The 452,944-nt window shown below is 43.8% G+C and carries 402 protein-coding genes, 2 tRNA genes, 1 other RNA gene, 13 pseudogenes, 3 riboswitches and 3 other annotated features (1 of these 424 only partly in view); of the genes and pseudogenes, 107 read left to right on the forward strand and 311 right to left on the reverse strand.

Going from position 1 to position 452,944, the window contains the following annotated elements; all coding sequences use genetic code 11:
- From ABWW58_RS04030 to ABWW58_RS04245, 44 genes are all read right to left on the reverse strand, one after another.
- On the reverse strand, positions 1–1,666 hold the 5' portion of the coding sequence (locus ABWW58_RS04030) for a glycosyltransferase-like membrane protein (protein WP_353867947.1). It extends 491 nt beyond the left edge of the window; 1,666 of the gene's 2,157 nt are visible here — the first part of the coding sequence; its start codon is at positions 1,664–1,666; its stop codon lies off the left edge, out of view.
- A gap of 624 nt (positions 1,667–2,290) precedes the next feature.
- A complete protein-coding gene (locus tag ABWW58_RS04035; protein WP_353867948.1) occupies positions 2,291–2,569 on the reverse strand; it encodes a hypothetical protein in 279 nt (92 codons plus the stop codon).
- Between the two features lie 863 nt (positions 2,570–3,432).
- Complete coding sequence (locus ABWW58_RS04040) at positions 3,433–3,558, reverse strand: hypothetical protein (protein ID WP_353867949.1); 126 nt, start codon at positions 3,556–3,558, stop codon at positions 3,433–3,435.
- 43 nt (positions 3,559–3,601) lie between these two features.
- Positions 3,602–4,309 carry a VanZ family protein gene (locus ABWW58_RS04045; RefSeq protein ID WP_353867950.1) on the reverse strand — a complete coding sequence of 236 codons (708 nt, stop codon included), beginning with the start codon at positions 4,307–4,309 and terminating at the stop codon, positions 3,602–3,604.
- 642 nt (positions 4,310–4,951) lie between these two features.
- Positions 4,952–5,185: a hypothetical protein gene (locus ABWW58_RS04050; protein ID WP_353867951.1), complete on the reverse strand. Its 234-nt coding sequence runs from the start codon at positions 5,183–5,185 to the stop codon at positions 4,952–4,954.
- 80 nt (positions 5,186–5,265) lie between these two features.
- Positions 5,266–5,832, reverse strand: coding sequence for a helix-turn-helix transcriptional regulator (locus tag ABWW58_RS04055; protein ID WP_353867952.1), 567 nt, complete (start codon positions 5,830–5,832; stop codon positions 5,266–5,268).
- A 492-nt stretch (positions 5,833–6,324) separates the two neighbouring features.
- The gene (pyrE, locus tag ABWW58_RS04060) at positions 6,325–6,969 is read right to left on the reverse strand and encodes an orotate phosphoribosyltransferase (RefSeq protein ID WP_353867953.1); all 645 of its coding nucleotides are present in this window, start codon (positions 6,967–6,969) and stop codon (positions 6,325–6,327) included.
- On the reverse strand, positions 6,951–7,679 hold the full coding sequence (pyrF, locus tag ABWW58_RS04065) for an orotidine-5'-phosphate decarboxylase (RefSeq protein ID WP_353867954.1): 729 nt from the start codon (positions 7,677–7,679) through the stop codon (positions 6,951–6,953). Before pyrF ends, pyrE begins: the two co-directional genes overlap by 19 nt.
- On the reverse strand, positions 7,676–8,584 hold the full coding sequence (locus ABWW58_RS04070) for a dihydroorotate dehydrogenase (RefSeq protein WP_353867955.1): 909 nt from the start codon (positions 8,582–8,584) through the stop codon (positions 7,676–7,678). The genes pyrF and ABWW58_RS04070 overlap by 4 nt, the downstream gene beginning before the upstream one ends.
- On the reverse strand, positions 8,578–9,360 hold the full coding sequence (locus ABWW58_RS04075) for a dihydroorotate dehydrogenase electron transfer subunit (RefSeq protein WP_353867956.1): 783 nt from the start codon (positions 9,358–9,360) through the stop codon (positions 8,578–8,580). Before ABWW58_RS04075 ends, ABWW58_RS04070 begins: the two co-directional genes overlap by 7 nt.
- A complete protein-coding gene (gene carB / locus ABWW58_RS04080; protein ID WP_353867957.1) occupies positions 9,357–12,599 on the reverse strand; it encodes a carbamoyl-phosphate synthase large subunit in 3,243 nt (1,080 codons plus the stop codon). The genes ABWW58_RS04075 and carB overlap by 4 nt, the downstream gene beginning before the upstream one ends.
- Positions 12,592–13,683 (reverse strand): carbamoyl phosphate synthase small subunit, encoded by a 1,092-nt coding sequence (locus ABWW58_RS04085; RefSeq protein ID WP_353867958.1) that lies wholly within the window; start codon positions 13,681–13,683, stop codon positions 12,592–12,594. Before ABWW58_RS04085 ends, carB begins: the two co-directional genes overlap by 8 nt.
- Positions 13,684–13,826: 143 nt before the next feature.
- Positions 13,827–14,750: an aspartate carbamoyltransferase catalytic subunit gene (locus ABWW58_RS04090; protein WP_353867959.1), complete on the reverse strand. Its 924-nt coding sequence runs from the start codon at positions 14,748–14,750 to the stop codon at positions 13,827–13,829.
- A gap of 201 nt (positions 14,751–14,951) precedes the next feature.
- Positions 14,952–15,488 carry a bifunctional pyr operon transcriptional regulator/uracil phosphoribosyltransferase PyrR gene (gene pyrR, locus ABWW58_RS04095; RefSeq protein WP_353868298.1) on the reverse strand — a complete coding sequence of 179 codons (537 nt, stop codon included), beginning with the start codon at positions 15,486–15,488 and terminating at the stop codon, positions 14,952–14,954.
- A 278-nt stretch (positions 15,489–15,766) separates the two neighbouring features.
- Entirely contained in the window at positions 15,767–16,687 is a 921-nt protein-coding gene (locus ABWW58_RS04100; protein WP_353867960.1) for an RluA family pseudouridine synthase, read from the reverse strand.
- Positions 16,687–17,142, reverse strand: coding sequence for a signal peptidase II (lspA, locus tag ABWW58_RS04105; RefSeq protein ID WP_353867961.1), 456 nt, complete (start codon positions 17,140–17,142; stop codon positions 16,687–16,689). The genes ABWW58_RS04100 and lspA overlap by 1 nt, the downstream gene beginning before the upstream one ends.
- A 165-nt stretch (positions 17,143–17,307) precedes the next feature.
- Positions 17,308–17,994 carry a TraR/DksA C4-type zinc finger protein gene (locus ABWW58_RS04110; RefSeq protein ID WP_353867962.1) on the reverse strand — a complete coding sequence of 229 codons (687 nt, stop codon included), beginning with the start codon at positions 17,992–17,994 and terminating at the stop codon, positions 17,308–17,310.
- Positions 17,995–18,113: 119 nt separating this feature from the next.
- Positions 18,114–20,885, reverse strand: coding sequence for an isoleucine--tRNA ligase (ileS, locus tag ABWW58_RS04115; protein WP_353867963.1), 2,772 nt, complete (start codon positions 20,883–20,885; stop codon positions 18,114–18,116).
- Between the two features lie 68 nt (positions 20,886–20,953).
- Positions 20,954–21,182, reverse strand: a binding site (T-box leader).
- A gap of 82 nt (positions 21,183–21,264) precedes the next feature.
- Positions 21,265–21,780 (reverse strand): DivIVA domain-containing protein, encoded by a 516-nt coding sequence (locus ABWW58_RS04120; protein WP_353867964.1) that lies wholly within the window; start codon positions 21,778–21,780, stop codon positions 21,265–21,267.
- 36 nt (positions 21,781–21,816) lie between these two features.
- Positions 21,817–22,590: a YlmH family RNA-binding protein gene (locus ABWW58_RS04125; RefSeq protein WP_353867965.1), complete on the reverse strand. Its 774-nt coding sequence runs from the start codon at positions 22,588–22,590 to the stop codon at positions 21,817–21,819.
- A 9-nt stretch (positions 22,591–22,599) separates the two neighbouring features.
- Positions 22,600–22,866: a YggT family protein gene (locus ABWW58_RS04130; RefSeq protein ID WP_093671779.1), complete on the reverse strand. Its 267-nt coding sequence runs from the start codon at positions 22,864–22,866 to the stop codon at positions 22,600–22,602.
- A 16-nt stretch (positions 22,867–22,882) separates the two neighbouring features.
- A complete protein-coding gene (locus ABWW58_RS04135; RefSeq protein WP_353867966.1) occupies positions 22,883–23,308 on the reverse strand; it encodes a cell division protein SepF in 426 nt (141 codons plus the stop codon).
- Between the two features lie 15 nt (positions 23,309–23,323).
- Positions 23,324–24,004, reverse strand: coding sequence for a YggS family pyridoxal phosphate-dependent enzyme (locus ABWW58_RS04140; protein WP_353867967.1), 681 nt, complete (start codon positions 24,002–24,004; stop codon positions 23,324–23,326).
- Positions 24,001–24,840: a peptidoglycan editing factor PgeF gene (gene pgeF, locus ABWW58_RS04145; RefSeq protein WP_353867968.1), complete on the reverse strand. Its 840-nt coding sequence runs from the start codon at positions 24,838–24,840 to the stop codon at positions 24,001–24,003. The genes ABWW58_RS04140 and pgeF overlap by 4 nt, the downstream gene beginning before the upstream one ends.
- Positions 24,841–24,920: 80 nt before the next feature.
- On the reverse strand, positions 24,921–25,187 hold the full coding sequence (locus ABWW58_RS04150; protein WP_093671773.1) for a YlmC/YmxH family sporulation protein: 267 nt from the start codon (positions 25,185–25,187) through the stop codon (positions 24,921–24,923).
- A gap of 195 nt (positions 25,188–25,382) precedes the next feature.
- Positions 25,383–26,162 (reverse strand): RNA polymerase sporulation sigma factor SigG, encoded by a 780-nt coding sequence (sigG, locus tag ABWW58_RS04155; protein WP_353867969.1) that lies wholly within the window; start codon positions 26,160–26,162, stop codon positions 25,383–25,385.
- A gap of 166 nt (positions 26,163–26,328) precedes the next feature.
- Positions 26,329–27,039, reverse strand: coding sequence for an RNA polymerase sporulation sigma factor SigE (gene sigE / locus ABWW58_RS04160; protein ID WP_353867970.1), 711 nt, complete (start codon positions 27,037–27,039; stop codon positions 26,329–26,331).
- A 28-nt stretch (positions 27,040–27,067) separates the two neighbouring features.
- Positions 27,068–27,991, reverse strand: a complete 924-nt coding sequence (gene spoIIGA / locus ABWW58_RS04165; protein ID WP_353867971.1) for a sigma-E processing peptidase SpoIIGA — start codon at positions 27,989–27,991, stop codon at positions 27,068–27,070.
- Positions 27,992–28,364: 373 nt separating this feature from the next.
- Positions 28,365–29,537 (reverse strand): cell division protein FtsZ, encoded by a 1,173-nt coding sequence (gene ftsZ, locus ABWW58_RS04170; protein ID WP_353867972.1) that lies wholly within the window; start codon positions 29,535–29,537, stop codon positions 28,365–28,367.
- A 37-nt stretch (positions 29,538–29,574) separates the two neighbouring features.
- Positions 29,575–30,861 (reverse strand): cell division protein FtsA, encoded by a 1,287-nt coding sequence (gene ftsA, locus ABWW58_RS04175; protein ID WP_353867973.1) that lies wholly within the window; start codon positions 30,859–30,861, stop codon positions 29,575–29,577.
- 409 nt (positions 30,862–31,270) lie between these two features.
- Positions 31,271–32,035 (reverse strand): cell division protein FtsQ/DivIB, encoded by a 765-nt coding sequence (locus tag ABWW58_RS04180; protein WP_353867974.1) that lies wholly within the window; start codon positions 32,033–32,035, stop codon positions 31,271–31,273.
- A 164-nt stretch (positions 32,036–32,199) separates the two neighbouring features.
- Positions 32,200–33,297 carry a stage V sporulation protein E gene (gene spoVE, locus ABWW58_RS04185; RefSeq protein ID WP_353867975.1) on the reverse strand — a complete coding sequence of 366 codons (1,098 nt, stop codon included), beginning with the start codon at positions 33,295–33,297 and terminating at the stop codon, positions 32,200–32,202.
- A gap of 62 nt (positions 33,298–33,359) precedes the next feature.
- The gene (murD, locus tag ABWW58_RS04190) at positions 33,360–34,724 is read right to left on the reverse strand and encodes a UDP-N-acetylmuramoyl-L-alanine--D-glutamate ligase (protein WP_353867976.1); all 1,365 of its coding nucleotides are present in this window, start codon (positions 34,722–34,724) and stop codon (positions 33,360–33,362) included.
- Entirely contained in the window at positions 34,721–35,698 is a 978-nt protein-coding gene (mraY, locus tag ABWW58_RS04195; RefSeq protein WP_353867977.1) for a phospho-N-acetylmuramoyl-pentapeptide-transferase, read from the reverse strand. Before mraY ends, murD begins: the two co-directional genes overlap by 4 nt.
- A gap of 76 nt (positions 35,699–35,774) precedes the next feature.
- Entirely contained in the window at positions 35,775–37,163 is a 1,389-nt protein-coding gene (locus ABWW58_RS04200; protein ID WP_353867978.1) for a UDP-N-acetylmuramoyl-tripeptide--D-alanyl-D-alanine ligase, read from the reverse strand.
- 37 nt (positions 37,164–37,200) lie between these two features.
- The gene (locus ABWW58_RS04205) at positions 37,201–38,676 is read right to left on the reverse strand and encodes a UDP-N-acetylmuramoyl-L-alanyl-D-glutamate--2,6-diaminopimelate ligase (RefSeq protein ID WP_353867979.1); all 1,476 of its coding nucleotides are present in this window, start codon (positions 38,674–38,676) and stop codon (positions 37,201–37,203) included.
- Positions 38,677–38,861: 185 nt separating this feature from the next.
- Complete coding sequence (locus tag ABWW58_RS04210; protein ID WP_353867980.1) at positions 38,862–40,802, reverse strand: stage V sporulation protein D; 1,941 nt, start codon at positions 40,800–40,802, stop codon at positions 38,862–38,864.
- A gap of 156 nt (positions 40,803–40,958) precedes the next feature.
- Complete coding sequence (locus ABWW58_RS04215; RefSeq protein ID WP_353867981.1) at positions 40,959–43,154, reverse strand: PASTA domain-containing penicillin-binding protein; 2,196 nt, start codon at positions 43,152–43,154, stop codon at positions 40,959–40,961.
- A gap of 14 nt (positions 43,155–43,168) precedes the next feature.
- Positions 43,169–43,522 carry a cell division protein FtsL gene (gene ftsL / locus ABWW58_RS04220; RefSeq protein WP_353867982.1) on the reverse strand — a complete coding sequence of 118 codons (354 nt, stop codon included), beginning with the start codon at positions 43,520–43,522 and terminating at the stop codon, positions 43,169–43,171.
- Positions 43,519–44,475 (reverse strand): 16S rRNA (cytosine(1402)-N(4))-methyltransferase RsmH, encoded by a 957-nt coding sequence (rsmH, locus tag ABWW58_RS04225; RefSeq protein ID WP_353867983.1) that lies wholly within the window; start codon positions 44,473–44,475, stop codon positions 43,519–43,521. The genes ftsL and rsmH overlap by 4 nt, the downstream gene beginning before the upstream one ends.
- 262 nt (positions 44,476–44,737) lie before the next feature.
- The gene (gene mraZ / locus ABWW58_RS04230) at positions 44,738–45,169 is read right to left on the reverse strand and encodes a division/cell wall cluster transcriptional repressor MraZ (protein WP_353867984.1); all 432 of its coding nucleotides are present in this window, start codon (positions 45,167–45,169) and stop codon (positions 44,738–44,740) included.
- 276 nt (positions 45,170–45,445) lie between these two features.
- Complete coding sequence (locus ABWW58_RS04235; RefSeq protein ID WP_353867985.1) at positions 45,446–46,018, reverse strand: hypothetical protein; 573 nt, start codon at positions 46,016–46,018, stop codon at positions 45,446–45,448.
- 1,098 nt (positions 46,019–47,116) lie between these two features.
- Positions 47,117–47,290 carry a 50S ribosomal protein L32 gene (rpmF, locus tag ABWW58_RS04240; protein WP_093671737.1) on the reverse strand — a complete coding sequence of 58 codons (174 nt, stop codon included), beginning with the start codon at positions 47,288–47,290 and terminating at the stop codon, positions 47,117–47,119.
- Positions 47,291–47,314: 24 nt separating this feature from the next.
- Positions 47,315–47,830 carry a YceD family protein gene (locus tag ABWW58_RS04245; protein ID WP_353867986.1) on the reverse strand — a complete coding sequence of 172 codons (516 nt, stop codon included), beginning with the start codon at positions 47,828–47,830 and terminating at the stop codon, positions 47,315–47,317.
- Between the two features lie 183 nt (positions 47,831–48,013).
- Here ABWW58_RS04245 and ABWW58_RS04250 point away from each other — a divergent pair, with 183 nt between their 5' ends.
- On the forward strand, positions 48,014–49,261 hold the full coding sequence (locus ABWW58_RS04250; protein WP_353867987.1) for a nucleotidyltransferase: 1,248 nt from the start codon (positions 48,014–48,016) through the stop codon (positions 49,259–49,261).
- Between the two features lie 55 nt (positions 49,262–49,316).
- Here ABWW58_RS04250 and ABWW58_RS04255 read toward each other — a convergent pair whose 3' ends face one another.
- The gene (locus ABWW58_RS04255) at positions 49,317–50,330 is read right to left on the reverse strand and encodes a SepM family pheromone-processing serine protease (RefSeq protein WP_353867988.1); all 1,014 of its coding nucleotides are present in this window, start codon (positions 50,328–50,330) and stop codon (positions 49,317–49,319) included.
- Positions 50,331–50,517: 187 nt separating this feature from the next.
- Here ABWW58_RS04255 and spoVV point away from each other — a divergent pair, with 187 nt between their 5' ends.
- The gene (spoVV, locus tag ABWW58_RS04260; RefSeq protein ID WP_353867989.1) at positions 50,518–51,726 is read left to right on the forward strand and encodes a dipicolinic acid transporter SpoVV; all 1,209 of its coding nucleotides are present in this window, start codon (positions 50,518–50,520) and stop codon (positions 51,724–51,726) included.
- Here spoVV and coaD read toward each other — a convergent pair.
- The 10 genes from coaD to cyoE all read right to left on the reverse strand — a co-directional run bounded on the left by coaD (position 51,715) and on the right by cyoE (position 58,418).
- Positions 51,715–52,212, reverse strand: coding sequence for a pantetheine-phosphate adenylyltransferase (gene coaD, locus ABWW58_RS04265; protein ID WP_353867990.1), 498 nt, complete (start codon positions 52,210–52,212; stop codon positions 51,715–51,717). The two genes, spoVV and coaD, sit on opposite strands and share 12 nt — an antisense overlap.
- Entirely contained in the window at positions 52,205–52,789 is a 585-nt protein-coding gene (rsmD, locus tag ABWW58_RS04270) for a 16S rRNA (guanine(966)-N(2))-methyltransferase RsmD (protein WP_353867991.1), read from the reverse strand. The genes coaD and rsmD overlap by 8 nt, the downstream gene beginning before the upstream one ends.
- Before the next feature lie 432 nt (positions 52,790–53,221).
- Positions 53,222–53,494, reverse strand: a complete 273-nt coding sequence (locus tag ABWW58_RS04275) for a YlbG family protein (RefSeq protein ID WP_353867992.1) — start codon at positions 53,492–53,494, stop codon at positions 53,222–53,224.
- Positions 53,495–53,645: 151 nt separating this feature from the next.
- Positions 53,646–54,086, reverse strand: a complete 441-nt coding sequence (locus tag ABWW58_RS04280; protein WP_353867993.1) for a YlbF/YmcA family competence regulator — start codon at positions 54,084–54,086, stop codon at positions 53,646–53,648.
- Positions 54,087–54,163: 77 nt separating this feature from the next.
- Positions 54,164–54,421 (reverse strand): YlbE-like family protein, encoded by a 258-nt coding sequence (locus tag ABWW58_RS04285; protein ID WP_093671839.1) that lies wholly within the window; start codon positions 54,419–54,421, stop codon positions 54,164–54,166.
- 5 nt (positions 54,422–54,426) lie between these two features.
- Positions 54,427–54,885 (reverse strand): spore coat protein YlbD, encoded by a 459-nt coding sequence (ylbD, locus tag ABWW58_RS04290; protein WP_353867994.1) that lies wholly within the window; start codon positions 54,883–54,885, stop codon positions 54,427–54,429.
- Between the two features lie 107 nt (positions 54,886–54,992).
- The gene (locus tag ABWW58_RS04295; RefSeq protein ID WP_353867995.1) at positions 54,993–56,051 is read right to left on the reverse strand and encodes a CAP domain-containing protein; all 1,059 of its coding nucleotides are present in this window, start codon (positions 56,049–56,051) and stop codon (positions 54,993–54,995) included.
- 106 nt (positions 56,052–56,157) lie between these two features.
- On the reverse strand, positions 56,158–56,694 hold the full coding sequence (locus ABWW58_RS04300; RefSeq protein ID WP_353867996.1) for a spore germination YkwD domain-containing protein: 537 nt from the start codon (positions 56,692–56,694) through the stop codon (positions 56,158–56,160).
- 100 nt (positions 56,695–56,794) lie between these two features.
- On the reverse strand, positions 56,795–57,328 hold the full coding sequence (locus ABWW58_RS04305; protein WP_353867997.1) for a GNAT family N-acetyltransferase: 534 nt from the start codon (positions 57,326–57,328) through the stop codon (positions 56,795–56,797).
- A gap of 163 nt (positions 57,329–57,491) precedes the next feature.
- Positions 57,492–58,418, reverse strand: a complete 927-nt coding sequence (gene cyoE, locus ABWW58_RS04310; protein ID WP_353867998.1) for a heme o synthase — start codon at positions 58,416–58,418, stop codon at positions 57,492–57,494.
- A 334-nt stretch (positions 58,419–58,752) separates the two neighbouring features.
- Between cyoE and ABWW58_RS04315 the strand changes: the two genes are divergently transcribed.
- A complete protein-coding gene (locus tag ABWW58_RS04315; RefSeq protein ID WP_353867999.1) occupies positions 58,753–59,685 on the forward strand; it encodes a COX15/CtaA family protein in 933 nt (310 codons plus the stop codon).
- Positions 59,686–59,784: 99 nt separating this feature from the next.
- On the opposite strand, the gene pyc is transcribed toward ABWW58_RS04315, so the two are convergent.
- The 3 genes from pyc to ABWW58_RS04330 all read right to left on the reverse strand — a co-directional run bounded on the left by pyc (position 59,785) and on the right by ABWW58_RS04330 (position 64,858).
- Positions 59,785–63,228: a pyruvate carboxylase gene (pyc, locus tag ABWW58_RS04320; RefSeq protein WP_353868000.1), complete on the reverse strand. Its 3,444-nt coding sequence runs from the start codon at positions 63,226–63,228 to the stop codon at positions 59,785–59,787.
- The gene (locus ABWW58_RS04325) at positions 63,209–64,375 is read right to left on the reverse strand and encodes an FtsW/RodA/SpoVE family cell cycle protein (RefSeq protein ID WP_353868001.1); all 1,167 of its coding nucleotides are present in this window, start codon (positions 64,373–64,375) and stop codon (positions 63,209–63,211) included. The genes pyc and ABWW58_RS04325 overlap by 20 nt, the downstream gene beginning before the upstream one ends.
- 201 nt (positions 64,376–64,576) lie before the next feature.
- On the reverse strand, positions 64,577–64,858 hold the full coding sequence (locus ABWW58_RS04330; RefSeq protein WP_093671709.1) for an Fpa/YlaN family protein: 282 nt from the start codon (positions 64,856–64,858) through the stop codon (positions 64,577–64,579).
- Between the two features lie 178 nt (positions 64,859–65,036).
- Between ABWW58_RS04330 and ABWW58_RS04335 the strand changes: the two genes are divergently transcribed.
- Together ABWW58_RS04335 and ABWW58_RS04340 are read left to right on the forward strand one after the other, a co-directional pair.
- Positions 65,037–65,249: a YlaI family protein gene (locus ABWW58_RS04335; RefSeq protein WP_093671707.1), complete on the forward strand. Its 213-nt coding sequence runs from the start codon at positions 65,037–65,039 to the stop codon at positions 65,247–65,249.
- 478 nt (positions 65,250–65,727) lie between these two features.
- Positions 65,728–66,330, forward strand: a complete 603-nt coding sequence (locus tag ABWW58_RS04340; protein WP_353868002.1) for a helix-turn-helix domain-containing protein — start codon at positions 65,728–65,730, stop codon at positions 66,328–66,330.
- A gap of 921 nt (positions 66,331–67,251) precedes the next feature.
- Here ABWW58_RS04340 and typA read toward each other — a convergent pair.
- Positions 67,252–69,105: a translational GTPase TypA gene (typA, locus tag ABWW58_RS04345; protein ID WP_353868003.1), complete on the reverse strand. Its 1,854-nt coding sequence runs from the start codon at positions 69,103–69,105 to the stop codon at positions 67,252–67,254.
- A gap of 194 nt (positions 69,106–69,299) precedes the next feature.
- On the opposite strand from typA, the gene ABWW58_RS04350 reads away from it, so the two are divergent.
- On the forward strand, positions 69,300–69,482 hold the full coding sequence (locus ABWW58_RS04350) for a hypothetical protein (protein WP_353868004.1): 183 nt from the start codon (positions 69,300–69,302) through the stop codon (positions 69,480–69,482).
- A 14-nt stretch (positions 69,483–69,496) separates the two neighbouring features.
- On the opposite strand, the gene ABWW58_RS04355 is transcribed toward ABWW58_RS04350, so the two are convergent.
- On the reverse strand, positions 69,497–70,327 hold the full coding sequence (locus ABWW58_RS04355; RefSeq protein ID WP_353868005.1) for an inositol monophosphatase family protein: 831 nt from the start codon (positions 70,325–70,327) through the stop codon (positions 69,497–69,499).
- A 209-nt stretch (positions 70,328–70,536) separates the two neighbouring features.
- Positions 70,537–70,725: a YkzI domain-containing protein gene (locus ABWW58_RS04360; RefSeq protein ID WP_093671697.1), complete on the reverse strand. Its 189-nt coding sequence runs from the start codon at positions 70,723–70,725 to the stop codon at positions 70,537–70,539.
- Positions 70,726–70,942: 217 nt separating this feature from the next.
- Here ABWW58_RS04360 and ABWW58_RS04365 point away from each other — a divergent pair, with 217 nt between their 5' ends.
- Positions 70,943–71,602, forward strand: coding sequence for a YktB family protein (locus ABWW58_RS04365; RefSeq protein WP_353868006.1), 660 nt, complete (start codon positions 70,943–70,945; stop codon positions 71,600–71,602).
- Positions 71,603–71,662: 60 nt separating this feature from the next.
- Here the strand turns inward: ABWW58_RS04365 and lpdA are convergent, their stop codons facing one another.
- The 4 genes from lpdA to pdhA form a co-directional block, all read right to left on the reverse strand.
- Positions 71,663–73,072 carry a dihydrolipoyl dehydrogenase gene (gene lpdA / locus ABWW58_RS04370; protein WP_353868007.1) on the reverse strand — a complete coding sequence of 470 codons (1,410 nt, stop codon included), beginning with the start codon at positions 73,070–73,072 and terminating at the stop codon, positions 71,663–71,665.
- Between the two features lie 2 nt (positions 73,073–73,074).
- Positions 73,075–74,358, reverse strand: a complete 1,284-nt coding sequence (locus ABWW58_RS04375) for a dihydrolipoamide acetyltransferase family protein (protein ID WP_353868008.1) — start codon at positions 74,356–74,358, stop codon at positions 73,075–73,077.
- Between the two features lie 64 nt (positions 74,359–74,422).
- Positions 74,423–75,400, reverse strand: coding sequence for an alpha-ketoacid dehydrogenase subunit beta (locus tag ABWW58_RS04380; RefSeq protein WP_353868009.1), 978 nt, complete (start codon positions 75,398–75,400; stop codon positions 74,423–74,425).
- The gene (gene pdhA / locus ABWW58_RS04385; protein WP_445783412.1) at positions 75,397–76,497 is read right to left on the reverse strand and encodes a pyruvate dehydrogenase (acetyl-transferring) E1 component subunit alpha; all 1,101 of its coding nucleotides are present in this window, start codon (positions 76,495–76,497) and stop codon (positions 75,397–75,399) included. Before pdhA ends, ABWW58_RS04380 begins: the two co-directional genes overlap by 4 nt.
- Before the next feature lie 380 nt (positions 76,498–76,877).
- Here pdhA and def point away from each other — a divergent pair, with 380 nt between their 5' ends.
- Entirely contained in the window at positions 76,878–77,435 is a 558-nt protein-coding gene (gene def / locus ABWW58_RS04390; RefSeq protein WP_353868010.1) for a peptide deformylase, read from the forward strand.
- Between the two features lie 277 nt (positions 77,436–77,712).
- On the opposite strand, the gene ABWW58_RS04395 is transcribed toward def, so the two are convergent.
- Positions 77,713–78,501, reverse strand: coding sequence for a Cof-type HAD-IIB family hydrolase (locus ABWW58_RS04395; RefSeq protein WP_353868011.1), 789 nt, complete (start codon positions 78,499–78,501; stop codon positions 77,713–77,715).
- Between the two features lie 297 nt (positions 78,502–78,798).
- On the opposite strand from ABWW58_RS04395, the gene ABWW58_RS04400 reads away from it, so the two are divergent.
- Entirely contained in the window at positions 78,799–79,008 is a 210-nt protein-coding gene (locus ABWW58_RS04400) for a DNA-dependent RNA polymerase subunit epsilon (RefSeq protein WP_353868012.1), read from the forward strand.
- A gap of 3 nt (positions 79,009–79,011) precedes the next feature.
- Positions 79,012–80,718: a ribonuclease J1 gene (gene rnjA / locus ABWW58_RS04405; RefSeq protein WP_353868013.1), complete on the forward strand. Its 1,707-nt coding sequence runs from the start codon at positions 79,012–79,014 to the stop codon at positions 80,716–80,718.
- Between the two features lie 98 nt (positions 80,719–80,816).
- Here the strand turns inward: rnjA and ABWW58_RS04410 are convergent, their stop codons facing one another.
- The 8 genes from ABWW58_RS04410 to ccpC form a co-directional block, all read right to left on the reverse strand.
- On the reverse strand, positions 80,817–81,833 hold the full coding sequence (locus ABWW58_RS04410) for a cytochrome d ubiquinol oxidase subunit II (RefSeq protein ID WP_353868014.1): 1,017 nt from the start codon (positions 81,831–81,833) through the stop codon (positions 80,817–80,819).
- A gap of 161 nt (positions 81,834–81,994) precedes the next feature.
- Positions 81,995–83,806: an ABC transporter ATP-binding protein gene (locus ABWW58_RS04415; RefSeq protein WP_353868015.1), complete on the reverse strand. Its 1,812-nt coding sequence runs from the start codon at positions 83,804–83,806 to the stop codon at positions 81,995–81,997.
- The gene (locus ABWW58_RS04420) at positions 83,806–85,575 is read right to left on the reverse strand and encodes an ABC transporter ATP-binding protein (RefSeq protein ID WP_353868016.1); all 1,770 of its coding nucleotides are present in this window, start codon (positions 85,573–85,575) and stop codon (positions 83,806–83,808) included. The genes ABWW58_RS04415 and ABWW58_RS04420 overlap by 1 nt, the downstream gene beginning before the upstream one ends.
- 301 nt (positions 85,576–85,876) lie before the next feature.
- Positions 85,877–87,307, reverse strand: coding sequence for a transposase (locus ABWW58_RS04425; RefSeq protein WP_353867738.1), 1,431 nt, complete (start codon positions 87,305–87,307; stop codon positions 85,877–85,879).
- Positions 87,308–87,549: 242 nt separating this feature from the next.
- Positions 87,550–88,098, reverse strand: a complete 549-nt coding sequence (locus ABWW58_RS04430) for a peroxiredoxin (protein ID WP_353868017.1) — start codon at positions 88,096–88,098, stop codon at positions 87,550–87,552.
- Between the two features lie 360 nt (positions 88,099–88,458).
- Positions 88,459–89,568, reverse strand: coding sequence for an N-acetyldiaminopimelate deacetylase (locus tag ABWW58_RS04435; RefSeq protein WP_353868018.1), 1,110 nt, complete (start codon positions 89,566–89,568; stop codon positions 88,459–88,461).
- Positions 89,569–89,609: 41 nt separating this feature from the next.
- A complete protein-coding gene (dapD, locus tag ABWW58_RS04440; protein WP_353868019.1) occupies positions 89,610–90,320 on the reverse strand; it encodes a 2,3,4,5-tetrahydropyridine-2,6-dicarboxylate N-acetyltransferase in 711 nt (236 codons plus the stop codon).
- 44 nt (positions 90,321–90,364) lie between these two features.
- Entirely contained in the window at positions 90,365–91,234 is an 870-nt protein-coding gene (ccpC, locus tag ABWW58_RS04445; RefSeq protein ID WP_353868020.1) for a transcriptional regulator CcpC, read from the reverse strand.
- A 154-nt stretch (positions 91,235–91,388) separates the two neighbouring features.
- Between ccpC and ABWW58_RS04450 the strand changes: the two genes are divergently transcribed.
- Positions 91,389–91,598, forward strand: coding sequence for a Spo0E family sporulation regulatory protein-aspartic acid phosphatase (locus ABWW58_RS04450; RefSeq protein ID WP_353868021.1), 210 nt, complete (start codon positions 91,389–91,391; stop codon positions 91,596–91,598).
- A gap of 318 nt (positions 91,599–91,916) precedes the next feature.
- On the opposite strand, the gene ABWW58_RS04455 is transcribed toward ABWW58_RS04450, so the two are convergent.
- Both ABWW58_RS04455 and ABWW58_RS04460 read right to left on the reverse strand, forming a co-directional pair.
- The gene (locus ABWW58_RS04455) at positions 91,917–92,924 is read right to left on the reverse strand and encodes an inorganic phosphate transporter (RefSeq protein ID WP_353868022.1); all 1,008 of its coding nucleotides are present in this window, start codon (positions 92,922–92,924) and stop codon (positions 91,917–91,919) included.
- Between the two features lie 117 nt (positions 92,925–93,041).
- Complete coding sequence (locus ABWW58_RS04460) at positions 93,042–93,662, reverse strand: DUF47 domain-containing protein (protein ID WP_353868023.1); 621 nt, start codon at positions 93,660–93,662, stop codon at positions 93,042–93,044.
- Between the two features lie 280 nt (positions 93,663–93,942).
- On the opposite strand from ABWW58_RS04460, the gene ABWW58_RS04465 reads away from it, so the two are divergent.
- Positions 93,943–95,172 (forward strand): MFS transporter, encoded by a 1,230-nt coding sequence (locus ABWW58_RS04465; protein WP_353868024.1) that lies wholly within the window; start codon positions 93,943–93,945, stop codon positions 95,170–95,172.
- Positions 95,173–95,260: 88 nt separating this feature from the next.
- Positions 95,261–95,860 (forward strand): TetR family transcriptional regulator, encoded by a 600-nt coding sequence (locus tag ABWW58_RS04470; RefSeq protein WP_353868025.1) that lies wholly within the window; start codon positions 95,261–95,263, stop codon positions 95,858–95,860.
- A 60-nt stretch (positions 95,861–95,920) separates the two neighbouring features.
- Here the strand turns inward: ABWW58_RS04470 and yfkAB are convergent, their stop codons facing one another.
- The 13 genes and pseudogenes from yfkAB to ABWW58_RS04535 form a co-directional block, all read right to left on the reverse strand.
- A complete protein-coding gene (gene yfkAB, locus ABWW58_RS04475; protein ID WP_353868026.1) occupies positions 95,921–97,051 on the reverse strand; it encodes a radical SAM/CxCxxxxC motif protein YfkAB in 1,131 nt (376 codons plus the stop codon).
- Positions 97,052–97,166: 115 nt separating this feature from the next.
- On the reverse strand, positions 97,167–97,460 hold the full coding sequence (locus ABWW58_RS04480) for a hypothetical protein (protein ID WP_353868027.1): 294 nt from the start codon (positions 97,458–97,460) through the stop codon (positions 97,167–97,169).
- Between the two features lie 236 nt (positions 97,461–97,696).
- Positions 97,697–97,762: pseudogene (locus ABWW58_RS04485) on the reverse strand (YjcZ family sporulation protein); the annotation flags it as partial.
- 151 nt (positions 97,763–97,913) lie between these two features.
- Complete coding sequence (locus ABWW58_RS04490) at positions 97,914–99,866, reverse strand: ABC transporter permease (protein ID WP_353868028.1); 1,953 nt, start codon at positions 99,864–99,866, stop codon at positions 97,914–97,916.
- Positions 99,853–100,617, reverse strand: coding sequence for an ABC transporter ATP-binding protein (locus tag ABWW58_RS04495; RefSeq protein WP_353868029.1), 765 nt, complete (start codon positions 100,615–100,617; stop codon positions 99,853–99,855). The genes ABWW58_RS04490 and ABWW58_RS04495 overlap by 14 nt, the downstream gene beginning before the upstream one ends.
- Positions 100,618–100,723: 106 nt before the next feature.
- Complete coding sequence (locus tag ABWW58_RS04500) at positions 100,724–101,122, reverse strand: ATP-binding protein (protein WP_353868030.1); 399 nt, start codon at positions 101,120–101,122, stop codon at positions 100,724–100,726.
- A gap of 31 nt (positions 101,123–101,153) precedes the next feature.
- Positions 101,154–101,768 (reverse strand): ATP-binding protein, encoded by a 615-nt coding sequence (locus ABWW58_RS04505; protein ID WP_353868031.1) that lies wholly within the window; start codon positions 101,766–101,768, stop codon positions 101,154–101,156.
- Complete coding sequence (locus ABWW58_RS04510; protein ID WP_353868032.1) at positions 101,765–102,439, reverse strand: response regulator transcription factor; 675 nt, start codon at positions 102,437–102,439, stop codon at positions 101,765–101,767. The genes ABWW58_RS04505 and ABWW58_RS04510 overlap by 4 nt, the downstream gene beginning before the upstream one ends.
- Before the next feature lie 17 nt (positions 102,440–102,456).
- Positions 102,457–103,059, reverse strand: coding sequence for a response regulator transcription factor (locus ABWW58_RS04515; protein WP_353868033.1), 603 nt, complete (start codon positions 103,057–103,059; stop codon positions 102,457–102,459).
- Positions 103,056–104,189: a sensor histidine kinase gene (locus tag ABWW58_RS04520; RefSeq protein WP_353868034.1), complete on the reverse strand. Its 1,134-nt coding sequence runs from the start codon at positions 104,187–104,189 to the stop codon at positions 103,056–103,058. Before ABWW58_RS04520 ends, ABWW58_RS04515 begins: the two co-directional genes overlap by 4 nt.
- 67 nt (positions 104,190–104,256) lie before the next feature.
- A complete protein-coding gene (locus ABWW58_RS04525) occupies positions 104,257–104,997 on the reverse strand; it encodes an AAA family ATPase (RefSeq protein WP_353868035.1) in 741 nt (246 codons plus the stop codon).
- A gap of 13 nt (positions 104,998–105,010) precedes the next feature.
- A complete protein-coding gene (locus ABWW58_RS04530; protein WP_353868036.1) occupies positions 105,011–105,766 on the reverse strand; it encodes a hypothetical protein in 756 nt (251 codons plus the stop codon).
- A 255-nt stretch (positions 105,767–106,021) separates the two neighbouring features.
- Positions 106,022–107,281 carry a coiled-coil domain-containing protein gene (locus tag ABWW58_RS04535; protein WP_353868037.1) on the reverse strand — a complete coding sequence of 420 codons (1,260 nt, stop codon included), beginning with the start codon at positions 107,279–107,281 and terminating at the stop codon, positions 106,022–106,024.
- A gap of 326 nt (positions 107,282–107,607) precedes the next feature.
- Here ABWW58_RS04535 and ABWW58_RS04540 point away from each other — a divergent pair, with 326 nt between their 5' ends.
- The 5 genes from ABWW58_RS04540 (at position 107,608) to istB (ending at position 113,838) form a co-directional block, all read left to right on the forward strand.
- Entirely contained in the window at positions 107,608–108,114 is a 507-nt protein-coding gene (locus tag ABWW58_RS04540) for a hypothetical protein (protein WP_353868038.1), read from the forward strand.
- Between the two features lie 406 nt (positions 108,115–108,520).
- Positions 108,521–110,479, forward strand: coding sequence for a lipoteichoic acid synthase (gene ltaS / locus ABWW58_RS04545; protein ID WP_353868300.1), 1,959 nt, complete (start codon positions 108,521–108,523; stop codon positions 110,477–110,479).
- Positions 110,480–110,616: 137 nt separating this feature from the next.
- Positions 110,617–111,342: a metallophosphoesterase family protein gene (locus ABWW58_RS04550; RefSeq protein WP_177184693.1), complete on the forward strand. Its 726-nt coding sequence runs from the start codon at positions 110,617–110,619 to the stop codon at positions 111,340–111,342.
- Positions 111,343–111,547: 205 nt separating this feature from the next.
- Complete coding sequence (gene istA / locus ABWW58_RS04555) at positions 111,548–113,098, forward strand: IS21 family transposase (protein WP_353868039.1); 1,551 nt, start codon at positions 111,548–111,550, stop codon at positions 113,096–113,098.
- The gene (gene istB / locus ABWW58_RS04560; RefSeq protein WP_353868040.1) at positions 113,095–113,838 is read left to right on the forward strand and encodes an IS21-like element helper ATPase IstB; all 744 of its coding nucleotides are present in this window, start codon (positions 113,095–113,097) and stop codon (positions 113,836–113,838) included. The genes istA (ABWW58_RS04555) and istB overlap by 4 nt, the downstream gene beginning before the upstream one ends.
- A 316-nt stretch (positions 113,839–114,154) precedes the next feature.
- Here istB and ABWW58_RS04565 read toward each other — a convergent pair whose 3' ends face one another.
- The 10 genes from ABWW58_RS04565 to ABWW58_RS04610 form a co-directional block, all read right to left on the reverse strand.
- Positions 114,155–114,388 carry a YtxH domain-containing protein gene (locus ABWW58_RS04565; RefSeq protein WP_353868041.1) on the reverse strand — a complete coding sequence of 78 codons (234 nt, stop codon included), beginning with the start codon at positions 114,386–114,388 and terminating at the stop codon, positions 114,155–114,157.
- A 170-nt stretch (positions 114,389–114,558) separates the two neighbouring features.
- Positions 114,559–115,809, reverse strand: coding sequence for a tyrosine--tRNA ligase (tyrS, locus tag ABWW58_RS04570; protein WP_353868042.1), 1,251 nt, complete (start codon positions 115,807–115,809; stop codon positions 114,559–114,561).
- Positions 115,810–115,899: 90 nt separating this feature from the next.
- Positions 115,900–116,117 (reverse strand) — a binding site (T-box leader).
- A gap of 199 nt (positions 116,118–116,316) precedes the next feature.
- Entirely contained in the window at positions 116,317–118,518 is a 2,202-nt protein-coding gene (locus tag ABWW58_RS04575) for an ATP-dependent Clp protease ATP-binding subunit (RefSeq protein ID WP_353868043.1), read from the reverse strand.
- Positions 118,519–118,691: 173 nt separating this feature from the next.
- Positions 118,692–119,129 (reverse strand): universal stress protein, encoded by a 438-nt coding sequence (locus tag ABWW58_RS04580; RefSeq protein ID WP_093671622.1) that lies wholly within the window; start codon positions 119,127–119,129, stop codon positions 118,692–118,694.
- Between the two features lie 658 nt (positions 119,130–119,787).
- On the reverse strand, positions 119,788–122,031 hold the full coding sequence (locus tag ABWW58_RS04585) for a CDP-glycerol glycerophosphotransferase family protein (protein WP_353868044.1): 2,244 nt from the start codon (positions 122,029–122,031) through the stop codon (positions 119,788–119,790).
- A gap of 115 nt (positions 122,032–122,146) precedes the next feature.
- Complete coding sequence (locus ABWW58_RS04590; RefSeq protein ID WP_353868045.1) at positions 122,147–123,235, reverse strand: CDP-glycerol glycerophosphotransferase family protein; 1,089 nt, start codon at positions 123,233–123,235, stop codon at positions 122,147–122,149.
- 67 nt (positions 123,236–123,302) lie between these two features.
- Positions 123,303–123,701 carry a glycerol-3-phosphate cytidylyltransferase gene (gene tagD, locus ABWW58_RS04595; RefSeq protein ID WP_353868046.1) on the reverse strand — a complete coding sequence of 133 codons (399 nt, stop codon included), beginning with the start codon at positions 123,699–123,701 and terminating at the stop codon, positions 123,303–123,305.
- A gap of 240 nt (positions 123,702–123,941) precedes the next feature.
- On the reverse strand, positions 123,942–124,370 hold the full coding sequence (locus ABWW58_RS04600; protein WP_353868047.1) for a GtrA family protein: 429 nt from the start codon (positions 124,368–124,370) through the stop codon (positions 123,942–123,944).
- On the reverse strand, positions 124,339–125,352 hold the full coding sequence (locus tag ABWW58_RS04605) for a glycosyltransferase family 2 protein (protein ID WP_353868048.1): 1,014 nt from the start codon (positions 125,350–125,352) through the stop codon (positions 124,339–124,341). Before ABWW58_RS04605 ends, ABWW58_RS04600 begins: the two co-directional genes overlap by 32 nt.
- 145 nt (positions 125,353–125,497) lie before the next feature.
- A complete protein-coding gene (locus ABWW58_RS04610) occupies positions 125,498–126,130 on the reverse strand; it encodes a hypothetical protein (RefSeq protein WP_353868049.1) in 633 nt (210 codons plus the stop codon).
- Positions 126,131–126,393: 263 nt separating this feature from the next.
- Between ABWW58_RS04610 and ABWW58_RS04615 the strand changes: the two genes are divergently transcribed.
- On the forward strand, positions 126,394–126,579 hold the full coding sequence (locus tag ABWW58_RS04615) for a YjcZ family sporulation protein (RefSeq protein ID WP_353868050.1): 186 nt from the start codon (positions 126,394–126,396) through the stop codon (positions 126,577–126,579).
- 179 nt (positions 126,580–126,758) lie between these two features.
- The gene (locus ABWW58_RS04620; protein WP_353868301.1) at positions 126,759–128,078 is read left to right on the forward strand and encodes a hemolysin family protein; all 1,320 of its coding nucleotides are present in this window, start codon (positions 126,759–126,761) and stop codon (positions 128,076–128,078) included.
- Between the two features lie 693 nt (positions 128,079–128,771).
- Here ABWW58_RS04620 and cydC read toward each other — a convergent pair.
- From cydC to ABWW58_RS04645, 5 genes are all read right to left on the reverse strand, one after another.
- Positions 128,772–130,532: a thiol reductant ABC exporter subunit CydC gene (gene cydC / locus ABWW58_RS04625; protein WP_353868051.1), complete on the reverse strand. Its 1,761-nt coding sequence runs from the start codon at positions 130,530–130,532 to the stop codon at positions 128,772–128,774.
- Entirely contained in the window at positions 130,532–132,256 is a 1,725-nt protein-coding gene (cydD, locus tag ABWW58_RS04630; RefSeq protein WP_353868302.1) for a thiol reductant ABC exporter subunit CydD, read from the reverse strand. The genes cydC and cydD overlap by 1 nt, the downstream gene beginning before the upstream one ends.
- 71 nt (positions 132,257–132,327) lie before the next feature.
- A complete protein-coding gene (cydB, locus tag ABWW58_RS04635) occupies positions 132,328–133,344 on the reverse strand; it encodes a cytochrome d ubiquinol oxidase subunit II (RefSeq protein ID WP_353868303.1) in 1,017 nt (338 codons plus the stop codon).
- Positions 133,328–134,734, reverse strand: coding sequence for a cytochrome ubiquinol oxidase subunit I (locus ABWW58_RS04640; RefSeq protein ID WP_353868052.1), 1,407 nt, complete (start codon positions 134,732–134,734; stop codon positions 133,328–133,330). Before ABWW58_RS04640 ends, cydB begins: the two co-directional genes overlap by 17 nt.
- 369 nt (positions 134,735–135,103) lie before the next feature.
- Positions 135,104–135,436, reverse strand: coding sequence for a MerR family transcriptional regulator (locus ABWW58_RS04645; protein ID WP_093671600.1), 333 nt, complete (start codon positions 135,434–135,436; stop codon positions 135,104–135,106).
- Positions 135,437–135,640: 204 nt separating this feature from the next.
- Here ABWW58_RS04645 and ykzB point away from each other — a divergent pair, with 204 nt between their 5' ends.
- Positions 135,641–135,796, forward strand: a complete 156-nt coding sequence (gene ykzB, locus ABWW58_RS04650; RefSeq protein WP_353868053.1) for a protein YkzB — start codon at positions 135,641–135,643, stop codon at positions 135,794–135,796.
- 47 nt (positions 135,797–135,843) lie between these two features.
- The gene (locus ABWW58_RS04655) at positions 135,844–136,002 is read left to right on the forward strand and encodes a Fur-regulated basic protein FbpA (protein WP_353868054.1); all 159 of its coding nucleotides are present in this window, start codon (positions 135,844–135,846) and stop codon (positions 136,000–136,002) included.
- A 58-nt stretch (positions 136,003–136,060) separates the two neighbouring features.
- On the opposite strand, the gene ABWW58_RS04660 is transcribed toward ABWW58_RS04655, so the two are convergent.
- Together ABWW58_RS04660 and ABWW58_RS04665 are read right to left on the reverse strand one after the other, a co-directional pair.
- Positions 136,061–136,636, reverse strand: coding sequence for an RBBP9/YdeN family alpha/beta hydrolase (locus ABWW58_RS04660; RefSeq protein WP_353868055.1), 576 nt, complete (start codon positions 136,634–136,636; stop codon positions 136,061–136,063).
- A 333-nt stretch (positions 136,637–136,969) separates the two neighbouring features.
- Positions 136,970–137,575: a phosphatidylglycerophosphatase A family protein gene (locus tag ABWW58_RS04665; protein WP_353868056.1), complete on the reverse strand. Its 606-nt coding sequence runs from the start codon at positions 137,573–137,575 to the stop codon at positions 136,970–136,972.
- Positions 137,576–137,995: 420 nt separating this feature from the next.
- Here ABWW58_RS04665 and ABWW58_RS04670 point away from each other — a divergent pair, with 420 nt between their 5' ends.
- Positions 137,996–138,676 (forward strand): DUF421 domain-containing protein, encoded by a 681-nt coding sequence (locus tag ABWW58_RS04670; RefSeq protein WP_353868057.1) that lies wholly within the window; start codon positions 137,996–137,998, stop codon positions 138,674–138,676.
- Between the two features lie 43 nt (positions 138,677–138,719).
- Here the strand turns inward: ABWW58_RS04670 and ABWW58_RS04675 are convergent, their stop codons facing one another.
- Entirely contained in the window at positions 138,720–139,745 is a 1,026-nt protein-coding gene (locus ABWW58_RS04675; protein WP_353868058.1) for a GumC domain-containing protein, read from the reverse strand.
- A 238-nt stretch (positions 139,746–139,983) separates the two neighbouring features.
- The gene (locus ABWW58_RS04680; RefSeq protein ID WP_353868059.1) at positions 139,984–141,120 is read right to left on the reverse strand and encodes a BMQ_0737 family morphogenetic spore coat protein; all 1,137 of its coding nucleotides are present in this window, start codon (positions 141,118–141,120) and stop codon (positions 139,984–139,986) included.
- A 244-nt stretch (positions 141,121–141,364) separates the two neighbouring features.
- On the opposite strand from ABWW58_RS04680, the gene ABWW58_RS04685 reads away from it, so the two are divergent.
- The gene (locus ABWW58_RS04685; RefSeq protein WP_353868060.1) at positions 141,365–141,676 is read left to right on the forward strand and encodes a hypothetical protein; all 312 of its coding nucleotides are present in this window, start codon (positions 141,365–141,367) and stop codon (positions 141,674–141,676) included.
- A gap of 33 nt (positions 141,677–141,709) precedes the next feature.
- Positions 141,710–141,853 carry a hypothetical protein gene (locus tag ABWW58_RS04690; RefSeq protein WP_353868061.1) on the forward strand — a complete coding sequence of 48 codons (144 nt, stop codon included), beginning with the start codon at positions 141,710–141,712 and terminating at the stop codon, positions 141,851–141,853.
- A gap of 64 nt (positions 141,854–141,917) precedes the next feature.
- Here the strand turns inward: ABWW58_RS04690 and fabI are convergent, their stop codons facing one another.
- Complete coding sequence (fabI, locus tag ABWW58_RS04695; protein WP_353868062.1) at positions 141,918–142,694, reverse strand: enoyl-ACP reductase FabI; 777 nt, start codon at positions 142,692–142,694, stop codon at positions 141,918–141,920.
- A gap of 297 nt (positions 142,695–142,991) precedes the next feature.
- Here fabI and ABWW58_RS04700 point away from each other — a divergent pair, with 297 nt between their 5' ends.
- A complete protein-coding gene (locus ABWW58_RS04700; RefSeq protein ID WP_353868063.1) occupies positions 142,992–144,158 on the forward strand; it encodes an FtsW/RodA/SpoVE family cell cycle protein in 1,167 nt (388 codons plus the stop codon).
- A gap of 754 nt (positions 144,159–144,912) precedes the next feature.
- Positions 144,913–145,653 (forward strand): bis(5'-nucleosyl)-tetraphosphatase PrpE, encoded by a 741-nt coding sequence (gene prpE, locus ABWW58_RS04705; RefSeq protein ID WP_353868064.1) that lies wholly within the window; start codon positions 144,913–144,915, stop codon positions 145,651–145,653.
- Here prpE and ABWW58_RS04710 read toward each other — a convergent pair.
- From ABWW58_RS04710 to yjbM, 3 genes are all read right to left on the reverse strand, one after another.
- Positions 145,634–146,539 (reverse strand): RluA family pseudouridine synthase, encoded by a 906-nt coding sequence (locus ABWW58_RS04710; protein WP_353868065.1) that lies wholly within the window; start codon positions 146,537–146,539, stop codon positions 145,634–145,636. The two genes, prpE and ABWW58_RS04710, sit on opposite strands and share 20 nt — an antisense overlap.
- Before the next feature lie 68 nt (positions 146,540–146,607).
- Positions 146,608–147,447, reverse strand: a complete 840-nt coding sequence (locus ABWW58_RS04715) for an NAD kinase (protein WP_353868066.1) — start codon at positions 147,445–147,447, stop codon at positions 146,608–146,610.
- Between the two features lie 37 nt (positions 147,448–147,484).
- Positions 147,485–148,105, reverse strand: a complete 621-nt coding sequence (yjbM, locus tag ABWW58_RS04720) for a GTP diphosphokinase (RefSeq protein WP_093671576.1) — start codon at positions 148,103–148,105, stop codon at positions 147,485–147,487.
- A 160-nt stretch (positions 148,106–148,265) separates the two neighbouring features.
- Here yjbM and ABWW58_RS04725 point away from each other — a divergent pair, with 160 nt between their 5' ends.
- Genes ABWW58_RS04725 through ABWW58_RS04735 form a run of 3 tightly spaced genes read left to right on the forward strand, consistent with a single transcriptional unit; the run spans position 148,266 to position 149,752 of the window.
- Positions 148,266–148,859, forward strand: a complete 594-nt coding sequence (locus tag ABWW58_RS04725) for a CYTH domain-containing protein (RefSeq protein ID WP_353868067.1) — start codon at positions 148,266–148,268, stop codon at positions 148,857–148,859.
- A 7-nt stretch (positions 148,860–148,866) separates the two neighbouring features.
- A complete protein-coding gene (locus ABWW58_RS04730) occupies positions 148,867–149,571 on the forward strand; it encodes a lytic transglycosylase domain-containing protein (protein WP_353868068.1) in 705 nt (234 codons plus the stop codon).
- 16 nt (positions 149,572–149,587) lie between these two features.
- Positions 149,588–149,752 (forward strand): hypothetical protein, encoded by a 165-nt coding sequence (locus tag ABWW58_RS04735; protein WP_353868069.1) that lies wholly within the window; start codon positions 149,588–149,590, stop codon positions 149,750–149,752.
- An 86-nt stretch (positions 149,753–149,838) separates the two neighbouring features.
- Here ABWW58_RS04735 and ABWW58_RS04740 read toward each other — a convergent pair whose 3' ends face one another.
- Positions 149,839–151,533 carry a M3 family oligoendopeptidase gene (locus ABWW58_RS04740; protein ID WP_353868070.1) on the reverse strand — a complete coding sequence of 565 codons (1,695 nt, stop codon included), beginning with the start codon at positions 151,531–151,533 and terminating at the stop codon, positions 149,839–149,841.
- A 226-nt stretch (positions 151,534–151,759) separates the two neighbouring features.
- Positions 151,760–153,016 (reverse strand): MFS transporter, encoded by a 1,257-nt coding sequence (locus ABWW58_RS04745; RefSeq protein ID WP_353868071.1) that lies wholly within the window; start codon positions 153,014–153,016, stop codon positions 151,760–151,762.
- Between the two features lie 304 nt (positions 153,017–153,320).
- Here ABWW58_RS04745 and ABWW58_RS04750 point away from each other — a divergent pair, with 304 nt between their 5' ends.
- Complete coding sequence (locus ABWW58_RS04750) at positions 153,321–154,199, forward strand: LysR family transcriptional regulator (RefSeq protein ID WP_353868072.1); 879 nt, start codon at positions 153,321–153,323, stop codon at positions 154,197–154,199.
- Between the two features lie 41 nt (positions 154,200–154,240).
- Here the strand turns inward: ABWW58_RS04750 and ABWW58_RS04755 are convergent, their stop codons facing one another.
- On the reverse strand, positions 154,241–155,221 hold the full coding sequence (locus ABWW58_RS04755) for a YitT family protein (RefSeq protein ID WP_353868073.1): 981 nt from the start codon (positions 155,219–155,221) through the stop codon (positions 154,241–154,243).
- Between the two features lie 407 nt (positions 155,222–155,628).
- Between ABWW58_RS04755 and ABWW58_RS04760 the strand changes: the two genes are divergently transcribed.
- The 4 genes from ABWW58_RS04760 (at position 155,629) to ABWW58_RS04775 (ending at position 158,619) form a co-directional block, all read left to right on the forward strand.
- Positions 155,629–156,534 (forward strand): DsbA family protein, encoded by a 906-nt coding sequence (locus ABWW58_RS04760; protein ID WP_093671566.1) that lies wholly within the window; start codon positions 155,629–155,631, stop codon positions 156,532–156,534.
- 241 nt (positions 156,535–156,775) lie between these two features.
- Positions 156,776–158,005, forward strand: a complete 1,230-nt coding sequence (locus ABWW58_RS04765) for a DNA polymerase IV (RefSeq protein WP_353868074.1) — start codon at positions 156,776–156,778, stop codon at positions 158,003–158,005.
- Positions 158,002–158,367 carry a YhjD family protein gene (locus tag ABWW58_RS04770; protein ID WP_353868075.1) on the forward strand — a complete coding sequence of 122 codons (366 nt, stop codon included), beginning with the start codon at positions 158,002–158,004 and terminating at the stop codon, positions 158,365–158,367. Before ABWW58_RS04765 ends, ABWW58_RS04770 begins: the two co-directional genes overlap by 4 nt.
- Positions 158,368–158,448: 81 nt before the next feature.
- Positions 158,449–158,619, forward strand: a complete 171-nt coding sequence (locus ABWW58_RS04775; RefSeq protein ID WP_353868076.1) for a hypothetical protein — start codon at positions 158,449–158,451, stop codon at positions 158,617–158,619.
- 60 nt (positions 158,620–158,679) lie between these two features.
- On the opposite strand, the gene pepF is transcribed toward ABWW58_RS04775, so the two are convergent.
- The 3 genes from pepF to mecA all read right to left on the reverse strand — a co-directional run bounded on the left by pepF (position 158,680) and on the right by mecA (position 162,647).
- On the reverse strand, positions 158,680–160,494 hold the full coding sequence (gene pepF / locus ABWW58_RS04780; RefSeq protein WP_353868077.1) for an oligoendopeptidase F: 1,815 nt from the start codon (positions 160,492–160,494) through the stop codon (positions 158,680–158,682).
- An 83-nt stretch (positions 160,495–160,577) separates the two neighbouring features.
- On the reverse strand, positions 160,578–161,807 hold the full coding sequence (locus ABWW58_RS04785) for a competence protein CoiA (RefSeq protein ID WP_353868078.1): 1,230 nt from the start codon (positions 161,805–161,807) through the stop codon (positions 160,578–160,580).
- A gap of 147 nt (positions 161,808–161,954) precedes the next feature.
- Positions 161,955–162,647, reverse strand: a complete 693-nt coding sequence (gene mecA / locus ABWW58_RS04790) for an adaptor protein MecA (RefSeq protein WP_353868079.1) — start codon at positions 162,645–162,647, stop codon at positions 161,955–161,957.
- Between the two features lie 311 nt (positions 162,648–162,958).
- On the opposite strand from mecA, the gene ABWW58_RS04795 reads away from it, so the two are divergent.
- Positions 162,959–163,642 carry a TerC family protein gene (locus tag ABWW58_RS04795; protein ID WP_353868080.1) on the forward strand — a complete coding sequence of 228 codons (684 nt, stop codon included), beginning with the start codon at positions 162,959–162,961 and terminating at the stop codon, positions 163,640–163,642.
- A 239-nt stretch (positions 163,643–163,881) separates the two neighbouring features.
- On the opposite strand, the gene spxA is transcribed toward ABWW58_RS04795, so the two are convergent.
- Positions 163,882–164,277: a transcriptional regulator SpxA gene (spxA, locus tag ABWW58_RS04800; RefSeq protein WP_023509241.1), complete on the reverse strand. Its 396-nt coding sequence runs from the start codon at positions 164,275–164,277 to the stop codon at positions 163,882–163,884.
- A 740-nt stretch (positions 164,278–165,017) separates the two neighbouring features.
- Between spxA and ABWW58_RS04805 the strand changes: the two genes are divergently transcribed.
- Positions 165,018–165,179 (forward strand): hypothetical protein, encoded by a 162-nt coding sequence (locus ABWW58_RS04805; protein ID WP_353868081.1) that lies wholly within the window; start codon positions 165,018–165,020, stop codon positions 165,177–165,179.
- A 34-nt stretch (positions 165,180–165,213) separates the two neighbouring features.
- On the opposite strand, the gene ABWW58_RS04810 is transcribed toward ABWW58_RS04805, so the two are convergent.
- The 6 genes from ABWW58_RS04810 to ABWW58_RS04835 form a co-directional block, all read right to left on the reverse strand.
- Positions 165,214–166,209 (reverse strand): ABC transporter ATP-binding protein, encoded by a 996-nt coding sequence (locus ABWW58_RS04810; RefSeq protein ID WP_177184687.1) that lies wholly within the window; start codon positions 166,207–166,209, stop codon positions 165,214–165,216.
- Positions 166,209–167,228 carry an ABC transporter ATP-binding protein gene (locus tag ABWW58_RS04815; protein WP_353868082.1) on the reverse strand — a complete coding sequence of 340 codons (1,020 nt, stop codon included), beginning with the start codon at positions 167,226–167,228 and terminating at the stop codon, positions 166,209–166,211. The genes ABWW58_RS04810 and ABWW58_RS04815 overlap by 1 nt, the downstream gene beginning before the upstream one ends.
- Positions 167,229–167,244: 16 nt before the next feature.
- Positions 167,245–168,252 carry an oligopeptide ABC transporter permease gene (gene opp3C / locus ABWW58_RS04820; protein WP_353868083.1) on the reverse strand — a complete coding sequence of 336 codons (1,008 nt, stop codon included), beginning with the start codon at positions 168,250–168,252 and terminating at the stop codon, positions 167,245–167,247.
- Complete coding sequence (locus ABWW58_RS04825; RefSeq protein ID WP_093671544.1) at positions 168,249–169,181, reverse strand: ABC transporter permease; 933 nt, start codon at positions 169,179–169,181, stop codon at positions 168,249–168,251. The genes opp3C and ABWW58_RS04825 overlap by 4 nt, the downstream gene beginning before the upstream one ends.
- A gap of 182 nt (positions 169,182–169,363) precedes the next feature.
- The gene (locus tag ABWW58_RS04830) at positions 169,364–170,707 is read right to left on the reverse strand and encodes a peptide ABC transporter substrate-binding protein (RefSeq protein WP_353868084.1); all 1,344 of its coding nucleotides are present in this window, start codon (positions 170,705–170,707) and stop codon (positions 169,364–169,366) included.
- On the reverse strand, positions 170,602–171,039 hold the full coding sequence (locus ABWW58_RS04835) for a hypothetical protein (protein WP_353868085.1): 438 nt from the start codon (positions 171,037–171,039) through the stop codon (positions 170,602–170,604). The genes ABWW58_RS04830 and ABWW58_RS04835 overlap by 106 nt, the downstream gene beginning before the upstream one ends.
- A gap of 288 nt (positions 171,040–171,327) precedes the next feature.
- Here ABWW58_RS04835 and ABWW58_RS04840 point away from each other — a divergent pair, with 288 nt between their 5' ends.
- Both ABWW58_RS04840 and trpS read left to right on the forward strand, forming a co-directional pair.
- A complete protein-coding gene (locus ABWW58_RS04840; protein WP_093671540.1) occupies positions 171,328–171,714 on the forward strand; it encodes a DUF3899 domain-containing protein in 387 nt (128 codons plus the stop codon).
- Between the two features lie 58 nt (positions 171,715–171,772).
- Positions 171,773–172,021: a binding site (T-box leader), on the forward strand.
- Between the two features lie 59 nt (positions 172,022–172,080).
- Complete coding sequence (gene trpS / locus ABWW58_RS04845; protein WP_353868086.1) at positions 172,081–173,073, forward strand: tryptophan--tRNA ligase; 993 nt, start codon at positions 172,081–172,083, stop codon at positions 173,071–173,073.
- A gap of 78 nt (positions 173,074–173,151) precedes the next feature.
- On the opposite strand, the gene ABWW58_RS04850 is transcribed toward trpS, so the two are convergent.
- The 5 genes from ABWW58_RS04850 to ABWW58_RS04870 all read right to left on the reverse strand — a co-directional run bounded on the left by ABWW58_RS04850 (position 173,152) and on the right by ABWW58_RS04870 (position 180,981).
- Positions 173,152–174,033 carry a helix-turn-helix domain-containing protein gene (locus ABWW58_RS04850; RefSeq protein ID WP_353868087.1) on the reverse strand — a complete coding sequence of 294 codons (882 nt, stop codon included), beginning with the start codon at positions 174,031–174,033 and terminating at the stop codon, positions 173,152–173,154.
- A 237-nt stretch (positions 174,034–174,270) separates the two neighbouring features.
- Positions 174,271–175,020 carry a YjbA family protein gene (locus tag ABWW58_RS04855; RefSeq protein ID WP_353868088.1) on the reverse strand — a complete coding sequence of 250 codons (750 nt, stop codon included), beginning with the start codon at positions 175,018–175,020 and terminating at the stop codon, positions 174,271–174,273.
- 577 nt (positions 175,021–175,597) lie between these two features.
- Positions 175,598–177,988 (reverse strand): glycoside hydrolase family 31 protein, encoded by a 2,391-nt coding sequence (locus ABWW58_RS04860; protein WP_353868089.1) that lies wholly within the window; start codon positions 177,986–177,988, stop codon positions 175,598–175,600.
- Between the two features lie 740 nt (positions 177,989–178,728).
- A complete protein-coding gene (gene fabF / locus ABWW58_RS04865; RefSeq protein WP_093673275.1) occupies positions 178,729–179,967 on the reverse strand; it encodes a beta-ketoacyl-ACP synthase II in 1,239 nt (412 codons plus the stop codon).
- A gap of 78 nt (positions 179,968–180,045) precedes the next feature.
- The gene (locus ABWW58_RS04870) at positions 180,046–180,981 is read right to left on the reverse strand and encodes a beta-ketoacyl-ACP synthase III (RefSeq protein ID WP_093673277.1); all 936 of its coding nucleotides are present in this window, start codon (positions 180,979–180,981) and stop codon (positions 180,046–180,048) included.
- Positions 180,982–181,194: 213 nt separating this feature from the next.
- Here ABWW58_RS04870 and ABWW58_RS04875 point away from each other — a divergent pair, with 213 nt between their 5' ends.
- Complete coding sequence (locus tag ABWW58_RS04875) at positions 181,195–181,545, forward strand: YppG family protein (RefSeq protein ID WP_353868090.1); 351 nt, start codon at positions 181,195–181,197, stop codon at positions 181,543–181,545.
- A gap of 104 nt (positions 181,546–181,649) precedes the next feature.
- Here the strand turns inward: ABWW58_RS04875 and ABWW58_RS04880 are convergent, their stop codons facing one another.
- Positions 181,650–182,306, reverse strand: a complete 657-nt coding sequence (locus tag ABWW58_RS04880; RefSeq protein ID WP_353868091.1) for a hypothetical protein — start codon at positions 182,304–182,306, stop codon at positions 181,650–181,652.
- Between the two features lie 149 nt (positions 182,307–182,455).
- A complete protein-coding gene (locus ABWW58_RS04885) occupies positions 182,456–182,782 on the reverse strand; it encodes a metal-sulfur cluster assembly factor (RefSeq protein ID WP_093673283.1) in 327 nt (108 codons plus the stop codon).
- 173 nt (positions 182,783–182,955) lie between these two features.
- On the opposite strand from ABWW58_RS04885, the gene ABWW58_RS04890 reads away from it, so the two are divergent.
- From ABWW58_RS04890 to ABWW58_RS04910, 5 genes are all read left to right on the forward strand, one after another.
- The gene (locus ABWW58_RS04890; protein WP_353868304.1) at positions 182,956–183,225 is read left to right on the forward strand and encodes a NifU N-terminal domain-containing protein; all 270 of its coding nucleotides are present in this window, start codon (positions 182,956–182,958) and stop codon (positions 183,223–183,225) included.
- Between the two features lie 851 nt (positions 183,226–184,076).
- Positions 184,077–184,316, forward strand: a complete 240-nt coding sequence (locus ABWW58_RS04895; protein WP_353868092.1) for an MFS transporter — start codon at positions 184,077–184,079, stop codon at positions 184,314–184,316.
- 437 nt (positions 184,317–184,753) lie between these two features.
- Positions 184,754–185,860: a GerAB/ArcD/ProY family transporter gene (locus tag ABWW58_RS04900; RefSeq protein WP_353868093.1), complete on the forward strand. Its 1,107-nt coding sequence runs from the start codon at positions 184,754–184,756 to the stop codon at positions 185,858–185,860.
- A gap of 19 nt (positions 185,861–185,879) precedes the next feature.
- Positions 185,880–187,415 carry a spore germination protein gene (locus ABWW58_RS04905; RefSeq protein ID WP_353868094.1) on the forward strand — a complete coding sequence of 512 codons (1,536 nt, stop codon included), beginning with the start codon at positions 185,880–185,882 and terminating at the stop codon, positions 187,413–187,415.
- A 16-nt stretch (positions 187,416–187,431) separates the two neighbouring features.
- A complete protein-coding gene (locus ABWW58_RS04910) occupies positions 187,432–188,568 on the forward strand; it encodes a Ger(x)C family spore germination protein (protein WP_353868095.1) in 1,137 nt (378 codons plus the stop codon).
- Positions 188,569–188,717: 149 nt separating this feature from the next.
- Here ABWW58_RS04910 and ABWW58_RS04915 read toward each other — a convergent pair whose 3' ends face one another.
- The 3 genes and pseudogenes from ABWW58_RS04915 to ABWW58_RS04925 form a co-directional block, all read right to left on the reverse strand.
- Entirely contained in the window at positions 188,718–189,131 is a 414-nt protein-coding gene (locus tag ABWW58_RS04915) for a DUF5110 domain-containing protein (protein WP_353868096.1), read from the reverse strand.
- Entirely contained in the window at positions 189,049–189,345 is a 297-nt protein-coding gene (locus ABWW58_RS04920) for a glycoside hydrolase family 31 family protein (protein ID WP_353868305.1), read from the reverse strand. Before ABWW58_RS04920 ends, ABWW58_RS04915 begins: the two co-directional genes overlap by 83 nt.
- A 93-nt stretch (positions 189,346–189,438) precedes the next feature.
- Positions 189,439–191,063, reverse strand: a pseudogene (locus ABWW58_RS04925) (TIM-barrel domain-containing protein); the annotation flags it as partial.
- A gap of 341 nt (positions 191,064–191,404) precedes the next feature.
- Here ABWW58_RS04925 and ABWW58_RS04930 point away from each other — a divergent pair.
- The gene (locus ABWW58_RS04930) at positions 191,405–192,508 is read left to right on the forward strand and encodes an ABC transporter ATP-binding protein (RefSeq protein WP_353868097.1); all 1,104 of its coding nucleotides are present in this window, start codon (positions 191,405–191,407) and stop codon (positions 192,506–192,508) included.
- 101 nt (positions 192,509–192,609) lie between these two features.
- Here the strand turns inward: ABWW58_RS04930 and ABWW58_RS04935 are convergent, their stop codons facing one another.
- The 10 genes from ABWW58_RS04935 to ABWW58_RS04980 all read right to left on the reverse strand — a co-directional run bounded on the left by ABWW58_RS04935 (position 192,610) and on the right by ABWW58_RS04980 (position 205,715).
- On the reverse strand, positions 192,610–193,473 hold the full coding sequence (locus ABWW58_RS04935; protein WP_353868098.1) for a helix-turn-helix domain-containing protein: 864 nt from the start codon (positions 193,471–193,473) through the stop codon (positions 192,610–192,612).
- A 134-nt stretch (positions 193,474–193,607) separates the two neighbouring features.
- Positions 193,608–194,264 (reverse strand): beta-phosphoglucomutase, encoded by a 657-nt coding sequence (pgmB, locus tag ABWW58_RS04940; protein ID WP_353868306.1) that lies wholly within the window; start codon positions 194,262–194,264, stop codon positions 193,608–193,610.
- Positions 194,245–196,563: a maltose phosphorylase MdxK gene (gene mdxK / locus ABWW58_RS04945; protein ID WP_353868099.1), complete on the reverse strand. Its 2,319-nt coding sequence runs from the start codon at positions 196,561–196,563 to the stop codon at positions 194,245–194,247. The genes pgmB and mdxK overlap by 20 nt, the downstream gene beginning before the upstream one ends.
- A complete protein-coding gene (locus ABWW58_RS04950; protein ID WP_353868100.1) occupies positions 196,560–197,441 on the reverse strand; it encodes a DUF1189 domain-containing protein in 882 nt (293 codons plus the stop codon). Before ABWW58_RS04950 ends, mdxK begins: the two co-directional genes overlap by 4 nt.
- A 63-nt stretch (positions 197,442–197,504) precedes the next feature.
- Positions 197,505–198,356: a sugar ABC transporter permease gene (locus tag ABWW58_RS04955; protein WP_353868101.1), complete on the reverse strand. Its 852-nt coding sequence runs from the start codon at positions 198,354–198,356 to the stop codon at positions 197,505–197,507.
- Position 198,357: 1 nt separating this feature from the next.
- Positions 198,358–199,665, reverse strand: a complete 1,308-nt coding sequence (locus tag ABWW58_RS04960) for a carbohydrate ABC transporter permease (protein WP_353868102.1) — start codon at positions 199,663–199,665, stop codon at positions 198,358–198,360.
- A 26-nt stretch (positions 199,666–199,691) separates the two neighbouring features.
- Complete coding sequence (locus ABWW58_RS04965; RefSeq protein WP_353868103.1) at positions 199,692–200,957, reverse strand: extracellular solute-binding protein; 1,266 nt, start codon at positions 200,955–200,957, stop codon at positions 199,692–199,694.
- 101 nt (positions 200,958–201,058) lie between these two features.
- Positions 201,059–202,852: a glycoside hydrolase family 13 protein gene (locus ABWW58_RS04970; protein WP_353868104.1), complete on the reverse strand. Its 1,794-nt coding sequence runs from the start codon at positions 202,850–202,852 to the stop codon at positions 201,059–201,061.
- On the reverse strand, positions 202,852–204,555 hold the full coding sequence (locus ABWW58_RS04975; RefSeq protein ID WP_353868105.1) for a glycoside hydrolase family 13 protein: 1,704 nt from the start codon (positions 204,553–204,555) through the stop codon (positions 202,852–202,854). Before ABWW58_RS04975 ends, ABWW58_RS04970 begins: the two co-directional genes overlap by 1 nt.
- A gap of 209 nt (positions 204,556–204,764) precedes the next feature.
- Positions 204,765–205,715 carry a LacI family DNA-binding transcriptional regulator gene (locus ABWW58_RS04980; RefSeq protein ID WP_353868106.1) on the reverse strand — a complete coding sequence of 317 codons (951 nt, stop codon included), beginning with the start codon at positions 205,713–205,715 and terminating at the stop codon, positions 204,765–204,767.
- Positions 205,716–205,946: 231 nt separating this feature from the next.
- On the opposite strand from ABWW58_RS04980, the gene ABWW58_RS04985 reads away from it, so the two are divergent.
- Entirely contained in the window at positions 205,947–207,314 is a 1,368-nt protein-coding gene (locus tag ABWW58_RS04985; RefSeq protein WP_353868107.1) for an MATE family efflux transporter, read from the forward strand.
- A 297-nt stretch (positions 207,315–207,611) separates the two neighbouring features.
- On the opposite strand, the pseudogene ABWW58_RS04990 reads toward ABWW58_RS04985, so the two are convergent.
- Positions 207,612–207,839 (reverse strand): annotated as a pseudogene (locus tag ABWW58_RS04990) (group II intron reverse transcriptase/maturase); the annotation flags it as partial.
- Positions 207,840–208,211: 372 nt separating this feature from the next.
- Between ABWW58_RS04990 and istA (ABWW58_RS04995) the strand changes: the two are divergent.
- On the forward strand, positions 208,212–209,717 hold the full coding sequence (gene istA / locus ABWW58_RS04995; protein WP_353868108.1) for an IS21 family transposase: 1,506 nt from the start codon (positions 208,212–208,214) through the stop codon (positions 209,715–209,717).
- Between the two features lie 86 nt (positions 209,718–209,803).
- A pseudogene (locus ABWW58_RS05000) lies at positions 209,804–210,205 on the forward strand (ATP-binding protein); the annotation flags it as partial.
- Here ABWW58_RS05000 and ABWW58_RS05005 read toward each other — a convergent pair.
- The 3 genes and pseudogenes from ABWW58_RS05005 to ABWW58_RS05015 all read right to left on the reverse strand — a co-directional run.
- Positions 210,184–210,576, reverse strand: a pseudogene (locus tag ABWW58_RS05005) (group II intron reverse transcriptase/maturase); the annotation flags it as partial. The pseudogenes ABWW58_RS05000 and ABWW58_RS05005 overlap by 22 nt on opposite strands.
- A gap of 720 nt (positions 210,577–211,296) precedes the next feature.
- Positions 211,297–211,980 (reverse strand): HAD family hydrolase, encoded by a 684-nt coding sequence (locus ABWW58_RS05010; RefSeq protein ID WP_353868109.1) that lies wholly within the window; start codon positions 211,978–211,980, stop codon positions 211,297–211,299.
- Between the two features lie 414 nt (positions 211,981–212,394).
- Positions 212,395–212,593 (reverse strand): annotated as a pseudogene (locus ABWW58_RS05015) (ISLre2 family transposase); the annotation flags it as partial.
- A gap of 156 nt (positions 212,594–212,749) precedes the next feature.
- Here ABWW58_RS05015 and ABWW58_RS05020 point away from each other — a divergent pair.
- A pseudogene (locus tag ABWW58_RS05020) lies at positions 212,750–213,544 on the forward strand (IS1634 family transposase); the annotation flags it as partial.
- Positions 213,545–213,612: 68 nt separating this feature from the next.
- Here ABWW58_RS05020 and ABWW58_RS05025 read toward each other — a convergent pair.
- Positions 213,613–214,974 carry an IS4 family transposase gene (locus ABWW58_RS05025; protein WP_353868111.1) on the reverse strand — a complete coding sequence of 454 codons (1,362 nt, stop codon included), beginning with the start codon at positions 214,972–214,974 and terminating at the stop codon, positions 213,613–213,615.
- A 133-nt stretch (positions 214,975–215,107) separates the two neighbouring features.
- Between ABWW58_RS05025 and ABWW58_RS05030 the strand changes: the two are divergent.
- Positions 215,108–215,920, forward strand: a pseudogene (locus tag ABWW58_RS05030) (IS1634 family transposase); the annotation flags it as partial.
- Here ABWW58_RS05030 and ABWW58_RS05035 read toward each other — a convergent pair.
- The 3 genes and pseudogenes from ABWW58_RS05035 to ABWW58_RS17180 form a co-directional block, all read right to left on the reverse strand.
- On the reverse strand, positions 215,915–216,949 hold the full coding sequence (locus tag ABWW58_RS05035; RefSeq protein WP_353868113.1) for a UPF0236 family transposase-like protein: 1,035 nt from the start codon (positions 216,947–216,949) through the stop codon (positions 215,915–215,917). The pseudogene ABWW58_RS05030 and the gene ABWW58_RS05035 sit on opposite strands and share 6 nt — an antisense overlap.
- 154 nt (positions 216,950–217,103) lie before the next feature.
- Positions 217,104–217,951 (reverse strand): annotated as a pseudogene (locus tag ABWW58_RS05040) (glucose PTS transporter subunit IIA).
- 497 nt (positions 217,952–218,448) lie between these two features.
- A complete protein-coding gene (locus tag ABWW58_RS17180; RefSeq protein ID WP_445783413.1) occupies positions 218,449–218,559 on the reverse strand; it encodes a DUF7916 family protein in 111 nt (36 codons plus the stop codon).
- Between the two features lie 403 nt (positions 218,560–218,962).
- Between ABWW58_RS17180 and ABWW58_RS05045 the strand changes: the two genes are divergently transcribed.
- Entirely contained in the window at positions 218,963–220,885 is a 1,923-nt protein-coding gene (locus tag ABWW58_RS05045) for a S53 family peptidase (RefSeq protein ID WP_353868114.1), read from the forward strand.
- A 96-nt stretch (positions 220,886–220,981) separates the two neighbouring features.
- Here the strand turns inward: ABWW58_RS05045 and asnB (ABWW58_RS05050) are convergent, their stop codons facing one another.
- Positions 220,982–222,832, reverse strand: coding sequence for an asparagine synthase (glutamine-hydrolyzing) (gene asnB / locus ABWW58_RS05050; RefSeq protein ID WP_353868115.1), 1,851 nt, complete (start codon positions 222,830–222,832; stop codon positions 220,982–220,984).
- A 221-nt stretch (positions 222,833–223,053) separates the two neighbouring features.
- Here asnB (ABWW58_RS05050) and ABWW58_RS05055 point away from each other — a divergent pair, with 221 nt between their 5' ends.
- Complete coding sequence (locus tag ABWW58_RS05055; RefSeq protein ID WP_353868116.1) at positions 223,054–223,671, forward strand: lysozyme family protein; 618 nt, start codon at positions 223,054–223,056, stop codon at positions 223,669–223,671.
- Between the two features lie 33 nt (positions 223,672–223,704).
- On the opposite strand, the gene abc-f is transcribed toward ABWW58_RS05055, so the two are convergent.
- The 4 genes from abc-f to ABWW58_RS05075 all read right to left on the reverse strand — a co-directional run bounded on the left by abc-f (position 223,705) and on the right by ABWW58_RS05075 (position 228,108).
- Positions 223,705–225,321 carry a ribosomal protection-like ABC-F family protein gene (gene abc-f / locus ABWW58_RS05060; protein ID WP_353868117.1) on the reverse strand — a complete coding sequence of 539 codons (1,617 nt, stop codon included), beginning with the start codon at positions 225,319–225,321 and terminating at the stop codon, positions 223,705–223,707.
- Between the two features lie 124 nt (positions 225,322–225,445).
- Positions 225,446–225,580, reverse strand: coding sequence for an RAxF-45 family protein (locus tag ABWW58_RS05065; protein ID WP_353868118.1), 135 nt, complete (start codon positions 225,578–225,580; stop codon positions 225,446–225,448).
- Between the two features lie 149 nt (positions 225,581–225,729).
- Positions 225,730–226,638, reverse strand: a complete 909-nt coding sequence (locus tag ABWW58_RS05070) for an RpnC/YadD family protein (RefSeq protein ID WP_353868119.1) — start codon at positions 226,636–226,638, stop codon at positions 225,730–225,732.
- Between the two features lie 609 nt (positions 226,639–227,247).
- Complete coding sequence (locus tag ABWW58_RS05075; protein ID WP_353868120.1) at positions 227,248–228,108, reverse strand: YitT family protein; 861 nt, start codon at positions 228,106–228,108, stop codon at positions 227,248–227,250.
- Between the two features lie 174 nt (positions 228,109–228,282).
- On the opposite strand from ABWW58_RS05075, the gene ABWW58_RS05080 reads away from it, so the two are divergent.
- Positions 228,283–228,810, forward strand: a complete 528-nt coding sequence (locus ABWW58_RS05080) for a hypothetical protein (RefSeq protein ID WP_353868121.1) — start codon at positions 228,283–228,285, stop codon at positions 228,808–228,810.
- A gap of 75 nt (positions 228,811–228,885) precedes the next feature.
- On the opposite strand, the gene ABWW58_RS05085 is transcribed toward ABWW58_RS05080, so the two are convergent.
- The 6 genes and pseudogenes from ABWW58_RS05085 to ABWW58_RS05110 form a co-directional block, all read right to left on the reverse strand.
- Entirely contained in the window at positions 228,886–229,350 is a 465-nt protein-coding gene (locus ABWW58_RS05085) for a hypothetical protein (protein WP_353868122.1), read from the reverse strand.
- Between the two features lie 25 nt (positions 229,351–229,375).
- On the reverse strand, positions 229,376–229,975 hold the full coding sequence (locus ABWW58_RS05090) for a TetR/AcrR family transcriptional regulator (protein WP_353868123.1): 600 nt from the start codon (positions 229,973–229,975) through the stop codon (positions 229,376–229,378).
- 149 nt (positions 229,976–230,124) lie between these two features.
- Positions 230,125–233,688: pseudogene (gene nifJ, locus ABWW58_RS05095) on the reverse strand (pyruvate:ferredoxin (flavodoxin) oxidoreductase); the annotation flags it as partial.
- Between the two features lie 228 nt (positions 233,689–233,916).
- Positions 233,917–235,086 (reverse strand): ABC transporter permease, encoded by a 1,170-nt coding sequence (locus tag ABWW58_RS05100; RefSeq protein ID WP_353868125.1) that lies wholly within the window; start codon positions 235,084–235,086, stop codon positions 233,917–233,919.
- A complete protein-coding gene (locus ABWW58_RS05105; protein ID WP_353868126.1) occupies positions 235,073–236,215 on the reverse strand; it encodes an ABC transporter permease in 1,143 nt (380 codons plus the stop codon). Before ABWW58_RS05105 ends, ABWW58_RS05100 begins: the two co-directional genes overlap by 14 nt.
- Positions 236,216–236,230: 15 nt before the next feature.
- A complete protein-coding gene (locus ABWW58_RS05110) occupies positions 236,231–237,169 on the reverse strand; it encodes an ABC transporter ATP-binding protein (protein ID WP_353868127.1) in 939 nt (312 codons plus the stop codon).
- 176 nt (positions 237,170–237,345) lie between these two features.
- Here ABWW58_RS05110 and ABWW58_RS05115 point away from each other — a divergent pair, with 176 nt between their 5' ends.
- Together ABWW58_RS05115 and ABWW58_RS05120 are read left to right on the forward strand one after the other, a co-directional pair.
- Entirely contained in the window at positions 237,346–238,419 is a 1,074-nt protein-coding gene (locus ABWW58_RS05115; RefSeq protein ID WP_353868128.1) for a sensor histidine kinase, read from the forward strand.
- Entirely contained in the window at positions 238,416–239,036 is a 621-nt protein-coding gene (locus tag ABWW58_RS05120; RefSeq protein ID WP_353868129.1) for a response regulator, read from the forward strand. Before ABWW58_RS05115 ends, ABWW58_RS05120 begins: the two co-directional genes overlap by 4 nt.
- A gap of 89 nt (positions 239,037–239,125) precedes the next feature.
- Here the strand turns inward: ABWW58_RS05120 and ABWW58_RS05125 are convergent, their stop codons facing one another.
- From ABWW58_RS05125 to ABWW58_RS05155, 7 genes are all read right to left on the reverse strand, one after another.
- Positions 239,126–242,527, reverse strand: a complete 3,402-nt coding sequence (locus ABWW58_RS05125; protein ID WP_353868130.1) for an AAA family ATPase — start codon at positions 242,525–242,527, stop codon at positions 239,126–239,128.
- The gene (locus ABWW58_RS05130) at positions 242,514–243,719 is read right to left on the reverse strand and encodes an exonuclease SbcCD subunit D (RefSeq protein WP_353868131.1); all 1,206 of its coding nucleotides are present in this window, start codon (positions 243,717–243,719) and stop codon (positions 242,514–242,516) included. Before ABWW58_RS05130 ends, ABWW58_RS05125 begins: the two co-directional genes overlap by 14 nt.
- Positions 243,716–247,462, reverse strand: a complete 3,747-nt coding sequence (gene addA, locus ABWW58_RS05135) for a helicase-exonuclease AddAB subunit AddA (protein ID WP_353868132.1) — start codon at positions 247,460–247,462, stop codon at positions 243,716–243,718. The genes ABWW58_RS05130 and addA overlap by 4 nt, the downstream gene beginning before the upstream one ends.
- Positions 247,452–250,949 (reverse strand): helicase-exonuclease AddAB subunit AddB, encoded by a 3,498-nt coding sequence (gene addB, locus ABWW58_RS05140; RefSeq protein WP_353868133.1) that lies wholly within the window; start codon positions 250,947–250,949, stop codon positions 247,452–247,454. The genes addA and addB overlap by 11 nt, the downstream gene beginning before the upstream one ends.
- A 213-nt stretch (positions 250,950–251,162) precedes the next feature.
- Positions 251,163–251,453 (reverse strand): thiamine-binding protein, encoded by a 291-nt coding sequence (locus tag ABWW58_RS05145; protein ID WP_353868134.1) that lies wholly within the window; start codon positions 251,451–251,453, stop codon positions 251,163–251,165.
- 23 nt (positions 251,454–251,476) lie between these two features.
- Positions 251,477–251,914: a peptidylprolyl isomerase gene (locus tag ABWW58_RS05150; RefSeq protein WP_353868135.1), complete on the reverse strand. Its 438-nt coding sequence runs from the start codon at positions 251,912–251,914 to the stop codon at positions 251,477–251,479.
- 43 nt (positions 251,915–251,957) lie between these two features.
- Entirely contained in the window at positions 251,958–252,605 is a 648-nt protein-coding gene (locus ABWW58_RS05155) for a phosphatase PAP2 family protein (protein ID WP_353868136.1), read from the reverse strand.
- 119 nt (positions 252,606–252,724) lie between these two features.
- Here ABWW58_RS05155 and ABWW58_RS05160 point away from each other — a divergent pair, with 119 nt between their 5' ends.
- The gene (locus tag ABWW58_RS05160; RefSeq protein ID WP_353868137.1) at positions 252,725–253,171 is read left to right on the forward strand and encodes an OsmC family protein; all 447 of its coding nucleotides are present in this window, start codon (positions 252,725–252,727) and stop codon (positions 253,169–253,171) included.
- Here the strand turns inward: ABWW58_RS05160 and ABWW58_RS05165 are convergent.
- Positions 253,168–253,485 (reverse strand): hypothetical protein, encoded by a 318-nt coding sequence (locus ABWW58_RS05165; protein WP_353868138.1) that lies wholly within the window; start codon positions 253,483–253,485, stop codon positions 253,168–253,170. The genes ABWW58_RS05160 and ABWW58_RS05165 overlap by 4 nt on opposite strands.
- Positions 253,486–253,669: 184 nt before the next feature.
- Here ABWW58_RS05165 and fabL point away from each other — a divergent pair, with 184 nt between their 5' ends.
- Positions 253,670–254,425 carry an enoyl-[acyl-carrier-protein] reductase FabL gene (gene fabL, locus ABWW58_RS05170; RefSeq protein WP_353868139.1) on the forward strand — a complete coding sequence of 252 codons (756 nt, stop codon included), beginning with the start codon at positions 253,670–253,672 and terminating at the stop codon, positions 254,423–254,425.
- Between the two features lie 136 nt (positions 254,426–254,561).
- Here fabL and ABWW58_RS05175 read toward each other — a convergent pair whose 3' ends face one another.
- Positions 254,562–255,116: a superoxide dismutase family protein gene (locus ABWW58_RS05175; protein ID WP_353868140.1), complete on the reverse strand. Its 555-nt coding sequence runs from the start codon at positions 255,114–255,116 to the stop codon at positions 254,562–254,564.
- A gap of 152 nt (positions 255,117–255,268) precedes the next feature.
- On the opposite strand from ABWW58_RS05175, the gene mscL reads away from it, so the two are divergent.
- Together mscL and ABWW58_RS05185 are read left to right on the forward strand one after the other, a co-directional pair.
- A complete protein-coding gene (gene mscL, locus ABWW58_RS05180) occupies positions 255,269–255,733 on the forward strand; it encodes a large-conductance mechanosensitive channel protein MscL (RefSeq protein WP_353868141.1) in 465 nt (154 codons plus the stop codon).
- A 251-nt stretch (positions 255,734–255,984) separates the two neighbouring features.
- Positions 255,985–256,161 carry a hypothetical protein gene (locus ABWW58_RS05185; RefSeq protein WP_353868142.1) on the forward strand — a complete coding sequence of 59 codons (177 nt, stop codon included), beginning with the start codon at positions 255,985–255,987 and terminating at the stop codon, positions 256,159–256,161.
- On the opposite strand, the gene ABWW58_RS05190 is transcribed toward ABWW58_RS05185, so the two are convergent.
- Positions 256,158–256,652, reverse strand: coding sequence for an NUDIX hydrolase (locus tag ABWW58_RS05190; protein WP_353868143.1), 495 nt, complete (start codon positions 256,650–256,652; stop codon positions 256,158–256,160). The two genes, ABWW58_RS05185 and ABWW58_RS05190, sit on opposite strands and share 4 nt — an antisense overlap.
- Before the next feature lie 274 nt (positions 256,653–256,926).
- Here ABWW58_RS05190 and ABWW58_RS05195 point away from each other — a divergent pair, with 274 nt between their 5' ends.
- The 3 genes from ABWW58_RS05195 (at position 256,927) to ABWW58_RS05205 (ending at position 259,418) form a co-directional block, all read left to right on the forward strand.
- Positions 256,927–257,202, forward strand: coding sequence for a YdbC family protein (locus tag ABWW58_RS05195; RefSeq protein WP_093673364.1), 276 nt, complete (start codon positions 256,927–256,929; stop codon positions 257,200–257,202).
- A 279-nt stretch (positions 257,203–257,481) separates the two neighbouring features.
- Positions 257,482–258,396 carry a 1,4-dihydroxy-2-naphthoate polyprenyltransferase gene (locus tag ABWW58_RS05200; protein WP_353868144.1) on the forward strand — a complete coding sequence of 305 codons (915 nt, stop codon included), beginning with the start codon at positions 257,482–257,484 and terminating at the stop codon, positions 258,394–258,396.
- 82 nt (positions 258,397–258,478) lie between these two features.
- A riboswitch (FMN riboswitch) is annotated at positions 258,479–258,606 on the forward strand.
- 209 nt (positions 258,607–258,815) lie between these two features.
- Positions 258,816–259,418 carry an ECF transporter S component gene (locus ABWW58_RS05205; RefSeq protein WP_353868145.1) on the forward strand — a complete coding sequence of 201 codons (603 nt, stop codon included), beginning with the start codon at positions 258,816–258,818 and terminating at the stop codon, positions 259,416–259,418.
- An 85-nt stretch (positions 259,419–259,503) separates the two neighbouring features.
- Here the strand turns inward: ABWW58_RS05205 and ABWW58_RS05210 are convergent, their stop codons facing one another.
- Positions 259,504–259,599: a YjcZ family sporulation protein gene (locus ABWW58_RS05210; RefSeq protein WP_093673370.1), complete on the reverse strand. Its 96-nt coding sequence runs from the start codon at positions 259,597–259,599 to the stop codon at positions 259,504–259,506.
- A 98-nt stretch (positions 259,600–259,697) separates the two neighbouring features.
- On the reverse strand, positions 259,698–260,210 hold the full coding sequence (locus ABWW58_RS05215) for an acyl-CoA thioesterase (RefSeq protein ID WP_093673372.1): 513 nt from the start codon (positions 260,208–260,210) through the stop codon (positions 259,698–259,700).
- Between the two features lie 473 nt (positions 260,211–260,683).
- Between ABWW58_RS05215 and ABWW58_RS05220 the strand changes: the two genes are divergently transcribed.
- Positions 260,684–261,622, forward strand: coding sequence for a 3D domain-containing protein (locus tag ABWW58_RS05220; protein ID WP_353868146.1), 939 nt, complete (start codon positions 260,684–260,686; stop codon positions 261,620–261,622).
- A 219-nt stretch (positions 261,623–261,841) separates the two neighbouring features.
- Here the strand turns inward: ABWW58_RS05220 and ABWW58_RS05225 are convergent, their stop codons facing one another.
- From ABWW58_RS05225 to lplA, 3 genes are all read right to left on the reverse strand, one after another.
- Entirely contained in the window at positions 261,842–262,942 is a 1,101-nt protein-coding gene (locus tag ABWW58_RS05225) for a D-alanine--D-alanine ligase (RefSeq protein WP_353868147.1), read from the reverse strand.
- Between the two features lie 146 nt (positions 262,943–263,088).
- A complete protein-coding gene (locus ABWW58_RS05230; protein WP_353868148.1) occupies positions 263,089–264,354 on the reverse strand; it encodes a M48 family metallopeptidase in 1,266 nt (421 codons plus the stop codon).
- Positions 264,355–264,457: 103 nt separating this feature from the next.
- On the reverse strand, positions 264,458–265,447 hold the full coding sequence (gene lplA, locus ABWW58_RS05235) for a lipoate--protein ligase (protein ID WP_353868149.1): 990 nt from the start codon (positions 265,445–265,447) through the stop codon (positions 264,458–264,460).
- Between the two features lie 210 nt (positions 265,448–265,657).
- Here lplA and ABWW58_RS05240 point away from each other — a divergent pair, with 210 nt between their 5' ends.
- A complete protein-coding gene (locus tag ABWW58_RS05240; protein ID WP_353868150.1) occupies positions 265,658–266,308 on the forward strand; it encodes a histidine phosphatase family protein in 651 nt (216 codons plus the stop codon).
- Between the two features lie 63 nt (positions 266,309–266,371).
- Here the strand turns inward: ABWW58_RS05240 and ABWW58_RS05245 are convergent, their stop codons facing one another.
- The 5 genes from ABWW58_RS05245 to ABWW58_RS05265 all read right to left on the reverse strand — a co-directional run bounded on the left by ABWW58_RS05245 (position 266,372) and on the right by ABWW58_RS05265 (position 274,994).
- The gene (locus ABWW58_RS05245) at positions 266,372–269,257 is read right to left on the reverse strand and encodes a YhgE/Pip family protein (protein ID WP_353868151.1); all 2,886 of its coding nucleotides are present in this window, start codon (positions 269,255–269,257) and stop codon (positions 266,372–266,374) included.
- A 110-nt stretch (positions 269,258–269,367) separates the two neighbouring features.
- Entirely contained in the window at positions 269,368–269,940 is a 573-nt protein-coding gene (locus ABWW58_RS05250) for a TetR/AcrR family transcriptional regulator (RefSeq protein WP_353868152.1), read from the reverse strand.
- A gap of 102 nt (positions 269,941–270,042) precedes the next feature.
- A complete protein-coding gene (hemH, locus tag ABWW58_RS05255; RefSeq protein WP_353868153.1) occupies positions 270,043–270,993 on the reverse strand; it encodes a ferrochelatase in 951 nt (316 codons plus the stop codon).
- A 211-nt stretch (positions 270,994–271,204) separates the two neighbouring features.
- Positions 271,205–273,355: a transglycosylase domain-containing protein gene (locus ABWW58_RS05260; protein ID WP_353868154.1), complete on the reverse strand. Its 2,151-nt coding sequence runs from the start codon at positions 273,353–273,355 to the stop codon at positions 271,205–271,207.
- Between the two features lie 217 nt (positions 273,356–273,572).
- Positions 273,573–274,994: an amino acid permease gene (locus ABWW58_RS05265; protein WP_353868155.1), complete on the reverse strand. Its 1,422-nt coding sequence runs from the start codon at positions 274,992–274,994 to the stop codon at positions 273,573–273,575.
- 178 nt (positions 274,995–275,172) lie between these two features.
- On the opposite strand from ABWW58_RS05265, the gene ABWW58_RS05270 reads away from it, so the two are divergent.
- Positions 275,173–275,245, forward strand: a tRNA-Ala gene (locus ABWW58_RS05270).
- Between the two features lie 479 nt (positions 275,246–275,724).
- Here ABWW58_RS05270 and ABWW58_RS05275 read toward each other — a convergent pair.
- A complete protein-coding gene (locus tag ABWW58_RS05275) occupies positions 275,725–276,231 on the reverse strand; it encodes a ClbS/DfsB family four-helix bundle protein (protein ID WP_353868156.1) in 507 nt (168 codons plus the stop codon).
- A 347-nt stretch (positions 276,232–276,578) separates the two neighbouring features.
- Here ABWW58_RS05275 and ABWW58_RS05280 point away from each other — a divergent pair, with 347 nt between their 5' ends.
- Positions 276,579–278,519 carry an ABC transporter ATP-binding protein/permease gene (locus ABWW58_RS05280; RefSeq protein ID WP_353868157.1) on the forward strand — a complete coding sequence of 647 codons (1,941 nt, stop codon included), beginning with the start codon at positions 276,579–276,581 and terminating at the stop codon, positions 278,517–278,519.
- A 102-nt stretch (positions 278,520–278,621) separates the two neighbouring features.
- Positions 278,622–279,167, forward strand: a complete 546-nt coding sequence (locus ABWW58_RS05285; protein WP_353868158.1) for a GNAT family N-acetyltransferase — start codon at positions 278,622–278,624, stop codon at positions 279,165–279,167.
- Between the two features lie 399 nt (positions 279,168–279,566).
- Here ABWW58_RS05285 and ABWW58_RS05290 read toward each other — a convergent pair whose 3' ends face one another.
- Both ABWW58_RS05290 and ABWW58_RS05295 read right to left on the reverse strand, forming a co-directional pair.
- Positions 279,567–279,860: a YggT family protein gene (locus ABWW58_RS05290; protein WP_353868159.1), complete on the reverse strand. Its 294-nt coding sequence runs from the start codon at positions 279,858–279,860 to the stop codon at positions 279,567–279,569.
- Positions 279,861–280,186: 326 nt separating this feature from the next.
- The gene (locus ABWW58_RS05295; RefSeq protein ID WP_353868160.1) at positions 280,187–281,542 is read right to left on the reverse strand and encodes a glucose-6-phosphate isomerase; all 1,356 of its coding nucleotides are present in this window, start codon (positions 281,540–281,542) and stop codon (positions 280,187–280,189) included.
- 216 nt (positions 281,543–281,758) lie between these two features.
- On the opposite strand from ABWW58_RS05295, the gene ABWW58_RS05300 reads away from it, so the two are divergent.
- On the forward strand, positions 281,759–281,989 hold the full coding sequence (locus tag ABWW58_RS05300) for a DUF378 domain-containing protein (protein ID WP_093674810.1): 231 nt from the start codon (positions 281,759–281,761) through the stop codon (positions 281,987–281,989).
- A 73-nt stretch (positions 281,990–282,062) separates the two neighbouring features.
- On the opposite strand, the gene asnB (ABWW58_RS05305) is transcribed toward ABWW58_RS05300, so the two are convergent.
- Both asnB (ABWW58_RS05305) and ABWW58_RS05310 read right to left on the reverse strand, forming a co-directional pair.
- A complete protein-coding gene (gene asnB / locus ABWW58_RS05305) occupies positions 282,063–283,949 on the reverse strand; it encodes an asparagine synthase (glutamine-hydrolyzing) (RefSeq protein WP_353868161.1) in 1,887 nt (628 codons plus the stop codon).
- Between the two features lie 177 nt (positions 283,950–284,126).
- Positions 284,127–284,339 carry a helix-turn-helix domain-containing protein gene (locus tag ABWW58_RS05310; RefSeq protein WP_353868162.1) on the reverse strand — a complete coding sequence of 71 codons (213 nt, stop codon included), beginning with the start codon at positions 284,337–284,339 and terminating at the stop codon, positions 284,127–284,129.
- A 172-nt stretch (positions 284,340–284,511) separates the two neighbouring features.
- Between ABWW58_RS05310 and ABWW58_RS05315 the strand changes: the two genes are divergently transcribed.
- Positions 284,512–284,871 carry a helix-turn-helix domain-containing protein gene (locus ABWW58_RS05315; protein WP_353868163.1) on the forward strand — a complete coding sequence of 120 codons (360 nt, stop codon included), beginning with the start codon at positions 284,512–284,514 and terminating at the stop codon, positions 284,869–284,871.
- Positions 284,872–284,978: 107 nt separating this feature from the next.
- Here the strand turns inward: ABWW58_RS05315 and ABWW58_RS05320 are convergent, their stop codons facing one another.
- The 7 genes from ABWW58_RS05320 to ABWW58_RS05350 all read right to left on the reverse strand — a co-directional run bounded on the left by ABWW58_RS05320 (position 284,979) and on the right by ABWW58_RS05350 (position 290,537).
- Positions 284,979–285,884, reverse strand: coding sequence for a carbon-nitrogen hydrolase family protein (locus ABWW58_RS05320; protein WP_353868164.1), 906 nt, complete (start codon positions 285,882–285,884; stop codon positions 284,979–284,981).
- A 261-nt stretch (positions 285,885–286,145) separates the two neighbouring features.
- Entirely contained in the window at positions 286,146–286,421 is a 276-nt protein-coding gene (locus ABWW58_RS05325; protein ID WP_353868165.1) for a DUF2933 domain-containing protein, read from the reverse strand.
- Positions 286,422–286,442: 21 nt separating this feature from the next.
- Positions 286,443–286,631 (reverse strand): hypothetical protein, encoded by a 189-nt coding sequence (locus tag ABWW58_RS05330; protein WP_353868166.1) that lies wholly within the window; start codon positions 286,629–286,631, stop codon positions 286,443–286,445.
- A gap of 110 nt (positions 286,632–286,741) precedes the next feature.
- Positions 286,742–286,945, reverse strand: coding sequence for a hypothetical protein (locus ABWW58_RS05335; RefSeq protein WP_353868167.1), 204 nt, complete (start codon positions 286,943–286,945; stop codon positions 286,742–286,744).
- A complete protein-coding gene (locus ABWW58_RS05340) occupies positions 286,942–288,354 on the reverse strand; it encodes a sensor histidine kinase (protein WP_353868168.1) in 1,413 nt (470 codons plus the stop codon). Before ABWW58_RS05340 ends, ABWW58_RS05335 begins: the two co-directional genes overlap by 4 nt.
- On the reverse strand, positions 288,351–289,064 hold the full coding sequence (locus ABWW58_RS05345) for a response regulator transcription factor (RefSeq protein WP_353868169.1): 714 nt from the start codon (positions 289,062–289,064) through the stop codon (positions 288,351–288,353). Before ABWW58_RS05345 ends, ABWW58_RS05340 begins: the two co-directional genes overlap by 4 nt.
- Before the next feature lie 42 nt (positions 289,065–289,106).
- On the reverse strand, positions 289,107–290,537 hold the full coding sequence (locus ABWW58_RS05350; protein WP_353867738.1) for a transposase: 1,431 nt from the start codon (positions 290,535–290,537) through the stop codon (positions 289,107–289,109).
- Between the two features lie 606 nt (positions 290,538–291,143).
- Here ABWW58_RS05350 and ABWW58_RS05355 point away from each other — a divergent pair.
- Complete coding sequence (locus tag ABWW58_RS05355; RefSeq protein ID WP_353868170.1) at positions 291,144–291,392, forward strand: SHOCT domain-containing protein; 249 nt, start codon at positions 291,144–291,146, stop codon at positions 291,390–291,392.
- 52 nt (positions 291,393–291,444) lie between these two features.
- On the opposite strand, the gene ABWW58_RS05360 is transcribed toward ABWW58_RS05355, so the two are convergent.
- From ABWW58_RS05360 to ABWW58_RS05385, 6 genes are all read right to left on the reverse strand, one after another.
- Positions 291,445–292,662, reverse strand: coding sequence for an NAD(P)/FAD-dependent oxidoreductase (locus ABWW58_RS05360; RefSeq protein ID WP_353868171.1), 1,218 nt, complete (start codon positions 292,660–292,662; stop codon positions 291,445–291,447).
- A 411-nt stretch (positions 292,663–293,073) separates the two neighbouring features.
- Positions 293,074–293,637 (reverse strand): YfbU family protein, encoded by a 564-nt coding sequence (locus ABWW58_RS05365; RefSeq protein ID WP_353868172.1) that lies wholly within the window; start codon positions 293,635–293,637, stop codon positions 293,074–293,076.
- A gap of 236 nt (positions 293,638–293,873) precedes the next feature.
- Complete coding sequence (locus tag ABWW58_RS05370; protein ID WP_353868173.1) at positions 293,874–294,239, reverse strand: HesB/IscA family protein; 366 nt, start codon at positions 294,237–294,239, stop codon at positions 293,874–293,876.
- Positions 294,240–294,310: 71 nt separating this feature from the next.
- Positions 294,311–295,183, reverse strand: a complete 873-nt coding sequence (gene dapF / locus ABWW58_RS05375) for a diaminopimelate epimerase (protein WP_353868174.1) — start codon at positions 295,181–295,183, stop codon at positions 294,311–294,313.
- Positions 295,184–295,231: 48 nt separating this feature from the next.
- A complete protein-coding gene (locus ABWW58_RS05380; RefSeq protein ID WP_353868175.1) occupies positions 295,232–295,462 on the reverse strand; it encodes a hypothetical protein in 231 nt (76 codons plus the stop codon).
- Between the two features lie 76 nt (positions 295,463–295,538).
- On the reverse strand, positions 295,539–295,856 hold the full coding sequence (locus ABWW58_RS05385) for a DUF1462 family protein (protein WP_353868176.1): 318 nt from the start codon (positions 295,854–295,856) through the stop codon (positions 295,539–295,541).
- Between the two features lie 189 nt (positions 295,857–296,045).
- Here ABWW58_RS05385 and ABWW58_RS05390 point away from each other — a divergent pair, with 189 nt between their 5' ends.
- Positions 296,046–296,267: a NifU family protein gene (locus ABWW58_RS05390; RefSeq protein WP_353868177.1), complete on the forward strand. Its 222-nt coding sequence runs from the start codon at positions 296,046–296,048 to the stop codon at positions 296,265–296,267.
- Positions 296,268–296,320: 53 nt separating this feature from the next.
- On the opposite strand, the gene ABWW58_RS05395 is transcribed toward ABWW58_RS05390, so the two are convergent.
- The 3 genes from ABWW58_RS05395 to ABWW58_RS05405 all read right to left on the reverse strand — a co-directional run bounded on the left by ABWW58_RS05395 (position 296,321) and on the right by ABWW58_RS05405 (position 298,637).
- Entirely contained in the window at positions 296,321–297,283 is a 963-nt protein-coding gene (locus tag ABWW58_RS05395; RefSeq protein WP_353868178.1) for a YutH/CotS family kinase-like spore coat protein, read from the reverse strand.
- Between the two features lie 146 nt (positions 297,284–297,429).
- Entirely contained in the window at positions 297,430–298,194 is a 765-nt protein-coding gene (gene nucF / locus ABWW58_RS05400) for a 5' nucleotidase NucF (RefSeq protein ID WP_353868179.1), read from the reverse strand.
- Positions 298,195–298,346: 152 nt separating this feature from the next.
- Positions 298,347–298,637 carry a YutD family protein gene (locus tag ABWW58_RS05405; protein WP_245734325.1) on the reverse strand — a complete coding sequence of 97 codons (291 nt, stop codon included), beginning with the start codon at positions 298,635–298,637 and terminating at the stop codon, positions 298,347–298,349.
- A gap of 180 nt (positions 298,638–298,817) precedes the next feature.
- Here ABWW58_RS05405 and ABWW58_RS05410 point away from each other — a divergent pair, with 180 nt between their 5' ends.
- Positions 298,818–299,801, forward strand: coding sequence for a M23 family metallopeptidase (locus ABWW58_RS05410; RefSeq protein ID WP_353868180.1), 984 nt, complete (start codon positions 298,818–298,820; stop codon positions 299,799–299,801).
- 11 nt (positions 299,802–299,812) lie between these two features.
- Here the strand turns inward: ABWW58_RS05410 and yunB are convergent, their stop codons facing one another.
- The 16 genes from yunB to ABWW58_RS05490 form a co-directional block, all read right to left on the reverse strand.
- Positions 299,813–300,619, reverse strand: coding sequence for a sporulation protein YunB (gene yunB, locus ABWW58_RS05415; RefSeq protein WP_353868181.1), 807 nt, complete (start codon positions 300,617–300,619; stop codon positions 299,813–299,815).
- A gap of 113 nt (positions 300,620–300,732) precedes the next feature.
- A complete protein-coding gene (locus ABWW58_RS05420; protein WP_353868182.1) occupies positions 300,733–301,035 on the reverse strand; it encodes a YunC family protein in 303 nt (100 codons plus the stop codon).
- Between the two features lie 57 nt (positions 301,036–301,092).
- Positions 301,093–302,466 (reverse strand): bifunctional metallophosphatase/5'-nucleotidase, encoded by a 1,374-nt coding sequence (locus tag ABWW58_RS05425; protein WP_353868183.1) that lies wholly within the window; start codon positions 302,464–302,466, stop codon positions 301,093–301,095.
- Between the two features lie 210 nt (positions 302,467–302,676).
- Positions 302,677–304,080, reverse strand: coding sequence for a Fe-S cluster assembly protein SufB (gene sufB, locus ABWW58_RS05430; protein ID WP_093674633.1), 1,404 nt, complete (start codon positions 304,078–304,080; stop codon positions 302,677–302,679).
- A gap of 140 nt (positions 304,081–304,220) precedes the next feature.
- On the reverse strand, positions 304,221–304,676 hold the full coding sequence (sufU, locus tag ABWW58_RS05435) for a Fe-S cluster assembly sulfur transfer protein SufU (RefSeq protein ID WP_353868184.1): 456 nt from the start codon (positions 304,674–304,676) through the stop codon (positions 304,221–304,223).
- Complete coding sequence (locus ABWW58_RS05440; protein WP_353868185.1) at positions 304,666–305,886, reverse strand: cysteine desulfurase; 1,221 nt, start codon at positions 305,884–305,886, stop codon at positions 304,666–304,668. Before ABWW58_RS05440 ends, sufU begins: the two co-directional genes overlap by 11 nt.
- Positions 305,886–307,193 (reverse strand): Fe-S cluster assembly protein SufD, encoded by a 1,308-nt coding sequence (sufD, locus tag ABWW58_RS05445; RefSeq protein ID WP_353868186.1) that lies wholly within the window; start codon positions 307,191–307,193, stop codon positions 305,886–305,888. The genes ABWW58_RS05440 and sufD overlap by 1 nt, the downstream gene beginning before the upstream one ends.
- 27 nt (positions 307,194–307,220) lie before the next feature.
- Positions 307,221–308,003, reverse strand: a complete 783-nt coding sequence (sufC, locus tag ABWW58_RS05450) for a Fe-S cluster assembly ATPase SufC (protein WP_093674629.1) — start codon at positions 308,001–308,003, stop codon at positions 307,221–307,223.
- A gap of 307 nt (positions 308,004–308,310) precedes the next feature.
- Complete coding sequence (locus ABWW58_RS05455; protein WP_353868187.1) at positions 308,311–309,150, reverse strand: MetQ/NlpA family ABC transporter substrate-binding protein; 840 nt, start codon at positions 309,148–309,150, stop codon at positions 308,311–308,313.
- 73 nt (positions 309,151–309,223) lie between these two features.
- Positions 309,224–309,889 (reverse strand): methionine ABC transporter permease, encoded by a 666-nt coding sequence (locus ABWW58_RS05460; protein ID WP_353868188.1) that lies wholly within the window; start codon positions 309,887–309,889, stop codon positions 309,224–309,226.
- On the reverse strand, positions 309,886–310,878 hold the full coding sequence (locus ABWW58_RS05465) for a methionine ABC transporter ATP-binding protein (protein ID WP_353868189.1): 993 nt from the start codon (positions 310,876–310,878) through the stop codon (positions 309,886–309,888). Before ABWW58_RS05465 ends, ABWW58_RS05460 begins: the two co-directional genes overlap by 4 nt.
- 158 nt (positions 310,879–311,036) lie before the next feature.
- Positions 311,037–311,149, reverse strand: a riboswitch (SAM riboswitch).
- 415 nt (positions 311,150–311,564) lie between these two features.
- Positions 311,565–312,050: an IS200/IS605 family transposase gene (tnpA, locus tag ABWW58_RS05470; protein WP_353867745.1), complete on the reverse strand. Its 486-nt coding sequence runs from the start codon at positions 312,048–312,050 to the stop codon at positions 311,565–311,567.
- A 558-nt stretch (positions 312,051–312,608) separates the two neighbouring features.
- Positions 312,609–313,556 carry an anti-sigma factor domain-containing protein gene (locus tag ABWW58_RS05475; RefSeq protein WP_445783415.1) on the reverse strand — a complete coding sequence of 316 codons (948 nt, stop codon included), beginning with the start codon at positions 313,554–313,556 and terminating at the stop codon, positions 312,609–312,611.
- A gap of 25 nt (positions 313,557–313,581) precedes the next feature.
- Complete coding sequence (sigI, locus tag ABWW58_RS05480; protein WP_353868191.1) at positions 313,582–314,337, reverse strand: RNA polymerase sigma-I factor; 756 nt, start codon at positions 314,335–314,337, stop codon at positions 313,582–313,584.
- Between the two features lie 304 nt (positions 314,338–314,641).
- Complete coding sequence (gene gcvH, locus ABWW58_RS05485; protein WP_353868192.1) at positions 314,642–315,022, reverse strand: glycine cleavage system protein GcvH; 381 nt, start codon at positions 315,020–315,022, stop codon at positions 314,642–314,644.
- 108 nt (positions 315,023–315,130) lie between these two features.
- Positions 315,131–315,496 (reverse strand): Spx/MgsR family RNA polymerase-binding regulatory protein, encoded by a 366-nt coding sequence (locus tag ABWW58_RS05490; protein WP_353868193.1) that lies wholly within the window; start codon positions 315,494–315,496, stop codon positions 315,131–315,133.
- A gap of 155 nt (positions 315,497–315,651) precedes the next feature.
- Between ABWW58_RS05490 and ABWW58_RS05495 the strand changes: the two genes are divergently transcribed.
- The 5 genes from ABWW58_RS05495 (at position 315,652) to ABWW58_RS05515 (ending at position 320,317) form a co-directional block, all read left to right on the forward strand.
- Positions 315,652–315,927, forward strand: a complete 276-nt coding sequence (locus ABWW58_RS05495) for a hypothetical protein (RefSeq protein WP_353868194.1) — start codon at positions 315,652–315,654, stop codon at positions 315,925–315,927.
- Positions 315,928–315,929: 2 nt separating this feature from the next.
- Entirely contained in the window at positions 315,930–316,265 is a 336-nt protein-coding gene (locus tag ABWW58_RS05500; RefSeq protein ID WP_093674649.1) for a spore coat protein, read from the forward strand.
- A 130-nt stretch (positions 316,266–316,395) separates the two neighbouring features.
- Positions 316,396–318,375: a S9 family peptidase gene (locus tag ABWW58_RS05505; protein ID WP_353868195.1), complete on the forward strand. Its 1,980-nt coding sequence runs from the start codon at positions 316,396–316,398 to the stop codon at positions 318,373–318,375.
- A gap of 314 nt (positions 318,376–318,689) precedes the next feature.
- A complete protein-coding gene (locus ABWW58_RS05510) occupies positions 318,690–319,490 on the forward strand; it encodes a CAP domain-containing protein (protein ID WP_353868196.1) in 801 nt (266 codons plus the stop codon).
- Positions 319,491–319,669: 179 nt separating this feature from the next.
- Positions 319,670–320,317: a GDSL-type esterase/lipase family protein gene (locus tag ABWW58_RS05515; RefSeq protein WP_353868197.1), complete on the forward strand. Its 648-nt coding sequence runs from the start codon at positions 319,670–319,672 to the stop codon at positions 320,315–320,317.
- Between the two features lie 69 nt (positions 320,318–320,386).
- Here ABWW58_RS05515 and ABWW58_RS05520 read toward each other — a convergent pair whose 3' ends face one another.
- From ABWW58_RS05520 to gltB, 8 genes are all read right to left on the reverse strand, one after another.
- Entirely contained in the window at positions 320,387–321,010 is a 624-nt protein-coding gene (locus tag ABWW58_RS05520) for a YpjP family protein (protein WP_353868198.1), read from the reverse strand.
- Between the two features lie 141 nt (positions 321,011–321,151).
- Entirely contained in the window at positions 321,152–322,132 is a 981-nt protein-coding gene (nrdF, locus tag ABWW58_RS05525; protein ID WP_353868199.1) for a class 1b ribonucleoside-diphosphate reductase subunit beta, read from the reverse strand.
- Between the two features lie 53 nt (positions 322,133–322,185).
- The gene (gene nrdE / locus ABWW58_RS05530; protein WP_353868200.1) at positions 322,186–324,291 is read right to left on the reverse strand and encodes a class 1b ribonucleoside-diphosphate reductase subunit alpha; all 2,106 of its coding nucleotides are present in this window, start codon (positions 324,289–324,291) and stop codon (positions 322,186–322,188) included.
- Positions 324,254–324,637: a class Ib ribonucleoside-diphosphate reductase assembly flavoprotein NrdI gene (gene nrdI, locus ABWW58_RS05535; protein ID WP_353868201.1), complete on the reverse strand. Its 384-nt coding sequence runs from the start codon at positions 324,635–324,637 to the stop codon at positions 324,254–324,256. Before nrdI ends, nrdE begins: the two co-directional genes overlap by 38 nt.
- A 315-nt stretch (positions 324,638–324,952) precedes the next feature.
- Complete coding sequence (locus tag ABWW58_RS05540) at positions 324,953–327,097, reverse strand: RNA degradosome polyphosphate kinase (protein ID WP_353868202.1); 2,145 nt, start codon at positions 327,095–327,097, stop codon at positions 324,953–324,955.
- A gap of 10 nt (positions 327,098–327,107) precedes the next feature.
- On the reverse strand, positions 327,108–328,625 hold the full coding sequence (locus tag ABWW58_RS05545; RefSeq protein WP_353868203.1) for a Ppx/GppA phosphatase family protein: 1,518 nt from the start codon (positions 328,623–328,625) through the stop codon (positions 327,108–327,110).
- A 630-nt stretch (positions 328,626–329,255) separates the two neighbouring features.
- Positions 329,256–330,719 (reverse strand): glutamate synthase subunit beta, encoded by a 1,464-nt coding sequence (locus ABWW58_RS05550; RefSeq protein ID WP_353868204.1) that lies wholly within the window; start codon positions 330,717–330,719, stop codon positions 329,256–329,258.
- 55 nt (positions 330,720–330,774) lie between these two features.
- A complete protein-coding gene (gene gltB, locus ABWW58_RS05555) occupies positions 330,775–335,322 on the reverse strand; it encodes a glutamate synthase large subunit (protein WP_353868205.1) in 4,548 nt (1,515 codons plus the stop codon).
- Between the two features lie 186 nt (positions 335,323–335,508).
- Between gltB and gltC the strand changes: the two genes are divergently transcribed.
- Entirely contained in the window at positions 335,509–336,414 is a 906-nt protein-coding gene (gene gltC, locus ABWW58_RS05560; protein WP_353868206.1) for a glutamate biosynthesis transcriptional regulator GltC, read from the forward strand.
- Positions 336,415–336,534: 120 nt separating this feature from the next.
- Here the strand turns inward: gltC and lipA are convergent, their stop codons facing one another.
- Together lipA and lipM are read right to left on the reverse strand one after the other, a co-directional pair.
- Complete coding sequence (gene lipA / locus ABWW58_RS05565) at positions 336,535–337,470, reverse strand: lipoyl synthase (RefSeq protein ID WP_353868207.1); 936 nt, start codon at positions 337,468–337,470, stop codon at positions 336,535–336,537.
- A 33-nt stretch (positions 337,471–337,503) separates the two neighbouring features.
- Complete coding sequence (lipM, locus tag ABWW58_RS05570; RefSeq protein ID WP_353868208.1) at positions 337,504–338,325, reverse strand: octanoyltransferase LipM; 822 nt, start codon at positions 338,323–338,325, stop codon at positions 337,504–337,506.
- A 383-nt stretch (positions 338,326–338,708) separates the two neighbouring features.
- Between lipM and ABWW58_RS05575 the strand changes: the two genes are divergently transcribed.
- Positions 338,709–341,795 (forward strand): DEAD/DEAH box helicase, encoded by a 3,087-nt coding sequence (locus ABWW58_RS05575; protein WP_353868209.1) that lies wholly within the window; start codon positions 338,709–338,711, stop codon positions 341,793–341,795.
- A 2-nt stretch (positions 341,796–341,797) separates the two neighbouring features.
- The gene (locus ABWW58_RS05580) at positions 341,798–342,361 is read left to right on the forward strand and encodes a hypothetical protein (RefSeq protein WP_353868210.1); all 564 of its coding nucleotides are present in this window, start codon (positions 341,798–341,800) and stop codon (positions 342,359–342,361) included.
- Between the two features lie 78 nt (positions 342,362–342,439).
- On the opposite strand, the gene ABWW58_RS05585 is transcribed toward ABWW58_RS05580, so the two are convergent.
- Together ABWW58_RS05585 and ABWW58_RS05590 are read right to left on the reverse strand one after the other, a co-directional pair.
- The gene (locus tag ABWW58_RS05585; RefSeq protein ID WP_353868211.1) at positions 342,440–342,874 is read right to left on the reverse strand and encodes a hypothetical protein; all 435 of its coding nucleotides are present in this window, start codon (positions 342,872–342,874) and stop codon (positions 342,440–342,442) included.
- Positions 342,861–343,016 (reverse strand): hypothetical protein, encoded by a 156-nt coding sequence (locus ABWW58_RS05590; RefSeq protein WP_353868212.1) that lies wholly within the window; start codon positions 343,014–343,016, stop codon positions 342,861–342,863. The genes ABWW58_RS05585 and ABWW58_RS05590 overlap by 14 nt, the downstream gene beginning before the upstream one ends.
- A 518-nt stretch (positions 343,017–343,534) precedes the next feature.
- Here ABWW58_RS05590 and ABWW58_RS05595 point away from each other — a divergent pair.
- The 3 genes from ABWW58_RS05595 to thrB are packed head-to-tail and all read left to right on the forward strand — an operon-like array spanning position 343,535 to position 346,790.
- Positions 343,535–344,821, forward strand: a complete 1,287-nt coding sequence (locus tag ABWW58_RS05595; RefSeq protein WP_353868213.1) for a homoserine dehydrogenase — start codon at positions 343,535–343,537, stop codon at positions 344,819–344,821.
- A 5-nt stretch (positions 344,822–344,826) separates the two neighbouring features.
- Complete coding sequence (thrC, locus tag ABWW58_RS05600) at positions 344,827–345,885, forward strand: threonine synthase (protein ID WP_093672519.1); 1,059 nt, start codon at positions 344,827–344,829, stop codon at positions 345,883–345,885.
- The gene (gene thrB, locus ABWW58_RS05605) at positions 345,882–346,790 is read left to right on the forward strand and encodes a homoserine kinase (protein ID WP_353868214.1); all 909 of its coding nucleotides are present in this window, start codon (positions 345,882–345,884) and stop codon (positions 346,788–346,790) included. The genes thrC and thrB overlap by 4 nt, the downstream gene beginning before the upstream one ends.
- 224 nt (positions 346,791–347,014) lie before the next feature.
- On the opposite strand, the gene ABWW58_RS05610 is transcribed toward thrB, so the two are convergent.
- Entirely contained in the window at positions 347,015–347,857 is an 843-nt protein-coding gene (locus ABWW58_RS05610; RefSeq protein ID WP_353868215.1) for a MurR/RpiR family transcriptional regulator, read from the reverse strand.
- A gap of 329 nt (positions 347,858–348,186) precedes the next feature.
- Here ABWW58_RS05610 and hisC point away from each other — a divergent pair, with 329 nt between their 5' ends.
- The 3 genes from hisC to serA all read left to right on the forward strand — a co-directional run bounded on the left by hisC (position 348,187) and on the right by serA (position 352,970).
- The gene (gene hisC, locus ABWW58_RS05615) at positions 348,187–349,275 is read left to right on the forward strand and encodes a histidinol-phosphate transaminase (protein ID WP_353868216.1); all 1,089 of its coding nucleotides are present in this window, start codon (positions 348,187–348,189) and stop codon (positions 349,273–349,275) included.
- A gap of 928 nt (positions 349,276–350,203) precedes the next feature.
- Positions 350,204–351,373 (forward strand): pyridoxal-phosphate-dependent aminotransferase family protein, encoded by a 1,170-nt coding sequence (locus ABWW58_RS05620; RefSeq protein WP_353868217.1) that lies wholly within the window; start codon positions 350,204–350,206, stop codon positions 351,371–351,373.
- Positions 351,366–352,970, forward strand: coding sequence for a phosphoglycerate dehydrogenase (gene serA / locus ABWW58_RS05625; RefSeq protein WP_353868218.1), 1,605 nt, complete (start codon positions 351,366–351,368; stop codon positions 352,968–352,970). The genes ABWW58_RS05620 and serA overlap by 8 nt, the downstream gene beginning before the upstream one ends.
- A gap of 59 nt (positions 352,971–353,029) precedes the next feature.
- On the opposite strand, the gene coaW is transcribed toward serA, so the two are convergent.
- The 5 genes from coaW to ABWW58_RS05650 all read right to left on the reverse strand — a co-directional run bounded on the left by coaW (position 353,030) and on the right by ABWW58_RS05650 (position 357,947).
- Positions 353,030–353,848 carry a type II pantothenate kinase gene (gene coaW, locus ABWW58_RS05630; RefSeq protein WP_353868219.1) on the reverse strand — a complete coding sequence of 273 codons (819 nt, stop codon included), beginning with the start codon at positions 353,846–353,848 and terminating at the stop codon, positions 353,030–353,032.
- 101 nt (positions 353,849–353,949) lie between these two features.
- Positions 353,950–355,098, reverse strand: coding sequence for an HAD family hydrolase (locus ABWW58_RS05635; RefSeq protein WP_353868220.1), 1,149 nt, complete (start codon positions 355,096–355,098; stop codon positions 353,950–353,952).
- Between the two features lie 60 nt (positions 355,099–355,158).
- Entirely contained in the window at positions 355,159–356,100 is a 942-nt protein-coding gene (locus ABWW58_RS05640; RefSeq protein WP_353868221.1) for a hypothetical protein, read from the reverse strand.
- A 219-nt stretch (positions 356,101–356,319) separates the two neighbouring features.
- Positions 356,320–357,114, reverse strand: coding sequence for a TIGR00266 family protein (locus ABWW58_RS05645; RefSeq protein WP_353868222.1), 795 nt, complete (start codon positions 357,112–357,114; stop codon positions 356,320–356,322).
- 62 nt (positions 357,115–357,176) lie between these two features.
- Positions 357,177–357,947 carry a class I SAM-dependent methyltransferase gene (locus ABWW58_RS05650; protein WP_353868223.1) on the reverse strand — a complete coding sequence of 257 codons (771 nt, stop codon included), beginning with the start codon at positions 357,945–357,947 and terminating at the stop codon, positions 357,177–357,179.
- Between the two features lie 232 nt (positions 357,948–358,179).
- Between ABWW58_RS05650 and ABWW58_RS05655 the strand changes: the two genes are divergently transcribed.
- A complete protein-coding gene (locus tag ABWW58_RS05655; RefSeq protein ID WP_353868224.1) occupies positions 358,180–358,764 on the forward strand; it encodes a manganese efflux pump MntP in 585 nt (194 codons plus the stop codon).
- A gap of 690 nt (positions 358,765–359,454) precedes the next feature.
- Here ABWW58_RS05655 and ABWW58_RS05660 read toward each other — a convergent pair.
- The 3 genes from ABWW58_RS05660 to alsS form a co-directional block, all read right to left on the reverse strand.
- Positions 359,455–359,733, reverse strand: a complete 279-nt coding sequence (locus ABWW58_RS05660; protein WP_093672495.1) for a hypothetical protein — start codon at positions 359,731–359,733, stop codon at positions 359,455–359,457.
- Between the two features lie 166 nt (positions 359,734–359,899).
- The gene (gene budA / locus ABWW58_RS05665; RefSeq protein WP_353868225.1) at positions 359,900–360,619 is read right to left on the reverse strand and encodes an acetolactate decarboxylase; all 720 of its coding nucleotides are present in this window, start codon (positions 360,617–360,619) and stop codon (positions 359,900–359,902) included.
- A gap of 28 nt (positions 360,620–360,647) precedes the next feature.
- On the reverse strand, positions 360,648–362,339 hold the full coding sequence (alsS, locus tag ABWW58_RS05670; protein WP_353868226.1) for an acetolactate synthase AlsS: 1,692 nt from the start codon (positions 362,337–362,339) through the stop codon (positions 360,648–360,650).
- A gap of 250 nt (positions 362,340–362,589) precedes the next feature.
- Between alsS and alsR the strand changes: the two genes are divergently transcribed.
- Positions 362,590–363,480, forward strand: a complete 891-nt coding sequence (gene alsR, locus ABWW58_RS05675) for an acetoin biosynthesis transcriptional regulator AlsR (protein WP_353868227.1) — start codon at positions 362,590–362,592, stop codon at positions 363,478–363,480.
- Between the two features lie 3 nt (positions 363,481–363,483).
- Here the strand turns inward: alsR and ABWW58_RS05680 are convergent, their stop codons facing one another.
- Positions 363,484–364,596 carry an AI-2E family transporter gene (locus ABWW58_RS05680; protein ID WP_353868228.1) on the reverse strand — a complete coding sequence of 371 codons (1,113 nt, stop codon included), beginning with the start codon at positions 364,594–364,596 and terminating at the stop codon, positions 363,484–363,486.
- Positions 364,597–364,785: 189 nt separating this feature from the next.
- Here ABWW58_RS05680 and cls point away from each other — a divergent pair, with 189 nt between their 5' ends.
- The gene (cls, locus tag ABWW58_RS05685) at positions 364,786–366,234 is read left to right on the forward strand and encodes a cardiolipin synthase (RefSeq protein WP_353868229.1); all 1,449 of its coding nucleotides are present in this window, start codon (positions 364,786–364,788) and stop codon (positions 366,232–366,234) included.
- A gap of 51 nt (positions 366,235–366,285) precedes the next feature.
- On the opposite strand, the gene ABWW58_RS05690 is transcribed toward cls, so the two are convergent.
- Together ABWW58_RS05690 and ABWW58_RS05695 are read right to left on the reverse strand one after the other, a co-directional pair.
- A complete protein-coding gene (locus ABWW58_RS05690) occupies positions 366,286–366,735 on the reverse strand; it encodes an acyl-CoA thioesterase (protein ID WP_353868230.1) in 450 nt (149 codons plus the stop codon).
- Between the two features lie 99 nt (positions 366,736–366,834).
- Positions 366,835–367,548, reverse strand: coding sequence for an AraC family transcriptional regulator (locus ABWW58_RS05695; RefSeq protein ID WP_353868231.1), 714 nt, complete (start codon positions 367,546–367,548; stop codon positions 366,835–366,837).
- Between the two features lie 326 nt (positions 367,549–367,874).
- On the opposite strand from ABWW58_RS05695, the gene larD reads away from it, so the two are divergent.
- A complete protein-coding gene (gene larD, locus ABWW58_RS05700; protein WP_353868232.1) occupies positions 367,875–368,585 on the forward strand; it encodes a D/L-lactic acid transporter LarD in 711 nt (236 codons plus the stop codon).
- A gap of 101 nt (positions 368,586–368,686) precedes the next feature.
- Here the strand turns inward: larD and ABWW58_RS05705 are convergent, their stop codons facing one another.
- Both ABWW58_RS05705 and ABWW58_RS05710 read right to left on the reverse strand, forming a co-directional pair.
- Positions 368,687–369,346 carry a VTT domain-containing protein gene (locus ABWW58_RS05705; protein ID WP_353868233.1) on the reverse strand — a complete coding sequence of 220 codons (660 nt, stop codon included), beginning with the start codon at positions 369,344–369,346 and terminating at the stop codon, positions 368,687–368,689.
- A gap of 217 nt (positions 369,347–369,563) precedes the next feature.
- On the reverse strand, positions 369,564–369,833 hold the full coding sequence (locus tag ABWW58_RS05710; protein ID WP_353868234.1) for a glutaredoxin family protein: 270 nt from the start codon (positions 369,831–369,833) through the stop codon (positions 369,564–369,566).
- Positions 369,834–369,967: 134 nt separating this feature from the next.
- On the opposite strand from ABWW58_RS05710, the gene ABWW58_RS05715 reads away from it, so the two are divergent.
- The 6 genes from ABWW58_RS05715 to ABWW58_RS05740 all read left to right on the forward strand — a co-directional run bounded on the left by ABWW58_RS05715 (position 369,968) and on the right by ABWW58_RS05740 (position 374,027).
- Complete coding sequence (locus ABWW58_RS05715; protein ID WP_353868235.1) at positions 369,968–370,528, forward strand: GNAT family N-acetyltransferase; 561 nt, start codon at positions 369,968–369,970, stop codon at positions 370,526–370,528.
- Positions 370,529–370,619: 91 nt separating this feature from the next.
- Positions 370,620–371,210 (forward strand): ECF transporter S component, encoded by a 591-nt coding sequence (locus ABWW58_RS05720; protein ID WP_353868236.1) that lies wholly within the window; start codon positions 370,620–370,622, stop codon positions 371,208–371,210.
- An 81-nt stretch (positions 371,211–371,291) separates the two neighbouring features.
- The gene (locus tag ABWW58_RS05725) at positions 371,292–372,137 is read left to right on the forward strand and encodes an energy-coupling factor transporter ATPase (RefSeq protein WP_353868237.1); all 846 of its coding nucleotides are present in this window, start codon (positions 371,292–371,294) and stop codon (positions 372,135–372,137) included.
- 1 nt (position 372,138) lies between these two features.
- Complete coding sequence (locus tag ABWW58_RS05730; RefSeq protein WP_353868238.1) at positions 372,139–372,999, forward strand: energy-coupling factor transporter ATPase; 861 nt, start codon at positions 372,139–372,141, stop codon at positions 372,997–372,999.
- Positions 373,000–373,812, forward strand: coding sequence for an energy-coupling factor transporter transmembrane component T family protein (locus ABWW58_RS05735; protein WP_353868239.1), 813 nt, complete (start codon positions 373,000–373,002; stop codon positions 373,810–373,812).
- A 101-nt stretch (positions 373,813–373,913) separates the two neighbouring features.
- Positions 373,914–374,027 carry a YjcZ family sporulation protein gene (locus tag ABWW58_RS05740; protein WP_353868240.1) on the forward strand — a complete coding sequence of 38 codons (114 nt, stop codon included), beginning with the start codon at positions 373,914–373,916 and terminating at the stop codon, positions 374,025–374,027.
- 217 nt (positions 374,028–374,244) lie between these two features.
- On the opposite strand, the gene ABWW58_RS05745 is transcribed toward ABWW58_RS05740, so the two are convergent.
- From ABWW58_RS05745 to ABWW58_RS05765, 5 genes are all read right to left on the reverse strand, one after another.
- Entirely contained in the window at positions 374,245–374,913 is a 669-nt protein-coding gene (locus ABWW58_RS05745) for a DUF421 domain-containing protein (protein WP_093672462.1), read from the reverse strand.
- A 12-nt stretch (positions 374,914–374,925) separates the two neighbouring features.
- Entirely contained in the window at positions 374,926–375,378 is a 453-nt protein-coding gene (locus ABWW58_RS05750; protein ID WP_353868241.1) for a DUF3290 family protein, read from the reverse strand.
- Positions 375,379–376,082: 704 nt separating this feature from the next.
- Positions 376,083–377,129: an N-acetylmuramoyl-L-alanine amidase gene (locus ABWW58_RS05755; protein ID WP_353868242.1), complete on the reverse strand. Its 1,047-nt coding sequence runs from the start codon at positions 377,127–377,129 to the stop codon at positions 376,083–376,085.
- A 198-nt stretch (positions 377,130–377,327) separates the two neighbouring features.
- Positions 377,328–378,269 (reverse strand): aldo/keto reductase, encoded by a 942-nt coding sequence (locus ABWW58_RS05760; RefSeq protein WP_353868243.1) that lies wholly within the window; start codon positions 378,267–378,269, stop codon positions 377,328–377,330.
- 187 nt (positions 378,270–378,456) lie between these two features.
- On the reverse strand, positions 378,457–379,887 hold the full coding sequence (locus ABWW58_RS05765; protein WP_353867738.1) for a transposase: 1,431 nt from the start codon (positions 379,885–379,887) through the stop codon (positions 378,457–378,459).
- A gap of 222 nt (positions 379,888–380,109) precedes the next feature.
- Positions 380,110–380,217, forward strand: a riboswitch (SAM riboswitch).
- 166 nt (positions 380,218–380,383) lie between these two features.
- Between ABWW58_RS05765 and ABWW58_RS05770 the strand changes: the two genes are divergently transcribed.
- Positions 380,384–381,508: a vitamin B12 independent methionine synthase gene (locus ABWW58_RS05770; RefSeq protein WP_353868244.1), complete on the forward strand. Its 1,125-nt coding sequence runs from the start codon at positions 380,384–380,386 to the stop codon at positions 381,506–381,508.
- Positions 381,509–381,579: 71 nt separating this feature from the next.
- Here the strand turns inward: ABWW58_RS05770 and ABWW58_RS05775 are convergent, their stop codons facing one another.
- The 25 genes from ABWW58_RS05775 to ABWW58_RS05895 all read right to left on the reverse strand — a co-directional run bounded on the left by ABWW58_RS05775 (position 381,580) and on the right by ABWW58_RS05895 (position 411,340).
- Entirely contained in the window at positions 381,580–382,338 is a 759-nt protein-coding gene (locus ABWW58_RS05775; protein WP_353868245.1) for a LytR/AlgR family response regulator transcription factor, read from the reverse strand.
- Complete coding sequence (locus ABWW58_RS05780; protein WP_353868307.1) at positions 382,335–383,996, reverse strand: LytS/YhcK type 5TM receptor domain-containing protein; 1,662 nt, start codon at positions 383,994–383,996, stop codon at positions 382,335–382,337. The genes ABWW58_RS05775 and ABWW58_RS05780 overlap by 4 nt, the downstream gene beginning before the upstream one ends.
- Before the next feature lie 207 nt (positions 383,997–384,203).
- On the reverse strand, positions 384,204–385,427 hold the full coding sequence (locus tag ABWW58_RS05785; RefSeq protein WP_353868308.1) for an L-lactate MFS transporter: 1,224 nt from the start codon (positions 385,425–385,427) through the stop codon (positions 384,204–384,206).
- 990 nt (positions 385,428–386,417) lie between these two features.
- Positions 386,418–387,806 (reverse strand): group II intron reverse transcriptase/maturase, encoded by a 1,389-nt coding sequence (gene ltrA / locus ABWW58_RS05790; protein WP_353867335.1) that lies wholly within the window; start codon positions 387,804–387,806, stop codon positions 386,418–386,420.
- A gap of 490 nt (positions 387,807–388,296) precedes the next feature.
- Positions 388,297–388,654: a transfer-messenger RNA gene (gene ssrA / locus ABWW58_RS05795) on the reverse strand.
- Positions 388,655–388,757: 103 nt separating this feature from the next.
- Entirely contained in the window at positions 388,758–389,225 is a 468-nt protein-coding gene (gene smpB, locus ABWW58_RS05800) for an SsrA-binding protein SmpB (protein WP_353868246.1), read from the reverse strand.
- 92 nt (positions 389,226–389,317) lie between these two features.
- Entirely contained in the window at positions 389,318–389,500 is a 183-nt protein-coding gene (locus tag ABWW58_RS05805; RefSeq protein ID WP_353868247.1) for a hypothetical protein, read from the reverse strand.
- Complete coding sequence (locus tag ABWW58_RS05810) at positions 389,497–390,366, reverse strand: Cof-type HAD-IIB family hydrolase (RefSeq protein ID WP_353868248.1); 870 nt, start codon at positions 390,364–390,366, stop codon at positions 389,497–389,499. The genes ABWW58_RS05805 and ABWW58_RS05810 overlap by 4 nt, the downstream gene beginning before the upstream one ends.
- A 16-nt stretch (positions 390,367–390,382) precedes the next feature.
- Complete coding sequence (treR, locus tag ABWW58_RS05815) at positions 390,383–391,102, reverse strand: trehalose operon repressor (RefSeq protein WP_353868249.1); 720 nt, start codon at positions 391,100–391,102, stop codon at positions 390,383–390,385.
- A 196-nt stretch (positions 391,103–391,298) separates the two neighbouring features.
- Positions 391,299–392,981, reverse strand: a complete 1,683-nt coding sequence (gene treC, locus ABWW58_RS05820; protein WP_353868250.1) for an alpha,alpha-phosphotrehalase — start codon at positions 392,979–392,981, stop codon at positions 391,299–391,301.
- A 49-nt stretch (positions 392,982–393,030) separates the two neighbouring features.
- Positions 393,031–394,455 carry a PTS system trehalose-specific EIIBC component gene (gene treP, locus ABWW58_RS05825; RefSeq protein ID WP_353868251.1) on the reverse strand — a complete coding sequence of 475 codons (1,425 nt, stop codon included), beginning with the start codon at positions 394,453–394,455 and terminating at the stop codon, positions 393,031–393,033.
- Positions 394,456–394,793: 338 nt separating this feature from the next.
- Complete coding sequence (gene rnr, locus ABWW58_RS05830; protein WP_353868252.1) at positions 394,794–397,145, reverse strand: ribonuclease R; 2,352 nt, start codon at positions 397,143–397,145, stop codon at positions 394,794–394,796.
- 19 nt (positions 397,146–397,164) lie between these two features.
- Entirely contained in the window at positions 397,165–397,914 is a 750-nt protein-coding gene (locus ABWW58_RS05835; RefSeq protein ID WP_353868253.1) for an alpha/beta hydrolase, read from the reverse strand.
- Between the two features lie 216 nt (positions 397,915–398,130).
- Positions 398,131–398,364, reverse strand: a complete 234-nt coding sequence (gene secG / locus ABWW58_RS05840; RefSeq protein WP_093672436.1) for a preprotein translocase subunit SecG — start codon at positions 398,362–398,364, stop codon at positions 398,131–398,133.
- Between the two features lie 114 nt (positions 398,365–398,478).
- Positions 398,479–399,225 carry a twin-arginine translocase subunit TatC gene (gene tatC / locus ABWW58_RS05845; protein WP_353868254.1) on the reverse strand — a complete coding sequence of 249 codons (747 nt, stop codon included), beginning with the start codon at positions 399,223–399,225 and terminating at the stop codon, positions 398,479–398,481.
- A gap of 14 nt (positions 399,226–399,239) precedes the next feature.
- A complete protein-coding gene (locus ABWW58_RS05850) occupies positions 399,240–399,458 on the reverse strand; it encodes a twin-arginine translocase TatA/TatE family subunit (protein ID WP_353868255.1) in 219 nt (72 codons plus the stop codon).
- Between the two features lie 36 nt (positions 399,459–399,494).
- Positions 399,495–400,856, reverse strand: coding sequence for an IS4 family transposase (locus ABWW58_RS05855; RefSeq protein WP_353867754.1), 1,362 nt, complete (start codon positions 400,854–400,856; stop codon positions 399,495–399,497).
- 357 nt (positions 400,857–401,213) lie between these two features.
- Positions 401,214–402,632 (reverse strand): branched-chain amino acid transporter BcaP, encoded by a 1,419-nt coding sequence (gene bcaP / locus ABWW58_RS05860; RefSeq protein ID WP_353868256.1) that lies wholly within the window; start codon positions 402,630–402,632, stop codon positions 401,214–401,216.
- 264 nt (positions 402,633–402,896) lie between these two features.
- Positions 402,897–404,180: a phosphopyruvate hydratase gene (gene eno / locus ABWW58_RS05865; RefSeq protein WP_093672428.1), complete on the reverse strand. Its 1,284-nt coding sequence runs from the start codon at positions 404,178–404,180 to the stop codon at positions 402,897–402,899.
- A 117-nt stretch (positions 404,181–404,297) separates the two neighbouring features.
- A complete protein-coding gene (tpiA, locus tag ABWW58_RS05870; protein ID WP_353868257.1) occupies positions 404,298–405,059 on the reverse strand; it encodes a triose-phosphate isomerase in 762 nt (253 codons plus the stop codon).
- Positions 405,060–405,112: 53 nt separating this feature from the next.
- On the reverse strand, positions 405,113–406,300 hold the full coding sequence (locus tag ABWW58_RS05875; protein ID WP_353868258.1) for a phosphoglycerate kinase: 1,188 nt from the start codon (positions 406,298–406,300) through the stop codon (positions 405,113–405,115).
- A 144-nt stretch (positions 406,301–406,444) separates the two neighbouring features.
- Positions 406,445–407,452: a type I glyceraldehyde-3-phosphate dehydrogenase gene (gap, locus tag ABWW58_RS05880; protein WP_093672422.1), complete on the reverse strand. Its 1,008-nt coding sequence runs from the start codon at positions 407,450–407,452 to the stop codon at positions 406,445–406,447.
- A gap of 24 nt (positions 407,453–407,476) precedes the next feature.
- Entirely contained in the window at positions 407,477–408,502 is a 1,026-nt protein-coding gene (locus ABWW58_RS05885; protein WP_093672420.1) for a sugar-binding transcriptional regulator, read from the reverse strand.
- A 383-nt stretch (positions 408,503–408,885) separates the two neighbouring features.
- Positions 408,886–410,190, reverse strand: coding sequence for an RNA polymerase factor sigma-54 (gene rpoN, locus ABWW58_RS05890; RefSeq protein WP_353868259.1), 1,305 nt, complete (start codon positions 410,188–410,190; stop codon positions 408,886–408,888).
- 208 nt (positions 410,191–410,398) lie between these two features.
- On the reverse strand, positions 410,399–411,340 hold the full coding sequence (locus ABWW58_RS05895) for a magnesium transporter CorA family protein (protein ID WP_093672416.1): 942 nt from the start codon (positions 411,338–411,340) through the stop codon (positions 410,399–410,401).
- Positions 411,341–411,420: 80 nt separating this feature from the next.
- On the opposite strand from ABWW58_RS05895, the gene ABWW58_RS05900 reads away from it, so the two are divergent.
- Positions 411,421–411,612 (forward strand): hypothetical protein, encoded by a 192-nt coding sequence (locus ABWW58_RS05900; RefSeq protein ID WP_353868260.1) that lies wholly within the window; start codon positions 411,421–411,423, stop codon positions 411,610–411,612.
- Positions 411,613–411,802: 190 nt separating this feature from the next.
- Here ABWW58_RS05900 and ABWW58_RS05905 read toward each other — a convergent pair whose 3' ends face one another.
- Entirely contained in the window at positions 411,803–412,336 is a 534-nt protein-coding gene (locus ABWW58_RS05905) for a CotD family spore coat protein (RefSeq protein ID WP_353868261.1), read from the reverse strand.
- A gap of 191 nt (positions 412,337–412,527) precedes the next feature.
- Here ABWW58_RS05905 and ABWW58_RS05910 point away from each other — a divergent pair.
- Together ABWW58_RS05910 and clpP are read left to right on the forward strand one after the other, a co-directional pair.
- Positions 412,528–412,600, forward strand: a tRNA-Arg gene (locus tag ABWW58_RS05910).
- A gap of 140 nt (positions 412,601–412,740) precedes the next feature.
- Positions 412,741–413,325, forward strand: coding sequence for an ATP-dependent Clp endopeptidase proteolytic subunit ClpP (clpP, locus tag ABWW58_RS05915; RefSeq protein ID WP_093672412.1), 585 nt, complete (start codon positions 412,741–412,743; stop codon positions 413,323–413,325).
- A 58-nt stretch (positions 413,326–413,383) separates the two neighbouring features.
- Here clpP and ABWW58_RS05920 read toward each other — a convergent pair whose 3' ends face one another.
- From ABWW58_RS05920 to ABWW58_RS05990, 15 genes are all read right to left on the reverse strand, one after another.
- The gene (locus ABWW58_RS05920; RefSeq protein WP_353868262.1) at positions 413,384–413,653 is read right to left on the reverse strand and encodes an HPr family phosphocarrier protein; all 270 of its coding nucleotides are present in this window, start codon (positions 413,651–413,653) and stop codon (positions 413,384–413,386) included.
- Between the two features lie 42 nt (positions 413,654–413,695).
- Positions 413,696–414,628 (reverse strand): DNA-binding protein WhiA, encoded by a 933-nt coding sequence (gene whiA, locus ABWW58_RS05925; protein ID WP_353868263.1) that lies wholly within the window; start codon positions 414,626–414,628, stop codon positions 413,696–413,698.
- Between the two features lie 17 nt (positions 414,629–414,645).
- Complete coding sequence (gene mgfK / locus ABWW58_RS05930) at positions 414,646–415,608, reverse strand: gluconeogenesis morphogenetic factor MgfK (RefSeq protein ID WP_353868264.1); 963 nt, start codon at positions 415,606–415,608, stop codon at positions 414,646–414,648.
- A 4-nt stretch (positions 415,609–415,612) separates the two neighbouring features.
- Complete coding sequence (rapZ, locus tag ABWW58_RS05935; RefSeq protein ID WP_353868265.1) at positions 415,613–416,479, reverse strand: RNase adapter RapZ; 867 nt, start codon at positions 416,477–416,479, stop codon at positions 415,613–415,615.
- A gap of 507 nt (positions 416,480–416,986) precedes the next feature.
- The gene (gene trxB / locus ABWW58_RS05940) at positions 416,987–417,943 is read right to left on the reverse strand and encodes a thioredoxin-disulfide reductase (protein WP_445783414.1); all 957 of its coding nucleotides are present in this window, start codon (positions 417,941–417,943) and stop codon (positions 416,987–416,989) included.
- Positions 417,944–418,071: 128 nt separating this feature from the next.
- Complete coding sequence (locus tag ABWW58_RS05945) at positions 418,072–419,577, reverse strand: tetratricopeptide repeat protein (protein WP_353868266.1); 1,506 nt, start codon at positions 419,575–419,577, stop codon at positions 418,072–418,074.
- Positions 419,578–419,732: 155 nt separating this feature from the next.
- Positions 419,733–420,383, reverse strand: coding sequence for a pyrophosphatase PpaX (gene ppaX, locus ABWW58_RS05950; protein ID WP_353868267.1), 651 nt, complete (start codon positions 420,381–420,383; stop codon positions 419,733–419,735).
- 82 nt (positions 420,384–420,465) lie between these two features.
- Positions 420,466–421,275, reverse strand: a complete 810-nt coding sequence (gene lgt / locus ABWW58_RS05955; RefSeq protein ID WP_353868268.1) for a prolipoprotein diacylglyceryl transferase — start codon at positions 421,273–421,275, stop codon at positions 420,466–420,468.
- A 34-nt stretch (positions 421,276–421,309) separates the two neighbouring features.
- Positions 421,310–422,230: an HPr(Ser) kinase/phosphatase gene (gene hprK, locus ABWW58_RS05960; RefSeq protein ID WP_093672553.1), complete on the reverse strand. Its 921-nt coding sequence runs from the start codon at positions 422,228–422,230 to the stop codon at positions 421,310–421,312.
- Between the two features lie 581 nt (positions 422,231–422,811).
- Positions 422,812–423,189 (reverse strand): phage holin family protein, encoded by a 378-nt coding sequence (locus tag ABWW58_RS05965; RefSeq protein ID WP_093672396.1) that lies wholly within the window; start codon positions 423,187–423,189, stop codon positions 422,812–422,814.
- A gap of 5 nt (positions 423,190–423,194) precedes the next feature.
- Positions 423,195–423,386, reverse strand: coding sequence for a PspC domain-containing protein (locus ABWW58_RS05970; RefSeq protein WP_093672394.1), 192 nt, complete (start codon positions 423,384–423,386; stop codon positions 423,195–423,197).
- 95 nt (positions 423,387–423,481) lie between these two features.
- Positions 423,482–426,376, reverse strand: coding sequence for an excinuclease ABC subunit UvrA (gene uvrA, locus ABWW58_RS05975; RefSeq protein ID WP_353868269.1), 2,895 nt, complete (start codon positions 426,374–426,376; stop codon positions 423,482–423,484).
- Between the two features lie 7 nt (positions 426,377–426,383).
- Complete coding sequence (uvrB, locus tag ABWW58_RS05980) at positions 426,384–428,354, reverse strand: excinuclease ABC subunit UvrB (RefSeq protein WP_353868270.1); 1,971 nt, start codon at positions 428,352–428,354, stop codon at positions 426,384–426,386.
- 251 nt (positions 428,355–428,605) lie between these two features.
- Positions 428,606–428,896 (reverse strand): AbrB/MazE/SpoVT family DNA-binding domain-containing protein, encoded by a 291-nt coding sequence (locus ABWW58_RS05985; RefSeq protein WP_353868271.1) that lies wholly within the window; start codon positions 428,894–428,896, stop codon positions 428,606–428,608.
- A gap of 417 nt (positions 428,897–429,313) precedes the next feature.
- Positions 429,314–430,513 carry a cell division protein gene (locus ABWW58_RS05990; protein WP_353868272.1) on the reverse strand — a complete coding sequence of 400 codons (1,200 nt, stop codon included), beginning with the start codon at positions 430,511–430,513 and terminating at the stop codon, positions 429,314–429,316.
- Between the two features lie 245 nt (positions 430,514–430,758).
- Between ABWW58_RS05990 and ABWW58_RS05995 the strand changes: the two genes are divergently transcribed.
- On the forward strand, positions 430,759–430,989 hold the full coding sequence (locus tag ABWW58_RS05995) for a hypothetical protein (protein WP_353868273.1): 231 nt from the start codon (positions 430,759–430,761) through the stop codon (positions 430,987–430,989).
- Between the two features lie 230 nt (positions 430,990–431,219).
- Here ABWW58_RS05995 and ABWW58_RS06000 read toward each other — a convergent pair whose 3' ends face one another.
- The 7 genes from ABWW58_RS06000 to hpf form a co-directional block, all read right to left on the reverse strand.
- Complete coding sequence (locus tag ABWW58_RS06000; protein WP_353868274.1) at positions 431,220–432,680, reverse strand: S41 family peptidase; 1,461 nt, start codon at positions 432,678–432,680, stop codon at positions 431,220–431,222.
- Between the two features lie 174 nt (positions 432,681–432,854).
- Positions 432,855–433,748 (reverse strand): permease-like cell division protein FtsX, encoded by an 894-nt coding sequence (ftsX, locus tag ABWW58_RS06005; RefSeq protein ID WP_353868275.1) that lies wholly within the window; start codon positions 433,746–433,748, stop codon positions 432,855–432,857.
- Entirely contained in the window at positions 433,738–434,433 is a 696-nt protein-coding gene (ftsE, locus tag ABWW58_RS06010; protein WP_093672378.1) for a cell division ATP-binding protein FtsE, read from the reverse strand. Before ftsE ends, ftsX begins: the two co-directional genes overlap by 11 nt.
- 406 nt (positions 434,434–434,839) lie before the next feature.
- Positions 434,840–435,736: a YitT family protein gene (locus tag ABWW58_RS06015; RefSeq protein WP_353868276.1), complete on the reverse strand. Its 897-nt coding sequence runs from the start codon at positions 435,734–435,736 to the stop codon at positions 434,840–434,842.
- Positions 435,737–436,254: 518 nt separating this feature from the next.
- Positions 436,255–437,353, reverse strand: a protein-coding gene (prfB, locus tag ABWW58_RS06020; RefSeq protein ID WP_353868277.1) for a peptide chain release factor 2 whose coding sequence is annotated in 2 segments (ribosomal slippage) — positions 436,255–437,289 and positions 437,291–437,353 — 1,098 coding nt in all. Because the reading frame shifts where the segments join, the coding sequence is not laid out codon by codon here.
- Between the two features lie 28 nt (positions 437,354–437,381).
- Entirely contained in the window at positions 437,382–439,901 is a 2,520-nt protein-coding gene (gene secA, locus ABWW58_RS06025; RefSeq protein ID WP_353868278.1) for a preprotein translocase subunit SecA, read from the reverse strand.
- Positions 439,902–440,355: 454 nt separating this feature from the next.
- Positions 440,356–440,898, reverse strand: coding sequence for a ribosome hibernation-promoting factor, HPF/YfiA family (hpf, locus tag ABWW58_RS06030; protein ID WP_353868279.1), 543 nt, complete (start codon positions 440,896–440,898; stop codon positions 440,356–440,358).
- A gap of 412 nt (positions 440,899–441,310) precedes the next feature.
- Between hpf and ABWW58_RS06035 the strand changes: the two genes are divergently transcribed.
- Positions 441,311–441,448 carry a hypothetical protein gene (locus tag ABWW58_RS06035; RefSeq protein ID WP_353868280.1) on the forward strand — a complete coding sequence of 46 codons (138 nt, stop codon included), beginning with the start codon at positions 441,311–441,313 and terminating at the stop codon, positions 441,446–441,448.
- A 159-nt stretch (positions 441,449–441,607) separates the two neighbouring features.
- Here ABWW58_RS06035 and fliT read toward each other — a convergent pair whose 3' ends face one another.
- From fliT to ABWW58_RS06070, 7 genes and pseudogenes are all read right to left on the reverse strand, one after another.
- Complete coding sequence (gene fliT / locus ABWW58_RS06040; protein WP_353868281.1) at positions 441,608–441,952, reverse strand: flagellar protein FliT; 345 nt, start codon at positions 441,950–441,952, stop codon at positions 441,608–441,610.
- A 1-nt stretch (position 441,953) separates the two neighbouring features.
- The gene (fliS, locus tag ABWW58_RS06045) at positions 441,954–442,349 is read right to left on the reverse strand and encodes a flagellar export chaperone FliS (RefSeq protein WP_353868282.1); all 396 of its coding nucleotides are present in this window, start codon (positions 442,347–442,349) and stop codon (positions 441,954–441,956) included.
- Positions 442,350–442,377: 28 nt separating this feature from the next.
- The gene (locus tag ABWW58_RS06050) at positions 442,378–443,955 is read right to left on the reverse strand and encodes a flagellar hook-associated protein 2 (protein WP_353868283.1); all 1,578 of its coding nucleotides are present in this window, start codon (positions 443,953–443,955) and stop codon (positions 442,378–442,380) included.
- Positions 443,956–443,971: 16 nt separating this feature from the next.
- On the reverse strand, positions 443,972–444,343 hold the full coding sequence (locus ABWW58_RS06055; RefSeq protein WP_353868284.1) for a flagellar protein FlaG: 372 nt from the start codon (positions 444,341–444,343) through the stop codon (positions 443,972–443,974).
- Between the two features lie 206 nt (positions 444,344–444,549).
- Entirely contained in the window at positions 444,550–445,686 is a 1,137-nt protein-coding gene (locus ABWW58_RS06060) for a flagellin N-terminal helical domain-containing protein (protein WP_353868285.1), read from the reverse strand.
- Between the two features lie 174 nt (positions 445,687–445,860).
- A complete protein-coding gene (locus ABWW58_RS06065; RefSeq protein ID WP_353868286.1) occupies positions 445,861–446,214 on the reverse strand; it encodes a hypothetical protein in 354 nt (117 codons plus the stop codon).
- Between the two features lie 87 nt (positions 446,215–446,301).
- Positions 446,302–447,655, reverse strand: a pseudogene (locus ABWW58_RS06070) (IS4 family transposase).
- A 366-nt stretch (positions 447,656–448,021) separates the two neighbouring features.
- Between ABWW58_RS06070 and ABWW58_RS06075 the strand changes: the two are divergent.
- The 3 genes from ABWW58_RS06075 (at position 448,022) to ABWW58_RS06085 (ending at position 450,191) form a co-directional block, all read left to right on the forward strand.
- Positions 448,022–448,504: a hypothetical protein gene (locus ABWW58_RS06075; protein ID WP_353868287.1), complete on the forward strand. Its 483-nt coding sequence runs from the start codon at positions 448,022–448,024 to the stop codon at positions 448,502–448,504.
- Between the two features lie 37 nt (positions 448,505–448,541).
- A complete protein-coding gene (locus tag ABWW58_RS06080) occupies positions 448,542–449,207 on the forward strand; it encodes a DUF1643 domain-containing protein (RefSeq protein WP_353868288.1) in 666 nt (221 codons plus the stop codon).
- Between the two features lie 168 nt (positions 449,208–449,375).
- Positions 449,376–450,191 (forward strand): hypothetical protein, encoded by an 816-nt coding sequence (locus tag ABWW58_RS06085; RefSeq protein WP_353868289.1) that lies wholly within the window; start codon positions 449,376–449,378, stop codon positions 450,189–450,191.
- 22 nt (positions 450,192–450,213) lie between these two features.
- On the opposite strand, the pseudogene ABWW58_RS06090 reads toward ABWW58_RS06085, so the two are convergent.
- Positions 450,214–450,501 (reverse strand): annotated as a pseudogene (locus ABWW58_RS06090) (IS1634 family transposase); the annotation flags it as partial.
- An 82-nt stretch (positions 450,502–450,583) separates the two neighbouring features.
- Here ABWW58_RS06090 and ABWW58_RS06095 point away from each other — a divergent pair.
- Positions 450,584–450,997, forward strand: a complete 414-nt coding sequence (locus ABWW58_RS06095; protein ID WP_353868291.1) for a GIY-YIG nuclease family protein — start codon at positions 450,584–450,586, stop codon at positions 450,995–450,997.
- A 119-nt stretch (positions 450,998–451,116) separates the two neighbouring features.
- Here ABWW58_RS06095 and tnpA (ABWW58_RS06100) read toward each other — a convergent pair whose 3' ends face one another.
- The 3 genes and pseudogenes from tnpA (ABWW58_RS06100) to ABWW58_RS06110 all read right to left on the reverse strand — a co-directional run.
- On the reverse strand, positions 451,117–451,548 hold the full coding sequence (gene tnpA / locus ABWW58_RS06100) for an IS200/IS605 family transposase (protein ID WP_353868292.1): 432 nt from the start codon (positions 451,546–451,548) through the stop codon (positions 451,117–451,119).
- 238 nt (positions 451,549–451,786) lie between these two features.
- Positions 451,787–451,876 (reverse strand): annotated as a pseudogene (locus ABWW58_RS06105) (hypothetical protein); the annotation flags it as partial.
- A 568-nt stretch (positions 451,877–452,444) separates the two neighbouring features.
- Positions 452,445–452,944: hypothetical protein (locus tag ABWW58_RS06110; RefSeq protein ID WP_353868293.1), on the reverse strand; the 500-nt coding region annotated here is incomplete at its 5' end.

The following is a 452,944-nucleotide window of genomic DNA, read 5'->3' on the forward strand; positions in this document are numbered from 1 at the left end:
CCAGATGATGATAGGCCGTCCTCGGTCGGAATGTTTGGGTGATTGACTGATTTTTGTCAATAACAGCGTTCTCTTCTCCTCCTGAAAACGGCTGATTCGCCGCAACAATTCGATGTGCCACTCGCTTTTCCGTCATCGTGTGAGCACCGGCAACCCCACCGATCAGCAGCACCATAATGAGAACGAACACAATTGGAAAATGTTCAGATTTAAAAATGTGATTCCCGATGATACGCGACACATCTTGCAGTCCAAAAACGCTGCTGATCAGAATAAAAGGCGTGAAGAGTAAACTATAACGAGGCTCAGCCTCCCAAACGAATGTATAAAATAGTACATTGCCGCACAGACAAATCAGAATCAACAAACGCAGATCCACCTTTTTCATTCGGAAATAGCGGATTGCAGACGAAATCATAAAGACAAGATTGGCAATGTAAAAAACTTGAATAATCCACACCACCAGCTGCCGCTGATCCCCGAACAGATAGTGATAACCTCTTGTGGGTTGTGTATTGAACTTCGTATACCAATAATAGCCATGCGCACCCATACCCCATGTTCGGAATGTTTTGACTGCCCAAATGCGCATTAAACCGAATGGACCGTTTTCTTTTATTCGTTCTGCGATCCGCGCGCTGTCTGCTTTTCTTTTCGCCGCCTGATCAGGATGCTCCACCGTCCAATTAAAATCCGCATTCGAGTAGCGCCCCTCAGGAGAAAGTCCCAACATTATCCAATGAATCGTGGGCATAGCAAGTGACGGATCATTCTTATAGCCAAATTGATTTTCAATACCCTTCATGGCGAAATGTCCCGCCGCAAGAATCACCAAGATAATGCCAAGACTCATCACTATTTTTTTCCATTTGAGCGTGAAGCACATGTAAATCGCAAGCGCCGGAAGAAACAAAATCAAATTCATCCGGAGTTGAATGCCTACAGCAAGCACGAGACCGAGAAGCAGTACATAACGTATCTTCTTAGATTTTTCATATATGTACCAAAGATACAGCATCAGCGAGGGAAACAGGATTGCTGCTGTATCCGTGTAGAAATAAAGCGTATAAAAAATTAAGGGAAAACAGGTCAAGGCCGCCAGCATGAATAAAGCACCGGATCTTGCCCCAGATTTTCGCCTCATCAATTTCCATGAAAAAAAAATCCCGATATTTAAAATCGCGGAACAAAAAACACGATCAATCACCATGTAATTGGAATAGTGAACCAGCGATGCCGTTTTATACAACACATATCTAAGCAAAGTAATCGGAATATTATTTGGATAAATCGCGAAATAGCTGTTGCCAGAAGCATGCCCATGTTTGAGCAGGTATAGAGCTTCCACATAGGTGTGGCCGCCGTCAATCAATGGAGGCAGGATGGAATGAAAGCCAACAATCAACATGCCTTCGATCACGACGATCACTAGAAAAAGCATCCATGACACCCAATCCATCATCCGATCGGGCATATTCTGAAAGAAACGATTAACAGCAAGAAAAAATAGAATTATGATCAGTGTAAAAAAAATAAGTGAACTAATCAGAATCGGCGCATTGCTGCCTTTGAAACTAAACGGGTAGCCTAAAGCAGTAACCAACACAAAAGAAAAAAATGCCACAAAAACATAGGTGAATCCTGATAGAAGTATTCTTCGAAACAAACAATCACATCCTAACAAACCATTTAAAGAGGAGTGCTGCTCAATTTTGGTGCATGCAGGCTTTTTTCTTCGATCACGTAGCATGGACATTTTTTGTTGAATTTCCCCAAGTACCCTGATCGAAAGAATGATCAATGTCTTTCCGTCTCGAACACCATACACGATATCAAAACCTTCATTGTACTTAATGAGAAAATTTCCAATTACTTGTTCTGAAGAAGCCAATCCTTTTCGGCATGCATTGCTCAGAGCAGCATTCAGTCAATGGATCGTTTCTTCAAGAACTTTCTCCTCGTCATAACAAAGAACAACAATTGTTAAAACGGTTCTTTCACTTATCTGACCTTCTTAGATTTTATCTGCTGGTTCTTAAGCGCTCCTAGTGAAAAATATGAAGTTTTTATTAAACATAAATTTCTATTGTTCCATAAACAGTAGATAATCTAGTTGATTGTTACATTTTATAATGAGAAGGTGATTAAATTGAGAAGGCGTATTGTTGAATGGGAGATCTGTTGTTCAGGGAGTGACGCAATTAGGCATCGATCCTTGAATTTTTTTGTTTCTGCTGAGTGTTGAAGAAGCGGAAGAAAACATCAAAAGCAAAATAAACAACACACCTTTTTATTTATGTTTGCGCCTATTTAGGAAGTGGATCGCTTCTCCTGCAAGAATGGCCGCCAAAATTGCGCTCCATACATAAATACCGACGGTTCTAGGCAAAAATTTCAGTACCCATAAAGATGCCGAGACCGTCGCCAACGTTAAATAGCCTATTCGATCTTCATTCTCAAAGCGATCCAGATTAAAAACGACAAGCATATAGCCGATAGGCGGCGTGATAAAACAGAAAAATAAAAGTGGTCTCCGTCTCAAATACCACGCGCTTTTCTTCTTTGACACAGCTCTGCCACCTTTTCTATGTAAACTATTGAGCTGCTGAATCCAACGATTCTTCATTTTTGCGAATGTTTCATGCAAGCAGCAACAATGAGTGCCAAAAAACAAAGTAAAAAGCCCGTAATAATCCAGGGCATAACCGCTGTCACGTAAATCAGCCAGTGTTTCATTCCGCATTCACTCCTTTTTCCATTCGCTCAATCTATGTCATCGAATTGATATAAAGCAAGCGGATGATTTTTGGGGTCCTATGCGTTTTTGACGCTGCATGTTCTCGAGAATTGGAGTTTTATCCGTTCTCTGCAAAATAACCGAAACAGGGCATATAAACAACCAACCAAAAAATACACGACACATCGCTTTACGTACTTTACCATTAACCCCGACCATCTACTTTTCCTTTATTGTAAATCATTTCTTCACTGAAAAAACCGCATACTTTATGGAGAAGCCCGCATTTTTTCGTGCGGGGTCACGCACAATCCCGTTCGGGGGCGTTCATCCTATGTATTTGGTAGCGACATAATCCACATACCTTTTTCAATCAAGTAACGATACAGGGAAGATCATTCCTTAATCTTCTTTAATATCAGCTTGTATAATACCGGTGAGAAGACGGCTAAAATCATTAAATACATCCATTGATCCGGGATATGGATGTTATAACGATTGTTGTTATACGTCACCAAAAAATTAAGGGATAATAACAGAAATAAATATCCATATTTCAAAAATTTATTTTCTTTAAATAGCGGCAGGACAGAAAAAGATATTAACAGCAACGTGATGAAAAAGAGATACACCAACATGACTACCTCACTCCTTTGCCTTCATACTGGATATATTGCTTCGCCTGTGCCAAAGTCTCACAACGATTTTTGATTAATTAACTTACCCTTCACTTTTTTCATCTCATCGGAAACAAAAGCGTGATCAATCAATTGATGTAGTGCGCTTCTTATCCGTGGCGAAGCATGATGAGTTTTGTCCATGTATCCCGACTCCAATTCATTTTTTATTCAATCGCGGCATGAATCAATGAGCTTTATTTCTTCGAATTGGCGCCGCCTTCTGTACCAACCGACGGCCAAGTGCGGCTAATCCAAGGTAGAACACATAACCTAAAAGTCCTAAAGCGGCTCCGGAAGTATTAAGAATGACATCATCAATATCCATTGCTCGAACCTGAAAAAAGAGAACATCAGATAAAAATTGCAGGATTTCGATAGACAAAGAATAGAGGAAGATGACGAGAAATGCGCGCCGCATCTTAACACGATTAAAATAGAGCAGAAAAAAGCTGAGTGGAGCCAGAACGATAATATTTCCTACGATTTGATGTATTGCATAAGTTGCTGTTGGAAAAGAGGAGAATTGCGTCACAAGCGTTCGAAAAGGAATCACATTAATCATGAACAGCAGATTTCGCTCGAAATGACGATCAACTAATCCGTACCATAGCTGATGTAAATCAATGCCTAGCAACAGAAAAAAAGCAATCCACGCGTACAGTTGAAAGGCCAAGAAAAACAGCATCTGACTGATCCCGCGAATGATTATTTTCCTTGTAATGAACAAAAAAATCAGCGTGAACATAATGAGATTAATCAAAGTGGCCAGATATTCAATGATTGTATAACGATAAAATCCCTCAGTTAAAATGACAATTAAATAGAACAAGGCAATCGCAACAGAAAATAGACCGATCACTCTAATATTCTTCGTTTCAAAGTAATTTTTCATAAAAAAATCCTTTCCATTAGGCCTCTTGAGTTGAGCCATGAATTGTTTGTACGTTTGTCCTACTCATCAACTTTAGAACAAAGTTAATTATTCTTCCGACCGTTCATACTGATCATCATAAAGAACGCCATGAGCTATGTACATTTGCCAGTTAAATAGTCATACCACGTTCACCCCTTTTTCCATCCACTCAATTGTTATCCTTGGCTTGATATAAGCCAATTCGATGCTTTTGTGACTCTTGCTGTTTTTGTTGTTGCGTCTATTCAATACTTTCCCTCTATTGTAAATCATTTCTTCACTGGAAACTTCACATAGTTTATGCGGGGTGAGCCCTAAAGAAAGCAGCTTGCTTGTGACTAACAGCAGTAGGAGAATCAATCAAGCCGAAATCATCCAGTATACTAAATGGAAACTTAGGTGCCAATTAAAATTTGGCGCAAAGAAACACCCTTGCAGTGAAATTCCAGAAGGGTGATATATTAAAAAGATGCATGCAGATAATTGGTATGATTAACTTAAAGCGATTATAGAAGTGAGGGGTCGGATACATCCGTCAGTATAGGTGGCTCCCTTCTCTACTTTGGAAAGGAGGTTAAGGATTACGAATGTCTTGATTGATCATAATAATGACGCCATAGATCAAACTTCTTCAAATAATGGATTTAATAGATGATCAGGAAAAACTTCTTCAGGAACAAATTCAATTGTCGGCGTATTGTTGTCAACCTCTTGAAAGCTGACATTATCAAGCCACGTTTGTCCTTTTCCATACAACAAGATACCAATATTAATAATAGCTCCGTTTTCAGGTATATCCAATACACAAGAGTAGTTATTCCATTCAGTAGTTCCTGTGATTGACCTACTCTGCATGTTATCCAGCTTTAATGTGCCTCCCAGCGCATTGTCTATCCTAAACCACAACCCACGCCAGCCTTCCACATCTCAAGATTTTACAAAACCGGAAAAAGCATTCGTTTACCAATGAAATTTTTTGCACTTATTTGCTGCATGATAGTGCCATATTCACCATCGGAGAATTCGTCCGTAAGCGAGCGAATCGTTGCTGACTTTGAACCCATGTTGTAAATATTAGTATCCATATTGACTTGATATTTCTCTGGTGCAGTTCCTGTAATAATCCAGTCTTTTATTTCGTTTTGCTTAGTCACAATGATGCCTCCTGTAATTAGATCCTTAACAGCCGACCGGTATCTACCTGGTGGCAATTGATAAATACTTTTGAAAGCTCGCGTAAAAGATTCCTGAGATTCAAAATGATGGATTAGGGCAATATCCAGTATCGATGTATTTGTATTTAGCAAAGTAGAAGCAGCCCTTGCGAGTCTTCGCTTCCTAATGTAATCATAAAGTGAAATTCCGACTTCTCTTTGAAAAGTCCGATGAAAATAGAATTTAGAAAATCCTACTACTTTAGAAATTTCATCTAAAGTCAGTTCTTCGCATAGATTCATTTCAATGTACTCTAATGCTGTTTGAATTTCTTTGCTATGTGTCACCAATCTCACCTCCTCGCAATTATTATGATACAAGTTAATTTTGTTTTTTGATGGTTCTTGCCTTTTTCTAAACAATTGCGTCCCCATCGTCCTTGAGCATTCATCTATGTAAATAAATAAGCGGAGATTTTCCGGTTATTCACATCATGGCGCTTGTTTCACGGGCAAATAAGCGGAATTTTTCCCATTATGCACGGAAAAACTCTCCATTTTCACGTTTTTCGATTCGATAAGCGGAATTTCTCCGTCTATTTAAGCTATTTTTTCGTTCATTTTCTAATTAAGCGGAATTTTTCCGTCTATTTCTCAGATTGGGCGCTTACCTGATCGCCCAACCGTACAGTACGAACGGGAATCAGCACCTTATATGACTGATCATCATACCAGCAAGGCACAACCTAAATTTTCTTTCCTTGTAAAAAAGGTGTCTCAAAGTCAAAACTAGACTTTAGAGACACCTTTTCCTAAATGATTATGTTTCAGCCACTTATTTTATTTTTTTTGCGCGCGCCAGTCATCTGAAGTCGGATCTGCGTACCAAAGTTTAAGCTGTTCAAGCTGGGTACCGCTGATCTTGCCCTGCTCTTCCGCCAGATGAATGAGCGTATCAAAATCGGTGAGCGTATTCAGTAGCACGTTCTCTTTTTTAAAATTAAGTGTTGCTTGCGGTAATTGATATGTAAAAATAGCTGCAACGCCAAGTACATCAGCGCCTGCTGCTTCAACCGCATGAACAGCGGTTAATACACTTCCGCCGGTTGAAATCAGATCATCAATGACAACGACTTTCTGTCCCGGATTAATAATGCCTTCGATTTGTTTCTTACGGCCATGTGATTTAGCTGATGAACGAATATAAGCCATTGGAAGTCCCATTCGTTCCGCGATCAATGCTGCATGGGGGATACCTGCGGTTGCCGTTCCGGCAATGACTTCTGCACCCGGATGATTTTTTTCAATTAACGCGACGAAAGCGTTAATAACATCCTTACGAACATCCGGATAGGCAAGTGTTAATCGATTGTCGCAGTAAACCGGGGATTTAATACCGGATGCCCATGTAAATGGATCGTCCGGGCTCAAGACGACGGCGTTTATTTTCAAAAGATCTTCTGCAATTAGTTTGTTGTTTTCCATGTTTGATTCCTCCAATCGTTAAGTACCCGTTCATAAGCTTGTTCCGGATCAGCAGCAGCTGTGATGCTTCTGCCGACAACGATAAAGTCGCTTCCAAGCTTGCGCGCTTGTGCAGGAGAAGCGACGCGCTTTTGATCACCAGCGTCATCATCAGTCAATCGAATTCCCGGTGTCACCGCGAGGAACTCGGGAGAAGTTTGACTCTTTATCTTTTGTGCTTCCCAAGCCGAGCAGACAACACCATCCATTCCGGAAGAATAGGCAAGCGAAGCATACTGAGTGATGACCTCATCAATCGGTCGTTTAATTAACAACTCATTTTCAAGCATTGTCTGATCGGTGCTCGTCAACTGTGTGACTGCAAGGCAGATCGGACGGCCTGATTGTGCGCCTTCACCGAGTCCTTCAGCAGCTGCGCGCATCATTTCGGCGCCTCCTGCGGCATGGACATTAATCATGTCCGCTCCAAGACGAGCGAGCCCCTTCATCGCCCGATAAACCGTATGAGGGATGTCATGCAGTTTCAAATCCAGAAAAACTGAATAGCCTTCTGACTTGAGTATACGAACGATATCCGCGCCATTTTGAAGATAAAGTTCCATGCCTACCTTTACATAGCAGCCGGGACGATGGATCTTCTTAAGCATTTGCAGCATCTCATCATTCGATGCCACATCCAATGCGACGATCACCTGTTTTTCTTCATTCATTTCTTCCAGCTCCTTCCAACGAGTTCATTGATATCAGAAACTCCCATTGCGTTCAGTTTCTCGGGAAGCTCTGTAATAATTTTCGGGCAGACAAAAGGATCGACGAAATTCGCTGTCCCTACTGCAACGGCGTTCGCTCCCGCTAGGAAGAATTCAATGACATCATCGGCATTCTGAATACCGCCCATGCCGATGATTGGAATCGATACTTTTTGGCTGACTTCGTAGATCATGCGAATGGCAACCGGCTTGATCGCCGGACCGCTTAACCCACCGGTAAGGTTAGACAAAACCGGTTTTTGCGTTCTCAAATCGATGCGCATGCCAAGCAGCGTATTGATCATCGACAGCCCGTCTGCCCCTGCCTCTTCAACTGCCTTCGCCATAGCGACAATATCAGTAACATTCGGGGACAATTTTACATAAACAGGCTTTTCCGAAACAGCCTTCACCTTGGCTGTCAGTTCTGCGGCAACTTCCGGAACCGTTCCGAACGCAATCCCGCCGTGCTTCACATTCGGGCAGGAAATGTTCAGTTCCAGTGCATTCACAGCGGATTGCTGCGACATTTTTTCTGCTGTCAAGACGTAATCATCCATCTCACTGCCTGCAATATTCGCAATGACTGGAACTCTATTTTCCTCAAATCGAGGTAATTCTTTTCTAATGATTTCGTCAACCCCGGGATTCTGCAAGCCGATCGCGTTCAGCATCCCCCCGGGTGTCTCAGCAACACGCGGTGTCGGATTTCCATATCTAGGTGCCAAAGTCGCAGCTTTAATCGTTACCGCGCCAAGTACCTTTAGGTCATATAAATTACTGTATTCCGCGCCAAAAGCGAAGCATCCGGAGGCCGGTATAACCGGATTCTTTAATTTCAGACCGGGCAGATGAACGTCTAGCATAACTCAACCTCCCTCGCTTTGAATACAGGTCCATCGCAGCAAACGCGTCGATAGCCTTTTGCGTCATTGGGATCAGTAGTGTGTGTGACACATGCCATGCATGCGCCGATGCCGCAGCCCATACGCTGTTCCAATGAGACAAAGAGCGGTTTTTCAGTAATCGCATGTTCAAGCGCTCTTAACATCGGGATCGGTCCGCATGCATAAGCGGCATCAAAATCGACTGAATCAAGTACATCGGTGACTCTGCCCTGCTGCCCGCTTGTGCCATCCTCGGTCATCACAATTGTTCGTCCCAATTTTTCAAATTCCGCTTGGTAGAAGACATCCTTCGCGGAGCGGAATCCAAGTACATGTGTAACGTGTACTCCTCGTTCAATCAATGCCTGCGAAAGGCCGTAAAGTGGAGGCACACCCACGCCGCCGCCGATAACTAACGCTTTGCCTTTTAAAGGCGTCGCGTCGACAGGAAAACCGTGGCCGAGCGGTCCAAGCACATCAATTTTTTCACCAATCTTGGTCTCAGACAACAGACTGGTTCCTAAACCGCCGCTTCGATAAATCAGCGTCATCGTTTTTGTCGATGGATCAGCCGAACTGATGCTTATCGGTCGCCGCAAAAGCGGCGCAATGGATTGCGATCCTCCGCCTACCCTTATATGGACAAATTGTCCGGGTTCAGTAATTGTCTGAACCATCTCGCCTTCCAGCTTCAACTTAAAAATTTGATCGGCGATTTCTTCATGCGCGAGTACCCGCATGTCTTCCTGCATCATTGAACGACACCTGCTTTATTGCCGCTCGCTTCCAGGGTCGCCGAACGATCGTCCATCTGTGGCATGCATTCGGTTTGAAAAGCAAGTGATTCAAGAACAGTAAGAAGCGCTTCGGTCGTGTCGAGCGATGTGAGACAAACAACGCCGTTCTCAACCGATTCACGTCGAATTCGGAATCCATCTCGAGCGGGACGCTGGCCTCTTGTCAATGTGTTGACAACAAATTGCGCACCGCCGTGGCGGATCACATCGAGAAGATTCGGTGATTCTCCTCCGATTTTGTTAACGGTTGTGACCGGAATCTTACGTTCTGCAATCATTGCAGCCGTGCCTTCAGTAGCCAATATGTTGTAGCCAATATCATAGAACCGCTTAACGAGTGCCAGAGCCTCTTCCTTATCTTTATCAGCAATCGTGAAGAGCACAGAACCATGCGCCGGAATTGTCATTCCGCTGGCAAGCAGCCCTTTGTAGAGCGCTTTTTCGAGAGTGACATCCTGTCCCATAACTTCTCCGGTCGATTTCATTTCCGGTCCTAATGTGACATCGACACGGCGCAGCTTAGCGAACGAAAAGACCGGAACTTTGACAAACACGCCTCGTTTCGGCTCAGGATGTATGCCTGTATGATACCCAAGCTTTTCTAGATGTTCTCCAAGAATGAGTTTTGTTGCAACTTTTGCCATCGGCACGCCTGTGATTTTGCTCAAAAATGGAACAGTACGACTTGCTCTAGGATTTACTTCAATAACATACACATGATTATTATGAATGATAAATTGAATATTCATCATACCGACAACCTTGAGCCCTCGAGCAATTTTAATCGCCGTGTCGACAACCTCTTGTTTCACTTCGGCGGTTAAGGTCTGCGCCGGATAGACCGCAATCGAGTCTCCTGAATGGACGCCTGCTCGTTCAATATGTTCCATGATGCCTGGGATATACACGTTTTCACCATCTGAAAGCGCATCAAGTTCAATCTCTGTTCCGATCAGGTAACGGTCAACAAGTACCGGATGGTCCGGATTAATCAGAACCGCATGATCCATATAATGCTTGAGTGAGGTTTCATTATAGACAATTTCCATAGCACGCCCGCCAAGCACATAAGAAGGTCGTACAAGCACCGGATAGCCGAGTTTATTTGCGATTTTCACCGCTTCTTTCGTTGAGAACGCTGTGGCTCCAGCTGGATGATCAACGTTAAGTTTAAGCAGCAGCTGTTCGAAGCGGTCACGGTCTTCCGCTTGATCCATGGCATCCAGTGTCGTTCCGAGAATTTTCACACCATTTGCTTCGAGTCCGGAAGCCAGATTAATCGCGGTTTGCCCGCCAAATTGAACGACAACACCCTTCGGCTTTTCCAAATCAATGACATGCATGACGTCCTCAAGCGTCAGAGGTTCGACATACAACTTATCCGAGATGCTGAAATCTGTAGACACAGTTTCCGGATTGTTATTGATCATGATCGCTTCGTAGCCTTGCTGCTTAATCGCCCATACGGCATGAACCGTCGCATAATCGAATTCGACACCTTGACCGATACGAATTGGTCCGGAGCCGAGCACAATAACACTCTCGCGTTCAGACACAACCGACTCGTTTTCTTCCTCATAACTGCTGTAATAATATGGCGTTTCAGAAGTGAATTCTCCGGCACATGTATCCACCATCTTGTATACTGGACGAATGCCGAGTTCTTTGCGCCATTCGGAAACCGCCTTGTCAGTTGTTTTCCAGCATTGTGCAATTTTCCAGTCGGAAAAACCGTGCTTTTTGGCATTAAGTAGTGCTTTTTCGTTTTGAGGTGCTGCTTCAAGCTCTTTTTCAATCGCGACGATATTGGCGATTTTATTCAAGAAGAAACGGTCGATCTGTGTGCAAGCCCAAATTTCTTCAATGTCGGCACCGCGTCTCAATGTTTCGGCAATCAGGAATAACCGTCGATCATCTTTCTTCTTAATAATATTGAACAGATCTTCCATGCTCATTTCATCAGTTTCTTTAAGCTCAAGATGCAAGGTACCATTCTCAAGCGAGCGTACTGCCTTAAGTATCGATTCTTCAAAATTACGACCCATCGCCAAAACTTCGCCGGTGGCTTTCATTTGTGTGCCGAGCGTCCGTTTCGCATCGTCAAATTTATCAAATGGCCAGCGCGGTATTTTCGTTACGACGTAATCTAAAGTCGGTTCGAAGCTTGCGTAAGTGGTCCCGGTGACCGCATTCTTAATTTCATCAAGATGATAGCCGACCGCTATTTTCGCTGCTACCTTGGCAATCGGATAACCGGTCGCTTTTGAAGCGAGTGCCGAAGAACGGCTGACACGCGGATTAACTTCAATAATATAATAGCGGTCGCTGTGCGGATCTTGAGCAAGCTGCACATTGCAGCCGCCTTCGATTTTCAGTGCGCGCACAATCTTTAACGACACGCTTCTGAGATGCTGCAGATCTCGGTCGCTCAAGGTCTGGCAAGGGGCCGTTACAATTGAGTCGCCGGTATGAATGCCGACCGGATCAATATTTTCCATATGGCAGACGGAGATGGCACCATCATTCGCGTCGCGCATCACTTCAAATTCGATTTCTTTGAATCCGGCGATACTCTTTTCAATAAGTACCTGTGTAACCGGGCTCAGCTTCAAGCCATTTTCTGCGATTGTATCCAGCTCTTCATCTGTCGAGGCAATACCGCCGCCTGTTCCTCCTAATGTAAAGGCAGGACGGATAATAACCGGCAAGCCGACTTTGTTTACAAAAGCGCGTGCTTCTTCTAAGCTCGTGACGATTTCACTCGGTGGAACCGGTTCATCAAGCTCAATCATCAAGTTACGAAATTTCTCACGGTCTTCTGCTTTCTCAATCGTATCAAGATTCGTTCCGAGGAACTGAACCTTTAATTCATCCAATATCCCCGATTGATGCAGTTGAACGGCGAGATTCAAGCCGGTTTGCCCGCCTAAGGTGGCGAGTAGTCCATCTGGATGCTCCTTACGAAGAATCTTGCTGACAAATTCTACGGTCAGCGGTTCAATATAGACGCGATCTGCAATGTCGGTGTCGGTCATGATTGTTGCCGGATTTGAATTGACGAGAACGACTTCATAGCCTTCTTCGCGCAATGATTGACAGGCTTGCGTACCGGAATAGTCAAATTCCGCAGCCTGTCCAATAATAATCGGTCCTGAACCGATAACTAATATTTTCTTTATATCTGTACGCTTAGGCAAGCTCTGCACCCTCTTTCTTGTTGGTTTCCATCATGCTGAGAAATTCATCGAATAGATCCTGGCTGTCATCAGGTCCCGGAGAGGCTTCCGGGTGGTATTGAACACTGAACGCAGGATACTTGGTGTGGCGCAAGCCCTCGATTGTTCCATCGTTAATCGCTACATGGGTGACTTCCAAGTCTGTACCGTTAAGTGATTCTTTTTCCACTGTAAAGCCGTGATTTTGTGATGTAATGACAAATTTTCCAGAACGCAGGTTTTTCACCGGATGGTTGACGCCGCGGTGGCCGAAGCGCATTTTAACCGTGTTTGCACCTGCTGCAAGTGCGAACAGCTGATGACCAAGGCAAATACCGAATACCGGGACTTTGCCAAGCAATTCACGAACTGTTTCAACTGCTTCAGGTACTTCTTTAGGGTCCCCAGGGCCGTTACTAAGCAAAACACCATCCGGATGAAGTTTTAAAATATCTTCGGCTGATGTTTGGTAGGGAACGATAACAACATCAAAATTTCGTTTGATGCATTCGCGAAGGATACCTTGTTTCGCGCCAAAGTCGACTAAAACCACGCGCGGTCCTGAGCCTGGGGTGACATAAGCAGATTTCGTCGAGACACGACTGATCTGGTCGGTTGGCAACGGCCATTTTTTTAATTCCTCTGCTACAACTGCAGGATCCGCGTCAACAGGCACAATCTTGCCGCGCAACGTACCATATTCACGAATAATTTTGGTCAGTTTCCGTGTATCGATTCCTTCAATTCCCGGGACATCATAGTCGTCGAGCCATTCACTTAGCGTTTTTTCTTTTTGCCAATGCGAAGGCACTTTGGCGACTTCTTTTACAATCAATCCGGAGATACTTGGACGTGCGGATTCGTTATCTGAACGGTTAATTCCATAATTGCCAATAAGCGGATAGGTCATGGTCACAATTTGTCCGCAGTAAGATGGGTCGGTAATGAGTTCCTGGTAACCGGTCATCCCGGTGTTGAAGACGACCTCACCTTTCATCTCAGAGCTGCTGCCAAATCCTTCTCCAACGAATGCCGCTCCGTTTTCCAATACAAGCTGTCTTTTCAATTGATTGCCACTCCTTCTACACAAATAATAAACTATAAAGATTTAGAGGAATTTAGTGTAAGTGCAACTAAGTCTTTACCTTCGCCGGAGGCTTGGCAAAGCCAAGTTTTCTAATGTCAAATGAGCGATCTCATTTGTTTCTCTTACAATTTTTCTGCGATCCGTTCGTCAGCCGAATGAATCGGTGTTGCCCTGAGCGCCCACTCCAGTGCGGCCATGCGCGCGTAGACACCATTCTTAATTTGCTTGAAATACCTAGAACGACCGCATTCAACGAGCTCGTCATCAAGCTCGACACCGCGGTTGATTGGACCGGGATGCATGATGATGCTTTCCGGTTTCATCCTAAGCGCGCGTTCATGAGTCAATCCGTAACGCTCATGATACGCTTCCTTTGTCATGTTCATCGCCTGTTCATGACGCTCATGCTGAATCCGGAGCATGATCACCGCATCTGCCGCTTCAATTGCTTCGTCAACGGTCACATAAGTTCCGGGAAGCGACGTATTCTGCCATTCTTTCGGCCCGGAAAGCAGTACGCGGCAGCCCAAACGATTTAGAATTTCTGCATCTGATTTTGCCACTCTGCTGTAGCGTAAATCACCGATGATTGCGACGGTTAATCCGCGGAGCATCATAAATTCCTGACGGAGCGTCAGGAGATCAAGCAGCGCTTGAGTCGGATGATCCCCCGCTCCATCACCGGCATTAATTACGGAAACGCCGACACCTTCAAGTGACCGATAGTAACCGACATCCTGATGACGAATGACCACCGCTTTCGCACCGAGCGATTCCATTGTTCGTACCGTGTCATAAAGGGACTCGCCTTTCAGCGCGCTCGATGTCTTACTGCTGAAATTAAGCACTTGATAGCCGAGTCTCTTCTCAGCCGTCTCAAAGCTGAAGCGTGTCCGGGTACTCGGTTCATAGAACAAATTTGCGACCAAGGTATGATTCGGAGCAAACCAGCCTTCTTCGTTCATTTCATGTATTTGTTCCGCGCGATCAAGAATCGTATTAATTTCTGTTACCGATAGATCATTCAAGCTAAGCAGATTGGCCATCGAAAATCCTCCTCTAATCGTTAATGTGCGCCTTAATCGCGCCGCTTTTGCATGTTTTTAATAACTTTTTTCTGCACTTAAAAAACCTCTTCGCCAGAATTCCGACAAAGAGGTTGTGTAAAAAACCGCACTGCACTAAATCACTCTTTATCAGTCTCACTGGACTGCCTTTAAAAGGTGTTATACGTTAGTTTCCAATTATTAACTTGTCGCTCGAATAGTCACTGTGTCCATGCCATCAACCTCGATTAGTTGAACAGCAATTTGTTCTTCTTTAGAAGTTGGAACATTTTTTCCAATGTAATCGGGACGAATTGGCAATTCACGATGCCCGCGATCAATCAGTACCGCTAGTTGAATACGCTGCGGGCGGCCAACATCCATCAATGCATCCATCGCCGCGCGGATTGTACGTCCGGTGTAAAGTACATCATCAACCAAAATCACCGTTTTCGATTCGATCGACATTGGGAGGATACTCCCAATCAATTCCGGTTCCTCTGTTTTTTGTTTTAAGTCGTCTCGGTAAAGAGTGATGTCCAATTCCCCTACTGCAACATCCTTGTTTTCGATTGATTTGATACGATCGGCAAGCCGTTTTGCCAGATAAATGCCTCGTGTCTTAATGCCGACCAATACAACCGAATCCACACCCTCGTTACGCTCAATCACTTCATGTGCAAGTCGTGTCAGCGCTCGTCCGATCGCTTTTTCATCCAATATTTCTTTTTCTTCCAAAAGCTCTTCACCCGCCGTTTGGCTGCGGCCAATTGTTTGATCATTTATTAATGATTTCTTGCTGACGGCATAAAAAAAGTCTTGCCGTTTCGAGCAAGAGACCGCAGTGTTGTCAATAGTCATTGACAATCATCACCCTTCTTAGTCTCTCGGGACTAAATTTAAAAGGAATTCATTTGGTTCATTTTTAAGCTATAGTAAGTATAGCCAAACAGAGTCTGTTTTGTCAATTGCAAACAGACGATTGACACCATTTTTCCGGAAATCTTTTCGCTATATTATTGATAGTGATTTTCACGCAGTCCTTCAAGAAGGCGTTCCATGTCAATCGGCAGAGGAGCGCGAAAAAGCATAAATTTCTTAGTCACAGGATGCACGAATCCAAGTTCAGCCGCATGAAGCGCCTGCCCTTCAATTGGCAGCGTCTTACGCGGACCATATTTCGGATCGCCGGCAAGTGGATGGCCAATGAAAGCCATATGGACGCGAATTTGATGCGTTCGTCCGGTTTCCAAACGGCAAGCCACATAAGTAAACTTTGAGAAACGTTCCAGCACCTTAAAATGGGTAACCGCCTGTTTGCTGTTCTTGTCCGTCACGGCCATTTTCTTTCGATCCTTGTCCGCACGCCCAATCGGTGCATTAATCGTACCTTCATCGTGAGGAAGACTGCCGTGAACAATGGCAAGATATAATCGTTTCGTTGTCTTATCCTTCAGCTGCGCAGCAAGCGAATGATGCGCCTCATCGGTTTTCGCCACCATCAAAAGTCCGGACGTTTCCTTATCAATTCGATGCACAATACCGGGACGCATCACACCATTGATACCCGATAAATCATGACAATGCCCAAGCAACGCATTGACCAGAGTGCCGCTCATATGTCCCGGAGCCGGGTGAACAACCATCCCTCTAGGTTTGTTAACCACAATGACTGACGAATCTTCATAGACAATGTCTAAAGGGATATTTTCAGGAGTAACATCAAGCGGTTCCGCTTCCGGCATATGAACGCATACCTCATCACCTGTTTTCATTCGGTAGCTTGTTTTGACACTTAATCCATTAACCAAGATGTTCCCACTCTTAATTAATTGCTGAAGTCTGCTTCTTGATTCTTTCGAAATCTCATCGCTTACCCAACGATCAATTCGTTTTCCGTCATCCATCATTTCAATCGTTCGAACAATAGTCGGCATTATTGTTCCTTCTTTCCATCAAGAAACAAATAAATAACAAGAAGAACAACACCGATAAAAAGTGATGAATCAGCAATGTTAAACACCGGAAAACTATAATTGATGATGTAGACATGAATGAAATCGACGACTTCTCCACGTATCAGCCGATCCGCAAAATTCCCCAATGTCCCGCCAATAATAAAGCCCAATGATGTGCCAAGGAGCGGCTGCTTTCTCCCTAATTTCTGCATGTAATAAACAACAACCGCTAGGACGACAACGGTAATAATGAAAAAGAAAATAAATTGTCCTTCCAGCATACTCCAGGCGGCTCCACTATTTCGGACTGAGGTAAAATAAAAAATGCCGGGGATAATCGGAATGCTTTGTCCCAATTCCATATTATGTACGACCATCCATTTGGAGCATTGGTCACTAATTAATAGCAGAACTGCCAGTGCATAGTAAATCATTAATAAATTCCTCCAACACACGTTGATTTCCGAGTGACGCATGGAAACAAAGCTATTGTTTCTCGAATCAACCCGATCATGTTTTATCTTTTTAAATTCTAGCATAAATTTTCTAAAAAAAATATGTATGCAGCGGGTTCGTTTATACCCGCTGCACAAAGTGAATTAACGTTCTATGGGATCTAAGTAGTCATCTTCATTCTTTGCCGACCAATGATCATAGTGATGATTTTTCAACACGTGAATCTCGTCATCACCCGAGAATCCACCAATATCTGTGGCAGCAAAGGACTCGTACTCCTCCACAAAGCCAATGCTTTCTTCGTCATCACTATACGGCGCATCCTCATAGATACCTTCCTGATCATTATACTGCGAAACAAGATCGAAAGCGTTTTGCTCATTAAAACCGTTACTTTCAAAATCCGTAGCACCTTGTTCCTCCAAATCGATGATGACTGATTCTTCAACAGGACGCAATTTGTGGTGATGCACTGTCTCTGATTGACACACCACAGTTCGTGCCGTCGGCAAAGCATTTAAGCGCGCGCGGGGTATTTTCTCGCCGGTTTTCTCATCATACCCGTAACTGCCATCTCTCATTTTTTCTAAGGCGTGATTAATTTCTTCGAGTTCATTTTGTTCCAACTTGTGAAAAGCTAAGTCTTTTTCCCGATCATACAACTGTGTCGCTGATTCAGCCGGGTGATTATCATATGACGACAATTCCCCAGATGCGATATCAGATACAGAACCAAGCTCCGCAGCTGTTTCCATATCGCTTTTCAGCTTTTGTTCGAGGTCAAGTTTGCGGCTGAGCAGCCTCTTTTTGATTTTCCGATAACCCCACATCTATATAAAAATCCCCCTTATTGCTCCCGCGCACATTTATTAGTGTGGGATAAAGGGGGATTTTTAGACTGCGTAATATTTACGCAATATGGGAATCATTTTCTTGGTGAATTGTGAACTCAGTCAAGCGCTGCGCCCGCATAATCATGACGCACGGTTTCTGCACAGTGCGCGCACAGTGTCGGGTGTTCCTTGTCTTCACCAACACTTGGCAGAATCGACCAGCAGCGTTCACATTTTTCACCCTTAGCAGGCTTAACCGAAACGGCCAACCGCGCGTACTGATCTGCCGCTTCCGGAACCTCACCGTCTTCTACAACCGTAACTTGAGATACAATCAGCAATTTGTCGAGATCAGTCGCATCCTTTAAGAAAGCTGTTTCCGGTTTAACATAGAGCGTTACGGCCGCTTCAAGTGATTTACCAATCAGCTTCGCATCACGCGCTTTTTCGAGTGACTTTAGTACATCGTCACGAACCGCGATCAGTGATGACCATTTCTGTTCCAGTGCATCGGAATCAGCAATTTTCTCGAGTTTCGGCATATCTGTTAACTGGACATAAGATGCGATCTTATCCGTACCCGGAATATGCTGCCAAATTTCTTCAGTTGTATGCGGGACAATTGGCGACAAAATTTTGGTTAACGCAACTACCGTCTTATACAGAACGGTTTGCGCGGAACGGCGAATCAGCGAATCCTTCGGTTGAACGTAGAGTGCATCTTTCGCGATGTCCATATAGAAAGCACTCAAATCGAGCGAGCAATAATTCTGTAACGCTTTGTAAACGTTCAAGAACTGGAATTCTTCATAATTTTTCAGGCATGTGTCGATGAAGCCGTTGAGCTTCACAAGCATATAACGCTCAAGTTCCGGCATATCTTCTGTAGGAACAATCTTATCGACAGTAAAGTCGTTAAGATTTCCGAGCATAAAGCGTACCGTATTGCGGATCTTGCGATATACTTCGGCGACCTGTCCGAGAATTTCATTAGATACTCTGGCATCGGCTTGATAGTCAACTGAAGCCACCCATAAACGGATAATATCCGCACCATACTGCTGCATGACCTTCATCGGATCAATGACGTTTCCTACGGATTTGCTCATTTTCAAACCTTTTCCATCAAGAGTAAAGCCATGACTCAATACTTGTTTGTAAGGCGCGTGACCCGTTACGGCAACAGATGTGGCTAGTGACGAATTAAACCATCCACGATATTGATCCGATCCTTCAAGATACATATCCGCCGGGCGGCGTAACCCTTCACGCGTGGTCAATACGCCTTGGTGGGATGAACCAGAGTCGAACCAAACATCCATGATATCGGTTTCCTTCTTAAAAGTACCGTTCGGGCTATGCTCCGAAGTAAAGCCCTCAGGCAGCAAGTCTTGGGCATCCCATTGGAACCAGATGTTCGAGCCGTGTTCGCGGAACAGATCCGCTACATGCTGAATCGTTGCATCCGTGATGATCGGTTCACCGTCTTCGCCATAGAATACCGGAATCGGAACACCCCATGCACGTTGACGCGAGATACACCAGTCTTCACGATCCTTGATCATATTCGTCATGCGGACATCGCCCCATGATGGAACCCAACGCACTTCATGAATTGCTTTTAAGATATCGTCCCGATAAGCTTTGATCGACGCAAACCATTGTTTTGTCGCTCTCCAAATCACCGGTTTTTTCGTACGCCAATCATGCGGATACGAGTGAGTAAACGTGCCGACTTTAAGTAATGCACCGACCTCTTTCAATTTCTCGATTACCGGTTCATTAGCCTTTTCATAAAACATACCTTCAAAGCCTGGTGCTTCGTCGGTCATGCAGCCGCGGTCGTCCACTGGACAAAGGATATCGAGGCCGTATTTTTTACCTACATAAAAGTCATCGGCACCAAAGCCCGGGGCAGTATGGACGCATCCTGTACCGGCATCCAAGGTGACATGGTCTCCAAGAATCATCACGGACGCACGATCATAGAATGGATGGCGGCAAACGACATGTTCTAGGTCTTTACCGTTCACATTGCGCAGTACCTGTGGATTTTCCCATTCGAATGTTTTTGTCAAGGATTCAACCAAATCGGCAGCTACAACAAATTTGTGACCCGCCACTTGAACAACACTATAGTCAAATTTCGGATTGACAGCAATCGCAAGGTTCGCCGGCATCGTCCATGGCGTCGTCGTCCAGATGATGACCTCTTCATCCGAATTCAATACCCCTTTTCCGTCTGTCACATGGAAAGAAACGAAAATGGAATACGACTTAACATCTTTATATTCGATTTCCGCTTCAGCAAGTGCAGATTCAGAGGAAGGCGACCAATAAACCGTCTTTTTGTCTTTATAGATATAACCTTTCTTTGCCATTTCACCAAAAACTTCAATTTGTTCAGCCTCGTACTCTTTGTGCAAGGTCAGATACGGATGATCCCAATCCCCACGAACGCCCAGTCTTTTAAATTGTTTCTTCTGATGTTCTACTTGTCCGAGCGCGTATTCTTTACATTTTTCACGAAGATCGGCAACCGACATTTTTTTTCGATCGATCCCTTGCTTTGCGAGCTGCTGTTCAATTGGGAGTCCGTGTGTATCCCAACCCGGTACATAATAAGCTTTATAGCCGGTCATCGACTTAAAGCGAGTAATCATATCTTTTAATACCTTGTTTTCCGCATGTCCAATATGGATGTTTCCATTAGCATACGGTGGGCCATCGTGAAGGATAAATGTCGGTTTCCCCTCGTTGACCTTTAATGACTGTTCATAAATATGCTCCTGATCCCATTGTTCTTGCATACGTGGTTCTTTCGTTGGAAGACCGCCGCGCATTTTAAAATCTGTTTTCGGCATCAGTAGTGTCTTCTTGTAATCCATTGAAAAACGCCTCCATCATCTTTCTGTTTTATTTCTTTTCTGACCTATATAAAAAGGTCCTTCTATCCCAAAGGGACGGAAGGACCGCGGTACCACCCTAATAGCAGAGCAAATCTGCCACTCATGATTTTCTTAACGCGAATCAACGTTGGTTCTTACTTAACTCCTGTCATGCAGGAGTCGTTCGGAACCAAACTCAAGGGTGATTTTCCTTACCGCCGTCCGCACCGGGCTCGCACCGTATCCCGGCTCGCTGCGCGACCTTGCGGCGAGTACTTTCCCTCTCATAGTATTTAAAAATATGATTTCATTTTAAATGTCTGTACGTTAGGCGCAAGCATCTTATGTATGCACAGTATATGCAATAAGAGTCTCCGCGTCAAGCTTGCGTACGAATCATTCCATCGTTATGTTCACTATCTGCGTCTTCATCGCCCACAGACATGCTTTTCCAATCATCACTCTTTAACAATTCCAATTGCGCTTCAATCAGCATCTGGAAGCGTGTCCGGTATACATTGGCTTCTTTTTTCAATTCTTCAATATTCAAGGTTACCTTGCGTGATTTCTCAAGCGCTTCATTGATAATGCGGTCAGCGTTCTTCTTTGCTTCCATTACAATCAGCTTAGCTTCTTTATTCGCGTTCTGCTTCACTTCCTCAGCTGTTTCCTGAGCGACAAGAATACTCTTGTTCAGTGTTGTCTCAATATTAGAGAAGTGATTAAGCTTTTCATCTGAATTCTTGTTCTTTTGTTCAAGATCCTTTTTCTCGCGAATAAGCGCTTCATAGTCCTTGATCACCTGGTCAAGAAAATCATTCACTTCATCTTCATCATACCCACGAAATCCTCGTGAGAACGATTTATTATGAATATCCAAGGGTGTCAATGGCATCCCGGTCACCTCCAAGTCATTTTACAAACAATTCGTTTAGTTAAGTTTACCATATTGTATACGGATTTTGTTCTTTTTTGTCAAGCCGCCGTTCGATATTATTTTACTGCGGCCATATCCGCGAAGAGAAAGACAATCGCCTTCATGTATCTCGTAGTCGCGTTTCTCAACAAGTTCCCAATTTACTTTTACAAGCCCGCGTGAAATAGCCTCTGAAGCCTTCGTTCTTGGCAAATGATAGATTTCTGACAAAACCGTATCTAGCCTCATTGAGGAAATTGTCCCATCACTCTCTTGCCATTCATCGTCACTATGTATTAAAGCTTGCTGGTCAACCGGCTCGCATGAGACACTCATTCTCCCTACGGAACTTAAATTAAGCATAAAATAAGGCTCAAGCTCTTTCACACAAATAAATTGAGCACGTCCCTCGCCGATCAGCAAATCACCGATTTTGCTTCTTGACACGCCAGAACCGACAAGTGATCCGAGCAGTTGGGGATGTGCAATGGATCCGAACTTGGACGGATACCGAACTTCTAGGTAAGCGAGTTGAAACGGATCTTCGTCCGCTTCAACATACGGTGGAAGTAACAGCGCGCGCGCCCGTTCAGCTTGAGCATAGCCGCCGGAAAAGGACAGACGAATTTCCTCGCTATTTCCTATTAGTGATTTTAGGATTATCTGCTGCCTGGGATCGAGAAAATCGGTCAGTTTCGGTATATAATTTACGACAACTTGATCTTTCAAATCAAGAAAGTGATCGACCAGTGCATGCTCTTCAGGTCTGAAATGTTCATAGAGTGACATATGCCAGCCTCAGACAAATCTCAAGAGAATACTTTGAATACCAATTTGGGCAAACCAAAGAACGACAAAAGCAACCATCGGAGATATGTCGATCACGCCGCCAATTGGGGGTATGATTTTTCGAAAAGGGGACAAAAACGGCTCACATACTCGTTCAAAGAGCCTGCCGATTGATGAATCCTGTACGCTTGGTACCCAAGACATCAAAATATAAATTATTAATATCCATTTATAAATATTGATAGCCTCTGATACGATGAATGCAATCAAATACATAATTTCACCTCTGTAATTAATCTTCCGGCCAATTGCTGATCATGCCGGATATGTCCACTTGTTCCGGTGCGAAAAGAAATGTGTTCTTTCCAATTTTACGAATCTGCCCATTCAGTGCGAAGGATGTGCCGCCAATAAAATCAAGAATTCTCTGTCCTTGATCCTTGCTTGTCCCTTGGAGGCTGCAAATAATCGTCTGTTTATTTTTCAAATAACCGACGATTTCCTCGACCTCTTCAAAACGCTTCGGCTCAACCAGAACAACTTTATTTTGCTGATGAACATTTTTAATGGCGACAATTCTGCCGCTTTTCTCCAGTCTGTGCTGATCCTGTACCGGTTTGCCGGTCCCCTCATCATGCGATGCCGGCAGGTGGTCTTCTGAGCTGTTCACGGTCTCCTCAAGATCAAAGAATCGTTTCAATGTGCCTTTAAGACCCATGATTCCGTTCTCCTTTCATTCATTACCTACGAGTGACGTGCCAATTCTCACAAATGTTGCTCCTTCTTCAACAGCGATTTCATAATCGTGCGACATACCCATGGAGAGCTCTGTGCATGGAGCATAGTCGATGTTCCGATCACGAATTCGGTCGCGTAGAAGGCGCAGCCGATGAAACACATGGCGAATTACATCTCGATCCTCTGTATTCGGCGCCATTGTCATCAAACCGACAATGCGAAGATGCTCAAACTCTGCTAATGCATCAATGAAAGAATCAAGTTCCTCTTCAGTAATGCCATGTTTAGATTCCTCGCCAGAGATATTCATTTCGACAAAACAATTTAAAGTTCCTTTTTTCATGCGTTTATTTAGTTCATTTGCCAATTTGAGACGGTCCAAGGCGTGGAAATAATCCACTTTTTCAACAATATCTTTCACTTTTCTCGTCTGCAAGGTTCCAATCAGATGCCATGTAACACGTTCATCATGAATGAACGCCAGTTTCTCAAGCAAACCTTCTTTCCGATTTTCAGCGAGATGCGTAATCCCACTGTCTACAGCCTCCTGAGCGCGTTCAGCAGAAACGTATTTTGTAACGGCAATTATGGTAACGTCTTCTGAGTGCCGTCCTGAGCGTTCACATGCGTCCTCAATGAGGGACTGTACTTGTCTAAGATTATCCGCAACTTTCACGATTCATTGCTCTCCTTTTTCTTCATTCCGATATACCCCATCATCCGCCCTGTTTTTCCATGATCATGTCGAAAAGAAAAAAACAGATCGGGACGCGCGTACGTACTATAGCCGGTTATTTGTATCTGACGTTCAGGCACACCGCTCGCAACAAGAATTGATCGGTTCAAAGTTCGTAAATCAAGCAGATAGCTTCCGGAACCTTTGGAAACTACGGACTGCTCCCAAAGCGAACGGTCAAGCGTGCATACCTGATCAATCACTTTTTGATCAACCTCATAATCCTCGCCGCTTATTGATGGACCAATGACAACATGCAATGCTTCAGGTGTCATGTCAAGGTCACGCGTCATGCGTTCAATCATATGCGCAGCACCTCGGGCAACGGTTCCACGCCATCCGGCATGCATGATTCCAATCGCATTAGGATTTTGCGCCTGATAAAAAATGGGAACGCAATCAGCAAAGCAAAGAGCGAGCACTATGTCCGGGTCAGTTGTAAACAAACCATCCACACCCTTGACAACCGAATCAAGGGACATTGCGCCTAATCCTGCAGATTTGTGCGTTACCCGGGCAATTTCCGCGCCATGCACTTGCTCCGCGCACACCCAGCGTTCAAGTGGAATGCCTATTCTCTGCGCGACAAGATGTCGATTTGCGAGTACATCGTCCGAACGATCACCGACATGAAGACCCAAGTTCATTGATGTGAAAGGTCCTTGACTCGTACCCTCCGTTCGAAGTGTAAATCCTGAATGGATTTCTAGATCGCCGGTATCGATTGTTTTCAAGCGCAACAAAGGTCCGCTTCGAAATGAAAAGGGTTCACTCACCGTTCTCATCCTTTCCTCATCAAAATGACCGGACTTTTCTTTTTATTTTACCATAATCATCGAGAAAACTCCTTAATTAGTTAATCTTCGCTCTTAATCGTCGAATCATGTTCGTTATAAAACCGGACAAGAATGACATCAGCTCCAATTCTCACAATATTGTTCCATGGGACAACAATATCGTCCTCTTTCCCAAACAAGCCCATAATTTTTCCCGCTCCAGGTATAATCAAGTGATCAATTTTGCCCGAAGACAGATTCACATCAAGATCACCGATATGTCCCAATCGCTTTCCATTTTCGACATTCACAACTTCTTTGGTCTGAAAATCAGAAATTCTTGGCATTCATACCCCTCCTCGTACTGTCCCTTAATATATATGGGCGGAAGCAGGCGTTGAGAAGTATAAAATTGATCCTTTCCATTACCCCGGAAATAATCACTATGACATTAAAAAGCTCATCAGCTAGCTGTGTGCGGCGAAAGCGTATCTGCCATCTTATTTTTCTGCGCAAAAAAGAAACACTTGCAAGTGCAAGTGTTAGGGACCGATATCCTGATTCATTTCCTTTATGGCCATTTTCTCCAATCTTGATACTTGAGCCTGTGAAATGCCAATTTCTTGTGCGACTTCCATTTGTGTTTTCCCATAAAAAAAGCGCATCGCGACAATTCGCTTTTCACGGTCATGAAGTTTATTCATCGCTTCTTTAAGTGAAATATTATCAACCCAATCCTTGTCTTTATGCTTATCATCGCTAATTTGATCCATGATGAATATTGGATCCCCGCCATCACTGTAGATCGGTTCAAACAATGAAACCGGATCCTGTATCGCATCCATTGCGAACACAACATCTTCCACCGGTAAGTCAAGCATTTTCGCAAGCTCAGCGGTTGTCGGTTCAGTTGAATGTTTCGCTATGTAACGCTCTTTGGCCTGAAGCGCTTTATAGGCCATATCCCGCAAAGATCGAGAGACACGAATTGGATTATTATCTCTTAAGTAACGACGAATTTCACCAATGATCATGGGAACGGCGTAGGTTGAAAACCGAACATTTTGACCCAAATCAAAATTGTCGATAGATTTCATTAAACCAATACAACCGACTTGAAATAAGTCGTCAACAGATTCCCCGCGGTGATAAAAGCGCTGAATGACACTCAGAACAAGGCGGAGATTCCCATTCACTAGCTTTTCTCTGGCCTCGAGCTTGCCTGATTGAAGTTCCGCGAAAAGCTTTCGCATTTCCACATTCTTCAAGACAGGAAGCTTCGATGTGTCCACTCCGCAGATTTCCACTTTATGCCGTGCCATATAAGATGACCCCCCATTGTCGAAAACTTGCGTTAGCGGCTGATGAAAGAAAACACCGTGATCCAGTTAAACGGGTTCTTTTTCAACCTCTGCTATATGGTCAAGTATCTCCGTAGGCAACCATTTTATGCACAGCAAAACCGGGAAGATTTGCGAACACGCGCCACTAAGCCATTTTGCTAAATTCTTTTTTTAGACGTTTTATTATTCTTTTCTCAAGCCTGGAAATATACGATTGAGAAATGCCCAGCTCATCGGCCACATCTTTTTGCGTTTTTTCCTTACCTCCTGATAACCCAAATCTCAGTGTCATAATCTCTTTTTCACGATCATTGAGCATCAGCATCGCCTTCTTCAAAAGTGTGCGCTCAACCTTCCGCTCCATATTTTTCGTTGTTATGTCATTTTCCGTGCCCAGCACATCGGACAGGAGCAATTCATTGCCGTCCCAATCCACATTCAGAGGTTCATCTAACGAGACTTCAGAGCGTGTTCGACTGTTTCTGCGTAAATACATGAGTATCTCATTTTCAATGCAGCGTGAAGCATATGTGGCAAGCTTTATTTTCTTCTCCGGATTAAACGTGTTCACAGCTTTGATCAGCCCTATAGTTCCTATGCTGATCAGATCTTCAATGTTAATCCGCGTATTATCAAATTTACGAGCAATGTAGACGACCAAACGTAGATTTCGTTCGATAAGAGTCGCCCGCACTTTGGGGTCTCCTAAGGGAAGCAGTTTCATTAATTCGGCCTCTTCTTCTTTTGACAAAGGCGAAGGAAGTCCTTCACTCCCACCGATATAATAAATTTCCTTTGGTTTCACACCAAGCTTAATAAGTACCCAACGCCATAGCTTCAAAAAAGTGGTTTTCATCCGGAATCAACCTCCCTAATTTTTCATGTCATGAAGCCGTTTCAATGATCTTTCCATGCAGCAGCATGTCCGGGTTCAGAATACTGTTGAAGTCGCCGGAAGAACTCAGTGAATGATCGACAAATGCTACAAGTGATTTCGTACATTCGATCTGCTTGCCGTCAAGAAGGATCAGTACTTGATCAGGTCGCGCCGCGAGGGTTAACTGACCGGAACCATCAACAGCGCGATATGGAACCCATGCAATTCGGTTTCTCCAGTCATCCGGAATCCCCTCTAAGTTCAAAGAAGGCGATGATGCATTGTCTTTTTGAAACAACTCTTCCGGCACTCTCCCGGCACAAACGCTTTTTTCAAGAAACATCACAGGCGCTCGTGTCAATGGATCAGCTAATTTATTCCCACTGTCAATCATCGCTTTTGTCTCAATGCAAACATCTAAGAAACGCACCGTGACATCCGCAAGTGTTGTACTGTTCCACTTTCTTACAGCCGTCTGGTCAAGACGCTTCTTCGAAAAGTACCAGAGAGCAGGAAAACCTACGATCACTGTGATCCAACTAATTGGATCACCATAATTCATAGTATTTAAAAAGCGGCTGTTCGCATAAAATGAACCGTCCTGAAAAAAGTAATGAACAGCGAATAATCCGCCGCCAATCGCAAAAGAAGTGAAATAAAAAGCAGCAAGGTTTTGAAGAAAAACAGAAATCCGATGAAATCCGAACGCGACAAAAATAATCATGGCAGAATAAAGCAATTTGCCAAACGGACCATCAACTACGAACGCGGCTGGTGTAAAAAGAATAAGCACGATTGCTGAAGCGATAAACGCCCCGGACCAAAATCGAAGCCGACTCGTCTGTCTTTTAAGCATGAGCGCAGTTAATTTTAAGAGACAAGCGTCAATAAATAGATTGAGCGCCCAAACAGCATCCAGATAGACGACCAACGCTCCCACCTTCTTTGCGTGTTTAGGAATAGTATACGGGCCATCTGAAGGAAAGTCTGTCGCTCTGTGGGTGGGATTTTGCAGTTTTTTTGGCTGCTTTTGTCGCAATTTTGATTTAAAAAATCTTTGAATCTTACTATGATAAACTGACATTCGCAATACGTACTGGTGTAACCATCTTAGCGGGTCGATTGGTCCGGTGACCGAGTGGGGGTAATAGAAATGCCTTAATTTCTGTTCGTTCATACCAAAATGTGCCGTTTTTATCTATGAAAAAAAGCCCGAAAACAGAAAATAAATCATTCCTGCTCTCGAGCTTGTTTTTTTATGGAACGTTCTGGGAGAAAATAACCAAGTCTAACAAATCAAGTCATTAGTCGTTTTTCCTGCGCCGATTACGCAGAAAGGTTGGAATATCAAGCGTATCTTCATCTTCAACAATGCTATGAGATCTGCGGGCAGGCTTTTGAACCGGACTCACCGTTTCCTCACGATGCTGCTCACGCAATTTTGAAGCACCTAAACCTTCGGAGCTTTGTCTTCTGCGTAGAAAAAGATCCTGATCTGCCTGTGGAGCTTCGCCAACTTTTTCACGCTCCTCGAAGCCGGTAGCAATTACCGTGACAACAATTTCATCATCAAGTTCTTCTCTGATGACAGAACCGAAAATCATGTTTACTTCCTCATCTGCAGCTGTCGCAACAATATCCGCCGCCTCGTTTACTTCATAAAGACTCAGATTCGTGCCTCCGGTAATGTTCATCAGTACACCTTTCGCACCGTCAATCGATTTTTCAAGCAGCGGACTTGAGATTGCCTTCTTGGCTGCGTCTGCCGCCCGGTTTTCACCCGACGCGACACCGATCGCCATCAGCGCCGATCCGCCTTCGGTCATGATTGTTTTTACATCCGCGAAATCAAGGTTGATCAAGCCGGGAACAGAAATAAGATCCGAAATCCCCTGAACACCTTGGCGGAGCACGTTGTCAGCTTCTCTAAAAGCATCGAGCATCGGTGTGTTTTTGTCTACAATTTCAAGCAGACGATCATTAGGAATAACAATCAATGTGTCAACTTTTTCTTTAAGATTGGCAATACCGCTTTGCGCCTGCTTCGCCCGTTTTCTTCCTTCAAAAGTGAACGGACGTGTGACTACACCGACAGTTAAAGCGCCAACTTCTTTCGCAACTTCCGCGATAACAGGCGCGGCGCCTGTCCCGGTGCCGCCACCCATACCGGCGGTTACAAAGACCATATCTGCCCCTTTAAGTACTTCTTCAACCTGGTCATGACTTTCCTCAGCGGCCTTTTTTCCAACTTCAGGGTTAGCACCGGCACCTAAGCCGCGTGTCAGTTTCTCGCCAAGTTGAAGCTTAACATCCGCCTTAGAAAGCTTGAGTGCCTGAGCATCAGTATTCGCACAAACAAATTCAACACCTTGAATACCGCTTTCGATCATTCGGTTAACCGCATTATTTCCGCCGCCGCCAACGCCAATGACTTTAATTTTGGCTAGATTTTCCGTGTCCGTATCGTGATCATACATTGTTCATTTCCTCCCATTTAATCATTCCGCAGCCCGATCAGTCAAAGAACAGATTAAACCAATTTTTCACTTTGGTTGTGACGCCTTCATGATCTCTAGGGGCTTGTTTTGATTTTTTCTTTTTCTGCTGTTTCTGTACAGCTTCATAACGGTCATTCTCAGGTGCAATCGCCGCTGCGATTTCCTTACCTTGTATTTTAACGTTGTGATAGGCAAATTGAATCAAACCGATGCACGCTGTATACTTCGGCTCACGCACACCAATATAGTCCGGTGATGCGATACGCACACTAGAGTTCAAGTGATGTGACGCAAGATCGGCCAAACCAGGCATCGCCGTAACTCCACCGGTTAAAACAAATCCCCCCGGCAAGTCATAGACCCCAATACGACGCAGTTCTTCTTGAATAATGTCAAACATTTCTTCCATGCGTGCCTGGATGATCTCAGCCAAATCCTCTTGAGTCATCGCTTGTTTCTTGTCGCTTCCAATTTGTGATACGGTGAACGTATCTTCATCAGACGCCGCCCCTAAATATGCAACGCCATGTTTGATTTTGGTCTGCTCCGCTTCATCCATTGGTATCTTCTGTATGATGGAAATATCCTTCGTCACATGATTGCCGCCAATCGGAAGCTCAAAAGTAGAAACTAAGGAGCCTTGGTCAAATACGGCAACGCTCGTTGACCCGCCGCCAATATCCACCAATGCCACGCCTAAATTCTGTTCGTCTTCTGAGAGCGCAACCGATCCCAACGCAAGCGGTTGGAGACAAACATCCGATATCGTCAATCCTGCGCGTTCGACACATCGCAGAAGATTATGCAGCAAAGTCTTTGAACCGGTAATCAACGTCCCTTCCATTTCAAGACGAACACCGATCATGCCTCTTGGATCATGAATTTCATCAACGCCATCAACAATGAACTGCTCCGGAATCACATCGACAATCTCGCGCTCAGGAGGAATCGACATGACCTGTGCGGCGTCGATCACCCTTGCGATATCTTCATCGCCAATTTCATGCGTTTCACCAGAGACAGCCACGACACCATGGCACCGCCGAAGCTGGATGTGATTCCCGGAAATGCCGACAATCACACTCTTAATATTAATACCGACCATCCGCTCCGCTTGTTCAACAGCGTTGCCAATTGAACGAACTGTCGCATCGATATCGACAATCGAACCTTTTTTAATCCCGTATGAGACCGCTTCTCCAACACCGACAACATTAAGCCTTCCATCGGCCATCTCTCCGATTACGGTCTTTATACTGGACGTGCCGATATCCAGACTGACAAAAACATCCTCACTGTTCATTCTGTGGCACCCCCTTTTTCTTGAATATCTTTGATGATTTCTCTATTCAGGGATGATTGGATCGAGTCAACCGACATTGAATAGTTACGACTTGTTTTAAAAGACATTATATTCAACCCAACACTTTCTTTGTTCCTGTTAGATAGAAACAAACCCTACTGTTTGTATTCTACAAATTGGAGCAATTCCCTTTTAAAATTTCATTCATATAAAAACACATTATATTTCATAGTTATATCGGCAAATTTCTAGGTAAAATAAATAGATAATTAGACCTATCCCTTAAAATAGCTAAAAAAATGCCGCATACAAAAGAATCTTAACTATTTAATAGTCTACACCAACTTGAATCACTAGAAAAGATAAAAATACATGATAAGCAAAATGTGCGAGGAGCGTTTTCATTCGTTTACTTTTGGGTATCTTCTTGTTCGGTATCGCTAGGAATAAAATAGGTGCCGACACTTAGATGGATTGTGCCATGTTTTCCTTCTGGAAGATTGGCAGCAATTTCAGGATACAAGTTAATATTCTTGGCAAATGTTTGTGTGCTGGCAATAACTTTATTCCCATCATTCATATACAATACAAGGTCGTCCTCGCTTCCTGATTTCCCTATGTAGTGAATATCGGAAATGTTATGTGACATTTGTCTTGAAATCTTAGCGAGTCCTTCGGCAACCTTCTTAAGCGGCTCGGTCTTTGAAAAGCCAAAAAGTATCGGCGCATCGATGGGAAGCTTTCCGCTTTGAAGTTTGCCTAGCGTCGTTCCGTTTTGCAGAATAGGATAGAAGTTGCCGTTTTTCTGTATATAAGCTTTACGGGTATATTCTTTAATCGTGATTATGACCTGATTCGGAAATTTCTTTTTCACAGAAACCGTCTGCACGGTCGGCAATTTTTTGATTTGGCTCATTACCGCCTTTTTACGAATATCCCATATATGTGTTTTATTCGAAATGCCGCTCGCTTTTATGACTTTATCGCTGCCCACAATTTGCTGGCCCACTACTGAAATCTTCTGAACTCTGCTTAAGGGCGATTGAAAGTAAACGACAACAAGAATCAAAAGGAAAAATACAGAGGCGTAAAAGGCAAAGCGCCGATTGGCCTTCTGCTTCCGCTCCTTTTTCAATTGGGGCAGACGATCCTCAAGCGCAACAACTTTCTTCATGTCCATACTCCTTCTCCTTCTTCCATCATCTTCTTCGGCAAGCTGTTTCCATCACCGCGATCTCTTATCTCGTACATTCTATTGTATTTTCTTTTTAATAAAACAGCAAACCCTGTTATTATAACAGGGTTTTAGAATCTTCGTATACGATTTACTGTTCTCGTTCAATTCGCATGGTTACTGACGTTAAGTAAGATACCGATTGACACAAGCATTAACGTCAAAGAAGAGCCGCCATAGCTAAGAAAGGGCAAGGTGATGCCGGTGACAGGAATTAATCCGGTGACAACAGCAATGTTGATCATAATCTGGATCGCGACCATTCCTGTAATGCCGACAGCAAGCAGTGTTCCGAAAAGATCCGGTGCCTTGATGGCAATCAGAATTCCTCGCCAAAGCAGCAGACAGAAAAGCACAAGAACAAATGTCGCCCCGATAAAACCAAGTTCCTCTGAGACAATCGAAAAAATAAAATCCGTCTGCGGTTCTGGAAGATATTGATATTTCTGTCTGCTTTGTCCCAATCCGAACCCAAGTAAACCGCCAGGACCTATAGCAAGTAAAGATTGAGTGATTTGAAATCCGCTGTCCTTAGGATCTTGCCAAGGATCAATGAAGCCCGTTAATCGCTTCAACCGATATGGAGCAGAGAGTATCAATCCTATAAAACCAAGCAATCCGATTGAACCAATTGCGACAAAATGTTGGATACGTGCGCCGGCGATAAAAATCATGATCACACAGGTAAGCACAAGGACCATGTCCGTTCCTAAATCAGGCTGAAGAATAATCAGTCCAAATGCAAGTAAAACAGGCATGAAGGATGGAACAAGACCTTTACGAAATGATGGGAGTTTCGTCTGATGCTCTGAAAGATATTTCGCTAGAAACACGATCAGCGCAACCTTAGTGAATTCTGAAGGTTGAATGGAAAAAGCGCCGACACCCAACCAGCTGCTTGCTCCGCCTCGTACAAGCCCCACACCTGGTATTAAAACAATTACGAGCAGAAAATAACAGCCGATCAAACCGATTTTCGCCCATGCTCTCCAAAAATGATAGTCGATACGCATAACAGTGAACATCAAGCCAACACCAACTGCAGCAAAGAGCAGCTGCCGTTTCAGAAAATAAAACGAATCACCAAAGTTCTCTGCCGCCTTAACCGCACTGGCACTGTACACCATCGTTAAACCGATTGCGAGCAGCATGCATGTGATCACAAGCAAAAAGATATCCGGTGATTGACGATACTTGCGCATGAGCAACACTCCGTTCAGACCCAGGACATAGATTGCCGGATCGTTATCACCGGCCTGTCCTCTTATCTAAACTTATTCACTTCTGCGATAAAAATGTCACCGCGCTGCTCGAAAGATTTATATTGATCCCAGCTTGCGCATGCCGGCGAAAGAAGAATGACATCACCTGGTCGAGACAAAGCAAACGCTTCAGGAACAGCTGACTCCACATTTTCAACTTCCTTGATCACTGGAATTTGTGCCTTAACACATGCGTCCAATAATTTCTTTTGGGTCTGCCCGAAAAGAAGAACTGCCTTTACCGGTGCCTTCTTTAATTCAGGGATCAGCGTGTCAAATGTGTTGCCGCGATCAAGACCTCCCGCAAGCAAGACAATCTCTTTTCCCGGGAAAGCATGCAGCGCTTTAGATGTCGCAATAATATTCGTCGCTTTGGAATCATTGTATATGGTGCGTCCTTGCACGACGTCAACGTATTCAAGACGATGGCGTGCACCTTTAAAAGAACGAAGCACCTCTGCCATATGCTGCGCGCTGACACCATAAACACCCGCGGCAGCCACAGCCGCAAGCGCATTTAGTAGATTATGTTCACCCGGCAAGCCCATCTCTTCAATCTTTAGAATTGGCTCATCCTTGAAATAGATTACTCCGTTCGAGACATAGGCCCCATTCGTTTCTTTGCGTGTAAGTGAAAACGGCACTTTCTGCGCTTTTGACTTTTCTGCGACAAATTTCACAACTCGATCGCTGTCGCTATTATAGACTAACGCATCATCTGGCGTTTGATTTACAGTAATCTGCGCTTTCGCCTTTGCGTAGTTTTCTACTGTTCCGTGATAATCCAGATGATGGTCAAAGATATTCAACACAACCGATACATGCGGATGAAACGCTCTTGTCCCCTGGAGTTGAAAACTCGAAAGTTCGGCAACTATTACATTTTTCTCTGTCGCAGTCTGAATAACAGCGGTAAGCGCAGTACCAATATTGCCTGCGACAATCGGTTCTAATGAGGAACCTTTCATCATCTCACCAATCAGCATCGTCGTTGTGGTCTTTCCATTAGATCCGGTTATACCAATGAATGGGGCATCCGACAGGAGTCCGGCTATCTCCACTTCTGTAACAACAGGTACGTTTTGTTCAAGAGCTTTCTTGATTAGCGGATTCGTATACGGGATACCCGGATTTTTGATCATTAGGGCAACATCACTATTTATAAGTTCCAGCGGATGACCGCCGTCAACAATATGCACGCCGATTGCTTTCAGACTGCGCGCATGTTCATTCGTACTCAGATCATTGCGGTCATTGACCGTCACATCAGCACCCAAACTTTTCATGAGTTTCGCAGCCGCAAAACCGCTCTTACCAAGTCCTAAAACAAGAACCTTTTTGTTTGCATACTCAGTCAATGGTTTCAACTGACAACCCCCACTTTCAAATAAATTCCAATAACAGCGAGCATCAGTCCAACGAGCCAGAACACTGTGACTACTTTCCATTCCGACCAGCCTGATAATTCAAAGTGATGATGAATCGGGCTCATTTTAAAGACTCTGCGCCCTGTCGTTTTAAAAGAAATAACTTGAATGATTACTGATAGTGTCTCTATGGCAAAGACACCGCCGATCACGGCAAGCAAAATTTCCGTATTTGTAAGAATGGCCATGCCTGCGAGAGCTCCGCCGATAGCCAGAGAGCCGGTGTCACCCATGAACACACGTGCGGGATGCGCATTAAAAATTAAAAATCCGAGCAGCGCGCCGAGCATGACCATCGCAAAAACAGCAACGCCAAGATTCATTGTAAACCATGCGATCACCGCGTAAGCCGCAAAAGCAATCACAGCTAAACCAGAGAGCAAGCCGTCCATGCCGTCAGTAAGGTTCGTTGCGTTCGGAACACCTACCAGAAGAAAAATAACGAATAATGGATAGAACCAGTGTAAATTAAGCATTAAATTAGTGCCTGGAAATGAGAGATAGGTTGAATAATCATAACGTGTAATAATGAACCAAAAGATAAGCGAAATAATGATTTGAGCAGCCATCTTCTGCTTTGATGTGAGGCCCATGTTTCGTTTCATTGAAATTTTAATAAAATCATCCAGCAGACCAACGAATCCAAATCCAAACGTGACAAACAGAAGCATATAGGTGTCCGGTGTCGTTACATGATATCTTAAACCCATGACGAGAATGCCCGCCAAGAGACCGATCAGAAAAATGACACCGCCCATCGTCGGGGTTCCGCTTTTTTTCTGATGGCTTTTTGGACCTTCTTCGCGAATGTACTGCCCAAAATGCAACTTCCGCAAGAATGGGATAAAAAAAGGTGCAAAAATAAGTGTCACAAGAAAAGAAATGGCTAATCCAAATAATAAAGTCAATGTCATGAATCCTTTCGCTCCTTTAAATACGCAGCTTACATTTATTAATTACTTTAATAATTTACTAGTTACACTGCATCGCTCACTGATTAGTTGATTCTTTTGCGCTCAGCTTGCCTGATAGTTCTTCCAAAGCAAGCAGTCGGGACGCTTTGAAAAGCATTACGGTCTTATCATTCAAAAGCGATTCAAGGTAAGGCTGGGCAGCTGCTTTTGTCGGGTATACGTGCACTTCCAGTGTTTCATCACCGCCGATTTCTTGAAGTCCCTTCGCTATCCATGCACCTTTGTCGCCAATCGTGACCAAATGAGTCAGCGGCGGTTTCACAATCTCAGCGACACTTTTGTGAAGTGCTTCTTCATTTCTGCCCAATTCATACATGTCACCAAGCACAGCCACCCTCTGCTCAAAGCCGGGTAATGTCTTCAGGGTTTCAAGAGATGCCCTCATCGACGAAGGGCTGGCATTGTAACAATCATTAATCAGAACGGAGCCATTCAGTCCTTTGACTTTTTCAAAGCGCAATTTTGTCAGGCTCAAGTGTTCCAGCCCATAGCGAATCTTCTCAATAGCCACACCAAGAATACGTGCTGCTGCTAAGCTGAGTACAGCATTCTTCACATTGTGCCTGCCAAGAACTGGTACATGAAACGATTCTGTCTGCTTGTTTAGTGTAAAACGACTTCCAGTCACAGATTCGTCAACATCTGTAATTCGCCAATTATTTTGATCACCAAAGCCGCAGCGTACAATTTGAAAAGCATTTGTTTGAATATTGTCGAGAAGCGGTTCATCTCCATCAAGAATCAGTGTTCCGCGTTTTTTCAATCCATTGACAATTTCGAGCTTCGCCTTAGCGATTCCTTCTCTGCTGCCAAGATATTCAATATGCGACTCACCAATATTAGTGATTATCGCAAGATCCGGCCTCGCCATTTGGCTTAAATAAGTAAGTTCTCCGAAATGATTCATACCCATTTCCAGCACAAGAACATCGGTATTCTCTGGCATTGATAGAATCGTCAGTGGAACACCGATGTGGTTGTTCAGATTGCCCTGCGTCTTAAACGTCTTGTAAGTCTGGCTCAAAATGCTGTAAATCATATCTTTCGTCGTTGTTTTTCCATTCGATCCCGTGACGGCAATTATTTTAGGATGGACTTGATTCAGGTAGCTTTTTGCCATATTTTGAAGTGCCGTTAGTGTGTCACGGACAAAAAAAACAGGAAATCCATCAGGAATCTTATCGGGAAGCGGTTCTCTCTCCATCCAGATTGCCGCTTCAGCCCCATGCTCAATTGCTTGCTTCAGATAGTGGTGACCATTGAAGTTATCCCCCACCAAAGGCACAAAGAGACTGTCTGCCGCAGCTTTGCGACTGTCCGTCATGATATTCAGACGTTCTAAATGTCCCGCATCCCCGATTGTCTGAATCGCCTGGCCTCTGATTATATCTACTCCAATACCCATCGATTACTCTCCCTTAATGCGAACAGTTACTGTCCGATCATTTATTAATATTATATCGTTCAAGGATAGCTGAACGTGCTTCTTCACGATCATCAAAATGATGCTTTTGCGTGCCGATAATCTGATAATCCTCATGACCTTTTCCCGCAATTAGAACAATGTCCCCGCTTTTGGCATGCTGCATCGCAAAGCGAATCGCCTGACGGCGGTCGGTAATTTTTCGGTAAGCGCGATTCGTTACACCGGTCTCCATTTCCTGAAGAATCGAATCAGGATCTTCAGTACGCGGATTGTCTGATGTTAGAATAGCAAGGTCGCTTTTGTCAACGGCAATTTTAGCCATAATCGGCCGTTTTCCGCGTTCGCGGTCTCCACCGCAGCCCACAATGGTAATCACTCTTTTTTCAGCGAATTCCCGGATCGTACTAAGCGCGTTATCGAGACTGTCCGGTGTGTGCGAATAGTCTACAATCACCGTGAAGTCCTGTCCGGCGTCAACGGGTTCAAACCGTCCCGGAACCCCCTTTATCTGCTCCACCGTCTGAATCATTTCCGCTAGATCAAGTCCTTGTAGTGAGCAGGCGGCGAGTGCAGCAAGCACGTTATACACACTGAACTTGCCGATCAGCTTCATTGAAACAGGGTAACTCTTCTCTCGGGTATTCAAAATAAATTGTGTGCCCGCAGGCATTATTTGAATCGATGACGCATAGAAATCAGCGGGCTTATTGATCCCGTAAGTAATAACATGAGCCGCGGTCATGTGCTTATACACATCGGCAGCGGGATCATCCACATTCAGAACTGCTGCTTTTACTTGACCGGTACCATAGCTGTTGCCAAGCTGAGAAAAAAGTAAACTTTTAGCATACATATAATCTTTCATCGTTCCATGTAAATCCAGATGGTCTTCCGTTAAATTGGTAAAGATACCGACATTAAAGTCACAACCGTGTACTCTGCCGTCATAAAGCGCGTTTGAAGAAGTTTCCATCACTACAGAGGAAGCGCCCTGTGCTTTCATTTTCGCAAGACTTCTGTGAATCAAATGAACCTCAGGTGTTGTATTTTGAACAGGGATAAATCCATTCTTATAACGCATTCCCATCGTCCCAATCAACCCGGTATTGATTCCTGAAGCCTCCTGAATGGACTGGACGAGGTATGTGATGGTTGTCTTTCCATTTGTGCCTGTAACACCAACCATATGAAGATCATGACTTGGGTATCCGTAGAAGTGATCGGCGATCATTGCTAAAGCTCGATGCGTGTCCCCTACATAGATTACCGGGATTGAAACGTCAACACTGTCCTGAGCGATGATTGCGGCTGCACCGCTCTTTTCCGCTTGAACCGCAAAACGATGACCATCCACATGATGACCTTTGATGCATACAAATAGAGATCCAGGCTTCACAAGCCGTGAATCGATAATGAGATCGTTAATCTCTGGATTTCCCATTCCTTCCTGCCGAAAATTGGCAAGTGCCTTCAGGCAATCCGAAAGTTTCATTACTTGACACGTCCCTTGTCAACTTAATATGGAGCACTCACATAATTAACATGTGATCATTTCCAACTATAATTCAGATAACATGGTGCGGGAATTGATCGAATACAACCCGTTTTTTTCCGCACTTTATGTATGAGCGGGGGCCGGTTTATAAATACCGCGCTCCCTTTCGTCCATTGCTTATTTTAATCGTCTGCCTTCTTTTTGTCACCTAAGTATATCATTATTGTTGAACCTTGTTTGACCTTAATTCCAGGCTTGGGCGACTGCATGGTGACCACGTCGCCATCCCCTTCGGTCTTCAGTTTCAGGTCGATGAGCGTATTTCTCAAATCGTTTTTATCCATGCCTTTTAAATTCGGTATCGTGATGAGCGGCTGATCCGGCCAGCGCAATTCTTTCTCCAACCCGCCGCTCTGCTTCTTGACACCCATCGCACTCAAGCTGTCTGATATGATCCGGCCCGCTATCGGCGCGGCTACAGTACCGCCGAATTGAACGGTATCTTTAGGATGATCGACGGCTACATAAACGACAATCTTCGGATTATTCGCCGGAGCGAATCCCATAAATGAGACAATATAATTATTGCTCATATAGCGCCCTGTTTTCGGATCGACTTTCTGCGCTGTTCCTGTTTTTCCGCCGATACGATAGTTTTGAACATAAGCGTTGCGCCCCGTCCCTTGAGCGACAACACTTTCCAATGTGCTGCGAACTTCTTTGGAAGTCGCTTCTGATATGACACGGCGCTTCATCACCGGCTCAATTCGATTGATCGTTTTTCCTGTATCGGTGTCAATCCAAGCCTTTGCTAGATGCGGTTGATAGAGATAACCTCCATTGACTGCGGCTGATACAGCAGTGATCTGCTGAATGGGCGTAACAGAAACACCTTGACCAAATGCCGTTGTTGCTGCTTCAAGCGGTCCGATTTTATCTTTATTAAACAGAATACCTTTCGCTTCACCTTGTAGATCAATGCCCGTCTTGTCACCAAAACCAAATTTATCAATATAGGAGAAAAGTTTGTCTTTTCCGAGACGCTCGCCTAGCGCGACAAAACCAGGGTTGCATGAGTTCTGCACAACTTGTAGGAAGGTCTCCGATCCATGACCGCCTTTTTTCCAGCAATGCAGCTTCGCCCCTCCTACTTCAATCGCGCCTGAATCGAAGAAATGATCTTTTTTTAAATCGACCGCTTTTTCTTGAAGTGCCGCTGCAAGCGTAATGACTTTGAACGTTGATCCAGGTTCATACGTTTTCCAAATAGGCAAGTTGTGATTGTATACTTCCGGGGAGACATTTTTGTAGTTCTCCGGATTAAAATCCGGTTTAGACGACATGCCAAGGATCGCGCCGGTGTTCGGATCCATAGCAATCGCCACTGCACTCTCAGGATGATAGGCGGCGACTGTATTATTCAGTTCACGCTCAATGATCGACTGCACACGTGAATCAATAGTCAATTTAAGGCTGGATCCGCTTGTTGGCGGAACGTACTGATCCTTCAAATTAGACATTCGATTGCCGTTAACATCGGAGAAGAAATCGACATGGCCGTCCTCACCTTGCAAACCTTCGTTATAGTATGATTCGAGACCGGTGAGTCCTTGATTATCGATCCCTGCAAATCCAAGAACATGAGCCAAATAATTTCCCTTTGGATAATCACGTTTGAAATCTTCCGCGACAAAGACACCTGGAAGGCCAAGCGATTTAACTTGCGCTGCTTTCTCATTCGAAATTTTTCGGCCTTCGGGTGTAATGCGCACAATGGACTCTTTTTTCGTAATCTTTTCAAACGCTTTCTCACGGCTCATATTAAGCACGGTTGCGAGTTTATCAGCAGTCTTATTCTTATCTTTGACTTGCCGTGGCACGACAAGAACAGATGGGCTGCTAATATTAGTCGCCAGAATCTTCCCGCGGCTGTCCAAAATTTTGCCCCGCTCCGCTTCATAGGGAATTTCTCTGCTCCATGATTTAAGCGCATAATTCATCAGCCAATTATTTTCAAAAAGCTGCAGATAAGCCATCCTGAAAATGAAAACAGCAAAAACAACAATCCCTGCCGACAGGAAAAACAACAGCCGTCTTTTGACGGTCACTTTCGACACACGCACACGCAAGCCCCCTCCTATCTTTCCTTGTCCTACCCATATGAGTGAGCACGAAAAAATAGAACAAGCCCCTCGTGCATTAGAGCGTATGCGAAAAGATCCAAACCGGAATGTATGGACCTTTTGCGCGCACTAAATGGGGGCTTTTGAACAGTTTTGTTAAGGATTGCTTGAGCCGGACTCAGCCGTCGATTCCGAGGCGTTTGAAGAAGCATTTGTCTTTTGCCCTTGCAAGGTAACGGTCAGTACACCTCCCGATTTTAAATCGGCACCTGCTGCGATGCTTTGTTGGGTAACAAAGCCGTTTCCTTTTGCAACGAGCTTGAGTTCTTCCATCTCTGCCAGTTTCATTACGTCTGCTAGTGACCATCCGGTTAGATTTGGCATTTTTTTCTGCCCACTACCGGACAAAATAACTTTGTTTCCTGTAAACAGCTTTTCCTCCGGATAAGGGAGCTGCTTCTGAATTGTTCCCGATCCTATCGTTATTGGAACAATTCCTTTCTGTTTCAATTCTTGTACGGTCGCATTCATATCTGCTCCTGTATAGTTCTCAAACTGAACAGATGGCAATTGCAATTTCTCAACCGATTCAGTTGCCTTTTTATCTACTTGAAGATATTGCAATGCGCTCGTCATTACCGGTCGTACAATGTCCACTACCGGTTCCGGTCCAAGTTCTGTGGCTTTGAGTTGGGGCTGTTTAACCGCCACATAAACAATCAGCTTCGGATCTTTCTCAGGGGCCATGCCGAGAAATGAATAGACATAGTTGTTTTTTCCAAACATGTATTGACCGTTAAGAGAAATCTGCGCCGTACCGGTTTTCCCAATCACGCTGTATCCTGGGAGATCATAAGCGAGACCTGTAGCACTCGAACCGTTAACGACATCTTTGTCTGTAACCACTTTACGCATGAGCGCGCGCGTTTGTTTTGCAGCTGATGCCGAGATTGGATGACCGGCAACAACTGGATGATGTTTTAAAAGAGTTTTCTTTGTTTTCGGGTTCACAATACGGTCGACAACATAAGGTCGCATCATTTTGCCATCGTTGCCAATTGCCGTTGCCGCCTGAACAATTTGCATTGCGGTAAATGCGGACGCTTGTCCAAATGAGGCCTCAAGCTTGTCAAGTTTCCATTGCCAGTTAACTATTCCCGCACGTTCACCAGGCAAATCAATGCCTGTTTTTTGCATAAACCCAAATTTTCGTAAATAGTCTCCTAATTTATTTACACCAAGATATTTATCCGTGAGAACAGACATTCCAACATTTGAGGACAATTCAAAGCCTTGATCAAATGTTATTGTCCCCCATCCTTGACGCCTCCAATCATGGATCGTTCCGCCATCCGTTTTATAATCACCGGACTGATATGTATCTGATCCTTTGTATACACCCGCATCAATTGCAGAGGCAACTGTGAATGTTTTCATAACCGACCCGGGCTCGTACGGCTCAGAGATTGCCGCGTTACTGAATTGCTTAATATCACGATTATTGGGATTAAAGCCCGGGGACGTAGACATCGCAAGAATCTTTCCTGTTTTCGGATCGGCGACAATTCCAATCATGCTGTCGGGCTTGTATTCTTCACTTACTCTGGACATCGCTTGATCCAATACCGTTTGAATCCGTGTATTAAGGGTCAAATAAACATCATTTCCTGGAGAGGCTTTCTTTACTTTTTGCTTCTCATCCGGAATGGGTACACCGGAAAGGCTGCGGTAATACCGAACAGATCCGTCCTTCTCAGTTAGATACTGATCCAGCGATTGTTCAATGCCGAACACACCTTTTTGCTGATTGTTCTGAGGATTAATTTGAGTAAATCCAAGTGTATAAGCAGCGCTTGACTGATCCGGATAATAGCGCTTCGACTCGGTAAGATAGCCGATTCCCGGTAGTTTCAAACGATCGATTTGCTTCTTCTTTGAATAGCTCAGCATCTTTCCTTTTGTGCCGAACTCAACTTGGTATGCTTTTCGATTGAGGATTTTTAGGACATCTTCTGTCTTCATATCGAGTATAGGTGCCAGAGCCTCAGCGGTTTTTTGCTTGTTTTTCACATGATTGTCACTATCCGGGCTAACGATTGCATAAAGCGTGTAGGCGGGAACATCTTCCGCAAGAATACGTCCATTCTCAGAATAAACGGTTCCTCGTTTTTCATCGATAATTTTGTATTGTGACCATTGTTTTTTTCCAACGCTTAATAATTGATGATTGTCAATTTCCTTACCTTGTGCGATATAAACAAACCGCCCAATAATGACAAAAAAAGCCAGCAAAAAAAGCCCGCCGACCAACCCTGCCCAAAAACTTATTAATCTTCTTTTGCGTTGGAACATGGGAACAAACCACCTTAAGGAAGTACTTTGATATTTTCAATGTCGAGTTTCAAGCCGAGTTCCTTTTCTGCAAACCGAACAATTCGGTCGGGTGAGCTTAATCGATCTGATTCCGTCTTGAGCTGTTGTGTCACTTTCGTTTGATCATCAATTTTAGACTGTAGGGAAGTGACATCTTGTGACGCCATATATAGGTTGGCTTGATTTGCAACGATACAGAGCGACAGCAGAAAGATAACAACGCCTGCAACAACCCAGAGCGTTTTTTCTCCTTTAGTCACTCGTCTGGTAATAACAACTTGCCCTTCACGCGGTGCTTGTTCAAGATGCTCCTGTCTTTGTACCTTATATGCTTGACTCTGATTCATTGCTCCTCATCCTCCTTAATTTCTCTGACTTTCTCTGCAATCCTCAATTTTGCCGATCGCGAACGATTATTGGCTTTAACTTCACCTGAAGACGGTACAATCGGTTTCCTGCTGATTTTATTTAATACAGGTAAAAAGGCTTCCGGAACAACGGGTAATCCTGGAGGCAATTCCGGGGGTTCGCTATATTTCTTGAAAAATTGCTTACAAAGCTTGTCTTCTAGTGACTGAAACGTAATGACAGCAATGCGTCCGCCGACCTTCAACATGCGAAGTGCTTGGGTCAGTGCATCATCAAAGCTTCCCAGCTCGTCATTTACCGCGACACGCAAGGCTTGGAAAACACGTTTTGCCGGATGTCCTCCTTTCCTTCGCGCAGGAGCAGGAATTGCATCCTTGATAATTTCAGCAAGCATTTCTGTAGTATTAATCGGTTGCTGCTCTCGAAACTTCTCGATTTTTCTGGCAATCGATTTTGAAAAACGTTCTTCACCATACATAAAAAAGATTCGCGCCAATTGTTCAAACGACCACTCATTAACAATTGTGGCGGCTGTTAGTGTCTGTTGCTGATCCATTCGCATATCAAGCGGACCATTATGTTGATAGCTGAATCCTCGATCCGCGTGATCGAATTGCGGGGAAGATACACCGAGATCAAAGAGAATTCCGTCAACCTGAGATACCCCGCGTTGACGAAGCGCATCTTCCAAATATCTAAAGTTTGATTTTATGAACGTTATTTTTTCTGAATAAGCCTTCAATCGAACAGACGCAGCATGCAGCGCTTCATCATCCTGATCGAATGCGTAGAGATGGCCCTGATCAAGCTGCGCGGCGATCACCTCACTGTGACCTCCGCCCCCTAGCGTACAATCCACATAGATTCCATCGGGATTGAGATCAAGTCCCTCTATCGCTTCTTTCTTTAACACGGTAACATGTTCAAACATAATAACCTACCCCTGTCTCACATTAGAAAACTTGGTTTTGCCAAGCCTCTGGCGAGGGCAAAATCGCCATCGCGACGGCCATGGACGGCCTAGTGTTCGGTGAGCCGCAGGACGCTTCCGCACGATGCGGTGACTTCGACGCGTGCTCATAGGATGTGAGCGTCGTTAGTCGAAGTTCCTTTAGTTACCGAACCACTTACACGCGTTTCCTTGAATTTTTTTATCTTCCCCACCAGTGGAACAAATTCGATCTGTGTCCTGATTAAAGGTCTAGATCGAGCAGGCTCTCCGAGATGTCATTGAATGATTCTTCTGATTGCGCGAAATAACGCCCCCATGTTTCTTGATCCCAAATCTCAAGGCGTGTGGACACACCAATAACAACACAATCCTTCATCAGTTTCGCATACTCGCGAAGACCATTGCTGATCGACACTCGCCCCTGCTTGTCCAATGCGCACTCACTCGCTCCCGAGAAGAAGAAACGAGTAAACGCGCGCGCATCTTTTTTTGTAAAAGGGAGCGCTTTGAGCTTCTCTTCTATTCTGTGCCATTCATTCATTGGGTAAACAAAAAGGCATTGATCAAGACCGCGTGTAACCACAAATTCGGATCCAAGCTCTTCACGAAATTTAGATGGAATGATGAGACGTCCCTTTATGTCTATGCTGTGATTAAATTCTCCCATAAACATTAGAGCCGCCTCCTCTTTTGTTTTACTTTACCACAATCCCCCACTTTCCACCACTCTATTTTCTAAATTCGCCCTTACATCGCACCATTCCTTCTAAATCAAAAAAAAGATAGTTAACAGAGGCATTTCACTAAGGCTTTTTCATTAGAAAAACTGGGCAAAAAGCGCCCGGTCCTTACTCACCGACACATGACATTGGTTTGTAGTTGCCAAAACGCATGATCTGCTGATTTTTATCTTTTTCCACAACGCAAAAAGGTGCCCTGTTCGGGCACCTCACCGCACTGATTCTTTTATTGATGGGAAATCTTTTCTCGCTTGATCAACCACTTTCAGCACATTAAGCAGCGATTCATAATTGCTTTTAACACGCGAATAATCTTTTTGAAGCTTCTGATAGGCTTCATCTAATAACTTATTTTCAATTCGTAAATTCTCCAGCTGTTCATTTGCTATTTGGGAATCGGCTCCATTGTATTGTTTCTTTAATTCACTCAAGAAACAGATCATTTGATCGATGTCCGGCTCTGAAATAGGCACTTGAGGAATTTGATCCAACACAGTTGCGGAAAAACCCGGATCTTCCTGCTTTGTTTGATGTAACGCCTTTTTCACTTTATTCTTGTTCTGTTTACGGATTGTTTTTGCTTCCTTCAACGCTTCTTCATTAACCTTTCGGATAGCGGAATTCCAGCGAAACCCACATGCAGCAGGTGTACGAGACAGCCGGCTCCCGGCTTCGGTGAAACCTGCGAGCTGAGTGCTTCCTTCTTTAATGTGACGAAGAATGACGTCTGCAAGTTCGACATCTTCAGCGTGCGTCCACGCGTCTTGTCTTATTGATGGCATTATCTTCCCTCTTTTCTCTCAAATTCTAATTCGAGCGAAGCTCTTATTCCATACCATATGCCGTTGATAGGGTCGGTAGAAGAGAATGAGAAAAAAGGTTAGAAAATTTAGCTTTGCAAAGCTTTTAGCGAAAGGCGAAGCCGCCATTGCAACGGTCACAGACGGCCCAAGTGTCCGGTTGACCGCAGGATGCGGTGACTTCGACATTGCTCATAGGGAGTGAGCATCGCTGCTCGAGGCTCCTTTATTTCCAGACCGCTTTCCGTGAACTTATTGTTTCTTGTACTTTCATACCAGTATTAGAAAGACCGGGTAAAAAGTGCTTGGTCCTTACTTCCGAAGAATGTGATGGCTTTCACGTTGCATACAGGACATATGCGTGCTTAGCGAAGGTTCCTTACATACGAAAGTCCCTTTGCTCCAAATGCGTTTTTGAATCATCCACCTTGTCTTGAACAGACATTTCTAGTTTACACCGGTAGGAAAGTATAAGAAAACATTTAAAGGAAACGAGTGTAAGCGGTCCGAAAAAACGCCGCGTCCTGCGGCTCACCGGACACTAGGCCGTCCATGGCCGTCGCAACTAAGTCTTCGCCTTCGCCAAAGGCTTGGCGAAGCCAAGTTTTCTAACACTGATAAAAAAGTATAAAAAAATTAAAGATTCAAGGAAACGAGTGTAAGCGCAACTAAGTCTTCGCCTTCGCCAAAGGCTTGGCGAAGCCAAGTTTTCTAATAAATCATTTGGATCCTTAATTAAGTAACGCGGCCGGAGTAAAATAAGCGGAGATTTTCCGGTTATATGCATCCTGGCGCTTGTTTCACGGGTACATAAGGGTAATTTTTCCGCTTATGCACGGCAAAAACCCTCCATTTTCATGTTTTTCGATTCGATAAGCGGAATTTCTCCGTCTATTTAAGCAATTTTTTCATTCATTTTCTAATTAGGCGGAATTTTTCCGTTTATTTTTTCAGATTGGGCGCTTACCTGATCGCCCAACCGAATCTTATGACCTTATCGTCGTACCGGCAGGGCAAAATCTTGTACTTTCTTACCAGTACAAAAAAGAGAAGCCATAGGCTCCTCATCAATAAAAATAATTATTTCGCAACAACTTCTTCACCTTTGTATGAGCCACATGATGGGCACACCCGGTGAGCTAATTTATATTCACCACAGTTATCACATTTAACCATACCTGGAACGGCCAGTTTGAAATGTGTACGCCGCTTGTTTTTGCGAGTAGTTGACGTTCTTCTTTTCGGTACTGCCACGGTTGACACCTCCTCGGACAATAATTAATCGTCAAAAAACTTTCTCAGTTTTTCTAACCTTGGATCAATCTTCTGCTTCGACGTTTCCTCATCTACAAGCGTCCAACCGTTTCCGGAACTCTTGCTCTGGGCGCTAGCTTTTTCACTGACAACGCGCATTGGTTTCTCAACCAAAATCGCTTCAACGAGATACGGGATCAAATCGATCTTCTCATCCTCGACATGATGAACAAATTCTCCCTCAATCTCGTTCTCGGTTCCCGCCGACAATAGAAATGTCTCTGCGGTATTGATTTGAAAGGGATAATCGACATCTTCCAAAGTTACAGCGCACGGCAACACCATATTGCCGACAAGCCGTAAATGAAAAGTCAGCGATTGTTTAGAAAATTCCACGATACCCTTAACGTCAACAGGTGATATGCTTCGTATTTCAGGATCCACGCGAAACATTTCCAGAGGTAATACAACTTCTTCGTGAATACTCAGTCCCTCTTCTCTGAATTGCATCAATTCAGGGATAGACCATGATAAAGACATACTGAACCACCTCTAGACAACAAATGTTATTATAAGCCCCGTCAAACGGAATGTCAATCCGTCGCGTTGCCGCCAATCTAAGATTATCACAGCAGATGAGCCGTTGGCAATTTCTCTTTCTTACAAAGAATATGATAAAATGGGTGCATTCATGATTTCGATTTCAAAAAGGGTGAACTCACTATGATTATTGCCGGAATTATCGCTGAATATAACCCGTTTCACAATGGTCACCTCTATCAATTGGATACAATGCGTGAGCAAATACGACCAGACGTTGTTGTGGTTGTTGTGAGCGGTGATTTTCTGCAGCGGGGCGAACCCGCACTTGTCTCAAAATGGGTGCGAACACGTATGGCACTTCAGGCGGATGTTGATTTGGTCGTTGAGCTTCCCTATGTGTTCGCTGTTGGCAAAGCCGATGTATTCGCTAGAGGTGCCGTCACTATTCTTAATCGACTGGGCGTCAATCGACTCTTCTTTGGTAGTGAATGCGGACGAATCGAGCCATTTCTCAATACATTTTCCTTGATAAACGAAAATCAAGAGGTATACGACACCCAATTAGCCCAAGCGATGGCGCGTGGAATCAGCTATCCTAATGCCCACGCAGCTGCATACCGCTTCATCTCAAAGAAACACACGCAAGAGCTTGTCGATCTTACATTACCAAATAACAGTCTTGCCTTTCAATACATCAGGGCGATTCATCAATGCGACAGTGACATGATCCCGATGACCTTACGTCGCAAGCAATCTGAGCACAACGATCAAAGTTTTACAAAAAACGCGCCAATAGCCAGCGCGTCAAGCATCCGGCTCCATCTTTTGAAAGGCCAATCTCTATGCGAGATCGCTGACAAACTTCCTGAGTACGTCATTGCAGAATTGGATTCTGTGAAAGAAGCCCACGACTTTGCTAGTTGGGAACGTTTTTTCCCATTTTTGAAATATAAGCTGCTCTCGTCAAGTTCTAAGCAACTGGCTCAAATTTATGAGATGGAGGAAGGTATTGAGCATCGTCTGCTTTCAAGCATTCGTGTATCACGCTCATTTAATGAATTCATTTCATTGGTTAAAACAAAACGTTATACATGGTCAAGACTGCAGCGCCTCGCCGCCCATACTCTGACCAACACATTAAAAGAGCAAGCAAAACAAATAGCCCTGCATGGTGAACCCGACTCAATCCGGCTGCTCGGAATGAACCTTAAGGGACAAGCCTATTTGGCCGACATTCGCAAAAAAGTGGAGATTCCGCTGCTGTCAAAAATAAGGAGTCATCGGTCAATAATGCTTGATATTGATGTTAAAGCCTCACAAATTTACGATTATTTAACGAACACAAATCATTTACCCATGGATTTCACAGAAACGAGTCATCCGCCAATACGTTACGATGAAAAAAACAGACGTTTTCTTAATGAGTAAAGTCCCTCATATAGAAAACGTCTGTGTTACATTATTCGCCGCAACAATTCTGCGATTAGTGTTTGAGATAATCAATCGCATCGTCTAATGATTTCACCGATACAATCTTCATTTTTGTTCCAATTTCTTTTGCCGTTTTCTGCGCGGTCTGATCTTCGTGATCGGCAGCAGGCGCGAAGAAGATATCTGCCCCGGATTTGCTTGCACCGACTACTTTCTCAGCAATTCCTCCGATTGGTCCAACTGTTCCGTTCATCTCAATGGTTCCCGTTCCGGCAATATCCCTGCCTTTCGCTAAATTTTGCTTATCTAGCTGATCATAAATCTCCAGGGACATCATCAACCCTGCCGAAGGTCCTCCAATATTTTGTATATCAAATGTAACGCGAGGATGTACATCTACCTTGACATGATTATCCTGATATATGCCAATTCCCCATCCCCTGCCCGAGCCGGCATAGGCTTTCGGAAATTTTGCGGCCTGAACCGTTACCTGTTTCACTTGGCTCTTGCGGAGAAGTGTGAGACGAAAGCGGTCACCCACTTTCTTTTGTTTAATCCATCGGTTCATATCATCAATTGTTGCCACTTTGTGGTTATCCATCCCGATTATCAAATCACCGGTTTTGAGGACATTGCTATTGGGCATGGATTTCATCACACCCAGAATAAGCACACCCTCTTCGAGCAATTGTGGTTTTTTCCCTGCGGCTTTATAGGCGACATACGCGGCAGATTGCTGCGCACTGCTCATGTAATTTTCCTGACGCAGATTGTAATCTTGTTCATCTTCATCAGGCATCTTGACCTGATTTTCTTTTACCAATGTTGTATATTTATTCCCATCATACTTCGCCCATAAATATTGATAGATGTTTGCTTGACCTAAATATATGTAAACAAGTCGATAATTCCCGTCAATTCGCGCAGCACCTCTAACCTTAACCATTCCTGACATTGATACGGCTTTCCCAGGACGTTGCACGTAATATGGAGTTTTATAAAAATTTAAGGCAATTAATAGTACTACAGCTGCAACCAATGCCCACTGAATTAGTTTCTTGCGCAATAACGTTCGCCTCCTTCAGTTAGACCATTATATAAATAAGCTCCGCGTCTAACATTTTTGATTATATGTAAATAACCTTTATTTATTTCAAAATGGCAAGGTGGTCTATCTGCCAGCTTAATGCCGTATAGTGGAAATAACGGACAGGTTTCTACACCCGTGTAAAGATGGTAGGTGAGATGAGTCAATGGATCGTTCAAAAAGCTTAACCTATCTGCTTGCAGCAGGCTCAATTGCGACAGCTTTTCTTATGGTACGCTACCCCAGCGTCGCAGTTGACGGTTCACTAACAGGATTAACCATTTGGTGGAAAAATGTATTTCCCGCTCTATTTCCATTTTTTGTACTTGCCGAACTGATGATTGGGTTCGGTGTTGTCAACTTCGCAGGTGTGCTTATGGAGCCGGCGATGCGTCCACTTTTCCGACTGCCAGGCGTCGGAGGGTTCGTGTTTATTATGGGGCTAGTCTCTGGCTTTCCCGCCGGATCTCGTATTACTGCTGATCTCTATAAAGAAAAGCAAATCACTAAGGCTGAAGCGGAGCGCCTTGCGAGTTTCACAAACTTCAGCAACCCGCTTTTTATCTTTAGCGTAACCGCCGTAGGGTTCTTTCATCAAGCATCGTTGGGAATCATTTTCGCACTTTCACACTACATTGGCAATATCTGTGTCGGTTTGACGATGCGATTCTTAGGCGATAAAAAGAAAAAGACGAAGGGTTCTTCGTCTCGTTTGCTCCTCGTTCATGCATTAAACAGCATGCATCAAGAACGAATTTCACGAAATCAGCCTTTCGGGAAAAAAATGGGTGACGCCGTCATCGCATCTGTAAATACGCTGCTCGCGATCGGCGGCTTCATCGCTTTGTTCTCAATGCTTTACCAACTGCTGGGCAAGATCGGCGTGACAGACCTGCTAAGCAGTGGATTGAGTTCATTTTTTCAAATGATTGGCTTTAATCCCAAGTTAGGGTCAGCTGTAGTTCCAGGATTGTTCGAGCTGACCTTAGGTGATAATAATGTTGCCGGATCAGATTTTGTTCCGCTTATTGAGCGTGTCATTGTTGTCAGCGGCATGCTTGGTTTTTGCGGTTTCTCTATACAAGCCCAGGCAGTAAGCATTCTATCACAAGCCGGTCTTAGTTCGCGGCTGTTTTTGATCGGCCGACTTTTGCAAATGATTTTCTCTTCGATATCTGCTTTTTTTCTTTTTCATCTATTCCAAGCGGGCAATCCGTCCGCTGCACAGGCCGCGTTTGCTATGGGGCAGCCATTTGAGACGCTGACCCGTCATACAGCTTCCATAGGGCCAATGATTACTTTTACCACACTGATCATTTTCATTTTGATCCTACTGAAACGTGTCGGCAAGCGTGATCATCGCTTAAACGGATGATTTCCCGCTGAATTTCTTTTTGAGTGCTGCTTCAACCTGTGCAGGCACAAGCTCATGCACCGTCCCACCGTACATGGCTGCCTCTTTAACCATGCTTGAACTGAGAAAAGAGTAATGATTGCTCGTCATCATAAAACATGTTTCAATTTTTGGATTAAGGCTTTTATTAATCGCCGCAATCTGCAGTTCATACTCAAAATCAGAGATCGCGCGCAATCCTCTTAGAACAACGTTCACTTTTTTCCTTTGAACATAGTCAACCAGTAATCCTTCAAAGGAATCAACTGTCACCGAATCTATGTGGGCGGTGGCTTCTTTTAGCAGTGCCACGCGTTCCTCTACTGAAAAAAGCGGGTTCTTCGATGAATTATTGAGAACAGCAATAATAATATGATCAAAAACGGACAACCCGCGTTGAAGAATATCCAGGTGGCCGTATGTCACCGGATCGAAGCTGCCTGGATAAACCGCAATACGTTCACTCAACCGAATCACTTCCCTGTTCAGGCTGGTAATAGTAGATGGAAACCGCCGTCTGCCCCTGATACGTTCGATATTTATCGCGAAAAAGGCCGCCATCGAACGAATCCGGAAGCATAACCGTTTCCTCATGTTCGGCAACAACTATAGCACGATCGGTAAGCATCTCTTTTTCGAGCAATGTCTTGATGTCTTGTACGATATGCTGCTTTGCATAAGGAGGATCAAGAAACACTAGTTCAAAATGTGATCCGTTCTCATGCAAGTGATCAAGCGCCCGCGATGCCTCTAGTTGAATAACTTTTGCGCGGCTGCCATAGCCGCAAAGATTGATATTCTCGCGGATTGTTTGACATGCGGCGCTCGCCCGGTCTACAAACACAGAAAAGTCCGCACCACGGCTAAGTGCTTCAATACCGAGTCCACCGCTCCCGCCATACAGATCGAGTACCGTTCCGCCATCAAAAAAGGGGCCGATCATATTAAAAATAGTTTCCTTGACTTTATCTGTTGTCGGCCTCGTCATTCTTCCATTGACCGCCTTCAATTTTCGTCCTCTATTTTCTCCCGAGATGACTCTCAATAACCGATCCTCCCTAATAGAGGTATCCAAGTAACGCTCTTTCGAACATCATAACCAAATACAACGCAAAAAAGACTAAACGTTAGACTCCGAACCAACGCGAATACCTTTTATAATTTATATTGACTTTACATGTATAGAGATCAAAAGATTCGTGAATACTAGGCTTTGGCAACATCCTTTTGAGATGTTGGCCCAACCGCGGAGACTTACGTTTCCCCATAAGTTTTCCGCCGGTTTCTCCTCTCCCATTGTCTTGCATCTTTTGATGCGTAAAGACGGCCCGCAGTTTGTCTGCGGGTTTTTTTGCGTAGCGCAACACCTACAATCGGCTGAAATTTCGCCAAGCGAGCTAAACAATCTAACAGATCAGCCTATGGCTAAAGCCTGTCCGTTAGCAAACATGGTTTTTGCCATTTAGAGCATCGTCCGTCAACTGAAAACTTCGTCTTTTTCTTCTGCCTTCGACTTTCCTTTTTCATAAGTCTTTTTTATTTCCTGCAAATGCGACACATCAACAGCTTTAATGAATTTCAGCTTTGAGAGCTGGTTAAGCGTTCCTTCAGTCTGCTCATGATCACAATAGAGGATTGCGTATTTCATCCGTTTCGATATATAGTGCACGTACCCATAACGCCTGAGCACACGCAAATATTTTGTGTTATACATCCATACAATGATTCCATCTCTACGCTGAGCGTCCACCGAACCACACCACCCCTTTAATTCCGTTCTGTCTGTTATATTGGCGAACAAAAATAGAGCCTATTGATGATTGATTAAATGATTTCTATTAATACTCATTTCGAAAAAAATGGTGACATCTAAGACACGGATCAATCACCAAACTTCTGAATCACGAGTGACAGCCGCATTTACCGCCTGAACCGCATCCGGTCCCGCATGAACGCTCAAAAAAAGGATCCCCGTTCGGCACCTTAATTGATTCTGAAACCGCTCGTGCGAGCACCATGCTAAGTTCACCAAGCAGATCACTCAACTGTTTTTCATGTTTTCTATAATCGGCAATTAAAGGATGGGTATCAAGCGCGCGTTTGCATTCCATCATTTCTTTAATTACCGACTTGTAATCAGGATGGTACCTGCCGAAGCGCTGCACTTCGTCGTACCGTTCTCTGACCTGTAAAAACTTACCGATTAATTGCTGTACGTGTTCATCGCGATCAACGCTTTGTTTGCTCGCCATGTACTCAGCATACAGACTTGAATGAACAACCATGGAAGCCAGCTCATCCGCGTCATCTAAAAGAGAGGCGTTTTCTAATGTTCCAATCATCTCATCACCCCCAGTTCTATTAAAATATACAACAAATAATAGCAAAGCGCCATTATTCCAGTTAGTGCAGGCTATAATTAATTGTTCCGTTCTCCTGATTTTTGCTCGCTCATTGCTTGCGCCATCCCAACGAGCATCGACATCATCGTTGCGCGTTGATTAAAGCGGTCAAGGCGTTGGCTGAATGTGCGGCCATAAAAAAGATCCGCCGCTGGTTTAAGACGATTTAACTCCCACGGGGATCTGCTTAATCTACGGTACCATTCCGGATGCATGCGCACAAACAGTTTCTCATCCGGCCGGCGATCCAAGTACTCCTGAATTTCTATTCTCACCTTTTTCAATCCCTTCGAAAGAAAAATGGGTTCTGATTGCGTGGGCCGCCGATTGGTTGCGATGGAGACGATTGTTCCGTTCTATTTTGAGTATCCGGGTTATTTTGTGTGCTCTGATCATTATTTTGACGAAATTGTCCGATGAACGATTGGATGCCTGTTAACGCTCCACTAATCGTCTCTAATCGTTCTTGCCATTGTTTTGTATCAATATTGTCGACTACATTCAACACTTTATTAAATGAGAATGACGAACTTTTTTTTGACTTTTCCGTTGTATCTTGATTTGTTTCCTTAATACCGTATTTTTCCCAAACATCATGAGATTCTCCAAAAATCACCCAGTCATCGAAGACATCATTCCATCTTATGCCGTTCTCATGAACATATTCAACAATTTCAGGATGGCTGCGCAGAAAAACTTTAAACCTCTTGATCGCAGCGCTTGTTTTTTCCTCTGTCAAAAAGACGCACCTCCACTTAACGTTCTACCTGTGATTATCATAATCACGAGTTGGGTTGGATGTGCGTCTCACGCAAAAAAATTCACAATCTGCGGTTCAAATTTCAGTTAGGGCGTCATTGGTTTGACAAAATCCTGCGTATAATAATTTTGATAAGAACCAACCCCAAGTTCGGTAAACTCTTCATTTAATAAATTTTTGCGATGATCGACACTATTTAACCATCCAAGGCTTACAGCGATCGCATCCGGATATTTAGCAGCAATATTCTCTCCGGCAGTCTGAAAATTAATCTGCTCCCTATCCAAACGCACTTTAAGATCACCCGACCATTTGGAATCATGTGAAAAATAGTCTTTAACTTTCATCTCTTTGCTGTGTTGATAAGCAGCCTCATGGGCGTCCTTATTCCATGTCAGCATTTTCTTCGCGAATCGCATGCGAAGAACGTTGCTGATATCAAATATTTCCTGATCTTCTGCTTGGTTCACTGCTGTCCATTCTGCATCTGACAGAGATTGTGCCTCTGGTAACTCACCTTGGTAAGTCATGGAATATGGATGCTGCACTGCCAATACGTCAGATGTCATGTAGCGAACGCCGATTAAGCGATCTGAGAGATGATCAAAATTCAACTGCGCCCAAATTTTTCCGAATTTCATTAAAGGGCGTATCATCATATCTTCTTCATTCAGTTCAAAATCAATTTTTGTCCCGCGATAGTTCATCGAGACTTCATCGGAAATCGGTACCTTTTCATAAATCTTCTGAGATTCTGCGCCAATGGTAAATGGATTGGTTTTCAGTTTCTTACCAAGCGCATAAATGGTTGTGACCCGATTTGTTGTCTCATCAATACCCACCTGTAAATATTTTTCAGTTGCGCTTCCGTAAATAAACCAGCGATAACCAAATTTAGTCGGATCAATACGTTCAGGTTTCCCTAGAGTATTCCGTATCTGTTTCTCCGTCTTTCCCATTAATGTGTGTATACCGCTGTCCGGAACCTTAAATGTCGAATGAGAGGACATTGTCAATGGATGAAACTTATTATCATCTGCTGACCGGCTGCTATTGCCGGAGGGGAAACTGATAAGACTGATTAAGAATGTGCCCGCGAAAACAATCACAGCAATAAAAAAAATGATTATATTCGTTTTTCTCAACCGCTTCTCCCCCCTTTTGAATCGTTACGACTCTCTTCCATTATACCAAGCCTTCCATGGCGCGGATAGATGCCTCTTGTTGCTTTAGTTTCCTAGTCTCCGCGCTCTATTCGCGAGTACTTGTCTCAGTTGATAACAGTACCACCCATACCCTGCCGTTTTTCCCAGAAGCGTAACCTGTACCAATACGACGCGGAGCTTTAATCTTGCCGAGCGATTCTGCTTGATGAGACTTTCGCCAAAGTTCGCTCACGGATTCCGCTTTCTTCTTCGTGTGTACTGTAAACATTTGACTATCGTTTCCCTCATATCCAAGAGAATTCAGCATCTTGCTAATAGTTGCAGGCTGCTCAGAATTTAGTGACGCAATACGTTTCGCTTCGATCCTCGCGACGCGGAATAAGTTCCAGTCTGGATCAAAGCTTTGCGAGCGGCTGCCTTTTCTTTGCTGATTAATTATTTCAAACAGCTCTCTTTCTGACTGCTCAACAGGAGAGAGCTGGCGTTCTGTTTGTAAGTTCGTGTTTTTTTTCGCCGATGCCCGATGCCAAATGCCGGCATAGAGAACAATTCCGGCAACTAAAAAAAATGAGAGAATGATAAGTACTATGCGATTCCTGTTAAACGAGACTGGTAGTTTCATCGAATCGAATTCCTCCTTGACTATCCAGTCCCATCTTAACCAAAACCTTATCTTCATAAACCCGTAAAGTCCTACTCTTTCTTAATACATTTACTGAACTTCAGCATAAAAGTTCCTTAATTCTATTATCTTCTTCATTTTCTTTCAGAATTTTGGCCATGTAAAAACCATCCGTCATCATTCCATCCTTAATAAAAGCAGATTTGCGGATCCCTTCGACTCGATATCCCGAGGCCCCGAATAGAAACAATGCCGGTCGATTATCTAACCCAATACAAGCTTCAATTCTGCGCAACTGATGTGCCAAGGCCCATTTTTCCACGGAATTGAGCATCTTCTTACCGTAACCCTTGCCACGCCAATTTCTGCACAAACCGATGCTGATATGAGCCAGATGCGCCATTTCACGCGATGTATGTCCTTTGAGGACAGCAAACCCGATATCTGCGCTCTCAAACATGCCGATAAAATAAGCGCTTTTGCTTTGCGTTGTCCGATGTAGTTCCGATGCAAGCGTCTCAACACGCCCATTTCCGGGTTCAAAGCCCAGTTCATATGTTTCCGAGTGTATTTCATGATACAGATTAAAAAGTCGCTCCGCTTCTTGCTCATGAATTTCCCTTATCCTCAGCATGACATGCCTCCTCTAACAACAGTCAAGATAAGTGTATGGTTCGTCCTTTGGAGATATGTCAAACATAGTCTCGTCCTCGTTGATACAAAGCGAATGATCGAGACATTTCGTACTAACTAAAGAAAAAGCCAGAGGACTAAATTCCTCGGCTTCTCTTAGTTGATTAATTAAAAAAGGTTGAGATGATCATGATTAAAAACAATAAGGTCATATAGTTTAATGAGTAGACAAACATTATTCTTGCCCACTTGATCGTATCCTTGATTAGCAGTCCATAAATGGCAAGCCCTAGCCAAGTAAAGCTCAATATTAGAGCGCCTGCCATGTATACCGGTCCAATTGAGTAAAGGAGCAGTGAGGTTGGAACAAGTACGGCTACATAGAATATCATTTGCCGTTTCGTAACTTCAAAGCCTGCAATAACCGGTAGCATTGGAATTCCGGCGCGTCTGTACTCCTCCACACGCTTCATTGCGAGCGCTAGGAAGTGTGGTGGCTGCCAAAGAAACAAAACAAGAAACATAATCCATGGGACCGGTGAATTTAGTGAAGGATCGATGGCCGCCCATCCAATGATTGGTGGTACAGCGCCAGCAATACTGCCTACTACAGTGTTCATTGAGTAACTTCTTTTCAACCACATCGTGTAAACAAGAACATACACAAGAAGCCCCAATAAGCCAAATGCCGCTGCAGTAGCTGAAGCCGCCAATAACGAAATCAAACCGGCGACCGATAACGCGAGGCCCATAATCAGCACAGTTTTTCCTCTCATTGTCCCCGTAGCAGAAGGCCGCTCTTGCGTTCGGTTCATTAAAGGATCGATATCCCGATCTATAAAATTATTTAACGAACACCCACCCGCTATAACCAGTGCTGTACCGAGCATGACAAAAAGGACCGGTGTTATCGAAGTCCATAGACTTTCCCCATTGAACGATAAAGCAAGCCAAACGCCGGTAAACGCTGTCATTAAATTAGAATTTACAATTCCAATTTTTACAGTCGTTAATACATCCTGAACGTTTCTTCTCCACGGCGCTGCGGCACTTGATTCTAATACCTGTTCGCTCGATCCGATTCCCCTCATAGGTACAAAGCCTTCTTTCTTAATAGTCGCTATTTATAAATTTTATATTGTAAAGGAAACACTTTTTGCTTCTTAAGCAACGAACCGCTTTTAGCGGTGTTGCACTACAATTCATATTATATATGATCAATCCACATTTGTCTTACGATTAACTCAATGATATTGATCACACAAAAGCCGATTATGTGTTTCATTTTGTGGATATTACGTGTTATTTTTTGCTTATTTAATACAAAATGAGCGAAGTATAAGATAAAAACTTTTTATTCTGCTAAAATAGTGAATGCGGTGCCAGGCATTCAGCAAGACTCAAATCAGAAATCAGGTGATACATATGAAAAACCGTATATTAAAAATTTTAAGCGTCGCCGGCATGCTCTCAGTGCTCATCGTTGTTCTCATGGGCGCACTAGTGACCAATACAGGTTCAGAATATGGCTGCGGAAATAATTGGCCGCTGTGTAACGGTCAAGTCATTCCAACTGCTAAAGCTCATCAAACATGGATTGAGTACAGCCATCGCTTGGTTTCAGGAATCGCCTCCATACTTGTAGTAACGCAAGCTGTTTGGCTATGGATTCGATTCAAGAAAGTATGGTGCGGTCGTTTCCTCGTCGCTGCCTCCGTTTTTTTTATTTTTTTGCAAGCCTTTTTGGGTATGGCTGCTGTCTTGTGGGGACAATCATCAATCGTACTCGCCCTCCATTTCGGAATCTCTCTGTTATCATTCGCCAGCATGGCATTACTCACTTGTCTCGTTTTCGAGGATGCCGACCCGGACCGGCACTTGTTCCGTATTTCAGTGCGGAGACCGATGAAGTGGAATTTCGTATTACTTGGCATCTATTCGTACCTTCTTATTTATTCCGGTGCTTTTGTGCGTCACACAGAGTCAAGTCTTGGGTGTACTGACTTCCCACTTTGCAACGGCCGTCTGCTTCCCGATCCTTTGATCAGCAAAGCCGGCGTAAACTATTTACATCGTGTTCTCGCGTTCATTCTGCTTGTATGGTTGATTGGCACTTTAATTGTTTCAATTAGAAAATATAAAAATGAAGTACAGCTTTCGAATTTGCTTTTTCTGGCACTTATTTCTGTTTCATTGCAAGCAGTATCCGGTATTTTTATTATTACGACAAGGATGAATTTGCTGTTTCTTCTTCTACACGCGCTATTTGTCACCGCCTACTTTGGTATATTAACAATCTTGATTCTTTTTGGTTGGCGCCCTTCTGGGTACAAATCCGAAGCATCACTCCACAGATAATCACTTACTCCCCTATTAGAAAAACCTGTGAAAAAAAGAGACCCAAAATGGAGAACTTTCCACTTTGGATCTCTTTCCTTTTCTCTCAGTAAAACAGGATCAATTGAGTTCGATCATCAAATCCCCTGTTTCAATGACATCATTTTCATTAACAAAAACCTTTTTGATCGTTCCGTCAACAGGAGACTGAACTGTTGTCTCCATTTTCATTGCTTCAGTGACAAGCAGATGATCACCTTTCTTAACCCGTTCACCTGAGGAGACCAAAATTTTAACAACAGTTCCGGGCATTGATGCACCGATCTGATGCGGATTATCCTTCTCTGCTTTCGCGTGAGCGACTTCAGAAGACTCGACATTCATATCTTTAATTGAAACTTCTCGTGGCTGACCATTTAATTCATAGTACAGCGTCCGTGTACCGTCCTTTTGCGGATGTCCGATCGAGATGAGTTTCACTACCAGCATTTTACCTTCTTCAATCGTAACGGAGACCTCTTCCCCAAGGCGCAATCCATAGAAAAAGGTCGGCGTGCCCAATACAGTTGTCTCGCCAAATGTGTCGATAAAATGCATATAGTCTGTATAAACTTTCGGATAAAGTGCCGCTGATAGTACTTCATGATAATTAAATTTGCGTTCAAACTTTTCTTCTAAACGCGCTTGAATGTCTGAGAAATTCACTGGATCAAGATGTTTGCCCGGACGATCAGTCAATGGCTTTCTGCCTTTAAGAATAATACTCTGCAGTTCTTTCGGAAATCCTTGATAAGGCTGCCCTAATTCGCCCATAAAAAAGTTGACGACGGAATCAGGAAAGTCGAGTGTCTGCCCTTTTTCATAAACATTGTCTTCGGTCAAGTTGTTCTGAACCATGTATAAAGTCATATCACCGACAACTTTTGAAGACGGTGTTACCTTAACGATATCGCCAAACATAAGATTGACGCGACGGTACATGTCTTTAACTTCTTCAAATCGTTCGCCTAGCCCGACAGCGATCGCCTGCTGGCGCAGATTGCTGTATTGGCCGCCCGGCATCTCAAGTTTATAAATTTCAGCATTAGATGTCTTCATGCCGCTCTCAAACGGGAAGTAATACTGACGTACTTTCTCCCAATAGTGGCTCAGTGATTCAAGCGCGTTTATATCGACATCCGGCTTGCGATCGCTGGCACTGAGTGCATAGTATAACGAGTTTACACTCGGTTGAGAAGTCATACCGGCCATCGCTTCAACGGCGACATCAACAATATCGACACCAGCTTCAATCGCGCGTACATACGTATAAATTCCATTACCGCTTGTATCATGTGTATGCAGATGAATCGGCAAAGAAACCGTATCCTTCAGCTCGGAAATCAACCGATAAGCTGCCTCAGGTTTGAGCAAACCTGCCATATCCTTTATTCCCAGAATATGAGCGCCAGCGTTTTCCAACTCTTTCGCCATCTTCTTATAGTAATCTAAATTGTACTTTGTCCGTGATCCATCCAGAATATCGCCGGTATAGCACAAAGTACCCTCAGCGATCTTCCCGCTCTCAATCACCGCGTCAAGGGCAACACGCATGCCTTCCAGCCAGTTCAAGCTGTCAAATACACGGAAGACATCAACGCCATGCTTTGCCGCCTCTTTAACAAAAGCCTTTATTAGATTATCCGGATAGTTTTTATACCCTACCGCATTTGAGCCTCGGAGCAGCATCTGCAACAAAACATTTGGCATTTCCGTTCTGATTTTGTGCAAGCGTTCCCAAGGATCTTCTCTTAAAAATCGATAACACGTATCAAAAGTCGCGCCGCCCCAAGCTTCTTCTGAAAATAAATTAGGAAGCAAGTGAGCCGTTTGCGATGCAACCCGAATAATGTCTTTTGTCCTCATGCGCGTTGCGAGCAGACTTTGATGTGCATCTCGGAACGTTGTATCCGTAAGGAGTACTTGTTTCTGTGCTTTGATCCATTCTGAAACTCCTTGCGCGCCATGTTGTTCCAGAATCTGTTTCGTACCTCCCGGATAAGGTTCAGAAAGGCGAACATCAGGAATCGGCGGCACATCAAAAACCGGCTTTTTATTTTTTGGGATACCCGGATAACCGTTAATTGTTATGTTGCCGATATAAGTCAGCATCTTAGTACCGCGGTCAAGAATTCGATCAAAGACAAAAAGTTCCGGTGTCGTATCGATAAATGTTGTGGAAACATTGCCCTCAAGAAAATCAGGATGCTGAACCACATTGATTAAGAACGGGATATTCGTCTTAATACCCCTGATCCGGAATTCCTTCAAGTTGCGCAACATTTTTACTGCCGCACTCTTGAACGTGCGTGCGGAAGTAGAAAGCTTTACAAGCAGCGAATCGTAATATGGCGTGATTACGGAACCAGTGAAGGCATTGCCAGCATCAAGTCGAACGCCAAAGCCGCCACCGCTGCGGTAAGCGACGATTTTTCCAGTGTCCGGCATAAACTGATTGCTTGGATCTTCCGTCGTTACACGACATTGAATGGCGAATCCATAGGTACGAATGTCCTTTTGTTCCGGAATCAAGACGGGATCCTCGTGTAATCCGTAACCCTCGGCAATCAGAATTTGAGAAGAAACAATATCAATCCCTGTAACTAATTCTGTAATTGTATGTTCGACCTGAACCCGTGGGTTGACCTCAATAAAATAAAAATCTCCCGACGGTGACACAAGAAATTCCACTGTTCCTGCATTTAGATAATTTACGCTTTTCATCAAACGAATGGCTGCGTCACATATTTCATGACGTAATTTCTCACCTAGCCCGCGACTTGGCGCGACTTCGACTACCTTTTGATGGCGGCGCTGCACAGAGCAATCGCGTTCATACAAATGAACAATATCCCCAGATTGATCCGCCATAATTTGCACTTCAATATGACGCGGATGATCCAGATACTTTTCAACGTATACGTCTTCCTTGCCAAAGGTCTGCTTCGCTTCTGAAGTCGCTCGCGCATAGGCTTCATCAACACCTTGCGCACTGCGGACAATCCGCATTCCACGTCCCCCGCCGCCAAGAACCGCTTTTATAATAATTGGATAACCGTGAGTCGCTCCAAATTCTTTAACATCATTAACCGAAGAGACCGGACCGCCTGAGCCTGGAATGACCGGTATATTAGCGTTTATTGCCGCTTCCCTTGCTGCCGATTTATCGCCGAAGGTAATAAGATGTTCCGCCCTCGGTCCGACAAAAATGATGCCTTCCTCAGCGCAGCGACGTGCAAAGTCGGCATTTTCAGAAAGAAAACCATAGCCGGGATGAATAGCATCGATATGATGCGTTTTGGCAACTTCAATAATACTTTCAATATCCAGATAGGCCTCAATCGGATTTTTTCCTTGGCCAACCAAATAGGATTCGTCTGCTTTATAACGATGATAGGAGCTAATGTCTTCCTTAGAATAAATGGCGACTGTCCGAATGCCTAGTTCCGTGCAGGCGCGGCAAATTCTAATTGCGATTTCGCCACGGTTGGCGATCAACAATCGTTTAATCTTTTGCTTTAACAATCTCTCTCTTCCCTTCTATTTTGCTGTTCGACCTTTTCATATTAACAAATGCAGAAATGTTCATTAATACACATACAGAGAAAATCATCATTATTAACGATGAGCCACCATAACTAACAAACGGCAGCGTGACACCCGTAATCGGCAGCAGCCCCGTAGCCGCTCCTAAATTGACAAATGTTTGTATGGCCAACATGCTTGAAATACCAATCGCAAGCAGACTGCCGAATACATCCTTGCATCGAATCGCCGTCACAAAACCCTTGAGTACAAGATAAGCCAAACAGAGAATAACGAACAGAATACCGAGCAGACCCAGTTCTTCACCTATTACCGAAATAATAAAATCTGTTTGTGGTTCAGGCAGAAAGCCTGTTTTCTCGATGCTTTGCCCTAGACCTCTCCCGGTTAGTCCGCCCGAGGCGATAGCGATATATGAATTAATCAGCTGACGACCCGTAGAATCTGCAACTGAAAAGGGATCGTATGCGGCAGTAAAACGCCCCAATTGGTTACTGCTCAGAAATTTGTTATAAAAGATCATAACGAAAAGCAGGGCGAATCCGCCTAAAAACAAAAGATGTTTTGTCCTAAGGCCTGCGCAAAGGACCATAATCGTTGAGATGCTGATCAGAATCATTGCAGTACCAAAATCCGGTTGAACAGCGATCAAAGTGAAAAAAATCATAACAACGATGAGCGGCGGAAGAACCGACGTTTTAAAGTCGGCGATCGCATTCTGCTTATTAGAAAAAGTAGACGCCAAATATAAAATAACCGTAATTTTCACAAGCTCCGCAGGCTGAATATTAAACGAACCTAGATGAAACCAAGATTGTGCATTGTTGACAGTGTTTCCTAATCCAAAAAGCATTAAAAGTAAAAACAGTGATACAATAATCAGCGGTTTGACCAGTTTTCGATACGCCTGATAGGGAAGCAGTAAGCCTACAAGTGCTGCAGGCATCGCTGCGACTACCCACATCAGCTGATGAAGAAAAAAGTAACTAGGTGGCTGTGGCTGCTCAAAAAACAGGCCCGCCCAAACAGAACCGGCGCTATAAATCATTATTAAACCGAATCCAACCAGTAGCACCATAACCACAAGAAAAGAATAATCATAATGATGCAACAGTTTTTTCAACATGAGATTCACCTGTCTGATCCATAATCGTTACATCCCGGGAAACCTCCAGAGATCATTGTTACACGTATTGATTGGTTCTGTTCGCTTTTAAATCAGCAACCAGCTCAACACATCTGGTACCTCGCATTATTTCAATGTTCGGCAGACAAAAAAGCCCAAACTACACCCAACGATTTGGCTGCAAGTTTGAGCAATTTGATATTATTTCTGTGTCGATGCTTCGTGAAGTGCGGAAACCTGTCGCTCAAGTGAGCTCAACAATTCTCTGCCTTCATCTGCACGCACAAGACCGAGGCGAACCGCGAAGTCAATCTCACGGGACAAACCGAACATTTGAGTATCCAATACTTCTTCATACAGGGGGCATTGGGGCATAGTCAAATTATCCATCTGCACTCCTATCAGCTTCAGAATTTTCTGTGCGTCGGCCTGCAACAATTCATAGGCCTTTTCACGTTTGCCTATCTTTATTTCGACTGACATTCTGCTCCCCCCTTGTCTCAATTACTTGCCTAAATTTTATCTTACCCTCTGTTATGCTAAAATGCAAGATTAATCACAATTCACCTTAGTATATGATCAACTAGTCACACGGCTCTAGCCTGCCATGCTTCACTAATTATACCAAAACCTGCTATACTATCTCCAAGGAGGTTTTTTCATGCAAGTTAAATGCGCTCTATGTGAAAAGCTCTGTCAAATTGATAATCAATCCGCGATCGCCAAGCGGCTCAAAAATCGGCCGATTCATACGTATCTCTGTGATTCGTGCAACAAAAGAATTGGCGAACGGACCCGCGCTCGTTGGGCGACCGGAAAGTTTACGCTGCACCTTCCTATAAGCGAAGAGAAAAAGAAAAGTAAACGTTCCTGATTAAGGAACAGTCGATTATTCTGAGAACAGAAAAAGTTTGCGCTATAAGCTACGTCCATAATAAAGAAGTATTTGTTCAGCATACGCCATAGCCCCAATTGGCTATGGCGTATGCTGTTTCTTTCGTTCATTTCCGGAAGTACAATTACACCGATAGATTTCTACCTCCCATACTTAGTTTCGGCTGCCCTTGTCTGGAGCGTGAACAATGACTTTTTATACAAGCTCATTGATTTCGGTAGGTGTTTTTTACCGTGGTAAGGAAACAGTCAACGCCAGAGCCTGTTCTTCGTCCCCGGTCAGTTCTGCCATGCCGCCACCTTCACCATTTTCATAGCATCCATATACTAATTTTGGAATGCTACGCAACGTTGCAAAGATGATATAAAGCGTTTCTTAATATAAATTAATTCCATAGTACAATGAAAATGTAGCAAGATAAATGCTCGAATCGTTCGATTTAAGGAGGTAGTATTTTATGACTTTAGGTGAAAAAATTAAAGAGGCAAGAGCAGCGGGTGGGCTTACTCAGGAGGAATTGGCAAGCAAGCTGATGGTATCTCGCCAGGCTGTTACAAAATGGGAAACAGACAAAGGCATTCCAGATGTTGAAAACTTAAAATTAATTTCAAACTTGCTTGGCATTAGTGTTGATTATTTATTGGATGATGAAGAACGTTTGGAAAAATCCATAATTAGGGAACCAATCACCCTGTCTCAATACGGCAAGAAGAGAAAAAAAGTAATAAAAGATAAGGTTGTACGGGAAAAATATCCAAATGCCGTAATTCATACATTGATGAGAATTCAGAAGAATACGAAACAGGAAAAAATAATTGATAACTTAGTAGGTTTTTTGACTGATGCGCCATTCGGAATCCCTAACATAATCAACAACGTGAAAAATATAGATAAGGAATTTTATTTGGTGTTGAAAGGAGACAAACAATTTTTTGTGATCGTTACCGATGAATTTATCGAAAGCAGACAAATGGTTCACAAGGTTATGAATCAAAAGAATGAAAAGTTTGATATTGATCATTTTCAATTCACAAATTGCGGACCAATTGTAAATGCATAATAGAGCAACGAATGAGGCAGTCGCCCTTACAGCTTAATTCTCCCCCCATTAGAAAAACCGGACAAAAATCGCCCGGTTTTTACTGTGCTTGAACAGACATTTCTATTTCACACTGGTAGGAAAGTATAAGAAAACATTTAAAAGAAACGAGTAGGAGGAGATAATTTCTCCGACCTCTCACACCACCGTACGTACAGATCCGTTACGGCGGCTCCTTAACTTGCGTGCAGACGCTCATACTGTTGAAGCCAATCTTTCATACCCCAACAGGTGAGCTTTTTGTTCGTCACAGCCCGGTGCATCGTTTTACTCCGAGAAAGACGCCAGTATCCCTTTCGGCTCGCCGCCAGTTTCAAGGATTCATCATGATCAATGCCTAGCTTTGCCTCCGGCTTCCTTCAGATTCCTCCTCACGATGGACCCCTTGCCTTTAGCTAACAGTCCCTACTGCCAAGCCTGTAGCGGACTTTCACCGCCAAGCTGTCGTCCATGCCGGGCGCACACGAGTAAAATAAGCGGAGATTTTCCGCTTATTTGCATCATGGCGCCTGTTTTACAGGTAAATAAGGGTAATTTTTCCGCTTATGCACAGAAAAGCCCTCCATTTTCACGTTTTTCGATTCGATAAGCGGAATTTTTCCGTCTATTTAAGCATTTTTTTCATTCATTTTCTAATTAAGCGAAATTTTTCCGTTTATTTCTCAGATTGGCCCCTAACCTGATCACCCACCCAATCGCGGGTCTTATGACCTTAATGTCGTACCAGCAAGGCAAAACGCTAAACTTTCTTTACCTAACAAAAAACGGACAATCAGCTTTACGCCGATTGTCCGTCTTTTGTTATATATTCCCTTGACACTTGCCGACTACTTGGTGTCAGCTAAAAGTCGCAGCCGTTTTTTATGTTTTAAGTTTTGAAGATCAGCCGTTGAACTTAGGAATTTTACTTCCGCGTCTTTCGTAACGTTCACGCTCACCCTTATTTAGGATCTTCTTGCGCATACGAACGCTCTGCGGTGTGATTTCACAATATTCATCATCGTTCAAATAGGATAGTGAATCTTCAAGAGACAATTTACGTGCTTCCTTCAACGTCACCGTTTGATCCTTATTTGATGAACGCACGTTCGATGCGTGTTTAGCCTTTGTTACGTTTACCGTCAAATCATTTTCACGGTTATGTTCACCAACGATCATTCCTTCGTAGACGTTGACGCCAGGACCAACAAACATTTCACCGCGATCTTCAAGAGCCGCTAAGGAATAAGCAGTTGTTTGACCCTGATCCATAGAAATGAGCACACCGTTGCGACGTCCGCCAATTTCTTCTTTGATGAATGGAGCGAAGTGATCGAACGTGTGATTCAGGATTCCATAACCGCGTGTGTCTGCCATGAACTGACGGTTATAACCAATCAAACCACGAGAAGGAATCATGAAAGTCAGACGTGTCTGGCCCGGTTGTTCCTGCCTCATATCTTTCAATTCGGCCTTACGTTTCCCCATTGATTCAATAACTGCGCCCAAATAATCTTCAGGCACATCAATTTGGACGGCTTCATAAGGTTCGCATAGTTTTCCGTCAACTTCTTTTGTGATAACACTTGGTTTCGACACAGACAATTCATAGCCTTCACGACGCATCGTTTCAATCAGAATCGACAAGTGAAGTTCGCCACGTCCGGACACTATCCAAGAATCATGCGAGATTGAGTCCGATTCAACCTTCAAGCTGACGTCACGTTCCATCTCGGAAAGAAGACGATCTTCAATCTTTCGGCTCGTGACATGGTCACCTTCCTGTCCCGCAAACGGGCTCGTATTCGGAAGGAATGTCATCTTCAAGGTCGGTTCGTCGATACGCAATGGAGCAAGCGGATCCACATGGTCAACATCATTGATTGTGTCACCAATATCAATATCCGAAACGCCGGTAATCGCAATAATATCACCTGAGTACGCTTCTTCAATTTCTGTTCTCTTCAGAGCATGATAACCAAACAGCTTAGTGATCCGGAACTTTTCTACGCTCTTTCCGCCGTCTTTAACCAAAACCGCTTCTTCGCCAAGCTTAATCTTGCCACGATATATGCGACCGATACCGATACGGCCAACATAGTCATTATAGTCGAGCATCGTAACTTGGAACTGCAAGCTTTCGTCACGATTTTCAACAGGGGCCGGAGCGTATTTCAGAATCATATCCAAAACAACGCTCATATCCTGATCAACGTGTTCCGGATCCGTACCCGCAACGCCATTCACCGCTGAAGTGTACACAACAGGGAATTCGAGCTGATCTTCGTCGGCACCAAGGTCAATAAATAAGTCAATAACTTCATCGACAACTTCCGCAGGTCTTGCCATTGGCTTGTCGATTTTATTGACGACAACAATCGGCTTCAGGTGTTCTTCCAAGGCTTTCTTCAATACAAACCGTGTTTGCGGCATGCATCCTTCATAAGCATCGACAAGCAAAAGAACGCTGTCTACCATCTTCATGATGCGTTCAACTTCACCACCAAAATCGGCGTGTCCGGGCGTATCCACAATATTTATTGTATGGTCTTTATAAGAAAGACTCGTATTCTTCGCCAATATTGTAATGCCGCGTTCCCGTTCAATTGCGTTTGAGTCCATTGCGCGTTCGTTAATGTGTTGATTCTTACGGAAAGTACCCGATTGCATCAACAATTTGTCAACCAAAGTTGTTTTGCCGTGGTCGACGTGTGCGATAATCGCGATATTCCGCAATTCTTCCCTAAATTTTGTCATTTATTCTTTACTCTCCTCATAATATCCAATCGCTTCGCGTGAGATAGCCGAAACATACACATGCAAATCATTCTCTCATAATAAACTGTAAGTTGTCAATTTTTTCTGCAGCCGTTGAAAAAAATTTTGTGGGAATTGCGTATCCTTTGTGCTTTATTATTATTCGTTTTATCCTAGCTTAAGGAGATGATATTATGTTCCGCAAATTTCTTTATTTGATTATTTTCATCGTCGCTGTTTGTCTTGCAGGAATTGCTGCAGGTATGATTTTCTCGCGCCCGCTGCTCACTTTGCTCTCGGCATTTGCTGTCATTCTATTCATGTGGCTAGGCTTCATGGTAAAGGCGATGGAGCAGAAAAGGAAACTTCACAAGTAATTTTCTATGATGGCTTACTTCGGCTCGCTGATAAATTTTCCTTTTTTGACCTGTTTCTGAATATGGTCAACTATATAGGCATGAAGACCGGGGCGTGCAGCTAAAACAGATGTTTTTTCTAGGATGTCAATAGGCGTTCCATCTGCTCTTGAATAACAGCCGCCAACTTCACTTAAGAGGATTAACCCTGCTCCATAATCCCATGGTGAGAGCCGCATTGTGAAATACGCGTCCAGATAACCGGCGGCAACATAGGCAAGTTCTAGCGATGCCGCTCCATAGGCACGCGTTCCGCTGCTGCGCCTTACAATGTCTGTCATGATTTCTTCATCAATTCTGCGATTGGGCTTTAACCATGTCGCACTCAGGTCAATCAGCGCGTCCTCGATCGTCACTTCTGTTAGTTTAGGCAGTTTTTTGGCATTTTGGTAGGCACCGTGGCCCGTCAAACAATGAAACAATTCGTCCCCCATGACATCATAGATGAACGCCGCCTTGCCCTTACCATTTTCATAAATACCAATGGATATCGCAAAAAAACGCTTTTGCATGACAAAGTTCAAGGTTCCGTCAATTGGATCGAGCAGCCAAAGGACTCCCGCTTTATCCTTAACCCCGTCGCCGTAACCTTCTTCTGATATAATCTTATCATCCGGATATGCTGTTCTGATTTTCTCTACAAGGTATCGTTCAATCGAACGATCCATATTTGTCACTAAATCATTGTGTGCGCTTTTTTCACTGATTTCAAGCGGCAGAGATAACGAGTCTCTCAATTGATCCGCTGCTTCTTTGATCCAATCGATTACTTGTTTTCCAAGAACCATCCAATCCCTTTGTTCCATTCATCGTTCACTCCGATCCCGCATCATCCAGTCAGTTCTCAAATAACTTTCCAAGTTCTGCCACTGCAACTTATTCATTAAAAATAATAGTACATCATTTTGAAGCAAAAAGAAAAACCACCGCCTGGGGTTAACGGTGATCGAGATACTTAGACACTGCTCTATTTACCATTTTAAAAAGATGAAACTTACACTACTAAAGTGCGATCCTAGATTTCGAGAAGCAGCATTTCACGACGCAACGCTTCCAGTCTTTTCTTACATTGATCAATGGTTTTGTAATCTTTTTTTATTAGTGCCTGGTGCAGTGTCGTAAGCTCTGTGTCAATTGCGACGCGTACTTGAGGAATTCTCTTTTCCGCATCCTTCCTGTTCAGAGTCTGATTAATCTGTTTCATGGCGGATGCCACATCCCTTCACTTTTATTTCCAAAAAGGGTTAACGAACAGGACACTAATTAACTACCCGATTTTTTCTAATTGTTCTTCTAGTTTATGCGAATACATCATGCGTATTGCCATAAAAAGCATCGTTTTTAAAAAGAACCGAACCCAATTTTTTGATTCAAGCTGTGATAAACTATAAATGATATTGCCTAAAGAAAGGATGGACAAAATGTCACAAAGTGGTTTCACAGAACACGATTTCGAATTAATGCGTTTGCCTGGTTTAGAAAATCGGATGCACGCGATTCGTGAGCAGATACAGCCAAAGTTCAGTCGCTTGGCTGACCATTTGGCTTCTTTTTTAAATGAGCGTGCCGAGGTGCCTTTTTATCCCCATATCGCCCGCCACGCGCGTCGTACCGTTAATCCTCCGGATAGTACTTGGCTGGCGCTCGCTCAGGACAAGAGAGGCTATAAAAAACATCCGCATTTTCAATTTGGCATTTGGCCAACACATTTATTTTTCTGGTTGGCGATTATTGAAGAATATCCAGACAAAAAACGCTTTGGTGACGCTCTGCTTGGACGCCTTCCGGAGATCTTCCAGTCAACACCTTCCTACTTTTCGTGGTCTGCGGATCATATGAAGGATGAAACTATGCTTCATCACGATCTTGATGAACACCAATTGGAGCAATTATTTTTGCGCTTGACAAAGATTAAAAAAGCAGAGCTGCTTTGCGGTGTCGTTATTTCCAAACAGGAAGCGATCACTAAAACTGAAAATGATCTTACCTCTTATTTGGAAGAACAAGTAACAAAATTACTCCCCCTATACACATTAGCCCGTTCATGTTCCGGGTTATCTGTAACTGGAATGAACATTTAAGATCTAAACCCAAACACCCTGAGCGAGAGAAGCACTCAGGGTGTTTGGGTTATTCACTTTTTATTTCGCTATATGAATTGGGTGACCGAGAACCACGTCAGCTGCTTCCATCGCGATTTCACCTAGTGTTGGATGTGCATGTATCGTTAACGCAATGTCCTCAACAGTCATACCGGATTCTATGGCCAAACCAAATTCAGCAATCATGTCACTGGCACTGGTACCGACAATTTGCGCACCAAGAACCAACCCGTCTGAAGCGCGGGATACTATTTTTAAAAAGCCGTCTGACTCGCCAAGGGAAAGCGCGCGTCCGTTTGCCGCAAATGGGAACTGGCCGGTTTTCACTTCATACCCTTCTTTGACCGCTTCTTCTTCGGATAATCCAACGGACGCAATTTCAGGATCTGAGAAAACTACGGCAGGCATCGCCCGATAATCGACTTCCGACGCTTCGCCGCTAATCGCTTCTGCGGCAATTTTTCCTTCATAGGAAGCCTTATGCGCGAGCGCGAGACCAGGCACAATATCGCCAATTGCGTAAATCTTATCGTTTGATGTCTTACCCTGTTTGTCGACTTTGATAAGGCCACGTTCGGCGAGCTCGACACCCGCTAAATCCAGACCGAGGTCTTTGGTATTTGATCGGCGTCCAACGGTAACCATGACGTAATCCGCATCAAAAACTTGTGCTTTTCCTTTGACTTCAGCAGTCACAGCAACACCTGTCTCCGATTCCTCAACACCCTTTGCCAAGGCGTTCGTATAAATGGTAACACCTTTTGCCTTGAGCTTCTTTTTCACGGGAGCAATTAACCGCTTTTCAAAAGCAGGCAAAATAGAAGGTGTTCCCTCCAGGATCACGACTTCGGTACCAAATCCTGCGAACGCTGAGCTTAATTCAATACCGATGTATCCGCCGCCGATTACTACCATTTTCTTAGGTACTTCTTTTAATGCAAGGGCGCCGGTTGAAGACAGCACACGATTGCTCCACTTAAACCCGGGAATTTCAATAGGACTTGAACCCGTCGCAATGATGCAATGATTGAATTTATAGCGTGATGATTCATAGCCATGATTGACACGAACAACATCTGTATCAACGAATAAAGCTTCACCTTCAACAAGTTCAATACCATGGGCTTTGAAAAGACCTTTTACGCCTCCGGTCAGGCGCTCAACGACTTGACCTTTCCATTCTTGAACCTTCAGAAAGTCAATAGTCACGTTCTCAGCTTTAACTCCAAAAGCTTCAGAATGATTCATCTGCTCAAAACGATGGCTTGCTGAGATCAGAGCTTTTGAAGGAATACAGCCTACATTGAGACAGACACCTCCGACATGCTCTTTTTCAATGACGATTACACTTTGCCCTAGCTGAGCTGCGCGAATTGCGGCAACATAGCCACCAGGTCCGGCTCCAATGACGACCGTATCTACTTCTGTGGTAAATTCTCCTACTACCATCTCTACCCCTCCAAGATAAGGCGTTGTGGATCAATTAACAACCTTTTTATTTTGTTCATTGCCCTCTGAGCTGTCGCACCGTCGATCAGACGGTGATCGAAGCTCATAGACAGAGCAAGCATAGGTGCAGCGACAATCTCTCCATCACGAATGATGGCCTTTTCCGAGATCCTTCCGACTCCTAGAATGGCGGACTCAGGCTGATTAATCACAGGGGTAAACCATTGGCCGCCTTCAGAGCCAATATTCGAAATTGTACACGTTCCGCCTTTCATATCCTCTGGAGTCAGTTTACCTGTACGCGCTTTTTCCGCTAAGTGTTGAATTTCAGTGGCGATCGCGTACATAGACTTTGATTCCGCATGTTTAACTACCGGTACTACCAGTCCTGCATCCGTATTTGCCGCAATGCCGATATTATAATAATGTTTATAGATTATTTCCTGATTCTCTTCATCAAGGGAAGCATTAAGCATTGGGAACTCCTTAAGCGCTGAAACGAGCGCTTTTACAATATACGGAAGATAGGTCAATTTTACGCCAATCTCTTGTGCTTCCTGCTTAAAACGTTTTCGATGAGCCACTAGTTTCGTCACATCCACATCATCCATTAGTGTGACATGTGGCGCAGTTTGCATCGAATGAGACGTAGCTCGCGCAATTGCTCGTCTCATGCCGATAAATTTTTCACGACTCTCTGTTCCGCTTTCTTGAAAATTTTGAAGAGCATCTTCATTCTCTGCCGTCTTCTCTGTCAATTTCTCTGATGCTTCCTGATTCGCGTCACGCTTCTCTTCAGGCGCAGTCAGGAAATGGTCAATATCTTCTTTAAGGATACGTCCGTTTCGACCAGTTCCCGATATGAGTTTAATGTTGACTCCATGGTCTCTAGCATATTTTCGTACAGATGGCATAGCAATTACACTTACGGATTGGGTCTCTCCACGAGAGTCATCCTCGGTTGGTATCACCGTCGAATTTTCCTGTTCCGCCGCGGCAAATTGACTAGTTTCCTCTTGCGGCGCATGATCGGCTTCGTTGTCTGCCTCATCTGATTGAAGTGTAATGACCACTGTTCCTACTTCAACGACTTGACCTTCCTCAGCATTCAGTTCCAGAACTGTCCCGTTCACAGGAGAAGGGATTTCGACAACCGCTTTATCATTTTGAACCTCTGCCAACGGATCATCCTCATGGACGGTATCCCCTGGTTTCACAAACCATTTCAGAATTTCACCTTCGTGGATTCCTTCACCAATGTCCGGCAGTTTAAACAAATAGGCCAATGGCACTCACTCCTTCACGTCCTTGAACAAAGTCTGTTCATCTGATCATTGATTACTGCTCTCATCAAAAGTTCATGGTTTCTTTTACTTTGTTCACAATGTCTTTCTCATTCGGAAGCCATACATCTTCTGCCGCGGCAAACGGAAAGACCGAGTCCGGCGCAGTCACTCTTCCTACCGGCGCCTCAAGATAAAGCAACGCTCGATCGTTAATTTCCGCAATGACTTGAGCGCCAATACCCGCTTGTTTTTGCGCTTCCTGAACAACAACTGCATGATTTGTTTTCTTAATTGACGCTGTTATCGTATCAGTATCTAACGGACTGATTGTCCTGAGATCAATGACTTCACAATCAATGCCCTCTTTTTTTAATTGATCAGCCGCTTTCAAAGCAGTTCGAACCATTGCTCCATACGTAATAATCGATAAATCTTTTCCCGCACGAGCGATGCTGGCTTTCCCAATTTCTATTGTATAAGCTTCTTCCGGAACTTCTTCTCTAAATGAACGATACAGCTTCATATGTTCGAGAAAAACTACCGGATCATTGTCTCTAATTGCGGCGATCAACAAGCCTTTTGCATCATACGGATTAGACGGTATCACAACCTTAAGCCCAGGACACTGTGCGAAAAGTCCTTCAAGGTTATCTGCGTGAAGCTCGGGAGTTTTTACACCGCCGCCAAATGGCGATCGAATCGTGACCGGCGCATGATACACACCGCCGGACCGATATCTCAGTCTGGCAAGCTGCGAGGCAACACTATCCATTGCTTCAAACACAAATCCGAAGAATTGAATCTCCATTACCGGTCTATAGTTTTGTAAGGCAAGACCAAGCGCAAGTCCGCCTATACCCGATTCAGCAAGTGGTGTATCAAAGACACGCTCCTCGCCGAATTCATCATAGAGTCCTTCCGTGGCGCGGAACACGCCTCCGTTTTGAGCGACATCCTCACCAAAAACAAGCACATTTTCATCACTTCTAAGCTCGGTTCGCATTGCATCAGTAATTGCCTGGATCATCGTCAATTGTGTCATCGCTGATCCCCTTCCCGCGTACTGTATTCCTTCAGCTGCTCTTTAATGTTCTGTGTCGGCTTTTCGTACATATTGCCAAGTAGATCGGTAACCTTTTGCTTTGGGACACCATCCGCCTGTTTTAGAGCTTTTGCTACATCAGCTTTTGCTTGTTCCGCTGCTTGTTCCTCATCGTCATGCGACCAAAGTCCAAGCTGTTCCAAATAGAGGCGGAATCGAATGAGCGGATCCTTTTTCTCCCATTCTCCTGTTAACTCCTCTGTCCGATAACGTGTCGGATCATCTCCGGCCATCGTGTGTGGTCCATATCTGTAGGTCAAGGTTTCGATCAACGTCGGTCCTTTTCCGGCAAGCGCGTGATCACGCGCCTCTTTGGCAGCTGCATACACAGCGAGTGGATCCATGCCGTCAACTCGAATGCCATTAATTCCAGCGGCTGCCGCTTTTTGCGCCAACGTTTCTGCAGCCGTTTGTTTTTCAACAGGCACCGATATAGCAAATCGATTATTTTGGCAAATAAAGATTGCGGGAGCCTTATACACACCGGCAAAATTCATCGCTTCGTAAAAATCTCCTTGTGAAGTCGCACCATCTCCGAAGTAGCAGAAAGCAACTTGCGACTTGCCTCTTTTCTTCAATCCGAGCGCAACTCCCGCAGTCTGCGTACATTGCGCTCCAATAATAATCTGCGGCATCACCGCGTTAAGGTCTTTAGGATATTGTCCGCCTTCAAAATGTCCTCTTGAGTAGAGAAATGCTTTATACAGTGGAAGTCCATGCCAAACAAGCTGTGGAATATCTCTATATGAAGGCAGCAGCCAGTCTTTTTTGTCCATAGCGAATTCACTGGCAACCATTGATGCTTCCTGACCGGCAACCGGTGCGTAAAAGCCCAACCTGCCTTGTCGATTTAACGAAAGCGCGCGCTGATCCCAAATCCTTGTATAGACCATGCGCCGCATTAGTTCTCTTAATTGATCATTCGTCATTTCAGGATTTTGTTGATCATTCACAACATGCCCTTGTGAATCAAGAATACGTAACGTTGGAAAAAAGTTTTCAATCTGTCCAGAATAGTTCACAGGCAAGTCCCTCACCTCTTCCCACAAGTATGCGTGTTTGTTTATATTTTTAGTAAAGAGACATATGTCACTTAAGCGCTTTCAATAAAAAAGGGACACGCAAAAAACAGCTCGATACACAAAATACGCTTTTCGTATCCTTTTCCATACTAAACGCCCGCAAATAGGTATGCTGCGCGGTCAAAGACGTTTAAATGACCTTTACTGATTTTAGTTTATAATACCTCATTCAATGAAGTCAAACGTTAGAACCTGGCTGCCATCGTTGTCATCGTTTATTTCAAACAGGACAGTAAACATTGCGTTATTTTAATGATACACTAGAGTAAGAGATGAGGTGAAGCGAACTGCATCACCAGTTACTTTATTGAATGGTTGAAGGAGTGACTCAATACATGATTACAATGGACGATATTATTCGAGAAGGAAATCCGATACTGCGACAAGTAGCCAAGGAAGTTCCATTACCGGCTTCGGAGGAAGAAAAAAACACATTAAAAAAGATGCTTGAATTCCTCAAAAACAGTCAAGATGAAGAGGTCGCGAAGAAATTCAACCTGCGCGCAGGCATAGGACTTGCAGCCCCTCAGATTGCACTGAGCAAACGAATGATTGCATTATATTTGGATGATGAGAATGACAAGCATTATGAATACATGCTATTCAATCCCAAAATAATCAGCCATTCGGTTGAAAATACCTATCTTGAAGGCGGGGAAGGCTGTCTGTCTGTAGACAGAGAGGTTCCAGGCTTTGTTCCCCGTCACGCTCGAGTTAAAGTAAAGGCATTTGATATAGACGGAAAACCAGTAACTCTGCGCCTGAAAGGTTATCCGGCGATTGCCATTCAGCATGAGATTGATCACCTGGACGGTATTCTCTTTTATGATCACATCAATAAACAAGATCCCTTTAAAATACCGGATAATGTAATGGAAAAAGATACGTACTAAACCACCAAGAAACTGCCCCAAAGGCGTCAATGATAAACTTATTCTGTGCTTCGGCTGTTCGAAATCAAATGGCCGCTCCCCAGAATACCGCACCTGCATTTGCCTTATCATTATGCCGTTTTTCTCAACACATAAAAAGGGTGCCTCAAAATGGACTTTTGAGGCACCCTTTTTGCACGTAAATGTGTAGATTCAAGAAGAGCATTACTCCCCTAACTAAGGATTCGCGATATCAAGAATCCGGTAAAGCCAAATTTTCTAACAGGTTGCGTTAAAGTTACAGCAGACCTATATGCTTTAAACCATTATAAATTCCATCTTGGTGTACAGGAGTCGTCACAAAATCAGCTGTTTTTTTCGCCTCATCAACCGCGTTCCCCATTGCCACTCCGGTACCGACATAGGAAAGCATTTCAATATCATTATTTCCATCTCCAAAGGCACAAGCATCATCCGGTGTGAGACCCATTTTTTTCAGGAGCTGCTTAATTCCCTCTGCCTTTGATCCACGGTTAGGAATCACATCTACACCGTATTCATGCCAGCGCACGTACCTGAACTCATCGAATGGCGATTGCTGAAGAAAGCGTGCATCATCATGCTTTCCATAAAAAACCAAACCTTGGTATACCTCATGGTTTTCAATGAAATGCGCGTCAGTTTCCGGAAATGGCATGGGCAGCTTCAAACTTTCGATACTTTCCTTTGCCTTCTCATCTGCTTGCCTATCTAATTTAATTAATTGATCGTTTACAAAAGCAAACGACCAGCCCAACTCCCTTGTTCGCGTAACGAGCGCCTGCAAGGTGCTATCGTTTAGCGGGTTCGTGTACACCGTTGAATCTTCATAAACAACATAAGAACCATTAAAACTGACAAACGAATGAATGCCAAGATGATCTCTTAAATTGCGGAACATAAACGGTGAACGCCCGGTAGCAATTGCTGTCAGCACACCTTTATCCTGTAACCTATGTATCGCTTCCTCAGTCGAGGCCGGAATTAATTTGTTCTGATCATACAAGGTGTCATCAATGTCAAAAAAAACGATCTTCGGTTTTGCCAATCGTTGCATCCTCCCTTAGTTGAACGTCACTGGTCAACCCTGCCACTGGTTATTCTCACGGCATTGTCCTATAACCTTCATACTATTATATCAGTTCTATCGATTTATTTGGTTGTTCAGGTATTAATTTTTACCGTTTGTTAAAGCTAAATTTGATCTTTTGAAAAATATAGCACATTACAACTCTTGGCAGACAAATCATATGAATTCATCTGGAAACAGATCTTGGACAGTGAAAAAGCACGCCATTTCATATATAATGATCTGTAGAACATTTTTTTGGAAGGAGTTTGGAACATGATTTATAAAGTATTGTACCAATCATCAAGAGACGAGGTTCCGGTACGTGAGCAAACGGAGGCTCTTTATCTTGAAGCAAACGACGTTCGCGACGTTCGCCAAAAACTTGCAGACAAACCCTATAATGTTGAGTTTATTCAACCGCTGACCGGTAAATTCCTCGATTATGAGCAAAAGTCTGCCGAATTCAAACTGGAGAAGCTGTAACGTATGAAATTTGTGAAAAACCATCAAACGGCCGTTTTCTCTCTCGGCGGGCTTGGAGAAATCGGCAAAAACACCTATGCGGTTCAATTTCAGGATGAGATCATCGTTATTGATGCCGGCATTAAGTTCCCGGAGGATGAACTGCTAGGCATTGATTACGTCATTCCGGATTACAGCTATTTAGTAAAGAACGCTGATAAAATTAAGGGTTTAATCATTACACACGGCCATGAGGATCATATCGGCGGCGTTCCCTATTTATTACGCGCGGTTAATGTGCCGATCTACGCCGGAAAATTGGCAGCTGGTTTAATCCGCAACAAACTTGACGAACACAATCTCCTGCGCACAACGGTGATTCACGAGATCACCGAGGATGACGTCATCAAATTTCAGAAGACATCGGTTAGTTTCTTTAGAACAACGCATAGTATTCCTGATTCATATGGTGTCGTTGTTAAGACACCCCAAGGAAATATTGTTGAAACAGGAGACTTTAAATTTGATTTCACACCTGTTGGCGGACAGATCGCCAACCTCACAAAAATGGCTGAAATCGGTAAAGAAGGCGTCCTTTGCCTCATGTCGGACAGCACAAATGCTGAAGTTCCCGGTTTTACAATGACCGAGCGCGAAGTTGGCGAAAACATTAAAGATATTTTTCGTAAAGTGGACGGACGGATTATTTTTGCCACATTCGCTTCTAATATCCATCGTCTCCAGCAAGTTGTGGATGCCGCTGTAGCTACCGGGCGTAAAATTGCCGTTTTCGGAAGAAGTATGGAAGCTGCAATAACAATCGGAGAAGAGCTCGGATATATTAATGCACCGCAGGACACATTTATCGACCACCAACAGATTAACCATTTGCCAAATCAACAAGTGACCATTCTGTGTACCGGAAGCCAGGGTGAACCAATGGCAGCTTTGTCTCGAATTGCAAACGGCACCCATCGTCAAATTCAAGTACAACCCGGTGATACGGTAATCTTCTCCTCATCCCCTATTCCGGGTAATAAGGTCAGCATTAACCGTACAATCAATCAGCTTTACCGTGCCGGAGCGGATGTCATCCATGGCAAACTGAGCAACATTCATACGTCCGGACATGGTGGTCAAGAGGAAGAAAAATTAATGCTCCGTTTGCTAAAGCCAAAATTTTTTATGCCCATCCACGGTGAATACCGGATGCTTAAAAAACATGTCGAGACGGCACACGCATGTGGAATTCCATATGATCACTCATTTATCATGAATATCGGTGATGTTTTGGCGCTCGATCAAAACTCAGCGAAAGTCACCGGTAAGATTCCATCTGGATCTGTTTATATTGACGGAAGCGGAATTGGTGACATTGGTAATATCGTTCTCCGCGATCGGAAGATTCTTTCCGAAGAAGGATTGGTTATTGTGGTCGTCAGTGCGGACATCGACGCACACAAGTTATTAGCCGGTCCGGATATCATTTCACGCGGATTCGTCTATATGCGTGAATCAGGCGATCTCATTAACGAGGCGCAAACCCTGCTCGCTTCTCGTCTCCAGGAAGTGATCCAGCGGGATTCCTTACAGTGGTCGGAAATCAAGGGTGAGGTAACAGATATTCTTGCACCATTCCTTTATGAACGGACACGCCGCAGGCCAATGATTCTTCCAATCATAATGGAAGTTGATGAAAAAGCGAACAAACAAGTGGAAAACAGTAAGTAAAGTGCAAATATCCTATTAAAATCAAAAGCACAGCGAGCCATTAACGGTTCGTTGTGCTTTTACTTTTTTATACAACAGAGAAACAATAGACACGTTTTCTAATTAGATTTTCGAAATGCTGCATTTCGCAATACGCCACGTCTCCTCATTAAGAGGAGAAGCGATAGCAACGTAGGTGCGGTAATTAATGTAATCAGGAAAAACCACCCTGACTGACCCCAGTTGGATAGTCGTGAATCAATCACTATATCCGGATAAACGAGAAACGGGAGATGTGTAACCGTATACCCGAAAAAAGCGAAAAAATATTGCAGCATGACCAATGTGAAAACAAACCGATAGTTTCTCAAGAATACGAGTGTCACAGCGACCAGCAAACAAATAAGTGAGAACATGAACAACCATGAATCGCCGAGCATTCGCAGAAAATGATCCGGATTCTGAAGCTCAATCCCCAGAAAAACAAAACCACTTGCCAGCACCGTCGGCATACTCATAAAGAGTGCGATCGTTCTAAAATGATCCGTTAGTTCCCGATTTCTGATCGATGAGGCAAAACAAACAAGATGCATCGCACCTATGTAAAAAATACTGACAATAGCAATGACCATTACAGACCAAAAGTATAAATTAGAAAACATGTACGTAAGAAAATCGAAAAGACCTCCCGCCCCATAAATAGAAAAACCGCCTTCACTAATCACCAGCGTGATACTGAGCACCGTTGGAATAAAGATCCCCAATACACCGTTTCCGGCAAAAAAGAATTTGCTCGCCTTTCTTCCTTTTGGCAGAAGCTCAGCCATTGCAAAGAATGCACCTTTGAGAACTGTGAGAAGGATTGCGAGTACAGCACAGAACACCAATGGCGTTTGAAAGTTAAGAACAATCTCGGGAGATAAACCGATCACAACTGTAAAAATAAGAACAAAGCCAATATTTATAAGCTCTGAGACTGGTGACAGCCAATTTTGAAGCGGCATATAAAGACGCTCTTGTTTTATAAGAAGTTGTCCATAAAACAAATAGAAACCCGTTCCGAATTCAATTGATGCCGTGATCATATACCCGTAAATAATAATCCACAGGGTGATCATAATCAATTGTTGCACCATGACCTGCTCTCTCCAATCTGCGGGCTCTCCGCACTATTGCGGCACGCATAACTATTATACCAAAGAACGATCCGGCATTCTCAACTCAATGAATGATACAAAGTACTGCAATGATAAAAACATCAATTCTTGTTCAGCCGTGTGCTCAATAGAAATATTAATTATGATACTCCGTCGAGAGCATTGTACTGACTGAGCACCAAATCAAAATACCTGCCTTGCAGCTCCATTAGTTGCTGGTGAGTACCTTTTTCAACAATATCTCCCTCGTTCAGTACAACAATTTGGTCTGCATCTCGTATCGTGGATAAACGATGAGCGATGATTATGGATGTTCTCCCTCTCAATAATTGTTTCAGCGCTGTTTGAATAACTGCTTCCGTCTCTGTGTCTATGCTTGCCGTTGCTTCATCAAGAATGAGAATTTTCGGATCTGAGAGCAAGGCTCGCGCGAAAGAAATGAGCTGCCGCTCACCAACGGAAAGAATATTGCCTCGTTCTTCTACCTCAGTAAGATAGCCATTCGGAAGACTTTGAATGAATGTGTCCGAGCCAATTGCCTTTGCCGCCTGAATAACCTCCGCATCAGTCGCGTCCGGGTTACCAAAGCGAATATTATCCATGATTGTTCCAGAGAAAACATAGGTCTCCTGAATCACTGTTCCCACACTTGCGCGCAATTCACGCAAATCAAGATCGCGCACATCGATACCATCAAAACGAACGGTACCCGCAGTCACATCGTAGAAGCGACTAATCAGGTTGGCAATCGTCGTTTTTCCTGACCCTGTGTGTCCAACCAGAGCCCAAGTCTCTCCTGCCGGAATATGAAATGAAATTCCTTTGAGTGCTTTTCGTTTGCCGGTATAGCTGAATTCCACGTGATCAAAATCGATCGTACCGCGCACATTTTTCATGCTCGTTCCATCTTTTTTAGTTGGAACACTTGGCTGTTCATCCAGAAATTCAAAAATTCGTTCCGATGATGCCATAGCAACAAGTAGTTGATTATACACTTGACCAAGACGTGAAATCGGCCCCCAAAACATACCAAGATAAAAAGCGAAGGACACAAAAGTTCCGATTTCAATCGAGTTCTGATGGATAAGAAATGAGCCAAACCAGATTAAAATTGCTGATCCAACTGCATTGGATAGATCGACAAATGGCCGAAACATCGCATTTTTTCGTGAGGCCTCTTTCCATGCTAAAAAGTTCTCCGTGTTGACTCCGTTAAAATAAGCTCTGTTCTCTTCTTCTTGAGTAAACGATTGTGTCACACGTATTCCTTGAATACTCTCATTTAAATGGGAATTCAACTTTGACATTTTCATACGCACTTTTTGCCATGCACGGCGAATACTGCGCCGCAACTTCGTTGAGATAAAGAACATCAACGGAATGACAATCAAAACTGCGATTGCAAGAGGTGGACTGAGCACAAACAAAATCACAAAAATACCGATCAGGGTAACACTATCCATCAGAGTATTGATAACCCCGTTGGTAAACAAGTCTTGCATTGAGTTGACATCGTTAATGATACGAACAAGAATTGAACCAGCCGACCTCGAGTCAAAAAATCGGTGAGACAGATATTGAATGTGATTAAATAAACTCTCCCGCAAATCATGAATCACATACTGACCCAGTTGGTTTGTCGTCCGAATTCTGTACCAATTGCTGACAAATGACAGCCCATATAACAAAGCGGTTATTGCGACTAGCCAGTAAAGCATGTTGTAATTTTTTTCGTCAATCGCCTGATCAAACGCATAAACGCCAATTATAATCGGAATAATGAGTCGAATAACTGTCGTAACAACCATAGCCGCGACTGCCTTCGGAATCAGCGTCTTTACATAGGGACCTAAATAGTTAAAAAGTCGAAGCAGCTGCTTCCAATTGAATGGTTTTTCAATCACCCGGTCCTCCGGATAGAAAAATCGTTCTTTTCCCATTTCGCTCTTCATCACTGATTCCTCCCCGGACGTGCGACTTGCTGCTTTATAAAATCACGATCCTTAAATTGAATATCATAGATTCTTCGATAAATACCATCATGGCGGACTAATTCATCATGGTTTCCACGTTCTTTAATTCGGCCATGTTCAAGTACAAGGATTTGATCCGCCATCTGCACGGATGAGATTCGATGGGCAATGATGAATGTTGTTCTGCCCTTCATCAATTCTTTAAATGCCTTTTGTATTAATCCTTCAGTACGCATGTCAACTGCACTTGTTGCGTCATCCAAAATTAAGATGCTTGGGTTGACAAGCAGAGCTCGAGCAATCGAAATGCGCTGCTTCTGACCACCTGATAGTCCCATTCCTCGCTCACCAAGAACCGTATCATAGCCGTTCGGCAGCGTACGAATGAATTCATCTGCTTCAGCACGTTTTGCCGCCTGCACCACTTCTTCCATCGTGGCTTTCGGCTTTCCATAAGCAATATTATCCCGAATGGTTGATGAGAAAAGGAAATTTTCTTGCAATACATATCCGATATTCTTCCTGAGAGACTTCAAGTCGTAAGATTTAACCGGGCAGCCATCGATGCGAACTTCGCCGCCAGTCACATCATAAAAACGTCCGATAAGCTGAGTAATACTTGATTTTCCTGAACCTGTAGCTCCCATTAAACCGATAACATTCCCCGGTTTTGCTTCAAAGCTAATCTGTTCAAGTGCAGGCACTTTTTCATTTGGATAAAGAAGAGATACTTTTTGAAAAACAACATCTCCGTCAAGACGCTCCTTTTGAAACGCATCTTTTGGAGTCGCAATATCACTTTTTTCGTCAAGAATTTGAAGCAGGCGCTCTCCGGAAGCCTTCGATTGTGAAAAAGTATTGATCATAAATCCAAGACTCATTAAAGGATCCATAATGTACCAGACAAGGCTGAAAAAAGCGACCAGTGCCCCTGGTGCTAGATGTCCGGATATAACAAAATAGCCGCCAAGTGCTAGTATGAAGACCGTACTTATGTTTCCAATAAGTTCCATTAGCGGAAAATATTTTGCCCATATATCAGCGGTTACCAAGTTTCTCGTTCTGTATGTTTGATTACTTTCTGAGAAACGGTTTATTTCAAAATTTTCTCTGCCTAGCGATTTAATCGTGTTCATGCCGCTAATATTTTCTTGGACACGTGTATTCATGCTTGCCAGTGACAGCCGAATTTTACGAAATGCAGGGTGAACTCGCCTGTCAAAGCGAAAAACACTCACACAAAGAAAAGGAGTCATCGCCAATGTGACAAGTGCCAGTTCCCAAGAATAATAAAACATGAGTGCAATGCTGAATCCAACCAAGACAACAAAATTAACAAGTTGCGTAAATCCTGCAGACAGAAAAAAACGGAATCCTTCAACATCGGCTGTCAGTCGCGACATCAAATCTCCGGTTTTCGCACTGTCGTAATAGTGATAAGGAAGATATTGTAGTTTCTTATAAAGTGCCTCTCTCAAGTGAAAAACTGAGCTGACACCGAACATATCGCCCCAATATTGACTATAGTAACTTGAGAACCCTTTAACAGCCATTATAAGTACAAAGCCAATAGATAAAATCGGAATAAGCGAAATGTTCCGACGGATAATTGCTTGATCAATGGTCAGCTGCAAAACAATCGGATACACGATTGTGATTGCACTGCTGAGAATGAGAAATAACAGAGATCCAAACAAATACTTTCTGTCTGGCCAATAAAATGGTTTCAGCCTTTTGAATATATTCACTGTACAGCCCCTTCCCCCTATTATTCCGCTTTTAGAATGTGGAACAATTCTTTATGTATGATCTTGCAGTACCCCCCATTTTAACAGATTGAATGCAGACAACAAGTCTTTCGCTCCTCGCATGACAGATCTTATCTGTGATCATTTTTAATTTTCATCCAGAGTTATTGATTTAAATTGATCAAAAAAACTGTCTTTACGAAGTCTTGGGCAAAGGCAAGTAACAGAGGTGTCTCTAATCATTCCAGCGAAAATTTTACCTTCCTTCACATATGACTGGGCAGTCAAAAGTTCTAGGCTCTTAAGAAATCATTAATTCGTCCTGTAACTCAGGTGTTTCCTGCTTTTCTCGAATTATTTGCGTTATGGCTAAATGCTGATTTCGGGCAAACCGTTGAAAAATCGTCTGACGTAAATGAGCCATAATGGTTGCTTCTGAAGCTGCTCCCTTGGATGGGGTTCGTAAAAAGCGAAAAAGATTCTTTTGTCTCTTCGTGTCATGACGCAACGCAATCATCTGAAGCAAGCCCATCGCGATGCAGTGGCACATCATGGATCCTTCAATCGCTTTGACCGTTTGAACAATCCGTTTTTGTGCGCGGTCTTCGGTTATGTGATCCAGCGGATCGGGTTCATCCGATTTGCGATAACGGTTCAGTTTGGGCATCGAACGGCTCCAAAAATGATAGGCAAAAGCACCGAGTGACTGTTTCATCGCTCGAAAAGTAGTTTCGGTGGTAAAACGCCAGGCATAAAGCCGGATGATGGCCTCCGGTTCTAAGGATTGATCCGTGCTGGCAAGAATCGAACGGCGTCCACCCATCACAACGAGCACAAAACGCAGTTCTTGATACAGTCCTTGCCCCCAAAGCAGATCAAGGCAGAGATAAGAGACCGTCTCTTTTTTCCCATAAAGAGACAGACGGGTCGTTTGAAACTGGTTCTCCTGCGTTTCAAACAGTGTGCTTACATGCACTTTGGTTCCTTTTTTCCGTGGACGTCCCCGTCCGCCCGTTTGAACGGGGTGTTCATAAGCCACGCAGGAGGTTTTTGCTTTCGTCACCAGATCCAGTTGCGTGCTTCCTTCCTGATTCCGTTGATTCAACCGACGAAGTGCAGGTACAGACAAGAAATAACGGTCAAGTAGAAACAACGCACGTCCCAGCACCCGAGCGGCTGAAAATCCTTGATCAATCATTTGCACCACGTGGGAGTCTTGATTTTCATCGCACGTTTCCCATTGACGAATCGTCTGGACACCATCATGAAGGCGAAGAAAAAGAGGTAGGCAGAACAACTTTCCAGCGTTTCCGATCAGGATGCCCACAGAACCCCAGAGATGTCCAAAGATGAAGGCGGACTTGGATACATCCTCGGACTCTTGAAACAATTTCTTCACAGCGGGCATGTAGCGGGCTTCTTTCGCCTGTTTGACGCCATCGCCAACGAGAACCACGGCGCCCGCTTCATGCTTGAGCGGCGCAAACTTGAGCACCACGCGCAGCCACTGTTGCCGTAGTTCGCTCAAAGACCATGCGGAAGAACGAAAGAAATGAATCATGGACTCATAACCCTTCGGGTTTAGGGACAAGTCACGAATCACCGAAGTGATTCCGAGACAGTCAGAACGTATCATCAAACCGATAATGATCACAACAAACCATTGAAACGTAGCGAATCTATGGAAACAAGAACGGAAGAACAGAAGTACAGAATCAATAAATTTTAACATGGCACTAGTCAATCGCGAAGGAACACGATAGAATAAGAACTACGATAACCCTTGGCGATTTTATCCTCTCTTTTGTCGTAGAAATAGAGGATACCATAAAATCCCATTTAAGGGTTATCCTTTTGTTTATTCACACAGAACTTTTCACTCTCCAGACATATGAAAAAACAGGACAAATTGTCCTGTTTATCAAAAGCAGTTATTCTGCCGATATTTATTATTTGGTTCTGATATTTTCCGAATCACACGTGCAGTGTTTCATCACCAGGGTGCCAGTTTGCTGGGCATAGTCCGCCGGATTGCAGTGCTTGAAGAACACGCAATGTTTCGTCAACATCACGACCGATATTGTTGTCATTGACAACTGCGTAACGAAGATCACCTTCAGGACTTATGATAAACAAGCCTCGAAGTGCAACACCTTCTTCAGGGATAAGCACACCGTACTTTTCTGCAACTTCGTGAGTGTGATCAGCCGCAAGACTGAAGTTAATTTTGCCAATGCCGCCTTCTCTTCTCGAAGTCTTCATCCAAGCTTGGTGTGTGTAGATTGTGTCACAGGAACAACCAATTATTTCCGCACCAAGATCTTGAAATTCTTCATAACGGTCACTAAATGCCGTGATTTCAGTCGGACATACAAAAGTGAAATCCATTGGATAGAAGAAAAAAATCGTCCACTTTCCAGCTTTAATGTTCTCTTCCAAATTCGCTTTACCGAATGAACCATCCGCATTGACACTGTCAAGGTTAAATAAAGGAGCCTTTGCACTTACAAGACGTTCTACCATATTTCGATAATACCTCCTAAAAATTAGCTTCTTTCCTCATGGAACATGAGGCTATGTCACTAATTATAGTATCACAATTAATTTAAGTCAATATCAAATGATAATTAATTTAAATTAATTATATACATTGATATAAAAGACTATTAATCATAAAAACAGGATATTATATTATCATTTAGAAATAATTTTATCAAATAATACGCTTGTTAAAATCATTTCTCCCCTGTCACTTATTAATGATAGCACGTAACTACCTGATCTCCCATTAATACGCTTGGCAGCAATTCACACAAAAAAAAAAGAAACCGGAACGAAAAACTCTTTTCGTTCCGGAGGATTGACTCATTCATTCTATTTTGTTTAACTACCTTCTCTAATATACGCGCTGACCACCTTAACCCCTTGAGCAAGCGCTGCTTCATCAGGTTTAAAATCTGCCGCGTGCAAGCTTGATGTTTTACCGATGCCTAGCCAAAACATGAATCCGGGTAATTCTTTCAAAAAATAGCCGAAATCCTCACCTGCCATCGCATCATCGCAAATGACATACGGGAAATCTTTATCCTTGCAAAAGCAAATGAACGGATCAACGTATTCCTTACGATTGAATACTTGGTAATAATTTGCTCCGTAATCAATCGTTCCCTTACATTGGTAGGCGATTTCAATCGCTTTAACTTGCCGTTCAATATCATCTTTAATCAGCGCCATGGTGTCTTGACTTAGCGTTCTTATCGTTCCTTCAACACGGGCGTGTTCAGCAATGATATTCTGCTTAAATCCACCGGTGATTTTTCCAATCGTGAGTACGGCGGAATGCAGCGGATTAACCCGGCGCGCGACAATTGTCTGAAGCCCGACTATAAAATGGCTGGCGGCGACAATTGTGTCATGTGTTAAATGAGGACTTGCAGCGTGACCGCCTTTACCATTGAAGTCAATGAAAAGCTCAGAAGTATTCGCAAAAAGAATCCCTTCTTTTGTGGCGACCGTACCTGCAGGAAACTCCGGTGACACATGCAGCGCAAAGATTAGATCCGGTTTCCATGTTTTGAATTCGTCACTCGCCATCAATGGCAATGCACCGCCAGGTCCTTCTTCAGCCGGTTGGAAAATGAATAGTGTATCTTCTTTTACCGGATGCAGCACAATATTCTCAAGAGCGCCCAGCGCAATTGTCATATGAAAGTCATGACCGCACGCATGCATCTTCCCTTCATGCTTGGATTGAAAATCGTATCCAGTATTTTCTTTGACCGGAAGTCCATCAATATCTGTACGAAAACCAACAAGCTTCGAAGGATCGGTTCCTGATACATGAACAAGCAATCCGGTCTTCCACTTTTTCATTTGGATCCGATCTTGAGGCAGCCGCTGAATCTGTTCTAATAGAAACGCCTGTGTCTCCACCTCTTCAAAGCCGAGCTCCGGAATCTGATGCAAAGCACGTCTGATCCCAATATAGTCCATGATTGATCCCTTCCCATTTTGCGAGCAATCACCCGTATTTATTATAGCTGACGCAGTTCTTGCATTATTTCTGTTTTCGAACGCGTCTTCTCATCAATCTTCTTAAGAACACGGGCCGGTGCGCCAACGACAACTGTGTATTCCGGAACGTCCTTGGTGACAATCGCTCCGGCGGCAACAACCGCACCTTTTCCAATATGTACACCTTCTAGAACAACTGCGTTAGCGCCAACAAGAACATCATCCTCAATAACAACCGGTTGTGCGGATGGTGGTTCAACAACACCAGCAAGTACCGCACCAGCACCTATATGGCAGTTTTTTCCTACCGTCGCGCGTCCGCCAAGCACTGCGTTCATGTCGATCATCGTTCCTTCGCCTACAACAGCGCCAATATTAATAACAGCACCCATCATGATAACCGCTTGCTTGCCAATCTCAACTTTCTCACGGATCAGCGCACCTGGTTCAATACGCGCTTCAATGCCTTTCAAGTCAAGTAATGGCACCGCAGAATTTCTGGCGTTGTTTTCAACTACATAATCGCTAATTTTGTCTTTGTTTGCTGCAAGAACCGGTTCAATTTCTTGCCAATCGCCAAACAGGGTACCCGCTTGTCCACTAATAAATGTGTGAACATCTTTACCGAATGACAAAGATGTCAAATCACCCTTTATGTAAACTTTTACCGGTGTTTTCTTAACACTGTTTTGTAAAAATGAAATAATTTCATACGCATCCATCTGCTTCATGAACGTTCCTCCTAATTGTCATTTCATTGCTATATTATCTAATTTCACGAGAAAAGTCTATGTTTCACCAGGTTTACAAACGCAAGAACTTGATCAAGGTGAAGTGCCTCTCGATCGTATAAAAGCCAATTCTCGCGGACAATCGGCTGATTTTGATGATCGAGCAGTAAAATCTTGTTCACCGTATCTCGTTCTGTGAGACTGATCGACGGCAGAACCGCATAACCAATTCCGTGCGTGACCATCTGTTTGCACGTCTCAATCTGATCCACCATAATCGTGCGAACAGGCAGTCTTAAATTTTGCGAATGCCACCAATTCTGAATGATTTGATCATATGACGAGTCACTGCGAAATTGGATATAAGGACGTTCCTCATTCTTCAGTTCTTCTAATGTGGCGATCTTCGAATCCACAAAATTTAGCGGGTCGGAAAACAGATATACCTTTCCTCCACCCCACTTTGGCGTACCGCGTACGATCGCAGCATGGCAATCCGCCCGATACATCTGCTTCAAAATTTCGCTCGACCAACCCGTTGTCAGCGAAATCTTTACGAGCGGATGAGATTCAACAAAAGTTTTCAGAACATCAGGAAGCCAATATTGACCATTCACTGATGAGACCGCCAGTTTCAGTGTCCCATGGATTTCCGACTCATGCGCCTGAAGCTCAGCGCGAGTCTCCGCCGCCCGTTCCAGCGTTTCACGTGCGAAGCGTTCAACGAGTTCACCTTCTGCAGTTAATACCACGCCGCGTTTTGAACGTACAAATAATTGCGTATTCCATTCACGTTCAATATATTGGAGCCTCTGGCTTAGGGCGGGTTGGGATACAAAGAGCCGTTCGGAGGCTTTTCGCATATTACCTTCGTCGGATAATATAGTGATCAATTCAAGGTCTGACAGCTTCATGCATATTCCCCTCCTGTGTTTCATTATAGATTGTAATATGCAAAACGACTACTTTTGATAGAGCCTTCGTTCATTTAGTAGACAAAAAAAGAGGACATGCTATAATAGATTTAATATTGGTAGTTTATACAGTGTCGGGAGGGGCTATGTGTTCATGTCTGAATTTCCAGTGGTATGTATATCCCAGGAAATTAGTACCGTTTATTCAAAAAATATAGAGAAGAAAAGACAGGAATTATTAAATACCGCGAAACATTATGGTCTGTATGCCGAGCAAACATTGCGGTGTAGTCAAGAACTTGATCTATTGATTATTGAAGTACAGGAAAAGCATTCACCATCACTTGAGAGTGCACAAATATAACAAAGTTGTTACACCTATTGATCAATAATGTTTCCGGCCAGTGGCCGGTGATCATTTTATTATTTTTTTATTCCCCTTCTTGTAACCGCTTTTATGCAAAACTTTCACCACCTGTTAGAGAGCTTGGGGTCGCCAAGTCTCTAGCACAGGCGAATCCTTAATTGCATTTTTACTTCACTTATTCTTTTATTTTCTTACCAAAATATTGAACTTGTACTGGTTTGCGCTAATCGATAACTAATTAACCGTCCGTAAAAATGTGTCAGAGTTACATACTCAATCCAGTAAATAAAAAAAAAGCCCGTATAAGCGAGCTCATTAAAGAATCCAGTTTAATAAACGATAAATGACAGCAGAGACAAGTGCGGTAAAAGGTAAGGTAATCACCCATGTAATCAGAATATTTATAGCCATTCCCCAATTCACGCCCTTGACACGTTCCGCTGAGCCAACGCCCAAGATCGAGGAAGTGATGACATGCGTCGTACTGACAGGAAAATGGATAAAGGTAAAACCAAAAATGATCGTAGCTGAAGATAGGTCAGCTGCCGCTCCATTAATCGGTTGAATCTTCATGATTTTGCTGCCTACCGTATGAATGATTCGCCATCCTCCAACAGATGTGCCCATCGCCATGGCCAATCCGGCAGCGATACGCACCCACATTGGTATTTCAACCGCCGTGAGATAATTCGATGCTACTAATGCCATAGTAATAATACCCATCGTTTTCTGTGCATCGTTCGTGCCGTGCGCGAATGATTGAAGAGCGGCGGTGAATATTTGAAATATTCTAAAATGCCTATTGGTCTTCGCCAAAGAGAAATTGTGAAAAAAGAGTGTAAAAAGCTTCATTACTATGAAGCCGATTGTTATCGCGGCAATTGGCGAGAAAATTAAAGCCTCGAAAATCTCAATAAACCCTTCATAATTTAACGCACCAAAGCCAAGTGCCGATATACCTGATCCGGCCAGTGAACCGATGATCGCATGCGATGAACTGCTCGGCACTCCCAAAAACCACGTGGCAAGGTTCCACAGGATCGCTGTTATCAGTGCAGCCATCACAATGATTAATCCCGTCGTTTCATCTTTAATAGAAAAAGGATCAATGACTCCTTTACTAATTGTCTGAGCAACTCCGGTAAATGTAATTGCCCCCAGAAAGTTCATTGTTCCTGCCAGAATAATCGCAGCACGAGGTCGCAACGCACGTGTAGAAACAGACGTGGCAATAGTATTTGCTGTGTCATGAAAGCCATTAATGAAGTCGAACATAAACGCTAAAAATACAATCATCAGCGTCAACGCAAACAAACTTTCCATGATTATAAAACCCTTTCCGCGTAAAAATGAATGCGTGAATTCTGTATTGCCTGTTATTCTTCATAAAAATAACCGATACAAAAAATAGTCGTACCAAAATTCGTTAAAATACTACCGTCAAGCGTTACGCATCATGATTGTTTCAAGAGTATCTGCGACATCTTCACAACTGTCCGCAACACTTTCAAGCATTTCGTATAATTCTTTGTACTGAATGATTTTAATTGCATCTTTTTCATTTTTAAAGAGACTTGTAATGCACTTCACAAGCAAATCATCGCATTGTGTTTCGTAATCATTAATTTTGATCACACTATTGCGAATGCCGGAAAGATTTTTTTTACTCATCAGCGTAATCGCTTGATTAATTTCTTTACATGATTCATAGAGGATACCGACAAATTCAACCATGAATTCATCCGCGTGAGAGATACCATATATTTCGAGTCTCATCGACCATTCTTCAAAGCCATCTAATACATCGTCCATTTTCATTGCCAGTTCAAGAATATCCTCACGCTGCAGCGGTGTGACAAAGGTTTTGTTCAAGGCAATAATGAGTTCGTGAACATAAGAGTCACCCTTACGTTCATAATTTTTCATTTTTCGGGAAAATTCGTGTAGGTCAGCTTCATTCTTAATTTTGCTTTCATCAAAGAATTTTGCAGCATCCTCCAAATTCAGTGAAATAATTGAAAGCATATTCAAAAACTTGTCATTTTTCGACAAAAAGTGCACAAAGTCCACCTCTCCATATCATAATCAAAATTCTTTTGTCAGCTGTACCAAATAGGATTCTAAGCCTTGTTCAACTGAAAAAGAGCCCAAACTCCATTCTAACAGAACACAGTAGATTTACAATCTGTTTTCAACTTGTTAAAAAAAGATTAACATATTTTTCGACTTGTTTCACATGCATAGTCACAAAAATTTATTTGAGTGGAAGTTGTTGATAATGACACCAATGTCGTTTATAATAACGACATTGGTGTCATTATATTTTTTGGAAATGAATGATATGTCAGCTAATTTTTGGAAACTCCTTTCAGGGCGCGCACTCAGTACAATTGGAATGAGCCTGTACAACGTTTCACTGATTTGGTACATCTACCACCTTACTCAAGATACTTTTTACACTGGTCTAGTTAGTTTTCTTGCACTCGCCCCCATGATGTTTCAATTCCTGGTTGGTCCGCTCGTTGATCGGATGAATAAAAAGAGACTGCTTTGGACGACCGAACTCGGTCAAATCGTTTCGGTGGTCATCACTTACGTTATGTTTACCACGTTTTGGCACTCTGCCGCAGCGCTCATCATACTTACGCCGGTTGTTGCTGTTTTAGGTATGTTCAGTAACCCTGCGGAAATGTCTTTGATTCCGGAATTTGTTCAAGAAGGACAGTACGCCTCAGCAAATGCTCTGATGAACGTGAGTTATCAAGCATTCACCATCATTTTCACTAGTCTGGCAGGAATTCTGATCGTCTTTATTTCACCCTTAACGCTCTATCTTTTGTCAATTCTTTTCAATGGTTGCAGTATCGTCTGCTTTCTTTTGATTAGAAGAACAATGAAAATCCAAAAGGAACCTGATAAATCAGCAGATCTGAAGAAAAAATTCAAAGAGTATTGGAATAATCTCACTTCCGGATTAAAAATGGTATCTGGTTCCTTTATTATCCAATTTATACCGGCGACTATTATTGCCAATCTGGTCTTCGGAATGCTCAATGCCACATTGCCCGCTTATGCAGCAGGACGCGGCGGCGCACAATGGTATGGCTTTTATCAATCAGCGGAAACAGTCGGAATACTTATCGGCGCAGCTGCTGCCCCATTAGTAAAAAAATTTATGTTAGGAAAGCTGGTTATTTGCGGGTTTTTCTTATCTGGAATCTCATGGCTGATCTCTTATTTTACATCATTGAACAGTCTGTCGCTTATCCTATACGCTGCTAGTCTGGTTCCAACTGGCATGACAAATATTCTTTTTGTTTCAGCGTTGCAGAAGGCTGTTCCGCAAGAACATTTGGCACAAATCTATACCATTATGATCAGTGCCGGCGGATGTGCCATGCCGCTTGGATCATTATTTGGCGGACAAATCGCACATCTATGGGGTGTCGGTCCTATTTTCATCAGTATTGGGGCAAGTCTCTTATTTGTTTCTTTATATTGGCTCGCTCTGCCGATCTTGCGCCGGATGCCTGAACCAGACAGACTCGGCACGGGAACATATAGCCTTTAATTGAGCGAAACACGTACCGGTGATATGCAAAGCTCATGATCGATGGAGAATTGATTGTGATATACTGAAAAAAACAGGAGGTATGATGATGCCAAAGGTGAGTGAAGCTCATTTCGCGCAACGAAGAAAGCAAATCCTTCAGGCCGCCCAGAGTGTTTTTTCCAACAAAGGCTTTGAACCGGCTACGATGCAGGACATTGTGAATGAAGCCGGAATGAGCCGCGGCGGTGTCTATCAGTATTTCTCAAGCACCGAAGCAATGATGCGCGCATTATTGGAAGACAATAATATGGAATTTGAGAAATTTATTCATTCGCTTATTGAGAAACACACAAGTATGTGGAACGCGGTTCAAGATTATTTAGAGGCATTAGCGCATGAAGCTGGTACTCCTTTTTCCATAGCCGTCTATGAATACTTTGTCACCGGATGGCGCAATGAGGAACGAAAAACGTATTTAAGAAATCGTTATCTGAAAGGTCAATCCATTTTTTTACGTCTTTTCCAAGAAGGCGTTCGCCGCGGCGAATTTAGTCCACAGCAGCCTATTGAAGCAATTACACGTTTTTTTATTAACACGACCGATGGAATTGCTCTAGAAGCGGCACTACTGGGGCATGAAACGGTTGGTGCCGCAACTCAAATTGATGCCCTAAGGCTCTATCTCAAAGCGGCTTTAGATATTTAATAGATTAAAAGGTCCTTTGCAAAAAAGCAGAGGACCTTTTAATTTATAAAATTTTGTGAATCACCGTGCAATCAGCGCTTTTCGCTGCATAAAATCAATATCTTTATAATAAGTATTTTTGACAAGCACATTGGGCCCGAGACACTTGACAGCAGGACAATGGCAATTCAGCGATTTTGCGAGCGGGGTCATCAACCAGTGTTGATAAGCATCTTCAAGTGCTGTTGTTTTAATGTTGCCCAGTGCCGGCGCATCACCAAAATCAGTCACGATAATATTGCCATCGAAAATGTTAACATTAAGCCGAGAACGACCATCCGGGTCATTACGAACCGTTACATTTTTCTCATGATACAGACGTTCAAGCAATGCCAGATCCTTCTCATTTTTATTGCAAGGATAAAATGGCAAGGTACCGAACAGCATCCACACGTTCTGGTCACGACAATCAAGCAAACGATGAATACCGGATCGGATCTCATCAAGTGAGGCGACTTGTAACGCGCTGGCAAAGTCGCTTGGATACATCGGATGTACTTCATGCCGTTGACACCCCATCGCTACCACTTGTTCGTGAATCCGTTCAAGATGCGGCAATGTCCGCTTATTGATCATCGTTTCCGCTGAAACGATGACACCGCGTGCTGTCAGTTCCCGTGCGTTTTCAATCATGCGATCAAAAAACAGCCGTTGTGCTTCTATTTTCGGTTTCTTCTCCATTACAGCGAAACCAATAGTGGAATAATCTTCGAAGCTTCCATAGTTAAATGAAATATGAAGCACGTCAAGATATGGAATAATCAGTTCATATCGCGCTAGATCAAGCGTCAGATTCGAATTGATTTGGGTTCTCAATCCGCGTTCATGCGCATACTTTAAGATGGGTACCACATACTCTTTCACCGACTTGAGTGACAGCATCGGTTCGCCGCCTGTGATACTTAAAGCGTGAAGATCTTTCGCTTCGTCAAGACGTTTGAAAATCAAGTCTAATGGAAGGGCATCCGGATCGCGTTTCTGCAAGGTATAGCCCACCGCGCAATGCTCACACCTCATGTTGCAGAGCGTGGTTGTGGTAAACTCCACATTCGTCAGTGTTAAATGTCCGTAGTGCTCCACATCAAAATAAGCTTCCCACGGATCATTTTCAGGACTGATCGGCGCTGTCCTTATGCGTTCAATTGTTGTCATGCAACTCCTACCCTTTCAATATGAATTTACGCTATTCATACTATACCATATTGAAAAGATAATTCACGAGTTTGTCACATTTTAGATTGGTCATCACAATATACGCAAACCCTACTTAGGCTGTCTGAACACCACCAACTAAGTGTTTGGTAATATAGTCTTTTGTTTCATCAATTCCACTACCCTCAATAACGATCAGGCATTCATGATCATGAGAAAACAAAATAAAGGACAGAAGTTCAGAAAGACGATGAACCTTTTGCGATTCATTTTTACCATATACATAAATATTTTGATTCCACTGCGTGCAGTAACCATAGAAATCAATGAATTTGTTTAGTTTCAGTTCCGCTGGGTTGAATTTGAAAGAAACGATGTTTGGCATCGCTGCAGGCACTTCCTTTCGCATAATTAAGATACCTTTATTGTCACACATTTCCGGCAAATTCTGAACGGGGTTTTTTTGTCGACTAAACACTAGTTTGGAAGAAGCAGTTCACAAAAAATTGTTTGACAACTTATTCTGATTTTTGAATGAACGTCCGGATAGTTTTCCTTAAATTTTTAACTTTTATATTTTCTTACCCGCACAAAAAACCGGATTTCATTTATGACCTGAAAACCGGTTGACATCGGGATCATTTGTCAATAGAAGAGACCCACAATGATAAGGAGAATAAACATCACAACGATGAGAATAAACATACTGCATCCTCCTCTATTTTTCTATATCTTATGCAGTCATGTCCCCATTTGTATCAGCACGCGCACATTTTCGACAAATCTTGGTGTCCGCTTATTGAGCAAAGATTACGGCTAATTCCCGAAAAAGCCTAGTGGATGCCATTCTTACTTTATTGTTTTATGCGGTCACCATCTTTGAATATGTCCGCACAGTAAACAGGTAGCAGATCGTGTAGATGAGTGCATAGATACCCATGCAGATGGCCACGGGTATGGTCAAGTCATCTTCCAGCATGCGTGATAGTGCTACTAACGCGATCGTACTATGCAAACCACCCATTACAAGCGGGAGAACAAAAATAAAACCTACCCGTTTTGCAATCGTGCCCCTGATTTCTCTGTTCGTCAGGCCAAGTTTTTTCAGAATAGTAAACTGCGGTTTTTCCTGAACGGCTTCATTCAACTGTTTAAAATAAATAATACTTCCAGTCGCAATCAGGAAAACAAGACCGAGGAAAGCACCCATGAACATCATCAGTCCATAGACTACACTATTAGAATGGTATATGCCATAATAACTGAATACACCGTAATATTGAGGATTTTTTTCGCCGACCTTTTTTCCAAGATTCAGCATTGCGTTCGTGAATTGATCGTCCACTTGTTCTAAGTGTTTCTGATCGGAGAGATCAACTTGGGTTAATAGTATTGATTTACTTTCTTCTGATAATTTCTGAAACAGTGCATCGTCAACTACAACAGCGTCTGTACATGAAAAATGCACCATTCTATATCCAACATAACGCACGATTGTTTTCTGCATTTTACCACGCTGTTCACTCCAAATAGATCCATAATGTCCAACATAACGGTTCGTAAACTCTTTCTTATAAAACTTTGCCAGCATCGTTGCTTCATTTTCATTGAGGTGAATCCGATCCTTCTGTCCGTAACGCGCTGCCACTTGGTTATAGGCAGTCTCAGAAATGATATTGAATTCTGCTGTTCCACCATCATATTCCAATAGCTGCACGTCTAAATTAAGCGCGGGGACAGATACTTGCGAAGTGATTTTATGGCGATCACCATCTGCGCGTAATGCGTTGCGAAGTAACTGGTCCGCTTGATCTTGCTGATCTGCAGGAATCAAGTACTCATAGCCATGCGGAAAATTCTTTTTTGTTGCCTCCCCGACCTTATAATATAAACTATAACTTGTCCCAACGGATACCAGTGTTATCGTACTCATCGTTGCAATCACGGTTAATACGCGTGCGTTTTCTCTCATCCGACAATAAAGTTGCGAGATATCAATTATATGGGTTCCTTTATAGTAAACGTTTTTTCGTTTACGCATTTGTTTGAGACAAAAAACAGTCAATGATTGGAAGAGCAGATAGGTACCGGCAATCATGCCAAGGAGAATCGTAAATGCGAGAACAGGCAGTCCAAATTGCCAAAGCGGCGGTTTCAAATCTTGAAGTACAAGCCAATAGCTGGTACTGATGAACACAACGGCAAGAAGTGCCTGAAGAACCGATACCTTGGGCGCACGATCAACTTTTTTCTCGTCGTGGAAAAGCTCCACAAGCTGAAATTGATAGATCAAGCGGTAGCCATAAAGTGAGGCCGTCACGATGATAAAGAGGAAAACACCGATCGTCTCAAGAACAGCAGGTAATGAAATCGAAAAGTGGACGGTCACTACGTTATCCATCAGTTTCATAAGAATCATAATAAAAAATTTAGAGAGCAGTATGCCTATGAATATACCGACGGCAAGCGAAATGAAACCAAGAATTAAATTTTCATAGAAAAGCATCCAGCCGATCTGTTTTCTGCGCAAACCCATCAGCGCATACAGGCCGATTTCCTTCTTGCGTCTTTTTGTGAAAAAGCTGTTGGAGTACCAGACGAATAGAGCAACAAAGATAAGCAGAACAAACGAAGCAGCTTGAAATGCGGTGTTGATTTTAACAGAATTCGTTGCAGCATCTTGTACCTCACCGTTATATTGAATCGATACAAAGGTAAAGAAAATCACTACACTGAAAATCATTGATCCGAAATAAAGAAAGTACTGAAAAAAATTCCGAGCCATGTTTCGGCGGGCGAGCTTAAATAAGGTCATTTTCCTCACCTCCTAAAGCGGAGAGCACATCGAGGATCTTTTGAAAATATTCTTTTCTTGTGAAACGGCCGCGATCAAGCTGGGTGAAGATCTCCCCATCCTTAATAAACAAGATGCGGTGACAATAGCTCGCGGAGAATGCATCATGTGTCACCATTAATAAAGTTGCCATCTCTTCCTCATTGAGACGTGTCAATAGTTGCAACAAAGTGGTTGCTGATTTTGAATCGAGCGCGCCTGTCGGTTCATCTGCAAAGATAAGATCCGGTTTGACAATGATCGCACGTGCAATGGCTGTTCGCTGTTTTTGCCCACCTGAGATTTCATTAGGATACTTTTCCAGTAAATCCTCTAGTCCCAAATTTTCTGCAGTTTCATGAATACGTTGTTCAATTTCATTCGCGTTTTTTTTAGCCAGAGCTAGGGGGAGCGCAATATTTTCTTCAACGGTCAGTGTATCAAGCAAGTTATAGTCTTGGAAGATAAAGCCCAAATGCTCTCTTCTGAAAATCGCCAGCTCTTTTTCATTCATCGTAAGAATATTCCGACCGTTAACTTCAATCGTTCCGTCAGTTGGCCGGTCAATCGTCGACATGATGTTCAAAAGCGTTGTTTTTCCTGAACCAGATGGCCCCATCACACCAACAAACTCGCCCTTTTCAACCGAAAGATCAAGGTTTCGTATTGCAGTATAAGTCAGTCTTTTGTGTCCATAGACTTTCTGTAATCCTTTTGCACTCAGCAGCATCATAAACAGCCCCTTCATTGTTTCATCCATTACTTTTTCATTGTAAATGACAACGTGTCGGGGTTCCCTCGAAATAGCTTACAGTTTAAGCGTCAACCTTACATTTTCGTCACGTCTCTGGCCTGCGTCCAATTTCAGTGTAATCCACATGATCTGGAAACTCTAAAATGACTTCCGTCCCCTCACCCTGCACCGATGTCATTGATACATAATGACCCAGCTTCTTAACCAACGTTTGGACAAGATAAAGTCCGATCCCTGTGGCATGCTTTGTTTCTCTTCCTAGCGATCCAGTAAATCCCTTTTCAAACACACGTCTGAGATCTTCGGGAGCAATTCCACATCCGTTATCCTTGATGATCAGTGCACTGCACTTCGTCCTTCTCTCTCCTGTGATGGTTAATAAGCCTTGGGCATCCATATACTTCAATGCATTTGAGATAATCTGATCAATGATGAACAGCAGCCATTTTTTATCCGTCAGCACCTGAATCTGCAAATCATTCATCTCAACTTTGATTTTCTTTGCGATAAATAACTTAGCGTTTTTTTTTCAGCAACTGATTAATGATCGATTTTAACTCGTACTCGCTGATCAAATAATCGTTTGAAAAACCCTCTGTTCGCGAGTAATAGAGCGCTCGCTCCACATTGCGATCAATCGCATCAAGTTCATCTTCAAACTTATCAACGAGCTGTTCCTTGCTCTTATCTGAGCTTGCAGCGATCAACATTTTTCCTGCTGCGATCGGTGTTTTTACTTCATGAACCCAAGCGAGAACGAAGTCTTTATTTTCTTCAATTTCTGCCTGTAATTGATTTATATAATGTCGATGATCCTGATCAATTTTTCGCAGCATGCGGTGAATCGCCTGCTGTTCGCGCGTTTTCGCAATTGGCAGAGACAGTAACCGATCGTTCATCAAGCCCTCAGCTGCATTCTTAAGTGCCGCTAGATAACGTGATTGTCGATAATAATCAGAAAGTAAAAAGGCTATAAAGAAAAAGAACAGTACCCCATTCAGATAGAGCAAATCGCTCTTCTTCAGTTGCAATGAAGGTACGACAATCAGAAAGGTGGTAAGAAAAACACTTGAAGTTATGTAATAAATGAACCATAGTCTTTGATCGTTTAAATAGTCGGTTATCTTCATTGCAACTGATACCCTTGCCCTTTTTTCGTTTTGATCCACTCTTTCATACCAAGTGCATCAAGCTTTTTCCGCAATCGAACCATATTTACTGTCAGTGTATTGTCATCGACAAAGCTTTCATTTTCCCACAAATCGCGCATGATCTGATCTCTGGAGATAATTGATCCTGCATGTTTCATGAACGTGTGCATCATTCTAAACTCATTTTTTGTCAGTTCAATTGACTGGTCACGGTACATGAGTACATTCTCTGTGAGCTGAAGAATCGCGCCATGATATTCCAAAACTTGTAGACTGTTCTCCATATACGAATAGGTACGTCGGAGCAACGCGTTAATTTTTGCTGTCAATACATCCAAATTAATTGGTTTGGTGATGAAATCATCTCCGCCCATATTCATCGACATGATTTTGTCCATTACCGTATCACGTGATGAAATAAAGATAATCGGTACATTTGATAGTGCGCGAATCTTCTGGCACCAATAAAATCCATCAAACACAGGAAGATTGATGTCAAGCAAAATCAGCTCGGGTTGATAGCTGATAAAGCACGCGACAATCTGCTCAAAATCGATTGCAGCTTTAGTATTGAACTTCCATTTTTCCAATGTTTCTGCAATCATCTCACGCATCGTTGAATCATCTTCTACGATCATTATCTTAAACATTCATAGGCTCCTCTCACTTAGATCCATCCGTTGTCTTTTGCCTTTTTTGCCGCCTCTTGTCTCGAATGCGCGTCCATCTTTTGAATAGCCGTTGACAAGTAGTTGCGTACTGTCCCTTGTGTCAGATGAAGATCATCCGCAATCTGTTGTGTGCTTCGACCTGTGAATGATTGCCTCAGGACTTCGCATTCTCGTTCAATGAGCGGGTTCTCTCCAGAGCAATAGAAGGCTGTAGCTAACTCAGGACTGATAAGCCGGCCACCGCTGTGTATATAGCGCAGATGAGCAATTAATTCATTTATCGGTTCGTCCTTAAGTATGTATCCGGATGCGCCAGCTTTCATCGCACGTTCGAGGTACCCGGGACGCGCGAATGTTGTCACGATCACTACTTTACAACTGGAGGATGATCGTTTTATTTCTTCAGCGACCTCTAATCCGGTCATTCCAGGCATTTCAATATCCGCAATTAAAAGATCAGGCGTTCGTTTTTTTATTAACTCAACTGCATCTCTGCCGTTTCCAGTCTGACCAATGACCTCAATATCATCTTCCATTTCGAGCAACTGGGCAAGTGCTCCGCGCAGCATGCCTTGGTCCTCGGCAATCACCAGTCTCATAGGCCCACACCAGCTTTCTTCTCATTCAGAGGTAATGAAAAACAAAGGGTTGTACCGCTCTCTTCAGTTAAAAAATCAACTGTGCCACCGACTAACTGCATACGTTCACGCATGGTATGCATACCGCTTCCCCCTGAAAGCTCTTTGCCAATTCCAACCCCATCATCTTTAACTTCCAGAACCAATTTTGGGTACTCAACTCTTGCATAAATGCGGCAATGCTCTGCCGCACTGTGTCTTGCTACATTTGTGATTCCTTCTCGCAAAGCGAGACTCAGCATCGTCTCATCAGACGACTGAAGCTGAGGCCATGTCTCCGGAGAACATATAGTGACAGAGATGCCCTTCATTTCGAGAAAACGTTTTGATTCATTAAGTTCCTCCGTCAACGAATGATGCCTGTTCGAGGAAACAATCTCCCGAGTCTGACGCAATGCTGATCGGGTTATTTGTTCAATTTCGCCGATTTCTCTCCTCACTTTGTCCCGGTCCTGATCTATGAGCCGCAGAGCAAGTTCACTTTTGAGAACGATCATGGTCAATGTATGCCCTAACGTGTCGTGCAGATCACGCGCGAGACGATCGCGCTCCTGTTCCTTTACCAGCGTCACAATCTGTTCATTCGCGTGATCCAATTGATGGTGCAGGTTTTTGGTTCGTTCGTGCATAAAAACAGCTGTCGGAATTACCGCTTCTACCAGTAAAAAGACAACCTGGTACGGGTTATCAAATGCAAGCGGATCTCCGTTAACAACCAAAGCTACGATCAAATAAGCAATAATGAGTCCAACGCTACCGATCACTAGATTCCTTACTTGTTCAATATAACCAAACAGAAACACCAAGCCAATAGCATAAAACATCATGGACGGATCCACAACAATAGAAACAGCGGTTAACGCTGCAATCCCGAGCAAGAAATGAAGGAGTAGTGCCAGATAACCCAGCCAATACATCTGCCTGAACACATAAATGAGTATAATACCCGTGATTAAAGCGGTGACTTTGCTTGTTAGATTGTCATCTTGCAAAGCATTGATGAAATATTGAGGAAAAATGATCAGTATCCATAGATAGGGGTAAGGACCTGTCGACTTTGGAAACAGCTTCACACCCACACTTCCTTTCATACATACCGTGCATCCCTTTCTCTAGAATACGCACAAATCGGCATTCCGTAAATCATCCAAAGCTATTCTATTCAATCATTTTTCTAGTATCATTTATCCAAGCGTCAGCAAATACATTTAGAAAAGGTAAGTTAACCCTTTTGGCAGCCTGAATCCAATTTTGTTCATCCTCATTTAACACAATCTTCCCATGAGACAGAACATGAATGTAAAAATGCGAAAAATGCCTGAGATCATCGATCCGATGTGTCGCAATGAATATGGTTTTCCCTTCTTTTTCCTGAAGCAAATTGATTTGCTCTATAATTTGTCTTGCAGCGTAAGAATCTACTCCAGCCGTCGGCTCATCAAAAATATAAAGCGTTTTATCAATGAAACAGTACAGCAGAATGGTAAACCAGCGGCGCTCCCCCGGAGACATTTTGCCATATTGCATTTTCCAGAGATACCGGACCTTCTTGAATGATTCCTTATCATATCCCAGTTTTTTTTCAAACAAATAAGGATTCATATCTCTGAAACGATATTGTCCACTGGAACAGAGAATCAGTTCTGCCAGATCTTTACCACAAAGCGTACTTAAAATCGGCACGCCTTGGATTTGGTATACAAGATCCTTTTCCGGCACTTTATCATGGATCTGAGCGTCGGTACGAATCAATCCGGATACCACATCGAAAAGTGTCGTTTTTCCTTCTCCATTCTCACCGAGCAGAACATTTATAGATTTTGGCATGATGTTTATGGATAGATCGTCAAAGATGATTTTGTGATTCTTAGGGTAATGGTATGACAGATGATTAATCAACAACAAGAGCACCTCAATTTCGAAAAATCGGTAATATTTTCATGCGCTTTAAAGAATAAAATCCGACCAATAAATAGATACAGGTTGCTAATACCATTACAGACGGTGGTGAAAAAGTGACATTAGGAAAGATACGAGACAGAAGCGCCCGGCCAACCTGTGACGCATAGTCAATTGGATTGATAATCGTAATAATATGGTCAACAGTGGCTATTCCAGAAAAATCATTCCATGTTAGCGCAATAAAAAAGAATATAAGTATGTTCATGATTGGTTGAATCGTTTCTTGGCGGACGTTCAATGCGACGAAAAGCAAGAAAAGCGCATAAATCGGAAGCTCGCAAATGAAAATCATGGCGAACGTAATCCAAAGAAGTGTGATGAACGGGAGAGAAAAAAATACACTGCACACTATATCGAGTACCCAGGTGGAAACAAGAAGTACCATTAACTGTGAACTATACTTGGCTGCGATTACTGCCCATCGATTGCCTGAAATAAAAACAAACTGCTTCAGAAATTGATCCTCGCGCAACATAACGATTGCCGGTCCACTGCCTAACAGCCCATAGAGCACAATCATGTATCCAGTCCAGAAAAGAATCATTTCCATGGTGGGTAATGGTTGAGGTTGTTGAAAAATTTTACTTCTCATAGTGTAAATAATCGAAAAAAGCGGCACACCAAAGGTAAAAATGAAATTGATTTTATAATAAAACATCACACGCAGAAAATGCTTAATCAGAGGAATACATTTTATAATCAGCAATAGCCCCACCTCCTAAAGAAAAACGATAAAAGTTATCTACGTTATCCGTTTTCTCCTCTATAAGAAGTGTAGGCGGTCTGATGCATCAGTACCAGTTCCAACAATCATAAAAAAAACATGACAGGTGTCATAAACGTCACAAATAACTCAGGCAGCGTTGATAAAAATTTTAGTTTCTCTAAGATTAATATAAACTAAAGAGGTACGGGAGCTTTTTCTCCCGTACCTCTTTAGTTTACATAAGAACAAAACCGATTAATTCAAGATTCTCCGAACTACACCGCGGAAATGGGAACTCCAGTACGAGTTGCTCATGCTGACAACAGCAACACCTGTGCTGCTTTGCGATCCGATAAAACGTCCGCCACCAAGATAAATGCCGACATGTCCATTTGTTTTATATGTATCAAAGAAAACAAGATCACCAGGTTGCGCTGATGCGTAGCTTACCGCCCTGCCTTGGCTGACCAATGCACCGGTGCTTCGTCCGACACCAACACCATTAGCGGCAAATGCTGCATGAACAAATCCTGAGCAGTCAAATTGTCCGGTTGACGGATTTGAAGCGCCAAACACATAAGTTGATCGCCCAATATATTTATTGCCATATCCAACGATACCGGAAATACCGCCGGTTGCAACAGATGCTGACAACCCTACGGATTGAGTTCCTGAGTTGCTCGATGAATCCCCATTATTTGACGAGGTTCTATTCGTAGTTGAACTGTTCGAATCGCTTGATTTATTTGATTGATTCGACTCACTCGATTGGTTCGAATTATTCGAAGGATTATAGGAAACCGGCTTAATTGATGCGCGTTTCAGATCGTCTGCCGCACTAGCTAGAGAAGCAAGCTGAGCAGATACACTATCCTGCTTATTATCCAGCGCCTTCGAAGCGATTTTCTTCTTCTCCTGAAGAGCAACAACTTCTGACAGTGTCTTTTTCAGCTTTTCCAGGCTTGCCACATTAGCCGCTTGTTTTCTTTCGACGCTTGCCTTCTTCGTTTTCACCGCAAGCTGATCATTTTTCTGATCTGTAATTATTTTTTGGTCTTGATTTGTAATCGTCGTGAGTGCGAATGTACGATCAATAAAATCGCCGAAGTTCTTAGCGCCAAGCAGGACATCCAAATAATTCACGGATCCGCCATTCTTATAGATGGAAACCAACCGATCATTAAGTAGCGCTTTACGATCTTCAATGCGTTTATTAATTTCTGTAATTTCCGCTTTCAGTCCGTTGATCTTATCGTTCGTTCGATTTATGTCGGATTGGCCATCACTGATCTCGCTTGTCAATTGCAACTGTTTCTTGTTCATTTCAGCCAATTCATTTTGAATCGCTTGCTGCTGCTTTGTCAGCTGATCCTTAAGAGATTTTTGTGCGGCGGTTTTACTATTGATTTCGCTTAATGATGGTGATGCGTATGTAACAGATGGAACTACGGAAGTGTATGTCAGTCCAAACGTCAGTGCCAATGTCACGGTTGCTTTTTTCTTATTAATTTTCATGATCGGCCTAGTTCCTCCCCAAAACAATCATTCTCTTTTTTTAGTGTTTCCTCTATGACTTTTCTATTATTTTCTTTTTATCGACCTTTTTATTATAGCACCCTATCTTTTGCAGCTGATATTAAGCTTATATGTCTTTATGAAACATAATTGTAATATTAGCTCGATATTTCACGAATAGAATCGTTTATCTTTTGTAATTATTTTGTAATATAATTATTTTTTCGAGAATTTTGGTTTATTTCGTAAATAAATGCTAGGAATAGGACAATTTGATTGAGACATACATTAGCCATGTGAAACAAAATGAGTGTGGAGGTGAGACCATGTTCCTTGTTGCTGGATCGGTTATGCTGACTCTTGTCCTCTTTAATCAGCTCAGGGAAAAGCCTTTAACTGGGAGACTGTACCGACAGCCTCTTGCCCTGCTAATATGCGCAAGCTGCGCGCTTTCCACTATGCACGCACTGCCTCTCATCGATTGGTGTATGATCATGGCGACACTCTTGTTTTCCTTTGGTCTAGGCTTGATTCAAGGTCGGTTCACCCCACTTCTGAATCATGATGGTGCATGGTATTTGGCAGGATCCATCATGTCGGTACTGATATGGTTTCTTTCAATACCCATTCGCTTTGCACTTAAATACGTTTCCATACACTACCTGGCGTCAACACCTTCATTAAATGGATCCTCAAGCTTTATTATTTATTTCATTTTTGTTGCAGGGTTTTTATTAGGTCGCTACAGCATGCTGCTGCTCAGATATCCTTCTTTGCTAAAGAATGTGGGTCAAAACGAGCAGAAATTGAAGCGTCTCCGCGAAGTACGCTGAAATCAGCCAAATAAACCATACTTTCCAAACTACAGAGCAGCTTATCTAAGCGCTGCTCTGTTTATTTGCGTCCATTAGTTAGCAGTGCATAGTTAATTAAAATTCCACTTACTTCCTATATAATTGTCAAATTTCAACATAAAACGAGCTTTCTCTTATTAAATGAACATCTTGAAAACCAAGAAGTGTGCCTGTATCTTGACTTTTATTTAAATTGAATTAGAATAGTTGAAGGTTTCAAGTATCTTTTTTTTTACACAATAGTAACATGAATTAATCTGCTTCTGTATGATATAATTTAGAATTATTGTGATCTCTAAAAAATGAGAGTAATACTCTATACGATCAATTTTCGTTTCCAGGAGGTTGAACAAACGTGAGGCATTTGTACGCTGCAAGTCAACGTATGCTATCAAAAAAATATACACTCTTCTTGCTCACGGTTATCTTATTTTGGCTGAAAACTTATTTTGTCTATTTGACCCAATTTAACCTTGGTGTAACCGACAAGATGCAGCACTTTCTGCTCTTCATTAATCCGATAAGTTCTGCACTTTTGTTTTTAGGAATTGCCGTCATTTTTAAAGGACGATTGCAACAATGGCTTCTAATTATCATTAGTTTCCTGCTTTCGTTTTGGCTTTATGCAAATATTGTTTACTATCGCTTTTTCAATGATTTCATTACCTTCTCGACAATGACCCAATCAACTGGAAATGCCGGTGATTTAGGCGGCAGCGTTGTTTCGCTTATGAGCGGGCTCGACGTATTTTTCTTTTCGGATACGCTGATTATTCTCTTACTCGTTCTCTTTAAAGTGACCCGCCCTTTCACTGAGCGCTGGAATATTCGCGCGATCTTTACCGTATTTGTGTCTGCTGTCATGATTTTTATCGTTAATTTAAGCTTAGCTGAAACAGATCGTCCGGAATTGCTCAGCAGGACATTTGATCGAAACTACATTGTCAAATATTTAGGTGCTTATAACTTCGCTATCTATGACGCAATTCAGAATGCACGTTCAAATGCGCAACGAGCAATGGCGGACAGCAGCGATATTAATGATATTCAAAACTTTACAAAATCAAATTTTGCGGCACCTAATCCGGAGTACTACGCGAAGGCAAAAGGGATGAATGTGATTTATATTTCCCTTGAATCTCTGCAAAGTTTTATTATTAACTACAAAATGCCCGACGGAACAGAGGTCACTCCTTTTCTGAATAAGCTGGCTACAGGTGTCGACAATACGACTTATTTCAAAAATTTCTTTCATCAAACCGGATCAGGAAAGACATCCGATGCCGAATTCATGATGGAAAATTCTCTCTTCCCTCTTTCTCAGGGCCCTGTTTTCCAAATGAAGGGATTTAACGCGTATCAGGCTGCTCCCGCAATGATGAATCAGCGCGGATATGAAACAGCCGCATTTCATGGTAACGTTAAATCGTTCTGGAATCGCGACCAAATGTATAAATCACTCGGTTACGAACGATTCTTCGACTCAAAATATTACGATATGAGCGCAGAGAATACTAAAAATTATGGAATGAAGGATAAGCCCTTTCTTAAGGAAACGATGCCTTATCTGACTAATTTAAAGCAGCCGTTTTATAGCAAACTGATTCTATTGTCCAACCACTTTCCATTCGGGATGGATAAAGAAGATACGACGTTTAAACCTGGGGATTTTGGGGATAGCGTCGTCAATAATTATTTTCAATCGGCTAATTACATGGATCAAGCCATCGAGCAATTCTTCACAGATTTGAAGAAATCCGGTCTTTTTGATAAGACAGTTATTATCATGTATGGTGATCACTATGGTCTTTCTGAAAATCACAATGACGCTATGGCTAAAGTGCTGGGTAAAGATCAGATCACACCATTTGATAACGCTCAACTCCAGCGCGTGCCACTGTTCATTCATATTCCAAAAGTAGCTGGCGGCACCGTATCTACGTACGGTGGCGAGGTAGATGTTCGTCCGACATTAATGAGTCTTCTTGGCATCAACACGAAGAATTACATCCAGTTTGGCACCGATTTATTTTCCAAACAGCATCATCAGATCATTCCTTTCCGCAACGGTGATGTCATTACCAATAAATACTCCATTGTTGGCGGTGAGGTTTACGACAATAACAACGGTCAGAAGGTTGAGGCTTCGCTTGGAAAGCCCTATGAAGATGTTGCTAAAAAGATGCTTGATTACTCGGATAAGGTTATCTATGGTGATCTGCTTCGCTTCTACCATCCAAAAGGATTCGTCCCGCCGGATGTGTCGAAGATTAATTACAACACGGATCAGAAGATTCCACCTGATTCTAATTATGGTATCTCTTCCAACGGTACAAAAAAATGACGAAAAAGCCCTTAACTGGGCTTTTTCTTTTGCCTTCATCCATGGGTTACAGCAAGTTAAATAAATAATTTGTGATTCGTTCCCTATATTTTTTCTTTGTTTCTACTAATGGTTGCATAATAGAATGTAACTTGTCTATGATAGTTATAGAAAGAGAGGTTATCGGTTTGCAAACAGTCAAACGGTTGCTTGTGATCAGTGATATGCATGGCCAAATCGATGCGTTTAACGCGTTGTTGGATAAAGTAAACTATACAATGGAAGAGGATCTTCTCTTCTTACTCGGGGACTACGTCGACCGAGGAAATAATCCTAAAGCAGTCATAAAAAAAGCGCGTGAGCTTGAAAAACAAGGTGCCGTTACTCTTAAAGGGAATCATGAGGCTATGATGGAAAAAGCCCTCGTCGATCGGGATCTCCTAGCCGTCTCACACTGGGCCCAGAACGGCGGCGCGCAAACATTGTCAAGTTATGGACTGTCTATTGAGAATGTATATAAGGAAATCCAGGACGGAACCTTAACCCTTCCTGATGCGCTTCAGGATGATTTAGAATGGATCCAACAATTAAATGTGTATGCAGAAACTGAACATTATTTCTTTGTTCACGCCGGGGTCGATCCTGAAAAAGAGATCAGTCAAACCGATCAGGAAACCTTTTTATGGATTCGAACGCCTTTTTTTGAAGGATATTGTGGCGAAAAAACAGTGATTTTTGGGCATACGCCCACCATGAATCTTCATGATTCAAGCGCAGTTTTCTTTGGTGAAAACAATATCATCGGCATCGATGGCGGTTGCGTATTCGGCGGACAGTTAAACTGTCTGGAATTGCCTTCAAAAGCAACCTATAGCGTAAACTAATAATCCTTCCAGCCCCGCATCAAATTAAGTCTTTTCGAATTTAATCGGCTTATAGGGTGTATATTGCCATTGAATAGTGCCAACTGCGCCATATTTTAGAGCATGTTAGGACATAATATAGAGCCACTTGTGACATCACCAGAGCCACCTCCTGTATAATTGTCTTGTACCACAGGTACAAATTCATTTAATAGGAGGTTTTTGTGTGGTTAAATACCGTGAGATTCTACGTCTTCATGCACAGGAGTTAAGCATTCGAAGCATTGCTTCAAGCGTAGGTAGTTCTAGGAATACAGTCAGTGACGTCTTGAAAAAGGCTGAGGAAAAAGATATTTTATGGCCACTTGAAAAAGATGTTGATGATGCAGAGCTGCAGACACTACTGTTTCCGGAAAAGAATCAATCAGAGGTGAGACAGAAACCGGACGGTGACTACATTCATAAGGAAATGGCTCGGAGCGGTGTAACTCTATCTCTGCTTTGGCATGAATACGTTCAATCGTGCCGCGAGCGAAGAGAGATTCCTTATAGCTATCGGCAATTCTGTCGCTTTTATACCCGTTACGTCACTAAGACAAAAGCAACGATGCGGATTAAGCGAAAGCCAGGAGAAGCAATGGAAGTCGATTGGGCAGGACAAACGGCGTCAGTTAAGGATTCGATCTCTGGACAAGTGCATCCAGCTTATGTTTTTGTCGCAGTCCTTCCCTGCACCCAATACGCATACGTTGAAGCTTTTTTATCCATGAACACGACGAGTTGGATACACGCACATATCCATGCCTTTCATTTTTTTAATGGTGTTCCTCGAACTATTATTCCCGATAATCTTAAGACGGGTGTTGATCATTCTTCAAGTACAAATCCGATCATTAATCGGACCTACCAAGAATTTGCGGAATACTATCAAACTGTGATTATCCCTGCTAGAGTTCGTCATCCGAAAGATAAACCTAATGTTGAAGGCACCGTAAAAATCATATCCACTTGGATTATTGCCGCATTAAGAAATGGTCAGTACTTTTCCATCCAAGAACTCAATGAATCCATTAAAGAAAAATTAGTAGAATACAATCAAAAACCGTTTCAAAAGAAAAATGGAAGCAGACAATCCGCCTTCACGGAGGAAGAGAGCTTTGCGCTGCTCCCTTTGCCAGCTTCCCCATACGAATTAGCCACTTGGAAAACAGCTACCGTACCCTATGATTATCACATATCTGTAGAAAAAATGTATTACTCTGTTCCCTATGAATACTTAAAACATCAAGTAGATATTCGCGTGACCGAACGCATAATCGAAGTCTTCTATCACACGATGCGCATTGCCTCGCATGTTCGACTGTATGGAAAAATGGGTCAATTATCAACAAATCCTGATCATATGCCTGATCAACATAAAGACTATTTAACTTTTACACCAGAACATTTTTTATCCTGGTCAAAAACGATTGGCTCCCATACACATACAATGATCCAAGCGATTCTTACATCCTATAAGGTTGAGAAACAAGCTTTGAAATCCTGTTTAGCCCTTTCAAAACTGGCGGACAAATATTCAGTAGAACGGTTAGAGTCCGCATGCATGAGAGCGCTCAACTACTCTCCACGGCCTAATATTAAGAGCATCGCAACGATCTTAAAAACCGGACAGGACAAGCAGAAACAAGAAGCACTCGAACAAGAAAATAAAAATGAACAGCAAAAATCTCATGGGTTTATTAGAGGCGCAGCTTATTACGGGAGGAAAGAAAAATGACCAACGAAAGTACCCTTTCAAAATTAAATGATCTACGCTTAAGTGCAATGGCTGAGTATTATCATGAACAACTTCACAATCCTCAATTTAACGACCTATCCTTTGAAGAACGTTTCAGCCTGCTCGTGGATCGAGAATGGGATCGTAGGAAAAACAACAAGCTTGCCCGTCTCATTAAAAATGCCGGGTTCCGCTACCCTCAGGCGTGTATTGAAGATATTGAATATCATCCTGATCGCAAACTGGATAAGGCTCAAATTCTACGATTAGCCTCAGGCCATTATATACAAGAAAAGCATAACTTAATTATCAAAGGTGCCTCTGGGAACGGTAAGTCTTACATGTCTTGTGCATTTGGGATCGCTGCGTGTCGACAATTTTATACAGTAAAGTATATTCGCTTGCCAGATCTATTAGATGAACTCGCCGTCGCCAGAGGAGAAGGCATTTTCCAAAAAGTAATGAAAATGTACCGAAAGGTAAATCTTCTTATTCTCGATGAGTGGCTTCTCACTTCATTAAAGGGAAACGAAGCACGAGATTTACTTGAAATTGTAGAGGCAAGACACCAAACAGCCTCCACAATATTCTGCTCACAATTCGATACACAAGGATGGTATGAAAGTATTGGTGAAGCAACATTAGCCGATGCGATCTTGGATCGAATCATTCATGACTCTTATAGTCTCTTAATTGACGGAGAAGTATCTATGAGAGAACGGCATGGGATAAAGAAATAATTGAAGTTGAGCCACCATCGAACGATGGTGGCTCTTATGATGGCAAGAGTGGCTTTCAAATCTGGCCGAAGTGGCTCCGAAATATGGCACAAGTGGACTTCTCCGATGGCAATATACATAGGGCGGCTTGCGAATGTTTACTTAACACAGCGCACTGCGAAAAAGCTCTTCATACAGAGAATAATCTGTATGAAGAGCTTTTTTACTTTCTTAAGGAAACCCCTATGGCGGACCTAGACATGACCGTTGCGACAGCGTCTTCGCCTGCATCAAAGGCTTGACAAAGATAAGTATTCTAAACGTTTACGATTTCCAATCAACTATATGGTTCATTATCCTTATTTAGAAGACTTGTTGTTGCCTGCTTCACTTTTCCAACACCATTGTCTACAAATTCCTTCACGGAAAAATCTTTGCGAATTTCTGCTCCTGATTTTGGGGCAAAAAGCAATGCAATGGAAGCGCCAATCGCACCGCCGACAACTCCGCCAATCACCAGCTCTTTAAAACCGAGGCTGCTGCATGAACATTTCTTGTTTTCCGACCCCATTATTACAGACCCCCTTAGTGGCTTAAGCCAATTTGGCACCTTGTACATTTGTCAAAATTATAACTACTACCGTACGTATAGTATACCATGCGGCATCGTCCTACTGCTGTTTTCCCAAATTTAATTTGAACAATCCATAATCAGTTGGTCATGCCTCGATCATAAAATTATTAGAATTGAATCAATGTGTACTTCTTTTTACCGCGACGCACAATCAAGTATTCATCATCAATGCGATCATCCTGCGTTAGTAAATCGTTCAGATCGGTTCGTCGGTCCCCATTTACATAGATTGCCCCATTGGAAATATCTTCACGCGCTTGGCGCTTGGAAGTCACAACACCCGCTTCAACAAGTAAATCAAGCAATTTAATCGGCTCTTTTGATGGTGCATTGAATGTCGGTACATCCCTGAACCCTTGTCTAATCTCCTCACCGCTAAGCTGAGAAACCTCACCGCTAAACAACGCTTTTGAGATATGCTCCGCCTGTTTTAATGCATGTTCGCCGTGAACCAGAACGGTCATCTCTTTTGCAAGCGTTTTTTGCGCCTTGCGTTCTTCCGGATGCTCCTCAACTTCCTTTGCCAGTGCCTCAATTTCATCCTTCGTCAGGAAGGTAAAATATTTCAAGAAATTCACAACATCATCATCTGAAGCGTTGAACCAGAACTGATACCATTCATACGGCGTTGTCTTTTCGGGATCAAGCCAAATGGCACCGCCCATTGATTTGCCAAATTTTGTGCCGTCACTCTTCGTAATCAGTGGAAAAGTCATCGCAAATGCCTGTTCCTCATGACCACGCTTGCGAATCAGTTCCAAACCTGCCGTAATGTTGCCCCATTGGTCACTGCCTCCGACTTGCATTCGGCAATTGTTTTTTTCATAGAGGTTGAGGAAGTCATAGGATTGCAGCAGCATATAAGAGAATTCAGTAAACGATATACCTGCTTCAAGTCTTGTCTGGACAGAGTCTTTCGACAGCATGTAGTTCAGCGTAAAATACTTGCCGACATCACGAAGAAATTCAATTGTGGACAGTGGATTCAGCCATTCCGCATTATTAACAAAGGTCGCCCTGTCATCTTCAAAATGAAGAAAGTGATTCAATTGATTCTTCAAGCTCTCCGCATAGCTGGAAACAACATCTTTTGTATTTAACTGACGTTCTGTTGAACGGCCACTTGGATCACCAATCATACCAGTTCCGCCGCCGACAACTGCGATCGGATGATGACCCGCCTTCTGCAAGCGCATCATGATCACAATGACGAGCAAATTTCCCGCGTGCAGGCTGCTTGCCGTCGGATCAAAGCCGCAGTAGAACGACATTGGCTTCTTAAGTGCTTCTCGTAAAGCCTCTTCATCCGAAACCTGATTAATCAAACCTCGGTACTTAAGATCATCAATAATATCCATATCTGAAACACCCTTCCACAGTTAACTTGAGATTTTGCCGATTAATAACCGACTGCTTAAAAAAGTGAAGACATAAAAAGCGCTCCTCAAAAAAGGAGCGCTTATCGCACGGTACCATCCTCATTGACTGCAAAAGAAATACAGTCACTTAATTGAACATTAACGGCTGCAGCCGTCTTCTGTTACTCGTCTTCACAGAAGATACTCAGGGAGGTAATTCGCTGCGCCGTTTGCTACAAGGCTCTCACCAACCGCCTGCTCTCTGAAATACAAATTCGACCGCTACTTATTCCCATCATCGTTTATCGCTATATAGTGTATTGCTATTCTGCCACTTTTTTCGACTCATGTCAAACATTAGAAAAAACATTCAACTGCCCAATGAATCGATTGGACTTTTTCAGTGGCTTCTCGCTAATCCCGCAGAGATTTCGCACCTGTGCGTTTTTATAAAGAAAGGCACTTGCGACATGAGTTGCTCGCAAGTGCCTCTTCTTACTCATTCACTTATTCTGTAGTAACCTTGATTTCTCCATCTACTTCATCAACGTTCATTTTCTTCGCGTTGTCGTGATCGAGAAGCAAGTCGGAAATTTTATCCTCAACTTTTTCCTCAAGTACCCGGCGCAGCGGACGTGCGCCAAACTCAGGATTGTATCCAAGATCGGCAAGTTTCTTCTTCGCCGCATCTGTAACCATCAACTCGATGCCCTGTTCAGAAGCAGCTGCGCGAATATCGCCAAGCATCAGATTGACAATTGAGAGCAGGTCGTTTTTCTTCAAGGAATTGAATTTGACAATCGCATCCAATCGGTTGAGAAACTCAGGTTGGAAGTAGTCCTCGAGCTGTTTAATCATGTCTTCCTGGCTGCTTGTTGCTCCAAAGCCGACCGATGCGGATTTGTTCTTAATTCCGGCATTGCTCGTCATAATAATTACTGTATCTTTGAAACTAACTGTTCTGCCTTGGCTATCGGTCAAACGACCATCGTCGAGAATCTGTAGAAAGATGTGCATGACATCCGGATGCGCCTTTTCAATCTCATCCAACAAGATAATACTGTATGGTTTACGACGTACTTTTTCAGTCAGCTGTCCGGCTTCGTCATGACCAACATAGCCCGGAGGCGCCCCAATGAGACGAGACACAGAATGTTTCTCCATATATTCACTCATATCAAGCCGAATCATGGAACTGCGATCACCAAACATCTCTTCAGCCAATGTCTTGGCAAGCTCCGTTTTTCCGACACCAGTGGGTCCAACAAAAAGGAATGAGCCAATCGGACGCGTGGTTTTACGGAAACCCGTACGGTTGCGCCGGATTGCGCGTGACACTTTTTCCACCGCTTCATGTTGAGCGATTACTTTGGCGTTGAGTCGGTCAGCTAAATTACGCATTTTATTCTGTTCATCAGATTGCAACTTACGTACCGGAATTCCTGTACGTGTCTCAACAATTTGTTGAATAAGTTCAGCGTCAACAATCGCATCTTTACCTGTAACCGGCAACTCAGAACCATTTGATTTGATCTTTTCCAACTGCTCCAGCTGTTTCTGGTATGCGTGCTCCTGATCACGCAAACGTGCTGCTGTTTCAAATTGTTCGTTTTTGGTTGCTTCAGCTTTGGCAGCAGAAATTTCATCGATTTTTTTCTTAACGCTCTCTGTATCTACCGGGGTCAGATTTAAGTTTACCTTGGATCCTGACTCATCCATTAGATCAATTGCTTTATCCGGTAAAAAGCGATCCTGTATATAGCGCGCCGATAGTGCGACACAGGCCTGAATCGCTTCATCTGTATAGTGGACATGATGATAATTCTCATATTTTGACTGGATACCCTTCAAAATTTGAATGGTCTGTTCCTGAGTCGGTTCATTGACCAGTACCGGTTGAAAACGACGTTCCAAAGCAGCATCTTTTTCAATTTTACGGTATTCATTCAATGTTGTAGCGCCAATGATTTGCAACTCACCACGAGCGAGGGCCGGTTTCAAAATATTACCTGCGTCCATTGTGCTTCCTTCTGCTGAGCCGGCACCAACAAGTAAATGAACTTCATCAATGAATACAATACAGTTCTTCCGTTTTTGAAGTTCTGCCATTAACTGCTTCATTCGCTGTTCAAATTGACCTCTAATCCCCGTCCCTGCAACAAGAGAAGCGATATCGATCAGATATATTTCCTTATTCGCTAGCTTTGCAGGTACTTTTCCTTCAATAATTTTCAATGCGAGTCCTTCAGCGATTGCCGTTTTACCAACACCAGGTTCGCCAATAAGAACCGGATTATTTTTATTCCGTCGATTCAACGTTTCAATGACAAGTTGGACTTCCCGTTCACGACCAATAACAGGATCTATTTTTCCCTGTCGCGCTTCTTCAGTCAAGTTCTGTCCGATTTTATCAAGAAAACCTCCCCGACGACCACCGTTGCCGCCACCAGGTGTTTTTTCATGCAACCCATTGAAATTCATTCCATTTTCCTGTGCTGTATTTTCACCGGAGGCCATTGATGGTTGAATCAAGTTTCGAAATAAATCATCAAACGGCGACGCGCCCCCCTGAAAAAATGAAGGCATAGTAAAGTTATTTTTCATTTTCGAATAGCACTCCTCACATAGATGAAGGTGTTTTTGTTGTCCATTGATGATGACATTCATCTCTACCACCGCTTGGTTTACTTTACATTCATCACAAAACATAAGATCAAACCTCCTTCAGTTTGATGTACTGTCAATTTAGATCTAAATTATTTTGACCTTTTCTGACCTTATGACTATATTATAGTCTGACCTTCTTTGACTTTCAAGTATAAAATAAAAAACCTTTGCGAAGTTTTCACTCGCAAAGGTTTTCACATATCACTATTGCATTATTATTTCACGATCATAACTGGGCATTTTGCGAGTTGAAGCACTTTATTGCTGACGCTCCCAAGAATCATTTGTCCAAAAGCACCCATTCCTCTATTTCCCATAATAATCAGATCTTTTTTGGTATCGTTCGCATAGTCGCAAATTTCTTGTGCCGCAATGCCATAAAGGTGCTTTTTGCGAAAAACAGCAGATGTACCCTTAGTTGCTTTTTCGATGGTGTTGTCCAGCATCTGATTTCCTTCTCTTTCTTCAACCTCTTTAACATCCGCATCCAAAGACGGACCTACCATGGAATAGAAAGGGAAGTAGACCGGAGAAGGGCTCACGTAAAGTAATGTAATCTCAACATCTTTCTTTCCGGAAGCGATAGAGACTGCTTCCTGAACCGCACGAGCGGCAGGTTCAGAACCATCAACAGGAACAAGAATCTTAAACATACTCACCACCAACCTTTCCAAACTCATTAGATCAATCATTAACTACACTTATACTATACCACTTATCAATTAAATGTAAGCGCATTTTCGCATGGAATTACACCATTTTATGACATTTTTTCTACTTTTTCAGAATTGAACAAACAGTTTCGACTGGTTCACTGAACAAAGAAGCTCTAAATAAGAAAAACCGAGCAAAAAAGCGCCCGGTCCTTACTTCCGCAGGATGTGATGACTTCCGCTAAACGCGGTTTTGAATCATCAAGCTTGTCTTGAACAAACAGTTCTAGTTCATGAATCATTTTGATCCTTGATTAAGTAACGTGGCCGGAATAAAATAAGCGGAGATCTTCCGGCTATTTGCATCATGATGCTTGTTTTACAGGTAAATAAGGGTAATTTTCCGCTTATGCACGGAAAAACCCTCTATTTTCACGTTTTTCGATGCGATAAGCGGAATTTTTCCGTCTATTTAAGCTATTTTTTCATTCATTTTCTAAATAAGCGGAATTTTTCCGTTTATTTCTTAGATTGGGCGGCTTACCCAATCATCCATCCGAATCTTATGACCATATCGTCGTACCGGCAAGGCAAAACGATATACTTTCCCTACTTGTAAAAAAAAACTTCGCCTAAAGTCAGGCGGAGGTTTTGATAATTATTTAAAAACAGTTTTAACGACCTTTTCTGAGGAATGGCCGCTCTCAAGCGAGCAGAATTTCTGGAAAAAAGCGTCGAATCGATCTGATACGGTGAATCCTGAAGCAGCAATGTTTCGAATTGCTTGAATCACTTCTTCTGATGTCAAAACAATTGGACCAGGAGCCTTTTGTTCAAAATCAAAATAAAATCCGCGCAAATGATCGCGATAATCCTCGATGTCATAGGTGAAGAAAATCATCGGACGCCTTAAGTTGGCGAAATCGAAGAACACTGATGAATAGTCCGTAATTAGCAGATCGGAAATCAGATACAGCTCGCTGATATCTTCGTGGTGTGAATAATCATACGCAAATCCCTCAAATTCAGACAGATCTAGATTGTCAGCAATTAAATAGTGCATGCGCATGATAATAACGTAGTCTTTGCCAAGTTCTTCCTGCATGCGATGAAGATCAAGATCTAACTCAAAACGGTAGCGACCTTTACCGTAAAACTGATTGTCTCGCCACGTCGGGGCATAAAGAATAACTTTTTTATTCTTAGGTAATCCAATTCGTTCCTTAATCATGTCAATTGTTTCCTGATTATTCTTCTGATATAAGAAATCGTTACGCGGATATCCGGATTCAATCATTGTATTTTCAAATCCAAATGCACGGGCAAAAATTTCTGATGAATAAGCATTCGGTGATATCAGGTAATCCCATCTGGCGGATTCAGCAAGAAAATTATGTTTATATTTTTCAGTATTGGTGCCCGGCATATGCACTTCTTCCATATCAAGTGCCAATCGCTTCAGCGGCGTGCCATGCCAGGTCTGAAGATATACTGTATGCTTTGGCTTGGACATCCACAACGGTAGCCGAACATTAGTCACCCAGTAATTTGCCCGAGTCATAAGCATCAGCCATTTTAACGAGAAACGTTTAACATAGGGCAGTTGATGCTGCTCGAAGAGATCCGTATAGTTGGCGTTAGCACTCCAAATCAGTTGATATTCTGGACAATGTTCACGCATATACTCGTAAATAGCTCGAGGATTACAACTATACTGACGCCCAAAGAAGCTCTCAAACATGACTAAATTTTTCTTCATTGGGAGATGTGACAGCATCTGAAACGTACGGTGGTAGAGTGCGGTAAATGCCCGGCTCTTCTTAACACGATTCATTCCCCGTCTCGCTTTGCCCTTCAGTGCCTCCTTGATCGTGTATGGTGCAATACGGAAAGCAAGACTATGATTGCGATTGCGCTTCACAATCAAACTCTTCTTCATACCGTTGAGTTTAATGATATGCCGCCCGGTAATCACCTTTCTCCTAGCAAGGATACGGACCGGTCGTTCTGAATATAACATTCCATTTTTCTTATGGGTGAGTTCCAACCTGAAATACATCAGCATCGGTTCCGCTATATCAGCAAACTGACTCGCAATCGGCTTCAGATCAATCACTAGGGAGAAACCCGCCCAATCGTAGTTTCTCCCTACAGACTTCGCCTCTTCAGTCAAATCCGGTCGTTCAACATTCTCTGCCCGCCATTCGGCGATGACTTCTTCCTCGCCCGTAACAAGCATCACCTTTTTTTGGATATCCGGCTTCGCTAATACATCGGAGAATGGAAAAACAACGTGCCCTTCGAGTGAAAGCATAAAATTTCTGCTGATCGCTGCCCGATCAATTCTCGCCATAACATGCACTTCTTCAATACGCAGCGAAAGGCCTCTTTTCTTCGTATAAAAGGGAATGAGCATCTTGTCCAGTTCTTCATCATAAAGACTAAAAAGATCAAGCGATTGAAGCGGCTGAAGTGCGTGCAAACGGATAGTTAGATGAAAAGCGTCTTCCAGCTCTTCACGCTCTGCAACAGGTACTTGATCCGTTTGTGCTTCATCCAGTTCGGCATACACTTGATCCAACAACGGTTTGTCAACGGACACTGAAACGAAGAAATCCCAATAATCTCGTTCGAACAACCGTTGCTGAATCGGGCTAAGCGAGACTTCTGTCTTGGCAATCCAATAATCATTTTCATCCTTATTTACAGAATTTATTGGAAATGTGAATGATGTATCACCAAAGCGGTCGCATAGCAAAAGCTCCATTTGCTTTATGTACTTTTCATCTGCCATCGGATTAATCCGAATCGTAATCGTCCATTTCTCCGGATTTGCTTCAAAAAACGTGATCCGTGGTTTCACTATTTTTTTTATTTTTTTCTCAGCTTGTTCACTGATCATTTCCCCTGTTCCTCCTAGATATAGTAGGATCTATCCATTTATTTCAATTATTTTCTTCCTAGGTAAACCGAATCATTCACTTTAACCGACGAAGTTGAACCCTTCAACCAGCTAATCACTTATTTAAACAACAGGTTAAATAATCAACTACCTGGCTACTGGATTGACCTGTAGAATAGCGATTCCATTTTTCTGAAAAAGCGGCGATTTGATTCAAATCAAATACGTTTCGCTTTATTATTTGAACCACTTCTTGGGTGGAATACGCAATCGGTCCGGGAACCACCTTTATATAATCTCCCCATAATCCTCTACTTCTTTCATACGCACTAAGATCGTACGGAAAAAAGATCATCGGCCTTTTTAATAGTGCGTATTCAAATGGAATAGACGAATAATCTGTCACCAGTAAATCTGCACCAAGTAGCAGTTCGTTCACACTGTCCCATTCGGATCCGTCAATCACAAATTTTGGGTTTAAGCCGCTAAAATCCAATTTTCCTCTTTCGGCAGGATGAAGCCGAAGCAACAAAACATACTCATTGCTCAGCTCCTTTTCCATTATTTTCAAATCCAGTCCAAAGTTGTCTTCTTCCATCGGATGATCTCTAAATGTCGGTGCATATAAAATTATTTTTTTTCCTCGCCGCAACGGCTGCAGAGATTTTATCATCTGCTCTTTCTTTGTCAAGTCAAAAAAAAGATCGGTTCGTGGAACACCCAAATGAACAAAATGGGTTTCATCTAAACCGAATGACCGCATGAAAATTTTCTCCATAGCATCGGAACCGACTACAATTTTGTCGAAGTGCCGATATACGGCTGTAAAGCGAACTTGCGCACGCGCTGATCTGAGAGCAACTGAACGGTCTTTTAAGCCAAACGTTTTAAACGCTCCACAAGCATGCCAAAGCTGTATACATGTAACTTTTTTTTTGAACGTCGAAACAGACAGAAAACCATAGTAGTTATCAACAATAACAAGTTTCGCCGTTGCAAGATGGTATGCGGACCGTATCATTAAAAGTACATTAGTAGTCTCAAATGGGATCACCAACTCACCCGTTTTTGTAAAATGGGCAAGTGTCGCTTCACCACGGCAAAGAAAGACAACGTCCGTTTTGATTTTTCTATACATCATTTCATCATAAACAAATTGAACGTTATCTGTATAGGAACAGACAAACACCACTTTGTTTCGCAATGAAATGCTTTTGCAGATCGTAAATATAATTTTGAAGAAGAAGAGATAACAGTTGATCAGAAGTTCCTTAGCCATTTTTTACAGAGAACAAATCATGTTTAATCTTTGTCGTAGAGATACCTACCGTACGCGGAAGATAAACGACCTCACAATAGTCCTTAAGAAAATCGAATTTTCCCTTCCAATCGTCGCCCATAACAAATACATCCACGTCATTATTCTTGACGTCGGAAATTTTCTGATCCCAATCTTTTTCCGGAATGACTTCATCAACATAACGAATCGCTTCGAGAATCAATTTTCTATTCTCATAGCTGTGATAAGCTTCTTTATGTTTCACCGCATTAAATTCATCTGTTGAAAGACCGACAATTAAATAGTCGCCGAGTTCTTTCGCACGTCTCAATAAATTTATATGCCCATAGTGCAATAAATCAAAGGTTCCATAAGTTAAAATTCTTTTCATTTTAATTCGCTCTCCTTAAGTTCATAGTGTACATAAACTCGTCAAATCTCACTTGATTTCGATCGATTAACGATGTGCCTATTCTACCCCAACAGGTACCTCAAACAAGTGAAAATCGTGAAAAAGATAATTTGGAAAATACTCGCCCATTATAGTTCCAAACAGACCTTAATTCAAATGCACATATGAATACAAGCATTCTACATTTTGCGTCTCTAAATGTCAATGAGCGCGTTGTATTTACGCTTTAAACACCCATAGTTTACTCAAAATGAAATTAATGCTTAATCCAATGGCTGTACTGATCAGCTTATTGACATAAAGCGGTAAAAATAACATGCTGTGCATCGCAAGCAAGGTGACCCCTAATACAGCAACATTCAGCACAACAAATCGGATTATTCGTGAGAAAGATCGCTCAGATTCAGCAAATGTAATTTTTGAGTTCCACAGGTAACTGTTCAACATCCCTGCTCCATAGGACGCAACTTGAGCTGCCGCATAAAAAGTGGAGAAAAAATGTGTAAGCAGGAAAAAGACAATAAAATCAACAGCCGTATTGCTGACTCCGACAAAACCGAAAATGAACGCTTGCTTGACCCAGCGCCATTTCGAATGCTCTGCGTTTATCTTTTTTTTAGCTGATATTTTCCGGATATGGTCGCTCATGGGACAAAGTTTCCTTATTGTTATTTTCATCATACATCGTATTAATCTCAATGGTATATCGTGGTCTTTTTTTCGTTTCAGTAAAGATCTTACCAATGTATTCGCCAATTACGCCGATCGCGATCAGCTGCATACCTCCGATGATCCAAATTGATAAAATAAGAGAGGTCCAACCGCTTATCGTATGATCCATCAGCCAATTGAGAAACGCATAAACTGCGATTCCGCCGCCAACCAAAACAAGCAGGAAGCCGATGCTCATGACTAATTTGATTGGTGCAATACTAAACGAAGTGATTCCATCGACAGCAAATTGAATCATCTTCTTCAATGGATACTTTGATTCACCTGCATAACGTTTCTGGCGATCATAATAAACTTTAGTCGATCTGAAACCAAGCAGCGGGATGATGCCCCGAATAAACAGGTTTTCCTCTTGATAGCGCATGAATTCCCGCACTGCTCTTCGGCTCAGCAATCTGAAATCTGCGTGGTTCTGAACTAAGTTGACCCCCATCTTCGCGATCAGTTTATAAAATGCAAGTGCGGTATATTTTTTGAACAAGGTATCTTGATCGCGTCCTTTTCTCACTCCGTAGACTACATCGTAACCCTCATAAAACTTGTTGATAAAGGTGCGAATCGCTCGGACGTCATCCTGCAAGTCAGCATCAATGGTAATCACACAGTCCGCGCGATCGCTCACCGTTTCAATACCCGCAATCAATGCATTTTGGTGGCCAAAATTTCTGCTCAGCTTTAATCCACGAATTGCTGAGTCAGCTTCGCTTTGAGTACGAATCAGTTGCCACGTCTTATCTGCACTGCCATCATCGACAAACAGAATAAAGCTTTGACTGCTTATTATTCCTTCATTAACCAGAGATTCAAGAATTTTGGTCAACACTTTTATCGTCTCTGGGAGTACCGCCTCCTCGTTATAGCAAGGGACGACAATGCTTAGTAGCGTTTCTTCGTTCATAACACCCGCCATCTTTCTTTGACTGAATACCGACTTTTCGATCACTCAATAGTCACGTATTGGATTACGATTGTTAGTATACAGTAGCATTTTGCTTTCGAAGGCAAAATGAAATTCTTTTCATATGATCTCTGCCAAATTTCAATTACTGATGACGTAGCACATTAATAGCTAAACCGGACCAGCTCTCCATACGTTCAAAAGTTGCTGGTTCGGATAATTCCGGCAGCGTCTTCCAGCTGCCTTCTAGTTTATCCTTCTCACGCACAGCTACTTCGGCATTATCAGGCAAGACCACAACAACAAGAACGCCGACATGAACCTTGCCCACTTCCGTCTCATCATCATTAATGATACCAATCGTTTGAATCTTTGCCCCATCTGCGTTGCTGAGGATCAATTCCTCATTAATTTCCCGATCTAAATTTTCCGCGAGAACCTGCTGAAAATCTTCCGCATCCTCTACCCTATTCATGTGGCCGCCCACACCAACGGAAAGTTTGCCGTAGAGCCGTTCTTCACCGCCGCCGCCTAAACGCCTGTATGTAAAATAATGATTATTCTTCTTAAGTACAGCGTAAGGAATAGGCTGCTTATACGCCGGATTTTCCTCCGCGTCGCCACGCCGCATCACCGTAAAATAGTGGGACATTCGTTTTTTTAATTCTGCAACAGAATCTTCTGCTCGCTCCGTTCCCTGAAAGAGTAAACTATCCACACCTTGGCCGAATAGGTCACTTCTTTTGACCACAATGATTTGTTCATCCATTTTTCCCATAACTATACCTCCAAGTCACATTCTCTATCACAAGGGTGGGTGAATTGCTTGTACTTGTCAAGTTGCTTCATTGAAAAAGATCTTTGCGTCTATTTACCCAGTGATTCACATGTACTGAATGGCACTATATTTTCCTTATCCGCTCACATTTTCAGTCGTTTTATAAGGCAAACGTACATCTGCAAGGATTGGGCGCTTTATTCATTACCAAATGTCCTTGAGCAACATAGTATATCTTATCACGTGATAAAGGAGTGACTTGAATGGGCAACTTTGGTTTCGGCGGATATCCGTCAAATGCTCCATATGGTGGTGCTAGTGAAGGCTGCGGCTGTGGCGGCGGCTATCCATCTTATCCTGTAGGTGGCGCATCCTGTGGCAGTGGCTTTGCGCTAATCGTCGTATTGTTCATCCTGTTAATTATCGTTGGCGCTGCATTTGTTTGCTGATTTAATGAAAGGATTATGAAAATACCCGGCGGAATCTGTCCGTCGGGTATTTTCTATACATAAACAGAAGAAATATAATTTGACCGGAGTTTCTCGTTCAAAATCGTCCACCATTCATGTATAATGAAAGAGTAACACTTGATTATCTAACTGGAGGTGACACCTGAGCATTGACGACAATGCTCAGGACTCATTTGGACGATACCATTGGTATATTAATCGTCATTTTTTTAATTGCTTTAACCGCTTTTTTCGTTGCTGCAGAGTTTTCGATTGTTAAAATCCGATCAACTCGTTTAGATGAACTCGTCAGGCTGGGCAACAAACGTGCCATAGCATCTAAGAAAATTGTGGATGATTTGAATGCCTATCTGTCAACAACACAGCTCGGTATTACAGTAACCGCACTCGTGTTAGGCTGGATTGGCGAACCCGCAGTCGCACATCTTTTCAATCCCGTTTTTCAATTATTCGGATTGAATGCTGCAATGATTCATACCCTTTCCGTTATTACCGGCTTTATCCTGATCACATTTACCAGCGTCGTGCTAGGAGAATTGGCGCCTAAGGGGATTGCAATCCACAAAGCAGAGCAAATTACTTTAAATATCGCTTACCCGCTCATTTGGGTTCACCGCCTGCTCTTCCCGTTTGTCTGGCTTCTGAATGAAATGTCTAATTGGGTAACTCGCATGCTTGGTATTAAACCGGAAGATCGCCATGACAGCGCCTTAACAGAGGGAGAGTTACGGCTGACTTTGGCCGACAGTTTTAAAAGCGGTGAGATCAGTCAAGGTGAATTGCGCTTCATGACGCGTATTTTCGATTTTGATGAACGAAACGCTCGAGAAATTATGGTTCCACGAACAGAGATTGTATGCATTTATAAGGAGGATGCTCTGGAAGAATCTCTCCAAACGCTGCATAACGAAAAGTTTACCCGCTTCCCTCTTGTCGAAGAGGATAAAGATCATGTTGTCGGCATGATTAATATTAAGGATATGTTCACCGATGTACTGAATAAGGATCTTCAGCCTATGGAGCATTATATTCGCCCCATTCTATCTGTTCTTGAGACGACGCCTATCCGCATGTTGCTCGAACGCATGCAGAAAGAAAGCATACACATGGCGATTCTGACCGATGAATATGGAGGCACATCAGGACTCGTTACCGTTGAAGATATTTTAGAGGAAATCGTTGGAGAAATTCGCGATGAATATGACGAAGCCGAAGAACCGTTAATTAAACGAATAAGTCCGGATCAAGCACTCGTTGATGGCAAATTACTGATCTCTCACGTTAACCGGCAATTTCAGATTGATATCGAGGAAGAAGGAATCGATACGATTGGTGGTTGGATACTGGCTGAAAAACCGAACGTTGAAGTTGGTTCGACTTTAAACTATGATCACGTGACTTTTGAGGTTACTGAAATGGACGCACATCAAATTCGAAAAATCATGATCACTAAGATCAAAGCTTTAACGAATAATTAAAAAAACCGGGCAAAGAGCGCCCGGTCCTTACTTCCGCAGGATGCGGTGACTTTCGCTAAATGCGGTTTTGAATCATCAAGCTTGTCTTGAACAAACAGTTCTAGTTCATGAATCATTTTGATCCTAGTAACGTGGCCGGAATAAAATAAGCGGAGATTTTCCGGCTATTTGCATCATGGTGCTTGTTTTACAGGTAAATAAGGGTAATTTTTCCGCTTATGTACGGAAAAACCCTCTATTTTCACGCTTTTCGATGCGATAAGCGGAATTTTTCCGGCTATTTAAGCTATTTTTTCATTCATTTTCAAAATAAGCGGACTTTTTCCGTTTATTTCTTAGATTGGGCGGCTTACCTAATCGTTCATCCGAATCTTATGACCATATCGTCGTACCAGCAAGGCAAAACGATAAACTTTCTTTAAACTTGGCTTTGCCAAGCCTCTGGCGAAGGCAAAGTCTTAGTTGTGCCAGACATGGCTAAATGTCGGGTGTTCACAGGACGTACTTCCGCAGGATGCGGTGGCTTCGATGTTGATCACAGGAAGTGAGTGCCGTTAATCGAAGATCCTTTACTTTTCCGGCCACTTACACGCGTTTCCATTAATTTTTTATATACTTACTGGTGTTAAGATAGAATTTTTCATTGTTTAATAAAAAGAGAGGTGCCAAATTAATGGCCACCTCTCTTTTTTATTATTCTCTATTCTGCTCTTCAACGATTTTTCTTAGATGCTTAGGCACATCTAGTTCATAGAGGCTGCGGTAACGCGGTGAATCTTGAATCAGTTGTTCATGCGTTCCTCGCATACCCACGTGACCGTTCTCCATGAAAATAATCTGATCCATGTTTTCTGTTCCGGTCAGATGATGCGTTACCCAGATTAGTGTTTTACCGTCAAGCGTATCAAAAATCTTTTTCAGCAAATCGCGTTCAGTGATTGGATCCAATCCGACGGTTGGTTCATCCAAAATAACAACCGGTGCATCGCGTAGTAAAATACGTGCCAACGCAACTCGCTCCTGTTCACCACCAGAGAAAATCGAGCCCGCTTCATGCATTTGGGTATGGTATCCCTCCGGCAGCTGCTCTATTAATTGGTGTAAACCAACCTTCTTGGCTGCCTGTACAACATCACTAAAGTTTGCCTGAGGGCTGCCAAGTGTAAGGTTGTTCAGCACCGAAGTGTCAAACAAATGCGGGTTTTGACTGAGAACAGATATTTGTTTTGATCGGTTCGCCCCGATCTGGTGTGCCAGTGTTCCATTTAACGTAACAGTACCCTTGTTCGGAATAAGTGTCCCATAGATTAAATGTGCGAGTGATGATTTGCCTGCACCGCTTCTTCCAATCACAGCGAGCTTCTCTCCCTGTTTCAGGCTAAGCGAAACATCGCTTACCGACCAGTCGTCGTCTGCTGCGTAGCGAAACGAAACATGACGCATAGATATATCAATTTTCTTGAGCGGCTTGCTCCAGCCGTCAGCCGTCGTCTGCTGACTAGAACCGGAGGACGGTTTTATTTCTTCCAATCGATTTATCGCCTGTTCATATTGAGGCAAACGTTCGACCGCTTCTGAAAGAGGAACGAAAGCCTCGGAGATCGAAAAGATGACCAGTGCGAAGGCTGCAATTAAGGTTGGGGTCATTAAGCCTTCATGCGCAAGTCGCCCCGACCAGAGTACCAAAGCGATGACGCAGATTCCGACCAGCATTTGAGCGATGAAATTGCGCCATTTTCTAAAGGAATTCAGAACGCGCTCCTGCGCCCTTGTTCCTTGTTCTAATCGTTCATACCGATCAAGGAAGCGCTCCTGTCTTCCAGACATCATCCAGTCGGCAGAACCCAATACCGCGTCTGTCAGCTGCTCATAAAGTGTATGCCGGCTTTGTGAAATACGCCGATACCTCTTCCGCATCCATAGTAACGACACAATTGGAAAAACAGCAAGCAAAATTAATAGATACAGCGCCATGAAGAAAGCAAAACCTAAGTCAAAAAGTCCAAGCGTCGCGATCCAAAGCACATAAATAACAAAAGCAATTCCCCCAGGGATCACCGTTCTTAAAAACAGATCTTGAAGATGCTCAATATCTTCTGACAGTACACTAAGTATGTTGCCGGCTTTATATTTCGATTGGATAAATAGAGCAGACGACTCCAATTTTTCATAAAGATGCGCGCGCATTTCCGAAAGAATTTTTAGAATTGTATTATGACTTGCGAGCCTTCCCGTGTAGTTAAATACTGCTCGAAACGTACCAAATGTTCGCACGCCGACAATCGGCACATAGATCATTAATATATTTTCCGGTCGCAAAGCCGCTTTTGAAATCAAGTACCCGGATGTAAACAGCAATCCGGTCGCGCACAGGATCGCTAAAAGACTGAGCACTGATGCAAGAAGCAAGCCCCTCCAATGCCTTCTCACAGAGGGAAGCAGCCATTCATTCATTAGATCCCCTCCAATTGAGAGCGAACCATGGCGCGATAGACACCATTTGTTTGGATAAGTTCATCCTGATTGCCCGTTTCTGCGATCCGACCATTATGAATCACCAATATTCGATCCATTTGCTCCATCCAGTGCAGCCGATGGGTCGCAAGTATAACCAATTTGTTCTCAAAGAGCTGAAGCATGGGTTCCTTGAGCTCATATTCAGTTTCAATATCCAAATGCGCCGTCGGTTCGTCAAGTAACAGAATCGGCCGTTCACAAAGAAAAGCTCGCGCCAATGCGACACGCTGCTCTTGACCTCCACTCAATTGTCTGCCCCCATTGCCAATTCGTTCGTTCATCCCTTGCGGAAAACTGCGAATCAGCAAATCTAATCCTGCCGCTTTCGCAGCCTGACGAATCTGCCGTTCTGTCGCTTCCGGACTGTAAAATGCAATATTATCTCGAAACGATGCACTGAACAAGTAAGGATGCTGTGGAATATAAGTTACTTGCTGTCGCCACTCATTCGATGCGAAACTTATCGTTTTTCCGTTCATTTTAACGGTTCCCGAGCCATTTTTTATAAATCCACTGACAAAATCAATTAATGTCGATTTTCCAGCACCGCTTGGTCCGATAATCCCCACCTTCTCAAATCCGGAGAAGGTGACCCTCAAATCCTTAAGTGCCGCTTTGCTCCCATCTTCATACGTCACCGAACAATTTTCAATTGCCAATTTCGCTTTGTCCGACCAGTAATCAGGAGTTGAAAAATGTTTAGAGTGCGGTGCCTCAACGCCATTTTTTTGCGTATACACACTCAATTGCCGCGCAGCCTCCTTGCCATCCAGCGTCGCGTGATAATCCTGACCCAATTCGCGAACAGGCAGAAAATATTCCGGAGCAAGAATCAGCACAATCAATGCCGGCTCAAGCAGAATATGACCATCCACCAACCGAATTCCGAGCGCTACCGCGACAAAGGCTATGGATAGCATGGTGAAAAAATCCAAAGCAAAGGATGAAAGAAAGGCGAGTCGTAAAGTGCCCATAGTCATGGTACGGTATTTGTCGCTAACACGGTTGATCGTCTGTTTATGGAGCTTACTTATGCCTAAATAATAAAGTGTCGGCAACCCCCTTAATGAATCAATGAAATGATTGGATAGAACGCGATAAGAGGCCCAGCGGTCATCCATCTTTTTCTGCGCGGCAAGTCCAAGAAGAATCATAAAAATAATCAATACCGGCATAGTAAACAGCAAAATGATACCGGACATCCGATCTTCCCAAAAAACGTAGGCGAGAATCAGTACAGGAATAATACCGTTTGCCGCCATTTTCGGAATAAACAATTCGAGGTAATTTCGTGTTTGGCGCACCCCCTCAACTGTGAGTGACACCAGCGCGCCCGTTCCTTCCTTACGTGCTGATTTGGGGCCAAGTTCAAAAAGCTTGCTGAGAAATGATCTCCTTAATGCCGAACTCGTGCGATCCGCAAAACGATAACAGATTTGTTTAATGATAAACACTGTACTGTGTCTGGAAATCAATACAACGAAAAAAAGGAGCAGATCAGAGCTTACGCTCGCAATCTGTTTCCCTAAAAAAAGGCCGGATACTGCCCGGCCTAAAAATACTGCTTGAAGAATGATGCACACTCCTTGGATAACGGTCAGTAAAGCGGTTAGCGCAAAAAGAGGCTTGGCGCCTTTATAAGACAACAGTTCCCGATCCATACACAGGCTTGGCAATGACTCCGACTTGTTGCCACGAAGGCCAAGCACTCACTTCCTTTCCTATTCTTCTCTCAGTATTCCAAATGTTCGTCTTTTGAAACTCTCTTTCTAAATACATAGTAACTCCAGATCGAGTATCCGATAACAAACGGCAACAGGGTAACTGCCACAATGGTCATAACGGTTAGTGAATATGAGCCCGACGCTGAATTGTATACAGTCAGGTCATAGGCCTGTTTGACATTACTGATCATCAATCTCGGGAACAAACCAATGAATAATGAGCTGATTGTTAACAAAATAACTCCCGCGTTCATTCCGAATGCCCAGCCATCCCGCTTTTTACTCAAGAATACGACCGAAAGAACTAATGCGGTCACATCAAGTACGTAGATCGGGTACAGGAATACGCCTCGCTTTGCAAATAGATCGGTCACGAAGAACGTAACAATTACAAAAGCAACCGCTGCAACTGCAAGAACCCAAAATATTTTCTTCGCCAATGCGCGGGCACGTGTTTGAAGATCATCAGATGTTCTCAAGCAAATGAAGACAAGACCGTGATAGAGGCAAAGGAGTGTAATCAATACACCTCCAAGAACGGTATAAGGATTGACAATACTCATAAACGTCGCATGCATATTCATATTTTTATCAATAGGGAGTCCATAGACGAGCGTTGAGAAAACGACACCCCATAAGAACGGACATAGCAAACTTGCGATGAAGATTGCCCAATCCCAAGTACCTGCCCATTTCGGATGATCTACTTTCGCTCTGTATTCAAAAGCAGTACCACGCGCGATTAGAAGAAGGAGAAGGAATACGAGCGGGACATAAAAGCCGCTGAATAACGTTGCATACCAATCTGGAAAAGCGGCAAACATCGCACCGCCTGCAGTGATCATCCACACTTCGTTCGCGTCCCAGAATGGTCCGATCGTGTTAATCAACATTCTTCGCTCCATCTCATTTCGAGCGACAAAACGGGTAGCCATCCCTACGCCAAAATCATAACCTTCAAGAAAGAAGAATCCGATAAACAAAACAGCGATGAGTAAAAACCACAATTCATTCAGTAACACTATGATAACCCTCCCCATCAAACGGATCATTTGATTGAACCGTCGCCTTAGTGTTCAATGAAGGTCCTTCTTTAAATGTCCGCACAAAAAGGTAAACCATAACGACTGCAAGAATCGAATACATTGAAATAAAAGCGATAATTGAGAAAAGCAGTTCTCCTGCGGAAACATTAGGTGAAACACTAGCCGCTGTCTGCATAAAGCCGAATACGGTCCATGGCTGGCGGCCAATTTCCGTCATAATCCATCCGGAAGTACTGCCAATGTACGGGATGGCAATAGAAGCTACCATAATACGTAAAAACCATTTGCTTGTTAACAATTTCTTTTTCCAAATGAGGAACACGCCGAGCATTCCGAGCACGCAGAGCAAGCCGCCCATCACGGTCATGATACGAAAGCTCCAAAATGTTGTTTTAACCGGTGGAATATAGTTTCCCTTTCCGTATTTCGCAACATATTTTTTCTGAAGGCTATTCATCCCTTCTACGCTGCCGCTAAATTTGCCATAGGACAAGAAACTTAATAAATAAGGAATTTTTATTTCTCCTGAATTTGTGTGATTCTTTGCATCAATTTTTGCGGCGACCGTCCATGGTGCAGGATCACTGGTATCTTCCCATGTCCCCTCACTTGCAGCCATTTTCATTGGCTGTGTTTCCACTAGATATTGTGCCTGGGTATGGCCAAAAAGTGCTAACACTACCCCGGAGACGAGCCCGATAATAATGGCAAGCTTAAACGATTTTTGAAAAAAATCGACTTGTCTTTTCTTCAGCAACGCAATCGCACTGATTCCGGCAACGACAAAGGCGCCGGTGGCAAATGATCCGAAAATCGTGTGCGGAAATTCAACCCATAATTGCGGGTTTGTCAAAAGCGCCAAAAAATCATTCATTTCCGCTCTTCCATTATTGATATGAAAACCAACCGGATGCTGCATAAATGAGTTCGCGGTCAGGATCCATAGCGCAGATAAACTTGTTCCGGCCGTAACGAGCCAAATGCAAGTAAGATGAACTTTTTTTGACAACCGATCCCATCCGAACAGCCACAAACCGATAAATGTAGATTCCATAAAAAAAGCAAGCAAAGCTTCAATAGCAAGAGGTGCACCAAACACGTCGCCCATGAAACGCGAATACTCCGACCAGTTCATGCCGAATTGGAACTCTTGCAAGATCCCTGTGACGACACCAATCGCAAAGTTGATTAAAAAGAATTTCCCCCAAAATTGTGCCATTTTCTTGTAGATTTCATTGTTTTTAACAACGTACATGGTTTCCATAATCGATATCATCAGTACAAGTCCAATAGACAGCGGAACAAAAAAGAAGTGAAAAATCGTCGTTGCCGCATACTGGAATCTTGCTAAACTCAAGACGTCAAACATACTCTCTCCTCTTTTCAAATAGATGACATACCTGAACGCCACCATTTATCTGTAAAAATGAAATTCGTGTACCCTGATCTGACCGAAACCTCAAAGCACAAAGTGTAACAGATGTCACATTCCACTTATTACTTTACAACTTCCCTAACACACTTTACCCACTTGTTCATGACAATTTTGTGAACATTTTGTGGCGCATTTTTTTCTGATTTGTGACAAAACACGCATACGCCATTAATTAAAACACATTGAATACGCAAAAAAATTCGGCATTTTTGCCGAATTTAGTGGTTTTCTATCATAATAGGCATTTGATTCGTCTAAAAAAGGTAATTCTACAACCATTTCGTTTTATTTTCCAATTTCAAATCAATCTCTTTTGTTGAAATAAGCGTTTAATTGTCCACGAATCATGCGTTCTTTAAGCTTATTGTCATATCGTTTGCTTTCTTTTTTTTGCATTTCTTTACGCAACTCGGAAGTCTGCATGCCATCTTCCATTTTATTGGCTATATCCATAAGCATTTCAACATCGGAAAAGGAATATTTTCGATTTCCTCGCTCTGTTCGTTCCGGAAAAATCAATTTTCTTTTTTCATAATACCGAATTTGCCGTTCACTTAAACCGGTTAGTTCGCACACCGTTCCGATTGTGATGACTTTTTTATAAAGATAAGCGTCTTTTTGAGAATGTGTCGCCATTCATTCATCATCCTCTCTTCGCAAATAGGATACATCAATCGCGCATTTCTCTTGTAAGATAATATTACATCACAAATATATTTATGGCAATAACCGTGTAAGAATTTATGACACATATCTGGATTTAAGGACATGAACTGCGTAAAATAATAGAGTGAATTAATCAATTTTCAACAGTCTATTCACGCCATAGGAGGCATTCCAATGGATCAAGAGAAAGCAATTACTTTAGCTGAAAAAATTATTCAATTAGATTTGAAACGTGATGAGTTATTTGAAGAACTAATTGCTGCCTGCGGCAATGATGCCCTCGAACTCTTGAGGCATGTCCAAAACGTTAACCAATTATCTTATGAATAGTCATTGGTTTACGAAGAAATCTTACGGAAAACAAAGGGGTGTGCGTGATGACCGATACACTCACAAAAGGTTACGAAAAGAAAAAAAACGACCTCATTGGCAAGCTACTCGATCTCGGTGTCTTCAAAACCAAGAATCGCCAACTTTACGAACTTTCCTTAAGCGAACTCGAAGATACGTACAGACAGCTTCTGCAAGGAAGCTAATATATAATAAATTTATCGATAGAAAGCCGGAGGATCTAATCCTCCGGCTTTCTCCAATTCACATCTGTGAATCCGGAATCCACATGACGTCTTCTAAGCAGAGATGAAGCATCCACGGCCATGCTCCGTAGCCTGATTGGATGTTGATATGTCCCTTTCCCGGCAAAATCAAGCAAGGAATATGATAATCGAAATACTGCTGCAATTCTCCCTGAGGAAGGAACGGATCATTGGTTGATAAAATTAAGAATGATTTCTGCGCGATGGTTCGTAGGAGAACCTTGTTCGTCGGCAGCGGGAAAAATTCCTGAATTTCCTCCTGCTCTAATTGATTGGATGGTGGACAGACCATGATTAATCGATCAACTTTTCTGGCGTTTTGCTGAGATGCATAATGAATCCAAAGAATACATCCCAGACTATGTGTAATTACGACCAGCGGACCATCATCTGGGATCTCGTTGATCGTCTCATCAAGGCAGTTCAGCCATGTTTCTTTGTCCGGGTGATCCCACTGTGGAAATTGAGGAAACCAAACCCTCTTTTCTCTTTTTCTTAATTCGCGGGTCAGCCATTCCTGCCAATGTCCATCAGTGCTGCCTCCAAGCCCATGCAGCACAAGGTAACTCGTCATATTCTGCACCTCATCAGTCATTATGCATATGTAATTCATTGATTGAATCGTAGATTGCGCTAAATACTTGTCTCATTATAACATCAAGTGAACTACATCGGCTACTTGCGTCCTGATCTTCTGGGAGAATTGCTTACTTACTCTTGTTTTTTAAACCATGGTCAGAGGTTACAACTTCTTTACCAAGGCTTGTCCCAAGCTATTTTTTCATTGCTTAATTATAGCACGTGCGTTCGTTCTCTGATTATTATTGAATCCGTACCTAACAAATTAATGGAGACCAGTCGATTTAACTGGTCTCCTCTATAAACAGATCAGGAGAACCAGATCCGTTTAGTGCTCTTTCGTTTGTGAGATACGCTTTTCTTCGTCATCCCTAACGCGGTGCGCAAGACGGCTTGACGCATCGGCCGCAATGCTTGCGATCAGGTCATCAAGGAATGTATTTACCTTCCCATGCTTTTCCAAGTCAAGGCGACCGATGATCTTCGGCTTAACTTTATCCAAATAGCCAAAGGTTGTGGCCGCGATACTGCCAAAACTAGAAACCGCTCCTAAGGCAATGGTTTCATCAACTCCAAACAAACCTTCATCCTGATCGACGAGTGATTGTAACGGTTGAGACAACATATTTTTCTCTGCAAGTCTATCGAGTTCAATTCCGACAAGAATCGCATGCTGAAGCTCCCGTTTCGCAAGAACAGCTCGAACATTCTCCACGCAATTCTCCAGCGTCAAGCCTGACATAAATGGTTTCTGCAAATCCAACACAATTTCAGCAATATCCTTGATCATGACTCCGCGTTCTGATAAGGCTTCTTCAACAGCTTTTGCTATAGCATGTGAAGTCACTCTTTTTTTGTGTGCAGAATAAAAAGTTGCGCCTTCCGGCAATCCCGGCGCATAAGTCATACTTTTCGAAAAAGGTTGTTCATTCATCTATCATGTCTCCTTCCAAAAAACAGCTAGAAATAGAAAGACCGGCTTGGATCATGGAAATTTTATAGCCTTTCAATGATGGATTCAAGCCAACATATCTGCGTTTCTCCGCATCTATTGCTCATTTAAGCGGCGCAGTACGCCTGACTCATTCTATGCAGAAAATAGTAAAAAAATGACTAACATTCCATAAATACACGAATTCGATACAGATCCACTCAATGCTGCAGGGTGCGATCATTATGAACTATCGTTCAATAAAAAGTCTGCACGGTTATCATAGCGTAATTGACTGCGCGCAAGCAAGGATGACCAGAAAATATCAGCAATTTTACCGTTCAAACGAATAAAAAGATTGGCTTGCCCGCAAAATAAACCGAGATTGTCAATACGGCGGTTGATACGAAAGGTGGCATTAAAATGCGTGAACTACTCTCGATCGTTATTGAATTGAGTGTCGGCTTATTTGCATTGCTTCTTCTCACAAAAGTGATGGGCCGAGCATCGATGTCTGAATCTACACCATTTGATTTCATTTCAATGATCGTAGTCGGAGACTTTGTCAGCGACGCAATCTACGATCCGCACACTCATGTGTATAAAGTCATCTTCGCCATTTTATTTTGGGGTATATTAATCTACATCATTGACTTGATCACTTTAAAGTTTCACCAATCACGAAGATTTTTTGAAAGTGAACCTGCATTAATTATAAATAAAGGCCAGATCGACCGAAAAGTCATGAAGAAAAATAGGGTGGACATGAATCATCTTCAAATGCTCCTTCGTGACCGCAATATTTTTTCCCTTCGCGAAATTGAGTTTGCACTATTGGAACCGAACGGAAAGGTTTCTGTGATGAGAAAGTCCGACTATGAACAAACAAACCGCAGCGATTTAAATATCGCTCAAAAATCAGTCTCCATTCCGATCACATTAATCAGTGACGGCGTTGTACTTACTAATAATTTAAAGCGAATCGGCAAAACAGAGTCGTGGCTCAAGAGCGAGCTGAAAAAACACTCCGTTCACGAACCAAAACATGTAATGATTGCCGAATGGCGAAGCGAGGATGGACTATACATTCAGAAAATACGTTAATCGTTTTGTAAGTACGGAAATACATCTGCATGGCACCTAGGAATCATTTACTCGGAAGTGTGCCGTGATCGTCATCTTTGACTATGGGCTCTCGGTCTTGTTTTGTAAAAGATGTGTTCACAACAATTTCATTACCGCATTTAATTTTATACATGTCTTCACCAAAGAACACAAAACATTCAATACGTACTGAAGTCAGATAACTATGATCAATAGGGATTTGGAAATTGGTGAACGCTGTCGATTGGTCTGGGTTCAAGATCAAGGATCCTGAAGGCCTCACCCAAATTTCTCCGGTGGGATTCATATCACTCTCATCTTCCATGTCTAAAATAATCCATTGGTTCTCCTCTTGTTCACCTTCGCCCGCGAGCGCGTCCTCTTCGTGCAGGACATGTCCTTTCAACGCTGCGATATCACCAGGGTGAAAACGGAAGCAAATAGTCGGTGTACCCAATGGTAAAGATCCTGTATTTTCAATCACGACATTACCTTGAATCAAGCTTTTTTTTCCACTAAGAATCCAAGCATAATTGATATAGGAAATTGCCCGATAGTTTGCTGTACCTCTATCGCCCGGTTCGGCAACCGGTTCCACTTTTTTCCGTTCATTTTTTAATCTGTTTTCAAGAATTGCGAGACGTTTTTCATAGACTGCAATTCGCTTATCTTTATCATTTAATTCTTTCTGCACCTCACCAAGCAGACGCTCATACCCCTGAACACGGTGCTGATACGTTTCGTGCGACAGATCGGTCGTCGCACGTTGGTTCTGTTTCAATTGGGCAATCGTCGCTTCAGCCTTATCAAGTTTATCTTGAATTTCTTGGTAGCGCAGTGTGAGCGCCTCATAATCTTTTTTTAAATCAGATAATTGCTGTATCAATTTCTGATGATTCCGATTAATTTCCTTAGTCTTTTCACTCTTCTCGCTCAATTCCTCTTTCAACTGTGCTAATTTTTCTTTTGCGAAAATCATACTCTGCTCCAGTTTCAGCGCCTTATTACGATAATATTTCTGCCTGTCTTCCAGTGAAGCAATAGTCAACATGTCCTTCGAGTTGGTCATGATTGGCGCCTCCCAATAAATGTGATCACTAAATCCAGTATATGTTCAAACACCCCGTCCATTGCTTGATCATCTTTTTTATGCTTGTGTATGAAAAAAAGTTCAGGATTACAGGTCACGAGGTAAGCCCCCCTGCCATAAAAGTACTTTTACGATGAGATGCGCGTCATGCATTCATAATTCAAAAAAAAAGCAAAAAAAGAGAGTGAAAAAATCACCCCCCTGCGCCATACCATACTTAACCGAGGTCTATTTTGATATTCCCCTCATCTACCTCGACTAATCCGGTTGCGAATGTTACTTTTCCACTCTTTTTATTGATAAGCTTTAAACTGAATCTATCTTGGCCGTCTCCTTCAGCCAGATCAAGTTCAAAACCAACTTCCTTGTCGTCCGCATGACCGACACCGGCAATTTTTAAAATAGAATATCCGTTTTTCTCAAAAGTATCAATTGACGATGGATCAAATTGGTCAGCCTCAAATGTAAAGTCCCTATCATGTTTGTCATCGCCAAGGTCTTTATATTTGAACGTCAAACTGCTCTCATCAGGATCATTGCTGTCAATCGTGACTTTTATGGCTGCGCGGCCATCATATTCACTTTCGTCGGTCACATGACCTGAAGAAGCTCCGTTTGCACTTACTGAATGATGTTTTCTCGGAAAGATATTGTCGCATTCTTTCGGAAACTTGACCTCTGGACATGGATCATTCCAATCCGGGTCAATCACTTGAATATCATTGCCGCGTGACTTGCAGAATTTAGCCTGAACAGACAGTTTCACTTCTGCTTCAACCTGAACATCAGCGCAGAAATATACTTTAAGCTTGATGAGCGATGGAAACGGACCATTGAGAATCACTGTATTGTCTAAGACACGCGCAGAAATTTTGGTGACTCTGCAAAGCAGATCTGTTCCATCCGGATAGCAGAGCGCAAAAGGTTCGATGGCGGAAACATCTGTTTTCAGTTTCGCTACCTCTTCACCCTCTCTGTCGACAACATATACAGTCACATTCGCCGTGAATAGAATATTGACGAGTTGCGCGTATACTTTCCGCCCGTAAAGTGTTCCCTCAACAGATTGTTTCTCACCTACTTGCTCACAGAAGAAATCTTTATGCTGGCCTTTTTTTACCTCACTGTCGCCGAGCGGAAATAAAGGCGGAGTTTTCGGTGTCTTAACCACCACACGCAATGGTCTTCTGTATGGGTCGGCCAAGGCGCATTCAATGTCTTCAAGCTGTGCTTTACTAAATTGAAGTTTCACTTTGGTGCCGATTTTGTCCGTAACCCAGTCATAGACCTTGGGAACTCTGATACATTCATCCTTTAGCCTGTATTTAGGCTTGGAGATTAGTTTGCTTCCCATTCAAAACCTTCCTTTCTGTCAAATATAAAAAACATGGTTGGTTGTTTCCCTACATAGTATGGATATGACATGGGGATTGGCACACTTGAGGCTGCCCATTTTTTGTGCAGATCACTCGATTGAATCTAATGGCGAATACGGTGACTGCCAGTCTATAGCTATGAAAATTATCAAGATGTTTTTTTGCAATGAACCATGATCGCAATTTCTCACCGAAAAAATAAAATCAACAGGGGTTGATGTTGTGGAAAAAGAACATGAAGATCCGGATAAAACATCCCATTCAAGCTCTTCCCAACAAATAGAATGGCCAATATGGCCAAGTAAGAAGAACAGAGTTGTACAGTCCGTACAAGAAAAAAAATTAAAAGACCGATCGAAGAAGACGGAAAAAGAGGAAAACCGTTTTTATCCACTATTCAAGGAACAAGATGAAAAATCGGAAAGCGAAACCATTCAGCCATTTTTAAATCAAGATGACCCACATGGTATCGAAATTGATCCTTTTCCTGCAGATGATGTTGATCGCCCAAACGCCCCTAATCGTACTGAATAAACTGATGAAAGATACGAAAAGGAGATGCGTTTAATGAGTAAAGAGGAATCCGAGGAACGAATTCATGATTCAAAAAAACGAAAGAGCAAAGCCGATCAATTTTTTACTGCACCAAAAAAGCATGGCGGTTGCAGCACGTGCGGCCATGTCACTTGGCGCCCTAATCAAAATAAGTAAAGAAAAAACCGGTGCCCATCTCTTATTTATGAGATGAACACCGGCTTTCCTTTAGTGTACTTATTTAGATACTGATGATGTTGAAACCGGCGTCTACATGAATCGTTTCACCGGTAATACTCTTAGAAAGATCGCTGAACAAGAAGAGTGCCGTGTTGCCGACATCTTCAGGATTAATTGAGCGGCGGAGCGGCGCTTTTTCCTCAATAACCTTCAGCACGCTATTGAAGTCGGAAATGCCTTTTGCAGAGAGTGTACGGATTGGTCCGGCGGAAATACCGTTCACACGGATGTTGTCTTTGCCAAGATCACTCGCCAAATATTTTACGCTCGCATCCAAGCTGGCTTTAGCAACGCCCATCACGTTGTAATTTCTGACGACGCGTTCGCCACCAAGATAAGTCATCGTGACAACACTTCCTCCTTCGGTCATCAATCCCTTTGCTTCTTTAAGAACCGCTGTCAGCGAATAGGCGCTGACGTTCTGCGCAAGTAGGAAGCCGTCGCGTGTCGTATTCATGTAATCTCCATCGAGTTCTTCCTTCTTTGCAAACGCAATGCAGTGTGCCAAACCATGAATCACGCCGACATCTTCCTTGATTTTTTCGAAGGTCACTTTAATTTCTTCATCAACGGTTACATCACATGCATAGAATAGGCTGTCCTGTCCCTCAAGTGTCGCCGCCAGCTTCTCCACCGGTTCCTTAAAACGTTCATTATTGTACGTAAAAATCAACCGGGCGCCCGCACGATCAAGCGCTTGCGCAATACCCCAAGCAATGCTTCGTCTATTGGCAACACCCATAACCACATAGGTACGCCCTTTAAGTGTTAATTCCATGTCCATTCCTCCCAAAAAAATCACGTCAATCCAATGGTTATTATATCATGAAAGAACGTGCACGTCCTTTTCTGCTTAGCCAAACACCATTTGATTTCGAGAATTCGTTAAAAAAAGGGAAGCAGCATCGAATACTTTGACTGTTTATTTAACCAGGTGACTTTTTTTCTTTCTGACTGCAATTGTATTCTTTCTGTTTCTTTTTTTAGTTCTTTACGCTATCATGATTAAAGTGTGAACATCGTGTTACTATCGGCATACAGCCGCAATTTTCATGAAGAAAAGAAGGACAAATTCATGTTTAATAGGGAATCTCTAGCAAAAATTGACTATACACTGTTTTTTATTGTCTTCTTATTTGCCTGCATCAGTTATTTAACGATCTCAATGGCTCCGCTTAAGTCCGGAGCTCCCGCAACAGGAATTGCCCATCGCCAAGTGATCTGGTATGTGATCAGCATCATCGTCACTCTAGGCACCATGTTCTTTGACTATGATCGTCTGAAGCGCATGCACTGGATTTTTTACGGCGTCGGCATGTTCCTGCTGCTTGGATTAACCTTTGCTCAGCTTGGTTTGCCCGTTCCTTTGGTGGATGATTCACATGGAGCCATGAGCTGGTATGCCCTTCCCGGCAATAGTCAGTTGCAGCCATCGGAGTTCATGAAATTATTTATGATCGTCTCGATTGCGACAACCATTGATAAACACAATGAAGAGTATTCGATTCGCGGTTTAAGAGAGGACATGCTGCTGCTTGGAAAAATCGCGCTCGTTTCGTTTCCGCCCTTCATACTGGTCTTCGCGCAACCGGATCTTGGTACTGCACTCGTGATGTTCAGTATCATTATTTCCATGACCTTGGTCAGCGGAATCAATTGGAAACTGATTGTCGGTATTTTAACAACCATAGTCATCGGTCTTGCTTTCTTCGCGATCAGTTGGTTTCATTTTCCCAACATCATTAACATTTTCCTAAAGTCACATCAAAAGGAACGTTTCTTAGCTTGGCAGGATCCGCAGCGCTATTCATCAGAAGAGGGCTATCAGTTGCTCCAAGCGCTTAAATCAATTGGGTCAGGCGAGTTCTTTAATCATCAATTTAACTCATCAATTACCCTGCCCGAATCCTATAACGATTTTATTTTCGCCGTCATCGGCGGCAGCTTTGGGTTCGTGGGGGCAGTAACCGTCATCTTGCTGTTCTTCCTGTTTATATCACGCGTCGTCAAGGCTGCAACCGAAACACATGACCCCTTTGGAAGCTATATTTGTACCGGAATTATCGGTATGATTATGTTTCAGGTATTCGAAAATATCGGCATGACAATTCAAGTAATGCCGGTAACCGGGATCACGTTGCCTTTTCTCAGCTATGGCGGCAGTTCGCTTCTTTCCAGCATGATTTGTGTCGGGCTCGTACAAAGTGTCCGGATCCAAACGCAGGAGTTTATGTTTTCTTAAAGAACCTTGACACTTGGCGCAGCTCAAACGTACACTAGATTCCTCTAAAAACGGTCGATATCGGCCGTTTTTTATTACAAGTAAAGAAAGATAGCGTTTTGCCTTGCCGGTACGACGATAGGTCATAAGATTCGTTTGTTTGGGCTGGGTGATCAGGTAAGCGCTCAATCTGAGAAATAAACGGAAAAATTCCGCTTAATTAGAAAATGAATGAAAAAATCGCTTAAATAGACGGAGAAATTCCGCTTATCGAATCGAAAAACTTGAAAATGGAGGGTTTTGCTGTGCATAACCGGAAAAATTACCCTTATGTACCTGTGAAACAAGCGCCAGAATGCATATAACCGGAAAATCTCCGCTTATTTTACTCGTTTACTTAATTAAGGATCAAAATGATTAATTAGAAAACTTGTCTTCACCAAGCCTCTGGCGAAGGTGAAGACTTAGTTGCGACGGCCATGGACGGCCTAGTGTCCGGTGAGCCGCAGGACGCGGCGTTTTTTCGGACCGCTTACACTCGTTTTCCCTTAAATGTTTTCTTATACTTTCCTACCAGTGTGGAATAGAAATGTCTGTTCAAGACAAGGTTGATGCTTCAAAACGGTATTTGGAGCAAAGGAACTTTCGTATGTAAGGACCGGCTTACCCGGTTTTTCTAACATATTCCTTCTTAGGCACTTAGAATCAAAGCATACACTAAGATCTTTTAATTTGGGAACTATATAGGTACTAAGTAAATTGGAGGATGGGCCGAATGTATGATGTAATCGGAGATGTCCATGGATGTCGCCACGAATTTGTTCAACTTACAGAAAAACTAGGGTACCGATGGCATCACGATCTGCCCATCCACCCGAAGCACCGGAAACTCGTTTTCGTTGGCGATATCACGGACCGTGGACCTTCCTCTGTAGATATGATTCGAATCGTGACAGATCTTGTCGAACGCAATTTGGCCCTATACGTTCCCGGCAATCACTGTAATAAACTATACCGTTACCTCATCGGTCACCATGTACAGGTGTCGCATGGGCTTGAGACCACCGTGCAAGAACTGGATCAATTGAACAGCGATCAACGCGTGCGCATCTCAGAGCGGTTTATCTCGCTCTATAAGAAAGCGCCGCTGATCCTCTACCTTGACCAGCAGCAAATGGCAGTATGTCACGCAGGCATTCGAGAAGAAGATTTAGATAAACCGATCACGCGCAGAATCAAAACGTTCGCACTGTATGGTGACATTACCGGAAAAAAGGATGCGAACGGACTGCCTGAACGCCGGGACTGGGCAAAGTTCTACCATGGCGATCCCTTGATTGTGTACGGCCACACCCCGGTAACTAAGCCGCGTTGGAAAAACCACACGCTAAATCTAGATACCGGTTGTGTTTTCGGCGGCATGCTGAGCGCGCTCCGTTATCCGGAAATGGAGACTGTTTCAGTTGCTTCTTCCATGCCTAAGTTTGCAGAACGCTTCAGATCGTTTCCAGATTGATCGGTTCTGAAATCAGCTGCAGCATATCGTCCGGACATTGCTTATGCAGATGTATCGACGCTCCTGTAAAAGGATGAGTAAAGGATACCTCGAAGCTGTGCAGCGCCTGACGATCAATGAGATTCATTGTTCCACCATAGAGGTCATCGCCGAGAAGCGGATGGCCGATTGATGCGAAATGAACACGTATCTGATGCGTTCTCCCTGTTTGCAGCCTCACAGCAACAAGTGTCCAATCTTTTGATCTGCGTAATACTTTATAATGGGTTATTGATCTTCTCCCGTTCTGCCAATCGACTTGTCTCTCGATCGCACTGCCTTCTCTGCGTCCGATCGGAGCGTCAATGATGCCGCTACCTTGCTCAATACTTCCTTCCACGCATGCCAAGTATCTGCGGTGAATTTCTTTCTTTTTCTGCATTTTGAAGAAGCGCTCATGACTGAACCGATGTTTGGCAACCAGCATCAGCCCCGATGTGTTCCGGTCCAATCGATTAATGATATGAACGGTAGAGGCGAGATTTTGTTCTTTGAAGTAACGAAGCAAGCCGTTCGCTAGTGTACCTGACGGGTATTGATGGGAAGGAATGACCGGGATACCTGACGGCTTATTAACAATCAGAACAACCTCATCTTCGTAGACGATATCAAGCGGCATGGCTTCATCCGAGAGAAAATCGCTTGGCGTCTCCGGCGGAAAAACAATCGTCAGCACTTCGCCTTCTTGAAGTACATGGCGCACAGAACGTTCCTGACCGTCCACGAGCAGTTTTCCGCCTTTATATTTAATCGCGGATAACGCCCTCCGCGACACTCTGACTTCCTTTTTCAGATAGTCTCTCATAATCATACCTTGTTCCGCAGCGCTCATCGTCTTCTCTATCATATAGCATTGTTTCTCCATTTGATCGGAACGAGCACGTTCCTTGTTCACGTCCTTTTTTTCTATATAAATCAGCCAATAAATGAATCCCGCACACGTCGCCAAAACGGTAATGGGCGGAAACGCGCAAAGCGGATCTTTTCATCCGCTACACCAAATTCAATCTGCTTCACTTGGTCGTGAATACTCGACAAGTGATCCAGAGAAAGCGTAAAAGATCGATCAATAACCGGCAGTACTTGGCAACGGTGATGCCGGGGAAGAATTAGCGGCGAACCAACCGTCCGATAGACCCGATTATTTATCGATGCAATTTCTGTCAGCTGAATGGATAACAACGATGGATGAATAATCGCCCCAGACAATCCCTTATTATAAGCCGTAGAGCCTGTAGGTGTCGAAAAGCAGAGACCATCACCCCTAAAGCTCTCGAATTTCTCGCCTTTAATTAAAACATCAGCGACGAGCAGTCCCTCATCGCTTCGCACGGTACACTCGTTTAACGCCAAAAAACTTTCGGGCGTTCTCTCGTTTATATACGTGACGGAAACATGCAACAATGGATACTCAACGATATTAAAGCCCTTTCCAATGATGGATTGTACGAGACCATCGACCTCCTCGGCAGTCCAGTCTGCATAGAAGCCTAAGTGTCCGGTATGTACACCGACAAACGCAGTCTCATTCAGACGGTTGGCGTATCGGTGAAAAGCCTGAAGCAAGGTTCCGTCACCACCAACCGAAATGACCAGATCCGGCTGAAGATCATCATAGACAAATTTATGTACGGTCAGCTGCTCGAAAATACGGCTCCGTAATGCGTCTGAAAACGTGTCCCCTCTATTTTCAATCGCAAATTTTTTTAACCTGCCGGCAGGAACATTTGTCATATTCAGTGTTTCTTGACCCATCCCTCACGAACTCCTTCCTATTTGTTCAACGGACTAGTTAATCATCGGCGTTTTTCTGGAGAAATCGTAACTGCGCGACTTGAATTTCATCTCTGATCTGTGACATTTCTTCATCAAGTCGAAAAGCCGCCTCAGCCGCACTTAGCAGTCTCGTTTTCACATCGGCCGGTATTTTCCCATTATATTTATAATTTAACGAATGCTCAATCGTTGCCCAGAAGTTCATTGCTAAGGTACGAACCTGAATTTCAACCAAAAGCTTTTTCTCTCCGCTTACTGCCTGCACCGGATACTGAACCACAACGTGATAGGATCGATAGCCGCTCTTCTTCTTCTCACTTATGTAATCGCGTTCTTCGACAACAACTAAGTCGGTACGGCTTCGAATCAGTTCAACTACTCTGCGAATATCATCGACAAATTGGCACATAACGCGAATGCCTGCAAGGTCCTGCATCTGCGTATTCAGCTGCGTCAGCGGCATGCCTTTCCGCCGTGCTTTCTCTATAATACTTGGTATTGGTTTCACTCTTCCTGTAACAAATTCAATCGGTGAGTTTTCTGAGGTTACCTCATACAGATCACGATAACCGCGCAGTTTAACCTTTAGTTCGTCCACCGCCTGCTTGTAAGGCGCAAGGAATATATCCCACTCCATTCCAATCACTCCATCTGATCCAAGACAAGAACAACGTGTCATCAAGTGCTGCTCTTTCACTCGAAAATTTACAGTATGTCTGTTGTTTCTTCACCCCCATTATGTCATAATTTAGAAGAAGTTACGAGTTTCTAATTAGTACCATAGATGAGGGCGGGGCATGCGACGAATGACTCAGGAATTAGAAATCGAATACAAGAACATGCTGACGGCTGAAGAATTTACCACACTTTGCACAGAATTCGGCCAGAAGACTTCCTCGTTTTTCAAACAAGTGAATTACTACTTTGACACCCCCACCTCCGCCTTGAAAAATAGGAAAACAGTCTTGCGCATCCGTGATACCGGAAATCAGCATGACTTTACATTGAAACAGCCGCGTAACGGCGTCATTCTTGAAACGCATCAGCAGCTCGATGATGAAGAAAGTCAGTCGATGATTCGGCTTGGTATTGTTCCTCCCGGTGAAATCGAACAATCAATTACCAAAATGGGTGTTGATGCCGATCAGCTCGTTCTCATTGGCGAATTGGCTACCAAACGCGCCCAATTCCCTTATCAATCCGGAGAGTTGTTTCTTGATCACAGCATTTATTTAGATCATAACGATTATGAATTAGAATATGAAGCGACCGATCAACGTTCCGGTGCGGATATTTTCAATGCTTTGCTTCATGCGCATTCGATTCCGCGCAGACCGTCAAAAAGTAAAATGCTTCGTCTCTATCAAGCCATTCAAGAAAAAAGGAGCTGATTTGGCGATGTCTATCGATCCAAGCACAGTTGCCCAATTTTTATCAATGTCCGCTATGTCCGGTAGTCAAAGCGGTTCGAATCAATCAAGTCTTCTTCCCGAACAAAACAGCGACTTTTCGAATTTATTCGGCACATTACTCACGCTCATGATGAATGCCAACTCAAACAGTAATGATGGGGAGCCGTACAGCAATTCACTCAACGCTCCTGCTTACAGCTCCGGTCAAGCCTCGCTTGGGAGCTCGGATACGAACGACTCGCTCTGGCAGGAGCTGTCCTCGTCGCTTTCACCATTAAGCATGCAACAGGCTCCTCTTAATACCGTTTCGGATTATGGCAGCACGATTCAGGCGATGAGTAAAAAATATTCGGTTAACGCGAATCTAATCCAATCGGTGATTGATGCCGAATCCGGCGGCAATCCGAACGCCACCAGTGCGGCAGGCGCTCAAGGCTTGATGCAGCTGATGCCCGGTACGGCGTCTGGTTTAGGTGTTACCAACGCCTATGATCCCGCTCAAAATATCGAAGGCGGAACAAAATACTTGAGCAAGCTGCTTAATCGTTACAACGGCGATTATTCACTTGCGCTGGCCGCCTATAACGCGGGGTCAGGCAATGTAGAAAAATACGGAGGCGTCCCTCCTTTCGCTGAGACTCAAGCCTATGTAAAAAAAATCATGAATAAACTCCAAAGTACGTACGTATGAAAGGCGGGTGTCATTAATGGATGATGAAAAGTTAAACACAATTGAGTCCAGATTAGATGCTATTGAAAAGCAGCTTAAGGCATTGAAATCGGAACAGCACAGACCCCTGATCGGTTCAAACGTTTGGGTACTTGTTCCGATTGTCGCCATCATAATGTGGGGCCTGCAAAATATTATTTAATAATTTATAAAAATATTAAACCCTGTATCGGACAAAGACCGTCCAATATAGGGTTTGTTTTATTCACACTTATTTTTTTTGATCCATTAGTACTTGCTGTCGTCAATCTGATCAAGCCAATTTGTCACCGCGTCAACAATATCGGCGACACAGCCTTCTTTAAATGGCGACTCCAGACCCGCTGATTGAACCAGCTCCAGAAAGGACTTGCCTCCGCCTTGTTTGCACAGCTTCAAATAGTCTTTCCATGCGCCATCATAGTCTTCCTGCGATTTTTTCCAAAACTCAAACGCGCATACTTGAGCCAATGTATAGTCAATGTAATAAAATGGCGATTCATAGATATGTCCTTGACGCTGCCAGAATCCGCCCATCTCAAGAAAGTCAATGCCGTCGTAATCACGATAGGGCAAATATTTCTTTTCGATGTCTTTCCAAACCTGCTTTCTCTCTGCCGGTGTCATTTCTGGATGCTCGTATACAACATGCTGGAACTCATCCACACTCACCCCATAGGGCAGGAATTGAAGCGCATCGCTTAAATGTGAGAATCTGCGTTTATCCGCATCTTCTTTAAAGAATAGGTTCATCCATGGCCATGTAAAGAATTCCATACTCATCGAATGAATTTCAGCGCCTTCATAAGTCGGCCAGCGATATTCAGGTATATCACTATGTGTCGAGTAGACTTGGAACGCGTGGCCTGCTTCATGAGTCAGCACATCAATATCGTCTGCCGTACCATTAAAGTTCGAGAAGATAAATGGTGATTCATAATCAAAAATATATTCGCAATATCCGCCTCCGGCTTTGCCTTTTGTCGCAAGCAGGTCCATCAAATGATGATCCAACATAAATTGGAAAAATTCGCCGGTCTCAGGTGACAGTTCCGCATACATTTTCTTTCCATTGTCAATGATCCATTCCGGATCGCCTTTTGGTGCTGCATTCCCAGTCGTAAACTTGAACGGCACATCATAAAATTTCAGTTCGTCGACACCAATACGCCTGCGCTGCCGTTCGTAAAGACGATTAGTCGCCGGCACCACATAGTTACGAATCTGCTCGCGATAGCTCTTTACCATTTCCTTATCGTAGCCAACGCGCGCCATTCGATAATAGCTGAGATCGGCATAGTTATCAAAACCAAGTTTGGTTGCGATCTCTGTTCTGATTTTAACCAACTGATCGTAGATTTCATCGAACTCTTGTTCATGAGCGGCAAAGTAGCCAAAATAAGCTTCAAGCGCCGCCTTTCTTACATGACGATCAGGAGATTGCTGAAATGGAGCTAACTGTGCGAGCGTACGCTCCGTTCCTTGAAACGGAATTTTTGCGGCAGCAATCAATTTTGTGTATTTAGATGCCCATTTATTTTCCTGTTGCATGAGCGGAATCACTTCAGGTGAAAAGGATTTGAGCTGTGCTTCCGCAAGAGCGAAAAGCTGCCTGCCCCATTTCTTCTCCAGATCCGCACGGAACGGTGAAGCTAGAAGAAGTTGGTAGAACTCTGTTGTTTTCCCTTCAAATATAGGCATTGTTTCATCGGCAAAATCATTTTCCGTTTTGTAGAAAGGATCCTCTGTATTAATGGTGTGCCTGATTTCAACAAGGCGAAACATCGTATCCAAATGTTTACGCAAATGATTGATCTCTTCAATGGAACGCTCCGCCTCTTCAAGAGTTGCCGCATTCTTTAGCACATCGAAAGCCTTGTGAAACGATTCTTCATACTTCGTTACATCCGGCCGCTCATACTGATAATCTTCAAAAACCGTCACTGCAAAACACCCCTTTTTCAAAGCCTATTTCTCTTTCTTCCTCGTGTTTCCATAACTTAACTATTATATATAGAAAACGTGATGAAGCCAAGTTTGCGTGGGCTGAATCTTTTTTTATCCATGATGACGACAACAAAACAACGAAAAAAATCGACGCTCATGTTTACCAAATGCACGCCGGTTTCTTTTATCAATTCTATAGGTTCAGTTAACTTTTAGTGTTGTATTAAATATGTTGCCCTGCAACCTTTTGATGATGATGCATATGGTGATTGTGGCGGAAACGATGGCATGCTCCATTAGCCACTAGCCTACGTACATAGGCACAGAGCAGAAGGCCAATTAAAGAGAGCAGCGATATTGAGACTACAACACCTGCCCATCCGAACGATTCCAAGAACAATCCTCCTACCGGTCCGACCACGCTGGAGCCAACATAATAGAAAAGCAGGTATAAGGAGGAAGACTGCGCTTTCTCCCGTCTATTAGCCAAGATACCTACCCAACTGCTTGCCACTGAATGCCCGCCGAAGAATCCAAAAGTAAACATGGCCAACCCGAAGATTTTCAGAATCAGAAATGACGACATTGTAATGATCAGGCCACAGGTCATCATAATGAGACACAGTGCGATGACCCCGGAGCGGCTCGTATGATCGGATAGTCTTCCCATCCATGTCGAACTGAATGTGCCGACAAGAAAAATAATGAAGACAAAGCCGACCAAAGTCTGGCTTAAATTATATGGCGGCTCCATAAGCGGAATACCAAAGTAGTTATAAACCGTCACAAAGCTCCCCATCAGAATGAAACCAATTAAATAGAGGAATACAAGTGCCGGTGATTCAATATTTTCAAGAAATCCCGCGGTCGTTCTTCTCATTGATCCGCGTTTAGCATCAAAATGCTTGGATTTAGGAAGTAACATGATGAATAGAGTGCACATCACAAGGTTCAACACGCCCAAAATGGCAATCGCCACATTCCAGGAAAAAGCATCACTAAGTGATCCGACAATCAGCCGCCCTGCCAAACCGCCAAGACTATTGCCGCTGACATAGATACCAATCACATAGCCCAGCACTTTCTTGTCGAATTCTTCATTTATGTACGCCATGGCGATTGACGGGTAACCGGCAAGCAGCGCGCCCTGGATAAAGCGCACAGCGATCAGCAACGGCAAATAATGAATAAAACCGACAACCACTGAAAGGAAGGCCGAGGTGACAAGAGCTAAGGTCATAACTTTCTTGCGATCATACATACCTGAAGTAAACGAAACAAATAATAGAAAAACAGCAAGAGCACCGGTAGCAGCCGACAACGTCAGACTTGCCGCAGCCGGCGGCACATGAAATTGCGCGGCGATAACGGCAATGACCGGTTGTGTGCAGTAAAGATCGGCAAACATGATAAAGCTTCCCAGAAACAAAGCGACAAGTGTTTTCTTAAAGGCTTTGCTTTCCGGAGAAATATAATTCATTGAAAATTCCATCCCTTCGGTTTCTCTTTGTATTCTCCATACTATGACAATCCCTATCTGTTGTCTAATAAATTCTGTGAATGATATTGATGCATAGAACTGCTGAAGCCATTCAAACAAAATGTGACCTGGTTGTATTTGAAAAAAAGCCTTGATATGGACGATTTTTCATTATATCTATGGTACTATATATGGTACACGTTGAGGTGCGAAGACCGTCATTGAATGACGGTCTCTTTAAACACGAATACAGAAAAATGTCAGGTTTGGTGTGATTTCCCATCCTTTTTAGGAGTGATTAGTTATGGAATGGCAGCAGATTGAATATTTTCAAAAGGTTGCCCAGCTACAGCATATGACGCAAGCTGCGGAGGATCTGTCAATTTCACAGCCCGCACTTAGCAGATCCATTGCCCGTCTTGAGGAAGAACTTGGGATTCCTCTTTTCGAAAGGCAAGGAAGAAGTATTATTTTGAATCAGTATGGCAAAGCATTACTGAAGCACGTCAACAGAATTCTGAAAGAAATTGATGACACAAAAAAGGAAATCAAATCTCTTCTTGACCCTGAATATGGTGAAGTTTCATTAGGCTTCCTGCACACGCTTGGTGTGAACATGATTCCTGATATCCTTCGTGAATTTCAAAAGGAACACGCCAACACAAGAATCAAGCTCTACCAAAACAACAATGTGTCGCTGCTCAAACAGCTTCAAAGCGGTGAAATTGATTTATGCCTGGTGCATCATGCCTTTGATGATCCGCATATCCAATGGGAAAGATTGTGGGATGAGGAGCTTTATCTGATGCTTCCGCGCACTCACCCGCTCGCACAGAGGGAATCCGTCACACTAGATGAAATTCAATCTGAGCCGATGATCGCAATGAAAGAAGGCTATGAACTTCGTAAAATTGCTGACAACCTTTGCCGAAAAGCAAATTTCACGCCAAACATCACCTTTGAAGGCGAAGAAGTAACCACCCTTGCCGGATTGGTTGCAGCGGGATTGGGAGTCGCTCTGCTTCCCGATCAGAAGGATATTGACGACAGCAAGGTGGCTAAGCTGCACGTGCGCTGGCCAGGCTGTTCGCGGCAAATCGGTCTTTCATGGTATGCGGATCGTGAGCTATCTCCGGCAGCTGCACATTTCAAACGTTTTGTCTTCACCCATTATAGAGAATGAAAAGAGAGGGACGGGCTAAACTAAGGCGTCCCTCTCTTTATTTATTTTATAGCCGACGTTTCAAATAATTTCTGGAAGTGTTCATAATCTTGCGCTCCGAGCGTCTGTTTCACTTTCCCCACATTTTCTCCATGTTTCATCGCCTGAATCGCTTTTTGCTGTTCTTCGGTATGGAACGTGCCGATTATTTTGTTTGTCTCCAAAATATTCGTAAATGCATTCGGATCCATTGTTTTAATCAGCCGCTCCATTTTGTACAACTCATAATGGCTAATAACGACCATCAGCGTGCTTTTTTTTGTGCCGGTAAATCCCCCGTATGATGGGATGACTGTTATCCCGCGATCAAATTGATCCTGTATGGCGTCAATCAGCCGCTCTGTCTGATCTGTAACCGTAATAACCGTCAATTTCTGATATTTCGTGTGGATCATATCAATCACATAGCTGTTTACGAACCGTGAAATGAGCGTGTAAAGCGCGTACTGCCATTCATATACGGCCCCGGCGATTATAATGATAATGCCATTCAAGATTAAGAAATATCTCCCCGATGATGCATTGCGGTTGCGCCGGGTGAGAAAGATCGCGATAATATCCAAACCTCCTGTTGAGATCCCGTATTTCAGAGCAATTCCTACACCAATTGCAGAGATCATTCCGCCAAATATGGAATTGAGCAGGATGTCTGAAGAAAGTGGGTGTACCGGCAGAATAGTCAGAAACAATGAAGTCAGTACAACGGTAACAAAACTGAACAAGGTAAAGCTTTTTCCGACCTTGTACCACCCTAAAACAGCGATTGGCAAATTCAAAGCAAGGATCAGCAAGCTGATCGACAAATGAACATGCATCCCATCAAGCAGGAGATCCGAAATCAATTGAGCCGCGCCATTAATTCCTGCAGCGTAGACATGAGCGGGTACAAGAAACAGGTTCATGCTCAGCGCGCACAAAAAAGCCGCGCAAATCGAAATTATTGATTTTTTAATGAGTTCACTAATTGCAGACACGGATAACATAACAGTCTTCCTCTTCATTCAGTTCATTTTTTTCTTATTTCCCCGGGTCTCAAATTATAGCACCTTATTCATTGGATTCAACCTCTGACAAGATTTTCCCAACACTTTCATTTATCATACTAAGTGAATTATTCGACTATTTGTTTCTTATGGCGGCCACAGATCTTTCACAAGTACCGATTAGTTGCTCTTAGTGATCGGAACTTGTTACAATATAGAAGTTCCATAACGGTGGGCCACAGGGTCTTGCTGCTCACTCAATGTTTGAAACTGACAAGAATATAATAAAGGCAGGTTAACTTTATTAATAATGAATCAAGATATGATGAGATGGACCAATCCGGATACCGGCGAAGCCTATCTGAATCAGGCGCCGTTTTTAAAATTTCTTCTAGAGGTGGGGTTCTATGACACGCTTTGATGAAGGATCGACATGTGAAGGAACACCGGGGAATGAGTCATGTACACTTAGAACAGTCAAAAAAAACTCCTTTCAACGCGTTGAGATCCTGGCCTTTATTGACCCGCTTTGTCCGGAATGCTGGGGGTTTGAGCCTTTACTCAAAAAATTTATTTTGCAATACCATGACTATTTTACATTTCGCATTCTGCTTACAACCAAACATGACACGGCAAACTGTTGTCGGTTTCACCGAGCAAAACAAATTGCCGAAGAGTGGGACAAATACGCACGCCTGACCGGCATGTGCTGCGACAGTGACGTATGGTTTGAAAATCCGCCCTCCCCTTATTCGATTGCTTACGCCATTAAAGCGGCCGAATTCCAAGGAGGTGCGGTCGGACAAATCTTCCTTCGACGCGTACGTGAACAAATTTTTCTCAGAAAACAGGGGCTGAATGAATTTGAAGAACTGCTTGAGATCGCCCGGCTTTCCGGATTGAATGAACAGGAGTTTTCAAATGATTATCATTCCTGCCGCCCGATCAAAGCTTTTCAGTGTGATCGAAAACTGGCAAATGAATTGTCTATTACTGAATTGCCGACTTTTGTTTTTTCAACACCATGTAATGATTCGGAGGCCATAAAAGTAAACGGACACTATCCTTATCAGGTCTACGTGCAGATCTTAACGGAATTATTGGGTGAATTACCCGTACCTGCTCCAAACATTCCGTTAATCAATTATTTTCAGCAACAATGTTTTCTAACCACTAAAGAAGTCGCCGTCATTTATGATTTGACTGAAGAAGATGCGCTTAAAGAACTGCGTAAACTGCAGTTACAGCAGTTCATTGAACCCATTGTCCTAAAAAGTGGTGAATATTGGACTTATATCACCCATCCCGAATAATGCGCGACGGCATTTCCGTCGTACCGTTTAACGATCATCAATCACAGCCACTTTGGCTAGAACCTTGCTTCCATAAATGAAGCAAGGTTTTTCATTATTTCTTTTTCGCCACTGTTGTTTCTTTTCCTCTATTTATCCGTTCATAAACCCAATATTACGAACGCATGTTTTTATTACCAGTATTAAAAGAACATCCGTTCGTGTATAATAAACCCATATTCAATTAATCGAGGTGTCGCACATGGATCGAGTCATTTTCCTGATCGATATGCAAACATTTTACGCTTCTGTTGAAAAGGTTGATTTTCCAGAATTCAGAGATAAACCGCTGATTGTCGCCGGCGACCCGAAGCAGCGAAGCGGCATTGTACTGGCTGCCTGCCCAATCGCCAAGCAATTTGGCGTGCTCACCGCAGAACCTCTTGGCCAGGCATTGCTTAAGTGTCCACAGGCAATTATTCAATTGCCGCGCATGCAGCACTATATTGATGTGTCTACAGCCGTGACGCGATTTCTCAGGCAATTTACCGACCTTGTTGAGCCCTATTCTATTGATGAGCAATTTATTGACGTGACCGGAAGTGTAGCGTTGTTCGGTTCACCTTTAACTATCGCGCAAAAAATTCAGCAATGCATGCACGAACGCTTTGGTGTTTACGCTCGTATCGGTATTGGGCCAAACAAAGTGCTCGCCAAAATGGCCTGTGATCATTATGGAAAAAAAAACCGGACAGGCATTTTTGAGTTAACTATCAAGAATATAGAGAAGTACCTTTGGCCGTTGCCTATCGGCGAACTATTTGGCGTGGGACACCAGATGGAACAGCATTTCATCGGAATGGGCATTCGTAAAATCGGTCATCTTGCTCGCTTTCAGGTTAATTTTCTGCGTAAGCGTTGGGGCGTGAATGGAGAGCTGTTGTGGCGAACCGCACGCGGTCTGGACAGTTCTCTTGTCTCCCCGGATACATTTACGGAACAAAAAGCAATTGGACACCACATGACCTTACCCTATGACTATTCAGCAATGAAAGATATTCGTGTCATCCTTCTTGAGCTAAGCGAGGAGGTCGCGTATCGAGCACGTGCGAAACGCTATATGGGGCATGTTGTCTCCGTTGGCATTTCCGGGACCTTTGAGAGACACAGCGGTTTTCATCGTCAAATCACGCTGCCCTTCGCAACGAATTTCGGAATGGATCTTTACCACGCCGCCAACAAACTATTCACAGAAAGTTGGGACCGTCTCCCTGTTCGCGCTGCTTCGATCACACTTAGTGATCTCCAAGCGATGTCAAACAATGATCAGCTGGATCTCTTCGCGCATCTTGAAGAAAAGGCGAATTTGAGCACTGCGGTAGACACTATTTATAGAAAATATGGAAAGACAGCCATCTTTCGCGGAACCTCACTCATGCCATCGAGCCAACTTTGGGCACGCGCAAGTAAAATCGGAGGTCATTTCAAATGAGCAATCGAGAAATTTTTCTTCCCTCCTCGGAGATGACTGAGGATGAAAAAAGAATCGTCACCGAATACGCGCTTTTACCGCTTATAAAAATGGCGTTTGAACGCGATCGCAAAGTCATCGCGGTGACAAACACTAAATTCAGGTCACTCTATCTGGAACTTCTTGACGACATGATCTATCGAGTGACGCAGGATCTGTGCAAAAATAAACAGGAGCTCTTCAGCAGCCATATACGCATGACCAAGCGCGACTGGTTCAGTTACGAAGTATACCTCCGTGGGCGTCTGTTTGAATTCGTGTACCAAAAAAGTATAGCCATGGACTGGATTCATGAGCGTGTGCGCGACTATCTCAGATCCTAGTTTTCTCAAACATACAGGTGTATTTTTGTTTCAAAACAATCATAAGCTTGTTCTAAGCGAAGTTGTGGAGGTTGATCATTCATGAAACTAGTGGCTTTCTGCTTTCTAGCCGCTATCGCTGTTTTCTGTTTCTATTATTTTCTGCTTGGTCTGATGCATCTGGAATCACTGCTGGTGTCCGGAGCCATTCTCTTCACAAGTATTTTCCTAATGGTGCGTCTCTTGACTTGGCACCGGCGCAACAAAGAATGAAAAAGACAAGGACTGAAGAGATTGATCCTCAGTCCTTGTCTTTTTTTAATCACAGCATTTTCAGCTAAAAAGCAGATTCTCCGTCTCATCCAGAACTTGGGCAAATACATCCATTGCCTGTTGGACAGGCTTAGGGTCTGCCATGTCTACGCCTGCTTTCTTCAATACCTCAATCGGTGAATCTGAGCTCCCCGATTTCAAATAGTTCTTGTAACGTTCAACGGCCGGCGCACCTTCCTGCAGAATCTGCGAAGACAGCGCGGACGCCGCACTAAAGCCTGTCGCATATTGGTAAACATAGTAGTTGTAGTAGAAGTGTGGAATGCGTGCCCATTCCAGACCGATTTCCTTGTCAACAACAATATCCGACCCAAAATATGTTTTATTTAAATTATAATAAGTTTCCGTCAGCAGATCGGCGGTTAGCGCTTGCCCGGCACGTGCCTTCTCATGGATGATGTGTTCAAATTCTGCGAACATTGTCTGCCTGAAGACCGTTCCTTTAAAGCCTTCCAACTGATTGTTCAACAGATACAGCTTTCTTGTCTTATCATCCGTATTTTCAAGCAGGTAGTGATTTAGAAGTGCTTCATTACACGTAGACGCAACCTCGGCAACAAAAATCGAATAATCGGAATATGGATACGGCTGACATGTACGTGAATAATAGCTGTGCATCGAATGTCCAAGCTCATGCGCCAGCGTGAACATGCTGTCGACATTATCCTGCCAGTTCAAAAGAATGTAAGGCATCGTACCGTAGCTGCCGCCTGAGTAACCGCCGCTCCGCTTGTTCTGTGTTTCGCGCACATCAATCCAGCGTTTTTTAAAACCGTCCAGAATGACGTTCAAATAATCTTCGCCAAGTGGTGCCAATGCTTTAATGACAAGTTTCTTCGCCTCATCATAAGTCACTTTGATCTTCGCATTCGGGACAAGCGGCGCATAGAGATCATACATATGAAGTTCATCAACATTGAGTGCCTTTTTGCGCAACGCAACATATCGGTGCATCAATGGCAGGTTGTCATGAATGGTTTTAATCAGATTGTCATAAACCGTTTCCGGAATATCATTACCGAACAAAGCCGCTTCCCGTGCCGACTTGTAATGGCGTGCATTCGCATAGAATGTATCTCGCTTGACCTGCCCGCTCAATGTCGAAGCCAAGGTGTTCTTAAATGAGCCGTACGTCTTATAAATGCCCTCGAACGTAGCTTTGCGCACTTGACGATTTTCACTTTCCATGAGCGTACCATAACGTCCATGTGTAATTTCAACGTCTTCTCCATCCTCACCCTTAATCGTTGGAAACTTCAAGTCAGCATTATTCAACATGCCGAATGTTGTGGATGAAGCATCGGTAACCTCTTCAGCTGCCGCAAGAAGTGCTTCTTTTTCACTATCAAGCACATGGGGACGTGTCCGAATGATTTCGTCAAGTGCATGCCGATAGAGCTGCAAATCTTTGCTGCTATCAATAAAACCGTTTAGTGTTTGCGGATCAATTGCTAAGATTTCAGGAACGGCAAAAGCTAATTTGCTCCCTGCTACGGCAGCAAGATTCCCGGCGCGGTCATGAAGTGCCTGAAATGTCGCGTCTGCCGTATTTTCATCTGATTTCATGTGTGCATAGACATAGACCTTGTACAATAATTCCGTCACTTTGTCCTGCTTTTTAAGAAGTGCGTATAACGTCTCAGCCGAGTCTCCAATTTTCCCCTTAAACTGTTCCGCTTCCTCGATTAGGTCCTCAACTTTTTGAAATGCACCTTCCCACGCATTAACATCCGGATAGATCGCTTCGAGGTCCCAAGTCTCTTCAACCGGGATCGCCTCTCTTTTCGGGAGCGCAGTTGTTTTTTCACCCGCCATTGCGGCACCTCCATTGTCATTACTCTTCCAAAAAATGTATCAAATCTATCGTACTTCTTTTTCTCTTTTTACGCAAAATTTAGTTATTCATGTATTGGATCTGCGTATAGTGCCATTTCTAATCGCTTCAGCATCACGCGATCCTCATTAAGCAAAGCAGAAATTGATTCTTCTCTTTTCGGCAATTGTTTGATTCGATAGCTGCCGCTGCTTTTCTCTGCGATACGCAGTCGAACAAGCTGCTCCAGGTAAATGGTAACCAGCTGTTCCACTGTTTTTATTGTGCAAAGCGGGAGACTCCGAAGCATGAAAAGACTTCCCAAGCCACGAATCACTGCCTCGTGAATGATTCGCCTTGGTGTGAAACGATGTCCGGGTGCACTAATACCCATGAGCAGAAAAAGCCACATCTGCCATAGCAACGGGGGATTCACAAAGTGAACGAACGCGTGATGAGGCAAGCCCACATAGCCCGGAAAGTAAGCAAAGTGCTGCCTTAACCCATAAGCTAGAGCGCGCAGTGCATATTCTTCACGTGTCCTGTGTTGGGTGACTGCCAATCTCGCTCTTTTCTTCATTGTGAGCCAGCTGCAAATAAATGAATCGGATAGGAAGACAAATGTCGGGGCGAGCAACTGATACGGCCTGCATTCAGAGAGCGCGACACAACTTTCCTGGGAAATAAAATGGGTTTTCGATATTGGAGATAGGCAATAGGAATAGCTGAAGCGTTTGGCGGAAGGATCGTAAAAACAGACATAGTAAGATGAGGCAAATGGATGTGCACCCGGAGAAGCTCTGGATTGGCGAATGGCCATAGAAGTAAACCCAGATAGCCGGATCTTGTCTCGATGTCCATGATAATGCTTGGCACCGATGATCCAAACAGGATTAATATGCGCGTCGAGGTAACCCTTGGAGCGTGCGGCAAACCGTTGTTCGGAGATCAGGCTGCATTGATATTCAAGAGCAGTAGGTTCAATCCCGGGCAAATATACATCCGGCCTTTGGCACAATGCCGGCAAATAAAATTCCAGCCGCGGCGATCGGCCAGCATCTTCGCACCAATGCAAAAGATCCTCTTTGCCGGATAAGTGCGCCGCGGTTTCCGGTTCATTATCCACGAGACATGCATGATGGGATTGATGCGCAAAATGCCATCTTCGCTTTTCACCACTTTTAAAAAGCAATGGTGCTCGGCAAACCGGACAATAGAATCCATAGTGCTTTTCCAGCGCTTTTAACGCTTCACGTGACAATTTAGAGGAAGCAAGCGAGATTGATTCGCCGCCTTTTGTTGACGCGATGAGCACAGGATCACCACCCTATTCGTGTTAATAATTAATTCTACATGAATAGTGATCGTTCCTGCATGGCTCAGAGCATATTTTCCTCCCCAAAAACAAAAGGCCTGCCAGCGGCAAGCCTAACTAAAAGAGATACTTATAGAATGGTTCAAACTATGCAAGTAAAGGGAAATGGGATTTTATTGTCTGCAAGGCATGATCATGGATCAATTCCTTCCCGTACTCCTGAAGAACATAAACGGTCAAACTCGTATCAAGCCCAAATTCAAGCATTTTGCTTAAATCATCATCTTGACAATCATCGGATAGTTCATCGGCAAAGGTCACCTGTAAATAATACCGACTCTTATAAGCATACAGTGCGGTGTCCATCGCATCATGTGCCTCAAAGGTATGACTCAAAGAAATCAGATTTTCAATATCGCCAAATTCAATGATGAATGAAATGGGCTGTGCGTCCTCAAGCTCATTTTCCTCCTGATCACCACCATCAGTAACCGCTTGATCATCAGCCATATCGGCATCGCGATCTTCACGTTCGTTAATTGGAATATCCAGATGCTTATCTTCCGAGATCGGCAATTGAAGGTTGGATCCATCCTTCGAAATCTGCGCACGAGTCACAATAATTTCCATGCCTTTATCAAGCGCCTGAACCTGGATCCAAAGCGGTCCCTCAAGAGAGAAGGATTCTTGACTATGCGCTTCATCCATCATTTGCCAAAACAGTTCTTCGCTACGATCGCGATTGTACCAAATCTCTTCACGGTCAAAGCCAAGGTCTTCAATATCTAAATAACTGATGTAGAATTTCAGTGTGTTTTCATTTATTCGTTCGATTTTCATCACTATCTCTCCCTTCTTCTTCAGTAGGTTTGGGAGTGACCAACCGCCAATGGGACAACATGTATCCTGTACCTCTATTGTATGATAAAACCCTTACTATTGAAATAAAAAATAATCAGTATTATAAATATTCCGCACTTGCCTCCTAAGCAAACAAAAATAAGTTTAATTGCTTCATTTTATTGAATCGCGCAGTTATTTATGCAAAAAAAGCGATAAAGGTGACAAATGTTAGACTGCGGATCGCCGGAATGATTCAGGACAAGTTCGCATAAGTTGAAATGGAGACAGAGGAAAGGAGCTATCAACGCATGTCTTTTGATCTCAATACTGTATTTTTTATCCTAAAAATTATTTTTATAGATATTATTTTAGGTGGAGACAATGCAGTCGTGATTGCTCTTGCCTGCCGCAGACTAGTTGAGAAGCAAAGGAATGAGGCCATATTCCTTGGAACGGGCCTCGCGGTCATCGTACGAATCGTACTCACTGCTATCGTCGTCTCTTTGCTCAACATCCCGTTTCTGCTGCTTGCCGGTGGGCTCTTTTTACTTGTCATTGCGATCCGTCTCATTACGAATAAAGAAGAAGAGCATCATGTCCGTGCAGGCACGTCCATGTTTGCGGCCGTTCGAACCATTGTGCTTGCGGATGTGGTCATGGGATTTGACAATATGCTCGCCATCGCAGGTGCTTCAAAGGGGCATATTGGCTATATCGCGATCGGTCTTATCGTATCCGTCCCTATAATTGTCTGGGGCAGCAAGCTCATTTTAATCGCTATGGAGCATTTCCCGGCACTAGTCTATGTTGGAGGCGGTGTACTTGGTTACACGGCTTCCGAGATGATCATGAGCGAGCCGAAGATTCATTGGCTGTTTGAATCTTCTCAACATCTCTCCAAACTTTTTCCAATTATACTGATCATTACACTCATCGTCATTGGATGGCTGACCAATCTCTATTCGTCCGCTCAAATCGCCAGAAAATCATGAAGCAAGCTTGCCAAAGGTATGAATACTTTCACATCGCGTACATGGCACACGTATACTTAGTGGACATTAGCTTATGTAGTCGCGGTTCCGCAACGTTGACCCGACACTCTATTTCTTGGGATCATGTATACTTATAGAACGACCAGACACGCAAGGCAAGCGCGGACGGTCGTTTACTATTTACAATAAATAAACGGATGTCCACAGTATACAGGGACATCCGTTCGTTTGCATTTCACTTAATTAACCAAACGCTGCGCTTCTTGAAGCTGGAAAGTACGTACCTTTCTAGGAAGAAAGCGTCGAATTTCATCGTCATTATAACCAACCTGCAACCGTTTATCGTCGAGCATGATTGGGCGACGCAACAAGCCCGGATTATCTTTAATCAATTCAAAAAGCTGTTGAATAGACATTGTCTCCAATTGAATATTCAATTCTTGAAATGCTTTTGACCGCGTCGAGATGATCTCATCCGTACCATTTTCGGTCATACGCAGGATGTCTTTAATCTCTTCAATGGATAACGGTTCGGAAAAAATGTTCCGTTCTTTGAATGGTATGTCATGTTCCTTAAGCCAAGCTTTTGCCTTTCTGCACGACGTGCAACTTGGTGATGTATATAATGTAACCATTTTTCGCCCTCCTTTGGATAAATAGAAACGTTCTATTCTCTGAGGCTTCTTTTATTATATAATAATTCTTATAAATTTTATACCCTTTTTTATATGAAAATTATTTCATATTTCATCATAATACAAGCCTTTTTTCATCGTGATTCGACAAAAAATAATTTTCATTAATTAATTCCATTCTCATTTCCGATGTATTCCGGATTCAAAATATGTAAAAAGAGACTCCCCATATTCAGGAAGTCCCCATTTATTAGTCATTATGTCTATGTGGATGGTTAACCCCACAACATTACGCCGGTAATTTTAAGTTCGCTGACGGTGCGTCTTGGGACTTGGGTTGCAGTTGTCCCAATGTCTCCTTCAACCATTTCCTGATGGAATTTTTGCGCCTCCGCCTTACGTCTTTCGGTTTCACTGATGATCGCCTCCTTAAATCATTCGTCCAAAGTACATCTCCGGTCACAAGAGTCTTCTCTGTCTGCCTTTATTCTCAACCCGTCACGTCTGCTTGTCAAGGTTAAATTTTGACACGGCAACTTGTACAGATGTCCTGCACAGGCTGATCCTATGCGTTCACTTGAGACTCAAGCTGGATTGTGATAAGCTTGGACATCGGCTGCGAAAACATCACCGTATCATTTCAGTTGAGACGAGAATGTCCAACCAGGGACACTCCTCTTATACTATACGTGAATGAGACAAAAAGTATTCAAAAAATTACACTTGATGGAGCTGACTTTATGGCACGTCGGATCACACTCGTCCTCACCGCGTTACTTGTCATTGCTATTCTTTTATATCAATTTTTTCATTTACTGACTATGTCAATCGTCACGGTTTTATTAGTACTCACGATCATCAGTTATTTTGTGCAGTTATTTGTTAACTATCGAAAAAAATAATCCCCACGTTTCATTCGTGGGGATTATTTTTAATTTAAGCTTTTTCGGTTTTCAAGCCTTCATCATGAAGATGGCAGGCTACCCAATGTCCTTTTTCTACCTCATGCCACTTAGGTCTGACCTTTGCGCAGACATCCATCGCAAATGGGCAGCGTGTTCTGAAACGGCAGCCGCTTGGCGGATCAATCGGACTCGGCACATCACCTTGAAGGATAATTCGTTCACGCGTACGTTCAAGCTTAGGATCAGCAACCGGAATTGCTGAAAGCAGCGATTGAGTATATGGATGAAGCGGATGATCATATACTTCATCACTTGTTGCCAATTCTGCCATATTCCCGAGATACATAACGCCCACGCGATCGCTTATATGCTTCACCATCGATAAATCATGCGCAATAAAAAGGTAGGTTAGGCCTTGCTTTTCCTGAAGTTCCTGAAGCAAGTTGACGACCTGTGCCTGAATGGACACATCAAGCGCTGAAATCGGTTCGTCGGCAATGATGAAATCCGGATCAACGGCAAGTGCTCTCGCGATTCCGATTCGTTGCCTTTGACCACCACTGAATTCGTGTGGATAACGATTGGCGTGTTCACGGTTCAGGCCAACCGTTTCCAGCATTTCATACACACGATCCATGCGTTCTTTCGATGACTTGGCTAAGTGATGAATATCAATACCTTCGGCAATAATATCCTTAACCATCATTCTTGGATTAAGTGAAGCGTATGGATCCTGAAAAATCATTTGCATCCGCTTTGATAATTCTTTCTTTGATTTAAGGCTTAGTTTTCCGCCAACATCCTGTCCATCAAAAATGACTTCACCTTCAGTGGGATCATATAAACGGATGATTGTACGGCCCGTCGTTGATTTACCACAGCCGGATTCACCGACTAAACCAAGTGTCTCGCCTTTATATACATCAAAGGTTACTCCGTCTACCGCTTTTAAAACATCGCGGCGGGAAACATTAAAATATTTCTTCAAGTTTTTCACTTGAAGCAGTTTTTCTGTTTTTTCAGCCATTATGATTCTCCTCCCACACCAATCGTCGCCGGCGGATCTACTTTTGGTGCTCGTTCATCAAGCAGCCAGCAAGCAGCCTTCTGTGTAGCCGAAAGCTCCGTGTACGCAGGCATATGCTCAGTACAAACCTTCATTGCATGCGGACATCTTGGCGCAAATGGACATCCCTTTGGCGGATTGCTTAGGTCAGGAGGAGTTCCTGGAATAGCCAATAGCTTGTCTGTCTTCGCATGCAATTTCGGCATGGAGGATAACAAACCCCATGTATATGGGTGTTTAGGATTATAAAAAATTTCATCCAAAGTCCCTGTTTCAACGATTTTACCGCCATACATCACAGCAACACGCTGTGCCAAGTTCGCAACAACGCCTAAATCATGGGTAATCAAAATAATTGCTGTGCCAGTTTTCTCCTGTAAGTCACGCATCAGGTCAAGGATCTGTGCTTGAATCGTTACATCAAGAGCCGTTGTCGGTTCATCAGCAATCAGAATTTTTGGATTGCAGGCAAGAGCAATCGCAATCACCACTCGCTGTCTCATTCCTCCGGAAAACTGATGAGGATATTCATCCACACGTTTCTCAGGGTTTGGTATACCTACCAATTGCAGCAGTTCGATCGCGCGATTTTTCGCATCATGTTTTGATAAGCTTTGATGCTTGATCAAGCCTTCCATAATTTGCTTTCCAATTTTCATGGTTGGATTCAATGCGGTCATCGGATCTTGGAAAATCATTGAAATGTCTTTTCCGCGCACTTTTTGCATTTGTTTCTTTGAGTATTTAACTAAATCTCTACCTTCAAACAAGACTTCGCCAGTTGCGATTTCTCCTGGCGGGTTGGGAATAAGTCCCATTACCGCCTTAGAAGTCACCGATTTACCTGAGCCGGATTCACCAACAATCGCTAGTGTTTCCCCTTTATTCAGTTGTAGGCTGATGCCGCGAACCGCTTGAACATCTGCTCCAAATATATGAAAGACGACGCTAAGGTCTTTTATTTCTAATAAATGATCCATTATTAAACCTCCCGTATTATCGACGCAGCTTCGGATCAAATGCATCACGAAGCCCGTCCCCCATAATATTGAAACAAATTAACAGGAGCGAAATAATAATCCCCGGATAAAGAGTCTGATACGGATGAATTTGCAGCATCTGATATCCGTCATTGATCAGAGAACCTAGTGACGATTGCGGAGAACGGATTCCCAAACCAATAAAGCTTAGGAACGCCTCAAAAAAGATCGCGCTTGGAACGGAAAACATCGTGTTAATGATGATCATTCCAATGGAATTAGGGATCAGGTGTTTAAAAATAATTCGTCCATCATTTGCACCAAGGGTACGAGAAGCCAAAACGAATTCCTGATTTTTAAGTTTTAACATTTCTCCACGGACAATTCTCGCCATGGAAAGCCAGCTCGTCGCAAGTATGGCTATGGTAATAGTCACCAAGCCCGGCTGCAAAATGAGAATCAGTAATATAATCCATACAAGGCTTGGAATACCGGCAATGATTTCAAGAATACGTTGCAAAACGTTATCAACCATGCCGCCAAAATATCCGGAAACTCCTCCATAAACCACACCTATAAATACATCTGCAAGTGTTGCGATCAAGGCAATAATCAAGGAAATTTGAGTTCCCATCCATGTTCTTGTCCACAAGTCACGTCCGAGTTGATCCGTACCAAACCAATAGTTTTTGGTTATTTTCTTTTCCTTATAAACATCTACTCCGCCTTCATGGCCGCTGAAAGCAGGAATCCAGCTGAGTGCGCCAATTTTTGGAGGGAGATTGGCACGGGAAACGTCTTGATCATCAACGCCATAGCCAAAAAAGTGCGGACCGATAATCGCAAATACAACAATTAAGAAGATAATGATCATCGATGCCATGGCACCTTTATTCGTGATAAAACGACGGATCGCATCTCTCCATGCACTGACACTTTCACCCGAAATTTGTTCGCTAACCGAATCATTCAGATCTGCCGGCACAAATAATTCCTTGGTTACATCTGCATTTGAAGTTGTCATGCTGGCTTACCTCCTGACACGCGAATTCTAGGATCAATCACACCATATAAAATATCCACAATAAAAATGGTCACAATAAACAATGCAGCGTAAAGTTCCGTTGTTCCCATGATCATTGGGTAATCATTTGTAATGATGGCATCAATGAATTGCGAACCAATACCAGGAATTGCAAATATATTTTCAATAACCAATGAACCTGTCACTACCGCCGCTGTCATCGGACCAATGACGGTAACGATTGGAATCATTGCATTACGAATCGCATGTTTATAAATCACAGCTGGTGTACTGAGACCCTTCGCTTGCGCAGTTATTATATAGTCTTGTCCCAAGACCTCAACCATTTCTGTCCGCATAAATCGAGCGATTGAAGCCATTACCCCGACACCGATTGAGATTACAGGCAAAACATGTGTCATTGGCGTGTCCCAGCCAATAACCGGGAAAATACGGATCTGTACAGAAAAACAATACTGAAGAATCGCAGCGAAAATAAACGACGGAATCGAAATAAATACAACGGTAAGCGTTACTGTTCCCCAATCAAGAAAACGTCCACGATAGATTCCTGAAATGATTCCCAAAACAATACCTAGAATGGTACCAATAATCATGGATTCAATCCCAAGTTGCATCGAAATAGGGAATCTCTGGGCAAGAAATTCAGTTACCGGCTGCATTCCATACTGAAACGAACCGCCAAGATCGCCATGCAGCATATTCCAAATATAGTGTACATATTGAACAGGTATCGGTTGATCAAGCCCATAATAATGTTTCAGCTGGTTCAATTGTTCTGGCGTCAACCGATTGGCAAACTTGAACGGAGTACCTGGCAGCATCTTCATAGCAAGGAAAGTCAATGTTACAACGACGTAGAAAGTGACGAGCATATAGCCGACCCGTTTTAAAATATATCGCCCCACCGAATTGAGACCTCCTAAAAATTGATATCTATTTTTTAATTCTGAGTAGTCGATAATGCAAATAACTTAACATACAAAATTAACAAAAAAATATTTTATTAATTGAAAGGAGAGTATATGCCAGGACCGACATATACTCTCCTTCAAAAATGCCCCACATATCTTTCTAAGCTCCGCTGAAATTAGTGTTTCAGAAGGTAAGCTTGAGAGAAATCAATTTGAGGACCATAAGATGGGAATGAAAGGCCTTTAAGATAAGGTTTTTCTACCCATGTATGACCTGATTGATAGAGAGGAACGATTGGGTATTCAGACATCATCAGTTTTTCAGCTGAAACGAGGCTGTCCCAACGTTTCTGAACATCAGCAGTGTCTGTTTGAGCACTGTTGATCAGGCTATCAAATTTCTTGTTAGACCAACCAATTGTGTTCATCGGGTTGCCAGTAGTCCACATATCAAGGTAAGTCATCGGATCTTGATAATCTGGGAACCAACCGCTAAATGCGATATCATATTTGAATTCTTGATTTAATTTCAGATAGTTAGCCCAAGGTTGAGCATTGATTGTTACTTTAACGCCAGGAAGATTCTTATTAATTTGGTTCGCAACATATTGGTTCAATTGTTGTGTTGAGCTTCCGTCTTGGCTCAAGAAGTTGATTCTCAAAGTCTTGATACCAAGCTCTTTCTTAGCTTTATTCCAGTATGTCTTAGCTTCTGATGCGGATCCTGCAGGGAAACCATTAGGAGCTGAGGCACGGAAGTCTTTACCGTCCGGACCTGCAACAAAGTTCTTAGGCACTACGAAGTTGGATGCTACAGAACCGTTATTCAGAATTGACTTAACTAAGCCGTCACGGTCAATTGCGGCATTCAACGCTTTACGTAAGTTAAGGTTCTTCAGGTTTTTGTTCGTTTTTTGGTTAATGTAGAGGTAGTAAGTACCAGCATCTACACCTGTTTTAATTTCTTTTGCATTCGTTTTCTTGAATTGATCAACGAATTCAGCAGAAAGTCCAACTTCGTCAATTGAACCTGTCTTGTACATGTTAATCGCTGTTGCTTGTTCTTTCACAACTTTGAAATTAACAGTGCTGAGTTTCGTTGCTTTCGCATTCCAATAGTCTTTGTTTTTCTTATATGTCCAGCCTGTGCCTTTTTGCCATTCAGAAAGAGTAAATGGACCATTGTAAAGAAGTGTGTCAGCTGAAGTAGCGTATTTCTTGCCTTGCTTCTTAACAAAATCTTCTCTTTGCGGGAAGAACTGAGGTTGGGACAAAATGCTGTAGAAGAAAGGTGGAGCTGCTTGTTTCAACGTTACTTGCAACGTTTTGTCATCAAGAGCTTTTACACCCAAGTTATCATACTTGCCATACAGTGGGTCTTTTGGATTTTCGACTTTTGCCGCATTCTTAATGCCTACAGATGCGAACAGGAAGTTATAAGCAGGTTTTGCTTTCGGATCGTTCTGACGATGCCAGCCATAAACAAAGTCTTGAGCAGTTCCGGCTTGCCATCTGACCATTTCTGATCGCGAAGCGTAAATGTATAAACCTTCTTATCAGAGCTTACTTTCGGAGCTCCCTTTGCGAGATCCCATTGGAACTTGTTGTTATGCATTCTTGTAAGTCCGGCTTCTGTCATTGCAATTGCATTTGTTGACGTTGTGTCGGTTGCAAGATTCGGATCAAGCGTAGGAATGTCAGCAGTAATCGCGAATCTCAGATCCTGTTTCGCTGCTAATTTTGATGCGCCGCTTTTGCTGCTGTCACTGCTGCTTGAGCTTCCGCAAGCGGAAAGCACAAGGCTCAATGCTAGCACAAATGTCAGCACAAGTGACCATTTTGCCTTCTTCATAAAAGTAATAACCTCCCCTAAATTGCTATCTTTTTTTAGGCCTGTACCCCTATATTTCAACAATATAAGAGGTTCGCTCAACCTACAGATGCTATTATACAAGTTCTCTTGACATTTTGCATGCTTTTTTTGAAAATTTGGCGGATTTATTTTGAAGAGAATGCAGAATATATTGATGTCACGCCATTTTTTAAGTCATATATTTTCTCCTTTATGTTATAATTTCTTACAATTGATAGATATTAATAGCGTTTTTTTATAAAAAGTTTAACTATTTGAGGTGCCCTAATGAATCTTTTCAAAACAAACGTACGTTTTCTATTTATGTTTATTTTTCTGATCGAAATAACTATTGCATTACTTTTGCTATGGCTGCTCCATGCTCCATTCTCCCTTTTAGTCTTTATTAACTATCTTTCAGTTGTTAGTTTGCTTTTCTTTAATTTAGGTTTAATCATTTTCATTATTCAGGGGGGCTTTTTTGATGGTGCTGCCTACAGTTTCAAACGTTTTGTTCGAGCAACGCGCAAAAAAGCGCTGCAAGAGGAAGATGCAGAGGCACCATTAGAAGAATATAACCGACGTGATGGCAAACGAGCGCTTATTACTTGGCCGTTGATTGTCGACAGCATTCTCTTGTTTCTCTGCTCCATTTTACTGACCTGGTTTATCTAATCACCAATTTGCTTTTCTTTTCATAGTTGACTATAATAGTCACCATTAATAAGACATATTTGGTGCAATGATGAAGAGAAGTACCTGCAGAAAGTCTTCAGAGAGCTTGGGATTGATGGAACCCGAGTGGCGGACTGCATGGGAATGGACTTCTGAGCCTCAATCTGAACCTCGGACTTTTAATCCGTCAGTAGGCATTGACGTTTTCCGTACGTTACAACGGTGATGATTCTTTAATGGAATCTGACTAAGATGTTTCTGTTTCTCAGAAAAATTAGGGTGGTACCGCGGTCTATTCGTCCCTTGTGGATGGATAGGCCTTTTTATATTGTCTTTTATTTTATGAAATCAGGAAGGTGAATGATTTTGGCAAAAATATTTTCCGGCGTTCAGCCGACATCAATTCCGACACTTGGCAACTATTTAGGCGCAATGCGCAATTTTGCCACATTACAGGAAGGCAATGACTGTATCTACTGCATCGTTGATGAACACGCGATTACAGTGCCTCAAGATCCCAAAGAGATTCAAAAGAACATCCATAACCTTGCAGCACTCTATTTGGCAATGGGGATTGATCCGAAACAATCGATTCTTTTTATCCAGTCTGAGGTTCCCTGTCACGCGCAGCTTGGATGGATCATGCAGTGCGTTAGCTACATGGGTGAGCTTGAGCGCATGACCCAATTCAAGGACAAATCAAAGGGCAAACAAACGATTCCTGCAGGTCTCCTTACTTATCCTCCGCTCATGGCCGCGGATATTCTGCTCTACCAAACAAACCTTGTCCCTGTCGGGGCAGATCAAAAACAGCATATGGAACTGACACGCGATCTGGCCGAACGCTTTAACAATAAATACGGCGAAGTGTTCACAATACCGGAACCTTATATTCCACCGGTCGGCGCGCGCATCATGTCGCTGTCTGAACCAACGAAAAAGATGAGCAAATCAGATTCAAACCGCAAAGCAACAATCTTTACGCTTGATAATGAAAAAGATATTATCAAGAAAATCAAATCCGCCACAACCGACGATGAAGCATCGATTCGTTATGACCGTCTCGCGAAACCTGGTATCTCCAATTTGCTGGATATCTACTCCCTCTGCTCCGGTCGATCCGTTGACGATCTTGTCGCCGCTTATCAAGGCAAGGGCTACGGTGAGCTTAAGACCGACGTTGCCGAAGCCGTTGTCGGTATGTTGAACCCAATTCAAGAACGCTTTAACAACCTGATCGAGTCTTCGGAGCTTGATGAAATTCTTGACGAAGGCGCGGAGCGTGCATATGCGATCGCCAAAAAAACACTGAGCAAAGCCGAGAAAGCATTGGGCATTGGGCGCCGAAGCAAACAGTGACAAACTAGTGAACAAAAAAACAGCTGCCAAAGCATCGTATCGCTTTGGCAGCTGTTTTTCTATCCAATAATTAACGGTTTAGTCCGCATCATTTTTTAATATAGTAGAATCTAAAACACCCTGAAGGTAGTTGGCATGTGTGCTGGCTTGGGATGTGCTTTCCAATTCAGTAAGAATTTGGATGGCTTTTAACGCCATTTTTTCACCGCGTTTGCGCTTTCCCAGTTTAATTGTGTAGATGCCTTTTAAATACATGAGTTTAATTTTCATATAAAAGTCTCTTTCTTGATCGAGCAGCTCATTTAAGAGAATGAGAAAGGTATTTGCCTCGGTGAGCCGATTATTCTCCAGTAAAACGGTCGCCGTATTGATCAAGATAAGTTGTTTTTTGTCTTCACCTTTTCCAAGCGGATTATAGTCCATACTCTTTTCATAAGCCATCCGCGATAATGAGATCATTTGATCCACAGGGAAACTGAACAGTGAATTGTTATACACAATTAATTCATAGTAACCCCAGACATCCACATTTGATAGGTAATCACTTAATAATTTAACCATTTTCGGTTCCGATTTTTTCTTGGAAATTCGCTGCACATAAAGGGCAGCGATGATCGAAAAATGGAGATAGTGAATTTTTTTCTTCATTATATATAGCGAATTCATGCGATCATGAAGCACCTGTAACATATGCAAATTATCTTCCATTACATACTTGTTTACATTCTCAAAGAATTGTTGAAGATCGCTCACCTCATAATCATTTTTCACATAGAGAAATTCATCAATCGTCACATTCAATTTGTTAAGCAGATTGAGAAGGTGGGTGAACGAAATATCACAGTCACCACGTTCAAACCGTGATAAAAAGGCGACAGAAACTTCGCCCTGAGCAAGTTCAGAGAGTGTCACTTTCTTTGATTTTCGAATGTATCGTAATGTCTCGCCTGAATGGTTCATCGCTGCACCTTTTTTACTATAGTGAAATTTAACATCTTACCCTTCTACATGCATTATTGCGAAAAGATGCCTGTCATTTGCAGCTCCGCACGCAAGTCAAGAAGAATAGTTGCCTAAATCTATCTTATCAAAAATTATACAACAATTAAAACAACACGTATGAGAGGCACAAATTCTCACCAAAAAAAGGGACAGGCGCATCATCCTGATCCCTTTTATATCCACTCGTTATACTTTTCACTGTACTTTCGATCCTTGCTCCAGTTCCCATAACTTTTCAAAATAAGATTGACCTTTGATCATCCGTTCGCAGATATCCCCATGCTTCTCCGACCACCCGTGCTTCATTCCCGTTATCAGCTCCTGCCACGCTTCATCAAAACTCATACCCCTACTAGTCGCATATTTGGTGGGAAACCACTCGGTATACCAGTAGCGCATCTCTTCAACATTACCCGACGAATGAAGCTGATCAAGAGCCATAAACAGAAGCTGTTTTAGTTGCCTTTCTTTTCTCGTAAGTCCAATCATCCACTTTGGATTCAGAGAGAGCATGTGATATTCTTTTTTTTGAAAATGCATCGAGGAAACCGGATAGTTTTCCACGGTCATTTTCGCAGCTTTTTGGATGATCATGCTTTCTTGTCTTGGAATCAGTCGACTCTTTCGTACGGGGATGGCGTAGCCCAATGTATCAGCAACAATACAACGTTCGCCATCCGTTGCGATAAAACAATATTCAATAATTTCTCGCTGATTGTTTTTACAGATTACGCTTCGATTCCGAATATCTTTCAACAAGTCCTGAGGAAGATCCTGCAAATCGTTTTCAATGTAGTCAAGGAGTGGTTTTTCCACTTTTATGAGTGGAATCTGGTCAAGCAATTCGATAAAATCATGCTTGCGCCATTCGTAAAATTCGCAGACATTATAGCCGTTCTCTTCGCCCTCAAACCAGTTAACCCAGATATCACTGACAATCTCCATGAGGCTCCATCTCCTCTATCTGATTTGACAACATTATGGTCATTATTGGAAGATTTTATTCGATCTCATCAGATTTTTTACACCAGCAAGAAAGTATAAAAAAATTAAAGGAAGGAAACAAGTGTACGCGATCCGGCAAAAAGGGGACGATCGCTAAGTGTAAGGGAGCTTTCGCTAAGTAAGGGAGCTTTCGCTAATTACGCATACGTCCTGTATGCAACGCGAAAGTCATCACATCCTGTGAAAGTACGTCCTGTATGCAATGCGAACCATCACATCCTGTGGAAAGTACGTCCTGTGGCAGGCCGGGACACTAGGGCCGTCCATGTCCGTCGCGACGGCGGCTGTGCCTTCGTCAGAGGCTTGGTAAAGCCAAGTTTTCTAACAAGGATGCCATACCTTTAATCTATGCTCGATGCTTTACGTCCATTCACTGGATTCGGTTATCAATTAGGCGCCTTAAATTAGCGTGATTGGATAGATGCATTAAAAAAAGCCCTCTAATGCTGAGACATCTATCCCAAACATTAAAAGGCAAAAATTGATAGTAACGGTGACCCATTGATCTTCTTGTAAATCACAACTTGATCGAAATAGTTCCTAAATGATCTACTGAGAGATACGTGCTTTCCCCATTAACTTCATACGGTATCTTTTCCCCATCAAGGATTACTTCAGATGCAATGGTATGGTTCAGAATGATTTTAAAAGATTCATAGGCTTTTCTATATCCATTGTGCTTCATTTTAATTGAGAGCGTCAAATCATCACTCGGATCATTATAAATGATGCTCAATTCATAGAGATTGTATCCGCCGTTTTGATAATTAAAACTCTCACCATCATCTTGGTAATGAATATAGGAACCGTTTTTCACGGATTCAGTTAAATAAACATCCAAGGTCAATTGTTTAATTTCCTGTTCTCCGACATAGTTTTGTACAGGATAAAGCGGGACAATGCTCCCGCCTTTAATATAAATCGGACAAAGATCGAGCGGCGCTTCCCTTACAATATAGTGTCCTCCGGCAAAGACCTCTTTTGTCCAAAAGTCAATCCATTCATTGCCTTCAGGCAGATAAACAAGACGTGTCCGAGCGCCCTGCTCTACAACCGGGGCAACAAGGATACTATCACCACAAAGAAATTCATCATTAATCTCATACGTCCTCACATCGTCCTGATAATGGAGAAACAGGGGACGAATGACTGGCAGACCGCTTGACTCCCCATCATGTAACAGATCATATAAATAGGGAAGAAGCTGATATCTTAATTTGATATATTTCCGATTAATGGCCTCAGTTTGATCATCAAAGGCCCACGGCTCCTGATCCCTTGTATAAATACTGGAATGATTACGGAATAATGGGGTAAACGCTCCGACCTGTACCCAGCGCGAAAGCAACTCCGCTGTACAGTCAAATCCGAAACCACCAACATCGGTACCACAAAACGCGATACCGCTAAGGCCGAGATTCATCAGCATCGGCAAGGACATTCTCAGATGCTCCCACAGACTCTGATTATCTCCGGTCCAAACCGTAGCATATTTCTGAGTTCCGGCGTAGCATGCACGAGTGATGACAAAAGGGCGCTTGCCGGTCGCCTGCTTGATTCCTTCATAAGTTGCTTTTGACATATAATGACCGTATACATTGTGCACTTCACGGTGATCCGCTTGAACGCCGTCATTATTAAACAACACGTCATCTGGTAATGGTCCATTGAAGCTTGCCGGCTCATTCATATCATTCCATATACCTGCGACACCGGTATCTGTCATGATTTTTTGATTGCCCGCCCACCAATTTCTGACTTTTTCATTTGAGAAGTCCGGATAGAGTGCGTCGCCAGGCCAAACTTTGTTTACATAAGGAACAAGATCCTTGTCTGTAGCAAAATAGTCATTGGCAATTCCTTGATCGTATACGCTGTACCCTTTATCTTTCTTAACACCGGGGTCAATGATGGTGACCACTTTAAAGCCTTGCTTCTTAAGAAGTTCTAGTGTGCGCTTTGGATCGGGAAATTTCTTATGATCCCAAGTAAATACGCGATATCCGTCCATATAGTCAATATCAAGATACAGAGCGTCACAAGGAATATCCTTTTCTCTGAAGTTGTCCGCAATTTCTCGTAATCTGTTCTCCGGAGTATACGACCAGCGGCATTGCTGATAGCCCAATGTCCACAATTGCGGCAGTGGTGTCGTACCCGTCAGATCGGTGTACCTGTTTATCACAGATTTGACTGACGGACCATAGATAAAATAGTAGTCAATGTCTCCACCAACTGCTCCAAAGCTATAATAATCACTATTTTCCTTACCAAGATCAACTATGGATTCAAAGGTATTATCTAGGAAATATCCGAAAGCTTGTTTTTCTTTCAATGTTATAAGAAAAGGAATGGACTTATATAATGCGTCAAAACTTTCGACATGTGGCGATGGATTATCAGTATTCCACATTTTATAATGATAGCCTTTTTTATTCAGGTGTCCTGTTTTATCGCCAAGGCCATAGAAAAACGTATTTTGATCCAATTTTTTTTCAATCTTAAATAGAAGTTTATTACGTTCAGCTTCAAGTTTATGCCCTTCCTCAGCAGCAATTGCTAAACCTTCACCGGAACCTTTGCGAATAAATGGTTTCCCATCGCCTTGATAATCTTCACTCAAGACATGTCCTGCACGATCAGAAATCGTTACATAGAATTCATCTTTTATCGTGACCACTAATTTTTCTGTGCAAATCGTGAGTACCCCATCCGCATGATGTGTCGTCAATGAGCCCGGAGCACAGTTAAGATTTTCAATCGCTTTCGACTTGCGATCCAATCCGGCTACTGAAACAAAGAAACGAATAATTGCGGGAGTGATCGTTTCAATAACAGCCTCGCTTTTCTCAAATTGGACAATGACTTTGTTTTCACGCTGTTGGTATCCGATCAAATTACCATACATACAATCCCTCCGTTTGCGAAACAAACATAGTGGTTCATTTAATGCTGAGTCATCCGATTCAAGTGTGACGTAACACCTACATGGTAGCATATAAATAAAGCGTTCTCAATAGTTGTTTTTTTATAATTGGCGCATCTATTACTCCAAACAACCAATACACTGACTAGTGAATGGATCGGAGAGAACATTGGCTTTCGTCCCACACGAGAAATTTATTAATCCGCTAATAATTTTAGAACTCTAGCGGCATGATCAATTATCTGGCGATGCTCCTGTTTCATTAAGCATTCTTTCTGGCCTTCATTAAGTAACGAGTAAAATAAGCGGAGATTTTCCGGTTATATGCATCCTGGCGCTTGTTTCACAGGTACATAAGGGTAATTTTTCCGCTTATGCAAAGAAAAGCCCTCCATTTTCACGTTTTTCGATTCGATAAGCGGAATTTCTCCGTCTATTTAAGCAATTTTTTCATGCATTTTTTAATTAAGCGGAATTTTTCCGTCTATTTCTAAGATTGGGCGCTAACCTGATCTCCCAACCGAATCTTATGACCTTATCGTCGCACCAGCAAGGCAAAACGATAAACTTCTTTACTCTTGTAAATAAAAGGTATCGCAGCCATAGTCACTGGACACCCCCAAAATCATAAACTTTCTTTACTTACAAAGAAAAAGCGCTATTTTCTCACCTAGTTGTGAGAAAATGGCGCTTCGTTCTTGTGAACGTTTCATTTACACTAATTAAGCTTCATACTTTTTGAAAAGGAGCGTCGCGTTGTGACCACCAAAACCAAAAGAATTGCTGATCGCCACGTTGACTTCCTTCTTCACTGCCTTATTCGGCACATAATTCAGATCACAAGCTTCATCTGGTGTTTCATAATTAATAGTCGGTGGAACAATTCCCTCTTCCATTGCTTTGATGGAAAGAATTGCTTCGACACCACCGGAAGCACCAAGCAAATGGCCGGTCATTGACTTTGTTGAACTGATCGCTAGATCATATGCGCCTTGCCCGAACACAGCTTTTAAAGCTTGTGTCTCTGTGGAATCGTTTGCTTCAGTACTCGTTCCATGGGCGTTGACATAGTCGACCTGATCAGGTGTCAATTCTGCGTCATCTATGGCCATCTTCATGGAACGGATAGCGCCTTTTCCTTCCGGATCCGGACGAGTGACGTGAAATGCATCGCTCGTAGCGCCATATCCGGCAATTTCAGCATAAATATGAGCGCCGCGTTTCAGTGCTGATTCAAGTGATTCAATAAGCAGTACCCCGGCACCTTCACCCATGATAAACCCGTCCCGATTTTTGTCGAACGGACGGCATGCCGTTTTCGGATCGGGATTTGTTGAGAGCGCGCGTGCCGACGAGAAGCCCGCAAAAGACATATTTGTCAGCGGGGCCTCACTTCCTCCGCAGAGAATCACGTCGTTATCGCCACGTTGAACCGCTTTATAAGCGCTGCCGATTGAATCCGTTCCGGTTGCGCAAGCCGTTACCGTACATGAATTAATACCCTTTGTTCCAAGCAAAATTGAAACTTGCCCGGATGCCATATCTGGAATCATCATCGGAACAAAAAACGGGCTCACCCGGCGAAATCCTCTAGTTATAGCAACACGCAATTCTTTTTCGTACGTTTCCATACCGCCGATACCTGAACCAATCCAAACACCGGTACGTTCCGCATTTGTTTCATCTATCGTATAATTGGCGTCTTCAACCGCCATTTTCGCAGCAGCAACAGCGAATTGTGAGAAACGATCCATACGAAGCGCTTCTTTTCGATCAACATATTCTTCAGGATTAAAATCCTTTACTTCTCCAGCAACCTTAGCACGGAAATCATCAGGGTTCACGCGTGTCACAACACCAATGCCTGACTTTCCGGCAATCGCGTTCGCCCATGTTGTCGCAACATCATTGCCAAGTGGTGTCACGGCTCCTAACCCGGTCACAACGACTCTTCTTTTCATTCAATTCTCTCCTTTTTATAGGATCCGATACTTAAAATATAGATATAAAAACAGCATTGCGAACCAATAATTAATGAATTATTTACCCCATCTAAGCGTAAGCGCGCCCCAGGTCAGTCCACCACCGAAGCCGACCATAACGATCAAGTCTCCATCAGTGATCTGTCCACTCTCAACGGCATCCAACAGTGCGAGCGGAATTGAGGAAGCAGAGGTATTGCCATATTTTTGAATCGTTTTTATCATTTTTTCTTCAGGAATCTCGAGTCTTTCCCTTGAGGCTTCCATGATTCTTATATTCGCCTGATGTGGAATAAGGTAATCAATGTCCTCTTTTTTTAGACCGGCTTTCTCAACGACGTGAACGGCCGATTCCCCCATCTGACGTACAGCGAATTTAAAGACTTCCCGCCCATTCATTTTAATGAACTTGTCGTCCTGGTATAAATATTTGCTGCCGCTTCCGTCTGCGCCTAATTCAAAAGACAGGATTCCCTTACCATCCGAAACATGACCGAGAACCGCAGCGGCTGCTGCGTCACCAAAGAGAACAGCAGTACCGCGATCTTCCCAATCTGTGATTTTTGAAAGCTTCTCAACACCAACAACAAGGACATGGCGGAACGTATCGGTGTCAATAAACTGCTTGGCTGTCACCATTCCGTACATAAATCCGGAGCATGCAGCGCTTATATCCATTGCCGGTATCGTTCTCGCTCCTAAACGATCTTGCAACAAGCATGCCACAGACGGGAAAGGATGATCCGGCGTTACCGTGGCGACGAGAATTAAATCAATATCGGCTGGTGTCAATCCGGCATTCTGAATAGCCTGCTCAGCGGCTGCAAATGCCATATCCGATGTATCCGTGTCGTCATCGGCAATTCTCCGTTCCTCAATGCCCGTTCTTGTACGAATCCATTCGTCTGAAGTATCCATTACTTTCTCTAAATCGGTGTTTGTCACCACATGTTCGGGAATAAACTTGCCCATTCCCAATATTCCTGCGGACATCCGCAAATCCCCTCTCAAATCTTAACAGTATATATAATGACTTGGTAACAATATAATACACTAAAAATCATTTGTCCAACAAGGGTTCCAATCGAACGGGTTCTAAAACCTGTCGAACGACCGCGCTATCGGGCGAATGAAACACACATTCAATCACTAGAGGGCATAAGATACAGTAAAGCAACCTATGAATTCATCAAAGGAGGGAGACTCATGATTCAACCAGGGCCAAACCCAAGAGACAGTCACTTTGACCCCTTTACGTATCTGATGTTCGGCTCACAAATCCCGCCTGTTCAACAGCCGCAAGCGTATCAACCGCCACAAGAATTCTATCAGAACAACGGCTGGCAAGCAAGCGGTATGCAAACGGCACCTGTTCAGCCCCTGCAACCATCCCAACCCGCACAACCCGGTTTTTTAAAACCGTTTCTCGGTCAAGACGGCCATATTGATGTCGGCAAAATGATGAATGGCGCGAGCCAATTGGTGAATGTCATTAACCAAACAGCTCCGGCAATAAAACAACTGTCTCCGTTACTTAATTTCTTTAAAAAGCCATAATGCACTGTACCATTAAAGAAAGAACTGCGTGAGTGAGGGGCATTGCCCTTTCGGCAGTTCTTTCTTAATTTATTTGAAAAGCAACGATTTAGTAACCAGCCATTCTAGAGAAACTTTTTATATTGATCAGGCAGTAAATGCCTCAGCTCATCATTGATTGGGGCATTGGATTCACCATTCTTAAAATGCACAATATCAAGGCCTTTATGATCCATATCGATTAATCCGGAAATCAGTGCTGCTATGATTTCGCTGCCTTTTTGACTAGATAATAAGTTCAGATCCGTACGGAAAATAACGGCTGCCTTCTTCTTCATCTCGCGCAGTCGATGAACGAAGAACAATTCCATCTCGTTCGCCGCTTTCCCGAGAGCAGAATCTGGGTGTTCCGCACGTTTTTCATCTGTTTCATTTGAGAGAGATCCGCAAACCTCGAGTGACGAAAGAAACAGGACCTTTTGCGATTGATGCGTATGATTCAGCTGCGAGCTTATTTTGGACTTCAACGCCTTTAACTCATCCGAATTCGTTCTGATGGTATCAGCTAAAACCAAATGTGACTCTTCACTCCAGTCCTTAGTTCGTGCATGCTGAAAAAGAGCATTACGCCCCAAAAAAAGTTCGTTTTCTTCCTCACATGCTTTCTCCTCCGCCGTGACCGCAGAGCTAATGGAAATGACCCGAACCCCTTCTCCCAACAGCCCCTTAGATAGAGGAAACCCCGTAGGCGAAAGGCCGCCAAAGACCAAAGCCGCTTCCATCGTCATACCTCCCGCTGTTTGCATAAACCGAAATGTCCTTATATAAAAGGCTATGACAAGAAACGCGTGTTCATCACATTCAGTATTCGTTTAAACAAAAAGAATCCAGAATGGGCGTTACCCCATTCTGAATCCTTAGTGACCGGTGATTATTCAGAAATACCGAGTGCGATTCGCGCGTACCGTGACATACGCTCTTTCGTCCACGGTGGATCCCAAACAAAATTCACTTCTACTTGATTAACTTCTTCAATTTCGCCGAGCGTGCGTTTCACATCATAGGAGAGTGATGCAGAAAGCGGACATCCCATAAACGTCAGTGTCATTTCAATGATTACATTATTCTCTTCATCTATATCGACACCATAAACGAGGCCAAGATTGACAATATCCACACCCAGTTCAGGGTCGATAACGTCTTCCAACGCCTCAAGTATGCGATCTTTCAATTCTTCAGAAGAACTATTTTCAGCCAAAACGAATCCCTCCTTCCCCTTACGGATTACGTTTAGTATACCCGATTACTTAATGTATTTCATCTTTCACGCAATGCCCCCTGATCTGCTTAGTAGTCTTTACGAGTCAATTCAGATCATCATGTTATATAATGAAGAAAACTACTTTGCGCTTTTAAGAAGGGAAATTAATGATGCATATTACTATTACCTCCACACCAAACCCGAACGCGATGAAATTCACTACCGATCAGGCTATATTTTCTGGACGAATTGAAATAACAAAAGGATCGAAGCCAGACTCCCTGTTGTTAAAACACCTAATAGCAATAAACGGTATCGATTGTTTATTTTGCTTTAACGATTTTCTTACGGTCTGTAAGTTGCCCTCAGTTGAATGGAATCAGCTTATTCCACAGATCGAAAATGTACTTGGTCAAATAACATATTCCAAGAACCAATAAGTCTTCTTATCCTCCAGAAAGCTTATTTAACACTTTCATCTGAATTACAGTTGAACAGAAATACCCAGTTCTTTTATCTTGCGGATAATGCTCTGTAAGATAATATCTCTCCAATGAACCATTTCCTGATCGGATAAAATGAGCATATTAGGGATGCATAATCGAATGAAAACAAAGATAGAAACAGTGCTGCTAAAGTTTAAAGCCACATTTCCCGTTAATAAATGTGGCTTTTTTGTATTCGCTTATCGTGGAAGTCACGCTGAACAGAGTTTATTTACGGCCGTTCGTCTCCTCCGCTTCATCTTAGTCTGTCATTTACTCTTCTCCATATAAGGTTGCAGCACTCGGATCCATACATATCCTGTAATTACAAGTAGACTACCAGTCACCCACAATAAAGCATTTCCGGTAACGTCACTTGGGCCAAGGTTGCCGAGAAAATTCCATACTATCGATGCAAAGAAGGCACTAATCACAGTGGCAATCGTCAGATAACTACTCAAAGCATCAACTTGATCATCAGCAAGCCAAAGGATAAGCCGGCAATCAGACCGCCAATATTCATTGCAGCAAGCGTCCAATTAACTACTGACGCATCACCAAAATAGACTAGGCAGTTTTAGCTGAACGCCCCAAACCAAAAGATATGTGATAAAAGTGAGTGTGATAAAATGCCAACAAATCTGATGACCTGTGGGTTTATTATATCTGAGTGGGGGAATTTTCAGTGACTATCATGGGGTACTTTTAGATTACTATTTACATTCACTCAAATCGTTCTCAAACAAAATGAATTAATCGCTGCACTACAATTACTGAATGGTGTCATCGTCGGGGCATTATTTACGATGCTTAGTGGACGTATTTTAGATAAATTTGGTGCTTCCTGGACGGTTAGAATCGGAACGACATTAATCGCGATCACGTTGATCAGTTTCGTACTCGTTCATACAACGCTAACTGTAGGAAAGATTGTCATTATTTACGCGCTCTTTATGTTAGGTGTAGGACTAGCTCTGGCAAATATAATGACTAATGGGATTAAAATTTTGCCTGAATTATTTAAAGCAGACGGTAACGCCATTTAATGTAATCCAGCGATTTGCCGGGGCGGTCGGAACAACAGTAACATCTGCGATTATAGCGCTGACACAGGTAGGGCATAATGGGTCTCTTGTTTATTCTCAATCAACAGCTTTAGGAACATTATATGCGTTCGTTTTTTTAGTGATTTTGACTATTATTAGCAGTTGCGAAATGTGGATGATATTCAGTAAAAAAAGATTTTGAAATTGGATTCACTTTGAATTTACTGAAGCCGTGTGTGCCTTGATAGAAAAGGTTCTTGAAACGTAGAAGGAGACACCAACTGATCGTGGCGTCTCCCCCGACTTTTCTTATTCATCATCATGTAAAATGATAAAGTTAATCCTTTAATAAGTCAATAACTCTATATCAAATGTTTAAAAATTGCTTCCATGGTCAATTATAAATTCATTAGCCAACTATAGGAGAATGAATCTCAATGAACCCAAAACAGGTGATTACCACAAATCAATTGTACATTATTTTTTACATAAGTATTGTCACTACAGGCATTTTGTCATTACCTTATCCAATGTATCTCATTGCACAGCAAAATATGTGGATCGCTTTACTCTTTAGCTCCGTGATGGGCTTTCTGATTATATCCATTTGCTCTTACTTTCAAAAACATTTTTCTGGGAAAAACATCATCCAAATTATTGATAATATCCTTGGAAAGAAAATGGGTTATCTAGTCATTGTGATTCTTTTTGTGACATACAGCTTTCAATTCATCTATATCTTAAAGGAATATGAGCTTTATTTAACGGATCTATTTTATCAATTTATGAGTCCTAGTTTAATCATCGGTTTAATGCTTCTTGTCTCCATATATTCAACTTCAGCAGGCGTAGAAGTCATTGCGCGTTGTGCACAGATTATCTTGCCATCGACAGTCATACTGTCTATAGGTATTTTTCTTTTACTGCTCCCAGATATCCAATTTCACAATATTCTCCCAATTTTTGAAAAAGGACTTGTTCCTCCCATAAAAGGTTCATTCGTTGCCATGGCATGGTTAAGTGAATTAAATTGGACTACTTTCTATTTTCATACAGTAACAGAATCGGCAAAGAGGGTAAGAAGACTAGGCTATTTATATGTTGCCGCTATTATTTCCTCCTTGCTACTTTTCTTTATTTTAATTCTCGGCGTGCTTGGTCCATATACAGCTCATTCCCTATATCCGGCATCATTAGCTGAACGCTACATCCGAATCGGCTCTTTCATTGAGCGAACATCGGCTTTTTTTATGTCAATTTGGATATTAGGTATATTCATTAAAGTGACATCCTTGCTTTTCATTCTCACTCAATGTGCACAAGCATTAACTCATATAGCCAGTACGAGCCTGATCACCTCATCCATTGCGGTCATTTATTTTTTTCTGTCTCTTTTTTTATTCACCAGTACGTCAAGTCTTTTTCAAACTGCGTATCCTCTGTTCTTAAAAACGGCCTTTAGTACTAACTTTGGTCTGCTTACGCTTATCTTTTTTATTGGCTTTCTTAAGAAAAAAATAAAGCCATTCAATAAATCCAATTAGGAATAATCGAGAGACGGGTGTGACAAAATCAATGATTCACTGGATCAATAAATGGAAAGATAAAATGGAACTTTCTCAAAACCCTCAATCTGAAAAGCAAAAAATCAAGAAGCGTATTCACGAAAATTCTACTTTGCTCAAGAAGGCCTTTGCAAATAGTTCAGACGTCGTTATTTCGCCGATATCCATAGGCAGCAATCGGCAAGTCAAGGCGTTAATCGTTTATATTTCTGGGATTGTTGACATGAATCAATTAGACGAACATCTATTAAAACCTCTTCATAATAAAAACATAAGCACGAATTTGAATTTAATTGACATTAAAAACACGATAAATATTGCCAATATAAAAGAAATCAGCACTTTTACATCCATCTTTAACGAAGTATCAAGTGGTCATTCAGTATTAATCATTGATTCGTTTTCTATTGCTTTAGCCATTGATCTAACCAAATGGCAAACACGTTCGGTTGAAGAACCATCATCGGAGACCGTCATCCGCGGACCTAAAGAATCATTTAATGAATCGCTACAAACAAACACATCATTATTGCGAAAAAGAATTCGTACACCAAAATTGAAAATCAAACAGATACATTCAGGGTCTTATTCACAGACACCGATTGCCATTAGCTATATCGACGGGATAGCCGATCCCTGCCTCGTAGATGAAGTGATGACCAGAATCAAGAAAATATCGATTGATGCCATCTTCGACAGTGGATCCATTCAAGAATTTATCCAAGACTCCAAATGGAGTATTTTTCCAACCATATTTTCGACAGAACGCCCGGATACAGCAAGTGCTGCGCTTTTTGAAGGACGGGTTGCGATCATTGTCGACGGGAGTCCACATACACTTATTTTACCCTCAACTTTTTTCATGTTTTTCAGTTCCCCAGATGACTATTATTCAGGATTCATCATCGGCACTGCTCTTCGCTTGCTTCGGATATTCTATTTGATGATCGCTCAATTTGGACCATCCATCTATGTGGCGATTACGACATTCCACCAAGAGATGATTCCAACGACTTTGCTTTTTTCAATTACTCAGGCCCGTGAACAGGTACCGTTTCCCTCGGTCTTTGAAGCAATTATTATGGAAATCACTTTTGAGGCCTTACGTGAAGCAAGTATTCGTTTACCGAGACCTGTTGGTCCTGCAATAAGTATTGTAGGTGCCTTAGTTATCGGGCAAGCGGCCATTCAAGCCAGTTTGGTTTCTCCATTAATGGTTATTGTTGTCTCCATCACAGCCATTGCCAGCTTTATGATTCCGCATTATGAGGCATCCAATGCCATTCGCATACTTCGCTTTCCAATTATCGTTTTTGCCAGCTTATGTGGTTTATTAGGGATCATCATTTCTTTTATAACGATTTTAATTCATCTCTGTACCCTTCGCTCATTTGGCCAACCCTACATGGAACCTCTTGCACCATTCAAGAAGGCTAGTTGGATCGATTCCTTAGTACGTGGACCTATTTGGAAAATGAATCAACGTCCACATTTAACGGGGACAACTTGGAACTGTAAAAAATCTAAACAGTAAAGATGGAGCAGAAAAAATGCAGGAAAGTTTTCATAAAAAAATATTTTTAGCTATTTTGTGCATCGTCCTATTACTTGGTTGTCAGTCCTTCGCTGATCTAAAAGAAATTAACAATATAGTCATTGTCACAGCAACAGGCCTTGATTTAGATAAACAGGGAAAAATTGAGGTGACGACCCAACTTCTTTTGCCGCAATCTTCATCAATAAATGGACAAATCAATTCACAAGTCAATACCTCTGCCATTCTTTCGGGTTCCGGTCATACGATTTCAGAAGCTGTTAATAACATAGAAAAAAAATGCTCACGACAGTTGTTTCGAAGCCATAATCGCGTCATCATTATTAGTCGAAAATTAGCTCAAAGTCATATGAGTGAAATACTAGATTATCTTATGCGATTTCGTGAATTCAGAGAACGGTCCCTTCTTTTTATTACCGATAAGCCAGTTTCAAATGTTCTTCAATATTATCCTTTTCTAGAACAAAATTCAGGTGAATTATTATCGAAGTTCACCAAGAAAGATGGCAATTTATCCACCACCGTGCTCGATGCAGTAATTCAAAATGTGAGTCCTGGAAAACCTTTGATGATTCCAATGATCACCATCTCCCCTTCAAATAACCGAATACAAAAAAATACACTGAGCATCACTCAAGCAGCTATTTTTTCAAATAACAAGCGTGTAGGAATGATGAGTCACGATCTTTCCTACGGGCCACAAATTCTAAAAAATACATTTTGGCAAACAGTATACTCAATTAAATTGGATCATGGCATGGTCGGGTTAAACATACAAAATGTTAAAGCTCAGATGAAACCTTCCATTAGGAATGGTGAGTGGTCCATCACCGCTCATGTAACCGGAGAAGGAATTGTCTTCGAGAACTCAAGCAACCAAGCTCTTATTGACCGAACCGTTCAAAAAAAAATCGAACATTCAGTTGAAAAAAAAATAAACATGACGATTAAAGAAAGTGCTAAAAAAAGTCAAAACTTAAAAAGTGATGTGTTTGATTTTTATAGTACCTTTTATAGGACGTATCCAAAAGAATGCTTACAGGTCAAAGATCATTGGAATGACACATTTTCACAGATAAAACTCAACGTCAGCACAACGTTTCACATTACTCACGTTGGGATAAACCAGTAAAGGAGAACCACTCCATGGAAAATGGCTTCATTCCAGAATGAAGCCATTCACACCAAGTAAGCAGATTTATCCTCTTTCGTCTATAACATGATTGACTTTGATTCTGCTATTCATGAAAAACAGCTACGTTAGTTGGAGCGTTCCATCGGTCACAGCTTAATCTGCAACTCGCCTTCTTCAACGGTAAAGACTGTTTTGTTGTCTTTGACTTCGAACGGTATCGGCACGTTATTCTGTGTAACCGAGACTGCATTTATGTTGTTCAGAATGAGTTTATATGAATCGTAGCCTTCATCATAACCACCATGTAACCTGTTAATCGATACATAGAGTTCCTTGCCCGAATCGCTCAGGTGGGCCGTTAATTCATAAAGATTATAGCTTCCATTTAGATAGTCAAAGCTTTTACCGTCATCCTGATAATGCATATAGCTGAACTTCTCTCCATTTTCCTGCGCGTACAGGTCAAAGGTTAGTTGATCAATGGCTTTTTCCCCAACATAATTTTGAACGGGATAAAGCGGTATAGCCGCTTCCTTCTTTAATATAAATCGGACATACATCAAGCGGTGCGTCTTTCACGACATATTGACCGACTTCATAGCTTTTCTTTGTCCAATAATCGATCCATCGGCTTCCTTTCGGCAAGTAAACAAGCCGCGCCTTGGCACCTTGCTCGACAATCGGCGCAACAAGAATGGCTTCTCCGCATAGAAATTGATCGTTAATTTCATACGTTGCCGGATCGTTCTGATAGTCGAGCAGCAGCGGCCGCATGATAGGCAGTCCAGTTGTTTCTTCATCATGCAGCAGATCATATAAATACGGCAGCAACTGATACCGTAGACCGATGTATTTTCGATTGATGGATTCGGTTTGCTCATCAAACGCCCACGGTTCCTGATCATGCGTGCAAATGCTGGAATGGTTTCGGAACAGAGGAGTAAATATACCGACCTGCACCCAGCGTGACAACAGTTCCGGTGTGCAGTCAAAACCGAAACCGCCGACATCCGTCCCACAAAACGCAACACCACTGAGACCAAGATTCATCAGCATCGGCAGCGCCATCCGTAAATGTTCCCAGAGGCTCTGATTGTCCCCAGTCCAGACGGTGGAATATTTCTGCGTTCCTGCGTAGCATGCACGCGTAATGACGAACGGACGCTTGCCTGTTGCTCGTTTCAAGCCTTCATAGGTTGACTTCGCCATGTAATGCCCATATACGTTATGAATTTCGAGATGATGGGTCTGAATTCCGTCATTGTTAAACTGAACATGATCCGGAAACGGTCCTTTAAAACTCGCCGGTTCATTCATATCGTTCCAAATGCCAGAAACACCGAGATCGGTCATGATTTTCTGATTATCCCCCCACCACGTTCTGACCTTACGATTTGAAAAATCGGGGAAAAGCGCGTCACCCGGCCAGACCTGATTAACATATGGAAGATGATCCTTGTCGGTCGCAAAATACTGATTGGCTACTCCTTGATCATAAATTGGGTAACCCCGGTCCTTTTTCACCCCTAGATCAATAATCGTGACCACCTTAAATCCTTGCGATTTTAATTTTCTCTGCATCTCAGCCGGATTAGGAAACTTCTCGTGATCCCAAGTAAACACTCGATAACCATCCATATAATCAATGTCGAGATGAAGAACATCACATGGATTTCTTTCTTACGAAACAGATTCGCAATCTCATCAAGCAGCTCTTCGGGAGCATACGACCATCGGCTTTGCTGATACCCCAAAGTCCAAAGTTGCGGAATTGGCGTCTTCCCCGTCAAATCGGTATAGCCGGTGACCACTTCTCTAACGGAAGGGCCATAAATAAAGTAGTAATCAAGATTACCACCTGTTGATGCGACACTGTAATAATCACTGTTCTCCTTTCCCAGGTCAAATTGTAATTCATAGGTAGTATCTAAAAAATAACCGAAGGCTTGCTTATCTTTTAATACAATGAAAAAAGGAATGGATTTGTACAAGGATTCAAAGCTCTCAACATGCGGAGCCGGATTATCTGTGTTCCACATCTTGTAATGGTAACCTTTTCTATTCAAATGACCTGTATTTTCACCGAATCCGTAAAAAAAGATGTTTGAATCCAGCTTTTTCTTCAACTTATAGCTGACTTTCTCCTCAACTGAAAAAAATGTATGTCCCTCCTCAGCTGCAATGGCGAGTCCATCTCCTGCTCCTCTTCGAACAAATGCCGTACCCGTCCCATGATAATCTTCACTAAGAATTGCGCCAGAATAATCCGATATGATTACTTTAAAGCCACTCCTCACTTTGATGATTAATTGTTCTGTACGGATAGTCAGCGTCTTTCCAGAAAAATCAACAATGAGTGTACCCGGAGCCTCTTCCAGATGTTCAATGGCTTTTGACGGACGCCGTTCAGTTGCAATGGGTGCAAAAAAGTTAACAATCGAAGGCGTGATGACTGCAATCGTAACCTTGTTCGTTTCAAATTCAACGGTTATTCTGTTTTGTTACCACGTGTAACGGATAATTTCACCAAACATAGTATCCCTCCATAAATCGTTCGTCATTTAGAATAGTTAGCCCCACGATTATAAAACGTATACAAAAACGCCAATAATCCTTCAGCAATCAAACGCAGTAATATTGATCGCAGATACCACTGTATAATATTCCTTTATTCTATTCGAATCTATTGTTTTTTTTCATTCTGTTAACGCTAACAGAATAGATCTATGCACATTGCCAAAACATTCCTATATTTTTAAGGGCATTTTGACATTCCATTTTGTAACTGCTTTCATTATAATAAACATAATTAATTAATAAGGATGTGAGGTACATGTCAGAGCTTTCATTACAACATATTTATAAAATTTACGATAACAATGTTACTGCAGTCACCGATTTTAATCTCAATATCGCTGACAAAGAATTTATCGTCTTTGTTGGTCCTTCAGGTTGTGGAAAATCTACCACCTTACGTATGGTTGCAGGACTTGAGGATATTTCAAAAGGAGAATTATTCATTGACGGTAAAAAGATGAATGATGTCACCCCTAAAGACCGGGATATCGCAATGGTTTTCCAAAACTATGCGCTTTATCCGCATATGACTGTTTTTGATAACATGGCATTCGGGCTTAAGCTACGTCGAGTGTCCAAGGATAAAATTAAAAAAAGTGTAGAGCATGCTGCAGAAATCTTGGGTATTAAAGATTACTTAGACAGAAAACCGAAAGCATTATCAGGTGGGCAAAGACAGCGTGTTGCTTTGGGGCGAGCAATTGTACGTAACGCTAAAGTCTTCTTGATGGATGAACCGCTTTCAAATCTCGATGCTAAGCTTCGTGTACAAATGCGTGCGGAAATTGGGAAAATTCATCAGGAGCTTCAAGCAACGATGATTTATGTTACACATGATCAAACAGAAGCAATGACCATGGCCTCCCGAATTGTTGTCATGAAAGATGGGGTCATTCAACAAGTGGGTACCCCAAAAGAAGTATACGACAATCCTGAAAATCTATTTGTCGGCGGCTTCATCGGTTCACCACCAATGAACTTTTTCCATGGAAAACTACAAGGTGATCATTTTATCGGAGATGACATCGACATCCTCATTCCAGAGGGAAAATTGAAAGTGCTTCGGAGTCATGGAGTACTTGATCACCCAATAATCATGGGTATCCGTCCTGAGGACATTCACGATGAACCAGTATTTATTGAATCCAATCCTAATAGCGTGATTCAGGCAAACGTCATCATTGCGGAATTAACCGGTGCAGAGTTTATGCTCCATTCCCGGGTAGGCAGCCATCAATTTGTTGCTCGTGTTAATGCCCGTACGCAATATCGGCCAAAAGAAAAAGTTAAGCTTGCGCTTGATGCCAATAAAACTCATTTCTTTGATCCAGAAACCGAAAAATCACTAACAAAAATGTAATGGATCACTGAATATAGCGGTTTATAATGAAAAATCCGAGAGAAGAGGATAATCTATATCATCTTCTCTCGGATTTTTCATTCATAAGAAATCTTCATCACTTATAGAGTTGACATATATGCGATGGTTAAGCCATCCATCTTTCTAAGAGATATTCCAGTTGCTTCATAGAACTTATCCATACGGTATTGAAGTGTATTTCGGTGCATATACAAATGCTTTGCTGCAAGGCTTATATTTCCCTGGTATTCCCAGACAGCATGAATAATCGCAACCCATGTATCATCTTCAACAATGATCTTACGTATATCTTCCAACGTAGAAGATGAGTTCAGATGAGGTTTTAACAGTGAAAAAAGCTTAGATTCGACACAAGTCACATTCTTCGCATTAGCTTCTTCAATGGTCTTTTCAAACAGATGAAGTTCCTCTGAGAATATTTGTTTTAGTTGCGGTGAAACCATATGCCTTAAGCCTATTTGAAAGAAACATTTGACTGAAAAATCATTTGCAAGAGTATTTGCAATCGCATCTAATTCTTCTTCAGAAAGTAATGTCGTCTTTTCAACGATGAATCCCCATTGTGATGAAAGAAAGACAAATGACGAATTGACATCGAAGAATGCTTTCAATGCATCATGCCATTCAAGCCTGTCAGCGTTAATCAAAGGTATGCTCAGATAAAAATAGATGATTCTTATATGCCCGTTCTCATCTATAGGCGTAACTGGATAATCATTTATCAGAACGTCATACCAATACTGGGATGCCGGCGAATAATTTGGAGGTGTTTCTTCGCTAAGGAGCGTTTCAATGAGTTTGCATTCTCGATCAGTCAATCTTTCCAAGGGAATGGCAATATAATAGGGTTTGTTAAAAAAGTAAATCGTTCCCCTCTTAGGTTGAAACGGTTTTTTCTTACATATTGTACCCGGATAATTTACTGTGAGCTGTTGAATATTCAATTGATCCTCCCCTACTCTGTCAAAATCTATAAAAGCTGTTCGTACCCATTCTATAATAGCACGTGAAAAAGCTGTATTCATATAATCTCATGAATACAGCTTTATTGACTGTTAACTTCGTCATTTCCATTCGCTTATTTATGTTTGAATTGTGAAAGCAAGGCGTCAATGGTCAGTTCTGTTGTCGACGTGACAAGAAAATCAGCACCAGTATTTACCGATACTCCGACACCCACAGCGAACATTCCGGCAGCAAGAATAGATTCAATACCTGCAACAGAATCTTCAATACCTGCGCATTCTCTTGGAGCGATTCCTAACTGCGCTGCTGCCGTTAGAAAAATTTCCGGATCTGGTTTTCCTTTTCTGAGCTTGGCAGGATCCACAACCGAATCAAAGAAAGCATCAATCTTCAGTCGTTCAAGAATAAATGGACCGTTTTTACTTGCAGAAGCGAGCGCGATTTTTATTCCTTCTGATCGCAAGGCCATTAATAACTCACTAATGCCGGGGAGTAGCTCTTTGGGTGTAATCCCTAGGATCAACTGCTTATAATCTTCATTCTTTTGTTTCGCCATTTGCTCAAGCTCAGTAGATGTAAAGTCATTTAAGCGTCCGCCATATTCTAGAATTTTCTTAAGCGAATCCATTCGTGAAACGCCTTTAAGTTGCTCATTAAACTGCTCATCTATTGAAATACCTATTGTTGACGCAAGTTTTTTCCATGCCTGAAAATGATACTTAGCCGTATCTGTAATCACACCATCCAAATCAAAGAGTACTGCTTGCATCATTTACTCGCTCCTCATCATCAGGTATGTCAACAACATATTGATGGTCAAGCCTAATAAGCTTGCCATAAACTTTGATCTGTATTGGATCGCCAGACAGTATTTTCAAAATGATCTGCTTACCCTTAACACTAACTTCGATTAAGCGGCTACGATAATTAATTTTGAAAGAATATGATGTCCAACCATCAGGAAGAAACGGCGCAAACGACAGCGTTTCACCATTTGTTCTCATTCCTGCAAATCCTTGAACAATCGCTAGCCAGCTACCCGTCATCGATGTAATATGCAATCCATCTTCTGTATCATTATTATAATTGTCCAGATCTAGTCTTGCTGTACGTTGATACAGTTCAAGCGCTTTCTCTTTCTTACCAAGCTCAGCTGCTAGAATTGCATGGACACATGGCGATAAGCTGGATTCATGAACAGTAATCGGTTCGTAAAAGTCAAAGTTCTTCTCTTTTTCTTCAATAGTGTAGTGATCATTCAAAAAGTACAGCCCTTGAAGAACATCTGCCTGTTTGATATAGCACGACCTAAGAATACGATCCCATGACCAATGCTGGTTAATCGGGCGCTGATCAGCGGGAAGGGCAGATACAGGTTTAATGTCTTTATCAAGAAATGTATCATGTTGAACAAAAATGCCCAGTTCTTTATCATAAGGATAATACATCCGCTCAATTATATCTTTCCAATGAGCAATTTCCTGATCGGATAGATCGAAGGTATTGTATTTTTCTTCACTGATCAATTCGAGTGCGTCAATCGTATACCCCAATGTCCAAGCAGCCATTGTATTGGTATACCAGTTGTTGTTCACATTATTTTCATATTCATTAGGTCCTGTGACACCGTGAATCATATATCTTTGTGCACGTTCTGAAAAGTGAACCCGATCTGCCCAGAAACGACTAATGCCGATCAGAACATCAACACCGGCTTGCTCAATGTATGCTTTATCACCTGTATAATTAACATAATTGTAAATGGCATAGGCGATGGCACCATTGCGATGAATTTCTTCAAAAGTAATTTCCCATTCGTTATGGCACTCTACGCCGGTGAATGTAACCATTGGGTAAAGAGCGCCCTGCAATCCTTGCTGCTTCGCATTGTGAAAAGCACCATCTAATTGCTTATATCTATAAAGAAGCAGCTGCTTGGTCACACTTGGATCTGCCAATGCTAGATACAAAGGGACAGCATATGCTTCTGTATCCCAATAGGTGGCACCTCCGTATTTTTCTCCGGTGAACCCCTTAGGTCCTATATTTAGACGATCATCTTCTCCATAATAGGTCGAAAATAGCTGGAACAGGTTAAATCGAATCCCCTGCTGTGCTTCATCATCTCCTTCAATGGAAACATCCGCCTTATTCCACCGGCTCTCCCAAGCAGAGCAGTGTTCATCCCTAAGTTCATCATACCCGCTTGTCAATGCCTGGGTTAATAAATTCTCTGCTTTCTCCATTAATTGAGCCTGATCATAATTTCTGCTTGTTGTCACTGCAATGAGCTTATCCAATGTCGCCTCTTCGCCGATTTCGAGGTGATACGTGTACTCATGAGCGACATAGAGATTTTTTTGAAAGATTGTTTTTTCTGCTTGTTTATCAGTTTCTACACCCATTGAGGCACAAACTGAGAAAACAGGAACACCAAATGAATTATCAATGGTTCTAACGGTAAGAGCCGAATGGTCTTCTTGAGACTTTCGGTCGGTCTCTAACCAAAACATTTCATCATAATTCGAATCTTCATTTCGCACATAACCATCAAGAAACGGAACTATTTTAATTGTAACATTTTCCGATAATGCAGCGACTTGGAAGCGAATCGCACAAATTTCTTTCTTAACAGCACTCAAAAAACGTTCTGTCTTAACTTGAACTTTCTTATTATTCTTTGAAACAATATAATTACGTCGTAAAATGCCTTCATGCATATTCAGTTCAAGAGAAAAATTCTCAATCTCATCTCGATAAAGATCAACCTCTTCTCCATCAATAAATAATTTGATACCGATTAGATTCACTGAATTAATGACCTTACCAAAATACTCAGGATAGCCGTTTTTCCACCATCCTACACGTGTTTTATCTGGGTACCAGACACCAGCAATATAAGTGCCTTGGTGATGATCACCAGAATACGTTTCTTCAAAGTTACCTCTCATACCCATATAGCCATTGGCTATTGAAGTCATACTTTCTTGTAGACGGATATGTTCTTTATTTAGGTGATGCGTCGTTAGCTTCCACCCATCAATATCGAAAATCCTTAAATTACTCATTTACGATCATCTCCTAATACTATCAAATGTCGACTTTTGACTTTTCGGTTATTTTGAAAATGTGTTTTCCAGAATACGAGTGAAATAACCAGAACAAGCCCAACCGACTGAATCATAATTAAAGATCCATAATCGAATGAAAACAGAGATAGAAGCAAAGCTGCGATTGTTGGCCACCCTGATGACATGATCACTATAGCTGCAGCTTCGCGTAATGACCTAATATCCGATAACTTCGAATACTTCGTTAGCCATAGAATGAAGGTTATGACACTCATAAGAATAATGTTAGAAACCAGCAAAACTGCAAAACTAAGTAAAGATACAACTACTACATAGATCGGCTTATACTGATCCATCCATAGTTCGGAAACGAGTGCCTTTACTCCCCCCATGTGGTCTGTCAATGATAAAGCCTTGTGTTTCGGATAGTCAATTACAAAGCCATATCCGTTTTGATCGGTAAGAACCAAATGATCACTTTGAAAGGTCAAAGCATTCTTATAGCCAATAACGCTGTGATGGTACTGACTTCCCGCAACGTTAAGTTTGTTTTTTGGATCTGTTGCGACAAGCACACTATTATCAACCATTTTTTTAGTTTCCGAAGCACCTGTTAACTTGCCTTCTTTAATCACTCCGTCCAAAAACTTAACATTTCCAGAAACTGTACGGTCTATGGTCGGTGCAACTAATGATAAAGGAGCTTGTGTTACCGAAGAAAGATGTATTGATATTGGCATCATTAAGCATCCATTGATGAACAGAAACAAAAAGACAAGTTTCCACCATTGAAAGCGAGCTCGATTCTCAAAAATGCGCTTCAGACTGCTCATTGATACGAGATAATTAATTGGGAATCCTTTTTCTTTTATCATCACATACTCACCTTGCACCATTAATATTTCTCTTACCCACCACGAGAAGCATAAGCCAGAAATTTACCCTTTAGTTCCTCCTGCCGTCAATCCACTTTGGAAATTTCGTTGTAGGAGGAAGAATAAAATAACGATTGGTATTGAGATTAGGAACGAACCTGCTGCGAACATAGCAACTTGTTGATGGGTTGAATCAGCAATAAACTGCTGCAAACCTACAGCGACCGTCATGTGTTCTGGTGTACGAAGTAAGAACGCTGCTAACAAATAATCGCCAAATGGACCCATAAATGCCCAAAGTGCTTGAACTGCAATCATTGGCATGGCAAGCGGCAAGTTAATTTTCCATAAGATGCGTAAATGACCTGCACCATCAATACGTGCGGATTCATCCAAGTCGCGCGGTATCGTGTCAAAATAACCCTTCATTAACCAAGTATTCATCGGTATACCGCCACCAACATAGACTAAAGTTAGGTACCAATATTGATCAAGACCGTTAATAATCAATCCAAGCACAAAATATGCAGTGAGTGCGGCCATTGTTGGAACCATCTGAATGACTAGAAAGAAGATTAACCCATTTTTTCTTCCTTTAAATCGGTAACGACTATAGGTATAACCAGCTAACGTGACGATGATGACTTGGATGATCATCGTTGACACAGCAATAATCATTGTATTTTTAAACCATGTCAGATAGAGTGTTTGACTAAAAAGCTGATGGAAATTGGCCAATGTCCAATGCATATGCAAATCCAATGTGAATGCCGCTAAATTACTTGAATTGAATGCCGATTGAACCGTGATCAACAACGGGTATATGATAATAATGCTGAGCACGATCAGAAACAGATAAGTCATGAAACGACTGAAAAAGCGATTAAATTTTGTACTTCTAAGTACGTCTCTCATGTTACATCATCTCCTCATTACTAAAAGCATGCGTTTTCTTGAACGTGAGTAATGACACGCCGATGACAATAATCGATATAACAATAGTCACTGCCGAAGCCAATGCATATTGAGGTGATGTTCCAGTTGTCAGTTTGTAGATCCAGGAGATCAAAATGTCAGTCGAACCCGCACCGCCGCCAACATCTCCCGGACCTCCTGAGTTAAACAAATAGATAATTGAGAAATTGTTGAAGTTGAATGTATATTGAGTAATAAACACAGGTGCAGTCGCAAACAAGATCATGGGCAGTGTAATTTTCATGAATTTCTGAATAACGTTAGCACCATCGATATTGGCCGCTTCATAGAGATCATCTGGAATTGATTGCAAGACTCCTGTCACCATGACAAATATATATGGAAATCCTAGCCATGTTTGAATCATAATCAATGCAGTTTTCGTCCAGAATGGATCTGTTTTCCATGGTATGTCTGAAATATGAACGAACGGGATATAATTTAGCAAACCTAATACTTGCTGATTGATTGCGCCAATACTATCATTAAACATGTTTGAAAAGCTCATAATCGTAACAAACGCTGGTACAGCCCAAGGCAGGAGAAAAATGATTCGGAAAAATTTCTTACCAATGATGAATTTCTGATTGGATACCACAGCTGTCAGTATCCCCAGAACAATTTGTCCTGTAGTCGCCAGAAGCGTCCAAATCACCGTCCATCCAAGCACAGTCACAAATGTCGACCGGTATGCGCTTAAGAAGAACATATTAAAGAAATTCTGCACTCCTACCCAGTCAATCAGTTTTGCTGGAGGAATATGATAAAAATCATAATTGGTAAACGCCATGAATAGAGTCACCAAAACCGGAAAGACAATGACAAATAACATGACAAAATAAGCAGGAATTGTGAGCAAATAAGGAAATCCATTTTCCCAAATATTTTTTAACATCGAGCGTGCAGAACGATTGACATAGCCCAATGTATTGTATTGCTTAGCCACTTGCCTTGCATCACTCACATTAAGTATGAGTACCATCAAAAAGACAAAGGTGATAATGATTTGTAATGTTCCTTTTACAAGTAAGAAAAGGGAATGGTCCCGAATTGGAACCGTTCCCAATGTGGCAAAACCTTGAAAAGCAGGTATCCCAATAGTGACAAGTTCAATTAAAAATGCAACTGTTACGGCAAGAAAAGCAATGCCCTTTAGCAACTGACCATTATAAATTTGTCCTATTCCGGGAATGAGGGACAACAAGCCCGCTTTCCTAACACTTTTTTTCTTAATATTTTGACTTTCCATGTTGTTCCCCTCACTTTCATTGAAGCTTATTTATCTTTGTATTTTTGAGCGATTGTTTTGTGCAATGAAGATACAGCATCGTCAAGTGTTTGTTTTGGTGATTTCTTTCCTGAAGCAGCGTTGAACATTGCCGGTTCCATTGTTGTCCATACTTCTGCCATTTCTGGAATATTTGGCATTGGAACTGATGAGTCGTATTGCTGAATAACTGCCTTGGCAAGCTGATCATCGCTGTTGTTAACCTTTGCTTGTGCATCAGGATTGACTGGAATTTCATTTGCATCTTTATAGAACTTATAAGCATTCGTTGCATTTGTTGCATACGTCAACCATTTCTTTGCAAGGCTAGGGTTCTTGGTGTAAGCAGAAGCAACCCAAGCCTTACCGCCTGCAAATGGTTTATATTCCTGACCATTTGGCAATGTTGGAATTTTGGCAACACCATAGTTTATTTTTGCTTTCTTATAAACGGATGCTTGCCATGGCCCATCGATTACTGCACCGGCTTTTCCTTTAACAAATTGATTGGTTACAAAATTGCCTGAAGCTTTCACATCCTGCATACCTTTAGGCCATACTTTTTGGAACCAACGTGTCGCATAAGTTACTGCCTTAATTGATCCATCGTTGTTCAGCCCAATATCCTTTGGATTTGTACCGTTATTTCCAAATACATATCCTCCGTAACCGGCATAAAGACCATATGCATAATAGAAATCAGTCCATTTCATCAAGAAACCCGTATTTTTACCAGATTCAGATGAAAATGCAAATCTTTTGTCTTTTGCTAGCGCTTCCAAATCTTTGAATGTTGTAGGGGCTTTCTTAACCAAATCTTTGTTGTAGTACATAACAAGCGCTTCAATAGTCAGCGGAACACCGTAATATTTCTTTCCATATTGAACTTGACGATGTCCTTTTTCATTCAGGAAGCTGAGCATGCTCTTGTCAATGGAGAGTAATTGGCCTTGTTGACCAAGATTACCAACACGATCATAAGGAGCAAGCATGACATCCGGAGCCTTACCCGCTGGTCCGTCCAGATTCAGTGCAGTTAATTGATCGAACATCGGTTTCGTAACAACTTTAACCTTAACGTTATTCGTTTTTTCAAACTTCCCTTTAATGCTGTTTACGAATTTAGCATAAGCTGAGTTCGATGAATCAACGGAAACGGTCAACGTTTTTTTGCCACCGCTACTACCGCTTGATGCTCCTGATCCACATGCTGCTAGTGTGAACACAAGCCCAAAAACAAGGATTGCAGATACTATTTTTTTGATGTGTTTCATTTCTCTTTCCCTCCCTTTTAACTTACAAGTTTATTATAAGTTAATAATGTAATCGTTTACAACGACTGTTTTCATGTTACCGATAACAGGATATGAGCCACTCAGGATTTTGTTTTGAGAACGGTAAAACCCTGTGCAGGAACATCGATTTTTTTCGTCTCGATCTCCTTACTATTCCAAATGTCTGTATATGAGTGATCTTCTTTTAAAGAAACACTGGCTTCCTTATCTCCATGATTAAAGATAAAAATCAACGACTGATTGCCTAGTTCTCTACTGAAGTGCAGTACTTTCTTCGAGGAATCATTGGTCTCCAACCAGTCAAGGCTCCCTTGTGAAAGAATAGAGTGATAGTCATTACGCAACTTTATTAATTTCTTTGTAAATTGAAGCATATCTAGGTCTTGCTTCTCTTCATCCCAAATCATACATTTACGGCATAACGGATCATTGCCGCCGTCAAGTCCAACTTCTGTTCCATAATAAATGCATGGTGAACCTGTTTGCGCAAACAAGAATGCAAGTGCCTGTTTCACTTTTTGAGCATCGCCCTTTGCCAAGGTCAAAATTCGGGCCGTGTCATGACTGTCTAGAAGATTAAATGCCGCTTCATTGACATTCTGACTGTATTTCATAAAGTGTTCATTCAGGCTGCCGATCAATTGCGAAGAATCAGTCTTATTTTCAATAAAGAAATTAATAATTGATTTTGTTAACGGATAGTTCATTACACTGTGAAATTCATTGCCTTGAAGCCAATTCCATGCATTATGCCAAATTTCACCGACAATATACAAGTCTTCTTTCTCTTTCAGGACTGCCTGATGAAACTTTTTCCAAAAAGCATGATCTACTTCATTAGCGACATCCAGTCTCCAGCCATCGATATCAAATTCTCTAATCCAATATGTTGCAATGTCTAATAAATAGTTTTGTACTTCTGAGTTCGCTGTGTTTAATTTCGGCATGGTCGTAGTAAACCCAAAAGCATCAAAAGATAGCGACGGTTTACCATCAAAATTGCCATTTTCTCCATCGCGTACAGGGAATGAATGAATATGGAACCAATCTTTATAGACTGATTTCTGCTCATTTTCGATGACATCCTGCCATTGCTTTGATTTACTGCCGATATGATTAAAAACAGCATCAAGCATGATGCGAATACCTCTTTTATGAGCTTCTTGAACTAATGTACGAAATGTTTCTTTGTCGCCGAAGTGCGGATCTATCGTATAATAGTCCAAAGTATCATATTTATGATTCGTAGGCGATTTAAAAATTGGATTTAGGTAAATACCGCTAATTCCCAGATTTTTTAAGTAATCTAAACGATTAATAATTCCCTGAATATCGCCGCCAAAAAAATCATCTCGATCAGGATCTTTCGAACCCCATGGCAATACATTCTCTGGAGATCGATCGGGATCTCCATTTTCAAATCGCTCTGGGAAAATTTGATACCATACTGTTGACTTTACCCACTCTGGTGTTTTGAACAAATCAACTTCATGAATATATGGAAATTTAAAAAAGTTATCGGGAACTGAAAATGTGACCTGGTCATTTGGTAAGAAATCACGATCACCATAGAACACAGACTCTCCATTTGAATCTGTAAGTACAAATGCATACTGCAAGCGTCGATACTCAGGTTTGATGGCAATGAACCAATAATCATGAAAATTGGTCGTCGCACTTTTTTTCATCTCAGCTCGGTGACTTACCCATTGATATTCCCCGTCAACTTTGATATTTTCATACGGATCTCCATAGATAAAGACTACAGATTGGATATCATCTTTCTTGGAACGTACTTTAATATGCATCGTTTCTTTATCATACGGATATGCGTATGAACTACATGGTTGATGATAGATTGCTGACTTTTCCATTACATACCCTCCTCTTTATTCTTTACTAATACATAGCACTCATAAGGAGCTAACTGTCTGTTGGTTTCTTCGTACTTAATTTTGCCCAGATTATTCAGTAAACATGTCCACGATGAAAGATCTGGCTGATCAATAAACTGCGGTTGATTAGAAAAATTACAAATAACAAGCGCTGTCTTTCCTGATTCCCGGCGTTCGTAGGCGTAGATGAATTCATTTTCTACATCTAGAATCTGACATATTCCCTCAACAAATAGTTCATTATTCGCTCTTATTTTCATAAGGCTTCGGTAATAATTAAGAATTGACTGAGGATCTTGATCTTGTTCTGCGACGTTAACCTGACGATCATCTTTATTAACCCCTAACCACGGTTGACTTTCAGAAAAACCGGAAAAAGGAGTCGTGTCCCATTGCATTGCGCCACGAGATGTGTGTTTTGATCGAGAGTGCACACGATGCATCATCTGTTCGTAGCTATACCCAAGGTTCAAAAGCCGAGAAGCCGATGCTGAAAGTGTCGAATCGTGATAATCATCAACTTGCTCAAGCTCTAAATTGGTCATGCCAATCTCTTCTCCTTGAAAGATGAACGGCATACCCCAATGCAGGTACATGAGCGTTGCAAGCATTTTTGCACTTTCATTGCGGTATCGAGCCGGATCACCAAATCTAGAGAGCATACGCGGCATATCATGGTTATTCAGGAATAATGCGGGCCATCCTTCTCTATATAACTCTTTTTGCCAATGTTTCATTATTTTTCGAAAAGATTTTAAATCGAAATGCTCTTCCCGCCACTCTTTAGGAAACCTAGTATCACCGCTAAATGTAACCGCATCCAAATGTTTGAATGAAATAACACAATCACATTCTTCACGGTTTTGTTTGGTATATCTTTTCGCTAATTCAACATCTGCTGAAGCCGCTTCGCCAATGAGAAGACAATCGGGTTTCACTCGTTTCATTTGCTGACTGAATTCACGGATGAACGCATGCACTTTTGGTAAGTTTGCGTAGCATGGCTCTGCAATCACAAACTCCTGATTTTGGTCAGGATTGTTAAAATCATGAAAGCTCTGATCCTTAGCTAGGTGAATGATTGCATCGAGCCTGAAACCGTCGATTCCCTTTTCCAGCCAATACCTTGCCATTTTGTAGAGTTCAGCTCTGACCTTGGGATTTTCCCAATTCAGATCTGGCATCTTCTTATCAAACAAATGAAAATAGTACTGATTGGTTAAAGATTCGTAAGCCCATACACTTCCCCCAAAGAAAGAAGCCCAGTTATTCGGTTCTTTTCCATTCTTTCCATCTCGCCAAATATAGAAATCCCTATATGGATTGTCAAGGCTCTTCCTCGCTTCTTGAAACCAAGGATGTTGATCTGACGTATGGTTAACAACTAAATCAAAAATGATTTTAAGATCCCTCTTTTTTGCTTCAGCAATCAGTTGTTCCAAGTCAGCATCCGTACCGAACTGTGGATCGATTGAATAATAATCACTCACATCATATCCATTGTCCACTTGAGGTGATCTAAAAATAGGATTAATCCATACCACATTAACCCCTAAAGATTTAATATAATCCATCTTCTCTACAATGCCTTGAAGATCCCCAATCCCGTCTCCATCAGTATCATTGAAGCTTTTTGGGTAGATTTGATACACTACTGCACTATGCCACCAAGGTTTCTCCATCTCATTTCACCTCCTTTACTTCTTAAAATTAACATGCACTCTCAAAGATAACAATCACCAAAGGCCTTGTTACCGCTAACAAAAAAATTAAGAAAATAATAAAGGCGACTCCTGAAACTATGAGTCGCAATTGTCGTAGATTTTGTTCACTTAGAAAGATAACTGAGTACTTACGATAATTCCTTCAAAAAATGATGAACTAACCCCGGTTAAATTGTGGAATTTCGGACAATTAATTCAGGCTTAAATATCTGGTTTCCCTGCTTAATCCCGCCTTGATCAATTTTATCAAGTAATTGTCTAGCACAAGTTTTTCCCATTTCCACAATCGGTTGACGAATAGTCGTTAGCTTTGGCTGTGCAATACGATCCAGAAATACCCCGTCAAAACCAGTAACCATCACATCACCAGGAATATTTAGGCCAAGCCTCTGCGCTGCATGGACAACGCCAATACCTAACCGATCTGATGCACAGACAAAGGCGATACGTTCGTGATTTTTTTTTAATACTTTTTCTGCTTCAAATTGAGCGATATGTGAACTGTTCTTCATCAGATTTATTTGAGGTAACAGCTGCTTCATCTTCATTGTTTCTTCATAACCTTCAATTCTTGAGCGCATGAACGGTTCGTCAATTTCAATACCGTAAAACAAGATTTTTTGACAACCATGATCAAAAATATGTTCCGTCACCATCTGCATTCCCTTTTTATTATCAACATCTACATAGTCATAGCCCTTTTTATTTTCCCCAAACAAGATTACAGGTTGCTCAAGATGAGAAATAATATGATCATAATCCGTTTTGCGCATCCCCGTAACGATTAATCCATCACATCTCCCAATGGTGTGTGAACTACGCGTTACAAGCTGCAGTGAGTAATGGCGCTGATCGAGCTCTATTGCAATACCAGCCAGCAAATTCATATAATACGGCTCAGTCGTATCCATCTCTTCTAAAATGAGCAGTTTAATCACTTGGGTTCGATTATGCACCAATGCTTGGGCAGCATAATTAGGCACATAGTTTAGTTCCTTCATTGAGTCATATACTAATTGGCGTAATTCTGTAGAAACCTGCTCAGGATGGTTAATCACTCGTGACACCGTCATTTTCGATACAACAGCTTTCCGTGCGACATCAGACAGAGTTGCCATTTAATTCCCTCACTTCCACTCATTCCATTACAAAAATTATTATATCATAATTAATAGTAATCGTTTACATTTAATTCAAAATGATTTATGATACCTTGATGAATCATATTTATCGTTTTTCTCTATTTGGAACTTGTTGAAAAGTGAGGTGAACACCAGTTCTGAACAAGCCGCAACGAGCAGGTGATTTTCTGCAGTGAATCTTGAGCATATCAGTAACTGGTCAAATATTTGAAAACACAAACAGTTAATTATCAAGCCCAAACCCTTTTCAAGATCACTTGGCCAATTTTTATTGAAATCGCGCTTCGTATGGCGATGGGCATCATCGCAACATTAATGCTTGGCCGTTATTCCGACGCAGCGGCATCAGGCGTCGGCGTCGCAAATCAGCTGTTAAGTCTTTTCATCCTCATTTTTAATGTGACTTCAATTGGCGCAACGATTCTAATCGGTCAAAATCTGGGTGCAAAACAATACCAACGTGCTGAACAGATCGCACACTCTGTCTTTTTTATGAATTTCTGGTTCGGGGTTATCGTATCCGCTGTTGTCGTCTTGTTCGGCGAGTACTTCCTAGGGTTGTTCCATTTACATGGGATGATTCTCCAAGACGGACTCTTGTTTATCCGGATTTGCGGCGCATCACTTTTTCTTGAATCACTGTCACTTGCGATGAGTGCGATTTTACGTAGTCATGGATTCACAAAAGACGCAATGATTATAACCGTTATTATGGATGGAATCAGTGTGCTCGGAAATGTGATTGCAACAAACGGTCCCTTTGGTCTTCCGATTACAGGAGTCAGTGGTGTATCCTGGGCAATGGTGATCGCTCGCGTGTTTGCCATTGTCGCACTTTCACTGGTCATTTGGAAAAGGCTGAATGTAAAATTTTCATTCAAGGACTGCTATCGCGCCAGTCGCAAGAATATCCGTGATTTACTTTCGATTGGTGTCCCTTCAGCAGGGGAGATGCTTTCCTATCAATTGTCCCAATTAATCATTACAGCATTCGTTGTCATGATTGGAACTGGTGCACTTGCAGCGAGGATTTATATTCTAAATATCACGATGCTCTGCTTTCTTTTTACCGTAGCGATTGCCCAAGGAACCGAGATTCTGATTGCCCGTTATATTGGAAGCAGGCAATCAGAACAAGCCTACAAGCGCGGGATTAAAACCGTAATCGCCGCAATGGCCTCATCGACACTTGTATCGATAATAATCGCGCTTTCAGGAGCAGTTATATTAGGCTTATTTACAAAGTCATCTGCAATAATTGCCATTGGGCTCCCTGTTCTGTGGATCAATCTCTTTTCTGAGCCTGGTCGAGCGATTAATATCGTTTTAATGGGAGCTCTAAAATCAGCAGGTGATGTCCGTTTTCCTGTGTTCATTGGCGTTGTTTCGATGTGGATAATCGCGGTCGGATTGAGTTATTTATTGGGTGTTTACTTTGGCTTCGGATTGATCGGAATTTGGCTTGCTCAAGGGACAGATGAATGGTTCAGAGGTCTGTTCGCTCTAAAGCGTTGGCAATCTCGTCCATGGGAGCATCTCCATTCGTTCGTCTCCAGCAAAACCGTTTCAAAATGATCAATACATCGTTTGTTTCTTATTATTAATGATTCTTTTAAGCTGACAAAGACCCGCACAGAAATGAGTGTACTCATTTTGCGAGTAAAAGAATGAAAAACTGATTATTTATCTTTAACGGGCTGATAACGGTATTTTTCCGGTGTCAGCCCGTTTAAGTCGTTCTTGACAAAAAAATTTTATTGAGAACGTTGTTATTACGAAGTATATGGCAATAGGTAAGGCTTTGAGGTAATCTCTGCCTTTTCCCCTGCACCACACCGTGCAAGCAGCTTTCACCTCACACGGCGTTCCATCTCATTTCTTGAGACTGATTTCCTCTAGATTGCAAGCCTTTCGATAGAGATTTACTCGAAACAGCTGTTCCATTGATAAATTAAGGTCTTTAAGGTATTTTCCAATCGTTTGAGCGTGAGTGGCATGGATCAACTTGTGGATTTTTTCGTCAATAATCCTAAGATTATCAAACGTATCCGTTCCACCAAGGGATATGGGCTTGTAATGATGACAATGGACGGTATTTCGCTGTAAGAAATTCTTTTGTAATTTCGCAAAGTCCTTTTTTCATAGAATATCGCGATATCCCGTTGTCCAGATATTCCACAGACCGAGCCGGAATGTTCGAAAGCAGTAGTTTCTGAATTTCTTCATAGACAATTGCTTCCATTCCCTTGCCAAGCCATGTCCTGCCCTCACTTGTGTACAGACATCTCTTGCTCATGAAACTCTTAGCGATGCTCATTCTTTGTATTTGATAATCTAGAATTGAGCCATAAATAAGCGATTCGCTCACATAAAAACGAGCCACATGATTTCCAATTCTTAGCCTATCTTCCCTATGATAGAACAGTAACCAGCAATTCTACATAAGGGAGAGGGAAAAAAAGGATGATCGATATGGCTCACTATCATCGTATCAAATTTCTGAAGGAGGTTGAAGGTCTTTCACAACGCCAGATTGCGAGAAAGCTAGGAATTTCAAGGAATACAGTGAGTAAGTATCTGAAACAGGAAGAAGCCCCCACTCTTCCCGTTCGGGAGCGCTCATACGGAAAGAAGGAATACTCGGAGGAAACCCAACGCATTCTGCCGATCATCGATCAGTGGCTTCTTGAGGACCAAAAACATTGGGTGAAACAAAAACATACAGCAGCGAGAATCTATCAACGATTAGTCAAGGAATATCATTTTAAAGGCTCATCTTCCAACATTCGTAAACTTGTCGCCAAGAGAAGACAGAAACAACAGGACGTATTCATTCCACTTGAATTCCAATACGGCCTTCAATTCCAATTTGACTGGGGCGAAGCAGATGTCATTCTTCAGGGGAAAACGCAGCGAATCTTTCTTTTTTGTCTACAGCTTTCGTCTAGTCGTTTTCGGTTTGTTCGGGCTTACACTCATCAAAAACAGGAGGCTTTTCTGGATGGCTTTGTTCATGCTTTTGAATTCCTGGGTGGTGTTCCTGTCGAAGGTCTCTTTGATCATCTAAAGACAGCCGTGGTCAAAGTTCTGAAGGGCAGAGATCGCCTAGAACAAGAAGCCTTTATCGCGCTTCAGGCGCATTATGGATTCAAAGCCACCTTTGCCAATCCCCGAAGGGGAAATGAAAAAGGCCGGATTGAAGGGACAGTTGGCTATGTCCGACGTAACGCATTGGTCCCTTATCCGGACGTTCAGTCTATGGACGAACTCAATCATTATCTTCAGGATTGGTGCCTTAAAGAGGCTACCCGCATCCATGTTCCGCGTACTGACGAGACGGTCGCACAAGTTTGGACCAAAGAAAAGCTAACGCTCCATTCCCTTTCGGGAACACCTTTTGAAGCCTGCCGGTTGATGTCCTGTCACGTCAATCCGTTGTCTCTGATCCATGTGGAAACCAACCAGTACTCCGTTCCTAGCGCTTATGTTGGACAGGCGGTCTGGGTTAAAAAGTTTGTCGATCGTCTGATCGTTGTGGCTCAAAATCAAGTGATCACTGAATACCCCCGTTCTTACGGACGAAATCAATTATTTACCCGTCTGGACCATTATCTGGAGGCACTTCTGAAAAAACCGCGTGCGATTCGAGATGCGCATCCTTTTCAGAATCCGGATATTCCTGAAGCCTTTCGGCATTTTCACCACAAGATGCGTGAGACTGAAGGAGCGGCCGGAGACCGCAAATTTGTCCGGCTTCTTCTTCTCCACCGAGAGCTGGGCATGGATCAGTTAACCAAAGCGATTCAAGAAGCGAAACGGAAACAACTCTTCACTTATGAAGCGGTTCATGAGGTCATTCAAAAGATGACAGGTAATGTGGCCGACCCGGTTGGTCAAGCCCCAGAGGCTCTGGAGAACTACAAGGTGAAAGTGACCGATATCAATCAATACAGGCAACTCGTGAAGGAGGGAAACTAATGACGACAGAACTTCTGCTGGACCATCTGACCAAACAGCTCAGAATGCCTACTCTGGCTAGGTAATATCGTTCTCTAGCGAGGGAAGCGGAGGAGCACAATCTGCGTTATGAAGATTATCTTTTAGCATTGCTTGAAGCTGAAGCTCAGAGTCGGGAAGAAAATCAGCGAGAAAGGCGTTTGAAACAGGCGCATTTTCCTGTTTCTAAGACACTAGACATGTACGATTTCAGTTTGATGCCTAGCCTGAACCGAAACCATTTTCTCACCCTAGCCAAAGGTGAGTTTGTGCGAAAAAAAGAGAACGTGATCTTCCTCGGTAACAGCGGAACTGGGAAGAGCCACTTGGCTATTGGGCTGGGAATCGAGACGATTCAAAACGGGTTTAAAACAAAATTTATAACGGCCTCCGAATTAGTCGAAGAACTGCTCATGGCCTATGAGGAGCAGAAATTAAGTGCCCTGGAGAAAAGGTGGCTATGCTTGTAGAACTTCGCTTCGCATACAGGTTCAATCACTTGTTTTATCATCTGTTGGATGAGTCTATCCATCATATTCGGTATGCCTGGTGGGCGTTTAATTTGGCTTTGGCATATAAACTCTTTTAACTGCTCGGGGTTTGTAGTCCCTAAGAGCAGTCCGCATATGTGCTATAAAGTGATCTTCCTGCATTGCCTTATAGCTGTTAATGATAAAACCATCTGTTCCTGCCGTTTTAAAGCCTTTATTCGCCTTGATTGTTCGGTAAGCAGCAATATATTGCTTTTCGAGATAATGATTGAGTACAGATTGTCGTCATAAAGCCTGTCAAATGTTTCTTGCATGCCATAGTATTTCCAATTCCGTAAGGTTGCGTTCAATCGTGGACACCTCCAAGAAGTGTTTTCCCACGCTCCTACCCGACCGTTTGAACTTCATCTTGAGGAAATTCAGTTTTCAAAGAACAAGACTTGGGGCTATCCCTCCGCGTTCATTACACGTTTCGTTGGTACCGTTCCCCTACTTTCACAAGAATGGAGTCACTTCAGCTTCCGCTTTATAGACACCTGCCCAGTAGTAGCTGTTTACTAGCAGTTCCTTGCTTACCACGTTCCAATACACCTAGCTTTGAATAACTATTTTAGGTACCTACTATGAGCCTGTGAAATTATAGATTCATTGTTATCTATTCCGAATTTCATATGACGAAATCTTGCTTTTCGGTATTCCATGATACATTTGTATCCCCGTACTTTCGTAGCGGCTGCAGTTTTAGACCCGTACATTCGCAGGTTCGTCAGCTCTTATCTTAGCATTCTTACCTCGATAGCTTTTTAGCCATCCAGCTTATCCTTTACCGTATGATTCATTCACTTAGGTATTGTTCAGTTGACTTCACCTGACTCCATACACCCTTTGACTACTATCGCCGGATGCATGCAGGAGTATCAATGGAGATGTATCAACGCAACGTGACGGTTTTCATTCCATCTCTCGGTGTATCAGTTATCATTGCTTCAAATTACTTAGCAACGCTCTCATTTCGCCTGTTTCGCTTATTGAGAAACGTGTCGAACTCATCTAACTAAAAAAGACAGGCATTAAACAAGAGGGATTAATTCCGAAAAATATTGTATGTAATAATCTGCATCTTTCATGATTTTTCTATGCTGTTTATCTCCCCTTTTTAGCAAGAAGGAGGTTAACACTGTTCTTATCCCTGCATTCCTAGCCCCTTTTAATTCGTCAAAGCTCCCATCTCCAACAAATAAAGATTGACTTGGATCAACGTTCATCTTGTCAAGAGCGATGTTATAAATTTCAGTCTGGGGTTTTAAACAACCTACATTCCATGAGAAAATAGCATCATCAAATAACTGATAAAGAGGCGATGCCTGCCAGTACATAGAGTCTATAGAATCTGAATTACTGACAAGGCACAATCTCTTTCCACCCTTTCTCAATTCCGAAAGTACATGGATAATTAGTGGATCTACCTGTGTTAAGGCTTGCTCCATTCTCTTTTTTCTTAATTGTAAAATTTCATCAATGGACTGACGATCCACAGAAATATTCATCTTATCAATGATACGCTGAATTATGGCCCGGGGATTTTTCACTTTACCGGTTGCTCGCTCAAAATAAAGTTTTTCATCCTCAGCGTATTTTTCCCAATCACTAGTTGATAGATTCAGAACATCATTTTCATTTTTTGAATTAAAATACTTCGGTGTGACGAGGGTAAAAAACAAGTCAAAAAATATAACTGACACATCATTTTTCAAAGATTTTCCCTCCCTTTATGTTTTACAATAGCAATCGGTAAGGTTTTGATATGATCGCCACCTTTTCCCAAACACTAGCCATTCAATAGAGATTCACTCGAAATCGTTGCTCTTGATCATTTTTTGATCGTTTGAGTCTGAGTAGCATGGATCACTTATGGAGTCTTGCGTCAACGATCCTGAGACGATCAAACGCATCCGTACCATCTTAGGACAGGGCTTATCGTGATGACAATAAACAACTTCACTGTAAGAATTCTTTGTAATTTCGTAAATTCCTTCTTTCATTTTTTTGTACAAAAAAGGGCCCACACAATCGATTGTGCGGACTCCTTCATTTTACTTAATAATCATTTAACCAAAACTAATAATATCCACTTCATTCAGATCAACTTTACCACTTTTCTTTAATACTCTTAGCGTCCCATTACGTATCCCTTGAATAACTTTAACCATGCCTTCTTCCGGACTCACCCCAATGCATGCCACGCTTTTTCATGCGGAACGTCAAATGCCTTTGATTCGATTCCATCGCACCCAATCTCCCCGCATTTTCGGGAAGATTTTCTTTCGCCGTACTCTCTCGCCAATCAAACAAACGATCCCAGTGTTCCATGAGATAGTGCTTGACCTTTTCTACCTGCATTCCCGCTATTTTATAACAATAAAGTGTCCAAATCCCTTGATAGTACTGAGATTTGGACACTTTTTCTCTTGACAAATCTCCCAAACATTGGTATAATTATACCAATGTTTGGGAGGGGTTCTCATGTCACTGGTCTATCTGAGAAATAAAAAGAATGGCATCACTTATGTTTACGAATCTGTGGGGTACTGGGACAAGGAAAAAAAGCAAGCGCGGAATAAGCGGAAATGCATTGGGAAACTGGATTCTGTAACGGGGGACTTCGTCCCTTCCAAAAAATATTCCGAAACGATGAAAGAATTGATTGCCCAAAAACCAGGACCAGTTCCGACAGAACGAGCGGAACGCCGTTTCTGCGGAACAACCCATTTGTTTGATGCTATTGGAGATAAACTAGGGATGACAGAGGATCTCAAACGTTGTTTTCCTGATTCCTACAAGCAGATTTTATCAGTAGCCTATTATTTAGTTATGGAGGATCGGAACTCGTTGAGTCGCTTTCCTAAATGGGCACGGACACATGTTCATCCTTTCGGAAAAAATATCCCGTCACAACGGAGCAGTGATCTTTTTGGATCAATAACTGAGGATGCTAAGCAGCAGTTTTTTCACCGACAAGCGGAGCGTCGCATTCAAGAGGAGTATTTAGCGTATGATACCACATCTATTTCTTCATACTCCAAGTCTCTAAAACAAGTGAAATATGGGAAAAATAAAGACCATGATCCATTACCACAAATCAATCTAGCTCTTTTGTTTGGTGAGACCTCCGGTCTGCCTGTCTCATACCGAAAACTGCCGGGAAACATTGCAGATGTGAAGACGATCCAGCACCTTTTGGAGGAGTTTGAACTGTTCGGGAAAAAGAAGATGAAGTTTGTAATGGATCGGGGATTCTACAGTGAACAGAATATTAACTAAAACTTGAAAGATAGAAAAGTGTTCTAATCCATTGCTGGTTCTATGTTTATCTTGAATAAATTACCCTAGTCTACCACTTTTTTCAGCTGTTTCTGATAGTTAGACGGCAGTTTGTCCAAAAATCTTGCAATAATCTGATCGAGGACTTTTTCAGACAGAACGAGTTCATTCTCGAAGGCCTCTTGAAACAAATCGATGAGTTGACGAATCGCCTCGGTAAAGGTGATATCCGCGAGTTCATCGACCATGAGATAAAACAGCTCGCCTAAGGTACGGTCATCCTCCTGTTCACGATGCTGTACCGCAAGCAAGGAATAACCAATCGCCACGCAGGCTGTATGCGCGAAGATCCCATCATAGGATAAGCCCTGGTATTTGGCCAGTCGAAGATAGTGTTTGCACATTTTGAAGTACACCTCGATCGACCAGCGCTTCCCGTACAGTTGGATAATCTCATCTTCGGAAAGCTGCGTGTTTGTCGATGCCAGCACAAGATACTCTTTGCGCTTTCGGCGATTGCGCACGTAAACCAGTTTCAGGGGGAATGGTTCTCCCCCCTCAACCACGACTTCAACGATTGTGGAAAGCAGGTAGCGCGACCGTCCGCGACGCTTTTTCTGAGCTTTGAAGATGGCTTTGACGTCCATCATTTGACCGTTGAACCGGTAATACGCTTTTTTAGACCGCTTGACCATGGCAACCGTGTGAAGCTTTAGTTGACGTAGCTGATGAAACATCATTGGACTTGAGAACCACGAGTCAAACAGAACATACGGAGCGCGAACCCCTTGATTCAGAGCGGATGCAATCAGTTCCCGAGCGACATCAGTTCCTTTGCGTTGAGCCTGGAGTTTTCGCTTTCCGGACCGCGTCCGGGCATCCACTTTCGTGTCGCAAACCTGATTCTCGCCGGAAAGCAGGGAAAAGCTGACCGGCAGGAATGTGTTGCCATCGCTCCAGCCCAGTTGAAGAAAGCGGAATCCCCGCGTATGCCGGTGTTTCGCGTGGTCAAACTGGAATGCGGCCAGTTCGACGCGTTTCGCATGCGCGCGTTCATACATGGAATCATCGATAATAAACACGTTCTGACGCGCCGAGTCGGTGAGCGGCTCAATGAATCGAATGAGTTGGCGACAGAGCAGGATCAGGAACTTTTGCCAGTTGATCTTGCCGCTGTTCAGTAAATTACGGAACGTCTTATCCGAGAAGCTGAGTTGGTTCCGATGTTTCAGATAATCGCGATACGTTGACTTGTTGGAAAAAATGGTACTGAGCAAGTAGCAGAACAGGACACGGAAAGGCACTCCTTTTGTCTTGGTCGCATGGGAGGCTCGTGCAATCTGTGCCAAATGAAATCGGCTAAAAAAGGTTAGGACAGAATCTAAAATACCGGCTGACAAATGATCATGACGTGGTATACTTTTCATAGCATGAATCGACCTCAATTAATTGTGAGTTGGTACTTCAATTATACCGAGTGTTCGGTATTCATGCTTTTATTTTTGCTTTCCCCCCTTATCTGACAAGGCATGAAGGCTGTTATTGATGTTTCAAGTTTTAGATATTAATGCTTTCTACGAAAAACATCTCAAGTTTCTTATCGGAGTTAGAACGTCACTGAAATTTGTTCAGAAGAAATTGGCAGATGTTCGGGCTACTATGGTTTCGAGACCTCATTATCAGTCGACTATCGGTCTCTACTATCAATCCTTTATGACCGATTGGAACTATGAAAGCATTAAAAAACACTCTGGTGAAGTGATCGAAACCAAGAAACGAATTTATCTGCATCTTTACTACAATGATCAGAAAGCCGTCGATGACAAAATGGCTTTCAATAAACTCCTAGATGGGCTTGAAGAAGAATTAATTTCCGGTCGCCGTAATCCCGATCACGAAAAATTGTATGCCCGTTACTACACGATTAAAGAAACGCCTGTCCGAGGCACTACGTTAACACCCAAACAGGAAGCGATTGAAAAAGCGGAACAGGATTATGGCTATTTCGCCCTACTCTCCAATGGGATCAAAGATCCCATAGAAGCCATTAATAGTTACCGAACCAAGGATATGATTGAGAAAGCATTTGGGAACCTAAAAGAACGTCTGAATCTAAGACGCACCTCAGTTTCTTCCGAGGAAAACTTAGATGGCAAATTGTTCGTTCAGTATATTGCCCTGTTCTATCTTTCATACATAAAAAAAGCAATGAGTGATCATGATCTCTTCAAACGATACACACTTCAAGAAGTTCTTGACGATTTAGATGTCATTGAACAATTTCAGCAACCCGGTCATAAGCCATCCATTGGTGAAATGACCAAGAAACAAATGGATCTGTACAAAGTGCTTGGTATGAAGAACCCCTCATAGGTATAAATTCACGGGAATGCAGGTTTCTACCTGCTCAATACGCCCATCCTCGTCTTGATTACTTTCAAACGTATCCAGTAACAGGATGACCTCTGCACGATCTTTTCTTTGAATCGCCTTTTGTATACGCGTGATCCAAGACTTATCACCATGTAGGGAACGAGTTAGGGATTGAGCGACATGAAACGCATCCAGTTGAACCCAAATGCGCTTGTGTGACCCACAAAAGGCATCTTTAAAATGCGTTTCGTCATAGCCTACGCCTCCGTCGCTATTAGCGACAACTTGTGTCTGCCATAAGCGATAACGCTGTTCGACTGCGGCTTCAACCTGTTCCCAAAACGTATCCAGTCCCTTGCTTGTCATGACCGCGTAGGGCTCTTTCAGAAGCCGTCTTTTTCCGTTCTTCACCCAAACCTCATACAAAATAAAATGCTTGATTTCAATGTGTTGCCGTTTCTTCATTCCACGGATAAAGGTTCCATCAGCCTCCGCAAAGAGAAAATTCGGTTGTCGTGTTCCATCTAACTCTCCATTGGCTGCTTGGATCACGTGCTCTTGATCCTGCTTTTCTTGAGTTTCGCCGACTACTCGAACACAGTGCATAACCGTGCTGTGACTCATTTGAACCTGAGTCCAAGTGGCTAAGGTTCTCACGACCTCCCGGCAAGTCATACGGCTCGCTAAGGCCGCTGTTTCATATTCAACATTTGGCGAATAACGCATGTGTTTTCTCAATTTAAGCAGGTGATCCAACGGATAACAGGCATGCCCTTCCGGGTTAATCATACGCGTATGATAGAAAGTCACCGGTCCAAATAAGAATTGGAGAACACGCTGGTCCTTATGACTATCTACTTTCCAGCCCTCCGCCTGTTTTTCACGGGTAATCGCTTGGTCAAGCAAAGAAAACACTTGTTCAACGCTATGCCTCATGAACTGATACATATAGGCAGTCGCCTCTTCCTCAAATGCCAACAAGCTCGTTTGATTCTTCCAAATTCCTAATAAATCCTCTATACTATCCATTGAGAAGGCCTCTATTCCTGTTGTATTCCGTGGTGGGTATACATTTAGAATAAGGAGCCTTCTCCTTTTCGTCCAGTCAAAAAGGGGATACCAAAAGCATAATTCGAGAAGAAAGAGCTGCATGCCGCTCCATCCTCAAGCACTCACATCAAATTTATCCCCCTGAGAAACATTTTACACATAGAGGATCGAGGTTCGTGAAAATCACCGGACTGATCAGCGAAGGAACTTTATCCTTAATCACAGAGATATCAAAGGAGATCAATTTCTGTCCTTTTACAACCGTATCTCCTTCGTTCACATAGTTGGTAAATCCCTCTCCATTGAGTTTTACCGTATCCAATCCAATGTGATCAGGACTTCCATGCCATCGATGCCTGTCAATCCGACCGCGTGCTTCGTAGGAAACACGCCGCTTACTTTCCCATCAACTGGCGAGACGACACCTTCATCCGGATCAATGGCAAAACCATCGCCCATCATCTTTTCAGAAAATTCCTTGTCCGGCACATCTGAAATCGGAAGCAACTTTCCTTTAATTGGTGCGCATATCAGTTCGGCTCCAACAGATACTGTACCTAAACTTGGTTCGGGTGCTGAAACATCCAACTTCACTTCAGTAAGATCGACAGATGATTTGATCAGTTTTCTCAGCGCATCTGCCACAAATTCCACATCTGTACCTATGACCACCTGCAAATTTGTTTTATTTACTTTGACGACGCCATGCGCACCATGATGCTTGATCGCCGCACTGTCTACGATCTCTGAATCCGCCACCGTCAGTCGTAGCCGCGTGGTACAATTATCGACATTCGTAATATTCCTCTTGCCACCGATATCCTTGATAAATCGGGCAGCCATCACCTCATATTTATCACTTGCATCTATACCAGCAATTTGATCCGGATTTTCTTCAACGAGATCATCATCGTCCTCGCGCCCCGGTGTCTTCAAATTGAACCATTTAATGGCAAAATAGAAGACAACAAAGTAAATCACCGCGAAAACAATACCGACGACAAGCAGCAGCAGCGGCTTTTGCGCGATTCGGTAATTGAGGATGTAATCAATCGCACCAGCTGAAAAGCTAAAACCATCATCTACCGCGACTTAAACGCCGCACGCAACATTTTAAAATGGAGTTTAAACCCAGAACAACATTACAAATTACATGATTTTCCAAACATCAACCCCAGCAAATTGGTAGAAATCATCTAACGTTCGCAAGTCGTCATACAGACAACAAACGTGCTCGGTGGGACAGAACCTTGCCATCGTAAAACGTCACAAGGACAACTATTTGCGTAATGTGCTGAGAACCGCTCGTAATAGAATTGGAACGAAACGCGCACGATATAGTTGTCAGAAGTGAAGCGCTTCTCTTGAGTTCAGGGTAATTTCACTGAATCAGAAAATTAAGGCGTTGCCGTCTATCTGGTTCGTGTAGCTATTTAGCAGTTATAACCAGATTCCTGCGACTTTTAGTCGCAGGTAGTTCAATCGGACACAATCACCCTGCCCTCACTTGCCTCAATTGCTTCAAGAATCTCGTACTTACTCATTGTTATAAAATCGGACGCATCACAATCGAGCAATCGCTTCGTCATCTAAACTCCTCTTTTCTTAAACGGTGCAGCCCCTTTATCAAATAAATGCGGGGGTCTTATGCACTGTTTTTTATTTTCTCTTTCAGTGTACAATTAGAGTCAATGGTTATTCTATCAATTTTCGGCGTGACCTTTGACCCAGTCCATCTAGGTATTAATCCCTATTTCCGCCAGAAAAACTCGATTTTTGTCAAATAAATGCGATTTGTAATGCTTAATCTATCAATCTAACTGGGTTATAATCAATTTTATTTAAGAGAGAAAAGGGAGCATCTTTTTTTATACTATAAGAAGTGTAAGATTTTAAGGATTATAGTATAAGAGCACTAAGGCTTCGCATTAAAAAAGATTGACGAAGCCAAGTTTTCTAATAGAATTCATTACATTGGGGGATGGTTTACTAATGACAAAAAAATGGTGCAAGAATCTGTTCGCTGCCGTTTTAACTTTACTTCTTATTTTTGGTTCACTTCCGTCATTTGCGGCTGCTTCATCTTCAAGCAAAGCAGATCAACAACTGACATCTGTTAAACAAGGTACTGGCCGTTCAGTATTGGAGAACGCTGATTATTTCGGAGATCTCCCGGATAACACGCCGGTTTCTGTGGATATTGTCTTAAAGACTAGCAATGAAAAGAAACTGCAATCCTACATTGAACGAACAGTAGATCCAAACAGCGCATTGTACCATAGATATCTTAGTGTTGACCAGTTTAAAAAAGGGTTTGGTGCATCCGATATAACGGTCAAAGCTCTGGATCGATATCTGAAACACTACAATATTAGTACGAAAATCTATGATAATAATCTGATTGTTTCTGCAAATGGAACGGCGGGCGACTTCAATAAGGCATTCAGCGTGACCATTCAGAAGGCGAAGTTCAGAGGAAGAACCTTCCATGCCGCAAAAAAAGGACCAAAACTGCCGCGTTTCCTTGCTTCTCATGTGTTAGCAATCCTTGGTTTGACTAACTATTCCGAACTCACTCCTCGTGCCGTGAAACGTCCGCTTAAACTTACTCCGAACGCGAGCGGTGGACCATTAAGCTTAGACCCTGCCGATTTCATCAAGCAGTACAATGTCGGGCCATTATATGATCAAGGCGCGAACGGCAAAGGACAAACCATTGGTATTGTTACATTAGCAGATTTTAATCCAGAAGACGCTTACAGTTTTTGGAAACAAGAAGGCATTGATGTAAAAGCTGACCGCATTCAAAAAATTCTTGTTGACGGCGGATCCGATTGGAACGGCTATGAAGAGACCTCACTCGACGTTGAACAATCCGGTGCACTCGCTCCTCAAGCAGACGTTAATGTCTACATCGGACCGAATACAGATGCAGGCTTCGTAAACGCATTTGCAACGGCAATTAACGAAAACAAGGCTTCACAACTTTCTGTGAGCTGGGGACTCAGTGAGTCGGCAATCAGTGCCGCTGTTAAAGATCAAACCGAAGATCCGGCTTATGCGCTGGTCTATAATCAATTATTTGAACAGGCCGCAGCTCAAGGTATTTCGATGTTCGCATCAGCAGGTGATGCCGGCGCTTATGACGCAAGCCGCGATATAGGCACGTACAACTTCGCTGTTGACAACCCGGCGGACAGTCCTTATATAACGGCAGCCGGAGGCACAACCTTGCCATGGACCTACACAACGAAGACCGGCGTTCAGCTTAATGTTTCCGAGGAGCGCGCATGGGGTTGGAACTATCTCTACCCCTACTTCGATTCACTTGGACTGGGTACAGCGGAAGGCTGGTCGAAGTATTATTTTGTCGGTGGCGGCGGTGGATTCAGCCAGTTGTTCGCGACTCCTGACTATCAGAAAGGCGTTTCCGGTGTGAACCGATTTACTGCCGTGCAGCAGTGGCAACCAAGTACTGATTTCGGTTCCGTCACACCGCTTACTGATTCGAAGATCGTTACGGGCGGTGCAACCGGTAGAAACATGCCGGATGTATCGCTGAATGCGGATCCATATACCGGCTATAAAGTCTTTATTTCCGATCCAAACGCTCCCGGCAGCAACTCAAAATTCAGCACGTTCGGTGGGACAAGCATTGTCTCTCCTCAATTAGCTGGTCTGACTGCATTGATGAACAGCAATCAAAAGAGTCGAATCGGATTCTGGAATAGTCAAATCTATCGTTTTGCCAAGCAAAAGAATTCACCATTCCATCCACTCAACGCGACAGGAGCAGAAAATACGAATTTGTATTACACCGGTACAAAAGGAACGATTTATAACCAGAGTACCGGACTTGGCACAATTGATGCCGCTTCACTTGCAGGCCATTTTAAAAGTTCATTTTCACGCTGATTTAACTTAGGAAAAAATAATTAGATTTCTTCCTGTAAATGCTTATGTATAAAGAAGGTCCTCGAGTCCATTAAACTCGAGGACCTTTTGTTTGCCTCAGCGATCAATAATGTTCACGTTGTAGGTATCGAGCCATTCATTCATCTGCGCCATATGGGCAATCAGCTGAGGACCGGACATCAACTGACCAAACCATGGAGCTTTAAAAGAATCGCCTTTCGTGTCAATCAGTGCTTGCAGTTTCTGTTTATCCACTAATTCAAGCAGTGGAGAGCTTGGTGAGTCAATCACCTTTTGCAACCAGCTTGAGACGGCTTGCGTGTACTTTGGATGATAGGTTTTCGGATACGGGCTCTTCTTGCGGTAGAGCACATCATCAGGCAGATAACCTTTGAGTGCCGCGCGCAGAACACCTTTCTCATGACCGTCCAGCATCTTCATCGCCCATGGCACATTCCACATGTACTGAACAATCCGATGATCAGCAAACGGCACACGCACCTCTAGGCTCGCACCCATACTCATGCGATCCTTTCGATCAAGCAATGCGGTCATGAACCAATTCATATTGAGGTAGAACAATTCGCGGCGTTTCGCGTCAATCACAGATTCACCCTCGAGCTTAGGCGTTTCGGCAACCGTCTCATTAAACCGCGCCATTTCGTATTCTTTTAGATTTAATTTGCTTCCCCATTTGTCATTGAGCAAATCCTGTCGCGCACCAATTGAACGCATCCATGGAAAGCCTTCCTTCGCTGATGTTTCCGGGCTGTGAAACCAAGGATAGCCCCCGAAAATTTCATCGGCACACTCTCCAGATAGCGCAACGGTAAATTCCCTGCGGATCCCTTCGCAGAGCCAGAGAAGTGAGGAATCGACATCGGCATAGCCAGGCATATCGCGAACGACAATCGCTTTTTTCAGATAAGAAACAAGGTGTTCATTATCAATGATAAGATTATGGTGTACCGTTCCAAGGTATTTAGAAACTTCTTGAATAAAAGGCGCGTCACTATTCGGTTGGAATTTGCTTGTTTTAAAGTATTGGTCGTTGCCCACATAATCGATCGAAAAGGTGTGAAGCGGCGGTCGTTTTTGTTCTTTAAAATATTCTGAGGCGATTGCCGATATCCCACTGGAATCCAAACCGCCGGACAGGAATGTTGCGACCGGAACATCAGCGTACAGCTGCCGTTGTACCGCGTCAGTGACAAGATAGCGCAAATGGGCGATGGTCTCCTTCAGGCTATCTGTATGCTCATGACTTTCCACGTTCCAGTAACGCCAAATTTTCAAACCATTTTTGGTATAGGTGAACGCGTGCGCAGGCCGCAGATCATGAATGCCCAGGTAGACACCGTGACCCGGCGTTCGCGACGGACCGAGTCCGAACACTTCGCAGAGTCCTTCTCGATCAATTTCCGGATGGACATCCGGATGAGCTAAGATCGCCTTTAATTCTGAGCCAAAGAGCATTCTACCTCCTGATTCACTGTAGAAGAAGGGCTTTACTCCCATTCGATCGCGTGCACCGAACAATGTTTTCTTTGCGGCATCCCAGATCGCGAACGCGAAGATTCCATTGAAATGATCCACGCAGCGTTCCCGCCACTCAATATAAGCGGTCAACAGCACTTCGGTATCGGAGTGACCTTGAAACGTATAACCCTCTTTTAATAAATCCGAACGAATTTCTTCTGTATTGTATAATTCACCGTTATAAACAAGCACATACTCGTTGTGATTCACCGTTTTTTTCATCGGCTGGCGACCGCCCTCCGGATCGACAACGACCAGACGCGCGTGTCCGAGTGCTGCATTCTCCGACAGCCATGTATTTAAATCATCAGGCCCGCGATGATCCATCGTCTGTGCCATTTTTTTTATTGTCTTTCCCTCGCTGCGTAAGTCTCGCCGCCAATCAATCCAGCCTGTGATTCCGCACATTCATGTCATCCTTTCCTGCCACCTTAGGCATTAACCTCTTTTTCATCTTATGCAAAAGAGATAGGCGCGTGAGAACTATTGCTCTTCGCGTACCGCATCATGCGTGAACACATCAAAATTTAAAGAAGACTGTCTTTTTATTTTTTCATTATGACGGTCGAAAAACACTCATTTTCTTTGAAAGTTATAACTAACAAGATTAAAAGGCAGAGAGATGACAGATGCGCAAAATTATCAAATTAACTTTTACCTCGTCACTGATCATCGGTATTTCTTTTGTGCTCCTATATGTCATTTCAAGCCTGTATAGTCCTCAGGCAGATCATGTTCCTCTTCTCAACGATAAGCGAGTCATTAGTCCGGAAGTTGAAAATTACCGACCGATTATTTCTAAAATTGCTAAGGTGAACGGTATTGATCAGTATACAGATTTGATTATGGCGATCACCATGCAGGAGTCAAAGGGTAAGGCTGTCGATGTCATGCAGGCTTCGGAAAGCCAAGGATTGCCGAGAAATTCCATAGATTCACCACAAAAAAGTATTCAAGCAGGCACGCACTATTTCAAAAAGGCATTGGACCGGTCAAATGGTGATCTGTCACTTGCTCTCCAAAGCTATAACTTCGGGCTTGGCTTTACCGATTATGTAAAAGCTCGAGGTGGAAAATATACACCACAACTTGCAAAACAGTTTTCGGATGAGAAGGCTAAAGAACTAAATTGGGAGAGCTATGGCGACCCGAATTATGTAGAGCACGTGATGCGCTATTACACGAATGAAAAGCAAAAACGTGAACTTGCGAAAAAAAAACAATTAACAACAATACCCTCGAGATAAGACTTAATCCCGAGGGTATTTGTTTTTCTCGAATCAGCGTACATGTGCAGAATCTGAAAAATGCTCTTCCTTGCTTAAAGTGCCGTTTTGCAGCCAGTAAATCTTAGTAAAGCATTTCGTCAGAAAATAGCGATCATGGCTTACCGCCAGTACAGTTCCTTCAAAACGGTTCACGGCCTCTTCCAGCACTTCACGCGACTCAATATCCAAATGGTTGGTCGGTTCGTCAAGTACCAGTACATTGATTTTCTTCATCATAAGATCAGCTAGGCGGACACGAACACGTTCCCCGCCGCTCAGTGACCCTACTTTACGAAAAACATCCGAACCGTAAAACATAAACTTTGCCAGTTCATGGCGTGCTTCACCTTCAGTTAAATGCGCGTGTTCACGAAAGACGTCGATGACGCGACGATCCTTCTCCGCTTCCTGTTCAAACACGTGCTGAGATAACAAGCCGACATTTAAATTGGTACCATGACGAATGTCACCATGATTTGGCTTCAGTTTGCCAAGCAGGCATTTCAAGAGTGTTGTTTTCCCGGCACCGTTCGGACCGGCGACTGCTGCTCGGTCACGATAACGAATATCCAAATTTACGTGTTCAAATAGCTTCATACCATCAAAGCCCACGGAGAGATCGCTGCAACTCAGTACTTGATTGCCGGTACGACTGCTGCGAGCGAAATTGAGTGCCATTTTATCCGTCTCCATTTTGGGTCTTTTTAAGCGTTCAATCCGATCAAGCGCTTTTTCCATACTTTTCGCTCGTCGATGCATTGCCGCATTCGGTGGCTTTGCCTGATTCGCCCATTCCTTTAGTCGTTTAATCGCTTCTTTCATTTTCTTGATCTTTTTCTGCTGATCTTCATAGGCGGCAAATTCCAAAAGCAATCGTTCTTGTTTTTCCTTGATGTAGTGAGAATAGTTGCCTATATAACTGATCATTTCTCCATCTTCCAATTCGAGAACTTTGGTCACCGTTCGATCTAAGAAAAAACGGTCGTGTGAGACGAGCAGAACTGTACCTTTATATTGCCTGATAAATTGCTCCAGCCATTCTAAAGCGAGAATATCCAAGTGATTGGTCGGTTCATCAAGCAGAAGGAGATCAGGTTCGGTCAATAGCTGAAGAGCGAGTCCGACTTTCGTTCGCTCGCCACCACTCAGTGAAGAAAACGGACGTGGCAAAAACGCCTTAATTTCAAGCCCTTCAGCCACCTGGTCAATTTTATAATCCATATCATAGCCGCCTAATTTCTGAAACTGTTCCTGCATACGCGCATAGTCGGCAAGCAGTTTTTCAAGCTTTTCTGCGTCTGCGGTCGCAAAAGCCTCTTCTAGTTCCTTCATTTTCCTCTCGATTTTCAAGCAATCGGAGAAGGCTTCCTTCAGCACTTCATACACTGTTCGTTGTTTACCGTCAGGCATTTGACGCAGATAGCCGATGGACGCGCCATTTTTAATCGCGATTGTTCCTTGATCCGGCACGTCAACGCGTGCAATTAAATTAAATAATGTGGTTTTCCCGCTTCCGTTCGGTCCGACAACCGCAACCTTCTCATTCTCAAGTACCGAAAAACTGACATCGTGAAGAATTTCATTTCCAGCTATATTTTTCCGTACATGATCCGCTTGGCATATCATCATTTTCGAGTCACTTCCTTATTTTTCTGTACACAAAAAATCCACAGGCGTCATTTACCCATGGATGATTTCGATCTTGATTCACTTAAAAATCAATTGAGTTCCGTTTAGTGGGTCATGCGTCCATTCACAAAGCTATGCTGTTTTCTAAAAAAGGGCAGACTGATCCCTTGAAGAAAAATGCAGCAAAAATCGCGCGAACGATATAGAGAAACGACTCTAACTGAGCGCGACACTTCGTGACTAATGACAATTGACCCACCTCCTTTTCCTGCTTTATGGCAAGTTTATCAGATCTATCAGTTAAGCGCAACAACCTAATCAATTCCTATTTCAATGCCGTCCGCCACTCCACGATCATAAGTGGAGTTCGGCCACTTGAGCACTTCTTCTCAGATTTCTTCGCTCATTTCAGTCATCATTTGCCTCCAATTTCATGATCTCCCCACCGCTCAATCCGGTCAGTTCACTGATTTCCTTATGGCTCATGCCTCTTTGCAGCAGCTTTCGGGCAACCTGCTTCTTGGCGTTTAATTCACCTTTTTCAATTCCTTTTTCAAAGCCTCTTTTAGTTCCTCTTTCAATACCGTCCTCCATTCCGCGGTCATAAAAAGAGTTTGGCCATTTGAGCACTTCTTCACGGATTTCGTCAGGGAGTTTTCTCGCTTTGTCCATCAATTGATCCACCTCTTCCTTGTTTAGTTGAAGATAGGTTTCAAAAAATCCATTAATCATGCTTTCACGTGCTTCTTCAAGATGCATGCCAATCATCTGCCTGATAAAAGCAAGCCGAACCTGCACACGTTCTCTTTTAGAGTAATTCATCCTGCTCATCAGAGCGGCAGCGGCCGGATTATTACTGCGCATAAATTTTTGCCAATTCATTTTGGCAAGCTCAAGCTTCAAAAAGTGGAATTCGCTGACAACCATAAAATGGGGCACTTTTACCACGAATTCATCCGGTTCATCTCTCCCTCCATCATAACTGAAAATGGCAATCGGCAAAACAGGTTTTCGAAATTTCAGATAGATCATGATGTAGTAGAGATACATCCGTTCGGAAAAATCATCCTGATAATAGTTTTGTGCTTCGATATGGACAATCAGAATCACATCTTTTTTGGATTTCAGCTTCGTTTCGGCTATGACATCCGCCCTTTTCTTGTCGCCCTCAATCATATCTGGGAACAGTTCCTCTGAAAGAAATGTTTTCTCGGACAGATCAAGCATGTGATAAATCTTTGGAAAAAAGGCTTCGAGAAACTCATCAAAAAATTCGTGGAGCAAGACTTTAAAGCGCCGATCATGGTCTGTAGGCATATGAAGCCTCCTTACGAGGTATGTTTTTAGTAGTGCAAGAGGAATTAGGCAAGCAGGAGTTAAAGTCAGACGGGAACAAACGATCGCATCCATAAAAAGTATAACCGAATCCAAGTCATAATGTCTAGGGAATTCACTAGAGAGTTTTTTCGATATTAGAAAACTTGGCTTCGCCAAGCCTCACTGACGAAGGCGAAGACTTAGTTGCACTTATACTATGATCCTTAAAATTATATACTTTCTTATAGTATAAGAAAAAACGGGCACAGCCCGATCCTAATTAAGTAACGAGTAAAATAAGCGGAGATTTTCCGGTTATATGTATCACGGCGCTTGTTTTGCAGGTAAATAAGGGAATTTTTTCCGCTTATTCAAAGCAAAGCCCTCCATTTTCACATTTTTCGATTCGATAAGCGGAATTTCTCCGTCTATTTAAGCAATTTTTTCATTAATTTTGTAATTAGGCGGAATTTTTCCGTTTATTTCTCAGATTGGGTACTTACCTGATCGCCCAACCGCATCTTATGACCTTATCGTCGTACCGGCGAGGCAAAACGCTATCTTTTTTAACTCTTATAAAAAAAGAAGCGGATTTCTCCGCCCCTTCATTCACGCATCCTTTTTACGCACAAACAACCCGAAAACATCCGTTGTCTCGACAATGTTGGTAAAGGCTCGCGGATCGACTTCCTTTATGATTTGCTTCAATCGATACAACTCATAACGCGTGATCACGATCATTAGCAAGTCCTTATCCTTATTCGTATAGCCGCCCTTCGCCGATATTTTCGTAATCCCCCGATACATTTGAACGGATATCACTTTTTGAAGTTCGTTTGCTTTATCCGTGACCACCCAAGCAGTCAACTTTACATAGCTTGTATGAATGGCATCAACGACACGGATGCTTACGTAAAGCTGAAGCAGCGTATACAATGCCCGTCGCCAGCCGAACAGGAATCCGGCGGAAAGGATGATCACAGCATTAAGCGCGAACATGTAGAATCCAATTGGACGATCCTTGACGCGGGTCAAAATCATTGCAATGATATCCATCCCACCGCAGGACGCACCGAATTTGAGTGTTATCCCCGAGCCGATCGCTTGCACCACACCACCAAAGACTGCGTTCAATAAAATGTCATTGGTCAACGGATGAAGCGGGATAATCGCCATAAAGAGCGTTGTCAGAGCAACGCTGATTGTGCTGTAAAAAGTAAAGCGGCGTCCTACTTTAATCCAGCCGGCATAGATGACCGGAATATTCATTATAAGAAGCAGAATCCCGGTACTTATATGAAAAGCGGTCGGCTCAAGCATCGAGTTGACAAGCTGAGCAATACCGGTAATTCCCCCCGCAAGAACCTTCGCAGGAATGAGAAACAGGTTAAGTGCGGCCGCGTTCAGCAGCGCCCCGATAATAACAATCGTTAATACTTTGAATTCTTGATATATAGATATGCCTTTCATATCGCTGTTCCTTTCAGAATGGCAGCCGGGTAATGCTCTCTAGCTAGACAAAGCCGCCGATTCACCATGTATTATTAACAAATTACCACATGGTCAGCCAATGCTCAAACTTTTTCATGAATATTTATGTAAAAGCTGTGCAGACTAAGTGAAACTTATTTCGGAGGTCAACTTATGAAACTGACACGTCTGCTTATTTTTCCCATCATGATGCTTACTCTATTGATTCCGCAAACCGGCCAAGCCGCAGCTGACCATAATCCAATGGGCATACCGGGCCACGATTTCAGACATCAGTGGCTTACGCAGACCATTGACAAATACGCGCCAGCCAGCCTTGCACAGACAATGAAAAAAGACATGGATACACATCATCACCTGATGAGCGAATGGCGGCAAAGCTCAGATTTCAAAAAAAGCAACCAAAACTGCCAGAAAAAGTGTGATAAGCATGCAAAGAAGATTCAAGCCATAAAAAAAGAGCAGGAACAAGGAAAGATCTCTGCCGAACAGGCTCATCAAAAAATTGCAAAGCTGTTTCACCATGCTAAATTTGGCAGTCGCCATCAGGCGATCAACCAGCTAAGAACCGCAATCAAAAACAATGACCGGCAAGCGATCGTCCAAGCTTTAGAACAGATTGATCACCACATCCAGCAGTCCAACAAACGACTAGCACGAATGCTGGGCAAAACAGGCTGATCAAACAAAATCGCTACTAAAAAAACGACGCAAATTCAACTAATGAATTTGCGCCGCTTTTTATTTACACACAAGCTAAATGGAATAATGTTTTTTTACCGAGGGAAGTACGGTCACCGCTTGGATGGCAAGCCCAAGAAATATGTAAACGACATGGACAAACCCAATTCCATGCAGCAGATACATCTGCACCGTGATCCAAATGATTAAAACAAATCCGATATAAAGAGAATGGTTCCATGCACCGGACGCTGAAGAATCAAATCGGATATGTTCACCAATACGCATTGGTTTTTCAAGGATCAGCAGGAATGCGATATAGATCGGATAGAGGCCAAGAACAGAAAACAGGATGATACCCGGAATCAAAAATGAGTCAAAAGCCGTGTATTTCAGCAGATATAGCGGCATATGCAGGAGTGAACCATCAGGCGAAACAATTAATGCGCCGCCACCAAAAACCGCGCCAATTCCAAGAAAGAGTTGTAAGATGATCAAAATGAAGCAAGAAATAGTCTTCCCTTTATTCGTTCTGGTCATGATAAATCCTCCAATGTATTCTTTTTTAATCGCAAATTTCAAGTCCGCGAAACAAATAGTCGGCGCTTGCCATCATTACAGCCGCCAGTTCAGCCCGCTCGTCTGCCGTCGTGCAGTGCGCATACTGCATACTGAGCATGAGCTGTTCATTGTTGAAGAGTGTTGCAATGAGTTCCTTCCTGCATTGTTTAATTTTTCCCCTCTGCTCCATGAGCGTAAGCACTGAAACGTAATAAGCGACGTTTCCTTGAATAAGCTCATTCTTAAATACCGCTCCGGCTTTTTCGTTATAGAAATGTTCGGAAAAAATGATTCTCGCCATCTGGGTCCATTTTCTATCGATCTTCTTACCGTAAGCCGTGATCAAGGATTGAAAGAGTTCAACCGCACTCATTTGATCGAGCATCTGGTCAATTTGTGGTAGAGGCGGACGAGACACATCCAGTGTTCGGGCAAACGTTTCACAAATATCATCCATGATTGCCTTTTTCCCGCTGTAATGATTGTAGATGGAACTTCCCTTTATTCCGACCCGTTCGGCCAGATCACGCATCGATACTCCGTTAAAACCTTTATTTGAAAAAAGTTCGAGAGCACAAGCAAATATTTTCTGTTTCGTTGACATACGCATCACCTAACGATCGTTCGTTACCTTCATTATATATGTTTATTCGTCATCACGTCAATTATCTTTCAAAAAATTGAAATCAAAAAACAGCAAACAAAAAACCGCCCATTCGCTGTGAACAGACGGCTAAAAATCGATAATTATTTTTTCAACGCTACAAGGTTTTCTTTGATTTTTTCTTCCTGTCCGGTTAATCGGGCGTAGTGGAAAAATCGTTTTTCCGCATCTTGTTGCGTTTTTTCGAATAATTGATCGGCGACTTCCGGATTCACCTTCTTCAAGGCGGAAAAACGAGTTTGTGTCATCATAAAATCGGTTAAACTGTCAAACTGAGGCCGTTTAAAATCAAGTTGCATCGGCATTTCACCTTTGGACTCACGTTCAGGATCGTAGCGGTACAGCGACCAGTACCCGGATTTCACCGCTTCCGAGGCTTCGGTCAAGGCATGAGTCAAACCACCGCGCAGTCCATGCGAAATGCATGGTGTATAAGCGATAACGACGGACGGTCCGGGATAGCGTTCCGCCTCCATCAGCGCCTTAATTGTCTGCATCTTGTTCGCGCCTGAAGCGATTTGAGCAACATAAACATGACCATAATTAATCGCCATCATGCCCAGATCTTTTTTCGCTGTCCGTTTCCCTCCGGCGGCAAACTGAGCAATGGCAGCTGTCGGTGTCGCCTTCGATGATTGTCCGCCTGTGTTGGCATAGACTTCATTATCCGTAATCAGTATATTGACATCCGCACCGCTGGCAATGACGTGGTCGATTCCGCCAAAGTCAATATCATACGCCCAGCCGTCGCCGCCAATAATCCATTGGCTTGTTTTAATGAAAAGATCACGTTCTTGATAAATGGCTTCAAGAAGAGGCAGATCTTCTTTCTCCTGAAGCAATCCAGATTCAAGTTGTTCGGCGCGTTCTCTTGTAGCTTCAATTTCGTTCATCTGTTCGATCCACTCGGTCATTAAGCGCTTTAAGCGGTCACTGACTTCATCGTATTGCATCGCGTCCTTCATCTGCTTGGCCAGGCGCGCACGCCTTGTATCACGTGCAAGTTTCATACCAAGCCCGAACTCGGCATTATCTTCGAAGAGAGAATTGGACCAAGCCGGCCCATGTCCCTGTTGATTGGTCGTGTAAGGAACAACCGGACTGGACGCTCCCCAAATGGAGGAACATCCGGTTGCATTCGCGATCATCATTCGATCACCGAAGAGCTGTGTTAATAATTTTATATACGGCGTTTCACCGCATCCGGAACAAGCGCCTGAGAATTCCAGCAGCGGCTGTTCGAACTGTGATCCTTGAATCGTCGCCTTCTTCACCGGATTGGTTTTTGCTTTTAAGGTCATCGCGAATGCCCAATTGACTGCCTGATCCTGCTGCGATTCCGCCGGCCGCATAAACAGTGCTTTCCCCGCCTTCGGACAGGCCTCAACACACAATCCGCAACCGGTACAATCCGCAACTGAAACTTGAATGCGATAGCTCAGTCCGTCCGCGCCGCGCATGTTTCGAACAATAAAGCCTTCCGGTGCGTTCTCCATCTCTTTTTCATCGGCAAGAAGCGGACGAATCGCTGCATGTGGACAGACGAACGCACACTGATTGCAATTGATGCAGAACTTCGGATCCCATTCCGGAACCTGCAGGGCGACATTTCGCTTTTCGTAAGCAGATGTACCCAGTGGCATGCTGCCGTCCGCCATATTTTCCTTCAGTAGTGTACTTACTTTAATCTTGCCGCCTTCTTCGCGACTCAACGGCTTCAGGATATTCATGACATAATCCGGCTGTTTTTTATCTGAATTCATACTCACTGTTTTTGGCTTGTCGTCCGCTTTGGCCCATTGCTGCGGAATCGTTACCTCATGAAGCAAGTCCACCGTTTGATTGATCGCGTCCACGTTCAACTGTGCGATCGTCATCGATTTGCGGCCGTATGTCTTTAAAGCGGATTGCCGCAACCATTCAATCGCCTGATCAAACGGAACAATATTGGTCAGTTTGAAAAAAGCGGTTTGCATGACCGTATTAATTCTGCGTCCAAGCCCAATTTTCCCGGCAAGTCCAATCGCATTAATTGTAAAAAAACGAATATTATGTTTAGCTAAATAACGCTTCATTGAATTAGGTAAATGAGCGTTCAACTGTTCATCGTTCCAGATCGTGTTAAGCAGGAATGTGCCCCCTGGTTTCAAACCCTTGAGCAGATCATAGGAACGTAAATAAGAAGATGTATGGCAGGCGATAAAATCCGCGTGCTCAACTAAATAGGCTGATTTGATCGGCTGATCCCCAAAGCGCAAATGAGATACCGTCAGACCGCCGGACTTCTTCGAATCATAAGAGAAATAGCCCTGAACATGAAGATCAGTATGGTCACCTATTAGTTTGATGGACGCTTTATTCGCTCCAACTGTACCGTCGGAGCCAAAGCCCCAAAACTTTGCCTGAAAGGTGCCTTTAGGTGTTAAATCCAGACTTGGCAATGACGGCAGAGACAAATGCGTCACATCGTCATCGATACCAATGGTAAATCGTTTCTTCGGCTGAGAACTGTCAAGATGCGCGAACACGGATAAAATATCCGACGGAGTCACATCCTTAGAGCCAAGCCCATAACGTCCGCCGATAATCCGCGGATGGCGGTCGCTTTCATACAAGGCGCTTTGCACATCGAGCAAGAGCGGTTCTCCCGATGCGCCCGGCTCCTTGGTGCGGTCCAATACCGCAATCCTTTCCACTGTATCCGGAAGTTTCTCAAGCAGCTTAGAAGTCGGAAACGGTCGATATAAATGAATGGATAAGAGGCCGACCTTTTCCCCTTGTTCCGCAAGATGATCAATCGCCTGTTCAATCACTGAAGTTACTGAACCCATCGCCACGATCACACGCGTCGCATTGGGCGAGCCATAGTAATTCACTAAATCATAATGCGTCCCTCGAAGCTTATTGATCTCTTCCATATAATGGCTGACAATTTCCGGTACTTTTTCATAGTATTGATTAATTGCTTCACGCTGCTGGAAAAACAGATCCGGGCTCTGGCTTGAGCCGGTCGCTGTCGGATGGTTCGGACTGATGCCTCGTTTGCGGAATGCGGCAACGGCATCGGCATTTAGGAGCCGCTTCAAATCGTCGTAGTCAATCACATCAATCTTTTGGATCTCGTGACTGGTGCGAAAGCCGTCAAAGAAATTTACAAAAGGAAGCGACGCGTCCACCGTTGCCAAGTGAGCGACCGCCGACAAATCCATGACTTCCTGGACACTTCCTTCTGCGAGCATAACAAATCCGGTTGGGCGTACCGCCATGACATCCGAATGATCGCCGAAGATGCAAAGTGCGTTGGAACTGACCGCGCGTGCCGCCACATTAAAGACTGTTGGAAGCAGTTCCCCGGCTATCTTATACATATTCGGTATCATGAGCAGAAGCCCCTGTGATGATGTATAGGTCGATGTAAATGTGCCTGTTTTTAAGGATCCGTGAACCGTTCCTGACGCGCCTGCTTCCGATTGCAGCTCAACTATTTTCACTGGACTGCCAAAAATATTTTTTTTGCCTTGAACGGACCATTCATCAACTTGTTCAGCCATTGGCGAGCTTGGGGTAATTGGATAAATGGAGGCCATTTCAGTGAACGCATAGGAAATGTATGCGGCCGCAGTATTGCCATCCATTGTCTTTTTTTTCATCATTATGTGTTCCTCTCCATCATTCACGAAATTGACGCGTTTCCATAACTATAAATCATTCGATTTTTACCTCATCTCTTCTAGTTTAACGGTTCATGCGGAACAAAGAATAAGATTACTGTGATAAAAATCGCACAATTTAAGCAGATAAAGGCTGCCTTCCGACAATTGATGCCGAAAGACAGCCTTATAGGAGCATTTTATATGCGTTGCGAGATACTATGTTCGCGATTAGTTCATCAGCCTTTTTCTTTTGCCAATCACGAGTGACAGAGCAAAGAAGGCAACTGCAAAGCCAAGCACAATAACCATACTGTAAAAAACAGCCCCAAGATCCGACCACTCAAAATGGGTAAGCGTCGCGATCTTTGCATTCGCTTGGACGTACCAATAGGTTGGTGTAAAACTAGCGATTTTCAGTACGGTGCTATTCAAGAACTCCTGAGGAACAAATACCCCGCTAATGAAGCATGGGCCAAGCGTAAGAACATTGCATACTGCAGACATGGCGTTAAGATTTTTCAACAGATTGCCGATCAAATAACTGAGACTGGAAATGCACGCAGTAAAAATCGCGGAATTCATTAGGAAAAAGAGTATATTTTGTGTTGCAAAGCTCTTTGAATCAAGCAGGAAACAAAAGGCAACCAGAATTGCCCATGAAATGGCGGCAAACAGCAAATTGGCTAAAATCAGTTGAGTATTAATACTGCTCGCTTTCATTGGTGAACAGAAATTCCGCCTGCTTAAATCTCGTTTATTGAACACAATCATGACCGTTGAAATGCCCATAATCAGTACTGCCGACAACGTATAGGCAAGAAAATTAAAATAGTACATTGAAAAGCTGTTGGCTGTTTGGGCCCGCTCATGCGCTTTGATTGTAACCGGTGTGCTTCCGGACAAATTCTTTTTCAATTGATTCACGATCTGCTGCTCACTCGCCTCCGGCTCATGCTTTGCGTAGATTCGCGCTAAATTCCAGTACTGTTCCACATTGATGTCAACATAAGCGTTTTCTGTCGAGTTTGGAACAACGGTCTTTTCCATCTGCATCGAACCACCATTTAGTACATTCTCTGTAAACCCCTTAGGAATGCGCAGAATGTACGTGACATTACGGAAAAAGAGTGCGTCCTGAAGAGCCTCCGTACGGTCAGGCAGCTTGACGAAATCACTGCTTTTGGCTAATTCTTGGCGAAAGCCTTCGGTAAGCGGCGTTTTTTCTTCGGAAATAAGCGCGATTTTTGCCTTTTCCTGTGAAAAGTTGCTGCTTTTTTTCTGTTCAGACATGGTGCTCATAGAGATCGTAATCGCAATCGCCAGAAAGATGACAATATAGAGCGAAATGGAAAGCCAATTTTTCAGGAAAATTTTCATACATAGTTTAAATACTGGCATATTTCCGCCTCCTGACAATCAGATAAGTTCCGGCGCAGAAAAAGATGATAAAAAGGAACATCATGCCCATGTTCAGCGCATAACGATGCAGCGAATCATAATAATATAATGCATAAAACGCGTCGGTTAATAAGTTGACCGGATTCAGCCAGGCAAGCGGCGGAACATACGCTGCAATGAGATATTTCATATTCATGTACATCATTCCGGACAGAAACGAACCGGCCATGGTCACCATGATTAAGAATGCGATTTTCAACCCTTCGCCTGCTTTAATCACCGCACCGATAAACGCGCCAAATGATATACCAAGTACACTGCCAATGAGTGCCGTTAACACAACATAGCCCGCGCGCTGCCCAAAACTGATATTCAGACCAAACCGCAGATACGCGAGCAATATCAGTATTTCCGCAAAAAGAATGACCAGTGCCGCGCAGCTGCCGGCAAGAAAAGCCTTAAGTTTATGAACGGGTGCCGTGTTCACCCGCGCGGCGCGATCGGTGATATCCGCTTGAATATCCGTAACTTCTTTCATTCCCCAAAAGCTTCCATAAAGACATGCCATGGCAATCAATGAATAGAAATAATTCAACACATTGTTCGGCTCCGCACTTCCGCCGGAGACTTCTTTTGTATAGCTGCGATGATCGCCAATGTCCTCAAGCAGACCATTTTGCAACGCCTTCGGATTTTCTTTCACAATACTTGTTACCATAGAGCTGCTTGTACGATACTGGTCGGCGAAGCTTTTCATAATGCTTTGGCTGATTCCCGTGTCCTTCACGGTCAGTTTGATCACTCCTCCGCTTGTGAAAAAGCCCTTAATTTTGTCCTTCTTCAACCATTTTTCCGCCTCTTCTCGATTCGAAGCGACTTTAAGATGAAAAAGTCGGTCTTTACCTTTAGACACATTTTCCATTACGGATCTAAATTGCGTGTCATGCTGATAAGCGCTGTCGTTAACAACTGCCGCATCAATCGGCTGAAACGTCTCTTCGTTATTTAGATTGCTGAACGCCATATAGAAAAAGGTGCCAAGCAGAATCGGAAAGAGAAGCGTCCAAAAGACCAATTGTTTGTCTCTGATCAAGCATTTAAAGCGATAGATAAAAATATGAGTAAACATTTGGTTCATCTCCCCTCAATCGCGAAGCTGCTTCCCGGTAATTTCAAGAAAAACGTCATTCAGCGTCGGCAGTTCGGAATAAATACGGCCAAAACCGATCTCATGTGTTTTCAGAAAATCCAGCACAGTCTCAAGATTATTCGTTCCTTTTCCTGACTTGATAATTAAGCGTTTATCAATGTGATCGACTGAGACAACCCCTGGGAGCTCGCGCAATTTTATTAACTGTTCCTCATCAATTGAAAAAGTTTCTACAGTGATTTTCTCTCCAAGAGTGATCATTGCTTTCAATTCTTCTTTTGTTCCGGAGGCAATCACCCGGCCTTTGTCCATGATCACAATTCTGGTACAGAGCTGCTCGACTTCTTCCATATAGTGTGATGTATACACAATGGTCGCGCCTTGAGCATTGAGACGTTCGATTCCTTCAAGTATTTTGTTGCGGCTTTGCGGATCAACGGCAACTGTCGGCTCATCAAGAATAATCAATTTGGGTTTATGCGCGATCCCGCAGGCAATATTCAATCGGCGCAACAAGCCTCCACTCAGTTTCTTAGGATAAAACTTTCGAAAATCCTCCAACTCAACGAATGCCAGCGCTTCTTCCACCAAACGCTTCCGTTCTGCCTTGTTTCGAACATAGAGCCCGCAGAAATAATCAATATTTTCGTAAACGGTCAGTTCTTCAAATACGGCGACATTTTGCATCACAATGCCAATGTCGCGTTTTATATCATAAGCGTCCGGAGTCATCTTTTTGCCGAAGATTTCAACCTCACCTTTGTCATAACTCAAAAGCGATAAAATACAATTAATCGCTGTGCTTTTCCCCGAACCATTCGGTCCAAGCAAACCGAAAATTTCTCCTTCTTTGATATCTAAGGATAAATGATCCAGAGCGACAAGTTCTCCAAACCTCTTCACTAAATTTTCCACATGAATAATCACCTGCATCGTCTCCCTTCCAACTGTATCCAGTGTAATTCACTGATCAATTTGGCGTAAGTGTCACTGATCATTAATTATCATGACAATTGTCATGATACATCGCCCGCAATTGTACACGGACGGGAAAAAATGGTTAAATGAAAACAGCAATGTACTGACTTTGTCGGAGATGGATGGTGGCCATGAACCTTATTATTGATAAACTTATCCTGCTTGCCTGTTGTCTTGCAATCTATCTGACCGGCAGGACGTTTACCCATGATATAGCTCCTGTTCTTCTCGCGATTATTTTCACCTGCTTATTAAGTTACGTTGAAAAGCAACATTCACGCGTCACACTAACCATGGCATTTACCTTTTGCAGCTTAATCATGCCCTGGACATGCGTCTTTCTACCGCTCATTTGCTATGACTCACTTTTTTCAAAGAAGCAGTGGGTTTGTCTCTTATCGTTAGTCCCACTCTTACTGTTCTGGTCTCATGCCATTATGACAGTGAATGTCGTGATCTGTGTACTGTTTCTTCTTTCCGCGTCTCTCAAACACAGAACAATGGCATTTGAGCGGATGAAGACTAATTACTACGAATTACGTGACACGACGAAAGAAATGTCCCTGCGATTGAAGCAGCAAAATCAGGACCTGTTGAAGAAACAAGACAATGAGGTGACTATGGCGACACTTGGGGAGCGCAACCGGATCGCTCGAGAAATTCACGACAACGTCGGCCATTTGCTTTCACGCGCACTATTGCAAATCGGCGCTTTACTTACCGTTAATCGGAATGATCAAACAAAAGAAGCGCTTTCCACTTTAAAAGATACCCTATCTGAAGCGATGAGCAGCATTCGATCGAGTGTTCATGACCTTCATGATGAATCGATCGATTTGCGCACCCAGGTCATGGATTTGGCGCACAAGTTCACGTTCTGTCCGCTTATTCTCGATTATTCTGTTCAAAATAAACCCGGCAGCAAATTAAACTACGCATTGATCTCGATTGCAAAAGAAGCCTTGTCCAATATCGTCCGTCATTCCGACGCGACACATGCCGAAATGACGCTGCGTGAGCATCCCGCTTTCTACCAATTAATCATCTCTGATAACGGATCTGCGCGAAGCAATCAGCCGAATCGAGGAATTGGTCTAAAGAACATAAACGATCGTGTGGAATCCTTTCACGGTCTCCTCAATATAGAAACGAGAAAAGGATTTCAGCTCTTCATTTCAATTCCAAAGGAGGGAAACAGATCATGAATGTATTGATTGTCGATGATGACCGACTCGTTTCTTCTTCTCTTAAAACGATTCTTGAAGCGGATCCTATGATCAAAGTGACCGGAATCGGTCATTGCGGTGCTGAGGCTGTTGAACTTTTTTGCAAGCTCCATCCCGATATTTTATTGATTGATATTCGCATGGACGGTATGACTGGAATCGACGCAGCTAAGGTTTTGCTGGAAAAGTATGCCGACGCGAAACTATTATTTCTAACGACCTTTTCGGATGATGATTATATCGTCGAGGCACTGCGAATCGGAGCTAAGGGTTATATTCTGAAACAAAATTTCGAGAGCATCATCCCTGCACTTAAAGCGGTTTTCAGCGGCCAAAGAGTCTTCGGCGACGCGATCATCAGTAAAATTCCAGCATTAATGAAGCAGCAAGAGCCGCCGAACTTTAATCGATTTGACTTGAGCAAACGCGAAATTACAATCATTGAGCAGGTCGCAAGCGGGCGCTCGAACCGTGAAATAGCGCAGAAACTTTTTCTCAGCGAAGGAACCGTTCGCAATTATATCAGCGCGATCCTTGAAAAACTGGTTTTGCGCGATCGAACGCAACTCGCCATATTCTATTACAAACAACAGTGAGCATTTTTCAACGCAAGAATTGAGCATATAAATCAAAAAAACGGACATCCGACGGTCGATCAGTTGTCCGTTTTCTTATGTACGCCCATTTAAATCATTTCCATATGCACACTGCTGCCTCTACCTGAGGGTACAGCAGGCGAAACAATGAGTCTTCTTGGCAGACGTTCACGCATTTCGGGAACATGGCTGATGACGCCAATCGCCAAGCGGCGCATGTGCAGCTTCTCAAGTGCGGTGACCACCGTATCAAGGAGTTCAGGATCAAGCGAGCCGAATCCCTCATCCAAAAAGAAGAATTGCAGCGGAACATTGCCGCGAAGCTGGATCTGTTCTGAGAGAGACAACGCGAGTGCGAGCGACGTCAAAAAGGTTTCACCGCCGGATAATGATGAAACAGGGCGATAAATTCCTCCATTCCCATTATCGCGTATGATGAATCCGCCCTGCTCGTCTACCTCAAGAACATAGCGATTATGTGTCAACTCACCGAGTCTCTTCGAAGCGGCAGTACACACTTGCTGAAGCTGTTCCTCCGCGACAAATTCCACAAACGCATTGCCGCGAAATACACGTTGCAGCTGTTCAAATTGATCTGCTGTCTTTTGATTTGTCTTGCGCTCGGCCTCCAGAGTGAGAAATAATTTATGATTTTTCTCCACACTTTCGCGTTCTTTTATCGCAGCTCCGAAAGCTTGAATTAGTGTCTGAACCCTTTCAGTCAACCCTGCCATTTTTTTTGATGTCTCATCAAGCTGAGCTTTTGAGACGAATTTGCCGTCAATTTTCTCAGAAAGTGATTGTATTTCAGAGGATAGCCGCGTCGTTTGCGCTGTATAGTTCGCCAAATCATTTGAAAGCGCCGCATGTTTTTCAATTGGCAAATAGGCGTTCAACACAGCTTCACGTTGATCAAATCGGGAGTCGCTCAGTCGCCCTGTCCATTTGGCGCGTGATGATTGATGTGTTCGTTCTGACCGTTCCAACCGTGCGGAGGCATTCGCACACTCTTTATCAATTAGATGATAGTTTTCCAATGCTGTCCGCATTGATTGGTCACTTAATTCGCAACGCTTCTTCAGCTGATTCACTTTCTCTTCTGTCTCAAGCGTCATTTTTTTTAGTGGCATGTCTTCCGTAAATGCCAATTCCCGCAACTGACTGATCAACTGCTCTGCTGTTTTCATTAAGGCTTCGTGACGGCCCGCGCTTTCGCTCCATCTGCCCTCAAGCTCTCGCAATATATCTTGTGTATGAGCTAGGTTTAGTTCAAACGTTTTCAGCTGATCTTTAATACGCTTGACCTCGCGGCGCAACTGGTCGGCCTGCCGATCCGATTCACGGATTGATTGATCTTCCTTCTGGATCTGTTCAAATGATATATAGCGAGACTTCCATTCTTCCATTCGCTCATCACGTTCGCTTTTCTTTGCCACAGCCTGGGTTTTAAGGGTTACCATTTTCTCTTCGTACACTTTTTCCTGAGCCTGAAGCGTCGCACGTGCCGAATCTGATTGTCTCGTCTGCTCTTCCTGCCGCGTCCATTGATCCGCTACGCGCAGCTGATCCTGTTTTTCTTCTCGGACCCGCAGCGCAATTTGATCTAGTATCTGCTTCACACCTGATTTTTCCCACTCAGAAAAATCAGCGGACAAATCAGTATTTTGACCTACTTGAACTTGAACTGCTTGGGCACGGTTGGCAAACGACTTAACCTGATATTCCAGCTGTGCGATACAGATTCTGATCTCCTGTTGTTGATTGTTCAAAAATTCGGAAGCCTTCTGTAAAGTCGTCCTCTTGTTATTGAGAGCCGTTTCTGAAATAACTTCGCCTCCTGTTGCCGCCGGATTCGGATGATGGAGTGCGCCGCAGACGGGACATGGCTCACCCTCTCGCAATGCCGCGACTAATTGAAGCGACAGATTGTGGCGGTTAATTTTCTCCCGTTCTTGTTCCATTTCTTTATTTTTCAACTCAATGAACGCTTGTGCCGACCGAATCAATCGACTTGTGTCTATGGATCGATTGTAAACCTCCTGATTCTGAATAAAGAGTGACGCATCCCTTTTATCTGCCCGCGCCTGTTCATCATCAAGTTGTTTTAGTTTCTTTTCGCATTTATTTAAAGCGTCACGGAATTGAATCCATTCACGTCGTTTCTCTTCAAGATAATGATCCAATGAATCGATTTCTTTCTTGTCTTGAAGCGCCTGCTGCACAAATAAACGTCGATCACTTGGCACTTCAAGTAAAGATAGTTTGCGTTCCTTCGCCTCTGCCTCGTTTTTCATCTTTCCGACATCGTTCTGATCTTGTTCAGCCGCAATTCGCGCCTTATTCAATTTCTGCTCAAGCTCATCTCTCGCTTTTTGCAAGTGTTGCAATGCCTTTTGCTCATTCTGCAATTGATCCTGAATGGAGGCGCCTTGAAGAAGCCGCTGTTTTTCCGCATTAAGCTTAGGCTCTTGATCATTAAGACTTTTCTTTGCTTGCTCGCTTTCCTCTTTTGCCGAATCCAATTTGGCTTTGATACGATCAAATCTCCGACAAATTTCCGCATGGCTGCTTTTAGCATCTGCATTTTCCCGCTCCGCCTCCTGCAAAGCCTCTAAAAAAGGCATCAGCTTTTCCGCCGCTTCGCTCATATCGAGTTTGACTCTGATTTCTTCATATTTATTCTTCTCTTGAGACAGCTTTTCAAAAACTTCGCTCTTGGACTCTTTTTCCTCGATTAAATGTCGAAGTTGTTCAAATAACTTTTTCTCAGCATCGGCCTTCTCAAGACTAGTTTGCAACTCGCGAAGTTCACTCTCAATCTGCGTGCATCGTTGTTTTGCTTTGCTGACCGCTTCTTCCGACGCATCACCAAGCATCGCTTGTTTTTCGGAAATGATCTGAAGATATTGCTTCCGTTCATCGGATGCTTGTTTTAATCGTGATGTTAGTTCGTCACCATACTTCTCCAAATGAAAAAGCCGCTGAAGCATTTTGCGTCGCTCATTGCCTTTGAGCGTTAAAAATTCTGCGAATTTTCCTTGTGGCAGGACGACCGCACGAGTGAAGTCATCATGGGTCAGTCCGAGAATTTTCTGCACAGACCGAGTTAAATCACGTTCTTTATCCGCGAGCACTTCATTAACCGCGCCGAGTTTCAATAATCGGCAGCTCGAAAGGCGTAAAGCACCGTCCTTTGTCTTCTTGTAACTGCGTTCCGCACGGTAACGATCGGTTCGATCGCCTGTCAATTCGAAGGTAAAACCAACTGACATCTGTTCTTCAAGCTGATTCAGAATTCCAGTTGTATTGTTTGCCGCCCGTTCAACAGTCCCATAGAGAGCAAGAGTAATCCCATCAAGAATCGTTGATTTTCCACTTCCGGTCGGACCGAAAATGCCGAATAAGCCATCGGCACATAACGTTTCAAAATCAATACACTGTTCCTCGCGAAAGCTGTTCAATCCGCGTATAGTCAGTTCAATCGGTTTCATTCTGCACCCTCCCTGCCGCGACTTCGCGTTCTGCTTTATCATCTTCTATTAATCGCATGAACAGCTGAACAAGGTCTGTACCTGGTTCAGCGCCTTCTGTCTGTTTTTTATAAAAACGAACGAAAAGCTCATCAATGGGTAAGCTTGAGCGAGACCGTTGATCCCCGAGTGCCTGAATTCCGCTGTAGATTGGCCGGATGTTGACAATTCGCGGTCTCGCTTTTCGCAGCGCCTGAATATCATGCATACTCATCGCCTCATCAAGACGCAATTCAAGATCAATCCACGCCTCAGGGTCACGCTCCTCGTCAATCCATTGCTGAACTTCGGCTAAACCATTGTCTGCTCGCCACCGAGTGAGCGGGCGACCCGATCTGAGCTCAATCTCATGCATCGTAATCGGCGTTCGTGGCGCCGCATCAAGAATAGTAACCGATTTAGGACGACCCGCCTCTGAAAAACTGTAGGCGATCGGCGAACCTGCGTAGCGCGCGGGAACCGGTGAATCAGCCAAGGTTTGCGGACGATGAAGATGCCCGAGTGCCACATACATAGCCGATTCCGGAAAAGCCGACGGATGTACTGTGTAGGCACCACCAACTTGGATTGGACGCTCAGAGTCAGATTCTTTCCCCCCCGCGGCGAATAGATGAGTCATCAATAGATTCACGGCATCCTTTTTAAATGACTGAGCCTGCAGTTTGAAAAGCTCGGCCAAGCGCTCGTTATACGCTTCTTTGATCGAATCCTCATCATTGATCGTGCTGAGGCATTCATTCAGTCTCGATTCGGAAGGATAGGGCACACAACCAAGAATCAAAGTCTCGTTTGTGCTTGTAATGGGGATCGTCATCGGCTTAAGAATGGGTTTTCCGACAATCGTAATTCCCTGCCGACCGGCGAGCGGCCGCGATGCTTCCAAGCGCTCCGGACTATCGTGATTCCCGGCGATGATCAGAACCGGACGTTTTCCACCAAGAGACAGTCTTTGTGCGGTATCGTAAAAAAGTGCTTCGCTTGCAGCCGGAGGATTGACCGTATCAAACACATCGCCCGCCATCAGAACCGCGTCAACTTTTTCCTCATCCGCAATGGCGCATATTTCGTCCATGACCTGCTCTTGTTCTTCTTCCCGAGAGCGGCCCTCAAGACTCCTCCCAAGATGCCAGTCAGCCGTATGCAATAATTTCATTGCCCGTCCCCCCCAATCGTCAAATCAATAAAGCAGCCAATATCAAAAGCATAGAGTCCGACTAGAGCTACTTTCCGCTTCCAGATGCGCTCGATCGCTTGGCGATACAAGTCAAGCTGCACTTCGTAGCGGCGTTTTAACTCGGCAATCGCTTCATTTTGATTGGGAAAACGATGCGTCAGATGATCCGTTTTATAGTCTAATAGAATAAGTCCGTCTCCATCCTCGATAATACAGTCAATAACCCCTTGTACGAGTACGGATTCCTGCTTACCCACTCTTTTCCATGACGGATACACTTCGCTTGTCGCAAGCGCAAGACTGAACGGGCATTCACGAGTGACTTTACTTGCCCGCCGCATCTTGATACCAATAGGCGTTTGGAAAAGTTTAACTACGGCATCATAATCAAAGCTCTGCTCTTGCAGATCGGTAATGACTTCTTTCTCGACAAGTGCCAAGCCTTGTTCCTTAATCTGCCGCGTAGTACCGACCTTTTGTAAATCAAGATGCTGCATCAGCAAGTGTAATGCCGTGCCGCGTTCCGCCGCTGAAAGTGCGGATTGCTGCAAAAACTGCGGACGGTCTCTTCCAATTGATGAAAATCGATCCGAGTCGCCCAGCAATCGGTCATCCGTCCCAGAACTGAAATAGTCTTGCTGCGCTTTAATCTCCGTGACCGTCTGTTTGGCCATTGAAACTGTCGATGCGGATTCAGGATAAATCCACTGGAGACGCGCGGCCACCTCATCCTGGACACCGGAATGCGTAACAACCGATTTCCCATGTTCAAGCTGTTGCAAACGTTCACGATTTAATTCGTGACGTTCCCCCTCTCCGCGTGAGAGACCGGAGGCAACAATAACCTGCACCATCCAGGATGAACGATCGCCAGATATCGCCGTCTTGTCCGGTTCAGCATCGAGTAATTGATGCAGGGATTCTGCACCGTTATGGCGCGCGACCGACGGCATGACCCAATCAAAAAAGGTCGATGCGGATGCGCGACAGTCCTTCGGGAGGAGCCAATCAGGCGTCTGCAGCGTAGATTTGCACTTATCCACCTGTTTCTGCGCGTCTTTCACCGTCCCAATTAAAATCAGTTTCTCTTTCGCACGGGTCATCGCGACATACAAAATACGCAGTTCTTCAGCGATCGCGTCGGATTTCATACGTTCTTTAATCGCTAAATAGGGCAAAGTCGGGACACTTGTACGCGATTCAGGATCAATCCATTTCGTGCCAAAGCCCAAATCTTTATGCAGCAGCGCCGCTTCAGCCGTATCGCGCATGTTAAAGCGTTTGTTCATGCCTGCGACAAAGACAACGGGGAACTCCAGCCCTTTGCTTTTATGAATCGTCATGATTCGAACGACATCTTCCTGTTCGCTGAGTGCCCTCGCTTCGCCGAGATCACCGCCGTTTTCTCTCATTCGTTCAATAAAACGAAGGAAACGGAACAATCCGCGAAAAGTTGTTTTTTCATACTGCCGTGCCCGATCATAGAAGGCTTTCAAGTTTGCTTGGCGCTGCGTTCCGCCGGTCAGTCCGCCGATATAATCGTAATAGCCGGTGTCACGGTAGATTTGCCAGATCAATTCAGATACTGAGTGCGTTTTGGAAAAATCACGCCATTCATCAAGTTTATTAAGAAAGATGGCAAGTTGTTGTGCCAACTCCTGCTTCGGATCCTGCGTATAGCTTTTTAATGCTTGATAAAAGCCTGAGCCTCGTTCAGCCATGCGGATAGCGGCAAGCTCGTCCGCATTTAACCCGATGATCGGCGAGCGGAGCACTGACGCAAGCGGTATATCCTGATCCGGGTTATCAATCACTTGCAAGACCGACAGCATGACGGACACCTCAACCGTATCAAAGTAGCCCTTGGATAATTCCGCATAAGCGGGAATTCCCCGACGGCCAAGCAAGTCTTTCATAATCGCTGCGGAAGTGCTGGCGGAACGGAGCAGAATCGCAATATCCCGATACCGAACTCCACGCATCTGACCGGACGCGCGATCAAAAACTTGGAAAGAGGGAGAAGAGCCGTCACCGATCATTGCCTGAATACGGTCACCGATCGCGGCAGCCTCAAGTTCCGACGCATCCATATCATCCGCATGCTCCGACGGATCATCCTCTGCGCCGGCACGGTCAATAATCTCCAAGTCGACCGGACGGTTTTCTTGAGGGTAGTTCGCCCCGCAGCGCAGCTCGGCAGCGTCATCATACGTCACGCCACCTACCGCTTCATCCATCGTTTGCCGGAAAATGAAATTAGCCCCGTCAATGATTTCCTGCCTGCTGCGGAAGTTGTTTGACAGATCAATCACTTGACCGGTTGTTTCCGGACGAGAAAACTGTTTATATTTCTCTATGAAAAGCGCCGGTTCAGCTAATCGGAATCCATAGATGCTCTGCTTCACATCACCAACCATGAACAGGTTGCCTCCAGATCCGCTGTCTTTGGTAATCAACTGGATAATTGATTCTTGTACGCGGTTAGTATCCTGATATTCGTCAACCATAACTTCATTAAAGCGAGCGCGGAATTGTTCCGCAACGACCGAGGGCTGCTCATGACCCATCGAGGAACCCTCCGCGCGTAGAACAGCGAGACATTCATGCTCTAAGTCAGAGAAATCGAGGACAACCTTGCGTCTTTTTTCCTTCTTAAATCGTTCGGCAAATGCTTTTACGAGTTCAACAATAAGATCAACAGAAGGTGCCATATCGCTCAGATCGCGCAAACATTCCTCCGAAGAACGCGCAAACCATTGCTGCTGCAATTCGGCAGTTTTCCCTTTTATGTTATCGCGCATTTTCTTGACCTGATCCTTAAGCGCTGTATCCACATCTTTACCGCGAATCGCCTTCAATTTACCGAATGACAACGACAGAAAAGCCGAACGAATCGTCTCCCAGTCCGCTTTGGAATCGACCTGTAACTCTTGGAACGCGCGGAGTTCTTCAGTCAATGTATCCTCATAAGCGGCGGGACCGCCGGGCTGGCCGCACAGCCGAACTGCTTCTCGAAGTGCATGTATGGATCCGGAAATATGGTGAACAAGCGATTTTTTCAATTCGGTTACCCACCCGAATTGATCCAGCGTTTTCGCACCGTTAACATGGTAGGCTTCAGCCATTTGATCAAGCCAGCGCTCCGGCCATGGATGACTCATGGAAAACTCATAGATGCGCAGGAGCAGCTGACTCATTGCGTCATCGCTTCGATCGTTTGAATAGCGGTCAACCAGACGGTAAAATTCAGGATCGTCCGATGTGTAGTATTCTTCTAAAAGTTCATCAAGAACCTCTTCACGCAGCAATGCCGCCTCCGTCTCATCAAGCAGATGAAAACCGGGATCAAGATCCAGGAAATAGTAATAGTGTTTAACCACTGACATGCAAAAGGCGTGTAGCGTCATGATTGACGCTTTTCCCAGCAAGCCCTGCTGGCGACGCAAGAATAAGTTCTCAGGTTCTTCACTAAGACGCTGATCAAGTGCTTTGCCAATCCGCTCTCTCATTTCTGACGCCGCGGCTTTTGTGAAGGTGACAATCAGCAGATCATCAATATTTACCCTTTGTTCAGGATCCGTCATTTTTTGAATGATGCGTTCCACAAGAACCGCCGTTTTCCCCGATCCGGCCGCGGCGGCGACAAGCAAGTCGTGACCGCTTTCGGTGATCGCCTGCCATTGTGCGTCTGTCCATTGTGTTTCTTTCGGTTTAATGCTCATCAGTCTTCTCCTCCAACTCCGCCAATTTTGCCAAGACGTCGTCATCCTTCATTCTTTTCAGCAGGCGGTATTGATTTCCGGGCTGCGACTGATCAAAGCGGCAAACCGGGCGGAATGAACAATACGTGCATGGGACTTGTCCGTTACGTTTAAAAGGTGTGATGGACACATCTCCGTCAATAATCTTGCATCCGACATCCGTCATCACATGGCGTGTATAACGTCGAAGTGTCGTAAAATCCTTTTCTCCCGCCAGCGAAGAGCTTTTATAGAATTCTCCATTCTTTTTGATTCCGAACGGTGCGATATCCGAAAGCCTTCCTTCAGCGGCTTCATCTGTTAATAAAAGTGCTTCTTCATCTTCAAGCAGTAATCCTTTCATTTTAAAATGCTTATAAAGCTCGCGTTCCAATTGATCTTCAGGAAGCTTATCATCCAAATTAAGCAACGGATTATGCACATGAAAATAGAGCACCCCGGCAGGTTCGGCCTGCACGCCCAGCCACTGCTTTGAATGGGTAATGATCACATCCAGATAGGTGAGCATTTGAAGCGCAAGTCCATAATAGATTTCCGAAAGATCAAGGCTTTTCGCACTCGATTTATAATCAATAATTCGCAAAAGCAAGCGTCCTTGTTCATCACGCGCCTGATCCACCCGATCGATTCTGCCAACAACCTCCATTTGCGCGCCATGCTTCAAGGGAAAACTGAGTGGAGGCAGCGGACGTCCCGGACCGAAAGGAAGTTCCAGACTTACCGGGGAAAAACCGCTCGCAAGCGCGTGACGATGCAGCACACGTGCCACTCGAGCGACAACCTGTTCCAATTTATGCTGAAGGTAACGGTAACGATTCGAACTAGCCAAGATCTGCCGCTGCAGACTCGGCGCTAATTCGGTTACCGTCTTTGAAGCCAATTGGTCACACTCTTCCAAAGTCAAATCTTTCCAATTCCGCTTCTCCTTCATAATCTGAGCGGTCATTTGCTTGATTGCCAAATGAAAAAGCTGACCAATATCCGGTGCGGCAATTTGAAAGACTTCGCGCTCTCTGAGTTTTAGTCCGTAGGATGCGAACTGCGAGAAAGGGCAGGAATTGAACTTTTCCATACGAGAAACACTGGTTTGAATGGTTTGCCCATATAACTCACGCGCCGCGTTTGGACTTAACTGTTCGTCATTCCGGGCAAATAATCCGGCCAAGGCCATATGCGCCGCGCTGCCCCATTCACGATGTACCGTGAACCAATTATAAGCGTCCCACCACAGTTCGGCGATCGGATATCCGTTTTTCCATTCACGAATTTGAGCAGCCAGCGTACTTACGGTTTTCCGCGGCGAATTGATAAAAGCAAGCTGTTCCTCATTCTTCAACGTTCTCGGTTCAGCAGGTGCCAACTTCAACGTGAGATTAGGGAAAAAACGGCGGATACGCGAAATGAGCGGTGACGGCCGCAGCGACTCGCCATCTTCAGAAGCAAGCGGATAAGAAATGTATAGATGCTTCTTTGCAAGCGTCAGCGCGCGATAGATCAGCTCATTTTCCCCTGCCATCTGTTCTGATTCACCATCGGCCACAGTCATGCCTTCATCCTGGAGCAGCTCACGATCCTCTCCGGAGAAAAGTCCTTGCTCCGAAGGTTTGGCAGGCAATATCCCCTCATTCACACCCAGAAGAAAGACATCGTTCAGTTCCGACGAACGCATCCGGTCCAGGCTGCCGATCAGGACTTGATCCAACGCCGGCGGTACCATGGCAAATTCCAATGCATCCAGGCCGGTATCCACAATCTTCACAAAAAGATCGAACGGCATCTGCTCGTCACCGGCTGTCTCCACGCATTGATCCAACAAATCAATGACCGCTTTCCATGCCTGTCCGTGCGTTTTCGATTCGGAAAGTCGTTGCTGCTGTTCCGCACGATTCGCCATTCGTTCCAGTTTTTCCGGAATGGACATCTCGATCAGGAACCGGTAGAGCGCTTCGCATCGTTCGGCGACTGTTGCAGCTTCTCTAATCTGCTTTTCGAGCGAAGCGAGTGGCCGCGCAATGAGCATGCGATATGCGTTGATGGTTGCTTCCATCTTTTTCTCAGCGTCTGACTGCTCTCTTGCCTGCTCTTCCAGACCTCTATAGATCTGATAATGCCAATCTTTGTCGTCCGTCCACTTTTTTCCATAATAACCGCGCGCGATCACATAGTTCTCCAATTGATCCATTCCTTCACGCGCTTCATTTAAATCAAAATCAAAAGGAATCAGAAAATCTGTCTTCACACAACGAAAAATCGGCTCATAGCGCCAGTTTTGCTGAATTGCTTCAAGCGCCGAACGGATAAACTCAATCAACGGATGATGCTTCATCGGACTCTTCTGATCAATAAAGAAAGGGATCTGGTAATCTTGAAAAATCGTTTCAATTAAATCACGATAATCCGCGAGATTGCGAACAAGCACGGTCATTTCCCGATAACGATCTCCTCGAGCTCGGGCACTCGTAATAATATTGCGCGCTGCCTGCTCCACTTCTTCGCGACGGTTCGCGGCTTCAGTCATCACGACTCCGTCCGTAGCCTCGCTCACTTGATAAGGATAGTGTCCGAAATGCAGATTGATGTTCCTCAACGCATCTGTTTCAGATCGGTGCACGTCTCTTTTCAAGATAATCGGTTCGATCGTTTGCCCGCTCGATTCCGCCCTCTCCTTTAATTGCAAAAATAGGAGTGCAGGATGCCGGAACATCGAAAATTCGTCAGGTGCACGATCGTAGATTTGATCTGTGCCAAGTGCGATCGTAACATGCTTACACGTTGTCATCAGTTGTTCAACAACTAGCATTTCTTGCGGTGTCATCGTTTGAAAGCCATCAATCCAAACATCTGCCTTTTTAAGAAAGCCAGCACCGTCTATTCGCTCAACCATTAATTTTAAATAATCTTCGCTATCAATGTACTTGCCTTCCAAAGCCTGATTGAACGACTGATAGATTAATGATAAGTCATGAAGCTTGTCCTTCAAGAGAAGCTGATCAGCACGATCTCCATTAATTCGTTCTGCTTCGGCAGCAATTTCTTCAGGTTCAAGACAAAAGCGCTTGAACTCGATCAGCGTATCACTGAGCAGATCATAAAATCCGCTCTGTTGCGACGCTTTTCGGAACAGGCGAAAATCCTTCTTACTCTGCTCGACAATCTTACGCAGCAGCATGGAAACACCCGTCGCATTCAAATGCCGCCGCGTCGCTCCTCCGGATTGCTGCAGCACGCGCAAGGCGAGACGAGGCATGCTGTACACATTTAACCGAGTCATACCGCCCAATTCGGGTGTCGATGCCAGCGTATACTCCATGCTGAACGTCATGTGTTCGGGAACCAAATAAATCAGCGGTGTCCCATCCGGCTGTTCACGCAACTGCTTTCGAATTTCCGACAAGCAATCCGCAGTCTTCCCCGTTCCCGGTCTTCCCAAAACAAATCGAACAGACATAGTTTCTCTCCCCCTGATCATCGTTCTATAAATAAAGATCCGAAATGCGGATCAAATGTTTATCAATACATTTATACGACAATTATAGCACACAGGGAACGTTTGTTCTTTTAATTACATTTGCTGTTATTTTATATGTCCAAAAGTAAAAGCCACAGAGATTCGCACCTCTGTGGCTTTTATTTTTCCTGTTCATATTGAACCGTGTAAATTTCATTTCCGGTATTTACCTACTTTTTCCTCAATCGATGTACCCTGCGGACGAAAATGAATTTTCACTTCAGCTGCAACTTCATCGGCACCTGCTTCTACTGTCGCATACACGGTTTTCTTTACGACATCGAGCAGTTCGTCAAGTTCACCTTCAAGAATCGTTTCGAGCGCAGTCACTTCGTACTTCACTCCGGACTCTTGAATCACTTTTATCGCTTCATCAACCAGTCCATATGTGTCCTTTTCTTTTGAAAAGGGCAGAATTTGAAGTCCTACATTGCTGATTGGCATCGGTAGCATCCCCCGAATTCATTTTACTCTTCGTCCCAAACCTTCACGTTTTTCATAACATCGCCGTTTTGCATGGCGAGCACGGTTTCCAATCCGCTCGTTACTTGTCCGAAAACCGTATGAACACCATCCAAATGCGGTTGCGGCTCATGGACAATGAAGAACTGACATGATCCTGTATCGCGTCCGGCATGTGCCATGGAAAGCGCCCCGGCAACATGTTTGCGCGGATTACCATCCGTCTCACACTTGATCGTGTACCCTGCGTCGCCCATCCCAGTTCCTGTCGGATCGCCGCCCTGGCTGACAAACCCGGGAATAACACGGTGAAAAGTCACTCCATTATAAAAGCCTGAGTTAGCCAGCTTTTCAAAATTAGCGACCGTATTCGGCGCATCTTCCGGGAAGAAATCAATAGCAATCACTTCACCGTTTTCCATCGTAATTGAACCTTTTTTCATATAAATCCTCCGTCCTGACACCTTTTCTCGGCGCGGTTTGTCGTCAACGCTTTCTATTATATACAAAAATAAGGACGATCGCTGATATCCCGACGAAAAAACCGCCGGCACAATAACCTGCGAGAATATCCGTGAAATAATGGACACGCAAAAATGGGCGGCTGAACCCGATCAGTAAGATCATCGCTACACCTAAAGCAACCCAGACAATTCGAATCCATTTTGATTTAATCAGTGGAAGAATAAGCAAAATCAGCAGCCCATATACAGTCGAAGCATTCATCGCGTGACCACTTGGAAAACTGTAGCCCGTCTCATGAACAAGATGCTGAAATGGCGGACGATCCCTCATCACCCAATTTTTCAACACGCCATTAACATCGCGTTCAAGTAGAAAGACCACTGGCAACAGGATGAATGAGAGGAAACGTCTTTTAAACACTAGATAAATCATGAATAGAGCAATAATCAGGAACAAAAGCTTGCTTGAGGCGAAATCAGTAAATTTCGAAAAAAGCACAATCAGCCAAGGCGTTCGAATCGGATTCAATCCTTGAATAAGCATGCGATCCAGCGCTTGAACGACAGGCTGCCGAATGGCGATGACCATGATCAGAAATATGAGCACACAGGTTAATGTCACCCATAACCATGGACTAAACGATTTTTTTTCGCGCTTCTTAATTGCCACAACCTACCCCTCCCAACCTAAAGCGTGGAACCATCACAAAATGGTAACTATATGCTACGATAGCATCGGACTCAAATAGCATGTCTCTCTTATTATTCATATCTAAGGAGATGAACTTTATGACGGATTTTCATTTTACATTGAAAGGCGAATGGACAGGATCGTGGGATGGCAAAGGCAAAATTCAAACGAATGGCTTAGCAGCAGCGGTCTCCGTTGACTCCGCTATGTCCGGACAAGGTGTCGGAACAAATCCGGATGAATTGCTGATCAGCGCGCTCGCTTCCTGTTACATGATCACGCTCGGCATCCGGTTAAAGAAAGAAAAAATCGCTTATGATCGTATCGAGATCCGTACCGAAGCAGTCGTTACAAAAAAGGGCGGCCTTCATTTTGAAAAGGTCACACATTGCCCGATCATTTATTTTCCTCAAACACTGACAGATGCGCTTGAGGAACATTTGAACACCTGCATTCGCAAGGCGGAACAAGACTGCGTAATTGCGAAGGCTGTCAAAGGAAATGTCCGCATCTCTGTTGAGCCAAACTATGTATCCACTGGTTAATTAGATCGATTTTTCACTAATGCTTTCCCTTTGCATAAAGCTACTTGAACAGTTAGCGCCGATTGTTTCGCCTGACGAACCGTGTCTTGGACCTTGCCTTTTTTCTGACTGATATCCGATTGAATTCGTGCAAGATTCAAGGTCAACTCATTTTGTTCATTTACAATTTCTTTGGACTGATCCTGCATCTTCGCGCCGGTCTTTGATATTTTCGCTATTGACCCGTTCATACGTTTCAGTGTATTCATCACTGATACCGCAAACGCAATGAGTGAAATGACGACCAGCGTAAGACTTAAGTAAACAATAATCATTGGAGCGCTCCCCTTCCATGCTTAGCGATTATTCTAAAGATATCATACCCTATTATGGGCAAAGGATCATAGAACCATGACTGAGCTGCTCAAATTTTTTACCTTGTCCTTTTTCTGAACATTTTGCTATACTGAATTTGGTTTGTTTGAAACGGATTGATTTGTCTTACTAAAGGAGATTATTATGGAAAATAAAGTTGCTTTAATTACCGGGGGAACCCGCGGTATCGGTAAAGCGATCGCCGAAAAGTTCGCACAGAACGGATTCGATCTCGTATTAAATTATGCACGCAAAAGTACGAACGCCGAAGAAACGAAACAGGCAATCGAATCGAAGTATGGCGTATCTGTGCATATTGTCAAAGCAAATATTGGTGAATTAGAACAGATTGATCAACTATTTGAGACCGTTGATTCCGTATTCGGACGGCTTGACGCCTTTATTAGTAATGCTGCGTCCGGCGTTCAACGCCCGATTATGGATATTCAAGAAAAACATTGGGACTGGACGCAAGATATCAACGCGAAAGCGTATTTGTTTGCCGCGCAGCGAGCCGCGAAACTGATGAACAAGACAGGCGGCGGCCATATTGTTGCATTATCAAGCCTTGGCGCCGTTCGCGCGCTGCCCAACTACGTTGTGGTCGGTGTATCGAAGGCAGCGGTTGAGGCCATCACGCGCTATTTGGCTGTAGAACTTGCCCCAATGAACATTACCGTGAACACTGTTTCCGGGGGTGCAGTTGACACCGACGCACTCAAACATTTCCCAAACCGTGCCGAGCTGCTTGAACAGTCGGCAAAGCATAATCCAGCCGGCCGCATTGTCGAGCCGGAAGATCTTGCTGAAGCTGTCTACTTTCTTTGTACGCAGGCCGCATTCATGATTCGCGGTCAAACAATCACTGTAGACGGCGGATTGTCCTTGCTCGCTGAATAAATAATAGTATTGGAATTGTACTTGTAATGGTGATCTTTGAAACATGCGCTTGGGATTGTTCGAGAACACCTCTTAATACTTATTTTTTATAAAGAAAAAAGCGAACCGGCTGTCTTTCTCCGATTCGCTTTTTTCTTTATTTTATGACCCCGCACAGAATTCGGGCTCCGGAATTGCCTGACGGATCCGTTGTCTGGTCATCGCCTCTTTCATGAATGATTAAGGCGGAACCGTCTGCATCTCTTAATGAATTTGGCTTGCCTTCCTGCAGGGTTACCATCGAATTAAAAAGCACTGTTTTCACACGTCCATGACTATCCGCAAAAATATTAACCATATCACCCGCGTGCGGACCCATCGGATTTTTTAATCCGTGTTTTTTATTGCCCGGATTGAAGTGTGCGCCCGCCGACATGAAATCCGGAGGTGTGCAGCTGCCATATTCATGAAAATGAATAGCATGGATACCAGGCTTTAATCCTTCTGCTTCCAACTCGATACGTACGCCTTTTGGTGTTTCTGTCAGAACCGCTGTACCCATTTCTTCATTTTTCGCGTTAATCAAAGAAACAATCAGCTTCCCATTTTGGCTGTCTTTAGCGTTTGCTTTCATTTCAGGGTGGTGCTCATAGGCGATCATAGCCAGCGCGACAATTGCGCAAAGCAGATAAACGAATTTTCGATACTTCACCCGAATCAACCTCCTAAACGTAGGATGCTCCGATTCATTCTTTTTTACTCAAAAGGGACAGACAAAGTTTCTTTAAAAAAAATGTCGATAATGCTATGCTTTTGTTTACACGGATTGGAAAGTATAGAAAAAATAAATACAGGAGGGCATGTATGAAAACACTAAACGAATTCAAAAAATTTCTAGCACGGGGAAATGTGATTGATCTCGCCGTTGCGGTAATCATCGGTGCCGCTTTCGGACAGATTGTCAGTTCGCTTGTTAAAGACATTATCATGCCGCCGATCGGCTTACTTCTCGGTAAAGTAGATTTCAGCAGTCTCTATATTAATTTATCCGGACACGCATACGGCAGTCTTAACGCCGCGCAAAAAGCAGGCGCTCCGACGATCAATTATGGACTTTTCATTAATAATGTGATTAATTTTCTTATCGTTTCCTTTGTTATTTTCATGGCCATTAAAGTACTGAATAAAACATCGCTAAAAAAAGCTAAGCCGGCCGCAACAAAAACATGTCCCTACTGCTTGTCGTCAATTCCGATTAAGGCGACAAAATGCGCGCACTGCACGTCTGATCTTCCTGATGATGCTGAACAGGAACAGGCTTCACATTAATGTTCAATAAAACCCCTGGAAAAATACTTCTCCGGGGGTTAACTTTTTGACTGATTTAGAATAAAATGTAGATTCAGCCGCCATTCTTTTTATTCTTTATGTATAATAAAATTAATGCTAATAAGTGAAACTGAAGCAAAGGTTGATGTCGATTTATGAATCAATTAATGATACTAGGAATAGTATTAATTGTTTGCGGATTGGTTTTATTTTTTTTGCGCAAAAAAATCATTCCTCTAAAAATGGCGTGTATGTTTAAAAAACAGCATCTCTTTTTTATGGCGTTAAGCACTATGCTCCTATTGGCAGGTATCTATTCCCTGCTCGCGCCGCTGCTTACCGTCATGATGGGGGCGGATTATTGGATTCTCTACTACATTGGCCTTTTCGGTTGCCTGATGCTGCTGATTTGGTTCCTGCTCCCCTAAATCATGAGCATTTCAGTCAGCGGACGAATTTCAGTATGAATGATACGATCACCGTCAAACGTACAATGATAATCCACAGGATCCTCCTTCACGTCTTTAAGCATTGGTCTCATGAAAAAGCGAATGCTGGGTACCGTCCCAAAATTATCTTCAGAGAGAATCCATGCAATATCCTTCAGAGCAAGTATTCCTTCACGTGTCGAACGCGGCAAATCCACGAGCGCGTCAGCCGTGATATCCGCTGTATATACGTACATGCCTTGGGCGGGTTCCGCATCCGAATGCCAGGTGACCGTGCCGCGAAATACCGGGGCGTTTAACTTAATGCCTGTCTCTTCCCAGACCTCGCGAATGACGCAAGCTTCAGGTGACTCCTCCGCTTCCAACTTCCCGCCGACACCGTTCCACGCGCCTTGCCAAGGTGATTTCTGACGATTGATCATCAAGACTTTTTCTCCATATTTTAAGAAAGCCAATGTGTATTTAAGCATTTTATTTCCCCTCTCCTTTCAAAGCTTTTGGAAAAGCCGTTCCACGCAATCATTATAACAAAGTTGCGATTTAGTGATGTACCAAATTTTTCTTGTTAGAAAATTTGTCCTCGCCAAGCCATTAGCAAAGACTTAGCTGTACGTACATTCGTCTCCACAGATTTTTTTCTTTCTTACCCGTAAAAAAAATAGAATCACATATTGACGGAACATTTGTTTGTGTTTATAATATTATCAGAACATTCGTTCAAAAAATTAAAGAGGTGATTGGTGTATGACAGATTCAAATTCAGAAGTGACCTTCAACATTGTCGAGCATTTTGGTGTCATCGCAACGGAAAACAGCGGTTGGACAAAAGAGTTGAACCTCGTCAGTTGGAATGCCCGAGAAGCGAAATATGATATTCGGAGCTGGGCACCCGATAAGAAAAAGATGGGTCGCGGCGTCACGTTAACCGGTGTTGAGTGCGACACACTAAAAAGCTTACTGAACGTCCGTCTTTCTCCCTCTGCTAACGTCCAAGATCCAAGTCCTTCCTCTCAGTCGTAAATCATTACGCGTACGTTAACTTCTTAAACATCCATTCAATTCAACAGATTGTTTTTCACAATCCCCTACCGCTCAAATTCATATTTGCCGTTAACTCATTATTAATTTCATAATTTGAACCATTTACCAAGTGCATCATGTTGACACATACCGCTATATTCCATAAACTGAAAAAGAAAATAGTGTCGAATTGGTGACAATTATAATTTTTTCTTCAAATCTATGAAACTTTGAATTGAGTTTAGAATCACAGCATAATTTGTAGTGGGAGCGATCGTTATGGGGGAATTAGCACCCGAAAAAAATACTGGTTTCAAAAAATGGTGGGTCATGCTTCGACCACACACATTATCCGCATCATTTGTCCCGGTCGCGCTTGGAACTGCACTCGTTCTGCCGATAAGAAATCCGGATCTGGCGTTATTTCTTGCAATGATGGCCGCATCGATGCTGATTCAGATCGCAACTAATTTATTCAATGAGTATTTCGATTTCAAACGTGGCCTCGATAATGCGCAATCCGTTGGGATCGGTGGAAGCATTGTTAGAGATGGCTTCCATCCGAAAACAATCCTTCGACTTGCACTTATACTCTGTCTTGTCGCTATGCTTATTGGTGTGTTCATCTGCGCGAACAGCAGTTGGTGGATCGCGCTCGCAGGTTCCATTTGTATTCTCACCGGCTATCTCTACTCCGGCGGCCCACTTCCGATCGCCTATACACCTTTTGGTGAATTAGTTTCCGGTTTGTTCATGGGTGTGTTCATCATCTGGATCTCATTCTTTATCCAGACCGGAACGCTGACATTGAACTGTATCCTGATTTCCATACCAATTGGCATTCTTGTTGGCGGTATCAATATGGCTAATAATATCCGCGATCTCTCGGGTGACAAGAAAAAGGGCAGACGCACCTTGCCCATCTTGCTTGGACGTCCTAGGGCAATTACCGTACTTGCCGGTCTATTCACTTTTTCCTATATCTGGGTTATCGGCTTGATGATTCTTAGTGTGGAGTCCGCATGGCTGATCATCGTATTCGCTAGTCTTCCAAAGGCAATTCAAGCGACGAAATTATTTCGCAAGAAAACAAAGGCAATTCAGATGATGCCTGCGATGAAAGCCACGGCACAGATGCAGACTTTATTCGGTATTCTCCTTTCTCTCGGGATCGTTCTCGATTATTTTATCTAACCATCGAAACATACGCCATCGAAAAAGAAAATGTTGTTGCGCAGTTTGAATTGCTGTATACTGAGTATGTAAATTAAATATGATGTTCCTTCAGGGCAGGGTGAAATTCCCGACCGGCGGTATTGGCTATAAGCCAGAGTCCGCAAGCCGCAAGGCAGATCCGGTGAGAAACCGGGACCGACAGTAGAGTCTGGATGAAAGAAGGATGATGTGACAGCGTTTTTTGTATTCCGCGCATACTTTTCGTTGCGCTTTCAGAGCGCCGATTTTCTTGAGCCCAAAGGAACCTTCCTTTGGGCTCTTTTAATTCGGATTAACCATTAAAATCCTGAAGAGATGTCCGGATTTTCCAAATGGTCCAGACTAGAGTCAGAAACGCTGCGCATGATCCCCAATACTATATTTACGGGGGTAATTGTATGAACACTTCATTAAGGAAATTGGTACTTATTTCACTGCTCTCCACGCTTGGATTTTTAATAATGTTAATCGCTTTTCCAATTCCGCTGTTTCCTGTATTTTTAACAATGGATTTTAGTGACCTGCCTGCTTTGATCGGCGCACTTATCCTCGGGCCCGGAGCCGGAATTGCCATTGAGGCAATTAAAAATATTCTGCATGTACTGCTTACCGGTTCACTTACTGTTGTTCCTGTTGGCGAATTCGCAAACTTTGCGGCCGGTTCAATTTTCATTTTGGTTACGTGGGCTTTCTATCGCCGTAAATCAACCGCTCGCTCACTGTTATTCGGTATGTTGTCCGCCACATTAATTATGACCGTAATCATGTCTGTTCTTAACTATTACTTAATTTTTCCAGGATACGCACTTTTCCTTGGTTTTAGCATTGATGCGACCGTTGGGATGGCACAAGCGGCGAACCGAAGTATTCACAGTCTACTCACTTTGATCGTTTATGGAGTCATGCCCTTTAACTTGCTTAAAGGCGTTGTACTTACTTTGATTATGATTCCGGTGAGCGCGCGTTTGAAAAAGTTTATCCAGAAACGTGTTGCTGCCTGAATTCAAATACGATCACGATTAAAACACCCGCGGAAGCAATATCCGCGGGTGTTTTTTTCAATAGTCCGTAGTGTGCGACTCAGCCTTAATATACGTAAGCTGTACCCACAATGATCAACAAAATAAACAGAACAACGATTAAAGCAAAGCTGCCGCTGTATCCGCCGCTTGGAGCACCCATATCGCCACTCGCCTCTCATTCGTTATTTATTGAGCATGTGTCCTTACCCAACACTTCATTTTATGCAAACGACTCATTTTGGTGTGGACACTGGGCGATTATTCCCATGGCTTCTTCAGCGTCAGGTTTTTCGTGAATTTTTTTGTTTCCTGTCTTCGTGCTCTACGGCTCAAATAACGCTTTTCTGCACTTCCAAATAAAAGCTGTTCTTCCTCACTCTCAGGACTCACTTTCGGTACCGGCACAGGCCTGCCGTTATCACCGATCGCGACGAACGTTAGAAAACAAGTCGTACACAATTGACGCGCTCCTGTTCTTAAATTTTCATCGATGATCTTGACGAATACCTCCATAGATGTGTTGTGGCTCCATGTAACAAAAGCCTCCAAGCACACTGAAGAACCGGCATATATCGGCTGCAAAAAATCCACCGAATCAATTGAGGCTGTAACTACTAGACTTCTCGAATGCCGGGTTGCAGCAATAGCTGCGATATTGTCTACATACATCATCAATTTACCACCAAAAAAGGTGCCATGATTATTTGTGTCATTGGGCAATACATGAACTGAAGTTACAGATAGTGATTCTCTTGCCTTCTTTGATTCCATAGTTCTCCCCCATTTTCATTGACCTTCACACAAAATACGCTCAACTTTAGCACGCAATTCCACTGAAACAAAGTGTTATGAATAATAAAGCACTACGTCTTGCATCAAAAAATCGCTTTTTAACTAAAAGTCATGTTTTCAATTTTTATTTTTTCTTCGCTTTTACCGTTCATGAATAGTATAGATGAACAGAGTCTTTGTCGCAAAATCTGTGAAATTTTAATGTCCCAAACAAGTTCCCCCATATTCCGTCATTTTTAATGGGACATATTCCTGAATTTACCGTAACAATCATAAAAAATTCCGAGTATTTTAGCAAAAAAGGTATTGACAAAATGAATAATCTTGATCTCATGTTACATAACTGTAATATTGTTAAAACATGCCTGATATATTCAACGCTTAGAATAGCCCTTGGATGTTAGCCACGGATCATACACGCGGCTGTATCACCTAAGGAGGTTTTTTACTTAATGAATATCATTAAAAGGCTGACTGCAATGACGAGCTTAACCGTGTGTCTGGGTGTGCTGTCACCAACGACCATTGTTTTCGCCAAAACGAACAGTACAAATGATAGTCACATCATGAAAAGTAAGGATCCTGAACAAACAACTCATGCAATTGGGTTTGCAGCGAACACTCCGGCAAGTCAACCAGACAAACAGGAGGTCAACATAATTTTCGGAAACAGTTTGCTTCAGCAAGGCGATTCCGGTGAAGCGGTCGTGAAGCTCCAGAATGAGCTGAAACAACTTGGCTATTACGGCGGAGCTGTTGACGGCGTCATCGGTGATCAGACGATGGATGCGATTGACACCTATCAATCGGATCATAAACGCTCAGATGACGGCATCGTCGGCTCGGACACAAAAACCGTACTCTACACGGTTTACCAGCATACCGATGAAGCAAAAGAAAATCAAGAACGACTTGTTGAAATAAAAGTTCAGGAAAAAAAAGAAGCGAAAGAGCGCGCGCGTAAAGCAGCGGAAGATAAAGCTAAGAAAATTGCAGAAGAAGCTGCGCGTAAAGCTGCAAAGGCTGCGGCAGACAAAGCCGCTGCAGCGAAACCACAGGTCACCAAAACTGCTTACAAGCCTGCGAACACGCAACCGGCTCCCGCAGCTCAATCAGGTCAATCGATTACGGTCGAAGCAACCAGTTATTCACTTGGCGGTCGAACAGCCACAGGGATTGATTTTAGCAGTAACCCGAATGCCCGAGTGATTGCCGTTGATCCCCGCGTTATTCCTCTCGGGGCGCGCGTCATGATTCCAGGTTATGGTGTCTATATTGCCGGCGATACAGGTGGAGCAATCAAGGGAAATCGTATTGATGTCCATTTTGCTTCTCGTGACCAGGCATTAAATTTTGGACGTAGAACGATGACAATTACCGTCCTTCAGTAAGTGAATCAACCAGACTCCCCCGAATTTAACGTGGTGAGTCTGGTTTTTTACTATCACAGGAAGCGGCAACTTCGATGTTGCTCATAGGGAATGAGTGTCGTGTCGTTAGTCAAAGCTCCTTTATTTTCCGGACCGCTTAAACTCGTTTATCAGTGTAAAAAAAAGGAATACACCGATGATCCTACGTCATCGGTGTGTTCCTTTTTTGGTTACATTCTCTTAATTATCAATCCGGTAATGAATCTGCTGCTTTTCACGATGCTTTTCCAACCCAAGATCAACCAGCTTCTCAATCAATTGCTGATAAGGAAGCCCTGTGTGCTGCCAAAGCAGCGGGAACATGCTGAATTGTGTAAATCCCGGCATCGTGTTCACTTCATTAACAATAATTTTCTGATCCTTTTCTCGGATAAATACGTCGACACGGGCGAGTCCGGAAAGGTTTAACGCGACAAAAGCGCGTTTCGCCGTTTCCTCTAACTCCGCCTTCACCTTGTCTGACAGATCGGCAGGAATAACTAAGGTACTGTTGCCTTCCTGATATTTTGACTGGTAATCATAGAACGCTGCGTTTTTTGTAATAATCTCGCCTGGGACAGAAACAGACAATTCATGGTTGCCGATTACGCCGATTTCCACTTCGCGTCCGCTTATTCCTTCTTCAATGATCACCTTTGTGTCAAAAAGGAACGCTTCAGTTATCGCGGCAGAGAGTTCAGGCTCACTCAGACATTTGCTGATGCCGACACTGGATCCACCATTTGCCGGTTTAATAAAACATGGATAACCAATTGAATTTTTCACCTTAAGAATAATCTTTGGTGCGTCGTTTTCCCATTCAAAACGTGAAACGGACACATAATTTGGCCCGGGAATATCATACGCCGCAAAGACATCCTTCATCAATACCTTATCCATCCCTACGCTTGAACCTGCGACACCGGAACCGACATACGCTATATTGAGCAGTTCAAACAATCCTTGAACTGTTCCATCCTCTCCATTTGGTCCATGGAGCAGCGGGAAGACGATGTCCGGCCGTGTACGCACGTTTGCCGGGGCAGATGGTGCAAGCCAGTGCGTCACAGCAGACTCAGCCACAGCATTTTCCTGAAGCAGCAGCTGATCCTTGTGTGCCAACTTTCCTTTAATTTCATCACCGGCGATCCATCGCCCATCCTGCTGAATGTAGACGGGAAGTACTCGATATTTGTCTAAATCAATCGCGTTAATTACGGAAAAAGCCGTAAGCAACGAGATCTCATATTCCGTAGATTTTCCGCCATATAAAACCGCGACTGTCTTCTTCTCATTTGCCATATAAATGCCTCAATTCTTTAACTGTAATGAGAAAACCCATTCTATTCATATAATGCTTTCAACATCTATTTAGTTTAGCATAATCCAGTCGGAAGAGAAGTGACTTCTTGAAAAAATACGATTTTTGTTACACGATATAAACAACATTACTTATTGGTTTTCACATGCTCTAAATAATTTATTCGCTCAAGCATGGTTGGGTGATCGTACTGAATCCATTTAACAAGCGCTGGAGGATTCATTTCGCTGAGGCTGGATGTGGACAGTTTCTGAAATGAGGAAATGGCCGCCTTTTTGTCTTGTGTCATTTCAATCGCGTATTGATCCGCCTGCTGCTCGAATTCACGGGAAACCATATTTTGAACGGGTTCTCCCGCAAATGATAGGAGTGATAAAATCAGCAACAGCATCGGCAAAGCGGTTAAATCTCCCGGATGGGACATATTCAACTTTGCTCCCCATCGCACGCTTGCCCACAGATGGATTTTCGCCGCGATCCATAGAGTGACCAGCAGTCCGAGCAGTGCCGCAGCCGTGCCCCAAATAATGTGATGCATGACGTAGTGACCCATTTCATGTGCCATAACAAATAGGACCTCTTTGTGGCTAAGTCGATGCACCGTTGTATCCCAAAGCACAATGCGCAAGTGAGATCCCATGCCGTTAACATACGCATTCATCGCATTCGTTTCGCTCGACATGTCCACTTCATAGACATTATGAGCCGGAATGCCCGCTTTTTCTGCCATCTGAAGAATCTCCGTCTTCAACTCACCATCCTGAAGGCTTTGGAAATGGTTGTATAACGGATCAATGACTACTGGCTGCAGGTACATCATAAAGAAAACAAACGGGATTGATAACAGCCACGCGGGAAACCACCAGCGCTTCGGATATCTTCGGATCAAGAAAACGACAGCAGTCATCATAATAAAGCCGATTAACGTGCTGATCGCCGTGCTGATTCCTTGATCTTTCAGCCAGTCCTGAATTGGCTGAACAGAGATCCCGTAGTGAACCGACAGTTGGTACGAAGCAAATTCAACAGGCAGAAACACCAACGCGGAAATCAAAGCCAGGCTGACATAGAAAAGAAACATCTGCACAATGAATAAAGAAGAGATGCGCACGGAACATTTTTTTAACCAAAGCGACAGACCACCGATGAGTACAAAAAGATACACGCCCCATTCCAGCGGGATTGTCGCAAATGAGAGAAAATGCCGCCATGCATTGAGCACGCCGCTTTCCGCCAATTGATGTTTGTTCATGAATAGTGTAGGATCAGCCGCTGTCCCTTTCATGTCTGCAGGAAGCACAGATTTTGACCAAACAAAAAAATAAGCAGCCATCGTGAGAAGATAGATGGTATATAAAGCGATAAACCACCACATCACTTTTTTTCCCTTCAAGAAGGACCCTCCTCCGTCATATCAGCAAAGATTGTCCGTCTTTAATCATACGAGGACGGGCTATTATTAAGTTAGTCCGCATACTCCCAATTTAGAACCTACGTTAAAAAAGTACGGCGAGTAATTCCTCGTCTCCTATTTTTCCAAAGTACTTATGGCAGTCAACGGACTTCAGTTTTTCAGAAAGTACATTCGGATCATATTTTACCCCAATAAGCTCTTTTTCAAATTCATGAACATCGCCGACACCAAAAAAGTCACCGAAAATAGATAGTTGTTCAATAATACCTTTTTTCACATTCATGCGGAAATCAACACGGCCTCCGGCAAAACGCTGTGCTTTCTGAACATTAAATTCCGGTGATTTTCCATAGACCCATTCCCAATTGCGATAGCGCCGCTTGGCAATATTGATAATAGTCGTCCAGTCTTCATCGGTCAGTGTGTATTCCGGCACATGGTCCTCTCCTTCGAAAATATAATGAAGGAGCTGCGCTTTAAATTCGTGGATATCCAAGTCTCCCGCCAAATGTTCACGGATATTCGTTACACGGCTGCGGACCGACTTGATCCCTTTCGACTCATATTTTGCCTTATCAGGATGCAAGGCTTTCGAAACATTGTCCAAGTTCACATCAAAGAGCAAGGTCCCATGGCTAAAAATACGTCCTTGCGTGACGAATTGAGCATTGCCGGAAATTTTCTTTCCATCGACAGTCAAGTCATTGCGCCCTTCCAGCTTTGCGTCTACGCCCATATGTTGAAGTGCGCGAATCACCGGTTCGGTGAATTTCCTATAGTTGTTGAAGCTGTCGCCGTCATTCTTTGCGATAAAGCTGAAGCTCAAATTTCCCGGATCGTTATACACGGCCCCGCCTCCGGAAAGTCTTCGAGTCACAGTCACCTCATGCTTCGTTATATAATCCATGTTCACTTCTTCTATGGTGTTCTGGTTGCGGCCCACTATGACCGTTGGCGCCATTCGATAGAACATTAAATAGGTTTCGTCAATTGATAAATGCTTTAGCGCATACTCTTCAAGCGCGAAATTAAGCGTTTGATCAAGCATATCGCGGTTATTCAAATAGATCATTTCAATTCCCCTCTCACTTAAATTCCCGTTCTCTATTCAATTTTAATTCCCATCGCGGATTCCGTCTAGCTGCACGATGTATGCCGATACAAACAGGGAATTTTGATTCTCTTACTTTACAAGCATAGCCCTATTAAGATAATCTTAAATAGATTGGATTCACATGAACGATGCGCAATCGCTGTAAACACTGCCATTGGGAGGATACACATGAAAACCATTTATTTCGTCAGACATGGACGGACATTATTCAACCATCTTTGGAAAGTACAGGGCATCTCAGACACACCTCTTACTGATATCGGTGAACAAAAGGCGGCTGACCTTGGCGCGCTCTTTAAGTCGCAAAATATATCATTTGACGCAGCATACACAAGTGATCTTGGGCGAACAAGACGAACATCCAGACTTGTGCTTGATCATTCCTTAAATCAGGATCTCACACCCATTGAAACCAAGAACTTGCGCGAAGTAAGTTTCGGAAAATTTGAAGGTGATCCGAATGACCTGATGTGGGAAGCCGTCGGTAAAGAAAAAGGCGACCCTGAACTCCGCGGCGACTCACCGGATGAGTTGAAAATCAATGCACTGGATGCATTGAAAAGACTGGATACGACCGAACTAGCGGAAAACTATGAAGATGTCAAAACACGTATTCGTGCTATTCTCAGCACCTTTGCCCACTGTGAGGAAGAAACAATTCTCGCCGTCAGCCACGGCCTTTATATCGCTTGCCTTATTTATATGTTGTCCGAAGAAAAAATACATGTCTCAACGATTGAAAACACAAGTGTGACGAAGGTTGTTTTCGAAAACGGTGTATTCAAAATCGCCTACATCGGAAGAACCGAGAATATTTAACAAACAAGTTAAGAAAAAGACCCTCAGGTATTTTTCAGCCTGAGGGTCTTTGCGCGCCTTTTGTTATTCCACTGGAGTTCCTTCGTAATTTTTTGCCTTGATCATTTTATGCGTATGGCGAAATTTAATTGAGAATGTGATCATACTTAAACTCAATGCGATGACAATAAAGAGCAGCAAAACCAATGAATTATCAACCAGCATTTGATGCTGATGGCCATCAATAATAGTGCGCAGCCCATTAACGCTATAAGTCATTGGGAGAATATGCGATGCAGATTGCAGCCATTTTGGAATCAACTCAATAGCATACGCCCCACCGCTCGTCACAAGCTGGAAGATGAGAATCACAATTGCGACAAATCGTCCTTCATTATTGAATGAGCCGGCCAGCCATTGAATGATGGCCATGTAACTTATGCTAGTCAATATGGTGAATCCGACAAAAGTCCATGGATGATCGACCTGAAGTCCAAGGCCTTTCAAAACAACAATGTCAATGAGAAGCGCCTGGCCGACCGACATCATAAGTGTAATGAAGAATTTACTGAGGGCGATCGTCCACCCAGAGGTCGCCAAGCCTGCCGGTTTGCCAAGATCATAAATAATTGTCAGAAGTAATGCCCCGACATAAAGTCCAAGAGAAATAAAGTATGGGGCGAATCCTGAACCAAATGTGTCAACGGACTGATTTGAGCTGTCTATTGATGTCACCGGCTCTGCGAACTTCGTCGCGTGCGCGCTGTTTGTCGGCGTCTTTGCAAGCTCTCCATGAGCGTCGGAAAGGGTTGACCCAAGCTTCGTATTGCCCGAGTAGATTTGCTGCGCGCCATCTGAAAGCTGATTTATTCCATTGAAAAGCTTTTGTTGACCTAATCCCGCACTCTTTAAGGCCGTTGCCAGTTGATTCGTACCACTGTTCAAAGTATTTGCACCGCTACTAAGCGTATTCGCACCATTGACAAGTGTATGAGTGCCGTTAGCTAGCGTTGATGATCCATTTGCCAAAGTCGAAGCGCCGTCGGAAAGCGTTGATGCTCCGTTTGCTAGAGAAGAGGCTCCGCCATTTAATGTTGATACTCCATTCTCCAAAGTCGAAGTACCGCCAGAAAGCGTTGATGCGCCATTTGCTAGAGAAGAGGCCCCGGCATTTAATGCCATTGAGTTATTGTTCAATTTGTTCAAACCATTGGATAACTGACCGGCACCGTTTGAAAGTTGATTAATACTGGAAGCGATTAATGGAATTCCATTCTTCCCCGCCAATTGAGAGGTGCCATCGGCTAATTGCTGAGCCGCTCCATTCAGCGTCAGTCCGGTTGACGGATCTTTTTGGCTTAAGCCCGATACAATACCGCTTTTAATCTGCGAAGCAGTCTGGCTGGCAACTCTTGGAGCCACTTGCTGAGCCGTTTGTGCTGCCGTTGTGCTGATTGTACTTTCTGCTACTAGTTTCAAATTTGGATTTAGCTGAGATGCAATAGCATTACTGCTGTTGGAAATTTGATCTGTAATTGTTAAAGAAGTAGTCTGAGCGGCCGCAGTAACTAACTTACTTAATTCATCAGCACTAACGGTACCATTCGAATCAGTCATAATTTTTGTGATTAGACCTTTTATATTCTGATCACTTTTCAATTTATCAGTTAATTGTTCTTTTGCTTCTGAAGTTCCCATCGTTTGGGTGATCCCTTTAGTAACACTATTAGCAATAGATGTCGCAGATTCAGCTGTTGTTTTACCTAATCCATGGTCTTGTGCATTTTTTACTGCCTGTTCACCAATTTGAGAAGCATTAATTGCTTTTCCTGCACTCGCACCAATTGTCGATGGATCAATTGAAGAACTTAGTTTTTGTTGCAATTCGCTGATCGACGAGGCAAATTTCTGCATTCCTGTGTTTAGCTGGTTCACCTGATTACTTAGATTCTGACTCTGTATACCGCTATTCAGTTGGTTCAATCCATTGGAGAGTTGGGATGCACCAGGAAGAAGCTGATTGCTTACAGCGCCTGTATATTGGTTGATTCCCTGATTCAGTTGATTCGCGCCATTGCTTAAATTTTTCGCTCCACCGCTAAGCGTGTTGGCGCCATCGTTAAGACGGCTGGATCCACTGCTGAGCGCTGAAGCACCGTTAGCAAGTTTTTTAGCGCCATTGCTTAATTGCGAGTTGCCAGAAGCCAGTTGTTCAGCACCGTCATTAACTTTCGAGGTACCTGTTGCAAGCTGATCGGCACCACCACTCAACTTTGAAGCACCATCTGCAAGTTTTCCAACACCACTTTGCAATTGATCTGTGCCGTTCATAAGTGATTTAAAACCATTCTTCAGTGTCTTTAACCCGTCAACTTCTTTTTTACTTCCCTTAGCCAGCTTATTTGATCCCTTTGCAGCGTCACTTAAGCCATCCGTCAACGTGTCGAGTTGAGCATACATGGATTTCGCATACGTTTTTGTGATTTCGTTTGATACGCGCGTCTTCAACTGCTTAACACCAGCATCCGCCATGCGGGAAGCGATGAAATTATAGTCGGCATTAATTCGGTAATGCAGATTCGCCGGCTTCAACTGATTGTCAACAAGCGTGGTCGCATTCTCTGAAAAAGAGGCCGGAATGCGCACCGTCATAAAATAGTGGTTATTCGTAAATCCCTCCTCAGCCTGCTTCGCGCTGACAAACCGCCAATCAAAATCATTGTTCTTCTTTAGTTTTTCTACCAGATCTGCTCCTGCATTGAGCTGTTTGCCTGATATGACCGCCCCATTGTCCTGATTGACCACAGCCACGGGAAGATTGCCCGTCTTCCCAAACGCGTCCCAGAACCCATAAAGAAACATGCCTGCATAGAGAAGCGGAACACACATGACCGCAACCATGACGACAATATTATGCGGTTTTGCGACAATCGCTTTGAGTTCCGCGACAATCAAGTGAATCACATTCATAAAATACCCACCTTCTTTAATTCATTAAACCTAGACTATGCAACCCATAAATTTATTGACTGATTTGGTCATTTGGTCATTTATTATCAAAAAAATAACGATCGAAACCATTATTTTTTTAATCCTTGAACTAAATACAAATCAAAAAGGTCGGCAATTTCTTCGCTGGAAAGCGGCTCGTGACGCTGTTCCCAGTCGAATACAAGGGCGATATAGAGACGGAGAATAACGAACGCAGTCACCTTAGGATCGCAATGCTTAACCTCTTTTTTCGCTACCGCCTTCCTGATGTATTCTTCTATAAATCCAAGAATCGCGTCCTCAATAGTATCCAATGCTTGTTTCGCTTGTGAAGTTCCGACTTCTCGAAGTTCCTGTGTCAACTTAATCGTCAGCTGATGTTCTTTGCGAAGTTCGAGCATTGAATAAAGGGCTCGGTGCAGATTGATGAAAAAATTATCCTCATCATGAATGGCACTGGTCGCTACCTTTTTTATCTTTAAGATGAACTGATTCATAATTTCATAGAATAATTCTTCTTTATTTTTAAAAAAGGTGTAGATCGTTCCCTTGCCGACATCTGCGAGACGCGCAACCAAATCCATCGTTGTCGCCTTATAACCGAATGATGCAAAAGTCCTCTCCGCAGCGACGATAATATTTTCTTTTCGATCAACAGCCATGTTTATCACCATTTTCAGATAATGACCAAATGAGAAAAACAGTCATTTTGTTCAAAGCAAATTTTATCATGTATTTGATGAGGTGACAAGAATGAATCATTTTTACTTGCTCACTGTTGATTGTTCTTTGCACGCCTGCACTACTGCTGAAGCGAGCGCGTCGATGAACGTCGGATCGGTATCGGGCATCTGTGGTCGATGATAGATGGCACCCAAAGACTCAACACGTTTGCGACATTCCTGATCATTGTCATAGAGTACTTCCAGATGTTCGGCGACAAAACCAATCGGACAGAAAATAAAGTGTTTGTATCCGCTGTTCTGATGAAGCGTGCGGATCTGATCAAGCACATCGGGTCCGAGCCATGGATCACCGGTTTTTCCTGCGCTTTGCCATGCTTGCGCATAATGCTTAATTTCCAATCCTTCTGCAATTCTTTGCGCTGTCTCGCGAATTTGATCCGGGTACGGGTCTCCGTTCTTCAGAATTTTCTCCGGAAGGCTGTGCGCCGTAAAAAGAACTACAGTTTGATCCCATTCATTTTCAGCAATCTCTGCGAGCGATGATTGAATGGCCTTCTGCCAAAAGGCTATAAATCCAGGTTGATCAAACCAGCTCTTTAATGAAGTCATGCTGATGCCGCCTAGTTCTTCAGCTTTAGACTGTGCGCGGTCAATATACGATTGAACACTAAAGCGGGAGTAGTGTGGTGCAAGCGCTAATGACACAACGCGCTCGATGCCGTCATCATGCATCGCCTGCACGGCGTCTTCAATAAACGGGTGAATGTATTTCAATCCGAGATAAGCATGAAACTCGTATTCAGGTTGAATCATATTCAGCCGTTCAGCAAGCGCATCAGCCTGCTCACGAGTCAGCTTCGCCAAAGGCGACAAGCCCCCGATAGCTTCGTAACGACGTTCAAGATCGGCAATTTGTTCATCGCTTGGTTTTCTGCCATGACGAATGGCTGTATAGTAAGAAACGACATCCTCTTTTTTGTACGGCGTTCCATACGCCATAACAAGTAAACCTATCTTTTTCGTAACCATCTCTCCAGCACCTCTCAATAAATTACTTATTATTTCAATGAACCATTATCAACTGATCGACTTTTGTATGTAAAAAAGATACAGGCAGTCCAAACATGTTCTATTCTATAACTTTTCACCGAGAATAACGAGAAAGAGGCAAACCCTCGGCAAAATTACTTTGGATTTTTGCTGAGGGTTTGCCTTTATGGTTTCAATGGTCGAAACAGAATCAAAGCTGTGAAAACCAATTGATTTCAACCGACGGGGAAGCATTGCCGATCTTATCAGTCTGAGTATTATAGGGAACCACGTAGTAATTCTCTTTGCTCATCGGATTAACAAAGTTGATGCGGAATGTGTTTTTACCTTTCACTTCGCCCTTTAAAGTCCGCTTTCCGTCAAGTTCGGAGTAAACACGATAAACGATTCGGTCGTCAGAGCCCGCATTCCAAGTGAGCTGCAATGCAGGTAACGCATATTTGCCAAGTACGCCTTTCGCACTTAATTGCGTAACCGCCGCCAACCGAATCGGCTCGTCAAGATCGGATACGTCACTCGGCTTTTCAAACGCCAGCCTGCTTTCGTTCGGCATGCTGTTGATCACCGTCTTAAACAGACGTACTGCGTCATTACTTGATCCGGTTAAATACTGATCCTTGCTCGTCTGATCATACCCAAGCCACACCGATCCTACCACATCCGGGGTGTAGCCGACAAACCAAGCGTCACGCAATCCATTCTTGGTATATGCGGTTGATCCGGTTTTCCCCGCAAGAGCAGCTTGACTGTAACCGGCCTGCCCCGTTCCGTTTTTCATCACGGATTGCAGCATCCGCGTCATATACCAAGCGGTCTGTTTAGAAAAGATTTTCTTTGATTTGGGTTTCGCCTCGCCAATCTTCTTTCCGTTATGGTCATAGATTGCCTGAATAAAGTAAGACTGGGATTGACTGCCGTTGTTGTCAAAAGCTGTGTACGCAGAAACCATCTGCAACGGGGATACACCCTTGCTCAACCCACCAAGTGCGATCGCCAATCCCTTATCCGGTAAATCAATCCCCATTTTCGATAAATAACTTTTACTTTTTGAAATACCAATTTGGTCAAGCAGCCAGACCGCTGGAGCGTTCTGTGAGACAGTTATGGCATCATACATAGTCATTTCGCCATTGTAACGGCCGTTGTAGTTTGTTGGCTTGTAATCACCATAGCTGACTTTCTTGTCTTGGAGCATAGAATACGGCTGATAGCCCCCGGAATCAAGTGCCGGCCCATATACAGCAAGCGGCTTAAAGGAAGAGCCCGGCTGTCTCTTGTCATTAACCCGATTATAGCTGCCGCTAACATAATTGCGTCCACCTTGAGCCGCGAGCACGCCGCCATTTTTACTCATCAGCACAAATGCGCCTTCCGGTGACTGGTTCGGATTGCTTCCTTGAAAATATACATTGTTCTTAAAAGCATTATAAGAAGCGCTTTGTGCTTCTTTACTCATCGGAACGACAATTTTATAGCCGCCACGAATTAAGTCCTCCGCTCCGATATGATATTTTTTTGCAGCTTCTTCCTTCACCAGATCCATATAGGAGTCATACTCCGGATGCGTTTGAATCTTATGCACATTAAGTCCAAGTGTTTTTCCCTTCAGGCGTACTGATTGCTCCGCTGACAAATAGTCATGTTTCTGAAGCAGCGTGAGTACGAGATTGCGGCGTTCAAGGGCTTTTTTCGGATGCATAATTGGTGAATAGCCATTCGGTCCTTTTGGAAGTGCGGCCAGAAGCGCTCCTTCATCTTCAGTTAATTGCCCGACATCCTTATTAAAGAAAAATTCAGATGCCATTTGAACGCCGTAAATGCCATGACCGAAATAAACTTGATTCAAATACATTTCCAGGATCTGTTTCTTGCTGTATTTTCGTTCAAGGCTGACGGCAATCGCCGCCTCCTTAAATTTTCGAAACCATGTTTTCTCATTAGACAGATAAGCGTTTCTCGCCAGCTGCTGAGTAATTGTACTCGCGCCTTCTGCTTTATCACCGGCCATGATATCAGTCACGAGCGCACGCATAACCCCGCGCAGATCAATGCCTGAATGTTGATAAAAGCGCAGATCTTCTGTTACGATGAAAGCATTTTGAACATGTTTCGGTACCTTTTTCAATGCAACCGGATCACGATTCTCCGCGTAGAGGCGTGAGAGTTCACGCCCCTGTTCATCGACCACTACCGAAGTCCTGCTCATCACAAGTTTCTCATCATCCGTGTAATGGTTGCCAATCAGAAGAACAAAGAAATAGACGAGAAGTCCGACGATCGCAGCGCCGATAACAAAATAAGCGACTTGAAACAAGCGCTTGTAAAGCATTTCTCTGTCCATTCGTCCTCCACCTTTCCAATTCCATTTAACCTCTACTATGTAGTCTTTGCAATATCTCTTAACACATTAACAAAAAATACAAATGACACGTTATTTTACGAAAATTTTTGACAAGATTAGCTTATTAGCGGATCCTTAGACAACGAAAAAAATCTCCGACACATGTAAAATGTACGGAGATTCACAAAAAAGGATGCAAAAAAACTTTTCTTCTCAATTACAATTTCTCGCCTGATTCCTGTACACGATCTTTCCGAAGCGCACTGTGTTTATAGCTGTATGCAAAATAGACAATGATTCCAAGAACGAACCAAACAACAAACCGAATCCAAGTTGCCGGCTGCAGTCCGGTTATTAAATAAGCACAGGAAAGGATGCCCAAAATAGGCGTCACAGGAAAAAATGGTGCCTTAAACGCGCGTTTCAGATCTTTGCGTTTGTAACGGAGAACGATTGTGCCGGCGCAGACGATAATGAATGCAATCAACGTACCAATGCTGACCAGTTCGGAAACAATACTGATTGGGAAGAAACCTGCGGTCAACGCGCAGACCGATGCGACAATGATCGTTGAAACAGCCGGTGTCTGATGTTTTTTACTGACCCCGCCAAGTACCTTCGGGATCAATCCGTCTCTTGCCATTGCAAAAAATATTCGAGACTGTCCGTACATCAGCACAAGACATACGGAAGTGATTCCGCAAATTGCGCCAACGGATACCAGTGCCGCACCCCAGTGAATGCCGATCAGATCAAGAGCATAAGCTACTGGCGCATTATGACCTGCTGTTGTCTGATACGCTGTATATTTAACAATTCCGGTTAATATTGCTGAAACCGCTATATAAAGCACTGTGCAAATCAACAGTGAATAAATAATCCCCTTAGGCATGTCTTTCTGAGGGTTTCGTGTCTCTTCTGCAGCTGTTGACACGGCATCAAACCCAATATAAGAAAAGAACACAACGGCCGCACCGGAAATAACACCCTTAAAACCGAATGGCATAAACGGTGTCCAGTTGCCCGGTTTGACGTGCCACACAGCAAGCACAATGAAAAGTAAAACAACAGCGACTTTAATGATGACGATCACACCATTTACGCCCGATGTATTTCTTACACCACTGATCAGCAGCCAAGCGATCAACCCGATGATCAGCATGGCAGGAATATTAATCACGCCACCTTCCATCGGTGAACTGACAATCGCTTTCGGCAAGTGAATCCCCATATTATTCAGTAAATTGACGGCATAACCTGACCATCCAATTGCAACAGTCGCAATACCAACCGCATATTCCAAGATCAAATCCCAGCCAATAATCCAGCCCCAAATTTCTCCCAGTCCGGCGTAACCATAAGTATACGCACTGCCCGCAACAGGAATCATCGATGCAAATTCCGCATAACAGAGTGCTGCGAAACAGCAGGCTAATCCAGAAAAAATAAATGAAAGCACGAGTGCGGGGCCGGTCAAATCTGCCGCAGCAACCCCGGTAAGAACAAAAATTCCGGTACCGATAATGCAGCCGATGCCAAGCATGGTTAGATCAAATGATCCCAGTGCCTTTTTCAGTCCTTGTTTGCCCTCTGTTTCTGCAATCAAGCTCGCAATCGGTTTCGTTTTGAAAATACTCACTACCAACGTCTCCTCTTATGGATTCGAAAAATAATTTCATTGACGATTATAACTCTAATGTTAGAAAAAGTAACATAATAAAATCAAATTTCTCATTTTTTTCAAAAATTAGCTTCACTAGATTTTAGGGTTGACCAAATTTTCTCTGAGCAGTATAATCTTTGTCGTGGCCTTTTATGGGGCATTAGCTCAGCTGGGAGAGCGTTGCCTTCGCATGGCAGAGGTCAGGGGTTCGATCCCCCTATGCTCCACTAACCGCGCTGTGATAAAATGGCACAGCGTTCCATGACAGAGCTACTTTTATCTAGTTTTGAACCTCTGAGAGTGAGTTTTCAGAAACTCACTCTCAGAGGTTTTTTGTATGCTTTATTAGCATGGCTTGGCGGGAAATGTTGACAGAAAAAAAATCTGGCATCATAACTCACTCAAGAGTTATGATGCCAGCTGATACAGCTTCGAAAAACAGCACACTGAAAACGAGATTGAACGCGCTGACAAGTTCAACCTTCGTATATCCATGAACTACCTTCGATGCAGTACCCATGACACATGGCTAGTGAGCCGCGCATTATGAAAGAAACTGACATAAGGTAGGCTCTGAACTATTTATGCAGAATAAGCAGACTAGAGGACATTCCTTCTCTCAGACTTTCTCATGATACTCACAAAAAAGTTAGCCCTCCGCTTGAATAACGAGGGCTTTGGACCAAAACGGATCTAGCAGACGTATTTAAAGGTTCTTTTTCCACTTTCTAATTTTTGTTCTAAAACTTTTAAATGGAGCAACTGAATTGATATGTATCCATTTCCACATTGGCCAATTTGCATTAGTCACCGTCCATTTTCGCATGTTGGGCGTGAACAGCTCTTCATCGCTTAAGTGTTTAATCCAATCGCACCATTTTTCTACCGTTTCATGAAACAATTGTCTTAATTCTTCTAGTGAATAATTGCTGTATTGGCGATAAAAATTCTGATAAAGCAACCCGAGTTGATTCCATTTGTAATCAGGTGTTGGTGTGACAACCGCTTTATTTGCTAATTCATCACGTTCCCAGCCCATAATGAGTGTTAACCATCCAAGCTGATAGGCGATCATTTCTTGCGGTGTCCTGTCCACTCCATCAACACAGTGATCTTTTTTATCTTCTGAAATCGTTTCAAATTCTTTGTCAAAAAGCACATATCTTTTTTGAATCTCCTCAACTAATGCTTCTTTGCTCGTATAACTCTGCATTCAGGGACCTCCTCAACCTTTTCAATCGCTGCTTTTCGATAATTGTAAACACCTTTTTTCCTATTATAAATGAATGGCAAGAAAAAAATAATTGTCAAAGCCGTCGCCAAAACACGCATTACCTTTCATGACATTTGTCATCCGTGTTTCGGATAAACGTCACTATATGCACATTCATTGGTTTGCTACACTCAGTATAGGCTCTGAAATACGTCTGAAGTCTTAGAACGAATTAATTCCCCGGCATGGTTCATTACTGCCTGAAATCCATTAGTATAAAAATGGGCAATAGAAACGAATCTCGCTGCCAGGAAATTAGCGAGAATACACATAACTGGAGGATACCCATGAGCTATATTGAACTAAAAAACATTCATAAGTCGTACAAGCTTTCAGGAAAACAGATATTCCCCGTTCTTCACGGAGTCGATTTAAAACTTGAGCGCGGCGAATTTGTTTCAATCCTCGGCGAATCCGGCGGCGGGAAATCAACGCTGATGAATATCATCGGAGGCATGGACAAGGACTACACTGGTGATGTCCTGATCAATGGCAAAGCATTACACCAGATGAAAGAAAAAGAGCTGGATGATTACCGTAAGACAAATGTTGGGTTCATTTTCCAAAGCTTCAACCTAATCAATCACATGACGGTATTGAATAATGTGTTGATCACATTGAAAATGACAACCATGTCGGAAAAGGAACGCGTCGCGCATGCCAAAGAGCTGCTGACAACCGTCGGATTGGCGGATCATCTTCATAAACGACCGAATCAGCTTTCCGGAGGGCAAAAACAGCGTGTAGCGATCGCACGCGCACTGGCCAATAATCCTGACATTCTTCTCGCTGACGAACCGACCGGGGCCCTGGACAAGAAAAACAGCGAACAGATCATGGAACTGCTCGACAGCATCGCAAAGCAAGGCAAGTTGGTCATTACCGTGACACACTCACAAAAAGTTGCTGACTATGGCACAAGGATCATTAAAATTGATGATGGACGTATCGCGGACGATATTCGCTTGAAAGATGCCTATCCTGTACCTGATCATCGCGAAGAACCGAAAACGCGAAATCTGAGCATCCCTGCGACATTCAAGATGGCACTTGATAATATACGACACAACTTAAAACGAAATATACTCGTCACGATTGGTGGAGCCATCGGTATTTTCAGCGTCATTATTATGCTCGGCCTCGGTAGCGGCGTACAGACCTATATTCACGATGAGATCATGAAAAATATTAACCCGACCGTGGTACAGCTGTCGAAAAAAGGACTTTCTCAGCAAGATGGAGAGAGCAGCCAAATCAAAAAATCAGCAATTGTATCCGATAGCGACCTTGAGAAGATCGAAAAGGTTAAGCATGTAACTTCAGCAGAAAAAGTGCTCTGGCTTTCATCAACACGCGTCACACTTGGTAAAAAAATGGCGATTCCACAATATTTCCAGACCGTTGATGGTGCTGTACCTGATAAAGATCTGGCCAAGGGCAGTCATTTGCCTGGAAACAATGAAATCGGGTTGAGCAAAGATGTTGCCAAACAGCTAACCAAAAAACCAACAAGCCTAATCGGTAAAACCGTAATATTCTCTGTTAATATGACAGATAAAAATCAAAAGCCAATTGTCATGCAGAAAAAATTAAAGATCTCAGCCATTTTTAACGGCAGCGCTCAAATGGGCATGCTCACTGCTGATTACGATACCGTGCAGACTATGTTTGAGAAACAAAAACTTACATTGAACGCAAATATGGCAACCATTAAAATCGACCAAATTGAGAACGTAAAAAGCGTCCAAAACCACTTTAAAAAGAATGGTTATACACCAAATGGTGCCGGCGCGTTTCTCGATTCTCTGAACCTGTACATCGCCATTGCTTCTTATGTTCTTTCCGCAATCGCCGGCATTTCACTGCTTGTCTCAGCAATCATGATCATCGTCGTTCTGTACATCAGTGTCACGGAACGAACGAAGGAAATCGGCATTCTGCGTGCGATTGGTGCCCGCCGCAAGGATATTCGGCACTTATTCTTCTCTGAGGCAAGTTTACTCGGCTTATTCAGCGGTGCCGTCGGTGTTGGTCTCGCCTTCATCACCGCGGCGATTGGCAACCATATTGCCAGGCCGCATATGCATGTGTCGATACTGAATATCACGCCAGGATTTGTTCTATTCGGTCTGATTGTCAGCATAGGTATCAGTGTCATTGCCGGACTTGCCCCTTCATCCAAAGCAGCTAATCTCGATCCGGTTGACTCATTGAGAAAATTTGATTAATCGATTCAAAAGAATCCTCGAATCCTTGGTATTCGGGGATTTTTTGAATTCACTTATGTTATAATATCTCTCCTTGGAAAGAGTCACTGGGGTGAATAAAGAATGAAGATAACTGAAAAGAACTATTTTGTGAACGGACTGGCGTACTCCATCCGTTCCGCAGAAACAAAGGATGCATCACAGCTTTCTGAAATCAGAGTCAGGATCGACGGCGAAACCGAAAATATGGACCGAGAGTCTGGTGAAGCCTTTATGGGCGAAGCAGAGTTTGTGCAGCTCATACGGGCAGATGGACATGCGGTGCGAAATCTCTTTTGGGTTGCCGTTGCTGATGATCAGATTGTCGGATACTCAAGATGTGAAGGCAGCATATTAAAGCGGCTTGCGCATAAAGTTGAATTTGGCGTCTGTGTGCTAAGTGATTATTGGAAGCATCGTATAGGCACTAATCTGCTTACACAATCCATCTCTTGGGCAGAGCAACAAGACATTAAGAAAATCACATTAACTGTTCTCGAAACCAATACAAAAGCGATTGCTTTGTACCATAAGATGGGATTTAAAGTTGAGGGAATACTAAAGAAGGACAAAAAACTCTCAGACGGCAACTACTATAACACCATTGTCATGGGAAAAATAAAGGATTAGAAAAACCGGGAAAAAGCGCCCGGTTTTTCTTATAAATCATTTTGACCATTGATTAAGTAACGCGGCCGGAATAAATAAGCGGAGATTTTCCGCCTATTTGCATCATGGCACTTGTTTCACAGGTGAATAAGGGTAATTTTTCCGCTTATGCGCTGCAAAGCCCTTCATTTTCACGTTTCTCGATTCGATAAGCGGAATTTCTCCGTCTATTTAAGCATTTTTTTCATTGGTTTTCTAAATAAGTGGAATTTTTCCGCTTATTTCTCATATCGGGGCGCTTACCTGATCAACCAATCGAATCTTATGACCTTATCGTCGTAACAACAAGGTAAAATGATAAATTTTCTTATCTTGTTAGAAAAACGGATCTGATTGATCCGTTTTTTAGTGTACGATCATCTATTTAATTTTAAGAATGGTCAGGATCTTTTGAATACCGAATCCGATGATGCTGTACACAATCAAGGCAAAGACGGCAGAAAGGTCGAGGCTGTGCGTATTAAAAACAATGGGATGGAAAATACCTTGAAAGGGTTTAAGAATCGGTTCGCTCAAGCTATTAAGCAGATTAACGAACGGCGTCGGATTGGCACCAAAAAATTGGAGTAAGATGTATAGGGCAATGACAACCTGAACAAATGTTAAAAGTATGCTGATCAATTTAGGAAACATTCCGGTATTTTTTCGTTTCACGTGTCCTCTTCCTTTCTTTACCACTCTCTAAAGCTTGTCCGCTTGAGCATTACTGCTATTCATGTTAAGGGATAATGGCATCTCCGTCAAATTGAAAAAAAAGCAACCCTATGTCATCCATTATGGACAATTAAGCCATTAACGTTAACTAAAAAATTCGAGTCATCAATTCAATAAAATTTTGTCGGCTGGGTTTGGCTTTGCGGGAGAGGCGGATGATTTTGTCGATCAGTTACTATCTCAGAGAAAAACGAAAACATAAAGAGGTTTCGCCTTTTTACAGGTGAAACCTCCTCCATCAATGAACAAGACATATGATCAGTGAATTAATGCTTGAGACGCGCTTCGAGTGTTGCCTTCTCTGCTTCATAGCCAGGTTTGCCAAGCAGCGCGAACATATTCTTTTTGTACGCTTCAACACCGGGTTGGTTGAATGGATTGACACCAAGCAAGTAGCCGCTAACTGCTACAGCTTTTTCAAAGAAGTAGATAAGATAACCGAAGTGATACGCAGTCAGTTCAGGGATTGTAACAACAAGCTGCGGAACTTGACCGTCCGTATGAGCGAGACGAACGCCTTCAGCCGCCTTTTTGTTGACGAAATCCATCGTCTGATCCGCAAGGAAATTCAGATTATCCAAATTTTCTTCTTCCGCTTTGATCGTGACATTCTTTCTTGGTTCACCAACAAGCACAGCTGTTTCAAACATCACGCGTCGGCCTTCCTGTACAAATTGACCGAGTGAATGAAGATCCGTGCTGAAGTCCGCAGATGAAGGGTACAGTCCTTTGAAGTCCTTCCCTTCACTTTCGCCAAACAATTGTTTCCACCATTCGGAGAAATAGTGCAGATGCGGTTCAAAATTAACGAGCATTTCAACGGTCTTGCCCTTATTATAAAGAACATTGCGCACTGCGGCATATTGATATGCAGCATTCTTGCTCAATTCCGGCTCGCTAAAGTCGTTCTGAGCATCTCGAGCTCCGGTCATCAATTCATCAATATCAATACCAGATACAGCGATTGGAAGTAAGCCAACCGCAGTCAGTACAGAGAAACGCCCGCCGACGTCATCAGGAATAACAAAGGATTCATAGCCTTCGTTGTCAGCCAGAGTCTTGAGCGCGCCTTTGGCTTTGTCCGTTGTCGCATAGATTCTTCCCTTTGCTTCTTCCTTGCCATATTTGTTCTCAAGAAATTCGCGGAACACACGGAAAGCAATTGCTGGTTCCGTTGTTGTTCCTGATTTTGAAATAACGTTAACAGAAACATCCTTGTCCTTAAGTACATCGAACAATTCATTCAGATAGGTTGAGCTGATACTGTTGCCGGCAAAGAAAACTTGCGGCGTTTTGCGTTCTTCTTTTGGCAGCATATTGTAGAACGAATGATTTAATGTATCAATCACCGCGCGTGCGCCCAAATAAGATCCGCCGATTCCAATGACAACCAATACATCCGAGTCTGATTTAATTTTCTCAGCGGCTTTCTGAATTCTAGAGAATTCTCCCTTATCGTATGCAGTTGGGAGATCAAGCCAGCCAAGAAAATCATTGCCTGCTCCGGTTTTCTCATGAATTGCTTGATGAGCGGCAGTTACTTGCGCCGTCATATAATCCAATTCATGCTGTGCAAAGAATGAAAGTGCATTGCTGTAATCAAAAGCGACTTTCTTGCTCATTTCATCGGCCTCCATTAGTCAAAATAATTCCTACTTAACTGTACAAGACCATTGCAACAAATTCAAGTCATGATCCTTTTTTATTCATTATTATTTGTAAACGATTTCACATATCATTCACTTTTTTCCAATCTTTCAGTGTTCACTAACGTTAAATGAATAGTTGTGGGAAAAAAAGCCATGCTAGTAAAGCACGCACATAAAAGGAGGTTCATTATGAGCGGTTTACAGAAAACATGTCTCGTACTACTTATCATTGGCGGTATTAACTGGGGTCTGATCGGATTCTTTCGCTTCGATCTTGTTGCCACTTTATTTGGTGGGGCGGGAAGCGCGCTCTCTCGTCTTGTATATGGCATTGTCGGACTCTGCTCCTTATATTGCCTGACCATTCTATTCCGGCCAAGTGAGCGTCTAGAGCGCGAAAGAGAAACGCAGACTCGCTAAGTCATTTATATTTGAAAAAGGATCCCCGCTACTGCAGCGGGGATCCTTTTTTTTCGCACTACTCATTCCATTATTAAGCTTGAACTACTGGTTGACTAGTCACATGCACTGTCTTTTCAATATAGATCTGATGCCAAAGCATGAACACGAGCACGGTCCAAATTTTTCGGCTATTGTCCATTTTATTGCTGCAATGGTCGTCAAGCAGTTTGAGTACATAAGATTTATTAATAAACGCGTCCGTATTACTTTCTTGGATTATTTTTCTCGCCCAATCATACATTTCGTCTTTAAGCCAAAGACGAATGGGCACCGGAAATCCAAGTTTCTTCCTGAACAGGATTGAATCTGGAACAATGCCGCGCATAGCCTCGCGGAAAGCATATTTCGTTGTACCTTCTCCCGTTTTCAACACTGCAGGGAGGGTCCTGGCCACTTCGAACACTTCTTTGTCCAGAAATGGAACCCGCAGTTCCAGCGAATGGGCCATGGTCATCCGGTCAGCGACAACAAGAATATCGCCGCGCAGCCATGTTGCAATATCAACAAGCTGCATCTGATCCAGCTTGTTATTGTCAGATGCCTGTCTGTAAATCGGATTTGTAATATCTGTAAACGGTGCGTTTTCCGAAAAGGTTTTCAGCACAAATCTCTTTTCTTCTTCGTTAAATATGAACGCATTGCCGACATAACGCTCAGATAGAGGAGTCGTCCCGCGAAGCAGATAACTTCGTCCTTTCACACCCTCTGGTAATTGACGAGCAAGTGCGTGGAGCATTTGTCTTCCCGGTTTTGGAATCTTCTCAAACCAGTTCAGAGCAATTGGCTCGCGATAAATATTATATCCACCGAAAAGCTCATCAGAACCTTCGCCGGAGAGGACAACTTTCACATGCTTTCTCGCTTCACGAGAGACAAAATAATTGGGGATCGCCGCCGGATCAGCAAGCGGATTATCCATATGCCAGATAATTCTCGGCATCTCTTTCATACACATCTCAGGCGTGATCTCAAGCGCATAGTTCTCAACACCGAGTTTCTCCGCTGAGTCTTTAGCGATATCTATTTCATTGTATCCTTTGCTCGCAAAGCCAACTGTAAATGTTTTAATATTTTCATTATACCGTTTAGCTAGGGCGACTATAGATGTGGAATCAATACCGCTGGATAGGAACGCCCCAACAGGCACATCACTTCTCATATGCATTTTCACCGAATCAATCAAGACATCCTGTATCTTCTTTTTTGCTTCGTCAATGGTTTGATTAACAGGTGCAAAGGTCGGCTTCCAGAATGCTTTGTTTTGTAGTGGTTCTCCACTTTTCTTAAGAAGGTAATGTCCCGGTTCAAGACTTTTTATAGTTTCTTCAAGTGTGTAAGGTTCAGGGACAAATTGGAAGGTTAGGTAGTATTGAAGAGCTTTCTCCGCAACCGGATTGTTGTCTTTGCCGATCAGCATGCTTTTCATTTCGGAAGCAAAAAAGATACCGTCATCCTCTTCCATGTAGTAAAACGGCTTAATCCCGAAGTGGTCGCGAGCGGCAAAAAGTGTCTGTTCTTGTTTGTCCCAAATAATGAAAGCGAACATGCCGCGAAAATAATTCACGCAGTCCACGCCGCGATCCGCATAAAGCGCGACAATGACTTCAGTGTCTGACGTTGTATTGAATGTATATCCTTTTTCAATCAATTCGTTGCGAAGTTCCACATAGTTATAAACTTCACCATTGAAAATGATGTAGTAACGTTCATTTTCATAAGGAAGCGGCTGATGTCCACCTGCCAAATCAATAATGCTTAACCGACGAAAGGCAAGTTGTACCTGATTATCCGTATAATACCCCGCGTCGTCAGGTCCCCGATGATTGATGGTCTCTGCACGTACGGTCATCGCGTTCTGTTCATGATTACCAGGTTCTAGATTATGATCTTTTGCAATGTATCCGCAAAATCCGCACATATAAAAAGTCTCCTTTCAGAGATGGCCGGTGTATATCGCTACACACAATGGGCGCTCCCTGCTTCATTCACTATAATTTATATCCGATACTCTAGTTTATCATTCGCTCGGACAAAATCAAAGTAATGACAGCGTTTCACCCAATATGAATTTTGCCATCTTTCGGAGATCCCGAATTTATTCATCATCTGGATCCGTAAATAGTTCTTGAATGGGAATATCCAGAACGGTCGCCACTTTTGCGAGCGTCTCTGCACTGATCTTGCTTCGTCCGCATTCCAAGTAATAATAACCGTTCGCACTTTGATAACCAATACGGGAAGCCATTTCCTGAAGCGACATTTTTGATTCTCTCAGTTTTTTTAGTTTAGTTAAGTCAACGGTCAGCATCGATGATCGCTCCTTTTGCCTAATTGGTAACTTTATTCAAAATTATACCATTTATCCCATGACTTTTTCAACACTCTTTTCCTGTTTGGTAAATAAAGTACTAACAAAATGAGAACATGATAAAATTCTCTTTGTTTACCGTTCACACCAAACTATGGGAGGGACGCAACGGATGGAGAATACGCTAGGCAGCAGGATTCGCTTTTTGCGCGATGAGAAGAATCTATCTCAACTGGAAATGGCTCGTCAACTAAATATTTCCAATGCCCAGCTTAGCCGCTATGAATCAGGCGATCGCAAACCTGATCCGGACATGCTCGTGCAGATTGCTGATTACTTAAGCGTCTCCACCGATTACCTGCTTGGTCGCACTGATCGCGTTAACGAAGCTCAGTCCTATTATGAGAGTATCGATAACATAGAACTGCTAAATAAAAGTAAAGAAATTCCCGGACTTGATGATCTGATCGCTCAGATGTGTGAACAACCGGAGAAGGCAGAGAAATTAATTAAAATTTGGCAAATCCTCTAAAATAGATTGAGAGCCGAAAAAAGACTGGTTCATCGAAATTTCGATGAACCAGTCTTTTTTCTTTTAAGTGCATCTGCCCTTTTTTAGACGGGCATTTTTTCTCATGATTATTTTCCATGCTGCGGATCTTTGATCGAGTCTTCAAACATGGCAATATATTTATCAGGCCGCCAATCCGTTCCTTCGACAGACGGATTATTTTTAAACAGAAAACGTGTTGCCAAGGAAAGATCAATGGTCGCCGTGAAAATTTCAGATTCATCAGCAACATCATCAGTAAATTTATGACCCGCAAAATAGTATGGCTCCCATGTCTTTCTGCTTGGACCGATGATGCTGCTGCCACCCCAAAATTCATTATAAAGATCAAGTCCGCCTAAGTTTGCTGAGGCAATATAAATCCCCTCACGGATAACCCCGGCTTCCAAAGTGGTGGTTCCCAATCCTTTACCATGGCATTTAGCTAGCGCAGTACTGTTGATATATAAACGGCAACCTTTGGAAGCATAGTAGCGCATCAGTTCCGGAAAACAATAGCTGTCATAGCAAATGGCGCACCCGATTGGTCCCCACGGAGTTTCTAATATGAACGGCTTATCTCCACGCTTCGCCCAGTTTGGTTCAGGCGCCGGCAAATGCATTTTTCGGTAAGAACCCACCAAACCCTCAGGAGAGAAGATGGCCAATGAGTTATAGAGAGTTGAGGGATTTGAGGCGTCCATTTCCGGCATGCCGAACACCGCATAGACACCATATTGCTGAGTCAAATATTCAATTTCATCCGTTGCCTCACCCGGAATCGTTTCTGATAGCTTGAATTGCATTTTTTCTTCAAGCGGCTTTTCTGCCTCATCATCATAACCGGTTAATGCCATTTCCGGAAAAACAATAAAATCACTGCCCCTTTTGGCAGCACTCTCGATATAGCCCTTGATGCGATTCAGATTCTTTTCTTTGTCCCCCCACACAGCATTGAAGGTAACGACAGATAGATTCATGACATCCTTGACCACACAACCTCTTCCCTTCCGGTTAAATTTAAGTAGTTCAATTGTGAAATACGGGTTTATATTATCACTTAATTCATAAATGTCAAATTATTATGCGAAATCGCGTCCTATTACCTACACCGTGCATTCCGGATAATAAAAAAAACTTGGCGATGTCACGTCCTTGACGCCGGCGGAAGTTCCTCTCCCCTTTTCTTACCTTATATAGATACCTCTAATCTTTCTTTTCATCTCAATTTTGAAACAGTTGTATTTTTGAGAAGATTAATGATGCTGATCATTGCCTTTCTTCATCATCGACGGCATCATAAATAAATGCATCAGTGGACAAATGAGGGCGACAGCGAGAATGAGCAGACTGCCAGATCCTGAAAAGCCTCCCGTAACAAACAAACCGATAATCACCGCAATTGGGATAATGAAGCACACTGCCAACATCCAGTTATGTGTTTTGTTACCATGATTACCTTGTTCTCCGCTTGATTGTGCATGATTTTCATGATTGTGATTTTCATGATTGTGATTCCCACAACAATTCATCACAAATCCCTCCTTGAATCACTATTTATTTTTTAATTGCTGAAGTTCTTTCTGCAGTAAGCCGTTTTGTTCTTTCAATGCTTTTAGTTCATCTGAATCCTTTTGATGTGCTGAGTGATCCTTGTCTGAATGACTCCCCTTCATCATCAGCAGCATCATTGGGAGCATCATTAGCGGGCATGCAAGTAGTGCTAACCAGCTTAAGTCCATTGATTATCTTCCTCCTCCCTTTCCACAACTACGAGTGTAACCAACATATATGTGGATTTTGTGTAGAAAATATATAGAAAATAAGTGAGGAGAAAAAATGATTGCTGAACTCATTTATTTTTATTTCTGAAGAGAAACCATAAATAAAGGATGAGAGCAAGAATAGCCGGACAAGCGAACCACATGCACATCTGCAATAAAGTCTTCACAAAAAAAATGATACTCTCATGACCAAAAGCATTTGCAGAGAAGAGCAGGCAGGTCAGCCCCATGATGATCAAAAATAGTGAAAAAAACCAATCTATTTTTTTCATGAAGTCCCCTCGCCTTCTCCCGCTTTTTCAGAAGGAAAGATCAATGTAAAAGTAGTCCCAACATCTACCTTACTTTCAACACGAATCATGCCTCCCTGTAATTCGATGTATTTTTTAACAATCGACAGACCTAAGCCGGTTCCGCCATATTCTCGCGCCCTGGATTTCTCTACTCGATAAAAGCGCTCGAAAATATAAGGAAGTTCTCCTTTTGAAATACCTATGCCGGTATCTGACACGGCCAATACGACAGCTGTCTTTTGATTTTTTAACCGAACTCGGACAGACCCGTATTCCGTATAGCGAATTGCATTCTCCAGCAGATTTAAGAGCACTTGCTCCATACGGTGACGATCCCCACGAATAATACTGACTTGATCTTGAATCTCTACCTGAAGACTTAGCTGTTTCTCTCCCGCCTTGAGTCTCAATTTTTCAGCAACGGTTTTGATCATCTCGTTCAGATTCAACCACTCCATAGATAATTTGAGCTGACCTTCCTCTATTTTTGAAAGGTCGAACAAGTCATTAATCAAATGTTCGAGACGCACAGATTCTTGATATATGATCGATAAGTACTGTTTTTTTTCTCTATCGGATTCAACCAGCTCATCTGCCAACGCCTTGGAATAGCCTTGCAAATAGGTCACCGGCGTTCGAAGCTCATGCGATATATTCGAAAAAAAAGCTCGTCTCGTATCCCGATACCTTTGCAGGCTGGATGCTAAGTCGTTTATCGAGGAGCCGAGCAGGCCGATTTCATCACGGCTTCCGACCTTGAGTCGCGCGGCCCAATCACCCTTCGCCATTTTCTCAGTCATTTTCTGCATTTGAAGCAAAGGTTGTGACAATAATTTGCTCATGATCAAGATCATGCCTAAAGACAGAAGGAAAGCGCCCAGTCCAGACATAATTAACAAACGTCGCAGTCGGTACAGAGAATCATCCATCTGCTTCATCGAAGAGACAATGTAGATTGCCGCCTGACCAGTTTTTTCTCTTTTTATCGATTTTCCAACGACATAGAACCGATTATCCTGTCTGTCCTGATAATGGAAGGCAACATCGTGTCCAGAAAGTACCTTTTTGGTTTCAAACATTCTTATTAAAGAAGAGTTTGGTTTTTGTTTGTCACTTTCAAAGGTCACATTTTTTCCATCTGCACTCAGCCAATAAACCTTCACATTCGAAAACTTGGCAAACGTCCGGATCATCGATTTGGAGGAAGTGTCTTCGGATTCAGCCATAGTGATCAAATGATCGGCGATCTCATGGGTATCCTCTCTCATTTGTGTCATATAAAAATTTGTGAACAACCGATCAACGGCAAGTCCGGAGAAGAGCAGGATCGTGATGATCAACACAATAATGGCAGCCCCAAGCTTCAACCCGATTCGATTAGCACTCATGATCTTCTATCCTCTATATTGAATTTATAGCCGACACCCCATGAGGTCTGAATCGGATGGTACGCCAAACCGGATTTTTTTAACTTTTCCCTTATATTTTTAATATGAATATCGACAACCCGGGCGTCGCCCTCAAAATCATAGCCCCATATTTTTTCAATTAACTGTTCTCTGGACAGGACACGGCCGCTGTTGACGGCAAGCATGGTCAACAGGTCGAACTCTTTTTGGGTCATTCCGATCTGATGATCCTGAACCGATACCTGACGTCCATCTCTATCAATAGTAAGTTCCGGAAAATTCAAAACACCATTTTCAATTGGTTTCGATGAACGAGTCGATGCACGACGGATCAAGGCATGAACACGGGCAACTAGTTCTTCCGGATCAAACGGTTTTGTTAAATAATCATCTGCACCAAGTCCCAACCCCTGAACCTTCTCGCTTGTCTCTCCCAAGGCAGTAAGCATCAAAATGGGCACTGAGTACATTTTTCGAATAGAGCGGCAGACCTGCCATCCATCCACATTAGGCATCATCACATCAAGGATTACCAGATCAAACACTTGATTTTTTATCTTCAGCAACGCTTCGCCGCCATCCGCTGCCTCGACTGTATTAAAGCCTTCTTTTGATAAGTAGATACGTAACAAGTTACGCAGCTTCCAATCATCGTCAACCATCAAGACCTGTAATTTCTTCACAATCATCACCTTCTCTTATCATACTGGGCAGTCAAAAGTTCTAGGCTCTTAAGAAATCATTAATTCGTCCTGTAACTCAGGTGTTTCCTGCTTTTCTCGAATTATTTGCGTTATGGCTAAATGCTGATTTCGGGCAAACCGTTGAAAAATCGTCTGACGTAAATGAGCCATAATGGTTGCTTCTGAAGCTGCTCCCTTGGATGGGGTTCGTAAAAAGCGAAAAAGATTCTTTTGTCTCTTCGTGTCATGACGCAACGCAATCATCTGAAGCAAGCCCATCGCGATGCAGTGGCACATCATGGATCCTTCAATCGCTTTGACCGTTTGAACAATCCGTTTTTGTGCGCGGTCTTCGGTTATGTGATCCAGCGGATCGGGTTCATCCGATTTGCGATAACGGTTCAGTTTGGGCATCGAACGGCTCCAAAAATGATAGGCAAAAGCACCGAGTGACTGTTTCATCGCTCGAAAAGTAGTTTCGGTGGTAAAACGCCAGGCATAAAGCCGGATGATGGCCTCCGGTTCTAAGGATTGATCCGTGCTGGCAAGAATCGAACGGCGTCCACCCATCACAACGAGCACAAAACGCAGTTCTTGATACAGTCCTTGCCCCCAAAGCAGATCAAGGCAGAGATAAGAGACCGTCTCTTTTTTCCCATAAAGAGACAGACGGGTCGTTTGAAACTGGTTCTCCTGCGTTTCAAACAGTGTGCTTACATGCACTTTGGTTCCTTTTTTCCGTGGACGTCCCCGTCCGCCCGTTTGAACGGGGTGTTCATAAGCCACGCAGGAGGTTTTTGCTTTCGTCACCAGATCCAGTTGCGTGCTTCCTTCCTGATTCCGTTGATTCAACCGACGAAGTGCAGGTACAGACAAGAAATAACGGTCAAGTAGAAACAACGCACGTCCCAGCACCCGAGCGGCTGAAAATCCTTGATCAATCATTTGCACCACGTGGGAGTCTTGATTTTCATCGCACGTTTCCCATTGACGAATCGTCTGGACACCATCATGAAGGCGAAGAAAAAGAGGTAGGCAGAACAACTTTCCAGCGTTTCCGATCAGGATGCCCACAGAACCCCAGAGATGTCCAAAGATGAAGGCGGACTTGGATACATCCTCGGACTCTTGAAACAATTTCTTCACAGCGGGCATGTAGCGGGCTTCTTTCGCCTGTTTGACGCCATCGCCAACGAGAACCACGGCGCCCGCTTCATGCTTGAGCGGCGCAAACTTGAGCACCACGCGCAGCCACTGTTGCCGTAGTTCGCTCAAAGACCATGCGGAAGAACGAAAGAAATGAATCATGGACTCATAACCCTTCGGGTTTAGGGACAAGTCACGAATCACCGAAGTGATTCCGAGACAGTCAGAACGTATCATCAAACCGATAATGATCACAACAAACCATTGAAACGTAGCGAATCTATGGAAACAAGAACGGAAGAACAGAAGTACAGAATCAATAAATTTTAACATGGCACTAGTCAATCGCGAAGGAACACGATAGAATAAGAACTACGATAACCCTTGGCGATTTTATCCTCTCTTTTGTCGTAGAAATAGAGGATACCATAAAATCCCATTTAAGGGTTATCCTTTTGTTTATTCACACAGAACTTTTCACTCTCCAGTTATCATACATGATTACAAATTAAAGAAAAAACAAGTGAATGTGCTTAAACTTTAGCACACTCATCCTTTTGATATTAATACCTCAGTATTTGTGTTAAAAGATCATGTTGTTCGTTACGGCTTATTGGCCCATTTGTGAAAAGCCTAGGCTATTCAGCTTGCTGAAAAGTTCACCTGCTTAATGAAACGGAGTGTGAAAGCCCGCTTTCATCTCCAACATTCATCAAACAGGCGGCCAATGAGCCAAGAAACAACTTCATCGTATAACATCGCCTTAAGTTTAAAAAACAATTATGTAGTTTTTGTTAGACTATGAAAATCAGTCCGACATTTTGGTGCCTGACTAATACGTACATTGATTATTTTTTTCTCGTTTGCAAAAAATCACCACAGTTTCTATACATTTGTCGTATACACTTGTGTTGAAAACGAAAAAGGAGATGGAAAACCATGATGGGATGGAATGGCGGCATGATGAATGGCTACGTTATCGGTATGGGGTTTATCGGATGGCTTGTTCAAATAGCTTTGTTCATTGCTGTTATCTATTTAGCATTTGCCCTGATCAGAAGAGTGAATAACAAATCAGAAAACACGAATCGATATGAATCAATTTTAAAAGAACGATTTGCTCGAGGTGACATCACAGAAGATGAATACAACAAAATGAAAAAGATCTTGCATGAAAATCCCCTTTGAATTGCCCGTTTTCTACGGTCAGTCCAAAGGGGACGGAGTGATTCAGACGTAATTAAAGCAGATTCAGCTTGCCCTTTTTCAATACAAGTTTGACACCGCCAAGCATGAGCAGATAACGGTCATCAATGACTTTCTTCATGGCAGCTGCTGGTTTGCCGGTTAGCTTGTGATCGAGTACGACGCCAATCGCTTGTTTTTCGCCAAGTGAAGCAACAGTACCCTTAGGTTTGTAAACAAAGCCTTCAGTTGCTTCGCCTTTAAGTAAGTGCTTTACATTCTTAGCCAAATTTTCTGCTTCTTGAATGGCAATTTGAGCCGTTGGCGGATATGGCCGTTCAGCATTCGGAGGAAAGACAACGGCAACATCACCGATTGCAAAAATATGATCATCTTCAGGCGAACGAAGATCTTCGGTGACCTGAATCTTGCCACGATTAGTTTCGAAGCCCGATTCAGCAGGAATATGGTTAGCCTTTACGCCGCCGGTCCAAACAACTGTCCCCGCTTGAATTTCTTCAAGTTCTTCGCTGTCCTTTTTCTGAACTTTAACACCTTCGGAAGTCGCTTCCTTGATAAAAGTACTAAGTTTGAATTCGACATTCTTGCCCTCAAGATACTTTTGTGCATAGTTTGCCAGCTCACGATCGAATGGAGGCAGAACAAATGGCATGCCCTCAACATCGACGATCCGTACTTTTTTAGGATCAATATCATATTCCTTGCAAAGCGCAGGAATACGGTCAACAAGCTCACCAAGAAATTCAACGCCGCTCAATCCTGCCCCGCCGACAACAATCGTCAGATCACTGTCTTTGGCATCCGGGTCGCTGTTGTAGCTGGCAAACTTATATTCGATGTGTTCGCGAATCTTACGTGCTGTGTTCACACTGCGGATTGCGAACGCATTTTCCGCTAATCCTTTAATACCAAATGTATTCGATTCGAAACCGAGCGCGATGACAAGATAGTCATAATCGATTTCACCATTTTTAAGCAGTACTTTGTGATTCGTGCGATCGATTGACTGTACCGAATCTTGTACAAAATTTACGCGTTTCGTGTTAATCACGTTCTTAATCAGCATTCTCGTGCGGTCATGATGAATCGTTCCCGCGGCAGCTTCATGCAGCCAAGTTGTTTGATAATGATAATTATGTTTGTTAACGAGTGTAATATCCGCATCTTCAGCACTTAATTCTTTTGTGAGGCGTACGGTTGCCATCATGCCACCGTATCCGGCACCTAAGATCACAATTTTCGGCTTACTCATAGTAATTCACAGCCACCTTTTTCTTTTTATAAAAATAGATGAAGAAAGTAATGCAATGTTTGTCCGCCGACAAAGTACGTAGTTCTTTTCCAGCATGATGGTGCACCCATCAGAATCAACTTTGTACAAGCAAACAGTCAAGGATTCGTTCATTTTCCTTATTAATAATATGTCTTTTTTGTTAATATTTCAAGAACAATTTGTGTCTAAATGGTTTTGTATAACTAAACGGTCAAAATTTTCCTCACTGCTAACGCTGCCATCAAAATTATAGAGTCTCTACAGTAATGACATGTGTTCATGGATGGAGAACATTCACATTACGACATAATAAAAGCATCCGAATGAACAGATGCTGTTAGTTTGCTTATCATCAAGAGACAACTTCAATGAATAAGTTGAGGTCTGAGTTTAGGAACTATGGCCCAAGACGTATTTTAGTTCATCTGCTGTCAGATAAGTATCTTCAGATGAACTAAATTGTCCTTCTTTTTCTTTTTGAATCGAGAACCAGCGCTCTAATAGTCGATTATATCGGGGCAACGTAGGAAAATGTGCATGCAGATCCTCTAATTTCTTATTTTTAATCAGCTCTTTGACTTCATTAAACCGATCGTATTTGTTAATCAAGCAGTCGGCAAAGGCGTAATGCGACGCTTCATTATTACCATCGAATCCACTAAAGACAACTTCACTTTCATCAATGGTATTCTTCTCATCCTCAGGCAACTGTTGATAGCTCGTATACAGATTTCTAAACATACTCAGCACATGAACTACGTTTGTTTCGACAGCCTCATCTATATTATCGTTTACATAACTAAAATAATCATTATAAATATAAGGATAGCCATTGATTAACGCTTCAATTATGCCATCAAACTCTGCTGTTGAATGGGTATCCAATTTTCTTAAAATAATATATTGATTAGCTAAAATGAGACGTTCTGTTTTTGACAGCCTTATTTGTTCCATAGTTTACCATCTCCATTCTTTTAGAATCTGATTATAAGTTCAACGAAACACGAGATAAATCCTGCCCCGTTTCCATCATCAAAAGAAAAAGCGTCTTATAGTGATCTCACTAAAAGGCGCTTGAAAAGACAACCACGAGCTTTCACCGTACCTATTGAACTAATTGAATACGGTTGGTAGCCCATTACTATTATTTTCTTCTGAACAGCTTCAATTTATACGTGACTTCTATCGAATTAACAGTCACACTGTTTTGCAGGCTGTCCTTCATTGTCGGCAGTCTTAAATGAGTGTCCGCAGCCGCAGGATGAGATCGCGTTCGGATTATCAATCGTAAATCCGCCGCCATCTAGATTTTGTTTGAAATCAATGGTCACTCCGTCAAGCATTGGCGCACTGTTCTGGTCGACAACCACTTTAAAGCCTTGACCTTCAAACGCTTGATCGCCATCAATCATCTTATCATCAAATCCCATACCGTATGTCAGTCCGGAGCACCCGCCACCACCGACACCAACACGGAGGAATAGATTTTCTCCAGGTTCGCTTTCAATCATTTCCTTGACACGAAAGCTAGCCGCATCGGTCAACGTAATATTCATTTCATTCAGCTCCTTTTATGATTTAGTATCATTATATCCTGTTGTGACCTCAATCACAATCAAACACCTTTTCATCGTTGAAAGTAAACACCATCGCAAATTGTTTTCGCTTCCCCGGTCATCAGCACATGATTACTTTCCGACTGCCACTCAATGGTTAAATCGCCGCCTTCAAGATGTACTGTTACCGGTACATCCTTTGCGACGCGTTTTTCCAGTATCGACGCAACAACAGATGCACAAGCGCCGGTACCACATGCTTGAGTGATCCCTGATCCGCGCTCCCACACGCGATAATTTACTTCTTGATCGGATAACTTTTCAACAAAGCCAACATTCACTCCATTGGGAAACAACGGATATGTATCGGCGAGCAGCGCGCCTAATTTATGGATTGGTGCCTCAGCAATAGCATCCACAAAAAACAAAGCATGCGGATTTCCCATGGATACGGCTGTAAATGCATAATCCTCACCATCAACGGTCAACTTTTCGCGAATGACCTGCTGTCCGCCTAAAGGTCCTGCGACAGGGATCTGTGCGCGTTCAAGAATCGGTTCACCCATATCAACCGTAACCTCCTCAACGATCCCTTCCTGAAGGTGTACCGTCGCCTGCTTATTGCCGGATAATGTTTCAATCGCAAACTGCTGTGAATCAACAAGTTGATGCTCATAGGCGTACTTCGCCACACAGCGAAGTCCATTCCCGCAGTTCATCGCTTCTGAGCCGTCTTTATTAAAGATTCGCATGCGCACATCCGCCTTTTCTGAAGGCAGGATGAGGATTAGACCATCCGATCCAATTCCTTTATATGGATCGGACACCTGATGTGACAATGCGGGAAAAGATTCAATAGATGACAAATCCCGTGTGATTCCGTCCAGATAGATATAACAATTTCCAAGTCCATGCATTTTCGTAAATGAAATTTTCTGTTCCAAAGTAATCGCTCCAGTTCTGCGCGTGCCGCTCAATTAGTTAGTCACATGTTAACGCAACGCTTGAGTTGCCCAGATGTAATCTTGATCCATAGTTTCGATCACGATTTTCTCATGGCAGCAGGGCATCACAAGATGTGCTTTAATCCCTTCAAAAGCGCCTTCAACCGCTTCTTTTTTTATCGAAAGCAATACAGGTGATTCGTGGCAGAATGGACATTCTTCAAAATAAAGATCATTTGCCACCCGTTCATATGGCCAGCTGTGATGAAAATCAAGCATAAGCAACCTCTCCCATGTATTAGATATAACCTTCAGTAAACATCGATTTAGGTTCACTCACGTAGATCGTTTTCGTTTAACGATCTTCCTCTAGAGGCCGCATCCCTTTGCTGATACAAAATTGGACAATGGGTTTGAGCGAAATGAAACCTTCCCCAAGTATTTGATCGCCCGACACGACCAATGGATAAAAATAGTCGTCGGCTACTAGTTTATCGCAATACTGTCGGTCTTTTTCTGTTTCCGGTTTATAAATATCAATGTAACGAATCGCAATCGTTCCGTCAAACTTCCGCGCCAGCGCAGCTTGCAGCCATTCCGCAGTTGCTTTCGCCGGTGGTGCCTGTACGCAGCTCGCGCAGACGGCTTCCGCTCCGTAAACAGTAAGTTCCAATCTGTTCACCTCAAAAATCATTGAATTTACTAATTAATATAGCAAATTCACGCGTCGGCGTCACTGATTTACTGTTGCGTGAATATTTTTTTGCGTGAATTATCCTTGATTTTGATCAAACATATAAATAGATTTTCGGCTATAAAAAAGATATAATGTACCTAAATGCGACAGTGAAGGAGTGTGTGTATGTATAATCAAGTCGAAGAAGTGCTGGATAAGCTTCGTCCCTATCTGCTGCGCGACGGTGGAGATGTTGAACTGCTTGACGTCGAGGATGGTATCGTACGCGTTCGGCTGCTGGGCGCATGCGGCAATTGCCCCAGCTCGACGCTCACGTTGAAGGCGGGGATTGAACGGGCGCTCGTAGAAAATGTTCCCGGAATCAAAGAACTTGAACAAGTCTTTTAAATAAAACAGACGAAAGCAAACACCACCCACACGATCTGCGGGTGGTGTTTTTATCATGAGATGCGCGTCAGCCATTCCGGGGCATAGAACCTTCCATTGTAGCGGTTGGCTATATAGGTAAGCAATCGTTCATTGTCTTCTGCGCTTTCTTCGCCTTTGCGTAAAATGAATTCAAGTTCACGCTGATCAGAGGCGTTTGAATCAAAGAAATAGCGCTCGCAGCACTCGACGAATGCGAGTGGGTAGAGAAGTCTACTATACAATTTACCAATCGCCTGTTCACTCAATGGAAATCGTGATTCATATTCATCCAAAAATTGCTCCGCCGCTTGTTGGGGATCACTTCCCGAACATCGCCAAGCGAGTACGCGAAGTCCTTCTGCCAAATCTCTTGATCGGTCATCCACCACCCATTCGGCGGGATTTTCAATAGCCGACCTTTCGTAGTTTGCAAAGCGATAGTGGCTGATGCAAAGTGGTTCCTCATTCGGAAAATTAATGGATTCATCCACAGTCATCTGGATCGCATTCTCCCCGCAGCCTAAAAAATAGGGGAAGTTATCCAAAAATTCCTGTTCAAAGGCTGAATGCTGTCTTTCTGTTCGGCTTATAGCGTATTTTTGCTCCAACACGTCAAGACGACTCTCGAAGTCACCTGCTCTTGAACGCTCCGGGGTCTCTGGAAATGCTCTTGGATCCACACCTGTTGTCTGCGCATGCAGTTCCGCCAGCATCGCCCCCGCAGAATAGTCTACGCGCTTCTTTGATTCCGGAAGTACCATCAAAGCCCAAGATTCACCATTTACTTCAGTGTCATATCGACCATCATGATTCCGTAACATACGGCAGACAGGTAACCCTCTGTCAGCCGATAAATAATCTGCCCATTGCGCCAATTGTTCTAAGTTTTGATGGTAGAATTGACGGACTGGATGAAAAAAGAGCCTTAGTGATCCATCTATCCCATGCAAATCATAATCTTGAGCTGCTACTGAACGCCAATCAGGCGTATTCATCCCACTCGCCTCCAATCGCCTGTCAGAATTTCGCCATTCTCTATCCATTCTATCGATCACTCACTCATTTAATAACCAGACCATCTCTTTCTAAAAATAAAAAAGAGGCCCGTCATTTAGACGTGACCGTATTAGTACATAGCATTTTAGAAAATCCATTCGCTGAGCGATTTTAGCGAATAAGTCGGTTGAATTGATTTCGATTTTAACGCCTCTTCTGAAGTAACACCTGTATGCACAATAAGTGTGTCGAGACCGCCATTGATTCCAGCCATAATATCCGTGTCGTAGTTATCGCCGATCATTAAAGTACGCTGTTTTGTCGTTCCCAATTTTTTAAGGGCGAGTTCAATAATTATCGACTCCGGTTTTCCAATGAAAATCGGCTTTACACCTGTGGATACACTGATGACTGAGGTCAGCGCACCATTACCGGGAACAAGCCCTCGTTCATTGGGGAGTGCTACATCCGGATTCGTTGAAACAAACGTTGCGCCTGAACGGACGGCAAGGCATGCCTTCTCGTATTTCTCGTAGGTAATTTGCCGATCCATGCCAAAGGCGACAAAATCCGGATGTTCTTCCTCATAAACAAGACCCGCTTGCTCCATCGCTTGCTTCAAGCCTTGTTCGCCAATATACAAAACCTTTGCGTTAGGCTTGCGCGATTTGATATAGCTCGCCGTAGCAATGCTTGTCGTCAGAACATCATCCGGCGTACATGGAATACCGAATCCGCTCAATTGATCAGCGACCGCATCTTTTGTTCGTGTTGAATTGTTTGTCACGAATAAATAGCGCAACCCTTTTTCTTTTAATGTCTTTACAAAGGTCACCGCTTCAGGTATTTCTTCTTTCCCCCAATAAACCGTTCCATCAAGATCCAACAAAAAAGCATCGTACGTTCCCACCGTTATGTACCTCCATATACGTTCATCTGCGCAAAAAATTTGCGTTCTCATTCATTAATTATCTGCTTTTGAGCAAACTAATAGTAAGCTTCACTGACTTCCATTGATCTGGGATGATGAGACAGGGAGCTCCATTTAATTTAACTATGGCCTCACTTGCCGTCTATTTTCTTCAACACAAAATAGGCACAGCCGAAGCTGCAATATTCAATAATGTAATCAACGAGCGTTCCTATTTTCGTATCAAAGGTTGACTTAGGGTTATGGTTCTCATAGAAACCGCGAAGTCTCAGCTGCTCATAACCCCAGTCACCGACTATGTAATCGAACTTGTTCAGAATTTCGCTGTAGCGTTTCATAAAAGCTTCCTCGTTCCAGCCATTCCGAACATCTTCAATAACTTCAAACTTATGATGTTCAACAGTAACAATCGAACCAGTCAATGGGATTACCTCCCCTCTAGATTGCACGAGAACACCTGCTTCAGACCTCTGCTTAAGGTTATAAAGTAAGTGTTAGTGGTCCACGTACTTCCCATTATAGCAGATCGCGCAGAGTTCGTGAAAAGGGCTTAAACTAAATCGTTTACATAAATTTTTTGATGAAAGGATCGTTGTTTAGAAATGTCGATACATTCTCGAATCCTCCTTTGCTTTTTCATTGTATTCTTCACATCGGCAACAGCAGTATCTGCTGAAGAGTCTGCGAATACATTGGATCACGAACGAAAAACGTTATATTTAAAAACAGCTGCGCTCACCGGCATTCGTTGGAGCATCCTAGCCGGTTGCGACCAATACGAACGCAATATTAATGCCCTCATGCCTGGTCATTCGAAAACAGATCCGTTAATCAGTATTACGTTTTCAAAACGAATTTGGGTCGGGCCTCTGAATCCCGATCTGGATGATCAGAATCCAAAGACGATTGCGCTTTTTGGCGGTATTGGTAAAGATGGTGACGGTGATGGACGCGCGAGTCTCGATCACGCCGAAGATCGGCTGTTCACGTTCGCCGAACAGATCGCCCAAGCCGGACCAGGTGAAGAAAACACGCGAATAGGCATTTGGCACTTCTATCAGAGAGGTAAAGCAGTGGACTTGATCGAAGATTTTGCCTGTCTTTTTGACCATGCGAAACCTGCTGAATTAAGGAAACACGCCTTTCCGGTTCCATTGAACTACAATTATGATTACGCGTCGACCTGGGGCGCGAAACGCGGCTGGGGCGGCAACCGAATCCATGAGGGCACAGATATTTTCGCAGATTACGGCACCCCGGTCCGAGCAACCGCTTATGGTGTTATCGAACTAATTGGCTGGAACAAATACGGGGGCTGGCGAATCGGAATTCGCGACTTACACGGCAACTACCATTATTTTGCTCACCTGAACGGATACGCGCCGGGTCTGCATGGCGGCGCAATCACAAAACCCGGACAAGTGATCGGCTATGTCGGCAGTTCAGGGTACGGACCCAAAGGGACAATGGGAAAATTTCCGCCTCATTTGCATTATGGACTCTATCGAGATAACGGACGGGCAGAATATTCCGTGGATCCTTATCCCGCTTTGCGGATATGGGAGCGTCAGGCAAACCAGAACTAAACAAGACAGATTCATCGGTCGCTCTCTTTTGGCGTTTTAATCGGAACAGCTGTAGAGATGCCCGAGCCATTTGAACTGTAATAATAGGGAACACCAGGAGATATTCCTTTGCCGCCAAGCGTTATATGCTGAACGATCGTTTTTGTCTTAATCTCAAATGGAACAATCACGTCAACCTTTACTTTGACATCAATATAGACTAAAAAAAGTGGGTTATTAATGCCCACATTTTTGGAGCTCACTCTAACGTCGCTTTCCACGTTGCTCACGACGTCCATTTCAACAGGCACACGCGGCCCGTAATTACTGAGAAGCGCGTTATTTAAAATTTGTCCCATAGGAATGTCAGCGATCAGAGCATCACCTTGATGATGTTTGCTATAGACCAGGTCATCATCGTGGCCATTCGTCAGAGATATCCGTCCTTTTTCAGCGGCTCTCAAGAACCATAAAATCCGATTCGAGATGATCCCTTTGAGGCGATTCACTTCCGTCGTATTCACTTCAAAGCTACTAATTTTTTTCTCATCCGTGTAATGCGTGACAAACAATTTTGATGAATCTATTATCGGCATCTCATTAGGATCATTTTTCTTGTTCACATTGCTTAACGCATTTTCTCCAATCCCATAATTAAGCGCGTAATTCGCAATTTGTTCGGTCTGAGTCAGCGCAATGCTCATCACTGCAGGTTTCATTTTCTCATTAACGGTCCAAACCGCAAGCGAAATGCAGAGGATAAAAATGATAAGCGATACAAATAGAGTGTGCTTGATCGACATGTTCTTTCGTCTGTAACGTCTGCTCGGCTTAAACATGACAACCCTCCTCCACATCATTTATATGACTGTGAAGGAGGGTTAAGTCATTTTTTCTTTGGAAAGGCATTACTTCCAGAACATCTATCGTCCAGATTGTCTGTTCAAAGGAATCATCCCATCTTCTTTAACGCGTCCACGCCGGTCGTGCCCACATGGATACCGAGTTTTTCAGCCCCAACGGTGACTTCTGCCAATGGCGCGTGAAGCAAATCATCCAAGGTTCGAACACCAACCGCTTTCCCGGCAAGCACGTTCCGATCCGCCAATTTGTCATTAAGCAGCTGAACATCAAGCGCACCGCACATGATATAGCCATTTTTCCCCGTAATCACCAGCAGAGTTGTTTTCGGCAAAGAAACACTGATCCCCTGATAGAGAGCACCGTCAATCGTAAAAGGTTGTGCGTCAATCATTTTAAAGCCTCCTTCTTCGTTTATCTTATGGAGAAGGTGGGCGAAAAGTGACTCACCTTAGTACTCACTCAATTTGCTTAATCGCCAAGCAAGCAAATCACGTAAGGTTTCGGGTAAGTAAAAACGGTGTTGCGCCTTAACAATCTGAGGAAGAAATGAACCTAAGGTAAACATGTCGATTGTACCCACGCTATATCGTTTCATAGGGTCAATCGGCTGTCCATCAATTCGAACATTCACCACTCCTTCCGCACTCGTATCATAAGTCAGGTAGCTGAAAACGAGTCGTCCGAGCAACTTTCCGCGAAACCCGAATCCTTTTAACTCGTAGGTTTGAAAATCTTTTCTCAAACCGATCTGTATCATTTCCATGATTTCTTCTCCCGTCACCTCGACACGGCATGGGTTGATCGGATGAGGGCATGTGCGATGAACGGTATATCGGGTAAGCGGACCTTTCTTCAGATCCCCCAATATAACGCCCGCGTTGACGAGGCCTATATCCGCGTCGCACCATTGGCGAAGCGCATCGGCCATTAGCTGAGTAAGCTCACAATTCGCAAACCAGTCTACCGGAAAATTGTGATCAAGCACGGCTACTACATCTTGCATAGCAGCAATGCCGCGTTCAGTCAAATGGTTCACATCCGCGTCCGCGGCATGATCGGACGGTTCACGCAGCGTAATGAGATCCGCCCCTTTATGAAGGATCCGGCCGTTTTGTTCATCGTATTCAACGACAACATGGCCAGCATAGCGGAGATATTTTCCAGCCTGAGCAATCAGAGTGTCTGAGACAAGCTCTCCCTGTTCCAACACATGATGCGTGTGTGCGCCGATGATCACATCAATGCCTGCGATCTCGCGCGCGACCCGTTCATCAAACGGCAATCCGACATGCGACATGAGAACCAATACATCAACCTGTCCACGAAGCTGTTGCACCATTTTTTTTAGTTCAGTATAAGGATCTTTGATTTCCCAGCCTAATTGACTGTAAAAGTGAGGAAAAGAGGCGGTAAGCCCAATGAGTCCAACCTTCACGCCATGCATCTTCTGTATCGCATAAGGAGAACACCACTCTGGACGCAATCCAGTTTGCTGATCATACAGGTTAGCGAGTACAACCTTAAATCGCCGTGTAAGATATGCCGCGCCGAGTTGCTCTTTTGTAAACGTAATGCCTTCATTGTTGCCAATGGTCACATAATCATAATCCGCGTCGTTTAGCAATTGCACATTACCCGTACCGAGCAAGCCCTCAGTAAGCGGGTTGACGCGATCCATATGATCACCCAGATCAAGGGTTAGGAACGGTTCTCCTATTTCAGTCAGTCGCTTTCGTTCCTGGTTCAGATAGCTTACAAGACAGCCCCATGAGTCAAGATGACTGTGGATATCATTTGTATGTAAAAAATGGAGTGGTATCAAACAAAAGCCTCCTAGTCGTAAACAAAAGATCAATCGTAAAAACATATACTGTTCAGACTGAACATATCTATTTTATTCCCTATTGCTTTAATTCTGTCAAGGGAGGACGAATTAATCCCGATATTTTTTACGTAAAAAACACAAAACCTTTCAACCCGCCAAAAAGACGAATTGAAAGGCTTGTTGTGATTCTTTTGATCTGAGATCGGATTAACCAATCGATCCTTCCATGTTGTATTTAATCAGACGGTTCATCTCGACCGCGTACTCCATTGGAAGTTCTTTTGTAAACGGTTCAATAAAGCCCATAACAATCATTTCCGTCGCTTCTTGTTCGGTCAAACCGCGGCTCATCAGATAGAAGAGCTGTTCTTCGGAGACCTTGGAAACCTTCGCTTCATGCTCCATTGAAATGTCCTTATTCAATACTTCGTTATAAGGAATCGTATCCGATGTCGATTTATCATCCATAATTAAGGTATCACATTCAATATGGGAACGGGAATTCTTCGCATTCGGCGCAAAATGAACTTTACCGCGATAGGTCACATTCCCGCCGTTCTTGGCAATTGACTTTGAGATAATCGTTGACGATGTATTCGGAGCCAAATGGATCATCTTTGAACCGGAGTCCTGATTTTGTCCCTTGCCGCCAATCGCGATGGTCAGTGTACTTCCTCGGGAGCCTTCGCCCTTTAGTACAACGGACGGATATTTCATCGTAACAGCGGAGCCGATGTTGCCATCCACCCATTCCATCGTTGCGTGTTCCTCGCAGATTGCACGTTGGGTGACAAGGTTGTATACGTTGTTCGCCCAGTTTTGAATTGTAGTATAGCGGCAATAGGCGTCTTTACAGACATAAATTTCAACAATACCGCTGTGCAGCGAGCTGCTCGAATAGACAGGAGCAGTACAGCCCTCTACGTAATGTACAGAAGCGCCTTGATCAACGATAATCAGTGTACGTTCAAACTGACCCATACTCTCTGAGTTAATACGGAAGTAAGCCTGAAGCGGTGTCTTGCAAACAACGCCCTTCGGAATATAAACGAAGGATCCGCCAGACCAGCATGCCGCGTTCAGTGCGGAAAATTTATTGTCGGCAAAAGAAATCACTCGTCCAAAGTACTGTTTAAACAAGGCTTCATGCTTCTGAAGGGCAGAATCTGTATCAAGGAAAATGACACCGTCTTTTTCAAGTTCTTCCTTCATGCTATGGTAAACCACTTCAGATTCGTATTGCGCGGAGACACCGGCCAGATATTTGCGCTCTGCCTCCGGAATTCCTAGTTTATCAAACGTATCCTTGATTTCACTTGGCACTTCATCCCATGTACGGCCTTGGTTTTCAACCGGCTTAACATAGTAAGTCAGGTCATCAAAATTCAGACCGTTCAGATCGGCTCCCCATTGCGGCATCGGCCGTTTATAGAAGTGATGCAGTCCCTTCAAGCGATAGTTCAACATCCATTCCGGTTCATTTTTCTTCTTGGAAATTTCGCGGACAATATCTTCCGTCAAGCCCCGTTTTGTCCGGAACACAGATACATCTTTTTCGCTGAACCCATATTTATATTCATCAATTTCAGGCAGCTGCTGTTCTGTAGCCATTGCGGCATTCCTCCTTTTTCTTAACATGCTCGGTCGAGATTATCCGTTTCGCTATTTATCACAGGTGAGTGCTGGTACATTCGTCAGTCGTAAGTAATCATTTCTTAAAATAAGTTTATCACAATTCACAAAATTGTTGATTATTGTGGGCTTTTTTCTGGATCAGCCTCACGAAGTGCTTTTTCAACAGCTTTCCATGCCAAGGTCGCACATTTGATCCGAGCAGGATATTGTGAGACGCCGTGAAGTGCTTCAGCGTCACCAAGCTCCAAGTCGTCATTGTGCTCATGACCTTGAACCATCTCTGAAAAGTCAAAAGTAAGCTGATGAATTTGATCGACTTCCAAGCCTTTAATCGCCTCAGTCATCATTGAAGCGGAGGATTGGCTGATGGCACATCCGGACCCCAAATATTTCACGTCAACAACTTTATTATTTTCTATTTCAAGTGACACCTGAATCTTGTCGCCGCATGAAGGATTGTTCATCGTTACGGTCACGCAGTGATCTCCTTCAAGCGCGCCTCGGTTTCGCGGTTTTTTGTAATGATCCATGATGACCGAACGGTACAGCTGGTCAAGATTATTAAACAACATGTCCGAAGAACTCCTTCGTTTCTTTAATTCCTTTGGCCAAAGCTTCAATCTCATCCTCAGAATTGTAGAAATAGAAACTTGCGCGAACAGTGGATTCGCATTTTAAGCAGCTCATCAGCGGCTGCGCGCAGTGGTGACCCGCTCGTACTGCAATTCCCTCTGAATCCAGAGCGGTCGACACATCATGCGGATGCACGCCGTCGATATTAAAAGAGACGAGACCCGAGCGTTTGTGCGGACCATATAAGGTGACTCCGTCAATTTCCGAGAGCAAGTCATATGCGCGCCCGGTTAACTTTTCCTCATAGTTCTGAATTGCATCCATACCGACATTTTGTAAATAGTCAATAGCCGCGCCGAGACCTATTGCTCCGGCAATATGCGGTGTACCCGCTTCGAGCTTCCAAGGCAGTTCCGCCCAAGTCGCACTTTGGAATCCTACTTCATCAATCATTTCGCCGCCGGTTTCAATCGGCTCCATCGCTTCAAGCAGGGCTTGTTTGCCATAGAGCACTCCGATACCTGTTGGACCAAGCATCTTATGGCCGGAAAAGGCGAAGAAATCGGCATCCATATCTTGAACGTCTACAGTCATATGCGGCGTGCTCTGCGCACCGTCCACAACCATGATCGCGCCATGCGCATGAGCGATTGCCGCAATCTCTTTCACCGGATTGACGGTGCCGAGCACATTGGACACTTCTGTAACCGATACAATTTTCACGCGATCTGTAACAGTTTCTCTTACCTTATTAAGATCTAACGTACCGTCTTCTTCCATTGGAAAATAGCGAAGAACAGCGCCTGTCTTTTGGGCGACTTGCTGCCATGGAATCAGGTTGGCATGATGCTCCATTGGTGTGATAACAATCTCGTCTCCTTCACTGAGACGTGCCAATCCATATCCATAAGCAATGAGATTAAGGCTCTGAGTCGTACCCATTGTATAAATAATTTCCTTCTCGCTCTTCGCATTGATAAAGCTGCGGATTTTCTCACGCGCCTCTTCGTAGCGATCCGTCGCGATCGTGCCCAACGTATGCACACCGCGATGGACATTGGAATTATAGTGTTCATAGTAGTCAACCATTGTCTGAATAACAGATGACGGTTTCTGCGATGTCGCCGAATTGTCTAAATAAACAAGTTGGTGCCCATTGACTTGTTGATTCAAGATCGGAAAGTCGCGACGAATTGATGTTATATCCATTAGCCAACTTTCCTTTCAATTAAGGTTGCCAGCTGCACGCGGACGCCTTCAATAGGAAGCAGATCAACGATTGGTGCAAGAAATCCCTCGACAATCAGTTTTTCTGCCGTCTCCTGTTTGATCCCGCGGCTCATTAAGTAATACAGCTGATCCGGATCGACACGGCCCACAGATGCCGCATGTCCCGCGATGACGTCATATTCATCGATAAGCAGAATCGGGTTCGCATCGCCGCGTGCTTCGTCGCTAAGCATCAGAACACGCTGTGTCTGCTCACCATCGGCACCCGACGCGCCATGCTCAATTTTTGTACGCGCGTTAAAGATTGAGTTCGATGCGTCTTTTTGCGCTGCACGAACAAGCAGTTGACTCTTTGTCGCCTTGCCCACATGGCGCACATAATTGTCAAAATTCTGTTTCTGCGATCCGCTTCCGATGCTTACCGCTTTAATATCTGCGGCAGCTCCATCGCCTTCAAGATTTGTCGCATTTTCCGACAGCGTATTCCCATCATTCATCTGCCCAAGTGCCCATTGAATACGCCCGTCCTTGGCAACTTCGGCTTGCCTGCTTACATAAGTAACAAACTGATCCGAAAATTCGTCAACAGCGCCAAATTTCACTTGGGCATTCTCGCCAACGACAACTTCGTTGACGATATTAGCTACCCCGTCACTAGCAGAGTCATCAGACAAATAGCTCTCCACAAAAGTAACCGAACTGCTCTGCTCCGCAACAACAATCGTATGTGCAACAAGGCCGACAGACGGAGCATCTTGATAGTAAACCGCCTGAATCGGTTCTGAAATCACAACATTCTTTGGAACATAAAGGAAAGAACCACCATTTACAAGGGCCGCATTTACTGCCGTCAATTGATGTTTCTCAATTGGTGTCGTCTTAAAATAATAGTTCGCAAGCAAATCGCTGTGATCGCGAATCGCAGTTGCAAGGTCAGTATAAATAACTCCTTGATCACTAAGCTCCTTTGACAGATGGTGATAAACCGCGGAACTATTTACATGGATAAGCACATTACCTGCTTCTTCACCTTTTTTCATCAGCCCACGCACCGCACTTGGAAGCTCGCTCAATTGACGAGAGGCAGTGCTTTCGGTTTGATAGTTAAAGTTTGTGAAATTCCAGTCTGCGATTCGGGTCTTCTCAGGCTTTGGAAGCGGCAACTCTTCGGCCAGAGTTAAACCCTTCAAACGTATATTTGAGAACCATTTCGCTTCGTTTCGATTTTCAGCATATTTTGTTACGGCTTCCGCGTCGAACGGAAGATTTTTCAGCTGCATGGACATCGTCACCCCTCCTTACGATCTCGATTATTAGGCTTCAACCGTTTCATCATCAGTGATGCCAAGTTCGGCTTTCATTCCGTCATAGCCTTCTTTTTCAAGCTGCAACGCAAGTTCCGGTCCACCGGTCTTCACGATACGGCCCTGCATCATAATGTGGACTTTATCTGGTTTAATATAGTTCAGGAGTCGTTGGTAGTGAGTAATAATCAAGCAGCCGAAGTTTTCCGAACGCATCGAGTTGACGCCCTTAGCCACCCATTTCAGAGCGTCGATATCCAAACCGGAATCAATTTCATCAAGAATTGCGAATTTCGGTTCGAGCATCATTAATTGAAGAATTTCGTTACGCTTTTTCTCACCGCCGGAGAAGCCTTCGTTTACATAACGTTCCGCAAACGATTGATCCATTTCCAGCATCTGCATCTTCTTATCCAGAGTTTTAATGAATTTCATCAATGGGATCTCATTTCCTTCACCGCGTCTGCCATTGATAGCCGTTCTCAAAAAGTCGGCATTGCTGACCCCGCTCACCTCACTTGGATACTGCATTGCAAGAAACATGCCTGCACGCGCGCGTTCATCGACCGCCATATCAAGCAGATTCTCGTTGCCTAGAAACGCTTGTCCTGAAGTGACTTCATATTTAGGATGTCCCATAAGCGCAGATGCGACCGTTGATTTTCCGGTTCCGTTTGGTCCCATTAAGGCATGAATCTCTCCGCCTTTCATATCAAGATCAAAGCCCTTGACAATGGACTTGCCTTCAACCGAAACGTGAAGGTCGTTTATTTTCAATTCTGGTACAGTCATCTCAAAACCTCCAGTAAAAAAAGTCTATTTGCGGATTGAAATCCGTTCTCAATCTATTCTCATTATCATCTTATATCAGATGTAAATAGATAGCAACCAAAAGGATACGCTTATTACTATGATAAAAGTATGTATCCGTATTATACCGCTAATTATACGAATCATAATAGAAAAACAGATAAAAAATGCGTGGATATCGTGCATTATTTCGATACGTTTGGCCAACCAAGCGAATCATTTAGGTCTTTTCAAACAAAAATCGCTCAAGCAATTTCTGCTGAGCGATTTTCATTAGTTCTGAATTTTATCATTCAGAGACAGGAAGGACGGCACCTTTATACTTTTCGTTAATAAATGTTTGAATTTCTTTTGAGTGGAGCACGCTCACTAATTCCTTAATTGCTTTCTTATTTTGATCGCCTTTTCGTACAGCGATAATGTTCGCATACGGAGAAGATGCTCCTTCAAGAATCAACGCATCTTTCTTTGGCTGAAGCTTCGCTTGAAGGGCAAAGTTTGTATTAATCGCATACAAGTCTGCCGCGCTGTTCACATAGGCTTTTGGCAGAATGGCCGGATCGATCGGCTGCAAGAATTTCAGATGTTTAATATTATCAAAATCCGTATATTTTCCGTTTTTCTGAGCGAGTGTAGCAGAAATTGGATCAATACCGGATTTAATTTTCAATAATCCTTTTGACTGTAGGAGCAGCAAAATTCGGCCTTGTTCCGACTTGTTATTGCTGATCTGTACCGTTGCTCCATCTTTTACCGCATCAACACTCTTGAATTTCTTTGAATAAATGCCAAATGGTTCGATATGAATTTTGCCGGCATTAACCAAATCCGTCTTGTTTTGCTTATTATAGAGATTAAGGTAGGGAATATGTTGAAAATAATTTGCATCCAATTGTTTTGATGCAAGTGCTTTGTTTGGCAGCACATAGTCTTGGAAGACTTTTACCTTCAAGGTAATGCCTTTCTTTTTAAGCAAAGGTGCTGCTTTCTTTAGTATTTCAGCGTGAGGCACTGCCGACGCGCCAACAGTAAGTGTTTGATTTTTCTCTGACTTTCCTGTTGATTGTCCGCATGCGGTCAAAATTAGAGTAAAAGCAAGAACTACCACAAGTATGATCGATTTTTTCATTTTAACTCCCCCAAGTTTTGTTTGTTTGATTTTTATTGCCATCATTTGTATTATGTTTCGGCTTTTATACCGTCTATCTCTTGTCAACACGGCGAGTAATAAGATCGCCGACATATTGAATGATAAAGACAATCACTAGAATAATGACAGTTGCAACGAGTGTAATCGTGTTATTATTCGCTTGAAAGCCTTCATTATACGCAATCGTACCCAGTCCGCCCGCGCCGACGACACCGGCCATTGCCGTGTTGCCGATCAGTGCGATCAATGTGACCGTCATCCCGGAAGTTAGGGCAGGAATTGCTTCAGGAAGAAGTACTTTCCAGACAATTTGCCACTTCGTTGCGCCCATTGCTTGAGCTGCTTCAATCACTCCCTTGTCCACTTCTCTTAATCCGATCTCAACCAGCCTCGCATAAAACGGTGCTGCGCCAATAATAATTGATGGCAATGCCGCACTCGCTCCGATCATGGTCCCGATAATGATCATCGTAAGCGGGATTAGTAGGATGATTAAGATAATGAATGGAATGGAACGAAAGACATTGACGAAAGCCGCGATCAGACCATAAACCGTAGCGTTTTCGAGCAGTCCGTCTTTCGCTGTTAAATAAAGCAACAGTCCCAAGATAATCCCAAGAAAAAAGGTGAAAAATCCGGAAATAATCGTCATATAAAGGGTTTGACCGGTTGACAGCCACATACTTGGCCAATCAACATTTTGTATCCATTCACTCATTTGCTCTCGAACACCTCGATTGTTACGCGGTCCGAGCGAAGATCATTAACGACCGAGCGAATCGTCTCGGACGATCCTTGAATCGAAACGAGCGTCTTATCTGCTTGACTCTCCTGCTCGGACTGCCGGCCGAGTACGTTAACTGAAAGAAATTTATTGCCAAGCAACTGTGATAGTTTTTTCTGCAGAAGTGATTTCTTCGCAGCAGAGAGTGAGAGAATGATTTTCTCAGAAGAATCAGCGCGTTCCGGGTTCTGATGAATACCGACAAATTCTTGAGTAATGGTTTGTAGTGGCTGCGCGAATACATCATCGACGCTTCCTTCCTCAACAATTCTCCCTTTATCAAGCACGGCAACTCGATCACAAATTTTTCGTATCACAGCCATTTCATGAGTGATCAAGATGATGGTGAGACCGAGTGTCTTGTTGATCTTCGACAGAAGTGAGAGAATTGAATCTGTCGTTTTAGGATCTAGTGCCGAGGTCGCCTCATCACAGAGAAGAACCTTTGGATTATTGGCTAACGCGCGGGCAATACCGACCCTTTGTTTTTGACCCCCGCTTAGTTCAGCCGGGTACGCGGATTCCTTTCCTTCGAGCCCAACCATTTGAATAAGCTCGGCAATACGTTCATCCCTTTGTTTCTTCTTCATTTTTGTTAATTCTAAGGGAAACGCAATATTCTGAGCCACCGTTCTCGACCACAGTAAATTAAAGTGTTGGAAAATCATACCGATCGTTCTCCGCTCTTCACGCAGCTGACGCTCGTTAAAGTCAGTCAGATGTCTTCCCTCGATCATGATCGTTCCCGATGTCGGTTTTTCCAGCAGGTTGATTAGTCGTATCAACGTACTCTTTCCAGCACCGCTGTAGCCGATAATACCGAATATTTCCCCCTCTTTAATTTCAAGGTTAACATCGGACAGTGCATGGACTGCACCATGTTCTGTTTGGAACGTTTTCTTGATATTGCTTAATTGAATCAAATCTGTCACCACTTTCAAAAAAATCCGAGAAGCGATAATCATTTTTTCCGATATTTCTAATCGGATTAATGTTCTCTTTTAAGTTTTTTACACTCATCCTCCTCATTCTTAATTTTACTCAATAAAAAAGCCCACCTTGAGAGAGGAGGGATTCACCTCTCTCATCTGTAAGAAACATACGTTTCTGAAGGAATTAGCACCTTGATTGTAACGACTACAATCAGGTTGCCGGGCATCATCGGGCCAGTCCCTCCGCCACTCTGGATAAGAGTTTCTTCTATTCGATTGAGTGATAATAACTTACCATCCTATGACAACAATGTCAAACCTTTTTTTGTGTATGAAAAACCGGGCACAGCCCGGTCCTTACTTCCGCATGATGCGGTGGCTTTCGCTAAATGCGGTTTTGAATCATCAAGCTTGTCTTGAACAAACAGTTCTAGTTCACACTGGTAGGAAAGTATAAGAAAACATTTAAAGGAAACGAGTGTAAGCGGTCCGAAAAAACGCCGCGTCCTGCGGCTCATCGGACACTAGGCCGTCCATGGCCGTCGCAATCAAAACCACCCGTGTGAACGGGTGGTTTGCTCTGCGGCTGAAAGCCTTTGTTACTGGCCAGCCCTTAAAAGGGCACCGAGGCGTCCGCCAACCGCACTACTTCCCCGGCACCCCTAAAAGGGGGACTTCTATTTTTTCTTTTTTTTGCGTTTGACCTCTTCTCCAGTAAACGGATCAATATGTTCAAACATGCTTAATTGCTCTGCGACTACATCCTCTTGTATCTGGTTGCGAATGTATTCTGCAATCACTTTCTTATTTCTTCCTACTGTATCCACATAGTATCCCCTGCACCAAAATTTTCGATTTCCATATCGGTATTTCAAGTTCGCATGTCGATCAAAGATCATTAAACTGCTTTTTCCTTTGAGATAGCCGATAAAAGCTGCAACGCTTATCTTCGGCGGTATACTGACCATCATGTGTATGTGATCTTTACAGGCTTGGGCTTCGATAATTTCTACACCTTTTCGCTCACTTAACTGTCTTAAAATCATGCCTATATCTTTTTTAAGCTTTCCATAGATAATTTGTCTTCGGTACTTTGGTGCAAAAACTATATGATACTTACAATTCCATTTTGTATGTGCTAAACTATTTACATCAGATGGCATTAAAAAGTCTCCCTTTGGCTGATAAATTTGGTTGGCGAACCGAAATTTATCTTAACACGAGGTGAGGCTTTTTTTGATACATCGCTTGAAGCTCTCCGGAACCCTAGGCATAGCCTAGGGTTTTCAAAACATGCAAACTAAGTCTTCGCCTTCGCCAGAGGCTTGGCAAAGCCAAGTTTTCTAATAAATCATTTGGGTCCTTAATTCGATATCGCGGCCGGAATAAAATAAGCGGAGATTTTCCGGCTATTTGCATCATGGTGCTTGTTTTACAGGTAAATAAGGGTAATTTTTCCGCTTATGTACGGAAAAACCCTCTATTTTCACGTTTTTCGATCCGATAAGCGGAATTTTTCCGTCTATTTAAGCTATTTTTTCATTCATTTTCTAAGTAAGCGGAATTATTCCGTTTATTTCTTAGATTGGGCGGCTTACCTAATCGTCCATCCGAATCTTATGACCTTATCGTCGTACCGGCAAGGCAAAACGATAAACTTTCTTTACTTGCTAAAAAAGATCCAAACAGATCTCCGTCTGCTTGGATCTTTTAATCCGGTCTCATGCATAGCCTGCCACGCGGCTGTTCCAATAATGATAACTGCTGTCTCGTCTACTCTGTATCGGTTCAACGCTTTGAAATGGATCTCGAAATAGCGGTTGAGCCTGTCTCCCATTGAACGACGCCTGGTCACTATGAAACTGAGATTTCATTTGACCTGCTGATTCTTTTAATAAAGCGTTCCATGGCAAAGAAACGGATTCCGATACTTCTAGCATTTTCTCCGCGGAGAGCCGTCTCGCATCTTCAAGAGAGAGCGTTTTTCCGTATGCATTAGCCCGCAAATAGAGCAGATATTTTCCCGCAGACAGCCCGCGCATTTCGGCAGCCCTCTTTCGTTCAACCGATGTACGCAACCATTCAACACCGCTGCCGTTCACCTGAAGCAGCTGTTTGGCTCCACTGTTGAAGGCAGCGATCAACCCCTGGGTAAATTCGGTTTGTTGCTTACGACTGATTTGGTCAGTAAGTACAGTTGTAATCAGGCAAAGTGAGCGTTTATCCGTAATCCGCTCATCTCCAAGCTTCGAAAGCAACGCAGAGCTGAGGTCTGAGAAGGTCATATTTTGAAAAACAGATGTCTCACTGATAATCTGTTTAGCCTCATTGTTTAGCGGTTGAACAGAAATTACATGCATATTACGATCAACGCTCGCCTCTATACTCGCTTTTAAATCAATATAAACGTAAGCAGCAACAGGACCAGAAGGCGCGTATGTGCTATTCGATAACGGAATAAAGCAAAGGACCGAAAACCCCAGTGCAATGATTGGTGTCAGAAACGATCTGGGAAGAAGATAAAATTGGGCAAGGTGTTCTGAAAATACCGTCTGTCCAATGGAGAGATTCGCCGTACGTCTGAGCCTGACCGACTTAAAGTCGCCTTCGTTGGTCAGAATGATCGCGCGCCGCCCCTTTTTGGACACGAGTACACCCTGATTAATCAGTTTTCTCCCCTCCCTTTCTCTGTCATTAAACCGTTTCTAATTCCGGTTCAATATATGACTTTAGTGCACTGAATCCGCCGATGTAGATCAGCGACAATGCTATTATATACTTTCGATTCCTTTCGATCGTTTTGCGGCTACACGACACAAATTGTAACAAATCTTTTATCGGCAACTGCTTTTTTTTCTTTAAATAGCTCACTAATTCCTTACGTTCAACTAAACGTTTTGCTGATACTTTTGCGTTCTCACGCGCGTCCGCGTGCTTTGGACAGTGCTTGCTGAGAACATCAAAGGTTATGCCGTATTCCAAGAGAAGCAACTGATAGCTCTCTATTTGTTCCATGCGCTCATTAATCCGGCGCTGTTCCTCAAAATGATCAATGGCCGCCTGCTGCTCGATGAAACTTTCTTCCATGGTGTTCTCACCAGAAGGTTTCGTCTGATCCAAATAGATGTGGCGCATCTGACGCGATTCTTTACGAATAAAGTCAATGATTCTTCGGCGAATGACCATGTCCGCAAAAGTCAGGAACTTGCTTCCCTGTCCCTTTTGGTATTGGTTAATCGCTTCGTTGAAAGCGACTAAACCGACACTGAATTCATCCATTGTCTGATCGATAAAACGATTGCATACTTTAGAAACAACCTTTTTAATGAAAGGCTGGTAGGATTCAATAATTGAGTTTCTAAGGGTTTCATCGCCCTGCTGTACCTGAAAAATGTTCATTTCAAGCGAAATATTAAACGCTCCGCTTAATGTTAGCTGGTTTGCGCTCATCAAAACTCTCACCTCTCGCTTTGATCTTTCAGAATCTGTATCAAGAAAAAATAGTTTCTTGAACAAAATCTGTGATTAACCTTTTTCTTAACATAACATGTCCAAATGAAATGAATAACTATTGTCAAAAACTTTTGTTAATGTCCGAGTTTGAGAGAAATTTGTCAATAAAAAAGCCTTGTCTCTTTTATACCATGCCTTCCCGCTCTAAATAAAGCGACAATCTGGTAACAAAAAGATGACAAGGGCTGTTATGTTTGATGAGCGACTTATCTACTTCTTATTTTTCTTGTGCCTGGCGCTATTATCCGATTAATTTTTCATAGGCTGCCGCATCAAGTAAATCATCATAAGCAGCCTCGTCAACTGAATCGAGTTCAATCATCCAAGCTTTTTCATAAGGGGACTCATTAACAAATTCTGGCGAATCTTCCAAATCTTCGTTGATTTCGGAAACAGTGCCGCTAATTGGGGCATATAATTCAGAAACCGTTTTAACAGACTCAACACTGCCAAACGAATCGCCGGCATTCAATTCCGCTCCGACATCTGGCAATTCCACAAAAACGATGTCTCCAAGTTCTTTTTGAGCGAATTCTGTGATGCCAATACGAACCTTGCCGTCCGCTTCTTTCTTAACCCATTCATGATCTTTCGAGTAGAGCAAATCTGTAGGTACACTCATTATTTTGCCTCCGTTTTCAGTACTGAATAGTGCCTTTCGTCTTGAAGATATTTCTATTATAACGTAAAAATTGGAAGAAAAAACAGTTGAACTTTATGAGTTCACTAATTACTCTGCCCATTCTTCTCTAAATGTCTCTTCACTAAAACCGACCGTCGCTTTCTTTTCGTCAAAAACAATTGGCCGTTTTATCAGCATACCATCTGCAGCAAGCCATTCCAACCATTTCTCTTCCGGCTCATTTTTCTTTTTATTCTTAAAATCGCCTTTACGATAATGTTGACCGCTCGTGTTGAAGAATTTGTCCGTCGGAACACCGCTTTGGTCAATCAGTCGTCTCAACACATCTCGAGTAGGCGGATGCTCGACAATATTAATTTCCTTATAAGGTATTGCGTGTTCGTCCAACCACTTTTTTGCTTTTCGGCAAGTGCCGCATGGCGGATAACTATACATCGTCAGCAAGTTCTTCATCCCTTCGTTTCAACATCAATCATCCCATTTTATTATACCCATCTCTATGCACCATACAAAGGGACATACCTTGGTTGAGCAAAATTTTTTTTGAATGTCCGGACATAATAAAAAGGAGCACCGTCACCATAAAAAAACAGGAGTGTGAAGAACACATGAATATGCAGCAGCAGGGCGGTCAGGCTTCAATGAATTTCGCTCAACCACCAGCGATTTTATCCACTAAAGACTTTCTGTACATTGAAGACATGCTGTCTTGGAACCTTGAGATTATCAAAAAGGCACACGCTTATGCGGCGATGTGTCAAGATCAAGATGTGATTCAGGCGATGAACCGAACATGTCAGCTCCATATACGTCATTATCAGAGCATTCTCAATCACTTGGGCAAACATGCTCAAGCGACAGCAATGGCAGGAGGTATGTCGTGATGATGGAAAAACAACCGGTTCAATCGATGCAGATTCAGAACACGGAAACGCAAGTTCCTAAGACACCGCAAATGAACGATCGTGATTATTTAAATGATGTGCTCCTCACTGAAAAATATCTGTGCACATCGTATGTTCATGCGCTTCAAGAAGCAAGTCATCAAGCGCTTTATCAGGATACAAAAACAGTATTCGATCAGACCGCCGACCATCAGCGCGATTTATTCAACCTGATGTTCAATAAAGGTTGGTATAAGCTGGAATCAGAAGAACCACAAAAGATTCAGCAAACGCTGCAGCAATTCACTCAGTATGCCCAACAGCAATTTCCTAAATAAAAAATTTAATTTTACCATTCTTTACGTCATCCTGGTTTTCAGGGTGACGTTTTTTTACGTGGACAATCGCACAAGAAAAGGCAACATTCTGTTATAATCACCTATAACTAGATCAAAGGGGGACATCAACTTGAACAAGCGGCTGATTACTAGTGATGATTTAACAGCTTTTACTTTTGCCGGGTCTCCGGCACTCTCTCAAGATGGCACAAAAGCAGTTTATGTCGTGACCAAAACTGATCTTAAACAAAACGGCTATACATCCTCCCTCTATTGGACGGATGGCGAAGGTTCGCCGAAACCACTGACGTATAATTACACGGAAAATACGCTGGTAAAGCATCATAGCCCATGTTTTTCCGCCGACAGTACCTATGTCTACTATCTTTCAAATCGTACGGGAACGGATCAGGTATGGCGAATCTCTCTGTTCGGCGGTGAGTCCGAGCGAGTAACCAAGTTTGAAAATGGGGTGCAAAGCTTTGCGCTTAGCCCAAACGGAAAACAAATCGTCTGCCAATCCGTTTTGAAAGATGAAAAGAAAAGTGACAACTCAGATGTCACCGTCATCACCAGACTCAGATACTTACAAAACGGCCAAGGATTTGTTGATGGAACATCAGCGCTTTATCTTTTCTCAATTGAGGACAAGTATAGAGAACTGATCTCAGATCCCAACTGTGACGCGGAACTTCCAGTCTTCGCACCTGAAGGCAACAGATTGTATTTCTGTATGGGCAAGGCTGATCCGGACCAAAGTGATTATCTTCTTGACCTTTACGCTTTTGATCTTTCTGAACGCACGATAACACGCATTTATGAAGCAAAAGGTACTATTTATGACATTCAAATTTCCCCGGATGGAAAAACGATCGCATTGGCTGGAAATGAAGATGGGGAATGTACTCCGGAAAACATAACGATTTTGCTCATTCCATCCACTGGTGGCACGGCAAGGAATCTTACAAAGAACGAACACTTATCACTCGGCAATTTTATCGGCACCGATGTTCGTTTTGATGCTGGTCATCAGCTTCTCGCCTGGGCTAAGGATGGCCAATCGTTGACCTACCTTGTCCAAGACGGACCCATTAGCGGATTAAAATCGGTGAATCTGCGAGGAGAATACGCAGCAGTGTTCATGAAGGAAAAACATGTGATGACTTCCTTCTCGATGAAAAATGGAACGATTGCCGCCATTATTTCAACACCGCTTTCAACGGGAGATCTCTATTTCCTGGGAAATGGCGACACCGTTCGACAAATCAGCAATCATAATCAGCAACTTTTTGAGCAATTAGATGTGAGTGAGCCAATTTCTTTTACATACAAAGGTGCCGATGGATGGAAAATCGACGGATGGCTGCTCATGCCTCCGGATTCCTTCCCAACCACGGACAAAGTTCCAGTGGTATTAGAGATTCACGGTGGCCCCGCAGCTGCTTACGGTGACTCGTTTAATCATGAATTTCAATGTCTCGCGGCGCAAGGATACGCTGTTGTGTACACGAATCCTCGCGGCAGCCGCGGTTATGGCGCCGAATTCTGTGCCGGATGTTACGGCGACTGGGGCAGAAAAGACAAGATAGACATTATTAAAGGACTAGACTATGTGTTGGATCATTTTCCTAAGTGCGATCGTGATCGCCAGTATGTCACCGGCGGCAGCTATGGCGGCTTTATGACCAATACGATTGTCGGAACCACTAATCGATTTCGTGCGGCAGTAACACAGAGATCAATCTGCAACCTGTATAACTTCTTTGGTACAAGCGATATCGGCTATTATTTTCTCACTCGTTACTTTAACGGTGCCGACTTATGGAGCGATGAAGATCTGCTGATGAGTTTCTCACCGATTCGTAACGCGAATAAAGTCAACACGCCTATTTGTATCATTCACAGCGAGCAGGATCATCGCTGTCCAATCGAACAAGCGGAGCAATGGTACGTTGCACTGCGCCGACTTGGTGTCACAACACGCTTTGTGCGAATCAAAGGGGAAAACCACGAGCTTTCGAGAAGCGGGCGACCGCAAAATCGTCTGACCCGACTGCACGAGATCATTAGCTGGTTCAATCGATACACTACGATAGAAACAAGTCAATGAGTACCTGCACACCTATAAATGATTAATAGCTCAGTCTTTCGATGTTCGTTGAAGATCGAAGGGCTGTTTTTTTGTCTCAACATGACAATGGGTCCACAAAACGATTATCTTTCGAACTCTTTGCAACTCTCCCTAACAACCAATGAGGATAACCATTATGTTCTCTTTCTTCTTATATAATAAGCTCTAAAACGCACGTTTACTCACATCTGGCTGGATCTTCCACAAATATGGTAACATCATGTAATTCCACCCTTTACCCCACTACAAATCTCCCAAACTCGAAACCTATGAACCAAGGAGGGAATTACACAATGAAAAAGAAAGTAGTTGGTTTAACCATCGCAGGGATGATTGCCCTGCCACTCGTAATCGGAGGTGGACAGGCAAACGCAGCAGAGCAGCCAAAAAACGAATTATGCAAAGCTGACGTGACGAGCCTGCTTAACTCATTAAAAGTGAAGGATCAACAGAATCTGGATCTTAACGCATTGTTGAAAAGTCTGGGTATTACCCTTGATTTTACACAAATTCAGGAACAGGGTGCGCAGCATACTTCTAAGAACGCAGATACGCCAAAGAAGAAGCATGCAAGCAAAGCGGAAAAACCTAAGGCCGCTAAGCCTGCTGAACCGCAAAAATCCGAGGCACCTGCCAATGCTGAAAAGCCTGCGGCTGACAACGCGTCCAAGCCGGCAGACAACAATCAAACCTCAAATAGCGAGATGAACGCTTACGAGCAAAAAGTCGTCGAACTGACGAATCAGGAACGAACAAAAGCCGGACTCCAGCCACTGAAAGCAGATAACAGCACTCTATCGAAAATGGCGCGCGCCAAATCTCAAGATATGAGTGACAAAAATTATTTTGACCACCAGTCACCGACCTATGGTTCACCATTTGATATGATGAAAAAATTCGGTATTTCCTATAAAACAGCCGGGGAAAACATTGCTGCCGGACAAAAGACACCTGAAGAAGTTGTTCAAGGATGGATGAACAGCCCGGGCCACCGTGCGAATATTTTAAACGCAAGCTTTACCACAATCGGTGTCGGCTATGTTCAGGGCGGCTCCTATGGCTCCTACTGGACTCAGGAATTCATCGGCAACTAATCCGTTTTACTTCGACAATCAACAAACCCAATAGAAAACAGCGTCTCACTGTGTTTCACATGTGGGCGCTGTTTTTTTTAGTACATTTCCCTCTATCCCTCCTTTAACGCGACTGAACCTGTTCTTCTATATTGAATACACTATAGCAAAAAGACAGTTCGTGAACGGAGGTGATCGTAGTGCAGACTCGTCCGCTTTATACTGCTGTTGGTGATTCACTGACTGTAGGTGTGGGTGCAACAATTTTTCAGCCGAATTTTGTCAAGCTGTATCACCACGAGCTCGAAGCCTATTATCAGACACGAATTGAGCGCCGGGTTTACGCAAAAAACGGGGCAACTACCGCAGAAATTAGCGCGAATCTCTCACGACCAGACGTCTCTGAAGCAATCAGAAATGCTCAGTTCATTACATTGACCGGCGGAGGAAATGATTTTCTTAAAGCTGGACGACAATGGATGCGCACAGGAAACTTTTCGCCAGTCATTCAAGCAAGCGAGCAGAGTTTAGCTCATTTTGAACAAATGATCCGGCAGATCGGTGTGCTCCATAAAAATAATCCTAGTCCGTTTATTGTTCGTGTGTTGAATTTGTACAATCCTTTATTCTACATTCCGGATACAAATCGTTGGTTGGAATCCTATAATGAGCGTCTTAACTTGCTCGAGGATTATCCTTTCGTTCGAGTAGCTGATATTTATCACGCATTCTCAGGGCACGAACCGCAGCTACTTGGATTCGACCGTATTCATCCGAATCCAATCGGCTATCGAATCATGGCCCAAGTTACTGCCTCTCTGGGCTTTGAACCTGCCTTGATTCTCTGAATCATTAAATCTAGTCGCTGTCATTTAGAAAAACCGGAGCATGATTCGCTCCGGTTTTTGTATGTTGATTCACACCTGCCATTTTGGCGGCATGTTCTTTCCCCAGTAAATTGTCTTGATTTCATGGTGCTTCTGGAATCCGTCCAGTGCTGTATGGTAATGAAAATTAAAATAATAACCGTCTAGAGGCGGATGATCACGCCGAACATGAAGCTTAAGCACTTCTTTGCCAGTCTGTTTGTTGTAGACGTGCATAATTCGCTCGCCGAGTCCAGAAGCAGGATCATGTGTCACATCAAGCTGGCGTATCCATAAAGAATTATGCATATCACCAATGTCTTTTACAGCTTGTGCAAATATCGGAACAATTTGTTCTGAGTATTGCTTATTGATTTTCGGAGCGATTCGCGTTCCGAATTTTTCTGCCCCTTGTTTTTTTGCTTCATTGACCGCATAAATAGAGAAACCATCGATCAGCTCTTGCTTTGACAGTTGTGTGTCATCACGATTCGGCTCTTCAGATAGAGGACGGCTCTCAAAATCGCGTACAGCAACAGTGCTTCTCGGTTTTTGGATATTTTGCTTATCATTTTGTTTGTCAAGATCGTGTGTGGGCAGTGTCGGAATAACCGTTCCAAAGGTTAATACAGCAACACAGGCAACCAGACTTTTTCTTATCCATTGGGGAATCACAGAATCGACCTCCAAAAACGCACGTATTCATTTTTTATACAATGAGAACAAGTCTCCTAATAATATTCGTGTGTCTTGCGAATTTTCTGTCAGTCTTCTGCAATAAAAATGTTCCGAGCACTAGGGATCGGAACTTATTCATTAGACATTATCGAAATTGAAATCTTCATCAGTTAACGGTTCGATATTTAGCGGAACAACATAATCGCCTTTTGTTGAAAAGAAATCATGATTAATCGTACTCGTATCAATTCCATTCAACACAATCTGGCTGACCGGAGCGTGATCGTATTTATCGTCATAACCTAAATTCTGCAGAGCTCGGTTTGCATTATAATAGACATAGTCCATGACTTCATCGACTAAACCGATTTTCGTGTAAATTTTGGCTGTATATAGTTTCTCAACCTCAATCAGCTTATCCAGCAGTGTTTCGCGTTCTTTGTCCGCAATTCTACGTTCTTCTTCCGAGAGTTCGTCACGGTAGAGGCGCTGAGCCACCATGCCGGTAAAACTTCCATGTATCGACTCATCCTGAATAATCTTGCGGATGATTTCACCGCTTGCGATCATCCGTCCTTGGCCGGATAAGAAAACCGGGTAGAAGAAACCACTGTAAAAGGAAAAGCTCTCAAGAAACACTGAGGCGCACATTGCCATATAACGCTTGAACGGAGTCACATTTTCCCGTTTATCATAGAGCTGACTATACCACTGTGCGATCAACCGATATTTTTCTTGAAGTTCGGGCTGATTATTTACCCATTGTCCTAAATAATAATCCGTCTCTCGCGATGAAATCAACGTTGAAAAAATATGTGAATAGGATTTCGCGTGAACATGCTCCATCATGCCCATCCAAGCGAAAACCGCTTGCTCATGCATGTTGTCATGGTGAATGGCTACCAGCGGCATTCCGTTGTCACCTTGCTCACGGTCAAGTCCGGTGAGTCCTGAGAGAACCTCAACATAGGTCGCGCGTTCATCATCGCTCATTTTCGACCAATCCGAGAGATCGCGTGAAACTTTGAACGCTTCCTCTGTCCAGAACTGGTTAATGTTTTGTTTCCAATAAACCTTTGCGACTTGATTGTCGCTGCTGTTCCAATTAATAGCTTTCATCGTTAACAATCCATCCTTCATTCTGTCATCTGTTTGGAAAGTCGCCTTAGCTCTTACACAGAGCAAGCCGTGCATTCTTCAGGCGACAGAAGCTGAGTTCTTGTATAGTAAAGGGATTTGAGTCCCCTCTTGTGCGCGTAAACATATAATCTTGCCAATTGCCTTGTGCTCGTCATACTGTCGACGTAAAGAATAGTCGAGATGCCTTGGTCGACATGCTGCTGAATTTCAGCAATCATGTCGATCACGCGAAATTGGTTTGTTTGGTAAGCTGATTTGTAATACCACATGGATTGGGGAGACAGAAATGGCATCGGATAAATTGTCTCACTGTTACCATATTTGCGCCGTTCAATAACATTTACAACAGGCATAACCGAACTCGTCGCGTTCTGCACATAACTGATAGACTGTGTCGGAGCTATTGCCAGCCGGTAAGCATTGTACAAACCATATTTAGCAACCTTTTTCTTCAATTCCGTCCATTCTGCGGTCGTTGGAATATGTATTCCGTCAAACAGCTCCGCAGCCCTATCTGTTTTCGGTCCGAAAAATTCGTGTTCATACTTCGTAAAATATGAGCCGTCAGCATAATCTGATTGTTCGAATCCCTTGAACGTGGTACCGCGTTCTTTAGCGATCAGCATAGACTTTTCGATTGAATAATAATTCATAAGCGCGAAGAAAGTACGTGCAAAATCCCGAGCTTCCGCTGACTCGTAGGCAAGTTGATTTTTGGCGAGATATCCATTAAGATTCATTGCCCCTAGACCAACGGAATGTAATTCGCGATTCGCCAGGCTCACACCGGGCGCATTGGCGATTTCTGTCATATCACTGACCTGAGTCAATGCTTCAATACCCGAATGTACTGAATTACGAACTTTTCCGGATTCCATCACATTCACGATATTAAGCGAACCAAGGATACATGAAACATCGCGGCGAATATCATCAGGAACACTGTAGTCATTAATTGTTGATGTTTCCTGAAGTTGGAAGATCTCCGTACACAGATTCGACATCTTAATGTCGCCTAAGCGGTGCAACGGATGATTCCGATTGGCATTGTCCTTGTAGAAAATATAAGGGTATCCGGACTGCATCTGCATCTGTGCAATCAGATTAAGAAATTCTCGTGAGTCGGCCGACTTCTTCTTGACCGCAGGATTTGCGACCAGCTTATCATACATGTCGTCCATATCCATATCGTCCAAATGTTTGCCATATTCCTCAAAAACCGTGTACGGTGCAAACATATAAAATGGTTTGCCTGCTTCCGCCAGTTCAAAGAATTTTCCTGGAACGATCAATCCAATAGACAGCGTTGAGAGACGGATATCCTCATCAGCATTTTCCTTCTTTGTATCAAGAAATTCCGGTGCGTCCCAATGAAAGATATTCAAATAAGCCGCGCCCGCTCCAGGGCGTTGTCCCAATTGATCGGCATAGGAGAATCCGAGCTGCAATTTGCGCGCAACCGGAACCACACCCTTAGCGACACCTTCCACGCCTTTAATTGATTCACCCCGAGCACGAATCTTCGAGAGATTGAGTGCGACTCCACCGCCGATTTTTGATAGCTGTTGTGACGTACTCTCGATGTAGTTAATCGAGTTGAGCGAGTCATCGGCTTCAATAAGGAAACAAGAAACCATTTCGCCACGGCGCGCTTTCCCGGCATTCAGAAATGTCGGTGTCGCCGGCTGATAGCGCTGCTCCATCATCGCGCGCGTGAAGCGAACAGCGAGATCGAAATTTCCACGAGCGAGAAACAGTGACACAATAGCAACACGCTCATCATAATTTTCTAGATAGTGAGATTTGTCATTGGTTTTCATCGCATAATCACGGTAGAATTTACTTGCGGCCATATACGACTTAAATTGGAAATTATAGTCGGCTGCCATATGATGCAGTTGCTCGATTTGCTCGTCCACATAATCGGCAAACACGTCATAGTAGTAGTGTTCGTCCACCAAATAGTGCAATCGGTCTAGGATACTGTGAAAATGAATCGTTTTCGCGCGCACTTCTTCCATATATACCCTGATCGCTTCGTTGTCCTTATCTAAACGGTAAAAACCGTCATCCCCGCGTGTCAGCACCTCATTGTTCAGTTCAGTGTAGGATTTTGACTTTATCGCTTCGTTCGGCAAGTGCCTTCACCCTCTCTCGAAATTCAACGACGTCTTCCGCCGTTCCGCCAAGTTCAAACTTGTATAAAACAGGAACATGAAACATTTGGGACACAACATCCGCCGCATGAGCGAAATTTTGTCCCCAGTTTCGGTTGCCGCTCGCCGCAACGGCGACAAGATACTGTCCATTTTTTTTCAAAAAGTTTTTCACTTGTTCCGGAGCGTCGCCAAACCCAATCGTATTCGTTACGAGAACATATGGCTCATGGACCCGATCGCTGCTGCTGATCGGTTCATGAACAAGTCCGGTTTTCGCGAGAAACCGCTTGACATTGCCCGTCATTGTTTCATATAAAATGAGCAATCGACGCTCCTCCCTTTTCTACGCATTTAAATGTACAGCCCAGCAAAACACTATATATTGTTTTATGATAAATACAATACCACAATATGTAGTACCGTTCAAGTGTTATGAACCTTCACATAGTGTGGTATTCATGTACGATCGAATCTCTATTTTTATAGAAACTAACATTAATCATAAGGCATGTATCCATGTGTTTCAATATGTCACACACACATAAAAAGAACGCGCGCCCTCCCCCAACCAACAAAAATCGCGAGTTAAAGGGAAAATGCCGTTCCAGCTAGTTCGATAATTTTTTTTGGGAGGCTACGATTATTCCTCTGGATTCAATAAATCCTCACTGTGTCCTTTAATTGGGGTAAACGTCCGTTTCTCACGAAGTGAATGCTCACGACGAATCGTTCTCTGCTCCGCGAGTTTCGCCAAATGTTCTTGAACATTGAAGGGAATTTTACCACGGCGATCCGGTTTTTCATAGCGATGGTCACTGCCAAGCACACGCGTCTTCACGTTGTCTTTCATCATCAGATCGAATAAATCGATGATTGTTGTTTTTATTTTTTCATCCTCGATCGGGAACATCAGTTCAACTCGCCGGTTCAGATTTCGCGGCATTAGGTCTGCACTTGCAAGAAAGACCAACGTCTCCCCGCCATTCCCGAACAAATAGATTCGACTATGTTCAAGATACCGTCCGACAATTGAATGGACCTCTATTCGATCACTAACGCCGGGAATCCCCGTCCGGAGACAGCAGATTCCTCGGACAAGGAGCTGAATGTTTACGCCTGCTGCAGAAGCCCGATAAAGAGCCTTGATAATGGCTTCATCGGAGAGCGCGTTCATCTTAGCCCGAATGAATGCAGGTTTTCCTGCACGGGCATTATTAATTTCAGTCTCGATCAAATCAAGCAAATTGCCACGCAACCATAAAGGTGCCATAACTAATTTGTGAAAGTAAGGAGGCTCCGAATAACCAGAGAGCATGTTAAACACATTGGATGCATCGATACCCATCTGCTCATTACAGGTAAGAAGCCCCATATCTGTATAGAAATGAGCGGTAATGTCATTATAATTACCTGTTCCAAAATGCATGTAACGCTTAATTCCTTCCTCTTCTCGGCGCACAACAAGAGCCATTTTACAGTGTGTCTTCAATCCCACCAAGCCATAGATAACATGGCAGCCTGTCTTCTCCAGTTTCTGAGCCCAGTTGATGTTATTTTCTTCGTCAAATCGCGCTTTAAGCTCAACAAGCACCGTGACCTGTTTGCCGTTCTCTGCCGCCTTTTCCAGATACCGAATAATCGGCGAATTACCTGAGACTCGGTACAATGTCATTTTTATCGCCAGCACGTGATGATCTCTAGATGCCTGACGGATCAGTTCGATCACTGGATCGAAGGATTCATAAGGATGGTGCAGAAAGATGTCACCGGCGCGCATCGCATGAAAAATGGACTGCTCAAGCAGTTCATAGTGGACAAACGGCCGGTGTGGCGGATAGACCAAGTCACCAGGCGCTTTAATTTGCCCGGTTAGTTTCGATAAAAAGGTTAGATCAATCGGTCCATTGACCCGATAAACGTTATCTGGGCTCACAGAGAGCCTGTCAAACAATTTGGTAACAAGGCGGTCACTGATTCCCGCCTCCACATCAAGATGAATGACATTGCCTCGTTCACGGAGCCTCAGCTGCTTTTCAATTTCTTTAAGCAAGTCCTCCGTATCTTCCTCATCGACTTCAAGATCCATGTCGCGCATGACACGGTAACAAGACGCCTCATCAAGTTCATAGCCGACAAAGAGTTGATTGAGATGCCGCCGAATAATGGTTTCAAGTAAAATAAAGCTTGTATGTCCTTCTCGATCCGGTAATTTAACCACGCGAGGCAATACATTAGGGACCTGAACAGTGACAAATTCGCGATGAGCGGTTTTACTGGCCTTTTTGTGAATAAACGCGGCAATATTGATACTCTTATTCAGAATCAATGGAAACGGCCGTGATGAATCCACTGCCATCGGTGTCAGCACAGGATATACTTCACGGTTGAAATAATGATCAATAAATTCAAGCTGTTTTTGTGAAAGCTCGCCAATTTCAAGAATATGAATATTCTTTTCATTAAGCATCTTCTTTAACATCCGATTATAAGTCGTATATTGCTGGCTAACCATCTGATGCGCTGCCTCACTGATTGCTGTTAACTGCTGCTGCGTTTTAAGTCCGGAGGCGTCCGGTTTGTCATAGCCGACATTAAGCATGTCAATCAGAGATGCGACGCGAACCATGAAGAATTCATCCAGATTGCTCGCCGTGATTGACAGAAACTTCACTCTCTCAAGTAACGGATTGTCCTTATCTCTGGCTTCCTCAAGCACCCGCTCATTAAAAAGCAGCCAGCTAAGTTCGCGATTGCTGAAATACTCCTCACGATCAAAATTCTCCATGACCATCCACCTATCCTCTTAAAGTCGGTTTCAATCCAAATACTTCTTCAAAATATGCCGCTTTATCTTTGAACGTCTGCTTCTCCAGTGAAAGATCATCATCCGATCGGGCGGTAACTGTGACCTGATCATTTTTTAAAGATACGGCGATGCGCGCTACCTTTTGCTGTCGGCTGTCGTCAAGGGCGTCGGCGATACGGAGAATGGCTGCAAGTTTTGCCGCAATCAGTCTGCTTGTCGCCGGAAGTCTTTGAAAGTCGGACGAGTTGCTTGAAGGTGTCTCCGCACTGTGATAGCGCGCGATATTTGCGACGATGTCACGTTCATTTTCCGATATACCGATGATTTCTGATGACTCAATGATGTAATAAGAGTGCACATAATGCGCGTTCATATCGATATAGCTTCCGGTATCTTGTAGGATCGCCGCGAGCTGCAGAAGAAGCCTGTCCCGCTTGTCAAGGCCATGCAACCGTTTCAGTCGATCAAATAAATGAAGTGCAAAATTTTCAACAATGCGAATATGTTCTGCATCACAATTGTAGCGGGCGGCTATATTACGTGCCGCGACAATAATGTCTTCTGTAAATGAATGATTCAGAATTCCCTTATGCAGTTGCAAGAGTTCATGGACGATTACCCCATCAGCGAGATCAGCATCTGACAAAATAATGCTCTCCGCACCAGTAATCTCAAGAGCCATCTTCAGCATCATCGCCGAAGGCAACAGCTGCGATGCCGAATCATAGGGCAATGTATACTCCTTAGCCAGCACCTGCGGCGGAATGGTCAGGATGTGCTGATATAACTCCGCAAAGCGTTTCCGGCTGATTGTATTCCCGCTTCCCTCCATAAAAGTCTGCTTAAATGCAAGCAGATCCGTTCCCACAAGAACAAAGTTCTGTATGGTAACTCCTTTAGGCGCGAATTGATGATAACCATCAATTTTGCTGCGAATATAATCTTCCATTATTTCTACAAAGTCGCTCGTCTTGCTTTCTAAATCGCCTAATAATTCGCGAATGCGAAGTGGGCCGAGTTTAATATTTCGTGAAAAAATAAAGTGACCGTCGTTATAAACAGTCAGCTGCATGCTTCCTGAACCGATGTCAATCAGCATGGTCCCTCGCTGAATCAGATCGCTGAATGCATCCGTGTTATAAGCCACAGCCTGATTATGCAGAAAGCGTTCTTCAGCATTCGCTAACCACTCGACGTTAAGACCTGTCTTAATCCGAATTTGTTCTTTGACATATTCGGCATTTCTCGACTCCTGAACCGAACTTGCGGCAACCGCCCGATAACTTGTGACCCCATAATCATCCATAATTTGCACAAATCCAGCCAGTTGACGGCATGCCTGATCAACAGTCTGAAATTCAATCATCTGATGGTCGTAGATATCCGCGCCAATTGAAACATCTGCTTTAACATACTCAACGATCGACATTTTCGTCAGGTCGGCAATTTTTAGCACGAGTGTCTGTAGTCCAACCGTGATTGATGCGAACAGTTTATGTTTCGCCACCGTCCTCACCCCACAACTATAATCTCTTTTTCCATTTTTAAGCACTTAACTCTTATTATACGGCATATTTCAATGTGTATGAGATGCCATTTCTATTATTTACAAAAACTTTACGTCAGATTACCTCACTTACCGTATCGAAAGTTTTCAGTTGTTCTTCAAAAAAATTTCACCTAAGAAAAAGCGAGCAAAGAACGCTTCGCCAGAGGTTTGGCGAAGCTAAGTTTTCTAATAAATCATGTTGATCCTTAATTAAGTAACGTGACCGGAATAAATAAGCGGAGATTTTCCGGTTATATGCTTCTTGGCGCTTGTTTCACAGGTACATAAGGGTAATTTTTCCGGTTATGCACAGAAAAACCCTCCATTTTCACGTTTTTCGATGCGATAAGCGGAATTTCTCCGTCTATTTAAGCAATTTTTTCATCATTTTGTAATTAAGCGGAATTTTTCCGTTTATTTCTCAGATTGGGCGCTTACCTGATCGCCCAACCGAATCTTATGACCTTATCGTCGTACCGGCAAGGCAAAATGCTGTACTTTCTTAACTAAAAAAAGCCGGCGTTGGCCGGCTTTCAGGTTTCTTTATGAAACGATGATCATAATTATGATGGATTCAATCCCTGCTGATTACTGGTGAAGCAGGGACAACTTTTTATCCAGATATAGATCGACAGCTGCAGCCGCTTTGCGGCCTTCTTCAATTGCCCAGACGATCAAGCTCGCACCTCTACGCGCATCGCCCGCAGCAAAAATACCCTCTTGGCTGGTCTGATAGCTGTACGTATCGGCTTCAATGACACGGCCAGATGGATCTCTAGTTACTTCAAAGTCTTCGAATACACTGTCTTCGGCTCCTTGAAATCCGATAGCAATTAGAACAAGATCTGCCTTCCAGTTTTTCTTCGCCGACTCATCACTTTGTTCTTTTTTAAAGGATCCGGTGATCAGCTCTGTAACATGTCCATCTGTGTTCCCGATAAATTTCTCGGTTTCAACGTAATATTCCCGCGGGTCTTTGCCAAGTACCTCTTCTGCTTCTTCGTAAGCATAATCAACCGAGAAAACATTCGGGTGCTCCGGCCATGGATTCTTTTCCGTGCGTTGAGCAGGCAGCTTGCCGTGCTTGCCAAATTGGACAACGCTTTTACATCCTTGGCGAATTGCCGTAGCGACACAGTCTTCTCCGGTATCACCGCCGCCGATCACGATCACGCGTTTTCCTTTTGCATCATAGTCGGATTCTAGGGCTTCTCCATAAAGCTGATTACGGTTGCTGGCGATCAGGTACTTCATCGCCGGAGAAATTCCCTTTAGCTCACGGCCTTCTATCGTTACTTCTCGATGCTTGCCTGCTCCGGTACAGAGAATGACTGCGTCAAACTCATCTTTCAGGGACTGAACGCTAATCGTGTTTCCGACGTCAACATTTGTCTTAAAAATAATGCCTTCTTCTTCAAGCAAACGAATGCGACGATCTACCACATCTTTCTCAATCTTCATACTTGGAATTCCATACATGAGCAAACCGCCGGGGCGATCCGATCGTTCGAAAACAGTCACTTCATGTCCAATTTTATTCAGTTGATCTGCGCATGCAAGCCCGGCCGGTCCTGATCCGATCACAGCAGCTTTTTTTCCAGTGCGTCTTTTCGGCGGTTTGGGAATGACCCATCCTTCCTCAAAAGCCCGATCGATAATTGCTCGTTCAATGGATTTGATTGATACCGGATCATTAACAAGTCCGGCTGTACAAGAACCTTCACATGGTGCAGGACAGGCTTTTGACGTAAATTCAGGAAAATTATTTGTCTTTGCTAATCGATCATAAGCCTCTTTCCACAATCCGTGATAAACAAGATCATTCCATTCCGGAATCAAATTATGGATTGGACAACCGGTTGTTCCTCTATTAATCATTGTGCCAATTTGGCAATAAGGAATACCGCAATCCATGCAGCGTGCCGCTTGATCTTTCGCTTCGCTTTCAGCCAAAGGAATTTTATATTCATTCCAGTCGTTTACACGCTCGACCGGTTTACGTTCTTTTAGGTATTGTTTCTCTATATTAATGAAACCCATTAATTGTCCCATCGTGTCAACTTCATCCTTTCAAAATTTATCCACTTCATGAATAGGCGACTTGAACTCAAACCGGTAGATACGTGGAGTTACGAACGCTTAATTTTCCTTGCTTTTTTAAATAAAACGCTTGTTCCTTCGCTTCTTCTCCGCTTAATCCTTGCGCTTCATAGCGCGCAATTTGTTCTAGCATCGCTTCATAGTCACGCGGGATAACCTTGATCATTTGTTGAACAGAAATTTCCCAATTCATGAGCACATTCTCTGCCTTAGGACTGCCGGTATGATCCAAGTGATTCTTTATCAATTCAAACACTTCATCTTTTTCTCGTTTATCCGTGAGCGGTTCAATATTCACCAGTTCTTTATTAATGCGGTGAATGGTCTGATCCGGTTCTCCATCAGGCAATATATAGGCAACACCGCCGGACATTCCCGCAGCAAAATTTCGTCCTACCGATCCGAGGACAACCACTCTCCCCCCGGTCATATATTCACAAGCATTTTCACCAACGCCTTCGACAACGGCTTTCGCTCCGCTATTTCGCACGCAGAAACGGCCGCCGGCAGTACCGCGCACATAAACTTCACCGCTTGTCGCTCCAAAAAGGGCGACATTGCCCATCATTGCCTGTGAATCTGAATCAACGCCGACAAGCTCTTCAGATTTGATGATTACTTTGCCGCCGGACAAACCTTTAGCAACATAATCATTAGCGTCTCCGGTCAAAATCATCGTGACACCTTTTGGAATGAACGAAGCGAAACTTTGTCCGGCGCTTCCCGTAAAGGATAATGTGATGGTATCCTCAGGGAGTCCTTTTCCGCTGGTTGAACGCGAGATAAAGTAACCGAGTGTTGAGCCTACCGTACGATCAGAATTCTTAAGCTTATAAACAAGGTGCACAGGCTTTTTATTTTCAATCGTCGGCAAGCAGGTAGCTACCAAATTGCGCTCATCAAAACGGCGTTCCACATGGTGCTCTTGAGCGCGCGAGAAATAGCGTTTCGATACATCGCTTTCCGCTTGATAAAGCAGGTCAGACAGATCCAATGTACGTGCTTTCCAGTGACTGTGCACTTCTTTTTTAATTCTCAGAAGATGTGCCTGGCCGATCACTTCATTGAGCGAACGGTAACCGAGCGCGGCTAAATGCTCCCGAATATCTTGAGCAATGAATGTCATAAAGTTAACGATATGCTCCGGTTTACCCATGAAGTTTTTACGCAGTTCCGGATTCTGAGTGGCAATGCCGACTGGACAAGAATCCAAATGACAGGCACGCATCATCACACAACCGAGCACAACAAGCGGCGCAGTAGCAAATCCGAACTCTTCTGCACCGAGACATGCGGCAATAAGAACATCGCGCCCGCTCATCAGTTTTCCATCCGTTTCAAGGCGAACACGATCACGCAGACCGTTCATCATCAAGGTCTGATGCGCTTCGGCAAGCCCGATTTCCCATGGAAGACCGGCATGTTTGATACTCGTTTTTGATGCGGCACCTGTGCCGCCATCATGACCGCTGATTAAAATGACGTCAGCCTTTCCTTTGGCGACACCTGCTGCGATGGTACCGACACCGCCTTTAGCTACGAGTTTGACACTTATTCTCGCTTTAGGATTGCTTGACTTCAAATCATAAATTAATTGCGCCAAATCCTCGATTGAATAAATATCGTGATGCGGCGGCGGTGAAATTAAGGCAACACCTGTGGTTGCGTGCCGTGTGCGCGCAATCCAAGGATATACTTTGCCAGCAGGCAATTGACCGCCTTCACCAGGTTTCGCTCCTTGTGCCATTTTAATTTGCAGTTCTTCAGCCTCAGACAAGTAGTAGCTTGTTACGCCGAAACGTGCTGATGCGACCTGTTTGATCGCACTGCGGCGCCAGTCACCATTTGTGTCACGTATAAAACGTTCAGCATCTTCGCCGCCCTCACCGCTGTTGCTTTTTCCGCCGATTCGGTTCATGGCGATGGCCATGGCTTCATGAGTCTCTTTACTGATCGATCCGTAAGACATCGCACCTGTTTTAAAGCGTTTCAAAATCGCTTCAACCGGTTCAACCTCGTCAAGCGGGATCGGTTTGCGATCCTTTTCAAAAGTGAGCAAGCTGCGAATTGTTGAGAATGGTGCTTTGTCGACCATCTCTTTGTATTCTTTGTACAGTTCGTAATCATTTGTTCGTGCAGCCTGCTGCAGTGTATGCACAATCAACGGATCAATTTTGTGCTGCTCACCGCCTTGCCGCCATTGAAGCGTACTTCCCGGATCTAACGGTCTCATATCCCCTTGTCGGCATTCGTCAGCAGCTTTTTGATGGCGCAGACGTGTTTCCGTTTCAATTTCGTCCAATCCAATGCCGCCAATTTGCGAAACTGTTCCGGCAAAGTACTTTTCAATGAGACTGCCTGACAGTCCCAGTGCCTCAAACGTTTGCGCACCGCGATAACTCTGAATTGAAGAAATGCCCACCTTAGACATAATTTTAACAATCCCTGCGACAAGTGCCTTAATGTAATTTTGTTCTGCTTTTTCTTCCGGCAGATCCACATGTCCCGCTTTGATCAATGCGTGTACGGTGTTAAGCGCTAAATAAGGATGAATTGCGTCAGCACCGTAGCCAAGGAGTGCGGCGACTTGATGGCTGTCTCTAGGTTCACCGGAGTCAACAATTAAGCTGATTTGCGGGCGCGTACCCTGCTTAATTAAGTGGTGATGCAGAGCGCTGACCGCGAGCAGCGACGGAATCGGCAAACGCTTCTCATTAACATTGCGATCCGAAAGGATAATTAACGACGCACCTTCATGAATCAATTCATCCACATGAAGGATCAGCTGATCGACGGCCTTGGAAAGTCCGTATGTTCCATCCTCAATCGGATAATTCAAATCGATTGTCTTTGTTTTCAACCCTTGATGGCTAAGATCCTGAAAAGCCTTTCGATCAAGGATCGGATGTTTGAGACGAATTTGCTTCGTAACATGATTCGTTGGTTCAAGAAGACTGATTTGAGGTCCTAGCCAAGTAATTTTCGACATAACCCGAGCCTCACGAATAGCATCGATTGGCGGATTCGTTACCTGCGAGAACCATTGTTTAAAGTAATCAAAAAGCAATTGTGATTTATTCGACAAAACAGCGAGCGGCGTGTCATTTCCCATGGCACCGGTCGGTTCCTTGCCCTGCTCAGCCATTGGCTGAATCGCCTTAGTCACATCTTCATAGGTGTAACCAAATACTTTTTGTTTAAATAGGCGTGCATGATCGGCAAGAAGTTCACCGTTTCCGTGATCACCATTAAGGCTAATTACTGATTTTTTCAGCAGATCGGCATAGTCAATTGAGGAACAAATTTCTTTCTTCAGCTCATCACTTGGCACAATTCTTCCTTTTTCTGTATCAATAAGCAAAAGCTGGCCCGGTTTCAGATGGCAGCGTTGCTTAATATTTTCTGCTTTAAGATCAGTTACACCAACTTCTGAGGAGAAAATGACTTTATCATCGTTTGTAATATAGTAACGTGCCGGACGCAGGCCATTTCGGTCAAGTACTGCACCAATTTGTTTGCCATTGCAAAAACCAAGCGCCATTGGTCCGTCCCACGGCTCCATCGTTCTGCTGTGGAATTCATAGAATTTTCTCAGATAGTCCGGAAGCTCACTATCCCCTTCCCACGGTTCCGGCACCATCATCATGACTGCATGCGGCAACGAAAATCCATGGTAAGTAAGAAATTCAAGTACATTGTCAAAAATGGCTGAGTCACTGCCTTCAGGGTCAATAATCTGCGGCAGCTTTCCACCATTCAGGTGCTTCGCTTTCGCTGTAAACCAGCTCATATTGCCGCGAATCGTATTGATTTCTCCATTGTGGACAATCATTCGGTTCGGGTGTGCGCGCTCCCAGCTTGGGAACGTATTCGTGCTATAACGGGAATGCACGAGTGCCAGTGATGATACAAAACGTTCATCCTGCAAATCTGTATAAAAAGCCGAGACCTCTTTTGCGCGAAGCATGCCTTTATAGACAAGCGTCTGGCTTGAAAGGCTGGCAACATAAATTTCATCTTTCAGCTTAGCTTCAATCGCTTTTCTCAGCAGATATAATTTGGAATCTAATTTAGAACCAGCGTCCTGATTAGCCGTACCAATAAACATTTGGTACATGTACGGTGCTTTGCTACGTGCTAAACGACTGATCTCATTCTCATCAATCGGCACATCGCGTTCACCATAAATTCTGAGATTACGCGCGGCAATGCACGCTTTAATTTTTCCAATCGCGACCAATCGGCTCGACCGATCCTGAGGCATAAAGAACATACCAACACCATAATGTCCAACGGGGGGAAGTTCAAAATCACATACTTCTTGAAAATAACGGTCGGGAATTTGAACCAGAATGCCCGCACCGTCTCCGGTCTTTCCATCAGCGGCTTTGCCCGCTCTGTGGTCAAGTCTTGCCAGCATTTCAAGTGCTGTTCTGACAATTTCATTAGAAGCGCGTCCTTTAATGTCCGCGTACATGCCGATACCACATGCATCATGTTCAAATTCGGGGCGGTAAAGGCCTTCCGTTTTCTCTCTAATCTGATCTTTACTCATGATAAACCTCATCCTTCCTTCTGTTCGCAACCACGCATCATCTGTGCGATTTTTCTGACAACGTATTTTTTATCTCTGTATTAGGTCAAAAGTATGGTGCTTTAATTTTACCCTTTCATTATCAATCTTTACAATATATAATTTAGAATAAATCAATCTCATTTTTAGATGAATGGGGCTTTTGTAATGGAATTAAGACAGATTCGGTATTTTATTGAGGCCGCCGCGCGAGAACATATCACTCAGGCGTCTGAAGCACTGCATGTCGCACAATCAGCGATCAGCCGTCAAATCTCACTTTTGGAGGACGAGCTTGGCGTTGCATTATTCTCACGAAAAGGACGAAATATACAGCTGACTCAAGCAGGGAAAATCTTCCTCGAACATGCTGAACGCGGTTTAATCGAGTTTGACAAGGCGCAGCAAAAGATTAAAGAATATCTCAATCCCGACACCGGATTGATTCGTCTTGGGATTTCGACAAGTCTTTCTGTGCACACACTCCCGATTGTCCTGCAAAATTTTCACAGCACACATCCCGGCATTGATTTTCAACTTCATCAGGGCACCGTCCCTTACTTAATAAAGCTTATTGAACAAGGAAGCATCGATCTTGCATTTGCTTCGCCGGTTCCGAAGCACCACGAAGTTGTACGGAGCAGCATCCTTTATACTGAACGAATGGTATTACTCATGCCAAAACAGCATGAAAAGGCAGGGCATGGATCAATTCAGCTGAGCCAGCTCAAAAAGGAACGGTTTATCACGTTCCGCAGCAAACTCTCACTTCAGGAATTATTCCGTGATGCGTGCAGACAAGCAGGATTCACACCGAATATCGTTTTTGAAGGCGAAGATATGGATACAATTAAAAGCTTAGTCTCATCGAATTTCGGCATCGCGTTAATGCCGGAAAATGCAGCGGCATACAACCTTCCGGAGACGATCGCCGCAGTTCCGCTGAGCGCGCCGAAAATCACGCGTTCGGTTGGAGTCATCAGACCAAGAGATCGTGATCTTGCTCCGTCAGAACAACTTTTCTCTTTATTTATTGACGAATTCTATGATCGTCTCCATCGTTTTGGGCAATAGATTAGAAAACTTGGCTTTGCCGGAACACCTGCACTATGCGCCGCTGATTTTTAAACATTCTCTTTAGCACACAAAAGCCGCCTCTCCAGATGCGGAGAGACGGCACGCGGGCGGAAACTGTTAGTCAGTTCCCGTCTCTTTTTCTGTCTGATTAATGAGTTCGTCATGACGGCGGCGCGAGTCTTCACCTACCTGCTCGTCGGCGTGATAAGACGAACGGGCGAGCGGCCCCGCTTCACAATGTTTAAAGCCCTTCTCAAGCGCGATGTTCTTAAGCTCATCAAATTCTTCGGGCGTGTAATAGCGAACAACATCCAAGTGTTTCCGTGTCGGCTGCAAGTATTGACCAATAACCATGATATCCACATGATTAGCAAGCAAGTCATCCATTACTTCAAGAATTTCTTCCTTTGTTTCCCCAAGGCCAACCATAATGCTCGATTTCACAGGCGTATTGGGACTCAGCTCTTTAACTCGTTTCAGTACGGCCAGTGATCGATCATAAGTGGCAATGGCACGCACACGTTTGGTCAGTCTTCGAACTGTTTCAATATTATGGTCAAAAATATCCGGTTTGGCATCCATAAGTGTCAGGATGCTTTCATCATCGCCTTTCATGTCAGAAGGAAGAACTTCAATCGTGCAGTAAGGCGCCTTTCTTCGAATCGCACGGATCGTTTCCGCAAACACATACGCGCCGCCGTCCTTAAGATCGTCTCTGGCTACCGCAGTAACAACGACATGACGCAGCTGCATTTTGCGAACTGAATCCGCAACGCGTTCCGGTTCACGAAGATCTAATTCCGTAGGTCTGCCTGTCTTCACCGCGCAGAACCGGCAGCCCCTCGTACACACATCACCAAGGATCATAAACGTTGCCGTACGACGCGTGGCCCAGCACTCATGAATATTCGGACATTTCGCTTCTTCACATACCGTATGCAGGCTCTCTTCCCTCATAAGATGTTTAATGCCGCGATAGTCTTGGTTCGTATTGATTCTAATTTTCAGCCATTCTGGTTTTCTCAAGTAGGTTCCGCGTTTTTCCAATCTCAATTCCCCCTTGCCTTTTTTCAGATGGCACTGTACTCATCTGGATCGGTTCCATCGATCTGTTGCATATTTGTTTTCAGCCAGAGCGCGAACTTCCCTTTCATCTTCCTCTGTCAGCGTTAGTGGATGAAAGGTCACGTTCAATCCTTTTTCAAATCCATGATAAAAAGCTTTTTTAACTTCATCAAGAGTCACCTCGCGACCGAGCAGGTTTTCCAGAGCGACTGCTTTGTTTGAAAATACTCGCTTCGCCCGCTCTTTAAGTCGCGTGTTCGCATAGTGAAAACAATCGAAGAGTTCATCCTCATCGACTGAAATTGGAATGGAGCCATGCTGAAGAATCATCCCTCTTTGTCTCGTCTGCGCGCTTCCCGCCGCTTTCCTGCCTTCAACGACCAATTCATACCAGGATGCCTCTTCAAAGCATACGGGAGAATGAGAGCCGCCCAGTTTGCTCTCGGGGATTGCAAGATCCGCGTTCAGTCCCAAAGCCCTAAATCCTTCGAGCAGGCCTTTGGATAAAATCCTGTAGGCGCCAACGACTGAGCGCGGCATGTCCGGATAATCTTCGGGAATAATGACGCTATAGGTCAGCTCATTATGATGGAGCACAGCAAGTCCTCCCGTCAATCGGCGAACGCAGACTACATGATGTGCCTTTGCTCCTTCAAAATCGATTTTTCCATCTGTTTTTTGGAAGTAACCGATTGAAAGTCCAGGCGGATTCCATCCATAGAAGCGAAGTACAGGCTGCTTTCTCCCCCGTGCGCCGCATTCCAGCAAATAGTCGTCAAGTGCCATGTTATACTCCGGTGAATGGATACCCGAATCAATAAAAAGCCACTCATTTTCATTCATAACAATCCCGCCTTTGCCATCGATACGTCAAACGTTTACTGAGCCAGCGTAATCGTTTAATTCTCTGCGTCATCAAACGCACAATAATGTGAGCGCTAACATTTAAAAAACTAACTGTATAATTTTGCTTAGAGCTGTGTCATACTGCTATTTAGTATTCAGCAATCTTCTATTTAATAATAACAAGAATACAACAAAAATGCATGCAGAACCGTATCATAGGATAAACATTCTTGCAGTATCATCTCAATGGCCGCTATGATACACTTATAGGATGATGATTTCACATAAACAGGTCATTTCAAAAATTATTGAAATCGTAATCAATTATTTCTATAGTATATAACGCGATTCCGTTTTTCTATTTAAGGAGATCTTATTTGATGGATCGATTTCTTCAGATGACTTTTATTCCTCACATCGAGAATACATGGAACTTTTTTATTTGGTTCACCGACAATAATGGAGAAGCGTTGCCCTTTCCAAATAAGTCGGCCGGCAAAGAAACGGTTCCTTCATGGATAGATGAGACTTCGGGCTATCCTTTTTTCCCATATAAAGCTAATTTCATTGATGGCAAAAGCGACCATGAGGTAGACGGTGCTATCATGCCGATGGCCGGTGTCTTCCGTTTGATTCGTGAGGGTGGTATCTATGAGAACGATACGGATATTTTCCCTGGAATCACAACACAATGGTTTCGGCAAATCTCAGAAGCTATAGAGAGTTTATTAGTAAACGGGCTCTTTTATCCCTTTTTCTATCACCTAAAACGCGGGAAGGATGAACAATGCTATTTCTGCCATTGGATTCCGGACGCGAAGGTTCTTGCAGAAAGTAATTTGTTTGCAGATTGGCTGAGCCGTCTCCCGCGTTTAGCCTTCTCGATCGAAGAACTTCAAGATCAAAAAGTACGGCAGTGGCTCTATTTGATTGTCATCTATTGGCTGAACTCAATGATTCGCGTATCGGCCCCAGAAGAATCGCTTAGCGAAACGGGTTCATCTAAATCTGATGAACAACCGGATGAACTTAACTTTTTAACACAAAAGGTTGCTTCCAGTGATCTGCTGATCGGAACAGGTAAACCTTGGTTAATCACTCGTGAGCCAGAGCAGATCGAGCAAATGGATCGATTGGAATTCGAACTAGCCGGTTGGGTTCAACCGGTCGCGTCCACACAATCGGATTCATGGGCGCAAGCATTGCTGAACTATAAGCGTGAGCAAACTGCGACTTATTTTGCACCGGAGACGGCTAAAATTGTTTTGCATCCCGGGAGTCCTGACAACCTGTTCTCTTCTTCTGCAATTTGGTCCTATACAATCACGATTTCAGGTTGGCAAAATGGCCGACGTGTGGAGCAAGTGCCTGAAGGCTCAATGCTCTCCGCCGCACTTGGGCAAGACAATTGGCTATCGAAACGACTTGATATGATAAAGGCAAAAGTGCCGGCATCCATCATGACGCTTTTGAAAGAATCCTCCGAGGGCTACATGACGGTTCACGATCTGTCCGAACTCTATCAAAGTGAGGAAGTACTTGCCAACGCAGACATTCATGTTATTTTCCCAGAAAATATCAAAATTCAAGACGCTCCGTCTGTGTCTGTTGATCTTGAAATACATCAGAAAAAAGATGGCGAGGAAACTTCATTATTCAGTCTTAACTCCCTAATCAATTATGACTGGCGAATTGCAATTGGTGACCTTCAAGTGAGCACTGAGGATTTCAGACAGCTCGTTCGTGCAAATCAACCGTTCATACATCAGGGAGACCAGTGGATTCACGTACCCGTAAAACAGATGATGAAAGCTTACGAAGAAATGGAAGATGCACTAAGCATGTTTGATAAGAAGGCAGATGTCTCTTCAGCAATGAAAATTGAGGCAGCGCGTCGGCGAAAACGGAGCGGCAGTTTAAAGGTTCATCTGGACTCTGCAATCGGCGATTACCTGAGTCACTTGTTAAAAAAACCGGCACGTACCATACCGCTTCCTGATGCTTTCGTCGGACATTTACGTCCTTATCAAAAAAAAGGGTATACTTGGCTTGTGAATTTGCGCCACCAGCATGTCGGCGGATGTCTCGCCGATGATATGGGACTTGGCAAAACCGTTCAGGCAATCGCCTACCTAGATTATTGCAAACAGATTTCCGGAGACGGTCCGTCTGATCCTTCTGTTCCAACTGGGCCAGCCTTAATTATCTGCCCGACATCACTGGTCGCGAACTGGAACCATGAATGTGCTGTATTCTCACCGCAACTCGATGTTTACCTTCATCACGGAACGAACCGATTGCGCGGAAATGCATTTCAAGAACGCCTAAACAAGTGCGATGTCATCGTGACAAGCTACGCGATTTACACAAAGGAAGCAAGCAAGTTACTGAATTATTATTGGAACTGTGTGATTCTTGATGAAGCCCAAGCCATCAAAAATCCGCACGCTCAAAAAACGCGGGCACTTCGCCCGATCAAAACGGCTCATCGTCTCGTTTTGACCGGAACACCAATCGAGAATCGTTTGGAAGAACTATGGTCGATCATGGAATTTCTAAATCCGGGCTATCTCGGATCACTAGAACGGTTCAGAACGCAGTTTATTCATCCAATAGAGAAGAAAAACAGCCGCTCCAAATCGAATCAATTGACACAAATGATTCGTCCTTTTCTTCTACGCCGCGAAAAAACAGACAAGAAAATTATTCATGATCTTCCTGAAAAGGTGGAGGCTAAACGAGTCTGCAATTTAACAAAAAGTCAAGCATCCCTTTATCAGTCAATCGTCAACAGACTGCAAAAGAATGTCGCAGAAACCGGTGGAATTCAGAGAAAAGGTATGATCCTATCAACGCTGACAAAGTTGAAACAAGTATGTGATCATCCCGCTTTAGTAAGTGATCTTGATCCGTTGGAAGATCGCAAATCCGGCAAACTCGATTTATTGTTTCATATACTCGATCCGCTTTTTGAACAAGATGAAAAGGTGCTCCTCTTTACGCAGTATGTGAAGATGGGAAAGATTCTTATCGAAGAGGCGCAGAAGAGATATCCGGACGCGACTATTTTTTTCCTCTATGGGGCTTTGAGCGCGGAGCAGCGTCAGAAAATGATCGACAGCTTTCAAAACCCGGAGCAAAAGAAGACACTTTTCATCCTGTCATTAAAGGCAGGCGGAGTGGGCATTAATCTGACAGCAGCCGGCTATGTCATTCATTATGACCGCTGGTGGAATCCCGCTGTTGAGGAGCAGGCAACAGACCGCGCCTACCGCATCGGTCAAGATCGCAATGTCTATGTTTATAAGCTCATTTGTGAAGGTACACTTGAAGAACGGATTGATCTGCTCATCGAACGAAAAAAGAGTCTGCAAAATCAAATTCTCAGCGGCGGAGAAGCCTGGTTAACAGAAATGAGTGACCAAGAACTCTTAGATCTGATTCAGCTGCATGAAGGAGTGGTTTAACTATGGTTCGCAGGCTTATATTCCGTAACGTGCGGCTGGCAAATTGGCTGGCCGATTATGCGGCGAGAACAGAACAGAACACGTTTGAACGTGGTATCATGTTGTTCGATAAACACCGGGTATGGGATTATCACGCTTCTGAACAAGGTCTGCATGCCAGCGTCGAAGATCTCCATAGCACGTTTTTTCAAGTGCATATTCGTTGGTTTAAAGAAACAGAGGACATAAGCGCGAATCGCCTTCCGCCTAATTTGGATCAGATAGACGCCGTATGCGGCTGCCACTCCAAAGCACTTTTCTGCGAACATATTACTGCGTCAATCATTTACTGGATCATGCGTCTTGATAAGTCGAGAGGCGTCGGAAAAACCGAATCCGCTGCTGATCAAGGAGACAGTCCTGCCTATCAGGCACTCGCGGCTCGGCTTAAGACACTCGCGGCATCTGAAACGCCAAGTTATCAGCGCTTCGACACAAGCAAATTAAGTATATGTCCTGCGATTCAAGACAGCGCTGAGCAGATTGTCAAAACAGTTATGGCATACGTAAAGAATCGTGCGCACTAGCAGATTCTATGCGTTGTTTTATCTTACCCGACCCGACGGTAATATTGTTTTATTCGTCTATAAAAACCTATGTTCGTGTCAATCCAATTCAAATGAGGTACGCGACATGCATTTGATCCCATAAGGCATAAGTTGATCAATCAGCGCATCAACCTTTTTTACGGAAGCTGTCGCTGTCACAATAACTTCTCGATCTCCATTTGCGCGTATCGTCCCTCCGTATGCGGAGACAAGCCTCTTCAAGCCGCACTCGTCCTTCTCGTAACGAACACTGATCGTTACGCGTTCGCGGTCGGCACTGACTGCACGTGTATCTAGTTTCCATTCGTGCTCAATGGATTGAGTATCATGCGTGGGGATCAGGGCATCCGATTCACTCGTAATCACTGTTGTGTTTGCATGGCATCTGACCGACACATTTTTCGAATTTATCTTTTTGTTTGTAAGTAGCGTTGAGAGACAATCATAGAGTGTCTCTCGATCCATATTCACTACCTTCTTACTCCGCTTCATGCTCATCCACCTCGTTTCTTCTGCATTCGCCGCCAATTGGCAAAGTATCTGCAAGCAAAATAAAAACCTTTTCGTCCCGCACAACTCTGTGCAGGGGCAAAAAGGTTTGGCTTTTTACGTTCCACCCGGCTTCCTGATGCATTCACAAACACCAGCTTAGCGGCTGTAATTCCCCAAGTTCGGAGAACAGTCATTTTTGTAACAAGTGACCGGCACTCGGTCTATCTTACTCAATTCAGATAGACGTTCAGGGGTGGTATGTCTATGCGACGGTTACCGGGCTCCCACCTTCCCCGATTCTCTTAAAAGCCGTTTACCGCATCACAAGTCCCCGTCATCACTTTAATTAGATAAATATTAGAGGATTGGAATTTATAGTAACGCATTCTTAAACGATGGTCAACCCAAACAGGAACAAATTTATGTCGTAAACGAGACGAACGATTGCCTTATTTGAACTGTTATCGCTTTTGTCAAGAAAAATAGTCTTGTTGTTGGTCAATCTTCGGGTTATAATGCAAGATACATAACGTAGTACGTTATTTTTACTGAAAAATAGAAAAGTGCGGACAGTTGCGTCAATGAGTTGTCCGCGCCTTAATCTGTGAACACGCCATTCTCAGCGGTTGGCTGTGTGATGAATACGAGGAGTGTTGGAAGTTGGAGAAGGTGTCCGTAGGCTTGCTTGGATTCGGGACAGTCGGAACAGGCGTTGTCAGACTGCTCACCAAGAATAAAGAGCGTCTTCAAGAACGTGCAGGTTGCGAGATCAATCTGGAAAAAGTGCTCGTCCGTAACAAAAACAGAGCTAGAAAAGTACTCATTGATAACCGGACATTAACCACAGATGTCTATGAAATTCTTGACAATCCGGAAATAAATGTGATTATTGAGTTGATCGGTGGTGTGGATTTAGCTTACCGCTACATCCTTCGTGCGCTGAAAAACAAGAAGAATGTCATAACCGCCAACAAAGATTTAATGGCTTCCTATGGAGAGGAATTGCTGCTCGAAGCACGCGCCAACCATTGTGATCTCTATTACGAAGCAAGCGTTGCCGGCGGCATCCCAATTCTCAGAACGCTTACAGACAGTTTGGCTGCCGACCAGATCCAAAAGATGATCGGAATTGTGAATGGTACGACAAACTACATTTTGAGCAAAATGAGCGGCGAAGGCTTGTCCTATGAGAAGGCTCTTGCTTCCGCACAGAGGCTTGGATTCGCCGAAGCCGATCCAACTTCTGATGTCGAGGGACTGGATGCCGCACGGAAAATGGTGATCCTTAGCCATCTCGCTTACAGCATCCCGGTAAAACTAGATGATGTGAAGATTAAAGGTATTACCGATGTCACACGCGAAGATATTATCTTTGCCAAAAAGTTGGGCTACACCATTAAGCTGGTCGGCATCTCGGAGGTAAATAATGGTGATATCGATGTACGCGTCGAACCCACCCTGCTTACTGATGGTCACCCGCTTGCCTCGGTTGAGAATGAGAATAATGCGATCTACGTTTATAGCGCAGCTCTCGGTGAGACAATGTATTATGGTGCAGGCGCGGGTGAAGGACCGACAGCAGTATCCGTCGTGTCCGATCTTATTTCTGTCGTGCGGAATATTTCACTCGGAATAACCGGCAATCACATTTTCTTGCCAAAAAAAGAACTGCATGCCCGTAAGGACAACCTTGTTGAAAGCAAATTTTTTGTTCGCATGCACATCAAGGACGAACCAGGTTCATTCTCAAAACTAACCGATCTTTTTAGAGAACAGAGCATCAGCCTTAGCAAACTCTATCAGGAACCCATTCCGGGTCGCGACATTGCAGAGGTTGCTATGGTCACCCATGTAACAAATAAAGTACTTTTCGAGAAATCCTTTGAAATTTTAAACCAGTTAGATGTTGTTGTGAATGCTAAATATTTCCGTGTTGAAAGGGGCTAAGATTTATGGCTTGGAAAGGATTAATGGAAAAATATAAGGATGTTTTACCGGTAACCGATAAAACACCGCGTTTGACACTGCTTGAAGGGGACACGCCTCTCATTCCACTTGAAAAGCTTTCCGCTAAATTGGGGTGCGAAATTTACGGGAAATTCGAAGGTTTGAACCCTACAGGAAGTTTTAAAGACCGCGGCATGTTCCTTGCAGTTGCGAAGGCGAAAGAAAGCGGAAGTACCGGTGTGATCTGCGCATCAACCGGTAATACGTCAGCTTCTGCCGCAGCTTACAGCGCCCGTGCCGGAATGGATTGCATCATCGTCATTCCGAAAGGAAAAATCGCGCTTGGAAAATTGGCCCAGTCTGTCATGTACGGAGCTAAAATTTTTGAAATCGATGGGAATTTCGATCAAGCTCTGGATATTGTCCGTTACACAGGCGCGCATTCCGATTTCACGATCGTCAATTCAATCAACCCATTCAGACTCGAAGGACAGAAGACAGGTGCTTATGAAATTGTCGACCAACTCGGCACTGCGCCTGATGTGCTCTGTATTCCTGTCGGAAACGCAGGAAATATTTCTGCGTACTGGAAAGGATTCAAGGAATTGCGTGACAGCAAGCAAATCGCTCCGCCTGAAATTCACGGATTTGAGGCAGAAGGATCCGCCGCCATCGTCAAAAACAAAGTGATTGAACACCCTGAAACGATTGCTACTGCGATTCGTATCGGCAACCCCGCAAGTTGGAAACTGGCGGTTGCCGCTGAAAAAGAATCCGGCGGAGAAATTGATTCCGTAACCGATGACGAAATCCTTGCAGCGTACAAGCTGATTGCCCGCACAGAAGGCGTATTTGCCGAACCCGCTTCTTGCGCTTCAATTGCCGGTTTGATGAAACACGTCGAAGCAGGAAAAATTAAAAAAGGTTCAAAAGTTGTCTGTATCCTGACTGGGAATGGACTGAAAGATCCAGCAACCGCGATGGATACCTTGACGATTGAACCAACAATTATCGGCGCAGAGGCGTCTGCCGTTGTCGATCATCTCCAGCAGGCAGCCAAATGAGCAAGCCATCGGCATTTCAAATCAAAGTGCCTGGCAGCACAGCCAATCTGGGACCGGGATTCGATTCCATCGGTCTCGCTTTTGGCCGCTATTTAGTTCTGGATGCGACAAAAGCCAACGCGTGGGCGTTTCATTATATAGATCAGCCGACATTCCGCCCCGCACTGGAAAGTAATCTGATCTATCTCACAGCTAAAAAAATCGCGGATGAACACAAGCAAACGCTTCCCGCTTATTCTGTGGACGTGCGCAACACCATTCCGCTTTCCCGCGGTCTTGGAAGCAGCGGATCAGCCATTATCGCCGGCATCGAGCTCGCCGATTTTCTGCTCGATCTGAACCTTTCGTTAGAGGAAAAGTCATGGATCGCCTGCCGCGCGGAGGGACATCCGGATAATGTTACCGCCTCGCTATATGGCGGGTTAACCGTATCCACACAAAATCAAACTCGGGTCACAACCGTTCGACTGCCTGCGCCCAATTTTGATTTTGTTACGGTAATTCCAAATTTCGAACTCAAAACAAGCGAAGCACGAAAAGCGTTGCCGGAGACGCTCCCCTTCAAACAAGCTATTGAGGCGAGCAGCATCGGTAATGTACTTGTCGCTGCCTTACTAACCGGTGACGGTACAATCGCTGGTAAAATGATGGAAGACGACCGGTTCCATCAGCCTTACCGGGCGAAGCTGATTCCCGATATTGATAAAATAACTCGGATTGCAAAAGAAAACGGTGCATATGGCACTTTTCTGAGTGGTGCAGGACCGACAGTAATGTCTTTAGTCGATCATGACAAAAGCGCGCATATCAAACAATGCTTATACGACGCTTTCCCGAGCTACGAATGTGTCGTGCTTCAGCCGGTGAATGACGGCGTGTGTACACGCGTTGTTTCCGCTAAATAAAATCCCATAAACAGTCTAAATAGAAACCTCCTTATCTGCTCAAACTAAGAGCAAATGAGGAGGTTTTTTGATGAAAGTAAAAATTGCTTGGGGGTTTATTTTCTTCTTTGCCATGATCCTTGGTTGTTTGTACGTTCTGTTTCTCATCCTGCATTCACAATTTTGATCGAGCACACACGTAAGATCAATAGTCATCATGTAACCGCTTCCACCACAATCCCAGTTTACCCCTGCACTGACACATCCTGGAGAGGATCATCGATGAGTTGTAATTTCTTACGCTGGTTCATGACACTGACAAATAGAGCGTCGATCAAGGTCACCTGAGCGGCGCGAGCTACATAGGATTCCGACCTGAAATTGGTCGGCACAGAAACTGTGTGAAGCGAGACATCCATCAGATCGGCAAGCGAAGATTTCATAAACCCTGTGACTCCAATTGCTGGACAGCCCTTTTGGTTCACCATTTTAGCGACTTGAACCAAATGCTTATCCCCCGCAGAATAGGAAATGAAAACAGCCGCGTCCCGATCAGTCAGTTGGGAAGCCGAGAGCATCTGAAATTCTCCATCGCTGGGCGCATAGGTCATGATTCCCGCTCGCACAAATTTTCTGTGCGCTTCTTGAGCAACTAAAGCAGATCCACTGCTGCCGAAGAACGCGATTCGTTCCGAACGCGCTAAAACCGCGACCGCTCTTTTAAAGGATTCACTGTTGATAATTTGATACGTATTTTCTAAGGTACGAATGTTATCCTGAAAAACCTGTCCCGCTAAGTTTAGAATGTCATCATCAAGATCGGGTTTAGGCGTTTCTTCGAAGCGCTTGCTTCGAGCAATGTCGGACGCAAGGATGATTTTCATCTCCTGAAATCCTTTAAAATCTAAACGTCGGCAAAAGCGAAACACCGTTGCATCAGCCACCTTTATTCGCGCCGACACCTGATTGATACTGCTGTGAATCGTTTCTTTCGGATGATTTAAAATATAATCAGCAATTCTGCGTTCCTTTTCACTCAAATGCGGATAGGCTGACTGAATGCGTACAATACACTGACTTTCTGCCATTCATAATCCCTCCTTGTTCTCTGTTTCTATTGTACATCAAACGCTTACATTTGAAAATAATTTTCTGCAAACGTTTTCTATTTTATTAATTTGTTAATTTTTTTCTGTCATATTATGAACTTACAGATTCCAATCTTTATGTTCACATCTATCTTTAGATGTTATAAATGCTTACGTCCTCTTTACATTTACAATTTGCCATGTTTAAATGTAATGGGTCAACGAACACAGTCACCCTATTTTATGAAGGGTTTTATTTGCGGTGTCACAAGCGCAAGCGCCGAATAGTGTGATAGAAAAAATGAACGTGCAAACGAGGAGCGATGCATATGTTTAAGAAAAATCTTGAGAACCTCAGAGCTTATGATCCGGGCCCATCGGTTGATGCGATAAAGAAAATATATGGTCTAAAGCATATGGTCAAATTAGATTCAAATGAAAATGTGTACGGTGCTTCACCAAATGTCCGCGATGCGATTATCAACGATGCGCTTCTTCCGGAACTCTATCCGGACTGTGAAAACACGGATCTTCGTCTTGAACTTTCACAAAGGCTTTCAGTCAAACCTGAACAATTTCTCTTCGGTGCGGGACTAGATGAAATCATCGTCCTTGTCAGCCGAGCATTTTTAGCAGCGGGAGACAGCATGGTCATGGCATGGCCAACGTTCTATGAATATTATTGTCATGCGCAAATTGAGGGCGCGACAACACGAAAGATTCCTTGTGACAAGAATGGAAAGCATGACTGGAAAGCGATGCTCCATGCCATTGATGCAACGACAAAGGTTGTCTGGATCTGTAATCCGAACAATCCGACCGGTACCTATCTGTCGAAAATCGAACTGGGTCAATTTATTCAGAATGTCCCTAAGAATGTGCTCGTTGTCATTGACGAAGCGTATATCGACTTTGTGACAGCTAATGATTTTCCAAATGGACTGGACTACCTGCCGATAAATGACAATGTGCTCATACTCCGCACCTTCTCCAAATCCTATGGTTTGGCTTCTTTCCGGATTGGTTATGCTGTTGGCAGCTTGAGGATCATTGAGGAGATTGGTAAAGTCAGACCGCCGTTTAACAATCCAAGATTAAGTCAGGTCGCTGCACTTGCCGGTCTTAAGGATGATGATTTTAAAGAGAAATGCCTGAAAAAAAATAGAGAGGTATTGGCAATGACTACCTCTTTTCTAGATAATAAGTCCATTCCCTACTATGACACTCAGGCAAATTTCATTTATATTAAAACTTCTGAACCAAAACAGGTTGCGCTCTACTGCAAAGAGAATGGTTTCTTGATTAATGCTTTTCAGGATGGTGTACGTGTCACGATCGGGAAAATGGAGGACATGAAACTATTTCTCAATGTTCTTGAAAAGGCGCTTCTCGAAACATCAGCCGAGCCGAGCAACTAATTAGGTTCCGATATTTCATAAGTAACGTGGCCGGAATAAAATAAGCGGAGATTTTCCGGTTATTTGCACCATGGCGCTTGTTTCACAGGCATATAAGGGTAATTTTTCCGCTTATGCACAGAAAAACTCTCTATTTTCACGTTTTTCGATCCGATAAGCGGAATTTCTCCGTCTATTTAAGCAATTTTTCCATTCATTTTCTAATTAAGCGGAATTTTTCCGTTTATTTCTTAGATTGGGCGGCTTACCTAATCGTCCATCCGAATCTTATGACCATATCGTCGTACCAGCAAGGCAAAACGATAAACTTTCTTTACTTGTTAGAAAACCTGGCTTCGCCTTCGCCAATCCTCTGGCGAAGGCGAAGATTTAGTTGCGACGGCCATGGACGGCCTAGTGTCCGATGAGCCGCAGGACGCGGCGTTTTTTCGGACCGCTTACACTCGTTTCCTGGAATCTTTAATTTTTTTATACTTTCTTACCAGTGGAACAAATCGAAATATTTTTCTTTACAAACATTCAGATAGCTGTTACAATTTGGACACAATCAGTTAAAGAAATTTGATCATGTTAATTGCGATGACGGAGACAACAATATTTTTGGAATCAGTCACCAGAGAGCCGGTACACGCTGAGAACCGGTACGATCCCCTATTTATTGAGCACTCTTGAGCAGGTTAGCAGAAAGTTAATGCGTTGACACACTGCGCATTAATGAGTAGGTGGATTCGGCTTAAAGCCGTTATCGCGTTTAATGAAGGTCGTCAAAGGCATTTCTCGTGCTTTGACGGCAAATGAGGGTGGCACCACGAATATTAGCGTCCCTCGCGGTATGTTTTGCATACTGCGAGGGGCGTTTTTATTATTTTTACCGGACGGCAGTCTTATTTGATCAGCCGCTTCCGCAAATCAAAGAGAAACAGAAAGGATGAGTTCATTGTTTTTAGATCAGACGTATTTGTTTACACCAGGCCCTACCCCAATCCCTAACCAAGTCAACGCCGCTATGGCGCGCCCGATGATCGGGCATCGGAGTCCTGACTTCTCTGTGCTGATTGAAGATGTCGCGACGAGACTGCAACCCGTCTTCGGCACAAAACATCCTGTCATGATTTTAACCAGCAGCGGTACCTCCGCTCTCGAAGCGGCTGTCGTGAACACGGTTCATGAAGGCGATCATGCCATCGTTATTGTTGCCGGATCTTTCGGCGACCGTCTGGCTTCGATTGCGGAGAATTACGGAGCAACTGTCCATCGTTTAAATATAGAATGGGGCAAATCATGTTCCCCAGAACAACTCGAAAACTTTATCGACAGTCTCAATGGAACACCGATCAAAGCCGTGTTCGGCACATTTAACGAAACCTCAACCGGCGTTCTGAATCCGATTCACGCGCTCGGTCAGGTCATCAAAAAAAGGACCGATGCCCTGTTCATCGTTGACGGTGTCAGCTGCATCGGTGCCGTTCCGGTTGATATGGAAAAAGATAAGATTGATGTTCTTGTCACCAGCTCGCAAAAAGCGCTGATGCTTCCTCCAGGTCTCGCATTCGCCGCATTCAGCGACCGTGGATTGAAAGCCATTCGTGAATGCCCGGAAAAGCGTTTTTATCTTGATCTGAAACGCTATGTGGATACTTACGAAAAGCAGAAATCAACACCATTTACCCCGGCAGTGTCACTCATACAAGGGGCACAGGCTGTATGTGACATGATTGAAGAAGAAGGCTGGGCAAACGTAATCAAACGCCACCTTTTGCTCCGTGATATGCTTCGTGCCGGTATCCATGAGCTAGGGCTGCCTCTGTTAACTACTGATGAAGACGCCTCCCCCACCGTTACCGCGGTTCAACCGGAAGGCATTTCAGCACCCGAGATTCAGAAGGCCCTAAAAAAAGACTTTTCAATTACGATCGCCGGCGGTCAGAAGGATCTCAAAGGCAAGATTTTCCGCATCGGACATATGGGCTATTGCACACCATTTGATATTTTGAAAGTATTAAGCGCGCTCGAATTAACACTTGCCAAGTTTGGACAAGCGCCTCGTTTCGGCGCGGCTGTTAAAAAAGCCGAGGAGGTTTACGCACAGCATGTATAAAGTTATTGTTACCGATCCAATCAGCGAAAGCGGTCTGAAAGCATTGACCGGAAATCAGGAATTTAAGGTTGAACAGCATACCGGTCTAGAGCCTATTGTGCTTGCTGAAATGATCAAAGACTATGATGCGCTGATCGTTCGCAGCCAGACCCAAGTGACCCGCGAAATCATTCAAGCGGCAGATCGACTGAAAATCATCGCCCGTGCCGGTGTCGGTGTCGACAACATTGATATTGAAGCCGCAACGGAAAAAGGTATCATTGTCATCAACGCGCCGGCTGGAAATACGATTGCCGCAACAGAACACACCATGGCAATGATGCTTGCCCTGGCACGCAATATCCCGCAGGCCTATGGTTCTTTGACATCGGGAAAATGGGAACGCAAACTTTTCAAAGGTGTTGAACTTTACCAAAAGACACTGGGCGTTGTCGGCATGGGGCGAATCGGCACGGAAGTCGCGAAACGCGCTAAGGGGTTCCAGATGAACATTCTCGGCTACGATCCGTTCCTAACGGAAGACCGTGCAAAGAAGCTGGGCATTATTAAAGCGAGTCTGGATGAAATTGCGGAGCAGGCTGATTTCATTACGGTCCACACACCGCTGACTCCTGAGACACGTGGATTAATCGATGCAGATTACTTTGCGAAAACGAAAAAGGGTGTGCGTTTCATAAACTGCGCCCGCGGCGGAATTATTGACGAGCGGGCACTCGTTGACGCTGTAAACAGCGGACAGGTTGCCGGGGCTGCGATCGACGTATTCGAACATGAACCCCCGGAAACTCCCGGACTCACTCAGAACCCGCGTATTATCGTCACGCCGCACCTCGGTGCCTCTACTGAAGAGGCGCAAGAGAAAGTCGCTGAATCAGTCAGCGAAGAAATCGTTGGCATCTTCACTGCAGGAAGCGTGCAGCATGCCATTAATCTGCCGCATATCTCCGCTTCTGTTCAGCAAAAAATCAAGCCTTACCTTACATTGAGTGAGCAAATGGCTGAACTGCTGATGCAGATTTTTAAGAAGGCACCGGAAAAAATCAATATTAACTACTATGGTGAACTCTTTTTAGAAGACACCGGTTTACTAACGCGGCAAATGATCAAAGCACTCCTTTCATACTATCTGGATTCATCAATCAATATTGTGAACGTGATGCAAGTGCTCAAAGCGCACAGTCTCTCCTATAGCGTACAAAAAAACGCGGCACACAAAGGCTTCACGAACTTTATTGAACTTGAAATCGTCAATGGTGATGACAAAGCGACGATCGCTTGCACCTACCTCGCCGGGTTTGGCGGACGAATCGTTTCGATCAATGGCTATCGCCTTGACATGGAACCGGAAAAGTATTTGCTGTACATTGATCACATGGATGTTCCCGGCATGATTGGAAACGTAGGATCGATTCTCGGCGAAGGACATATCAACATCGGCAGCATGTACGTTGGCCGACAGACTATTGGCGGTAAGGCCGTCATGGTCTTAACCGTTGACAAGCCTGTACCTGACACCGTTCGCGACACAATTCTCGGCATCGAAGACTTGAACGATGTGCAATTTGCGGAAATTAACGGCTTTGCAGAAGAGAAATAATTACTTATCCTATTAAAAAGCCCTCCAGTCCTCAACTTTCGAGGATGGAGGGCTTTTATTCATTTAGACAGCGCGGCCCCTACAGCACCGCAGAATGAGCCGTCACGTAGGATAATCGGAGTAATCCCCCACTGCCGGCTGTAACGTGTTACACTTTTTTTAAGCTTGGGGTTTTCTACAAAAGAGCTTCCGATATAAACGACCGTATCCACACCGGCCTTTTGAGCAGCCATGACACTGAGTGCCGTTACCGTTTCAGCAACCAGGCCAATGACTGAAGCGACTTGGTCGGCAGATGGCGGTACCGCAGTTTTGCCGGACAGCGCACCAAAATTACTTGCTGTTAGGTCACCTGGGATCGGAGGCGTTCCATTCCCATAGATTCGGGAAACAGTCAAATCAACCGAATCCCTATGACCTTGAGCGGCAAGCCGTATTAACTTCGAATAATCATAGACATTCGTTAACAGACCGGATAGTCCTACAAGTGTCCCGCCGCCGACACCCGTTCCACCGACCCATTCCTGCATTTCTCCCCGGATCAGGTTAATCGAGGTACCTGTTCCGACATTGGTAAGAATAAAATCGGTAAGCTGACTCTGTCCCTCTAATGCGAGCAGGTGACGCGCACCATTGCAGGAAGCAAGGAATTCCGGGACACTGGTTTTGTCCTGTCGATTCAGTTTATCTTGAACTATGGCGGACTTTCCTCCGGTGATTCGAAGCGAAAGCGGAGCGGCGCGTTCATTCAGCCATACGAGGCAATCGTCAACTTGCCGAATGGAAAACGATTGAAAGTACCATCCCTGTCGCCTTTGGATCGCCACTTTGATTAACGTCCCACCTGCGTCTATACCTGCTCTTTCTGTACTGCTCAACGTTCATCCTTCTTTCTTCATTTCCCATGACCACCACGTTATAAAGATAAGGTGTCTCAAAGTCAAAAACAGACTATTGAGACACCCTCCGGTATACATTCTTATTTTTCCAAGAGACCAAGTACAAGATCTTTTACGTCTGCAACGGAATTTAAAATAAAATCGGCACCATGCTCTTCCAATTCACCGCGCGCTTTCTGACCGGAAAGTCCTGTGAGAACGCCAACAAATCGGCAGCCCAATTGTTTCGCACATAACAAGTCGGCAAGCGAATCCCCGACAATTAACGTATTTTCACCATCGGGAAGCTGTTCCGGCTGACGAGCGGTCCATCGTTCAATGTCGCTATCCTTGCCATGGAACGAGGTGAGGTAGGTAAACGGATGCGGCTTTGCAAGGGGAGCCGCATCATATTTTCGTTCTGCTGCCAGCACATCATCGGCTGTCGCGATATGATTCTGATCGAGCTCGCCAATCCAGTTCAAGTACGTGAACGGTTTAAAGGTTTCCAATCTCGGGCGCCCGGTCGCGATCCCTACGCGAATCCCTTTCTCGCGGAATGCGTGAAACATTCCCTGAATAAAGTCAGGTTCTGCAAGTGTTACTTCTTCATTCATGAATCCTTTTTTGCCGGTCTGAACAGATGGCGCGCCAGTCGCGCTAAGCACATTTTCATCACCTATGTACCATTCTTGTGAAGCGTGCTCACCGATATGCCAAAAATCACTCTTTGGCTGGAAGGCTTTTGTTTTAATGCCAAGCCGTTTTTCAGCGATCTCATTCAGATAAAGAATTAATTCCTGTTTTGTCGCATGACTCTCTTTAAAGTCAATCATGAATCTAGTGAAATCAGGCTTCACAGGATATTCTTTAAACAAGGCTCTAAACGTATCGAGCGTCGTCCGAGTGATCGGTTTTACCAGTTGTTTCACTGCCTGAACCCGTGCCTCTTCTGGCAATTGCGTTGTCAGATGAATGAGCTGTACGGAAATTGTTATATAAATCATATCCCAGTTGGCGTTCATCCCCCGGGATTTCAAGAAGTTCAAAACGTCATCATTCAGAAAAATAGTTGATCGGATGTTTGCAATCTCTTCATCGCTGTATTCCGTTTGAAAAGATTTGCCATCGCCTAGCCCTAGATAATTTTCGCTCAACAGTAATTCACGCACAGTGAGCGCCGATGCGTCAAAATAACGTTCCTCGCTAAGAAAAACGCCGTCAACATCGAATAAAACCGTATGAATCATTTTTTCACCGATCCTCTCGCCATTTCTATCAGTTTACCATAAACAGTTCGTTGTTCCTATTCAATTCCCATTCAACCCTCTGCCTTTTTGGGCAATAATCGTCCAGTTCTGCCCACCATTTTCCGTTCGATACATAGCTTCATGCTTGGTTAGAATAATCGCTTCTCCGGGTTTGATCGGATTTTGAATGATTTTAATCAAGCGATCACTCGCTACAGTATCCATGTCAAGATTAATGGTTTTCGTTTGTTGCGGAAGAATTTGATAGAGCGATGTTTCTTGTCCGAAGCTGGCGACAAGCAGTGAGGGCTGTTTGGTAAATCCATACGCCATGCTGGTCACAGAATGACCCTTTAAGTATCGCTGAAAATGAGCACCATGATCCGCACTGACATAGAGACCTTTTGTTGTCCCGATTGCGAGCTGACTCTTATTAGTCGGCGATACAGCTAAGACTTGAGCAGTTCCTTCAACGGTTTCCAACTTGATCGTTCTCCAAGAACCGCCTCTGTTATCAGAGAAACGTAATTCGGATGTTTTACCTATGGTGTGAAGATTATACAGTCGCCCCGTCGCATAGCCTTGCGCCCACAATCCTTCTTGGTCATTTAGTTTGTGGCGATTCAACGGTTCTTGTTTTAGCGTCTTCCACTCTATGCTTCCGGATTTACTTATTTGGATAAAGCCGGAATTGATCGGCAAATACATTAAGACGCGCGAGTCGCTCTTTAATTTTTCAGCACCCCATGTACCTTTTTTATAAGTTACAAGCTGTTTATCAGTCCCAAGCCAAACTGTTTTCCCATCCTTGCTGTATCCGGCTCCAAGCACATGTGTAAAGCGTACGCCTTCACCGCTGTCTGAATTGTGCGCCTGAACTGCGTAGATAATCCACACAGTCATTCCGGCAAGCAGAAGAATGAAGACAATTTTCGCAGCGAGCAGCCAGAATACCCAACGGACACTTGTTTTACCGGATGCTTGCTTTTTCGTTTCGTTCACGTGATACCACTCCGTTATCTATCATTCCTTTTAGTGTAACGAATCCGCGGACAGAAACCCAGTATAATGCCTGAAATTAGAATTTGAAAGTTTGGCTTTTCCAAGCCTTACCTATCCGGCTGCTTACACTTTTTTCCTTAAATTTTTTCCTAGCAGTGTGAAATAACGCCGCCGAATGACAAAACGGCGGCGCAATGGACTATTAAACTGATTTATGAACTAGTCGCCGTTAAACATGTTGAAAATGCCGCCGGCAAGGCTTCCCTCATCCTTACTGCGCCCGGCGGGATTACCAGGCATGGCGCTGAATACACGGCTGGCAAGCCTGCTGAACGGAAGTGATTGTACCAGCACTTTTCCCGGTCCTCTTAATGTTGCGAAGAACAATCCTTCTCCGCCAAATAGAGCAGTTTTAACGCCTTTGACAAATTCAATGTCGTAGTCCACACTGCTCGTCATTGCGACGAGGCAGCCCGTGTCAACTTTTAACGTCTCGCCTGGAGCAAGATCGAGCTCTTTAATCATGCCGCCCGCATGGACAAATGCCAGACCGTCACCCTCAAGCTTCTGCATGATAAAGCCTTCTCCTCCGAAGAATCCGGCACCGAGCTTTTTCTGAAAAGCGACTCCAACAGAAACTCCTTTTGCGGCGCATAGGAAAGAGTCCTTCTGACAAATCATACGACCGCCGTAGAGACTTAGATCAAGCGGAATGATTTTTCCCGGGTAAGGGGATGCGAAGGAAACATGTCCCCTCGTTGATCCCTCATAAGTAAACGCGGTCATAAAGAGACTTTCGCCGGTGAGCAGTCGTTTGCCGGCACCGAACAGCTTGCCCATTACCCCGCTGCCTTGATTGCTTCCATCGCCAAAAATAGTTTCCATGGAAATGCCGTCTTCCATCATCATGAAGCTCCCGGCTTCGGCAATCACCGTTTCACCAGGATCCAATTCGATTTCCACGAATTGCATTTCCTGTCCCTCGATTTTGTAATCAATATCATGGTTATTCACAGATTCACTCTCCTAATATACCTTCCAAAAGGCTTAACAACTCAACGTCTGCTTCCGCAGCGTTATTTAAAAGCAATTATATAGTAATCCGTAACAGACTCTGTAAAAATACCTGAAGGATCAATTGATTTCAGCTTGTCATAGAGTTCTTTTTCAAAATTAGGTGCGTCGGTGCCGAGCATCGTTTTTCGGCAGGTGGATGTGGAATAAAGATAACCGATGACAGACGGAATATCGCGTTTACGTTCTGAATGAATCTGACCGGTCACCAAAGAATGAAACGAAGATTGAGCCAGCAACTGCTCATGTCGGACACCAAGTTTTCGGTGTCCGCTATTCGGAAACCATTTATCAATGACCTGCTGAACCGCCTGCTGCCAATCAAGCGAGCGGTCACCAAGCATATGTCCCTGCCCGACAAGAGCCAGCGCTCCGCCTGGTTCAAGACGATCATAGCTCAGCTTAAGTACGAGTTCGCGATCCATCCAGTGAAAGGCATCGCCAGCTGTAATCATTCGAAAAGAGCCCAGCTTTGGATTCATTTGCTCAGAAGGCATTTGCAGCCACTTCATTTTGTGAATATCAAGCAGTTCACATTGGCTGCGCGCGGATTGCAGCATATCCGAACTCACATCAATGCCAACAGTGTCGTCAAAATACTTTGCCATTGGAAAAGTTAACTTACCGGTTCCGCAACCTAAATCCAGCAGACGCCCTTTACCATCCAATCGACATTTTGTGGCTAATGTTTGGATCAATCGATCACTGTACTGGCCCCGATACTTCAGGTAATAGTAGGCGGCGCCATCATAGAGACCTTGTGTTTGCATCATCTGTTTCACTTGATCACCTGTTTCTCATCCAATTCGGTCCATACATCTCAAACATTATATCAAAGGACGGACAATTTTCACCGATGCATTTTGTAAAAAGTCATGAAAATCGCCCTTAAGTGATGAACACCTTTCTTATTTTAACATACAATACCTTCCGACCGGGCATTTTTGAAGCACAACTATCGAAAAGACGGCCGCATTATTTACGGATCAAAGGGGCTGAGAAGAGATGCATTGGTTCATGATTCTTTTAATCGGCATAGCGGCAAGTATTGATAATTTCGCAGTGGGTATGTCTTATGGGATTAATGGAAAAAAGATTACTTGGATGGCTAATCTATTCATGGCAGTTGTCGCATTAACGACTTCTCTCATTACGATCATCGCCGGTTCATTCCTTGGATTCACGATACCTCAATTCTTTGCGAATTTAATGAGCGGCGCGATCATCCTTGGCATTGGCTTATGGTCGTTCTTCGATGCGTTCAGGCACCACAGTTCTCCCTCAAGAACAATTCCCCAAGCAGATCAGATCGACCGTGACCAAAACAATTTGATTTCATACAATGAAACATTTTGGCTGAGTTTCGCGCTGTCCTTTAACGCAATGGGCACTGCGTTCGGCGCAGGGATTGGAGGATTGAATCCTGTTGGTGTTGCCTTAACTGTCGGTGTTCTCTCATTTTTTTCGATTGAAGCGGGGCAACGATTAGGCTTAAAGAAACTTAAATCACGTATGGGAACACTATCCGAATATATCGCTTCCCTCCTGTTAATCTGCATTGGCATCTATACAATTTTAACTGCGATTTAAGCATCCAAAAGGATTTGTCGACCTGTTGAAGCTGATTAACCGCCCATTTTCATTGCTCGAATCCTTCCATATAGATAAACCGTTCGAGCGCGTTGGGTGTCCTTAATTAGGACACGCTTGTTGCATGAAAGAAAAGCCAGGCAAAATAAGCGGAATTTTTCCGGTTATATGCATGATGGTGCGTGTTTCACAGGTACATAAGGGTAATTTTTCCGGTTATGCACGGAAAAACCCACCATTTTCACGTTTTTCGATTCGATAAGCGGAATTTCTCCGTCTATTTAAGCGATTTTTTTATTAATTTTCTAATTAAGCGGAATTTTTCCGCTTATTCCTCAAATTGGGCGCTTACCTGATCGCCCAACCGAATTTTATGGCCTTATCGTCGTACGAACAAGCCAACACCTAAACTATTTGTTAGAGAAACCGGGCAAAGAGCGCCCGGTCGCTAATCTCCAGCCATGTGTCATTGGTTCGTGTCTTTATGGTACTGAATCGTCGCTTCGGTTGCTTGCGATCAACTGGTGCACTCGCTGGCACGTAATCAACAGAGACATTCCCGCAGGCGTCTCACACCTTCGCTTTGATTCTCGGCCAAGGCACGGGTGTATTTGGTCAGGGCAAAATATGATACTTTTTTTACTTGTTAAAAAATCGCCTACTCATTCATTGGCGCCATTGATGTGCCCATTAGTGATAAGGGCCCTCCTTCGGGTGGCGGTACAGCTTCGACAACTTTTTTACAAGCATATACAAGCCAAATGCGGCTAGCGCATAAATTGAGCCTGCAAGTGCACCTTCGATGAGATCTGTTCGTTGCTCAATAATTGCTGTATAGAATAAGCCAAATGCAAACGCTGATGGAAAAAGAAGTAAGTCATGGGCGTGAAAAAGAATTTTAACGAAGACCATCAAGATCATAATCGCGCCTAAAGCCGCAAACGTTTGAAAAAGAATCATTTGAATCACAAGCTTCACCTGCTCTCAATAGTCCTACGGTTTCTGTCATTGTATGCGGCAGCTTGTCTTGGAATACATATTCATGAAGCTTTCAGATTGACACAATCAGCGAAAATAAAAAAAGATCCAAAGGTGTCATCCTTCAGATCTCTCTTCTTTTACCTAGTCACAATCATTAGCCTTCGGTGACTTTTATTTCTTTCTCCAGCTCTTTTCGCGAAAGGTTCGCGTTCAGAAATCCTGCCGTCTCAGGCGTATAGAGGCTCATATGTGATTTTTGATCAACTTGAACAGTACCATGATCGAAGACGTAATCAAAGACGTGACCCCCGCCCTTGCGTTCCTCGTCAATAAAATGAAGGTGAAAGCCGGAAACCGCAATTCCCTGAGTAAATGCCGGCGACCAAAAACCAACGACCGTTCCCTTCACATTCTTAAAATGAAAAATCGGTTGCGTCTTAACCGCTTCAGTCATCGGAATCGGTTTCTCCTGATAAGCAACCGTTCGTGTGCTGACTTCTTTAAAGACACCGTCGATACGGAATGCGTAAAACAGATTTTCGCTTTTCATCAGTTTTTTCAGTTCATCTTCAAACGCGTTTTTATCCAGAGTGTGATCAATTTTCTTCTCAACGGTTGGCTGAAAATAGGTCAGTGAGCAGAACGGCGTCCTGTCCTCGCTCTGGAGTGGTGTAGCTGTTCCGTCTCCGCGCAAACGGTAAAATTGTCCGTCAAAAGCAATCATTTCACCGTCCAAATGCTCAAAGGTGCCAATGCCGAAATTGCCAAATTCCTTGATTTCATCGTAATTCATTGCGCCTTCGAAGACACCGTCGAGCAGCGATGACATCGTTGAAAGTTGAAACAAACGACCATTATCCTTTGCACTTGCCATAATTTATCTACCTCTCTTGTAGTAATGATTAGTTCAATTGGTTTGGGATCAAGCTCTTGCCAAGAGCGATGTTATCACTGTAATCCACAGGCACATCGATGATCACCGGTCCATCGTTGTATGCGAGTCCTTCTTTCAGTACACCTTCGAGTTCTTCCGGCTTGTTCACTCTCAATCCTTTTGCACCAAATGCCTCAGCGTATTTCACAATGTCGATTTTTCCAAAGTTAATCCCTGAGGTGCGTTTGTATTTCATTTGCTGCTGGAAGGCAACCATGTCATACGTCCCATCGCGCCAAACGATGTGGACAATCGGCAATTTCAGACGAACTGCTGTTTCCAGTTCCATCGCGGAGAACAAAAATCCGCCATCGCCCGACATGGAGATTGTCTTCGCATGATCCTTAACCAGCGAGGCAGCCATCGCCCATGGGAGCGCGACGCCAAGCGTCTGCATGCCGTTGCTAAAGAGCAGCGTCTTCGGTTCATAAGAACGGAAATGGCGCGCCATCCAAATGTAATGAGAACCAACGTCACATGTAATTGTCGTTTCATCACTGACCAAGTGTCGCAGCGTGTGAATCAGGCTGAGCGGGTGCACAAGATTGCCGTTCGTTTCCTTCGGCGGTTCATCCCGTGCATCCAGTCTGTGGCGCATTACTTCCAAATAAGAGAGGCTGTCTTGCGTCATATTCAAATTCGTCAATTTATCCTTAATCCGCTGAACTGTTGATGGAATGTCACCAACCAATTCAATCGAAGGTTGATAGAAATGGTCAATATCAGCGCGAACTTCATCCAAGTGAATAATTGTACGCGCACCGACATTATTCCAGAATTTAGGATCGTATTCTACGGAGTCATAGCCAATTGTAACCACGACATCAGCCTTTTCAAGCACTAAGTCGCCGGGTTGATTGCGGAATAGACCAATGCGGCCAAAGAAACGCTCCTCCATATCACGCGGAATCAATCCCGCTGCCTGGAAGGTTTCCACTACAGGGAATGCGATCTTCCGAAGCAATGAACGGACTGAAGACACGACGGAGAATCGATTGGCGCGCATGCCGGCGAGAATAACCGGCATTTTCGCGTTCTTAATCGCTTCCACAGCTTTGTCAATGGCTTCTTCGGACGCGGTTCCAAGCTTCGGACTTTCGAGCGGTCCAAGTGCGTTCACTGTTGTTTTCGAAACCAACACGTCCTGCGGGAAGCTGACAACACTCGCACCGGCGGATGTTGATTCAGCAGCACGGAAGGCATTTGTTACAACTTCAGCTACGTTTTTCGGATCAACGACTTCAGCGCTGAATTTAGAGATTGGCTGGAAGAGAGCCGCATTATCCATGGATTGATGCGTTCGTTTCAAACGATCAGCCCTAGGAACGGCGCCAACTAACGCCACAATCGGATCGTTTTCTACGTTAGCGGTAACAATACCGGTAGCGAGATTGGAAGCCCCCGGACCGGAAGTTACTAAGCAAACGCCTGGTTTACAGGTGATTCTGCCGATGGCCGCAGCCATAAAAGCGGCGTTTTGCTCATGTCGGCAAACAATCAGCTCAGGTCCGCGGTCCTTCAGTACATCATATACCGCGTCAATCTTCGCTCCCGGAATACCAAAAATATACTTCACACCTTGTTTAATTAAACAGTCAACGACAAGTTCGGCACCGGTTGCCAGTTTCTGTTCTTCTTTCTCCTTTTTCAAATCACTCACAATACGTTCCTCCTCTTAATTTGCGGGCGTCTATTTCTAAATGTGCTCACATGATTATCTGTTTCTGCCTTTAGGGTCGGTAGTTCGCCTGTGCATATTTTGGTAAACTTTTCTGTGACTAATATCATTTTAGCGCGCCAATTTACTTATGTGAAATATATTATTGAACACCATGTAATACACGTAGTATATTAATAGTGAATAAACCATTTTAACGATGACTAAAAATAAATTGGGAGAATCGCTGCTAATGGAACTTCGTCATATTATCTATTTCATTACCGTTGCTGAAGAACTGCATTTTGGACGAGCTGCTGCGCGCCTGCAAATGACACAACCGCCGCTGAGCAAACAGATCCAACAATTTGAAGAGGAAATCGGTGTCGCACTTTTTAAACGAAATAAACGACATGTCGAGCTAACAACGGCGGGGCAACTCTTTCTGCCTGAGGCACGAGAAGTTATCGCTCAGGTAAATCAGGCTGTGGATACAGCTCAAAGGGCACACCGCGGAGAATTCGGCCGTTTAGTGATCGGCTTCGTTGGTTCGGCAACTTACGATATTCTTCCGCAAATCATCCGCGAATATCGGAGTACGTTTCCACATGTTTCGATCCGTCTGCATGAGTTTTCAACACCCGATCAAGTAAGCGCGCTGATCGGCAGCCGAATTGATGTCGGGCTCTTACATCCGCCGGTCAGCAGTTCCCTTATCGAAACGATACCGATCAAACGGGGCTTTGCCGCACTGTCTCTTCCAAGAAATCACCCGCTTGCGAAGAAAGATCGAATACGAATTAAAGATCTTGAGGATATACCGTTCATTCTGGTCTCACGTGACATTTGGCCGGGTTTATATGATGAATTTCTTTCCCTGTTCCAGAACGTCGATTTCACCCCGAAAATAGTCCAAGAAGCAACTGAATATCAGATGGTCGTTGGGCTGGTCTCCGCGGGGATCGGCATCGGAGTTGTTCCAGCTTCAGCAGAAAAGCTGTTCAACCTAGAGGTCGTTTACAGAAAAATTGACGATTACCCGCTCAAAGCTGTACTCTCACTTGCCTATTTGAAAAAAAATACGAATCCTGCCCTGAAACAATTTGTTTCATTAACAAGGCGGATTCGTATTGATGAGTCATAATTTTTACGATTTGATCAAGCTGTCGTCTTTACTTTTGCGTCGTAAACGAACCAAGCGAATCATATGCGAAATAAATGTCTTAATCATCGCATAGGTTGGTACAGCCAGAATCATGCCGATCGGCCCTATCCATTTTCCAGCGACAAGCAGCAGGACAATGATCGTTAACGGATGCGTGTTCAGCCGCTTACCCATGACAAGTGGGGAAATCAGATGGCCATCCAGCTGCTGAACGATGATGATCACGGCAAGAACAAGCAGCGCCTTTGCGGGTGAATCAATCAACGCAATGATCAGTGCCGGAGTCGCCCCTATTATCGGTCCCAGATAAGGAATAATATTGGTCACACCGACAATTAGTCCGAGTAACAGGCTGTATGGCAGACCGATCACAGCAAAACCAATACTTGATGTAATCCCTACAAACGACGCCACAATAATCAACCCGTGAATATAGGATGACAACGTGTCATTAAGGTCACCTAAGATGTGATTGACCTCATCATGATACTTCTGTGGAAAAAAGCGTGATACTGCCTTGGGGAGACGATTGCCGTCCTTCAGCATATAAAATAATATAAATGGAACAGTGACCACAGTAAGCGTCACATTGGCCAGTACATTAAAAAATGTCGATAATCCGGAACCTGCGTTATCCGTGAATGTCTTTACCATCTTCTCGAGACTGTTCTGAATTTTGTCGATAGAATAATAATCTTGATGGATCAGCCATTTAAATCCTTGAGAATCTGCCAATTTCTCAATGCTTTGCCCCAAGCTGGTGATGTAATCCGGAATCTGCCCGAATAACGATTTCACCTGCTCTGTAAGCGGAGGACCGACAATGACAACGAGCAGGGCAATCAAGCCCGTAAGAATAATGTAAATAACCAAGATACTAACGGTCCTTGGAAGCTTCATGCGTTGGAAAATATCTACGAACGGACTAATTAAAAAGAAGAGAAAGCCAGCCACAATGATCGGAAAAAACAGTGTAGAGATTAGGGTAACCACCGGAACAAAAATAAACGAAATTTTTGTTAAAACAAAGATCAGTAACGCAAGTCCTAGAAGCTCTAAAGTCCAGAAAATAAGATTCGAATGTTTTTTCAGCACAGTCTCCACACCTTTTCACAAGCCCTCAAAGGACGTCTTCTATTTCACTTATAGTAATTATAGCGTGTTCTTACAAAATGAAGCAATGAAAGTTGCGCGCATGCTGAACTTCTGTTCCTCCCGCTAGCGTGCCTTGCTTGTTTAGGGTTATAATCAAGTATCATGTGGCAGTGAAAAGGATGTGGTGTAATGAGCGTTATCTCGATACTCCTGACGATCATGATCGTGATTAATATAATGCTCGGTGCGACCGTCGTTTTCCTTGAGCGGAAAAGTGTCAGTTCCACTTGGGCATGGCTGATGATTCTCAATTTTCTCCCAATCGCCGGATTCATTCTCTATATAATATTGGGACAGAATATGAGCAGACGAAAGATCTTCAAGTGGGATCATACGGTTCACCAAAGAACAAAAGATATCGTTAGCAAACAGATGCTGGCGATTGTCAACAAGGAACCGCCATTCTCCGATCCGATTCTTTATGACTACCATGGGTTAATTTATATGAACTTGAATAATGATGAAGCCCCGCTAACCTTGAATAACAGACTCTCCATCTATACTGATGGAGAGTCTAAGTTTCAGAATTTGCTGCAGGACATCCGTTCGGCTAAACACCATATTCATATTGAATACTATATTTTCCGGGGCGATTTTTTAGGAAATCAATTGATTGACACACTCATTCAAAAAGCAAAGGACGGGGTTGTGGTTCGCTTACTCGTCGATGATGAAGGATCAAGAAGGTTACCAAAAAAGCTGGTTCAAGGTCTGATTCATGCGGGCGGCAAGTTTCAAACCTTTTTTCCCGGCCGATTGCCGCTTCTAAACCTGCGCATTAACTACCGCAACCACCGAAAACTTGTCATCATTGACAGTACGATCGGCTATATCGGCGGATTTAATGTTGGCGATGAATACCTGGGACTCAGCCGGAAATTCGGATTTTGGCGCGACACGCATCTGCGTGTTGTCGGCGAATGCGTGATTACCATTCAATCGCGCTTTCTGCTGGACTGGAACCAGGCTTCCGGTGAACAAGTACCCTTTCAAGCCTACTATACAATGGATGATCGAACGCATTATGGAGATGTCGGCATTCAAATTGTTTCAAGCGGTCCGGATCAGAAATGGGAACAAATCAAGAATGCATTTATTAAAATGATTTTATCAGCGAAAAAGAACATTTATATTCAAACACCTTATCTTATCCCGGACGAAAGCTTGCTTAATGCCATATCAATTGCTTCGCTCTCCCACGTGGATGTGCGTATCATGATACCGAACAAACCCGATCATCCGTTTGTTTATTGGGCAACCTATTCAAATGTTGGCTTGCTGCTGGAAACCGGGGCGCGCGTGTACCTCTATCAAAACGGCTTTTTACATGCGAAAACCATTATTGTTGACGATCAAATTGCGACAGTGGGTACGTCAAATCTTGATTTTCGCAGTTTCAGCTTAAATTTTGAAGTGAATGCATTCATCTATCACCAGCAAACAGCCAAACAGCTTGCTCAAATTTTCAAACAAGATATCCGACTTTCCAAAGAACTGACAATGTCTGACTATCGCAACCGTTCATTCATTATCAAGTTTAAAGAAAGTGTCTCACGTCTTCTATCTCCAATATTGTGACCAACAAAAACAGCCGAGCGAATAAAGCAGCTCGGCTGTTTTCTAGTTAACTTAGTCTTCACTTTTTTCAGCAATACGAATCTGTCGTAATGCGGGTACGCCCTTCGGCGCATCTTGGTGTTGTTTGAGGATTCCTTTTATCGCCTCTGTCAGCGGCATAACTTTTTTCTCTTTATAATCATAACCGATCAGCGTTACCCGGCCGCGCGCATGCCAAATGCCGTTCGTTCCGGAAATCGCATGCTCAACATCAAAGCTGGAGCGCGATATGGTGCTGATCCACGTATAAATGGTCAATTCTTCATCATAATTAATCTCTTGAATGTAATCGCAATGTGTCGATGCAACAATCACACGCCAGTCATTCAGATCCATAGTCGGGGTAAACCAGCGGAAAATCTCGCGTTTCCCCTCTTCGAAATAGGTATAATAGACTGCGTTATTGACATGTCCCATAGCGTCGCAGTCATTAAAACGCACCGGAATTTTTGTCTTTATCATTTAAAAGCCCCCATAATCCTTGTTTACAGAAAGATAGTCACTGGGAACTAGTTTACCACACGAGCAGCATTGTGTGTCTGATCTGAGATTTTAAATGATTCACAACAATTTAGCTGCCCGGTATTCCGACGGCGACCGCCGCTCATATTTCTTAAACATCTTTGTAAACGATGCGTTATATTCATAGCCCAATTGATAGGAAATAGTCAGCACACTGAGCTTTGGATCCCCTAACAGTTCCTTCGCTCGATGAATGCGCAGAAAATGTATATATTCAAGCGGCGTCATCTTCATTTTGCGCTTAAACCAATCACAGTAGTAGGAAGGCGTGTAGTGCTCCATCGCCGCTAAGGACTTCACATCGATCTTCTCCGTATAGTGACTGTGAATAAAGCGAATTGATATGTTCGCCGGCTCATCAGCCATTTTATGAAACCAATAGTTAAGCAGCAAAACAGCTTCATCATGGTTATTCTGCATCACTTCATGGACCAGCAAGTCCTTAATTGATTGCCAGATTAAATTCGCATCCCAAATGAATTCGTTCTCTTCATCAATATGATTTTTCAACAGCTCATTGTTATAACGCTCGGGTACTTCAATCACGAGATTTTCATTTGATTCAGTGGAGCGGAGTGAATAAGAAAAATGAACAGGCAACAGGCAAAATTGTGAACTCGTAAGTTTTTTTTCTCCTGATTCGGTCACGATACTTATCAAGCCATGAATCGGGATCACGATTTTACAGTGTGAGGAGCTGCAATAATGCTGTTCCTTGCTGAATGACATAAAGTAAAAATAAATGCCTTCCAATTCGTTGAACCTCCTAATACTCGTGTTGTCTGTTCCTTAGATGACGAATGTTCTTCTCTTCATCGTTCTTCTTCAAAGCGACTGATAAAATCAACCGTCAATTTGGAGTATATCAAATAATAGTGACTAATGTGTGACAATGCTGTTAATAGTTACTCTTTTCCGTAATAAAAGTCAACCCAAATTATAGAAGTCAACAAATTTGCATTTTGTAAGCGTATACTATGAATTTTGGATAAAATTAATCAGAGAAATGGAAAAGAAATAGACTTGCATTCCTTTTATACTCTTCCTGTTAAAACAAATTGCAGGGGGAAAATGAATCAATGCATCAATTAATTGCGGAATTTTTAGGGACGGCATTAATGATTGTTTTTGGTGTTGGCGTACACTGCTGTGAGGTACTGAATACATCAAAATATCAAAATTCCGGCCACATTTTCGCCATTACAACTTGGGGTTTCGGTATTACCATCTCGTTGTTTATCTTCGGAGATGTCTGCATCAATCCTGCGATGGTTGTCGCTCAGGCAGTTCTTGGCAATATTCCATGGTCAAGCGTCATTCCAATAAGTATCGCAGAAGTACTCGGCGCAATCTTCGGATCAATTGTCGTATTCATCGCTTATTACGATCAATTTAAGGCTTCTAAAGATATCGATCGGGTAAAGATTCGCAACATTTTCTCAACAAATCCAAACGTGCGCAATTTACCACGTAACTTTTTCGTCGAATTTATCGATACGTTTATTTTTATTACTGCAATTTTAGCAATCTGCTCAGTGAAAACTCCGGGAATCGTGCCGATCGCTGTTGGTCTTCTTGTATGGGCAATTGGTATGGGCATGGGCGGTCCGACAGGATTTGCCATGAACCTCGCTCGTGACATGGGACCTCGTATCGCTCACGCCATTCTGCCGATTCCGGGCGGAAAAGCAAACAATGACTGGCAATATGGGATTCTTGTACCGGGCATCGCTCCTTTATTAGGCGCCGCATGTGCCGCATTATTTGCCCGCGGATTCCTCGGATTATAATCTGCGTTATTTAAAAGATAAACAAAAAGACCGGAAAGGCAGGATTTCCTGCTTTTCCGGTCTTTTTGTTTATGAAATGAAAGAGGGGGTCTCAAAGTAGCTCAGTCAAATCGTTTGCCTTTAAAGATATTCTTGACCATCACCAGCAGCATGGGCAAAATCGACACAAAGATGATCAACAGCATCATCATTGAGAAATTATCCTTAATGAATGGGATCTGTCCGAAGAAAAATCCTGCCATAAGTCCCGCTAATGTCCACACAACACCGCCAATAATATTGTAGAAAAGAAAGAATGGATAGTGCATACGACTCGCTCCTGCGATAAATGGTATGAACGTCCGTATGAATGGCGCGAATCGACCGAGGAAAACAGCAAATCCGCCATATTTATTAAAAAAATGTTCTGCCTTTGCCATTTTTTCCTTGTTAATCAGCCGATGAAAACGATTATGCTTCTCCAGCGACTGCCCGAGTTCACGACCGATCCAATAGTTGATCGTATCGCCAAGTACGGCCGCAATAGCGATCAGAATCACAAGCAGCCATATATTCAGATCGGTGCCATGATGCGCGGCAATCGCGCCTGCCGCGAACAGCAAAGAATCACCAGGAAGAAACGGGCAAATCACCAGTCCTGTTTCAATGAAGATCACAACGAATAAAATAGCGTACGTCCAAGCGCCGTATTGATTGACAATTTGTGTGAGAAATTGATCAATATGAAGAAAAACGTCAATAAACCAAGTTACAGAATCCATCCACACGTCTCCTTAAGTTTGTTTCATCCAATAAGCTGAAATCCGATTTGTTGCAAGAAAAGGCAGATATAATGATAAGCCTATTCATCATCGTACCTAATTTCTCGCAAATAGAAAACCCTCTATTAGAATCTATCAAATTATAAGCGATAATTGTTAACTTTTTCTGAAAAACAAAAAAGCCTGGGAGTTAGAATCCCAGGCGAGCGCTTAAAATTCAGCCAATGGCTTCTTTCATAAATGCTGTGATGGTTTCTTCTTTTGAATCACTTAATAATTTGCCCGTTTCTTTATCAATAAAAGTCGGAACAGTCATAAATTGATATTTTTCTTTTAGTTGAGCAAACCGTTCCTCATCATCTTCACGCACAAAAACTTCGATTTGGTCATTATATTTTCCTTCGAGTGCATGGTTCAGAACTACTTTTGCCCGATCGCAATACGGACATACTGTTTTTGTTATCATTAGAACTTTTTTATCTGCCATCTTGTTCACTCCTTTCCTATAGTGTAACCAATAGACGTAGATCCTGTCATGCGTTCTGCCCAGCATTTTAAAATTAGTATCTCCTAAGAACGGCTCCGATGTATACTGTAGTTAGTCAGAAAGGATGATCGGTCATGGATCTGTTCAAAGAAAAGCAACCGGAGATTCTTAACCTTTCACATTCGCTTCGATTAAGAAAATTTCAGTATAGTGTTCCTCAGGCACTGTCTTGGTACCAAAGCGCAGAAACATTGCGGCTCGTTTGCCGGCAAAATTGCGAGCCATTTGATAAGGTGCGACTGAAACGAATGTATCAGTATCTGGAACAACATGGCGAATTGTATTATATCGAATCAGTCATCAACGGCTCTTTCAAAGCGATTGGAGACGTTGCTTTATGCCCACGTGACCTGCCTATTGTTATTGGCGATCCGACATATCGAGGCAATGGTATAGGCAGCCATGTGATTTGGGCACTGTCATGCCGGGCGTTCACACACGGAATGACAGTAGTCAATGTAGAAGATATTTACGACGATAACATCGGTTCGCGGCGAGCTTTCCAGAAATGCGGATTTACAGAGGATAAAAAAACAAAATTTGGGCACTCATATCAGTTAACCATCGAGCAATACAATCGAAAAAAATTCGTTAACCGCTCTTTGAATTCTATTGACAGTGGTTCAGGTGCATAGTACAATCATCCTTAATCCCTTGTAACTTAGTGGGTTTTATCGGTATCATGACTTTATTTTTTTTATTTTAATTTTAGAGGAGGAACTAAAAATGAGCAATGAAAAAAGCATCGAAAAAAAAGCTTTTGATGTCAGTGACATTGTGCTTGTCGCCCTGTTTGCAGCAATCATCTATCTTGGTATTTGGATTCTGAGGATCCCGCTTCCGGCCGCTGTCGGGGCACCGTTCATTCATTTCGGCAATTCGCTTCTTGTATTAGCCGTACTGCTTATCGGCGGCTTCCGTGGCGGTCTCGCAGGCGCGATCGGACTTGGTTTGTTTGATCTGCTCAGCGGCTACGCTTCAACAGCCCCTGTGACTGTCATCCTCGCCTTTGCTGTTGCAGGCATTGTCACATACGCATTCCATCTATTGAAGCACGTTGACAAGCCTCTGAACATCTTTATCCTCGCAGTTGTTGCTGGCGCATCCAAAATCGTGCTTGAATTCCTGCATGGGTTGATTGAACTACTGTTTGGCGGCAGCGCGTTTGGCGCAGCAGTGGTCGGCGCATTCACAAGTCTTCCGGCTACAGCAATCAACGCGGTTTCAACGGTGATTATTGTTTCCGTTCTTTACTTCCCACTGAAAAAGGGACTATCGATTTTTGATTCAAACAAAGGGGTTTCCAAAGCTTCGTAAAACCGTGTATGATTAAGTTCGGACAGGTTCATGTCCGGACTTTTTTCATACATTTTTTTACCCTAAACTAAAGGAGTTCTTATGAGCGCTCTGATTGAAACCAACAATCTGCATTTTCAATATTTACATAATGATTCCCGGGAATCCTGGATTTTGAACGGAATAAACCTATCGATTCAAAAAGGTGAATTCGTCGCGATTCTCGGACCCAATGGATGTGGTAAATCGACGTTGGCCAAGCATTTTAACGCGCTTCTTGTGCCATCAGACGGTGACGTGCTCGTAGACGGTATGAACACACAAATCAATCAGAACCGCTTCGAGATCCGGCAAACGGTCGGGATGGTCTTCCAAAATCCTGATAACCAATTAATCTCAACGATTGTCGAAGAAGATGTTGCGTTCGCACCGGAAAATTTGGGTATGGATCCCTTAGAAATTCGCAGTCGTGTGGAGTGGGCGCTGAAAGCCGTTGATATGCTGGACTATAAGCGGCACACACCTTTTAAACTGTCTGGTGGGCAAAAGCAGCGTGTCGCCATCGCAGGCATTCTCGCCATGCGTCCGCAATGCCTTGTCCTTGACGAACCGACGTCGATGCTCGATCCGAAAGGACGTGCCGACGTCATGCGAACCATTCGCCGACTCAATCACGAGTTTGGTCTTACGATCCTATTGATCACCCACCACATGGAAGAAGCTGCACAGGCGAATCGGGTGATTGTGATGGATCACGGAAAAACGGTGCTCGACGACCGTCCTGAGAATGTTTTTTACCAAATTGATCTGCTCAAGCGCCTGAAGCTCGATGTACCGCAGATCTCCGAGTTAGTGGTTCGTTTACGCCGGCGTGGTATCCATCTGCCGGATCAGGTTACTCAAGTTGACCAATGCGTTGATGCATTGGTCGCCGCTTTGGAGGAATAAAATGGCCATTATTGAATTAAAAAATGTAAACTTTCGCTATGGCGCAGGTACACCCTTTGAAAAACAAGCGCTTCAAGATATCTCGCTCTCAATTGAACCAGGCGATTTTCTCGGCATTATCGGTCATACCGGTTCCGGAAAATCGACTCTGATCCGGCACTTCAACGGTTTGCTTCGCCCTGATTCAGGACAAGTACTCGTTAACGGAGACGATATTTGGACAGCTTCAAAAGACATTCGATCCGTCCGTTTTCAAATCGGACTTGTCTTTCAATACCCTGAAACACAGGTTTTCGAAGATACGGTCGTTCAGGATATCGCCTATGGTCCAAGGAACATGGGGATGGATGAAAAAGAGGTTGAGCTGCGTGTGCATGAAGCCCTTCAATTCGTTGGTCTGAATGATTCTTACCTTGAGCGTAATCCTTTTCGTTTGTCCGGCGGCGAATTGCGACGTGTCGCCATCGCCGGTGTGATCGCCATGAGGCCACAGGTACTGATATTAGACGAACCTACTGCAGGTCTTGATCCTGAAGGACGGAATAAGATTCTCAACGAACTGGAACAATTCCGGCGCGAGAGCGGCACCGCCATTGTTCTTGTTTCTCACAGCATGGAGGATATTGCCGAGCATGTACGGACTGTGCTTGTTCTTGATCACGGAAAAATTGCACTAGATGGGACGACCTCCGCCGTTTTTTCACAGGCGGAGAAACTGGTGCAACTTGGTCTCGACATTCCCCAAATGACCAAAGTCTTACTTGGACTTAGGGCAAAAGGCTATGCAGTGGATACCGGCGCACTGACACTAGATCAAGCCGAGCGCGCGCTTTTGCGATTGTTCGAGAAGGAGCGTCTCTGAATGACACGTGATATTACAATCGGACAATTTCTCCCCGGACATTCAATCATGCACCGACTGGATCCGCGAACAAAGATCGTCTTGACATTCTTTTTCATTATTCAGGTGTTCATTTCAAGAAGCGCAGCAAGCCTCTGCTTCTTAATCGTGCTGCTTGGATTCTTGATCGCCAGTTCTCAAGTTCCGGCAGGAAAAGTACTTAAAGGTGTGCGTCCAATGATTCCGGTGATCGTCTTCACCGCCCTGCTGAATATTTTTTATGTATCCGGTGAGCCCGTTTTCACTTTCTTCTTTCTTCAAATAACAAAACAAGGATTGTTTACAGGCTTCACATTGCTTGTTCGCTTGACGGCACTCATCGCCGGATGCTCATTGATTACGTATACGACCTCGTTGAATGCACTGGCTGCCGGTCTGGAGCAGCTGCTCGCACCACTCAGACGTATTCATTTTCCCGTCAGCGAACTGTCAATGACCATTTCGATCACACTTCGTTTCTTACCAACGCTGGCCGAGGAGTTTGATCGAATTATAGATGCTCAGAAAGCGCGCGGCGCGGAATTCAACAGCGGGAATCCGATAAAAAAAATCAAGTCCTATTTTCCTGTCCTACTTCCCCTATTCATGTCCGCATTCAGACGAGCGTTTGAATTAACGAACGCCATTGAATGCAGATGTTATCAGGGGGGAAAAGGCCGAACAAAAATGAATGTGCTTAAACTCGCCCCTAGAGATTTCTGCGCGATTGCATTTTTTGTGATTAGTTTTTTCCTAACCATTGCCTTCAATTATTATTTTCCCGCGCCTTACTAAGGAATATATACAGAAGGACAAATGCGATCGGTACATTCGCCCTCCCACTATCGGAGCGGGATACATATAATGCAGTATCCGATTGATGAGGGGGTGTTTTCATGGGCTGTTCAAGTAATGAGGGAGTCAGCTGTGGCGGATTCGGCAACGGCTTCGCACTTCTCGTTGTACTGTTCATCTTGTTGATTATCGTTGGTGCAGCATTCTGTTACTAATTCGTTTGAGCTCTGAAGCGACTCGTGCACCCGTCACCGAGTAAATGCAGCATTTTCAAATTTAAATACAAAGCCTCCTAAGAAAGGGTACCCGTACTGTGGGTGCCCTTTTTTAACATTAAGCTTCCTTAGTAAGATCTGAAAAAATAAACCAGACCAGAACTATTATTAATTACGTAAGGATCAATGATCACATTGCATCGAAATTCATTTACTTTCAGCTTTCAGTTGCAGTGACCCGCGTTGTTTTCTTCATATTGTCAGTGAAAACGCTGATTGTTCCTTTGTAGTATTCTGCGCAAAAGACATCATCAACAGATTCAATCCCCTGTTCCCGAAGCAACTCGTTAAGCCATTGCTCGTCTTTATCCATCAAATCCAACATATCATAATCAACGGATCCTTCAGCAACGAGAATCACCCCGAGACGATCACTGTCCTTTTTTAAAACTGTTAAATGACCGTTTTGTTCCACCTGAGCTCGGCGAACCTCCTGTATTGTATAAACATCTTGCATACGCAGCATTGTTGAAAAATCAGAGACAGACAGATTCGCCTTTTTGAAATTTTCCGGAATCATTTTTCCTTTATTAATGATGATGATCGGATCTCCATCAATCCATTTACGCACCTCGCTGTTCTGAGCTTTGAGAATACGCATCGTGATAATTAGCCCTGACCAAATCAGGAGGACGATCAAGAATTGCAGAATTGTGATATCCGGATTATAAATCACACCACCAATAATACCGCCTAATACATAATTTTGGATTTGATCCGCTGCCGATAACGGAGCTAAATTTCCTTTACCTGACATATTAATGAAAATGATCAGACATATGAATCCGATAACGAGCTTAACTGCCACATCCATGTACGAAAACATTGTTTCCTCCCTTTAATCATCGATAGTCTTTATCGTCGCACTATTTAATAGCTGAATCTGTTCAAGCACATAGTGATCAGGATCACCTTCATTACGCTCAAGTCGGAAAAACTGATCGTCAACTTTATATAACATAATTTCTTCAGGTGTCATGTGATTGGTATAAATTCGCTCCACCGGAACGTCCAGTTCATCTGCCAGCTGATTCATTTCATTGAGCACACCGCGATACTCGGATTGCGTGTGTTCCTTATTCACCCAATCATTGACTTGAATGCCGCCCAGCAAGATTAGAAGTATAAAAAGAAGAACACCGATTTCTTTATATTTATAAGGCATCTGCCTTTTTCTGAATCTCAGAATTAAGAAAAGCAATATAAGAAAAAGCGCTGCCATGAAAGCGATCTGCACAAACGCTGCCGCGCCCGTGTGACTTTCTATGTAGTGATAGCTGTAAAAATTCAAAAACATCATCCTCTACGGAATTTAAATCGAGTGACAAAAAGAAAGCAAGCCGATTCTCTATTTATTATGACGGTATAGACGAAATCTAACCGATTTGACTAAAAAACGTTCAATGCATCCTGATGAGAAGCAAACAGTGAAGACGAACGGCGCAGCAAAAATGCGTGAGTAAAAAAGGCCGCCAATTTTGCATAGTTCAAGCAAAAGAATCAGCGTTCATTCTTTACGACCTATTCGCGGTTCGTTACGAGTATGGGAGTTAAATCAGACCTTGCACGAAAGTCAGAGTTCTATGCACGTAACCCACTCCTGATTCGGGCTCATGCACGAAATTCGTGATCCAATGCACGAAAAAAGTGATTCAATGCACGATAATCAGAGTTCTATGCACGGAACCCACTCCTGATCCGGATTCATGCACGAAATCCGTGATCCAATGCACGAAAATCGTGATTCAATGCACGAAAACCAGAGTTCTATGCACGAACCCACTCCTGATCCGGACTCATGCACGAATTTCGTGATCCAATGCACGAAAAAAGTGATTCAATGCACGAAAATCAGAGTTCTATGCACGTAACTCACTCCTGATCCGGGCTCATGCACGAAATTCGTGATCTGCCGTGCATCTTACGTCTACTCTTTCGTAAAAAGGCACAAAAAAAGCATGCTTTTATACATGCCTCAAAAAATTGTTCGTTTAATCAGAATAGCGTATTCCATGTCTTCGGACCGATAATTCCATCTACCGTCAGCCCGTGACGTTTTTGATAGGCTTTAACAGCCGCCTCCGTCTTCGGGCCGAAGATCCCATCGGCAGTAATCGAAAGAGCGCGTTGAATTCGCTCCACATTTTTCCCTTTGCTGCCTTGTTTGATCAGTGATCCTGGATATGGAACCACTACCGTTCCGGATGATGCATTTGATTGTTTTTCGGCAGCCTTTTTCTCAATGGCCTTGGACAACGCCGAACGTGTCTTTGCGCCGACGATCCCGTCAACAGCAATTTTATAATTAGTTTGAAGTATTCGAACTGCTTTATCAGTCGCCGCCCCAAAAATGCCATCTGCACCTGCCTTACCAACACTATAACCTGCTTTGATTAAATCCTGCTGCAGCTTCGTCACTGCTGATCCTTTATCACCTTTTTTAAGCAATTGATCTAGTTGTGATCCTCCTGCTGGTTTTGCCGCGACAGGTTTGGACGCTTGATTTGGCGCGCTCTCTATTTTAATCTCCTTGCCGAGTATACCTTCAGCAATCGCTTTGCCAATGGCATCTGTTTTTCCGGCAACAATTTCCGCATCCGCCTTTGTATCCACAAATCCGCATTCAACAAGAATAGCCTGCGACTTAGTATTCCGAAGTACGTAAAGGCTGCTGTTCTTCTTGATCCCGCGACTGCGCAACCCCGTGACCGCGCATACTTTAGTTAAAACACGAGCCGCAATCGCATCGGTTTTGTTGTCGTATTGATACACTTCAATGCCGGTTCCGCCGCCTGCATTGAGATGAATAGCTACCGCTAAAGTGAGCCCACTATGCGCATTCACTTTCTGTACGATCGCAGCTAGATTTTCGTTCTGCGTTTTTCCTTGATCATCCGTGTCGTCATACACAGTCTGACCTGCCGCGCGTAAATACTTGATCGTCGCGTCTTTAATCTGGCGATCCACCACTTCTTCCTTGATGTATCCCCGTGCTCCTGGAACGAATGCATTATGTCCCGCATGAATACTGTACTTCGCCATGATTCGACAACTCCTTTTCTATATTTCTATGTCCGTCCTTCTATTTTGAAAAAGACAGTTCACTAGATAGATAGAAAAGACACGTACGCCTGGTGAGGTTCTGGAAAATATCATTAGGAGAGCGTAAAAAAACCACCCACGAGACAATAGTCTCACGAATGGCTCTTTCATTCGATGGTTAACTAATCACGAACTCAATCAAGCAAAAATTCGAGCAATTGCTTCATAATCTGAATCATTTAGCTGAAGGCTTCCACTCTGCACATTCGCAAGCAATTGCTCCGGCGTACGCGCGCCTGGAATTACCGGTCCAATCAACGGATTTTTCATATACCAAGCAAGGACAAGCTGAGCCACTGTTGCTTCGTAATTTGCAGCGATTGGCTTCAGCTGTTCAACTTTTGCAACATTTGCTTTTAGCTGATCCGATTTATAGAGATCAATGGTTAAGCGATGATCCCCTTCTTCAAAATGCGGCAGGTTGTCCGGAGCGTAACGTCCAGTCAGAAGAGCGGCAGCGAACGGCTCATACGGAACAAATGAGATGTGCTGTTCATTTAAATAGGGTACCAATTCCTTAACCGCATCCTGTTGAAGCAGATTGTATTGATTCTCCACCAAGTCGACATAACCATCCGCGTCTGCCTCTTTCACCAGATCCAAACTAAAATTAGATACGCCGATTGCACGAAGCTTTCCCGCTTCTCTAAGCCGTTGCAGCGCGCCGACTGCTTCAGCTTTCGGTGTGTCCTGATCGGGAAAATGAATATAAAAGATGTCTAAATAATCGGTATGCAGACGTTGCAGGCTTTCGTCCACAGATTTAGTCAAGAAATCCGGGGTATTGTTCAACGTCACCTTTCCATCGGCAGTCACCTGTTGTGCACCCTTCGTCGCCAAAACCACTTTGTGACGATCATTCTTTTGCAGCACTTCACCGATCAGCTCTTCAGAATGGCCGAGGCCGTACATAAATGCTGTATCAATCATTTCAACGTCATGATCTATCGCCGTCTGGACAACCTTTTTTCCGGTTTCATCATCCAAATTCGGAAACAAATTGTACCCGCCGATCTTGTTGGTTCCAAGGCCAAGAGGATTAACGTTTAATTCTGTTCGTCCGATTTGAATCTTTTCCATCAAATCACCAGCTTCACTAAAGATTACTTTTATCATAAAAAAGAAGTGATAACGTTGTCAAAAGGTATGCCTGTCAGCCAAAGAATGAATAAAGACCGCCTTTCCTTTTTTATTCCATATTAGAATTCCATAATTAAGTAGTTTTCACTGATACCTTAATAACTGGGCAGTCAAAAGTTCTAGGCTCTTAAGAAATCATTAATTCGTCCTGTAACTCAGGTGTTTCCTGCTTTTCTCGAATTATTTGCGTTATGGCTAAATGCTGATTTCGGGCAAACCGTTGAAAAATCGTCTGACGTAAATGAGCCATAATGGTTGCTTCTGAAGCTGCTCCCTTGGATGGGGTTCGTAAAAAGCGAAAAAGATTCTTTTGTCTCTTCGTGTCATGACGCAACGCAATCATCTGAAGCAAGCCCATCGCGATGCAGTGGCACATCATGGATCCTTCAATCGCTTTGACCGTTTGAACAATCCGTTTTTGTGCGCGGTCTTCGGTTATGTGATCCAGCGGATCGGGTTCATCCGATTTGCGATAACGGTTCAGTTTGGGCATCGAACGGCTCCAAAAATGATAGGCAAAAGCACCGAGTGACTGTTTCATCGCTCGAAAAGTAGTTTCGGTGGTAAAACGCCAGGCATAAAGCCGGATGATGGCCTCCGGTTCTAAGGATTGATCCGTGCTGGCAAGAATCGAACGGCGTCCACCCATCACAACGAGCACAAAACGCAGTTCTTGATACAGTCCTTGCCCCCAAAGCAGATCAAGGCAGAGATAAGAGACCGTCTCTTTTTTCCCATAAAGAGACAGACGGGTCGTTTGAAACTGGTTCTCCTGCGTTTCAAACAGTGTGCTTACATGCACTTTGGTTCCTTTTTTCCGTGGACGTCCCCGTCCGCCCGTTTGAACGGGGTGTTCATAAGCCACGCAGGAGGTTTTTGCTTTCGTCACCAGATCCAGTTGCGTGCTTCCTTCCTGATTCCGTTGATTCAACCGACGAAGTGCAGGTACAGACAAGAAATAACGGTCAAGTAGAAACAACGCACGTCCCAGCACCCGAGCGGCTGAAAATCCTTGATCAATCATTTGCACCACGTGGGAGTCTTGATTTTCATCGCACGTTTCCCATTGACGAATCGTCTGGACACCATCATGAAGGCGAAGAAAAAGAGGTAGGCAGAACAACTTTCCAGCGTTTCCGATCAGGATGCCCACAGAACCCCAGAGATGTCCAAAGATGAAGGCGGACTTGGATACATCCTCGGACTCTTGAAACAATTTCTTCACAGCGGGCATGTAGCGGGCTTCTTTCGCCTGTTTGACGCCATCGCCAACGAGAACCACGGCGCCCGCTTCATGCTTGAGCGGCGCAAACTTGAGCACCACGCGCAGCCACTGTTGCCGTAGTTCGCTCAAAGACCATGCGGAAGAACGAAAGAAATGAATCATGGACTCATAACCCTTCGGGTTTAGGGACAAGTCACGAATCACCGAAGTGATTCCGAGACAGTCAGAACGTATCATCAAACCGATAATGATCACAACAAACCATTGAAACGTAGCGAATCTATGGAAACAAGAACGGAAGAACAGAAGTACAGAATCAATAAATTTTAACATGGCACTAGTCAATCGCGAAGGAACACGATAGAATAAGAACTACGATAACCCTTGGCGATTTTATCCTCTCTTTTGTCGTAGAAATAGAGGATACCATAAAATCCCATTTAAGGGTTATCCTTTTGTTTATTCACACAGAACTTTTCACTCTCCAGTTAATAAATACTTGAAAAAAATATCGTTTTGTCGTAAACTACAAATCAATCAAATAATTAACTACAATTCTTATCTAGAGAAGTCGAGGGACTGGCCCGATGACGCTTCAGCAACCGTCGTTTCACGACAAGGTGCTAATCCCAGCTGACACAATCATGTGCGGAGGGATAAGAAGAGACTCGAACATGCAGCCTTCTTCTTCCTGAAGAGGGCTTTTTTCATTAAAACGGATTGAGTCACGCACAAATCTGCCGCGGCCATCTAAAATCTAGTGAGCAGATCCATGACGGCAAAAGCCGGCGGTTGCACGAGAAGAAATAGAGTTGAGGAGGAAACAGAAATGACAGTAACCCTAGTAAAAAAAGCGCCATTCAGATCTGATCAAGTAGGAAGTCTCTTACGCCCGGCTGAATTGAAAAGAGCTCGTGAACAGTTTGACGCCGGTGAGATCGACAAAGCAGCTCTGAATCAAGTTGAAGACGAAGAGATAAAGAAAATTGTTGAGAAGCAAATCAAGTCGGGATTAAAGGCTGTGACTGACGGAGAATTTCGTCGAAGCTGGTGGCATTTGGACTTTCTTGCCGAACTAAACGGTGTTGAATCTTATTCACAAAATGAAAGTTACAAATTTAAAGGTGCAAAGACCCGTGATACGAATGTACGATTCATTGACAAGGTATCTTATAATCCTGATCATTCATTTTTCGATGCTTTTAAATTCATGCAGAGCATCGTTCCGGAAGGCATTCTTGTAAAACAGACAATCCCTAGCCCTACCCTTTATTTCCGTGATCATCGCAGCGATCAAGCGGTTAACTTTTATCCGACTCGTGAAGACTTCTTGGATGATTTGGCAGCTGCGTATCACAAAACCATCCGGCATTTCTATGATCTAGGCTGTCGCTACCTTCAACTCGACGACACGACCTGGGCGTTCCTGATCAACCAGATTATTTTCACTAAATCGGTAGAAGAAAAGGAACGCTATGAGCAACTCGCAAAGGACAGCGTGACGGTCATTAACCAAGCATTAAACGGTCTCCCTGAAGATTTGACGATAACGACACATATTTGCCGTGGGAATTTCCAATCCACGTTCCTATTTTCCGGCGGTTACGGACCGGTAGCAAAATACCTTGCCCAGCTTAATCTCGATGGCTATTTTCTGGAATATGACAATGAACGATCCGGCGATTTTGCTCCGCTCGGTGAAATTTTCACAGAGGGCTCAGACAAAAAAGTTGTCTTAGGACTTGTGACGTCTAAATTTCCAGAACTTGAATCTGAAGACGCATTGCAAAAAAGAATCGAAGAAGCAGCAAACTATGTTCCATTGAAGAACCTTTGCCTGTCAACCCAATGCGGATTCGCTTCAACTGAAGAAGGCAATAAACTTACCGAAGCACAGCAGTGGGCAAAACTAGGGTTAGTGGTTGATGTTGCGAAAAAAGTTTGGAAGGATTAAAGGCCTCCTCTCTTAAAAAGGAAAAGCTCAGCCGTATAGGGACTGAGCTTTTCCTTTTTAATTTTTCAAATTCACCCCAAATGCATCCGCTCTTTAAATTCCTTAATGTTGCTTCTGCTGACGGGAATTTCTGCCTTAAGATCATGCAGACGGACAACATAGGTTTGATTAAACCACGGAACAATCTCTCGAATTTTAGACAGATTGACCGTGTACGAACGATGACAGCGAAAGAAAAGTTTTTGCGGCAGCATCGCTTGAAACTCAGACAGGCTCATTGGCATCGTATACTTTGCATCGTTAGTATAGACGAGCGTCACCTTCTCGCTGGCTTCTGCATAGTAAATGTCGTCAACTTTTTTAACAATAATTTTTTCGTTATTTCGTAGATTGATGCGTTGCGTCCTGCTTGTGGTGTCATTATGAACGTCAGTCGTTTCATCAGATCGTTCCGCAATTCCGTGATCACGTAAAAAGGTCGCCTCAAGCTTTGCGAGCATCGGCGCGATCCGCTTTTCATCATAGGGTTTTAAAATATAATCGAAAGCCTCCAGTTCAAATGCTTTTGCCGCATGCTCCTTATAAGCCGTAGTAAAAATAATATACGGCTTCCGCTTGAACTTGCTGATGTTGCTAGCCAGAAGGATACCGTCAAGCGATGGAATATTGATATCTAGAAAAATAGCATCGATCTCATTCTCTTGTAAAAATTTCAACACATCAAGGCCATCCTCGAAGCAGTTTGTAATCTCAATTGAGCTATAGGTGTGAATTAAGAATTCAAGTTCCTCACGTGCCAACTGTTCATCTTCAACGATAATTGCTTTCATTGGACCACCTTCTTAATGTCGAAGTAAACGTCGGTCCCAGGCGATAAATGACGGATGATCAACCCGTTCCCATAGATTAATTTTACGCGTTGATGCACATTTAGCAATCCGATTTTTTTTGCAGGCATTTGGTTTGTATACAAGCGATCAATCGTTGCCTGATCAATGCCCGGCCCATTATCCCTTACATGAATGCGAACACAATGGCTCAATGCCTCGACGCTTATTGTGACCTTGCCCTGCCCGCCTGCTTTCAGCGCGCCATGCTTGATCGCATTTTCAACGAGCGGCTGCACCAGAAGGCTGGGAATTTTTAAATCAACCGGATCCAGATCATAGTCCACTTCCAACCGGTGACCAAATCTCGCAAGCTCAATTTCGACATAGTCCTTTACTTGCTGAATGGCTTCATCCATATCGATCAGTTCATCCGTTCGCTCAATATTCGACCGCATATATCCGGATAAATGGATAATCAGTTCACGCGCCTTCCCCGGATCTCTGCGCGTAAGAGAGGCAATCGTGTTCAGTGCGTTAAAGAGAAAATGCGGATTGATCTTTGACTGAAGTGCCCGCAGCTCCGCCTTGCTCGCCGCTTCCTTTATTTGTTCCATTCGGGAGATTTCCAATAAGGTAGAAATCATCTGTGACAGCCCGATCGCCAGCGTCTGCTGGGAGTAGGTCATTTTCGTCGCTTTGCGGTAGTAGGTTTTGAGCGTTCCTGTAACTTCATCCTTTTCCTTTAACGGAATAATGAGTACCGATTGAATTTGCGGCAGATGATGCTCCGATGAATGGTTAGAGAACGTAATATTGCCTTGGCTGATCACCTTTTTCGTCAAATCGCTAACGATATTTTTGCCGACTGTGTAGCGTTCCTCACCAAAACCAACGTATGCGAGAACGGTCTCTTTATCCGTCATCGCCACAGCATCCGCATGAATTTCTTCTCTAATGATGCTGCAGATTTTTGCCAGGGAATCCTTATTAACCGAACGAAAATAAGGAAGTGTTTTATTGGCGATATCCAGAGAAAGCTTCGCCTGCATCGCTGCGATTTTTTCCTTTTCTCCTTCGACACTCATGACAAGCAGGACGATAAAACCGATGTTGACCTCGCCTAAAATCATGGGCAGGGCAATTTGCGAAACAATACTCCAGCCGAGTTGAAACGAATCGGCCATCAAAAGGATGAGCACCATTGTTAACAGTTCGCAGAACATCCCGCCGGCAATTCCGTATATCCAGCGCTGCGATTTTTTTACCTTTTTATGAATCCATACCGAAACCACTCCGGCAAATGAGCTTGTAATAAAACACGGGAGTGCCGAAACGCCTCCGATATCAATCAGATAGCGATGTGTACCGGAAACGATACCGGTAATCATGCCAACCGCCGGACCAAATAAAATTCCGCTCGATACAATCGTTGCGATACGGACATTCACAAGTGATCCTTCCACATGGATTCCTGAATAGGTGCTTAAAATAGCAAACAGGCAAAAAATTGCTGTCAGAATCGCAAGCTCGGATGCCGAGTGCTTTTCGCGTTGCAAGATCTCTTTAAAACGCGGAATTCGTGTAATTAAAAAGAGAAACACAATCAGCAAGGCCGCCCGTTCGAATAATTGAAACAGCATCGTCACAAACGATGTCATGATAATCTTCATCTGCTTTCATTTCATAATGGTAACGATTTCATTTTTAGTGTACCAAACTTTTCAAACCCTGTGTTGACCACTTTTCGAAACAGCAAAAATTCTGTTCAAGCACCGTTTGTTGTCCGATGCTTGAACAGAAGCCTTCGCGAATCTCACGAGCCATCTATTTATAGTAATCGCTCATTTTTCATCCTCTAGTACCCATTATCTTCTCTCTTCCTGTACTTTGCGTCCGGCAAACAAAGGCGCGCGTTTCGTGCCTGGGACATGGATCAGCAGGGCAACAACAGAGGCAGCAGCACAGAGCAGCGCAATAAAGTTGAATGTTGGCGCGAATCCGCCCAGAAATCCGGAGATAAAGGATACGCTTAAGCCGCCAATACCGAAGCCCTGATAAATAATCCCATAATTTCGGCTTTGATTTTTTAATCCGAAGAATTCGGAAACAATGGTTGGGAAGATTGTGATATTCCCGCCAAAGCAGAAGGCCACACTTGAGACACAGACGAAGAACAATGCAAAGTTCAATCTCAATTCACTGAGCACAAGTGCCGCAGCCGCTGTAATGAATAGTGATACGGCGATGACTTTCAACCGCTCAAAATGATCCGACGCTGTTCCGAGCACAATACGTCCCGTTGTGTTGAAAATTGCAACCAGTGCCACCGCATTAGCGGCCGTAGCCATATCCAAGCCGGCAAGACTGACACCGATATTCGCCACACTGCCGATCAAATACAAGCCGCTCATGCACGCTGTGAAAAGAACAAAGAACAAAAGGTACGCTTCCTTCGTGTGCAGCATTTGCTTCAAAGAGTAATCATTTTGGACTTTTATACCTCCTGTTTTCGATTTTGCGACTACTTTTGCTTCTTTTATTAAGAATGCACCCGCGATAAGCAAGAGCATGATGATGATGCCCCAATAGAGGAACGCTTGCACAACACCGACAGAGTCGATAAAAAAGCCGAGTACATACTTGAACAGCAGACTTCCCGTTCCATATGCACCTACTGCGATTCCTGAAATCAAGCCCTTCTTTTCCGGAAAATATTGAATCGCATTCGAGAGCGTTGTCATATAGCCGATACCGTTTGACGCGCCGACAAGAATCCCGGCGAAAATATACAGCATCCACAGCGATGAAGAAATCGAAGTGATCATCAGTCCTGCACCCATGCCCACCCCGCTAAGAATGAGCAAACCGCGAATCCCCAATTTCTTCTGAATACTGCTCGCGGATAACGTCGAGAAGGATAGGGCAAAACTCATAATCGAAAACGTTGTCGCCACCGCACCGATACTCCAGCCATACGTATCGGCAAGCGGCTGATTAAACAAACTCCATGTATAGATGGTACCTAAACCAATCATTGCAATAACCGTTCCAATTAACACAGACAGACGGGATTGTTTTGAGCTACTCATTAGATTTGCTGTCATCTTAATGACCTCTTTTCGCTTCAATTAGTTATAGAAAACGTTTAGATTAGCTTTTCTAAAGGATTATTTCCTTTCCACACACTAATTGTAGCAACAAAAAGGTCTATGAAAGCGTTATCAGAACGAGATGACGAATATCCGGAGTGAATGACTAGAATCGGGGAACGATTTTCTAGAGAGACGAAAAAATGTATTTTATGGATGAGTCCAGAATAGATGAGACACTGATTTTAACGTTACTTGAAATAAATCATTTGCAAGGAATCTCAAACGCAAAAAGTCTGCCCTCATTTTGCCCTTAAACATCTCAAAAATGATTAAAGGCATTAAGGAAAACCGAGCAAAGCCCGATCCTTACTTCCGCAGGATGTAGTGACTTTCGCGTTGCGTACAGGACATATGCGTACTTAGCGAAAGCTCCTTACATGCGAAAGTTCCCTTGCTTCAAATACGGATTTGAATCATCAAGCTTGTCTTGAACAGATATTTCTAGTTCACACTGGTAGGAAAGTCAAAGAAAACATTTAAAGGAAGCGAGTGTAAGCGGTCCGAAAAAACGCCGCGTCCTGCGGCTCACCGGACACTAGGCCGTCCATGGCCGTCGCAACTAAGTCTTCGCCTTCGCCAGAGTGAAATAAGCGGAGATTTTCCGGTTATATGCACCATGACGCTTGTTTCACAGGTAAATAAGGGTAATTTTTCCGCTTATGCACGGAAAAATCCTCTATTTTCACGTTTTTCGATTCGATAAGCGGAATTTCTCCGCCTATTTAAGCTATTTTTTCTTTAATTTTCTAATTAAGCGGAATTTCTCCGCCTATTTCTCAGATTGGGCGCTTACCTGATCGCCCAATCGAATCTTATGACCTTATCGTCGTACCTGCAAGGCAAAACACTACACTTTATTATCGAGTAGGAGGAGATAATTTCTCCGACCTCTCACACCACCGTACGTACGGGTCCGTATACGGCGGTTCAATAGCTTAAGTGTACATGCTCGAACAGATGGACTAGATTTTTGAGTCCCACCTGTTCGAGTATTTTGTTTGTGATCGACCGATGTAAGATATGGCTACAGGCGATGCGCCAGTAGCCTTTTCGTGTATTTGCCCATTCCCATGCTTTTGGTTTTGGAACGTTAAGTTTCATGAGACTTTTATATCTCGTCTTGACTTTCTTCCAACGTTTCCAAATGATCTGGCGAATTCTTCGCCGGAGCCACTGATCAATATGCCGAATATAGCTCTTCATATAGCTTATGCCATAGTAGTTGATCCATCCTGTGGTTACTTCATTAATTTCTTTAACGATCCCACGGATGTTACCGCTTCGGCTTCTTTTCGTCAGTTGTTTGAGCTTTCGCTCAAAGCGCTTTTTCGACTTGATGTGGGGGCGAAATCCCAATCCCTGCTTGGTCGTGTGCAGGCAGAATCCAAGAAATTTAAGTTTCGTTGGGCTGCCGACCTGAGTTTTCTCCCGATTGACGGTTAGTTTCAGTTTATCTTCCAGAAAGGTGGTGATGCTCTTCATGACTCGTTCGCCCGCTCTTCTGCTTTTGACGTAGATCGTACAGTCGTCGGCATAGCGAACAAACTTATGTCCTCTTCGTTCCAGTTCCTTGTCCAGTTGATCAAGATAAATGTTGCCTAGAATGGGCGAGAGATTCCCCCCCTGGGGAACACCGGCCTCGGTCGGTACAACCTTTCCATTCGTATGCACACCACTGCGCAGGAACTTGCGAATGAGTTGAAGGACGATTTTGTCCTTAATCCGTTTTTCCACGCAATACATCAACTGATCATGATTCACTGTGTCAAAGTAGGCTTTTAAATCAAGATCCACCGCATATCTATATCCTGCTTCGTAGTAAGCCTTGACGCGTTTCATTGCGTTATGGGCACTGCGGTGCGGGCGGAAGCCAAAGCTGTTGTCTGAGAACGTCGGATCAACGATTCGTTCCATCACTTGAAGGATCGCTTGTTGCACCAGTCGGTCACAAACAGTCGGAACGCCAAGGTTTCTTTTTGATCCATCGGGTTTGGGAATTTCCACACGTTTTACCGGTTGTGGCTCGTACGAGCCATTCGTGATCTGTTGGATAAGCTCATCCCTATTTCGCATGAGAAAGGGAAAGAGTTCATCAACGGTCATTCCATCAATTCCGGCTGATCCTTTATTCGCCTTAACACGCTTATAGGCTCGATTTAAGTTCATTCGGTCGGTGATTCTCGTGATGAGATCATGCACACCATCTCTTCTTTCAGTTTCACCGTGAGTCGTACTGCACACTTCTACCGTACCTTCGGATTCCATCCTATTCTTCGATAGATAGCCATCTTTTGATGTTGTCTGTGATTGTCGCATGACTCACACCTCCGCTGCTTCCAAGATTACTATTGTTCAGCCCTTCGTCCTGTCGGACTACTATGGCTTCTGCTGACTTCTTACAGTTCACCAAACCATCACTGGCTCGGTTGCTTCTGTGGAAATTTTCTTTCCTCTTGTCGGAGGCCCCTGTAAGATCTCCCCGGGTAAGAACGACCGCTTTCCTTCCATGTGGCTGCTGCATATACTGTTTGAGATTCGGGCAGTATTGGACTTCACCTTGTTACGCAGGCTTATCCGTCTCTATTCAGCCTTAGTATGCAGTTCTTGTTCATCAGCCCAGAAGTTTGCCTCCGGCTTCCTTCAGATTCCACCTCACGGTGGACACCCTTGCCTTTGGCTAACAGTTCCTACTGCCAAGCCTGTAGCGGACTTTCACCGCCTAGCTGTCGTCCATGCCGGGCGCACGTAAAAAAAAATCCCTTTGCAAAGGGATTTTTTATCTCCATCCGATGATACCGGATTGTGCTAATGGAGACGGTGGGAGTTGAACCCACGTCCAGAAGCATCGTGATTTAAGTTTCTACGAGCGTAGTCGGCATATTAGCAGTTCGCCCCAGCGTCGGCCCACCGACAGGCTTTCGCGAGGCTATCCCGATTGTTCTCTTCCTTGGCCCTCAGGATGCGAGCGTCCGGCGTATCCCACTAGAGTGAGTCCCTGATCCTACCACATGGGCGATGGAGGGAGGGACCGCAAAAGCTACTTAGGCAGCTAAAGCGAGGTTGTTATTCGTTTTGCCAGTTATGGCTTTGGCGTTTTAACGAGGCCGACCCCCTCGGCTCGCCGCTTAAACCCGACCTACCCCTGTCGAATCCGTAACGTCCCCGTTTAGAATACAACGGGACTTGCGGTGAAAATGAATCATCCATAACTGTAACTGTGATTAACACAGTAATGTTATTATAGCAAATTGAAACAACCTTTTCAACTTACATTTTCTGGTGATCGCGAAAAGCGCGTGCCATTTCACGCTGTGCGGTTTGCTTTTTCAACGATTCACGTTTGTCGTACATTTTCTTGCCTCGTCCGAGACCGACAAGCACCTTTGCGAATCCGTTTTTGATATAGATCTTCAGCGGAATCAATGCATAGCCTGCTTTGTCTGCAAGCGGCCCGAGCTTATTGATTTCTTTCTGATGCATCAGCAGCTTGCGTGTGCGAAGCGGATCATGATTGTACCGATTGCCCTGCTCATATTGACTGATATGCATATTGTAAACGAACGCTTCTCCGTTCTCCACACGAGCGAAGGCGTCCTGAATATTGACTTTTCCGCGGCGAATGGCCTTGATCTCTGTGCCTTGCAGCACAATTCCTGCTTCCACCGTTTCTTCAATAAAATATTCGTGACTCGCTTTTTTGTTTTGTGCGAGCACGCGGCTCTCACCTTTTCCCATACCTAACACCTGCCAGACGTTCATTCATTATCTCATTATAGGTCATAGTGACCTCGCCGAGCAAGCGCTTCACACATTGACACGCAATCGCTTTACTTTTGTGTCCGTTTCTTTGATAAAAAGTCGAGCAGAAAGACAATGACAGCAAAGACAAGTGAGGTGAGCAGCATATCCAAGAGTGACTTGCTTGAGTTCGTCTTAATTTGCGCATACCAGAACCATTGAATGACGAAACACGCAACAAACAGTCCGGCATAATAGAGAAGCTTTTTCATGGATTCACACCCTTTTCGCCATCGGGATAGCCTAGTTCTTCATAAATGGCGTGGGCGACGCCGTCCTCTTCACAACGAGTGGTCACACGATCGCAAATCGCCTTGATTTCATCGTCCGCATTGCCCATGGCGACGGATACACCAGCAACCTCAAACATTGAAATATCGTTGTAATTGTCGCCAATCGCCATAACTTGACTGATCGGAATGCCTAAATGATTCGCCAAATGATCAAGTGCATTCCCCTTTGAGACATTCTGAGGCATGATCTCGAAGTTGCCCGTTCCACTCGAAACAATACTGTACTTATGCTGTGCTTCATACACATCACGCGCCTTCTTCAGCTTCACATCATCATAGGAGAAGATAATAATCTTGGAGAATTCGGTACGTCGCTTTTCAAACATGCCCCAGTCTTCCACAAAACGATAGAAATCATCGCGTGTCGCGCCTTGAAATCCAACGGAACGGTCTTCATGAATCCCAAGCTGTTTCAGTTCCTCACGAAGCCATTCAGTACCTTGATCAGGCACATAGATGTGGTGCTCCGAATAGACACCGATATAATACTTCTGTTCGACAAGCTCATTTATAATTTGGAGCGCTTCAGCGCGGTCGAGAAAATCCGCACCGAGCAGCCGACCGTCTGAGGTATGAATCGTCGCGCCATTGGTTCCAATCAGATGCGTTTCCATATCAACTTCATTCATTTTGCTCTCAATGTCGAAGAATGCGCGTCCCGATGCGATTGCCAGTGTCACACCTTTGGAGCGAGCATAGCGCAGCGCTTTCAAATTTCCCCAACCAATGTCTCGATGCTTGTTCAACAGCGTCCCGTCCATATCCATTGCGATTAACTTAATCATGAGATCCTCCTACTTTTCATTGATGTCCACGACGTGCAAAGTCGACAAACCGAAATTTATCAGCACGATGTCTTGATTCTGTGTATTGAAAGAGTTCGGCACTTTCCAAGTAAACCAAGCTGCGCACGACCACCACATGGGAATCCTTGTGCATCGTCAAATAACGATTGTCCTCATCAGTTGCACGCTCGACTGTAATTTCCTTTTTGGCAAATCCGATCTTCAGTCCGAGATCATTCTCAATATAATCATACAGAGAACGCTCGCAAATGTCTGCTGTCAGCATCGGAACAATGCTTTGGATCAGGTAATCTCGATCTAAAATGACTGCTTCGCCATTGACCGAACGCGACCGGATCACGTTCCAAACCGTTTGATCATTTTGGAGATTCATCAACATTTTCAGGTGATTATCAGGCTGGAGCAAAACGAGCTGGTGAACCTCGGTCTTCCAGTGATCTTTTGAATGACTGGCCAGCTCTCGAAAACTGGTTAGCCCTGATATCGGAAAAGTCTGGCGACTGACATCCAGCACGATTGAACCTTTGCCTTGAATCTTCTGAATGTAGCCGTTACGTGACAGCATGGCCAATGCCTTCCGGATTGTTTCCCGTGATGCATGGTACTGCGCACCGAGTTCATTCTCCGTCGGAAGGAGCGATCCGGATTCAATCCGTTGGTTGTGTATCTTTTCACTGAGGTCATTATAAATTGAGACAAATTTACTCTTTCCCATTGTGATCGTTCTCCTCCAAAGACAGAACGTCTGCCCAAAGCCATCAATAATTCCCTAATCTGTAATCGATTAACTTGTTCAGATAGTAAAAATAAAAGGGCAGCCCTCCGCCCTCTTATCTGCATTTCCACTATTAGTATAACAAAATGTTGATATGAAAACCTTCACAAAACAGGCAAATTCATGAACTTACTCATTAATTGATCAAATGATAGGCTACCGACTCATACGGACGAAGCTGCAGATCCTGCACGTGCTCCGGTGAGTCTGCATAATTGCTAATTAACAAGTCACTTTGATCATGCACTATTTCTTCAGGCACAGAGAAGGATACAGATTGGTCGGTAAAATTGCTTACAACAAGCAATTGTTCTCCTCTACCGGTGCGCACATAGGCAAAAACACTCGGATCGTACGGTTCAATCAGCTCGAAACCTCCATTCACGATGACATCGTACGTTTTGCGCAATGCAATCAATTTTTGATAATGGTAGAAAATTGAATCTGATTGACGGAGCGCTGCATTCACATTTACCGTATCATAATTATTAGCGATTGAAATCCATGGTGTGCCGTTTGAAAAACCACTGTTTTCGCTCTCGTCCCACTGCATCGGTGTGCGCCCATTATCTCGAGATTTTTGCCGAAGAATCGCCAGAATCTCCTTTTCAGACTTGCCCTCTTCATGAAGAAGCTTATACGCGTTGAGCGATTCAATATCCCGATAGTCTTCGATGCGTTTGAAGTTCGGGTTGATCATTCCGATCTCTTCACCTTGATAGACATAGGGTGTGCCTTGCAGCATATGCAGCGTCGTTGCCAGCATCTTCGCTGATTCAACGCGATACTTGCCTTCATCGCCAAACCGGGAAACGATACGCGGCTGGTCATGATTGCACCAAAACAGCGCATTCCACCCTCCGCCTTCGTGCATGCCTTTTTGCCAAGTTCCCAGAACCTTTTTCAAATCGACTAGATTCAGCGCACCGAGTGCCCATTTTTGACCGTGTGGGTAATCCACCTTTAAATGATGGAAATTGAATACCATGCTTAGTTCTTTGTACTTCGGATTCGTGTACCGGATGCAGTTGTCAATCGTTGTCGACGACATTTCGCCAACGGTAATGGTCCCGGAACGTCTGCTGAACACACGCTGATTCATCTCATGCAGAAACTCATGGATTCGCGGTCCATCCGTATAAAACGCACGACCGTCTCCCGGCGAGTTCGGATCATGATCATCTGGAAAGCGCTGATCTTTCGAGATGTTATTAATCACATCGAGCCGGAAACCATCCACACCCTGATCAATCCAAAAATTCATCATTTTGTAAACGTCATCTCGAACAGCTTCGTTTTCCCAGTTCAAATCCGCCTGGCTTATATCATACAGATGCAAATAGTATTGTCCGCTCTTTTCATCGAGTTCCCATGCGGATCCTCCGAACTTTGACTGCCAGTTGTTCGGCGCGCCGCCATCTTTTCCCGGATCCCGCCAAATATAATAATTGCGATACGGACTGTTGCTGCTGCGGAGCGCTTCCTTGAACCAGCGATGCTCCGTCGAAGTGTGATTAACTACGCTATCCATGACAATCTTCAAGTCTCGTCGGTGTGCTTCAGAAAACAGATGCTTCAGTTCCTCCATCGTTCCGTATTCAGGCTGCAGATTATAATAATCGCTAATATCATAGCCGTTGTCCTTTTGCGGCGACCGATACATCGGCGTCAGCCAAAGAACATCGACTCCAAGTTTTTTCAGATAATCCAATTTCTCAATGATTCCGTTAATATCACCGATACCGTCACCATTTGTATCCTTAAAACTTTTCGGATAGATCTGATAGACAGTTGCTTTTTTCCACCAATCTTCTTGCATGCGTGTCACACCCTATCTTTTTATACTTTGCGCCCTTGTCTCTAGTTCATTACCCTTCATCAATAGATTTCTTGCTGAACTTTGAAAATACATAAGTCAGGACAAACGGCAGGATCAAAACGATCAGCATACCGATAAAAAACGGTCCCCAATACTTTGGAATGATGGACAGGAAGCCCGGCAGTCCGCCGATACCGATTGATGTTGCCTTAACGTTGCACAACGTGATAAATGCTCCGGCAATACCTGAACTGATGATTGCCGCAAGAAATGGATAGCGAAATCTCAGATTAACCCCGAACATCGCCGGTTCGGTAATACCAAGCCACGCTGAAACTGAGGACGTCATTGCGAGCCCCTTAAGCTTGGCATCGCGAGCCATTAAGAAAATGGCAAAAGCTGCCGCTCCTTGTGCAATATTTGACAGCGCGAGCATCGGCCATAGGAATGTGGAACCGGTACTCCCGATTAACTGGAGGTCAACAGCAAGGAAAATCTGGTGCATGCCTGTGATGACCAAAACACCATAGAAGAAGCCGTAAACCAACCCGCCGAGAATCGGAACATAGTGGAACAAACCAACAATGCCGGCTGTAATCCAATTGGCTAATTGAAGGGTCACAGGTCCAATGATCGTGAACGAAAGTAATCCGGTTACAAGTAGCGCGACAGGTGCGACAACAAGTAGTTGAATGGAATCAGTCACATGCTTCTTCAAGTAAATTTCAATTTTCGCAAGAACATAGGAAGCAACAAGTACAGGGAGCACTTGGCCCTGATAGCCGACCTTATCAATGTGCAGCCCGAACAGATCCCAAATCGGAACGGTCCCCTTTGTCTGTGCCTCGGCCAGACTGTAAGCGTTCAGCAGTGACGGATGAACGAGTACGAGTCCAAGGACAATACCGAGAAGCGGGTTACCACCGAACTTTTTAACGGCAGACCAACCAATCAATGCCGGCAAGAAGACGAAGGAAGTGTTGGCAATAACCAAAATAATATCGGCAAAATCTTTCCACTGCGGATAGGCTTGCACCACAGATTCTTTAAAGAAAATCCCCGGATTCGCCAGCACATTGTTGATGCCCATTAGCAAACCGGCGGTAACAATCGCAGGAAGAATTGGTATGAATATATCCGCCAGCGTTTTAATGCCCTTCTGCAGCGGATTCATTTTTTCCGCTGCCGCATCCTTTACTTCTTGTTTCGATGATTCACCGATGCCTGTCAATCGAACAAACAAATCATATACCTTGTCAACAGTACCATTTCCAATCACGATCTGAAACTGACCGTTTGCTGAGAAAAAGCCTTTGACCAGATCAATCGTATCAAGTTTTTCTTTGTCTACTTTATTTTCATCTTTTAAAATTAATCGCAGCCGAGTCACACAATGTGTCGCGGCGTTAATATTATCACGGCCACCGACTGTATCAATGATCTGCTTTACGGATTCTTCAGTTATGACTGCCATTCAATTCACTCCCACTTTATATTATCTCAAATAAGTGCGTGACATTAATTGTTCATTATAAACGGGTACAAATAATGCAAGCGACACGAATCAAAACGTCTTTCAGTGGTGCACGGCCGTTGCGCCACCGAGATAAGATGATCATCATGGAACCTCATTAACAAATTAAAGTATAGCGCTTACATTTGTATTTGTATAGTCAAATTACTTATTTTAATTAATTTGTATATATAAATGCTTGTCCAATTACGGATAAGTTCCTGAATTCATTCGTGCACGCAAAAACGCCCCGGCTGTCGGATCTGAATCCGATCGCCGAGGCTTTTGTAGTTCATTCGTTAGTTACTTTTACTGTTATTTCGATAAGAATTGCTTTGCCCGGAGCCTCGGCTGTTTCCACCTCTGCCCCCGCGGCTGCTGCTGTTGCGATTGCCGCCTCTTGAGTCGGGACGTTTGCCGCCGTTTTTGTCTCCGAAACGCTTCTTGCCTGGGCCGTTGCTTGGTCCTGTTTTCCCTTGAATAATCGTCGGTCTTGATTTTTTCTGGCGCGGCTTCTGCGGTTTCATACCTACAACTTCAAAGTCGACCGCGTGCTCGTCTAGATTTACGGCGAGTACACGCACTTCGATTTCGTCTCCGATCCGGTATAAATGACCGGTTCGTTCACCGACGAGCGCCATGTTTTCTTCGCTATAGTGGTAATAGTCATCGGTTAGATAGCTGATGTGAACGAGTCCTTCAATCGTGTTCGGTAATTCAACGAATAGACCGAAGTTCGTGACACCGCTGACCACACCATTAAATGTCTCGCCAACTTTGTCTTGCATGTACTCAGCTTTTTTCAGATCATCCGTATCACGTTCCGCTTCAACCGCGTGCTGTTCACATTCGGACGTATGCTTTGCGATTTCCGGCATCTCTGCTTTCCAATAAGCGATCGTCTTCGGGTCTGTCTTCTTCTCGAACACGTATTTGCGCAGCAGACGGTGCACCGTCAAATCCGGATAGCGACGGATTGGTGACGTAAAATGGGTATAGTACTCCGTTGACAAGCCGAAGTGTCCCAAGCATTTGTCATCATATTTTGCCTTTGCCATTGAACGCAGCATCACAGTACTGATGACTGCTTCTTCCGGCTGCCCTTTAGCCTTTTCAAGTAGAGACTGCAACGTACGCGGATGTACGTTATCCGGTTTGCCATGCAGGACATAGCCGAAGTTAACCACAAAGTCGAAAAACTTCTCTAACTTTTCCGGATTTGGTTCTTCATGAACACGGTAAATGAACGGCAGACGCAGTTTCTCAACATGTTCGGCAACCGTCTCGTTCGCGGCCAGCATGAACGATTCAATCAGGCGCTCGGCAACTGTACGTTCACGAACAACGACATCGACCGGCTTGCCCTGCTCATCGACAATGATCTTCGCTTCGGTAAAGTCAAAGTCAATCGCGCCGCGCTCTTGACGATGTTTTTCAAGAATATCTGCCAGCTCGGCCATCAGATCAAAAAACGGGATCATATCATGATAACGTTCGAGCACTTCTTCATCTTCACGCTTCAAGATTTTGCGAACGTTGTTGTACGTCATCCGTTCCGTCGAGCGGATCACGCTAGGGAAGATTTCATGCGCAACGACAACTCCCTGCGAATTAATCTCCATCTCACAACTGAGTGTCAAACGATCAACATGCGGGTTCAAACTGCAAATTCCGTTTGAAAGACGATGCGGGATCATCGGGATGACGCGATCAACAAGATAAACACTCGTGCCACGGTCATATGCTTCGGCATCAAGTGCCGACCCTTCTGTGACATAGTTGCTGACATCGGCGATATGTACACCTAATTTATAGTTTCCATTATCCAATTTGGAAACGGTAACGGCATCATCCAAGTCCTTGGAATCCTCGCCGTCGATGGTCACAATGGTTTGACCGCGCAGATCCCGGCGTCCTTCATAATCTTTATCCGACAGTTCATCCGGAATTGCTTCAGCTTCCGATAATACTTCTGGAGGATATTCAAGCGGTAAATCATGCTTGTAAATAATCGATAAAATGTCGATACCCGGATCGTTTTTGTGACCGAGAATCTGAGTCACCATACCCTCCGCATTCTTGCGGCCTTCCGGATATTTTGTGATTTCAGCAACAACTTTATGGCCTTCCATTGCGCCATGTTCTGCATTTTCGGGAATAAAAATGTCACCAGTGATTTTATTGTCATCCGGGATGACAAACCCAAAATGACGTCCCGCGTTAAAGGTACCGACAACTTTGGTAATCGCTCGTTCGAGAATACGAATCACAGTACCTTCCGGACGTTCCCCTGCTGATTTGTGGGACACGCGAATCACGACCGTATCACCGTTCATTGCTCCGGCAAGATCGTTCGGGCTGACAAATACGTCATCGAACTTATCATCTTCAGGAATAATAAAGGCGAAGCCCTTGGCATGCGCTTGGACTCTTCCCGTCATTAAGTTCATCTTTTCAGGCAGACCATAACGATCCGCACGTGTCCGGATCACAAGCCCCTGTTCTTCTAATTCATTCATTGCTTTCACTAAATCAGTGAATGCTTCCGTCTCATTTGCTTCAAAGACAGCTTCAAGTTCTTTTAATGTCATCGGTCGGTAAGTTTCTTCCCGCATATAGTTCAGGATTTTCTGAATGCGCTCTTCCGCCATGTCGTATACCTCCCTGTCCTTAGGAAACAGACCAATCTAGGCTTTCAAGAAACGCATAGATATCCTGGTGCAGCTGCACTTTTTCTGTTCCTAACGTAATTACATGAGTTGAATTTTCATACCATTTTAAATGCTTATCCGCAGACTGAATGGTTTCATAAAAGTACTGCGCACTATTCATTGGAATCATTTCATCCTGACGTGCCTGAACGATTAAAGCGGGGGTGGAGATTCTTCGGCTATTCTCCCTCACTTCGTCAATCAGTTCGCCTAATGGATCAAGAACAGTCGGAATTTTCGTTTTAAAATCCGCCAATTCCGCGGCAATCGCCGCTTCGGTTTTCCCCTGATATTGCTTGTATGTTCGCGCGAAGGAGATGGTACCGTTAAGAAGTCGATCTCTATTATCGGAATAAGCCGGCGCGCACATCGGAACAATACCCTTCACTGAAAAAGTGTAACCACTTTTGAGTGAAAATACCCCACCAAGCGAAAGACCGCAAACTGCAATCTCGGGATGACCGTGTCGACGTAAAAAAGCGCCGGCATTTTGGACATCGCGCCACCAATCATCGGGACCGGTCTGAAGCAATTCCTCAGGGGCGCCGCCATGACCGGAATAAATCGGGCCATAGCATGTGTATCCGCGCTGATGCAAGTAGCGTCCCAGATGTCGGACATCAATTGAATTGCCCGTAAACCCATGGAGAAGCAGCACGGCGCGTGGTCCGGAGTCTAGAAAAAAAGGTTTTGGGCGCCTTAGTTCCATTCTTCCCTCATCCCCTAATCGAAAATCCAAGCAGTAGATACCGCAATTAGGTAAAAAGGCATCTTCTTCCAAATACATTATACGCTATATCTTGGGTTTGGTCTAAAGGAAACAGAAAGTTTCGCTTGATCGTTGGCGCGCTGCTGAATTTCACGCTATTTTTTACAGAGTAAATCAAAAACCGGAGTTTTCGCTCCGGTTTCATCCTCATGGCATTTATTTAAAATAATAGCCAATCAAAAATGCGCAAGCAAAGAAGACGACTGAGAAAAATATGGTCAGCCTTTTAATGCCGACTTCGATACCTCTCGCCTTTTGTTTGCTGAATAATTGCTCCGCGCCGCCGGTAATTGCCTCAGACAATCCGTCACCCTGGCTTCTTTGAACTAATACGAGACCAATAACAATGACAGCTGAGATAATCATTACCGTTAACAAAAATGTATGCATCGTCGTGTACCCCAATCTTCTAATCAACGTTCATTCAGTCATTAGTTTTAATGTACCATACCGTGGCGTCAAGAGCAACAGACCGAAAATGATTTTTCTAATGAAGGCAACAAATCAATTACTTATCTGCCCTTCAGCTGTTCTCTTGCGACGCATCTTCCGTCTGTAAGTAATTGACGCGACAGTCACACAAATCTCATACAGGAGAAGCAGCGGAATAGACATGACCGTGTCGGATACGAAATCGGGCGGCGATAAGACAACGCCAATCACGATAAGTACAAAATAAGCGATTCGACGCATTTTCTTCATACGCATCGGAGTCAGCACTCCAAGATTCGTCAGAAACACAACGATCACCGGCAATTCAAAAAGAATTCCGAATGGCAAAACGACATTAATCATAAAGCGAAAATAACGATCCGTTGTAAAGAGAACATGAAACATACCATCGTTCATCCCAAGCAAAAAATGGAGGATATTAGGAAAGACAACCTCATACCCAAAGACAAGGCCTGCGATAAACAGTAAAAAAATCGCTGGAATATATGAAAGCGTCACTTTGCGTTCTTTTACAGACAACGCCGGGGCAATAAACAGCCATAGCTGCCATGCGGCAAAAGGAATCGTCACAGCGATCGCAACAACGCCCGCGATCAGGAAATAAACGCTGACAATCTCCGTCGGTCCGAGTACAGCCAGTTTGTTCGTAACACCCAAATCAGACACGAGCCAAAGATAGACCTTTTTAGTGAAAAAAAGCATCACGGCGGCACTTGTAACAAAGACGATAAAAATAGAAATGAGTCGTTTTCGCAGCTCATTAAAGTGCTCAATTAGCGACATCTTTTTTTCAGTCATCCGTCACCAGTTCCTTACCTCTTTTTCTCGATGCTTGTCTTCTCTGCTTCCACAGTTGTCTTATTATTTTCCGAATCCGAATCATCACCCAAACCTTGCGTCGCCTTTTTAAACTCCTTCAGCGTCTTTCCAAACGCCTTTCCGATTTCCGGAAGCTTGGACGGTCCGAAGATCACGAGTGCAATAACAAGGATTAATATGAGTCCCGGAAGTCCAATACCTGCCCATCCCATGGCAAACACCTCTTTATTCTAAGTATATCAATTAACTCAACTTTCGCACCCTAATTTGGGCAGATAAACCTTGATATAGTTGGGTAAGCTCTCAATCCATTGTGTCAGTTGACAAGTAACCCATCTTTTGATTGATTTTTTTGTTTTTGTTAGGGCGTCATGAAGAATATCCATGAGCTGCGTCAGTGCTACAGCCCAATCCAGTTCATTCATTTCGTCACAGAGTTCATAAAACATACCACCAAGGGTTCGATTATCTGTACTGCAACGGTTTTGCCAAGACAGGAGAATAAACCTTGTAAAGACAATGGTTGTGTGGCTAATCAGCAGATCGTACGATCTGCCCTGGAACTCTTTTTGAAGCTTAAGAAATGACTTCGTTGCTTTAAAAAATAATTCAATGTCCCATCTCATGCCGTACGTACGAATGATTTCCTGTTCTGTAAGTGTGCAGTCAGTACTTAAGATGGCTAGCCATTCACTTTGTTTATTGCGGTTTTGAACGAACACAACTTTGACCGGGACTCCATTAGCCATTGTGGTACGAATAGAACGTAAAATTTCTTTGTGACTGGTTACGGGCTTCGACAGTCGATACAGCGTTCTTAATCCAACCCATTGAGAGCCTACTCGATAGCGCTGATTCGTTGGTTTCACCATACCAATAACATCGATACCTTGATCGGTCAAAGCCTTGATCAAAGGTTGTTGGGTAAACCAGCTGTCCATCAGAACATAGGATGCATCAATTCCGTTCAACAAGGCCCGTTTAACCATCCCAGGGATTTGTTCAGGAGCTGTTTGTAAAGCTTCGATTCGTCTTTTATAGCCGGAACAACGCTTATCAATCGTCGAATTGATATCATTAATTTTTGCCTTTTCTTTGCTTGAACTAAGGAGTGAAAAATCAATGGGCAGGAACGTTGATCCGTCGGACCATCCTAATGTCAGCATACGAAATCCTTTGTAGTGTCTTCTCCTGGCATGGTCAAAACAATGAGCCAAAAGTTCGACGCGCTTACTGCGGTCGCGATAAAAAGATGAATCATCCAGAATGAGTACTTTAGTGTGGCAGGTGCTCGTCAAACGGCTGACTTTCATAATCGTGAATACGCTTAGTGCCGTCAGGAAGCGGCGCCAGGCAAACTTCGGGTAGTTTAAAAAACGATAAACAGCATCCTTGCCTGGTAATTCATCTGCTTTATTACTCTCCAGTAAACGATACCAATTTCTTTGGGTAAAGATCAGACGAAAAATAAGCTGAAAAAGATAACCACTGGAAAAGCCGAAGGCTTTTTGAATTCCTGCCTGACGTAAATGTTTTAGAATCTTCAACTCATCGAATTTTGCTTTTATTTCTAATGGTAGTTGATTATTTTGACCTTTTTTCGCTATCATATAGAGGGCACCTCTTCTGTTTGGTAGTGTATTTCGTCAAAATCACTATACCAAAAGTTGAGGTGTCTTTCTATTTTGTCAAGAAACATAATGAATAGGCCACAAAGTACGTTATATCAAGGGTTATTTCGGATTTTCACTCTGCGAAAGTTGAGAATTAAGTTCAAACGAATGGAATCAATTGACGGTTAACGTATTCGTTCTGATCATCGCATGATTGCTCACTTTAATCAATTATTTTGACGTGAATTGGAAACGATTAGTCCTATTTTGCTGTCGCGCATCACACCAATAGCAAAAAAAAGAAAAGAACATTTGTCCTTTTCCAGAATTACTTTCATTCAATTTAATCATAGATTATTGATTTTGCTCCCTTTTCAACTTGCCAAGTACACTGTGCCTAAATCCAAAAAGTACATAGATAACAAGTCCGATAGCGAACCAAATTAAGAAGCGAATCCAAGTCTGTCCCGACAGATTGACCATTAGAAAACCGCATGAGAGAACGGCGAGGAATGGTGTCACATAGATGAACGGCACTTTGAAATTTCTTTTGATATCCGGTCGCCTGACACGAAGCACAACAACGCCAATCGAAACGACGATAAACGCAAACAGTGTGCCGATGTTAACAAGCTCAGCAAGTTCATCAAGTGGTATCAGCGCAGAAAATACCGTCGCCATCCCCCAAGTCAAGAGAATGCTGAATACCGGCGTTTTCGATTTCTTCGTCAGTTTGGCAATTGACTTCGGCAGCAAACCATCACGGCTGATCGCGAAGAAAAGCCGAGTCTGTCCATACATCATAACAAAGAGTACCGTTGTGATACCAAGAATTGCGCCAAGTGATACAAAACCGGCAACCCAGTCTTGATGAACGAAGCGCAGCGCAAAGGCTACCGGATCGCCAACGTTCAATTCGGTGTACGGAACCATGCCTGTTAAGACAACGGAAACCGCGATATAGAGAACCATACATACGCCGAGCGATGAGAGAATACCGATTGGCATATCACGCTGAGGCCTACGTACCTCTTCGGAAGCAGACGACACGGCATCGAAACCAATGTAGGCAAGGAACGCTGTTGCCGCTCCTTTAATCACACCGTTAAAGCCAAATGGCATAAAAGGTGTCCAGTTCGAAGGCTTCACGTAAAACGCGCCGACAACGATGAACAGTAAAACGACACCAATTTTTATAAGAACGACAATATCGTTAATTCGAGTAGATTGCTTCACCCCGGTAAGAAGGACTACTGAGAGCAGCAGAACAATTACCGTTGCCATTACATCAACGTACGTTCCATTGCCGGGATTAAAAGCGGCGCTGATTACGGTTGGCAAATTAAGACCGAATCCTCTCATCAATTCCTGAAAATACGCGGACCATCCACTTGCGACAACCGAGCACGCAAGACCGTACTCCAAAATTAGATCCCAACCGAGAATCCAGGCAAAAACTTCACCGAATACGGTATAGCTATAAGTATAAGCACTACCCGATGCAGGTATCATCGACGCAAATTCTGCGTAACATAATGCGGCAAACGCGCAGGCAATTCCTGATAAAACAAAGGACAGCATAATAGCAGGTCCCGCGTTATTGGCTGCGACAATACCGGTCATAACGAAAATACCGGTACCGATGACGGCCCCAACACCAAGCATCGTCAAGTCGAAAGCGCCCATCGCTTTCTGAAGCCCACTCTCACCGCTTGCCTGATTGATCGTGTACTCCATCGACTTTTTTCTGAATAATCTTCTAAATAAACTCATCCTTAAAATCTCCTTCTGTACATCCTTAATAACACAACGCAAAGGGTATTATTTTTCTCTGTTTTCAGAATTTTATACTCCGATTTTCTCTATTTGCCTTTATGTTGTAGTGATTATTTTACATGTTACCTGGTACTATGTAAAGGTACTAATTAAATATTTTCATCATGAAAAATGACAGCGAAACCCAACAAGTCGGTTCGCTGCCACAGTAAAACAAAACCCCCGCTGAGTTATCCAGCGAGGGCAATTGATTAAATAAACTTATTTAATGTTGTAGAACGAGTCGTCGCCAAGGTATTCAGCAGAAGTAGCGAGGTCGTCTTCGATTCTGATCAATTGGTTGTACTTAGCGATACGGTCTGTTCTTGCAAGAGAACCGGTCTTGATTTCGCCGGCATTCGTTGCAACAACGATGTCAGAAATTGACGTATCTTCCGTTTCACCGGAACGGTGGGAAACGACTGCAGTGTAACCTGCTTTTTGCGCCATTTGGATCGCGTTCAGTGTTTCAGTGAGCGTACCAATCTGGTTAACCTTGATAAGGATCGAGTTGGCAACGCCAAGGTCGATACCTTTCTTCAGGTAGTCAGTGTTCGTAACGAACAGGTCGTCACCAACGAGCTGAACTTTGTCGCCGATCGCTTTGGTCAGTTTAGCCCAGCCTTCCCAATCGTTTTCGTCGAGGCCGTCTTCGATCGAGATAATCGGATATTTTTCAACCAATGCGGTGTAGTATTCGATCATTTCGTCAGTTGTTCTTACAACGCCTTCACCTTTGAAGTTGTACTTGCCGTCTTCGAACAATTCAGAGGAAGCAGGGTCGATTGCGAGCTTAACGTCAACGCCCGGTTTGTAACCTGCTTTTTCAATTGCTTCAAGAATCGTGTCAAGAACTTCTTCGTTGTTCTTCAGGTTCGGAGCAAAACCGCCTTCGTCACCAACAGCCGTCAGATGGCCCTTAGCAGAAAGAACGGATTTCAGAGCGTGATATACTTCAGCACCGATACGTACAGCTTCCTTGATGGAATCTGCGCCTACAGGCATGATCATGAATTCCTGGAAGTCTACACTGTTGTCAGCGTGCTTGCCACCGTTAAGAATGTTCATCATTGGTGTAGGAAGCACTTTTGCGTTTACACCGCCGAGGTAACGATACAGCGGAACACCGAGTTCATCTGCAGCAGCGTTAGCAGCAGCAAGAGAAACACCAAGAATTGCGTTAGCGCCTAATTTGCCTTTGTTTTCTGTTCCGTCAAGATCGATCATTGCTTGGTCAAGGGCCACTTGGTCTTGAACTTCCATACCGATTACTTCAGGAGCAATTAATTCATTAACGTTCTTTACAGCTTTCAGAACGCCTTTGCCGCCGTAACGGCTCTTGTCACCGTCACGTAATTCAACAGCTTCGTGTTCACCAGTAGAAGCACCACTTGGAACAAGTGCGCGGCCTTTGCCGCCGTCTTCTGTATAAACTTCAACTTCAACAGTTGGGTTACCGCGAGAGTCGAGGACTTCACGACCGTAAACTTCAACGATTTGAGACATTCATTATCTCTCCTTATCATCATATAAATTTTATATGGTGTACTGAAAACCGAGCGCTATGTCCGGACGATAACGGACGGCTTCACACCAATTCATTTCATGTATTATCTGCAAACCTCAGCCTTTTACTGCGTCAAGCAGAGCAAGGAAAGATTCTGGTTGCAGGCTGGCACCGCCGACAAGCGCGCCGTCGATATCCGATTGAGTGAGCAGTCCGGCGATTGTTGCCGGTTTTACGCTGCCGCCGTATTGAATACGAACTTTTGCAGCCGTTGCTTCATCATAAAGATCAGCAATCGTTGCACGGATATACGCACAAACTTCGTTCGCATCTTCATCAGAAGCAGATTTGCCAGTACCAATTGCCCAGATCGGTTCATAAGCAACAACAACATCAGATGCCTGATCACTCGGAACACCTGCAAATGCTTTTGTTACTTGGTTCTTGACAACGGATTGCCATTTGCCGCCTTCACGTTCGTCCAGCGTTTCACCAACGCAAACGATTGGAGTCAGTTTATGAGCGAATGATGCAAGTACCTTTTTATTAACTGTTTCGTCCGTTTCAGCAAACATCGCTCTTCTTTCAGAGTGGCCGATGATTACATACTGAACGCCTAGATCTTCGAGCATAACCGGGCTTACTTCACCCGTGAATGCACCGGATTCTTCAAAGTGAACATTCTCAGCGCTGATTTTCAGATCTGAGCCTTTTGCGTCCGCAACAATGCGGTCCAAGGCGAGAAAAGGAGCAGCGACAACGGAATCAACGAGGTCGGCAGCCGGAACTTTATCCTTAACTGCTTCAACGAATTCGCTTGCTTCCTTAACTGTTTTGTTCATTTTCCAGTTTCCGGCAATAATCGGTTTACGTGACATGAATGGACACCTACCCTTTCTTGCGGTTATTTCTTAAATTATCTTGTCCAGATTTACTCAGCGTCATCAAGTGCGGCAACGCCAGGAAGTACTTTGCCTTCCATCAGTTCAAGAGAAGCGCCGCCACCGGTCGAGATGTGCGTCATTTTGTCTGCAAGATGGAACTTCTCAACAGCTGCCGCGGAATCGCCGCCGCCGATGATTGTTGTTGCGTCGGTTGCATCAGCAAGTGCTTGTGCGATCGCTTCTGTACCTTTCGCATAAGGTTCCATTTCGAAGATACCCATTGGTCCGTTCCAAACAACAACTTTAGACTTCTTGATTGCTTCGGAATAGAGAGCAACCGTCTTCGGTCCGATGTCAACGCCGAGCCAGCCTTCAGGCATTTTGTCGATATCGACAACGTCTTTGTTTGCTGTTTCAGAGAATTCATCAGCAATGACCGTATCAACAGGTGTTAAGAAATTAACGCCTTTTTCTTTAGCCAAAGCAAGGAATTTCTTAGCGAGATCCAGCTTATCTTTGTCAAGCAAAGATTTGCCGATTTCGTAGCCCTGAGCCTTAACGAATGTGTAGGAAAGTCCGCCGCCGACGATCAGCGTATCTACTTTATCAAGCAGGTTTTCGATAACGCCGATTTTGTCGGTAACTTTCGCACCGCCGATGATAGCTGTGAACGGGTGTTTCGGATTTTCAAGAGAAGCACCGAGAATTTTCAATTCCTTTTCGAGAAGGAAGCCTGCAACTGCAGGAAGATAGTCAGCGATGCCTGCTGTTGACGCATGCGCGCGGTGAGCAGAACCGAATGCGTCGTTTACATAAACATCTGCAAGCGCAGCAAATGCTTTTGCAAGTTCCGGATCGTTTTTCTTTTCGCCTTTTTCAAAACGAACGTTTTCAAGAAGAAGAACGTCGCCTGCGTTTAATTTCGCAACAGCTGCGTCAACTTCCGGTCCGACAACTTCGTCCGTCTTTGCGACAGGCTTGCCGAGCAGTTCGCTCAAGCGTTTTGCAACAGGATCCATTTTGAAGGAATCCTTGTCTTCTGCTGTCGGGCGTCCGAGGTGAGAAGCCAGAATAACTTTCGCGCCGTTTTCGATCAAATAGTTAATGGTTGGGAGCGCTGCACGAATACGTGTATCGTCCGTAACCGTCGTACCGCTAAGCGGAACATTGAAGTCAACGCGGCAGAAAACTTTCTTGCCTTTAACATCAATGTCTTTAATGGTTTTCTTTGCCATGCCTAGACCCTCTTTCACTTTATTTCATCACATGGAGGCAAGGCTGCAGTCCGAACCTCCATCGATAAGAACAGTATTCGTAAAAAAAGCGGAAACAACTAAGGTTTCCGCTATTCAAGTTCTATTCAAAAAGTTAGGCAATCCTTATTTTGCAAGTTTTGCGAAGTATTCGAGCGTACGAACAAGTTGTGAAGTATAAGACATTTCATTGTCATACCATGCAACAACCTGAACGAGTTGCTTGCCGTCTACATCAAGAATCTTTGTTTGAGTTGCATCAAACAGAGAGCCGTAAGTAATACCGATTACGTCAGAAGAAACGATCGGATCTTCGTTGTAGCCAAGAGTTTCGTTAGCTGCGGCTTTGATCGATTCGTTGATTTCTTCTACACTCGTGTTCTTAGCGAGCGTTGCGTAAAGCAACGTTACAGAGCCAGACTTAACTGGAACACGTTGAGCAGATCCGTCAAATTTGCCTTTCAATTCAGGAATAACAAGAGCAACGGCTGCAGCAGCACCTGAAGAAGCAGGTACGATGTTTTCAGCAGCGGCACGTGCACGACGAAGATCGCCGCCTCTGTGCGGGCCGTCAAGAGTCATTTGGTCGCCTGTGTAAGCGTGAACCGTTGTCATCAAGCCTTTTTCGATGCCGAATTTGTCGTTCAATACTTTAGCTACAGGAGCCAAGGAGTTCGTTGTGCAAGAAGCACCGGAGATAACAGTTTCAGATCCATCGAGTGAATCATTGTTTACGTTGAATACAATCGTCTTCAAGTCGCCCTTAGCAGGAGCAGAGATAACGACCTTCTTAGCGCCGCCCTTGATGTGCGCTTCAGCCTTGTCTTTCGATGTGAAGAAGCCTGTGCATTCAAGAACGATGTCAACGCCGAGTTCGCCCCAAGGCAATTCAGCTGGGTCACGTTGTGAGAGAACTTTAACTTTCTTGCCGTTAACTACGAAGTAGCCGTCTTCAACTTTAACTTCGCCATTGAAACGGCCTTGTGTTGTATCATATTTGAGCAGGTTTGCGAGCATTGCTGGGTCTGTCAGGTCGTTAACCGCAACAACTTCCAGTTCAGGAACATCCTGAATTCTTCTAAATGCAAGACGACCGATACGTCCGAAACCGTTAATACCAACTTTAACTGTCATGTTAATAATGACCTCCTAAATGGTTTAGAAATTTTTTAAAATCTCTTGCGCTGCTCCTTCATCCGTGATAAGCACAGAATCCGGACCTTTCTTGCAGTAAGCCTGAATTGCCTCAGCCTTAGACTTGCCCCCGGCCACGGCAATCACTGAGTGCGCGCCGAACAGGTCTTCCCATTGCAAACCAATGGTCTGAACCTTATGAATGACGCGGCCCGTCTGATCAAAGAAATAGCCAAAAGCCTCGGCCACAGCATGTTCCGTGTCGACCCTTTTGAGAATTTCTTCTCCGGAATGCCGGCGAATTGCCATCGTTTTCGCATCACCAATGCCGTGTACGATGATGGTTGCGCGATGGACATGCTGTAACACCCGATGAATGCTGGGCTCTTCCATCAAGCTGTGATAGGACTCATCACTGAGCTGATCGGGAACGTGGAGCAGATGATAGCGCCCTTCAGCTTTTTCAGCCATTTTGGCGCAGATCGTATTCGCTTGATTTTCGACCCGCTCGCCAAGACCGCCTCTCGCCGACACAAACAGGAGATCCTGATGCGCTTTTCTGAGCGGATGCATCATTTCAGCAACGGCTGCGAGCGTTGAGCCCCCGGTCACTGCGATGATGTTGATCGCGCCCAGTGCGCGTTCGATTTCCTTGACGCAGGCCAGCCCCATCTCATTCTTGACTGTCGCGTACTGATCACTGTCACCAGAGACAATGACAACTTTGGAAACGCCGAGAACTTCTTCCAATTGCTTTTCCATGTTCCTCAATCCTGAAATGTTCTTCATCACTGTTCCAAGAGCCTTGACAATGGCTTCTCCGTTTTCCGTCAGATACATGCCGCTTGACGCCATTTGGATTAGCCCTTGCTGACTGAGGAACGTGACCTCGCCGCGCAGCACACGTTCCGTCATGCCCAAATGGGATGACAAGCTTCGTCTGCCGATTGGCTGAAGAAAATGTAGAGATTGAAGAATACGGTAGCGACTGGACATTATGTCTAAGACGTCGGGGATCAGCCTTTTCTGAAGATCAAGCAAATGTTCCACAGCGTCCCCCTCGATCGACCTATACAGGTCTCAAAATGTCCCACACAGTCATTTTATGTCCCATCCGCTCCATTTATCATGATAGCAACTTTCACCTATGTTTACAAGCATAATCATGTAAATGTTTTGTATGGACATTTTAATGACGCAGATTTGTCACATTATGAAAAGTGTTGATATAATGCGGTTTATTGATTTTGAACAATCTGCATATTTTGAAAAATGTCACATCTACATGCCCGGCTCCCACGTTCCCGAATCCCCTCTTGTGATTTTGATCCATGTGAAGTATACCCTGTTTCGACAAAAGGAAACAAAGAAAGCGTTGTAAACTTTTACAACGCTTATCTGTTCGGGACTTATATTGTCCCTATATAGTTCAGTTAGTTGTACGCAGCCCTGCGCTCGATGGTTGAGCCAATTCCGCAGGCTTGTCGGTATTTGGTTACCGCTCTTCTCGAACAGCCCATTCCGGCCTGAGCAAGCAATTGCGCAAGCATCTGGTCGGACAGCGGTTTTCTGCGATCTTCATTCTCGACTAGCTGTTTGATCTCGAACTGAATTCGAAAAGCGGAGAGCGTTCCTTGTTTCGCGCGAACCGCTCTGATAAAGAAATTTTTTAAAGGAGAAAGCCCGTAATTTGTTTGGACATATTTACCTGCTACGGCTCGACTAATCGTCGACTCATGAACGTCCAACTGATCGGCCGCCTGCTTCATTGTAAGTGGGCACAGATGTTCACGATTCCCAGTTAGAAAATAGGCTTCCTGTCGCTTCATCACCATCTGCGCCAGCTTCATCAGCGTTTGTTTTCGCCTTGAAACGCCTGAGAGCAGCCAATCCGCCTCCTCGAATTTCTCACGCAGATAGCGCTTCGTCTCACGATCCGCGGCCTTCATGTAGCGTTCATAGTCATCCATATTCACCGAGATAGTGGGCAGATATTGGTCCTCAAGCTCACAGACAAGCCCGCCGTCTTTTTTTGAAATGACAACATCCGGAACAATATAGTGTGGCGGTTCATCCTGAATCGTTGCGACAGGATTCGGATTCAGTTTGCGAATACGCGCGACCGCCTCATTGATCGCATCCTCGTTCGTTCCTAACGAGGAAGCAAGTTCCGCCCAGTCTCCGGTCATAAAACAATCGCGATAATCAGTCAGGATCGTCTCTGCCAGCGGGCAGCGGGGTTCCGAACGCTGCAATTGCAAGCATAAACATTCGATGAGCGAGCGTGCACCGACACCGGCAGGCTCCAATGACTGCACAACGGCTAGTGCCTGGTCCGGATCTGCTTCGAGCTTGCCAAGTCGATCCAGAATCGTGTCCGGTTCCTCATCAAGGAACCCATTGTCATTCAGTGAATCAATCAGCAAGTCGGCCGCTTCCAAGCATATCCGATCAAGTCGCGTCTGATGAAGATCGCGGTGCAGCAGTTCACGAAAATCAACCGTATCTGCTGCCGTCTCCTCGATTACATCCGACGTATATTTGCCTTCTCCTCCCATCGAGGAATAATCACGGTGATAATCACGCTCCTCAACACGCAGCAGCGGATTTTCCATCGCCTTTTCGTGGAGGAGTCGCGAAAGTTCCTCATTATTACATTGGAGTACCGTCACAGACTGATATAAGGCCGGTGCCATTTTCAATTTCAACGATTGACTTTGAACTAGTGCTAACCCCATCTCGCTCACCCCCTTTCTTATTATTATAGCAATAGGTCCATAAAATGACTACGCTTTCAATAATGTTTTTTGTCGAATTTTATCCTATTTAGCGCCATTATGAGAAAATGTGTTCACATTCATATAAAATCAAAATAAGTTCTCGAACCGCTGATGCAAAAAAAAGGCACTGGTGATTGAACTCACCTTACCTTTTATTCCTTCCTTATCAAAAATATTTCTTTTTCCAGAAGAACAGTGCCGTAATTCCGGCCAAACCGATCGCGATGCTGATCGGAATCCAAAATGCGTGCGGCGCGTGTTCCCAAGGAATTGAGCCTACATTCATTCCCCAGAAGCTCGCCACCATGGTTGGAATGGAGAGCACGATCGTGACCGTGGTCAAAAATTTCATCACCAAGTTCACATTATTTGAAATTACGGAAGCATACGCGTCCATCATGCCACTTAAGATATTGCTGTGCACTTCCGACATTTCAATCGCCTGCTTAATTTCGATAATGACATCCTCAAGCAAGTCTTGATCGTCCTCGTACATGCGCAGGAAGCGCTGTTTGGTCATTTTTTCTATAACAATATTATTTGATTTCAATGACGTCGTGAAATAAACTAATGTCTTCTCGAGACTCAGCAAATTAAAAAGCTCTTCATTCCGCATCGATTCATGCAGCTCGCGCTCAATCAACGAAGTTCTGCGATCAATTGTTTTTAAGTATCTGAGATAATAGCGGGCAATCGCGTAAAGCAGTTGCAGTGTAAACCTTGTTTTCTTATAGGTGAAAAAGTTGCGAATTCTATTATTGATGAAATCATCGATGATCGGATTGCTCTGCAGGCATACAGTCACGAAGTAAAAAGGTGTGACAATAATACCAAGCGGGATAGTGTCATAAGGCGCGGAATCGGATTCATCTTGTACGAGTACAGGAAAATCGACGATAATGAGCACCGAATCGTCTTCTTTTTCGATACGCGAGCGTTCGTCGTCATCCAACGAATCGCGAATAAAGTCTGATGGGATGCCGGTTCCTTCAACGACTTTCTGAACTTCAAATTCAGAAGGTCTTGTCAGATTAATCCAGCACCCCTTTGCCAATTCATCTTTTTTAACCAAACGATCTTGTTCATCCGTTAAATAAATGTCAATCATGGTGCACCTCCTCTTAATTCAGAGGAAGCCTACACAGATATACGCTCGCTGAAGGGAGTTTAATCGTCCAAGAGCGTTTGATGCCATATAAACTTCCCCTTGCCAATGACTGGGATCCGGTTTTTGACTCGAACCGTCAGAACTCATTGAACGATCACTTCCTTCAGCAGACAATGTATTTGATGCGCAGCGCTAAATGCGGGCGCAGCCGTGCCACCAAGTACTATATTACATGGTGTTCCGGTAGAACACAAATGAATGATGAACGTTAATTTGTAAATTATTTGGCAAAAAATTGTTACAGTTAGTATCTATTGGGTTAAGCCAAGCTCTTAACACGGTCTGAACTTCAGCGCGAAGTCGCTGCTTCTTTTCCGGTTAAAAGCGAAAAAAGAACCTTTGTTTTTTTAACAAAAGGCTCTCGGTATTACGTTCATGATGCAGTTCGACTGTTCAGTCAGATCAGCAGTGCGGTTTTGGAAAGCACGGTTTGCCGCATTGTACGTTATAATGCGATTCATCACACGTCTCAGACAACGTATGCGGATAGTAGTGCTGATGTTCATAGATGTAATGAGTTTTTCTGATCGTATGCAGTTGATGGATATGTTTCACAATGACTGGCTTATAAATGTGCTGAACGTTGACCGTTTGCGGATCATAAACCGTCCCGCCTTGTGTCGGTGGACAATGAAGCGTATTTTCAGTTGTCTTGCCTGCAGCCGCACCGGCTCCGGTCTGAGGGCCGTATGGTGTTGGCATGGCGCCTTTTCCTTTTCCTTTGCCTGGCCCCATTGCTTTTGTGCTCGGACATTTGAAAGCAGGCTGGTATTCCGGTTTGAATTGTGGTTTCGGACTTGGCATCGGGCTAATTGCGCCCACATTGCCCATATTGCCGACATTGCTCACGTTACCCACATTACCCACATTGCCGACATTGCCCATGTTTCCAGGATTAACCGGAATAGGATTACTTGAATAAGGTGAAACCTCCATAGTTTTGCTCCTCCTCGTCAATTAAAGTACACTAATAACCTATGAGTCCCCGTAACCTATTGCACTAATGAGAACACCTAATTTTGGTCACTCAGCCTAAAATTGGGCGAATTTCGGAGCCAAGTTTTCTAATAATGCTTGCAAAAGCGGGACAAATCACTTAGAATAGACAAATGTCAGCAAAGCATTGCGCGCTCGTAGCTCAGTGGATAGAGCAATGGTTTCCGGTACCATGTGTCGGGGGTTCGACTCCCTTCGAGCGCATAATAAGTAAGTTGTGGATCAGCCATCCGGGCTGGTCTTTCTTTTTTGTCCTTTAAATTTGACCTATATTGACCTTTAATGTATGATGAATGTGGTTAAGGGAAAAATAACTTTTTTCAATGGAAAAGGGGGTTCGTTCAATGCCTTTAATACCTACAGTCATTGAGCAGACAAACCGCGGTGAACGCGCGTACGACATCTACTCACGCTTATTGAAAGACCGCATTATTATGCTTGGAACAGCGATTGACGATAATGTTGCTAATGCCGTTGTCGCTCAGCTGCTTTTCTTGGCAGCCGAAGATTCGGAAAAAGATATTTCGCTTTATATCAATAGTCCCGGTGGATCAATTACAGCGGGAATGGCCATTTTTGATACGATGCAATTCATCAAACCGAAAGTTTCGACGATCTGCATCGGTATGGCCGCTTCGATGGGCAGCTTCCTTCTGACCGCCGGTGAAATCGGCAAGCGTTACGCACTTCCAAACAGTGAAATTATGATTCATCAACCGCTTGGCGGCATGCAAGGTCAGGCATCAGATATGGAAATTCACGCAAAACGCATCATCTCCATTCGCGAAAAATTAAACCATATCTATGCTGAAAGAACCGGACAGCCTTATGAGGTCATCGCCCGTGACACGGATCGTGACAACTTTATGTCCGCCGAAGAAGCCAAAAAATATGGTTTGATTGACGAGATTATGGTCGCAGCGAAATAAGCAAAAAAAATGTCGGACACAGTGTCCGGCATTTTTTTGTTTATTAGAGTAAGCGCTATCATTTTAATTCGCAATGCTTTTGTTCAATAAAATCAGTGAGTGTTTCAAGCGCCGCGCGTTCATCCTCACCCTCAGCAGTAAGGAGAATTTGATCACCGCAGGCGAGCGCACTGCACATCACGCCCATAACGCTTTTCATGCTTGCCACATGTCCGTCTTTGACTAGTGTAAGGTTAGATCGAAACTCATTTGCGTTCTGCACAAACAATGCCGCTGAACGCGCCTGAAGCCCTTTCTCTAAACCAATAGTCACTTCTTTAGTCAGCAATTCAGTAATTGCCTCCTTTCAAGAGAATGACGGCGCTGCAAGTTATTGGCCTTGCCGGATCTGATTGGCGATTGCGTCAATTTTTCGGAAGCGGTGATTGATCCCGGACTTGCTGATCGGCTCACCGCTCACCAGTTCACCAAGTTCCTTCAAGGTGATGTCCGGATTTTTCAAACGAATCTCAGCGATTTCACGCAATTTATTGGGCAGTTCCTCCAATCCAATCGTTTTTTCAATAAGTCGGATGTTCTCCATCTGCCTCATTGCGGCGGAGACTGTTTTGTTGAGATTGGCTGTCTCACAGTTCACCAGACGGTTCACCGAGTTGCGCATATCTTTGACAATACGGATATCCTCAAAATAAAACAAGGCCTTGTTCGCGCCGATGATGCTTAGAAAATCGGTGATCTTTTCGCCTTCCTTCATATAGATGATGTACCCGTTCTTTCTCGGCAAGATTTTAACATTAAGATTGAACGTATTCATCAGTTTAGCCAAAGAATACGTATGTTCTTCATAATTCGAAAAAATTTCTAAGTGATAGGACGATTCCGGGTGATTCAGCGATCCTCCTGCTAGAAACGATCCGCGCAGATAGGAACGCTTGCAGCAGTCCTTTTCAATAAGACTCGTCGCTATTTCTCGTGTGAATTGCCCGTTATCATCAATTATTTTCAGGTCTTCAAGGAACGGCCGCGCGGTGTCTTTTAATCGAACAATGTAGACATTATTCTTCTTTAGCCGCATCTTTCTGCGAACCAAAATCTCAATCTGATAGTGATAGACCTGCTTAATCAGTCGAAAAATGCGGCGAGAAATCGCCGCGTTCTCAGTCGCAATATCCAGTTCGATTCGTTTATTGCGAATTGAGATGAACCCATTCATCCGCGTCAACGCAGCCAACTCGGCACGCGCGCAGCAGTCATCCACCTCAAGCATGGTTAATTCCTTTTTTGTTTCAGCGGCAAATGACATGGAAAATCCTCCAAACCTCACACTTTTTTCTGAGTAAATAAAGACAACAGCATACGACCGACAACCGCTTCATCATGGCGAACCATGCCTCTAGTTGTCTTAATCAGCGGCCCGTGAATCACATCGACCCCTAAATCATTCAGCCGTTCCCAGTCAATGCGTACCGGTTCTGATTCCTCGGCAGCATAGCGTTTCAACAAATCACGTTTGATGGGCTGACTGTTCACAACGATGGTGTCAATGAAGGGGCGCGCAACATGACGATGGATCGCCTCGATATGTTGCGACGCTGTAAAGTGGTTGGTCTCCCCTTTTTGCGTCATGATATTGCATACATATACTTTCCTTGCTTTTGCCCGTTCAATTTCTTTGGCAAGCTCAGGAACCAGCAGATTCGGAATCACACTGGTATACAGACTGCCCGGCCCGAATGTAATCATGTCCGCTTCACGAATCGCGCGGATACTTTCCGGCAGCGGGCAAATATCCGCCGGCTTTAAGAAAACGTGTTCAATGCGTTTATTAACCTCAGTAATATGAGATTCACCCTCAATGATGCTGCCGTCACTCATAACTGCGCCAAGCATAATCATCTGATCTGCGGCAGGAAGTACTTGACCGTGAACATTAAGAATTCGACTCAGTTCACGCACACCTTTAACAAAATCGCCGGTGATTGACGATAGAGCCGCAATAAGCAGATTCCCCATGGAATGACCATTTAATCCACTGTCTGACTTGAATCGGTGCTGAAGCAGTTTCTCAAACATAGGTTCAATATCCGATAACGAAACAAGAACATTACGAATGTCGCCGGGAGGAGGGATCTGCAATTCATTTCTCAGCATCCCACTGCTGCCGCCATCGTCCGCCACAGTCACAATTGCGGTGATATCCACCGGATACTTCTTCAATCCCCGAAGCACCGCTGGAAGTCCTGTGCCACCGCCAATCGCGACTATTTTTTTTCGATCTGTCATTCGTTTAGTTTCCTCTCTCAATATCCCGGTGCGACACAGTTGTCGGGAAATCTCCGGAAAGTTTTTTGGCGATCCATTCTGTCAAAGCGACCGATCGGTGTTTGCCACCTGTACAGCCAATCGCAATGACCACCTGTCCCTTGCCTTCACGTTTGTATTGCGGGATCATAAATTCGAGCAGATCCATCAATTTTTTCAGAAACTGCTGCGTTTCCGACCATTTCAGCACGTATTCGGAAATATCGGCGTCCAGCCCAGTCCGCTCACGCATATGCTTCACGTAATAAGGATTAGGCAAAAAGCGCACGTCAAATACGAGATCGGCGTCAATCGGCAGTCCGTTTTTAAATCCAAAGGAGAGTAAATTGACGCGGAAGGTCTCCGTTTCGCTGGCAAATTCCTGAACGATCTTATCGCGCAGCTGCCTTGGTTTCATATCTGTTGTGTCTATATAGAGTTGAGCGAGTCCTTTAACTTCTTCGAGTTTCTTTCGTTCAGCGCGGATACCCTCGATCGGCCGGCCCTTTGGAGCCAGCGGATGTGAACGCCGCGTCTCCTTATAACGATGAACCAGCGTTTCATCCTTAGCGTCGAGGAATAAAATTTTAGGTTTGATTTTCTCAGATTTACTGAACGCGTCCAGTGAGGCAAAGAGCGAATTAAAGAACGTTCTGCCCCGAAGGTCCATCACGAGTGCCAGCTTGTTTAATTTGTCTGAATCTGAGTCCTCAATCAAATCAATAAATTTAGGCAGCAAGGTCGGCGGCAGGTTATCAATGCAGAAGTAACCCAAGTCCTCAAATATTCGAGTCGCAATGGTCTTCCCCGCACCCGACATCCCGGTTATAATTACTACTTGAATATCCTTCATCTTGCATCCATCCCCGCCGATCAATTTTTTACGCAAGTTGGCGGTCACTTCCGCCAAGGTGCGCAACTGTCTCTCTATATAGTATACTCGAAAAAAATTCATTCAGAAAGACAAACGATGATCAGGAATATCGAAGGTCGTGCGGTGGCTTCGACGTTGCTCATAGGATGTACTTTCACAGGAGATGATGACTTTCGCGTTGTGTACAGGACGTACGCGTACTTAGCGAAAGTTCCAGTTAGTCGAAGCTCCTCTATTTTCCGGGCCGCTAATGCTCGTTTCCTTAACTTATTTATTTTTTATAGTTTATTATCAGTGTAAAAAAAGTGACACCGCAATTTGCGCGTGCCGCTCAATAAAGCCTATATAAAAAAGGGGGGTTAAATTCATAATTAATTTTACTTCTTCTTCATTTCATAAAGATTACACGATGATTAAACACTTATGAAGATAGCAGCGAATATTGGCTTAAGAATTACGACTTAAGACGCAAAACAGATAAAGTACTTATTTTACCGCAGAAGCATCCTTCAGCGTCTCAACATATTTCTGAGCATTCTCTGCCGCAATACTGCCATCGCCGGTCGCCGTAACGATTTGGCGCAGTTCTTTCTGGCGCACATCCCCTGCCGCGAAGATTCCGGGGATGCTCGTTTCCATCTTTTCATTGGTGACAATGTAGCCTTGCTCGTCAACAATATCCAAATCTTTTACCGCGGTGGTCAGAGGATTCATGCCGACATAGATAAAAACACCGTCAACCGGGAAATCCGTTTCTTCGCCGCTTTTTTTATTTTTCAAAGTCAGACTGGACACTTTGCCGTCTGTTCCGTTGATTTTGGTACAAACCGTATCCCAAATAAAGTCTACTTTTTCATTGTTGAATGCCCGCGTCTGAAGAATTTTCTGGGCACGCAGCTGATCACGACGATGAACCACCGTCACATTGGAAGCGAACCGGGTCAAATAAGTGCCCTCTTCAACCGCTGAATCGCCGCCGCCAATGACAGCTAATTTCTTTTCTTTAAAAAACGCGCCGTCACAAACCGCGCAGTAGGACACGCCGCGTCCGGCGAGTTCTTTCTCGCCGGGCACACCAAGTTTCCGGTATTCCGCCCCTGTCGTCACGATAACCGTAGACGCCTTGTATTGCTTGCTGCCGCAGTCAACCGTTTTATAATCCGATCCATCAATGATCTTCTTGATGTCGCCGTACGCGTATTCAGCACCAAATTTTTTCGCATGTTCAAACATTTTGTTAGACAAATCAGGACCGAGAATTGATTCAAAACCCGGGTAGTTCTCAACAGCTTCCGTATTCGCCATCTGTCCGCCGGGAATGCCTCGCTCAATCATTAAAACGGACATATTCGCTCTTGCCGCATATACGGCGGCTGTCATTCCGGCCGGACCCGCCCCCGCAATAATCACATCATAAATTTTCTGTTCTTCAGTCAACGTCAATCCATTCCTTCCTTAACTAGAATATTAGTCTTTTTATAATAATTATTATCTACTCATCTGATAATTCTATGCTAAAGAATACGGCTTCTAAAGTCCAGAAAAGTGCTCATGCGAAGAGCAATGGCGAATCATTCAGAATAGTCCTCCCACTGTTTCTCAAGTGCAATTGATAATTCTTGGATATGTTTGCGCAATCGGTACAGCGTCGTTCCAGCATTCGATGCTATTTTTTTCTGAGCGACCGGTTTGCCAAACTCCTTTTTCCATAAATAGATCAGCGCGGCCGCCCATCCCTTGATGTCTTGGTCCCTAACCGTCGCGAACGAATGAACAACCGACCAAAAGCTATAGAGCTCCGGGTGTTTCATTGTTTCTTTTCCTCCGCCTGCCAGACGTTCGACCTCACGCATGATTTGCATACTCGCGTTACACGTGCCGCTCTCCATTTCCTCGAGCAGTCCACGCGCAATTCGAATGATTTCGGGATTCATTCCATTTTTGACCACATTCTGAATCAAGATTCGATAGTGGTGATGAGACGCATAGAAAAGGGAAAAAATTTGAAAGGCCTTCATCTCTTCCCAAATTTCTTTATGAATAAGATCTTTGACCATAAAATTAGATCCCGCATCCGGTTCAAACATCATATCCTGAATCTTATTGTATTTGAACGGATGAAACGGTTTATCGCTGAAATAGTCTACACGTTTCCAATTCTGCCTGGCGCGCTCTAGATCGTTGCAGTGATAAGAGGAAAGCGCCATCCAAAAGTAAAACACTTGATCACGGCGCGCGCCGCGTTTTTCAGCGATACGCAGCCAGTAGTACGCTTTTTCATAATCTCCGATAAACAAGTAAGTCGAACCGAGCTTCCCGCAGTGCTCCGGATAAAGCGGATAGATGAGATCAAGACGCGCAACCACTGAGTTCAATCCATCCTTGTCGCCAATTTGATAATAAAAAGTCGTCAGATTGCAGAGTGCATGGATGTTTCCCGGATCCTTTTCCAAAACGAGATGCGCGCTGGCAATTGCCTGATTGGTATCCCCCGTTGAAAAGTAGGCAATCGATAGATTATTTTGCGCCGCGAGAAAATCAGGCTCGTCCTCGATCACCTGTTTAAAAAAGTCAATCGCCTCACCGAAATGACCATGCTCCAGTGCCAATCGCCCACGTTCATGAACGGTGACATAGGCAGATTCCTCATCTTCCAACTCTTTCATTTCCATAGTCAGCATCTGAAACAAATCCTGAGCCTCACGCTTGTACGTCCCGTTCGGATCGAGCGTTAAATAGGTCTGTACTTCATCGATCGCCTCTTGAAATTCACCAAGATAAGCGTAATTGTTCGCAATAAAAAAATAGCAGTCTGTCAGTTTTGAATCGAGTTCATAAACCACTTTCTTCAACAAATGGATCGATGACTCATATTCTTCCAGTTCAGCAAGAATCTCTGCCTGCTGACATAAGTAATCAACATCATTCGGTCTAAATTTAATCGCTCGCTCCATATATTTGCTCGCGCGCTCAAGATCGCCTTTTTGAAAACAAGCCATCCCTTTCTGATAAAAAAAGTCACTGTCACAGTGAAAATCAATGACTTGAGCTTTTTTTGTACAGTTTCTCTCCTCCATAAAATCCTTTTGCCCCCGTGCTCTTATTTCATAATTCCTCAACAATTATAGCATAACTCCGGCCGCCAATTGTGAAATTAACAAGAGCGGTGCATTGCTTGTGCGCAAAAAAAATTACCCAACCGCCACTCAAGCAGTCGGGTTGATTTCTTTTTTTATAGCGAGACATCGACGGCGTTTACAATGCCAACCAAGTCATTCATGGTGTTGAGCAGATAGTCAGGATTCAATCGTTCAAGCATAGTCCGTCCCTTAAGCGACCAGCCAACCGCAGCCGTGCGGACATGCGCGTTTTCTCCGGCAAGTATGTCTGAAGGGCTGTCGCCAACCATAATCGTTGAATCACGCTCAGCAGACAACGCGTTCATCGCACGCTCTACCGGTTCCGGATCCGGCTTGAGGCGCATGACATCGTCGCTGGTCACGACTGTTCCAAAAAAGTCCGCCATGTGCGTCAGATTAAGCCCGCGCTCCACCATGTCCCGTCTCTTGGTTGAAACAACTCCAAGTGCGCATCCTTCCCGTTTCAGCGCGCTCAGCGTCTCACGCACATAGGGAAACTCCTTCACCAGTTTATCATGATAACGACTGTTATGATCGCGATAAACAGCCACCATCTCATTTGTGAGTTTCGGGCTGACCCGATTAAAACTCGTCTCAAGTGACTCGCCGATGAACGGAATCAAGTCTTCTCGCGTGAATTCACCGGGAAAATAGCGATCCAGCGTGTATTGAAAAGAAGTCAAAATCAGCGTATTTGTATCAATTAGCGTTCCATCTAAGTCAAACAATACCGTTTTAATCAATGCACCCAACTCCCATCAAAAAAATAAAAGATCACCGCCCATAGATCGATAGACTGCGGTGATGCATATAGTAATTGATTTTTTATTCCCCATAGCGCGGTCTGTTTTTCTGTGCCGCACGCCAATAAATGATCAAACTAATGCCTACGATGACAAGAACCACTGACAACCATTGCGACACGCGGAGCGGCCCAAGCATCAGGCTGTCGGTCCGCAAACCTTCGATATAAAAACGACCAAGCGCGTACCAGGTCACGTATGTCATGAACAGTTCGCCGCGCTTCAAGCGAACCAAGCGCCTGATCGTGAGAAGCAGAATAAACCCGATTATATTCCAGAGCGATTCATACAGAAAGGTCGGAATATAATAAGTTCCATCAATATACATCTGGTTCACAATGAAATCCGGCAGATGCAGATGTTCCAAAGCGGCACGCGTCGTTGGACCGCCATGCGCTTCCTGATTCATGAAGTTTCCCCACCGGCCGATTGCCTGACCAAGAATAATACTTGGCGCGCATATATCGGCGACTTTCCAAAATGAAACGTGACGCAGGCGGCAGAAGACGATCGCAGTCAGAACCGCTCCGATCAATGCACCGTAAATGGCGATTCCGCCATTCCAAATAGCGATAATTTGACCGGGATGTTTTGAATAGTACCCCCATTCAAACGCCACATAGTAGATACGTGCGCTGATCACGGCAATCGGCGCCGCGTAGAGGAGCAGATCAGTGAACGTATCGGTAGGGAGATCGAAACGCTTGCCTTCACGCATCGCTAAAAGTAAGCCAAGAAGTGCGCCCGCCGCAATAATGATGCCATACCAGTAGATATGTAACGGCCCGAATTCAAAAGCCATTCGATTAAGTGGTTCAATTGCTTGATTCATAAAATTGCCACCTCATATTTTCTTCGTACGTTGATTAGCGGTCATGTAGACTGTCATTCAATCGATCAGCAAATTGCTGCGCCGCATGATAGCCCATATTCTTCAATCGAAAATTCATCGCCGCAACTTCAATGATCACGGCAAGATTTCGTCCGGGACGTACCGGCAGTACCAATCTCGGAACATCCGTATCGATCAACTTAATTTTTTCTTCATCCAACCCAAGCCGGTCATAAACCTTGTTCTGGTCCCAAAGCTCCAAGTGAATCACTAACGAGACCGTTTTATAGTTGCGAACCGCGCCCGCGCCAAATAAGGTCATCACATTAATAATGCCGAGTCCGCGAATTTCCAGCAGATGCTGAATCAGTTCCGGCGCGCTGCCGACTAACTCAGCCTCGCCCTCCTGCCGGATCTCGACCGAATCATCCGCCACGAGGCGATGCCCACGCTTCACCAGTTCGAGTGCCGTTTCACTCTTGCCGACACCACTGTCACCGGTGATAAGAACACCAACACCGTAAACATCCACAAGAACACCATGCACTGCTGTCATTGGCGCGAGACGGGATTCCAAGTAGTTGGTGATCATACTGCTCAGCCTTGTCGTCTGCATTTTTGATTGCAGCACGGGCACATGACGTTTATCCGACGAAATGATAAACTCTTCCGGCACGTCAATTCCGCGCGAAATCACAATGCACGGTGTCTGCGCGGTGCACAGCTGCGAGGTTCGTTTATACCGTTCGTCCATACTCAGTTCATTGAAAAAAGAAAGCTCGGTACGCCCAAGCAGTTGCAGACGTCTCCGTGGATAGTAAGTAAAATAGCCGGCGATTTCAAGACCGGGACGAGAGATGTCGCTGACAATAATTTCGCGATCCAGTCCCTCTTTACCGCTAACCAACTTCATATCAAAATGCTCAATAAGCTCATGTACACGCACTTTGTTCATAGGATCAGTTTGCCGCCGGAACCTGTCCGTTTTTCTTTCGTCATCACGCCTCTGATCACTCAGGTGACACGCGTTCGGAAAGCCTAAAATCCGCCTGGCAAGGGCGTACATACCTGAAAGAGAAAAGGAACCTCCATTTCTTTCTGTCATTGCGCCGGTTTGTCATTCCGACGCTCTTTCAGGTTTATTAGAAAACTTGGCTTCGCCAAACCTCTGACGAAGGCAAAAAAAGCTTTGTTTTTTTTATGCTTTCCTACCAGAGGGTGTTCAAAAAGTCCGGGAAAAATTGCTGTCGAATCTCTGTGTCAACTTGTTTCTCCGCTCCTCACGTATCATTTGCATACGCTCTGGTGCTCGAAACTGCGCTTCCTTGATCTTCTCGGCTCTTTTTGTCCTCCTTTTTGAACAGACTCTACCAGTGTTCATAAAACCGGGCGAATCACCCGATCACCAGTCACATTTTCTTCATTTTACCACAGATTCATGGCTTGGAAAAATTTAGCGATGGGGCTGAATATCTCTTTAGCTCGAAACAAATTTTCATCTAACTTAACATGTCTTAACACACAAAAGCGGCGCAATTAGTCACGCCGCAAAGGTTTAATAATCAAGTTTTGAATGATCAGCTGGCAAATTGCCATGATAATCGCCACAATCAGCGCACTGCCGAATCCGTCCAGCTGAAACGCCGTCCCCATGATGGTTGATGTCAGCAGCAGCATCAACGCATTAATGACAAAAATAAAGAAGCCTAGGGTCAGCACAGTTGCCGGCAATGAGAGCAAAATAAGTATGGGTCGAATAAATAAATTAAGAAATGACAAAATGAGGCTGGCCGCAAAGGCAGCGCCGACGCCGGAAATCTGTACCATCGTATGAAGATAACCGGCAAGAGTCATTAAGATCACCATGTTAATGATGACGTTAAGCAAGGTCTTCGCAAACCAGTTTTTAAACAAATGCGTCACACTCTCTCCGGAATAATAAGATAAGCAATAAAATAGCCCAAGATGCCAGGAAACCCAAAGGATACTAAGCATAGAATAACAAACACAAGACGGACAAGCGTCGGATCGATGTTAAAATAGTCACCAATGCCTCCCAGTACTCCACCAAGGACCTTGTTGTCTGCAGATCGGTATAATCTTTTCGTCATTAATATCCCCCCCGCCTAATACATCCTATTCCACTATACCCTTTCATCATGCAGGGTAACAAGGAATTTTTCCCATTTTATGGGGAAAATCGATGTCACACGCGCAGCTGATCGCTTTTTTCAGCCACGAGTTGTTGCGTCCGGAGATGTTTCTCCATCCGCTCGCGATCCCGCTCCAGCACCGGTTTCAAATACTTGCCGGTATAGGATTCCTTGGTTTCCGCGACCTCCTCAGGTGTTCCGGTTACGACGATCGTTCCGCCGCCGTTTCCTCCCTCCGGACCAAGGTCAATCAAATGATCCGCGCATTTAATCACATCAAGGTTGTGTTCAATAATCAGCACACTGTCGCCGCTGTCGACGAGCGCTTGAAGCACGACCAGCAGGCGAGAAATATCGTCCATATGCAAACCGGTTGTCGGTTCGTCCAAAATATAAAGGGCGCGGCCCTTGGTTCTGCGATAGAGCTGAGAAGCGAGCTTCACACGCTGCGCCTCACCACCGGAAAGCGTGGTCGCCGGTTGGCCAAGTCGGATGTAACCGAGCCCGACATCAAACAACGGTTCCAGTCTTCGTTTAATCCGCGGCACATTTTTAAAGAACTCCAAACCTTCCTCAACGGTCATATCGAGTACATCTGCAATTGTTTTGCCTTTATAGGTAACATCAAGAGTCTCACGATTGTAACGTTTGCCATGGCATACCTCACAAGGCACATAGACATCCGGCAAAAAGTGCATTTCAATTTTAATAATGCCGTCGCCGCTGCATGCCTCGCATCGCCCGCCTTTGACGTTGAAGCTGAAGCGTCCTTTTTTATAGCCGCGTACCTTCGCTTCATTCGTCGCCGCGAACACTTCACGAATCATATCAAACACGCCGGTGTAGGTCGCCGGATTCGAACGCGGCGTGCGCCCGATTGGCGCTTGATCGATCTGAATGACGCGATCCAATTCTTTGATTCCTTTAATTTGTTTATATTCGCCGGGGGCGTCGCGGCGCCCATGAAGTTTCTGAGCGAGCGCTTTGAACAGTACCTCATTAACCAGTGTACTTTTTCCTGATCCGGAAACACCGGTTACAACCGTCATAACACCCAATGGAAAACTGACGCTGACATTTTTTAAGTTATTCGCTTTCGCCCCGATGACCTTGATCGCCCGCTTCGTCACTTTTCTGCGCGTCGCGGGAACCGGGATAAACTTGCGACCCGACAAGTATTGTCCGGTCAGCGAATTTTCATCACGCATAATCTCCTCAGGAGTACCCTGCGCTGTGATCCGTCCGCCATGTTCGCCGGCGCCGGGGCCAACATCAATGATGTAATCAGAGGCAAGCATGGTATCCTCATCATGCTCGACGACGATCAATGTGTTCCCGAGATCACGCATTCCAAGCAGCGAGTGGATCAGGCGGTCGTTGTCACGCTGATGAAGACCGATCGAAGGCTCGTCCAATATATAGAGTACACCCATAAGCTGCGATCCGATTTGCGTTGCGAGACGTATTCGCTGCGCCTCACCGCCTGACAGTGTTCCCGCTGCTCGGCCCAAAGTCAGATAATCAAGACCGACGTCAATCAAGAACTGTGTCCTTTGCGTGACTTCACGAAGAATCAATCGAGCAATCGTCTGCTCCTTCTCCGTGAGTTCCAGCCCGTTAAAGAACGAAAGCATTTCCCGAATCGGCATTTCGGTCACTTCACTGATGTGCTTGCCGCCGATCTTCACCGCCAGCGCTTCCGGGCGAAGCCGGTGGCCGTGACACGTTGGGCACGGCTTTTGCATCATATATTCGGACATCTGCTCGCGAATATAATCGGAACTGGTCTCCCTGTATCTGCGCCCGATATTGTTGATCACGCCTTCGTAATACATATCTTTATCGCGGACATCGCCAAATTCATTCTCATAATGAAAATGAACTCGCTCTGTTCCCGATCCATATAAGATAAGGCGCAATTTATCCTTTGGCAGCTCGGATACCGGAATATTCATATCGATACCAAAGTGCGCGCAGGCAGCCTTGAGCAGCTGCGGGTAATATTGCGAGCTCGTCGGTTCCCAGGCGAGGATCGCGCCTTCAGCCAGCGTTTTTGAATGGTCGGGGATGACCAGATCGGGATCTACCTCCATGCGTGAACCCAAACCATCACAGTCCGGGCAAGCGCCAAACGGACTGTTAAAGGAAAAAAGTCTCGGCTCAAGTTCACCGATTGAAAAGCCGCAATAGGGGCAGGAATGCTGTTCGGAAAAGAGCAGTTCTTCTCCGCCGATAATATCGACGACCACACGGCCATCGGTCAGTTTGGTCGCCGATTCTAGTGAATCAGCGAGCCGCCCCTCGATGTTCGGCTTCACCACGATACGGTCAATGACCACATCAATGGAATGCTTTTTATTTTTTTCAAGCTTAATTTCTTCAGCAACCTCGCGCATTTCGCCATCGACGCGCACGCGTACATAGCCTTTTTTCTTAATTTCCTCCAGCGTCTTAACATGCGTCCCCTTCCTGCCTGAGATGATTGGCGCAAGAATCTGCAGTTTCGTCCGTTCCGGAAAGACCATGATTCGGTCGACCATTTGTTCAATCGTCTGTGACGTGATTTCAATGCCATGCGTGGGACAGAACGGGTGACCGATTCGCGCAAAAAGCAGGCGCATATAGTCGTAGATTTCCGTTACCGTCCCCACAGTCGAACGGGGATTGTGGCTCGTCGTCTTCTGATCAATAGAAATCGCCGGTGACAAGCCTTCGATCGCGTCCACATCAGGTTTGTTCGACTGACCGAGAAATTGGCGCGCGTAGGCAGACAGGGACTCAACATAGCGCCGCTGCCCTTCTGCATAGATCGTGTCGAACGCGAGTGACGACTTGCCGGAGCCCGACAACCCGGTAACGACGACCATTTTGTCACGTGGAATTGTGACATTGACATTTTTTAAGTTGTGTTCACGTGCGCCTTTAACAACAATATTTTCAAGTACCATCTGCGCGTTATCCCTCCGCCTTCAGTTCATAGAGTGCGTCTCTAAGCTCCGCCGCACGCTCGAAATCAAGTGACTTTGCCGCCTGCTTCATTTCTTTTTCAATACTTATAATCGCTTTGTTGCGCTCGTTCTTCGTCAACTTTTGCTTTTTCTTCTTGCCGGAGCCATTTGATTTTTCCACATCATGGGTCGCCTTAATTAAATCCGGAATCGACTTTTGGATGGTTGTCGGCGTAATATGGTGCTCCTCATTGAATGCTTTTTGGATTGTACGGCGGCGGGCCGTTTCATCCATCGCCATACGCATTGAATCCGTAATCCGGTCCGCATACATAATGACGCGCCCATTTGAATTTCGCGCTGCGCGGCCAATCGTTTGGATCAAAGAACGCTCCGAACGAAGGAAGCCTTCCTTATCGGCATCCAGAATAGCGACGAGCGAAACCTCCGGAATATCCAAGCCTTCACGAAGCAAGTTAATGCCGACCAAGACATCAAATTCGCCTCGCCTCAGATTACGAATGATCTCAATCCGATCAAGCGTCTTAACCTCCGAATGCAAGTAATTGACTTTAATGCCCATACCTTTCAGGTAATCCGTCAGGTTCTCTGCCATCTTCTTCGTCAGCGTTGTCACAAGAACACGTTCTTGTTTCTTAATTCGAATATTGATCTCGTCGTACAGGTCGTCAATCTGGCCTTTGATCGGACGAATTTCAATCTCAGGATCAAGCAGCCCTGTCGGCCGGATAATCTGTTCCACCGGTGTTCCCGAGTGCTCCAATTCATAGTCTGCAGGTGTTGCGGAGACATAGACAATTTGGTTGACACGCTCTTCGAATTCCTCGAATTTCAGCGGCCGGTTATCCTTCGCCGAAGGCAGGCGGAATCCATGGTCAACGAGCATGTTCTTTCGGGCCTGGTCACCGTTGTACATCGCGCGAATCTGTGGGAGTGTGGCGTGCGATTCATCAACCATAATTAAGAAATCCTTTGGAAAATAGTCCATGAGCGTATACGGTGATTCTCCCGGTTTTCGGAACGTCAAATGTCTGGAATAGTTCTCAATGCCTGAGCAGAAGCCAACCTCTTCCATCATTTCCAGATCATAGCGCGTGCGCTGTTCCAGCCGCTGTGCTTCCAGCAGCTTTCCGTTTTCGTTAAGTACGTTTAAACGGTCCTCAAGCTCTTTTTGAATATTCACGATTGCTCGTTTCATTTTTTCCTGGCCGGTAACAAAGTGAGAAGCCGGGTAAATGGCTACATGTTCGCGTTCACCGACAAGCTCTCCGGTCATCGGATCCATTTCCGTCAGGCGCTCAATTTCATCACCGAAAAATTCGACGCGAATACAGTGGTCGTCACGCGACGCCGGGAAGATCTCGACAACATCGCCGCGCACACGAAACGTACCGCGGGTAAAGTTTATGTCGTTGCGCGCGTATTGGATATCGACGAGCTGACGCAGCATCGCGTCCCGCTCCTTCACCATGCCCGGTCTGAGTGAGAGCACCATTGACCCGTACTCTTCAGGAGAACCTAAACCGTAAATGCAGGACACACTGGCGACAATAATCACGTCACGCCGCTCGAACAATGAACTTGTGGCCGAGTGGCGCAGCTTGTCAATCTCGTCATTGATGCTCGAATCTTTTTCGATATAGGTATCCGTCTGCGGAATATAGGCTTCCGGCTGATAATAATCATAATAGCTGACAAAATATTCAACGGCATTGTTCGGGAAAAATTCCTTGAATTCATTATAGAGCTGCCCGGCAAGCGTTTTATTGTGTGCAATGACCAATGTCGGCTTATTCACCTGAGCAATGACATTCGACATGGTAAATGTTTTGCCTGTTCCTGTCGCTCCAAGCAATGTCTGGTGTTTTTCACCGTCCATAATCCCATTGACGAGTGACCGAATCGCTTCCGGCTGATCACCTTGCGGCTGAAAATGGGACGCAAGCTGAAAATCCATAGTAACGTCCTCCAATCTTTTCTCGTTTTTCTATGAATAACGTGCATTATTTGTCCAAGATAGAAAAATTGTTTCTTAAATTATAGCATAACTACACAGCAGAAAGCGAACGGACATTCCCAATATTTTTCATCACCGCAGCTTAGCAGATAAAAGCATAAACAGGATAACCAGTACGGACTTTTTCTATGATTGAGCGAAATTAAAAAACTCCCATGGCAAAACGCCACAGAAGTTCTCTTCGGAATCATTTACGAATTAATATCTTCGCCAATATACTTTTCAATTTCATCCACAATTTTTTTTGCCACTTTGCGACTCAGAATCAGCTTTCCATTCGCAAGTACCAAATTATCCGGCGACACCTCATTCGTAATCTGGCATGCCATATTAGGCACATATTTTTTGAAAATAATCCGTTCATCTTCAGTGAAGATTTCGAGCGGATCACCCTCCTTGATATTCAAAGTTCTCCTAAGCTCAATCGGAATAACGACACGTCCTAATTCATCAACTTTACGCACAATACCCGTCGATTTCAATATATAGGTCCCTCCTCTCCATCTTATCCAGGCCAAGTCAAGCAGATGTTGTCTATTAATTATACTACCACGTTATAGGTATGACTGTGTAAACGGTTTAAAAAAAATAAACAAAAATTCACTTTACTGTACTCGATTTCAAATTCAGTCACTTTTTAACATTGGCAAGCACATATAAAAAAGAAAAGATTAGAGAAAACGAGTATAGCCGATCCGGCGCTAAAAGAACCACTACTAACGTCAAGTACGTCCCAGAGCGAATTTTCCTAGCAACTAACGATCATCCTCCACAATTCAACTGGTATCCTCGATCTGCGGGCAGCGCTTCATTTAGAGCCTTGGTTTCGATTTCATGGTATGTCGGTAAACACTTCTTACCTTTCCATTCCAAATCGATCATAGTATTCGAATTGACGTTCAACTATTTGTCTTTTGTTTTAATTTCCATTGGTCGTTTTCTAGGAAAAGCAAGCCGATCTTATAGTCATCGTCCTCATGAATCGGACCCTTCACGAAACGCTGCTCGCCAAAACGATCAATGACTTCAAGCTTGCAATACGCCGCATGCTTCTGAAGTGCATCATAGAATTCAAAGACACTGCCAACTTCCAGATCGTTCACACGCAAAATCTCCTCGCCCGGAATGATGCCCAAGCGCGCGCCAAGCGAATGAGGGATCACTCCGACTAGCCGCAGCCCCCTGTTCGGCATGACATAATAAAATGGGCGCGTCTCACGCAGGTGATGGTGATACCAGACAAGAACCAGGCGGCTTATAAGCGCGGCCGCACCACCCAGAACAACAAAAATGGGAAGACGAAGCAGACACGCTGCTCCGACAAAAATGGCGCTTATGCCGGATGTTGCCATCATCCATCGTGCCGTTTGGCGCACCGCCTGTTTTGGCAGCGAATGCGTGATTAACTGAGCGATCCCCACACCAAGCGGAAAAATCGCAAAGCCGAATGATGTGCCGTCAGAAACAAACGGCCATGGACCAATCGCCGGAATCGCGCCAGATACAGGAACAAGAAAAAACAGCGGAGCGATCCAAAGCTGACAAGCCTCCTGCGCGCCGACCAATCCGCCTCGATTGCTGCTGATGAGACGCGGTGATGTCTGATACGCCCCCCAAAAGAAAATCAACATTGTTTCGACAAGCAAACCAACAATGAGAAAGATACCAAAGGATAGGTAATCAATCGCGTGAATCTCTGCGATCCATCGATTAATCAGCGGATATGGAGTTTGGAATACCGGAATCAAATAAGCCGCGACAAGTGTCAGTCCGCCGGCAATGGCAGGCGACAGAAGACGTTGCTGGCAAGTAAGCAGCAAGACGGCATACGCAAGTGAAAACAGAGCAATCACCCCCGGCGCGAGGCTGACTCCGGCCACAATTAGCGCCAGAGATCCGATCAGCCCGACAATCAAACTTGGCAAGACACTTGCAAAGATCGTATTAAACATTCCATACGCCTTAACCCGGAACGAACACCGCTCCCTCCTCACCCGCTGCGCACTGTAAAGAAACAAAGCCAACACGAGCAGATACACTATTGGATTCACAAAAAATGTGGCAATGCCCGAAAAAACAAACCATACGATGTCCATCATCCTAAATTCCCCCACGACTGATTCCTGGCCAAAGACTCCACTTCACCAAAGCCATTCGATCCAATCTTCTTGATGTTTCGACAATAAATTATGAAATTCCTGCAATGTAATACTTTTCTTAATTATACATGAGGATTACCGACATGGGCCGATCAATCAGGAAATTTTTTACTGTAAAATGTGCACCACCCCCTATTCATGCATGGAATCACGGTTTTCGTGCATTGAACCGGGGTTTTCGTGCATTGGACCACGATTTTCGTGCATTGACGCATGATGTTCGTGCATTGCGTCGCGGCAATGGCTCCTTTCTTGCATTGAACCCGACTTTTCGTGCATTGAACCATCGATTTCGTGCATTGGCGCATGATACTCGTGCATTGAACTGGGGTTTTCGTGCATTGGATCACTATTTTCGTGCATTGAACTTCAGTTTTCGTGCATGGACTCCGCTCGCGCTATTATTTATGCATTGATTTCTGATTTTCGTGCATTGAACCGGAATTTTCGTGCATTGAATCATCATTTTCGTGCATTGGCGCATGATGTTCGTGCATTGCGTCGCGGCAATGGCTCCTTTCTTGCATTGGATCACGGTTTCGTGCATTGATCTAGGGTTTTCGTGCATTGCCCGGATGATCCATTGCTCAACAGAAGCTCAACAGAAAACAGGCACCGCCGAAGCAGTGCCTGTTCCCTATCTGGTTTACTTATTTAATTGTTTTTCAATGACCTTGATCGCGGCGTTCAACTGGCGATCATTTTTCTGATCCTTAATCGCCGTCAATGTCGCCTGCTGCAATGCATCGGCTGTTTTCTGGTTGATCACACCGGTGCTCGGTAATTTTTTATCTTGTTGGAAAGCTTTCACTGCCTGCACGGTTTCGGCGCTGAAGTAGCCATCAGCGCGACCCGGGTTGTGACCGGCCGCCTTAAGCATCTTCTGAGCGTCGGCTATAGTCGCGCTTGTTTCATCCGCCTTGAGCGTCTTACCTTTTTTAAGCGTGATCGGTGCGACATAGAAATAATCCGGCTGCTTCACGTTGATTGTCGGCTTGATACCCTTTTTGTGAATCCAGTTCGCATCCGGAGTCAGCCATTTATCGGTCGTCAGTTTCAACTCGCTTTTATCGGAAAGTTCGATGCCCTGCTGAACCGTCCCTTTGCCGAATGATTTGACGCCGACCAGCGGATACCCCGCCGCTTCATGAAGCGCGCCTGCGAGAATTTCGGACGCGGACGCAGATCCGCCGTCAATCAGGGCAGTAATCGGATAATCTTTCTTCTTCTTTAATGTCGAATAGAACGGCTGTTTCTTACCGGCGCGATCCTCGATTTGTACAATCGGTTTCTTTGACGGCACAAGCAGGTTGCCTATTTTCTCAACTGCCTGAAGATAGCCGCCGGGATTGCCGCGCACATCAATAATCAAGCCTTTCATTTGATCGCCTTCGAGCTTGTTCAGCGCCTTACTGAATTCCTGATCTGTATTTTCGTTGAACTGCGTAATCGCGATATAGCCAATCGATTGACCATCGCGCTTCAACATCTTGCTCTCAACCGTACGGATCGGAATCGTGTCGCGTTTAATGGCGAACGTCAATTCATCACTAACCCCCGGTCGTTTGATACCAAGACGGACAACCGTTCCCTTTTTGCCACGGATTTTATTGACCGCTTGATTAATATCAAGGCCATCCGTTGATTTGCCATTGATTTTCACAATCGCGTCCTTCGGCTTAAGCCCTGCTCTTTCAGCCGGCGATCCTTTAATCGGAGATACAACAGTGACCTGCTTGCCAACCATCTGGACTTCGGCCCCGATTCCTTGGAAAGACGAAGAAAGTGATTGTGTAAAGTCCGATGCCGTCTTCGCATTCATGTAGCTTGAAAACGGATCGTTTAGCGCTTCAATCATGCCCTTGATTGCACCGTCATACAGATCCGAACTGCTGATCTTCTGAAAATATTTATTCTCAATCAGATCATGGATCGCTTTCACTTTCGCCGTAGCCTTATCCGCCGCAGCCGAGCCATTTGTCGCCGCAGCAGCGGATTCCTGGCTGCGATTCTGGACAAAGCCAAACACCGCGTAAGAGCCTGCCGCTCCAACGAGCAGTGAGATCGCCATGAGCAAAGCGACCACTTTGCCACTGAACTTTTTCATAAAGAATTGCCTCCTCAATAAACACCGTTTTGCCGCAGTAAATCATCACTACGCAAACCGAACATTGCTCTTATCATACAACAATGTCCCATGCATGTCTTGCAGATATCCCTGCGACCGCCTTACCATCAAGCAAGGTAAGAAAAAAAGCCACCATACACAGCAGGCGGCTTATTAGACTTTCAAAAATTTTCGTACCGAACTCAGGCTGCCCCAAACGCCAATCAACGCGCCGATACCAACCAGAAGAATGCTCAGGTTCATCGTCATCGTGTGATATGGAATCAGTTTGATGAACATCTGCTGCAAGTTGCCCCCAAGACTATAATAGGCAAAACGGTACACAACCATAACCAAAACGACAGGAATGATTGATCCAAGAACGCCCATGACCAATCCCTCAATGAAATAGGGCCAGCGGACAAATGCATTTGTCGCACCGACAAGCTTCATAATTTCAATCTCGCGGCGACGCGCGACAATCGTCAGCTTAATCGTGTTGGCAATCAAGAATACCGAGGTAAACAGCAAGCCGATAATCAATACGATGCCCACGTTTCTCGCGATATTGATGAATTTGAACAGCTTCTCAACCGTCCCTTTTCCATAGCGCACATCCGTGACATTCGGAAGGTTTTTCACCACATTTGCGACATGTATCGTTTGTTCTGGTTTCTTCGTTTTTAAAATAAATGCGTTCGGAAGCGGATTCTCTTTCTGAAGATCCGAAAAGCTTTGCTTATCATTGCCAAGACTTTCCATCAAGCTGTTCAAGCCTTCCTTTTTTGACTGGAAGCGAACGGACTGAACATGTTTGATCCCCTTTAAATCATTCTCCAAAGCGGTTTGCTGCGGCTGCGTTATCGACTGATCAAGATAGACACGCACCTCAACGTCGCTTTCAATGTCGCCGGCGATTTTATTTAAGTTGAACATGACCATCAAGAATAGACCGACAAGCACGAGCGACACAGTAACCGCACTCACCGAAGCGAATGTCATCCACCCGTTTCGTCCGAGACTCTTAAAACTTTCATTGATGTGTCTTCGCAAAGTTCTAATCTTCATAGCCGTAGTCACCTTCCTGCTGATCACGCACAATCATACCGCCTTCAAGCGCCAAAACTCTGTGCCTGATTTTGTTGACAATTTCCCTGTTGTGGGTCGCCATAACAATCGTCGTCCCCTGCTCGTTGATCCGTCTGAACACATCCATAATCTGCCAAGATGTCTCCGGATCAAGGTTTCCCGTCGGTTCATCGGCAATCAGCACAGGCGGGCGGTTGCAAATCGAGCGCGCGATCGACACACGCTGCTGCTCGCCGCCAGAGAGCTGATCGGGAAATGAGCGCATCTTATGCTTCAGCCCAACCAGATCAAGCACCTCCATCACGCGACGTTTAATCTGCCTCGGATGCTCCTCAATAACCTCCAACGCGAACGCGACGTTTTCATAGACCGTCAGTTTCGGAAGCAGCCGGAAATCCTGGAACACAATTCCAATTTTGCGGCGGAAATACGGCACCTGCCGCTCTCTCAAATTCGCGATGTTCTTATTATTAATGAAAATCTTTCCACGCGTAGGCTTTAATTCTCTAATCACCATTTTTATAAAAGTCGACTTTCCCGCGCCACTTGGGCCGACGATGTAGACAAATTCACCTTGTTTAACAGACAGATCAATGCCGTTCAGCGCCATAACCCCGTTCGGATAGGCCTTCCAGACATTTTGCATCAAAATAACGTCATCCATAAAGTTCCTTCCCCCAAAGTCCTTTTTCTCCACATTTTGTCGTAAAACCAAAAAATCTGTCCGATAATACATTTCTATGTAAACCATTCGCATCAAACGCAAGAATGAGAGGGTTGGCATGATCAGAACCCCGTCCCGAATCAACCTAGACCAAGAATCCCATCCCCACGCGCGCCGAATGATACTGCCAATCAATCATTCACCATTATACCATCCAAACCCAACGGATTACCTATGAAAATTATTACATTTCAATTTCAAAACAGACACGCAAATGCAAAAATCTCGTCGAAAAATGTTTGATTCTGCGATTGCACACTAATGGCGAAGTTTTGGTACCGTTCAGCGCGGTTTCGTGCGAATCTCTTATTCTACGAAGAAAAGCGGGCCTTCGCCCCGCTTCTCCTCACGTTCTTTGATAGAATCCTTTACCGAATACCTCAGTCGCGTTTGTGATAATGAAGAAAGAATCGGAGTCAATCGATCGGACAAGCTGCTTCAGATGGGTCAGCTCGCCTTGCGACACGACCGTCATCAGCATCGGACGGTCGTCACCTGTGTAGCCGCCTTGGCTGGTGATACGCGTCACGCCGCGATCAATTTCGTCAAGAATCGCTTGGCGCATCGCCTCTTCCTTATCCGAAATGATCAGCGCCATCTTTTCCGTGTTGAAGCCAAGCTGCACCACATCAATCATTTTAGCAGTCAAATAGATACTGATCAGGGCATAAAGTGCCGCTTCAAGCGACATGAAGAACGCAGAGGTAATCACAATTAGTCCGTCCAAAATTGAGACGCATATACCGATTGACAGACCGCTGAATTTCTGTATGATTTGCCCGGCGAGCGCGGTTCCCCCGGTTGATCCGCGGCCACGGAACACAATACCCAATCCGATTCCGGTGCCGATACCGCCGAACAGCGCGCCAAGCAGCGGACTGTCTGTCGCCGCCGGCATTCCTGCCGTAAGAAATATAGAGAGCGGCAGCATGACTGTGCCGAGCAAGGTTTTCATCGCATAGTCCGCGTAACCGAAACTGCGGCCAAGTATGAGCAGCCCAATGACGAAAATCGGCACGTTCAATCCCCAAAGCACATAAGACGGCACCCAGCCGAGTGTCCAGTGAAGCACAATGCTGATCCCGGCGACACCCCCAGAAGCGATATGCGTCGGCAGCATAAACACATTAAACGTGATTCCAACGATAAAAGATCCGATGATGACCAATATATAGTCCATAACTAACGCCGTCTTGCCACGGGACGGCGCAACATGCTTGTCTCTTTTTTTTATTAAATGCATCCATAAGCTCCTTTTTCCAAATACAAACTAGTCGAATGCTCTTATTTTAATTCATCCGCAATAAAACGGTCAATTCACGACCGCGGAATTTTCCTCAAGAAATAAGAAATATCGGGCAAAAAGCGTACGGTCCTTTACTCCAAATGCCGATTTAAAAAATCAACCTTGTGCTTGAACAGACATTTCGGCTGCGCGTTCTTGGAAAAAAGAATGGCGCTCGTCCACCTATCGGTCTTTAATTAAATCCGGCGAGAGTAAAAATAAGCGGAGATTTTCCGGTTAGTTACATCATGGCGCTTGTTTCACAGGTAAATAAGGGTAAATTTTCCGCTTATCCACGGAAAATCCCTCCATTTTCATGTTTTTCGATGCGATAAGCGGAATTTTTCCGTCTATTTAAGCTATTTTTTCATTTATTTTCCAAATAAGCGGAATTTCTCCGTCTATTTCTCAGATTGGGCGTTAGCTTAAAAATAAAAGGAACCGGCTCAAGGCCGGTTCCTCCAGAATTTCACTTTTCACAAATGTAAACGCAGGTATGCGTCGATAAACGGATCGATGTCGCCGTCCATGACGCGGTTCACGTCGCCGATTTCAATATTGGTACGGTGATCCTTGACCATGGAATATGGGTGGAAGACATAAGAGCGGATCTGGCTGCCCCAGCCGATTTCCTTCTGCTCACCGTGGAGCGCGGCCATTTCGGCTTCCTTCTTTTCTTCCTCCAACTGATACAGGCGCGATTTCAACATTTTCATCGCCTGATCACGGTTTTGGAACTGCGACCGTTCCGACTGACAACTGACAACCACGCCGGTCGGGAGGTGCGTCATTCGCACGGCTGACGACGTCTTGTTGATGTGCTGACCACCGGCGCCGCTGGAACGGAACACGTCGACGCGCAAATCTTCCGGCCGAATATCAATTTCAATATCATCGTCAATTTCCGGCACCACTTCACACGATACGAACGATGTGTGACGGCGTCCGGCAGCGTCGAACGGCGAGATGCGCACCAAACGGTGGATCCCCTTTTCCGCCTTCAAATAACCAAACGCATCCGGTCCTTTGATCATCAACGTGACGCTCTTCACGCCCGCTTCATCACCGGGCAGATAGTCCAGCGTTTCCACTGCGAACCCCTTGTTCTCCGCCCAGCGCGTATACATACGCAGCAGCATTGACGCCCAATCCTGGGCTTCCGTACCGCCTGCTCCTGGATGGAGCTCCAGGATCGCGTTGTTGCGGTCATGCGGTCCGCTGAGCAGCAGCCGTGTTTCATATTTGTTGAACGCGGTCCGGGATTCTCCGAGCGATTCCTCCAGCTCAGCCTTCAGATCCGCGTCATCTTCTTCTTTGACTAACTCATAGGCAACCTGCAGATCTTCAAATTTGTTTTCAAGATCCGTCAGACTGTCGACCTTGCCTTTTAACTCATTGGACTCGTCGATCACCTTCTGGGCTTTCTCATTGTCATCCCAGAATCCGGGCATCGTCATTTTCTCATCCAATTCGGCGATCTTTGCCTTCTTGTTATCTAAGTCAAAGAGACCCCCTAAAGTCTTTGAGACGAGTTTCCATCTCATCAATTTCGTGTTTCATTTCAGATAAATCCATGTTCATCCTACTTTCCAAGTTCCACAGATCATTTTCCGTGGCAGTTTTTATATTTTTTGCCGCTGCCGCATGGGCACGGATCATTACGGCCGACATGTACCTTGCGTTTGATCGGCTTCTTCTTCACCGGTTCGTCATCCTGACCGCCGGAGATCACGCGCAGTCCATGAGTCACGCGTTCACGTTGAATCGGTTCCTCCTCGCGGATTTCCGCTTTCATCAGGAAGTTGACAATCTCTTCGTCAATGCTCGCAACCATTTCCTCGAACATCTTGAAGCCTTCGATATTATATGCGCGGTATGGGTCGACCTGACCATAAGCGCGCAGATAAATACCTTCGCGAAGTTGTTCCATCGCGTCGATGTGATCCATCCACTTCGTATCCACCGTACGCAGCGTGATCACACGCTCGAATTCGCGCATCCGTTCCGACGTGAACTGCTCTTCTTTTTCATCGTAACGAGCAATCGCCTTCGCATACAAATCGTCGATCATTTCTTCCGGATCCTTGCCGTCAAGATCCTTCAGAGTCAGCACGCCTTCATTGAAAATCTTCGCGTTCAAGTAGTCAATTACCGCTTGGAGATCCCATTCTTCCGGTACTTCCTTTTCCGGCGTATGCGCATGAACACTATTCTCAATGACCAGCTTGATCATGCCTTCAACATCCGGGCGCAGATTCTTGGATTCAAGAACCTCATTGCGCTGTTTGTAAATGATTTCACGCTGTTGGCGCATCACATCGTCGAATTTCAGCAATTGTTTACGCGCGTCGAAGTTGTTGCCTTCGACACGTTTCTGAGCCGCTTCCACCGACTTGCTGACGAGCTTACTTTCGATCGGTGATGTATCATCCATGCCGATCTTTTCCATCCAAGCTTTCATTTTATCGGAGCCGAACCGTTTCATCAAGTCATCTTCAAGCGACAGATAGAAACGCGATTCACCAGGATCGCCTTGACGACCAGACCGTCCACGCAGCTGGTTGTCAATACGGCGGGATTCATGGCGCTCCGTACCAAGGATGAACAGCCCGCCAAGATCAGCCACACCTTCGCCAAGCTTAATATCGGTACCACGACCGGCCATGTTAGTGGCAATCGTTACCGAACCGGTTTGTCCTGCATTTTCAATGATCTCCGCTTCACGCGCATGGTTCTTCGCGTTCAAGACATTGTGCGGAATGCCGTGCCTCTTCAGAAGTTTCGAAATCAATTCCGAAGTTTCAACCGCAACCGTACCGACAAGCACCGGCTGACCGCGATGATAGAGCGTCGTGATTTCATCAACAACCGCTTTGAACTTGCCCTTTTGCGTTTTATAGATCAAATCCGCATTGTCCACACGGATCATCGGTTTATTCGTCGGGATTTCAATAACATCCATGTTATAGATGCTCTGGAATTCTTCCTCTTCGGTCTTCGCCGTACCGGTCATACCGGAAAGCTTTTGGTACATGCGGAAGAAGTTCTGCAACGTGATCGTCGCCAGCGTCTTGCTCTCACTCTGGATTTCAAGACCTTCCTTGGCCTCAATCGCTTGGTGCAAACCTTCACTGTAACGGCGTCCCTGCATCAGACGACCGGTAAACGGATCGACGATGATAATCTCGCCGTCCTTAACCACGTAATCCTGATCGAGATGCATGATCGCGTGCGCCTTCATCGCTTCACTCACATGGTGATTGATTTGCACATTGGTATAATCATACAAGTTCTTAATACCGAAAAAGTTCTCCGCCTTGGTCATGCCTTCCTCAGTCAGCTGTACCGACTTCGTCTTCAGATCAACCGTGTAATCCTGTTTCTCAGACAGAAGACGCGCGAACTGATTAGCGCGCACATACAGATCCGTCGACTTCTCCGCGTTGCCGGAAATGATCAGCGGCGTCCGAGCCTCATCGACTAAAATGGAATCCACTTCATCGACAATCGCGAAACTGAGCGGGCGCTGAACCATTTCTTCTTTATAGAGCACCATGTTGTCACGCAGATAATCGAAGCCGAACTCACTGTTCGTGCCATACGTAATATCAGCGCCATAGGCTTCCTTCTTCTCCTCAGGGCTCAGACCGTTAACGTTCAAGCCAACCGACAAGCCAAGAAAATTGTACAGCAGCCCCATCTGCTCCGCATCACGCTTCGCCAAATAATCATTGACCGTAACCAGGTGCGCGCCCTGACCCGCCAGCGCATTCAAATAAAGCGGCATCGTCGCAACGAGCGTTTTACCTTCACCGGTTTTCATCTCGGCGATATTGCCTTGATGCAGCGCAATCGCACCAATCAACTGAACATAATACGGCGTCATGCCAAGAATACGCGTCGACGCCTCACGAACCACCGCGAACACTTCCGGCAGCAGATCATCAAGCGTCTCGCCATTCTCCAAACGCTGCTTGAATTCCGGCGTCTTCGCCTGCAACTCATCATCACTCAGCGCCTTCATTTGATCGGCATAGGTTTCAACCACATGCGCGATTTTCTCCATCTTGCTGAGCTTGCGGAGGCTTGTATCTCCTAAAACTCGTTTGAGCATTCCTATCATGCCTGCATACACCTCATTTAAGATTTCTGATTGAGCGCCACGTACCCGCGCCATCAGTAACAATCGTCTTTATCATGCGTTCACGTATGAACCTGTCCGAAAAATTCCTACATCAATATGTCCTCTATTTTAACAATATTCGCCCACGGTGACAATTACCCGCAACGAAAAACACACAATCCCATGAGTTCTCCATTCACCCTCATCCATACGTTCGCCCGCAAAGTCCCTTTTTCGGGGCAACGCCAGTTCTATTAGGCAAATTCCAACAGCTTCCATTATACGGCAAAACGAATGCCAAGAAAACCGTCTCGGAAAAAGCAGCTTAAGCAAATGAGCTGCTCGGAATTCCGAATTCAGTGCAGCAGCCTGCGCGTGTGCACAGCCAAGAATCCGAAAGGGGGAGATTCGCGTGTGCGAATCTCCCCCCAGCTGTATAGTCAATCATTTTTCGTTATTCTTGATCGATTAATCCAAACCGTCCGTCTTTGCGGCGATACACAACCGCGGTCGAATCATCTTCCGCATTATTGAAAACGAAGAAGGAGTGACCAAGCATATCCATCTGTAGGATCGCCTCGTCAACCGTCATCGGCTTAAACACAAAATGCTTCTTACGAACAACATCAAGCGCTTCCTCATCTTCAACCGTCTTCGTTACCGTGCTGCCTGCATTTTGTAACGCCTGCTTCGCACCTTGGCGGTTCTTGCGGTTGAGTTTCGTTTTGTGCTTTTTGATCTGACGCTCAAGCTTGGAAACAGCCAGATCAATCGCTGTGTAGAGATCTTCCTCGCCTACTTCAGCTCTCAGGAGAAGGCCTTGCAGCGGAATCGTTACTTCAACGACCTGTTCTTTGTTATGAACACGCAAATTCACACGCGCGCTCGTTTCAATAGGTGCATTGAAGTACTTTTCCAACTTGCCGATTCTTTTCTCTGCGTAATCCTGCAAAGATGATGTCACTGTGATGTTTTCCCCGCGAATAATAATATCCATGAGAAAGCCTCCCTTCAATACTATATACATTCGCTATTCCCATCCCAATTCCTTCCCAAACATCAAAATAGTTTTACAACAACCGCTTTCTTTTATCTATTTTCGACAAAACCAGCCTTTTTAAACTTGCTATCAAATTCATGCAAAATAGGTATCAATCATATGCAATATTCCAATTGAAATACAGGCGTCAAATGCGCTACATTGTATTGACGCTGCCTGTTATAGCACATATAATGATAACGCAAACAGGAAATAATAATGCGGCAATTCACACGAAGTTGTCCAACATTTTCCTTAATCAAATCATGAATTTAGTGTCAGACTATCTAACACTTCAACACGTATATGATTCATAACGCAAAGGGTATAAGTGCGACGGTGACCATATCTCATAAAAGGGGTTTTGACCATGTCAGTCAAAAAAGAAGAAATCATTGAATTGTTCGAAAAGCTCAATGAAGACGAAAAAGAATCCACCTACAATTACTTGCAATTCCTCGCAAGTCTGAATACAGAACCCGAAAAAGCAGCCGTAGCTGCCGACTAAATAGAATCCAGAATTCAGTACCCGATCGTCCATCCGTTAATCCAAGCGGGTGGACGATTTGTTTATCTGGAGAAAAATCAATAACGAATCAATGAACTTAGTGTATGAAAAAATGGGCGATTGGTGAAAAATAAAAAATCACCGCCTCAGCAGTGACATTTACTCCCGCTTATCCAAGAACATGCCGTCCTTAGTCGGGCCACTATATGGATTGCGATAGCGATTGACCGTCTTTTTTCTGTGTCGGAATTGGCTCATGTCATTCGTAATCTCTTGCTTAATCAACTGAAGCGATTGATCAATCCGTTGATTCATCGATTCAATCTCTCGTCCAATCTGACGATCCGAATCATTGCAGTGATCCGGCAATCCCTTCAAAAGCGTTTCTCGCGCGTCAAGCAGCTGTTGCAACTTCTCGATAAACGCATCGCGATCCTCACGCTCATACCCCTTAATCAATTCATCCAACGCAACCGTCTGATCATAAATCTCCTGTAAAACCATCTTAGGCTCGATCCCGCTTCGGTTGATTCTTCTGCGTGATTTCAATGACTTGCTTCCACGTATCACGAAATTCAGCGACAAATCCTTCGACTTCATCAAGAATTGCCGTATCATTCTTAATGTTCGCTTCAATCAATCGACGATTCATATAATCGTACATTTGCATCATACTCTTGGATACAGGTTGTTTTTGATCAAGGGTGACCATGAGTTCTCGAATAATTGCTTGTGCCTTTTGAATGTAGATGTTTTTACCTTCTATGTCTTCTTCTGAAATCGACAATTTCCCTTGGCGAATAAACTTAATACATCCATTATAAAGCATCAACGTCAACTCACCCGGAGTTGCCGTTAATACGGAATTTTGTTGGTAGCTTTTATATGCACTTGCCTGCATTTTTTGAACCTCCTAAAAAAGGCTAATCTCATGAACTCGTAAACTGCGACAGGTAAGAAGCTTGGCTGTTCGCCTGCTGAATTGCGGCCTCCATTGCATCGAATTGGGTATAGTATCGCGTTTGGATATCCTGAAGACGCAGCTTAAAGGCATCAATTCGATCATTCATATCGTCAATTGATTTGCCCATTGAATACTGAGTATAGACCATATTTGTGTTTCCGGCTTTATCCTCAATCTGATCCATTGTATTTTTCAAGGTTGTATTCAAGCGCTGCATAATGCCTTGTTCAGAGGTGGTATCACCTGTCTTTGTAAACAGTTCCATGACCGCCTGAGGATTGGTACTAATGGCTTGCTTCAGTTTATCCTCATCAATGATCAGTTTGCCATGATCAAGGTAATCACTGCTGGTCGTTATGCCGATTTCAGCCAACTGATCCATATTTGTGTTGCTTGTCCCATTTACCGGTGTATATAAATTAGTACGCAGCTGGCTTAATGCACCGCTTAGAATACTGTCATTAGCGAGCATTCCAGATTTAGCTTTATCTGTCCAACTCGTGATATCAGAATCTTTCATGGTTGATTTTTGAGCATCAGTTAGTGGAGCGTAATCACGATTACGTTTTTCTGAAATCTTATCATTGATTTGCTTGATCGTGTCGTTGTATTTACTTACAAAATCTGCTATGGAATTATACACCGTATCCGTGTCATTATTAACTTGAACTCTTGTATTCGAGCCCACCCCTTGAAGGGTGTAGGTAACTCCACCCAGAGTAAAAGTATTTGTGGAACGATGTGTCGATAGGCCGTTTAATGTAAATTCAGCATCTTTTCCCAGAGTTTCCCCGCTCTGCGACAGTTTTAACGTATCTGTTAAAAAAGCACTTCCATTGAAATATATCGCATGTCCTTCAGTTGCAGATCCAGACAAATCTCCAGTATCCGTCCGTGTCATTGAGACTGTTCTAGTAGCAGAATCATAATATGCATTAACACCAATACCCGATGAAGAAATTGCAGAAAGGATTGAATTTAGCGACATACTTGACGGAAAGTCAAACTCTTTATCAATTTTATTTCCACTCGTGTTATATGTCGAAATAGTGAAACTAATGGTTTCATCAATTGAACCTGATAACTTAGGTGCCTGACTTGATAGACTTGCATCAGCATCAAATGAATCATCTTCTGATGTTATTTCTCCCCCAACGTTATAAGCAGATGTCGCCAGTTGTGTAACCGAAATCATATTTGACGCATTTCCAGCAGTTGCACCTGCTGTTGCAGTAACAATACTTGAATTACTGGATGTTGCGTTTTTTTTCATATATGTTCCTTGCAATTTCATATTTTGAGTAACCGACTGCAAGTTGCTTAATAATGTATTCATCGAACGATAATCATCACGTTGCCACTCTGTCAACTGTAAATTCTGCTGCATCTGCACAAGCGGCTGGCTTTCAGCTGTCATTAGCTTAGCGACAATGCTATCAACATCAATGCCACTTGCCAGTCCGCTCACTCGGTTTGTATTGGTCGCCCCAATCATACTATTGATTGAATCGATTGAAACACTGCTTGAACTTGAATCCGCCATGCTGCTCACCTCTTAATTAAACTCTTTTATTAACAATTAATCCTAACTTTTCAGCAATTGCCGCGTACATGTCCATAAATTTTTTCGGCGGTATTTCCCGGATCACTTGATGTGTTCTAACATCCTCGACCTGCACATAATACTTGTTTAATTTATCATGGAGTACATAGTGCATTTCTGTCAATTCCGGATTTAACAGCTTATTTGCTTCTGAGACCAAATCATCCAGTTGTTCTTTATTAAAAGATGGATAGGTTCTCTCCTCTTGTATTTGCTGGTTTCCAATCGGTTGATTGTGCGTTTGATTGGTTTGTGTATCCTTTTGTATTGAATTTTTTCCATTGCTCTGATTCTGCAAAGCTACATCAAGTGAAACATCGCCGCTCATGTCCAGCCCTCCCAAAGCTGCAACTTTTCTTCTACCTTAAATATCGGTATCATTAATAAAAAGTTTAGACGACTTATTTTTTCGTTTCAACAGTTCTCAAACTTTGCGAAAACTTTTACCAAAATAAAAACGAATCTCCAATAACTCAGAGATTCGTCTTTATTTTGCTATCACTTTAAATGTTACTTCAAGCTGCTACCATCAATTTATCTCAGAAGTTGAAGAACTCCTTGAGGAAGTTGGTTCGCTTGAGCAAGCATTGACTGGGCAGCTTGATTCAGAATGTTATTCTTCGTGAAGTTACTCATTTCTTTAGCCATATCAACGTCACGGATACGTGATTCAGCGGCCGTCAAGTTTTCTGAAGATGTGCTCAAATTATTGATAGTATATTCCAGACGGTTCTGCCAAGCACCTAGTTGGGAGCGTTGGCCAGAGACTTCTCTAATCGCTGCATCAATAACTTCGAGATTATCATCAAAAGTCTTTGTCGAAACATTCACTGAATTAACGTTTGCTACATTTGCATTTGCTGCAGTTGCACCTAAACTAGTAGCTTTCATATTGCCAATTGAAATATCAAGAGTTGTATTTTCATTAGCACCTATTTGGAAACTAATTTGGTTACCTGTAGTTTCGATAGTTTTAGTGTCCAGACCAACAGTCGTCAAGTTAGCATCAGCACCAAAAGAAATCGAAACACCCAGTGAATCAAAGTTTAGTGTTGTTCCTGCCGAAATATCAGTTGTATCTGCAACGGATAATGTTTGACTAACTCCACTATTTGTTCCAGCAATTGTTAGACTATTTGCTGCTACAGTAAAAGTTAAGGTTTCACCAGATGCAACTCCAGATGTACTAACAGTGATGCCCGCAGCTTGTAAACCAGCAATCGTTTGCGTACCGTCAGCTGCTTGGACGCCTAAAGATCCATCAAGTAAATTCTTTGTATTAAACTGTGTCTTATCACCAATTCGTGTAATTTCAGAATTCAGCTGATCAATTTCTTTTTGAATTTCCGATAGATCATCAGGTGTATTCGTTCCGTTATTTGACTGAACCGCCAATTCACGCATACGTTGAAGAATTGAATGGGTCTCATTCAGCGCGCCTTCAGCTGTTTGTAAAAGTGAAATGCCATCCTGAGAGTTTTTTGTAGCCATATCCAACCCACGAATTTGACCACGCATTTTTTCGGAGATCGCGAGACCCGCAGCATCGTCACCGGCACGGTTGATACGAAGACCTGAAGACAGTTTTTCAAGAGACTTCTGAGTAGCTGCTGTGTTTTTGCTCAAATTGTTGAGCGTGTTCAACGCAGCAATGTTGTGATTGATAATCATAAATAGTTTCCTCCTTGAATTGTGAATTCCCACGTCCATGTGGAATAGTATTTTGGCAATCGGGAAGGCGCCTTCCCAACCGCCTTACAATCTATATATCGTCATTAGGAAAAAGATGTTTAGTAGACTAGGATATTTTTTCATATTTTTTAACAGTATACTCATCTGCCTGAGTTACCACTTTCTAAGTATCTCTTCCACTTTCCCTTTATCCGCTTGTCCATTTGTCAGGAACACATTAGGAATCCCTTGTGCATAACCGCGTACGTTCTCCGCACCAAATATAGCTGCAACACGTTGGCATGTTTGGATAAATGGTGAAGCCTTCTTTGTCTGATTAAGGTGCATATCTTTATCATACAACCACTTATCTGCTGCCCCTTCTTCATAACCAATCACAGAGAATTTAACTTTATCTTTACCCATTTTATGCCGAGCAGCAAGTATGCTGCGATAAATAAAATCATCTGAAGGAAGCGAGTATCCTGCAAAAATGATGTGTTGAGCATTTTCAATGCCCACCTTCATGTCGCTTTGAATTTCTTCCTAAAACTTGAAAGATAGAAAAGTGTCCCAATCCTTTGCTGGTTCTATGTTATTCTTGAATAAATTAGCTCAGTCTGCCACTTTTTTCAGCTGTTCCTGATAGTTAGACGGCAGTTTGGCCAAAAATCGTGCAATAATCTGATCCAGGACTTTCTCAGACAGAACGGGTTCATTCTCGAAGGCCTCTTGAAACAGATCGATGAGTTGTCGAATCGCTTCGGTAAAGGTGATATCTGCAAGTTCATCAACCATGAGATAAAACAACTCGCCTAGGGTACGGTCATCCTCCTGTTCGCGGTGCTGCACCGCAAGCAAGGAATAGCCAATAGCCAATAGCCACGCAGACTGTATGCGCAAAGATCCCATCATAGGATAAGCCCTGATATTTGGCCAGTCGGAGATATTGCTTGCACATTTTGAAGTATACCTCGATCGACCAGCGCTTCCCGTAAAGCCGGATGATCTCATCTTCAGAAAGCTGCGTGTCTGTCGACGCCAGCACGAGATATTCTTTGCGCTTCCGGCGACTGCGGACATAAACCAGTTTCAGGGGAAATGGTTCTTCTCCCTCGACCACGACTTCAACGATTGTGGAAAGCAGGTAGCGCGACCGTCCGCGACGTTTTTTCTGAGCTTTGAAGATGGCTTTGACGTCCATCATTTGACCGTTGAACCGGTAATACGCTTTTTTAGACTTCTTGACCATGGCAACCGTATGAAGTTTTAGTTGTCATAGCTGATGAAACATCATTGGGCTTGAGAACCATGAGTCAAACAGGACGTACGAAGCGCGGACGCCTTGATTCAGAGCGGATGCAATCAGTTCCCGAGCGACATCGGTCCCTTTGCGTTGAGCCTGAAGCTTTCGCTTCCCGGACCGTGTCCGGGCATCCGCTTTTGTGTCGCAAACCTGATTCTTGCCGGAAAGCAGGGAAAAGGTGACCGGCAGGAACGTGTTGCCGTCGCTCCAGCCCAACCCCCGCGTATGCCTGCGCTTGGCGTGGTCAAACTGGAACGCCGCTAGTTCTACGTGTTTCGCATTGGCGCGTTCATACATAGAATCATCGACAATGAACACGTTCTTACGCGCCGAGTCAGTCAGCGGATCGATGAATCGAATGATTTGGCGACAGAGCAGAATCAAGAACTTTTGCCAGTTGATCTTGCCGCTGTTCAGCAAATTGCGAAACGTCTTATCCGAGAAGCTGAGCTGGTTTCGATGCTTCAGATAATCGCGATACGTTGACTTGTTGGAAAAAATCGTGCTGAGCAAATAACAGAACAGGACACGGAAAGGTACTCCTTTTGTCTTGGTGGCATGAGAGGCCCGTGCAATTTGTGCCAAATGAAATCGGTTAAAAAAGGTTAGGACGGAATCTAAAATGCCGGCTGATGAACGATCATTACGTGTTATACTTTTCATAGCATGAATCGACCTCGATTAATTGGAAATTGGTACTTCAATTATGCCGAGTGTTCGTTATTCATGCTTTTATTTTTGCATTACTCCCTTATCTGACAAGGCATGAAGGCCGTTTTTGATGTTTCAAGCTTTAGTTTCTTCAATAAACGATGGATTACCCAATTGAAAAACTGTTGTGTAATTAAAGAAGTATAATGTGCTTCTGCAACCGTCCCACAATATGTACATAGTAACCTACCACAAATATCTTCACGTATCGCTTATCCTCTTCTCCGAAGCGAGGAAAGTTGAATTTGAAGGTAACAGTCGACATTTTTCTATTAGTGTGTTACCATTGGTTTGAATCTAATGGGGGGGTGTGATAAAATGGCACAAGTTTTTGATGCAATTAGGGCAATCTTCATACCTGCAACAGGTAGCCATCCAAAAAATGCAGAGTACCGTGTTGCCTGGGGAAAAGAAAAATGGGGAAATACTAAATACGGTGTCACTAAGGTTCAAATGTCATACAACGGAAATATTGCAGGTATGTTAAGTCCTTCTTTTCCAGATGAAACATTTGACGAAAGAGCTGTAATATTTGCTTTACACCTTCTTAAAAGTCCGACTTATGGAACAAATTCAAAAATGAGTAAAGACATTTTGGTCTTACGTAAAGTTGGAATAGATGATGACTTGGATGATGTAACGGACAAAATTATCGAAGAACTCATAGCTATGACAATTGATATATTCGATTCTAAGAAAAATCCATTATCAGTGATTGTCCGCGTTGAGCCTAAAGAACAGTTTAATCTTGATGACTCCACTTTTGCCTTTCTTTTTAGGGCTGATGTATTCCCATCTTGATTAAAAATTGTTTTTCATAAAGGAGGCTAAAAACATTATGCCTAAATATCCAAAAAAATACACGCAAAATGCAGGTTCGATTACTTGTGACACCCATCGTTATAAAGCTTTTGGAACTCGAAAGTATCTTCATATTGAGTTAAATAATAAATACGATAAGGATTTAACTTTTTACTTGATGAACCCGAGTGATGCTGATCAAAATTTTTCTGATGCCACAGTCAATAGGTGTATAGATATCGCGTATTCCTTTTTTGGAAAATATGAAATCGGTTCGATTTCTATCGTAAATGTATTACCTTTTTATGAGCCCAAGTCCGCTAAACTTCAAAATGTTATTCAAACTGTCAAAAGTTTTTCTTTATCCTTTTATGAAAATGAAATTACAAGCAATTTAAAAGTGGTAAAACGAACAATTAAAGAGTCAACCTATGTTTTCTTAGCGACTGGCGGTATCCCCAATGTCGATGACAAAACAGAATATCGAAAATTAATACATGATATTTACCAATGGGTTGAAGAATCAAAAGGTCAAGCCTTTATAGGAAAAAAGTATAATGATAAAGGTTTCCCAACTAAGAAATACTCCAGACATATTCACCCATTTCGAAGAGGTTTTTTAGAAGAAGCGCAGCTTCATGATTTAATAGACGGTAAATTCATTGCGAAAGGTGATCCATTCAAGGTTACATTTAAGCAATGAATTTAGACACCCATTACCATACCGCCAGGAAATGCTTCTTAAGTATTAAAATCCCAATTTGTTTTAATCGCAGAGTAAATTACAGATACTTTAAATAACATTCTAGTTTAGAGTGTTAACTCTTAAAAAGAGTATCTAGGTAAAAATCAAGAAAATGAGGTAACATTCATGAGTGACGAAAAAGTGATACGACTTACCCCGAAAAATTCAGTTTTGCGCGAATTATACTTGATATCAGGAAATCAGTGTGCCTATCCTGGATGCGTCAGACCAATGATTGACTCACATGGAAACTTTGTTGGTCAAATATGTCACATTGAAGCAGCAATGCCAGGTGGTGAGAGATTTAATTCTAGTATGAGTAATGAAGATAGAAGAAAACTTAGTAACCTCATTCTAATGTGTCATGAGCACCATATAGTAACTAATAACATTCATGAATACACTGTCCAAAGACTAAAAAAAATTAAAAAAGATCATGAAAACAAATTCAGCAACATCATATCAAAATTGGTCCATTCTATTGAAGATTTAACTCAACTACAAGAAAGTGTTGTTCCTAAGACTTTATCAAAAATGAACACGATATTACATTGGGGTAACACAGAAGATGAATTGCTACTTTGCATTGACGAAATCAACCAATGGATAAGTCGATTAAGAAAGTTGACACCAAACACTAGAAAGATATTTGTCATTATGCTTGAACGATCAGAAGCAGCTTACCCACAATATATAATTCCAATAGAAGAAATTGAACTTGTTACTAATTTGACAAATATTGAATTAAGGAAACATATAGTTTTACTGACTAAATATAGGTTTATTTCGGAAGTATATCTTGATGAACACGGATATATTTGCGATTTAAACACTTTTGATAGCGGATGGGAATTTTGGGAAGAACTCATAAGATTCTCTCAAAAAACAGCATCAAGTCTTGAAGAAATAATTGTTAATTTAGATTTTAGTATTCTAGACTAGTGCACTGTAGCCTTAATTCCCGTTACACATCACTAGGCATCGGGATATCTAGAGCCGTATAAATAGCCTTCTGAGCGGTCAATATTTCGCCCACCCTTAGTGCCTGGCCTGGGGATTCAAAAGCCTCAATCACATCTAATTTATCGAATAAAGCTTGAATCGTGTAGTCTTTGAAAAGCTTTTGGATCTGCATCTTTCTCTTAATAGACGCAAGCAGGATCAACCCAACAACACTTACAAAAAGTTTTCCATCTAAGGCTGATTCTGATGAAACGAACATGCGACGCGAGTTCAGCCGCTTCTTTATGTTATATCGCTCGATAAGGCTAAAGGCCTTGGGTAAAGACACTGAATTTGGAAACTAACCTTAAAATAATGTTGAGGTGTGCATCATGACGTCCATTGAAATCAAATTGAAAGAAGCTCAGCAGCTTCTTAATTCTCTTATTTCTAGCAAAATTCATCATTTTTCTACGCTTAAGCCATCACATTTGAAAGAAAATCTTACAGCTGTCTACGTTATTTTCACAGAGCAAGAAACTTTATATGTTGGTCGTACGAAGAATTTAAGAAGAAGACTCTACACTAATCACCTTCAAGGAAACCTATCAACAGCTAGATTGAAGAAGTATTTAATCGATGATGATCGTCTTCCTGAGATTAATTCCTCGGAATTAGCGAAAGAATGGATCAAATCAAACTGTTTCTTCCGTTACATTGAAATTACTAACTCAAAAAGTCGCGGTCACGCTGAGGGAATGATTGGATATTTATTAAATTCCCGATATATTGAAGATGAGCACTAAACGCCCACCTGCTAAAGCAGGTGGGTTCAGACATAAATGTCTGCGACTTAAAGTCGCCATTCAAGACTGAAGTCTTCTGAAAGCCCTTGTGCTCATAGCACACTGAATGTTGACTGAACTCAGTTGTCAATCTTGAACATGTCGTTCTTGACCTTATTTGACTGGTTCGCAATATAATTTCGAATGATTTCTTCTGTCACGTTGCCGACTGTTGCGCAGAAATAGTCTCTCGACCATAGATGCTGACCCCAATACCTTTTTTTGAGTTCTGGACACTCATCCTGAAGCAATCGAGATGCGTGTCCTTTCAGATACTGCATAATTTTACTCGGTGCAAGGCTCGGCGGACATGAAATCAGCAAATGAATATGTTCCTTGCCTATGCTCCCCTGCAGGATTGTGACTCCACGGGCTTCACATCCCTGTCGGATGAGTTCACGCAGTCGAACGGCGACTGGACCACGCAGCACTTGATAACGATATTTGGTCACCCAAATCACATGGTACTTGCTATCATAGACCGCATGACCGCTTTTCTGATAACCGTCCATACTTTTCACCTCTAGCAAAAGTATGGACATGAAAAGATAAGGCTAAAAGCGGATACCGTCTAAAGACGGTGGGTTTAGACCACGCTTTTGGAAACTAAAAAACGTAAAAGTACTAACCTCGCTTATCTTATCCGAGAGTTTAATCAAGTATTATACAATTGATGACTCGCATTAATCAAATAATTATCAAGGGTACTGAAGGGCCTTGTGCTCAATGCACACTGAATTCTGACTGAACTCAGTCATCAATCTTGAAAATGTCGTCCTTGATTTTATATGATTGGTTGACAATATAAGTACGGATGATTTCATCGGTCACCGTACCGACGGCCGCACAAAAATAACCTCTGAACCATAAGTGCTGTCCCTAATACTTTTTTCAGTTTTGAAAATTCATCTTGTAATAACCTCGATGAACGTCCTTTCAGTTACTGTATGACTTTACTAGCAGCCGGGCTGGGCGGACAGGAGATCAAAGTGAATTTGTTCTTTACACACTCCCTAGCTGAATAGTGATTCCTCTAGCTTCACAACCTGCGGGATTAATTCTTGTAATCGAACAGCAATCTGACTCCACAGCACTTTATACTGATATTTTGTCACCTAGATCACGTGATACTTGATATTTTAGATCGCATGACCATTTTGATAACTGTCCTTATTTTCACCTTCACCTTTGTAAAAAGTATGGGCACAAAAAAATAAGGCTAAAAGCGGTATCACTCAATATTTTTCATAATTTTTCCAAATCTGATTCTCCAATACAACTTAATCCATGTGGTATACTAGCGTCCTGAAAATTATTGAGTTTAACTAACATATTTTTGTTCATTTTTTTCCCATTCCTTTTTTGAATTTTTTTAAAAATCATGCTTATTTTTTGTGAAAATGTATAGTCAATACTTCGCACAATTTGACTCTTCGTCAATAATGGAAAATCCCTCTACAAGTTTCCATTCATATATTTTCATCAACGGCTCCACAACCAACTCTCTTACCTTTGCTTCACTCGTAATCTCGGCCAACGACAAGAAATAGTTAGTAATTTTTATATCTGTATAATCCGTTTGATATAGTTTTGAATAGCGATCACTTAATAAATACGATTCCTTTTCCCAACCTGCGGATATAATGCCATTACATTTGACCAGCGGCTTTCCATCTTTCCGTTCTGCCACTGCACATGACAGAATGGGATATTTGATTTGACGATCTTCGTCTAGTCCATCAAATAGGATATTGAATGCTAGACCTTTATCGGGATTATCTTTTGTGTAGACACGCTGTATGAAGTAAGGAAGCCAGAATTCGGGGGATTCAAAGCTGGATGAACGGTCCCAGGTGACTCCATGGTCGCCCACTGCCGTCCAGCCTTTTTTGGCGAATTCGTCTTCGA

Source organism: Sporolactobacillus caesalpiniae, from assembly GCF_040513385.1.
Lineage (GTDB): Bacteria > Bacillota > Bacilli > Bacillales > Sporolactobacillaceae > Sporolactobacillus.

Excerpts from the sequence above, each read along its gene's own strand:
- hprK (WP_093672553.1), bottom strand. The coding sequence starts at position 422,230 with ATGAACAAAGTGCGTGTACATGAGCTTATTGAGCATTTTGATATGAAG.
- ABWW58_RS05745 (WP_093672462.1), bottom strand. The coding sequence starts at position 374,913 with ATGTTTTCGTACATGGATGTGGCAGTTAAGCTCGTTATCGGATTCATA.
- ABWW58_RS04900 (WP_353868093.1), top strand. The coding sequence starts at position 184,754 with ATGAACCCAAAACAGGTGATTACCACAAATCAATTGTACATTATTTTT.
- ABWW58_RS04640 (WP_353868052.1), bottom strand. The coding sequence starts at position 134,734 with ATGTTTGACGTCTTGAGTTTAGCAAGATTCCAGTATGCGGCAACGACG.
- ABWW58_RS04970 (WP_353868104.1), bottom strand. The coding sequence starts at position 202,852 with ATGGAAAAGTCAGCAATCTATCATCAACCATGTAGTTCATACGCATAT.
- ABWW58_RS04045 (WP_353867950.1), bottom strand. The coding sequence starts at position 4,309 with ATGAAAAATTACTTTGAAACGAAGAATATTAGAGTGATCGGTCTATTT.
- sufU (WP_353868184.1), bottom strand. The coding sequence starts at position 304,676 with ATGTTGTTTAATAATCTTGACCAGCTGTACCGTTCGGTCATCATGGAT.
- ABWW58_RS04660 (WP_353868055.1), bottom strand. The coding sequence starts at position 136,636 with ATGACGAGTTACCTTGTGCTGCATGGGCTTGGAGGCAGCACTGATGGA.
- ABWW58_RS04770 (WP_353868075.1), top strand. The coding sequence starts at position 158,002 with ATGAGCAATCGAGAAATTTTTCTTCCCTCCTCGGAGATGACTGAGGAT.
- eno (WP_093672428.1), bottom strand. The coding sequence starts at position 404,180 with ATGTCTCAAATCGTTGAAGTTTACGGTCGTGAAGTCCTCGACTCTCGC.
- ABWW58_RS04620 (WP_353868301.1), top strand. The coding sequence starts at position 126,759 with ATGCTCAGGACTCATTTGGACGATACCATTGGTATATTAATCGTCATT.
- ABWW58_RS04575 (WP_353868043.1), bottom strand. The coding sequence starts at position 118,518 with ATGTTTTGTGATGAATGTAAAGTAAACCAAGCGGTGGTAGAGATGAAT.
- ABWW58_RS06035 (WP_353868280.1), top strand. The coding sequence starts at position 441,311 with ATGTCAGTCAAAAAAGAAGAAATCATTGAATTGTTCGAAAAGCTCAAT.
- ABWW58_RS04245 (WP_353867986.1), bottom strand. The coding sequence starts at position 47,830 with ATGTCTTTATCATGGTCTATCCCTGAATTGATGCAATTCAGAGAAGAG.
- ftsX (WP_353868275.1), bottom strand. The coding sequence starts at position 433,748 with ATGAAGATTAGAACTTTGCGAAGACACATCAATGAAAGTTTTAAGAGT.
- ABWW58_RS04180 (WP_353867974.1), bottom strand. The coding sequence starts at position 32,035 with ATGAAGAAAGTTGTTGCGCTTGAGGATCGTCTGCCCCAATTGAAAAAG.
- ABWW58_RS05215 (WP_093673372.1), bottom strand. The coding sequence starts at position 260,210 with ATGGAATCAAAGAAGGCAAGAGAATCACTATCTGTAACTTCAGTTCAT.
- pyrE (WP_353867953.1), bottom strand. The coding sequence starts at position 6,969 with ATGGAAAACAACAAACTAATTGCAGAAGATCTTTTGAAAATAAACGCC.
- ABWW58_RS05105 (WP_353868126.1), bottom strand. The coding sequence starts at position 236,215 with ATGTTTACTCATATTTTTATCTATCGCTTTAAATGCTTGATCAGAGAC.
- ABWW58_RS04435 (WP_353868018.1), bottom strand. The coding sequence starts at position 89,568 with ATGGACTATATTGGGATCAGACGTGCTTTGCATCAGATTCCGGAGCTC.
- ABWW58_RS05225 (WP_353868147.1), bottom strand. The coding sequence starts at position 262,942 with ATGGCAAATGAGAAGAAGACAGTCGCGGTTTTATATGGCGGAAAATCT.
- ABWW58_RS06060 (WP_353868285.1), bottom strand. The coding sequence starts at position 445,686 with ATGATTATCAATCACAACATTGCTGCGTTGAACACGCTCAACAATTTG.
- gap (WP_093672422.1), bottom strand. The coding sequence starts at position 407,452 with ATGACAGTTAAAGTTGGTATTAACGGTTTCGGACGTATCGGTCGTCTT.
- mdxK (WP_353868099.1), bottom strand. The coding sequence starts at position 196,563 with ATGAGTAATTTAAGGATTTTCGATATTGATGGGTGGAAGCTAACGACG.
- ABWW58_RS04700 (WP_353868063.1), top strand. The coding sequence starts at position 142,992 with ATGTTTAATAGGGAATCTCTAGCAAAAATTGACTATACACTGTTTTTT.
- ABWW58_RS05495 (WP_353868194.1), top strand. The coding sequence starts at position 315,652 with ATGAATATGCAGCAGCAGGGCGGTCAGGCTTCAATGAATTTCGCTCAA.
- ABWW58_RS05620 (WP_353868217.1), top strand. The coding sequence starts at position 350,204 with ATGAGTTCATTGTTTTTAGATCAGACGTATTTGTTTACACCAGGCCCT.
- ABWW58_RS05730 (WP_353868238.1), top strand. The coding sequence starts at position 372,139 with ATGGCCATTATTGAATTAAAAAATGTAAACTTTCGCTATGGCGCAGGT.
- ABWW58_RS05045 (WP_353868114.1), top strand. The coding sequence starts at position 218,963 with ATGACAAAAAAATGGTGCAAGAATCTGTTCGCTGCCGTTTTAACTTTA.
- ABWW58_RS04235 (WP_353867985.1), bottom strand. The coding sequence starts at position 46,018 with ATGCCATCAATAAGACAAGACGCGTGGACGCACGCTGAAGATGTCGAA.
- pgmB (WP_353868306.1), bottom strand. The coding sequence starts at position 194,264 with ATGCAAGCAGTACTCTTTGATTTGGATGGTGTGATTACAGATACGGCT.
- ABWW58_RS04380 (WP_353868009.1), bottom strand. The coding sequence starts at position 75,400 with ATGACACAATTGACGATGATCCAGGCAATTACTGATGCAATGCGAACC.
- ABWW58_RS04890 (WP_353868304.1), top strand. The coding sequence starts at position 182,956 with ATGCATATTACTATTACCTCCACACCAAACCCGAACGCGATGAAATTC.
- ABWW58_RS05440 (WP_353868185.1), bottom strand. The coding sequence starts at position 305,886 with ATGGATATAACATCAATTCGTCGCGACTTTCCGATCTTGAATCAACAA.
- ABWW58_RS05655 (WP_353868224.1), top strand. The coding sequence starts at position 358,180 with ATGCATTGGTTCATGATTCTTTTAATCGGCATAGCGGCAAGTATTGAT.
- larD (WP_353868232.1), top strand. The coding sequence starts at position 367,875 with ATGCATCAATTAATTGCGGAATTTTTAGGGACGGCATTAATGATTGTT.
- ABWW58_RS04510 (WP_353868032.1), bottom strand. The coding sequence starts at position 102,439 with ATGTTTAAGATAATGATCGTAGAAGATGATTCAACGATGCGTGAGATG.
- treP (WP_353868251.1), bottom strand. The coding sequence starts at position 394,455 with ATGGCAGTCATAACTGAAGAATCCGTAAAGCAGATCATTGATACAGTC.
- ABWW58_RS05635 (WP_353868220.1), bottom strand. The coding sequence starts at position 355,098 with ATGATTCATACGGTTTTATTCGATGTTGACGGCGTTTTTCTTAGCGAG.
- istB (WP_353868040.1), top strand. The coding sequence starts at position 113,095 with ATGACCAACGAAAGTACCCTTTCAAAATTAAATGATCTACGCTTAAGT.
- ABWW58_RS05185 (WP_353868142.1), top strand. The coding sequence starts at position 255,985 with ATGTTTAAAAAACAGCATCTCTTTTTTATGGCGTTAAGCACTATGCTC.
- ABWW58_RS04330 (WP_093671709.1), bottom strand. The coding sequence starts at position 64,858 with ATGTCAGTCGAAATAAAGATAGGCAAACGTGAAAAGGCCTATGAATTG.
- ABWW58_RS04600 (WP_353868047.1), bottom strand. The coding sequence starts at position 124,370 with ATGAGCGACCATATCCGGAAAATATCAGCTAAAAAAAAGATAAACGCA.
- ABWW58_RS05200 (WP_353868144.1), top strand. The coding sequence starts at position 257,482 with ATGGGGGAATTAGCACCCGAAAAAAATACTGGTTTCAAAAAATGGTGG.
- ABWW58_RS04355 (WP_353868005.1), bottom strand. The coding sequence starts at position 70,327 with ATGGAACAAAGGGATTGGATGGTTCTTGGAAAACAAGTAATCGATTGG.
- ABWW58_RS04910 (WP_353868095.1), top strand. The coding sequence starts at position 187,432 with ATGCAGGAAAGTTTTCATAAAAAAATATTTTTAGCTATTTTGTGCATC.
- ABWW58_RS06055 (WP_353868284.1), bottom strand. The coding sequence starts at position 444,343 with ATGAGCGGCGATGTTTCACTTGATGTAGCTTTGCAGAATCAGAGCAAT.
- ABWW58_RS05345 (WP_353868169.1), bottom strand. The coding sequence starts at position 289,064 with ATGATTGTGAAGAAATTACAGGTCTTGATGGTTGACGATGATTGGAAG.
- ABWW58_RS04495 (WP_353868029.1), bottom strand. The coding sequence starts at position 100,617 with ATGATGCTGCTGAGTGCAAAAGGATTACAGAAAGTCTATGGACACAAA.
- dapD (WP_353868019.1), bottom strand. The coding sequence starts at position 90,320 with ATGAAGCAGATGGATGCGTATGAAATTATTTCATTTTTACAAAACAGT.
- ABWW58_RS04675 (WP_353868058.1), bottom strand. The coding sequence starts at position 139,745 with ATGACCAACTCGAAGGACATGTTGACTATTGCTTCACTGGAAGACAGG.
- thrC (WP_093672519.1), top strand. The coding sequence starts at position 344,827 with ATGGCTTGGAAAGGATTAATGGAAAAATATAAGGATGTTTTACCGGTA.
- ABWW58_RS04670 (WP_353868057.1), top strand. The coding sequence starts at position 137,996 with ATGCGTGAACTACTCTCGATCGTTATTGAATTGAGTGTCGGCTTATTT.
- ABWW58_RS04535 (WP_353868037.1), bottom strand. The coding sequence starts at position 107,281 with ATGAAAATTAATAAGAAAAAAGCAACCGTGACATTGGCACTGACGTTT.
- ABWW58_RS05055 (WP_353868116.1), top strand. The coding sequence starts at position 223,054 with ATGCGCAAAATTATCAAATTAACTTTTACCTCGTCACTGATCATCGGT.
- ABWW58_RS04515 (WP_353868033.1), bottom strand. The coding sequence starts at position 103,059 with ATGAGACTGGTGATTGCCGAGGACCAAGGCATGCTGCGCGGAGCACTT.
- ABWW58_RS05690 (WP_353868230.1), bottom strand. The coding sequence starts at position 366,735 with ATGATAAAGACAAAAATTCCGGTGCGTTTTAATGACTGCGACGCTATG.
- spoVV (WP_353867989.1), top strand. The coding sequence starts at position 50,518 with ATGGATCGTTCAAAAAGCTTAACCTATCTGCTTGCAGCAGGCTCAATT.
- ABWW58_RS05785 (WP_353868308.1), bottom strand. The coding sequence starts at position 385,427 with ATGAGTAGCTCAAAACAATCCCGTCTGTCTGTGTTAATTGGAACGGTT.
- fabL (WP_353868139.1), top strand. The coding sequence starts at position 253,670 with ATGGAAAATAAAGTTGCTTTAATTACCGGGGGAACCCGCGGTATCGGT.
- ABWW58_RS06065 (WP_353868286.1), bottom strand. The coding sequence starts at position 446,214 with ATGAAGGTGGGCATTGAAAATGCTCAACACATCATTTTTGCAGGATAC.
- ABWW58_RS04920 (WP_353868305.1), bottom strand. The coding sequence starts at position 189,345 with ATGCGGCCGCTGCTGCTCGACTATCAGAACGATCCGGCAACGTATGAA.
- tatC (WP_353868254.1), bottom strand. The coding sequence starts at position 399,225 with ATGACTGAAAAAAAGATGTCGCTAATTGAGCACTTTAATGAGCTGCGA.
- ABWW58_RS06095 (WP_353868291.1), top strand. The coding sequence starts at position 450,584 with ATGACGTCCATTGAAATCAAATTGAAAGAAGCTCAGCAGCTTCTTAAT.
- ABWW58_RS04745 (WP_353868071.1), bottom strand. The coding sequence starts at position 153,016 with ATGAATTATATTTCTCCGGAAAGCAAAGCCTTTAAGAAAACACTTGTC.
- ABWW58_RS04465 (WP_353868024.1), top strand. The coding sequence starts at position 93,943 with ATGTCAGCTAATTTTTGGAAACTCCTTTCAGGGCGCGCACTCAGTACA.
- ABWW58_RS04810 (WP_177184687.1), bottom strand. The coding sequence starts at position 166,209 with ATGGCTGAAAAAACAGAAAAACTGCTTCAAGTGAAAAACTTGAAGAAA.
- budA (WP_353868225.1), bottom strand. The coding sequence starts at position 360,619 with ATGGCAAGTGCAAAGGATAATGGTCGTTTGTTTCAACTTTCAACGATG.
- ABWW58_RS04835 (WP_353868085.1), bottom strand. The coding sequence starts at position 171,039 with ATGAAGAAGGCAAAATGGTCACTTGTGCTGACATTTGTGCTAGCATTG.
- mraZ (WP_353867984.1), bottom strand. The coding sequence starts at position 45,169 with ATGTTTATGGGAGAATTTAATCACAGCATAGACATAAAGGGACGTCTC.
- ABWW58_RS05460 (WP_353868188.1), bottom strand. The coding sequence starts at position 309,889 with ATGAGTGAATGGATACAAAATGTTGATTGGCCAAGTATGTGGCTGTCA.
- uvrA (WP_353868269.1), bottom strand. The coding sequence starts at position 426,376 with ATGGTACTTGAAAATATTGTTGTTAAAGGCGCACGTGAACACAACTTA.
- ABWW58_RS04480 (WP_353868027.1), bottom strand. The coding sequence starts at position 97,460 with ATGCGAAAGGAAGTGCCTGCAGCGATGCCAAACATCGTTTCTTTCAAA.
- tagD (WP_353868046.1), bottom strand. The coding sequence starts at position 123,701 with ATGAAAAGAATTTTAACTTATGGAACCTTTGATTTATTGCACTATGGG.
- ABWW58_RS04850 (WP_353868087.1), bottom strand. The coding sequence starts at position 174,033 with ATGAACCATTCAGGCGAGACATTACGATACATTCGAAAATCAAAGAAA.
- ABWW58_RS04710 (WP_353868065.1), bottom strand. The coding sequence starts at position 146,539 with ATGATAGAGAAGACGATGAGCGCTGCGGAACAAGGTATGATTATGAGA.
- ABWW58_RS04425 (WP_353867738.1), bottom strand. The coding sequence starts at position 87,307 with ATGTTAAAATTTATTGATTCTGTACTTCTGTTCTTCCGTTCTTGTTTC.
- sufC (WP_093674629.1), bottom strand. The coding sequence starts at position 308,003 with ATGACTGTACCAGAATTGAAAATAAACGACCTTCACGTTTCGGTTGAA.
- typA (WP_353868003.1), bottom strand. The coding sequence starts at position 69,105 with ATGACAAAATTTAGGGAAGAATTGCGGAATATCGCGATTATCGCACAC.
- ABWW58_RS05130 (WP_353868131.1), bottom strand. The coding sequence starts at position 243,719 with ATGAAATTATTGCATACGGCTGACTGGCATCTTGGGAGGAGTCTTGAG.
- ABWW58_RS05835 (WP_353868253.1), bottom strand. The coding sequence starts at position 397,914 with ATGGAACTAAGGCGCCCAAAACCTTTTTTTCTAGACTCCGGACCACGC.
- rnr (WP_353868252.1), bottom strand. The coding sequence starts at position 397,145 with ATGGCGGAAGAGCGCATTCAGAAAATCCTGAACTATATGCGGGAAGAA.
- ABWW58_RS05905 (WP_353868261.1), bottom strand. The coding sequence starts at position 412,336 with ATGGAGGTTTCACCTTATTCAAGTAATCCTATTCCGGTTAATCCTGGA.
- ABWW58_RS05205 (WP_353868145.1), top strand. The coding sequence starts at position 258,816 with ATGAACACTTCATTAAGGAAATTGGTACTTATTTCACTGCTCTCCACG.
- ABWW58_RS04410 (WP_353868014.1), bottom strand. The coding sequence starts at position 81,833 with ATGGTGCAACAATTGATTATGATCACCCTGTGGATTATTATTTACGGG.
- ABWW58_RS05325 (WP_353868165.1), bottom strand. The coding sequence starts at position 286,421 with ATGAATTGTTGTGGGAATCACAATCATGAAAATCACAATCATGAAAAT.
- ABWW58_RS05650 (WP_353868223.1), bottom strand. The coding sequence starts at position 357,947 with ATGATGCAAACACAAGGTCTCTATGATGGCGCCGCCTACTATTACCTG.
- ABWW58_RS04205 (WP_353867979.1), bottom strand. The coding sequence starts at position 38,676 with ATGAAACTTTCGGATTGCCTGAAGGCACTTGCCAATTTTCGGCAGGAA.
- ABWW58_RS04860 (WP_353868089.1), bottom strand. The coding sequence starts at position 177,988 with ATGTATGGTAATTTGATCGGATACCAACAGCGTGAAAACAAAGTCATT.
- ABWW58_RS06085 (WP_353868289.1), top strand. The coding sequence starts at position 449,376 with ATGAGTGACGAAAAAGTGATACGACTTACCCCGAAAAATTCAGTTTTG.
- ABWW58_RS05085 (WP_353868122.1), bottom strand. The coding sequence starts at position 229,350 with ATGACCAGAACGAATAAAGGGAAGACTATTTCTTGCTTCATTTTGATC.
- ABWW58_RS04750 (WP_353868072.1), top strand. The coding sequence starts at position 153,321 with ATGGAATGGCAGCAGATTGAATATTTTCAAAAGGTTGCCCAGCTACAG.
- ABWW58_RS05990 (WP_353868272.1), bottom strand. The coding sequence starts at position 430,513 with ATGATGGACATCGTATGGTTTGTTTTTTCGGGCATTGCCACATTTTTT.
- ABWW58_RS05810 (WP_353868248.1), bottom strand. The coding sequence starts at position 390,366 with ATGATTAAGTTAATCGCAATGGATATGGACGGGACGCTGTTGAACAAG.
- ABWW58_RS04075 (WP_353867956.1), bottom strand. The coding sequence starts at position 9,360 with ATGATGCAGGAAGACATGCGGGTACTCGCGCATGAAGAAATCGCCGAT.
- ABWW58_RS05895 (WP_093672416.1), bottom strand. The coding sequence starts at position 411,340 with ATGATTGACATTTATTTAACGGATGAACAAGATCGTTTGGTTAAAAAA.
- tnpA (WP_353868292.1), bottom strand. The coding sequence starts at position 451,548 with ATGGACGGTTATCAGAAAAGCGGTCATGCGGTCTATGATAGCAAGTAC.
- ABWW58_RS04795 (WP_353868080.1), top strand. The coding sequence starts at position 162,959 with ATGTCTTTTGATCTCAATACTGTATTTTTTATCCTAAAAATTATTTTT.
- bcaP (WP_353868256.1), bottom strand. The coding sequence starts at position 402,632 with ATGAGTTTATTTAGAAGATTATTCAGAAAAAAGTCGATGGAGTACACG.
- ABWW58_RS04815 (WP_353868082.1), bottom strand. The coding sequence starts at position 167,228 with ATGGATCATTTATTAGAAATAAAAGACCTTAGCGTCGTCTTTCATATA.
- lgt (WP_353868268.1), bottom strand. The coding sequence starts at position 421,275 with ATGAATCAAGCAATTGAACCACTTAATCGAATGGCTTTTGAATTCGGG.
- ABWW58_RS06080 (WP_353868288.1), top strand. The coding sequence starts at position 448,542 with ATGCCTAAATATCCAAAAAAATACACGCAAAATGCAGGTTCGATTACT.
- sufD (WP_353868186.1), bottom strand. The coding sequence starts at position 307,193 with ATGTCCATGCAGCTGAAAAATCTTCCGTTCGACGCGGAAGCCGTAACA.
- ABWW58_RS05285 (WP_353868158.1), top strand. The coding sequence starts at position 278,622 with ATGAAGATAACTGAAAAGAACTATTTTGTGAACGGACTGGCGTACTCC.
- hisC (WP_353868216.1), top strand. The coding sequence starts at position 348,187 with ATGTTTAAGAAAAATCTTGAGAACCTCAGAGCTTATGATCCGGGCCCA.
- sigI (WP_353868191.1), bottom strand. The coding sequence starts at position 314,337 with ATGAGCGCAAACCAGCTAACATTAAGCGGAGCGTTTAATATTTCGCTT.
- ABWW58_RS04930 (WP_353868097.1), top strand. The coding sequence starts at position 191,405 with ATGTCAGAGCTTTCATTACAACATATTTATAAAATTTACGATAACAAT.
- yfkAB (WP_353868026.1), bottom strand. The coding sequence starts at position 97,051 with ATGACAACAATTGAACGCATAAGGACAGCGCCGATCAGTCCTGAAAAT.
- ABWW58_RS05490 (WP_353868193.1), bottom strand. The coding sequence starts at position 315,496 with ATGAAGAACTTGCTGACGATGTATAGTTATCCGCCATGCGGCACTTGC.
- ABWW58_RS04645 (WP_093671600.1), bottom strand. The coding sequence starts at position 135,436 with ATGGCGACACATTCTCAAAAAGACGCTTATCTTTATAAAAAAGTCATC.
- ABWW58_RS05330 (WP_353868166.1), bottom strand. The coding sequence starts at position 286,631 with ATGGACTTAAGCTGGTTAGCACTACTTGCATGCCCGCTAATGATGCTC.
- ABWW58_RS05300 (WP_093674810.1), top strand. The coding sequence starts at position 281,759 with ATGAGCGGTTTACAGAAAACATGTCTCGTACTACTTATCATTGGCGGT.
- sigG (WP_353867969.1), bottom strand. The coding sequence starts at position 26,162 with ATGGCACGGCATAAAGTGGAAATCTGCGGAGTGGACACATCGAAGCTT.
- treR (WP_353868249.1), bottom strand. The coding sequence starts at position 391,102 with ATGGGAAAGAGTAAATTTGTCTCAATTTATAATGACCTCAGTGAAAAG.
- ABWW58_RS04655 (WP_353868054.1), top strand. The coding sequence starts at position 135,844 with ATGACCGATACACTCACAAAAGGTTACGAAAAGAAAAAAAACGACCTC.
- ABWW58_RS04765 (WP_353868074.1), top strand. The coding sequence starts at position 156,776 with ATGGATCGAGTCATTTTCCTGATCGATATGCAAACATTTTACGCTTCT.
- ABWW58_RS04680 (WP_353868059.1), bottom strand. The coding sequence starts at position 141,120 with ATGGGAAGCAAACTAATCTCCAAGCCTAAATACAGGCTAAAGGATGAA.
- ABWW58_RS04725 (WP_353868067.1), top strand. The coding sequence starts at position 148,266 with ATGCGACGAATGACTCAGGAATTAGAAATCGAATACAAGAACATGCTG.
- ABWW58_RS05715 (WP_353868235.1), top strand. The coding sequence starts at position 369,968 with ATGGATCTGTTCAAAGAAAAGCAACCGGAGATTCTTAACCTTTCACAT.
- ABWW58_RS05900 (WP_353868260.1), top strand. The coding sequence starts at position 411,421 with ATGCCATATAAACTTCCCCTTGCCAATGACTGGGATCCGGTTTTTGAC.
- cyoE (WP_353867998.1), bottom strand. The coding sequence starts at position 58,418 with ATGAGGGGAATCGGATCGAGCGAACAGGTATTAGAATCAAGTGCCGCA.
- ABWW58_RS04300 (WP_353867996.1), bottom strand. The coding sequence starts at position 56,694 with ATGAAACTACCAGTCTCGTTTAACAGGAATCGCATAGTACTTATCATT.
- ABWW58_RS05295 (WP_353868160.1), bottom strand. The coding sequence starts at position 281,542 with ATGAGCAAGAAAGTCGCTTTTGATTACAGCAATGCACTTTCATTCTTT.
- ABWW58_RS05765 (WP_353867738.1), bottom strand. The coding sequence starts at position 379,887 with ATGTTAAAATTTATTGATTCTGTACTTCTGTTCTTCCGTTCTTGTTTC.
- ABWW58_RS04350 (WP_353868004.1), top strand. The coding sequence starts at position 69,300 with ATGTTCCGCAAATTTCTTTATTTGATTATTTTCATCGTCGCTGTTTGT.
- fliT (WP_353868281.1), bottom strand. The coding sequence starts at position 441,952 with ATGGTTTTACAGGAGATTTATGATCAGACGGTTGCGTTGGATGAATTG.
- ABWW58_RS04135 (WP_353867966.1), bottom strand. The coding sequence starts at position 23,308 with ATGGGTCTTAAAGGCACATTGAAACGATTCTTTGATCTTGAGGAGACC.
- ABWW58_RS04605 (WP_353868048.1), bottom strand. The coding sequence starts at position 125,352 with ATGAACGAAGAAACGCTACTAAGCATTGTCGTCCCTTGCTATAACGAG.
- ABWW58_RS05720 (WP_353868236.1), top strand. The coding sequence starts at position 370,620 with ATGAGCAATGAAAAAAGCATCGAAAAAAAAGCTTTTGATGTCAGTGAC.
- ABWW58_RS05755 (WP_353868242.1), bottom strand. The coding sequence starts at position 377,129 with ATGGCGAAGTACAGTATTCATGCGGGACATAATGCATTCGTTCCAGGA.
- ABWW58_RS04490 (WP_353868028.1), bottom strand. The coding sequence starts at position 99,866 with ATGACCTTATTTAAGCTCGCCCGCCGAAACATGGCTCGGAATTTTTTT.
- ABWW58_RS05370 (WP_353868173.1), bottom strand. The coding sequence starts at position 294,239 with ATGAATATTACGTTGACCGATGCGGCTAGCTTTCGTGTCAAGGAAATG.
- ABWW58_RS05220 (WP_353868146.1), top strand. The coding sequence starts at position 260,684 with ATGAATATCATTAAAAGGCTGACTGCAATGACGAGCTTAACCGTGTGT.
- ABWW58_RS04665 (WP_353868056.1), bottom strand. The coding sequence starts at position 137,575 with ATGAATGAACAACCTTTTTCGAAAAGTATGACTTATGCGCCGGGATTG.
- ABWW58_RS04335 (WP_093671707.1), top strand. The coding sequence starts at position 65,037 with ATGCAAGTTAAATGCGCTCTATGTGAAAAGCTCTGTCAAATTGATAAT.
- ABWW58_RS04950 (WP_353868100.1), bottom strand. The coding sequence starts at position 197,441 with ATGATAAAAGAAAAAGGATTCCCAATTAATTATCTCGTATCAATGAGC.
- ftsA (WP_353867973.1), bottom strand. The coding sequence starts at position 30,861 with ATGAACAGTGAGGATGTTTTTGTCAGTCTGGATATCGGCACGTCCAGT.
- ABWW58_RS05335 (WP_353868167.1), bottom strand. The coding sequence starts at position 286,945 with ATGAAAAAAATAGATTGGTTTTTTTCACTATTTTTGATCATCATGGGG.
- ABWW58_RS05150 (WP_353868135.1), bottom strand. The coding sequence starts at position 251,914 with ATGAAAAAAGGTTCAATTACGATGGAAAACGGTGAAGTGATTGCTATT.
- ABWW58_RS06015 (WP_353868276.1), bottom strand. The coding sequence starts at position 435,736 with ATGCATTTAATAAAAAAAAGAGACAAGCATGTTGCGCCGTCCCGTGGC.
- serA (WP_353868218.1), top strand. The coding sequence starts at position 351,366 with ATGTATAAAGTTATTGTTACCGATCCAATCAGCGAAAGCGGTCTGAAA.
- whiA (WP_353868263.1), bottom strand. The coding sequence starts at position 414,628 with ATGTCATTTGCCGCTGAAACAAAAAAGGAATTAACCATGCTTGAGGTG.
- mgfK (WP_353868264.1), bottom strand. The coding sequence starts at position 415,608 with ATGACAGATCGAAAAAAAATAGTCGCGATTGGCGGTGGCACAGGACTT.
- thrB (WP_353868214.1), top strand. The coding sequence starts at position 345,882 with ATGAGCAAGCCATCGGCATTTCAAATCAAAGTGCCTGGCAGCACAGCC.
- ABWW58_RS04090 (WP_353867959.1), bottom strand. The coding sequence starts at position 14,750 with ATGGCCAATCTGCTTAGCTTGAATGATCTATCGGTAACAGAAATTAAT.
- ABWW58_RS04895 (WP_353868092.1), top strand. The coding sequence starts at position 184,077 with ATGCTTAGTGGACGTATTTTAGATAAATTTGGTGCTTCCTGGACGGTT.
- ABWW58_RS05125 (WP_353868130.1), bottom strand. The coding sequence starts at position 242,527 with ATGAAACCGATTGAACTGACTATACGCGGATTGAACAGCTTTCGCGAG.
- ABWW58_RS04200 (WP_353867978.1), bottom strand. The coding sequence starts at position 37,163 with ATGGGTATTGGAGTAGATATAATCAGAGGCCAGGCGATTCAGACAATC.
- ABWW58_RS04070 (WP_353867955.1), bottom strand. The coding sequence starts at position 8,584 with ATGCTAGACGTTCATCTGCCCGGTCTGAAATTAAAGAATCCGGTTATA.
- ABWW58_RS05145 (WP_353868134.1), bottom strand. The coding sequence starts at position 251,453 with ATGCCAATCAGCAATGTAGGACTTCAAATTCTGCCCTTTTCAAAAGAA.
- ABWW58_RS04250 (WP_353867987.1), top strand. The coding sequence starts at position 48,014 with ATGATTATTGCCGGAATTATCGCTGAATATAACCCGTTTCACAATGGT.
- ABWW58_RS06075 (WP_353868287.1), top strand. The coding sequence starts at position 448,022 with ATGGCACAAGTTTTTGATGCAATTAGGGCAATCTTCATACCTGCAACA.
- secA (WP_353868278.1), bottom strand. The coding sequence starts at position 439,901 with ATGATAGGAATGCTCAAACGAGTTTTAGGAGATACAAGCCTCCGCAAG.
- ABWW58_RS04980 (WP_353868106.1), bottom strand. The coding sequence starts at position 205,715 with ATGGCAACTCTGTCTGATGTCGCACGGAAAGCTGTTGTATCGAAAATG.
- ABWW58_RS05455 (WP_353868187.1), bottom strand. The coding sequence starts at position 309,150 with ATGAAAAAATCGATCATACTTGTGGTAGTTCTTGCTTTTACTCTAATT.
- ABWW58_RS04500 (WP_353868030.1), bottom strand. The coding sequence starts at position 101,122 with ATGAATGATTTGCAGATTCAGGTGCTGACGGATAAAAAATGGCTGCTG.
- ftsE (WP_093672378.1), bottom strand. The coding sequence starts at position 434,433 with ATGGATGACGTTATTTTGATGCAAAATGTCTGGAAGGCCTATCCGAAC.
- ABWW58_RS04540 (WP_353868038.1), top strand. The coding sequence starts at position 107,608 with ATGTTCCTTGTTGCTGGATCGGTTATGCTGACTCTTGTCCTCTTTAAT.
- ABWW58_RS05585 (WP_353868211.1), bottom strand. The coding sequence starts at position 342,874 with ATGAAGCGGAGTAAGAAGGTAGTGAATATGGATCGAGAGACACTCTAT.
- ABWW58_RS04430 (WP_353868017.1), bottom strand. The coding sequence starts at position 88,098 with ATGGTAGAACGTCTTGTAAGTGCAAAGGCTCCTTTATTTAACCTTGAC.
- ABWW58_RS04100 (WP_353867960.1), bottom strand. The coding sequence starts at position 16,687 with ATGCCGACTATTGTTCGAACGATTGAAATGATGGATGACGGAAAACGA.
- ABWW58_RS05575 (WP_353868209.1), top strand. The coding sequence starts at position 338,709 with ATGGATCGATTTCTTCAGATGACTTTTATTCCTCACATCGAGAATACA.
- ABWW58_RS04565 (WP_353868041.1), bottom strand. The coding sequence starts at position 114,388 with ATGGGGTCGGAAAACAAGAAATGTTCATGCAGCAGCCTCGGTTTTAAA.
- ABWW58_RS04215 (WP_353867981.1), bottom strand. The coding sequence starts at position 43,154 with ATGTTCCAACGCAAAAGAAGATTAATAAGTTTTTGGGCAGGGTTGGTC.
- ABWW58_RS04120 (WP_353867964.1), bottom strand. The coding sequence starts at position 21,780 with ATGCCATTGACACCCTTGGATATTCATAATAAATCGTTCTCACGAGGA.
- smpB (WP_353868246.1), bottom strand. The coding sequence starts at position 389,225 with ATGGGAAAAGGTGAGAGCCGCGTGCTCGCACAAAACAAAAAAGCGAGT.
- ABWW58_RS05775 (WP_353868245.1), bottom strand. The coding sequence starts at position 382,338 with ATGAAAGCAATTATCGTTGAAGATGAACAGTTGGCACGTGAGGAACTT.
- lpdA (WP_353868007.1), bottom strand. The coding sequence starts at position 73,072 with ATGGTAGTAGGAGAATTTACCACAGAAGTAGATACGGTCGTCATTGGA.
- ltrA (WP_353867335.1), bottom strand. The coding sequence starts at position 387,806 with ATGCGACAATCACAGACAACATCAAAAGATGGCTATCTATCGAAGAAT.
- ABWW58_RS05500 (WP_093674649.1), top strand. The coding sequence starts at position 315,930 with ATGGAAAAACAACCGGTTCAATCGATGCAGATTCAGAACACGGAAACG.
- istA (WP_353868108.1), top strand. The coding sequence starts at position 208,212 with ATGGCTCACTATCATCGTATCAAATTTCTGAAGGAGGTTGAAGGTCTT.
- ABWW58_RS05210 (WP_093673370.1), bottom strand. The coding sequence starts at position 259,599 with ATGGGTGCTCCAAGCGGCGGATACAGCGGCAGCTTTGCTTTAATCGTT.
- fabF (WP_093673275.1), bottom strand. The coding sequence starts at position 179,967 with ATGAAAAGAAGAGTCGTTGTGACCGGGTTAGGAGCCGTGACACCACTT.
- secG (WP_093672436.1), bottom strand. The coding sequence starts at position 398,364 with ATGCATACATTTTTGTTAACGGTAATGATTATCTCAGCTGTCATTGTT.
- ABWW58_RS05735 (WP_353868239.1), top strand. The coding sequence starts at position 373,000 with ATGACACGTGATATTACAATCGGACAATTTCTCCCCGGACATTCAATC.
- alsR (WP_353868227.1), top strand. The coding sequence starts at position 362,590 with ATGGAACTTCGTCATATTATCTATTTCATTACCGTTGCTGAAGAACTG.
- ABWW58_RS05805 (WP_353868247.1), bottom strand. The coding sequence starts at position 389,500 with ATGAAAAAGCTTCTCTATTATGCCGGACTGTTTGTTGCGTGTTTCGTC.
- ABWW58_RS06050 (WP_353868283.1), bottom strand. The coding sequence starts at position 443,955 with ATGGCGGATTCAAGTTCAAGCAGTGTTTCAATCGATTCAATCAATAGT.
- ftsL (WP_353867982.1), bottom strand. The coding sequence starts at position 43,522 with ATGAATCAGAGTCAAGCATATAAGGTACAAAGACAGGAGCATCTTGAA.
- ABWW58_RS05260 (WP_353868154.1), bottom strand. The coding sequence starts at position 273,355 with ATGGACAGAGAAATGCTTTACAAGCGCTTGTTTCAAGTCGCTTATTTT.
- rpoN (WP_353868259.1), bottom strand. The coding sequence starts at position 410,190 with ATGGGGTTAGCACTAGTTCAAAGTCAATCGTTGAAATTGAAAATGGCA.
- ABWW58_RS04415 (WP_353868015.1), bottom strand. The coding sequence starts at position 83,806 with ATGAAGAGCGAAATGGGAAAAGAACGATTTTTCTATCCGGAGGACCGG.
- ABWW58_RS05025 (WP_353868111.1), bottom strand. The coding sequence starts at position 214,974 with ATGAAAAGTATACCACGTCATGATCATTTGTCAGCCGGTATTTTAGAT.
- ABWW58_RS04110 (WP_353867962.1), bottom strand. The coding sequence starts at position 17,994 with ATGTGGGGTTATCGGAAAATCAAAAAGAGGCTGCTCAGCCGCAAACTT.
- ABWW58_RS04550 (WP_177184693.1), top strand. The coding sequence starts at position 110,617 with ATGATAGTTATAGAAAGAGAGGTTATCGGTTTGCAAACAGTCAAACGG.
- tnpA (WP_353867745.1), bottom strand. The coding sequence starts at position 312,050 with ATGCCATCTGATGTAAATAGTTTAGCACATACAAAATGGAATTGTAAG.
- ABWW58_RS17180 (WP_445783413.1), bottom strand. The coding sequence starts at position 218,559 with ATGACGAAGCGATTGCTCGATTGTGATGCGTCCGATTTTATAACAATG.
- ABWW58_RS05280 (WP_353868157.1), top strand. The coding sequence starts at position 276,579 with ATGAGCTATATTGAACTAAAAAACATTCATAAGTCGTACAAGCTTTCA.
- ABWW58_RS04450 (WP_353868021.1), top strand. The coding sequence starts at position 91,389 with ATGTCTGAATTTCCAGTGGTATGTATATCCCAGGAAATTAGTACCGTT.
- cydC (WP_353868051.1), bottom strand. The coding sequence starts at position 130,532 with ATGAATGAATGGCTGCTTCCCTCTGTGAGAAGGCATTGGAGGGGCTTG.
- ABWW58_RS05165 (WP_353868138.1), bottom strand. The coding sequence starts at position 253,485 with ATGATTATTGTTTACTTAAGTCTTACGCTGGTCGTCATTTCACTCATT.
- ABWW58_RS05710 (WP_353868234.1), bottom strand. The coding sequence starts at position 369,833 with ATGGCAGATAAAAAAGTTCTAATGATAACAAAAACAGTATGTCCGTAT.
- ABWW58_RS04130 (WP_093671779.1), bottom strand. The coding sequence starts at position 22,866 with ATGTATTTGATTGCATTCATCGTATCAGAGGCTATCAATATTTATAAA.
- ABWW58_RS04915 (WP_353868096.1), bottom strand. The coding sequence starts at position 189,131 with ATGTATGTCCGATTTATATTAAAGAAGGAAGCGGCTATACCGCTTTAT.
- ABWW58_RS05100 (WP_353868125.1), bottom strand. The coding sequence starts at position 235,086 with ATGCCAGTATTTAAACTATGTATGAAAATTTTCCTGAAAAATTGGCTT.
- ABWW58_RS05035 (WP_353868113.1), bottom strand. The coding sequence starts at position 216,949 with ATGGATAGTATAGAGGATTTATTAGGAATTTGGAAGAATCAAACGAGC.
- ABWW58_RS04585 (WP_353868044.1), bottom strand. The coding sequence starts at position 122,031 with ATGATCAGTGAACAAGCTGAGAAAAAAATAAAAAAAATAGTGAAACCA.
- ABWW58_RS05780 (WP_353868307.1), bottom strand. The coding sequence starts at position 383,996 with ATGACATCGTTTGTGACGATGCTGTTTCAATTATTCGAACGGGCGGCC.
- ABWW58_RS05190 (WP_353868143.1), bottom strand. The coding sequence starts at position 256,652 with ATGCTTAAATACACATTGGCTTTCTTAAAATATGGAGAAAAAGTCTTG.
- ABWW58_RS04805 (WP_353868081.1), top strand. The coding sequence starts at position 165,018 with ATGGCACGTCGGATCACACTCGTCCTCACCGCGTTACTTGTCATTGCT.
- fabI (WP_353868062.1), bottom strand. The coding sequence starts at position 142,694 with ATGGAATTAACACTTAAAGGGCGTACCTATGTGGTTATGGGTGTTGCC.
- ABWW58_RS05120 (WP_353868129.1), top strand. The coding sequence starts at position 238,416 with ATGAATGTATTGATTGTCGATGATGACCGACTCGTTTCTTCTTCTCTT.
- ABWW58_RS04580 (WP_093671622.1), bottom strand. The coding sequence starts at position 119,129 with ATGTTTAAGATTCTTGTTCCTGTTGATGGTTCTGAACCTGCCGCTCGT.
- ABWW58_RS04400 (WP_353868012.1), top strand. The coding sequence starts at position 78,799 with ATGATTTATAAAGTATTGTACCAATCATCAAGAGACGAGGTTCCGGTA.
- ABWW58_RS05945 (WP_353868266.1), bottom strand. The coding sequence starts at position 419,577 with ATGGAGGAGAGAAACTGTACAAAAAAAGCTCAAGTCATTGATTTTCAC.
- ABWW58_RS04880 (WP_353868091.1), bottom strand. The coding sequence starts at position 182,306 with ATGGAAGCGGCTTTGGTCTTTGGCGGCCTTTCGCCTACGGGGTTTCCT.
- gltC (WP_353868206.1), top strand. The coding sequence starts at position 335,509 with ATGGAATTAAGACAGATTCGGTATTTTATTGAGGCCGCCGCGCGAGAA.
- yunB (WP_353868181.1), bottom strand. The coding sequence starts at position 300,619 with ATGTTTAAGCCGAGCAGACGTTACAGACGAAAGAACATGTCGATCAAG.
- ABWW58_RS04325 (WP_353868001.1), bottom strand. The coding sequence starts at position 64,375 with ATGTTGAAAAAACTGTTGCATCATTATGATTATTCTTTTCTTGTGGTT.
- ABWW58_RS04830 (WP_353868084.1), bottom strand. The coding sequence starts at position 170,707 with ATGGTCAGATGGCAAGCCGGAACTGCTCAAGACTTTGTTTATGGCTGG.
- ABWW58_RS05250 (WP_353868152.1), bottom strand. The coding sequence starts at position 269,940 with ATGGCTGTTGATCGAAAAGAAAATATTATCGTCGCTGCGGAGAGGACT.
- cydD (WP_353868302.1), bottom strand. The coding sequence starts at position 132,256 with ATGGATCGGGAACTGTTGTCTTATAAAGGCGCCAAGCCTCTTTTTGCG.
- nrdF (WP_353868199.1), bottom strand. The coding sequence starts at position 322,132 with ATGAAAGCTATTAATTGGAACAGCAGCGACAATCAAGTCGCAAAGGTT.
- rapZ (WP_353868265.1), bottom strand. The coding sequence starts at position 416,479 with ATGAAGGATATTCAAGTAGTAATTATAACCGGGATGTCGGGTGCGGGG.
- ABWW58_RS05340 (WP_353868168.1), bottom strand. The coding sequence starts at position 288,354 with ATGAGTGCTAATCGAATCGGGTTGAAGCTTGGGGCTGCCATTATTGTG.
- ABWW58_RS04615 (WP_353868050.1), top strand. The coding sequence starts at position 126,394 with ATGGGCAACTTTGGTTTCGGCGGATATCCGTCAAATGCTCCATATGGT.
- spxA (WP_023509241.1), bottom strand. The coding sequence starts at position 164,277 with ATGGTTACATTATATACATCACCAAGTTGCACGTCGTGCAGAAAGGCA.
- mraY (WP_353867977.1), bottom strand. The coding sequence starts at position 35,698 with ATGACATTGACTTTATTATTTGGATTAGCCATTTCTTTTCTTGTGACA.
- sufB (WP_093674633.1), bottom strand. The coding sequence starts at position 304,080 with ATGGCTACAGAACAGCAGCTGCCTGAAATTGATGAATATAAATATGGG.
- opp3C (WP_353868083.1), bottom strand. The coding sequence starts at position 168,252 with ATGACAACTTCAAATGCAGATGTAACCAAGGAATTATTTGTGCCGGCA.
- ABWW58_RS05540 (WP_353868202.1), bottom strand. The coding sequence starts at position 327,097 with ATGGAGAATTTTGATCGTGAGGAGTATTTCAGCAATCGCGAACTTAGC.
- ABWW58_RS05590 (WP_353868212.1), bottom strand. The coding sequence starts at position 343,016 with ATGCATCAGGAAGCCGGGTGGAACGTAAAAAGCCAAACCTTTTTGCCC.
- clpP (WP_093672412.1), top strand. The coding sequence starts at position 412,741 with ATGCCTTTAATACCTACAGTCATTGAGCAGACAAACCGCGGTGAACGC.
- ABWW58_RS05760 (WP_353868243.1), bottom strand. The coding sequence starts at position 378,269 with ATGGAAAAGATTCAAATCGGACGAACAGAATTAAACGTTAATCCTCTT.
- ABWW58_RS04760 (WP_093671566.1), top strand. The coding sequence starts at position 155,629 with ATGACACGCTTTGATGAAGGATCGACATGTGAAGGAACACCGGGGAAT.
- ABWW58_RS05410 (WP_353868180.1), top strand. The coding sequence starts at position 298,818 with ATGTCGATACATTCTCGAATCCTCCTTTGCTTTTTCATTGTATTCTTC.
- ABWW58_RS04875 (WP_353868090.1), top strand. The coding sequence starts at position 181,195 with ATGATTCAACCAGGGCCAAACCCAAGAGACAGTCACTTTGACCCCTTT.
- ABWW58_RS04455 (WP_353868022.1), bottom strand. The coding sequence starts at position 92,924 with ATGGAAAGTTTGTTTGCGTTGACGCTGATGATTGTATTTTTAGCGTTT.
- ABWW58_RS05390 (WP_353868177.1), top strand. The coding sequence starts at position 296,046 with ATGTATAATCAAGTCGAAGAAGTGCTGGATAAGCTTCGTCCCTATCTG.
- hpf (WP_353868279.1), bottom strand. The coding sequence starts at position 440,898 with ATGGATATTATTATTCGCGGGGAAAACATCACAGTGACATCATCTTTG.
- ABWW58_RS05855 (WP_353867754.1), bottom strand. The coding sequence starts at position 400,856 with ATGATAGCGAAAAAAGGTCAAAATAATCAACTACCATTAGAAATAAAA.
- ABWW58_RS05970 (WP_093672394.1), bottom strand. The coding sequence starts at position 423,386 with ATGACGAAAAGATTATACCGATCTGCAGACAACAAGGTCCTTGGTGGA.
- ABWW58_RS05610 (WP_353868215.1), bottom strand. The coding sequence starts at position 347,857 with ATGGCAGAAAGTCAGTGTATTGTACGCATTCAGTCAGCCTATCCGCAT.
- prpE (WP_353868064.1), top strand. The coding sequence starts at position 144,913 with ATGTATGATGTAATCGGAGATGTCCATGGATGTCGCCACGAATTTGTT.
- ABWW58_RS04690 (WP_353868061.1), top strand. The coding sequence starts at position 141,710 with ATGAGTAAAGAGGAATCCGAGGAACGAATTCATGATTCAAAAAAACGA.
- pepF (WP_353868077.1), bottom strand. The coding sequence starts at position 160,494 with ATGGCGGGTGAAAAAACAACTGCGCTCCCGAAAAGAGAGGCGATCCCG.
- ABWW58_RS05310 (WP_353868162.1), bottom strand. The coding sequence starts at position 284,339 with ATGCTGACCGTTGACTTAACTAAACTAAAAAAACTGAGAGAATCAAAA.
- ykzB (WP_353868053.1), top strand. The coding sequence starts at position 135,641 with ATGGATCAAGAGAAAGCAATTACTTTAGCTGAAAAAATTATTCAATTA.
- ABWW58_RS04735 (WP_353868069.1), top strand. The coding sequence starts at position 149,588 with ATGGATGATGAAAAGTTAAACACAATTGAGTCCAGATTAGATGCTATT.
- ABWW58_RS04715 (WP_353868066.1), bottom strand. The coding sequence starts at position 147,447 with ATGGGTCAAGAAACACTGAATATGACAAATGTTCCTGCCGGCAGGTTA.
- asnB (WP_353868161.1), bottom strand. The coding sequence starts at position 283,949 with ATGTGCGGATTTTGCGGATACATTGCAAAAGATCATAATCTAGAACCT.
- ABWW58_RS05365 (WP_353868172.1), bottom strand. The coding sequence starts at position 293,637 with ATGGAACAAATAAGGCTGTCAAAAACAGAACGTCTCATTTTAGCTAAT.
- ABWW58_RS05355 (WP_353868170.1), top strand. The coding sequence starts at position 291,144 with ATGATGGGATGGAATGGCGGCATGATGAATGGCTACGTTATCGGTATG.
- ABWW58_RS05245 (WP_353868151.1), bottom strand. The coding sequence starts at position 269,257 with ATGAATGTGATTCACTTGATTGTCGCGGAACTCAAAGCGATTGTCGCA.
- pyrF (WP_353867954.1), bottom strand. The coding sequence starts at position 7,679 with ATGAATGAAGAAAAACAGGTGATCGTCGCATTGGATGTGGCATCGAAT.
- ABWW58_RS05550 (WP_353868204.1), bottom strand. The coding sequence starts at position 330,719 with ATGGGACAATTAATGGGTTTCATTAATATAGAGAAACAATACCTAAAA.
- ABWW58_RS04965 (WP_353868103.1), bottom strand. The coding sequence starts at position 200,957 with ATGAAACACATCAAAAAAATAGTATCTGCAATCCTTGTTTTTGGGCTT.
- ABWW58_RS05075 (WP_353868120.1), bottom strand. The coding sequence starts at position 228,108 with ATGAAAGGCATATCTATATATCAAGAATTCAAAGTATTAACGATTGTT.
- ileS (WP_353867963.1), bottom strand. The coding sequence starts at position 20,885 with ATGGATTACAAGAAGACACTACTGATGCCGAAAACAGATTTTAAAATG.
- ABWW58_RS05195 (WP_093673364.1), top strand. The coding sequence starts at position 256,927 with ATGACAGATTCAAATTCAGAAGTGACCTTCAACATTGTCGAGCATTTT.
- ABWW58_RS05705 (WP_353868233.1), bottom strand. The coding sequence starts at position 369,346 with ATGGATTCTGTAACTTGGTTTATTGACGTTTTTCTTCATATTGATCAA.
- ABWW58_RS04365 (WP_353868006.1), top strand. The coding sequence starts at position 70,943 with ATGTCACAAAGTGGTTTCACAGAACACGATTTCGAATTAATGCGTTTG.
- uvrB (WP_353868270.1), bottom strand. The coding sequence starts at position 428,354 with ATGGATTTTCAGCTTGCGTCCCATTTTCAGCCGCAAGGTGATCAGCCG.
- ABWW58_RS04755 (WP_353868073.1), bottom strand. The coding sequence starts at position 155,221 with ATGTTATCCGTGTCTGCAATTAGTGAACTCATTAAAAAATCAATAATT.
- ABWW58_RS04730 (WP_353868068.1), top strand. The coding sequence starts at position 148,867 with ATGTCTATCGATCCAAGCACAGTTGCCCAATTTTTATCAATGTCCGCT.
- ABWW58_RS05350 (WP_353867738.1), bottom strand. The coding sequence starts at position 290,537 with ATGTTAAAATTTATTGATTCTGTACTTCTGTTCTTCCGTTCTTGTTTC.
- addA (WP_353868132.1), bottom strand. The coding sequence starts at position 247,462 with ATGAGCATTAAACCGAAAGAAACACAATGGACAGACGCACAATGGCAG.
- lspA (WP_353867961.1), bottom strand. The coding sequence starts at position 17,142 with ATGATTTACTATGCACTGGCAGTTCTGCTATTAATTAGTGACCAATGC.
- yjbM (WP_093671576.1), bottom strand. The coding sequence starts at position 148,105 with ATGGAGTGGGATATATTCCTTGCGCCTTACAAGCAGGCGGTGGACGAA.
- treC (WP_353868250.1), bottom strand. The coding sequence starts at position 392,981 with ATGCAAGAAGATTGGTGGAAAAAAGCAACTGTCTATCAGATCTATCCG.
- ABWW58_RS04470 (WP_353868025.1), top strand. The coding sequence starts at position 95,261 with ATGCCAAAGGTGAGTGAAGCTCATTTCGCGCAACGAAGAAAGCAAATC.
- ltaS (WP_353868300.1), top strand. The coding sequence starts at position 108,521 with ATGCTATCAAAAAAATATACACTCTTCTTGCTCACGGTTATCTTATTT.
- ABWW58_RS05380 (WP_353868175.1), bottom strand. The coding sequence starts at position 295,462 with ATGCTTGATTTTCATCACAGCTGGCCATATGAACGGGTGGCAAATGAT.
- gcvH (WP_353868192.1), bottom strand. The coding sequence starts at position 315,022 with ATGAGTGTACCTACAGATTTGCTCTACTCGAAAGATCATGAATGGGTT.
- ABWW58_RS05160 (WP_353868137.1), top strand. The coding sequence starts at position 252,725 with ATGACGGATTTTCATTTTACATTGAAAGGCGAATGGACAGGATCGTGG.
- ABWW58_RS04520 (WP_353868034.1), bottom strand. The coding sequence starts at position 104,189 with ATGAAAGGAAGTGTGGGTGTGAAGCTGTTTCCAAAGTCGACAGGTCCT.
- ABWW58_RS05850 (WP_353868255.1), bottom strand. The coding sequence starts at position 399,458 with ATGGGATGGGCAGGTATTGGACTTCCGGGACTCATATTAATCCTTGTT.
- ABWW58_RS04125 (WP_353867965.1), bottom strand. The coding sequence starts at position 22,590 with ATGTCACTCTATGAACATTTCAGACCTGAAGAGCATGCACTGGTCGAT.
- ABWW58_RS05360 (WP_353868171.1), bottom strand. The coding sequence starts at position 292,662 with ATGAGTAAGCCGAAAATTGTGATCTTAGGTGCCGGATACGGTGGCATG.
- ABWW58_RS04360 (WP_093671697.1), bottom strand. The coding sequence starts at position 70,725 with ATGAAACAGATTAATCAGACTCTGAACAGGAAGGATGCGGAAAAGAGA.
- ABWW58_RS05725 (WP_353868237.1), top strand. The coding sequence starts at position 371,292 with ATGAGCGCTCTGATTGAAACCAACAATCTGCATTTTCAATATTTACAT.
- addB (WP_353868133.1), bottom strand. The coding sequence starts at position 250,949 with ATGTCTGTTCGATTTGTTTTGGGAAGACCGGGAACGGGGAAGACTGCG.
- abc-f (WP_353868117.1), bottom strand. The coding sequence starts at position 225,321 with ATGATGATATGCCAAGCGGATCATGTACGGAAAAATATAGCTGGAAAT.
- hemH (WP_353868153.1), bottom strand. The coding sequence starts at position 270,993 with ATGGTTACGAAAAAGATAGGTTTACTTGTTATGGCGTATGGAACGCCG.
- ABWW58_RS04150 (WP_093671773.1), bottom strand. The coding sequence starts at position 25,187 with ATGCCAAGAATTTCTGATTTTCAGACCAAAGAAGTTGTGAATGTCGAA.
- ABWW58_RS05770 (WP_353868244.1), top strand. The coding sequence starts at position 380,384 with ATGACAGTAACCCTAGTAAAAAAAGCGCCATTCAGATCTGATCAAGTA.
- ABWW58_RS04280 (WP_353867993.1), bottom strand. The coding sequence starts at position 54,086 with ATGATTGGAACATTAGAAAACGCCTCTCTTTTAGATGACGCGGATGAG.
- ABWW58_RS05110 (WP_353868127.1), bottom strand. The coding sequence starts at position 237,169 with ATGCAGGTGATTATTCATGTGGAAAATTTAGTGAAGAGGTTTGGAGAA.
- rsmH (WP_353867983.1), bottom strand. The coding sequence starts at position 44,475 with ATGTTTGAACATGTTACCGTGTTAAAGAAAGAAGCGATAGAGGGACTT.
- ABWW58_RS05875 (WP_353868258.1), bottom strand. The coding sequence starts at position 406,300 with ATGGCAAAGAAAACCATTAAAGACATTGATGTTAAAGGCAAGAAAGTT.
- ABWW58_RS04050 (WP_353867951.1), bottom strand. The coding sequence starts at position 5,185 with ATGCAGAGTAGGTCAATCACAGGAACTACTGAATGGAATAACTACTCT.
- ABWW58_RS04315 (WP_353867999.1), top strand. The coding sequence starts at position 58,753 with ATGAAAAACCGTATATTAAAAATTTTAAGCGTCGCCGGCATGCTCTCA.
- ABWW58_RS05080 (WP_353868121.1), top strand. The coding sequence starts at position 228,283 with ATGAAACTGACACGTCTGCTTATTTTTCCCATCATGATGCTTACTCTA.
- ftsZ (WP_353867972.1), bottom strand. The coding sequence starts at position 29,537 with ATGTATGATCACGATACGGACACGGAAAATCTAGCCAAAATTAAAGTC.
- ABWW58_RS04775 (WP_353868076.1), top strand. The coding sequence starts at position 158,449 with ATGAAACTAGTGGCTTTCTGCTTTCTAGCCGCTATCGCTGTTTTCTGT.
- ABWW58_RS05740 (WP_353868240.1), top strand. The coding sequence starts at position 373,914 with ATGGGCTGTTCAAGTAATGAGGGAGTCAGCTGTGGCGGATTCGGCAAC.
- ABWW58_RS05275 (WP_353868156.1), bottom strand. The coding sequence starts at position 276,231 with ATGCAGAGTTATACGAGCAAAGAAGCATTAGTTGAGGAGATTCAAAAA.
- ABWW58_RS04040 (WP_353867949.1), bottom strand. The coding sequence starts at position 3,558 with ATGGACAAAACTCATCATGCTTCGCCACGGATAAGAAGCGCACTACAT.
- ABWW58_RS04975 (WP_353868105.1), bottom strand. The coding sequence starts at position 204,555 with ATGGAGAAACCTTGGTGGCATAGTGCAGTAGTGTATCAAATCTACCCA.
- ABWW58_RS05395 (WP_353868178.1), bottom strand. The coding sequence starts at position 297,283 with ATGAATACGCCTGATTGGCGTTCAGTAGCAGCTCAAGATTATGATTTG.
- ABWW58_RS04305 (WP_353867997.1), bottom strand. The coding sequence starts at position 57,328 with ATGCTGAGGATAAGGGAAATTCATGAGCAAGAAGCGGAGCGACTTTTT.
- ABWW58_RS04870 (WP_093673277.1), bottom strand. The coding sequence starts at position 180,981 with ATGTCCGCAGGAATATTGGGAATGGGCAAGTTTATTCCCGAACATGTG.
- lplA (WP_353868149.1), bottom strand. The coding sequence starts at position 265,447 with ATGATCTATTTGAATAACCGCGATATGCTTGATCAAACGCTTAATTTC.
- ABWW58_RS05420 (WP_353868182.1), bottom strand. The coding sequence starts at position 301,035 with ATGATTGACGCACAACCTTTTACGATTGACGGTGCTCTCTATCAGGGG.
- mecA (WP_353868079.1), bottom strand. The coding sequence starts at position 162,647 with ATGAAAATCGAACGAATAAATGAAAACACACTGAAATTCTACATCAGT.
- spoVE (WP_353867975.1), bottom strand. The coding sequence starts at position 33,297 with ATGCGCAAGTATCGTCAATCACCGGATATCTTTTTGCTTGTGATCACA.
- ABWW58_RS05240 (WP_353868150.1), top strand. The coding sequence starts at position 265,658 with ATGAAAACCATTTATTTCGTCAGACATGGACGGACATTATTCAACCAT.
- ABWW58_RS04840 (WP_093671540.1), top strand. The coding sequence starts at position 171,328 with ATGAATCTTTTCAAAACAAACGTACGTTTTCTATTTATGTTTATTTTT.
- ABWW58_RS04610 (WP_353868049.1), bottom strand. The coding sequence starts at position 126,130 with ATGGGAAAAATGGATGAACAAATCATTGTGGTCAAAAGAAGTGACCTA.
- tpiA (WP_353868257.1), bottom strand. The coding sequence starts at position 405,059 with ATGTCACGTAAACCGATTATTGCCGGAAACTGGAAAATGAACAAAACA.
- gltB (WP_353868205.1), bottom strand. The coding sequence starts at position 335,322 with ATGAGTAAAGATCAGATTAGAGAGAAAACGGAAGGCCTTTACCGCCCC.
- ABWW58_RS05070 (WP_353868119.1), bottom strand. The coding sequence starts at position 226,638 with ATGCCTACAGACCATGATCGGCGCTTTAAAGTCTTGCTCCACGAATTT.
- lipM (WP_353868208.1), bottom strand. The coding sequence starts at position 338,325 with ATGAATGAAAATGAGTGGCTTTTTATTGATTCGGGTATCCATTCACCG.
- ABWW58_RS04960 (WP_353868102.1), bottom strand. The coding sequence starts at position 199,665 with ATGGAAAGTCAAAATATTAAGAAAAAAAGTGTTAGGAAAGCGGGCTTG.
- ABWW58_RS06000 (WP_353868274.1), bottom strand. The coding sequence starts at position 432,680 with ATGAAAAAGTTCAGTGGCAAAGTGGTCGCTTTGCTCATGGCGATCTCA.
- fliS (WP_353868282.1), bottom strand. The coding sequence starts at position 442,349 with ATGCAGGCAAGTGCATATAAAAGCTACCAACAAAATTCCGTATTAACG.
- ABWW58_RS05315 (WP_353868163.1), top strand. The coding sequence starts at position 284,512 with ATGGAGAATACGCTAGGCAGCAGGATTCGCTTTTTGCGCGATGAGAAG.
- ABWW58_RS04340 (WP_353868002.1), top strand. The coding sequence starts at position 65,728 with ATGACTTTAGGTGAAAAAATTAAAGAGGCAAGAGCAGCGGGTGGGCTT.
- ABWW58_RS05090 (WP_353868123.1), bottom strand. The coding sequence starts at position 229,975 with ATGTCAACGAAACAGAAAATATTTGCTTGTGCTCTCGAACTTTTTTCA.
- ABWW58_RS05115 (WP_353868128.1), top strand. The coding sequence starts at position 237,346 with ATGAACCTTATTATTGATAAACTTATCCTGCTTGCCTGTTGTCTTGCA.
- ccpC (WP_353868020.1), bottom strand. The coding sequence starts at position 91,234 with ATGAAGCTGTCAGACCTTGAATTGATCACTATATTATCCGACGAAGGT.
- def (WP_353868010.1), top strand. The coding sequence starts at position 76,878 with ATGATTACAATGGACGATATTATTCGAGAAGGAAATCCGATACTGCGA.
- asnB (WP_353868115.1), bottom strand. The coding sequence starts at position 222,832 with ATGTGCGGAATCACAGGCTGGATTGATTGGCGGCGAGACTTACGCAGC.
- ABWW58_RS05510 (WP_353868196.1), top strand. The coding sequence starts at position 318,690 with ATGAAAAAGAAAGTAGTTGGTTTAACCATCGCAGGGATGATTGCCCTG.
- cls (WP_353868229.1), top strand. The coding sequence starts at position 364,786 with ATGAGCGTTATCTCGATACTCCTGACGATCATGATCGTGATTAATATA.
- sigE (WP_353867970.1), bottom strand. The coding sequence starts at position 27,039 with ATGAAAACCACTTTTTTGAAGCTATGGCGTTGGGTACTTATTAAGCTT.
- ABWW58_RS04505 (WP_353868031.1), bottom strand. The coding sequence starts at position 101,768 with ATGAAGATAACCGACTATTTAAACGATCAAAGACTATGGTTCATTTAT.
- mscL (WP_353868141.1), top strand. The coding sequence starts at position 255,269 with ATGAAAACACTAAACGAATTCAAAAAATTTCTAGCACGGGGAAATGTG.
- ABWW58_RS05580 (WP_353868210.1), top strand. The coding sequence starts at position 341,798 with ATGGTTCGCAGGCTTATATTCCGTAACGTGCGGCTGGCAAATTGGCTG.
- ABWW58_RS04955 (WP_353868101.1), bottom strand. The coding sequence starts at position 198,356 with ATGAGAGACGTACTTAGAAGTACAAAATTTAATCGCTTTTTCAGTCGT.
- tyrS (WP_353868042.1), bottom strand. The coding sequence starts at position 115,809 with ATGGATATTATTGATGATCTTAAGTACCGAGGTTTGATTAATCAGGTT.
- rnjA (WP_353868013.1), top strand. The coding sequence starts at position 79,012 with ATGAAATTTGTGAAAAACCATCAAACGGCCGTTTTCTCTCTCGGCGGG.
- ABWW58_RS04855 (WP_353868088.1), bottom strand. The coding sequence starts at position 175,020 with ATGGAGATTGTCAGTGATATCTGGGTTAACTGGTTTGAGGGCGAAGAG.